The following is a 411,646-nucleotide window of genomic DNA, read 5'->3' on the forward strand; positions in this document are numbered from 1 at the left end:
GTCGCCGGACACACACACTTCAAGGCCGACCCCACCAGGGGCCGGCCTTGAAGTACGTCCACGCCCGAACGCGGTGCTGTCGGCCGATGTCAGGGAAGCGTCCGCGCCAAGACCAGCTCGAACAGGTACCGCTTTGCGACCCTCCCCTCGAAACGGGAGGCGATGAGGTGACGGACTCCTGACAGCAACCCGGCCCGTGCCGTAGGCGACAGCGCCAAGGTGGGTGAATAGGTGGAGAGCAGGGCCACGTACTCCTCGGCCGAGTAGGTCGGGTCGAGGCTGAACCGGTGGGACTCGACGTCGGTGACCAGCGGCGAGTCCAGGAGCTCCTCCGAGGCGGACGCGACGTCGTGTTCCGGCGGTAACCGTTCGTCGGCTCGGGCCGACGGATCCCACCGGAGGTAGTGCTGCTGCACGTCGGTGAAGAAGTCCTGGGTGCCGCCGGCGACGTGGTGTGTCCACACCACCGCGACGGTGCCCCGTGGACGCAGGGCCGCACTGATCCTCGCCAAGCGGGTGGCTGGGTCCAGCCAGTGGTAAGCAGTGGCGCAGACGAAGGCGTCGTAGACGCCGGCAGACGGCGTCCAGTCCTCGAAGGCGCTGACGACGACGTCGACCGCGGGGTAGTCAGCCAGCTGCCGACGCGCCACCGCGGCCAGCTCCGGCGAGAGCTCGACTGCGGTGATCCACCACCCCCGCTCGGCCATCGAGGCCGTGGCTTGACCGGTGCCCGGCGCAGCCTCGAGCACCCGGGCGCCACGGACGAGCCCACCGTAGACGCTCAGCTGGTCGAAGAGAGCGTCCGGGTAGGTAGGTCGGGAGAGGGCGTACTGCTCGGCGATCCGGGCGAACGTCCCCCGCCGCCGGAGCCGGACCTCATCAGCCGTCTCACCGCCCACGTTGACCACCTCTCTCGGCCTTGTTGGTCAGGGGCGCAGCACCGGCCAGCCGTCCGGCCAGTCGAGCAGGCTGGTGGCGAGCCGTCCAGTGGCCGGGTTCCGGTCGTCGTCGTAGTAGTGGTAGATCAGCACCCAGTCAGCGCCGTCCCGGAGCACCGCTGGGTGTCCCGGACCGGCGATCAGCCCGTGGGAGGCTACGACCTCGGTGCCGCCGCCGTCGGTCAGGCGCTCGCCGTCGCGGTCCAGATAAGGCCCGCTGAGCTTCGTTGCGCGCCCCACCATGGTCCGGTACGTGCTGGCGGTCCCCCGGCAGCAGAGGTCGAAGGCCGTGAACAGGTAGTAGTAGCCATCACGGGAGATCAGGTAGGGCGCCTCGATCGCGCCGTCGACCGAGCGTGGGCGGGTGGCCAGCGCGGTCAGCTTCGCGCCGGTCTCGGGCTTGCCGGTCGTCGAGTCGAGGGCCACGAGCTTGATGCCCGACCAGAACGAGCCGAAGACCAGCCACCAGCTGCCGTCCGCGTCGACGAACAGGTTGGGGTCGATGGCGTTGTGGTCGTCGGACTCCGTGGTCTGCACCACGATCCCCTGGTTGGTCCAGCTGCCGGCCAACCCGGTGGCGCTGGTGGCCAGGAAGATCGCCGAATGCCTCGAGCCGAAGGACGAGGCCGCGTAGTAGAGGTAGTAGGTCCCGCCGTGGACCGAGATGTCCGGCGCCCAGAGGGCACCGCGGTCGGTGGGCGAGGTGAACGGCTCCGTCCACGGCGCTCCGTCCGGCCAGACCGAGCCGGCCCGGGTCCACGTGGACCGGTCGGGAGAGGTACGGATCTCCAGATCGTCCCCGGTCGAGTACAGCCGGTAACTGCCGTCGGACGCCTTCACGAGGGACGGGTCGTGCACCCCCTCGACGTCACCGCTCTCGGGCAGCGGGTCGGGGGACTCACCCGGCGTCCGGCTCGGCGCTGCGGCCCCGGGAGAGAAAGCCGGCGGGGTCGAGAGAGTCGGGGCGGGCGTCCCACCGCAGGCGGTCAGCAGGAGCACGGACATGCCCGCAGCCAGCAGCAGGCGGAGCCGAGCAGCGATACCCATGGCGTTCCTCTCCTACATCGATGTAGGAAAGGTTACGCACCGGGTGGTCGTGCGTTCCTGGGAGCCGTTCGGCAACGTCAGGAACCCGGTCGTAGAAGATCGCCAGGTCTCACCAACCAGACCGAGCCGTCACGAGCCGGCCGACAACACGGAGTGTGACCGGATCGTGAAGACGCCGGGTCAGCCGACCGTCCAGGTGTCCCCACCGTTGACCAGCGCCTGAAGCGCGTCGTCGTCGCCCCCCTGCGCCTTGGCCAGCTCGACCTGCTCGCGGGCCAGGTCGTCGTACGCCGGCGCCTCGACCTCACGGAAGATGCCGATCGGCGCCCGGTGCAGGACCCCGGCGTCGGTCAGCCGCGACAGCCCGAACGCGTACGACGGGTCGGCGAGGTGGGCGTCGTGCACGGCCAGGGCGTCCGCGCCGACCTCGGCGACCTCAGCGACGCTGAACTCCCCGGTCCGTGGGTCGCGAACCACCCCGAGGTGACCGCCGGCCCCCGGCTCGGGCTCGGCCCCGAAGCGGATCGGCTCGCCGTGGGTCAGCGGGATGATGGCGTCGGCCGAGGTGCTCGGGTCCTTGATGGCGTCGAAGGCGTTGTCGTTGAAGATCGGGCAGTTCTGGTAGATCTCGACGAAGGAGGTCCCGCGGTGCGCCGCCGCCGCGCGGAGCACGCCGGTCAGGTGCTTGCGGTCGGAGTCGATGGTCCGGGCCACGAAGGTCGCCTCGGCGCCCAGGGCCAGCGAGACCGGGTTGAACGGGTTGTCCAGCGAGCCGAGCGGGGTGGACTTGGTGATCTTGCCGAGCTCTGACGTGGGGGAGTACTGGCCCTTGGTCAGGCCGTAGATGCGGTTGTTGAACAGCAGGATGGTGACGTTGACGTTGCGCCGCAGGATGTGGATCAGGTGGTTGCCGCCGATGGACAGGGCGTCGCCGTCCCCGGTGATCACGAAGACCGCCGCGTCCTCACGAGCGGTCGCCACCCCGGTGGCGATCGCGGTGGCGCGGCCGTGGATCGAGTGCATGCCGTAGGAGTCGACGTAGTACGGGAACCGCGACGAGCAGCCGATGCCCGAGACGATGACGGTGTTCTCCTTGCGGATGCCGAGCTCGGGCATGAAGCCCTGGAACGCGGCCAGCACGGCGTAGTCGCCGCAGCCAGGGCACCAGCGGACCTCCTGGTCGGAGGTGAAGTCCTTGCGGGTCAGCGGCTCGAGGGCGAGCGGCACGCCGGCGATGCCGGAGCGCTTGGTGGTACCGATGGCGGGGGTGTCGAGGGCGGTCACGCGAGGACTCCTTCGGGCGTGCGGGTGGCGAGCGCGTCGATCTCGGACTCGAGGTCGCGGGCGAGCTCGCTGAGGGAGATGGGCAGTCCGCGGACGCGGCTGTAGCTGTGCACGTCGACGAGGTACTTGGCCCGCAGCAGCATCGCCAGCTGGCCGAGGTTCATCTCGGGGACGATGACCCGGTCGTAGCCGCGCAGCACCTCACCGAGGTTGGCCGGGAACGGGTTGAGGTGTCGCAGGTGGGTCTGTGCGACCGACCGGCCAGCGGACCGGACGCGGCGGACGGCCGCGGTGATGGGGCCGTACGTCGAGCCCCACCCCAGCACCAGCACCCGGGCGCTCCCGGACGGGTCGTCCACGGCCAGGCTGGGGATGTCGCGGACGATGCCGTCGATCTTCGCCTGGCGGGTCCGCACCATCTCGTCGTGGTTGGCCGGGTCGTAGGAGACCGCACCGGTGTCGCGCGCCTTCTCGATCCCCCCGATCCGGTGCTGCAGGCCCGCGGTGCCGGGCTTGGCCCACGGCCGGGCCAGGGTCTCCGGGTTGCGCCGGTAGGGCAGGAAAACGGGCTGGCCCTTGGCGTCCACGCCGTTGGCCTCGGTGGCGAAGCCGGGCTCGATCGGCGGGATGGCTGCGATGTCGGGTACGTGCCAGGGCTCGGCACCGTTGGCGATGTAGCCGTCGGAGAGCAGGATCACCGGGGTCCGGTACTTGACGGCGATCCGGACGCCCTCGATCGCGGTGTCGAAGCAGTCCGACGGCGACTGGGCGGCCAGCACCGGTACCGGGGCCTCGCCGTTGCGACCGAACATCACCTGCAGCAGGTCCGACTGCTCGGTCTTGGTCGGCATCCCCGTGCTGGGGCCGGCGCGCTGCACGTCGACGATGACCAACGGCAGCTCGGTCATCACCGCGAGGCCGATGGTCTCGGCCTTGAGCGCGATGCCCGGCCCCGAGCTGGTGGTCACCCCGAGGTGGCCGGCGAAGCTCGCGCCCAGGGCAGCGCCGACACCGGCGATCTCGTCCTCGGCCTGGAAGGTGGTGACCCCGAAGCGCTTGTGCTTGCTCAGCTCGTGCAGCACGTCCGAGGCCGGCGTGATCGGGTAGGCGCCGAGGAACAGGGGCAGGTCGGCCTTGCGGGCAGCGGCGACCAGCCCGTACGCCATGGCCAGGTTGCCGTTGATCTGGCGGTAGCGGCCCGCGGGCATCGGGGCCGGCGCCACCTCGAAGCGGACGGCGAAGACCTCGGTGGTCTCACCGAAGGCGTAGCCGGTCTTGAAGGCGGCCACGTTGGCGTCGCGGATGGCCGGCTTGGAGGCGAACTTGCGGCTGAGGAAGGTGAGCGTGCCCTCGGTGGGGCGGTGGTAGAGCCAGGACAGCAGGCCGAGCGCGAACATGTTCTTGGCCCGGGACGCGTCCTTGCGGCTGAGGCCGAACTCCTTCACCGCCGCAACGGTCATGCCGGTGAGGTCCAGCGCGTGCAGCTGGTAGTCGGTCAGCGACCCGTCCTCGAGCGGGTCGGTCGCGTAGCCGACCTTGGCCAGGTTGCGCTTGGTGAAGTCCGCGGTGTCGGCGATGATCACGCCGCCGCGGGGCAGGTCGGCGATGTTGGCCTTGAGCGCGGCCGGGTTCATCGCCACCAGGACGTCCGGCCGGTCGCCGGGGGTCATGATGTCGTAGTTCGCGAAATGCAGCTGGAAGCTGGAGACGCCCGGCAGGGTGCCGGCGGGTGCGCGGATCTCGGCCGGAAAGTTCGGCAGGGTCGAGATGTCGTTGCCGAAGACGGCGGAGTCGGCGGTGAACCGGTCGCCGGTCAGCTGCATCCCGTCCCCGGAGTCCCCGGCGAACCGGATGACGACGCGATCGAGAGTGTGGACCTGCTTCACAGCTACGAGCCTTTCGCTTGAGTGCCGCCGCTACCGCTCACCGGTGCGACGGCCGGGGAGGGTTCGGTACGGGCACCCCGTCCGGATGCCGGCTCGCCCTTCTTCCCAGCGACCCATGATAAGGCGGACCTAACCCCGACCACGGATCATCCATCGGCTGAGAACCACGGGGGCGCACTAGGTTGTTCCCATGCGGTGGCTGGACTGGTACGGCGACGGCTCGCTGCACGTGCTGGAGATCGCCCTGGCCTGCTGCGCGATCGAGTTGGAGGCGGCGTCTTTCGCCGCTCAGGCCGACCTGGTGGACGAGCTGCCCGTCGACGCGCGGGTCGTCGTGGTGGTCTCGGGGACCGTCACCGACCGGCTCGCCCCGACCGTGCTCGCCCTGGTCGACGCCTGCGCCGTCCGCTCGGGCCGGGTACCGGTGGTCGTCTCCCTGGGCGCCTGCGCCTCGTCCGGCGGCCCGTACTGGGACTCCTACGCGGTGACCAAGGGCGTCGACGCCCTCCTGCCCGTCGAGGTCTACGTGCCCGGCTGCCCACCCCCGCCGGCGGCCCTGCAGGCTGTCCTCGACGGTCTGCGGGTGCCCGCGTGACCCCCGAGGTCGTCGCCCCAGCCGCCTGGCGTCACCGGGTCAGCGCCGCCCGGGAGGAGGGGTACGACTTCTTCGAGTGGCTGGCGGCGGTGGACGAGATCGGTCGGGACGACGTGTTCCGGGTGGTGCTGGTGCTCCGTCGGCTCGACGAGCCGGACCAGACCTGTGTGCTCAGCACGGACCTGCCCCGCGACGCCCCGCGGCTGGAGACGCTCCGCGACCTGTACGCCGGTGCCGCCTGGCACGAGCGCGAGGCGGCGGAGATGTTCGGCATCGAGTTCGTCGGAGGCGACCCACGCCGGTTGCTGCTGGCCGAGCTGGAGGGCACCCCGATGCGCAAGGACGAGGTGCTCGCCGCGCGCAGCAGCGGACCCTGGCCGGGGGCCAAGGAGCCAGGGGAGAGCGAGGCCTCGCCGAGTCGCCGGCGGATGGTGCCACCCGGGGTGCCGGATCCAGCGGTCTGGGGGGACCGCGAGGGCGGTTCGCCGGCCACGCCGGTCGAGGTGGCGGAGTCGGCGGTCGGGGGACGTGTTCGCCGGAGGCGGCCGTGACGAAGGAGTCGCCGGAGGCGGCCGTGACGAAGGAGTCGCCGGAGGCGGCCGCGATAGAGGGGTCGCAGGAGGAGGCGGCCGTGACGGGGCACGGCTCGATCGTGCTGGTCGAGCAGGCCTGCACCTCCTGCATGGTCTGCGCCCGGGAGTGCCCGAGCTGGTGCATCACCCTCGACTCCCACACCGAGCCGGTCGCCGGCCTGCCGGCCGGAGCCCGGGTCCGCACCCAGAACGTGCTGGACCGGTTCGAGATCGACTGGAGCCTGTGCATGTACTGCGGCATCTGCGTCGAGGAGTGCCCTTTCGACGCGCTGGCCTGGGAGCCCCAGCACACCGCCGCGGCGAGCAGCGCGTCGACGCTGCGGCACGGGATCAGCGAGCTCGGACGCTCCGGCTAGGCTCCGCAGCATGCGGCTCCTGGTGCTCGGCGGCGGTGGTTTCCTCGGTCACCACACGGTGACCCAAGGCTTGGCCGCGGGCCACGATGTGACTGTCCTGAGCCGCTCGGGGAAGCCCCCCGTCGAGGGCGTCGAGGTCCTGGTCGGCGACCGGACGGGCGACCTGTCCGCTTTGCGCTCATCGGTGCAGGGGGGCCGCGAGTGGGACGGGGTGGTCGACACCTACACCGACACCCGACCGGATGCGCCCGCCGTCGAAGCCACGGCACGGCTGCTGTCGGGCTCGGTGGGCGGCTACGCCTACGTGTCCGGGATGAGCGTCTACGCGCCGTCCGGGCCGCGGGTGCCCGACGAGTCGGGGCCGGTCCGCCGGGCGGGGGTGGAGCCGGACACCGACGTGCTGCAGGAGCGGTCGCTGGCCAAGCTGGCCGGCGAGGCCGCCGTCACCGAGCATTTTGCCGGTCCGGCGCTCTTCCCGCGGGTGGGGATCATGGTCGGCCCGCGCGACCCGTCGCAGCGCTTCACCTGGTGGCCCGTCCGGTTGGCCGGCGCGGCGGCCGGCACCCTGCCACGCACGGTGCTGCTGCCGGGCGACCCGGACCGGGCGGTGCAGTACTCCGACGCCCGCGACATCGCCGGCTGGGTGGTGCAGATGCTGGCCACCGGCCGCGGCGGGACCTTCAACACGGTCGGCCCGGGGCGGGGCGACACCCTGCGCCAGGTGGTGGACGCCTGCCTGGCCGCCGCCGGCGCCCGACCGGACGACGTCGAGCTCGTCCCGGTCGCCGACGAGAGATACCTGGAGACGGCGCTGGCCGACTGGGAGCAGGAGGAACGTCCGCTCTGGTACCCCGAGGACCAGATCCCGCAGGACGCCATCGACTCCTCGGCGGCCCTGGCTGCCGGTCTGCTCTTCCGCTCCGCCACCGACAGCGCCGCCGAGACCCTCGCGTGGGCCCGGGAGAACGAGGCGGCAGGGCTCACCGACAGCTTCGTCGAACGAGAGCAGCAGCTGTGGCGTGGGATGCCCTGAGAAACTCAGTCCAGTGCTCGCGCTCGAACCGTTCCCCCGCCTGGCGGGGCCAGCGGTGCGGCGACTGGAGTGAGTTTTTCAGGGCGACGCCCCGACCAGGGGCCTAGCGGTGGGCGTCGGGCCGGCGGAGAGGGCCCGTCCCGCCCTGCTGCCAGGGCTGCGGCCCGGCCAGCGGGCGGTAGTCGATGCCCAGCGCGTCCAGGCGTCCCAGGTGCTCGGCCAGCCGCGGCTCGAACTCTGCCCACGACCGCCCCGCCGGATCCGACCAGGCCACCTCGGCGTGGGCGCAGGCGCGCGGGAAGAGCAGGTACTCCGCGCGCCGGCTGTCCGGGACGTACTCGGTCCAGAGCTGGCACTGCGTCCCCAGCACCAGTGGGTGCCCGGCCGCCGGGATGCCCTCCAGCGGGTCGTAGGAGTAGATGTGCTCCACCGTGCTCAGCCCGCCGATGGCGTAGGGCTCGGCCTCGTCGGTGCTGGAGTACCAGTCGAAGTAGAGGTGGCTCATCGGGGCCATCACCACCGGCAAGCCCGCGGCGACCGCCTCCCGGCCGTATCGGGCGTCCCGCCAGGCCATCACCACCGAGCCGGGGACGGGACCCTCGTCGCTGATCTCGTCCCAGCCGACGAGAACCCGCCCGCGCTCGGTGAGCCAGCCACGCAGCTGCTCGGTGAACCAGCGCTGCAGCTCGACCGGCCCGGCGAGGCCACGCTGCCGGGCCAGCTGAGCCGCGGCCGGGCTGGCCAGCCACTCGTCGCGCGGGCACTCGTCCCCGCCGACGTGGACGTAGCGGCTGGGAAAGATGTCGAGCAGCTCCTCGTACAGGTCGAGGACCACCTGCATGGCGGCGTCGTTCAGGTTGAGCACCTCGGGAAACACCCCGAAGGTGGTCGCGGTGGCGTGCGCCCGGCCGGGCGCGTTGCCCAGCTCCGGGTAGGCCGCCAGCACGCCGCTGACGTGCCCGGGGAACTCCAGCTCGGGGACCACCGTCACCCCGCGGTCGGCGGCGTAGCGGACCAGGGAGCGCAGCTGCGCCTGGGTGTAGAAGCCGCCGTGCGGGGTGCCGTCGCCCTCGGTGTCGTAGGGCCGCCGGGTCTCGGTCCGCCAGCTCGCGACCTCCTGCAGCCGGGGGTACCGGAGCGACTCGAAGCGCCAGCCCTGGTCGTCGGTCAGGTGCAGGTGCAGCACGTTGTGCTTGTGCAGCGCGACCAGGTCGACCACCCGGAACACCTGGGCCAGCGGCATGAAGTGCCGGGCGACGTCGAGGTGCATCCCGCGCCAGGCGTACGCCGGGGCGTCGGTGATCTCGACCGCGTCGAGCACCAGCGGGTCGCCTGACGGTGCCGGCCGCAGCACGCTGGGTGGCAGCAGCTGCCGCAGGGTCTGGGTCGCCCAGTTGACGCCGGCGTGGTCGGCTGCGGTGATCACGATGCCGTCCTCGCTGACGGTCAGGGTGTACGCCTCGGGCGCCAGAGCCGCGTCGGCGACCAGCCGTAGCCGACCGTCCGCGGCGGCCGGCAGGTCGAGCCCTGTGCCCGGGCCGAGCAGCCGGCGGAGGATGGCGGCCCAGCCGGGCGGTGCGTCGACGGCCAGCTCCGGGGTGAGTCGGAACGACCCGGTGCCGGGGACGACGGAACGCGGTTGCGGCAGCACGCCGTCAGCGTAGAGGCGTGACCAGGTGCGCGTGGGGGTCGGGGGCCTCGGCGTCGCCGCGGAGCACGCAGAACACAGTGCCCTCGGGATCGGCCAGGGTGGCCCAGCCGCCGCCGTCGGGGCGCCGGTGGTCGCCGACCTGGGTGGCGCCGAGGGCCAGCAGCCGCGCCACCTCGTCGTCGCGGGTGCCCTCGACCGGACGGAGATCCAGGTGCAGCCGGTTCTTGGTCGACTTCGGCTCGGGCACCTCGATCGTGGTCTTTCCCGGGGGGTGCGGGGGGTCGCCCCCCTGCTGGATGAAGAGCAGTCGGCTCCGGCCCTCGGGTGCGAAGAGCAGGCACTCCTCGTGGCCGGGCTCGTTCGGGTCCTCGGGGTCCTCCGACCAGCCGAGGACCTGGCCCCACCAGACCGACTGGGCGTAGGCGTTCCGGGCGTCGACGCTGGTGTGGCTGATGCGGCTGGTCACGTCGTTACCGTAGGGGCGGCGACGGCTGTAACGGAACCGGTTTCCCGGCGCGTATGAGGGGTGGAGGCAACCACCACGCTGGACCGCAGCGACGCTAGCCCTCCCCGACCAAGGAGTACCGATGACTTCCACCTCCAGCCCCACCCCGACCTCCTCCTCCCGACGCGGTCGCCACGCCCTGGGCCGGGCGGGAGTGGCCGTCGCCGCGGCCGGGGTGACCACTCTCGCCTCGGCTCTCCTGGGTGCCGGACCCTCGCCGGCGCAGGCCGACCCCGGCGACACCTACGTGGCCACCGGTTCGAGCCAGCTGCTGCAGAGCGAGGACCTCCAGTCCCTCCAGGTGCCCTTGGACACGGCCAAGGTGGTCCTCGGTCGTGACGGCGACTTCTCCTCCTGCCTCGGCGAGGGCAACCGGTGGACCGACGTCCTCTCCGGCTCGCCGAAGCCGGTCACCAGCGTGTGGACCCGCCGGGGGCACCCAGGCGAGCAGCTGAGCGAGCACCTCGCCCAGGCGCCGACCGAAGCCGTGGCGAAGAAGTGGGAGGCCACCCTGGTCAGCCAGGGGATCAAGGCCTGCCGCAAGCCCACGACCGACTTCCACTACGGTCCGGTCCACGTCGACGGGGTCGGCGCGGGGAACGCCTCCTGGGCGGTCTTCTACCGCGGGAACGCGAAGTACGCCCACGGCGGGGTGGCGGTCATCCGGGAAGGGGTGAACGTCGGCTTCGTCGAGGTCTACGGGCACTGGGGCCCGTCGTGGCAGACGATGGAGGGCGTCAGCAAGCAGGCCGTGCACCGGCTCGACTGAGCACCGGGACCGGGAGCAGCCGACGTCGAGGAGGTGAGCAGCATGAGCGACGACGAGGAGTTCAGCGACTGGGCGCGCGAGCACAGCCCGGCGCTGCTCCGCCGAGCCACCCTGCTGTGCGGCGACCGGCACCGGGCGGAGGACCTGGTCCAGGAGACGCTGGTCCGGCTGTTCCTCCACTGGCGCCGGATCGACCTCGACGACAACCCCGTCGGCTACGCGCACACCACGCTGTTCCGCCTGTTCGTCTCGGGTCGGCGCCGCCGCAGCTCCGGTGAGCTGCCCACCGCGGAGCTGCCCGAGCGGGCCGGCGGCCCTGCCGACGTCGAGGGTCACCTCGATCTCGTCGCCGCGCTGCAGGCGCTCTCACCGAAGCAGCGCTGCGTCGTCGTGGCCCGTTACGTCGACGACCGCTCGGTCACCGAGGTGGCTCGGCTGATGCGCCGGACCGAGAGCTGGGTGCGGGTCAACGCCTCGCGCGCCTTGCACCAGCTGCGCGACTCACCTCTGGTGGCTGCCAGTGCGACCCACGACCTGGCTCGGAGGAGCTGACCATGGACGAGAGCAGCATCATCGACCAGCTCCGGGCGGGTGGCGACGGCCTCGGCACGCAGGACAGCGACGTCGACGCGCTGGTCCAGGGCGCTGTCGTCCGGGGCCGGCGGCGACGCACCCGACGGCGGGCCGGCGCCGCCCTCGGCGCGGTGGTGGCCGCGGCCGTCGTCGTGACGGTCGTGGCCACCGGCGTCGTCCCCACCCGGCTCGGCAGCCCGCAGCCAGGCCCCGTCGCCAGCCCGGTCGTCGCGACACCGTCACCAGTCTCGACCGGGTCCCCGAGCGTGACGGCGTCCCCGAGCCCGCCGGCCTCGCCGACGACCACCGGACGGCTGAGCGGTACGCCCGCGCAGGTGGAGGTGGCCATCGCGGATCTGCTGCCGTCCTCGTTCACCGTCACCCGCTCGGTCTCCGACGATCCCACCTCCGCGGACGGGCGGGAGCTCGACGCGTACCTCACCCTGCGGGACGCCAAGGGGACCAGCAACCTCATCGCCGGCGTCAGCCGCGGCCGCTACGGAGATGTCTGCGCCACGAACGACCCGTGCACCAAGCGCCCGGTCCCGGGCGGCGGCACGCTGTGGCTCGTCGGCGGCGGCCGCGACCCGGACAAAGCCGGGGACGACGGCTCGGCCTTCTACGACCGGCCGGACGGGGGCCAGGTGTGGCTCACCCAGAGCAACTACGGCGACGGTAGCGGACCGGTGACCCGCCCGGGCCTGCCGCTGACCGCCGCCGAGCTCCGCAGCATCGCGACCAGCCCGACCTGGGACCGCTTCTTCCGGGGCTGAGCCCGGCCGTTGAGAGTCAGGCCGCCGCGCGGAGCCACAGCTGGTCCAGGTCGTAGCCCTGGGACACCGGGTTCCAGCGGACGCGCGGCGGGCCGTCGCACACCACGCCCCGGTCGAACAGGGTGCTGAGGAAGATCTCCGTCTCCAGGATGGCGATCGGGCCGCCCGGGCAGCGGTGGTGGCCGTCGCCGAAGCCCATCACCGCGGCCGGCACCGTCCGCGGCAGCTCGCGTCCCGGGCACAGCCCGTACGGGTCCCCGCCCACGGTGGTCGCGTCGGCGTTGACGGCCCGGAGGTCGAGGTCGACCAGGGTCCCGCGGGTCAGCTCGTGCGTGGCCCCGTCCAGGTCGAGCAGCAGGGGCTGCCGCAGCCGGCGGTAGAGGTGGCCGACGACGGGTTCCACCCGTAGCGTCTCGTTCAGCAGTGCGGCTCGGTCCTCCGCGTCGCCCGTGCGGTAGCGGGCGAGCAGGTCCGGGTCGTCGAGCAGGTGCCAGGCGGCCATGCAGATCAGCTCACGGGTCGTGGCCATGCCGGCCGCGCCGTAGGTGAGGCACTCGGTGAGGACCTCCGGGTCGCTGAACCCGTCGGCCAGCAGCTGGCTGATCACGTCCTCCTGCGGCCGCCGCCGACGCGACCGGATCGCTGGCTTCACGTCCAGGTAGTAGAAGCGGGCCAGCGCCGTGCCGGAGCGGAGCTTGCGCAGCAGGGCGGCCGGACCGTGCGCCTTCTCCAGCAGGTCACCGGCGAAGAAGGTGTCCAGCCGGCGGCTCATCCCGGAAGTGGAGGAGTCGGTCAGGCCGACCACCCGGGCGACCACCTGCACCGCCAGCTCCATCGCGAGCTCGCGGACGTCGAGAGCCCGGTCGGGACGCAGCCGCCCGACGAGCTCCCGGCTGACCGACTCCATCATCGGCCGGTAGCCCTCGACGACCTTCGGGGCGAAGAACCGGGCCGCGGCGGAGCGCTGGCTGCGGTGCGCGGGGCCTTCGAGGTAGAGGATCGGGGGCCGCATCGACGGGGTGGCGCCCCGGCGGCGGCCACCGCTGTCGCCGGCTCCCCGCTCGGCCCCGAAACCGGCCTGAGCGGTGGCCTCGGGGTCGCGGAGCACCTGACGGGCGGCGGCGAAGGAGCGCACCACCCAGCGCTCGCCGTCCGCGTCGCTGACGTGCTCGAGGGCAGGTCCGGTGGCCCGTCCTCCCGGCTCGAGCTTGCGGACGGGGCAGCCGGTCACGACGCGGCCCGGGGGGTGGTCGCTACGAGGTCGGAGGTGAGGTCGGCGATCCGCGGGGCCCCGAGCTGCGTCATCACCTGCTGCAGCTCGGCGGCCAGGCCCGTCAGCACGTCCCGGACGCCGTTCTCACCCTCGGCGGCCAGCGCCCACAGGGCCGGTCGACCGATGAAGACAGCTCGCGCGCCCAGGGCCAGGGCCGCCGCGACGTGCTCGGCCGAGCGGATCCCGCTGTCGGCGTACACCTCGGCGCCGTCCCCGATCGCCGCCACCACCTCGGGCAGAGCCGCCGCGGCCGTCACCGACGGACCCAGCCGGCGGCCACCGTGGGTCGAGACCACCACCCCCGCGGCACCGGCGTCCACGGCGCGGAGGGCGTCGTCGCCGCGCAGGATGCCCTTGACCAGCACGGGGAGGCCGCTCAGCTGCCGCAGCCAGGCGACCGTGTCGAAGCCGATCGAGGGGTCCATCTCCACCGCGTGCGGGTCGGCGGCGGCCAGCTCGGCCGCGGTCAGGTTGCTCATCCGGGCCCGCGCGGGGCTCTCCGGCCAGGCCCGCGGGTTCACGTCGGGTGGCAGCAGAGCCAGCATGTCGACGGTCAGCATCAGGGCCCGCGCCCCGGCCTCGACGGCCCGCTGCACCATCAGCTCCGTGAGGTGGTGGTCGCGGGTCACGTAGACCTGGAACCACCACGGGGCGCCGGCGGCGGCGATGTCTGCGAACGGCACGGCGGTGTTCGTGGAGACGCCGAGCAGGGTGCCGGCCGTGGCCGTGGCGCGACCCATCGCCGCTTCGCCCTCGGGGTGCGCACCCAGCTGCTGAGCCATCGGTGCCACCAGCACCGGCATCGACACCGGCGTGCCCAAGACGGTGGTGGCGGTGTCGATGCTGCTCAGGTCCACCAGGGCGCGGGGCCGGAACCGGACCGCCGACCACGCGGCGATGCCCTCGGCCGATCCGCCGCCGGAGCCGGCGGTCGCGCCGTAGTAGGCGCTGATGTGCGGCGCCAGCAGCTCGCGGGCCCGCGCCTCGTGGTCGGCCACGGCTCAGCGGTAGTTCGTGAACTGCACGGCGAAGTCGTAGTCCTGAGCCTTGATCAGGGTCTGCACGGTCTGCAGGTCGTCCCGGCTCTTGCTGCTGACCCGCAGCTCGTCGCCCTGGATCTGGGCCTTGACGCCCTTGGGACCCTCGTCGCGGATCAGCTTGGAGACCTTCTTGGCGTTCTCCTGGGTGATTCCCTCGGGGGTGGTGGCGGTGATCTTGAACAGCTTACCGGAGGCCCGTGGCTCACCGGCGTCGAGGGCCTTGAGGCTCACGCCGCGCTTGACCAGCTTGGACTGGAACACGTCGAGGACGGCCTTGGCGCGCTCCTCGGAGTTGGCTTCGATCTCGATCGACTCCCCGGACCAGACGATCGAGGCGTCGGTGTTCTTGAAGTCGAACCGTTGGCGCACCTCCTTGGCCGCCTGGTTGAGCGCGTTGTCGACCTCCTGCCGGTCGATCTTGCTGACCACGTCCATCGAGCTCTCCGCTGCCACCTGCTGCTCCTTCTGTCTCGACACGTTGACGGGCGCTGCCGTTTGGGATCGCTGCCGTCCATGCGGCCGGGTCGACCGGTCGGTTGGCTGGGGCCATTCTCGCCCGGCGGACGCCGGTGCGGCCACTCCGGCTACCGGTTCGCCCACCGCAGCCGTCCTTGCTATCGTTGCTCCTCGCTGTCGGTCCCCGGACCGGCTGCACGGCAGGTTGCCCGAGTGGCCAAAGGGAGCAGACTGTAAATCTGCCGGCATCGCCTACGTTGGTTCGAACCCAACACCTGCCACGCACGGGGATTCGCTTCCGCCTCTGGCGGACGTGTATCTTTGTGCGTCGGTCCCGCCCCCACGGGTTGGGTACCGGTCGGCCCCTATAGCTCAGTAGGTAGAGCATCTCCATGGTAAGGAGAAGGTCTGCGGTTCGAATCCGCATGGGGGCTCGGATCCACCTCTGGTCGTCCGGGGCGTGGAGACGGAGCGGGATAGCTCAGGTGGTAGAGCAAGCGGCTCATAATCGCTGTGTCGCGGGTTCGAGTCCCGCTCCCGCTACTCGCCCGCGAGGGCGTACTTGGGTTCGAGCATCACCCAGTTGGTTCGAACACCCCAGAGAAACGAGTACGACGATGGCCAAGAGCTCCGACGTCCGGCCGAAGATCACGCTTGCCTGCACCGAGTGCAAGGAGCGGAACTACATCACCAAGAAGAACCGGCGCAACGACCCCGACCGGCTCGAGCTGAAGAAGTTCTGCCCGCGCTGCCACACCCACACCCCCCACCGCGAGACCCGCTGAGCATCAACGCCGTGCCGGGTCACCAGCCCGCCTCCGAGCCGTCCGCTGCTGCGGGCGGCTCGTCGGCTTCCGGGACCCGGGAGCGTCCTGCCCTGGTCGGTCTCGCGCACGGCAGCCGGCACGCCCAGGGCAGCCGCGCCATCGAGCAGCTGATGGTCGTGACCGGCGCCAGCGGTCACCTCGACGCCCGTCCGGCGTTCCTCGACCTCGCCGAGCCTGACCTGTCCGCCGCCGCGCACCTCCTGGTCACGGCGGGGCACCGCCGGGCGGTGGTGATCCCGCTGTTGTTCACCGTCGCGTTCCACGCGACCGTCGACGTGCCCGAGGCGGTCGCTCGAGCCGCAGCCGAGACCGGCCTCGAGCTGCTGGTCAGCGACATCCTCGGCACCGGTCCCGAGGTCGAGGACCTGGTCCGGTCGAGCATGTCCGGCGCCGGCATCGCCGACCAGACGTCGGTCCTGCTCTTCGCGGTCGGCTCGTCCAACCCTGACGCCAACGATGCCGTGCACGACCTGGCCGCCCGGCTGGCCGCGACCCGCCCGGGCCGGGTGCGCGCGGCTTTCGGTACCACCGCCCCCCGCGCCGCCGACGTGCTTTCCGGCAGCAGCGAACCGGTGGCCGTCGTCCCCCTGTTCCTGTCCCCGGGCCTGCTGCTCGACCCGATTGCCCGGCTGACCGCCGAGCGGGGCTGGACACTCGCCCCGCCGCTCGGCGACCTGGCGTCCCCGCTCGTCCTGCGGCGCTACGAGCAGGCGCTCGCTGTCACCGGACTCCGTTAGCGTTGCGCCATGCCGATCTCCCAGGGGGCCATGTCCGAGGCACACGCCGGCCGCCGCTATCCTCCGACGCCCGAGTACGAGGTCACCGCGGCCAAGATCGCGGAGTTCGCCGTCGCGCTGGGCGAACCCGCCGCTGACACCGACGCCGAGTCCGCTGGGCTCGTCGCGGTGGCGCCGCCGACTTTCGCCGCGGTCATCGCCGCCACGGCCTGGCAGGTCATGTTCGACGACCCCGAGCTCGGCCTGGCGCTGCGCCGGATCGTCCACGGCGACCAGCGCTTCAGCTTCACCCGGCCGCTGCGGGCGGGGGACCGGGTACGGGCGAGCCTGGTCATCGACAAGGTCCGCAGCCGTGGCCCGGCGGACATCGTCACCGCGACCGTGGAGGTGGACGCCGCCGACGGGGAGACCGTCTGCACCGCCACCGCCACCTTCTTCCACAGCCACGAGGCGGCCGCGTGAGCGCCCCCGAGGTAACCGCCCCTGGAGTTTCCGCCGGCGACGTCACCGTCGGCACCCGGCTGCCGCCCCTCACCGTCCGGCTGAGCCGGACCGACCTGGTCCGCTACGCCGGGGCCTCGGGGGACTTCAACCCGATCCACCACTCCGAGCACTTCGCCGCCCAGGTCGGCCTGCCGGGCGTGGTCGCGCACGGCCTGCTCACCATGGGCACCGCGCTCCGCGTGGTCACCGGCTGGGCCGGAGATCCGGGCCGGGTGCGTTCGTACTCCTGCCGGTTCACCAAGCCCGTCGTGGTCCCCGACGACGGCGTCGGCGCCGAGGTGCAGATCACCGGCACCGTCTCCGCGGTCCAGGGAGACCTGGTCACCGTGAGCCTGGAGGTGGTCTGCGCCGGGGAGAAGGTCCTCGGTGCGGCCCGCGTCGAGGTGGACCTCGGTGGCTGAGGTGCAGACGGCGCCCGCCGCGACGCTGGCCGCGATGACCACGCTTCGGGTCGGGGGACCGGCTCGCCGCGTCGTGGCGCCCAGCACCGAGGCCGAGCTGGTCCAGTGCGTCCGAGAGCTCGACGCCGCGGGCGAGCCGGTGCTGGTGCTGGGCGGGGGGTCGAACGTGCTGGTCGGTGACGGCGGCTTCGCCGGGACCGTGGTCCGGGTGGCGACGCGGGGCATCAGCGAGGACGTGGCCTCCTGCTCGGGAGCCGTCCTGGAGGTGGCCGCGGGCGAACCGTGGGAGCGGCTGGTCGACCACGCGCTCGAGCACGAGTACGTCGGCCTGGAGACCCTGGCCGGCATCCCCGGACTCGTCGGCGGCACCCCGATCCAGAACGTGGGCGCGTACGGCACCGAGGTCGGGCAGCTGATCAGCACCGTCCGGACCCTGGACCGCACGACCGGGGCCATCCGGACCTTCTTCGCGGTCGAGTGCCGGTTCGGCTACCGGTCCTCGCGTTTCAAGGACGAGCCCGGACGGTACCTGGTCCTCTCCGTGACCTTCCAGCTGCGCCTCGGCTCGCTCTCGGCCCCGATCCGCTACCCCGAGCTCGCGCGAGCCCTCGGGGTGGAGCTGGGTGCCCGGGCGCCGGCCCGCGAGGTCGCCGCGGCGGTGCTCGGGCTCCGTCGAGGCAAGGGGATGGTGGTGGACGACGCCGACCCCGACACCTGGAGCGCGGGCTCGTTCTTCACCAACCCGCTGCTCGACCCGGCCGACGCGGCGGCCCTGCCGGCCGACGCACCCCGGTTCGCCCAGCCGGACGGCCGGGTCAAGACCAGCGCGGCCTGGCTGATCGAGCACGCCGGCTTCGGCCGGGGCTTCGGCGACGGCGCCGCCCGGATCTCGACCAAGCACGTCCTCGCCCTCACCAACACCGGAGAGGCCCGCGCCGCGGACCTCCTCGACCTCGCCCGGCGTGTCCGCGCCGGCGTTCAGCAGACCTTCGGCATCACCTTGGTGTGCGAACCAGTTCTCGTGGGATGTGCCCTGTGACCAGAAGCAACACCGTGACCAGCTCGGATAAGACGGGCTTCGACTTCCGCGTCTGGGCGCCGATCCCGGCGTCGGTCGAGCTCACCGTCCGGCCGGCGGGGGGCACGACGGAGACCCGGGTGCCGATGGTCGGCGACGAGGAGGGTTGGTGGCGGCCGAGCGCCCCGGTGCCCGCCGACGGGGTGGGAGAGTTCGACTACGGCTTCCGCCTCGACGGCGCCGACCAGGTGCTGCCGGACCCGCGTTCCCAGCGCCAGCCCGATGGCGTGCACGGCTGGTCCCGGACCTACGACGCCAACGCCTTCGCGTGGACCGACGAGCGCTGGACCGGCCGTCAGCTCGCGGGCGGGGTGATCTATGAGCTCCACGTCGGGACCTTCACCCCCGAGGGCACCCTCGCGGCCGCCATCACCAAGCTGGACCACCTGGTCGAGCTGGGTATCGACTTCGTCGAGCTGATGCCGGTCAACGGCTTCAACGGCGTGCACAACTGGGGCTACGACGGTGTCGCCTGGTACACCGTCCACGAGGCCTACGGCGGGCCCGAGGGCTACCAGCGCTTCGTCGACGCGTGCCATCAGCGCGGGCTCGCGGTCATCCAGGACGTCGTCTACAACCACATGGGACCGAGCGGGAACTATCTCCCGCTCTTCGGGCCCTACCTGAACGCGGCCGGGGTGAACAGCTGGGGGGAGTCGCCGAACCTCGACGGTGAGGACTCCGACGAGGTCCGCCGCTACATCATCGACAACGTCTTGATGTGGCTGCGCGACTTCCACGTCGACGGGCTCCGGCTGGACGCCGTGCACGCCCTGGTCGACAGCCGCGCCATGCACATCCTGGAGGAGATGGCGGTCGAGGTGTCCGCGCTCAGCGCGTTCGTCGGCCGGCCGCTGCCACTGATCGCCGAGTCCGACCTGAACGACCCGCGCCTGATCACCGCCCGCGAGGGCGGTGGCTACGGGCTGACGGCGCAGTGGAGCGACGACTTCCACCACGCGCTCTACGTCAGCCTGACCGGTGACACCAGCGGCTACTACGCCGACTTCGAGTCCCTGAACGCGCTCGGCAAGGTGTTCGAGAACGGCTTTTTCCACGACGGCACGAAGTCGAGCTTCCGGCACCGCTCACACGGGCACCCGATCGACACCCTGCGGACGCCCACCTGGCGGTTGGTGGTCTGCTCCGACAACCACGACCAGATCGGCAACCGGGCCACCGGGGAGCGGCTCTCGAGCAAGATCGACCACGACCAGCAGGCGATCGCCGCCATGATCACCCTGCTCAGCCCGTTCACGCCGATGATCTTCATGGGGGAGGAATGGGGCGCGAGCACGCCCTGGCAGTTCTTCACCTCCCACCCCGAGCCCGAGCTCGGCGAGGCCGTGGCCAAGGGGCGGATCGAGGAGTTCGCGCAGATGGCGTGGGACACCAGCGACGTGCCCAACCCTCAGGACCCGGAGACGTTCACCCGCTCGAAGCTGGACTGGTCCGAGCCCGGTTCGGGTCGGCACGCTGAGCTGCTCGCCCTGAACGCGGAGCTGCTGAAGGTCCGCCGGAGCCTGCCGGACCTGACCGACCCCCGCTTCGACCACGGCCACGCCACCGCCAGTGACACCGAGGGCTGGCTGCTGATCGAGCGCGGCGAGGTGGTGATCGCGGCCAACTTCAGCGACACCCCGAGCGAGATCGACTTGGGCGGACCGGTCGAGCCCGTCGTCACCGTGGGTGAGGCCAGCATCGACGGCGGCCGGGTCAAGCTCGCCGCCCACTCCGCCGTCACCGGCCTCCGCACCGCCGACTGAGCCCAGCCCCCCGCCAGCCCAGCCCCCCGCCAGCCCAGCCCCCCGCCAGCCCAGCCCCCCGCCAGCCCGGGTTCGGCTCCCGCGGCGGAGCCTGCACGGTCACTTCACACCCGCTAGGCCCGCCGTGCGCCCGCTGTAGAGGGCGCAACGTGGACCCTAGGGGTGTGAAGTGACCGGACAGGGGGTGCCCAGGCGTGGAACCGAACCGACCGGGAGCACGGGGCTCAGGGAACGGGCGATGGGCGGGTCAGGGCTCGATCGTGATCTCGCGCTTGAGGATCTTGCCGGTCGGGCCCTTGGGCAGGGTGCCGAAGCGGACGACGCGGGGGTACTTGTACGCGGCGATCTGCTCGGCCACGTAGTTCCGGAGCTCCTCCTCGGAGGCGCTGGCGCCCTCCTTGAGGGTGACCAGGGCAGCGACCTCCTCCCCGTGCACCGCGTCCGGGATGCCCAGCACGGCGGCCTCGGCCACGGCCGGGTGGGTGTAGAGGACCTCCTCGACCTCCCGCGGGTACACGTTGAAGCCGTTCCGGATGATCATGTCCTTCACCCGGTCGACGATGAAGTAGTAGCCGTCGGCGTCGCGGGTGGCCAGGTCGCCGGTGTGGAACCAGCCGCCGCGCATCGCCTCCGCGGTTTCCTCCGGTCGTTTCCAGTAGCCCTTCATCACGTTCTCCCCGCGGATCACGATCTCCCCGATCTCGCCCTCGCCGACCTCCTGCCCATCGACGTCCAGCAGCGCGAACTCGACGCCGCGGATCGGGGTGCCCACCGATCCCGGCTTGGTCGGTCGGTCCGGGTGGTTGAACGAGGCGACCGGCGAGGTCTCCGACAGGCCGTAGCCCTCGAGCAGCCCGAAGCCGAACGTCCGCTCCACGCCGTGGAGCACCTCGACGGGCAGCGAGGCGCCGCCGGACGCCCCGACCTTGACCGTGCTGGTGTCGAACCGAGACACGTCCCTCACCGCGAGCAAGCCCATGTACATGGTGGGCACGCCGAGGAAGATGGTCACCCGGTCCTCGACGATGAGCTGCAGCGCCTGCTCGCTGTCGAACTTCGGCAGCAGGGTCAGGCACGCCCCGCCGGCCATCGCGGCGTTCAGCCCGCAGGTCTGGCCGAAGGAGTGGAAGAGCGGCAGCCCGCCGAAGAGGACGTCGCCCGGACCGTTGGGCATCAGCGTCTCCACCGTCGACAAGACGTTGGTCCGCAGGTTGGCGTGGCTGAGCTCGGCGCCCTTCGGCTGGCCGGTCGTCCCCGAGGTGTAGAGGATCACTGCGGTGTCCTCCGGCTCGACCAGCGCGACCTGCGGCGTGGGTGCGGCCGCGGCCAGCAGCGACTCGAACTCACCCGGCACGGTCACGATGACCTCGGTGCCGGTGGTGGCCGCAGCCTTGGTTGCCTCGTCGGCGAACAGCGGGAACACCACCGCCACCTTCGCGCCCGAGTCCTGCCAGGCGAAGGCGATCTCCCCGGCCTTGAGAAGCGGGTTCATCGGCACCACGATCGCCCCGACCCGCAGGATGGCGTAGTAGGCCACGGGGAAGTAGGCGACGTTCGGCATGATCAGCGCCACCCGGTGGCCCGCGCCGACGCCACGCTCGGCCAGCACCGTCGCGAACCGGGACGAGGCCCCGTCGAGGGCGGTGTAGCTCAGGATCGTCTCGCCCTGCTTGATGGCGGGCAGGTGCGGGTCCGCGGTCGCGCGGTCGGCCACCCAGACGGCGATGTTCGAGTTCGGCATGAGCCGACTGTAGGCCGACATCGCTAGAGTGTCCGGCGGTCCAGGAGCCCGTCAGGAAAGTGTGGAGTGCCATGTCGTTGTCCGAGCTGAGTCCGAGTGCGCTCGAGACCCTGCACGCCGAGCTGACCGCCGCCTACGAGGCGCTGAGCGCCAAGGGCCTCAAGCTGGACCTGACCCGCGGCAAGCCGTCGGCGGCCCAGCTCGACCTGTCGAACGCCCTGCTCTCCTTGCCCGGCGAGGGACACGTCCGCGACGCCGCCGGGACCGACGTGCGCAACTACGGCGGCCCCACCGGGCTGCTGGAGCTGCGGGAGATCTTCGCCCCGCTGCTCAACGTGCCCGTCGAGCAGCTGCTCGCCGGCGACAACGCCAGCCTCGCGGTGATGCACGACCTCGTCGTCTTCTCCCTGCTGCTCGGTACCGTCGGCTCACCCGAGCCGTGGTCGCGTGGCCCGGTGAAGTTCCTCTGCCCGGTCCCCGGCTACGACCGGCACTTCGCCATCTGCGAGCAGTACGGGATCGAGATGCTCCCGGTGCCGCTCAGCGCTGAGGGGCCCGACCTCGACGCCGTCCGCGAGCTGGTGGCCGACCCCGCGGTCAAGGGCATCTGGGTCGTCCCGACGTACGCCAACCCCACCGGCGCCGTCTACGGCGAGGAGGTGACGCGCGCCCTGGTGTCGATGGAGACCGCGGCGCCGGACTTCCGGATCTTCTGGGACAACGCCTACGCGGTGCACCACCTGACCGAGGTCGAGACGCCGGCCCTGGACGTGCTGGGTCTGGCCGCCGAGGCCGGCCATCCGGACCGGGTCTTCGTCATCGCCTCGACGTCCAAGATCACCTTCGCCGGTGCCGGGGTGTCCTTCTTCGCCTCGTCCCCGGCCAACGTCGCGTGGTACGCCCAGGCCACGAGCAAGCGCACCATCGGCCCCGACAAGGTCAACCACCTGCGGCACGCGATGCTGCTGCAGAACCCGGACGGCGTCCGCGAGCTGATGCGGGCCCACGCGGGGATCATCGCGCCGAAATTCGAGCTGGTGGCCAAGATCTTGACCGAGCGGCTCGGCGAGCACGAGGTCGCCGAGTGGACCGACCCCGACGGGGGCTACTTCATCAGCCTCGACGTCGCCGACGGGACCGCGAGCCGGGTGGTGGCGCTGGCCAAGCAGGCCGGCATCGCCATGACCGGCGCGGGGGCCGCCTTCCCGTACGGGCGCGACCCGCGCGACCGCAACATCCGGATCGCGCCGACGATGCCCAGCCCCGATGACGTCGCCGCTGCGATCGACGGCCTCGTCACCTGCGTCCTGCTGGCTGCGGTCGAGCAGCGGCGCTCGGCGTGAGCCGGGGGCGCTCCGGGCGGGCCGCGTAGGCTCGCTCCGGTTCGACTGAGGCGCGGCTAGTCAGTACACTCGAGGACTTGGTGGCCCAACACCAGCGCGTCTGCACGCCCTGACCGGCGTCGGACAGCGGGGTCGAAGCCACCGAAGGGCAATAGCTCAATTGGCAGAGCATCGGTCTCCAAAACCGAAGGTTGTGGGTTCAAGTCCCTCTTGCCCTGCGCGGACACGCCTGTTCCAAGAGCGAAGACACATCAGGGAAGGTCACACTGTGGCGGACAAGGACGAGGAGGGGACGGCCGAGGAGCCGACCCTCGCTGACGGTTCGACCTCCGCCGGCGCTCACGCGGTCGGCCACCCGGGCAGCCCGTTGAGCGACGAGGTCGCCGAGCCGAGTGGCGACGAGCTCGCCGCCTCGGGCTACGACACCGCCGGCCGTGACGACCTCGCTGATCTCGACGGCCCGGCGGCGTCGGAGGAGGTCCTCCACCCCGACGAGGACAGCGAGTCCGATGACAGCGAGAAGGCGTTGGAGCCGGTCGGCGCCGGTGCCGTCGGCCGCAGTGTCGAGCGTCGACGTGAGCGCCGCCCGGCCCCGAAGGCCAAGAACGCGCCCACGGTGGCCCGCGACCGGCCGACCAAGCCGACCCGCACCACGCCGGCCGCGTTCGTGCGCGAGTCGGTCGGCGAGCTGCGCAAGGTCGTCTACCCAACCGGTCAGCAGCTGCTGAACTACTTCGTGGTCGTCCTGGTCTTCGTCCTGTTCGTGATCGCCTACGTCAGCCTGCTGGACCTCGGTCTCGGCTGGGCGATCTTCAAGGTCTTCAGCTGATGACGACCCCCACCACAAACGACGGAGACATCGACGTGTCAGACACCTTTTCAGCCGACGAGCCGCGCCCGGGCGCGGAGCCGCTGGAGGGCTCGGCCGCGCGCGGCCCCGAGGATGACTTCGACATCGACCTCGGGACCTACACCCCGAGCACCAGCGACGACATCGACCTCGACTTCGCGGGCAGCACCACCGCCGAGGCTGCTCCTGAGGACGACATCGAGCTGAACTTCGGCGCCGAGCCGGAGCCGGAGCCCGAGGAGGAGGACGACGAGGACGACGCCGAGTCCGACCTCGGTCGGGACGCGCTCGAGTCCTTCCGCAGCGAGCTGCGGGGCAAGTTCGGTGACTGGTACGTCGTGCACACCTACTCCGGCATGGAGAACCGGGTGCTGCAGAACCTGGAGAACCGGGTGTCCTCGCTCAACATGGAGGACTTCATCTTCGAGATCGTCGTGCCGACCGAAGAGGTCACCGAGATCCGCAACGGCCAGCGCAAGCAGATCAAGCGCACCGTGCTGCCGGGCTACGTCCTGGTCCGGATGGACCTGACGGATGAGTCCTGGTCGACCGTGCGGCACACGCCGTCGGTCACCGGCTTCGTCGGCCACTCGAACTCGCCCGTCCCGCTGAGCCTGGACGAGGTCGAGAAGATGCTCGCGCCGGCGGTCGTCGCGGCGGCCACGGCGGGTACGGACTCCCCGAGCCGTCGCAAGAAGAAGATCGAGGTGGCTGACTTCGCGGTCGGCGACTCCGTCATGGTCGTGGACGGCCCGTTCGCCGGGGTGCACGCGACGATCACCGAGATCAACGTCAACAACCAGCGCCTCAAGGCCCTGGTCGAGATCCTGGGTCGCGAGACCCCGGTCGACCTGACCTTCCCCCAGATCCAGAAGGTCTAGGGACGAAGGTCTGAGTGCACAGGGCGAGAGCCCACCACCACGCCGGGACGGAGCGTCCCGGTACGACAACCGCCGCGGGACTCCCGCGGCACGCTGAGAAGGACCCACCAGAATGCCTCCCAAGAAGAAGGTCGCTGCCCTCGTCAAGGTCGCCTTGAACGCGGGCGCGGCCACGCCAGCCCCGCCGGTCGGTACCGCTCTCGGTCCGCACGGCGTGAACATCATGGAGTTCTGCAAGGCCTACAACGCGGCGACCGAGGCCCAGCGCGGCAACGTCATCCCCGTCGAGATCACGATCTATGAGGACCGCTCGTTCACGTTCGTCACGAAGACCCCGCCCGCTGCGGAGCTGATCAAGAAGGCTGCCGGCGTCACCAAGGGCTCCGGCGTCCCGCAGACCACCAAGGTCGGCAAGATCACCCGTGAGCAGGTCCGCGAGATCGCCACCACCAAGCTGCCGGACCTGAACGCCAACGACGTCGACGCCGCCATGAAGATCGTCGAGGGCACCGCCCGCTCCATGGGCGTCACTGTTTCCGGCTAGTAAACTCGACTACCGCGTCTGAACCACCACCGGGTTTCGCGCCGCCGATCTGCAGGAGCACAGGGTGAAACATGCTTTTCGTTTCACCCGGTGCGACGAAGACGGCGGGCTAGAGCGGAAACCGCGGCGGAGCGGAGCGGAGCCAATTAGACATGTGGGAGGGCCGATGCGCGGCTCGTCACCACAACTGGTGAAAGGAACCAGAACATGAAGCGCAGCAAGGGATACACCGCCGTCGCCGAGAAGATCGATGAGGCGAAGCTCTACGCCCCCGTCGAGGCGATGGAGTTCGCGAAGGCGAACACCAAGGCCAAGTTCGACGAGACGGTCGACGTCTCGATGCGGCTCGGCGTCGACCCCCGCAAGGCCGACCAGATGGTCCGGGGCACGGTCAACCTGCCCAACGGCACCGGCAAGACGGCGCGGGTCCTCGTCTTCGCCACCGGTGACCGCGCCGCCGCGGCCGAGGCGGCGGGCGCCGACGAGGTCGGCTCGGACGAGCTGATCGAGAAGGTGGCCGGCGGCTACCTCGACTTCGACGCCGTCGTGGCCACGCCGGACCTGATGGGCAAGGTGGGCCGGCTGGGGCGGGTGCTCGGCCCGCGCGGTCTGATGCCGAACCCCAAGACCGGAACCGTGACCGTCGACGTGGCCAAGGCCGTGACCGACATCAAGGGCGGCAAGATCGAGTTCCGGGTCGACCGGCACGCGAACCTGCACTTCATCATCGGCAAGGCGTCGTTCAGCTCCGACCAGCTCGAGCAGAACTACTACGCCGCCCTGGACGAGATCCTGCGGCTCAAGCCCAGCGCCTCCAAGGGTCGCTACCTGAAGAAGATCACGCTGTCGACGACGATGGGACCGGGCCTGGCGCTCGACCCCAGCCGCACCAAGCCGGACGCGGAGTGACCACTCCCACCATCACCCGGTGAGACGATCCACCGACGGGCCGCGCACGCTGTGCGCGGCCCGTCGGCGTCCCCAGAGGGAGCACCGCCGCTGATGGTGGCCCTCAGCTGGGTGGCTGCGGTCGTGGCCTGCCTGGGGTACGGGGTGGCCTCGGTCCTCCAGTCCGAAGGCGCCCGACGTACGGCGCAGCGGACCGGGGCGGCCGGGCTGGCCGCCATCGTGGTCCAGCTGCCCTACCTCGCCGGGCTTGCGGCCGACGCCGTCGCCTTCGTGGCCAACGTCGTGGCCCTCCGCGAGCTGCCGCTGTTCCTGGTGCAGTCGGTGGTGACGGCCAGCGTCGGGGTGACCGCGCTCGTGGCCCGGATCCGGGGCGAGCGGCTGGGTCGCCGGGACTGGACCGCCCTCGGTGTGCTCGGTCTCGGGCTGCTCCTGCTGTGCCTGACCGCGAGCCCCGAACGGGCCGTCCGGGTGCCGCCTGCGGTGCAGTGGGCCATCCTGCTCAGCGTCGTCGTCCCCCTTGCCGTCGCTCTGGTCGGGAGCCGGCTGCCCCGTGGGTCCTCAGGGCTGGTGCTGGCGGCCGCAGCCGGGCTGGCCTGGACCGGCGTCGCGTCGGCGTCCCGCGCCCTGAGCGCGGACCGGGTCAGCTGGCACCTGCTCGGCCAGCCGCTGGTCTGGGCCGTCGTGGTGCAGGGGGTCGTGGGCACCGTCTCCTTCGCCCTCGCCCTGCAGCGCGGCTCGGTCACCCGGGTGAGCGCCATGACCTTCATGCTGGAGATGGTGGTGCCCTCGCTGCTCGGCCCGTGGCTCTTCGGCGACGCCGTCGCCCCCGGTCGACTGCCGTGGGCCGTCCTCGGGTTCCTGCTGACGGCGACGGGCACCGTCGGCCTCGTCCGGTACGCGGAGTAAGCGCCGATGGCCGTGGCGTCCGACCCCGTCCGGATGGGGACCCCGCAGGGTCGGTGGCTGCTGGTGGCCACCATCGCCGGCTCCAGCCTGGCGTCTCTCGACGGCACCGTGGTCAACGTGGCCCTCGCCGCCATCGGCCGCGAGTTCGACGCCGGCTTCACCGCGCTGCAGTGGATCGTCAACGCCTACACCCTGACCCTCGCCGCCCTGATCCTGCTCGGCGGTGTCCTGGGTGACCTCTACGGCCGGCGTCGCGTCTTCCTGATCGGCGTGGTCTGGTTCGCGCTGGCGTCGGCGCTGTGCGCGTTCAGCCCCAACGAGGCCGTGCTGGTCGCGGCGCGGGCCCTGCAGGGGATCGGGGGTGCCCTGCTGACCCCCGGCAGCCTGGCCATCATCTCGGCCTCGTTCGCGACGGGTGACCGCGCCCGGGCGGTCGGCGCCTGGTCGGGTCTGGGTGGCATCGCCGGTGCGGCCGGCCCGTTCCTGGGCGGCTGGCTGGTCGAGGTGAACTGGCGGCTGGTGTTCCTGGTCAACCTGCCGGTGGCCGCAGTGATCGTGGTCATCGCGCTCCGGCACGTCCCCGAGACCCGCGACGACGACGCCAGCGCCGAGCAGCGCCGGATCGACCTGCCCGGGACGACCGCCGTCGTGCTGGCCCTGACCGGCATCACCTACGCCCTGACCGAGGCGGGCCGCGACGGCTGGCGGCCGCCTGTCGTCGTCGGGCTGCTCGGGCTGGTGGCCGGGGTGGTCTTCGTGCTGGTCGAGCGCCGGACCACCCACCCGCTGATCCGGATGGACCTCTTCGCCGACCGGACCTTCAGCGCCACCAACCTGGTGACGGTCTTCGTCTACGCGGCGCTCAGCGTCTACTTCTTCCTGCTCGTCCTCCAGCTCCAGGTGGTCGTGGGCTGGTCACCGCTGGCGGCCGGCACGTCCGTGCTCCCGGTCACCGCCTGCATGTTGCTGCTCTCGGCGCGGGCCGGTGCCCTGGCCCAGCGGATCGGGCCACGGCCGTTGATGACCCTCGGTTCCCTGCTCGCCGCCGGCGGCAACGCCCTGGCCCTGGGGGTGGGTCCCGGTGCCCACTACCTGACCGACGTGTTGCCCTCGGTGCTGTTGCTGGGGCTCGGGCTCTCCTGTGCCGTCGCCCCGCTGACGGCAGCGGTGCTCGCAGCCGCACCCCACCACCTGGCCGGCGCGGCGTCCGGGATCAACAACGCCACCGCCCGTACGGCCGGCCTGCTCGCCGTCGCGATCGTGCCGGCGCTCGCCGGCCTCGGTGGAACGGCCTCGGACGACCCGGGCGCCCTGGGAGCCGGCTTCGCGACGGCCATGCTGATCGGGGCCGGGCTGCTCCTGGTGGGCGCCGCGGTCTCCTGGTTCGGCCTCGGCAAGGCGGGCGGCCGGGGGCTGTCATGACCCGGTCGGCTTCAGCTGAGGCTGAAGCCGACGTCGTCGTAGCGGCCGACCGCGCCCCGACCCCCGGCGTCGCGCCAGGTTCGCCAGAGGGACCCCGACCACCAGCTCGTCGCGGCCGCGGCCGCGAGCCGGGGCCGTGGTCAGCGGCCGGTAGCGGCACTCCTCAGGGCGTCCCCGGTGAGCCGGTAGACGGTCCACTCGTCCATCGCGACGGCGCCGAGTCGGCGGTAGAACTCGAGCGACGGGGTGTTCCAGTCCAGCACCCACCACTCGAACCGGGCGTAACCGCGCTGGACGGCGATCTCGGCGAGAGCGGACAGCAGCGCCTTGCCCAGGCCGGACCCGCGGTGCTCCGGAGCGACGAAGAGGTCCTCGAGCCAGATGCCGTGCCCACCCTCCCAGGTGGAGAAGTTGAGGAACCACAGCGCGAAGCCGACGACCGAGCCGTCCGGGCCCTCGGCCACGAGAGCGAACACCGCCGGATCGCGCCCGAACAGTGCGGTGCGCAGCTGCTCGGGCGTGGCCCGGACCTCGTCGGCGGAGCGTTCGTAGACGGCGAGCTCAACGACGAGCTGGTGGATCCGCTCCACGTCGGAGACCAGAGCAGGACGGACGGCGGGGTGCACGGGACCAGCCAAGCACACCTCGCCGTCCGTCCGACGCCTCTGACCTCAGGGGCGACGGGCGCCCTTGTACGGCATGTACTTCATCTTGATGTAGGACACCTTGGCCCCGGCGTGCGGTGCGTGGATGACCTTGCCGTGGCCGGCATAGATGGCCACGTGGCTCGGACCCGAGTAGAAGAAGACCAGGTCGCCCGGCTTCAGGTTGGACTTCGAGACGTGCTTGCCGCGGTGGTACTGGGCGGCGGCGCTGTGCGGCAGGCTCACCCCGGCCTTCTTCCAGGCAGCCTTGGTCAGGCCGGAGCAGTCCCACGCGTTGGGTCCGGACCCGCCGAAGCGGTAGCTGTCACCCAGCTGCTTCTTGGCGAAGGCGAGCGCTGTCGCGCCCTTGCCCGAGCTGTGGGCGGCAGGTCCGGCGACCTTGCCGTGCTGCAGAGCCTTCCACAGCGCGGCGGTGGCCTTGCCCGAGCGGCTCAGGTGGCGCTGCTTCTGCGCGGCCTTGACCACCGTGACGGTCTTGGCGTCGTAGCGGCTGTCCAGGTCGACCTTCGTCCAGCCGAGCGACTGCAGGGTGCGCTGCAGCCGCAGCACGTCCGCGCCCTTGTCGCCGCGGTGCAGGGCCGGTGTGGTGCCGCGGGACAGCAGGGCCGACCAGGCCCGCCGGCCGCCGACCTTCTTCGCGTGCAGGCCGACGGAGGACCGGTAGGCGGCGAGCTGGTGGGCGTCGTGGAGGGAGAAGCTCCCGTTCACCGTGGTCGAGCGGCCGGCCTCGCGCAGCAGGCACTCCATGGCCCGGGCCTGCGCCCCCTTCGTGCCCTTGCGGATGGTCTTGTAGTGCTTGAAGGAGCTGTGGCAGGCCGAGGTGGTGCTGGCCGGCGTGGTGCTGGTCGGTGCGGCGCTGGCGGTCTCGGTGGCGGTCGCCGGCACGATCAACGCCAGCCCGGTCAGCACCGCGGCGGCGCCGGTACGGATTCTTCCCATGCTTCTTGCCATGCGGTGCTCTCCCTCGAGTTTCGGCGAACCGGTCGGTAGGCTCCGAGACGTCAGGGAGCGGACCGGCTGGCGCACGTTATCAAATCGTGACCGAGTGTCCAACCCCGCAGATCCAGCTCGCGGCGTGGCCGCTTGACACCGCGACCTTTGTCTTGCCCACCGCCCCTCTACGGCCGGGCCGAGAGCAGGCCTGGATTTGGCCGGGCGCGCGCTCCCCGGTACGCTGGCGGACGCCGAAGACCGCTGGTCGGTCGATTCTCGAGCTCAACCGCGCGGGATCGACCTGAAGACGTCGTCCGGGAAACCGGACGAATGGCCCGCGCAGGTGATTGGACCATCAGCTCCAGCTGCGTGTGGTGGGTTCCTCCCGGGGAGCCATCGCGGGTCGCAGCGGTCGATGCCCCATGACGCCTGTGCGTTCTGGGGCTTTTTTCATGCCCGGTCTCTGCCCGCCCCGGCGGTCAGCCCTTCGGCTCGCTACATCCGTAGCAAGGACGTTGGTTGCATGAGAAAAGATGGGGAGGAGACTATGGCGAGGCCGGACAAGGCAGCCGCGGTCGAGGAGCTCAGGAGCAAGTTCTCCAGCTCCACGGGCGTGGTGCTGACCGAGTACCGCGGGCTCACCGTGAAGGCGCTGAAAGACCTGCGTCGCTCACTGGGTGAGAACGCCACCTACGCCGTGTCGAAGAACACGCTGACCACGATCGCAGCCCGCGAGGCGGGCGTCGACGGCATCGACGACCACCTCGTCGGCCCGACCGCGATCACCTTCATCGACGGCGACCCGGTCGTCGTCGCGAAGGGTCTGCGCGACTTCGCACGCACGAACCCTCTTCTGGTCATCAAGGCGGGTGTCCTGGACGGCAAGGTCCTGGACGCCGACGAGGTCAGGAAGCTGGCCGACCTGGAGTCCCGCGAGGTGCTCCTCGCCAAGGTCGCCGGTGGCATGCAGGGAGTCCTGCAGCAGGCCATCTCGCTCGTCTCCGCCCCGCTCTCCCAGGCCGCCCGTCTCATGGCGGCCCTGCAGGAGGCGGCTGGGGAGAACCCCTCGATCATCGGCGGTGCCGGAACGGCCGCCGTGGTCGACCAGGAGCAGGACGAAGCACCGGTCGCTGAGGCGACCGCCACCGAGGCGGCTCCCGTCGTCGAGGGCACCACCGAGGCAGCACCTGCTGCGGAGGACACCGAGGCGGCTGCCGCCGTCGAGGACACCAACACCGTCGCGGCAGATGCTGCGGAAGAAAACTAAGGAAGGACGCCCATCATGGCGAAGCTCAGCACCGCAGAGCTCCTTGACGCCTTCAAGGAGCTGACCCTGATCGAGCTCTCCGAGTTCGTCAAGGAGTTCGAGACCACCTTCAACGTCACCGCCGCTGCCCCCGTGGCCGCGGCTGCCCCGGCCGGTGCCGGCGGCGGCGCCGTCGTCGAGGAAGAGGAGGCCTCCGACGAGGTCGACGTCATCCTCGAGGCGGCCGGCGACAAGAAGATCCAGGTCATCAAGGAGGTGCGTACCCTCACCAGCCTCGGTCTCAAGGAGGCCAAGGACCTGGTCGAGGCCGCCCCCAAGGCCGTCCTGGAGAAGGTCACCAAGGAGCAGGCCGAGAAGGCCAAGGAGGCCCTCGAGGGCGCCGGCGCCAAGGTCACCGTCAAGTAAGGTCGCGCTCCGCGATCGCGAACACCACGAAGCCCCGTCCTCTTCGCGGAGGGCGGGGCTTCGTCGTTCCCCGAGCCTGCTCGGTCGACGGCGTGTGCCGAGACGTCAGCGTCGCGGGCGCAGCCGGAGGTCCTGCATCCCACCGTCGACGGCGATCGACGTGCCGGTGGTGGAGCGGGAGCGGGGACTGGCCAGGTACGCCACCGCGTCAGCCACCTCGTCGGCGGAGACCAACCGGCCGTGCGGCTGCCGGGCCTCCAGGGCCGCGCGCTCGGCCTCAGGATCCTCGGCGACCGACAGCAGGCGCTGCACCCACGGGGTGTCCGCGGTCCCGGGATGCACGCAGTTCACCCGGATGCCCTCGGCGAGGTGGTCCGCAGCCATGGCGCGGGTCAGGGCCAGGACGGCCCCCTTCGACGCGCTGTAGAGGGCTCGCTGCGGCAGGCCGGCGGTGGCCGCGATCGAGGCCGTGTTGACCACCGCGGCCGCGCCGGAGGTACGCAGGTGCGGCAGTGCGGCCCGGGTGACCCGGACCATGCCGACGACGTTGACGTCGAAGACCCGGTGCCACTCCTCGTCGGAGTTGTCCGCCACCGTGCCGGCGGCGCCGATCCCGGCGTTGTTGACCACGATGTCCAGTCCGCCGAGCTCGTCCACCACCCGCTGGACCGCGGCGCGCACCGAGGCGTCGTCGGAGACGTCGCAGCTGAGCGCCAGCAGGCCGTCGGCCGCCCCGTCGGGGTCGAGGTCGAGGGCGGCCACCGAGGCTCCGCCCGCCAGCAGCCGAGCGGCGATCGCGGCGCCGAGCCCGGCCGCGCCGCCCGTGACCAGGGCGACCAGACCGTCGAAGTCGTTCGTCACCGTGCCTCCTCCGGCGCCCAGCGGGTGAACTCGTGTCGCTGCCGGCCCAGGCCGTCGATCTCGATCTCGACCACGTCGCCGGCGCTCAGGTAGGGGAAGCGGCCCGAGAGGGCGACTCCCTCGGGCGTCCCGGTGAGCACCAGGTCGCCCGGCTCCAGCACCAGGTACTGGCTGAGCTGGAAGATGATCTCCTCGACCCCGAAGATCAGGTCCCTGGTCGAGGAGTCCTGGCGCGGCTCGCCGTTCACCCAGCTGCGCAGCCGCAGATCAGTGTGGTCGACCTCGTCGGGGGTGACCAGGTACGGCCCGGTGGGGCAGAAGCCCGCGGGTGACTTCCCCTTGCTCCACTGGCCGCCGGACACCTCCAGCTGGAACGCCCGTTCGGACAGGTCGTCGCAGACCGTGAAGCCGGCGACGTGCGCGAGGCTGGCCGCGGGGGAGTCGAGGTAGGAGGTGCGGCGACCGATGACGACGGCCAGCTCGACCTCCCAGTCGGTCTTGGTGCTGCCGCGCGGGATGGGCACCGGGTCGTTCGGTCCGACGACGGTGTTGGGCGTCTTGAGGAACAGCACCGGCTGGTCCGGCGGTGCCGCGCCCGACTCGGCCGCATGGGCGGCGTAGTTCATGCCGATGCAGATGACGGCGCTGGGCCGGGCCACGGGCGCGCCGATCCGCAGTCCAGCGGTCTCCAGCCGGGGCAGCTCGCCCGCGGCCAGGCCGGCGCGCACGTGGTCCAGCCCGTCGCTGGCCAGGAAGTCCCCGGTCAGGTCGAAGACCAGACCGCTCAGGTCGTAGCTGCCGTCGTCGGTGACGACCACCGGCTGCTCCTGGCCCACCGGGCCGAGTCGAGCCAGCTTCATCGGGGCTCCTCACTCTCGTTCGTGTCGCGTTCGTCCGGGGGCGCTGCTGCTCCCCAGGCTAGGTTCGCCAGGCTAGGTGGCCGGCGCCGAGCGCCAGTAGGCACCGTCGGGGAAGGCGTAGGCCGCCACCGAGGCCGGGTGCATCTCCGCGCTGTAGCCCGGCCGGGTGGGAAGCACGTAGGCGGCGTCCTTGACGACGCACGGCTCCACGAAGTGCTCGTGCAGGTGGTCGACGTACTCCGCGACCCGGCCCTCGGTGCTGCCCGAGATGATCAGGTAGTCGATGACCGAGAGGTGCTGCACGAGCTCGCAGAGGCCGACGCCGCCGGCGTGGGGGCAGACGGGGATGCCGAACTTCGCCGCCATCAGCATCACCGGCAGGATCTCGTTCAGCGACCCGAGACGGCAGGAGTCGATCTGGCAGAAGTCGATGGCCTCGGCCTGCAGCAGCTGCTTGAACAGCACCCGGTTCATGCCGTGCTCGCCGGTGGCCACGCCCACGGGGGCGACGGCACGCCGGATCGCCGCGTGCCCCAGCACGTCGTCCGGGCTCGTCGGCTCCTCGATCCAGAGTGGGTTGAAGTGGGCCAGCTCGCCGACCCAACGGATCGCCGTCCCCACCTCCCAGACCTGGTTGGCGTCGATCATCAGGTGCACGTCCGGCCCGATCACCTCGCGGGCGAGGGCACAGCGCCGCAGGTCGTCGTCGAGGTTGGCTCCGACCTTGAGCTTGAGGTAGCGGTAGCCCTCGTCGACCGCCTCCTGGCAGAGCCGGCGGAGCTTGTCGTCGGAGTAGCCGAGCCAGCCGGCCGAGGTCGTGTAGCAGGGGTAGCCCGATCCCTCCAGGACGGCGAGCCGCTCGCGCCGGGTCTCGCCGAGGGCGCTGACCATGCCGATGGCGTCATCGCGGGTCAAGACGTCGGAGAGGTAGCTGAGGTCCATGGTGTCGACCAGCGCCGCGGGCTCCATCTCGCTGACGAACTGCCACAACGGGAGCCCCGCCCGGCGGGCCGCGAGGTCCCAGACGGCGTTCATCACCGCCGCGAGCGCGAGGTGGACGACGCCCTTCTCCGGGCCGAGCCAGCGCAGCTGGGAGTCTGACTGCAGCAGCCGGTAGGTGCCGCCGAGGTCGCCGGTGACCACGTCCAGGTCGAGCCCGAGCAGCGGGAGGGCGCGCTGTTGCGCAGCCGCCGTGCACAGGTCGTTGCCCCGCCCGATGGTGAACGTGAACCCGAACCCGGACAGCTCCGGGTCGTCGGTCCGCAGCACGACGTAGGCCGCGGAGTAGTCGCCGTCCTTGTTCATGGCGTCCGAGCCGTCGGCGCTCAGGGAGGTGGGGAAGCGGACGTCGGTGACCTCGACAGCGGTGATGGTGGGCACGCAACAGCCTCCAGGATCGTTCGGCGTGCGCGCAGCATATCGGGTGAACAAACGATTGCGCTATGACACCCGGCTGGTTACGCTCGCCGTCGTGATCCTCGACGCCCACCAGCACGTCTGGGATCTGACCCGGGCCCGCTACGACTGGCTGGGCCCGCAGCACGGCTTGATCTTCCGCACCATCACCGAGGACGAGGCGCTGCCCCGGCTGCGCCGCTGCGGCGTCGACGGGGTCGTGCTGGTGCAGGCCGCGGACAACGCCGAGGACACCGCCCACATGCTGGCCACGGCAGCCCGGTTCGCGGAGGTGGTCGCGGTCGTGGCCTACCTGCCCCTCGAGGACCCGGCGGCTGTCGCGGAGCAGCTGCCGGCGCTGGCCGCCGACCCGCTGGTGGTGGGCATCCGCACGCTCATCCACGACCTCCCCGACCCGGACTTCCTGCTGCGGCCCGAGGTGGGGGAGAGCCTGGCGATGCTCGCCGAGGTCGGCCTCAGCTACGACGTCGTCGCGGTGCTGCCGCGCCACCTCGAGCACGTCCCCGTCCTCGCCGAGCGCTACCCCGGGCTGCGGCTCGTCATCGACCACCTGGCCGCGCCCCCGATCGGGAATCCCGGGGTCGAGCCGTGGTGGAGTCTGTTGACGCGGGCCGCGGAGTACCCGGACGTGTACGCCAAGGTCTCCGGTCTCTACCCGGCCGATGACCTGACGCGCTGGTCGACCGAGGCCGTCCGGCCCTTCGTCGAGCACGCCCTGGACGTGTTCGGCCCCCGGCGCCTGATGTACGGCGGCGACTGGCCCGTCTCGATCCTCGCCGGCGACTACGACCGGGTCTGGGCCGGTCTGACCCCGATCTGGGCCGACCTGTCCGCCAACGACCGGGCCGAGGTGCTCAGCGGGACCGCCGTCCGCTGCTACGGCATCGACCCCGACCGACTCGCGGCGCTCCCCGTCCCCTGAGCTTGTCGACGGGGGCATCAGTCGACGTGGAAGACCTCGGGGGCCGAGGCCCACCACTCACCCTCGGCCCGCGTGTCCAGGGGGCGCTGCAGCGGGATGGTGAGCTTCCACCACTCCTGGGTGACCGGGTCGGCGGCCATCGTCGCCGAGTCGAGGGCGTAGTCCTCGCCGACGTACTCGTAGTAGGAGAACAACAGCAGCTCCGGCTCGCGCAGGAAGATCGAGTAGTTGGTGATGCCGCAGGCCCGGATCGTCTGCAGCACGCCCGGCCAGACCGAGGCGTGCATCTCCTTGTAGCGCGCGACCGACTCGGGTGCGAGCGCGATGACCTGGGCGATGCGTTGCACGAGTGCTCCCCTCGACGTTGGCCGCACCGGTGCGACCTCCGGCAGCCTACGACGACAGCCCGGGCACCCGGACCGACCACCGGACCGAATCCACCTCGAAGCGCTTGTCACAGCCCGATTCGGCGGTATGCTCTCCGGCAAGCGTTCGACGCGGTCCCCGTGCGGTGCGGGCTAGCGGCTCGGTTTGGAGCAGCAGGCACCCCCACGGATCAGGGCCTCGATTTGACCGTGCCGGTCACGTCTGCCCTCCGGCTTGTGGAAATCGGCGGGACTCCCTATGCTGGAACCTTGCCCTCCGCATCCGTCGACCCGTTTCGCTTGACGCGGGCTCATCGGCGTGCGCGAAGGCAGGGAACCTCCCACCACCACATCTACATAGCTCCACCCGCCCGAGAGTCTCGGAAGGACACAGCAGTTGGCCGCCTCGCGCACCGCCTCGAACACCAAAGTCGTTTCATCCACCGGCCGGATCTCGTTCGCGAAGATCGCCGAACCCATGGAAGTTCCGGATCTGCTGGATCTGCAGGTCGACTCATTTGACTGGCTCGTCGGCAACGACGCCTGGCGGACGCGCGTCGACGACGCGCTCGCCGAGGGCCGGACCGACGTGAACACCAAGTCCGGGCTGGAGGAGATCTTCGAGGAGATCTCCCCGATCGAGGACTTCTCGGGGACGATGTCGCTGTCGTTCCGCGACCACCGCTTCGAGCCCCCGAAGAACAGCGTGGAGGAGTGCAAGGACCGCGACGTCACCTACGCGGCACCGCTCTTCGTCACCGCCGAGTTCATGAACAACGAGACCGGCGAGATCAAGAGCCAGACGGTCTTCATGGGCGACTTCCCGCTGATGACCGACAAGGGCACCTTCGTCATCAACGGCACCGAGCGGGTCGTGGTCTCCCAGCTGGTCCGCAGCCCCGGTGTCTACTTCGAGCAGACCACCGACAAGACCTCCGACAAGGACATCTTCACCTGCAAGATGATCCCGAGCCGCGGTGCGTGGCTGGAGTTCGAGATCGACAAGCGCGACATGGTCGGCGTCCGGCTGGACCGCAAGCGCAAGCAGAACGTCACCGTGCTGCTGAAGGCGCTCGGCTGGACCGACGCGCAGATCCTCGAGGAGTTCGGCCAGTACGAGTCGATGCGGCTCACTCTCGAGAAGGACCACACCTCGACCCAGGACGAGGCGCTGCTGGACATCTACCGCAAGCTGCGCCCGGGCGAGCCGCCGACGCGTGAGGCTGCGCAGGCGCTGTTGGAGAACTACTACTTCAACCCGAAGCGATACGACCTGGCCAAGGTCGGCCGGTACAAGATCAACAAGAAGCTCGGCCTCGAGGAGCCCTTCGACAAGCAGGTCCTCACCACCGAGGACATCGTGGCGGCGATCCGCTACGTGGTGGCCCTGCACGACGGTCGCGAGCTGCTCGACAGCCCGCGCGGGGAGCTGATCGTCGAAGAGGACGACATCGACCACTTCGGTAACCGCCGTCTGCGCACCGTCGGTGAGCTGATCCAGAACCAGCTGCGCACCGGTCTCGGCCGGATGGAGCGCGTGGTGCGCGACCGGATGACGACCCAGGACGTCGAGGCCATCACGCCGCAGACCCTGATCAACATCCGGCCCGTGGTCGCGGCGCTGAAGGAGTTCTTCGGCACCTCCCAGCTCAGCCAGTTCATGGACCAGACCAACCCGATCGCCGGCCTGACCCACAAGCGGCGTCTCTCCGCACTCGGCCCGGGTGGTCTTTCCCGTGACCGCGCCGGTATGGAGGTCCGTGACGTCCACCCCAGCCACTACGGCCGGATGTGCCCGATCGAGACCCCCGAGGGTCCGAACATCGGTCTGATCGGCTCGCTCGCCTCCTTCGCCCGGGTCAACGCCTTCGGCTTCGTCGAGACGCCCTACCGCAAGGTCGAGAACGGCCAGGTGACCGACCAGATCGACTACCTGACCGCCGACGTCGAGGACCGGTACACGATCGCGCAGGCCAACGCCTCGCTGACCGAGGACCTGCACTTCGCCGAGGACCGGGTGCTCGCCCGTCGTCGCAAGGCCGACCCGGACACCGTCCCCGCCAACGACATCCAGTACATGGACGTCAGCCCGCGGCAGATGGTCTCGGTCGCCACCGCGATGATCCCCTTCCTGGAGCACGACGACGCCTCGCGCGCCCTGATGGGGGCCAACATGCAGCGCCAGGCCGTCCCGCTGATCCGTTCCGAGGCGCCCTTCGTGGGCACCGGCATGGAGTACCGCGGCGCGGTCGACGCCGGTGACGTCACCACGGCCTCGCAGCCCGGTGTGGTCACCTCCGTCAGCGCCGACCTGATCGAGATCGCCCACGACGACGGCAGCTACCGCACGTACCGGCTGTCGAAGTTCAAGCGCTCCAACCAGGGCACCTGCATCAACCAGCGGCCGCTGGTCGCCGCAGGTGCTCGGGTCGAGCCGGGGACGCCCCTGGCTGACGGTCCCTGCACCGACGGTGGCGAGATGGCGCTCGGTCGCAACCTGCTCGTGGCCTTCATGCCCTGGGAGGGGCACAACTATGAGGACGCGATCATCCTCAGCCAGCGCGTCGTCAAGGACGATCTCCTCACCTCGATCCACATCGAGGAGCACGAGGTGGACGCCCGCGACACCAAGCTGGGCGCGGAGGAGATCACCCGCGACATCCCCAACGTCTCCGAGGAGATGCTGGCCGACCTCGACGAGCGCGGCATCATCCGCATCGGCGCCGAGGTCTCGACCGGCGACATCCTGGTCGGCAAGGTCACGCCCAAGGGCGAGACCGAGCTGACCCCGGAGGAGCGGCTGCTCCGCGCGATCTTCGGTGAGAAGGCGCGCGAGGTGCGCGACACCTCGCTCAAGGTGCCTCACGGTGAGTCCGGCACGGTCATCGGCGTCCGCGTCTTCGACCGCGAGTCCGACGACGAGCTGTCGCCCGGGGTCAACCAGCTGGTGCGGGTCTACGTCGCCCAGAAGCGCAAGATCCAGGACGGCGACAAGCTCGCCGGCCGGCACGGCAACAAGGGCGTCATCTCCAAGATCCTGCCGATCGAGGACATGCCGTTCATGGAGGACGGGACGCCGGTCGACATCGTGCTCAACCCGCTCGGCGTGCCGAGCCGGATGAACGTCGGCCAGGTGCTGGAGACTCACCTCGGGTGGGTCGCCAGCCAGGGCTGGGACGTCGCCGGCATCGCGGACGAGTGGGCCGAGCGGCTGCGCTCGGTCGGCCTCGAGCACGTCGACGGCAACACCAACCTCGCGACGCCCGTCTTCGACGGTGCCACCGAGACCGAGATCACCGGCCTGCTCGGCAACACCCTGCCGACGCGGGACGGCGACCGGCTGGTCAGCTCCGACGGCAAGGCGCACCTGTTCGACGGGCGCTCCGGTGAGCCGTTCCCCGAGGCGGTGGGCGTGGGCTACATCTACATGCTCAAGCTCCACCACCTGGTCGACGACAAGATCCACGCCCGTTCGACCGGCCCCTACTCGATGATCACGCAGCAGCCCCTGGGCGGTAAGGCCCAGTTCGGCGGCCAGCGGTTCGGCGAGATGGAGGTCTGGGCCCTGGAGGCGTACGGCGCCGCCTGGGCGCTGCAGGAGCTGTTGACGATCAAGTCCGACGACGTCCCCGGCCGCGTGAAGGTCTACGAGGCCATCGTCAAGGGCGAGAACATCCCCGAACCGGGCATCCCCGAGTCGTTCAAGGTGCTCGTCAAGGAGATGAAGTCCCTCTGCCTGAACGTCGAGGTGCTGTCCAGCGACGGCACCGAGGTCGAGCTGCGGGACTCCGACGACGACTACCGCGGCGGCGAGGACTTCGGCATCGACCTGTCCCGCCGTCCGGGTGAGTCGCTCGGCGTCGAAGAAGTCTAGGACTGAGGCCCTTCGACAAGCTCGGGGAACGTTCCCTGAGCCTGTCGGAGGGCGGGTCAAGTACACAGCATTCTGAGAACGCGTACTAAAGAGAAGAGATACCAAACGTGCTGGACGTGAACTTCTTCGACGAGATCCGCATCGGCCTGGCTACGGCTGATGAGATCCGTCAGTGGTCCCACGGTGAGGTCAAGAAGCCGGAGACCATCAACTACCGCACGCTCAAGCCCGAGCGTGACGGCCTGTTCTGCGAGAAGATCTTCGGCCCCACCCGGGACTGGGAGTGCTACTGCGGCAAGTACAAGCGCGTGCGCTTCAAGGGCATCATCTGCGAGCGCTGTGGCGTCGAGGTCACCCGCTCGAAGGTCCGCCGCGAGCGGATGGGCCACATCGAGCTGGCCGCCCCCGTCACCCACATCTGGTACTTCAAGGGTGTCCCGTCCCGGCTGGGCTACCTCCTCGACATCGCGCCGAAGGACCTCGAGAAGGTCATCTACTTCGCCGCGTACATGATCACCGCCGTCGACGACGAGGCGCGGCACCGCGACCTCTCCTCCCTCGAGGCGAAGATCGGGGTCGAGCGCACCTCCCTGGAGACCCGCCGCGACTCCGACATCGAGACGCGGATGAAGAAGCTGGAAGAGGACACCGCCGGTCTTGAGGCCGAGGGCGCCAAGGCCGACGCCAAGCGCAAGGTGCGCGAGGGTGCCGAGCGTGAGGTCAAGCAGCTGCGCGACCGCTCCCAGCGTGAGCTGGACCGTCTCGACGCCGTCTGGAACCGCTTCAAGAACCTCAAGGTCCAAGACCTCGAGGGCGACGAGATCCTCTACCGGGAGATGAAGAACCGGTTCGGGAAGTACTTCGCCGGCTCCATGGGCGCCGACGCCATCCAGAAGCGGCTGCAGACCTTCGACCTGGAGGCCGAGGCCACCTCGCTGCGCGAGACCATCCTGACCGGCAAGGGTCAGCGCAAGACCCGGGCCCTGAAGCGGCTCAAGGTCGTCTCCGCCTTCCTGTCGACCAAGAACTCCCCGGCCGGCATGGTGCTGGACTGCGTCCCGGTGATCCCGCCGGACCTGCGCCCGATGGTGCAGCTCGACGGTGGCCGGTTCGCCACCAGCGACCTGAACGACCTGTACCGCCGCGTGATCAACCGGAACAACCGGCTCAAGCGGCTGCTCGACCTCGGCGCGCCCGAGATCATCGTCAACAACGAGAAGCGGATGCTGCAGGAGGCCGTGGACTCGCTGTTCGACAACGGCCGTCGTGGCCGTCCGGTCACCGGCCCGGGCAACCGGCCGTTGAAGTCGATCTCGGACATGCTGAAGGGCAAGCAGGGCCGGTTCCGTCAGAACCTGCTCGGCAAGCGCGTCGACTACTCCGGCCGCTCGGTCATCGTGGTCGGCCCGCAGCTCAAGCTGCACCAGTGCGGTCTGCCCAAGGCGATGGCGCTGGAGCTGTTCAAGCCGTTCGTCATGAAGCGGCTGGACGACCTCAACCACGCGCAGAACATCAAGTCCGCCAAGCGCATGGTCGAGCGTCAGCGCCCCGTGGTGTGGGACGTCCTCGAAGAGGTCATCTCCGAGCACCCGGTGCTGCTGAACCGCGCCCCGACCCTGCACCGCCTCGGCATCCAGGCCTTCGAGCCGCAGCTGATCGAGGGCAAGGCCATCCAGATCCACCCGCTCGTCTGCACCGCGTTCAACGCGGACTTCGACGGTGACCAGATGGCCGTGCACCTGCCGCTGTCCGCGGAGGCGCAGGCCGAGGCCCGGATCCTGATGCTGTCGACGAACAACATCCTCAAGCCGGCCGACGGCCGTCCCGTGACCATGCCCACCCAGGACATGATCATCGGCCACTACTTCTTGACCATGCAGGTCGACGGAGCAGCGGGCGAGGGGCGTGCGTTCGGCTCGGTCTCGGAGGCCCTGATGGCCTTCGACCGCCATGAGCTGAGCGTCCAGGCCAAGATCAAGCTGCGGCTGACCGACATCGTGCCGCCGCTCGGCTTCGAGCTGAACGACCGCGGCGCGATCGTGCTGGAGACGACCCTGGGTCGCGCCCTGTTCAACGAGGCGCTGCCGGCGGACTACGCCTATTGCGACTACGAGGTGGGCAAGAAGCAGCTGGGTCAGATCGTCAACGACCTGGCCGAGCGGTACCCCAAGGTCGAGGTGGCGTTCTGCCTGGACGCCCTGAAGGACCTGGGCTTCCACTGGGCCACGCGCTCCGGCGTCACCGTCTCCATCGGCGACGTGACCACCCCGGCCAACAAGGTCGAGCTGCTCGCGGGGTACGAGGACCGGGCCAGCAAGATCGACCGGCAGTACGAGCGCGGTCTGATCACCGAGGACGAGCGTCGTCAGGAGCTCATCGAGATCTGGACCGACGCGACGTCCAAGCTCGGCGCGGCCATGGAGGCCAACTTCTCCAAGACGAACCCGATCTACATGATGGTGCACTCCGGCGCCCGCGGGAACATGGTGCAGATGCGCCAGATCGCGGCCATGCGTGGCCTCGTGGTGAACCCGAAGGGCGAGATCATCGCCCGGCCCATCAAGTCGAACTTCCGTGAGGGCCTGTCGGTCCTGGAGTACTTCATCTCCACCCACGGTGGTCGTAAGGGCCAGGCCGACACCGCGCTGCGGACGGCCGACTCGGGCTACCTGACCCGTCGCCTCGTCGACGTCAGCCAGGACGTGATCATCCGCGAGGAGGACTGCGGCACCGAGCGCGGCCTGACCAAGACCATCGCCGTCTCCGACGGTGGTTCCGGTCTGAGCCTGGACGAGCACGTGGAGACCGCGGTCTACGCCCGCAGCCTCGCGACCGACGTGTCCGACAGCAACGGTGACGTGCTGCTGCCGGCTGGCACCGACCTGGGCGACGTCAACATCGGTCTGCTGATCAGGAACGGCGTCACGACGATCAAGGTCCGCAGCGTCCTCACCTGTGAGGCCGTGACCGGCACCTGCGCGATGTGCTACGGCCGTTCGCTGGCCAGCGGCAAGCTGGTCGACGTCGGCGAGGCCGTCGGCATCGTCGCGGCGCAGTCGATCGGTGAGCCCGGCACGCAGCTGACGATGCGTACCTTCCACACCGGTGGTGTGGCCGGTGACGACATCACCCAGGGTCTGCCGCGCGTGGTCGAGCTCTTCGAGGCCCGCCAGCCCAAGGGCAAGTCGCCGATCTCCGAGGCCGCCGGCCGGGTGCAGATCGAGGACAGTGACCGGCTCAAGAAGATCACCATCACCCCCGACGACGGGTCGGAGGCGGCCGAGTTCTCGGTGTCGCGCCGCGCCCGCCTGCTGGTGGAGGACGGCGACCACGTCGAGGTCGGACAGCAGCTCACCGCGGGTACCCCCGACCCGCACGACGTGCTCCGGGTGCTCGGGGTCCGTCGGGTGCAGGAGCACCTGGTGGACGAGGTCCAGTCGGTGTACCGCACCCAGGGTGCCCCGATCCACGACAAGCACATCGAGATCATCATCCGGCAGATGCTGCGCCGGGTGACCGTGATCGAGTCCGGTGACGCCGACCTGCTGACCGGTGACCTGGTCGACCGGCTGACGTATGAGGCGCAGAACCGCCTCGTCGTGGCCGAGGGTGGCAACCCGGCGTCGGGTCGTGCGGTGCTGATGGGCATCACCAAGGCGTCGCTGGCCACCGAGTCGTGGCTCTCGGCGGCGTCCTTCCAGGAGACGACCAAGGTCTTGACCGACGCCGCCATCAACGGCAAGTCGGACAGCCTGATCGGTCTCAAGGAGAACGTCATCCTCGGCAAGCTGATCCCTGCCGGCACCGGTCTCGACCGCTACCGCAACATCAAGGTGGAGGCGACCGAGGAGGCGAAGGCGCAGGCCTACTCGATGGTCGGCTACGACTCCTTCGACTACGACTTCGGTCAGTCTTCAGGTGCAGCCGTCCCGCTGGAGGAGTTCGACCTCGGCGACTACCGCTGAGCACCGCCCGTCAGGGCTAGCAGGACCGTCTAGAGGGCGGGTCGGGGATCGTCCCCCCGGCCCGTCCTCCGGCCGTTTCTGGACGGTCACTTCACAGCCTCTGGAGCCGCGACACACCCGTCCGGACGGCTGTGATGCGGACCCAGGTGTTGTGGAGTGCCGCTGATGGCCGTTGTCCACAGCAGCGGAGTGCTCGGCGGCCATCCACAGAAGGCGCCCGTGACGCCCGAAGGGGCGGCCTGTCGGGTGTGCTGTCGGCGTGGAGACGATCAGGACCACCCGTCAGCTGCTGGACAGCGGCTATGACAAGGGCGAGCTACGACGGCTGCGTCGAAGCGGACAGCTGACCCACGTCCGACGCGGCGCCTGGACCCGCTTCCCACTCGACGAGGCCGCCGGCCGGGAGCTCCGCCACCGCGAACTCATCGCGGCCGTCGTCACCAGAGTCAGCCCGGACGCCGTGGTCAGCCACGTCTCGGCAGCGGTGCTGCTGGGACTGCCGGTGTGGTCCAGCCGGCTCCGTCAGGTCCACCTCACTCGCAGCCGCAGCAACGGAGCCAGGCGTCGTCCGGACCTCGAGCTGCACAGCGCCACCCTGTCGCCGGCCCACCTCCTCTGCATCGAGGGCCTGGCCGTCACCTCGCTCGCTCGGACCGTAGCCGACCTCGGTCGGTCCCTGCCGTTCGAACAGGCGGTCGCCGCCGGGGATCGCGCCGCTGCCCTCGGACTCGACTTCGGGGACCTGGACGACGTGTTGCACAGCATGGAGCGGTGGCCCGGCGTCGCCCAGGCGCGTCGCGTCGCGGACTTCATCGACGGTCGCAGCGAGAGCGTCGGTGAATCGGTGTCCCGGGTACGGATCAGCGAGGAGGGGCTGCCGGGCCCCATCCCGCAACGGGAGATCCACGACCATGCGGGCCGGCTCATCGCCCGGGTCGACTTCTACTGGGAGCAGTTCCGGACCGTCGGTGAGTTCGACGGCAAGCTCAAGTACGGCGACCTTCTCCAGCCGGGACAGCGACCGGCGGACGTGCTGTTCAAGGAGAAGCTGAGGGAGGACGCCGTCCGCGACACCGATCGACGGTTCGTCCGGTGGGTCTGGGAGGACCTCTACACCAAGGGCGTGCTACGCGATCGCCTCCTGCGCGCGTTCTCCCGCACCCGCTGATCACGCCCCTTGCTTGCTGCGCGCCTGCCGCCCCCCCGGGCCGAACCTTGACGGTCACTTCACAGCCCTCGGAGTCGCGACACACCCGTCTGCGCACGCCTCGGCAGCGCGTAGGGCTGTGAAGTGACCGTCGGGGTTCGCCCGGGCAAAGGGTTCCCGGGGGGACGAGGTTGGGGTCAGGCAGGGCGGGGCGCGGGGCGCGGGGCGCAGCGGGGCGCGGGGTTGGGTCAGCGGCTGGCGGCGCGGCGGAACTGCCAGGTGGTCAGGGGGATGAAGACGAGCAGGATCACCACCGACCACAGGATCGTGTAGGCCACGGGGTGTTCGAGCGGCCAGACCGTGGCCGGGGTGCTCAGGGCGTTGTTGCCGAACAGCTCACGGGCGGCGGTGGTGATCGCGGAGACCGGGTTCCACTGGGCGAAGACCTTCAGCGGTCCGGGCAGGGAGTCCAACGGCACGAAGGTGTTCGCGATGAACGTGAGCGGAAAGATCACGATGAACGAGGCCTGGTTCACCACTTCGACGCTCGGCACCAGCAACCCCACGAAGGCCATCACCCACGAGATGGCGTAGGCGAACACCAGCAGGACCAGGTAGCCGGCGAGGGCGTCGAGGAAGGAGCTGCGGATGCGCCAGCCGACGACCAGGCCGGTCAGCGACATCACCACCAGCACGATGACGTTGTTGACCACGTCGGACAGGGTCCGTCCGGTCAGCACGGCGGTCCGCGACATGGGCAGCGAGCGAAAGCGGTCGATGATGCCCTTCTGGACGTCGTCGGCCAGTCCGGCGCCCGTGGTCGTGGCCCCGAAGATCACTGTCTGGGCGAAGATGCCGGCGATCAGGAACTCGCGGTACTGCTGCGGGTCCCCGCCCGAGATCGCGCCGCCGAAGACGTAGGCGAACAAGAGCACGAACATGATCGGCGACAACGTCGTGAATACCAGCAGCTCGGGCACCCGCCGGATCTTGATGAGGTTGCGCTGCGCGACGACCAGGCCGTCCCCCAGCGAGCTGAGCACACTCACTTCTCCTCCTCCGCAGCGTGGCCGGTCAGGGTCAGGAAGACGTCGTCCAGGGTTGGCCGGCGCAGGCCGACGTCGGCCAGGGCGATCCCGGCGGCGTCCAGCCGACGCAGCGCCTCGATCAGGACGCCGGCTCCGCCGGTCACGGGGGCCGTGATCGCCCTGGTGTGCGCGTCGGCCGACACCGCGCCGCTCACCAGTTCGCCCAGCACCGTCACGGCGGTGTCGAGGTCGTCGGGGGAGGAGACCGTCAGCTCCAGCCGCTCGCCACCCACCTGGGCCTTGAGCGCGTCGGAGGTGCCCTGGGCGATGACCAGGCCGTGGTCGATGACCACGATCTCGTCAGCCAGCCGGTCGGCCTCCTCCAGGTACTGAGTGGTCAACAGCAACGTCGTTCCGCCGGCCACCAGCGAGGCGATCAGCTCCCACACCTCGATCCGACCCTGGGGATCGAGACCCGTCGTCGGCTCGTCGAGGAAGAGCACCTCCGGCTCGGCCACCAGCGCCGCGGCGAGATCGAGCCGGCGGCGCATCCCGCCGGAGTAGGCCTTGGCCGGCTTGCCGGCCGCGTCGTCCAGGCCGAACTGCCGGAGCAGGGCCGTCGCCCGGGTCCGGCTGCGAGCCCCACCGAGGTGGTAGAGCCGGCCCACCATGACGAGGTTCTCCATCCCCGTCAGGTACTCATCGACCGCGGAGTACTGGCCCGACAGCCCGATCCGCTCCCGGACCCGTCCGGGCTCGGCGAGCACGTCGATGCCGGCCACCCGAGCGGACCCGGCGTCGGGCCGAAGCAGCGTGCTCAGGCAGCGCACCGTCGTCGTCTTCCCCGCCCCGTTCGGGCCGAGCAGTCCCAGGACCGTGCCCCGGGGCACCGCGAGGTCCACCCCTCCCAACGCCGTCGAGCTCTTGTAGCGCTTGACGAGCCCGCGTGCCTCGATCGCCAGTTCCATGTCGCGGAGAGTAGCCGAGCCCACTGACAGCCCGGTGCGGGTCAGACGGCGGCGCGGTCGAGGTTGGTCAGGATGTCCTCGACGGTCTCGTCCGGGGTCTGGGCGCTGGAGTCGAGCCAGTAGCCGATCTGGGCGGTCTCGCGGCGGAGGACCTCGTCGAGGACGCCGGGAGAGAAGTGGACATAACCCTCCTTCGTCCGCTGTTCCTCGCGCCACTCGAGCGCGGAGACGCTGGGAGAGAGCACCACCAGGTAGCGGGCCGGGTTGTGCACCTGGGCGATGAAGCTCGTCAGCTCGCTGCCGATGATGACGTCCTGCACGATGGCGTCGAAGCCCGCCTCGGCGTACCGGTCGGCGGTCCGGGCGGCCAGCTCGTAGCGCAGGTGCAGCTGCGCGGTCGCCTCCGCGCTCGCGTCGGGTGTCATCTCAGCCCGGCCGTTCACCACCATCTTGCGGAACACGTCCCCGCGGACGTGCACCGAGCGCGGCAGCCGTGCGGCCAGCAGCTCGGCGACCGTCGACTTGCCGGCCGCCATGGCGCCGGTGATGACGATGACCCGACCACGAACGGTGCTCACCCCACCATTGTCGGGCGTCCGGTCCCTCCGGCCTACGGTATTGCGGTGGACCTGCGGACGACGTTTCTGCCGCTGCTCGGCAGCTGGACGGGCCTGGAGCGGCAGGAGGCCTCGCCCTGGGCGCCGGCCGCCGGCACCCGGGCGTCGATAGTGTTCCGCCTCGACGTGGCGGGGACCGTCGTGGTGCAGGACTACCGCCAGGTGCGCGAGGACGGCGTGGAGCTCACCGCGCACGGGGTCCTCCAGGGCGTGCCGAACGCCCTCACCGTGCGGTGGTGGCTGTTCGACTCCTACGGCCAGCCCCCGGTCGCCGCCGACGGCGGCTGGGCCGACGGAGCGCTGGTGCTGGAGAAGACCACCGCCACGGGTAGCGCCCGGCACCGGTTCCGGCCCACCGCAGACCGGCTCGACTACGAGATCGAGGTCCGGCCGGGCGGCGCAGCCGACTGGTCGCCGTTTCTCAGCGGCCGCTACCGACGGGTCAGCGGGCACTGAGGTGCACCGTGACGAGGAGCGGCGGTCGGCCCAGTCCAGCTACGCTGAGCCGGTGTCGCACCTCCTCTCGGTCAACCTCGGCTCTGCCGAGCCCAACCCGTACAAGCAGGCCAGGTCGACCGGCATCGGCAAGCGCCCGGCGGCCGGCCCGGTGGAGGTGCGGGCCCCCGGACCCAAGCGCGGCGGGCTGGGCAGTGGCCTGGTCGGGGACTTCATCGGCGACGTCCGGCACCACGGCGGCGACCTGCAGGCGGTCTACGCCTTCCAGCGCGAGGACCTCGACGGCTGGCAGGACCGGCTCGGCCGGCCGCTGGCCAACGGCTTCTTCGGGGAGAACCTGACCACGCTGGGTATCGACGTCAACGACGCCCGCGTCGGGGAGGTCTGGCGGGTCGGCGACACCGTCGAGCTCAAGGTCACCTCACCGCGTATCCCCTGCTCCACCTTCCGCGGCTGGATGGGGGAGAAGGGGTGGGCGAAGGTGTTCAGCGCCGTGAGCCGCGTCGGCACCTACCTCAGCGTCCTCACGCCCGGCCGGATCCAGGCCGGCGACCCGGTCGAGGTCGTCCAACGGCCCTCCCACGACGTGACGGCGGCTCTGGTGTTCCGCGCGATCACCACCGAGAGGCACCTGCTGCCACAGCTGCTCGCCGCCGGCGACGACCTCGAGCCCGAGATCGCCGAGATGGCCCGCGAGCGACGCCTGGTGAGCCTGGACTGAGCGGAACAAGCTCCCCCCGGCCCGCGTTGTGCGGACGGGCTCGGGGCAGGAACGAGCTGACGGCGGCGGAGGACGTACGGCTTTGACCGCTCGGAGGTCACCAGGTAGGCTCGATCCTTGTGTTCGGGCTCGCCCGACTTCTTGTGCGTGCCCCGAAGGTCCGCTCCGGACGTGGCCGAGCGCGCACGGCCCGTCGGCCAACGCCGGCGGTCCACCCCTCGTAGTCATCCCGTGGTGAGCAGGCCTGCCACGGCTCGCGGTAGACCAAGAGAAAGAGACAGGACGTAGTGCCCACAATTCAGCAGCTGGTCCGTAAGGGCCGGGCGGACAAGGTGAGCAAGAACAAGACCCCGGCGCTCAAGGGTTCGCCCCAGCGTCGTGGTGTGTGCACGCGGGTGTACACCACCACCCCGAAGAAGCCCAACTCCGCTCTGCGCAAGGTGGCTCGCGTCCGCCTGTCTTCCGGGGTCGAGGTCACGGCCTACATCCCCGGTGTGGGTCACAACCTCCAGGAGCACTCGATGGTGCTCGTCCGCGGCGGCCGGGTGAAGGACCTGCCCGGCGTCCGGTACAAGATCATCCGCGGCTCGCTCGACACCCAGGGCGTCAAGAACCGCAAGCAGGCTCGCAGCCGCTACGGCGCGAAGAAGGAGAAGTAATGCCTCGCAAGGGCCCCGCCCCGAACCGTCCGCTGCCGGTCGACCCGGTCTACGGCTCCCCGCTGGTCACCCAGCTGGTGAGCAAGATCCTGGTGGACGGCAAGAAGACCATCGCCCAGGGCATCGTCTACACCGCGCTCGACGGCACCAAGACCAAGACCGGTACCGACCCCGTCCAGACCCTCAAGCGGGCGCTCGACAACGTGCGCCCCGCGCTCGAGGTCAAGAGCCGCCGCGTCGGTGGTGCGACGTACCAGGTGCCGATCGAGGTCAAGCCGAACCGTGCGACCACGCTCGCCATGCGCTGGCTGGTCAGCTTCGCCCGTGCCCGTCGCGAGAAGACGATGTCGGAGCGCCTGATGAACGAGATACTCGACGCGTCGAACGGCCTCGGTGCCGCGGTGAAGCGTCGCGAGGACACGCACAAGATGGCCGAGGCCAACAAGGCCTTCGCCCACTACCGCTGGTAACCCACCCAGCTGTTCTTCCCGGCAGCTCCGCCGGCGGGGCCACCACCCTGCCCGGTTGGGACCAGTCGGGTCACACCCAGATGAGAGGTTGAAGACGCCGCGATGGCTGTCGACATCGAAACCGACCTGTCCAAGGTCCGCAACATTGGCATCATGGCGCACATCGACGCCGGCAAGACCACCACGACCGAGCGCATCCTCTTCTACACCGGTATCAACTACAAGATCGGTGAGGTGCATGACGGCGCGGCCACGATGGACTGGATGGAGCAGGAGCAGGAGCGCGGCATCACCATCACGTCCGCCGCGACGACCTGCCACTGGCACGACACCCAGATCAACATCATCGACACTCCGGGCCACGTGGACTTCACCGTCGAGGTGGAGCGTTCGCTCCGCGTGCTCGACGGCGCGGTCGCGGTGTTCGACGGCGTCGCCGGGGTCGAGCCGCAGAGTCAGACCGTGTGGCGCCAGGCCGACCGGTACAAGGTGCCGCGGATCTGCTTCATCAACAAGCTGGACCGGACCGGAGCGAGCTTCGACTTCTGCGTCTCCACGATCAAAAGCCGCCTGAACGCCGTCCCCGCGATCCTGCAGCTGCCCATCGGTTCCGAGGGTGGCTTCCTCGGTGTCGTCGACGTCGTCCGGATGCGTGCCCTGACGTGGCGCGGTGAGACCACGATCGGTGAGGACTACACCGTCGAGGAGATCCCGGCCGACATGGTGGAGCAGGCCGAGGCCGCTCACGCCGAGCTGGTCGAGCTGGTCGCCGAGTACGACGACACGCTGATGGAGGCCTACCTGGCCGAGGACGAGGCGGCGATGACGCCCGAGCTCATCGAGGCGGCCATCCGTCGCGCGGTGCTCTCCTCCCAGATCACCGCGGTCCTCTGCGGCAGCGCCTTCAAGAACAAGGGTGTCCAGCCCCTGCTCGACGCGGTCATCGCCTACCTGCCGTCCCCGCTGGACGTGCCGGCCATCGACGGGTTCAAGCCCGGCGACGAGTCGGTCGTCATCGAGCGGCACCCGGACACCACCGACCCGTTCTCCGCGCTGGCCTTCAAGATCGCGGCGGACCCGCACCTCGGTCGACTGACCTACATCCGTCTCTACTCGGGCAAGCTCGAGGCCGGTTCGACGGTGCTGAACAGCACCAAGGGCCGCAAGGAGCGGATCGGCAAGATCTACCAGATGCACGCCAACAAGCGTGAGGAGATCGCGTCGGTCGGTGCCGGCCAGATCGTCGCCGTGATGGGTCTGAAGGACACCACCACCGGCGAGACGCTGTCCGACCCGGCGAGCCCGGTGCAGCTGGAGTCCATGGACTTCCCGGCGCCGGTCATCGAGCAGGCCATCGAGCCGAAGACGAAGTCCGACCAGGAGAAGCTCGGCGTCGCCATCCAGCGGCTCGCCGAGGAGGACCCGACCTTCCGCGTGCACACCGACGAGGAGACCGGCCAGACGATCATCGCCGGCATGGGCGAGCTGCACCTCGAGGTGCTGATCGACCGGATGAAGCGTGAGTTCCGCGTCGAGGCGAACATCGGCAAGCCGCAGGTGGCCTACCGCGAGACGCTGCGTCGCCCGGTCGAGAAGGTCGAGTACACCCACAAGAAGCAGTCGGGTGGCTCGGGTCAGTACGCCCGCGTGATCATCGACCTCGAGCCCCTGGAGCCCGGCTCCGGCTACGAGTTCGTGAACGGTGTCACCGGTGGCCGCATCCCCAAGGAGTACATCCCCGCGGTGGACGACGGCATCCAGGACGCCATGCAGTTCGGCGTGCTGGCCGGCTACTCGGTCGAGGACATCAAGGTGACGCTGCAGGACGGCGCCTACCACGACGTCGACTCCTCCGAGCTCGCGTTCAAGATCGCCGGCTCGATGGTCTTCAAGGAGGCTGCCCGCCGTGCCGACCCGGCTCTGCTCGAGCCGGTGATGGCCGTCGAGGTGACCACGCCCGAGGACTACATGGGTACCGTCATCGGCGACCTCAACTCTCGCCGCGGCCAGATCCAGTCCATGAACGACCTGCACGGCAACAAGGTCGTCGAGGCTCTGGTGCCGCTCTCGGAGATGTTCGGCTACGTGGGTGACCTGCGCTCGAAGACCTCGGGCCAGGCTTCGTACTCGATGGAGTTCCACTCCTACGCCGAGACCCCCAAGTCGGTCTCGGACGAGATCATCCAGAAGGCACGCGGGGAGTGACGTCCCCACCCGTGCGGCTCGGTTTGACCTGAGCCGCGCGGGCAAGGAAAACTTGGGCCGGGTTTCAGCCCGGCCACCAACCAGCTAGCAACCCAAGAACGCCAGGCGATCGCGTGGCGAGGAATCCAGAAGGAGCCACAGTGGCCAAGGCCAAGTTCGAGCGGACTAAGCCGCACGTCAACATCGGCACCATCGGGCACATCGACCACGGCAAGACCACGCTGACCGCGGCGATCACCAAGGTGCTGCACGACAAGTACCCGACCCTGAACCAGGCGTCGGCGTTCGACCAGATCGACAAGGCGCCCGAAGAGCGTCAGCGCGGCATCACGATCTCGATCGCGCACGTCGAGTACCAGACCGAGAAGCGCCACTACGCGCACGTCGACTGCCCGGGGCACGCCGACTACATCAAGAACATGATCACCGGTGCGGCCCAGATGGACGGCGCGATCCTCGTGGTCGCCGCCACCGACGGCCCGATGCCGCAGACCCGTGAGCACGTGCTGCTCGCCCGTCAGGTCGGCGTGCCGGCCATCGTCGTGGCGCTCAACAAGTGCGACATGGTCGACGACGAGGAGATCCTGGAGCTCGTCGAGCTCGAGGTCCGCGAGCTGCTGAGCGACCAGGACTTCGACGGCGACAACGTCCCGGTCGTCCGCGTCGCGGCCTTCCCGGCGCTGAACGGCGACGCGAAGTGGGGCGACGCGATCATGGAGCTCATGGCGGCGGTCGACTCCTACATCCCGCAGCCGGAGCGCGAGATCGACAAGCCGTTCCTGATGCCCGTCGAGGACGTCTTCACGATCACCGGTCGTGGCACCGTCATCACCGGTCGGATCGAGCGCGGTGTGGTCAAGGTCAACGAGACCGTCGACATCATCGGCATCCGTAACAGCAAGCAGACCACCACCGTCACCGGTGTGGAGATGTTCCGCAAGCTCCTCGACGAGGGTCGGGCGGGCGAGAACGTCGGTCTGCTGCTCCGCGGCACCAAGCGCGAGGACGTCGAGCGCGGCATGGTCGTGATCAAGCCGGGCACGACCACCCCGCACACCGACTTCGAGGCGCGCGTCTACATCCTCTCGAAGGAGGAGGGCGGCCGTCACACGCCGTTCTTCAACAACTACCGTCCGCAGTTCTACTTCCGCACCACCGACGTCACCGGTGTGGTCAACCTGCCGGAGGGCACCGACATGGTGATGCCGGGTGACAACACGGACATGACCGTGGCGCTCATCCAGCCCATCGCCATGGAGGAGGAGCTCAAGTTCGCCATCCGTGAGGGTGGTCGGACCGTGGGCGCCGGTCGCGTCACCAAGATCATCAAGTGATCTAGTCGATCTCCAGCGAGGAGCCCTGCACCTGACGGTGCGGGGCTTCTCGCGTTCTCGGCGCCTGTACCGCCTACGATCGCCGGGTGGAGGCGAACACCGCGGCGATCGTGCGCCTGGGCTGGTGCCGCCTCCTCGGCCTGCCCGACGACAGCCTCGACCCGGCCCGCAACCCGGTCCGGGTGGTACGGGCGGCCTCGTCGGAGCAGGCGATGGTGATCCGGCTCTGGCAGACCTTCGTGCTGGTCGGCCCGGACTGGTTCCACGAGCGCACCGCAGGCTCGGACCCTTCAGAGCTGCTGGACCAGTCGGCGCTGCTGCACTGCTGCGAGGGCCACGGCGCCCGGGTGCTCGGCCAGGCCGCGCTGGCCTACACCGACCGGTACGCGGCGGTCGAGGGGCTGCGTGACGTCCCGGTGGCCGACGACTCGGCGACGGCGGTCGCGCTGGAGAAGACCTGTCCGCCCGACGACGTCCGCGAGGTCGGTCTGGCCGAGATGGCCAAGGTCTTCATCACCCTCGACGACCGCGACCGTCCCACGGCGGGCGCCGGCTACGACGAGTGGCAGGGCATCCTCGGCCACCTGGGGGCGCTGACCGCGCCGGAGCACCGTCGGTCCGGCCGGGGCACGATGGCTGCCGCGCTGGCGCTGAACGACGCCCTCGACGTCGGGCTGGTGCCGCAGTGGCGGGCCCGGGTCGACAACGTCGCCTCGCGCCGGCTGGCCCGCCGCGTCGGCTTCACCGAGGTCGGCGCCCAGACCACGGTCACTCTGACTCCCGCCCCCTGAGCCAGTCGCAGCCCCTCAGGAGCGGAGCAGCAGCGCCACCGGGTAGCGGTCGAGCAGGTCGGCCACCTGCACCGTGCCGGAGACCTCGCGTCCGGTCAGGACGTCGGTGAGGGTGCCGGGCAGCTCGATCGCGGTGTCGAGCCAGCCGCCTGCGGCGGACAGGCCCACCGGTAGCCGGGTGGCGAGGGTGACGGCCCCGCCGCGGTCGAGGGCGACCAGGTGGTCGGCCGCGGGTCCGCTCGCTCGTAGCGCCTCGTAACCGTCGAACAGCTCCGGCCGCTCGCGACGGGCGTGCAGGGCCTGCCGGGTCACCCAGAGCTTGGCCGCACCGCTGTCGTCCACGCCCGGGTGGGTCTGCGACGCCTGGGCCAGCAGCTCCCGGCGGCGGGCGAAGTCGACCGGCCGTCGGTTGTCGGGGTCGACGAGGGAGTCGTCCCACAGCTCGGTGCCCTGGTAGACGTCGGGGATCCCGGGCATCGTGAGCTGCACGATCTTCTGACCGAGCGCGTTCGACCAACCGGGTCCCGTCACCGCGGCGGCGAGGTCGTCCCAGGCGGTGCGCAGCCTCGGCTCGTCGTACGCGGCGTCGACGAGGGCGTGCACGCCGGCCTCGAACGTGGCGTCCACGTCGGTATAGGTGGTGCCGTCGCTGGCCTCGCGCATCGCCTTCTCCGCGTACGCGTGCATCCGCTCCGGCTCGATCACGCCCGCCCCGACGAAGGTCTGGGCCAGGAAGTACGCGAAGGCCCGGTTCGGCACCGTCGAGGCCTCGAGCACGCGCCCGGCGAACGAGCTCCAGGCCTGGGGGATCTCGGCCAGGACGGCGAGCCGCGCCCGGACGTCCTCCCCGCGCTTGGTGTCGTGGGTCGACAACCCGGTCATCGACCGCGGCTGGGTGGCTTGCCGACGTCGTTGGGCCTCGTGGAACTCCGTCGGCGCGATGCCGAGCTCGGCGGGGTCTCCTCCGACCTCGTTCAGCGCCACGAACCGCGCATAGCGGTAGTAGGCGGTGTCCTCGATGCCCTTGGCCATGGTGGCACCGCTGAGCTGCTGCATCCGCCGAGCGAGCTCGTCGTCGCCGTCGTGCAGCCGCGGGCTCAGGGCGTCCAGGGCCGGGACCAGCTGGGGCTGACGGCGGGCGGCCAGCGCCAGGGCGTGGTCCAGATCGGCCGCGCCCTGAGGCAAGTAGGAGCGGTAGACCGCGAACGCCACGGCCACCTCGGCGATGGCGGCCCCTGCGTCCTCGACCTCGGGCGAGAGCGCCGCCATCCGACGCACCTCCGCCGGCAGCAGGTCGGTGACCACCATCCGCTTGCCGACCTCGATGTGGGCGGCGACGTCCCGCTGGTCCCCGGTGAGCCGCTGGTACAGTTCGGTCAGCTCGTGCTCGGCGCCCGGGTCGACGAACAGCCCGTTCACCTCGCGCATGGCGTCGTAGCCGGTCGTGCCCTCGACGGGCCAGTCCGCGGGCAGCTCCTCACCGGGCTCGAGGATCTTCTCCACGGTGATCCACTGCTCCGGCGCGAGCGCCCGCAGCCGCCGCAGGTACTCACCGGGGTCGACCAGGCCGTCGGGGTGGTCCACCCGCAACCCGGCCACGCCGCGTTCCACCCACGGCCGGACCAGGGCGTGGGTCGCCTCGAAGACCCGTTCGTCCTCCACCCGGACGCCGGCGAGGCTGGTCACAGCGAAGAAGCGGCGGTAGCTCAGCTCGCGGTTGCCGCGGGAGTGGTGCGCCAGCTCGTAGTGCTGGCGGGCGTGCACCTCCTCGGGGTCATCGCCCTCGGACCAGCTGCCGGGTGCGAGCGGGAAGCGGTGCTCGTAGTAACGCAGCTCCCTCTCCGACGTCGACGGCGACGGCTCGATGCTCAGCACCGCGTCGTCTCCCAGCACGGGCAGCAGGATCCGCGGGCGGCTCCAGTCGATGTCGAACCAGTGCGCGTACGCGGACCCGCGGCCGTGCTGCAGCACGTCCCACCAGGGCGGGTTCTCGGCCGGCACGTCGACGCCGAGGTGGTTCGGCACGATGTCGATGACCACGCCGAGACCCAGCCGGCCCGCCTCGGCGAAGAGTGCCTCCAGCGCGGCCTCCCCGCCCCGGTCCGGGTCGATCAAGGTGACGTCGACGGTGTCGTAGCCGTGGGTGGAGCCGGTGGTGGAACGCAGCAAGGGCGACAGGTAGACCGCGCCGGCGCCGAGGTCGAGGAGATAGTCGAGCAGGTCCGTGGCCTGAGCGAGGGTGAAGTCGCGGGAGATCTGCAGCCGGTAGGTGGAGGACGGGGCCGAGGGAGTCACGCTCACCGACCCTAGATGACCCGCTCAGAGCAGGACGACGCCCCCGCTGCGGCGCGGGTCGGCACCCCCGCCCAGCGTGCTCAGCGCCGAGACGCCGCCGAAGTACGGGTCACGCTGCCCGGTGACCGCCACCTCGTCGCCGGCCGCGGCGACCGCGGCCAGCACGTCGGGGGCAAACCCCGGCTCGAAGCGGACCAGGCCGGGCAGGGCGTTCAGCCGGGGTCCGTCGATGGCCTCCTGCGGCGGTACCCCGCGCAGCACCTGGACCAGTACCTGCACCAGCGCGGACCGGATCCGGCTGCCGCCCGCCGCGCCGGCCACCCCGACAAGGCGGCGGTCGGCGTCCAGCACCGCGAGCGGGGACATCATCGAGCCCATCCGGACGCCCGGCTGCAGGCGGCCGCGGATCAGCTCGCCCTCGCCCAGCATCGAGTTCAGGTGCACCCCGAAGCCGGGCACCCAGACCCCGGAGCCCAGGCCGAGGCTGGTGGTCAGCGCACACCCGTTGCCCTCGGCGTCCACCGCCACCACGTTCGTGGTGTCCGAGCGCCGGTCGGGAGCGCGCAGGGCCGCGACCAGCCCCAGGGCGGACGCGGGGTCGGTGTGCGGGTCCCCGGTCACCGCGTCGGCGGCGACCGCCAGGGTGGCGAGGACGTCGTCCAGGTCGGTGCCACGGGCGTGCACGGTCGAGCCGTGGAACTCGACGGTGCGGGCGGCGTGCTCGCGGACCCGGTACGCGGCGAGGTCCTCGTGGCTGATCGCGCCACCGTCGGCCACGGATTGGACGAGGGCGTCGGCGTAGGCGCCGGTGTAGAAGGCGGCCGGGTCCTCGGCCAGCAGCTCGTAGGCGCGGTGGTGGTCGGGGTGCCACAGCCGGTCGCCCGCCTGCAGCAGCGACCCGTCGGGACGGGAGTAGACCCCGACGCCGTCCCCGACCCGCATGGCCGGTTCGATCACCGGCAGCAGCACGGCGTGCGTCCGCGGAAAGGGCGTCCCGTAGGAGGCCGCCAGGCCGGGCGCCACCACGTCGGTCCAGGGCAGCCGCCCGTACCGGCGCCACAGGTGGTGGGCCCCCGCGGGCACCCCGGGCACGGCGACCGTGGCCGGACCGATCTCATAAGGCATCGGCTGGCCGACGAAGCTGACCTCGATGGCCCGTCCGGCCCCGGGAGAGGTGCCGTCCAGCCCCGGGACGGCGACGAAGAAGTCGAAGCAGCGGACCTCGCGGGTCGCGGCGTCGTAGCAGGTGGCGAACCCACCGCCGTTCAGGCCCGTGAAGATGGTCTCGGCCGCACAGCCGACCAGCATCATGGCCACCGCCGCGTCGACCGCGCTGCCCCCGGCGGAGAGGATCTCGGCGCCGGCCTGCGCCGTCGACGGGTGGCCGGCGGCCACTCCCACCCTCATCTGCACCGGGACAGACTAGGGGTGATCGACGCCGTAGCATCAGTGAGCGGTCGCAGAGTGCTCACGGTGGAGCCGTGGACGAGCACCTTCCCACCGATCGCAGCTCCTGGCGGTCGCCGACGTCCGGATTTGATCGGCACTGGTGAGTCTGACAAGATAGCCAGGTTGCTTTGACGGGGTCGCCGGGGCGCGCCATGCCTTCGCCGGTTCTTTGACGGGCGAGGCGAGAGCCGCCGCACCGCGAGACCCCCAGGCCGACCGGTCCTCGCGGATCGTCAGGCCTTGACCCAGATGCGGGACTGGTCGGGGATGTGTTGTGCCGCAAGGTGCCCGACACGCCCGACCGTGGGGGTCGGAGCATGAGCAGGACCGACGAGCACGACGACGACGCACATCAGAAGATTTCAGCACCGACGTAGCGAGAAGTAAGGACGAACTGTGGCGGGACAAAAGATCCGCATCAGGCTCAAGGCCTATGACCACGAGGTCATCGACTCCTCCGCGCGCAAGATCGTGGACACGGTGACGCGTACGGGAGCCAAGGTCGCCGGCCCGGTGCCGCTGCCCACGGAGAAGAACGTGTACTGCGTCATCCGTTCTCCCCACAAGTACAAGGACAGCCGGGAGCACTTCGAGATGCGGACGCACAAGCGTCTGATCGACATCATCGACCCGACTCCCAAGACCGTGGACTCCTTGATGCGTCTCGACCTCCCCGCGGGCGTCGACATCGAGATCAAGCTCTGAGGACGACGACATGAGCAACGCTTCAACTCTTTCCGACCGCAAGGTCAAGGGTCTGCTGGGCACCAAGCTCGGCATGACCCAGCTGTGGGACGCCAACAACCGGGTGGTCCCGGTGACGGTGGTCCAGGCCGGCCCCTGCGTGGTCACCCAGGTCCGCACGCCCGGCAACGAAGGCTACGGAGCCATCCAGCTCGGCTTCGGTGCCATCAAGGCCAAGCAGGTGACCAAGCCCAGCGCCGGTCACTTCGAGAAGGCCGGCGTCACCCCGCGCAAGCACCTGGTGGAGATCCGCACCACCGACGCGAGCGAGTTCACCCTCGGCCAGGAGCTGACCGCTGAGGTCTTCGCCGCCGACGAGGTCATCGACGTCACCGGTGTCAGCAAGGGCAAGGGCACCGCGGGCGTCATGAAGCGGCACGGCTTCGGCGGTCTGCGCGCCACCCACGGTGTGCACCGCAAGCACCGCTCGCCCGGTTCCATCGGTGGCTGCGCGACCCCCGGTCGCGTCTTCAAGGGTCTCAAGATGGCCGGCCGGATGGGCGTGGACCGCGTCACCGTCCAGAACCTCACCGTGCACGCCGTGGACGCCGAGCGCGGTCTGATCCTGATCAAGGGCGCGATCCCGGGCGTCAAGGGTGGCCTTGTCGTCCTGCGCAGCGCCGCCAAGAAGGGGGAGCCCGCATGAGCGAGACCCGTACCGTCGACGTCCTCGACGCCTCCGGCAGCAAGACCGGCACGACCGACCTGCCCGCCGAGCTCTTCGACGTCACCGCCAACATCCCGCTGATCCACCAGGTCGTGGTGGCCCAGCTCGCGGCGGCCCGACAGGGCACGCACTCCACCAAGACCCGCGGAGAGGTCCGTGGCGGTGGCAAGAAGCCGTACCGCCAGAAGGGCACCGGCCGCGCCCGTCAGGGCTCGACCCGCGCGCCGCAGTTCGTCGGCGGCGGCGTGGTCCACGGACCGCACCCGCACGGCTACGCCCAGCGGACGCCCAAGAAGATGATCGCCGCCGCTCTCCGCGGTGCGCTGTCGGACCGGGCCCGCGACGGCCGGGTGCACGTCGTGGACGACCTCGTCCTCGGCGACGTGCCCTCCACCAAGACCGCGCTGACCGCGCTCGCCACGGTCGCCAGCAGCCCCAAGGTGCTCGTGGTCCTGCACCGCGACGACGACCTGGCTTGGCTGAGCCTGCGCAACGCCGCGAGCGTGCACGCGCTCGCCGTCGACCAGCTGAACGCCTACGACGTGCTGGTCAACGACGAGGTCGTGTTCACCTCCTCGGCGCTGGCCGCCTACGTGTCCGGGCCGGCCAAGGGCCGCTCGGCCAAGGCGACCGCCACGGAGTCCGAGGCTGCAGTGTCGGGGGCCGATGAGGAGCTCGCCGCCGCTTCGGTCGAGGGCTCGGCCGAGCCGACCAACGACGAGCTCGCCGCCACCGCCGCGTCGGTCGACGAGCTGATCGAGCCTGCCGAAGGAGACGACAAGTGACCACCGTCAAGATCCGCGACCACCGCGACATCCTGCTCGCCCCCGTGGTGAGCGAGAAGTCCTACGGCCTGCTCGACGAGAACAAGTACACGTTCCTCGTCGCCAAGGACGCGAACAAGACCGAGATCAAGATCGCCGTCGAGGCCGTCTTCAAGGTGCACGTCACCGGGGTCAACACGCTCAACCGGATCGGCAAGACGCGCCGCACGCGCGCCGGCACCGGCAAGCGTCCCGACACCAAGCGGGCGATCGTGTCCGTCGCGGACGGCGAGCGCATCGACATCTTCTCCTCCCCCGCAGGCTGAGGACAGGTAAGGAACAGACATGGGTATCCGCAAGTACAAGCCGACAACGCCGGGGCGGCGCGGTTCTTCCGTGGCCGACTTCGTCGAGCTGACGCGCTCGACCCCGGAGAAGTCGCTGCTCGTCCCGAGCCCCAAGACCGGTGGCCGCAACAACACCGGCCGGATCACCACCCGGCACATCGGTGGCGGTCACAAGCAGGCCTACCGGCTCGTGGACTTCAAGCGCTACGACAAGGACGGCGTGCCGGCCAAGGTCGCGCACATCGAGTACGACCCGAACCGCACGGCGCGGATCGCGCTGCTGCACTTCGCGGACGGCGAGAAGCGCTACATTATCGCCCCGCAGGGGCTGAAGCAGGGCACCGAGATCGAGGCCGGCGAGGCCGCGGACATCAAGCCCGGCAACAACCTGCCGCTGCGCAACATCCCGGTCGGCACCACGATCCACGCCGTCGAGCTGCGTCCGGGCGGAGGCGCCAAGCTGGGGCGTTCCGCCGGAGCGAGCATCCAGCTGGTGGCCCGCGAGGGCAAGAACGCCACGCTGCGGATGCCCTCGGGTGAGATGCGGCTCGTCGACGTCCGCTGCCGCGCGACGGTGGGCGAGGTCGGCAACGCCGAGCAGTCCAACATCAACTGGGGCAAGGCCGGTCGTAATCGCTGGAAGGGCAAGCGCCCGACCGTCCGCGGTGTCGCGATGAACCCGATCGACCACCCGCACGGTGGTGGCGAGGGCAAGACCTCCGGCGGACGGCACCCGGTGTCTCCGTGGGGTCAGGCCGAGGGCCGTACCCGCGACAAGAACAAGGCGAGCAGCCGCATGATCGTTCGTCGCCGCAAGTCCGGCAAGAAGCGCTGAGTCGAGAGCTCGAAGAGGAAACCTAGAACATGCCACGCAGCCTGAAGAAGGGCCCGTTCGTCGACGACCACCTGGCCAAGAAGGTCGAGGTGCAGAACGGCCGCGGGACCAAGAACGTGATCAAGACCTGGTCGCGCCGCTCGATGATCGTGCCGGACATGATCGGCCACACCATCGCGGTGCACGACGGTCGCAAGCACGTGCCGGTCTTCGTGACCGACTCCATGGTGGGTCACAAGCTGGGGGAGTTCGCGCCCACGCGGACCTTCCGTGGCCACATCAAGGACGACCGGAAGGCTCGTCGCCGCTGACGCGGGGACGGACGTGTAGAGAAGGAATCTGATCATGAGCAAGGACATCCGTCCGAACCGCCGCACGGCGCTGCTCGGCGACCGTCCGGGTTCGTACGCCGTGGCGCGCCAGGTCCGGGTCTCCCCGACCAAGGCACGCCGGGTCGTCGACCTGGTCCGGGGCATGAGCGTCTCCGACGCCCTGGTGACGCTGAAATTCGCGCCGCAGGCGGCGAGCGACCCGGTGTACAAGGTGCTGGCGAGCGCGGTGGCCAACGCCGCGAACACCGATAACCTGCGTAGCGACGACCTCTACGTCTCGCAGGCCTTCGTGGACGAGGGCGTCACGATGCGCCGCATCCGGCCACGCGCCAAGGGCAGTGCGAGCCGCATCCTCAAGCGCTCGAGCCACATCACGGTCGTCGTCGAGCCGAACCCGAAGGAGGCCTGAGCATGGGCCAGAAGATCAACCCGTACGGCTTCCGCCTCGGTATCACCACCGACCACAAGAGCCGCTGGTACTCCGACAAGCTCTACTCCTCCTACGTGGGCGAGGACGTCAAGATCCGCCGCCTGCTGATCAAGAGCCTCGAGCGCGCCGGCATCTCCAGCGTCGAGATCGAGCGCACCCGCGACCGGGTCCGCGTCGACATCTACACCGCGCGTCCGGGCATCGTCATCGGCCGCAACGGGGCTGAGGCCGAGCGCGTCCGTAGCGAGCTGGAGAAGTTGACCGGCAAGCAGGTCCAGCTGAACATCCTCGAGGTCAAGAACCCCGAGACCGACGCCCAGCTGGTGGCCCAGGGCGTGGCCGAGCAGCTCGCCTCGCGCGTGCAGTTCCGTCGCGCGATGCGCAAGGCCCAGCAGAGCGCCATGCGCTCGGGCGCGGCCAAGGGCATCCGGATCCAGTGCTCCGGCCGCCTCGGTGGCGCGGAGATGAGCCGCTCGGAGTTCTACCGCGAGGGTCGGGTGCCGCTGCACACGCTGCGCGCCGACATCGACTACGGCTTCTTCGAGGCCAAGACCACCTTCGGCCGGATCGGCGTGAAGGTCTGGATCTACAAGGGGGACGTGTCCGGCTCCCGGGCCGAGCGCGCCGCTCAGAAGGCGGCCCGCAACGCCGCCGGCGGCCGGGCTCGTCCCGCCCGCACCGGCCGGCCCGAGCGCGGGGCCACCCGGCCCGAGCGCGGTGGCCGTCGGCGCGCCGACGAGGCGACCGAGGCTCCCACGACGTCCGAGGCCCCCGTGGCCGTGGCCGCCGGTGTGGACGCCCAGGCTGTCGCAGCCCAGACGACGACGCAGGAGGCCTAGTCATGCTGATTCCCCGCAGGGTGAAGTTCCGCAAGCAGCACCACCCCACGCGCCGTGGGATGTCCAAGGGCGGCACGAAGCTCGCCTTCGGCGAGTTCGGCATCCAGTCGATGGAGGCCACCTACCTGACCAACCGTCAGATCGAGTCCGCTCGGATCGCGATGACGCGTCACATCAAGCGTGGCGGCAAGGTGTGGATCAACGTCTACCCGGACCGTCCGCTGACCAAGAAGCCCGCCGAGACCCGGATGGGTTCCGGTAAGGGCTCGCCCGAGTGGTGGATCGCCAACATCAAGCCCGGACGCGTGCTGTTCGAGCTGTCCGGGGTGACCGAGGAGGTGGCTCGCGAGGCCATGCGTCTCGCGATCCACAAGCTGCCGATGAAGGCGCGCTTCATCAAGCGCGAAGCAGGTGAGATCTGATGGCGAAGCCCGCAACCGCGGCCGAGCTGCGCGGCCTGAGCCGTACCGAGCTCAACGTCAAGGTCACCGAGCTGAAGGAGGAGCTGTTCACGCTCCGCTTCCAGTCCGCGACCGGCCAGCTGGAGTCGCACGGCCGGCTGCGCGCCGTCCGTAAGGACATTGCGCGGATCTACACCGTGCTGACCGAGCGTGAGCTCGGCATCGTCGAGGACCCGGACGCGGCCGAGGCGAACGAGACCGAGGAAGCCGCGGCCACCGCGGTGCAGAGAGTGAAGGCCTGAGATGAGCGAAGAGAGCAACGAGACCACCGCGGTGGCCGAGGTTGGTGCCGAGCGCGGCGCCCGCAAGGTCCGCGAGGGCTATGTGGTCAGCGACAAGATGGACAAGACCGTCGTGGTCGCCGTCGAGGACCGGGTCAAGCACCGTCTCTACGGCAAGGTCCTCCGTCAGACCGCCCGGCTCAAGGCGCACGACGAGGCCAACGCCGCGGGTCTGGGCGACCGGGTCCGGATCATGGAGACCCGCCCGCTCAGTGCCACCAAGCGCTGGCGGCTCGTCGAGATCCTCGAGCGCGCCAAGTAGCAACCGCTGCCTGAGACCGTCGTCGGGCTTCAGGACAGCAACGCAACCAGTTCCACCAGGCCTGAGAGGGAACCAGTGAGACAACCAGGAGAGAGCAGATGATCCAGCAGGAGTCGCGGCTCAAGGTCGCCGACAACACCGGAGCCAAGGAGATCTTGTGCATCCGTGTGCTCGGCGGTTCCAGTCGTCGTTACGCCGGCATCGGTGACGTTATCGTCGCCACTGTCAAGGACGCCATCCCCGGAGGGAACGTCAAGAAGGGCGAGGTCGTCAAGGCCGTCGTCGTGCGGACCGTGAAGGAGCGTCGGCGTGCCGACGGTTCCTACATCAAGTTCGACGAGAACGCCGCGGTGATCCTGAAGAACGACGGCGAGCCGCGTGGCACCCGTATCTTCGGCCCCGTCGGCCGTGAGCTGCGCGAGAAGCGCTTCATGCGCATCATCTCGCTCGCACCAGAGGTGATCTGAGTCATGAGTTTCAAGAAGACTGACAAGGGCGGCGCGCAGACCAAGCTGCACGTCGTCAAGGGCGACCGCGTCAAGGTGATCGCCGGCAAGGACAAGGGTCTGGTCGGTGAGGTCATCGCCGTCTTCCCCGAGCGTCACAAGGTGACCGTCGCAGGCGTGAACATCGTCAAGCGGCACCTGAAGGACAGCTCGGCGCAGCCGCAGGGCCGCTCGACCACCAAGGGCGGGATCGTCTCCTCGGAGGCCCCGATCCACTCCTCGAACGTCCAGCTGGTCGTGAAGAACGCTGCCGGCGACGAGGTCGTGACGCGGGTCGGCTACGACCGTGTGGCTGTGACCAAGCGTCGTTCCGACGGGTCGGAGTACCCCTCCACCCGCAGCGTCCGCATCGCCCGCGTCACCGGAGAGGAGATCTGATGACCACCACCACTTCTGAGACGAGGACGCTGCCGCGCCTGCAGCAGCGCTACCGCGACGAGATCCGCACCGCGCTGCAGGAGGAGTTCCAGTTCGAGAACGTCATGCAGACCCCGGGCCTGGTGAAGATCGTCGTCAACATGGGCGTGGGTGAAGCCGCGCGCGACTCGAAGCTGATCGACGGCGCGGTCCGCGACCTCACGACCATCACCGGTCAGAAGCCGCAGGTCACCAAGTCGCGCAAGTCCATCGCCCAGTTCAAGCTGCGCGAGGGGATGCCGATCGGCTGCCACGTCACCCTGCGGGGGATGAGGATGTGGGAGTTCGCCGACCGGCTGCTCTCCCTGGCCCTGCCCCGCATCCGTGACTTCCGCGGTCTGTCGCCGAAGCAGTTCGACGGCCACGGCAACTACACCTTCGGTCTCAACGAGCAGGTCATGTTCCACGAGATCGACCAGGACCGGATCGACCGGACCCGTGGGATGGACATCACCTTCGTGACCACGGCGACGACCGACGACCAGGGCCGGGCGCTGCTGCGTCACCTCGGCTTCCCGTTCCGGCAGAACTGAGAGAGGCACAGAGATGGCTAAGACAGCGCTTCGGGTCAAGCAGGCCCGCACGCCTAAGTTCGCGGTCCAGGGCTACACCCGCTGCCAGCGGTGCGGTCGCCCCCGCGCGGTGTTCCGCAAGTTCGGCCTGTGCCGGATCTGCGTCCGCGAGATGGCCCACCGCGGCGAGCTCCCGGGCATCACCAAGTCCTCCTGGTGACGGGCGGGCGCCCGACGCCCGACCTCACCTCGACACCAAGACGCTGCAGGTCCCTGAAGAGGGAAACCACGGCGAGAGAGAAGTACAGCCAGCTATGACCATGACAGACCCGATCGCGGACATGCTGACCCGTCTCCGGAACGCGAACCAGGCGTTCCACGAGGTGGCGGTCATGCCGCACAGCAAGATCAAGGTCGGCATCGCCGAGATCCTCGCCAGCGAGGGTTACATCGCGAGCTACGCCGTGAACGAGCCCAAGGACGGCGAGGTCGGCAAGACCTTGTCCATCACCTTGAAGTACGGGCAGAACCGCGAGCGTTCGATCGCCGGCGTCCGTCGCATCTCCAAGCCCGGCCTGCGGGTGTACGCGAAGTCGACCGGCCTGCCCAAGGTCCTCGGTGGCCTCGGCATCGCGATCATCTCGACGTCCACCGGTCTGCTGACCGACCGCCAGGCGCACTCGAACGGCGTAGGTGGCGAAGTCGTCGCCTACGTCTGGTGATAGACGAGATCTAGAGAGGAATACTCATGTCACGCATTGGCAGGCTTCCTGTCCCGGTCCCGTCCGGCGTCGAGGTCACCCTCGAGGGCCAGCAGGTCTCGGTCAAAGGCCCGAAGGGCTCTCTCGCGCTGCAGGTCGCGGAGCCGATCCGTATCGGCCGCGCCGACAGCGGCGAGCTCGAGGTCACCCGGCCCGACGACGAGCGCGAGAGCCGCTCGCTGCACGGCCTGACCCGCACGCTGGTGGCCAACATGGTCACCGGGGTCACCACGGGTTATGAGAAGAAGCTCGAGATCGTGGGCGTCGGCTACCGCGTGGTGGCCAAGAGCCCGACCGAGCTCGAGTTCGCCCTCGGCTACAGCCACCCCGTGCGGGTGACCGCGCCCGCGGGCATCACGTTCAACGTCGAGGCTCCGACCCGGCTCTCGGTGAGCGGGATCGACAAGCAGCAGGTAGGCGAGGTAGCGGCGAACATCCGCAAGCTGCGCAAGCCTGAGCCCTACAAGGGCAAGGGCGTCCGGTACGCGGGCGAGAAGGTCCGTCGCAAGGTTGGAAAGGCTGGTAAGTGATGGCTGTCTCGCTGTCTTCGCACAAGGGAACCGCGGCTCGGACGCGGTCGCGGCTGCGCCGCCAGATCCGGGCGCGGAAGAAGATCTTCGGCGCTCCCGAGCGCCCGCGGCTGGTCGTCACCCGCTCGGCCAAGCACATGGTGGCCCAGGTCATCGACGACACCGCCGGTCGCACGCTCGCGTCGGCCTCCACCATGGAGGCGGACCTGCGCGTGGCCACGGGCGACAAGTCGGCCAAGGCCAAGCAGGTCGGGGCTCTCGTGGCCGAGCGCGCCAAGGCGGTCGGCGTCGAGCAGGTCGTCTTCGACCGGGCCGGCAACAAGTACCACGGTCGGATCGCCGCACTGGCTGACGGTGCGCGCGAGGGCGGCCTGGGCTTCTGACATGACTGATACGGAAGAGGTAGTGCGATGAGTGGAACCCAGCGCCGCGGTGGCGGTACCGGTGGGGGCGACCGTCGTGGTGGCGGTCGCGATGGCGGACGTGGCCAGGCGGCCGAGAAGAGCAACTACATCGAGCGCGTCGTGGCCATCAACCGCGTCGCCAAGGTCGTGAAGGGCGGACGTCGCTTCAGCTTCACCGCCCTCGTCGTGGTCGGTGACGGCGACGGAACCGTCGGCGTCGGCTACGGCAAGGCCAAGGAGGTCCCCGCGGCGATCGCCAAGGGTGTCGAGGAGGCGAAGAAGCACTTCTTCACCGTCCCGCGCATCCAGGGCACGATCTCCCACCCCGTCCAGGGTGAGAAGGCGGCCGGTGTGGTCATGCTGCGTCCGGCGTCCCCGGGTACCGGCGTCATCGCCGGTGGCTCGGCCCGCGCGGTGCTGGAGTGCGCCGGCGTGCACGACGTGCTCGCCAAGTCGCTCGGCTCGGCCAACGCGATCAACGTGGTGCACGCCACGGTGGCCGCGCTGCAGGGTCTGGAGATGCCCGAGGACGTGGCCAAGCGCCGCGGCAAGAGCGTCGAGGACGTCACCCCGGCCGCGCTGCTGCGGGCCCACCGTGCGGTGGCCCAGGCATGAGCCGGGTCAAGGTGAGCCAGATCCGGTCCGGGGTCGGTGGCAAGCAGAACCAGCGCGACACCCTGCGCACCCTCGGTCTGAAGCGTATCGGCGACGTCTCCGTCAAGGAGGACCGTCCCGAGGTCCGAGGAATGATCAACACGGTCGCGCACCTGGTGACCGTCGAGGAGGTCGACTGACATGGCACTCAAGGTCCATCACCTGAGGCCGGCGCCCGGCGCCAAGACCGCGAAGACCCGGGTGGGTCGCGGTGAGGGCTCCAAGGGCAAGACCGCTGGTCGCGGTACCAAGGGTTCCGGCGCCCGTCGGAACATTCCCGAGAACTTCGAGGGTGGGCAGATGCCCATGCACATGCGCATCCCGAAGCTCCGCGGGTTCAAGAACCCGTTCCGGGTCGAGTTCCAGATCGTGAACCTGGACCGGATCGGCACCCTCTTCCCCGAGGGTGGGCAGATCGGGGTAGCCGAGCTGGTCTCGGCCGGAGCCGTCCGTTCCGGACACCCGGTCAAGGTCCTCGGCACCGGCGAGATCAGCGTGCCGGTGCAGGTCACCGCGGACGCGTTCTCGGCTTCGGCCAAGGAGAAGATCGCCGCCGCCGGTGGGAGCACCACCGAGCTGTAGGCACCACGCTGCACGACCGTCGAGGCCGTTCCCGGGCTACCGGGGGCGGCCTCGTCCGTGTCCGGCGACGGCTTGCGGATGGTCCGGCGGGGCCGGCCAATCGTTATCCACGGCGGTGGCGGGCATTCTCGGGATCGATTAAGGTGAGGCCGCAACACGGGCGCGGGGGCGTCTTCTCATCCGCCTCGGGGGAGGCCGAAGGGTTCCCCTCTGATGTCCGACCAGTGCTGGCGGCGCCGCGTGGCTCGGCTGCTCTGGGACTGCGCGAGCTGGGTCATCGCCACCCTGACCGTGGTCCAGGCCCGCTACGACTTCCACCTCACCCCGCAGCAGTACCGCTCCATCGCGATGTACGTGCTGCTGGCCTGCGCGCTGCAGTGCCTGGTGGGCGCGACGCTGATGCTCTACCGCGGCCGGTACCGGCTGGGAAGCTTCGAGGAGGTCTTCGGCCTGGTCGTGACCGTCGGCCTGGTGGCCGGGATCGTCTTCCTGGTCGCGTTCCTCGGGATCGGCACGTCGGCCTTCCCCCGTGCCACCGCCGTGCTGGTGCCCCCGATCGCGCTGCTGCTGATGGCGGGGGCCCGCGGCGCGTACCGCGCGTGGCACGACCGTCAGGTCCGCAACGGCCAGCAGGCCGAGCGCGTGCTGATCTACGGGGCCGGTGACGCGGGCTACCAGCTGCTGCGCCTGATCTGCTCCGACGCCCGGTCCCCGTTCCGGGTGGTGGGGTTCCTCGACGACGCCCGCGACAAGCGGAACCTCCGGCTGATGGGCTACCCGGTGCTCGGGACCGGCGACCAGCTGCGCGAGGTCGCGACGTCGAGCGACGTCAGCAGCATCATCCTCGCCATCAGCGACGCCGACGCCGAGCTGGTGCGTCGGGTCACCGATGTGGCGGCCGCCTGCGGCCTGAGCGTGAAGGTGCTGCCACCGCTGGGAGAGCTGTTCGGTCGCCGCGTGTCGCTGGCCGACGTCCGCGAGGTGGACATCGCCGACCTCCTGGGCCGGCACCAGATCGAGACCGACCTGACGGGCATCGCGCACCACCTCACCGGCCGTCGGGTGCTGGTGACCGGCGCCGGCGGCTCCATCGGCTCCGAGCTCGCCCGCCAGGTGCACCGCTTCGGGCCGAGCGAGCTGATCCTGCTGGACCGCGACGAGTCGGCGTTGCACGGCGTCCAGCTCTCGATCTACGGCCAGGGCCTGCTCGACACCCCCGACATGGTGCTGGCCGACATCCGCGACGAGGAGACGGTGGCCCGGGTGTTCGCGCGGCACCGGCCCGAGGTCGTCTTCCACGCCGCTGCCCTCAAGCACCTGCCGATGCTCGAGCAGTACCCCGACGAGGGGTGGAAGACCAACGTGCTCGGCACCCGCAACGTGCTGCGCGCGGCCCGGGCCAACGGCTGCTCGAGCTTCGTGAACGTGTCCACCGACAAGGCCGCCGACGCCAGCAGCGTGCTCGGCCGCACCAAGCGGACCGCGGAACGGCTGACGGCCTGGTACGCCAAGGACGCGCAGGGCACCTACCTCTCCGTCCGCTTCGGCAACGTCCTCGGCAGCCGCGGGTCGATGCTCGAGACCTTCACCGCCCAGATCCGGCGCGGCGGGCCGGTCACCGTGACCCACCCCGAGATCACCCGGTACTTCATGACCATCCCCGAGGCCTGCCAGCTGGTGATCCAGGCCGCCGCCATCGGCGGGCCCGGCGAGGTCCTGGTGCTCGACATGGGCCAGCCCGTCAGCATCCTGGGGGTGGCCCAGCGGCTGATCGCCCAGTCCGGGCGCGACATCGAGGTGGTGTTCACCGGGCTCCGGCCGGGGGAGAAGCTGCACGAGGTGCTCCTCAGCCACAACGAGTGGGGCGAGCGGCGCAGCCACCCGCTGATCACCCACGTCGCCGTGCCGCCGCTGTCCCCGGCCCGGCTGGAGGACCGTTCGGTGCTCACGCCGATCATGCGGGAGGTCGACGGGCTCTCCTACGACCCGGTGCACACCCCGTGACAGACCGTATCCACCTCTCCCCACCAGACGTGGGTCCGGCCGAGGAGGCCGCCCTGCAACGCGCCATCCGCTCCGGCTGGGTGGCCCCGCTGGGCCCGGAGGTGGACGCGTTCGAGGCCGAGCTCGCGGCGGCGACCGGCCGGGCGCACGCGGTGGCCCTCTCGTCGGGGACCGCGGCCCTGCACCTCGGGCTGCTCGACCTCGGGGTCGGTCCCGGCGACGTCGTCGTGACCGCGACGATGACCTTCGCCGCCACCGCGAACGCCATCGCCTACACCGGGGCCCGGCCGGTCTTCGTCGACTGCGAGGCTTCCGGAGGGATGTCGCCCGAGCTGCTGGCCCTGGCCGTGGACGACCAGCGTGACCGGGGTGCCGCCGTGGCCGCCGTGCTGCCGGTGGACCTGCTGGGCAAGGTCGCCGACTACGCCGCCCTGGAGAAGGTGGCCGCCGACCGGGGCCTACCGGTTCTCTCCGACGCGGCGGAGTCCCTCGGGGCCCGGCGCGACGGCCGGCCCGCGGGTAGTTTCGGGGTCGCGGCGGCGCTGTCCTTCAACGGCAACAAGGTGATGACCACCTCGGGCGGCGGTGCGCTGCTGACCGACGACGCGGCCGTGGCCTCCCGCACCCGCTACCTCGCCACCCAGGCCCGGCAGCCCGTGCTGCACTACGAGCACACCGAGGTCGGGTACAACTACCGGCTGTCCAACCTGCTCGCCGCCCTCGGCCGGGCCCAGCTGGCCCGGCTGCCGGCCATGATCGAGTGCCGTCGCCGGCTGCGACTGGCCTACCGTGAGCTGTTCGCCGCCGTCCCCGAGGTGGAGGTGTTCGGCAGCCCCGACGGCTCCGCGTGGTCCGCCGACGAAGCCGGGGACGGCACCGACGACCGGGACAACTTCTGGCTTACCTCGGTCCTGGTCGAGCCCGACGTGGCCGGCTGGTCGGCCGACGACCTGATCGGTGCGCTCGGCGCCGCCGACATCGAGGCGCGCCCGCTCTGGAAGCCGATGCACGCCCAGCCCGTCTTCGCCGGCGCGCCCGCCTACCTCGACGGGACCGCCGACCGGCTCTACCGGCGGGGCCTCTCCCTACCCAGCGGGTCGAGCCTGACCACCGACCAACAGGACCGGGTGTTCGACACGGTCCGCGGCTTCCTCCGCGAGCGGGCCGCCGGGTGAGGCGCGCGACCTACGACCGCGGCAAGCGGGTCGTCGACGTCGGGGCGAGCGCGGTCGGGCTGGTGGTGACCCTGCCGTTGCAGTCCGTCGTGGCCGCGCTGGTGGCGTCCCGGCTCGGTCGGCCCGTGCTGTTCCGCCAGGTCCGTCCGGGACTGGACGGCCGGCCCTTCACGCTGGTCAAGTTCCGCACCATGCGGCCCGAGGTCCCCGGGATGCCGCTCGCCGACGCGGACCGGCTGACCACTCTCGGTCGGCTGCTGCGCGCCACCAGCCTGGACGAGCTGCCGACGCTGTGGAACGTGCTTCGCGGCGACCTGAGCCTGGTGGGCCCCCGCCCGCTGCTGGTGGAGTACCTCGAGATCTACACCGCCGAGCAGCACCGTCGCCACGACGTCCGACCGGGCATCACCGGGCTGGCCCAGGTCAGCGGGCGGAACGCCCTGCCCTGGCCGGAGCGGCTGGCCCTGGACTGCGCCTACGTCGACACCCGCTCGGCCCGGCTGGACCTCGCGATCCTGGTCCGGACGGTCGGCAAGGTGCTGCGTCGCGACGGGATCACCGCCGAGGGCCACGCCACGGTGGAGAAGCTGACCAGGGCGGGTGCAGCCTGAGCGGGGACGAGCTGGTGGTGATCGGGGCCTCGGGGTTCGGACGTGAGGTGCTCGACGTCGTCGACGCGCTGGTCGCGGCCGGGACCCGGCCGGGGCTGCGGCTCGTCGGCGTGGTCGACGACGCCCCGTCGGCGGAGAACCTGGCTCGGCTGGCGCGGCGGGGGGCCGCGTACCTGGGCACCCTCGAGGACTGGCTGGGTCGCGACGACGGGTCGGCGTACGTGGTCGGGATCGGCGACCCGGGCGTCCGGGGTCGGGTGGTCACCCGCTGCGACGAAGCCGGGCGACCCGCCCTGACCCTGGTGCACCCGACGGCGACGGCCGGCTTCGGGGTGCGCCACGGCGCGGGCACGGTGGTCTGCGCGGGCGTCCAGGTCTCCACCGAGGTGGTGCTCGGCCGCCACGTCCATCTCAACCCCAACGCGACGGTGGGCCACGACAGTGTCCTGGGTGACCTCGTGTCGGTGAACCCGGGGGCGATCGTCTCCGGCGCGTGCGTGATCGGGGACGGCAGCCTGATCGGGGCCGGGTCGGTGGTGCTGCAGCAGCGGCGGGTCGGAGCCGGCGCCGTGGTGGGCGCGGCCGCGTGCGTGACGCGCGACGTCGCGCCGGGGGCGACCGTGAGGGGGGTGCCGGCGCGGTGACGGCTACCCCCGCCCCCCGGCTGCGGATCTTCACCGAGACCCGGCTGCACCGCCGACCCGACGGCAGCGTCGTGGTGGTGGACCGGAGCAGCGGCGCCGAGGCCTGGGAGCCGTACCGCAGGCGCCTCGGTCAAGTCGACCTGGCGGCCCGTCTCAGCCGCTCCGAGGCCGTCGACGGCGTCCCCGTCGGGCCGGTCGCGATCCACGCTCTTCCCTCCTACCGCGGCGTGCCGCAGCTGGTCCGCCGTCTGCCGCGGGTGCTGCGGGCGGTGCTCGGCGCGACCGCGGCGCCCGACCTGTGCCTCTTCCGGCTGCCGGGGACGATCAGCCTGGTCGGCGCGTCCTGGTGCCGGCTGCGGCGGCGTCGCTACGCCGTCGAGGTGGTCGGGGACCCGGCCGACGTGCTCCGCTCCGGCGTGCTCGGGCCGGCGGGCACCTGGCTGGCTCCGGCCGTCGCTGCGGCGACGCGGTGGGCGGTGGCCGGGGCGGCAGCCGGCCGGTACGTGACCGCGCGCACCCTGCAGGGCCGCTACCCGCTGGCGCCGGGCGCCGCGGAGTACCACTACTCCAACGTCCGGCTCGCGGCCGAGGACCTCACGACTGGTCCGCGCCCGGCTCGGGCCGTGCGCCGGTTGGTTGCGGTCGGAACCCACGACCAGCTCTACAAGGGCCACGACGACCTGATCCGGGCCGCGGCGCTGCTGGCCGTTCGCGGCGTGCCGGTCGCGCTCAGCCTGGTCGGCGACGGGCGGCACCACGATGAGCTCCGACAGCTCGCCCGGGACTGTGGCGTCGAGCGGCTCGTCACCTTCCACGGCCGGGTCAACGACCGGGCGGCGCTGCGGGAGCTGCTGGACGCCGCCGACCTGTTCTGCATGCCGTCGCGGACCGAGGGGCTGCCGCGCGCCCTGATCGAGGCCATGGCGCGCGGCCTGCCCGCCGTCGGAACCACGGTGGGCGGCATCCCCGAGCTGTTGCCGCCCCCGTGGCTGGTGCCCCCCAGCGACCCGGGCGCGCTCGCGGGGCTGGTGGGGCGGTTCGTCGACGGCTCGGTCGACTACGCGGCCGCCTCAGCGCAGGCGTGGCAGCGGGGCCAGGAGTTCGCGCCGGGGCCGCAGGCCGAACGGGTGGAGCGCTGGCTGGCCGAGCTGGACGCCCTCGCCGGTCTCGCTATCGGGTCGACCTGAGCCGGGTAGTCGCGGCTCAGGTCTACCCGGTGAGCTCGCGGAACCAGTCCAGGGTGTGCCGCAGGCCCTCGGTCAGGGTGACCGGCGAGACGTCGGGGAAGAGCGTCCGCAGCCGGGTGGAGTCGGCCTGGGAGTGAGGGACGTCGCCGCTGCGCGGCGCCTGGAAGGAGACTTCCGGAGTGAGGCCGGTGGCCTCGGTCAGCGCGGCGATGAGATTCAGCAGCGTGGTGTTGGTGCCGAACGCGAGGTTCACCGGTTCCGGGCTGGTGACCCGGCCGCGTACCGCCGCGAGCAGCACCTCACAGACCGTGCCGACGTAGGTGAAGTCGCGAGAGCTGGTGCCGTCGCCGAACACGACCAGCGGCTCGTCGGCGAGCAGGGCGTCGACGAACTTGGGGATCACGGCGGCGTACACGTGCCCCGCGCGCTGGTAGGGGCCGAAGACGTTGAAGAACCGGAAGGCCAGCGTGGTCAGGCCGAACGACTGCTGGTAGGCCAGCGTGTACTGCTCAGCGGCCAGCTTGCTGACCGCGTAGGGACTCATCGGACGGACCCACTCCCGCTCGCTCTTGGGCAGTGCCGGGTTCATCCCGTAGACCGAGCTCGAGGACGAGACGATCACCTGACCCACGCCGGAGCGCCGTGCCTGCTCGAGCACCAGCAGGGTGCCGGTGGCGTTGGTCAGGTGGCTGCTCACGGGGTCGACGATGCTGCGGGGCACGCTGCCGAGGGCGGCGAGGTGGACGACCGCCTCGACCCCGGAGCAGGCGCGGGCGAGGAGGTCGGGGTCGAGCAGGGACCCCTCGAACAGCTCGACGTCGAGCCCGTCCAGGTTGGCCCGGTAGCCCGTCGAGAGGTTGTCCAGGACGCCGACCTCCCAGCCCTGCGCCAGGGCGCGGCGGACCAGGTTGCTGCCGATGAACCCGGCGCCTCCGGTGACGAGGATCTTCATGGGTCCTTCCGGGGGGACTGGTCCGGGCCGGTCGTCGACCAGGACCGGGGAGGGGTGAGCTCGCGGGAGGGGTGGGCGGACATGGCCGGCGGTCGCGGCCGGGCGACGGGGAAGCGGGTGAGCAGCGCGAGCGCCAGGCTGGAGAGTCCGAAGGCCAGCACGGTGGCCCAGGCCGCACCGAGGGCGCCGTACCCGGGGGTCAGCACGGCGAGGGCGACCGTCAGCAGCACCAGCAGCAGCACGCCGCTGGCGCTGGAGACCAGGCCGAGGCCGCGACCGGTGAAGGCGCGGCAGAGGACGAGGTACGGCGCGAGGACCACCTGGCCCAGCATCAGCACCCGGACCAGCGGGACCGAGGCGGCGAACTCCCGACCGAACACCGTCGGCACGAACCACGGGCTGAGGAGCCACAGGACGACGGCGGCGGCGGCCGCCAGGAGGGTCGCGGCGAGCGCCATCGCCGCCAGCCGACGGTCGGGGAGGTCGTCACGGGCGGCGTCGCGGGAGGCGACCTGACCGATGGAGTTGCTGGCCACCTGGCTCGGCGCGACGTGCGCCGCCGCGACCGCGTACATGCCGGTCGCGGCCGCTCCGGCCGACGCCCCCACGAAGTAGCGGTCGAGCCGGAAGGCCAGCGCCTGGCTGAGGTTGAGACCGAGCATCGGCAGGCCGCGCCGCACGAAGACGCTCCGTGAGGCCAGCTGCGGGTCCGGCACGGGCACGGCCGCCGCGTGCGTCCGGTGCAGCAGCACCCCCAGCACCACGACCACCACGAACCCGCCCGCGTAGGCGCCGACCGCGGCGTAGAGTCCCTGCCGCAGCCACCAGGCCACGAGCAGCAGCAGGCAGGTGACGAGGGTGCCGACGCTGTTCAGCATCGCCGACCCGCTGGGCCAGCCGATCGCGTTGAGGGAGTCGAGCACCTGCTGCGAGGCGAAGTAGGTCAGACCCAGCCCGACCGCCGCCGCCACCAGGCCCAGCCGGCGGTGCTGGTCCAGGTCGATCAGCGACCCGAGCAGCACGACCGCGGCGACGACGAGCACCGCCTGGACGCCGGAGAGCAGCAGGGACAGCTCGACGTAGGGGCGGAGCTGGATCCGGGGGTCGCGCAGCAGCCCCACCCGGAGCGCCACGTTGGAGCCGAGGCTGGCGAGGAAGCCGGTGATGCCGACGGTGGTCACCAGCAGCGCCAGGGTGCCCCGGTCGTGGGGCCCGAGCAGGTGGGCGCTGAGGACGCCGCCGCCGAAGCCGAAGACGACCCCGAGGAGGGAGTTGCGGACGGTGTGGCTCGCGTCCCGGGCCGAGGTGGAGAGCCGGACGTCCCGGATCAGGGTCCGCGCGCTCACGACGGGCGCCGGGGGTACAGCAGGCCGGCGGCCATCCCGGCGAGAGCGACCAGCAGGCCGGCCGCGGTCCAGGTGAACAGGGGGGCGAAAGAGTTGCGGACGTGCATCACCGCCATCAGGCCCAGCAGGCCCATCACCGCCGAGTTCCACGCCGAGCGCCGCAGACCGCTGCCCGAGACGACGGCGCCGAGCAGGCCGAGCACCACCACGACCCCGGCGCGACCGAAGTTGTGGTCGGCCTCGGCGATCATCGAGCCACCGATCGGGCCGATGCGGTCGGAGATCTCCACGTTCATCAGGCTGTAGTCCGTGGCCGCGTCCGGGCGCGGCAGGCCGAGCACACGGTCGGCGACGCGTACCAGCGGGGAGTAGTAGGTGTCGCCGTCGCGGTAGGGCTCCCGAAGGTCCTCGTGCCACTCCAGGGAGGTGATGACGACGCGGATCGAGTAGCCCATCTCGTCGACGGCGCCCAGCGGGGACGCGTCGATCGCCGCCGTCCGCGAGCCGAGGCCGCCGAGGCCGCCGGAGCGCACCTGCTGGACGAGGGAGATGCCGAACAGCACGGCGACCAGACCGAGGACCACGACCAGCCGTGCGGCGGGACGGCGGAGCCAGACCAGCAGGGACCGGTTGTCCTCGTCGCGGGCCAGCACGGCGATCGCGGCGGTGAGCGGGATGAGCACCTCGCCCCGCAGACCGATCGGCAGCCCGAGCAGGCCGAACACGGCGAAGGCGACCAGCCCGGTCCGGGAGGCCCGCCGTCGGATGCGCAGGGCGCTCAGGGTCAGGCCGACGCTGATCATGAGGTAGCAGATCGACGGGGCGGACGTGTTGGCGGTGGCCGTGAGGTAGCCCCGGTAGCTGCTCAGGAAGAAGAGCGGGCCGAGGGCCGCGACGGAGACCACGAGCCAGCCCACGACCCCGACCGTCAACGTCACGGCTCCGGCGTCGGCGATCCCCGCCAGGTAGCGCGGATCGGCCCGGGCGCCGTCCTGCACGCGTTCGACCGGCCTCAGCAGGGCCCGCAGCCCGACGCCGGCGCCGTAGGCGAGGAGTCCCAGCAGGACCACGGCCGCGGCGCGCACCATGGCGGGGTCGGTCCACCAGATCTCCGCGTAGACGAGCCGGGTCAGGCTGGGGGACTCCTCACCGAGAAGGGCCGGCCGGACGAACAGGCCCAGGTGGAAGAGCGAGAGGACCAGGTAGAGCAGGAACGACAGGGACCAGAACCCCTGCCGGGCCACCGCGAGCACCCCCGTCCCCACCGCGACGGCGACCGCGAGCACGAGGATCGCCATCGCCCGCAGCGGGAGCCGCTCCAGGTCGGTCTGGTAGGCCGCCGCGAGGACCAGGCCCAGCAGCGACAGCCCGGTCAGGGCCGTCGGGGCCACCTCGAGCCGTAGCCGACGCGTCGCCGCCGGTGAGTGGCGGGACAGCTCGGAGGTCGCGGCGCTCATCGGACCCGCCAGAGCCGGCGGTAGCGCTCGAGGCAGGTGTCCAGGTCGAAGATCGAGCCGCGCAGGGCGTCGGCGGCCAGCAGCTCGTCGCGGCCGGGGCCGGCCAGGGTGGCGAGCGTCGTGTCCGCCCAGGTCGAGACGTCGTCGGCGAGCCGGACGATGGAGATGCCGGGCACCTCGTCGGCGATGAACCGGGCGCCGGGAACGTCGGAGGAGACGACCGGGACGCCCGAGGCTGCGGCTTCGAGCAGCACGCCGGGAAGCCCCTCGCGCGAAGAGGTCGAGAGCAGGAGGTCGGCGGCGGCCAGCAGCCCCGGCACGTCGCTGCGCTCGCCCAGGAAATGGACAGCCGCGGCGGCACCCTCGGTCTCGGCCAGTCGGGCGAGGACGTCCCGGTTGGTGCGGGCGTCGGCCGTGTCCCGGCCGTCGCGGCCGACGAAGACGAGGTGCACGTCGGCCCCGCGGCGGCGCGCCTCGGCGACCACCCGGACCGCCAGCCCCCGGTTCTTGGTCGCGATGTCGGCGCGGCCGAGGTGCAGGACGAGCGCGGCGCCCGGCGGCAGGGCGAGCTCGCGGCGCAGCGGGCCGGCTGGGCCGCGGTACACGTCGAGCTCGACGCCGGACGGCAGCACCGAGAACCGGCGGTCCTCGTGCCACCCCGTTCCCCAGTTGGCGTCCAGGGTCCCCGGAGCCACCCCGAGCACCTGGGTCGCCGTGAGCAGGATGAGCCGACGCAGCAGGGCGTAGCGCAGCCGACGCAGCGGGGACGGCTGGGTGTGCGCCGAGCCGTCGCTACGGAAGTGGGCGATGCGCTCGCCCACCCCGGCCAGGGCGGCGACCGCCAGCACGACCCCGGAGCCGAACAGGACGTGGGAGTGGACGACGTCGACGCGCTCCCGCCGCAGGAGCCGGACGAACCGCAGCGCGAAGGCGGGGGAGCGGAGTGCCAGCGGCACCACCTGCACCTCGGCCTTGCGGTAGCGCTCGGCCAGCCCGCCCGCCCGACCGGTGAGGGTGCAGACCAGGAACCGGACCGGCTCGCCGGCCAGGCCCTGGACGACCTCGAGCGTGCGGAGCTCGGCGCCGCCCCGGTCGAGGACGCCGAAGACGTGCAGCACCGTCCGCGGCCCGCCCGCCGAAGCGCCGGCGGTGGGTCCCGGCCGGTTGCCGGGCTGGCTGGCTGGAGCCGGGTCGGGAGCGGCGGGTGGTCGCGACGTCGCGAAGCCGGCGGCCGGTCCGTCCACGGGCATGCTCCTCGGGTGGATGTTCATCCCCCCCGGGCAGGGCAATCCTAGGCGAACCCGAGCAGGGAGTGGTGCACCATGTCCTGCACAGGACAGCCCGGGGACGGCACAGGAGGAGACCGCTGGTGCCTCGACGTGCGTCGCTGTCCGCAGCCCGGCGGGGCGCGCTCGTTCTCGCGGTGTGTTGGCTGCTGACCTGCTGCTCCGCGCCGGTGACGCCTCCGACGCCGACGACGACGCCGTCACGGGTCCCGGCGTCCGCGTCGACGCCCGCCGCGGTGGACGTCACCGCTCTGGGAGCCGTGGGGGACGGCGTCGCCGACGACCGACCCGCCGTGCAGGCCGCGCTGGACCGCGCAGGTCCCGGTGGCAGGGTCTACTTCCCGGCCGGGTCGTACCGCCTCGCCAGCGCGACCCAGCCCGGCGACCGGATCCTGGTGACCCAGCCCGGGCAGCAGCTGCGGGGGGCGGGCGCCGCCGAGTCCACGTTGCTGGTCGGGAGGTCGTTCCCGGCCTACGTCACGGTCATCGGGGCGGCTCGCGATGCGGTCGGGATCGGCAGCTGGCTCCTCGGCGACCTGACCATCGACCAGAACGCGGCCGCGGGCAACGCTCTCGACACGCGGCGGGAGGACCGGTACCCGCGGATGGCCCTCCGGCTCGGCGACCACGAGGACGGGGATGTCACCGTCGAGCGGAGCGGCTTCCGGGGCTCGGACAGCCTGAATACCGTCTACCTCTACGGCTCGGACCTGCGGGTCACGGGCAACCGCTTCGACGGGATCGGGGGCCGGGTCGGCGGCCCGGCCCACGACCACTCGACCGTCTACCTGACCACCACGGTGCCGCACGGGGTGCAACGGGTCACCGACAACGTCTTCCGGGGCAACTCCTCCTCGGTGGGGGCGCGGACGGCGATCGAGACCCACGGCGGCAGCCAGGTGCTCAGCGGAAACGACATCGCCGACTACGTCCGCGGCTTCAACGTCACCGGAATCGCCGACGTCGCCTCGGGTCCGGTCTCGGTCACCGGCAACCGGGTGGCCGGGACCGCGATCGGGGTCCAGCTGTGGTCCTGGGCGGCGTCTCGAGCCTCGGGCACCCGGCTGGCCGGGTTGCGGGTGCGGGGCAACACCTTCGACCTCGACGGGACCGCCTGGCGCTTCCCCGACCTCGCGGTCCCGACGGCCGGCGTCCTGGTGACCGGCGACAACACCGTGCCCGTCGCCGGCCTGGCCGTGACGGGCAACACCATCCGGATCACGCCGGACCGGTCCGCGTCCGCGAAGCCGTCCACCGGGGTGTCCTGCCGGGTGTCCCGGGCCGCGGCACGGCCGACGGGGGTCAGCGTCGCCGGCAACACGATCACGGGGGCGGACACCGCGGTGGGGGAGGACTGCGCGAGCGGTGGTGGGGTGGTCCGGAGCAACGTCGTCCGCCCCTGAGCCTGCCGCTGGCCAGGCCCCGCAGCCGATCGTGGGGCCCGCTGGTCAAGGTGTGTCAGGATGGGCGTCGGTCGTCGACTCGGGGCACAGCTTTCGACGGCCGGGACAAAGGATGACGTACGTGGAGCTCACGGAACTCGTCAGGATCGTCCGTCGCCGTTGGCTGAGCCTTGCTCTGTGCATGCTGGCCTGCCTCGCGGCGAGCAGCGCCCTGACCCTGGTGGTCACCCCCCGCTACACCGCGACGACCCAGGTGGTCTTCGCGGTCGAGGGCGGCCAGTCGGTGACCGACCTGGCCCAGGGCTCGAACTTCGCCGAGAAGCAGATGACGACCTACGCCCAGGTCGCCACCTCACCGCTCGTGCTCGACGCGGTGATCCGCAAGCTCGACCTGCACACCACGGCGGCCGGGCTGGCCGGGACCATCGACGCCAGCGTCCTCACCAACACCGTCATCCTGCAGATCGCGGCCACGGACACGAACCCGCAGCAGGCCGCCGCCATCGCCAACGCGGTGGGCGCCGAGCTGTCGAGCGTCGCGGTCCAGCTGAGCCCCGAGCAGCAGAGCGGCCAGCAGTCCGTCCGTGCCACGACCCTCGCCAACGCCGTCCCGCCGACATCACCCTCCTCGCCGCACGTCTTCCGCAACGTGCTGCTCGGGCTCGCGCTGGGGCTGGTCCTCGGGCTGGCCATCGCGATCCTGCGGCACGTGCTGGACACCAAGGTCCGCAGCGAGGCCGACATCCGAGCCGTCACCGACACCTCGATCCTCGGCGTGATCGCCTTCGACGACGGCGTCCCGACGCACCCGGTGATCCTGCGCGAGGACCCGCGCAGCGCGGCCGCGGAGGCGGTCCGCCGGCTGCGGACCAACCTGCAGTTCATCGGCGTGGCGCAGCAGTCCCGCTCGATCGTGGTCACCTCCTCGGTGCCGGGTGAGGGCAAGTCGACCACCGCGATCAACCTCGCCGTGTCGCTGGCCGACGCCGGCGCCCGGGTGCTGCTCGTGGACGCGGACCTGCGCCGGCCCTCCGTGGCGGAGTACCTGGGCCTGGAGGGGCGCGTCGGTCTGACCACCGTGCTGATCGGCAAGGCGTCGGTGGAGGACGTGGTGCAGCCGTGGTCGGACTCCAGCCTGGACATCCTGCCCGCCGGCCAGATCCCGCCGAACCCGAGTGAGCTGCTCGGCTCGCCGGCCATGCGTGCGCTGCTGGACCAGCTGACCTCCAGCTACGACATGGTGCTGATCGACAGCCCGCCGGTGCTGCCCGTGACCGACGCCGCCGTGCTCGGGCGTCAGGTCGGGGGCGCGCTCCTGGTGGCCGGCATGGACCGCATCCACCGCCCGCAGCTGCGGGAGACGCTCGAGTCGCTGGACACCGCCGGCTGCCAGGTCCTCGGCCTGGTGATGAACAAGATCGCGAAGCGGGAGGTCGGCGCCTATGTGTACGAGCGGGGCTACTACTCCTCCGACGCCGGCACCGACGGCCCGCAGCCGGCGGTGACCGACGGCTCCCGTCCGGCCGCCCGAGTCTGACCGGCCCCGGGTTCGATGTGGCCGCGGGCAGGTCTGAGCCGGTCCGCGGAGGAGGGTCATGACCGGTCGTTTCACCGTCGTCTGCGTCTGCACCGGCAACATCGCGCGCTCCCCGGCCGCCGAACGGCTGCTGGCCCCGGCTCTCGGTGACCACTTCCGGGTGGGGTCCGCGGGCACCGCGGCGCTCGTGGGCCGGGGGATCGACCCGCCGATGGCGGCCCTGGTCGTCGGCGCCGGAGGGGACACCGGGGACTTCGCGGCCCGGCAGGTGACGCCGGCCCTGCTCCGCGCCGCCGACCTCGTGCTCACCCTGACCCGAGAGCACCGGGCGAGCACGGTCGACCTCGCGCCGGCGACGGTCCGGCGGACGTTCACCCTGCGCGAGTACGCCCGGCTGGTGGGTGAGCTCGGCCCGGAGCTGTTGCCCGCCGGCTCTCCGGTCGAGCGGGCGGAGGCCACGGTGTCGCTGGCCGCGGCCCGCCGGCGCCGCTCGCAGGCCGACGACGACGACGTAGCCGATCCGTACCGGCGCAGTCCCGAGGCCTATGCGGCGGCCTTCGGGGCGATCGAGCAAGCCGTCGCCGGGATCACCGCCGTGCTTCGGCGCTGACCCGGTCCTCCCGAGACCCGGCGCCGGCTCAGTAGTGGTGCACCCGGTCGGCCGCCCAGAGCCAGGTCGCCCCGTCCCGGATCGCGACGGCGGTGCTGCCGGAGGAGGCCGAGGCCTTCCGACAGCGTCCCGCGGACCGGCCGAGCCCGGTCCCGGCCTGGTCGAAGCGGGCGATGACGGTGCCCGAGCAGCCCGGCCGGACGACGGCCGCGACGAAGCCGAGGTCGTCGGCGTTGAGGCTGAGCGCCCCCGTCCGGGTGGCGACGGTGCGCCAGGACCGTCCCACGTCGTCGGTGCGGATCCGGCCGTCGCCGCAGAGGACGGCCGCCTGGTAGGTGCCGAGCCCGGCCAGGGAGACGAGGTCGCCCCCGCACGGCCGGCTCTGCTTGCCGCTGGGCGCGTGCACCGTGTCCAGGGCCCCGGGCCTGCGGAACCAGATGTCTCTCACCAGGGACCGGTCGTGCTGCCACGGCTCGCGGGGGCCTGTCGTCCAGGCGTACGTCGGCCGGCAGCGGGAGTCGGCGCCGATGGCGAAGACGGCGTCGTCGCCGTAGGTCTTGAGCCGCACCACCGAGCCGATGCCGGGGTCCCGTGCGGTCCAGTGCCGGCCGCCGTCGGTCGTCACCTCGACCGTCGCGGAGCTGCCGCACCGGCTCGGCTCGGCCCGCCAGGCGATCCGGCCCGAGCTGGCGGCCAGCACGCGGGGTCGGCCCGAGCCGGGCTGCGGCGAGCTGTCGGTTGGCGGGTCGGCGCTGGCCGACGATGACGCCGACGGCTTGGGAGATGCCGACGGGGAAGGGGACGCCGACGTCGACGGGGGCGCGGACGGTGATGCGGAACGGGTCGGCGAGCCCGAGGGGGAGGGCGATGAGGTGGCGCGAGGGGTGTCGCTGATGGTCGGTCCGGCTGCCGGCACCGCGGACGTCACCGGCTCGGGAGCCCGCAGCGCGAGGGCGCCGATGAGGACCACGTTGAGCACGACGAGTCCCCCGACCGCCAGCTTCGGCCCGGACCTCCTGAGGAGGTCGGGCATGGGGGTGAGCATAGCCGCCGGAGACCTCCCGAACCGGACGGACGCGGGCCGCGTCGGAGTGGCCAGGACCTCAGCCCTCCGGGTGCTCGGCCCGGTAGTCGGCGAGCCGGTCGTCGCGCAGCGCCTCGGCCAGGTCGGCCATCGCCGACGTGTCGACGACATCGATGCTCTGGTGGGTCGCAGAGGTGCCGAAGCCCTTGATGGGCGCCTGCATCGAGTCGATGTCGCTGGGGGTGAACCGGATCGACAGGGCGGTCCTGCGCAGTTCGCCCATGCTCAGCCCGGGGTCGACGGTGACCTGCTTGGCCAGCCCGCCGGCGAACTTGTTGAAGGCGACCGGGTTGGTCAGGGTCTTCTGGCTGAGGCCCTTGGTCAGGATCGCCCGGGCCACCAACCGCTGCCGCTCGGCCCGGTCGAGGTCGCCGTTCGGCAGCTGCTTGCGCTCCCGCACGTAGGCCAGCGCCTCGGCCCCGGAGACGGTGATCCGCCCGGTGGGGAAGGAGTAGCCGTGGGACGCCGAGGCGTGCGGGTTGTTCACGGTCACGCCACCGAGGGTGTCGGTCAGGGAGATGAAGCCGTCGAAGTCGATCAGGGCGGTGTGGTCCATCCGGGTGCCCAGCAGGCCCTCCAACGTCCGGACGGTGAGCTGCGGGCCGCCGAACGCGTAGGCGGCGTTGATCTTGTTCTTGCCGTGGCCCGGGATCGAGACGTAGAGGTCGCGGGGGAAGGAGATCAGCGCGGCACTGCGGCGGTCGCCGGACAGGTGCAGCACCATCAGCACGTCGCTACGGCCCTGGCCGGCGTCACCGGTCAGGCTGTCGGAGCCCATCAGCACGTAGTTGACCGCCTTGGCCGCCTCGGCGGGCTTGATGGGTCGAGGTGCCTCACCGGCGGCCGTGGGGACGTCCGGCGGCAGGTCCTCACCGCGCTGCAGGTTCTCCGAGACCGAGTGGCTGACGGTGGCGACGTAGCTGGTCGCCGCGACCACCGAGACCACCACCACCCCGACCAGGACCGCCAGCAGGGCCACGACCCAGCGCGCCCGGCGGCGACGGCGGGGGCCCGGCGCGGTCGCCTGGTCGTTCGTCCCCGGCTCGTCGGCGTTCCCGTCCTCGGGGTCGGCAGAGCCGTTCTCGGGGAAGAACACCGACATCGAGACCTCCAGGGACGCGCTCGTTGGGCCTCCCCCGAGGTGCGCGTGTGGACGCGAAGCCAGTGCCGCTCATGCTACGCGGCTCGACCCCGGCCGACCTGCTACCAGCCCGACCGGTGCTTGGTCACCGTTCGTACCCTTCGCTGCAGGCCCCGCACCGCGGACGCCGACGGCCGCCGGGCCCCGCCCCGGCGCACGAGGAGGAGCACCGATGACGATGCCAGACCACACCCGCGCGAGCCGACGCCGCTGGCGTGCCGCCCTGACCTGCGCCGCAGTAGGCCTGACGAGCGCCGCCCTGACCGCCACGGTGGTCGCACCGGCCGTCGCCACCCCGCACTCCCGCCCAGCTACGGCACGGCCGAACGAGATCGCCCTGCCAGCCGGCTTCCAGCCCGAGGGGATCACGGTCAGCCACGGCACCGCCTACCTGGGCTCCCGCGGCGACGGCGACATCTACGCGGTGAACCTGCGCACCGGCCGGGGACGGGTGATCAGCCAGGGTCCGGGGACGGCCTCGGTCGGGCTGAAGGTCGCCCGAGACCGGCTCTACGTGGCTGGTGGTGCCAGCGGTACCGGGCGAGTGGTCAGCACCAGGACGGGCCGGACCCTGGCCAGCTACCCCTTCACCACCGCCGGCAGCTTCGTCAACGACGTGGTGCTGGCCAGGCACGCGGCCTGGTTCACCGACTCGCTGCAGGCCCAGCTCTACCGGGTCTCCTACGCGAGGAAGGCCTCGAAGGCGAAGGTCACCACCACGGCCCTGACCGGGGACTGGGTGCAGACCGAGGGGGTGAACAACGCCAACGGCATCGCGCTGGCCCCGGACGGCCGGTCGCTGCTGGTGGTGCAGTCCAACACGGGCTTCCTCTTCCGCGTCGACCCCCGGACCGGCGTGGCGCGCCGGGTCGACCTCGGCAGCACGCTGCTGACCAACGGCGACGGGCTGCTGGTGCAGGGCCGCACGCTGTACGCGGTGCAGAACCGCGACAACCAGATCGCGGTCGTGCGGCTGAACGCGCACGGGACCCGCGGCCGGCTGACGGACACCCTCACCACCGCCGACCTGCCGGCCGGGGCCCGCTTCGACGTGCCGACGACGGTGGCCGCGTACCGGGGCAGCCTGTACCTGCCCAACGCGCGTTTCGGCATCCCCGACGCCACGACCGCCGACTACTGGATCACCCGCGTACCCCGCTGACGCCGGCTCAACCCGAGGAGAGGGAGCCGGGCGCCTGCCAGGTGGCTGACGATGAGGGAATCTCCGCATCCCTTGATAAAGTCGTCCGGTCCTGGGCGTCCGGTCTCCCGTCGGGAGGCTCCGGACCCGTGACAGAGTTGTCGGCGTCGCCTCGCGCCAGGGACGCAGAAGAAGAAAGGGAGGGCACGCGTGCTCGCCGCATTCGCCAACGCGTTCCGGACCCCGGACCTGAGGAAGAAGATCTTCTTCACGCTCGCGATCCTGGCCCTGTTCCGCCTGGGTTCGATCATCCCGACGCCCAACGTCAACGTCTCGCAGGTCAACTACTGCCTCAAGCAGGCCACCAGCGGTAGCCAGCAGGGCCTCTACTCCCTGATCAACCTGTTCTCCGGTGGCGCGCTGCTGCAGCTGGCGATCTTCGCGCTCGGGATCATGCCCTACATCACCTCGAGCATCATCCTGCAGCTGCTCACCGTGGTCATCCCACGGCTGGAGGCGCTGAAGAAGGAGGGCCAGGCCGGGCAGACCAAGATCACCCAGTACACCCGCTACCTCACCCTCGTGCTCGCCGTCTTGAACTCCACGGCGTTCGTCACCGTGGCCGTCAACGACCGGCTGTTCTCCGGCTGCACCGGTCTGGTGTACGACAAGGGCATCTTCCCGGTCATCACCATGATCCTGACGATGACCGCCGGCACCAGCGTCATCATGTGGCTGGGTGAGCTGATCACCGAGCGCGGCGTCGGCAACGGCATGTCGGTGATGATCTTCACCCAGGTCGCGGCCACCTTCCCGAGCGCCCTGTGGGGCCTCAAGGTCGCCCGCCCCGGCTCGCAGGGCTGGGTCATCTTCCTGCTGGTGATCGCCCTCGGCCTGGTGGTGATGGCCGGCGTCATCTTCGTCGAGCAGTCCCAGCGCCGGATTCCCGTGCAGTACGCGAAACGGATGGTGGGCAGCCGGATGCTCGGCGGCTCCACCACCTACATCCCGATCAAGGTCAACCAGGCCGGCGTGATCCCGGTGATCTTCGCGTCCTCGCTGCTCTACCTACCGGCCCTGTACGCCCAGTTCCGCCCCGACTCGAAGGTCTCGTCGTGGATCTCGGCGAACTTCGTCCGCGGTGACCACCCGCTCTACATGGTCACCTTCTTCCTGCTGATCGTCTTCTTCGCCTACTTCTACGTGGCCATCACGTTCGACCCGAACGAGGTCGCCGACAACATGAAGAAGTACGGCGGCTTCATCCCCGGCATCCGCGCGGGCAAGCCGACCGAGGACTACCTGGCCTTCGTGCTCTCCCGGCTGACCTTCCCGGGGGCGCTCTACCTGGGCCTGATCGCGCTGCTGCCCTCGGTGGCCTTCATCTTCCTCGACGCCAACCAGAACTTCCCCTTCGGCGGCACGTCGATCCTGATCATCGTCGGCGTCGGTCTCGATACGGTGAAGCAGATCGAGAGCCAGCTGCAGCAACGCAACTACGAAGGGTTTCTCCGCTGATGCGCCTTCTCATCATGGGTCCGCCGGGGGCGGGCAAGGGCACCCAGGCCGCCCTGATCTCGGCCCACTACGCCATCCCGGCCATCTCGACCGGAGACATCTTCCGGGCCATGAAGACCGCCGAGACCGCGTTGGCCCAGCAGGTACGGGAGATCATGGCCTCCGGGGGCTACATCAGCGACGAGATCACCAACGAGATCGTCGCCGACCGGCTCGCCCAGGCCGACTGCGAGGGCGGGTTCCTGCTGGACGGGTACCCGCGGACCGTGGCCCAGGTGGACACGCTGGATGAGTTCCTGGGCGGACGCGGGGAGCACCTGGACGCCGTCGTCGCCCTGGTCGCCGACCAGGACGAGGTGGTGGGCCGCCTGTTGAAGCGGGCCGCCAGCGAGGGTCGCGCCGACGACCGGGAAGAGACGATCCGGGTCCGGCAGCAGGTCTACGCCGACCAGACCGCCCCCCTGCTGAAGCAGTACGCCGACCGGGGCCTGCTGGTGGAGGTCGATGGTCTCGGTGCGGTCTCCGACGTGTCCGCCCGCTTGTTCCAGGCTCTCGACGGACGCGGCCACCGAGGCCCGACGACGGGCTGAGCCCGTGGTCTTCGGCGCGTTGCGGGGCATCGAGCTCAAGACCCCGGACCAGCTGCGGCAGATGCGCCGCGCCGGACTGGTCGTGGCGGCGGCCATCGCGGCCACCGTGGCGCAGGTACGACCTGGCGTCAGCACCCGTGAGCTCGACGCCGTCGCCGCCGAGACCATCCGGGCGGCCGGCGCCGCCCCGTCCTTCCTGGGCTACGGGTCGGTGAACGGCGTCGGCGGCTTCGACGGCGTCGCCTGCCTGTCGGTCAACGAGGAGGTGGTGCACGGGGTCCCCGGAGCCCGCGTGCTGGCCGAGGGCGACCTGCTCTCGATCGACTGCGGCGCCGTCGTCGAGGGCTGGCACGGCGACTCCGCCGTCACCGTCGCGGTCGGGCGGCCGACGGAGGACCTGCTCGCGCTGAGCGATGCGACCCGGGCGGCGATGTGGCGAGGGATCGGCGCTGCCCGGCTCGGCGGCCACGTCGCCGACATCTCCACCGCGGTCGAACGCTCCGTCCGTGAGCACCCGGGCGGCTACGGGATCGTCGAGGAGTACGTAGGTCACGGGATCGGCTCGGCCATGCACCAGCCGCCCGACGTGCCCAACCTGGTTTCGCGCGGGTTCCTGCGGACGCCGCTGCGCGGGGCGGCGATCGTCGAGGGACTGGCCCTGGCGGTCGAGCCGATGCTGACCCTCGGCTCGCCGGACAACCACGTGCTCGATGACGACTGGACCGTCGTGACCGACGACGGCCGGCCCGCGGCGCACTGGGAGCACACGATCACCGTCACCGCCCGCGGCCTGTGGGTGCTGACCGCCGAGGACGGCGGTGAGGCGGCGCTGGCCGAGCTCGGCGTCCCCTTCGGCCCGCTGGCTGACTGAGGACGAGGGCTGAGCCATGGACCTGCCGAGCACCAGACGTGACGACCTCGTCGAGGTCCTGCACGGCCGCCGGATAGCCGACCCCTACCGCTGGCTGGAGGACCCGGACGCCGCCGAGACCATCGACTGGGTGGCCCGCCAGAACACCGTCACCGAGGCCTACCTGGGCTCCCTGCCCGAGCGGGCCTGGTTCACCGCCACGATGCGGGCGGTGCTGGCCCGACCGCGGGCCGGGACCCCGCGGCGTCGGGCCGGCCGCTACCTGGTGACGCGCAACGACGGCCGGCAGAACCAGGACGTCTGGTACGTCGCCGAGACCCTCGACGAGCTGCTCGCGGGCGGCCGGGTGCTGGTCGACCCGAACACCCTCTCGGCGGACGGCACCACCTCGGTGGCCGAGCTGACGGTCAGCGACGACGGGCGCCGGCTCGCCTATGCGGTCAGTGCGGGTGGCAGCGACTGGACCACCTTCGCGCTCGTCGACGCGGGAACCGGCGAAGGGCTGCCGGACGCTCCGGTCCAGACCAAGTTCTCCGACGCCGGCTGGCTGCCGGACAACCGTTCCTACGTGTACAGCGCCTACGACCACGAGGGCCACGCCGAGGGCACCGAGACCGCGGCGCTCGGCGGGGGCCGGCTGCGGATCCACCGGATCGGCGAGCCCGCCGAGGCCGACGAGCTGGTGCTGGACCCCGGTGACGACCGGCTGGGTGCCTGGGCCCAGGTCACCGACGACGGACGCTGGGTCGTGGTCAGCATCGTCGCCGGCACCGAGTACCAGAACCGGCTCTGGGCCTACCCGGTGCGCGACGACGGCGGCACCAGCCGGCTGGGCGAGCCGGTGAAGGTGGTGGACGAGCCGCGCGCGGAGTTCACCCTGGTCCGCTCCGACGGGAGCGTGCTGTACCTGCTCACCGACGAGGGCGCCGAGCGGCGGCGGGTGGTCGCGGTCGACCTGGACCTGCCGTCGCAGCAGCGCTCGGCGTTCCGGGAGGTGCTGCCCGAGACCGAGCACGCCCTCGAGCAGGTGGTCGCGGCGGGCGACGGGTTCGTGGCGGTCCATCTGGTCGACGCCCAGCCGCGGCTGACCCGCTACGCCCGCGACGGTGCGGTGCTCGGCGTGGTCGAGGTGTCCGGCGGCGCGGTCGTCGCCCTGGACGGTCACGCCGGTGACGACGAGGTCTTCGTCGGCCTCTCCTCGGTGGTCACGCCCACCCAGTCCTACCGGTTCAGCTTCGCCACCGGCGACGTGCGGCCGCTGCCCGGTCTGGTGCCTGGCGGGTCGGCCGACTTCGTGGCGCCGCCGATGCGCGTCGAGCGCACGGCGGGTACCAGCGCCGACGGCACGCGCGTCCCGTACTTCCTCATCCGGCCGGCCGGCAGCGACCCGGGCGTGCCGCAGCCGACCCTGCTCTGGGGCTACGGCGGCTTCAAGATCCCGTTGTTCGCCGACTACCGGCCCGGCTGGGCCGGCTGGCTGGCCGCCGGCGGCGTGCTCGCCGTCGCCAATCTGCGCGGCGGCGGTGAGTACGGCAGCGACTGGTACGAGGCGGGCCGGCTCAGCCACAAGCAGAACGTGTTCGACGACTTCGTCGCCGTGGCCGAGCACCTCAAGGCCACCGGGGTGACCACGACCGGGCAGCTGGCCCTGCACGGTCGCAGCAACGGCGGTCTGCTGGTCGGTGCCGTCATGACGCAGCGCCCCGACCTCGCGGCCGTCGCCCTGCCGGGGGTCGGGGTGCTCGACCTGCTGCGCTTCCACCTGTTCACCGTCGGGGCCGCCTGGACCAGCGACTACGGCGACCCCCGCGACCCCGACCAGTTCGCCGAGGCGTTCGCCTACTCACCGCTGCACCGCGTCCGGCCGGGGACGGCGTACCCGGCGACGTTGGTGCTCACCGGCGACCACGACGACCGCGTGGTCCCCCTGCACAGCCACAAGTTCACCGCCGCGCTGCAGTACGCCCAGACCGGACCGGCCCCGGTGCTGACCCGGATCGAGACCGCCACCGGTCACGGCGCCGGCAAGCCGACCGCCCTGCAGGCCGCCGAGTGGGCCGACCTGCTCGCCTTCGCGGCCCACCACACCGGTCTGGTCCTTCCCGGGTGAGCAGCGCGGGAGGCCGGGGGAGCACGGACGAGGTCTTCGTCCTCGGCGGTTACGGACGGACGGGACGCTCCGTCGCCGACGACCTGGCCACCAGTGGCGTCACCCCGGTCCTGGTGGGTCGCGACGCCGGGCGCCTGGCCGAGGCGGCCCGGCCGGGCGGGCACCGGACGGTCGTCGCCGCCAGCGCGGAGGCGATGGCCACGGCGGTCGTCCGGGAGCGGCCGACGGTCGTGCTCAACACGATCGGCCCGTTCACCCGGACCGCACCCCCGCTGGTCGGTGCCTGCCTCGCGGCCGGGAGCGAGTACGTCGACCTCGCGAACGACATGGCGGCCGTGCCCGCGCTGCTCGCCCGGCAGGGTGACGCCGTGCGCTCCGGCCGCACGCTGGTCACCGGAGCGGGGTTCGGGGTGACCGCGACGGAGAGCGTGGTGGCCTGGCTCTGCGAGGGAGCCGACCCGGCGGAGCGGGTCCGCGTCGACATGGTGCCGTCCCTGGCGCTCGAGGCGGGACGGCTGGGGGAGGCTCTGGCCGGGACCCTCGTGGAGGGGCTGCCGGGCGTCCCCGGTGGCGGTCGTTTCCAGGGCCGCAGGGTGGCTGACGGCGTCCTGGCCGCGGCGTCGATCGGCGGCGGGGTGCTGGCGTTGCGGACGCCTGAGGGCGACGAGGTGAGCGTCGCGCTGATGCCGCTGGGCGAGCTGGTCGCCGCCCAGCGGGCGAGCGGTGCGCGCTTCGTGGACGCCGCCTCGAGCGAGGCGCCGTCCGGTCGACTGGTGCGGCTGGCCCTCCCCGTCGCGGCGAGCCTGCTCCATCTCGGCGTGCTCCGCCGGTTCGTGGCGGGGCGGCTCGCCGCCGTCAGGTTCGCCGACCGTCCGGCCCCGCGCGAGCACTCCTGGGGACACGCAGACGTCGCCTGGTCCGACGGGACCGCGGCCGAGGGCTGGGTGCGGCTGCCCGAGGCCCAGGCGGCCACCGTGGCGATCGCCGCCGAGGTGGCCCGGCGGCTCGCGCGGCACGAGGGCCGCCCGGGTGCGTTCACCCCGGCGGCCCTGTTCGGTCACCAGCTGCTGACCAGCCTCGGCGCGGAGTACCTTCGCGTCGAAGGCCGCTGAGCCCCCACCGAGGAGCTCAGCCGTCGGTGGAGTCCCGGGCGTCGGCCCACAGGTCGACGCCGGAGTCGACGGCGTGCTCGTCGATGGCAGCCAGCTCGTCGTCGCTGAAGTCCAGGTTCTGCACGGCGGCCACGTTGTCCTCCAGCTGGGCGACGCTGCTGGCGCCGATCAGGGTGGAGGTGATCCGCGGGTCGCGCAGCACCCAGGCCAGGGCCAGCTGCGCCAGCGTCTGGCCGCGACCGGTGGCGATCTCGTTCAGGGCCCGGACGCGGGCCAGGTTGTCCTCGCTGATCGCGTCGGTGGACAGCGACTTGCCCTGCGCGGCGCGGGAGTCGGCCGGCACGCCGTTCAGGTAGCGGTTGGTGAGCAGACCCTGGGCCAGCGCGGTGAAGGCGATGCAGCCGACCCCCTCGGTCTCGAGCACCTCGAGCAGCCCGCCCTCGATCCAGCGGTTGAACATGGAGTACGACGGCTGGTGGATGATCATCGGGGTGCCCAGGTCGCGGAGCAGGGCAGCGGCCGCCGCGGTGTGCTCGGGAGAATAGGACGACACGCCGACGTAGAGCGCCTTGCCCGCCCGGACGGCCGCGTCGAGCGCACCCATCGTCTCCTCCAGCGGCGTCTCGGGGTCGGGCCGGTGGTGGTAGAAGATGTCGACGTAGTCCAGGCCGAGCCGCTGCAGCGACTGGTCGAGGCTCGCCGTCAGGTACTTGCGCGAGCCGTGGTCGCCGTACGGGCCGGGCCACATGTCCCAGCCGGCTTTGGACGAGATCACCAGCTCGTCGCGGTACGGCCGGAAGTCCTCGCGGAGAATGTGTCCGGCGTTCACCTCGGCCGCGCCGTACGGCGGGCCGTAGTTGTTGGCGAGGTCGAAGTGGCTGACCCCGAGGTCGAAGGCCCGGCGCATCACCGCCCGTTGGGTCTCCAAGGGCTTGTCGTCGCCGAAGTTGTGCCAGAAGCCCAGCGAGACCGCGGGGAGCTTCAGACCGCTGCGTCCGCAGCGGCGGTAGGGCTGGACGTCGTAGCGGGAGTCGTCGGCGACATAGGCAGGCATGGCGGCCACGCTATCGCCGTCGGGCGACAGTCACCGAAGCGGTTCAGCGAGCGCCCCCTCGGCCCGGCTCAGGCTGCCAGGTCCATGTGCATGACCTCCCAGACGTGGCCGTCGGGGTCGGTGAAGCTGTGCCCGTACATCCCGCCGAGCTCCACCTTGTCCAGCCAGGGCTGTCCGCCGGACCGCAGCGCCCTCGCGACGAGGTCGTCGACCTCCGCGGGACTGCTCGCCGAGAGGCAGTTGATGACGGCCGTTCCCGCGGTCGGGTCGGCGACGGGTCCGGAGACGAAGTCGGCGAAGCGGCCCCGCTGCAGAGCCATCACCACGATGGTGTCGGAGATGACGACGCAGGCGGTGTTCTCGTCGCTGAACTGGGGGTTCAGGGTGAAACCCAGGCCGGTGTAGAAGGCCTTCGTCCGTTCGAGGTCGGAGATGGCGAGGTTGACGAAGATCATGCGGTTCATCGGAGGATGCCTTCCTGCCCAGCGTGCGCAGCCCGGTGCTGCTGTGGGTCAAGACCCTCGGTAGGGCTGCAAATCATCGCCTGGGCGCGGTAGTTTCTCCCCATGTCTGTGGCTACCGACAACGACGTCTTCACCAGCCTGGTCGAGCCGCTCCGGGGGGAGCTGACCGCGCACTGCTACCGGATGCTGGGGTCGGTGCACGACGCCGAGGACCTGGTGCAGGAGACCTACCTGAGGGCCTGGCGCTCGTTCCACGGCTTCGAGGCCCGCTCGTCCCTGCGCACCTGGATGTACCGGATCGCCACCAACGTCTGCCTCACCGCGCTGGAGAGCCGGCAGCGACGGCCGCTGCCCACCGGGCTGGGCCAGCCCGGGACCGACGGGGACGCCGCCCTGCACTCCCGGCCCGAGACGCCCTGGCTCGAGCCGCTGCCCGACACCGTGGTCTGGGGACCCTCGACCGGCTCCGGACGCGGTGCCGGCGGAGACCCGGCGGCCGAGGTCGTCGGCCGGGAGAGCGTCCGGCTGGCCTTCGTGGCCGCGCTGCAGCACCTGACGCCGCCGCAGCGCGCGGTGCTCATCCTGCGCGACGTGCTGGCCTGGCACGCCGACGAGGTCGCCGAGCTGCTGGGGATGAGCGTCGGCGCGGCCAACTCCAGCCTCCAGCGGGCGCGGGCCTCGATGGCCAGGCTCGACCCCGAGAGCACGACGCCTCCGGTGTCGGAGGAGCGGGCCAAGCAGCTGCTGGCCGACTACGTCGAGGCGTTCGAGGCCTACGACGTCGACCGCATCGTCGCGCTGCTCTGCGCCGACGCCGTCTGGGAGATGCCCCCCTATACCGGCTGGTACTCCGGCGCGGAGAACATCGGCCGGCTCATCCGCCGGCACTGCCCGGCCGAGCGGGCCGGGGACCAGGTCATGCTGCCGGTCTCGGCCAACGGCCAGGCCGCCCTGGCCCTCTACATGCGGGGTGAGGACGGCCGCCACCACGCGTTCCAGCTGCAGGTGCCGACGGTGACCGAGCTGGGGGTCAGCCACGTGGTGGCGTTCTTCGAGACCGGCCTGTTCGCGCGCTTCGGCCTGCCTGACATCCTCCCGGTACCCTGACCGGGTGAGCAGTGACCTGCCGATCTCCTCGCCCTACCGGAGCAGTCCCGGCGAGGTGGTCAGCGAGTCCGAACGCAACCAGCTGAACGTCCGACTGAACGCCGCCTACACCGCGGGCAGCCTGGACCCGGAGGACTACCAGAGCCGGCTCGACCAGCTGTTCGCGGCCCGGACCCTTGGCGAGCTCGTCCCGGTGGTGACCGGGCTGCCGCCGCTGCGGACCTACGACGACCCGGCCATGGTGGTCAGCTCGGGCGGCCAGCCTGGCCAGCTGGCCCCGTCGCGGGACGCTCAGCGCCTGACGCTGCTGGTGGTGGCAGGGGTCGCGGTGGCCGTGGTTCTCCTCGGTCTGCTCCTCCTTCTTCTCCTCTAGCTCGGTGGCCCCGGCGCGAGGAGGAGTTTGGATTGCCTTACCTAACTGTGGGTAACGACACAGGCGAAAACGCCTGACTCCGCGGTTACGGCTCCGTAGGATAGGAAGATGCCCGGACAGCCGATCACCCAGCGCAAGATCGCTGACCACGTGTCCCGGCTCGGTGACCTCTACCCGCCGATCCGGCTGGACTCGGTCGACCGCACCGTGCACGACCCGGCCGCCGTGGCCTCACGGTTCGGCCACACGATCGACTACCTGGCGCGTGTCGAGCTCGAGGTGGACCGCAACGTGCTCGAGCTGCTGGTCCTGCTACCCGACGTGGACGAGACCAACAAGACCTTCTACGCCGACGTGTGGGCACCGCAGGAGATCCAGCACGGACTGATCCTGGACCGGCTGCAGACCGACATCGGACGCCCGCCGACCGTCCCGAAGCTCGACATCGGGCTGGACATCAAGATCCTGGGCGCCCTGGCCCACATGAAGCCGATCCAGGACATCACCCGGATGCTGTACTTCCTGACCGGGGCGAGCACGGAGCGGCAGGCGGTCCTCGCGTACAACCGGCTGCACGCGGGCATGCTCGAGATGGGAGAGCAGGCGATCGCGAGGACGATCCTGCACCCCATCAAGCAGCAGGAGCCCGGGCACTTCGCCTTCTACCAGATGTCGGCGATGCTGATGATCCAGGACAAGGTGCTCAAGCCCTGGCAGCTGTTCCTGGCCCGGGTGCTGCGCGAGAAGGGCTACTACGTCGCGGGCGGCCAGGACAAGGGTCGTCGCGCCGAGGTGGGCCGGATGGCCACCGACCTGGGCGTGGACGCCGACGTCGAGGGCTACGCCCGCGAGATCGGCCGGGTCGAGAGCCGACTGCTGTGGGCCGGCCGCAAGGGCATGGAGTCCCCGCCCTACATCGTCAAGGCGCTCCGGGAGAGCATCGACGCCTACCGCGAGCAGGCCCAGCGCACGCTGCAGGACGCCTGACCCGCCCCTGGGCCAGCTCTCGGCCGGCGTTCGCATTTGGGGTGCCGGCGGAGCCCCGCGTAGACTGACGGGTCGGTCGGGGTCGCGGTCACGCACCGCCGGCTTGCTCAGCCCACAACAACGGTAAGAACGCGCGAACCGGCACTGCACGCACGGTTTCTGACACAGATTGAGAGTTCATGGCGAAGAAAGAGGGCGCACTCGAGCTCGAGGGGACCGTCGTCGAGGCCCTGCCGAACGCGATGTTCCGCGTCGAGCTGGCGAACGGCCACAAGGTGCTGGCCACCATCAGCGGCAAGATGCGGCAGCACTACATCCGGATCCTGCCGGCCGACCGCGTCGTCGTCGAGCTCTCGGCCTACGACCTGACCCGCGGCCGGATCGTCTACCGCCACAAGTAGTCCCGCGCCCTGAGCCTGTCGACGGCCTCGAAGAGGTTGTGGCTCGAGGCGATTTGAGTCGGCCAGCGCGTGAGCGTACAGTATCCCCTTGGTCGCCCGGTGGTGGCCTCTCTTCCGTGCCCGTGCGTCGGGCACTCCTCGATCCATCCTCATCCGTGCGGGCCACCGGTCTGCGCGGAGCCGATACAGGAGTGAGCTCCATGAAGGTCCAGCCGAGCGTCAAGCGGATCTGCGACAAGTGCAAGGTCATCCGCCGCCACGGTCGCGTGATGGTCATCTGCGAGAACCCGCGGCACAAGCAGCGCCAGGGCTGAGCCTCCCCGCTGCTCCACCGCACACCAGCAGCACGCACGACCAGCAGTACCGCACAACCAGCACTACCGCACGACCAGCAGTACCCCAACAGTGTGATCGCACCTCTCCCGTACCTACGGAGAGTCACCCCCGGTCGGAGGCCGGGGCCCTGGCGGTTCGGGCCCAGCTCGAACCGAAGGTTGCCAGGGACGCCTCACGCCAGACACCTCCGCGACGCACCCGACCTGACCGGTCGGAGCCGCCACTGCGGCGCGTCGACGAAATCGAAAGGTAGTACCCACCTGATGGCACGTCTCATCGGTGTCGACCTCCCGCGCGACAAGCGCCTCGAGGTCGCCCTGACCTACATCTTCGGCGTCGGTCGTACCCGCGCCCTGGAGACCCTCGAAGCCACCCAGATCAGTGGCGACCTCCGCGTCCACCAGCTGACCGACGATCACCTCGTCCAGCTGCGTGACTGGATCGAAGCGCACTACCAGACCGAGGGTGACCTCCGTCGCGAGGTGGCCGCCGACATCCGCCGCAAGGTCGAGATCGGCTCCTACCAGGGTCGCCGCCACCGCAGTGGTCTGCCGGTCCGGGGCCAGCGCACCCGGACCAACGCCCGTGGCCGCAAGGGTGCGCGCAAGCCCGTCGCCGGCAAGAAGAAGGCCAAGTAACCGCGCGAGCGGGAACTTGGTGAGACTCAGGAGAATCTGACATGGCTACTGCAGGTCGCAACACCCGCACCACCAAGGTGCGCAAGAAGGAAAAGAAGAACGTCGTCTCGGGCCACGCCCACATCAAGAGCACGTTCAACAACACCGTCATCTCGATCACCGACCCGACCGGGGCCGTCATCGCGTGGGCCTCGGCCGGCACGGTGGGCTTCAAGGGCTCGCGCAAGTCCACCCCGTACGCCGCCCAGATGGCCGCCGAGGCCGCGGGACGTCGGGCCATGGAGCACGGGATGAAGCGAGTCGACGTGTTCGTCAAGGGTCCGGGTTCGGGTCGCGAGACCGCGATCCGTTCGCTGGGGGCCGTGGGCCTGGAGGTCGGCGCGATCGCCGACGTCACGCCCATCCCGCACAACGGCTGCCGCCCGCCCAAGCGCCGTCGCGTCTGATCCGCACCCACCACTAAAGGACTCACACAAACATGGCTCGCTACACCGGTCCCATGACCAAGAAGTCGCGTCGGCTGGGGGTTGACCTGGTTGGCGGCGACAAGGCTTTCGAGCGCCGCCCCTACCCGCCCGGCGTCCACGGCAAGGGTCGCACCAAGGAGTCGGAGTACTCCCTGCAGCTGCGCGAGAAGCAGAAGGCCCGCTTCTCCTACGGCGTGCTCGAGAAGCAGTTCCGTCGGTACTACGAAGAGGCCAACCGGCACGCCGGCAAGACCGGCGACAACCTGCTCCAGATCCTGGAGTCGCGGCTGGACAACGTTGTGTACCGCGCCGGTCTGGCCCGCACCCGTCGTCAGGCTCGCCAGTTCGTGGTCCACGGACACTTCCTGGTCAACGGCCAGCGGGTGGACATCCCCTCCTACCGGGTGTCCGGCCACGACATCGTCGACCTCGCTCCGAAGCTCCGCGAGACCACGCCGCACATCGTCAACCGTGAGACCCACGGCGAGCGCGAGGTGCCGGCCTGGCTGCAGGTGCTGCCCGAGCGTGGACGCATCTTCGTCCACCAGCTGCCGACGCGCGCGCAGATCACGATCGACGTGCAAGAGCAGCTCATCGTGGAGCTCTACTCCAAGTAGCAGAACCCTTCGACAGGCTCGGGGAGCGGACCGTTCCTCAGGGCGCGGCTCCGGTTCCCTGAGCCTGTCGAAGGCGTCAGACCCTCGCCGTCCGACACGGCGGGGACCGCGCCTTCAAATAGCGGGAAGCGCGGAGAAGGAAGAAGAAGACCATGCTCATCGCTCAGCGCCCCACCCTGTCCGAAGAGGTCGTCAGCGACGACCGCTCCCGGTTCGTCATCGAGCCGCTGGAGCCCGGCTTCGGCTACACCCTCGGCAACTCGCTGCGTCGCACCCTGCTGTCCTCGATCCCGGGGGCGGCGATCACCAGCATCAAGGTCGACGGCAACCTGCACGAGTTCTCCACGATCGAGGGCGTCGTCGAGGACGTCACCGAGATCATCCTGAACCTGAAGGCGCTCGTCGTCTCCTCCGAGGAGGACGAGCCCGTCACGATGTACCTGCGCAAGGCCGGGCCGGGTGCGGTCACCGCGGCCGACATCGCGCCGCCCACCGGCGTCGAGGTGCACAACACCGACCTGCACATCGCCACCCTGAACGAGACGGGCAAGCTCGAGATGGAGCTCGTCGTCGAGCGCGGCCGCGGCTACGTCTCCGCCGTCCAGAACAAGATGGCCGACGCCGAGATCGGCCGGATCCCGGTCGACTCGATCTACTCCCCGGTGCTCAAGGTGACCTACAAGGTCGAGGCCACCCGGGTCGAGCAGCGCACCGACTTCGACAAGCTGATCCTCGACGTCGAGACCAAGCAGGCCATCCGGCCCCGCGACGCCGTCGCGTCCGCCGGCCGCACCCTGGTCGAGCTGTTCGGTCTGGCTCGCGAGCTGAACGTCGAGGCCGAGGGCATCGAGATCGGCCCGTCGCCCATCGACGAGCAGCTCGCCGCCGACCTGGCCCTCCCGGTCGAGGACCTGAACCTGACCGTCCGGTCCTACAACTGCCTCAAGCGCGAGGGGATCCACACGGTCTCCGAGCTGGTGTCGCGCAGCGAGCAGGACCTGTTGGACATCCGCAACTTCGGCTCCAAGTCGATCGATGAGGTCAAGCTGAAGCTGCACGAGATGGGCCTGTCGCTGAAGGACAGCGCGCCGGGCTTCGACCCGCTGGCCGCCATCGGCCGCTACGACGACCTCGAGGAAGAAGACGCCGACTTCACCGAGACCGAGCAGTACTGATCGATTGCCTCAGGGGGGCGACCCCCTGGAACCCCCGCCCTCGGCGGGGGACCGAGACGGTGTCGGGTATCCCGTCCCGCCTCGGAACCTGGGCCGGGTCTCGCCGGTCTCTGACCTGCATCACCATCGCTAACGGAGAGTAGACATGCCAGCACCTACCAAGGGCGCTCGTCTGGGCGGCAGCCCGTCCCACGAGAAGATCATCTTGGCCAACCTCGCGACCCAGCTGTTCGAGCACGGGAAGATCGTGACCACCGAGGCCAAGGCCAAGCGGTTGCGTCCCCTGGCGGAGAAGCTGATCACGAAGGCCAAGCGGGGCGACATCCACTCCCGTCGGCTGGTGCTGACCACGGTCAAGGACAAGGGTGTCGTGCACACCTTGTTCACCGAGATCGCGCCGCAGATGGCCGACCGTGAGGGCGGGTACCTGCGGATCACCAAGGTCGGGCCGCGCAAGGGCGACAACGCCCCGATGGCCATGATCGAGCTGGTGGCCGAGTCGGTCGAGGACTCCAAGAAGGCCAACCTCCGGACGCCGGTGGCGGCCAAGAAGCGCGCTTCGGCCCAGGCCGTCGCCACTCCGGCCGGCGCCCCCGCCGGCGAGGGTGCCCCCGACGACGAGGTCCAGTCCACGGGCACCACCGAGGAGACCCCGGCCGAGGGTCTGGTCACCGACACCGAGGAGCGCGACGCCGCGACGGACACCGAGCAGGCGCCGAGCACCGACGTGGAGACCGAGGAGGCTGCGGCCACCCCGGGCGTGGAGAGCGACACCGAGAAGGCCTGAGCTCACCCGCACGACCGCTGACGCGAGAACGGCGTCCATCCTCACGGGTGGGCGCCGTTGCGTCGTCCGCGGATCCCGGTATCGTCCGACCGATGGCGACCCCTTCTGCCCTGAGACGGCTGCGATCTCGAGCCGCGACGCTGGCGGCGCGACTCGACCCGCGGCTGGTCACGCCGCCGGCGGCCCTGTGGCTGTCGGTCCGCGGCAGACAGCGGTGCTCCGTGCGCTACGACGACGGCCTCTGGGTCCGCCGCTACGCCGACGGCACCCTGGTGGACATGCGGCTCGGCGGTCCGACGCCGCGTCAGCAGGACGCCTACGTCACCGACGTCTACCTCTACGGCTACCTCCCGCAGCCGGGCGACACCGTGGTCGACGTCGGAGCCGGCGTGGGCAGCGAGGCCCGGCTGTTCTCGCGCCTGGTGGGGCCGCAGGGACGGGTGTTCTGCGTCGAGGCCGACCCGACGGCCGCCCGATGCCTGCGGCGGACGGTGGCCGAGAACGACCTGCGCAACGTCGTCGTGGTCGAGGCCGCGCTCAGCAGCACACGGGGTTCGGTCCAGCTCGAGCTCGACCCGGACCGCTACATCAGCAACCGGCTGGCGCATGAGGGCCGGAGCGGGATCGCCGTCCGGGCCCTCACCTTCGCGGACCTGATGGAGGAGGTCGGGCCGGGGCCGGTCGCGCTGCTCAAGATGAACATCGAGGGTGCCGAGGGGGAGGTGCTGGTCCCGCCGCCGGCAGAGCTGGGGCGGGTGGAGCACGTCGCGGTGTCCTGCCACGACTTCAAGGCCGGGCAGCCGGGGAGCGCCTGGCAGGCCACCTCGACGGCCGTGACGGCCGCTCTGCGCAGCAGCGGCTACGAGCTCGAGTCCCGACCGGACGACCCGCGTCCCTGGATCCGCTGGTACCTCTACGGCGCCCGTCCCTGAGCCGGCCCCCGGAGCGCCCGAGAGCCTCGACGGTGGGCTCCCGGTGTCGGAGGGGGCTACCATTCCCTGGACTGAACGGTCGGAATCTGTGCTCGGGGAGACCACGGAGGACTCCTCGTGCCTGCATCTGCTGGCGTGACCCGCGACCCGGCCGGCTCCACGGCCCCCGACGCCACCACCACGGAGAGCCCGACCTCTGAGGCGCGGAGCCCCGAGAGCGGCGTCGCGCCCCGACCGACGTCGGGCCCGGCCGGCCCGGACGCCAAAGTGGTCATCGTCGGTCAGGGCTACGTGGGCCTGCCGGTGGCGATGCGGGCCGTCGAGGTCGGCTACACCGTGGTGGGGGTCGACGTCGACGACCGGCGGATCGGCCGCCTCGCCGAGGGCGCCTCCTACGTGGACGATGTCGACTCGGCGCGGCTGCAGCAGGCCCTGGACAGCGGCCGCTATCTGCCGACCACCGACTACCAGCACTGCGAGGGCTTCGACTACGCGGTGATCACGGTGCCGACGCCTCTGCGTGAGTCGGTGCCCGACCTCAGCTTCATCGAGTCCGCCGCAGCGTCCCTGGCCCCCCAGCTGCGAAGCGGTGCCACCGTCATCCTCGAGTCCACGACCTACCCGGGAACCACCGAGGAGCTGCTGGCCCCGCTGCTCGAGTCGATCAGCGGCCTGACCTGCGGCACCGACTTCTACGTCGGGTACTCCCCGGAGCGCATCGACCCCGGCAACCAGCGGTGGGGCTTCGTCGAGACCCCGAAGGTCGTCTCCGGGATCGGCGAGGAGGCCTACATCCGGATCCACGGCTTCTACTCGAGCATGATCAACGAGGTCGTCGGGGTGAGCGGCACCAAGGAGGCCGAGCTCACCAAGCTGCTGGAGAACACGTTCCGCCACGTCAACATCGCCCTCGTCAACGAGCTGCTGGTCTTCGGCCACCAGCTGGGCGTGGACGTGTGGGAGGCCATCGACGCGGCCGGGACCAAGCCGTTCGGCTTCATGAAGTTCACCCCCGGCCCCGGGGTGGGGGGCCACTGCCTCCCCGTCGACCCGAGCTACCTGTCGTGGGAGGTCCGCCGCAAGCTCGGCCGGAGCTTCCGCTTCGTGGAGCTGGCCAACGACATCAACGACCACATGCCCGACTACGTGGTCTCACGCATCGTCACCGCCCTGAACCGGCGGCGGGTCGCCCTCAACGGCTCGACCATCCTACTCGTCGGGCTGGCCTACAAGCGCAACACCGGCGACGTCCGGGAGTCCCCGGCCCTGCGGATCGTGGCCCTGCTGCGCGAGTACGGGGTCAACGTGCAGGGCGTCGACCACCACGTCGAGCCCTACCAGTGGCCGGCGGGGGTCGAGTCGGTGAGCCTCACCGAGGAGGTCGTCCAGAACAGTGACTACATCGTCCTGCTCACCGACCACGACGACGTCGACTACGCCGTCCTGGAGAAGGCCGCCGACCGCGTCTTCGACACCCGGCACCGGGTGAAGAACGCCGGCGAGCTCCTGTGACGGTGGGCGGGCGGCCGGGGAGCCGCCCGCGCGCTCCCCGGCGCCCGACGAGCGCGGACCGGGGCCGGATCGTCCTCGGCGTGTCGGCCGACGTGTCGCTCGGGCTGCTGCAGGGGTACCCCGCCCACCTCGTCGAGCGGGGCTGGGACGTGCACGTCGTCTCGTCCCCGGGTCGGCGGCTGGCCGAGCTCGGGGGTGAGCCGGGCGTCACCGTCCACGCGCTGGCGATGGAGCGCGACCCTTCGCCGCTGCGGGACCTGGTGTCGTTGCTGCGCTGGGTCGGCCTGCTGTGGAGGTTGCGGCCCGACACCGTCTACGTCGGCACCCCGAAGGCCGGGCTGCTCGGCACTCTCGCGGCCGTGCTCGTCGGCGTCGCGCATCGGGTCTACATCCTGCGTGGGCTGCGTTTCGAGACCACGCAAGGCCTCACGCGGCAGCTCCTGGTGATCCTCGAGCGGCTGACCGCCGCCGGCGCTCACGTCGTCGTCGCCGTCAGCCCGAGCCTGCGCGACCGTGCGCTGGAGTCCGGGATCGGCACGGACGAGAAGGTCCGGGTGCTCGGCCGCGGCAGCTCGAACGGCGTCGACACGACCCACTTCGACCGTGGACGGGTCTCGGAGGAGCAGCGGCGCCGGCTCGCGGCCGACCTGGGACTGGACCCGGACCGGCCCGTGGTCGGCTTCGTCGGCCGGCTCGGGGCCGACAAGGGACTCCACGACCTCGCGGCCGCCCACCACCAACTCGAGGATGACGGCGTCCCGCACCAGCTGCTCGTGGTCGGCCCGGTCGAGGACGGCGGGGCCGCGCTGCGGGCGTTCGGCGACCGGCCGGACGCCCTGGTGCGGACGGGCGCGGTGCCCGACACCGCTCCGTACTACGCGTTGATGGACGTCCTGGTCCTGCCGACCCGGCGGGAGGGGTTCCCGAACGTGGTGCTCGAGGCGTCGGCCAGCTCGGTGCCGGTCATCACCACCGACGCCACTGGAGCCGTCGACTCGGTGGTCGACGGACAGACGGGCCAGATCGTCCCGGTGGGCGACCCCGCCGCCCTGGCCGACGCGGTGGCGACCCTCCTGGCCGACCCGGCGGCAGGTCGCCGGATGGGACGGCAGGGACGCGAGCTCGTGCTGGCCAGCTTCGAGCGGACCCGCTTCTGGGACTACGTGGACGAGCTGCTGGAGGGCCCGCCTCCGCCGTCGGAGGCGACGCGGGTCAGCACCTCGTCCCAGGCGGCGACGAACCGCTCGATGCCGTAGCGCTCCAGGGCGGCCGCCCGGGCGACGCGGCCCCGGGCCGCAGCCTCGTCGGGATCGGCGAGCAATCGGGCGGCCTCGGTCACCAGCACGTCGACGTCGGTGGAGAGGGCGCCGGCCCGGGGCGGGACGGCGCGCGAGGCCTCGGTGGTGTCGAGGACGAGCACCGGCAACCCCAGCATCATCGCCTGGATCAGGGAGAGCCCCAGCGAGGTCCAGCGGTTCAGGTGCAGGTAGGCCCGGCGCCGGGCGAGAGCGGTGTAGAGCTCCTCGGGACTGAGGTTGCCGGCGTAGGCCAGCTGGGCGCACTGCGGCAGGGCGGGCGGCAGCCGGTCGGCGTCGATGCCGAACGCGTCGACGGGGTGGTCGGCGAACCGGCTCAGCAGGTCCGTACCGGTGGTCCGCCAGCGACGGACCGGCTCGTTGACCACGAACCCGAGGCGGGACAGCTCACCGGTGTAGCGCGGGCCCGGGTCGGCGACGCCGTGCTCGACGACCGCCGTCGGTGTGCTGCCGGTGTCCCAGACCAGGGCATTGAAGTGCGTCACGTGCACGACGGTCAGCTCGGGGCGGTCGGCCAGCGGGTGCCGGCTGCTGGGCACGCCGTCCTGCGGGGTGTTGTGCTCCACGAACAGGGCCGGCACGTCGACGCCGGGCCGCAGCCCCAGCTCGGCCGCCCAGCCCAGCTCCTCGAGCCGCTGCAGCACGACCAGGTCGGGCGGGGCGTCCCGCAGCTGCTCGGGGCTGAGGACCGTGACCGTCCCTGCGCTGGGCTGGTGCAGCTGCGGCGGCCCACCGCTGCCGGCGACCCCGGCGGGCAGGTAGAGGTAGTCGTGGGTCCCGCTGAGCAGCGAGTCGGTGTAGCCGCCGTGGAGGTTCCAGAGCAGGATGCGCACGCAGCAGCCGATCGGTCGCCGGGACAGGACCCGGTACTCCTACCCAGGGCCCGCCCCGGCGAACCCGTCAGGCCTGCGGCACTACCGCGGCGAGGTCCGGTGAGGACGCGACGGCCCGGGCCAGCGCTACCAGGGCGCGGCCCTGCGCGGCGGCGGCGGCGGCGGCCTTCGGGCTCAGGGCAGGACCGTCGACGAACGAGTCCGAGGCCAGGTACAGCCCCGGACTGAGGACGTGCGCGGCGAAGAACCCGGCCAGGACGCTCCGCAGCCCGTCCAGGGCCAGGTAGTGGTGGTGGGTGGAGCCGGTCATCACCAGGCCGACGGCCCGGGCAGTGATCGGGGCCTCCTGCTCACCCCAGAACCCCCGGGGCGTCGCGTCCAGCAGGGCCTTCAACGGCGCGGCCGGCGCGGCCCGGTAGGCGGGTGCCCCCAGGACGAAGGCCTCGTGGCGGCCCAGCTCGGCCACGGCCGCGGCGATCGCCTCCTCCCCGCCGGCCAGCGAGACCACCGAGACGTCCGCCCCGCACCCCTCCGCCCCGGCCAGCACCGCCCGCAGAGCCAGCTCCGTCCGGCCTCCGCCCTGGGGCGACCCGTCGACGGCCAGCACCGACGTCATGCCGGGACGTCCGCCGGCGTGCGCCGCGGCGACGGGTAGGAGCCCAGGTCCACGGCCGCAGGCGGCGCCTCGTCTTTACGCAGCCCGGCCGAGACCATCAGCGGGTGGATCTGCTCCACGTACTGGGCGATACCCGTCTCGAAGTTCACCCAGCCGAGGGTGCAGGCGTCGATCCCGCAGTCCGCGATTGCGGCCAGCTTCTCCACGACCTGCTCCGGGGTGCCGATCAACGGCACGGCGCCGTGTCCGGCGATCATGCCCTTCGTGAAGTTGGCCATCATCTGCGGCGGCATCTGGCGTACGTGGCCCTGGGGGTCGCGGACCTCGGGGAAGAGTGAGCGCAGCAGGTTCTCCGCGGCCACCGGGTCACCCTTCTCGTCGGTGTAGTAGCGGAAGTAGGCCTGCGCCTCCTTCTCGGTCTCGGCGCAGACGATGATCACCCCGGCCGCCACCTGGAGGTTCCGGCCGTACGCGTCCCGGGCCCGCTGCTTGGTCTCGCTCACCTGCGCCCGGCCGGCCTCGAAGTCGCGGATCGTCTGGAAGCTCAGGTCGGACCAGCGGGCGGCGAACTCGCGGCCGCGCGGGGACACGGCCGCGGACATGTAGACCGGACGGGGGGCCTGCACCGGCTTCGGCTCCGAGAACGCGCGAGGCATGGGGAAGTAGTCGGACTCGTGGTCGAAGTAGCCCTCGGTGCTGAAGAGAGCGTCCAGGGCCTCGAAGAAGGCGTCGGCGTACTCGTAGCGGGTGTCGTGCTCGCGCTGCGGAATACCGAACATGCCGATCTCCGACGCGGACCAGCCGGCCACGATGTTGAGCCCGAACCGCCCGCCGGAGATCTCGTCGATGGTGGCGATGGTCTTCGCCACCCGGACCGGGTGCGCGGTGGGGACGTGGAAGGTGGCGAAGACCTGCGCCCGCGAGGTCACCGCCGAGACCGCCGCCGCCCACGCGAACGTCTCCAACGAGCGCGCCTGGTAGTTGGTCTCACCGCCGAACCCCGCCCACCGGGCCCCGGGCAGGATCGCCTCGAAGTTGGCGGCGTCCGCGGCCCGGGCGATCCGCAGGTTCTGCGCCCAGGACCCGTCGGGGACGCCCTCGGCTGAGGTGATGGTCTGGCCACCGTTGCCGTTGAAACCGAAGCAGATGAGCTTCAGCCGGTTCGGGCTGGCCAGCAGACGGCTCTCCGACGTCGGGAGCTGGGGAGTGGGCGTGTGCTGGGTGCTGGGCATGGTCATGGCGTGCCTCTCGTCGGCGGGGTCGTGGTCAGGTAGGCCAGCACCATCGACGCGAGCTCCGCCCGGTGCTGGTCGGGCGTGTGCCGCAGCGGTAGCGGGACGCTGAGCGGGTCGTGGACGCTGAAGGCGAGGGTCTCGAAGACCACCCGGAAGGTGACGGCGACGGCGAGCTCGCTGTCGGGGTGGGTGATCTGGTCGGCCGCGGCCAGCACCACGCGCCGGTAGCGCTCGAACAGGATCGAACGGGCCAAGCCGCTGCTCCTGCGCTCTGCCGGGTTGTCACGCAGGTGCATCATGATCGGTCCGAAGCGCTCGACCACGACCGCGACCGCCGTCACCGCGTCGGTCACGACGACGGCGAGGTCGCGCGTGGCCTGCGGGTCGACCAGGGCGAACGCCGACTGCTCGGCCTCGTTGAGCGCCTCGTGGTAACGCTCGCGGACGAAGTCCAGCAGCGCCTCCCGGCTCGGGAAGCGGGAGTAGAAGGCGCCACGGGAGACCCCAACCAGTCGGCCGATGCCGTTGACGGTGACGGCGTCCCACCCGCCTGAGGCGAGCAGGGCGAAGGCGGCCTGCTCGATCCGGGCGAGGGTGGCGTGGCTGCGCTCCTGCTGCGGTTGCCTCAGCGCCTCGCTCACCCGAGGAGCCTTGCGCACTTGCCGCGAGCCCACCATCCGGAAACAGACGGAAGGTGTCTGTTTTTGGCTGCCGGCGCTGTCGTGACCTTGGGCCCGGGTCCGAGGCCTCTGCCCTGAGCGTTGGCCTGGTCCTAGGGTCGAGGGCGACGGGTCGTCGGGGCGACCACCGTCGCGCTGCCGGTCCTCCGAGCTCGAGGAATGTGACGAGGCGGCCGAGAGAGGAAGCGATGTCGCCCGGTCCCGCCGCGTCCGGCACGGTCGGGCTCGACGCCTCGGCCGGCCCCGAGCCCACCCGGCCAGACCTGACCCGGCCAGACCTGACCCGGCCAGACGGCGCGCCGGTGCCGAGCCGCCGCTCCCTGGTGGTGGGCCTTGCCGCCACCGCGGTGGGGGCCACGGCCCTCGCGAGCAGCCCCGACGAGGCTGACGCCGCCAGCACCGACCCGGTCCTGCACCTGCTGCGCCGCGCGACCTACGGGCCCACGCCTGCCCTGCTCGCCAAGGCCCGGGCCCAGGGCGCGAAGGCGTGGCTCGAGGCCCAGCTGCACCCGACCTCCATCCCCGACCGGGCCGTCGACACGCTGATGCCCAGCTGGACCGGGCAGACCTGGCGGCCGAGCCAGGTGCGGGCGGCCATCCCGCCCTCGGGTCGCTACGCCTTCATGAACGGCACCGTCGAGCGGCACCTGGCCCGAGCGCTGTGGTCCCAGCGGCAGCTGTTCGAGCTGACGGTCGACTTCTGGACCAACCATCTGGTGGTGCCCGTGCCCAGCTCGGAGGTCTGGGACAACGGGCACCTGTACCAGTCGGAGGTGATCCGCCGGTACGCCTTCGGCCGGTACAGCGCGATGCTGGCCGCGGCCGTCCGGCACCCTGCACTGCTGCGGGTCCTGGACCTGGCCAGCAGCACCGCCGCGGCACCGAACGAGAACCACGCCCGGGAGATGCTCGAGCTGCACACCGTCGGGTGGGGCCGCTACACCGAGGCCGACGTCGCGGACGCGGCACGAGCCCTGACCGGGTTGACCGTGGACGCCGACGGGGAGTACGCCTTCCGGCCCGAGCTGCACGGGGTGGGACCCGTCCGCGTCCTGGGCTGGTCGCACCCCAACGCCACCGCGGCCGGCGGCGAGCAGGTCGCCCTGTCCCTGCTCGGCTACCTCGCGCGGCACCCGGCCACCGCCCGACGGATCGCCACCAAGCTGGCGGTCCGTTTCGTCTCCGACCAGCCTCCGGCCGCGCTCGTGACCAGGCTGGCCAAGGTCTACCAGGCCCACGACACGGCAACGGTCCCGGTCCTGAGGGCACTGCTCACGTCCGCGGAGTTCCGGGCCTCGGTCGGGCAGAAGATCCGCACGCCGTACGAGGACGCAATCGCCACCCTGCGGTTGCTCGGCGCGCGGCCCACCGCCGCCGCCCTGCCCGGTCTGGCTGCGCTCCGGTCGTGCCTGCGCCTCATGGGCCAGGCTCCGATGGGGTGGCCGGCGCCCAACGGCTACCCCGACGTCGCGGAGGCCTGGGCCACCACCTCGACCACGTTGCGCCGGTGGAACTTCCACGACGGCGCGGCCAAGGGTGGGTCGGCCGCGGCCATCCCGCGCCTCACGCCCCAGCAGCTGATGCCGAAGAAGCTGCCGACGACCTACGGCGCCCTGGTCGACGTGCTCGCCCACCGCTTCCTCCTCACCCTGACCTCGGCGCAACGGACCGCGGTCTGCACCTTCCTGCAGCACCAGCCCGGTGACGTCCTGCGGCCCGCCGACCCTGCCCTGGGCTGGCGGCTGGGCCACGTCGCCGCCCTGGTCCTGAGCTCGCCCAACTTCGCCATCCGCTGAAGGACGCCCATGACCGCCGTGCTCACCCCGCCCGCCCCTGCCACTGGTGGTCCGAGCGCCACCCGCCCGTGCGGCTGCGCCGAGGGGGAGCGCGCCAGCCTGCTCAGCCGGCGTCGGTTCCTCGCCTCGATCGGCGCGGCCGGGGCGGCCGGACTGGTCACTAGCCTCGACATCGCCGGCACCTCCACCCAGGTCGCCTTCGCCGAGCCGGGCTACACCGGTGACACGCTGGTGGTCCTGAGCCTCCGTGGCGGCTTCGACGGGCTGTCCGCCGTCGCGCCCGTGGGTGACCCGGCGTACGCCGCTGCCCGGCCCTCGATCGCCGTCCCCAGCTCGCGGGCGTTGCCCCTGGACTCGATGTTCGGCCTGCACCCGGCGCTGGCTCCCCTGATGCCGTTCTACCGGGCCGGCTCGCTCGCCGTGGTGCACGCGGTCGGTCAGGTGAGCCGGACGCGCTCGCACTTCCAGGCGATGGAGGAGATGGAGAACGCGGCGCCGGGCTCGTCGCTGCGCACGGGTTGGATCGACCGGATGGTCGGCCTGACCAGCCCCCGGAACGACTTCGCGGCCGTCGCCTTGAGCTCGGGGGAGGCGCCGTCGTCGATGCGGGGACCGGTGCCGGAGGTCGTGATGTCCGACATCGACTCCTTCAGCCTGATCGCCGCAGACCTGCCGGGGGAGCAGGAACGGTTGGCGGCCGCCATGAGGGCCCTCTACGCCCGGGCCCCCGCCGTCCTCAAGGCCCCCGCCCTGGCCACCCTCGCGGCCACGCGCACCACGCGGACCCTCGAGCGGGCCGGCTACACCCCGGCGACCGGGGCGACCTATCCAGCCGGCAGCCTCGGCACCGGCCTCCGCGAGATCGCGCGGCTGGTCAAGGCCGGCGTCGGCGTCCGGGCGGCGACGGTGGACCTGGGCGACTGGGACATGCACGTCGGCCTGGGCAGGAGCGATCGCGGCTGGATGTTCGACCAGCTCACCGTCCTCGGCAGCGCCCTGGCGGCCTTCGCCACCGACCTCGGCGACCGGTTCGCCGACGTCACCCTGGTGACCATGAGCGAGTTCGGCCGGCGGGTGGGCGAGAACGGCTCCGGCGGCCTGGACCACGGCCACGGCAACGCCTGCCTGGTGCTCGGCGGCGGCGTGGTCGGCGGCCGCGTGCACGGCCGCTGGCCCGGCCTGGCCCCGGCCGACCTCGACCAGGGCGACCTGGCCGGCACCACCGACATCCGGACGGTCCTGGCCGAAGTGGTCGAGAAGCGCAGCGGGGTCGCGGCCGGCGGGGTCTTCCCCGACCTCGGCGGTGACCGGCTCGGGATCGTCCGCGCCCGAAGCTGACTCTCACCGCCCTCGTCCACCGCCGCGGTCGGCTGCCGCCCCGGGGCGTCTCTCGCGTGAGCGCCCGCCGGCTGGGTAGTGGGTGTGGCTGAGCGGTGGAGCGTGACGAGTCGAGCGAGGGGTGTGTCGTGCCAGCAGTGCAGGGTCGGGTGGCGTTCGTGACCGGCGGGGCGAGCGGGCTGGGTCGAGCGACCTGCGCGGCACTGGCGGCTGCCGGCGCTCACGTCGTGGTCGCCGACATCGACCCAGCAGGAGCCGAGGCCACGCTCACCCAGGTGCAGGCCTCCGGTGGGTCCGGGGAGGTCCGTCCCTTCGACGTGACCGACGCGGGTCACCGGGCCGCGGCGATGGCCGAGCTCTTCGCCGCGCACGGCGAGGACTTCGACATCCTGGTCAACGTGGCCGGCATCGACCGGCCCGGCTACCTGGTGGACGTGGACGAGGCGGCGTACGCGCAGGTCTTCGCGGTGAACTGTCACGGCCCGGTCTTCTTGATGAAGGAGTTTCTCAACGGTTACCTGGAGGTCCACGGCGGTGAGCGGGAGGCCGAGATCTTCAACGTCCTCTCCATCTCCGCGGTCACCGTCGGCAGCGGGGCGGTGGCCTACAACAGCTCCAAGGCCGCCTTCACCAAGGCCACCGAGATCTTCCAGACCGAGGTGCGGGAGTTCTCGCACCCGTGCCGGATCCAGGGCATCATGCCGGCCGCCATGGACACGCCGATGATGGAGCAGTGGCACATCCCGGCGGAACGGATGATGCAGCCGGACGATGTGGCCGCCGAGATCCTGCACGCGCTGCAGCGCCCCCGTACCGTCGTCGGCCAGAACCTGATCTTCACCCCGCGTCCGGAGAACTACCCGCGCTGACCCGCGCCGCCCGTGCGGTAACCCTGTCGGTCCGGCAAGACCCCCCGCTCGCCGACCCCCGTGGCGGCCAGGCCATGGACCGCGGCCAGTGGCTGGCCGGACGTTCGGCGTCGTTGCTCGGGCTGCTGGAAGTGGTGGAGGCGTCGCCGGCCGCCCAGCAGTTCCTCGACCTGCCGGGCCTCCGCCAGGGCGTGCTCGACCCCGGCAACCCGAGCGTGCACAGCCAGGAGATGAGTACCGGCCGGGCCCTCGCCTTCGGCCTGTACGCCGCCTGGTACAAGCCCGAGGTGCTGCGGGTCGATCGCCCCGTTCCTCCATGACCGCCACCGTCCCGCGGGGCGGGGGGTGTGCGGCCCGCCTCTCGCAAGCCTGGCCGTGTCGAAGGGGCTACCGTGCCGGGCGGAGGTGGCGAGAGTGACGGTCGAGATCGCCCTAGCGGCGTTGGTCCGCAACGGCACGCTGTTGCTGGGTCACCGACATCCCGCACGGCGCTGGTACCCCGACTGCTGGGACCTGATCGGCGGACACGTCGAGATCGGTGAGTCGCCCGAGCAGGCGGTCAGGCGTGAGTGCCGCGAAGAGGTCGCGGTCGACGTCGTGCGGATGCACCGTCTCGACCTGGACCTGAGCGATCCCGTCCTGGTGCCTCATGCCTTCCTAGTCACCGCCTGGGCGGGGCAGCCCACGAACGCCGCTCCGGACGAGCACGACGACCTCGGGTGGTTCCCGGCTGAGGCGCTCCCGGGACTGCGGCTCTCCCACCCGGCCTACCACCGCTGGCTGCCCACCCTGCTCGCCGCCGGGAAACCGCCGGCGTTCCGGTGAGGCTGGGGACCTGCGACCTGGTGCTGCGCCAATGTGGAGCCGGGCCGGTGCCCGTCGACGCCGAGCTTCGCGACGCCTTCTACGAGACCGGCTGGACCCGCTCCCCAGGGCTGCCGCTCGGCCCCGCGCCCCGGCCACGCCTTTCGTCCGCGCCTGCTGTCCTGGGCAGACCCAGACGGTCACCCCACACCCCGGAGGACGACCACACACACTCTGGCGCAGGATGAAACTGGGCGTAGGGCTGTGAGGTGACCTCAGCCACCTCAGCCATCTCATCCCACTCATTCATGGCAGATGGCCGGGGTCAGACTTGCGGGGACTCGAGGACGAAGCCGAGCTGGTGGGTGCAGAGGCGAAGGCGTACGAGTCCTCGACCCGGCCGGTCCGCCGACCCAGGTCCCGACTCGGCCTCGGCTGCCGGTCCGGCATACCCTTCTTCTGCGACTGGCGAGGGTGGTCGCCACCGGGAAGCGTCACGGCGAGCGTCGTCCGCCTGGGTGCTCCTCGAAGCCAGGAGCGCGCATGCCAGCAGAGCTGATGGACGGGGACGCTGTAGCCCAGCAGGTCCTCGAGACGGCCGCTACCCGGGCGGCCGAGTTCGAGCGTCGACGCGGTCGGGCCCCCGCGCTGGCGACCGTGTTGGTCGGGGACGACCCGGCCTCGCACACCTAACCAAGTTCCACTCACCGGCCAGCACGCCGTCGTGGTCGGACGCAGCGCGATCCTGGGCAAGCCGGTGGCCATGCTGCTCCTCGGTCGCGACGCCACCGTGACGATCTGCCACTTCCGCACCCGCGGTCTGGCGCAGCTCGTCGCCACCGCCAACGTCGAGCAGGCCGCGGCTGCCGGCCAGGCCCGGCTGCTGACCCCCGTTCCCGGAGGCGTCGGACCCATGACCATCGCGATGCTGCTCAGCCAGACGATCGACGCAGCCGAACGTCCCGGCTGAACCGCTGCCGCGGTGTCCGGCCCACGGCGCCTCACCCGAGGGCCAGGTCAACTGGTTCGTGCGCCCCGCCGGCCCTGGTACGCCCGGTGGGCGGGGCGCAGGACGGCCGAACGGCCGCACGGGCGACGAGACATCACCGCCGAGGACTGGCGGGGCTGCGGCGGTCCCGCAGGTGCACGACGAGGCTCACCGCGAGCGCCCCGACCGCGTAGCAGAAGACGTCCGCCCAGGCGAAGGAGCCGCCCAGCAGGAACCTCAGGGGCTGCGGCGCGCGCAGCGGTAGACCGGTGAGCTGGAACACCTCGAGGGCGAGGCAGATGGCGAACGCCCCGAGACCGACGGCGAGCGCGGACAGGGCCGGCCACAGCGCGAGGAGCACGAACCCGAACATGACGGTGTAGTCGGCGTCACCGAAGCTCTTGTCCCACAGGGAGAAGCCGGTCGGCCCGAGCGTTCGCGAGGCGAGGCCGAGGAGCACGGCGACGACGAACCCCAGGACCGCGAACCGACGCACGCTGGCTCACGCTACCCGGGACGAGGAGAGGTCGAGACCCACCTGGCGTCGGGTCGAGGAAGCCACGTGGGGACCAGACGACTGCCGGGGCGAGGACGGGGCCAGGTCGGAGTGTTCGTGCCCGGGTGCTTCGCGTCATGCCGGCCGGCTGGTGGCGGACTACCGGCTGGAGGCCGGCGCGCAGCACGCGGCCGCGCAGCCGGTATCGAGCCCACGCCCGCCGCCGTCTGACGGGGGCAGGGCGGTGGCCGGGGTGCAGCAGGCGTCGCCCTGCCAGGTCTGGACGCCTTCGCGGACGGCGACGGCCGCAATGACCAGGCCGGCGACCGGGTCGGCCCAGGACCAGCCGAACACGCTGTTCAGGGCCAGGCCGATGAGCAGCACCGCGGACAGGTAGGTGCAGAGCAGGGTCTGCGTGGAGTCGGCGACCGCGGACCGGGACCCGAGCTCACGGCCGGCGCGTCGCTGGCCGTAGGAGAGCAGCGGCATGACCCCGAGGCTGACCGCTGCCAGCACGAGGCCGGCGGTGGAGTGCTCGGCAGAGCCTGCTCCGACCAGTGACCTGACGGCATCGGCGGTGACGAAGACGGCCAGGGCGAAGAACGAGCAGGCAGTCACCCGTAGCGCCTTCTTCTCGCGCGCTTCGGGGTCCCGGCCCGAGAACTGCCAGGCCACGGCCGCGGCGGACGCGACCTCGATGACGGAGTCGAGGCCGAACCCGACCAGCGCGCTCGAGGACGCCTGGCGGCCGGCGGCGAGGGCGACCACGGCCTCGACGACGTTGTACCCGATGGTGGCGGCTACGAACCACCGGATCCGGTGAGCCAGGACGGCGCGGCGTGCCGGAGCCGGCCCCATCTCGAGCGACGTCATACTGGCACCCGCGTCCCGGGCGTGGTCGCCGCGGCGGTGTGCTCGTTCCCCACACCGCCGCAGCAGCCCGGGTCGACGACCAGCACGAGCTCCAGCAGGTCAGCCAGGGCGTGGCGAAGTCGCGGGTCGGTCAGCTCGTAGCGGGTTCGGCGGCCCTCCGGAACGGCGACGACGCGGCCGCAGCCCCGTAGGCAGCCCAGGTGGTTCGACATCGCCTGCCGGCTCACCCCCACCTGGTCGGCCAGGTCCGCCGGGTAGGCCGGTCCGTCCCGGAGGGTCATCAGCACCCGGGCCCGGGTGGGGTCGGAGAGGGCGTGGCCGAAGCGGGCGAGCGCATCGGTCGGGGTCGCGATCTGCACGCCCCGACCATACAGGTATCGGTGTATTCACGATCGGATGAACTGTGAACGGTCGCCCAGAGTCCGATGGTGCCGGACAGCGGGTGCACAGGAAGGCGACAGCCGGGTGCCCGAGGGTGGGGGGACACCGTCGATCTTCGGAGGAACTCTCGTGCCGTCAGCCCTGCCCGTCCGGGCCCGTTCCCTGTGGTCGTGGCCACGGCTGACCCTGGGGCTCGTCGTCCTGGCCGCCCTGGTGCTGCGTTGGCAGCTCTACGACGTCCAGTCCGGTGACTACCGCTCCTTCCTGCTGCCCTGGTACGAGCAGCTGTCGGGCGGGTTCTCCGCCCTGGCGGGGGACTTCTCGAACTACAACACGCCGTACCTGGTGCTGCTGTGGCTGATGACCCACGTGCCGGTGACGCCGCTGGTGGCGGTCAAGACGCTGTCGGTGCTGGGCGACCTGCTGCTCGCCGGCTTCGTCCACGCGACCGTCCGTCAGCTCCGGCCGGGCAGCCGCTGGGCGCCGGTCCTGGCCACCTCCGTGGTCCTGCTGCTCCCGACGGTGGTGTTGAACAGCAGCGCGTGGGCCCAGTGCGACTCCCTCTACGCGGCCTGCTGCGTCGGCAGCCTGTACTTTCTGCTGCGCCGGCGCCCCTGGCTGGCCTGCGTCCTGTTCGGGCTCGCGTTCGCGTTCAAGCTGCAGGCGGTCTTCTTCCTGCCCGTGCTGGTCGTGGTACTGCTGCTGAACCGGCAACGGTTGCTCGCCCTGGTGGCCGTGCCCGCCGCGTTCTTCGCCGCCCTCGTACCGGCGCTGGTCGCGGGGCGCAGCCTGGCCAGCCAGCTGGCGGTCTACCCGGCTCAGGTCAGCGACACCGGTGGCGCGGCCGGTGCCGGAGCGCGAGCCGTCGGTGGTGCGGGTCGGGGTGGCTTCGGTGGGGGAGGGACCACCGGTGGCCGGGGCGGCTTCGGCGGCGGTGGCACCGGCGGCTTCGGCACCGGCGGCGGGGGCGGCACGTCGACGGGCACCCTGACCCGGAACGCCCCCACCTGGTACGCCTGGCTGCCCTCGGACGCAGGCACCGTCTGGAAGTACGTCGGGCTGGCGCTGGCCGCCGCGGTGGTCCTGGGCTTCGGCGTCTGGCTGCTGCGTCGTCGGCTGCCGCTCACCAACGGCCAGACCGTGCTGCTGGGCGCGACCGCGACCCTGCTGGTCCCTCTGCTGCTGCCGCAGATGCACGAGCGCTACTTCTACCTGGCCGAGGTGCTGCTGGTCGTCGCGTGCTTCGTCGACCGCCGGTACGTGCTGCCCGCGGTCGCCATCCAGGCCGCGTCGGTCTCGACCTACATCACCTATCTCTGGAGCACCGACCTGATGTCGCTGGGGACGGCCGCCGCCGTCGCGCTGCTCGGGGCGCTGGCCGCCGTCATGCTGTTGGTGCTGGCCCTGCGCCGGCCGCGCGCGGACCAGCCCGCCGAGGCGCCGGCCGTCCCGACACCGGTGGCGGTGGGGTAGGCCGGCTGAGGTGCCTGAGCCACCCGTTCCTCGAGGCCAGAGGACGGGTGGCTCAGGCGGTCTAGGGAGTCAGGCGCTTTCGTGCAGCTTCGGCACGTCACTCAGCAACCGCTGGGTGTACTCGTGCTGTGGCCGGAAGATGACGTCCTCGGCCTGGCCCTGCTCCACCATCACACCGTGCTCCATCACCAGCACCCGGTCGGCCACGTAGCAGGCCTGGCCGATGTCGTGGGTGATGAACAGCACGGTCATACCCAGCTGGTCGCGCAGGTCGGTGAGCACGTTCAGCACGTTGACCCGCAGCGAGGCGTCCAGCATCGAGGTCGCCTCGTCGGCCACCAGCAGCTTGGGTCGCATCATCAGCGCCCGGGCGATCATCACCCGCTGCCGCTGACCGCCCGACAGCTCGTGGGGGAACCGGTCCAGCACGTCCCGCGCGTTGAGGCCGACGTATCCCAGGGACTCCTCGAGCCGTTCCTGCCCGACCTTCTCGTCCAGCAGCCGCATCGAGCGGCCGAGGAGCCGGCGCACGGTGAAGAACTGGTTGAAGGCCGAGAACGGGTCCTGGAAGACCGCCTGGACGTCCTTCCAGTAGGTCGTCCTGGCCCGCGAACCCATCTTGGAGACGTCGTCGCCGCGGAAGGTCAGCGAGCCCGAGGTGATCGGCATCAGGCCGAGCACCATCCGGGCGAGGGTCGACTTGCCCGACCCGCTCTCCCCGACGACGGTCACGACCTCGTTCTCGGCCAGCGTGAAGGACACGTCCTTGACCGCCTCGACCACGTTCTTGCCGTGGCCGAAGGTCTTGGACACGTTGGAGGCCACCAGGACGTCGCTCATGCCGGCACCTCCGCGTTCTCCGAGACCACCACGGGGTCCGCGCCCGCCAGCGTCTCGGACGTGACCGCGCTGATGGGCACCGACTCCCCGGGGTGCTTCTTCGCCCAGAAGCACTTCGAGTAGCGCAGCTCGTCGCCGACGTGCGGCGGCTCATCTTCGCTGCACTCCGGGTAGGCCACACCGCAACGGGGGTGGAACCGGCAGCCCGACGGCGGGTTCGCCAGGTTCGGCGGTGCGCCCGGGATGCCGTAGACCCTCATCGAGCGGTAGCGCGGCTCGGGCACCAGCACGGCGCTGAGCAGGGCGGCGGCGTAGGGGTGCCGCGGCCGCTCGGTGATCTCCTCGGCGTCGCCGACCTCGACGATCTTGCCGGCGTACATGACCGCGATCCGGTTGCTGACGGTCCGCAGGACCGGTAGGTCGTGGGTGACGAAGACGACGCCGGACATGATCTGCTGGTCCAGCATCTGCAGCAGCATGTCGATCAGCGCCTTCTGCGACGACACGTCCAGGGCCGAGGTCGGCTCGTCGGCGATCAGCAGCCGCGGGTTCAGCAGCGTGGAGATGATGGTCACCGTCCGCTGCTTCATCCCGCCCGAGAGCTGGTGGGGGTAGGAGTCCAGGACGCGGACCGGCAGGTCGAGCGACCGCAGCCGGTCGCGCGCCCGGTCCAAGGCCTCGTCGGGCTTGACGCTGCGGTCGTGCGCCCGGACCACGTCGACGACGAGGTCGCGGACCCGCTGCGTGGGGCTGATGGAGTTCATCGCACCCTGGGGCAGCAGCGAGACCACCGAGCCCCGCCAGGTACGCGGGATCTTGCTGCGCGCGCCCAGCTCCTGCCGCTTGCCGTCGATCTCCAGCGTGCCGCTCTCCACGTAGAGCGGGGGCCGCGTGGTCAGGGACAGGATCGCCCCGAGCGTCGACTTGCCGCAGCCGGACTCACCGGCCACCCCCAGCACCTCGCCCTCGTCGATGTAGACGCTGACGTCGTCGACGGCGAAGACCTGACGGCCATCGGGCGTGCGGTAGGCCGCCCGCAGGTTCTCGGCGTTGAGCAGCCGGGCCATCAGTTACCTCCAGCGGTCACAGGAACGGGAGTCTCGATGATGCCGGTCGCGCCGATCGGGGTCGGCGCCGCCGCCGGTACCTCGGCGACCCCGCCCTTGGCCTTCTTCGCGAGCTTGCCGCGACGCAGCCGCGGGTTGAAGACCTCGTCCAGGCTGGACTGCAGCAGCAGCAGCGAGAAGGCGATCAGGGTCAGCATCACCGTCGGCGGCAGGAAGGCCCACCATGCGCCGGTGCGGATCGAGCCCCACTGCAGGGCCCAGTAGAGCATCACGCCAAGGCTGGTGGTGCCGGACGGCCCGAGGCCCAGCAGGCTCAGCGCCGCCTCGGCCAGGATCGCGCCCGAGACCTGCAGCACGAACGCCATCACGACGTAGCTGAGCAGGTAGGGCAGCACGTCGCGGGTCAGGATCGAGATCCAGGACGCGCCGGAGAGCCGGGCGACGTCGATGTGCTCACGGGAGCGGATGGACGTCGACTGAGCCCGGACCGCACGGGCCATCCACGGCCACGATGTGACCCCGATGATCAGTGCGAGGGAGAGCGAGCTGCGGTCGTTCAAGGCGATGCCCAGCAGGATGACCAGCACGATCGAGGGGATGGCCAGCGCGACGTTGGTGAGACCCGAGATCACATCGTCGAGCCAGCCGCCCTGGTAGCCGGCGATCAGCCCGAGCGTCAGCCCGATCGCGCTGGCGATGAGGCCGGCCACCAGGCCCACCAGCAGCGAGGTGCGCGTCCCGTAGACCAGGTTGGCCAGCACGCTCTGGCCCTCGTTGTCGGTGCCGAGCAGCATCCGCAGGGTGCCGGCGGGCTTGTCGTAGAGGCCGCCGATCACCGAGTCGGGGTCGGTGCGGACCACGAACGGCCCGATCAGGCCGACCACCAGGGTGAGGATCACCAGACTGGCGGCCACCCAGAACCGGGGGGTCAGGTTGACCGTCTTCATCAGCGCTCTCCACTCTGTGCAGCCCGGATCCGGGGGTCGATCAGGCCGTTGACGATGTCGACGGCGAAGTTCGCCAGCAGCACCGCCAGCGTGATGATCAAGGTGACGGCGGAGATCACCGGGTAGTCCACCTGGCTGATCGCGTTGAAGAGGAGGGTTCCGACGCCGGGGTAGGAGAACACGAGCTCGGTGACCAGCGCACCACCGACCAGGCCACTGATCGACAGCGCCAGGCCGGTGATCTGCGGCAGCATCGCGTTACGGAACACGTACCGGGTGATCCGGTTGTCGCTCAGGCCCAGACCGCGGCCGTAGTTGACGTAGTCCGCGCCGAGCTCATAGATCGCCATCGACCTCATGCCCACAGCCTGCCCCCCGATGAACACCAGCACCAGTGACCAGAACGGTAACCAGAAGTAGGTGATGGCGTCACCGAAGAACGCGGCACTGAACTCCGGTGACAACCCGAACGAGTACGCCCCGCCGATCGGCAGGATGCCGAGCTTCACCCCAACGATGAACAGCAGCAGGATCGCCAGGCAGTAGTAGGGAATCGAGGTCGCGAACAACGACGTCACGAAGGCGCCGCGGTCGAACCAGCCGCCGCGGAAGGCCGCCATCGCCCCGAGGATGTTGCCGACGATCCAGCCGATCAGGATCGCCGGCACCTGGAGCACGATGCTCCAGGGCAGCGACTGGGCGATCAGCCCGTTGACCGACGCCGGGTACTGGGCGAACGAGGTCCCGAAGTTCCCGTGCGCCAGCTGGCCGAGGTAGATGAAGAACTGCTCCCAGAGCGGCTTGTCCAGGCCGAACTCTCGGTTGTAGTTCTCGTAGATGACCTTCAGGTCCTCCCCGCCGACCCCGCCACCCTTGGACAGGTTGGACACGATCGAGTCCACCGGGTTGCCCGGGATCAGCCGGGGCAGGAAGAAGTTCAGCAGCAACGCCACCACGAGGGTGCCGAGGAACCACAGCAGTCGTCGTCCGAGATAGCGGGACAGTCCCATGATCAGCTATTCCTCTCGCACCCTCGCGGTCTACCCGTCCGGCCCTAGGCCCCGACCTTCTTGATCTTGAACATCCAGTTGATACCCGCGCCCTGCCACATCGGCGGCGCGTACGGGTTTTCCGAGGTCGGGAAGCCCGTCCAGTTGGTCTCGTTGAACTCGTAGAACTCCAGCGGGCGGTACATCAGGGGCACGACGGGGATCTGCTCGCGGTAGATCTTGTCCAGGGCCGTGTAGGCCGACTTCGCGTCGGCGTCGGACTTCGCCGCCGCCGCAGCGTCGAGCAGGCCAGGCACGTCGGGGTGGGAGAACCGGTTGTAGTTGAAGAAGGCGGTCTTGCCGGCCTCGGGCACCCCACGGTTGTCCATGGCGTCGCGGAAGCGCACCCACGGGCTGGCGGCGGTGACGCCGGTGTAGGAGTACATGCAGAGGTCGAAGTCGGCGTTCTGCATGGACTTCTGCATCGTCGGGGCCTGCGGGAACTTGGTCTCGATCCCGATGCCGATCGCCTTGGCCGACTTGGCCACGATCTCGCAGGCGGTGTTCCAGTCCGTCCAGCCGGTCGGGGTGATCAGCTCCCAGCCGCCCAGCTTGGTGCCGTCGGGCAGCACATAGATGCCGTCGGAGCCCTTCTTGGCCTTGAGGTCGCCCTCGAGGATCTGCACGGCCTTGTCGGCGTCGAACGTCCAGCCGTCGGCCTTCACCCCGGCGGCGTCGTAGAACTTGCTCTCATAGCCCGTGGGCACGATGAGGCTGGCGTTGGCCGGGTCGGAGTAGCTCGACATGGCCGTCGCCGCGATGTTCGGGTAGTCGATCGAGTAGGCGATCGCCTGCCGGACCAGCACGTTGTCCAGGCCCTTGCGGTTGATGTTGAAGATCAACAGGGGCAGGTTGCCGGGCAGGTAGTACGGCTTGTCCTTGAGCCAGGTGGAGACCGGCTTCTTCTGGTCCTCCCACATCTTCCAGATCTGGGCGGTGAACTGCTGGCTGGCGTCGATCTCGCCGCTGGCCAGCTTGAGGTCACCGTCGTTGTTGCTCTTGAAGATCGGGTGCACGATCGCCAGCGGCGCCGGCGTGCCGAAGGCCGTCTTGCCCCAGTAGTCGTCGTTCCGCTTCAGCGCCACCTGGGTCTGGTCGGCCTTGTCCATCAGGTACGGGCCGCTGCCGATGGGCTTGAGGTTGGTCTCGGCCGTGATCTTGTCGTTGCCGATCGCGCTCCAGACCGCCTTCGGGATGATGTAGACGTTCGCGATGGCGTCCTTGACCGAGCCGGGGTTGTACGGCTTGGCCTTGAGCTTGAACTCCACCGTCCGCGCGTCCTTGGCGGTGACCGAGTCCAGGTAGGTCCAGACACTGGAGTAGTTGGTGCTGACGTTGCCCGGCTTGCCCAGCTCGAAGCTGTAGACCACGTCGTCGGCGGTGAGCTCGGTCCCGTCGGACCACTTCGTGCCGTCCTGCAGCGCGACGGTGAGGGTCTGGTCGTCGGTCTCCTGCAGCTCCTTGCCGAGGCCGGGGGAGAGCGAGCCGTCGATCAGGTTGAAGCGCAGCAGGGTCTCGTAGATGAACTGGCTCTGGCGCGAGGCGGTGGGCCACTGCGGGGTGGCACCGACCGGGTTGAAGTTGGTGGGCGGCCCCCACTGGAAGCCGGCGACGAAGAAGGTGTCGCCCGAGGCGCCGGGGCGGCCCTTGGCTCCTCCAGTGCCGGCGCTGCTGCCGGTCTGCGCGGTGCCACAGCCGGTGGCGCCGAGGCCGATGATGCTGCCGCCGACGGCCAGGCCGGCCAGGGAGAGGAACCGTCGCCGGCTGCTCGTCCACGTCGCGGTGGGCTGGATGTCGTCGAGAGGGCCTGCGGGGTCGAGCTCGGGGTTGGTCATCGAGATCCTTCCTGAGGATGGCTTCGTTGCAAGTCGGGAAGTGCGGTGGGACGTGCCGGTCGTGCGGGTGGATCGGTGGTCAGGGGGACGAGTGGCCGAGATCTGGCGGCTGGCGGTCTGGCGCAGCCGGGGCCGGGTCGGTCGCGGTGCCTCGAGCGGGACGTCTATCGGCTCACCTCGGTGCCGGAAGTCGACGGCGGGGCGACGCGGCTCGTGCGGCTGGGTGGACAGCCGAGGGCGTGGCGGCCTAGGCGCACCTCTACCCCGATCACCTGCATGGCCTCGTTCCTCGCTCTTCGTCGAACGTTCCAGGTCAACCCATCACTTAACCGGTTCGGTGTCAATGGGCAACGCCCACCCGGGACGTTTTCAGGAGTGAAGACGTCGTCGTGGGAGCGCTCTTACGGAGCGTAGCGCAGAAGGCCGTGGGCCGCCGAGAATGGACGGGTGCAGCTCAACCGGTTGACCTCGACGTGGACGGCCCTCAGCGCCACCCGGTCCCGGCTGGCCAAGCGGGACCTCATCGCGGCAGTCCTCCGCGACGCCGACGCGGCCGAGGTGGAGACCGTGGTCAGCTATCTCTCCGGCAGCCTGCGCCAGCGCCGGACCGGCGTCGGCTGGCGTCTCCTGCAGCAGCTGCCGCCGGCGGCACCGGAAGCCGCCCTCACCGTGGCCGAGGTGGACGAGGCCTTCGCCGCGCTCGCCGAGCTTTCCGGTCCGGGATCGAGCGGTCTCCGCGCCGCCGGTGTCCAGGCGCTGTTCGCGCGCGCCACCGCGGACGAGCAGGCGTTCCTGCGGGGGCTGGTGCTCGGGGACCTGCGCCAGGGCGCGCTCGAGTCGCAGGTCCAGGAGGGGCTGGCCGCGGCGTACGGGGTTCCGGTCGCCGCCGTCCGCCGGGCCGCGATGCTCAGCTCGTCGACGCCGGCGGCGGCGGTGGCTCTGCAGGCCGGCGGGCTGGCGGCGCTGCAGCAGATCGGGCTCCGGGTGGGTGTCGGGGTTCAGCCGATGCTGGCGGCCAGCGCGTCCGACCCGGCCGCCGCCGCCGAGCGGACCGGCCTGCCCGCCCTCGTCGACGCCAAGCTCGACGGGGTGCGGGTCCAGGTGCACCGCGACGGCGACCAGGTCCGGGTCTTCACCCGCAGCCTGGACGACATCACCGACCGGCTGCCCGAGGTGGTCGGCGTAGCCCGGAGCCTGGCCACGGACCGGGTGGTGCTCGACGGCGAGGTGCTGGCCCTGCGGCCCGACGGCGCGCCGGAGGCCTTCCAGGTGGTGGCGTCGCGGACGATGAGCGGCGCCGACGAGGCGGCGGCGACCCCACCGCTGCGGGTGTTCGTCTTCGACCTGCTGCACATCGACGGCCGTGACCTGCTGGACGAGCCGCTCACGGCCCGGCTGACCGCGATGGAGCAGCTGCTGCCGGTGGAGCTGCTGGTGCCGCGCCGTCGCTGCGACACGACCGAGGAGGTGGCGTCCGCGTTCGCCGATGCGGTCGGTCGGGGCTTCGAGGGGATCGTGGTCAAGAACCTCGACGCCCCGTACGCGGCCGGGCGCCGTGACGCGGCCTGGGTCAAGGTGAAGCCCCGACACACCTTCGACCTCGTGGTCACGGCCGCGGAGTGGGGGCACGGCCGCCGTCAGGGCTGGCTCTCCAACCTGCACCTGGCGGCTCGGGACCCGACGGGCGGCGGGCTGGTGATGCTCGGCAAGACGTTCAAGGGCCTCACCGACGAGCTGCTCGGCTGGCAGACCGAGCAGCTGCTGCGGCGGGAGGTCCGGCGGACCGCCGGCACCGTCTACGTGGAGCCGTCGTTGGTGGTCGAGATCGCCTGTGACGGGCTGCAGGCCTCGACCCGCTACCCCGGTGGGGTGGCGCTGCGCTTCGCCCGGGTGCTGCGCTACCGGGGCGACAAGGCCGCCGAGGAAGCCGACACCATCGAGACGGTTCGAGCGCTCGCCGGCCCCTTGTTCTAGCCCCTTGTCCTAGCCCCTTGTCGTGGCCCATGACGAAGGCCGGCCAGCGAAGTTCGCCCGCAGGGTCTACGGTTTGCCCACCGGCCCACGCGAGGGGTCGGAACGCGCTTCTCGACTCGGGAGTTCCTCAATGGCCGTTCGTAAGTGGAGATTGCCGATCGCCGTGGCGTCGTTGACGCTGGTGGCCGCGGCTCTGGTGCCGGCACCCGGGGCGGAGGCGAAACCTCCGGTGACGGCAACCGGCAAGACCAGCGTGCGTTCCGGACTCGGCAACGGCCTGGGACGGCTGGTCGCCCAGGCCGGCACCGCGTCGCGTCGGTCGGTCGCCCCGTCGATCGACCAGGAGAAGCTGACGATCCGGGACGCGAAGGGCCGCGTGCTGGTCGACCTCACCCCGCAGGCCGGGGTGGACCGGAAGGCCTACCGGCGCCAGGCCCAGGCACTGGGTCTCGTGGTGAAGGCCGTCGACGCCAAGCGGGGGACCCTCGAGGGCTTCGCCCCGCTGTCGGCGATGACCGCCCTGAACGCCCTGCGCAACACCGGGACGCTGGTCCAGGTGCTGAAGCCGAAGGTCGAGGTCGGCGCGGCGACCAGCCAGGGCGTCGCCTTCCAGCGGATCGACAAGCTGCTGGCCAAGGGGATCGACGGCCGCGGCGTCACCGTCGGCGTGCTGTCGGACTCCTACGACCGCGCGACCACCACGGTGGCTGGCGACCCGCTGACCATCCACGCCGCCCAGGACGTCGCCTCCGGCGACCTGCCGGGCCCGGGCAACGCGAAGTACCCGCAGCCGGTGGTCGTCGTCGATGACTCCTCAGCCACCGGTGGTGAGGACGAGGGCCGGGGGATGCTGCAGATCATCCACGACGTCGCTCCGGCCGCGAAGCTGTGCTTCGCCACCGCCGACAACGGTCTGGTGGGCTTCGCCAACAACGTCCGTCGGCTCGCCGACAAGTCCGGCCCGTGCCGCGCCGACGTCATCGTCGACGACGTCACCTACTTCGACGAGCCGATGTTCTCCGACTCGGTGCTCTCCGACGCCATCGACGACGTGGCCGCCCAGGGCGTGCACTACTTCTCCTCCGCCGGCAACAACCAGGACGCAGGTGCCTGGGCGTCCAACGCGCGGCTGCTCCCCGCGTCGACCGCCCTGCGCGGGACGAACCTCGACTTCTCCGACGTCGACCCCGCGCTGTACGACGGAGGACTGCAGGACATGAAGACCGGCCCGGGCACCGACGTGGCCCAGACCGTGGCCATCGGCCCCGGCGGCGGGGTGGTGGACTTCCAGTGGGACGACCCGGTCGACGTCAACGGGGCCACCTACGGCACGCCGTACTTCACGGGCGCCGGGGAGATCACCGGCGCCAACCCCGCCCCCTCGTTGACTTTCAACGCCACGCCGGCCCAGGTCGGCCAGACGGTGCAGTTCACGACCGACGCGATCCCGAGCGGGACGACTGACCTGATCCTGTCGGTCACGGCCCCCGACGGCACCAACCTCGGCGTCATCGACACCGGCAGCTCGCCTGAGGTCCTCGTGACCAAGCTCAACCAGGCCGGTCCCTACACGATCACCGTGACCGGCTACGACGGCGCCACCGGCGACTTCACCGTCTCCGTCCGCCCGGTCCTGGCCCCCTCGAAGGTCACCACCGACTACAACGTGCTGCTCTTCGGGCTGGACGGTGCCTACCTCGGGTCCGTCGCCGACCTCAACACGCTCTCGGGACGGCCGTCGGAGGTCTTCGGGCTGCCCGACCTGCCCGGCGTGCAGATGGTCATCTCGCGCTCGGGCACCGGGCCGGTGAAGGCCAAGCGGCTGCGGGCGACCATCGTGAACGCGGACGCCTACTTCACGGAGTACAGCAGCCCCACCGCCCCTTCGATCATCGGGCACCCGACCGCGAAGGGTGCGACGGCGGTCGCCGCGTACGACCCGTACCGCTCCTACCTGCCGGAGTCGTTCACCTCGGCGGGGGGCAGGCTGCCCGTGCTGTTCGACTCGGCCGGCAACCGGTACGCCACGGCGTCGATCCGTCAGGTCCCGCAGATCGCCAGCACCGACGGAGGCAACACGACCTTCTTCGGTACCGACACCACCCTGGACCCGGACAGCCAGCCGAACTTCTTCGGCACCAGCGCAGCGGCTCCGCACGCCGCCGGGATCGCCGCGCTGGCCGTGCAGCGGACCAACCACAAGATCAGCCCCGCCGACCTGCGGCGGCAGCTGAAGCGGAGCACTTTCACCCACGACCTCGACCCCTCGGCGTCGCGGGGCAAGGCGAAGGGGTTGACCGTGACGGCCCGCGGTCCTCAGAGTCCTGAGAACGACGCCTTCCCGGGCTCGATGACGGACCCGAACTTCTTCACTGTGAGCTACCGCGGCAAGGTGGCGCTCAAGTCCGTGGTCTTCTACGGGGAGACGGCCAGCCCGACCGCCCTCGGCACGGGGACGAAGTCGGCCGGCATCGTCTTCGACCCGCGTCCGTTCGTCGACGTCTCCCCCTACCGCACGGTGGGGTTCCCGTTCACCGTGGGCTCGGTGGCCGGGGTGAAGAAGTCGGGGATCACGGCGTCCTACGCCAAGCCGGGCGGGACCTTCCCCGGGCAGTACCAGCACCTCAAGGTGTCGTTCAGCCAGCGGCTGAAGAAGGGTCAGTCGTTCACGTTCGGCATCGACCGTGACTTCGCGGTCACCACCCGCCTGCAGTCCGACGAGGGCAACAGCGCCGACGAGCTCGGGGGTGCGGTCTTCATCCCCTCGGGCAAGGTCCAGCCCAAGGGCATGGTCTTCGTCGCGACCCGTGCCGACGGCACGACCTTCACCGGTGCGTTCCGGAACCGGCTCGGGACCGGGTTCTCAGCGGTCGACGGGTTCGGCCTGGTCAACGCCGAGGCCGCAATCCTCGGCCTCAAGGCCGGGCCCCGGACCTGACCGGGTCTGGTCGCCTCTGAGACGACGACTGCGTCGCTCCCCATCCCGGTTCGGGGTGGCGGAGCGACGCAGTCGTCGTTCTCGGGGAGATCCGCTCAGAAGGGGGCGATCAGGCCGGCCGTCTGAGCTTTGGCCGCAGCGAAGCGCTGCTGCGCGTCGGCCCAGTTGACGACGTTCCACCACGCCTTGGCGTAGTCGGCCTTGACGTTCTTGTACTGCAGGTAGAACGCGTGCTCCCACATGTCGAGCAGCAGGATCGGGATCTGGCCGAGCGGCAGGTTGCCCTGCTGGTCGAACAGCTGCACGACGTTGAGCCGGGACCCGAGGATGTCGTAGACCAGCATCGACCAGCCGGAGCCCTGGATGGCGTTCGCGTTGGCCTCGAACTGCGCCCGGAAGGCGTCGAAGCTGCCGAAGAACTCATCGATCGCCGCGCCGAGCTCGCCGTCCGGCTTGTCCCCGCCGTCGGGGGACAGGTTCGGCCAGAACACCGAGTGGTTGATGTGGCCGCCCAGGTGGAAGGCGAGGTCCTTCTCGAGCTTGTTGATGTTGCCGAACGAGCTGGCCGTCCGGGCCTCGGCCAGCTGCTCGAGCGCGGTGTTCACGCCCTTGACGTAGGTGGCGTGGTGCTTGTCGTGGTGCAGCTCCATGATCTGCCCCGAGATGTGGGGCTCCAGGGCGGCGTAGTCGTACGGGAGGTCGGGCAGGGTGTAGTCAGCCATGGGTGTCCCTTCGTCTTCTGACGCGGCGTCGGCCGCTCTCGTCCAGCCACGCTACGCCGACCGGCCCCGCCCCGGACCGGCGGCCTGCCTCGGCGGCGGCGTGATCGCGCCGTCACGAACCGTCCCGTCGGATGTTTCACTTGGCTGGTGACGTCGGCGTTGTCGTTGGTCGGGTTGACCAAGTCGTTCGGGCCCAAGCGCGCGGTCGACGGGCTGGACCTGGAGGTCCGGCGGGGCTGCCTCTTCGGCCTGGTCGGACCGAACGGCGCGGGCAAGACCACCACGCTCTCGATGGCCACCGGTCTGCTGCGCCCGGACGCTGGGACGGCCCGGGTGCTCGACCACGACGTCTGGTCCGACCCGGCCGGCGCGAAGGCCCTGATGGGGGTGCTGCCGGACGGGCTGCGGCTCTTCGACCGGCTGAGCGGCGGTGAGCTGCTGCACTACGTCGGTCGGCTGCGCCGGGTGCCGCCGGAGGCGATCGAGCACCGTTCGGCCGAGCTGCTGGAGGCGCTCGGCCTCCGCGAGGACCGGGACACGCTGGTGGTCGAGTACTCCGCGGGCATGACGAAGAAGATCGGGCTCGCCTGTGCGCTGATCCACGCGCCGAGGCTGCTGGTGCTGGACGAGCCGTTCGAGGCCGTCGACCCCGTCTCGGGCGAGGGCATCCGCTCGATCCTGCGTGGCTACACCCGCGACGGCGGCACGGTGGTGCTCTCCAGCCACGTGATGGAGCTGGTCGAGAGTCTCTGCGACGAGCTCGCGGTGGTCGCGGCCGGTCGCGTGCTCGCCGCCGGCACCACCGACGACGTCCGGGCCGGGTCCACGCTCCAGCAGCGCTTCCTCGACCTGGTCGGCTTCCACGCGGCGACCGAGGGAGGGCTGTCGTGGTTGCGCTCCTCGTCCGGCTCAAGCTGACCCTGCTGCGCAACAGCCTGCGACGCAGTGTCTGGCGGACGATCGGTCTGGTGCTGGCGGCCCTGTACGGGGTCGGCATCGTGGTGGCGGCGCTGGCCGGGATGGTCGGCCTGCGCTACACCTCGACGGCGCTGACCGCGGACGTCACGGTCGTCGCGTTCAGCGGGCTCTCCTTCGGCTGGCTCGTGCTGTCCCTGCTGGTGTTCGGGGTCGACGAGACGGTCGACCCGGCCAAGTTCGCGCTGCTGCCGGTCCGGGCGCGCGACCTGCTGCCGGGGCTGCTCGTGGCCGCGCTGGTCGGCGTGCCCGGCGTGGCCTCCGTGCTGGTGGGCCTCGGCCTGGTCCTCGCCTGGGGCCGCGGCGTGCTGCTGGTCGCGGCGGCGCTCGTCGCGGTCGTCCTCGGCGTGCCGACCTGCGTGCTGCTGGCCCGGACGGCGACCTCGGCGTTCGCTGCCAGTCTCTCCTCCCGCCGCTTCCGCGACCTGGCCTTCGTAGCGTTCGCCCTGGTCGGCGCGGTGTTCGCGCTCGGTGGGCAGGCCGTCGGGCGGCTGGCCGGCCTCGGCCCCGAACGGCTGCGTGGTGCCCTGGCCACGGCCGCGACGGTCGCAGCCTGGACGCCCTTCGGCTGGGCCTGGGCGATCCCGGCGGACGTCTCCCGGTCCCGCTGGTGGACGGCCGGGACCCACCTGGTGCTCGCCGTGGCCCTGGTGGCGGTCCTCGCGCTGGCCTGGGCGTACTTCCTCGGCCGCCGGCTGGTCGAGCCCACCCAGGGCGAAGGGTCGGCAAGCCGGGTTCGCCGGCACGGCTGGGCCGAACGGCTGTACCCCCAGACGCCGGCCGGCGGCGTCGCGCTGCGCACGTTGCGCTACTGGCGTCGCGACCCGCGCTACCTGGCGGCGCTCGCCGGCTTCCTGATGGCGCCGGTGGTCATCGTGGTGGTGACGCGGTCGCAGGAGTCCGGAGGCGCGGGCGTCGCCGTGCTGGCGCCGAGCCTGCTCGCACTGTTCATCGGCACCGGGGTCGCGGCCGACCTGTCCTACGACGGCAGCGCCGTCTGGACCCACGTGACCGCCGGGCTGGACGGGGCGTCCGACCGGCTCGGGCGAACGCTGTCCGCGCTCACCGTCTACGTCCCCGTACTGGTGGTGCTGGAGGGAGTGGCGCTGGCGGTGACCGGCGGCTGGTCCCTGCTGCCGGCGTCGGTGGCGCTGATGGCCGCCCTGGGTCTCGGCGGCCTGGGGGTCGGGTGCCTGGTCGGAACCCTCTGGCAGTGGCCGGCGCCGGAGCCGGGCGCCAGCCTGTTCGCCAAGGGGGGCGGGGGTGGGCTGCCGGCCCTGCTGTCGTTCTCGGTCACCACGAGCGCCGCCGTGCTCGTCGCGCTCCCGACGGTCGCGTTGGTGGTCGGGTCGTTCTGGGTGCCCTGGCTCGGCTGGATCGCGGTCCCCGTGGGCTTGGCGAACGGGCTGGTCGTCCTGTGGCAGGGGGTGGTCCGGGGCGGCCGGATGCTGGACCGGCGCTGGCCCGAGGTCATGCGGGCGGTGTCGGAGCGCGCGGGGTAGCCCCGGTGGGGGAAGCCGCCGGTCAGGAGGTGGGACCCTCCTCGACCGGGGGCCGAAGCAGGGTCGAGGCGGCGTCGACCAGCGACTGCTGCTGCTGACCGGCGAGGTCGGACAGGCTCGCCAGAGCCGCCCGTGGCGGCAGTCCGTCCCGCTCGGCCAACAGGGTGACGGCAGCCGACACCGCAGCCTTGGCCTCGAGGGTCTCGCGCATCTCGGTGGCCAGGTGGTCGAGGTTGCGGCTGGCCTGAGCGCTGCGGATGGCCGCGGCGACCGGCAGGGCGAATCGCTCGCCGTTGGTCGCGTCCAGCTCGAGGAAGCCGTCGCCGCGGAGGGCGTAGATGTTGATGGAGCCGATGACCTCGGTGCGCACCCGCAGCGGGAGCGACAGCATGCTGCCGATCCCCAGCTGCTGGACGGCCGGAGCGAAGTGGGGCCAGCGGTCCTCGTGCTCGCGGAAGGAGCCGGTCCGGATGGCCCGCGCCTCGGCCACCGCCGAGAGGCAGGGACCCTCGTCGAGCCCGTACTGGATGGCGTCAGCCTCGTCCACCAGTTTCGAGGACCCTACCCGGAGCACGACCTCGTCACCCCGCATCAACGCGACGCCCGCACCGTCGGCGCCGGGCAGGCTGTGCGTCACGAGCTCGGCCACCTCGACGAGGCCCTCGGTGAGGTCCTCCGATCCGGCCATCATCACGGCGACGGAGTCATAGACCGCGTCCAGCAGGGGATCGGGCGGTTCCGGCCCGTCGTAGTACGGCCGCGATGCGGACATGGAAGCACCGACGCCCTTTCTCGTACCACCAGCAGGAGCCGCCGCCCCCAGCCGGGCCGCAGGGCACCTCGGTGACCGCCCGCAGCTCCCCCGGGCCGCGACGACACCTGGTCCGTCCCGACGACACTTCACGGTACTCCCGCCAGCCCTCGGCGCGAAGAGGCGGAGAGCGCAATTCACCGACGCGCGAGCAGAACCCGGAATCCCTTGTCGGAGGCGACGCGGTCGCAGCCGTACCCCTGCTCGGTCAGCCAGCGCTGCAGGGTGTCCGCCCCGAGGTTCTTGCTCACCACCAGGCGGGCCTCGCCGTCCGGGGTCAGCCGGGGGAGCCAGCGCAGCAGCAGCTCGTGCAGCGCCTGCTTGCCCACCCGGATCGGCGGGTTCGACCAGATGGCGTCGTAGCGGACGTCCCGCGCCACCTCCTCAGGAGTCAGCACCCGGACCCGGTCGGCGACCCCGAGAGCGGCGGCGTTGTCCCGGCACAGGGTCAGGGCCCGCTCGTTCACGTCGACGGCGTCCACCCGGGCTCCCGGACAGTGCACGGCCAGCGCGAGCGCGATCGGGCCGTAGCCGCAGCCGAGGTCGAGGATGCGCGGCGAGCCGGTGGGCGGCTCGGACTCCCGGAGCAGGACGGCGGTGCCGCGGTCGAGGCCGTCGCCGGCGAACACCCCGTTGGCGGTGGTCAGCGCCAACGGCGCGCCCCAGACCTGGGCGGTGATGCTTCGGCGCTGCTCGGGCGAGGAGGGCGAGACGCTGAAGTAGTGCGACGGCTCGCTCACGAGGGGCTCGGCTCGCGAACGGTCCGGGCCTCGCGGCTGCGCGTCAGCAGCTGGTCGTCCGGCGGGTAGCCGACCTCCTCCAGGGTCAGCCCGTGAGCGGGCATCACCTGCACGTCGGAGGCGCGTGCGGCCGTGGCGGTGACCCGCTCGAGCCAGGCGAGGTCGCGCTGCCCGGAGCCCACGCTGATGAGCGCGCCCACCAGGGAGCGGACCATGGAGTGGCAGAACGCGTCCGCCCGGACCGTCAGCTCGAGCACCCCGGCCGACGGCCCGTGGACGACCCGTCGGGCGTGCAGCTCGAGCAGGGTACGGATCGAGGTGGCGCCTTCCCGCCGCTTGCAGAAGGCGCCGAAGTCGCGCAGCCCGAGCAGCACCGGGGCGGCGGCCGCCAGCCGGTCCAGGTCCAGCGCGACCGGGACGGCGACCACCTGGTGCCGCAGCAGCGGCTCGAGCGGGGTGCCGGCGTCGGCGAGGCGGTAGACGTAGCGGCGCCAGACGGCGGCGAACCGGGCGTCGAAGCCCGGCGGGGCGGGCCGGACCGCGCGGACCAGCAGGTCGCCGGGCAGCACCCGGGCCAGCCGTCGCTGCAGGACCGCGCCGTCGCCGAGGGCGTCCGCGGGCAGGTCGACGTGGGCGACCTGGCCGCGAGCGTGCACCCCGGTGTCCGTCCGGCCCGCGCAGACCAGGGTGGCCGGGGTGCCCAGCCGCAGGATCTGGGTCACCCACGTCTCGAGCTCGCCCTGCACCGTACGGAGATCGGGCTGCCGCGCCCAGCCGGAGAAGCCCGCACCGTCGTAGGAGATGTCCAGTCGCCAGCGGGAGGTGGAGACCGGATCAACTGACTGAACCTCACTCACGCCCAGCGCCCTCCCGGACGTAGCTGAGATCATGCACCGCGCGACCGGCCGCGACCCCGCGCGCCTCGAAGCGGGTGACCGGTCGCTCGTCCCAACGGCCGCCGGTGACCGGCTCCGGGCGCAGCATCGGCTCGGCGTCGAGCACCTCGCGCATCTGGCGGGCGTAGTCGTCCCAGTCGGTGGCCAGCCGCCAGCGGCCGCCGGGCCCGAGGCGGCCGGCGGCGAGGGCGGCGAAGCCCGGTCCGACCAGCCGGCGCTTGTGGTGGCGGGCCTTGGGCCACGGGTCGGGGAAGAAGGTCCACAGCTCGCTGACCGAGGCCTCGGGGACGAGGTGGCGCAGGCCCTCGGCCGCGTTGGCGGCGACGATACGCACGTTGCGCACCTGCTCGCGGGCGAGCGCGCCGACCAGCTGGGCCACCGCCGGGGCGTAGACCTCGAAGGCCAGGACGTCCATCCCCGGACGCGCGGCGGCCAGCGCCACCAGCGACTCACCCGTTCCCGGACCGATCTCGACCACCAGCGGGGCGGAGCGACCGAACGCGGCCGGCAGGTCGAGGCGGGCGTCCGGGGCGATCGAGGTGCTGGTCTCCCGCTGCGGCACGTCGAGCAGGTACTCGTGGCCGTGCTGCTCCCAGGCCCGGCGCTGGTTGGGCCGCATCCTGGCGCTGCGCCGGACGTAGGAGACGACCTCGCGGTGCACCCGCTCGCGGACCTGTGGCTCGCTCACCGGTGCCGACGCTCGTAGACCAGCAGCAGCGGACCCAGGACGGCCAGCGCGATGAGGAAGGCGAGCACGCCTGGCGCCAGCCGGTCGGTCACGCTGACGGTGACCGAGCCGGCGACTGCGCAGATCAGGGCCATGCCCCAGAGCCGCACCGTCTGGCCCAGCTCGCGCCGGGTCTTGGGGTCGAGGGCCACGACAACTGACCCTACCCGGAGCTCAGCTGGTGATGTCCTTGCTCGAGAACCGGGCCCAGGCGGCCAACCAGAAGACGCCGGCGTAGACGGCCGCGGTGATCAGCCCCCGGTAGATGTTGTCGGTGGCGATCGGGTCGCGCAGGAAGTCCCCGAACGCCGTCCACCAGTGGGTCAGCAACCAGGGGTGGAGCCAGGCCAGCTGTGAGATCGAGTCGAGAATGAACATCATCACGTTGATCAGCACGACGGCGACGGTCGCGCCGATGGGCTGCTCGGTCAGGCTGGAGACGAAGAGCCCGATCGCGCCGAGAGCGGAGAACTGCGCCGCGAGGTAGAGGCAGGTCAGCACGAGCCGGCCGAGACCGCCGGCCATCGAGGTCTGGGTGCCGGAGAAGAGCGTCATGTTGCCGCCACCGAAGAGGGCCAGCCCGACCACCACCCCGACCGCGGCCACCAGGAACGTGGCGAACAGGGCGGAGATCACGATGGCGGCGAACTTCACCGCCAGCAGCCGGGTCCGCCCGGCCGGGATCGTGAGCAGGTAGCGCAGGGTGCCGATGTTGGCCTCGCCGGCGAGGGAGTCCCCGGAAACCACGCTCACGGCCAGCGGCAGAAACAGGGGCAGCTCCAGCGTGAGCGCCGCGAAGGCCACGAAGAGGCCGTTGCCGGTGATCGAGCTGATGAACGTCGGACCGCCGCTGCTGTCGCCCGAGACCCGGACGGCCACGGCCAGCAGGATCGGCACCACCGCCAGCACCGCGAGCCCGGCGATGTTGCGCCGCCGGCCGCCGATGATCCGCAGCTCCGAGACCAGGAAGCGCGGGGACGGACGGCGCCGGACCGGCTGGGCGGCCGGAGCGTCGAGGACCTCAGCCGCTGACATCGAAACCTTCTCCGGTCAGGGACACGAACACGTCCTCCAGGCTGGGCCGCTGCACGGTGAAGCCGAGCACGGCGATGTTGTCGTCCACCAGGTTGGGCACGATCTTGGCCACCTCGACGTCCCCGAGGACCCCGGTCGCCCGGTCCTGAGCGGTGGTCACGTCGGTGAGCCCGAGCTGACGCAACACCCGGGCGGCGTCGTCCGGCCGGTCGGTGTCGACGAGGACCGTCTGGACCGTCCCGGACTCGAGCTCGGCGATGGAGCCCTGGGAGACCAGGTGCCCCTCGAACATGACGCCGATGTGGGTGCTCATCTGGGCCACCTCGGCCAGCAGGTGGCTGGAGACCAGCACGGTGGCCCCGCCGGCGGCCAGGTCGCCGATCAGGTGCCGGACCTCGCGGGTGCCCTGGGGGTCCAGGCCGTTGGTGGGCTCGTCCAGCACCAGCAGGTCCCGCGGCATCAGCAGCGCGTTGGCGATGGCCAGCCGCTGCCTCATGCCCAACGAGTACGCCCGGTAGCGCTTGGTGGCCGCGGCCAGCAGGCCGACCCGGTCCAGGGCCGCATCCACCCGGGCCGCCGAGGTGCGGGCGTCGCTGTGCCGGTCGGCGGCGTCGAGCCGGGCGAGATTCGCGCGGCCGGACAGGTACGGGTGGAAGGCCGGTCCCTCGACCAGCGCCCCGACGCGTCGCAGCACCTCACCGGACTGCTCGGGCATCGGCAGGCCGAGGACGCTGATCTCTCCGGCCGTCGGGCTGATCAGTCCGAGCAGCATCCGGATGGTGGTGGTCTTGCCGGAGCCGTTGGGCCCGAGGAAGCCGTAGACCGCGCCGGCCGGGACCACGAGGTCCACGGAGTCGACTGCGGTCTGGGCCCGGAAGCGCTTGGTCAGGCCCCGGGTGACGACGGGGTCGCTCACGCCGACCTTATTTCGCCAGCGCGTCGTAGAGCAGTGAGGCCTCGACGGCGCCGACGGCGATCCGGCCGTCGTCGGTGACCACCGCGGAGAAGGCCTTGCCGGTGAAGAGGTGGCCGGAGCCCCAGCTGCCCGAGACCTTCGGGAGGGCGTTCAGCACGCTCGTGACCTGGCTCGAGCTGGTGGCGTCCGCCGGCAGCTTTGTGACCACGACCGACGTCCAGCCCGTGCCCACCGTGGTGGTGGCGGCCTTGGCGTCGGCGGCCTTCTTCTCGGCGGCCTTCTTGTCGGACGCGCTGGGCGCCTTGGGTGCCGTGACCTTGCCCTCGGTGACCTTGGCCCCGGGCGGCGGGGTGAAGTCGAATTGGGTGGAGTCGGGGACGCCGAAGTCGACCGAGCTGTAGGCGACGTCGAAGACGGTGGTGCCGCCCTTGGCGATGGCCTCGACCTCCAGCGGCACCGAGGTCTTCTCATCGACGGCGATCCGCACCGACTCCAAGGTCGAGCGGGTGTCCTTCGGGGCCAGAACCAGCTCGTAGACCGTACGACCGGCGACCGGCTGACCGTCGACGACGCTGACGTCGGTGGTGTCCCCGACGGCGGCGAGGGCCTGCTGTGCTGCCTGCTGTGGGGTGGTCGGCACATCGGGGGAGACCGGGGCCTTGTCCGTGCTGTCCCCCGCGGGCAGCGTCCGGTGGGTGGCTGCGTTCGCCTCGCTCGACCAGGTCCAGACGTCCGAGCCGTTGCGGATCACGTCGGTCGCGGCCAGGTTGTCGAGCACCTCGAGCCGGGCCTTGTCCTCACCCGAGGTCCAGACCTTCAACGTGTGGGTGCCCGAGAGCAGCGAGGTGAGCTCCTGGGTGCTCGCGCTACCGCTCGAGGGCAGCGACGGCAGACCGAGGTCCGCGGTCTGCACGACGGTGCCGGAGAGCCCGTCGACCTTCGCGTTCGCGACGTCGACCAGCAGCTGCTCGGGCGACTTGGTCGGCAGGGTCGGGTCGGCGTTCGCGGTGGTGGCCAGCACGCCCGTCCCGCCGACCACGGCCAGCAGGGCCAGCGGGGCGGCCCAGCGCAGGGCGGGACGACGCTCGAAGATGCTCATGGGCCTCATTCTTCCCGCTGCCCGCTGTGGGAACGCTGAGGCTTGGAGGGCCCGCCCGGCGACGCCCGTGCCAGGCTGGGAGGGTGCGGGTGCTGCTGGTCGACGACGAGGAGCGGATGGTCGCCGCCCTGCGCCGGGGCCTGGTGGCTGAGGGCTTCGCCGTGGACACCGCCGCCACCGGCACTGACGGCCTCCGGCAGGCCCGGTCGGGCGACTTCGACGTGGTCGTGCTCGACGTGATGCTGCCCGGCCTGTCCGGTTACGAGGTGGTGCGGCGGCTGCGCGCGGACGGGAACTGGGTACCGGTGCTGATGCTCTCGGCCAAGGACGGGGAGCACGACCAGGCCGACGCCCTGGACGACGGCGCCGACGACTGGCTGACCAAGCCCTTCTCCTTCGTCGTGCTGCTCGCTCACCTCCGGGCTCTGCTGCGTCGCGGCCGGCCGCCCCGGCCGTCGGTGCTGGTGGCCGGTGACCTGCGGCTCGACCCGGCCAGCCGGGAGGTCTTCGTCGCCACCGAGCCGGTGGACCTGACCCCGCGGGAGTTCCTGCTGCTGGAGTACCTGATCCACCGCGCCGGCGAGGCGGTCAGCAAGGACGAGCTGCTCGAGCACGTCTGGGACCGGGCGGCCGAGGTGGCGCCCAACGTCGTGGAGGTCTACGCCGGCTACCTGCGCCGCAAGATCGGCAGCGATCGGCTGGTCACCGTCCGCGGGGTCGGCTACCGGCTCGTCGCGTGAGCAGGCCGAAGCGCGACGGGGGTAGGAGTCCGGGAGAGGGAGGGCGGCGCCCCCTGACGTTGCGGGCCCGGTTGATGCTGATCGGCCTGGGCGGGGTGACGGCGGCGTTGCTGGTGGGCGGGTCGGCCTTCTACGCCGCGCTCACCTTCGCCGTCGACCGCACCCTGGACAACGAGGCCCTGGCCAGCGCGCACGAGGTGGCTGCCCTCGTCGACGCGGGTCAGCTGCCCAATCCGGTGCCGGTCTCCGGAGCGCAGGTGGTGCAGGTGGTCGACGCCGAGCACCGCGTCGTCGGCGGCTCGGTCACCGCCGACCGGCTGACCCCGCTGCTGCGGCGCGACGAGCTGGCCACGGCGCTCGCTGGGGCGGCGGTGGTGGTGCCCGGCTCACGGGCGGCGCTGTCCACCCCGCTACGGGTCCGGGCCGTGACCGCCGGTCCCGCGGACGCGCGGGTCAGCGTCTTGGTGGCGCTGCCGGTCGGGGACGTGCTGGCCAGCCGGGCGGCGCTGCGCCGCGGGCTGCTGATCGTGTTCCCGCTGGTGCTGGCGGTGATGGCTGCGGTCGCCTGGCGGGTGATCGGCTCGACGCTGCGGCCCGTCGAGCAGCTGCGGGCCGACGCCGAGCGGATCAGTGGCGCCAGCCGAGCGGAACGGTTGGCCGTCCCTGCCGCCAGCGACGAGGTCCGCGCCCTGGCCGTCACCCTGAACTCCATGCTCGACCGGCTCGCCGCGGCCCGGGCCCGGCAGCGTTCCTTCGTCGCCGACGCGGCTCACGAGCTGCGCAGCCCGCTGACCAGCATCCGGACGCAGCTGGAGGTGGCCGAGCGGCTGGGCGAGGGTGGCTCGCTGCCGGCCGAGCTGCTGCTCGACGTCGAGCGGCTGACCCGGCTGGTGGAAGACCTGCTGCTGCTGGCCCGGGTCGACGCCGACACCCGAGGGCCGGCACGCCGGGACCTGGTCGAGGTCGCCGGGCTGCTCGCCGTGGTGGCGGCCGACCACACCGGGTCCCGCGTCCCGCTCCGCGTCCGCTGCGAGGGGTCGCCGCAGGTCGTGGGCGACCGGGACGAGCTCCGCCGGGCGGTCAAGAACCTGGTGGACAACGCCGTCCGGCATGCCGGCTCGGCCGTCGAGCTCGCGGGGTTCGTCGAGCATCACCAGGTGCGCATCGTGGTCCTCGACGACGGTCCGGGGCTGAGCACCGACGAGCGGGAACGTGTCTTCGAGCGCTTCACCCGGCTGGACGACGCCCGCGGGCGCAGCCAGGGCGGCACCGGCCTGGGGCTGCCGATCGCGCGTGAGCTGGTGGCCCGGGCCGGCGGCACGCTCACCTTGACCGACGCCCCGCCACCGTGGTCCCTGCAGGCGGTGGTGGCCCTCCCCGTGGCCGCCGCGGAGTGATCTCGGTCACGGCGGGGCGTCCCAGGCGTATCAGGAGCCTCGCTGGCACTCTCCCCCTCTTGTGTGCCAGCGTCTGGCTGCGGACGATGAGCGCACCGCCACCGTGTGCAGCTCGTCGAAGAGTTCGGCGGCCCTGCCCACTCCTGCTCCAGGAGGTACGCCATGGATGGTCGTCCGCGAGCGGTCGAGGTCGCCCCGCTGCAGTCCGACGGGTCGCTGTACGGCTTCCTGCTGATCGGGCGGTGGCCCCAGGACACCGTCGAGTGGGCCAAGTTCCTGGTGCTTGCGGTGCAGATGGCCGCCGTCCCTGGCCTGTTGCCCGTCAGCACCGTCTTCCGGGTCCGCGAGGAGCTTCCGGAGGACCCCCAGGCCGGCGCGGTGGGCCTCGTGGTCGCCGAGGGGTCGCTGCTGGGGGACAACCCGCTCAAGCCCGGCCTCTTCGCCGCCGCCCAGCCGCCGGGACTGCTGGTGCTGCACCCGCCGTCGAGCACGTTGGCCTCGGTGCCCGAGTACGAGACGGCGTCCGGTTGCGTCTTCCTGCCCGGCCTGCCGCACCTCGGGCTGGAGCACCGCGCCGCCTGGGTGGAGGCCGACGTCGACGGGACGGTGACCCAGCTGGTGAGCCGGACCGGCATCAACCCGCAGAGCTATGCCGACACCGCCGCCCTGGCGATGCTGCTCGCCGCCTGAAACCGAGTTGTCAGCAGGTGGGGGTGCTGTAGCACCCTGAGACCCTGACTCGGAAGAGGGAGGGCGGACGGCATGGGCCACGTCGACCTGTCGGCCATCGGCTACCACCTGCCGGACGGCCGTGTGCTGCTGGACGACGTCTCGTTCCGGGTGGGGGAGGGCGCCGTCGTCGCTCTCGTCGGCCCGAACGGGTCGGGGAAGACCACCCTGCTGCGGATCATCGCCGGCGACCTGGACCCGACCAGCGGCACGCTGTCCCGCAGCGGCGGGCTGGGCGTGATGCGGCAGTTCATCGGCAGCATCCGCGATGCGAGCCAGCTACGGCCTGGGGGGACGACCCCCCAGGCCACCCGGGGCTCCGCCAGTGTGAGGGACCTGCTGCTCTCGCTGACCTCGTCCCGGTTGCAGGAGGCCGCCGCCGCGGTCGACGCGCTCGAGCTGGCCCTGATGGAGGACGACTCCGAGGGCGTCCAGATGGCCTACGCCCAGGCGCTGGCCGACTACGGCGACGCCGGCGGCTACGACGCCGAGGTCACCTTCGACGCCTGCTGCACCGAGGCGCTCGGGGTCTCCTACGACCGGGTGCGCTGGCGTGAGGTCGCCACCCTGTCCGGCGGGGAGCAGAAGCGGCTGGCCCTGGAGGCGTTGCTCCGCGGTCCCGATGAGGTGCTGCTGCTCGACGAGCCCGACAACTACCTCGACGTCCCGGGGAAGCGCTGGCTGGAGGCGCAGCTGGCCGCCACCCAGAAGTCGGTGCTGCTGGTCAGCCACGACCGCGAGCTGCTGGCCCAGGCGGCGACCAGCGTCGCCGTACTCGAGCTCGGGGCGGCCGGCAACAGCGCCTGGGTGCACGGCAAGGGCTTCGCCAGCCTCGCCGAGGCCCGTCGGGCCCGGTTCGCCCGCTTCGAGGAGCTGCGCCGACGCTGGGACGAGGAGCACCAGAAGATCATCGACCTGGTCCAGATGTACAAGGTCAAGGCCAAGTACAACGACGGCCTCGCCTCCCGCTACAAGGCGGCGCAGACCCGGCTGGCCAAGTTCGAGGAGGCCGGGCCGCCCGAGGCCGTGCCGTTGGAGCAGCGGGTCTCGATGCGGCTCGGCGGCGGCCGGACCGGCAAGCGGGCCATCGTGGTCACCGACCTCGAGCTGACCGGGCTGATGAAGCCCTTCGACGCCGAGATCTGGTTCGGCGACCGGGTTGCGGTGCTGGGGTCGAACGGGTCGGGCAAGTCGCACTTCCTGCGGCTGCTGGCTCGTGGCGGTTCCGATCCCGACCTCGAGCACCGTCCGGTCGACAGTCTGGAGATCGCCCCGGTGGCCCACACCGGCAGCGCCCGGCTCGGCGCCCGGGTCCGTCCCGGCTGGTTCGCCCAGACCCACCAGCACCCCGAGCTGCTGGGCCGGACGTTGCTCGAGATCCTGCACCGCGGGGACACCTCGGCGAACAGGCTGGGTCGCGAGGGGATGGGCCGTGAGCTCGCCTCCCGCAAGCTCGACCGCTACGAGCTCGCCCAGGCAGCCGAACAGCGGTTCGAGTCGCTGTCGGGCGGTCAGCAGGCGCGGTTCCAGATCCTGCTGCTCGAGCTGTCCGGGGCGACCCTGCTGCTGCTGGACGAGCCCACCGACAACCTCGACCTCGAGTCGGCCGAGGCGCTCGAGCAGGGGATGGCCGCGTTCGAGGGCACCATCGTGACCGTCACCCACGACCGGTGGTTCGCCCGCGGCTTCGACCGGTTCCTGGTCTTCGGCTCCGACGGCAGCGTCTATGAGTCCGACGAGCCGGTCTGGGACGAGCGCCGGGTCGAACGCGCCCGCTGACCGGCCTAACGGGTCCGGGTACCGCCGGTCCCGCCCCCCGCCGCGCCCGGGAAGCCGGTTCCCCCGGCGGTCCCGCCGAACACCGTGCCGGTCCGGTTGCTGGTGGTGCTGCTCGTGGGCAGGGCCGCGGTGGTGTCGGCGATCACGACCCGCTCACCAGCGGTCACCCCGGAGCTGACCTGGACCGTCTCGCTGCCGGTGGCACCGATGGTGACCGCCGTCCGAGACGCCTGGCCGCTGCTGCTGAGGGTGGTCACCGTCCCGGCCGAGCCAGTGGTCCTGGTCACCGCCGAGACGGGCAGCACGACGGCGTTCGTGGCGCTGGCGACCGTGACCGACACCGAGCCGGTGACCCCGGGAGCCAGGGCCTTCGCCGGCTTGGGCACGGTCACCGTGACCGGGTAGCTCGCGGTGGAGCTGGTCGAGGAGGCCGACGGCAGGATCGCGATCGAGGTCACCGTGCCGGCCGAGCTGGCCCCGGAGGAGGTGGTGACCTTCGCCTTCTGACCCACCTTGACCAGCGAGATCGAGGTCTCGGGCACGTCGATGTTGACCTGGCTGGAGCCCGTCCCGACGATGCTGACCGTGTCGCTGGTCGACATCGTGCTCCCGGCCGTGAAGGGCACGGCGGCCACGGTGCCGGCGATGGGAGCCACGAGCGTGGTGGCGCGGTACCTGTTCTCCGCCTCGGTCACCGCCAGCTCAGCCTTGGACACGTCGGCGGCGGCGGTGGCGACGCTGGTGGACTGGCCGCCGCCGCCCGCCGACCCGCCTGCGCTGGTGGACGACGTGGAGCCGGAGCTCGTGCCGGAGCCCGAACCGCCTGTCGACGCGCTGGAGCGGCTGGCTCCCGTGCTGCTGCCCGTGGTGCTCGAGCCGCTACCCGACGAGCCCTGCTGGCCGGTCGAGGTGCCCGTACCGCCACCGCCCGAGGCGGGGGTGGAGGTGGACGAGCCGGACGCGGCCGACTGCTCGAGCCGGGCCAGGTCGGTCAGTGCGCTCGAGACGAGCCCCTGCTGCGTGGTCACCGAGGTCGAGGCGTTCTGCGACGCCGTCAGGGCCGCGAGGCAGTCGGCGATGGTCGCGTGCGGGTCAACGGTCGGCGTGGGCGCCGGCGCCGGGGCCGGGGCCGTCCGGGTGGGGGTGGCGGTCGGCCTCGCGGTGGGGGTGGTGCTGGCGGTCGGGGTCTCAGTGGCCGTGGAGGTCGCGCTAGCCGTGGCGGTGGGGGTCTCGCTGGCGGTCGGGGTGGCCGTGCCGCTGGGGGTAGCGCTCGGCGTGGCGGTGGCGGTGGCGGTGGCGGTGGCGGTGGCGGTGGCGGTGGGATCAGCCGTGGCGCTGGGCGTTCCGGTCGCGGACGGGGTCGCGGTGGCCGAGGCGGTCGCGGTGGCGGTGGCCGAGGCGGTCGGCGTCGCGGTCGGGACGGGAGTGCCGCCGGAGTTCTGGACGGCGATGGCGCACGTCGTGGTCGCCTGGGCCTGGGCGACTGCGGCGCCGGTCGTCAGGGCGGTCAGCCGCTGCTGCGCCCGCGTCACCGCCTGCGTCAACGAGGCCACGGTCGGCGCGTGGTCGCCACCACCGGAGCCGGGCGAGCCGGACGGGGTCGGCTGGGGCGATGAGCTGGACCGCGACGGGGTCGACGCCGTCGGCTGGGCGGCGGGCGCCTTCGCCGCGGAGCCGGACGACGAGCTCCCTGAGGCCGCGGCCGACGAGGACGCACTGGAGGGGGAGCCGCTCGCGGTCGCGGTCTCGGCGGCGTCGGCCGCGTCCTTGGCCTGCTGCAGGGCCAGCTTCGCGCTGGCCAGGTCGGACTTGGCCTGGATCAGCGCGATCTTGACCCCCGTGCCGTCCATCACGGCCAGCACGTCGCCGGCCGCCACGTGGTCGCCGACCGCCACCCTGACCTTGGTCACGGTGCCGGCAGCCGGGAAGGAGGCGGTGTCGGACTTCACCCTCGCGATGGCGCCGCTGCCACTGAGGGTCTGCGTCACCGTCCCCGTCGTGGCCGGCGTGGTGATGTAGCGGTCGGTCGCGGCCGAGGCGGCCTGGACGTGCTGGACCCCCAGCACGCTGCCGAGGACGGCGACGAGCAGGACGGGGACGCCGATCACCACCGACCGGCGGGGACGCTTGCGCACGCGCACAGCCGGGTCAGCCATTGCCGCGCCCGCCCATCCCGAACGAACAGGTCCCGTTGGTCGCCGGCCGGAGGCCGATCGCGGTGGCCGTGACCGCCCCCGTGGTGTCGGCCTTGCCCGTCACGGTGGCGCAGCTGCCCACCGTGAGCGCCTTGGACGTGGTCGACTTCTCGGCCGTGACCTTGGTCGTCCCGGTCGTGGCGACGGTGTAGGACTGCGGCGTGTCCGAGCCGTTCGTGACCTTGACGGTGTAGCTCGAGCCGCTCACCGCGGTCACCAGGCCGCTCACCGGACGGCTGCGCTGGGCCGCCCCGGACGGTGCTCCTGAGGGCATCCCCTGCGGCGCTCCGGAGGGCATGCCGCTCGGACGGGTCCCGACCTGACCCGCCCCGCCCTGACCCGCCCCGCCGAAGCCGCCGACGCAGGTGCCGTTGGTGGCGGCGCTGACCGCGATGGCGCTGGCGGTGATGGAGGTCGAGCCGGAGGCCGCCGTCTCGGCCGACTGCGCCACCACGCAGGATCCGACCTTCACCGCGCTGAGGGACTGCGAGACCTGGGTCGTGAAGGTCGTCTTGGTGGTCCAGGTGACGGCGGTCTGGGCGTCGGTTGCCTGCACCTGGAGCGTCTTGCCGCTGATGTCGGCGATCAGCCCGACGGTCCGGTCACCGCCGAACCCGCCGCCGCCCTGCTGGCCGCCCTGGGAGGACTGGGTGCCCGGGTTGGCCGCGGCGGACGAGCTGTCCGAGCCGCAGCCGGTGAGCACGAGCAGGCCGCTGACGGTCAGCACGGCGGCACCGGCGGAGAGTCGACGCAGCCGGGCGCGCGGGGAAGAGGGGGCGAGGTGGGACATGGTCGGTGCTCCTAGCGGGGTGGTGAGGTCGGTCGGGGGAAGTGCGGTACGGCTGGTGGTCAGCCCTTCGACAGGCTCAGGGAACGGTCCGACCGGCTCGGGGAGCCTGCGGTCACTCACGGCGGAGGGCGTCGATCGGGGCCAGCCGGGCGGCCCGTCCGGCGGGGTAGACGCCGGCGACCAGGCCGATGCCCACCGCGACCACCAGGGCGGCGGCCGAGGCCCAGGCCGACAGGGTCACCGGTTGGTCGATCACCCTGGGCAGCAGCAGGGCGCCGAGGACGCCGATCCCCAACCCGAGGACGCCGCCCGCCAGCCCCAGCGTCGTGGCCTCCATCAGGAACTGCCGACGGATCACCTTCGGGGTGGCGCCGAGCGCCTTGCGCAGGCCGATCTCGCGGACCCGTTCGGAGACCGAGACGAGCATGATGTTCATGACGCCGATGCCGCCGACCAGCAGCGAGATGCCGGCGACGCCGCCGAGCAGGATGGTCAGCGTGCGGTCGGTGGCGGTGGCCGCCGCCACGATGGACTGCTGGCTCGTGATGGTGAAGTCGGCGCTCCCCCCGGCCTTGATGCCGTGCAGCGCCGTCAGCGCCGCGTCGGCCTCCTGGTAGGCGGCCGAGAGCCGCGCGTCGGACGTCGCCTGGAGGTAGACACTCGACACGCTGGTCGCCGACGTCCCGACCGTGTCCGCGGCCGTTGTCCAGGGCAGCACGGCCACGTCGTCCTCGGTGGAGGTTCCCGACGACGAGCCGCTGGCCGCCAGCAGGCCCACGACGGTGAAGTCGGTCCCGTTGACCGACACCGTCTCACCCACCCCGCCGCGGCCGGAGAACAGCTCGGCGGCGGTGTCGGAGCCGAGGACGACCACCTTGCCGCGGCTGGTGACGTCGTCGGCGGTGAGGAACCGGCCGGAGGAGAGGGTGCGGGCGCGGACGCTCTCCCACGACGGCGTGGCCGCGACCACGCTGGAGGTCCAGGTGGTCGAACCGGCGGTCAGCACCTGCGAGGTCGTGGCCACCGGAGCGACGGCGGCGATGTCGGGGGCGACCACGCTCGAGGCCAGCGCCTCGGCGTTGGCCCGGGTCAAGGTGGTGGCCGAGCCGAAGCCGCCGCGGACGCCGGAGCTCGAGGTCGAGCTGCCCGGGGAGACGATCAGCAGGTTGCTGCCCAGGGCGTTGATCTGGTCCCGGACCTGGTCCTGCGCGCCCTGGCCCAGGCCGACGGTCAGGCTCACCGAGGCGATGCCGATCATGATGCCGAGAACCGTCAGCAGCGACCGCATCCGGTTGAGCCGGACCGCCTCGAAGGCGACCCGGAAGGTCTCGCCGAACCTCATGCGGCACCCACACCCCGGTCGAGGACCTGGGACACCAGGCCGTCGCGGACGTGGATCGTCCGTTCGGCCGCCTCGGCCACCTCGGCCTCGTGGGTGATCAGCACGATCGTGCGGCCCGCCTCGTGCAGCTCGTCGAGCAGCGCGAGGACGTCGGTGGTCGAGCGGGAGTCGAGGTTGCCGGTGGGCTCGTCGGCGAGGATCAGCGCCGGGTCGGTGACCAGCGCCCGCGCCACTGCGACGCGCTGCTGCTGACCGCCGGAGAGCTCGCCGGGACGGTGCATCACCCGGTCGCTGAGCCCCACCCGCTCGAGGGCTCGCAGCGCCCGCTGCTTGCGCTCGGCCGGCGGCGTCCCCGCGTAGCAGAGCGGCAGCTCGACGTTGCGCCAGGCCGGCAGCGAGGGCAGCAGGTTGAACTGCTGGAAGACGAAGCCGATCCGCCGGTTGCGCACGGCGGCCAGGCGCTCCTCGTCGAGGTCGGCCACGTCGATGCCGTCCAGCAGGTAGCGACCGGTGCTCAGGGTGTCGAGGCAGCCGAGGATGTTCATCAGGGTCGACTTGCCGGACCCGGAGGGACCCATCACCGCCACGTACTCGCCCTGCAGCACCCGCAGCGAGACCCCGGCGAGCGCCTGCACCTCGACGGCTCCGGTCTGGTAGGTCTTGCGCACGTCCTCCAGCTCGACGACCACGGCCCGGTCGGGCCCGGGGGTGACCTCGCTCCCGACCTCGGGGTAGGTGCCGGCCCGGGCGGCCAGCTCGGTTGACGCAGTCACCGGGTACCGCCCGTGCCGGCGCCAGTACCGGTGCCGCCGGTCCCACCGCCCGGGAAGCCGCCGGTCCCACCGCCCGGGAAGCCGCCGGTCCCGCCACCGGGAAAGCCGCCGGTCCCGCCCTGCTGGCCGGTGCCGCCGCCGGTCCCCGTGCCCGTGGTGGCTGCCCGGAAGCTCGCCGCGACGACCTGGTCCCCGCTGCTCAGGCCGCTCGTGACCACGGTCGAGCCGCTGATCGTGTCGCCGAGCACGACCACGGTCGGTACCTGCTTGCCGTCCACCAGCTTCTGCACGACGGTCTTGCCGTCGACCGTGGTCACCGCCTGGGCGGGGACGCTGAGGGCGTTGGCCAGCTGCTTCACGGTGATGCTCACCGTCGCGCTGGAGCCGGGCAGCAGGTCCTTGTGCGTACCGGTCACATGGATGACGACCGGGAAGGTCGACGATCCGGTGCTGGTGCTGCCGGAGGTGGAGGACGAGGAGGACGCGACGACGCCGACCGAGGTCACGGTCCCGAACACGGTCGTAGCGCTGCTCGTGGGGGTGATCGTGGCCTGCAGCCCCTTCTTCACCGACGTGAGGTCGGCGTTGGACACCGAGGTCGTCACGTCGAAGGTGCCGGTGGAGATGACGGTGATGGCCGAGGAGGAGCTGGTCGAGGTCGAACCGGTCGCGGCGCCGGCGGACGTCGACGAGCTGCCGCTACCGCCCGTGCTGCTGGTGGTGCTCGACCCGCCGGAGACGGTGTCGCCCTTGCTGATGTCCACCGCGGCGACCGTGCCCGTGAGGGGCGACGTGAGCGTGGCGGCCTCGAGAGCCGCCTTCGCCTGGGTCACGGCGTTCTGCTTGACCTTGACGGTCGCCTCGGCCGCCGCGATGGCGGTCGCCGTGGAGTCGGAGTCGTCGTCCAGGGTGGCCAGTGCGTCGTCCGCCTCGGTCAGGGAGGCCTTGGCGGAGTCGAGGTCGATGGCGAGCTCGCTGTCGTCGATGCGGGCCAGGGTCTCGCCCTTGGTGACCTTGTCACCGACCCCCACCGAGACCTTCGACACGGTGCCGGAGGAGGAGAAGCTGAGGTCCGCCTCCGACGCGGGGTTCAGCGTCCCGGTGCCGCTGACGGTCTGCTTGAGCGTCGCGGCACTCACCGTCACGGTCCGGTAGGTCGTCGTCGCCGCGTCGGTCGTGCGGAAGAACCGGGCCCAGACGGCCAGGCCGGCCCCGGCGAGCAGCAGCACCAGCAGCCCGATCAGCAGCCAGCGGAGGCGACGCCTCGGGCGTCGCGGTGCCTGGGGGGTGGGGGTGGCGACCTCGGCCTCCGCCGCGGCCTGGTCCGGGAGACCCAGTGCGTCCTGCTCCTCGGCCCCGAGCTCGCTGTCGGCTTGCTGCAAGCTCACCAGGCCAGTCCCTTCGCACGGCGGAACCCGACCGGTCCCGCGACGCGCTCAGGCTGCCGTCGCGGCCTGTGGCGGCTCTTGCCCAGGCCTGTCAGCAGGCTGTGGGTGGCTCAACCCGGCAGCCGCTGGGCACTGGTCGGCGACAGCGCCGCCACGACCCGGTCGCTGGCGTGGCCGTCCTCGAGCCGGGTGTAGCGGGCCGCGAAGGCGCGGTAGCGCTCGGCGAAGGCGGTCTGCAGGCTCCGCAGGTCAGCGACGAGGTCGGCCAGCTCGGCCGGGTCGTCGACGACCGGGCCCGGCAGCTCCGTGGCGAGGTCGAGGGTGAACCCGCGCAGCCGGTCCCGGTAGTGGGCGAGGTCGTAGGCGAACATCACGATCGGCTTGCCGGTGACCGCGAAGTCGAAGACCGAGGAGGAGTAGTCGGTGACGAGCGCGTCGGCGGCCAGGTAGAGCTCGGCGATGTCGGTCTCGGCCGAGACGTCACGGAGCCGCTCGGTCGCCGCCAGCGGTCGACGGTGCCCGAGGTAGTAGTGCCGGCGCAGCAGCACGACGTGGCCCGGCCCGAGCCGGCGGGTGAGCTCGGCCAGGTCCAGCCCCGGCGCACCCTCGGCCTGGCTCACGTCGTCGTCGCGGTAGGTCGGCGCGTACAGCACCGCTGTGGTCCCGTCCGATATCCCCAGCCGGCGACGGACCCGGGCCCGACGGGCTGGCGCGTCGGCCGCGCTCAGCACGTCGTTGCGGGGGTACCCGGTCTCCAGCACGGAGCCGGCGTAACCGAAGGCCCGACGCAGCAGCCGGGTGGCCGCGGGGCTGGGGGAGAGCAGGTGGTCCCAGGTGGCGATCTCGGCGTCCAGCGCGTCCATCAGGGCGGGCGCCGGCTGGCTGACCGCGGCCCGGTGGATCCGCTTGAGCGGGGTGCCGTGCCACGTCTGCAGATACCGGGCGCCTGGCTTCTTCTGCCACGGGTCGAGGTCGGTGTGGCAGTTGGCGACCACCAGGTCGGCATCCTCCAGCGCGGCACTGGCCGCCGCGGAGCGGATCGGCACGGTGGTCACGCCGGTCGGGAAGCCGGCCGCCTGCCGCGAATCGGCGAGCCAGGTGTGCGTGGCGTCGGGATCGGAGCGCCGCCACGTCTCGAAGACGGCACGGGGGTTGTCGGCGTAGCGGCCGTTGAAAGCGTTGTAGACGACCTTCATGGACGCCTCCTCAAGGGTTGGGGAGGATCCGCGGGATGCAGACACGGGAGGACCCCAGAGGAGTAGTTGTCTTTACCCTGGGCTTGTGGATGCAGCGGGACACCGCTGAGTCGCAGGAGCGCGGCCCTGAGATGGGTGAGCCCCGGGGGGCGACACGCTTTTCGACGCCCCCCGGGGCCCACCCATCTCGGGGTCTCGAGCGCTCCAGCGGGCTCAGCGCGGATAGCACCGCTGAGTCGCAGGAGCGCGGCCCTGAGATGGGCCCACCCATCTCGGGGTCTCAAGCGCTCCAGCGGGCTCAGCGGCAATCAAATACCGCTCAGCGGTCAGAGATAGGCACGAAGTCGCGGGTGCGGATGCCGGTGTAGATCTGCTTGGGCCGGGCGATCTTCTGCTCCTTGTCCTGCACCAGCTCGTTCCACTGGGCCAGCCAGCCCGGCGTGCGGCCGATGGCGAAGACCACGGTGAACATCTCCGGCGGGAACTGCAGGGCCTCATAGATCAGGCCGGAGTAGAAGTCGACGTTGGGGTAGAGCTTGCGCTTGACGAAGTACTCGTCCTCCAGCGCGATCCGCTCCAGCTCCTGGGCGATCTTGAGCAGCGGGTTGACCCCGGTGACCTCGAAGACGTCGTCGCACGCCTTCTTGATGATGGTGGCCCGCGGGTCGAAGTTCTTGTAGACCCGGTGGCCGAAGCCCATCAGCTTCTCCTTGCCCTCCTTCACCCCCGCGATGAAGCCGGGGATGTTCTCGGTGCTGCCGATCCGGCGCAGCATCGCCAGCACGGCCTCGTTGGCCCCGCCGTGCAGGGGACCGAAGAGCGCACCGACGCCGGCGCCGACCGCGGAGTAGGGGTCGACCTCGGACGAGCCGACGGAGCGGACGGCGTTGGTCGAGCAGTTCTGCTCGTGGTCGGCGTGCAGGATCAGCAGGATGTCGAGCGCCTTCACCAGCCGCGGGTCGGCCTGATAGCTCGGCTCGCTCATCTTGAACAGCATGGCGAGGAAGTTCTCGGTGTAGGAGAGCCGGTTGTCGGGGTAGACGTACGGCTTGCCCAGCTGGTGGCGGTAGGCGAAGGCACCGAGCGTCGGCATCTTCGCGATCAGCCGGGTGATCTGCAGCCGGCGGTTGTCGGCGTCCTTGATGTCCTTGGCGTCGGGGTAGAAGGTCGACAGCGCGCTGACCGAGGCCATCAGCATGCCCATCGGGTGAGCGTCGTAGCGGAAGCCCTCGATCAGCTGCTTGACGTTCTCGTGCAGGAAGGTGTGCCAGGTGATGTCGTGGGTCCACTGGGCCAGCTCGTCGCTGGTGGGCAGCTCGCCGTTCAGCAGCAGGTAGGCGACCTCGAGGAAGGTGGAGTGCTCGGCCAGCTGCTCGATCGGGTAGCCCCGGTACTCCAGGATGCCTGCGTCGCCGTCGATGTAGGTCACCGAGCTGCGGCACGAGGCCGTGTTCACGAACCCGGGGTCGTAGGTGGCCAGTCCGGGCTCGCCTTCCACGGCGATCTGCTTGAGATCGGCCGCCCGGATGGTGCCGTCGGTGATCGCCAGCTCGTACTCGCGGCCCGTGCGGTTGTCGCGAACAGTGAGCGATTCAGTCATGCGCTCAACCTAGCGGCGGGTCCATAGGGGGGCCAGCGGGGGCACCTATGATCCCCGACACCACCTGAGGTGGGTCTGGCCGGACCTTTTTGACCCTCGCCGGTGGCGACGGTAGTCTGGTCCGCTGTTGCCTTCACGTACGTGTGCTGACCGTGCGCGGCAACCACCGAACGCCTGACAGACCGATACCGACCGATTCACCTCGAGCAAACGGAAGCTGGTTCCGACCGTGTCCACGTACAGCCCCAAGCCTGGCGAGATCACCAGGAACTGGCATGTCATCGACGCCAACGACGTCGTCCTGGGGCGTCTCGCCGTGACCGCCGCGACCCTGCTCCGAGGCAAGCACAAGGCGACCTTCGCGCCGCACGTCGACGGCGGCGACTTCGTCGTCATCGTGAACGCGTCCAAGATCGCGCTCGGTGGGGCCAAGCGGACCGACAAGTTCTACCACCGGCACTCCGGCCGTCCGGGCAGCCTGACCTCGATCGCCGCGGGCGACCTGCTGGCCAAGGACCCGCGCCAGGTCGTCGAGCTCGCCGTGTGGGGCATGCTCCCCAAGAACCGGCTGAGCCGGCAGCTGATCAAGAAGCTCAAGGTCTACGGCGGCCCCGAGCACCCGCACACGGCCCAGCAGCCGCAGCAGTACACGATCACCCAGATCGCCCAGTAGTAGCAGCGAAGAACTTCAAGCCAAGGGATTCACGTGTCTGACACCGCCACCGAGACCACGCCTGACGAGGTCACCCCGTTCGTCGACGAGGACCGCGAGATCGCCTACCGGTCCGAGGCTGCCCCGCAGACCTCGTTCGGCCCGTCCGGCCGTCCCGCCGTCGTCGCCCCCGCGGGAGCGACCGGCCGCCGCAAGGAGGCCATCGCCCGCGTCCGGATCGTCCCGGGCAACGGCCAGTGGGTCATCAACGGGCGGACGCTGGAGGACTACTTCCCCAACAAGGTGCACCAGCAGATCGTCTCCGAGCCCTTCTCCACGGCCGCGGTGCCCGGTTCCTACGACGTGATCGCGCGTATCCACGGCGGCGGGGTGACCGGCCAGGCCGGAGCGCTGCGCCTCGGGATCGCCCGCTGCCTCAACTCCGTGGACGAGGAGGCGAGCCGCCCGTCGCTCAAGAAGGCCGGGATGCTCACCCGTGACGCCCGGATCAAGGAGCGCAAGAAGGCTGGTCTGAAGAAGGCCCGTAAGGCTCCTCAGTACAGCAAGCGCTGACGTCGCGAGGCGCTGAATGGGCCGGCTCTTCGGTACCGACGGTGTCCGTGGCAAGGCCAACGAGGCGCTGACCGCCGAGCTCGCGATGCAGCTCGCGGTGGCGGCCGCCCATGTCCTGGCCGACCCGAGTGACCTCGGCGGGCGCAAGCCCCGCGCGGTCGTCGGCCGTGACCCGCGGGCGTCTGGTGAGTTCCTCGAAGCCGCGGTCGTCGCGGGCCTGGCCAGTGCCGGCGTGGACGTCGTCCGTCTCGGCGTGCTGCCGACCCCGGGCGTGGCCTACCTGACGGGGGCCACCGGCGCCGACTTCGGGGTGATGCTGTCGGCGAGCCACAACCCGATGCCCGACAACGGGATCAAGTTCTTCGCCCGAGGCGGCAGCAAGCTCGACGACGCCCTCGAGGACGCCATCGAGGACCGGCTCGAGGGCCCTTGGACGCGGCCCACGGGTGCGGCGGTCGGCCGGGTCACCGACGACACCTCCCTGGTCGAGACCTACGTCGCGCACCTGGTCAACAGCGTCGGCGGACCGATCAGCCTGGACGGCATCACCGTGGTCGTCGACTGTGCGAACGGCGCCGGCTCGATGGCCGGCCCGGCGGCGTTCGAGGCCCAGGGGGCGCGGGTCTTCCGGATCCACGCCGACCCCGACGGCACCAACATCAACGAGAACTGCGGATCCACCCACATGGACTCGCTCCGCACCGAGGTGCTGGCCCGCGGGGCCGACATTGGGGTGGCCCTGGACGGGGACGCGGACCGCTGCCTGGCGGTGGACGCCGCCGGCCGGATCGTCGACGGCGACCAGATCCTCGCCGTCCTCGCCCTCGCCCTGCACGAGTCGGGCCGGCTCGTGAGGGACACGGTGGTGGCGACCGTGATGAGCAACCTCGGCTTCGTCAACGCCATGCGGGCGCACGGGCTGACGGTCGAGCAGACCCGGGTGGGGGACCGCTACGTCCTGGAGGCCATGCGTGAGGGCGGCTTCTTCCTGGGCGGCGAGCAGTCCGGGCACGTGGTGATGATGGAGCACGCCACCACCGGCGACGGGGTGCTCACCGGGCTGCACCTGATGAGCCGGATGGTGACCAGCGGCCAGACGCTCGCCCAGCTCGCCTCGGTGATGACCCGGCTGCCGCAGGTGATGGTGAACGTCCCGGGCGTGGACAAGTCACGGGCCGACACCGACCCCGAGCTGATCGCGGCCGTCGAGCAGGCCTCGACCGAGCTCGGCCACTCCGGCCGGGTGCTGCTGCGCCCCTCGGGCACGGAGTCCCTGGTCCGCGTCATGGTCGAGGCCGAGACCTTCGACCAGGCCAACGACCTCGCCCACCGGCTCGCCGACGTGGTCCGCACCTCGCTGGCGCTCTGACCGGGCTGGCGGCGAGGCGCCCCTCATCAGGTCAGGCACCTCCTGCACGGGGTGCCTGGGCCGCGAAGGGGTGCTCGATCGTCCCGGCGCCTCAGACCTTGCGGATCCGGACCCAGCTCACGTGGTGGTCGGCGTCCTTGCGCAGGATCGCGGTGGCCCGGCCACGCGTGGGGCGGATGTTCTGGACCAGGTTGGGGCCGTTGATGCTGTCCCACACCTGCTGGGCCTGACGCACGGCAGCCGCGGGGGAGAGCTCGCCGTAGCGGGTGAAGTAGGAGCGCGGGTCGCGGAAGGCGGTCTCGCGCAGGGACAGGAACCGGGCCACGTACCAGTCCCGGACGTCGGCGGTGTCGGCGTCGACGTAGACGGAGAAGTCGAAGAAGTCGCTCACCGCCAGGCCGGTGGTGCCGTCCGGGCGAACCCGGGCCGGCTGCAGCACGTTCAGGCCCTCGATGATCACGATGTCCGGGCGGTGCAGCACGACCTGCGCCTCGGGCACGATGTCGTAGACCAAGTGGCTGTAGACGGGTGCCGCGACCTCCTCGCGTCCGGACTTCACGTCCATCACGAAGCGCAGCAGGGCCCGCCGGTCGTAGGACTCCGGGAAGCCCTTGCGCTGCATCAGCCCGCGGCGCTCCAGCTCGGCGTTGGGGTAGAGGAAGCCGTCCGTGGTCACCAGGTCCACCCGCGGGTGCTCGGGCCACGCGGCGAGCAGCTCGCGCAGCAGCCGGGCGGTGGTGGACTTGCCCACCGCGACCGACCCGGCGATGCCGATGACGAACGGGGTCCGGTCCACCGACAGCTGCAGGAACTCACTCGTCGAGCGGTAGAGCTCGCCGGTGTGCAGCACGTAGCGGGTCAGCAGCCGGCTCAACGGCAGGTAGACCTCGCGGACGTCGGTGAGGCTGGTCGGGTCGCCGAGCCCGCGGACGCGTTCGAGCGCCGCAGAGTCGAGGCTGACCGCCGACTGCTCGGCCAGGGCTGCCCAGTCGGCCCGGCTGCGCTCCACGTACGGCCCGAAGACCTGGGCGTCGGAGGGCATGGGCAGAAATCTAACGGCTCGGCCCCGGCTCGACCCGCAGGCTCGAGGAGCCCTCCGGCGCCGGAGCCGCGGGGTAAGGTTCCGCGCATGTGCGGCATCGTCGGTTACGTCGGACCCCAGGCCGCCGTGGACACCGTCGTCAACGGCCTGCGCCGGCTGGAGTACCGCGGCTACGACTCGGCCGGCGTCGCCGTCGTGGCCGGGGGCCGGCTGCACCTGGCCAAGAAGGCCGGCAAGCTCGGCAACCTGGAGAAGGAGCTGGCCGAGCACCCGCTGCCCACCTCCGGGCTCGGTATCGGGCACACCCGCTGGGCCACCCACGGTGGCCCGAACGACGTCAACGCCCACCCGCACCTCTCGGCGCACGAGCGGGTGGCCCTGGTCCACAACGGCATCGTCGAGAACTACGTCCGGCTCCGCGGCGAGCTCGAGGCCGCCGGCCTCACCATGACGTCGGAGACCGACAGCGAGGTGGTCGCCCACCTGGTGGCCCAGCAGGTCGAGGCGGGTGCGCGTCTGGACGAGGCGCTGCGGACGGTCTGCGGTCGGCTGGAGGGCACGTTCACCCTGGTCGCGGTGGACAGCCAGGACCCGACCGCGGTGGTCGCCGCCCGACGGAACTCCCCGCTGGTGGTGGGGGTGGGGCAGGGTGAGAACTTCCTGGCTTCCGACGTGGCGGCCTTCATCGAGCACACCCGCGAGGCCATCGAGCTCGGCCAGGACCAGGTCGTCCGCATCACCGCCGACGCGATCGAGGTGACCACCTTCGACGGCAGCCCGGCCGAGGTCCGGCCCTATCACGTCGACTGGGACCTCTCCGCCGCCGAGAAGGGCGGCTACGACTGGTTCATGCGCAAGGAGATCCACGAGCAGCCGCGGGCCGTCGCCGACACCCTGCTCGGACGCTACGACGCGAACGCACGCCTGACCCTGGACGAGATCCGGATCAGCGAGGACGAGCTCCGCAGCATCGACAAGATCGTGGTGATCGCCTGCGGCACCGCCTTCTACGCCGGGATGGTGGCCAAGTACGCGATCGAGCACTGGACGCGGATCCCCTGCGAGGTGGAGCTGGCCAGCGAGTTCCGCTACCGCGACCCGATCGTCGGCCCGACGACGCTGGTGGTGGCGATCAGCCAGTCCGGCGAGACCGCGGACACGCTGATGGCCATCCGGCACGCCCAGCAGCAGCGGGCGCGCGTGCTGGCGGTGTGCAACACCAACGGCTCGACGATCCCGCGCGAGGCCGACGCGGTGATCTACACCCACGCCGGCCCCGAGATCGGCGTCGCCTCGACCAAGGGCTTCCTGACCCAGCTGGTCGCCTGCTACCTGCTGGGCCTCTACCTCGCGCAGGTCCGGGGAACGAAGTTCGGCGACGAGATCGCTGCGGTGATGCGCGAGCTGGCGGCCATGCCGGACGCCATCGCCGCGGTGCTCGACGGGATCCAGCCGGTGCTGGACCTGGCCGCGGAGTTCGTCGATGCCCCTTCCGTGCTCTTCCTGGGCCGGCACGTCGGCTACCCCGTGGCGCTCGAGGGCGCGCTCAAGCTCAAGGAGCTCGCCTACATCCACGCCGAGGGCTTCGCGGCCGGTGAGCTCAAGCACGGCCCGATCGCCCTGCTCGAGAACGACCTGCCGGTGTTCGCGGTGGTTCCGCCCAAGGGCCGGGACATGCTGCACGCCAAGGTGCTGTCGAACCTGCAGGAGGTACGCGCCCGCGGCGCCCGGACGGTGGTGCTCGCCGAGGAGGACGACCACGACGTGACGCCGTACGCGGACGTCCTGATCCGGCTGCCGCGGGTGTCCACGCTGCTGCAGCCACTGGTCGCGACGGTGCCGCTGCAGGTCTTCGCCTGCGAGCTCGCCAGCCGCAAGGGCCACGACGTCGACCAGCCGCGGAATCTCGCCAAGTCCGTCACCGTCGAGTGACCACTCGCTAGGTCCTGGGCAGCGTGATCGTGGGAGTGGGCATCGACGTGTGCGATGTCAGCCGTTTCGCTGCGGCCGTCCAGCGCCGTCCCGGCATGATCACCAGGCTGTTCACCCCGGCCGAGGCCGAGCGCCCCGTGGCGTCCCAGGCTGCGCGGTTCGCGGCCAAGGAGGCCCTGGCCAAGGCCCTCGGTGCCCCGTCCGGCCTGTCCTGGTTGGATTGTGAGGTCCACACCGATGATCTTGGTCGGCCGACGTTCAAGATCATCGGCACCGTCGCGGCCCGCGCCGCCGAGCTGGGCATCGGCCGGATCCACCTGTCGCTCTCCCACGACGCCGGGATCGCCTCCGCCATGGTGGTGTGCGAGCAGTGAACCTGCACGCCTACCGGGCGGACCAGGTGCGGGCCCTGGAGCAGTCGGTGATGGCCGTCGAGGGCCCGGACGTGCTGATGCAGCGGGCGGCCGCCGGGCTGGCCCGGAGCGCGCTGGACCTGCTGCGACGTACCCGCGGCTCGGTCTACGGAGCCCGGGTGGTCGTGCTGGCCGGTACCGGGAACAACGCCGGCGACGCGCTCCACGCCGGGGCGCGGCTGGCGCGGCGCGGCGTCCGGGTGACGGCGGTGCTCGCCCTCGGCCGGACCCATGAGGCGGGGCTGGCCGCCTTGCTGGCGGCCGGCGGGATGCTGCGCTCGGCCGATCAGGCGGGGCTCGTCGACCTCGGTACGGTGTCGCGGCCGCCCGTCGACCTCTTCGTCGACGGCATCCTCGGCATCGGCGGCCGGGCCGGGCTGACGGGGCCGCTGGAGGGCCTCGTGGCCGTGACCGGCCGCTGGTCGATCCCGGTGCTGGCCGTCGACCTGCCCTCGGGAGTGGACACCGACACGGGCGCTGTGCCGGGGCCGGCGATCCGGGCCACCCGGACGGTGACCTTCGGCGTGCTCAAGCCCTGCCACCTGGTGGAACCCGCCCGTAGCCGGTGCGGTGAGCTCGAGCTGGTCGACATCGGCCTGGAGGACGCCGACCCGGACGAGCTGCCTGCCCTGCGCGGCTGCTCCTACGACGACCTGGCCCAGGCGTGGCCCTACCCGGCCGCCGACGGTGACAAGTACGCCCGCGGCGTCGTCGGCGTCGACACCGGGTCGGACACCTACCCCGGCGCGGCCGTGATGTCGACCTACGGTGCCGTCTACGCCGGTGCGGGGATGGTCCGCTTCCTCGGCTCGGACCGGCCGGCGCAGATCATCGGCGCGCAGCTGCCCAGCGTGGTGTTCTCGCCCGGACGGGTCCAGGCCCACCTCTTCGGCTCGGGCTGGGGCGACAACGCCGCGGGTGGCGACACCCTGCTCCGCGCCGCCGACGAGGGTCTGCCTGCCGTGGTCGACGCCGACGGGCTCCGGTACCTCCCCGACCACTGCCCGGACAGCTGGCTGCTGACCCCGCATGCGGGTGAGCTGGCCCGGCTGCTGGACGTACCGCGGGGTGAGGTCGAGGCGGACCCCCTCCGCGCCGTCCGGGCCGGCGCCGAGCAGATCGGGGCCACCGTGCTGCTCAAGGGCGCGACCCAGCTGGTGGCCACCCCCGGTCGCGACCTCGTCCTGGTAGCCCGGCCCGGTCCGTCCTGGACGGCTCAGGCCGGGTCCGGCGACGTCCTCGGCGGCGTCTGCGCCGCCCTGCTCGCGGCGGGGGTCCGCCCCCAGCTCGCGGGTCAGCTCGGTGCGTCGGTCCAGGCGACCGCCGCCGAGGCGCACCCGGGCGCGATCCCGCCGCAGGAGCTGGCCCGAGCCATCGGTGCGCTGCTTGGGGACCTCCAGCGGCGCCGCGACCAGCTGGTTCTGCACCGGTGACGGCCGGCATCGACCCGGCCACGGCCCGCGCGGACATCGACCTGTCCGCCTTGGGGGCCAACCTGCGCACGCTGGCCGCGCACGCTGCGCCGGCCCAGCTGATGCTGGTGGTCAAGGCCGACGCCTATGGTCACGGCATGCTGCGCTGCGCGGCGGCCGCGCGGGCGGCCGGGGTGGCCTGGCTGGGAGTGGCCACCCCCGCCGAGGCGCTCGCCCTGCGCGAGGACGGTGACACCGGGCTGCTGCTGGCCTGGCTCTACGGCGTGGACGAGGATCTCGCGCCGCTGGTGGCCGCCGACGTGGACGTCTCGGTGCAGTCGGCCGACCAGGTGTCCCGGCTGGTGGCCGCCGCGGCCGTGACCGAGCGCCGGGCGCGGGTGCACCTCAAGGTGGACACCGGGCTGTCCCGCAACGGGGCCGCCTCTTCGGACTGGCCGGAGCTGTTCGCGGCGGCCGCCGAGGCGGAGGAGACCGGTGCGGTCGAGGTGGTCGCCGTCTGGTCCCACCTCGCGGCGGCCGACGAGCCCGGCCACCCCGCGACGGCCGTTCAGGTCGAGGCGTTCGATCGGGCGTGGGCAGCGGCGCGCGCGGCCGGGCTGCGTCCACGGTTGCAGCACCTGGCCAACTCCGCCGGCGCCCTGGTGGCGCCCCGGACCCGGTACGACCTCGTCCGGGTGGGCGTCGCCGCGTACGGGGTGGAGCCTGCTCCTGGGCTGGCGGGGATGGCCGGGATCGAGCTGCGGCCGGTGATGACCCTGCGCGCCACCCTGGCGAACGTCAAGGAGATCCCGGCCGGCGCGGGGGTGTCCTACGGCTGGGCCTGGACCGCCCCCGCACGCACGACCGTGGGGCTGGTGCCGCTGGGCTACGCCGACGGCATCCCGCGGCACGCGGGCAACCGGGCGGAGGTCGGCCTCGACGGCACCCGGGTCCCGGTGCGCGGGCGGATCTGCATGGACCAGTTCGTCGTCGAGCTGGGCGCGGACTCGACGTACGAGCCCGGGGCCGAGGTGCTGGTCTTCGGTCCTGGTGACGACGGGGAGCCGACGGCGGCCGACTGGGCTGACTGGTGCGACACGATCGGCTACGAGATCGTGACCCGGATCGGCCCACGGGTCCCGCGTCGCTATCTCGGTCAGCGGGAATGAACCGGCGCCAGACGGAGTTCCGTCGGTGCTCGGCCAGCTGGCGGAGCGGGCCCGAGCAGGGCGGTACGGGTTGGTCCGGCCGCTCCGATTCTTCGGGTACGCAACTCCGATGGTAGGGTGATGGTCCCGGTCGCTGCTCCGTAGCCCGGTCACCGCGCGCTCCGAGAAGAGAATGCGCTCGTAGGCTCGTCTTCCCACCTCACCACAGATGGTTCGGGCGTTGACGTGCCTGAACCAAGGTCCGCATCGCCGGACAGAAGTGTGAGTTTCATGCCTGCCAAGAGCAAGCCTGCCGCGAAGTCCCACAAGGCGGACGGCACCGAGAAGAAGCGCTGGAGCGCCAGCGAGCGCAAGGAGCGTGGCCACGACCCGCGCCGCAGCGGGGGCCAGCGAGTCGGCCGCGGCGAGTCGACCACCTGGGGCACGACCCGTCCCGAGCGCCGCGAGGATGTCCGTCCTGAGCGCCGCGACGATGCCCGCCGCTCCGGCCCGGCCCGCGACGACCGCCGCCCCGTGACCGGTCGTGTCGACCGCCCGCGCTGGGAGAACCGCCGCGACGACCGTCCGGCCTACAACCGTGACGACCGATCCGCTCAGCGCCCTTCGACGGGCTCGGGGAGCGGTGGCGACAACCGCGACGACCGTCGCCCCTCGTTCAACCGCGATGACCGTCCGGCTTACAACCGTGACGACCGTCGCCCCTCGTTCAACCGCGACGACCGTCGCCCCTCGTTCAACCGCGACGACCGTCCGGCCTTCAACCGCGACGACCGTCGCCCCTCGTTCAACCGGGACGACCGCCCGGCCTTCAACCGCGACGACCGTCGCCCCTCGTACAGCCGGGACGACCGTCCCGCCTTCAACCGCGACGACCGTCGCCCCACGTATAGCAGGGACGACCGTCCCCGTTCGGAGAACCGCAGAGATGACCGTGCCCGTACCGACTCCCGCCCCGTCGACCGCGACGAGGTCGATGTGACCGCCACCGTCCCCACCGTGTCCGCCGCCCCGGCCGCGGCGACGAGCGGCGACTTCGCCAGCCTCGGCCTGCCGCCGTCGCTGGTCAGCGCCCTGACCGCCGGCGGCATCACCAGCCCGTTCGCGATCCAGAGCGCGACCATCCCGGACGCGCTGACGGGCCGCGACGTCCTCGGCCGCGGCCAGACCGGCTCGGGCAAGACGCTCGCCTTCGGCCTACCGATGCTGACCCGGCTCGCCGGCGGCACCAGCAAGGACCCGCGCGGCATCGTCCTGGTCCCGACCCGCGAGCTCGCCATGCAGGTCACCGACGTGCTCACCCCGCTGGCCCGCACCCTCGGCCTGTCCACGGTGCTCGTCGCGGGCGGCATGTCCTACACCCCGCAGCTGCGGGCCTTTCAGCGCGGCGTCGACATCGTCGTGGCCACCCCCGGCCGGCTGATCGACCTGATGGACCAGAACGCGGTCGACCTCACCCGGATCGAGGTCGTCGTCCTCGACGAGGCCGACCACATGGCTGACCTCGGCTTCATGCCGGCCGTCACCCAGATCCTCGACACCGTCCCCGCCGGCGGCCAGCGGATGCTGTTCTCCGCCACCCTCGACGGTGCGGTCGACCGTCTCGTCCGCCGCTACCTGAGCAACCCGGTCACCCACGAGGTCGACTCCAGCCAGGCCAGCGTCACCACCATGGCCCACCACCTGGTCTACGTGGCCCCGCACGACAAGGCCACCCTGACCGCCGAGATCGCCGGCCGCGGCGGCCGCACCGTGGTCTTCGTCCGCACCCAGCGAGGCGCCGACCGGGTCGCCGAGCAGCTGCGTGACGCCGGTGTGATGGCCGGGGCGCTGCACGGCGGCCTGACCCAGGGCGCCCGGACCCGGATCCTCTCGGTCTTCAAGGAGGGCGACCTGCCCGTCCTGGTCGCCACCGACGTCGCCGCCCGCGGCATCCACGTCGACGAGGTGGGCCTGGTCCTCCAGGTCGACCCGCCGGCCGGCCCCAAGGAGTACCTGCACCGCGCCGGCCGGACGGCCCGCGCCGGTGGCACCGGTGTCGTCGTCACCCTCGCGCTGCCGCACCAGCGTCGCGAGATGACGCGCCTCACGTCCCAGGCCGGGGTCAAGCCCGAGTCGCTCACCGGCCAGCCCGGCGACGCGGCCGTGGCCACCATCACCGGTGCCCGGCAGCCGAGCGGTGTCGCGGTCTCCTCCGCCGACTACGAGCGGCTGATCGCGCCGCCGCGGAGTAGCCGCAAGCCCGGCGGCGACCGTGGCTCGCGCGGCCCCCGCGGCCCGCGCTCCGGCGGCTACGAGGGTCGGCGCAGCCCGCGTCGCAGCTTCGACCGCTGACCCGGCTCAGCCCGAGGGGCTGACTCCTCGGCACTGATCCTCAGCACAGGCTCCCGGCTCCCGCCGGGGGCCTGCGCTGCGTCCGGGGCCGCGCGCGCCCCGTAGGATCGGGCAACGGTGAGCGTCTCGGTGGTGGATCTGGTCGTCTCGGTGGCATCGCAGGACGACGCCGCCGGGATGGTCGACGTCATCCACGCCGCCTTCGGCGCCCGGCCCGCCCTGGACCCGCCGTCGACGGCGAGTGAGGAGACGGCCGCCACCGTCGCCGCGAGCCTGGCTCTCGGGGACGGGATCTACGCCGAGGTGGACGGCCGCCCGGCGGGCGCGATCCTGGTCCTGGCCGACGGCGTCGACCCCCAGGCCGCGACGTTCCGGCGGGTCTCGGTGCACCCGGACTTCCAACGGCACGGCATCGCCTCGGCGATGGTCGCGGCCGCCGAGGAGGTGGCCGCCCGGTCCGGCTTCCGCCGGGTGGAGCTGTTCGCCCGCGGCGAGTTCGCCGACCTGATCGCCTACTGGCAGCACCGGGGCTACGCCATCGAGCGTCCAGCCCCGAACGGCGTCGTTCTGGTCAAGCGACTGCCGGCCGTGCTGTCCGTGGCCAGCGCGGAGCAGATGCGGGCCCTCGGCGAGCGGCTGGCCGGCCTGCTCCGCGCGGGCGACCTGGTGATCGCCACCGGCGACCTCGGGGCGGGCAAGACCACGCTCACCCAAGGGATCGGCCGCGGCCTCGGCACCGAGGGCCCCGTGATCTCCCCGACCTTCGTCATCTCGAGGATCCACGCCTCGGCCACCGCAGGACCCGCCCTCGTCCACGTCGACGCGTACCGGCTGACGAGTGCGGAGGAGCTGGACGACCTCGACCTGGACGCCACCCTGCCCGAGGCCGTCACGCTCGTCGAGTGGGGAGCGGGGCTGGCCGAGGGGCTGGCCACCGACCGGCTCGAGATCGAGATCGTCGCCCGGCCGGAGGCCGGCACCGGGCCCGACACCCGGCTGGTGGCCTTGCGCGGCACAGGCGTGCGCTGGCGGGACGTGAACCTCTCGGCTCTGGCGGAGGCCCCCCGTGACTGAGCCGGACTCCGCTGCCGGAGCGCTGGTCCTCGCCGTCGACACCTCGACCACGGTCACGGTCGGCCTGGCCCGCGGCGACACCGTGCTGGCCGTGGCAGGAGTCCCCGACCGGATGGCGCACGTCGAGCAGCTGATCCCGCTGGTCCGGCGCTGCCTGCGCGAGGCAGGGGTGGCCCCGGCGGACCTCGACCTGATCGTCGCCGGTCTGGGCCCCGGTCCCTACACCGGCCTGCGGGTCGGGATCGTCACCGCGCAGGTTCTCGCGTCGGCCCTCGGCATCGCGTGGCGCGGCGTCTGCAGCCTGGACGTGCTGGCCGCCCAGGTCGTCGCCGAGCACGCGGCCGCGCCCGAGCAGTTCGTGGTGGCCACCGACGCCCGCCGGCGCGAGGTCTACTGGGCCCGCTACGACGCCCGCGGCGTCCGGCTGGGCGCTCCGCTGGTCGGCCCGGCCGGCGAGGTGCCTGCGCTGCCCACCGTCGGACCGGGCGCCGACCTCTACCCCGACCACCTGCAGGCGGTGCTCGGCCCGCGGACGCTCGACCCCGGCGTGCTGGCGGTCCGCGGCCCCGGCCTACCCGACGCCGGCCGCGAACCGCTCTACCTGCGCCGACCCGACGCCGCCGAGCCCACCCGGCGCAAGTCGGTGCTGCTCCCCGCCTCCGCCGCCGCCCGCCCGGCCTCGAACCGAGGGCGGCGCCCGAGATGACCAGCCCTGACGGCGCCGCCGCGTCGGTCGCCCACCTCACCGCCGCCCGGCACGACGACCTGCCCGCCATCCTGGCTCTGGAGCGCGAGGGCTTTCCCGCCGAGGAGCAGTGGAGCGAGCGCAGCTGGGCCGGAGAGCTGGTCGGCTCCGGCCGTACGGTCCTGCTGGCCCGCAGCGGGGGCGTGGTCGGGGTGATCTCGCTGTTCACCACCGGCGAGCTGGCCGACCTGCACCGGCTGGTCGTCGCCCCCGCCGAGCGGGGACGCGGCGTCGGGCTCGCCCTCGTCCGGGCCGGGCTGGAGGCCGTCGGTCATCTCGGCGCCCTGGCGGTGATGCTGGAGGTCGGCTACCGCAACGAACCGGCGATCGCGCTCTACCAACGGGTGGGCTTCGAGCAGCTGCGTGCCCGCCCGGACTACTACGGGCCAGGGGAGCACGCGCTCATCCTCAAGCTCTACGACCTGCCCGGCTGGCCGGAGCGGTACGCCGCCGCCGAGCGTGAGCTGGCCCGGTGGGAAACGGAGGGCCCATGACCGGACCGCTCATCCTCGGCATCGAGTCCTCCTGCGACGAGACCGGCGTCGGGATCGTCCGCGGCCACGAGCTGCTGGCCAACGAGGTCGCCTCCAGCGTCGAGGAGCACGTCCGGTTCGGCGGCGTGGTGCCCGAGGTGGCCAGCCGCGCGCACCTCGAGGCGATGGTGCCCACGCTGGAACGCGCCTGCGCCGCCGCAGATGTCGACCTGGTCGAGCTGGACGGCATCGCCGTCACCGCGGGACCCGGCCTGATGGGGGCCCTGGTGGTCGGCCTGGCCAGCGCGAAGGCCCTGGCCCTGGCTCTGGACAAGCCGCTCTACGGGGTCAACCACCTGGCCGGGCACGTGGCCGTCGACCTGCTGGAGCACGGCCCGCTGCCCTCGCCCTGCGTGGCCCTGCTGGTCTCCGGCGGCCACACCTCGCTGCTCCGGGTCACCGACATCGCCACCTCGATCACCGAGCTCGGGTCGACGATCGACGACGCCGCCGGCGAGGCGTACGACAAGGTAGCCCGGGTGCTGGGCCTGCCGTACCCCGGCGGTCCGGTGATCGACCGGGCCGCGACCGGCGACCCGCGGGCCATCGCCTTTCCGCGCGGCCTCACCGGCGCCGGTGACCTCGAGCAGCACCGCTTCGACTTCTCCTTCTCAGGCCTCAAGACCGCGGTCGCCCGCTGGGTGGAGACCCGCGAACGCGACGGCGAGGAGGTACCGCTCGCCGACGTCGCGGCCAGCTTCCAGGAGGCGGTCTGCGACGTCCTCACCGCCAAGGCGGTCGAGGCATGCCTGCACACCGAGACCCCGTCGCTGCTGATCGGCGGGGGAGTGGCGGCGAACTCGCGACTGCGCACCCTGCTGGCCGAGCGGACCGCGGCGCACGGCATCGAGCTGCGCACGCCGCGGCCCGGGCTGTGCACCGACAACGGCGCCATGATCGCCGTCCTCGGCAGTGAGGTGGTCATGGCCGGCGGGCGGCCCTCAGCGCTCGACATCGGCGCCGACTCCTCCCTGCCGGTCTCCCGCATCCTGGTCTGAGCCCGCCCCGGTCGGCTTGAGGCCCTGGTCGATCCCGAGTGCCGGTAGCAGACTGGTCGGTGAGGTGAGGGAGGCCGAGATGGACGTCCGACCAGCGCTGGCGATGCTGGAGGAGCTGCTGGTCGAGCCCCTTGCCGCCGCCTACCTGGGCTGGGTGCGGCACGACCCGCTCGCCCAGCTGCTGCTGCCGGCGGGGCAGGCCGACCCCTACCCGATGTACGAGGCCATCCGCAGCCGGGGGCCGGTGGTCCCGGTGGCCCGGTTCGGCCAGATCACCGTCAGTCACCCGTTGTGCCGGGCGGTGCTGCGGGACCGGGACTGGAGCGTCCGCGGCGACGCGCCGAACCGGGGCGAAGGGCGGCTGTCCTTCCTCGAGCTGGACCCGCCCGCCCATACCCGGCTGCGGCGGCTGGCCACGCCCGCCTTCACCCCGCGGGCGATCGCCGGGTACGGCGGTCAGGTGGCGGCGGTGGTCGACCGGCTGCTGGACGGCTGCTCGCCCGGCGAGCCGTTCGAGCTGGTCAGCAGACTGGCGGAGCCGATGCCGATCGCCGTCATCACCGAGCTGCTCGGCGTGCCCGTCGGCGACTCCGCGGAGTTCGCCCGGCACGGCGCGACGATCGGCGGGGCCCTGAGCGGCATCCAGTCCGTCGCGCACCTCGCCCGGCTGGTGCAGGCCGACCGTCGGTTGGCCGCGATCTTCGGCGAGGTGCTGGCCCTCAAGCGGGAGCAGCCGGCTGAGGACCTGGTGAGCCGGCTGGTCGCCGCCGAGCCGGAGTCGATCAGCGCCGAGGAGCTGGTGCCCTTCTGCACGCTGGTGCTGGTCGCGGGCTTCGAGACCACGGTCAACCTGATCGGCAACACCGTGCTGGCCCTGCTGAACCACCCCGACCAGTGGCGCGCGGTCGTCGAGGACCCCGGCCTGGCCAGCGCCGCCGTGGAGGAGACCTTGCGCTGGGACGCCCCCGTCCAGCGCACCTTCCGTGTCGCGACCAGCGACGTCGAGCTCGCCGGCCGGCCGGTCCGCCGCGGCCAGATGGTGGTGCTGCTGGTCGGCGGGGCCAACCGCGACCCGGACGTGTTCGCCGATGCGGACACCTTCGACCTGAGCCGGTACGCCCCCGGCGCCGCGCCCGCCCCCGAGCACCTGGCCTTCTCCGCCGGCATCCACTACTGCGTCGGGGCGCCGCTGGCCCGGCTCGAGGCCGCGGTGACGGTGCGACGGCTGGCGGAGCGCTACCCGGGGCTGCACCGGGCCGGCCCCCTCCGGCGCCGGCCGGGCAGCGTGCTCCGCGGCCTCACGGAGCTCGTGCTCGCGGCGTGACACGGCGTGAGACGCCCCGCCGGCCCTGAGACGCCCCGCCGGCCGGGCGCACCAGGGCCCCCGGGTCGCACGAGGCACCTCGGTCCTTCGGAGCCGGGACTGTCGGTTCGGCCTACACCTTGGCAGCCGATCCTTCCCCGGCCACCGGACGTCACCAGCGTCCCCGGCCCGGGGCGGGGGAGTCGAGTCCGGCGGGCAGCGCAGAATGACCCGGTGCCCGCACCCGCCCTGCCGTTCGGTCTGACTGCGGAAGCCCTGGCCGCGGCGATGGCCGAGCCCGACCCGGACGGGCTTGCGGCGGCGTCGAGGCTCCGGGCCGCGTACGGGCCGGAGCAGGCGGCGGGGGCACTGCACCAGGCGTCGCTACGGCGCCGGGCCCGGACCAAGTTCGGCGACGCCGCGGCGGGCCTGTTCTTCACCCGAGAGGGGCTCGAGCAGGCGACGCGGCCCGTCGTCGCCGACCACCACGCGGCCCGCTTCCGGGCGGCCGGGGTCCGGCGGGTGGTCGACCTCGGCTGCGGCATCGGTGCCGACGCCCTCGCCTTCGTCCGGGCCGGTCTGGAGGTGGTGGCGGTCGAGAGCGACCCGGCGACGGCGGCCGTCGCCCGGGCCAACCTCGGCGTCCGTCCCGACGGCGCTCGTCCCCGCATGGCCAGTGCCGAGGTCATCTGCGCCGACGCCGAGGAGGTGGCGCCCGCCCTGCTCGGGCCCGGGGTGGCGGCGTTCTGCGACCCCGCCCGGCGGAACGCCCGCGGCCGGCTGTGGCAGGTCTCGGACTTCACGCCCGGCTGGGACTTCGTCACCGGGCTGCTGGCGGGGGACCGGGTGGCCGGGGTCAAGCTGGGCCCGGCGTTGCCGCACGCGCTGGTCCCGCCCGGGGTCGAGGCGGAGTGGGTCAGCGCGGGGACCGACACCGTCGAGGTGGCGCTCTGGGCCGGCTCGGGCGCCCAGGCCGGGGTCGACGCCGCACTGCTGCTGCCCGCCGAGCGGCTGGCGGTGGCCCGACCGACCGCCGCCCGGCCCCACCCGACGCTGCCCGTCCGACCCGTCGGCCGCTACCTGTACGAGCCCGACGGTGCTGTCATCCGGGCCCGCGGTGTCGCGGTGCTCGGCGAGCGGCTGGGGGCCTGGTCGATCGACCCCCAGATCGCCTACCTCAGCGGTGACGAGCTGGTGCCCACGCCGTTCGCGGTCGCCTTCGAGGTGCTGGAGGTGCTGCCGTACGACCGCAAGGCGCTCCGTCGGTGGCTGCGGGACCACAGCGTCGGGACACTGGAGATCAAGCTCCGCGGGCTGGACGTCGACCCGGCCGAGCTGCGGCGGCGACTCGGCAGCCACGGCACGGCTTCGGCCACCGTCGTGCTGTCCCGGACCCCGTCCGGTGCCGTCGCCCTGGTCGTAAAGCGTCGGTAACGGAGAGAAGAAGGCCCGGTGAAACCCGGCGTGTCAGGTGTGAGAACTCTCACGCCCACGCCGGGGACCACTTCTCGGCGAGGCGCCGCCCGCTCGACTCGAACTACGCTGCGACGAATCCCCCCAGCACGGCCCGAGCGGAGAACCACGTGCAGCGTGAAAGCTGGCAGCCCGTCCTGTCGACCCCGGAGAGTCCCCTCGCCCCGCCGCGCACCGCCGCGGCCACCGTACGGCGCGACCGTCGCCGACCGCTCGTCACCCTGCTGGCGGCCTCGCTGGCCGTCCCCGGACTGGTGCTGCTGGCTCCGTCCGGCACCGCGGTCGCTGCGGCCGCCGCCAGCTGCGGCTCGTTCGACCGTACGGTGCGGGAACGCGTCAACCCGAGTACCCAGACCAGCTCCCTGACCACCTCGGCCACGCAGTCGGCGGCCACCGCCGGCCTGGGCTTCACCTCGGTGCGCGACACGTCGGTGCTGGCCGCGCAGGCCGCGGGCCGCGGGCTGGTTGCGGTGCACCGCCTCTACCGGCCTGCGCGGGGGGACTTCTTCTACACCTCGTCCCCGGCCGACATCGCCCGCGTGGTGAGCGCCATGGGCTACGTCGACCAGGGCACGGCGTTCTACGCCGGCCGCGCCGGCCGCAGCTGCCTGGTGGCGGTGACCAGCTACCGCAAGGGCCAGCTGCACCGCTTCGTCACCAGCCGGGCCGACAAGGCGGCGCTGGTCGCGACCGGCTGGAAGAAGCAGAAGGTGCGCTTCTACCTGCGCAAGGCACCGGTCGACACGAAGTTCACGGTCGCGGTGATGCCGGACACCCAGCAGGAGGTGCTGAGCAACGGGGACGGCCGGATGCTCAACCGGGCGAACTACCTGGTGAAGAACCGCAGCGCGCTGGACCTCCGCTACGTCAGCCACACCGGTGACGTCGTCAACTGGGACACCGCCGACCACGCTCAGTACCAGCGGGCGGCCGCCGGACTGAAGCCGATCACCGCGGCCGGCATCCCGCTCTCGCTCACCATCGGCAACCACGACACCGAGGCCACCTGCCCTGGGGGCAGCGCGTGCGACGCTGCCCGGACCCGCGTGCTCTTCCGCACCACCGGCACCTTCAACAGCTACCTCAAGCCCGGTCCGCTCGACCAGGAGGGGGCGTTCCAGCGGGGCAAGATCGACAACACCTTCCACGTGTTCAGCGCCGGCGGAGGGGACTGGCTGGTCCTCAACCTCGAGCTGTGGCCGCGGAAGTCGGTCGTGGCCTGGGCCCAGCAGGTGGTCGCAACGCACCCGCGGCACAACGTGATGGTGCTCACCCACTCCTACCTGACGTCCTCGGGGAAGATCTACCAGGGCCGCGGCGGCTACGGCGACACGTCCGGTCAGTACCTGTACGACCACCTGATCTCGCGCTACGCCAACATCCGGGTGGTCTTCTCCGGCCACACGGGTACCTCCAAGCACCGGGTCGACCATGGGGTCCACGGCAACCGGATCGACTCCTACCTGCTGGCGATGCACTCCACCACGACCAACCCGATGCGGTTCGTCGAGATCGACACGAGGGCCGACACCCTGCGCACCTGGGTCTACGCGCCGTGGACCAAGCACACCTACACGGGCGCGAGCTACCGGAGCACCTCCACCAAGATGGGGTGGATTCTCGGCTGAAACGTGATCGTTCCGTTATCGGCCTTTTATGAATCCGTGACCTTCATCTATGCTCGGCGCGGGCGTCCGGGGGGACGCCGATCGTGAGGAGCCAGATGTCGTCAACGTCAGACCGTCCCGTCCCGTCCCGACCGGCCGGGACGAACCGGGGTCGCGGGCTCCGTTCAGGCGTGGTGCTCGGCACCGCCGGCGTGCTGGTCGCGTCGGGCCTGGTGCTCTCACCGACCAGCGTGGCCACGGCGGAGACCGCCAAGCCCAGCTGCTCGTCCTTCGACGACCCGGTGTACCGCGTGGTCAAGCCCGGCAACGGGGTCAGCCTGCTGACGCCGTGGGCGGGCGAGGTCACGAAGGCGGTCGCGAAGGGCTTCACCGACAACCAGGGGACCGCGTTCCTGGCCTCGACGACCGCCGGGACGGGCCTGGTGCCCGTGCACCGGATGTACCAGGCCTCGACGGGGGACTACCTCGTCACCAAGTCCACCACCGAGCTGGTCTCCGCCGTGACCAAGCACGGCTACGTCGACCAGGGAATCAGCTTCTACGCCGCTGCGGGCCAGCAGAGCTGTCTGGAGCCGGTCCAGCGCTACCGCAAGAACGGTCGGCACCGCCTCGTCCAGGGTGCCGCCGCCAAGGCGGCCCTGGTCGCCGCCGGCTGGACCTCGGAGTCGGTCGCCTTCTACGCGGCCCCGGCCGGGTCGGACCCGACCCCGACTCCGACCCCGACCCCGACCCCGACTCCCACCGAGACGCCGACCCCCACGACCCCGCCCGCCACGACGGATCCCTCGACGGGCAGCACGTTCAGCTTCGCCGTCATGCCGGACACCCAGATGGAGGTGCTCTCCAGCTCCGACCCGCGGATGACGAACCGGACCAGCTGGCTGGCCAAGCAGAAGGTCTCCTTCGTCGCCCACACCGGCGACATGGTCAACTGGGACACCGCTGACCACTCCCAGATGGCCATCGCCAAGAAGTCGATGGACGTCCTGCACGACGCCGGCATCCCCTACACCGTCGCCATCGGCAACCACGACACCGAGGCCACCGGTCCCGGCGGCAGCGCCCGCGACCCGAAGAACACCTACGCCCTGCAGCGCGACACCTCGACGCTGAACTCCTACTTCAAGGCCAGCGACTTCGGGGCTGTGGCCGGGGCGTACGAGAAGGACAAGGTCGACAACGTCTACTCCACCTACTCCGCCGGCGGCTACAAGTGGCTGGTGCTGAGCCTGGAGTTCTGCGCCCGTCCCGGTGCGGTCACCTGGGCCAAGCAGGTCGTCGCCTCGCACCCGGACTACAACGTGCTGATCGCTACCCACAGCTATCTCGACGGCAACGGCAACATCGACTCGAGCAATCAGGGCTACGGCGACACCAGCGGCCAGCAGCTGTTCAACCAGCTGGTCAGCCAGTACCCCAACGTCAAGATGGTCTTCTCCGGCCACGTGGGGATCGCGGAGAAGGCGCGGGTCGACACGGGCAAGAACGGCAACACGATCTACTCGTTCCTGACCACCATGCACGACCAGGTCACCAACCCGGTCCGGATGTTCGACGTGGACACTGCCGCCGGCACGGTCAAGACGCGCATCTACGCCCCCTACACCGACAAGACGTGGAGCGAGTACACCGAGACCCTCACCGGGGTCACCCTCGTCAAGTAGGCAGCCCGGCCCCCAAGCCGGTCGGAGGGCCGGCTCCCGCGCCCTGAGCCGGTCCGAGGGCCGGTCCCGCGCCCTGAGCCTGTCGAAGGTCCCGAAGAGGTTGCGCCTCCGACCCTGACCCCCCAGGTGCCGCCGCTGGCACTCAGATTGGCCGAGTGCTAATGTCGAGTTGGCACTCTCCCCCGGAGTGTGCCAATGGCCGAGATGGCACCGCGACGACATCCCGACCGCCTGCCAACCGCACATCCCACACACTCGTGAAAGGGGTTTGGACGTGGCCACCACGATCAAGCCGCTCGAGGACCGCATCCTCGTTCAGCCGCTCGAAGCAGAGCAGACCACCGCCTCCGGCCTGGTCATCCCCGACACCGCCAAGGAGAAGCCCCAGGAGGGCAAGGTCATCGCGACCGGTCCGGGCCGGGTCGACGACAACGGCAACCGGGTCCCGCTCGACGTCGCCGAGGGTGACGTCGTCATCTTCAGCAAGTACGGCGGCACCGAGGTCAAGTACGACGGCAAGGAGCTGCTGCTCCTGAACGCGCGCGACATCCTCGCCGTCGTCTCGAAGTAACCCTCACAGCCACAGCGAAGGACACACCCATGGCAAAGATCCTTCAGTTCAACGAGGAGGCCCGTCGCTCGCTCGAGCGCGGCGTCGACATCCTCGCGAACACCGTGAAGGTCACGCTCGGCCCGAAGGGCCGCTACGTGGTGCTCGACAAGAAGTGGGGCGCTCCCACCATCACCAACGACGGCGTGACCGTCGCCCGTGACGTCGAGCTGGACGATCCGTACGAGAACCTCGGCGCCCAGCTCGCCAAGGAGGTCGCCACCAAGACCAACGACGTCGCCGGTGACGGCACGACCACGGCGACCGTGCTCGCCCAGGCACTGGTGCACGAGGGCCTCAAGGCCGTCGCGTCCGGGGCCAGCCCGATCAGCCTCAAGCGGGGCATCGACAAGGCCGTGGAGGCCGTCGTCGAGCGCTTGCGGCAGAACGCCCGTGAGGTCCAGACGACCTCCGACATGGCGAGCGTCGCGACCATCTCCGCCCGCGACGAGGTCATCGGCGAGCTCATCGCCGACGCGTTCGACAAGGTGGGCAAGGACGGCGTCATCACCGTCGACGAGTCCAACACGATGGGCACCGAGCTCGAGTTCACCGAGGGCATGCAGTTCGACAAGGGTTACCTCTCGCCGTACTTCGTGACCGACGCCGAGCGGATGGAAGCCGTCCTGGACGACCCCTACATCCTCATCAACTCGGGCAAGATCTCCTCGATGACCGAGCTGCTCCCGCTGCTCGAGAAGGTCATCGGCGCCTCCGGCACGCTCTTCATCGTGGCCGAGGACGTCGACGGCGAGGCTCTGTCCACCCTCGTGGTGAACAAGATCCGCGGTACCTTCACTTCCGTGGCCGTCAAGGCCCCGGCGTTCGGTGACCGCCGCAAGGCCATGCTCGAGGACATCGCGACCCTGACCGGTGGTCAGGTCGTGGCCCCCGAGGTCGGCCTCAAGCTCGATGCTGTCGGCCTGGAGGTCCTGGGCCGGGCGCGTCGGATCGTGGTGACCAAGGACAACACGACCATCGTCGACGGCTCCGGCAGCGCTGACGAGGTCAAGGCCCGCGTCGCCCAGCTGCAGGCCGAGATCGAGCGCACCGACTCCGACTGGGACCGCGAGAAGCTGCAGGAGCGGGTCGCCAAGCTCGCCGGCGGCGTCTGCGTGATCAAGGTCGGGGCGGCCACCGAGGTGGAGCTCAAGGAGAAGAAGCACCGGATCGAGGACGCGGTCTCCGCGACCCGCGCCGCGATCGAGGAGGGCATCGTCGCCGGTGGCGGCTCAGCTCTCATCCACGCGGTCGCGGCGCTCAAGGGCGACCTCGGCCTGACCGGTGATGAGAAGACCGGGGTCTCGATCGTCCGCAAGGCGGCCGTCGAGCCGCTGCGCTGGATTGCCGAGAACGGTGGCGAGCCCGGTTACGTCGTCACCTCCAAGGTGGCCGAGCTCGAGCCGGGTAGTGGCTACAACGCCGCGACCGGCGAGTACGGCGACCTGATCGGCGCCGGCGTGATCGACCCGGTGAAGGTCACGCGCTCCGCGCTGGCCAACGCGGCGTCGATCGCCTCCCTGCTCCTCACCACCGAGACCCTCGTGGTGGAGAAGCCGGAAGAGGAAGAGCCGGCCGCGGCCGGGCACTCGCACAGCCACTGACCGGTTGAGCGTTCGTCCCGCAGCACCCGACAGGGGTCCTTCCGTCACGGAAGGGCCCCTGTCGTGCGTTCGGCACGTCCTCCCGGGACCGGCCTCCGCCCGCCCTCGTACCTCAACCGTGGCGGTTCCCACCTAAACCGTGGCAGTGCGGATGGGGTGATCTGCGTCACCGAGTTTTGGCCAAATTGTTCCCCAAAATCGGTGATCAGGGTTTCCACGAGACGATACTGTTCACGAACTGCAGCACCACCACCTCCCGTACGGGGAACGGCCCCAGGGGCGCCGGGCGCACGGGGCGGATCACGGTGAAGCAGGAAGCAGGGGACTTCACTCGGGGACAACAGGGGGTGAAGAAGATGGTTTTCGCTGATGCGAACCAGTTCGACCACGAGGTCGTGGCGGGCGCGCAGGCCGGTGACCCGGCTGCGGTGCACGCGTTGATCGCGGCGGCTCGGCCGATGGTTTTGCGCTACTGTCGAGCCCGGCTCGGCACCTACGCCGGTGGCCTCGAGACCGCCGACGACGTCGCCCAGGAGACCTGCGTCGCCGTGCTCAAGGGCCTCCCGCGCTATGAGTCCCACGGCGCCCCGTTCTCGGCCTACGTCTACGCCATCGCCGCCAACAAGGTCGCCGACGCGCAGCGGGGTTTCCGCCGCTCCGCCGTGCTGGTCGAGGAGTTCCCCGACCAGACCGAGCCCTCGCCGACCCCGGAGGAGCTCATCGTCAGCTCGGCCAGCGTCCGCGCCACCAACGAGCTGCTGGCGCAGCTGCCCGACAAGACCCGGAGGGTGCTGCTGCTCCGGGCGAGCGGTCTGGCCGCCGACGTGGTGGGCGCCCAGCTGGGGATGACGGCGAACGCTGTCCGGGTCGCTCAGCACCGCGGCGTCGTGAAGCTGCGTCAGCTGATCGAGGATTCCGAGGAGCACCGCGAGCTCTTCGACGGCCTCGTCAAGCCGGCTGCCGCCCCTTCGCAGTCGTTGGGGCTGGCCGTCGGCTACTGAGGCTGCCTACTGAGCCGGGGGCGGACTCGCGGGGCCGGGGCCTCCTGGTCGACCGGGGCCACCTGGCCGACCCGGGCCCGGAGCACCCGGCGTCATCGGTCGTTCGTCGGCCCACGTCTCGTTCAGCCGGACCCGCGCGAAGCGCCAGCCCTCAGGGGTGCGGACGACCTCGTGCTCGTACCAGCCGCCGGCGTGTGCCTTGTCCGACTTCTTCTCCGGGTCGAAGCGGTGCGTCGCCATCATGTACGAGCGGGTGGTGGCGGTGTCGCCGGCGAGCTCGATGACGACCTCGCCGATGAGGTGGTGGGTGATGGTGTGCCCCGGGGGACCGGTCATCGCCGCGATCCTCGCACGGCCCTCGAAGCTGCCGAAGGGCAGCTCCAACACCCCGTCCTCGGCGAAGTTGGCGGCGTAGGCGGCCTGGTCCTTGTCGTCGATCCGGACGGCGAAGTCGTGCACCAGGTTGCGGATGGCCTCCCGGTCGACCAGCCACTGCAGCTGCTCGGCCGGTTCGGTGGGCGGGTTGGTGGCGGGCATGGCTTCCTCTGCGGGTTCGGTCGGGCTGTGGTGCTGGGCGGCTGCGGGCGAAGTGGTGGCGACGTCAGCGGACGCTGCGGATCTTCAGCACGCTGCTCACGCTGATCACCGCGAAGATGGCGCTGCCCAGGAACAGCATCGTGTAGTTGCGCCCGTTGTTGGTGACCGCCATCGAGAAGAAGCCGATGGTCAGCAGCGCGGGGGCGAAGGCCGGTGCCAAGGTGTTCGGCAGGGAGTTGGCGATGTTCAGCACGCCGAGGTTCTTCCCGGCGTCCTTGAGCTCGTTCGGCAGGATCGCGGTCATCAGGGCGATGTCGACGGAGGCGTAGATGCCCCCGGCAAAGCCGATCATCAAGATGCCGACGAGGAAGAGCGGGACGGTGGTGGCCAGGGCCAGGCAGACCAGGCCGACACCGGCCAGGCCCGCGGCGAGCGCGACGAAGGGCTTTCGGCGGCCGAACTTGTCCGAGAGCGGGCCGCCCACGATGGCCCCGATGACCGTGGTCAGCACCTGGGTCGCGGTGCTGAGGGGAACGTAGAACGACTCGGCACGGCCGGCGGGGATGCCGAGCTGGTCGCCCAGGTAGAAGAGCTGGTAGGTCGTGATGGTGGCCATCGAGAGGTAGACCATGAACCGGCTCAACCAGCCCCAGGCGAAGTCGGGGTGCTTGCGCGGGTTGATGTAGAACGACTTCGCCAGGTCGAGGGGCGTGAGCCGTACCGGCGATCGGCGGTAGACCGGGTCGGGGACGCCGGTCACCAAGAAGACGACTCCGGCCGTGCCGATGACCGCCACCGCGACGAAGGCGAGCTCGACGTGCCCGGCGCCGGTGAGGCCACCGGTGATGACGACGCCGATGATCGTGGACACTGCGACGCTCACACCCAAGAGCCCGCCGACCGAACCCCGGCGCGCGGCCGGCACATGCTCGGGCAGCAGCGACAGCTGGGTGGCCGTGACCGCGCCGAAGCCGACCTGGGACAGCACGGCGCCGACGATGAACACCGTGACGGACGGCGCGAAGCCCATCGTCAGGATTCCCAGGACCCCGACGGCCATGGAACCCAGCAGCCAGGGCCGACGCCGACCGAAGCGCGAGCCCGAGCGGTCCGACAGGTGCCCCGCGACCGGCCCGGAGACCAGGCCGAACAACGTCGCGATCGTCAGGGCCAGGGAGTAGAAGGAGGTGTAGTGCTCCGGGGAGAGGATCTTGATCTTTGCCGGCATGGCCGCGAGCACCGGGGTGAAGAACGTCATCCAGATGAAGCCGTTGGCCACCAGCAGGCCCCACAGCAAGCGGGGCCGCACCCCGTAGCGGCCGACGCCCTTCTCCGGCGACCCCGCGCCGGAGTCGGGCGGCAGCGGGAAGGGCGGCAGTGCGGCGAGCTCGTTCACGGTCGGGGTGACGGTCTCCTCGGGGCTGGAGGCGACGGTGGTGGGCGTGCCGGCGTCGGGTGCGGCCGGGATTCCGGGGCGGGACTCGGTGGACATGTACAGCTCCAATGGCAGGTGTGACGGCGGTGTCGAAGTACTGCGGCGGTGCGAGGGCTGCTCGGTCCAACGAAGGTGCGAGAGGCCCGACGATCGGGTCGTACGGTGAAGGGCGCGGCGGAGGCTCGGCGCGCTCAGCGGACGTTCAGCGTGCGGGGAGGGCCACCCGCTCAGGCAGGCGGAGGAAGCTCTGTGCGCTCCGGTCGAGGATGGCGGTCTTCTCCTCCTCGGTCAGGTAGGGCGACTCGGCGACGTAGTGGACGGCCTCGACGAGGTCGGCGTGGGTCTCGTCGCTGCCCAGGAGCAGCCGGTCAGCGCCGTAGCTCTCCTTGGCGGCCAGCAGCGACAGGGGGATGTCCTGGGTGCTCGTGTCGTACCAGAAGTGCTTCAGCCCGCTCAGCGGGTTCTCCGGGTCGAGCCGCAGCTTGCCGTACGGGCTCATGGCCGGCAGGCCTTCGGCCGCCATCTTCGCGGCCATGGCCATCCCGCGCTTCATCGCTCGCTCCTGGCGGTGGTACATGAAGGGCAGGTTCCCGCCGCAGAGGGCGAAGACGAACTGCAGGTCGGGGTAGCGGGTGCTCAGACCCGAGAAGAAGATCCGCGTCGGGGCCACGCTGATCTGCACCGGACTGCCGTAGGCCAGCGCCAGGTTCCAGTCGCCGAGCCCGGGGTGGACGGCGGAGTTGGAGCCGACCGGGTGGACGTAGACCGTCGTCCGCCCGTGCCGGGCGAGGTTGGCCCAGAACGGCTCGAAGTCCGGGTGGTCGATCGGTCGGCCGGCCACGGTGCAGGGCAGGGCGACGCCCACGATACCGTCGAGGGCCAGGGCCCGCTCGGTCTCGGCGATGGCCTCGTCCACGAAGGGCAGGGTCACCGTGGCGAAGCCGCGGAAGCGGCCGTCGAAGCGCTCGTAGGCGTCGACGTAGAGGCCGTTGATGTGTTGTGCGGCCAGCGTGGCCGCCTCCGCGTCCGGCAGCTCGGTGTTGAGCCCGATCGCGGAGAAGATCTGGTAGTCCACGTCGACGGAGTCCATCTTGGCCAACCGGTCCGCGAGGTCGTCCGGCTGCCGGGGGACTCGCCTCAGGTCCTCGCGGCCGAGCTCCACGAGCAGCTCCAGATAGCTTGCGGCCCAGTAGTGGGCGTGTACGTCGATCCTCATTGATCCCCTTCGGGTTGGTCGGGACGGGCGGGTTCCGGCGGCGGTGACGCTGCTGGCGGTTGCGTGGCGTGGAGGGGGGCTCAGGCTCCCGTGCCGCCGTGCATGGTGCGGATCTCGGTCGGCTCCAGGGTCGGGAAAGGCTGCGCTCCGACCGCGGGCAGCACCTCGGTGACGAGCAGGTCGTGCATCCGCGTCATGAGCTCGGCGTTGTAGGCCCCGACGGTGGTGCGGACGTTCAGGTGTCCGATCCCGAGCGCCTCGTACTCCTTGAGCTGGCGGACGATGCTGTCGGGCGACCCGGCCAGCAGCCAGGACTGCGCGAAGATCGAGTTGGCCAGGTGGGGGTCCTTCTTCGGCCCCGGCACCGGCAGGCCGAGCTGCGCGGCGTCGATGCCGGAGAGGTCCTCCTCGGCCATCTGCCGGATGGTCCGGTCGTCGTTCTTGCGGTCCATCCAGAACGTGCGACCCATCATCGACTCGGCCAGGTCCCAGGCGGCGTCGTCGGTCTCGGCGACGATCACGTTGCGGGTGACCAGGGACAGCGAGGCTGCGCGCTCCACCTGTTTCGCCGTCGCCCCGGCGGCGGACATGGCGTCCCGGTGCAGACCGAAGGAGCGGACGGCCGCCTGCGGCATGCACGGGCCGAGGAACACCGGCCAGCCACGCTGGGCTGCCATCGCGATGGTGGCGTCGGTGTTGGAGCCGATCGCCAGCTGGGGACCGCCGCTGCGGTAGGAGAGCGGCGCCATCCGGGGATCGAGCCGCCCCTTGTCCCAGGGCGTGTCCACCACCAGCGGCGGGTCGCCGGGGCGGTGCCCCAGCGCGTCGGTCAGGACCTGGAGCCGGCTGGCGAAGATCTCCTTGCGCTGAGCCGGGTCGAGGCCGTTGTTGGCGTAGTCCGGGACCGGGCCGCTCCGACCCATGGACATGCCCATCACGAAGCGGCCGCGCAGCAGCAGGTCGACGACGCTCGCGTCCTCGGCCGTGCGCAGCGGGTTGTGGAAGGTCAGCGGGACGATGGTGGTGCCGAACCAGGCGTCGCCCAGGTCCTGACTGACCCGGCCGGCCATGATGAACGGGTTGCAGTAGGGCTCGTAGCCGGAGTAGTGCTGCTCGCCGAACGTGACCATCGCCGCGCCCGCCTGGGCGACCTCCACGGCCTGGGCGAGACACATGTCGATGACCGCGGAGTCATCCTCCGGCGAGCGGGAGAGGGGTCCGACGAACACGGAGACGTGCACGGTTTCTCCTTGGCTGGGCTCGAACCGGCGTCCTCGCCGACTCGTCAGGTGCCTTGCAGCACGGAGAAACTGTATGACTGACTAGTCGGTAAGTCAATCGATCTTCGGAGAGGCGTCGCTCACGGTGAGCATCGCGAGCAGGGTGTCGAAGGGAGCCCCCGTCTCGCGTCGAGCGTCGATCAGCCACGCTTGCTGCAGCCCGTTGACTGCGGCGGCCACCAGGGTGGTGAGGCTGTCCAGATCATGGTCGGAGGCGATCTCGCCGAGCGTCCGCGCCTCGACGAGCCGTTCGTGGATGAACTCCCGCACGTAGTGGGTGCGTTGCTGGACGTACTCGATGGCCGCCGCGTTGCCGGCGATGCCCTCGCCCTCGAGGACGTGGATCAGCCTCAGCTGGGTCCGTGACTCCTCGGCCGTGCCGACAAGGCGGCGAAGCTCCGCGATCCCGCTCAGGCCACGCGGGGGATGCTGCTCACTGATCCGGGCGTCGGCCCAGTCGTGCTGCGCCGAGAGGACGGCGGCGAACAGCACCTCCTTGGACGAGAAGTGGTGCAGCACGCCTGGGCGGGTCAGCCCGACCTGGCGCGCCACCGCGTCCAGGGTCGTCTGGGTGTACCCGCGCTCGGAGAAGATCTCGGTCGCCGCCGCGACGATCGAGGCCTTGAGCCCGGCGCTGTCGTCGATCTGGCGCTGGGACCGGTTGCGCGGGCGGCGGACACTGGTCACGCCCGGCTCGCTGCTCACGTCTGTCACTCCGCGAGGGTATCGGACAGGGCTGGTTCGGTTCGTGTCAGTAGGTCATTGACCTACTGACAGGTCAGTCAGATATGGTGGTTGCACTCGCGCTCTCTCGTTCCAGAAGATGCGCGTCGCCACTGCTCCTGCCGAGTGAGGAACCGATGATCGTTTCTGCTGAGCCCACCGAGGCTGTCCTGGATCTCGGGGTCGACCCGGCCGAGTTGCGGCGGGTCCTCTCGCACTTCTGCTCCGGCATCGTCGTGGTGACGGGCATGGGTGCCGACGGGCCGGCGGGGTTCACCTGTCAGGCGTTCTCGGCGCTCTCCCTGGACCCCCCGCTGGTGCTATTCACCCCGCAGCGCACTTCGACCTCCTGGCCCCTGATCCAGCGGTCGGGCCGGTTTTCGGTCAACGTGCTGGAGGCCGGTCAGGAACCCATCAGCAACGCGTTCGCGCGCAGCGGCACGGACAAGTTCGCCGACGTCGGCTGGCGTCTGGGCCCGTACGGCAACCCGGTGCTCGACGGCGTCCTGGCCGCGATCGAGTGCGAGCTCTACGAGACCCACGACGGCGGCGATCACCTGATCGTCGTCGGCCGGGTCCTCGGGATGGTCGAGCACCCGGACGCGACCGCGCCGCTGCTCTACTTCCGCAGCCGCTACCGCTCGCTGGTCTAGTGGTCCCGCCGGATGGTCGGGTTGCGCGCATCGACCACGCCGGGAGCTGGGCCCTCGGTCGGCTGTCGCAGCCGGGCGGACGCCCTTTTCCAGCGTTGGTCGCGCGCGACCGGGCCCTCGACCTGTCCGAGGTCGCCGAGCTCGGCGCTCCCTCGCGCACCGTCGACCTGCTGGACCGCTGGCAGGAGTCGCTACCGGTGCTCGAGACCCTGGCGGCCAGCACCCAGGGGTGGGTGCCGCTGGGCGGCCTGCAGGTGCACAGCCCCGTCGAGCCGCGGCAGATCTTCCAGGCCGGCGCCAACTACCGCACCCACGTCATCGAGATCGCGGCCGCCCAGCACGACGGGTCCGACGGCCGCACGGTCGAGCAGGTGCGCGCCGACGCGGCCGCCCGGCTGGACGGGCGGGGCCGGCAGCCGCCGTTCGTCTTCCAGGGCCTGCCCAGCGCCATCTGCGGCGCGTTCGACGACGTGGTGCTGCCCTACGACGGCACCCAACCGGACTGGGAGCTCGAGCTGGCCGCGGTGATCGGCCGCCTCGCCCGCCGGGTGACCCCGGACGAGGCGCTGGGCGTCGTGGCCGGGTGGACCATCGTCAACGACCTGACGCTGCGGGAACGCGTCTTCGGGGCCAACGGGGGACGGATGGGCGCCGACTGGGTCTCGGCCAAGAACTCACCCACCTTCCTGCCGACCGGGCCGGTGCTCGTGCCGCGGGCCGCGGTCCCCGATCCCGGTGACCTCCAGATCACCCTGCGGCTCAACGCCCAGGTGATGCAGGACCAGTCCACGAAGGACATGCTCGTCGACGTCGCGCGGATCCTTGCGCACTGCTCCAGCGTGGCCACCCTGTTGCCGGGAGACCTGGTGCTGACCGGCAGCCCGGCCGGCAACGGGCTGGCGCACGGCCGGCTGCTGCGCGAGGGCGACGTCATGGACGCACAGATCACCGGCCTCGGCGCTCAGCGCAACCGCTGCGTCCGCGAGGAGCGGCCGGCGCCGAGGTGAGCCGGTGAGGTGAGCCCGGGAGCCCTCCGCAGCCCGGTTACCATTGACCCTTCTGGCGTACGCATGAAAGGCCCTTGCTGTGACCTCCGTCCCGAGCCTCAGTGCTGCTGGCGTCCCTGAGCCCTTCGCCACCCTCGGGCTCACGTTCGACGACGTGCTGCTGCAGCCGGCGGAGAGCGATATCATCCCCTCCCAGGTGCAGACCGAGTCACAGGTCTCCAAGCGGATCAGCGTCAAGGTGCCGCTGGTGTCCTCGCCGATGGACACCGTCACCGAGGCCCGGATGGCCGTGGCCATCGCCCGGCAGGGTGGGCTGGGCATCATCCACCGCAACCTCTCGATCGAGGACCAGGCCCACCAGGTCGACGTGGTCAAGCGCTCCGAGGCCGGCATGATCGACGAGCCGATCACCATCTCGCCCGAGGCCACCATCGGTGAGGCCGACGCGATGTGCGGCCGGTTCCGGATCTCCGGCGTCCCGGTCGTGGACCGCGACATGACCCTGCTCGGGATCGTCACCAACCGGGACATGCGCTTCGAGAGCGACCCGGCCCGGCTCGTCGGTGACGTGATGACGCCGATGCCCTTGGTCACGGGGCCGGTCGGAATCAGCGGCGATGACGCCATGCGGCTGCTGGCCCAGCACAAGATCGAGAAGCTGCCGCTGGTGGACGATCGCAACCGGCTGCGCGGCCTGATCACCCTCAAGGACTTCGTGAAGTCCGACCAGTACCCCGACGCCTCCAAGGACGACCAGGGCCGGCTTCGGGTGGGCGCGGCCGTCGGCTTCTTCGGCGACTCGTGGAAGCGGGCGATGGCGCTGGTCGAGGAGGGCGTCGACCTGCTGGTGGTCGACACCGCGCACGGTCACTCCCAGGGCGTGATCGAGATGGTCCGCCGGCTCAAGGCCGACCCGGCCGTGGCGCACGTCGACGTCGTCGGCGGCAACGTCGCGACCTACGCCGGGGCCAAGGCGCTCGTCGAGGCGGGGGTCGACGGCGTCAAGGTCGGTGTCGGGCCCGGCTCCATCTGCACCACCCGCGTCGTCGCCGGCGTCGGCGTGCCCCAGGTGACGGCGATCCACAACGCCTCCCGCGCCTGCCGCCCCGCCGGCGTGCCCCTGATCGGCGACGGCGGCCTGCAGTACTCCGGCGACATCGCGAAGGCCCTGGTGGCCGGGGCCGACACGGTGATGCTCGGGTCGCTGCTCGCCGGCTGCGAGGAGAGCCCGGGCGACCTGATCTTCCTGAACGGCAAGCAGTTCAAGACCTACCGCGGGATGGGCTCGCTGGGCGCCATGGCCTCCCGCGGTCGCAGCGCGTCGTACTCCAAGGACCGCTACTTCCAGGGTGACGTCACCGCCGACTCCCAGCTGATCGCCGAGGGCATCGAGGGCCAGGTGCCCTTCCGCGGCCCCCTCGCCGCGGTGGCCTACCAGCTGGTCGGTGGCCTGCGGCAGTCGATGTTCTACACCGGCGCCGCCAGCATCCCCGAGCTGCAGGAGCGCGGCTCCTTCGTCCGGATCACCTCCGCCGGCCTGCGCGAGTCCCACCCCCACGACATCCAGATGACCGTCGAAGCGCCGAACTACGCCGGCTGAACCCGACTTGTCAGAATTGAGTTGCCCTAGAGGACAACTGGGTTCTGACAACTCGGCTTCGGGCCCGGCCCACTAGGGTTTGGGCCATGTACGACATCGGGCTCTCGAAGCGGGCGCAGCAGGCTTTTGCGTTCGACGACATCACGATCGTGCCGTCGCGGCGGACGCGCGGGGACGAGGAGGTGTCGATGTCGTGGCGGATCGACGCGCAGACCTTCGCGTTCCCGATCCTGGCCGCGCCGATGGACTCGGTGATGTCGCCGGCCACGGCCATCGCGGTGGGTCGGCTGGGCGGGCTCGGGGTGCTGAACCTCGAGGGGCTGTGGACCCGGTACGAGGACCCGGCCTCCCGTTATGAGGAGATCGCGGCCATCGCCGACCCCCTCGAAGCGACGCGTCGGATGCAGCAGATCTACGCCGAGCCGATCAAGGACGAGCTGATCGGACGGCGGGTGGCCGAGATCCGCGCGGCCGGGGTACCGGCGGCCGGTGCGCTGTCGCCGCAGAACACCCAGGCCTACGCCAAGGCGGTGGTGGACTCCGGCGTCGACTTCTTCGTCATCCGCGGCACGACGGTGTCGGCCGAGCACGTGTCCCGGGAGTCCGAGCCGCTCAACCTCAAGCAGTTCATCTACGACCTCGACGTGCCCGTCATCGTCGGCGGCTGCGCCACCTACCAGGCCGCACTGCACCTGATGCGGACGGGGGCGGCCGGCGTCCTGGTCGGCTTCGGCGGGGGAGCGGCCTACACCACGCGCTCGGTGCTCGGCGTCGCGGTCCCGATGGCCTCCGCGGTCGCCGACGTCGCCGCCGCCCGCCGCGACTACCTGGACGAGTCCGGTGGCCGCTACGTGCACGTCATTGCCGACGGCTCGGTCAACCTGTCCGGCGACCTCGCCAAGGCCATCGCCTGCGGTGCGGACGCCGTCATGGTGGGCTCACCACTGGCGAAGGCCGAGGAGGCCCCGGGCCGCGGCTTCCACTGGGGCCCCGAGGCCTGGCACGCGACCCTGCCACGCGGTGAGCGGGCGTACTACGAGCCGGTCGGGACGCTCGAGCAGATCCTGCTCGGCCCCGCCACCGTCGGCGACGGCACCATGAACCTGGCCGGCGCGCTCCGCAAGGCCATGGCCACCACCGGCTACACCGACATCAAGGAGTTCCAGCGGGTGGACGTGGTGGTCGGCGCGATGGCAGGCGTCTAGCCACCGGCCCTTCGACAAGCCCAAGGGAACGGGCTCGACGGCGGGAACCGTCGTCAGTGCCGGGGTTTGACCGCGACGACGGGGCAGTCGGCGCCCAGCAGGACGGCCTGGGCGGTGCTGCCGGTGATCAGCTTGCCCACCGGGGACCGACGCCGGATGCCGATCACGATGAGGTCGGCGCCCACCTGGGCCGCCGTGGCCAGGATGCTCGCCGCAGCGGGGTTGCCGTCGGTGGGCTGGACGATCTCGTGCTCGATGCCCGCAGCCGCGAGCTGGGCGGTCAGGGCGTCGAGGTCCTGACCGGAGGCGAACACCGGGTCGGAGTAGTTGCCGTCCTTGCCGGTGTTGACGACCGTCAGCACGGCGCCGGCCGCCTTGGCCTGCTCGATGGCGTAGTCGACCGCAGCCACGCCCTCGGGCGTGGGGATGTACCCCGTCACGATGTTCATCCGGCCACAGTAGTGGTCGGGCACCCCGCAGGAACGGCCTTCAGCTCCGCGCCGCCCGGCGTGCGTCAGCCAGCACGGCGGCCGGTGAGAGCGGTCGGGTGCTGCCGAGCCGGACCGACATCGAGGTCCCCTGCTGGCGGGTGACGCGCAGCCGCACCCCCAGGCCCGGGGTCTGCACGCCGACGCCGGGCAGCTCACTGCGGAAGTAGCTGCGGGTGTCGTCGAAGAGCGGTTCCGCCGCGGCCCCCCACAGGTGGGTCGGCAGCCCGTCGACGTGCAGGGTGAGCGAGTCGGCCCGGCGCAACGAGAAGGGCGCGTCGTAGACCTGGATCCGGCCCCGCCAGACCCGGCCGTCCGGCGTGTGCCGGACGGCAGGGTGCGCGTCGATGGGCAGCACCAGCCCGTGGCCGGGATGCGCGCTGGTGTTGTTGTCGACGTAGCGGGTGTCCCAGTAGCTGACGAGCAGCCCCGGCTGGTAGGGGAAGAAGTCGGCCTTCGCGGGGCGCTGCCGGCCGTAGCCGAAGCTGTACGGGCCGGTCCGCAGGTACGCGTCGTAGGAGACGTAGGAGCGGTAGGACGCCAGGTAGTACCGGTTGTAGCTGGTGGTGAGGGAGGCGCCGACGACGGTGAAGCCGTCGACGGTCCAGCCGTTCGCGCCGTCCTCCGCACCGTCGGCGAACACGGTGCTGCCGCCGCTGGTCAGCCGGAGGTCGTCGAGGTAGATGCCGGTGCCGGTGCTCGCGACCCCGCTCGCGTACTGCAGCCGCAGCTGCACCGACCGGCCGTGGTAGGCCGACAGGTCGAAGCTGGCCGGGACCCAGCCGCCGCTGTCGCCCTCGATGGTGTTGCCCTCGTCCGGGTTGGTGATGGTGCCGGCCAGGGTGGACCAGCCGGTGCCGTCGTTGACCTGGACGTAGGCGTAGTCGCACGGGTCGGGACCGCAGTCGGTGATGTCGTAGCTGGTCTGGAAGCTCAGGATGGCCGGCCCCTCGCCGAGGGTGACCGAGCGGGTCAGGCTCCGGCTGAGGTTGTCCCCGGCGCCGCTCCACCACTGCCGCACCCCCTCCGGCGGTGTGGGCAGCGGGGTGACGACCTTCGACGGCGGCAGCACCACCGCGAGCGCCTGTGGTTTCGCGCTCTGGTACTCGTGCGGGCCGAGATTGACGGATGTCGACGTCCCGGCCACGACGCGGGCGTAGTCGAGCCAGCCCAGCTGCAGCTTGTCCCAGGCGCCCAGGTCGGCGGGCCGGGCCCCGATCCCGTCGTCGCCACTGGCGCGGGACCGGCTCTGCGCCATCAGGGTCCACCAGTCGACGGAGTTGTCGGGTCCGCCGCTGGTGTCGTAGTGGTCGGGCAGACCGAGGTCGTGGCCGAACTCGTGGGCGAACACCGACAACCCGCCGTTCTCGGGCTGGATCGTGTAGTCGGCCACCCAGACGCCGGTGTCGCCGATCTCCGTGCCGCCGCCGAGGTTGCTCGCCGGGCCGGCTTGGCCCTCCCGGTTCTGGAACGCGCGCCAGCGGTGGGACCAGATGGCGTCCTCGCCGTGCTGGCGGTCGCCGTCGGCCTGGTCCTCCCCGGCGTGCACGATCTGGAAGTGGTCGATGTAGCCGTCCGGCTCGTCGAAGTTGCCGTCCCCGTCGTAGTCGTAGCGGTCCTGCTGGTCGAAGGAGGCGACGTCGGCCTTGATGTCGGCGTCACTGCGACCCGCCTGGTGCTGGTCGGCCACCCACTGGTCGAGGGCGTCGCGGAGCAGGTTCCAGGTGTTCGGGCAGACGTTTCCGGAGCAGACGGCGGCGTCGTTGCCGTTCGCGTCGGTCGGGTCGTCGTCGGAGCGTCCGTACGCGGCCTCGTTGTCGCGGACCCTCACCCAGTCGGTGACCTCGCCGTCGACGGAGTAGCGACCGGAGGACTGACGCTCGTAGTAGGTCTTGAGCGACTGCACGCCCTGGCCCTCGCCGAAGTACAGCTGGCGGTAGTGCGCGGGGCTGTAGTCGGGCTGCCAGAGCGTGCTGTTGTCCAGGTGGCGGTCGGGCTCGGGGATCTGGTTGTGCCGCGGGCCGTCGAACGTGGTCGGTCCCGGGATCGCCGGATTCGTGTCCTGGTCGGGATAGCTGGGGTCGCGCCCGTCCCCGAACTCGGCCAGCACGACGAAGATCTTGTCGGTCCGCGGTCGGCTCAGCTGGACGAACGAGGGGATGGTCCTCGGCCGCACCGCCTGGCCGGCCCACAGCCGGGTCAGCTCGCGACGGGTGTAGGGCGCCGGCTTGGTGCCCACCTGGACCACATCGACGCCGTGCCGGTGCTGCACCGTGCGTTCGCCGGTGAGCACGAGGTTCAGGGCTCGCTGCCGCAGCCGCTGCTGGGCCGCCTCCTGCGGATCGCCCAGGTCGTCCGGCATCGGCGTGGTCTTGGCGGTCTGGGCCACGGGTCCCTCGCGACCGATCCCGCCGGAGGGCGAGGCCGGCGGCCGGGCGAACGCGGGGCCGCCGGGGCCGATCGTGAGGGTGGCGGCGATGGTCAGGGCCAGTAGCCCGGTCGTTGCTCGGCGCACGACATCCTCCCTGGGCGACCCCCGCTGGCCCTCCAGTGCACGGACGAGTGCTCACCGTAACCGGCGGTGCTGACGAAAGACAGCTGTCGGTCGAGGTCAATTGGGCACTTTCGGCCCGGACCTCGCCCGGCGCGGTCAGGATCGCCTCACCGGGCCGTGCGGACGCAGGGTTGGGGGAGTCGGAACGAGGAGGAGGCGGCGTGAGGACCAGCGCTACCCCAGAAGTCGAGGACGCGACGACCGCGCTGGGCTGGGCGCAGCAGGAGCTGCCCGGTGCCGTCTCGACCTGGCTCCGGGCTCGGCCCTGGGCCGAGGTCTGGTCCGTGACGGCTCCCTCCGGGCGGTGGTGGCTGAAGGCCAACTCCGTCGCCACGGGCTACGAGCCGCGGCTGCTGCAGCTGCTCGCCGATCTCGGCTCCCCGCTGATCCCGGCGGTCCGCGTCCACCCGGATCAGCCCTGGTCACTGGTGGCTGACGCCGGGCGGCCGGCGCACGAAGCCGTACGACGAGCCGCCGACCCGGTTGCGGCGCTCGACTTCTGGTGCGTGCTGCTGGCCCGCTACGCCGAGCTGCAGCGGGCCGTTCCCGCGGAGCAGCTGCGCGGGACCGGCCTGCCGGACGCCTCCGCGACGGCCCTGCCCACGTTGCTCGCGGAGCTGCTGAGCGAGCCGGACTGGCTGGCGCCGGCTCTTGCGCCCGACCTCGACGACGCGGACCGGGCCCGGATCCGCGGCTGTGGCCCCAAGCTCCGCGAAGCCGCGGCCGCGCTGGCCGACGGCATGCCCGCCACGCTGCAGCACGACGACTTGCACGACGCCAACGTCTTCGTGTCCACCCCGGACCTCGAACCCGCGCGGGCTGTCGTCATCGACTGGGGCGACGCGAGCCTCAGCCACCCCTTCGGCACCCTGCTGGTCACGCTGCGGGCCCTGGCCTCGGCGTGGGGTCTCGCGCCGGAGGACCCGCAGCTGGCTCAGGTCCGGGCCGCCTACCTCGAGGTGTGGCGGACGGGCGGTGAGTCGCCGGCTGAGCTCGACCGGGAGGTCGCGCTGGCCCTGCGGACCGGACCGTTGGTGCGGGCGGCCAGCTGGCGGCGCGCCCTGGGGACGCCGCAGGCCGGCCTCGCCTGGGGGATGGGCGCCGGCACCGCCCACTGGCTTCGACGGCTGGCCGACGGCTTGGCCGTAGGCTGACGCGCGTGGACGAGGCGGGAACTGAGGCGGGGACGCAGGTGGCCGTCCGGTCGGAGCTGCTGCGGCTGCGGATGAGCATCGACAACATGGACGCTGCCCTGGTGCACCTGCTGGCCGAGCGCTTCAAGATCACGCAGCAGGTCGGGGTGCTCAAGGCCAAGCACGGGATGCCGCCGGCCGACCCGGCGCGGGAGGCCCAGCAGATCGCCCGGCTGCGCTCACTCGCCGTGGAGGCCAAGCTCGACCCCGAGTTCGCCGAGAAGTTCCTCGGCTTCGTGGTCGCCGAGGTGGTCCGCCACCACCAGGCGCTGGCCGGTCCGGCCGACGGTCCGACCGCAGCTGAGCCTGACCGGACCCGGTGATTTGCACCAGGCCTGGTTCGTGCCTACGGTTCTCGCGCAGCCGCCCAGCTCGGGCGGCCTCGGCAGTTCGTGGGGCGGGATCGTATGGGCGCACGCACGCGCCGGGCGCTGGTCGGCATGCTCGGCCTCTTCCTGGCTCTGCCGCTGACCGTAGCCACGGGCACCGGGCTCGCCGCGGCCCAGCCCGACGCCGCCGACGCCCCTGTCACGGACCTGCCGGCGAACACCCCGGCGGCCGAGCTGGCGGTTCCGTCGCGGTACCTGCGACAGTCGCTGGACTGGCAGGAGTGCGACTTCAGCTCCTACGTCCGCAGCATCAGCCCGCAGGCGCCCGTGACCAGCTGTGCCACGATCCTCGTGCCGATGGACTGGCGTCACCCTGACGCGCACCCCGACATTTCGTTGGCGATCGCGCTCAGCCACGCAACCGGCCACTCCCAGGGCCTGTTGACCCTCAACCCGGGCGGTCCCGGTCTGAGCGCGCTCGACAACCCAGCCCTGTTCGCCACCGCGCAGCCTCGCCTGTTCGCCGACTACGACCTGCTCGGCTTCGACCCCCGCGGCTACGGCCACAGCGAGCTCGCCCGGTGTCCAGCCCCGGCCGGAGCCTGGGAGGCGCTGCCGAGCGTCCCCGACCTGCGGGTCCGGAACGCGGCGACCCATCGGGTGGAGACGGCCACGGCCCGGCTGCAGGCGAGGGCGTGCGCCTCGCGCGAGCTCAACCGGTTCGTCGGCACCCAGCAGACCGTCGACGACCTCGAGTTCCTGCGCACCTACCTGAGCCGGCACCGCTCCCTCTCGGCGACAGCGGCGGGTCGGTCAGGAGCGGCGAAGACCGCGGCCAGTTACGACCGGCTCAACTACCTCGGCTACTCCTACGGCACCTGGCTCGGCGCCTGGTACGCCGACTCCTACCCCACCCACACCGGCCGCTTCATCCTGGACTCCAACATGAACTGGACCTCCTCGATGTATGCGAACCAGCGCAGCGACTCGTTCTCCTTCCAGCGCCGCCGCGACCGGATGCTCTTCCCGTGGATCGCCCGACACAACCGCACCTACCATCTCGGCACCACGCGGACCCAGGTCAAGCGCCGCTACGAGGTAATCCGGGCGGGCGTGCTGCGCGCCTACCGGGCCGGCCGGGCGCCGGCCAGCGCGATGGACCTCGACGCCGAGCTTCTCGGCCACCTCTACAGCGACGCCGACTTCCCCGTGGCGGCGGAGACGATGGTCGACTACGCGGAGCTGGCCGCCCGCCGCGTCGCCGCGGGATCCAGGCGCGACGCGACCGGCACCACCGACACGACCGCCGCGACCGAGGACGTCGACTCATCCCAGCTGGTGCGCTGCAACGACAGCGGCTACGCCCACGACGTCGCGCCGGTGCTGAAGCGCGCCGACGCCGACACCCGCTCGTACCCCTTCATCGGCTACTGGGACACCGTCGGCCAGTGCAACTACTGGCCCTACCCTGCGACGACGCGGACGATCGACCTCGCCGGCGCCCCCCGGCTACTGATGTTCCAGTCCGAGGGTGACCCGGCCACCGCCTACGAGGGGGCGGTTGCCGCGCACCAGGCCACGGCCAAGCACACCCGGCTGGTCTCGGTCGACGACGAGGGCCAGCACGGGCTCTACCTGACCGGGGTCTCACCGTGCGTGGAACGGATCGGCAACGCGTTCCTGTTCGACGGCCGGATGCCAGCCGCGGACATCGTCTGCCACGCCAGCCGGCTGACCGGCGACGCCAAGGCCTACCCGTTCCGCGGGCCGCTGGACGGCTACGGCCACCGCCTGAACGCGGTGACCACGCCGGGCTCGCCCGCGGCAGGACGGGCTGCTCCGCCGGCGTCCCCGACCAACCCGGTCGTGCAGCGGCTGCAGCGCCGTGTGGCCGTCCAGGAGACCCAGGCCCATCGCGCGCCCTGAGCCGGTCGGAGGCCTCGACGAGGCTGCGATGAAGGCCGGGGGCCTACCGGCCGACGGGGTTGGTCCGCAGCGAACGCTCGTCGAGTCGCCGGGCCTGCAGCCGACCGTCGGCGACCCGGACCTCGAACGTGGTCTGCGGGCGGCTGGCGGGGCCCTCGGCCACCGACCCGTCGCGCAGGTCGAAGGCGCTGTCGTGCCAGGGGCAGATCATGCAGCCGTCGCGAATGGTCCCCTCGTGCATCGGGGCACCGCGGTGGCTGCAGCGGTCGGCGTAGGCCACGATCCCCTCCGGCAGCCGGGTCAGCACCAGCGGCACCCCGTCGAGGTCGGCGCCGGTGAGCTCTCCCGCCACGACCTCGGCGGGGTCGGCCAGGTCGGTCCACTCCGACTCGCTGTGCTGGAACGCGGTGGTGTCGACCCCCACGCCCAGCGCGTACGCGAGGTGGCCACCGAGCCAGCCGCCACCGCTCACCCCAGCCATCCCAGCCAGCGAGAGCAGCACCCCGAGCCCACGACGCCCGCGACGGCGGGCCACCCAGCTGGCGACGTAGGCCGACAGGGCCAGGGTGTTGAAGGTGGCGTGCAGGAAGCCGACCCGCTTCTCCGCACCCTCGGTGTAGGACCAGTCGCTCAGGCCCGTGTACATGGTGGGCAGGGCGGTGACCACCCCGAGCGCGACCAACGTGCTGGCCGCGTCATCGTCGCCGAGGGCGTCGAAAGCCAGCGCCGACGACCAGGCCCCGATCGGGAACGCCACCAGCAGCGGGTGCAGCGGGTGCCCGATCGGGGTCCCGCTGGCCACGTGCCGCAGGGCCGGTCGCTGCACGACCGGGGCGACCAGCGCCGCGAGCTTTGCGGCCGGGGCATCGAGGAAGGAGGCCTTCTCGACGCTCGACGTGGCCAGGTCCATCAGCTTGTTCAGCACGAGAGGCTCCCTAGGGCTCCGGGACGAACTACGGCTTGAGGACGATCTTGATCGCGCCGTCCTGCTTCTTCTGGAAGATCTCATACATGTGCGGCGCCTCCTCCAGCGGGACCCGGTGGGTGGCGAAGGTGTCGACGCCCAGCGGGTCGTCGTCGCTCAGCAGCGGAAGGATGTCGTCGGCCCAGCGCTTGACGTTGGCCTGGCCCATCCGGAACTGGATCTGCTTGTCGAACATCACCAGCATCGGCATCGGGTCGGCCATCCCGCCGTAGACGCCGCTGAGGGAGACCGTGCCGCCGCGACGGACGATGTCGATCGCGGAGTAGACCGCGGCCAGTCGGTCGACCCCGGCCGTCTTGAGCAGCGGCTGGGTGACGGCGTCGGGCAGGTGGGCGGCGAAGCGCTGCACCAGCGAGGCCCCGGGCGAGCCGTGCGCCTCCATCCCGACCGCGTCGACCACCGAGTCGGCCCCGCGGCCGCCGGTCATCTCGCGGATCACGTCGCCGAGGTCGTCGCCGGCCTCGCTCAGGTCGACGACCTCGATACCGCGCGCCCGGGCCCGGGCGATTCGCTCTGGCACCAGGTCGACGGCGATCACCCGGCGGTCGGGGCAGTTGTGCTGCGCGATCCGGGCCGACATGTCCCCGATCGGGCCGAGACCGAGCACGACGAGCGTGCCGTCGGCCGGGGCGTCGGCGTAGGTCACGGCCTGCCAGGCCGTCGGCAGCACGTCGGAGAGGTAGACGAAGCGGTCGTCCGGCGGCCCCTCCGCCACCAAGATATGAGTGAAGTCGGCGTGCGGCACCCGCAGGTACTCCGCCTGCCCGCCGGGCACCTGGCCGTACAGCTTGGAGTAGCCGAAGAGCGCGGCGCCCGAGCCCTGTTCGCGGACCTGGGTGGTCTCGCACTGGGTGTAGAGGCTGAGGTCGCACATGTAGCAGTGCCCGCAGGCGATCTGGAACGGGATGACCACCCGGTCACCGGGGGAGAGGTTGGTGACGCCGCTGCCGACCTCCTCGACGATGCCCATCGGCTCGTGTCCCAGGATGTCGCCCGGATCCATGAACGCGCCCAACACCTCGTACAGGTGCAGGTCGGAGCCGCAGATGTTGGTGCTCGTGACCTTGATGATGGCGTCGGTGGGTTCGGTGATGACCGGGTCGGGGACGGTCTCGACGGTGACCTTGCGACGGTCCTGCCAGGTGACTGCTCTCATGTCCTGGACGTTATCCACTGCCGCCGACACAAAACGAGGAGCGGCGGGCGGCCCCTTAGACTTCGGGGGTGCTGAGCCAGCCGCAGGACCACGACCTGGTGATCGTGCTCGACTTCGGGGCGCAGTACGCGCAGCTGATCGCCCGCCGCGTACGGGAAGCCTGCGTCTACTCCGAGGTGATGCCGCACACCGCGTCGGTGGCCGAGATCGCCGCCCGCAAGCCGAAGGCCATCATCCTCTCGGGCGGCCCGCAGTCGGTCTACGCGCCCGGCGCCCCCCAGGTCGACCCGGCCCTCTTCGACGCCGGCGTGGCGACCTTCGGCATCTGCTACGGCTTCCAGGCCATGGCCTCCGCGCTGGGCGGCGACGTCGCCCGGACGGGGCTGAGCGAGTTCGGCCGGACCGAGGCCACGATCGAGACGCCGGGCACGCTGCTGGCGGACCTGCCGGAGTCGCTGCGGGTCTGGATGAGCCACGGTGACTCGGTGGCGGCCGTCCCGGCCGGGTTCACCGCGCTGGCCAGCAGTGCGGGCGCGCCCGTCGCCGCCTTCGAGGACGCCGGCCGCGGTTTCGCGGGCGTGCAGTGGCACCCCGAGGTGCTGCACAGCCAGGCCGGCCAGAAGGTGCTGGAACGGTTCCTCTTCGAGATCGCCGGCTGCACGCCCGACTGGACCGCGGCCAACATCGTCGAGGACTCGGTCGCCGCCGTCCGGGAGCAGGTGGGTGACGCCCAGGTGATCTGTGGTCTCTCCGGTGGCGTCGACTCCGCCGTGGCTGCGGCGCTGGTGCAGCGCGCGGTCGGGGACCAGCTGACGTGCGTCTTCGTCGACCACGGCCTGTTGCGCTCGGGCGAGTCCGAGCAGGTCAAGCGGGACTTCGTCGCCGCCACGGGCGTCGACCTGGTGGTCGTGGACGCCGCCGACCAGTTCCTGGACGCCCTGGCCGGGGTGAGCGACCCCGAGACCAAGCGCAAGATCATCGGTCGTGAGTTCATCCGCAGCTTCGAGGCCGCGGCCCGCCAGATCACGCGCGACGAGCGGGACGTCGAGTTCCTCGTGCAGGGGACGCTCTACCCCGACGTGGTCGAGTCCGGCGGCGGCGAGGGTGCGGCCAACATCAAGAGCCACCACAACGTCGGTGGGTTGCCGGACGACCTGCAGTTCTCCCTGGTCGAGCCGTTGCGGGCCCTGTTCAAGGACGAGGTGCGGGCGGTCGGCAGCCAGCTCGGGCTGCCCGCCGAGATCGTCTGGCGGCACCCGTTCCCGGGTCCGGGCCTGGGCATCCGGATCATCGGCGACGTCACCCGGGGCCGCCTGGAGATCCTCCGCCAGGCGGACGCGGTCGCCCGGGACGAGCTGAGCGCCGCCGGCCTGGACCGCGACGTCTGGCAGTTCCCGGTGGTGCTGCTGGCCGACGTCCGCTCGGTCGGCGTGCAGGGTGACGGCCGGACCTACGGCCACCCGGTGGTACTGCGACCGGTGTCCAGCGAGGACGCGATGACCGCGGACTGGAGCCGGCTGCCGTACGAGGTGCTGGAACGGATCAGCACCCGGATCACCAACGAGGTGCGCGAGGTCAACCGGGTGGTGCTCGACATCACGAGCAAGCCGCCGGGGACCATCGAATGGGAGTAGCAGGCGAGTGGGAGTAGTCGGGACCGCCGGACCGGGTAGACCTGAGCCGGGTAGTCGCGGCTCAGGTCTACCCGGTCCGCTTCCTCACCCATGCTGATCCTGCTGCCGCCGTCGGAGGGCAAGGCGGCCCCTCGACGTCGCGGCCGCCCGGTGGACCTCGATGCGCTGCCCTTCCCGGAGCTGACGCCGACGCGGCTCGCGGTCCGTGCGGCCCTGAGGGAGGTCAGCGGCCGACCGGACGCGCTCCAGCTGCTCGGGGTGGGCGCCGGCCTGCTGCCCGAGGTGCGGCAGAACCTGGCCCTGCCCACCTCGGCTGGGTTGGCCGCCGCCAGCGTCTACACCGGCGTCCTCTACGACGCTCTCGACTACGGCTCCCTCTCCGCGGGCGCCAAGCGGCGGGCCAACCGGTCGTTGCGGGTGCAGTCCGCTCTCTGGGGTCCGGTCGGGCCAGGCGACCGGGTCGCCCCGTACCGGCTCTCGATGGCGACGAGCCTGCCCGGGCTCGGACCGCTGGCCGCCGTCTGGCGTCCGGTGCTGGCGGGACCGATGGCCTCCCTGGCCGGCGACGGGGTGGTGGTCGACTGCCGCTCCGCCGCCTACGCCGCCGCCTGGCTGCCCGCCGGGGACGCGGCCCGGCGACTGGTCGGTGTTCGGGTGCTGACGCAGGGTCCGGGCGGGTTGACCGTGGTGTCGCACCTGGCCAAGCACACCCGCGGACTGGTCGCGCGGTTGTTGCTGGAGTGGCCCGAGCGCCTGGCGACGCCGCGCCAGGTGGCCGCGGCGGTCGGCGGCACCTACCGCTGCGAGCTCGTCGACCTCGGCCGCCGCGGCTTCCGCCTCGACGTCATCGGTTGAGCCGGCCATCGGCGCCGACCCGGAGCGGCTCGGTCACGGTGGCCAGCAGCTCCCGGAACCAGATGTGGCCGGTGTCCCGGTCGACGTCTCGGTGCCACCAGAACGCCTCGATCAGCGGCCCCGGGTCGGGCGAGCACTCGAGCACCCGCACGTCCGGGTGGGGGACGAGCCGGGGCACCCGGCCGGGCACCAGCGCGACCCGGTCGCTGCCGGCGATGTGCAGCGGGATCTGCAGGAAGGTGTTGACCGCGATCCTGGCCCGGATCTGCACCCCCGCCTGGGCGAGCACGCTGACCGGAGGCACGCGGGTCGACATGGAGCTGAACGCGAACACCCACTCCAGCCGGCTGAGGTCGGCCGGGCCGAGCTCGTCGCCCACGTCGACGTTGGTGCGCGACACGAGGCAGACCCAGCGGTCGCGGTAGACGTCGAGGTGGTGCGGGGACTGGACGAAGCCGTGGGGCATGACGATCCCGTCCACCGAACGCAGCAGGCTCTCGTCGTCGATCACCCGGCCAGGATGCTCGTGGCGCAGGTTGAGCGTGACCCCCGGAGCCCGCTCCGTCAAGGCGGCGACCAGCAGGGGCCCGACGAGGGCGGCCGCGTAGTCGGAGCAGAGCAGCACGAACTCCCGCGTCGAGGTCGCCGGGTCGAAGGCCGGTTCCAGGGCGAAGAGCCGCTGCACGCTGTCCAGGGTCGGCGCCGACCGGTCGGCGAGCTGGAGCGCCAGGGGCGTGAGCCGGTAACCGTGGCCCACCCGTTCCAGCAGCGGGTCACCGAAGTGCCGGCGCAGCCGCCCCAGGGCGACCGAGAGTGTCGGCTGGGACAGGCCGAGACGCTCCGCGGCGCGGGTCACGCTGCGTTCGGTCAGCAGCGCGTCGAGGGCTACGAGCAGGTTCAGGTCCAGGTTGCGCACGGCAGCCTCCCATCGGTCCCGGTCATGGCGATTCCTGATGAAGGGTATGCGTGACTCGGCATTGCTGATGGCCTTCGGCTCCCGCATCGTGGAGTGGTCTCACCGAGGAGGACCACCATGACCACGTCGCTCGACGTCCCTGCCGTCCTGCCGCCCGGCACGTCGGCCGCCACCCTCGCGGAGGCGCTGACCCGGTTCGCCGCGGTGGTGGGCGAGGCCCACGTCCGCCGGGCCGAGGCGGCGGGTGACTACACGGACCCGTACGCGTTCGGGGACGGCGTGGGCTCGGTGCCCGGTGGGGTGGTGCGTCCGGGCTCGGTCGAGGAGGTGCAGGCCGTCGTGCGGGTCGCCGCCGAGCGGTCGGTACCGCTGTGGACCGTCTCCCGTGGCCGCAACCTCGCCTACGGCGGTGCTTCGCCGCGGGTTCCCGGCTCGGTCGTGCTCGACCTGAGCCGGATGAACCGCGTGCTCGAGGTCGATGAGGAGGCCGGGTACGCCCGGGTCGAGCCGGGCGTCAGCTTCGCCGACCTGCACGCCCACCTGCGCACGCTCGGCTCGTCGCTGTGGATGTCGGTCCCCGAGCTGAGCTGGGGCAGCGTGCTCGGCAACGCCCTGGAGCGGGGGTTCGGCTACACCGTCGGCGGCGACCACTCCGCGCACATGTGCGGGCTGGAGGTCGTGCTCGCCGACGGGTCGCTGCTGCGCACCGGGATGGGGGCCATGGCGGGCAACCGGGCCTGGAGCCTCTACAAGGGCGGCTTCGGGCCCTCCCTCGACGGACTCTTCCTGCAGTCCAACTACGGCGTCGTCACCTCGATGGGCATCTGGCTGCACCCGGCACCGGAGACGGCGCTGATGATGAGCGTGGCCGTGCCGGGCTTCGACGACCTGGGCCCGCTGGTCGACACCCTGCGTCCGTTCCTGCTGGACGGCACGATCCGCAGCACCGCGTCCATCGGCAGCGTCCTCGCCCTGGCGTCGGCGATCACCGAGCGGCAGCAGTGGTACGACGGCCCGGGAGCCATGCCCGAACCGGTGGTGGCGAAGCTGCAGGCCGTCTTCGGGGTCGGCCGGTGGAACGGACGGGTCGGCCTCTACGGTAACGAGGAGGTGGTCGCCGCCCAGGCGAAGCTCGTCCGCCGCGCCTGCGAGCGCATCCCCGGCGCGGAGGTGGGCGTGCGCAGCTACCCCGGGTCGCCGACCGATGACCTGCACCCGGCCGACCGGACCCTGCTCGGGGTGCCGAGCACGGACATGGTGCGGATGGCCGGCTGGGCCGGTGGCGACCCCGCGCACATCGACTTCTCCCTGGTCTGCCCGCCGAACGGCGCCGACGCCCTGGCCCAGATGCGCCTGATCCGCCGACGCGTGAACGAGTACGGGTTCGACCACGTCGGTGGGTTGACCCTCTTCGGGCGGCATGCCGTCACCCTCGCCCTGCTCAGCTTCGACCGGGCCGACCCGGAGCGGCGGGCCTCGGTCCAGGAGGTGTTCCCACGCCTGGTCGCGGACGCAGCGGCGCAGGGCTATGCGCCCTACCGCGCCCACGTCGCCTTCATGGACCTGATTGCCGAGCAGTACGGCTGGGGCGACCACGCGGCCCGGCGGCTCCAGCAGCGGATCAAGGACGCGGTCGACCCCATCGGCATCCTCTCGCCCGGCAAGCAGGGGATCTGGCCGTCCCGGCACCCGGACCGGACGGCCGAGGTCGGTGAGCAGCCGCTTCATCGGCCGTGACGATACCGGGCATCGGAAACGCTGGATTCCCCGATGGGCGGGCGACTGCGATCGTGGTCAGGACGGCTATCCCACCACTCTCAGGAGATCCTGTGACGACACCCTCACCGACGAGCGCAGAGCACGACTTCGGGCCTAGCCCCAACGGCGTGCCGCCCATGCCGATGACGCCCGAGCCCGACCAGGTCAGTGGGCCCGACACCGACATCATGCATGGCGTGGTGCTGGACTACACCTACTCGGGCGGGCGGCACTACCAGCTGAGCTTCGACCACACCCACCACGTCACGTTCGCGATGCCGGACGTCCCCCGGCCCGAGGGCCTGCCGCCGGGCTCCCAGGCACCCAGCCTCGCCTACCGGGTGCGTGAGCTCAAGCCCGGTCTCGTGCTGGTGCACTGGATCGTCAAGCAGGCCGCCATCCACGTGGCGCTGACCATCGACCTCGAGGACAAGTTGCTGCACGTCGGCGCCATGATGCCGCCCAACCGCTGGGAGTTCTTCGACACCGCGGTGATCGACACCATCACCTACGTCGACAAGCCGGCGGAGGCCTGACCTCGCTCGGTCTGGACCCAGACGACGACGGCACCCCCGCTGCGGGGGTGCCGTCGTCGTCTGCGGGCCGTGCGCGGAGACCCGCGAGGTCAGCGCACGCTCCGCACCTTGAGCAGGGTCAGGGCGCTGATCAAGGCGAAGACAGCGCTACCCAGGAAGAGCGTGGTGTAGTTGCGCCCTGACGCGTTCTCCACCACCGTGAACAAGGACACCGACAGCAGCAGCGGCGCCACCGCCGGAGCCACGGTGTTGGGCAGGTTGTTCGCGATGTTGATCACGGCCAGGTGCTTGCCGGCGTCCGAGGCGCCGTTCGGCAGCAGGGCGGTCACCAGGGCGTCGTCGACCGACGCGTAGCAGCCGATGGCGAGGCCCGTGAGTGCGGTGCCGACCAGGTACAGCGGTAGGGCGGTGGCGAAGGTGTAGCAGAGCAGGGCGACCGCGCCGATCGAGGCGGCACAGATCACGAAGGGCTTGCGCCGCCCGACGCGATCGGAGAGCCAACCTCCGCCGCCGGCCCCGAGCACGGTGAAGATCGTCTGGACGGCCGTCCCCACACCGGCGGCCCGGACGGCGTCTTCCGGGGATCCGACACCGATCTGGTCGGTCAGGTAGAACACCTGGTAGGTGATCACGCTGGCGAAGGCCAGGTACAGACCGAACCGGCTGACCCACGCCCAGCCGAAGTCGGGGTAGCGGCGTGGGCTGAGCCAGTACGTCTGGGCCAGGGAGACCAAGGAGAACGGTGGCCGCCCCGTCCCGGTGGAGGGCGAGTCCGGGAGCTTGGCGGCTAGCAGCAGCACACCGACCGTGCCGATCGCCGACAGCACGGCCCAGGCGGTGGCGGGGCTCGAGGCCAGCGCGGCGCTGACCGAGATCCCGACGACGGTGGCGACCGCCATCCCGATGCCCAGCAGACCACCGACCCGGCCCCGGCCGCTGGGGTGGACGTGCTCGGGAATGAGGGCGAAGAGGATCGCCGACGTCGCCCCGAAACCGATCTGCCCGATCGAGGCGCCGACGATCAAGACGGCCCTGTTCCCGGCGCCGCCCATGATGAGGTTCCCGACACTGCCGACCAGCACGAAGACGACCAGCCAGGTCCGCCGCCGTCCGAAGCGCGCCCGCGAGCGGTCCGAGAGTGCTCCAGCAAGGGGCGCGGCGAGCAGTCCGATGACCGCACTGACCGTCAGGATGATCGACAGGGCCGTGGTGTAGTCATCCGGTCGCAGGGCGCGCACCCGCAGGGGGAGCAAGGTGATGATGGGCGGGAAGAACTCCGCCCACACGGCGCCGTTGGCGATCAGGATCAGTACCAGCAGCGACACCTTGACGCCGAAGCGCCCGGCGGGGGCCTCGGCCTCGGCATCGGGTACGACGGGAAGGGACTCGGTGGACATCGATGGCTCCGGTTCCGGGGTGGTTGGGTCAGACGGGGACAGGCGTGCGGACGGGCAGGTGCAGGAAGCTCTGCGCGTTGCGGTCCAAGGCCGCCTCCCTCTCGTCATCGGTGAGGTACTCCGAGTCCTGCAGGTAGGCGACGGCCTCGACGAGCGAGGCGTGGGTCTCGTCGCTGCCCAGCACGAGGCGGTCGGCGCCGTACGTGTCGCGGACGGCGGCGAGCGTCAACGGCAGGTCCTGGGTGCTGCAGTCGAACCAGAACCGCCTCAACCCGTCCAGCGGATGCTCCTGATCGCTCACCAGGCCGTCCAGGTAGTGCGGCCGGCCGTCGGCGCGCGCCATGGCCATGCTGCGGCCGATGGCTCGTTCCTGGCGCGGCCACAGGAACGGGAGGATCCCCCCGCCCAGCGCGAAGACGAACTGCAGGTCGGGATAGCGGGTGGACAGACCGGAGAAGAGGATCCGGGTCGGGGCCAGGGCGATCTGCAGCGGGCTGCCGTAGGCCATGCTGAGGTTCCAGTCGCCGAGCCCGGGATGGATCTCGGAGTCGGTTCCCACCGGATGGATGTAGACGGTGGTGGCACCGTGGCGGGCGAGGTTGGCCCAGAAGGGCTCGAACGAGGGGTCGTCGATGGGGACGCCGGAGATCGAGCACGGCAGACCGACCCCGACGATGGCCGGGTCGGCGAGGGCCCGCTCGGTTTCGGCGATCGCCTCGTCGAGGTGGGGCAGGGGAACGGTGGCGAAGCCACGGAACCGGCCGTCGAAGCGTGCGCAGGCGTCGCTGTAGAGGCCGTTGATGAACTGGGCGGCCGTGACGGCGTCAGCAGGGTCGTCCAGCACCGTGTTGAGCCCGACCGCGGAGAAGACCTGGTAGTCGACGTCCACGGAGTCCATCACCGCGAGCCGGTCGGCGAGGTCGTCGGGCTGGCCTGGGAAGCGTTTCAGGTCGGTCCGGCCGAGGTCGATCAGCAGGTCCAGGTAGCTCTGGGCCCAGTAGTGGGCGTGGACGTCGATACGCACGGTGCTGCCTTCCGGTTCCGGGGTGTTCTGGTCGGTCATCAGGCGCTCCGGTAGGCCGGGCGCACCTCGTCGGTGGTGAGCGCAGGAAAGGGACGGACGCCCACCTGCGGGAACACCTCGTCAACGAGGAGCCGGTGCATGCGGGTCATCAGCTCGGGGTCATACATCCCGACCGTCGTGCGGACGTTGACGTGTTCGATGCCCGCCGCCTCGTACTCCTTGAGCTGGCGGGCGACGGTGTCCGGCGCGCCGACGAAGAGCCAGGACTGCGCGAAGATCGAATTCGCGATGAAGGGGTCCTTCTTGGGCCCCGGGACCGGCAGGCCCAGCCGCTCGGGGTCGACCGCCGAGAGGTCCTCCTCAGCCATCTGCCGCATCGTGCGGGAGTCAAGGCTGCGGTCCATCCAGAAGGCCCGGCCCATCGTCCGCTCCGCCAGCTCCCACGCTTCGTCGTCGGTGTCGGCGACGACGACGTTGCGCGTCACCAGGGACAACCGGGCCGCGCTCTCGACGTGGGCGGCACCGAATCCGGAGTCGGCCATCCGCTGCCGGTGCGTGGCGAGGTCCCGGGCGGCGTGGGCCAGCAGGCACGGCCCCAGAAACAGCGGCCAGCCCCGCTCGGCGGCTTGGTGAATGGTGGCCGGGGTGTTCGTGCCGATCGCCAGCTGGGGCCCGCCCGCCCGCCAGGAGGCCGGCGCCAGCCGTCCGGTCAGCACCCCCTTGTCGAAGGGGGTGTCCACCACGAGCTCAGGGTCTCCGGGCTCGTGGGCGAGCGCCGAGGTGAGCACCTCCAGCCGGCTCGCGAAGGCCTCCGTGCGCTGCGAAGGCTGAAGACCGTGGTTGCGGTAGTCCGGTACCGGGCCCCCGCGGCCCATCGACATGCCCATCACGAACCGGCCGCGGAGCAGCAGGTCGGTGACCGAGCTGTCCTCGGCCAGCCGCAGCGGGTTGTGGAAGGTCAGCGGCACGATCGTCGTGCCCACCCAGGTCTCGCCGAGGTCGCCCGCCACGCGGGCGGCGGCGAGGAACGGGTTGCAGTAGGGCTCGTAGCCCGAGTAGTGCTGCTCGCCGAAGGTCACCATCGCCGCGCCGGCCCGCGCGACCTCGACGGCTTGGGTCAGGCACAGGTCCACGACCGCTGGGTCGTCTGCAGCTCGGGTGGAGATCGGGCCCAGGAACACCGACAGGTGCATCAGCTCTCCTCGTGCTTGGTGGCTCGGTTCAGCCGTCGCGGTCTGCGATGACAAGAGGTCGGGATGCCGGTGGTCATGCGGCACCGGCGACCAGGTCGAGGAAGGTGCCTCCGTGGAACACGAGCGGGGTGCCACCCTGCGACGCGCTCCAGGCCGTGACGGCAGCGATCACCAGCTCGTGGTCGCCGACGGGGTGGAGGTCGGCGATGGTGCAGTCGAACCACCCCAGCCCGTCCGGCAGCACCGGGTGACCGGCTGGGCTGAGGGTCCACTCGCGGCCGCTGAAGCGGTCGGTGCCCGGCTGGGCGAAGCGTCGGCACAGCGGCCCGTGCGCGGCCGCGAGCACGCTCACCGCGAAGCCGCCCACCCCTCGCAGCCGGGGCCACGTCGTGCTGGTGCGCGCCGCTCCGAAACCGAGCAGGGGCGGATCGAGCGAGATCGAGGAGAACGAGTTGACCGCCATCCCGGCTGGTCCGTCCGGGGTCGTCGCGGCGACGATCACGACGCCGGTGGCGAACCGGCCGCACGCGGCGCGCAGGGACCGGTGCCGATCGGGATCAACTGGCCGGGTCGCTGCTGTCGCCACTGCTCGCCTCCGCTGACCGGTGGGCGGGAGCCGCCCGGGTGACCCACCGGGACAGGTCGTCCGGTGACATCACCACGGTCACACCCACCGCCGCCATCGGGGAAGACGCCATTGCCGATGGTCGTCATCGGTCCCGCCTATGGCTCGAGGGAAGCTCCCACGGCCGCGATCCGCTCACGCAACCAGATGTGCTCCGCGTCGCGCTCGAGCTGCGGGTGCCACCACAACGCGACCACCAGGGGTCCCGTGGACACCGGGCACTCCAGCACCCGCAGACCGGAGGCCGGCATCGCCCGGGCGACCCGCTCCGGCACCATGGCGATCCGATCTGTGCCCGGGACCAGCAGCGGCAGCGCGAGGAAGGAGTTCACGACGGTCTGGACCCTGGGGTTGACCCCGGCCTCGACCAGACTGCGCATCCCCATCGGATCAGTGCCGAGATCGACGGAGAGAGACGCCCACGGCAACCGATCGAGGTCCTCGACGGTCAGTTCCTCGCCCACCGTGCGGTTCCTGCCGTCGACCAGACAGACCCAGCGGTCGCGGAACACGTCGAGGTGAGGTGCGTCGTGGAACCAGCCATGGGGCATCAGGACGCCGTCAACCGCGCGGAGCCGGTCAAGGTCGGTGGCGAAGGGTCCCGGGCTGATCTGACGCAGGTGCAGGCTGGCATGCGGCGCTCGCCACAGCAGGTCAGCGGAGAGAGCCGGGCCGACCACCGCGGCACCGTAGTCGGAGGTGACCACGACGAACTCACGGGTTGAGCTGGCCGGCTCGGCCAGCGGCTGCGCCACGAGCACCCGGTGCACCTCGTCCAGAGCCAGGCCCGTCCGTTCCGCGAGGTGCATTCCCAGAGTCGTCAGCTGGTAGGCGTTGCCCGACCGGTAGAGCAGCTCGTCGTTGAAGTGCCGTCGCAGCCGGGCGAGGGTGCCCGAAACCGTCGGCTGGGTGAGTCCGAGCCGGTGCGCCGCCCGGGTGACGCTGCGCTCTTGCAGGACCGCGTGAAGCGTCGTCAAGAGGTTGAGATCGAGGTTGGCCACGCCATCATCCTGCCCGCCGCCGGTGGGCCGTCAGGCGCACCGGCGGCGAAGGTTCGCCGCGTCCGCAGTCAGCGTCGGTCGGCCGGGTCGGCGGGATCCACCGGGTCGGCGGGGTCTACCGGATCTATCGGGTCTGTGGGGTCTACCGGGTCTGTGGGGTCCACCGGGTCTGTGGGGTCCGCGAGCAGGTCCGTCAGGTCAGCGGGCCCCGGGGGCGTGGGCGGGGTGGGAGGAGCGGGCGGGCTGGGCGGCCCGCTGGCCTGAGGCTGCTCCCAGGGTGCGCCCTCGCGGCCCCAGATCGGGTCGTGGCCGGCGGACGGGCGGGGAGCCGGGCCGGGGGTGGGCGGCGGAGGTGCAGGGCTCGGGAAGCCCTCTGCCCCGGACCGGCGGTCCTCGGGCATCAGGAAGTACGCGATCAGGTAGAGCAGCACCGGCGTGCCGCCGGTGAGGACCGTCAGGACCGCGACCAGCACCCGCACCACCGTGGCGTCGATCTTCAGGTAGCGGGCCACGCCGCCGCAGACGCCGGCGATCACGCGGTCGCTGGTGCTGCGCTCGAGCCTGCGGGGAGGTGGGGAGTAGGTGCTCATGGGTCGGTGTCCTCTCAGGGCGGTGGGGTCAGGCAGGTTCACGGTGTGGTCCTCGAGTACGGGGGGGCGGTCACGGCGAGCGGCGGGACAGGGCCAGGCCGATCACGCCGACGGCCACCAGCGCGAGTGGCGCCAGCGTCTTCAGCAGTGACCAGTCCAGGGACCCGACCACGGACAGCCAGAGCGCGGCTGCGGCGGTGCCGGTCAGGACGAGGCCGAAGACCAGGGCGACCACGTCCAGCTTGGCCCGTGGGGTGGGCGGTGGGGGGCTCATCGACGGACCTCGAGCTGGCCGCGGTCGACCGAGAGGTGGAGGGTCAGGGTCCGGGCTCCCGGCACGGCGGTGCCGGCGGGTCGGCTCCCGGTGAGGTGCGACCCGCCTTCGACCTGCTCGCCGCCGAGCTGCACCGCACCCACGCCCACCTGGTAGTCGACGACGACGTTGCCGCCCACGGGGGCGACGACGACCAGCTGACCGGTGCCGACGTGGGCCGCGTAGCTCGCGTCGGCCGCGCTCGTCAGCGTGCTGAGGTCCACGACCAGCTGCCCGGACTGCAGATCGTCGCCGGCCGCGGGCAGCTCGGCGACGCTGACGTAAGACCGCTTCGTCTGGGTCCAGTGGTCCAGGTGGGTGACGGGGCCGAGCACCGTGGTGGCCACGACGACCGGTACCAGCAGCAGCCCGAGGGGCAGCAGCCCGCGGGCCCGTCCCAGCCAGGTCGCCGCGACCAGGGTGAGACCGACGACCAGCAGGGCAGAGGCGGCGTAGACGGCCGGGGTGATGCTCACGCCGGACTGGTCGGCGAAGCCGAGACCCGCCAGCACGAGACCGAGGACGGCCAGCGCGCTCAGCCGCAGTCGGCGAGCCGCGAGCCGGTCGCCGCCCCGAGGGGGTCGGGCGGCGACCGCGCCCGCGGATGCTGGGTCCTCGGCGTCGCGGGGAGCGTAGAGGCCGACCGGGTCGGGTGCGGCCAGGAAGGCGGCTCGAGCTGCGAGCTCGGGGTCTGGTTCGGGAACCGGGGCGGGGGCTTGGACCGGCGTCGGCGCCGGGGTGGGCAGCACCGGCCAGGTGGTGGAGGCGCTGGTCGCCGGGGCAGCCGGGACGGGGGCTCCGTGCTGCCGGGTGTGCTCCTCGATCCGGAGACGCCAGGACTCGGCGGCCTCGCTGAAAGGGGTGGGGAACGCAGTGGCCGAGACGGACCGCGGCAGGGGGTCGGGGGCGGAGGGCGCCGTCCCGGGCTGCGGTCGACGCGTCCGGTAGAACCCGAAGTACCAGATGCCGGCCAGGATCACCGCCGGCCCGACGCCGAAGGGACTCAGCGCCCCGAAGGTGGAGAAGACGGCGACGCAGGCCGCGACCACCAGGACCACCCAGACCCGCCTCGGCCACCGGCGGGCACCGGACCCGAACAGGTCGTCCAGCGGAGCCCGGCTCTGGCCCGTGACCGGGATCAGCAGCCAGCCGAAGAGGTAGAGCACGACGCCGACGCCACCGCTCAGTGCGAGCAGCACCCAACCGACGCGCACGAGCACGGGGTCGACGTCCCAGTGCTCGGCCACGCCGCCGCAGAGTCCCGCCACCTTGGTGTCGGTCGCGCTGCGGCGGACGTTCCAGATCGAGCTCATGGGCCCATCCTCGGCGGCCGTGGAGCTAGGCACCATCGGGGACGACCCCCAACCGGCCCTGCCTGTGAGGGGAGGGTCCGGGTCGTCCCTGGTGGCCAGGACCGCCAGGCCGTGGAACTCTTGGTTCACGATGTCCACCACCGACGGCAGCCGCGTGGCACCCGCGCCCGGTCCCACCCTGCCGCCTGTCCTCTCCACGACACTGCCTCCTGCGACACCTCCCTCCGCACTCCTTCCCCCCACGGCCCCGGCTTCCGTTGAGGGCCCCGAGCCCGCTCCCAGCCGCCCCCGCGCCACCAGGGTGTCCGAAGGGGCGGTGCTGGGGGGCGTCTGCACCGGTCTGGCGCGGCACCTCGGCTGGCCGGTGATGGCGATCCGAATCGGCTTCGTGGCCCTGATGATCTTCCAGTTCATCGGCGTCCTCGCCTACGGCGCCCTGTGGCTGTTGATGCCGGCGCAGGCCTCGGTCGCCGCACCCGGGCTGGAGTCGGCGAGCCGGGCTGGGCTCCGGGACCGCTCCCCGGTACGACGCCGGGTCGACTGGGGCATGATCGCGGCGCTGACGGCGCTGGGGGCCGGACTGATCTGGCTGGTGCAGACCACGGGCCACGGCGTCAGCGCCCGGCTGTTCTGGCCCATCGCCTTCGCCTGCGCCGGGGCCGCCCTGGTCTGGCGGCAGGCCGACACGGTCCAGCAGAAGCGCTGGCAGGCCGACGCCGGTGGCCGGGTCTGGCTGGCTCCGTTCGTGGCCCGCGGCGGGTGGCCGGCCCTGGTCCGGGTGGTGATCGGGCTGGGTCTGGTCGGGGCCGCGTTCGGCCTGGTGGTCGCCCAGCAGGGGAACCTCGACCAGCTGCCGCAGGTGCTGGCCATGACCACCCTCGCTCTTGCCGGCGTGGGCATCGTGGTGGCGCCGTGGCTGCACCGCTCCCGCACGGCCCTGCAGACGGCCCGGTCGGAGAAGGTCCGCGCCGACGCCCGCGCGGACATGGCCGCCCACCTGCACGACTCGGTGCTGCAGACCCTGGCTCTGATCCAACGGCAGTCCGAGGACCCCAGGGCCGTCTCGCAGCTGGCTCGCCGGCAGGAGCGCGAGCTGCGCACCTGGCTCTACGGCGAGGAGCTCGCAGGCACCACCCTCAAGGCTGCGCTCACCGCGGCCGCTGCGGAGGTCGAGGACGAGCGGGCGGTACCGGTCGAGCTGGTCGTGGTCGGCGACGCCGATCCGTCGGAGGCCGTCCAGGCGCTGGCGCAGGCGGCCCGTGAGGCGATGGTGAACGCGGCCAAGCACTCCGGAGCGGACAAGATCGACGTCTACGCCGAGGTGGGTGAGGACGGGGTCGAGGTCTTCGTCCGCGACCGGGGGCGCGGCTTCGACCCGGACGCCATCGGTGAGGACCGGATGGGCGTCAAGGGCAGCATCATCGACCGCATGACGCGCCACCACGGCACGGCGACGATCCGTTCCCGACCCGGGGACGGCACCGAAGTACGACTGGAGATCCGATCATGACCGACCCGACAACCCCCTCCGGCCAGCCCCCGGCGGCCCTGACCCCGCCGCCCGAGCGGACCGGCCCCTACCGGGTGGTCGTGGTCGACGACCACGCGATGTTCCGTACCGGCGTCAAGGCCGAGATCGGGCAGGCGGTCCGGGTGGTGGGTGAGGGCTCCGACGTCGACTCCGCCGTGGCCGCCGTCACGGCCACCCGCCCCGACGTGGTGCTGCTGGACGTGCACCTGCCCGGAGGCGGCGGCATCGAGGTGCTGCGCCGGGTCCACCAGACCGTCCCCGACCAGAAGTTCCTCGCCCTCAGCGTCTCCGACGCGGCCGAGGACGTGATCGGGGTGATCCGCGCCGGCGCCCGCGGCTACGTGACCAAGTCGATCGACGGCCGTGAGCTGATCGACGCGATCCGCCGGGTGGCCGAGGGGGACGCGGTCTTCTCCCCGCGGCTGGCCGGCTTTGTGCTGGACGCCTTCTCGGGTGCGATCGACCTGGCCACGGTGGACGAGGACCTCGACCGGCTCTCCACCCGCGAGCGCGAGGTGCTGCGGCTGATCGCCCGCGGCTACGCGTACAAGGAGGTGGCGCGCGAGCTGTTCATCTCGATCAAGACCGTCGAGACCCACGTCAGCAGCGTGCTGCGCAAGCTTCAGCTCTCCAACCGGCACCAGCTCACCCGCTGGGCCACCGACCGCCGCCTGGTCTGACCAGCCCGGGAACGAACGAAGCCCGGCCGACCACGAGGGTCGACCGGGCTTCGTGCGGTGCTGGAGTCAGGCGCGGGCACCGGACCGACGCTGGACGAAGCCGTAGATCAACAAGACGATGATCGCCCCGACAATCGCGGTGATCAGACCCGACGGGCTGAAGATCTTGTTGTAATGGATGTTGAAGATGAGCCCGCCGAGGAATCCTCCCAGGAGCGCGCCCACGATGCCGAGGACGATGGTGGCAAGCCAGCCGCCACCCTGACGACCGGGGAGGATCGCCTTGGCGATCGCACCTCCGATGAGGCCGATGACGATGTAACCGATGATTGTTCCCATGGCGAGTAGGTTACGCCGTACCTCACCCCTGATCAGGCAGGGCGCGGGGTGGCTCAGGGGTACAGTTCCGGCATTTCAGGGTTTGTCCTGACGACCGGAGCGGCATCCGGTGAGGTCTGGGGGGCTCGTCTACGCTCGCCTCGTGCACCTGGCGTACGAGCTCGTCGTACTGGTGCACCTCGTCGGTTTCGCAGCTCTGCTCGGCGGGGTCCTCTCCCAGCTGCGCGCGGCTGAGCCCGAGGTCAGCGGCGTGATGCTCTGGGGCGGCCTGATCGAGCTCGTCACCGGGGTGGTGCTCGTCGTCCTCGAGGTGACCGGCTCCGGAACGGTGTCGTGGTGGCCGCTCGTCCTCAAAGGAGTCATCACCCTCTTCGTGGTGCTGCTGCTGGTCCGCAACCGGCGCTTCCTCTCCGTGCCGCGGGGCCTGTGCGCCCTGATCACCCTGCTCACGCTCGTGGCGGCCGCACTCGCCGTCCTCTGGCCGTCCCCGCCGGGGCAGTAGGGTTCGAGAGTCCGGCAGGGTGATCGGAGAATGTGAGCGGAGAAGAGGACGAGATGGCCAGGGGTCGCGGGTGAGACTGAGCGCTCGAGTCGACTACGCCCTGCGCGCGATGTCGGAGCTCGCCGCCGCTGACGCACCCCGGACCGTCGAGCAGCTCTCAGGAGCCCAGCGGATACCGAACAAGTACCTGGAGAGCATCCTGGGCGAGCTGCGGCGGGGCGGCCTGCTGCGTAGCCAGCGTGGCCCCGACGGCGGCTACCGCCTTGCCCGTCGGGCCGCCGAGATCAGCATCGCCGACGTGATCCGTGCCCTGGACGGTGAGCTGGCCAACGTCCGAGGCAGCCGTCCCGAGCACCTGGAGTACGTCGGCGCCGCCGCCTCCCTGCAGGAGGTCTGGATCGCTCTCCGCGCCTCGGAGCGACTGATCCTGGAAGGCGTCAGCCTCGCCGACGTCGCCGCCGGGAAGCTGCCGGCACCAGTGGTCGACCTGGTGGCCAACCCCGCCGCCTGGAAGTAGTGCTGACGGGACCCCACCACAGCGCGTGTGCCCGATCCGCACCGAAACCTGCGCCGCCGTACTGAGGAGGAGCGGATGAACACGCTCTTCGTTCATCCGAGACGACGAAGTAGGCGGGCTAGAGCAGGATTCGCGAGGCGAGCGGAGCGAGCCTCAAAGTAACGGCCGAAACGGCGTCAGCACCGTCTCGGAGAACTTCACCATGGCGTGCCGGCGGGACCAGGCGGGGAGGGTCAGCTCGACGGTGTTGGAGGAGTCGAGGCGGAAGATCTCCTCCATCTGTCGGGCGACGTCGGCGTTGTAGACCTCCATGTTGATCTCGTAGTTGCCCGACAGGCTCAGTCGGTCGAGGTTGGCCGTGCCGATCGTCGACCACTGCCCGTCGATCGTCGCGGTCTTCGCGTGCACCATGGCGCCCTGGTAGAGGAACAGCCGGATCCCGGCCCGCAGCAGCTGGCCGTAGAACCCTCGGGACAGCCAGTCGGCCACGATGTGGTTGGACTCGGCCGGCACGATGATGCGCACGTCGACGCCGCGCCGCGCGGCCCGGATCAGGCTGTCGAGGATGTCGGAGTCGGGGATCAGGTAGGCGTGGGTCAGGTAGATGTGGTGGGAGGCCCGCTCGAACGCGTCGAGGTAGACGCTGCGGATCGGGTAGACGAGGTTGCGCGGGATGTTGCGGTGGATTCGCATGTCGGGCTGCCAGGTCAGGCCGCCGACGTCGGGCAGGGCGGGTCGACGGCGACCCCGGTTGAGGTTCCAGAAGTCGATGAACGCGTTCTCGGCGTCCCAGACGATGTCGCCGGTGAGCCGGGCGTGGGTGTCGCGCCAGTCGGTCGCGTACAGGCTGCCGATGTTGTAGCCGCCGAGAAAGGCGACGGACTCATCGACCACCATCAGCTTGCGGTGGTCGCGGCCGGAGTTGCGCAGACCCGGCCACAGCCGCGCAATGGGGTGCCGCCGGACCGAGATGCTCGGCGGGAAGCGGTAGAAGCGGCGCGGCACGACGAGGTTGGCGAACTCGTCGAAGATCACGTACACCTTGACCCCGCGTTCGGCCGCGGCGATCAGGGCGTCCTTGAACTCCTGGCCGACCGGGTCGGACTTCCAGATGAACGTCTCGAAGAAGATCTTGGTTCGCGCCTGCCGGATGGCGCCGAGCATGTCGCGGTAGAGGTCCTCGCCGTAGGTGTAGACCGTCACCTCGGAGCTGCCGGCGGTGACCGAGCGCGGGGCCACGCGGGGAAAGACGACAGGCTTGCGGACCTTCTTGCGGCGGTGGTCCACCACGGCGAGCGCCAGCAGGGTCGCGCCCTGCACCGACGCCACCACCAGCAGGACCTGTCGCAGCACCCGGCGCACCCGGGACCTCCTCCACCACATGGCTCTAACCTAACCCTGCCGTCCGAGGGCCGCCGGCGATCCGGGGCCGCTCCAGAAGGCGAGGCACAGGGTCGTTGTCAGTCCTGACGTCTAGGGTTGTCCCGACATGACGAGCCTGCCCCAGCCCTCGTTCGACGTCCCCGGTCCGACCGGCGACCTGTTCGGCGAGGTACCCGACCTGTTCGGAGAACGAGCGATGCCGCGATCCCGCAAGGCGGCCTCCCGGCTCAGCGCGGAGGCCCTGCTGGAGGGTCTCAACCCTCAGCAGCGCGAGGCCGTGACCCATGAGGGCGCTCCCGTCCTGGTGGTCGCCGGAGCGGGTTCGGGCAAGACGAGGGTGCTGACGCGGCGGATCGCGTACCTGGTCGGTGAGCGGAAGGTCCACCCGGGCTCGGTCCTGGCCATCACCTTCACCAACAAGGCGGCGGCCGAGATGCGGGGCCGGGTCATCGAGCTGGTCGGCAACCGGGCCAAGCTGATGTGGGTCTCGACCTTCCACTCGGCCTGCGTGCGGATCCTGCGGTCCGAGATCGGCCGCTTCGGGCTGGCCCGCAACTTCTCGATCTACGACGACGCCGACTCCAAGCGGCTGATGCAGCTGGTCGCCAACGACCTCGAGCTCGACCCCAAGCGATTCCCGGTCCGGATGATCATGAACTGGGTGTCGAACTGCAAGAACGAGCTGGTCGATCACGAGACGGCGCGGGCCCGGGTCAGCGAGGGCAGTGTCGAGCAGTCCTACGCCGAGGCGTACGGGGAGTACCAGCGGCGCCTGGTGGCGGCGGACGCGCTCGATTTCGACGACCTGATCATGACCGCCGTGCACCTGCTGCAGGCGTTCCCCGACCTGCGCGAGCAGTACCGTCGCCGCTTCCGGCATGTGCTGGTCGATGAGTACCAGGACACCAACCACGCGCAGTACGTGCTGATCCGCGAGCTGTGTTCCGCCGACATCGAGCCCGGGCCGGAGACCGTCGCCGCCGAGCCGCCGGAGCTGATGGTGGTGGGGGACTCCGACCAGTCGATCTACGCCTTCCGCGGAGCGACGATCCGCAACATCAACGACTTCGAGTCCGACTTCCCGGGCGCCCGGACGATCATGCTCGAACAGAACTACCGCTCCACCCAGACGATCCTCAGCGCGGCCAACGCGGTGATCACCCAGAATGCGGGCCGCAAGCCCAAGAACCTGTGGTCCGACGCCGGCGACGGCGCCCCGGTGGTCGGCTACGTGGCCGACACCGAGCACGACGAGGCCCAGTTCGTGGCCGGCGAGATCGACCGGCTCAGCGACGCGGGCGAGAGCCGCTACGGCGACGCCGCGGTGTTCTACCGCACCAACGCCCAGTCGCGGACGTTCGAGGAGGTCTTCATCCGCGTCGGCCTGCCGTACAAGGTGGTGGGCGGCGTGCGCTTCTACGAGCGCCGCGAGGTGCGCGACGCGATCGCCTACCTGCGAGCCATCAGCAACCGCGCCGACGACGTGTCCGTGCGGCGGATCCTCAACGTGCCCAAGCGGGGGATCGGAGACCGGGCCGAGGGGGCGGTGGCTGACCACGCGGCCCGGATGCGGATCAGCTTCGGCGAGGCGCTGCGCCGCGTCGACGACATCCAGGGTCTCGCCACCCGCTCCGCGAACCAGCTCCGGGGCTTCGCGGACCTGATGGACTCCCACGAGGCGATGGTCGCCGAGGGGGCGCCCGCCGACGCCGTCCTGACCAGCGTCCTGGAGCAGTCGGGATACCTCGCCGAGCTGCAGGGCTCGGCCGACCCGCAGGACCAGACCCGGCTCGAGAACCTGATCGAGCTCGTCACCGTGGCGCGGGAGTTCGTCAGCGGGGTGGCCGTGCTGGCCGCGGCGGACTACGGCGACGTCGACGCTCCCGAGGACGGGCAGGCGCCGGACGGGGTGGACGAGTTCGGGGTGCTGCGAGGCGTCGACCCGCTGGCGGTTGCGCTGGATCCGGAGCAGGACCTGGCCGCCGGCGCGGCCGAGGTGGACGCCTCGCTCGGCGCGTTCCTGGAGCGGGTGGCCCTGGTGGCCGACTCCGACCAGATCCCGTCCTCACCCGACGCCGAGAACGCGGGGGTGGTGACCCTGATGACGTTGCACACGGCCAAGGGGCTCGAGTTCGACACCGTCTTCCTGACCGGCTGCGAGGACGGGGTCTTTCCGCACCAGCGGGCGCTGTCCGACCCGGCCGAGCTGGCCGAGGAGCGCCGGCTCGCGTACGTCGGGATCACCCGGGCGCGGAAGCGGCTCTACGTCTCCCGTGCTGTCGTCCGTGCGGCGTGGGGGACCCCGCAGCACAACCCGCCCAGCCGCTTCCTGACCGAGATCCCGGACCGGCTGCTGGACTGGCGTCGGACCGAGCGGGCCGTCACCTCGTGGCGGAACACCTCGGCCACGTCGCGCTCGAACACGAGCTGGCGAAACACCGTCGGCTACGGGGCCGGGAAGCCCATCGGTCGGAAGGTGCCGGTGCTGACGGCGGGGGACCGGGTGCTGCACTCGACCTTCGGCCTCGGATCGGTGGTGGCCACCTCGGGTGCCGGCGACGACGCGAAGGCCGACGTCGACTTCGGCTCCGCCGGGCTCAAGCGGCTCTCGCTGCGCCACGCCCCGCTGGAGAAGCTCTAGCCCGTCCGGGCCCGCCCCGACTCCGGCCCCAGTCGTTCCCCCGCCTCAAACCAGGCGGTCACTTCACACCCCCCAGGCTCACGGCACACCCCAAGGGACGGCGTGTCGGAGCGCGTAGGGCTGTGAAGTGACCGTCCGGGCTCTGCCCGGGGAGGCGAGCGGCGGGAGGGGTGGGGGCCGGTGTGAGACGTCGGGCGGGTGGGGCGAGCTACGGCTTGAGTCCGTGGGCGTTCAGCCAGGGGACGGGGTTGACGGCCTTGTAGACGTCGCCGGGGGTGATGCCGGCCGGGTAGATCTCGAAGTGCACGTGCGGTCCGAAGGTGCGGCCGGTCATACCGATGGCTCCGACGAGCTGGCAGGCGGAGACGCTTTGGCCGACGCTGACCGAGACCGTGGACATGTGAGCCATCAGCGACGAGGTGCCGTCCGGGTAGCGGATGGCGACGTAGTTGCCGGCCCAGCCGCTGGCCGGGCCCGAGCCGGCGTTGGTCACGACCCCGGCCGACGGGGCGTGCAGCGGGGTACCCACGGGGGCCGCGAAGTCGAAACCGGTGTGGTACCTGGCCCAGGAGCCCACCTGGCCGAAGCGGGCGGCCACGCTGTAGCCGCCGGTCACCGGCAGGCAGCTCTTGCCGCTGCTCGTGGCGGTAGGCGTGGTGGTCTTCGCGGAGGTGCCGCTGGAGGTGGTCGAAGAGCTCGCGCCCTTGACCAGTGAGCTGCCCTTCTTCTCGGTCGCCTTCGAGGTCGACTCGAGCGACTTCTCGCGGGCGTCCGCCGCCTTGACCTTGGCGGCCTCCGCGATCTGGGCGTCGGTCTTGCTCAGCTCCTCGGCCCGCTGGTCGGCCAGGCTCTTCAGCCGGGCGGCGTCCAGGGCGGGGCGACCGCTGCTGCGGCTCGTGGTCTGGGTGGTGTCGCGGTCGAAGGCGGACGGCACGGCGATCGCCGGGTTCTTCACGACCTGGGCGCGGGGCACCGCCAGCTGGGTGCTCTCCGCGTGCCCGGTCAGGACGACCGACCCGGCGATGCCGAGACCGAGGAGCGACACCGCCAGGGCGGCGGCTCCGTGCTGGAGCCAGCCACGCTTGTCCTGGCGGATGTCCTCGATCAGCGCTCGTCGCGCGGTCGCATCCTGCTTCGGAAGCGTGGGCACTCAAGATCTCCTCGGACGGTGGACTCGGGTCGCTGGGCCTTTCTCGTGCAGCGGCCCCCATCGCGCGGTGCGTGCATCGCTTCCCCCGAGGACCTGCTAGCTGCAGCAGACTCGTAGAACCATAACGGACGGGTAACGCTGGCCCAAAACCGCAGTCGGTCCCGCGCGCTCCCTGAGCGTGCTGGTGTGAGCGAACTCTCCTGGTCAGACCCTCATCGGGCTCCCCAGGACTCGGTCAGTGGGTGATGACGCCGGCTGCGCGCAGCCACGGCACGGGATCGACGGCGTGGTAGATGTCGCCGTACTTGACCCCCGCCGGGTAGAGCTCGAAGTGCAGGTGCGGTCCGAAGGCGCGGCCGGTCTGGCCGACGTAGCCGATCACCTGTCCGGCGGTGACCGTCGCACCCGCGCTCACCGCCATCGACGACATGTGCGAGTACATGGTGGTCATGCCGTCGGCGTGCTGGACGGCGACATGGTTGCCCGCCCAGTTGCCCGAGTTGTCTGCGTAGAGGACGACCCCGGCTTTGACGGCCCGGATCGGGGTGCCGTACGCGGCCCGGAAGTCCAGCCCGGTGTGGTAGCGGGCCCACAGTCCGACATCGCCGAAGCCGGCGCCGACGACCGCGCCGGGAACGGGGGAGACCGCAGCACCGCCGGTGTCGACGGGCGCGGGTACGGGATCAGTGGTCGGGCTGGCCACCGCGGACTGCTGGGCGGCTTCGGCCGCGGCACGGGTGGCTGCGGCGGCGATGCGGGCGGCGACCGCCCGGTCGAGGGCTGCCTTGGTGAGCTCCGCGCCCTTGGACTGGGTGGCGAGCTGGTCGGCGTCGAGCTGCTGCTGGCGGGCCTTGCTGCCCTCGGTCCGGGCCGTCCGGCTGACCGCGTCGGCGCTCTTGGCCAGCTCCTCGGCCCGCTGCGCCGCCCGTTCGGCCACGATCGCCTCGCGAAGCGCGGCCGGCTCCACCTCGTCGGCTCCGGGGAAGGCGCTCAGCACCTCGGGGTCGATCGTCGGGGAGGGGCTGGCAACGGGCACCGTCCGGGTCACCGGCAGCGCGGTCGTGGGGGGCGGGGTCCGGGGAGCTGCGCTGGTGCTCAGCGCCCCGGTGCCGGCCAGGGCGACCCCCACGACCGAGACGCCCAGAGCGAGACCGAGGTTGGAGAGCCAGCCCCGACGCTCAGCGGCCGCGGCGGACCGTGGCTTCGGCTGGGCTGGCATGTCGGTGCTCCCTCGGGATCGGTCCAGGAGGGGAAAGGCTGCCCGGAACTGCTGATCTATGGTATGCGACGAGTCTGGACGGCGCTCCGCTTCGGGAGCAGGGGCTTAGGTCCTGATCACGCGGCGCGAAGGGCCCGCGTGATCCATCCTCGTGATCTATTCGGAGCGGAGCCGGCGGCGGATCGTCGCCGGCCGTCGCCGGTCCGGGCGCCGCAGTAGCCTGACGCTCGTGCCTCCCGTGCCCGACGAGCCCCGTACCGCCGCGGCCCGCCCCTCCGTCGGCCGGCTCCGGGTGGTGGTGGCCAAGCCTGGTCTGGACGGACACGACCGGGGCGCCAAGGTGGTGGCCCGGGCGCTGCGCGACGCCGGGATGGAGGTCATCTACACCGGCCTGCACCAGACGCCGGAGCAGATCGTGGCCACCGCGCTGGCCGAGGACGCCGACGCGATCGGCCTGTCGGTCCTCTCCGGCGCCCACCTGACGCTGTTCGCACGGGTGCTGGACCTGCTCCGCCAGCAGGACGCCGCCGACATCGTGGTCTTCGGCGGCGGCATCATCCCGCCCGCCGACGTCGACGCGCTGACCGCGCTCGGGGTCGGTCAGGTGTTCACCCCGGGGGCGTCGATGGCCGACATCGTCGGCTGGGTCCGCGAGCACGTCGGCCTCTCCCGCGAGCTCTAGCAGCCTCCTCCGCGATGCTCGAGCCCGCCGTCGGAGCGCTGGCCCCGGCTCGCCGCAGCCCGAACCGCACGCACTAGAGTCGACCCCGGCTCCGGACCCGGACGCCTACACGCAGGAGGCACGGTGGATCTGTACGAGTACCAAGCCCGAGACATCTTCGAGGCGCACGGGGTACCCGTGCTGCGCGGCATCACCGCGACGACCCCCGAAGACGCCGAGGCGGCCGCAGCCGAGCTCGGTACGTCCGTGGTGGTGGTCAAGGCGCAGGTCAAGGCCGGCGGCCGCGGCAAAGCGGGCGGGGTCAAGATCGCCCGCACCCCGGCCGAGGCCAAGGACCGGGCGACCGACATCCTGGGGCTGGACATCAAGGGACACACCGTGCGCACGGTGATGGTCACCGAGGGTGCCGACATCGCCGACGAGTACTACTTCTCCCTGCTGCTCGACCGCGCGAACCGCCGCTACCTCGCCATGTGCTCGAAGGAGGGCGGGATGGAGATCGAGCAGCTCGCCGTCGAACGACCGGACGCGCTCGCCCGCATCGCCGTCGACCCCAGCACGGGCATCGACCAGGCCAAGGCCGACGAGATCGTCGCCGCCGCCGGCTTCGACGCGGCGGACGCGGCCGAGCTGGCGCGGGTCTTCCAGCTCCTGGGCAAGGTCTACGAGGGCGAGGACGCGACCCTGGTCGAGGTGAACCCCCTGGTCAAGACGGCCCAGGGTGCCATCGTGGCCCTGGACGGCAAGGTGTCGCTGGACGAGAACGCGGCCTTCCGGCACGCCGGGCACGCCGCCCTGGTCGACGACTCCGCGACGGACCCGCTGGAGAACGCCGCGAAGGCGAAGGGCCTCAACTACGTCAAGCTGGACGGCTCCGTCGGCATCATCGGCAACGGCGCCGGTCTGGTGATGAGCACCCTCGACGTCGTCGCGTACGCCGGCGAGCGGTTCCCCGGCTCGCCGAAGCCGGCGAACTTCCTCGACATCGGCGGTGGCGCCAGCGCCGAGGTGATGGCGAACGGGCTGGAGATCATCCTGGGCGACAGCCAGGTGAAGAGCGTCTTCGTCAACGTCTTCGGTGGCATCACCGCCTGCGACGCGGTGGCCAACGGGATCGTGCAGGCGTTCGAGCTGCTCGAGGGTCGGGGTGAGGCCGTGACCAAGCCCCTGGTCGTCCGGCTCGACGGCAACAACGCCGAGGAGGGGCGCCGCATCCTCACCGAGGCGGCACTGCCCGGCCTCGAGCAGGTGGACACGATGGACGGTGCGGCCGAACGGGCCGCCGAGCTGGCTGCGAACTGAGGACCTGACATGGCAATTTTCCTGAACTCTGCGTCCAAGGTCATCGTGCAGGGCATGACCGGCTCCGAGGGGCGCAAGCACACCTCCCGCATGCTGGCCTCCGGCACCCAGATCGTCGGCGGGGTGACCCCCGGCAAGGGCGGCCAGTCGGTCGACTTTGACTCGACGTCGGTGCCGGTGTTCAACTCCGTCGGCGAGGCGGTCGAGGCGACCGGAGCCAACGTGACCGTGATCTTCGTGCCCGCCAAGTTCACCAAGGCGGCGGTGGTCGAGGCCATCGAGGCCGAGATCCCGTTGGCCGTGGTGATCACCGAGGGTGTCCCGGTCAAGGACAGCGCGGAGTTCTTCGCCCTGTCGCAGGGCTCGAAGACCCGGCTGATCGGGCCGAACTGTCCCGGTCTGATCTCGCCCGGGCAGTCGAACGCCGGCATCATCCCCGCCGACATCACCAAGGCCGGCCGGGTGGGACTGGTCTCCAAGTCCGGCACGCTGACCTACCAGATGATGTACGAGCTCCGCGACTTCGGCTTCTCCTCCGCCGTGGGCATCGGCGGTGACCCGGTGATCGGGACCACCCACATCGACGCGCTGCAGGCGTTCCAGGACGACCCCGAGACCGACGCGATCGTGATGATCGGCGAGATCGGCGGCGACGCCGAGGAGCGTGCGGCGGAGTACATCCGCGCGAACGTGACCAAGCCGGTCGTCGGCTACGTGGCGGGCTTCACCGCTCCCGAGGGCAAGACCATGGGCCACGCCGGCGCCATCGTCTCCGGCTCCTCGGGGACCGCCGCGGCCAAGAAGGAGGCGCTCGAGGCCGCCGGGGTCAAGGTCGGGAAGACCCCCAGCGAGACCGCCGAGCTGATGCGCCAGATCATGCGGGGCCTGAGCTGAGCCTGGCGGGTGAGCCAGGCCGACCGAGCTGCGACCGCCATGACCAGGTCGCGGTGCGCTCGGGGCCCCGGACGTCAGCTCAGGCGGTCTGGGTCATCCGCTGGCCGGCGCGGACGGCGACGGTGTCCCACTCCGAGCCGGTCAGGTCGTAGCCGCCGGGGAGGGAGTTGAGGAAGGTGTACGCCACCTTCGAGCCGGAGGAGACGATGCCCACGCGGTACTGCTGGGTGCCGTCGGTGGACTTCTGCGAGACGGTGGCGGTCCAACCGCTCACCTTCGCACCCGAGGCGCCGATTCCGCTGACCTCGGCCGGGTCGGTGACCGTCGCGGTCAGCTGCCGCTTGCTGCAGCTCTTGAGGTCGGCGCGGATCTTCTCCGCGAAGGCGGTCGCGGCCTGCTCGTCCTTCATGGTCAGGACGATGTCGTTCAACCCGAACTTGGCGCTGCTCGCGACCAGGTAGACCCGCGTGCTGGCGGTGGTCGCCCCGGTGCGCGACCAGGTGACCGTCTCGCACTGGGAGCCCAGGAAGGTGTCGGTCGGCTCCTCGGCCGGGGTGGCCACCCAGCTCTCGTCGGCGTTGCCGGCAGGCGGCAGGTCGCCGGTCGCGAGGAAGCCGGGGACATCACCACCCAGCGGCGGCGGCCCGGCGGTGACCTGCGGGGAGGCGGTGCAGGTGCCGCCCGCGGCCTGGCACTGGGCAGTGGTGATGGTGGCGAGCGCGGCCGCGACGTCCTTCACGGGCAGGGAGTCACCCGGCTGCGCGGCGTCGAGGATGTTGAGCACCCGACCGGTCCGGCTGAGGACGATGCTGTGCCACTGCGTCTTGCCGCCGGTCGAGACGTTGACCACGAGCCCGGCTGACTGGTCACCGAGGTCGCTGACCGTGGCTCCGCCGGAGATGTAGGAACCGGTCGCCGCGCAGCCACCGAACGCCTTGGCCGCCAGCGCGTACGCCTGGGCAGCGTCCTCCGGAGAGGCGTACGCCGCCGCCTGGTGCAGGACGCTCGGCGCCGATTTGCCGCTGCTGCTGAGCAGCTGCAGCACCTGCTGCTGGGCTGTCGGCTGCCCGTCGACCGGGTCGGTGGTCAGGCAGGCCGCCGTCGGGGCGTCGGTACCGGCGCCCCGTTGGGTCAGCGCCACCTTCCAGGTGCGCTCGTCATCGATGTCGGACGCCTCGGCCGGAGTGAGCAGCTGGGTGTCGGCGAGCAGGGCGCTCGGGTCGGCGGTCGGCGAGCCGGTGCCGGACGCGCTGGCGCTGGCGGAAATGCTCGGCGTCACCTGGGTCGTGGGATTGCCCACGGAGGTCACGGCGTAGATGATCGCCGCCCCGACCACGATGACGGCGACCAGTGCGCTGGCCAGCAGGGCGGTCCGGCCGCGCCGGCCCAGCAGCCCGCGGCGGGGCTGGTCGTCGTCCTCGTCCTCGTCCGGCCGGGGACGGCGGCTGCCGGAGTCGGTCCGCGGCAGCAGCGTGGTGGCGCCCTCGTCGACCGGAGCGGGAGCCAGCCGCCGCTGGCGGAAGTTCAGCGGCCGGACGATCCGGGTCTCCTCCGGGTCCGCGGCCTTCGAGGCCGGAGACGATGACGGGGGGGCGGGAGGCGTCGTCGGGGGTGCCTTGGTGGCCCCGTCCGGAGTCTCGCCGCCGACCTCGTCGCGGAAGAGCGGGGGCGGGGCATCGCGGTCGTCGGGCCTCGAGGCGGTCGGGCCCGAGGGCGGGTCGGGCTTCGCGGGAGGCTCGGACGCGGGCTGCTCGGGTTCCACCCAGGCGCGCCGGGGTCGGTACCCGGGATCGGGATCGACCATGCGTACGGGCTCCTCGCGGTTCGGGACGGTCCGCGGCGGGGGGCCGCTGGACGCGGGACCACAAGACTTTACCCCGGACGGGCGTGTCCGGCCGTCTCGTCCTGCTCGGCTGGGTGAGCATGGTCGGGCCATGGCTTCCCTCCTGTCCTCGCGCCGTACCGACGTCGACCTCGACCTGCACGCCAGCGCGCCCGCTGACCCCGATCAGGGCCGGACCAGCCTGGACGCGGCCGCCCCCCGGATCGGCTGGCCGCTGGGGGCCTTGCTGGGCGGCCTGCTGTGCCTCGCCGCGACCTGGCTGCTGGTGGTCGGGCTGACGGTCCTGGGCTGGGTGGCCGGCGACCCGGGCAGCCTGGAGGGCGCCCTCCGGGTCGGCACCCGGCTGTGGCTCGCGACGTCGGGGGTCGGCGTGCAGCTCGGCGGTCTGGAGGTCACGCTCGTGCCGTGGGGGGTCACCGTCCTGGCGGCGGTGCTGCTCTCCCGGGCGGCCGCGTTCGCCGTCCGCTCCGCCCGCCCGGGACGCGACCCGCACCCCGTTCCGGTCGCCCTCAGCGTCGTCGGCGCCTACGTGTTGCCGGTGCTGGTGGTCGCCGCGTTCGAGGGCCGGCTCTCGCTGGCGCCCGGGCACGTGGCTGCCGTGCTGGCCGTGCTGCTGGGCACCGTCCTGCACGGAGCCGCCCGGGCGGTCGGCCGACCGCTCACCCGGTCCTGGCCCGCCTGGACCCGACCGGTCCCGCGGGCGGCTCTCGGCGCCCAGCTGGTGCTGCTGCTGGCCGGTGCCGCGGTCACCGTCACCGGGGTGGTGCAGCACCTCGACCGGGTCATGACCCTGCAGCAGAGCCTGCACGCCGGGGTGACGGGCACCGTCGCGCTGGTGGCCGCCCAGCTGGCGCTGGCCCCCAACGCCTTCGTCTGGGCGGCGTCGTACGCGCTCGGCGGCGGCTTCACCCTCGGCAACGGCTCCCTCGTCGCCCCCGCGGGCACCGACCTCGGCGTGCTGCCCGGGCTGCCGATCCTGGGAGCCCTGCCGGCGGAGGGGCCGGGTCCGGCCGCCGCACTCTGGTGGCTCGCCGCGGGCGTGCTGGCCGGTGCGGTCGCGGCCTGGCTCGTGGTGCGCGCCCGGCCGCAGGCCCGTTTCGACGAGACGTCCCTGGTCGGTGGGCTCGCCGGCCTGACGGGCGGGCTGCTCTTCGTCGCCGTCGCCTGGGCCACCAGCGGCGACCTCGGCACGGTGCGGCTGGCGGGCCTGGGTCCGCTGCTGCTGCCCCTGCTGGTGATGGCGGTGACCACGCTGGGCCTGTCGGGGATGGTCACCGGCCTGGCCCTCGGCCTGTGGCGGCGACGCCGGACCCGGCCGGCGGCCACCGCCGTGGCCGAGGAGACCGAGGTGCTGCACCGTCGCACCCCCCAGCCCGACCCCGACGAGTCCGATCACGACGAGCCCGACCGCGACGAGCCGACCGAGATCCTGAGCCACCCTGCGCGTGCGGAGCGTCCGGAGGGGTCCCGCTAGGCTGCCGGTTGTGGCTGTTCCTGCTCCTTCCCCGGTCTCGGGAGTGAGGCAGACCCCCCGCCCGGCTCGGGTGGTGGTGCTGCTGTCGGGCACCGGGACGCTGCTGCAGGCTCTGCTGGACGCGTCGCAGGAACCGGGCTACGGGGTCGACATCGTGGCCGTCGGCTCCGACCGTCCCGGGGTGGCCGGGCTGGACCGAGCCGTCCGGGCGGGCGTGCCGACCTTCGTGCACCCGCTGACGCCCGGGCTGGACCGGGCTGCGTGGGACGCGGAGCTGACCGAGCTCGTCGCCGCGCACGACCCGGACCTCGTGGTCAGCGCCGGCTTCCTGAAGCTGGTCGGGCCGCACTTCCTGGACCGGTTCGGCGGCCGGATGATCAACACCCATCCCGCCCTGCTGCCCGCCTTCCCCGGGATGTACGGCCCGCGCGACGCCCTGGCCCACGGGGTCAAGATCACCGGTGCGACCGTCTTCCTGGTCGACGCCGGTGTGGACACCGGCACGATCCTCGACCAGGTGGCCGTACGGGTCGCCGACGACGACACCGTCGAGACGCTGCACGAACGCATCAAGACCGCCGAACGCGACCTGCTGGTCGCCATCACGCACGCGCTCGCCACCCGCCGGTGGCAGGTCGCCGACCGAAAGGTGCACTGGGACGCATGAGCGAGCAACAGACTCCCGAGACCGACCAGGCCGCTGGTGCAGACGATCGACGACCGGTGCGTCGCGCCCTGGTGTCGGTCTACGACAAGACCGACCTGCTGGTCGTCGCCCAGGCACTGGTGGACGCCGGAGCCGAGATCGTCTCGACCGGCTCGACCGCACGCACGATCGCCGACGCCGGCTTCCCGGTCACCCCGGTCGAAGCCGTGACGGGCTTCCCGGAGTGCCTCGACGGCCGGGTCAAGACCCTGCACCCGAAGGTGCACGCCGGCCTGCTCGCCGACCTGCGGCTGGAGACCCACCGCGAGCAGCTCCGCGAGCTCGACATCGCGCCGTTCGACCTGCTGGTCAGCAACCTCTACCCCTTCGCCGACACGGTCGCCTCCGGCGCCTCGGTCGAGGAGTCGATCGAACAGATCGACATCGGCGGACCCGCCATGGTGCGCAGCTCGGCCAAGAACCACGCGTCGGTCGCGGTGGTGACCTCACCGGACCAGTACGCCGAGCTGGTCGAGACGCTGGCGGCCGGCGGCACCACGCTCGCCCAGCGGCAGGGGTACGCGGCCGCCGCCTTCGTGCACACGGCCAGCTACGACGTCGCGGTGGCCAGCTGGATGGGCAACGTGGTGGCCCCGTCGACAGGCTCAGGGGGCGGCGGCGGCTCGGGGGGCGGGAGCGGCTCGGGGAGCGCGTTCCCGGACTGGGTCGGCGCGACCTGGCGCAAGAGCGCGTGGCTGCGCTACGGGGAGAACCCGCACCAGGCGGCCGCGCTGTACCGCAGCCCCGGCGCCGCGGGCCTGGCCGGGGCGCAGCAGCTGCACGGCAAGGAGATGTCGTACAACAACTACGTCGACACCGACGCCGCCCGCCGTTCGGCCTACGACTTCGCCGAGCCCGCCGTCGCGATCATCAAGCACGCCAACCCCTGCGGCATCGCCGTCGGCGGCGACATCGCCGAGGCGCACCGGCGGGCGCACGCCTGCGACCCGGTCTCGGCGTTCGGTGGCGTGATCGCGGCGAACCGCCCGGTCAGCGTGGCCCTGGCCGAGCAGGTCGCCGAGGTCTTCACCGAGGTGATCGTTGCTCCCGGCTACGAGGACGGGGCGCTGGAGGTCCTCACGGCGAAGAAGAACATCCGCATCCTGGTCGTCGAGGCGCCGACGCCGGGCGGCGTCGAGCTGCGGGCCGTCGACGGCGGGCTGCTGCTGCAGCAGCGGGACACGGTCGGTCTCGAGCACGACCAGGCCGCCCACTGGGAGCTCGTGGCCGGGGAGCCGGCGGACGCGGCGACCCTGGCCGATCTCGAGTTCGCCTGGCGGGCGATCCGGGGGGTCAAGTCCAACGCCATCCTGCTGGCCGCCGGCGGAGCCTCGGTCGGGGTGGGGATGGGCCAGGTCAACCGGGTCGACTCCTGCCAGCTGGCCGTCACGCGCGCCGGTGACCGGGCGTCGGGCTCGGTGGCGGCCTCGGACGCCTTCTTCCCCTTCGACGACGGGCCGAAGATCCTGCTCGAGGCCGGAGTGCGGGCCATCGTCCAGCCCGGCGGCTCCAAGCGGGACCCGGACGTCATCGCCGCCGTCCAGGCGGCGGGAGCCACGATGTACCTCACCGGTGCCCGGCACTTCTACCACTGACCCCCTCTCCAGATCAGGAGCAGCCATGACGGCGCAGATCCTCGACGGCAAGGCACTCGCAGCCACCATCAAGAACGAGCTGAAGGAGCGCGTCACCGCGCTGGCGGCCCAGGGGGTCACGCCTGGTCTGGGCACGGTCCTGGTGGGCGACGACCCGGGCAGCCACTCCTACGTGGCGGGCAAGCACCGTGACTGCCAGCAGGTCGGGATCGCCTCGATCCAGGTGCAGCTGCCGGCCTCGACCAGCGCCGCCGAGCTGCAGGCCGAGATCGAGCGGCTGAACGCCGACCCGGCCTGCACGGGCTTCATCGTCCAGCTGCCGCTGCCCGGCAGCCTCGACGACAACTGGGCACTCGAGCTCGTCGACCCGCAGAAGGACGCGGACGGTCTGCACCCGATCAACCTCGGCCGGCTGGTCCTGTCCGAGCCGGCCCCGCTGCCCTGCACCCCGCGGGGGATCGTCGAGCTGCTCCGGCGGCACGGCGTGCCGTTGGCGGGGGCCGAGGTGTGCGTGATCGGCCGGGGCACCACGGTCGGTCGCCCGCTCGGGCTGCTGCTGACCCGCAAGAGCGAGAACGCGACGGTCACCCTCTGCCACACCGGCACCGTGGACGTGGCGGCCCACACCCGCACCGCGGACATCGTCATCGCGGCGGCGGGGCGGCCGGGCCTGGTCACCGCCGACATGATCAAGCCCGGTGCCGTGTGCGTCGACGTCGGCATCACCCGCACCGACGCCGGCCTGGTCGGCGACCTCGACCCGAGCGTGCACGAGGTGGCGTCCTGGGTGGCGCCGACGCCCGGCGGCGTCGGGCCGATGACGAGGGCGATGCTGCTCAGCAACGTCGTGGACCGGGCCGAGCGGATGGCGGCCGGCGCGTGAGGCCCCGGACGGTGGTCAGGCGGTGAGCAGGCCCGAACCCCACGCGGCGCTCTCACTGCGGCAGTGGCCGCTGTGGGTGGTCGTGGTCGGGGTGGTCGCCGGGCTCGTCGTCGTGGTGCTGGGCGACACGACGTGGCGGCTGGGCAGCCTGGTGATCGGGGCGTCGCTGCTGGTCGGGGCGGTCGAACGGATCGTGCTGCCCAGCCGCGGGGCGGGGCTGCTGCAGGTGCGCAGCAAGCCCTTCGACGTCAGTGTCCTCGCCCTGGTGGGGATCGGCGTGCTGGTCCTCGCCGTGGCGGTGCCGGGCGGGCCGTGAGCCGACGCGGACCCACGGCGGACGGCAGGGTCAGTTGCTGCGGCTGCCCAGCACGCCGAAGACGACGAACAGCAGCACGTAGAACACCACGATCAGCACCCAGAGAGCCACGCCGACGATGCTGAGGATGCGACCGATGGAGACGCTCTGCCGGTTGCTGTAGGCCTGGGGGTTCGCGTCGATCTCGTGGATCGCCCGGTTCCCCAGCACCCACCCGACCACCGAGACGATGGGGCACACCACGAGGCCGACGATGCCGAGGACGAGGACGGTCGTGCCTTGGGGGTGCGGCTGGGGGTAGCCGCCGCCGTAGGGTCCGGGCTGGTAAGGGTTGCTCACAGGAGACATTCTGGCCTACGGCAGGGCCGGCGCGCAGCCCGCGACACGTGATCGCCCAGGTCGACGCCCGCGCGCCCTCAGGAGCCGTTCGCGTAGGCGAGGACCAGGATCAGCACCCACACCACCGTCACCACGAGCCCGACGATGCCGAGGATGAAGCCGGCCGTGCCCATCCCGCGTCCGGTGTAGCGCTGCGGGTCGGAGTCGATCTCGCTGCGGACCTTGCGGCCCGTGATGATGCTCGCGATCCCGACGGGCCCGCAGAGCACGACGCTGATGATGCCCGTGACCAGCGCGGTCACGGCCTGCGGGTGCTGGATGGCCCCGGCGCCGTAGGCCGGGTAGCCATAACCGCCCTGGTAGGGGCTCACCCCACCCGTCTGCCCGTAACCGGTCTGGTCGTAGCCGGACTGCCCGTACCCACCGGTCTGCCCGTACCCACCGGTCTGGTCGTAACCGGGTTGTCCGTACCCGCCAGCCTGCCCGTAGGCACCGGCCTGCTGGTCGTAGCCCGGCGGCTGCTCGTAGGGCGGGTTGGCGCTGGGCTGGCCGTACGGGGGGTTGGCGCTCGGCTGGCCGTAGGGGTACGCGCTCGGCTGGTGGTAGGGATCGGTCCCGGGCTGGCCGTAGGACGCGCCGCCTGGCTGCTCGTAGGGCGGGTTGGCGCTGGGCTGGCCGTACGGAGCGTTCGCGCTCGGCTGGCCGTACGGCTGCGGGTCGCCGGCGCCGCCCCAGGACCCGGGCGCCGGCGGGCTCGGCTGGCTCGGGGGATGGTAGGCGTACGGGTCGGCAGCGCTGGGCTGCTCGGGGACCGCGGACGGCAGCGCGGTCGCACCCGAGGCCTCGCCCGGACCCTCCGGGCTCGCGTCCGACCCCGTCGCGGCGTCTGTCCCGGGGTGCTCGCCGGGCTCCCCGCCTTCGCGGCTGAACGGGTTGGGAGCGTCCTGCCCGGACGGACCTGAGGTGTGATCAGTCATGCCGACCAGTGTCCCCTATCCCGGGGGCGCTCAGGTGTCGGTCCGACCCGTCGTGCCGAGCCGGCTGACTCGCCCGCTCAGCCGATCAGCCCGAGCGAACGGACGGCCTCGCGCTCCTCGGTCAGCTCGGCGACGCTGGCGTCGATCTTGCCGCGGGCGAAGTCACTGATCTCGAGGTCGGGCACGATCGTGTAGGTCCCGTCGCTCACGGTGCACGGGAACGAGGAGATGAGGCCCTCGGCCACGCCGTAGGAGCCGTCGGAGGGCACCGACATGGAGACCCAGTCGCCCTCGGCGGTGCCGTTCACCCAGTCGCGCATGTGGTCGACCGTCGCGTTGGCCGCACTCGCGGCCGAGCTCGCGCCCCTCGCCTCGATGATGGCCGCGCCGCGCTGCTGCACCTTCGGCAGGAAGTCAGACTCGATCCAGGCCTGGTCGACCAGCTCCGACGCGGGCCGGCCGGCGACCTCGGCGTGGCTGAGATCGGGGAACTGGGTGGCGGAGTGGTTGCCCCAGATCGTCAGGTGCCTGACGTCGGTGACGGCGCTGCCGGTCTTCGCCGCGAGCTGGGCGATGGCGCGGTTGTGGTCGAGCCGGGTGAGGGCGTTGAAGCGCTCCTGGGGGACGTCGGGGGCGTTGCTCATGGCGATCAGCGCGTTGGTGTTCGCCGGGTTGCCGGTGATCAGGACGCGGACGTCGTCGGCCGCGTGGTCGTTCAGGGCCCGACCCTGGGGCTTGAAGATGGCCCCGTTGGCCTCGAGCAGGTCGCCCCGCTCCATCCCCTTGCTGCGGGGGCGGGCGCCGACGAGGCAGGCCAGGTTGACCCCGTCGAAGACCACGTTCGGGTCGTCGCCGATCTCGACGCGGCTCAGCAGCGGGAAGGCGCAGTCGTCGAGCTCCATCACCACGCCCTCGAGGGCCTTGAGCGCCGGGGTGATCTCCAGCAGCCGCAGCTCGACCGGGGTGTCGGGGCCGAGCATGGCCCCGCTCGCGATCCGGAACAGCAGGCTGTAGCAGATCTGGCCGGCGGCTCCGGTGACGGCGACCTTGACGGGTGTGCTCACGTACGCTCCTCGGGTTCCCTGCTCGGCCGACCACGCGCGGTCGTCCCAGGGGTGACGCTAGCAATCCCGGAGCGGCCGGGGCGCAGGGAGGTGTGGCCGTGGTCCGTCGGATCAGCTCGGGAGAGGCGCCGTCCTGGGTCCGCGGACGGCTGGCCGGGCCGACCGGGACGATCCCGCCGAGGACCTGCTGGATCGGCATCGACGGGCTGGGCGCCTCCGGCAAGAGCACGTTGGCCGCCCGGGTGGCGGCCGGGCTGGCCGGAGCGGTGGTGGTGCCGGTCGACGACTTCGCCCACCCGGACGTACCGACCTGGCAGCGGGACCGCTTCGTCGCGGAGGTGCTGGCGCCCCTGCTGGCCGGCTGGCCCGGCCGCTACCGGCCGGCGGACCTCCTGACCGGGGCTCTGGGTGAGCCGGTCGAGGTGCCGACCAGCGTCCCCGTCGTGGTGGAGGGGGTCTCGGCGACCGACGTGCGGCTCGGGGTGCCCTGGGACCTCACCCTGTGGCTGGAGGTGCCGGAGGCCGAGCGCCGCCGGCGGATCGCCGAGCGGGACCGGGCCGAGCTGCTGGCCCGCTGGCACACGGACTGGTGGCCGCAGGAGGAGGCCTACGTCGCCGCCCAGCGCCCGGCCGCGCGGGTGTCTGCCGTCGTCCTCCCCGACCTGTCAGACCGTCAGAGGGCTATGAACCCCCCGAGAGTCTGACCAGTCGGTGAGGTTCAGGAGGCGAGGTCGGCCAGGGTCGCGTTGAGGGTCGCGGACGGGGTCATCACCGCGGTGGCCAGGGCGTCGTCGGGGTGGTAGTAGCCCCCGATGTCGGCGGGGGAGCCCTGGACGGCGAGCAGCTCGGCGGCGATCGTCTGCTGCTCGCTGGTCAGCCGCTCGGCCACGGCCTTGAACGAGGTCGCCAGCTCGGCGTCCCCGGTCTGCGCGGCGATCTCCTGCGCCCAGTAGAGGGCCAGGTAGAAGTGGCTGCCGCGGTTGTCGATGCCGCCGAGGCGACGGCTGGGAGACTTGTTCTCGTTCAGCAGCGTGCCGGTGGCCCGGTCGAGGGTGTCGGCCAGCACCTGGGCGCGGGCGTTGCCGGTGGTCGTGGCCAGGTGCTCGAGGCTGACGGCCAGCGCCAGGAACTCACCCAGGCTGTCCCAGCGCAGGTAGTTCTCCCGCAACAGCTGCTGGACGTGCTTGGGGGCTGAGCCGCCGGCGCCGGTCTCGAACAGGCCACCGCCGTTGATCAACGGCACGATCGACAGCATCTTGGCCGAGGTGCCGAGCTCGAGGATCGGGAACAGGTCGGTCAGGTAGTCGCGCAGCACGTTGCCGGTGACCGAGATGGTGTCCTCGCCGCGACGGATCCGCTCCAGGGAGAAGGCGATCGCCTCGACCGGCGGCAGGATGCGGAGGTCCAGGCCCTCGGTGTCGTGCTCGGCCAGGTACTGCTCGACCTTGGCGATCAGCCGGGCGTCGTGCGCCCGGTCGGCGTCCAGCCAGAAGACGGTGGGCGACCCGGTCGCGCGGGCGCGGCCCACGGCGAGCTTGACCCAGTCCTGGATCGGGGTGTCCTTCGTCTGGCACATCCGCCAGATGTCCCCGGCCGCGACCTCGGTCTCCAGCACGACCTCCTCACCCGTCCCGACCACCCGGACGACCCCGGCGGCGGGCACCTCGAAGGTCTTGTCGTGGGAGCCGTACTCCTCGGCGGCCTGGGCCATCAGCCCGACGTTGGGGACCGAGCCCATGGTCGTCGGGTCGTAGGCGCCGTGGGCCCGGCAGTCGTCCAGGACCACCTGGTAGATGCCGGCGTAGGAGTGGTCCGGGATCACCGCGAGGGTGTCGTGCTCGGCCCCGTCCGGACCCCACATGTGCCCCGAGGTGCGGATCATCGCCGGCATCGAGGCGTCCACGATGACGTCGCTGGGGACGTGCAGGTTGGTGATGCCGCGGTCGCTGTCCACCATCGCGAGCGCCGGGCCCTCCGCCAGGCCCTGCTCGATGGCTGCCCGGATCGCGGGCCCGTCGTCCAGGGCGTCGAGCCCGGCCAGGATGTTGCCCAGACCGTTGGTGGGGCTGAGACCGGCTGCGGCGAGGGTGTCGCCGTAGCGGGCGAAGACCTCAGGCAGGAAGGCCCGGACGACGTGGCCGAAGATGATGGGGTCCGACACCTTCATCATGGTGGCCTTGAGGTGGACCGAGAACAGCACACCCTCGGCCTTGGCGCGAGCGATCTGGTCGGCGAGGAACGCCTGCAGCTCGGCGACGTGCAGGACGGTGGCGTCGACCACCTCGCCGTCGAGGACCGCGATGCCGTCCTTGAGGACCGTCACCGTGCCGTCCTCGGCGACCAGCTCGATCCGCACGGTGGCCGGCGCGTGCGCGACCGCCGAGGTCTCGCTGGCGCGGAAGTCACCGGCACTCATCGTCGCCACGTTGGTCTTCGAGTCCGGCGACCAGGCACCCATGGAGTGCGGGTGGCTGCGCGCGTACGCCTTCACCGAGGCGGGCGCCCGACGGTCGGAGTTGCCCTCCCGCAGCACCGGGTTCACCGCGCTGCCCTTGACCTTGTCGTAGCGGGCGCGGACGTCGCGCTCCTCATCGGTGCGCGGGCTCTCGGGGTAGTCCGGGATCGCGTAGCCCTGGGCCTGCAGCTCGGCCACGGCCGCCTTGAGCTGGGGGACCGAGGCCGAGATGTTGGGCAGCTTGATGATGTTCGCGCCCGGTGTCTTGGCCAGCGCGCCCAGCTCGGCCAGCGCGTCGCCGACCTGCTGGTCGGGCATCAGCCGCTCGGGGAACAGAGCCAGGATCCGTCCGGCGAGGGAGATGTCGCGGGTCTCGACGGAGACGCCTGCGGTGGAGGCAAACGCGGCGATGATCGGCAGCAGCGAGTAGGTCGCCAGCGCCGGGGCCTCGTCGGTCCGGGTGTAGATGATGGAGTCGGTCACGCCCTGAACGCTATCGCGCCGGGTTTTCTGCCCACGTGTCAGACGGTGGCGGGGCCAGAGCCCCCTGACGTTCTGACAAGTCGGAGAGGGCTCGGGAGCGGTCTGTGGACAACTCTCGGGAGGGCCCCCGGAGCCCGCAGGGTTGATCAGGTGACCGTCGAAGCTCTGGGCCGGTCACCTGGAGGTGAAGCACTGGCAGGCCGACATGCTCCGGGAGGGCGCGGTCGTCCTCACCGGCCGTCGGTCACGGGGTCACGGGCGCGCGTAGAGGACCAGGGAGTCGACGGTGGAGTCGCCGAGCGGCTCGGCGTGGGGGAGGACGCCGACCTCGCGGTAGCCGGCCGCGCGGGCGACGTGGGCGGACGCGTCGTTGCTGCCGGCGACCCGGATCAGCAGCGAGTCGACCAGGCCGGCCTCGGCGTAGGCGGTGACGAGTCGGACGGCGGCGGTGGTCAGCCCGCGGCCGCGGGCGTCCGGGTGGCTCCAGTAGCCGATCTCGGCGCGTCGGTGGTAGCCGCCGAAGCCCTCGAGGCTCACCGAGCCGAGGCAGCGGTCGTCGTCGGCGTCCGCGACGCACCAGGCGACGCCGGTGGCGCGGGCCGCGGCCTCCCGGGTCGCCTCGACGTAGCCGAGGGCGTCGGCGACGGAGTACCGGCGGGGCAGCGAGACCAGCCAGTGCTGGGTACGGGGGTCGGAGCAGGCCCCGACGATCCGGGGCACGTCGGACTCGGTGAACGGACGGAGCACCAGCCCGCTACCCGAGAGCCTGGGCGCGTCCAGCCAGGCGACGGGCGACCGCGGGTCGTCGGCGGTGAGGGTGGCGACCCAGCCGTCGTGCAGCCCGCCACGCTGCTCGAGCAGCAGACGGACCGCACCCTCCACCACGAAGCCGGTCGCCGCGGCGACCCGGCGCGAGCCCCAGTTCCCCACCGAGGCCCGCCACCGCAGCGCCCGTAGCCCGAGGGTGTCGAACGCGTGGTCGCGGAGCAGGCGGACCGCGGTGGTCATCAGGTGACGCCCGCGAGCGTCCGGGTGCAGCCCGAACCCGACCTCCGCGACCCCCGTCTCCCGTCGGATCAGGACCACCGAGCCGCAGAACGTCCCCGGCCGGGAGCCCTCCTCGACCACCCAGCCCAGCCGCTCCCCGGTCTCCCAGCCCTCCGCGGTGGCCGTCAGGAACTCCTCGGCGTGGCGGAGCTGGTACCCGCCGTCGGGCTCGGGCACGGTCGTCCAGCGGATCATCTCCGCGTCCTGGCACTGCTCGACCACCCGGGGCAGGTCGGCCGCGGCGAGCGGTCGGAGCGTGACCCCGGCCGCGGCGTCGACCAGCACCGGCACCCCGTCGGGAAAGGAGTGCCCGACCGGGGAGGCGTCGGTCGCTGCGGTGTCGGTCGGTGGGGCCACGAGCCTCATCCAAGCCGAGCCGGTCGCGACTGTCACCAGCGCTCATTACGCTGAGCGGGTGCTGATCCCCCTGCCCGACGCCGAGGCGTCCCTCGCCGGTCCCGAGGACGGCGACGCCCATAGACCGGTGGCCCCCGCTGCGGCGATCGGAACCGGCCGATGAGCACCGTCGTGCTCAACATCGCCCTGATCCTGGTGTTCATCCTCGTCGGAGGGGTGTTCGCCGCCGCCGAGATGTCGCTGGTCTCGCTGCGTGACAGCCAGATCCGCCAGATCGCGCACCGCGGCAAGCGCGGCGAGACGGTCGCCCGGCTGACCGAGAACCCCAACCGCTTCCTCAGCGCCGTCCAGGTCGGCGTGACCCTGTCCGGCTTCCTCTCCGCGGCCTTCGGCGCGGCGACGCTGGCCGACGACTTCGCCCCGGTACTGGTCGGGCTCGGTCTCGGTGAGTCCGCGGCCGGCACGGTCGCCCTGATCCTCATCACCGTCGCCATCTCCTACCTCTCGATCGTGCTCGGCGAGCTCGCCGCCAAGCGGCTGGCCCTGCAGAGCGCCGAGCGGCTGGCGCTGCTGCTGGCGCCGCTGGTGGACCGGATCGCCTGGTTCGCCCGTCCCGTCATCTGGTTCCTCGGCGCCTCCACCAACGTGGTGGTCCGCGTTCTGGGCGGGGACCCGAAGGCCGGCCGCGAGGAGGTCAGTGACGAGGAGATCCGGGCCATGGTGTCGGGCTCGAGCACCCTGGGTGATGAGGAGCGGCGGATCGTCGACGACGTCTTCGCCGCCGGCGAGCGCGGGCTGCGCGAGGTGATGGTGCCGCGGACCGAGGTGGACTTCCTGCCCGGCGCGATGCCGGTGCACCGGGCCGTCCGCGAGCTCACGAAGTCCCCGCACTCCCGGTACCCGGTCACCGGTGAGTCCGCGGACGACATCCTCGGTTTCGTGCACGTCCGCGACCTGCTCGACCCCGACGTCAGCAACCGCACCACGCCGATCGCCGAGATCGCCCGGACCGTGCTGTCGATGCCGGACACCGTCCGCGTGCTGCGGGCGCTCAGCGAGATGCGTCGCACCAGTGCGCACCTGGCCATCGTGCTGGACGAGTACGGCGGCACGGCCGGCATCGTCACGATGGAGGACCTGGTGGAGGAGCTCGTCGGGGACATCACCGACGAGTACGACGTGGTGGCCGCCGAGCCGCCGCCGGGTATCCGGGGCGACCTGGTCGTGGACGGGCTGCTCACCCTCGACGAGTTCGGCGATCGGACCGGCTTCGAGCTGGCCGAGGGCCCCTACGACACCCTCGCCGGCTACTTCATGGCCCAGCTGGGCCAGCTGCCCCAGGTCGGTGCCACCATCCAGGCCGACGTGCAGCGGGTCGACGGCGGCCCGGAGGAGCTGACCACCCTCGAGCTCAAGGTCGCCGAGCTCGACGGCCGGCGGGCCGCGACGTTCGTGGTGCACCGCGTCGACGGCGGCGAGCTGCAGCCGATGCCGGCGTAGCCCTCGGTACGGGCCCCCCGAGCCGGAAACCCGCGCGGTCCCGGCCGCTCGTCGTGGAAGGATGGACGCCATGTCCACGCCCGTCCGCGCCGGCACGCCGCGCGTCCTCTCGCTGGCCCAGCCCACCGCCGACTCGCTGCACCTGGGCAACTTCCTGGGCGCGCTGCGGCAGTGGGTGCCGCTGCAGGACGACCACGACGCCTTCTACGGGGTGGCCGACCTCCACGCACTGACCGTCGACGCGGAGCCCGCGGTGCGTCTCGACCGCAGCCTGCGCAGCGCCGCCCAGATGATCGCCGCGGGCATCGACCCCGAGCGGTCCACGGTGTTCCTGCAGTCCCAGGTGCCCGAGCACACCCAGCTGATGTGGGTCCTCGCGACGCTCACCGGCTTCGGCCAGGCCTCGCGGATGACCCAGTTCAAGGACAAGTCGGCCCGTTTCGGATCTGACGCGACCAACGTCGGACTCTTCACCTACCCGGTGCTGATGGCGGCCGACATCCTGCTCTACCAGGCTGACCGGGTGCCGGTCGGGGAGGACCAGCGTCAGCACCTCGAGCTCACCCGCGACCTGGCGCAGCGCTTCAACGGCCGCTACGGGCCGACGTTCGTGGTGCCCGAACCGCACATCCTGCCCTCGGTCGGCCGGATCGCCGACCTCGCCGACCCGACCGCGAAGATGAGCAAGACCTCCTCCTCGCCCAACGGCATCGTCGAGCTGCTGGACGAGCCGCGGGTCAACGTGAAGAAGATCAAGTCCGCCGTCACCGACTCCGACCGCGAGATCGTCTTCGACGAGGAGCGCAAGCCCGGCGTGGCGAACCTGCTGACCATCCTGTCGGCCCTGTCCGGGACCAGCATCGAGGTGCTGGTCAAGGAGCTCGAGGGGCGCGGCTACGGCGACCTGAAGGGGGCCGTCGCCGACGCGGTCGCGGCCTTCGCCACCCCGTACCGGGAGCGGACGCTGGAGCTGATGGGGGAGCGGTCGGAGCTGCAGGCCATCCTCGCCGCCGGCGCCGAGCGGGCCCGGGAGGTCGCCAGCGCCACGGTGGCCGACGTCTACCGCAAGATCGGTCTCGTCGGACACTGACCCTGGTCCGGCCTGGCTGCCCCGGTCCGCGGTTGGTGCGCGGCCGGCTCAGCCCCGGCGGTCCCCCGGCCGGCTGCCGACGCTGACGAGCCGGTCGGTGGCGACCGGCTGGCCCTGCCAGGACGAGCCGAAGCAGACGAAGGGCACCGGTGAGCCGTGCTCGGTCGCGGCAGCCAGGGCGGTCGCCGCGTCGGTCCCGCCGGCGAGCCGACGGTGGTAGTCCACCATGACCTCGTGCGCCCGCTCGTCGGCCACCTGGCTGACCCCGGCCACCACGCACCGGCTCCCCAGCTGCAGCAGCACCCGCGTCCAGCCCAGGGCCTCGTCGCCCGGCCGCGTGGTGGCCTGGCCCAGCTCGCAGGCCGACAGCACCACGTGCGGGGCGACGCGGGCATCGCTCAGCTCGTAGGCGAACAGCGCGCCGTCGGCCAGGGCCAGGGAGGAGAAGAGCGGGCTCTGCCGCTGGTGGGCCCCGTGAGCGGCGACGTGCACGAGGTCGGCCGACGCCAGCGCCGTACCGAGCCGGCCGCGGCTGGCCTCGGCGCCCACCCAGCCCTCCACGTCGGCCGCCCCGGCCCCGCCGTCGGTCGCCGTCCAGCAGCTCACGACGTCGACCACCTCGGCCGGCCCGTCCTCCAGCCCCGGACCGGCCAGGGCCTGGACCGACACCTGTCCCTGCGGTGCCGCGGCCGTGGCACCGGCCCACCACGAGGTGGCCGTCGGCGACACCTCGACCGAGCGACCACGCAGGCTCGGCAGGCAGCCCCAGGCCAGGGTGGCCGTCGGCCCCGTCGGCACGACCACCAGCGGCCGGTCGTCCAGCCGCAGCGGGCGGAGCAGGCGCTCGTCGAGGGTCGCCAGCGAGCGGCCGAGCGAGCGTTCGGCAGCCCGTCTCATCTCGGTCGGGACGCCGCTGAGGGCCAGCACGTCCAGGTCGGCCTGGGTGCGCCTGGACAGCTCGACCGTCCCGGGGCCGCCCGGTAGCCGGACCAGCCGGGGTCGGCCCCGCCCCAGCACGACCGCCGCCCACTCACCGCCCACCTGCACGTAGCTGACCAGCACCTTGCCGGCCGCGGTCACCGTCTCGGCCACTGCCGACATGGGCGTCGGGTGCACCACCGCCCCGGCGCCGACCGCGCGCCAGGAGATGGCGCGCAGCTCGGTGAAGAGGGCCTCGCTACGGCGGCGCATCGCCAGCACCGGCTCGCGCATCGACGGGTCGTCGCCGACGGCCCGCAGCGCCTCGGTGAGCTGGCGCAGCTCGGCCAGGCCTTCGGCCGAGTCGTCCGAGGGCGGCGTCACCGCCGTCAGCCGCCGGGAGACCGCCCGGCCCCGTTCGATCGCGTTGAACATGGCGCCGGGCGCCGCAGACGACATCGCGAGCCGCAGGTCCAGCCGGACCAGCCGGCGCCCGTGCACGGCCCCGGCGGTCTGCAGGTCCAGGCTGCCGAACTGCGCCTGGTGCCGGCTGAGCTCGTTGAGCCCGGTCCGCACCTGGCTGCGCGCCTGCGTCGGCTGGCCCTGGTGCAGGGACAGCTCGGCCGCGACGGCCCGCTGCTGCAGCTTCAGCCCGATCGGGTCGGCCCGGCTGATCGGCGGCAGCGAGCCGAACCACTGGCGGGCGCGTTCGGCCTCACCGGCCGCGGCCAGGCAGGCGCAGCCGATCAGCGCCGCCGTCCGCGACGGAAGCTCCAGGCCCTCGGCGGCGAACTCGGCGGCCAGCCGCTCGGCCGGGGGCACCAGCCGCGCCCCGGGCCGCCCGTCGGCGTGGTCCGCGGTCAGCAGCACCAGCTCGGCGACCCGTCGCCAGCGGTCGTTGCCGCGCCGCTGCAGCCGGGTCCGGGCCGAGCCGGCGAGCCGGCGCGCCTCACCGAGCCGGTCCCCGAGCACCGCGCACTCGGCTCGGGCCAGCTCGGTCTCGGCCAGCTCGGTGACCAGTCGGCCGCGGCGGAACTCGCGCTCGGCGATGCGCAGCTCGTCGTCGGCCGCGTCGGTCAAGCCGGCCTCGATGAGCACGCGGGCCTTGTCCAGCACGGCGATGGCCAGATCCGTGCCGGACGTCGAGAGTGCCCCGGTCGCGTCCATCAGGTCCAGGGCCCGGGGCAGGTTGCCGCGCAGGTACTCCAGGTAGCCGAGGTTGTGCCGGGCCATCACCAGGGCCAGGTCGTCGGTGCCGGCTGCGGACCCCCGGTCGCCCGAGTGCCCCGCCCCCGTCCCGTCGGTCCCCGGTCCGTCCGCCCCGGCCAGGGCGATGCACCGCTCGAAGTCCTGTCGGGCGGCGCCGAGCTCGTGCCGCTGGAGCCGGAGGTTGCCCCGGTTCAGGTAGAGGGTGCAGGCGTCCCGTCGGGAGGCGTGCCCCACCAGGCTCTCCGCCTGGGCGAAGTGGGTGAGGGCCTCCTCGTGCTCACCCCGGCGCAGCCGCTGCAGGGCGGCGGCGCTGTGCACGGCGAAGCTCAGCTCCGGCTCGGTGAGGACGGCCACCAGCCTGCTGGCCTCGTCCCAGCGGGCCGTGCCGTCGCCCAGCACCTCCTCCTCCACTCCTGCCAGCGTGATCAGGACGCGGACCTGGGTACGCCGGGCCTCGAGCCCGACCTCCGGCGTCGCTGCCTGCTCGAGCACGGGGGCCAGCAGCTCCAACGCGCGCAGCAGGGCTCGCCGCGCGAGGTCGAACCGGCCGCGGTCGCAGAGTCCCTGGGCACGCCGATGCAGGGCTGCCGCCTGGGAGACCACGACCCTCATCCTGACCCGTCGGGACGGCGCCGTACAGCCCTTGGCCGAGGTCCCGTGCGCTCAGAGCTCGACGGTCGGGCTGACCACGGTGGCGGTGGTGCCGTCGGCGGTGGCGACGTAGAGCGCGAACTTGGCCAGCCCGGACGGCACCCGGGCGAAGACGAACCGCCCGTCCTCGTCCGCGGTCGTCTCCTGGCGGGCGGCATCGACCGGGAGCAGCTCGACCCGGACGCCGGCACCGGGCGCCGCCCAGCCGTCCACCCGGACCGTGCCACCGTCCTGCGGGGTGATGGTCACCATCGTGGTCAGCGACTCGCTGGTGAAGGTGACCGTCCGGACGGCCTCGGTCGCGGTGCGGGCGCCGGCCGCGGCGAGGTCGATCTGGGTGAGGGTCGCCACCTCGGCCTCGAGGGCGTCCAGGGTCAGTCGGAACTCGATCCGGGCCGCCAGGCCGTCGGGTACCGGGTCGCGCTCGTCGTAGAGGGCCCGCAGCGAGTTGAGGAGGGCCAGGTCGGAACCGTCGAGCGGTTCGCGGGCGAAGCGCTCCACGCGCTCCTCGACCGGCTCGGGGACGCTCATGAGCGGAGCCTCTCGGGAGGAATCGCGACGAACGAGCGAGATCGGGCGGAGCTCAGGACCGCGGAGCGCGGAGCGCGAGCGTGAGAGCTGGTCATGCGGACTCCCAGGTGGGATCGGCGGCGAGGGAGAGCCGGAGCTTGGCCAGGCAGCGGCCCCGGGTGGGTCCGATGCTGCCCTGGGGCATCCCGAGAGCCTTCGCGAGCTGGGCGTAGTCGGGCCGGTCGGCGAAGGCGATCACGCGCAGCAGGGCGCGGCACCGGTCGGACAGCGCCTCGATGTGGCGCCACAGCCGGGAGTCGGAGTCGGTGCCGAGCACGACGTCCTCCACGGAGGCCGCGGGTGGGCCCTCGACCAGCACGGTGCCGGCAGACTCGCCCAGCTCGAGGTCCTCCGGCCGCGTCCGCGTCGCGGCCTTGGCCACCCGCCACGACTCGCGCTTGGTGCTGACCACCAGCCACTGCAGGACCGCGAGCGGCTCGGTGATCGTGTCGGCGTGCCGGACCAGCGCCAGCCACACCGTCTGCAGCACGTCCTCCGCCGTGGCGCCGTCGAGCCGGGCCGACCGCGCCGTGTGCCACAGGATCGGCGTCAGCAGTCGGACGAGGCCGCCCATGGAGGCGTCGTCGCCGTCGCGGTAGGCGGTGAACAGCCGCGCCGAGCGGACCGCGAGGCTCTCCTGCCCGGGACCCGCGTCCGCCTCGGTTCCGCGGTCCGACTGCGTCATCGGTGCTCCTCGGCGGCGGCGGCGGCCGGCGGCCGGACCAGCACCGGCACCCGGTCGGTGACCGCCTGCCAGCCGCGGTCCAGCGCGGAGCCGCGGTCGAAGTCCTCGCGCCCCAGCAGCCGGTGGCTGTGCAGGTACTGGGCGATCTCACCGGCCAGGATCGGGCTGGCGAACGAGGTCCCGCTCCAGACCGCGAACCCGGCCGTGAAGTCGTCGGGGTCCAGGGTCGAACGGGGCGTCTCCCCGCGTGGCCGCTCCTCCAGGTGCGGACTGGCCGAGCCGTCGAACGGGGGCATGGTGCTGACCAGAGCGGCGCCCGGTCGGTGGGCGGTGACCCAGGGTCCCTCGTTGGAGAACATCGCCACCGAACGGTCCGGGTTGCTGGCGCCGACGGCCACCACCGGCAGCTCGTCGTGCTGGACCGCGGGCACGGCGCCGCCGGGGTGGGGCCCGAAGGCCGCCGGGTAGAGCGGCCGGGTGGTCGCGTCGTTGCCGGCGGAGACCACGATGGCGACACCGAGCCCGGCCAGCGCCCGGATCGGGGCCAGCAGCAGGGGGTCGAAGGCTGCGTCGGACGCGCTCTCGTGGTAGTAGCCCAGCGACATCGAGACGACGTCCACGAGCTCGTCGGCGCGCCGGTACCGCAGCGCCAGCTCCTGCCGCAGCCAGAGCATGTTGAGGGCCTTGAGCAGGTCGGCCTCGGCGACCACCCCGTCGCCCTGGACGACCCGGACGGCCACCAGGTCGGCGTCGGCGCACTTCTGCCGGATCAGCCCCGCGATGAAGGTGCCGTGACCGGCGCTGGGGTCCAGCTCCCCGATCAGCGGCTGCAGCCGGACGTCCTCGTCCTCGGCCGCCGTGGCCGGGTCGACCAGACCGATCCTCAGCCCGCCGACTCCGGGGGTGCGGTCGACGATCTCGGCCGGCAGCCAGCGGTGGGTGCCGATCCCGGTGTCGAGCACCACGACCACCGGACGTCGCCGGCCCCCGAGCTCGTCGTCGGGCGTCCGGGTCGGCTCGGGACCCACCCAGGCCACCGGGGTGCGGCCGCCGAAGCCCGGTAGGCCGTACTCCGCGATCCCGCTCGGGACGTCGGTGTAGGGGTTGCCGGTGCCCGAGGGCACCCGCCAGAAGGGGTTGGCGTTCGATCCGGGGACCCGCCAGAAGGGCTTGGTCTCGGTTCCCGGCACCCGCCAGAACGGATTCGTCGTGCTGCCGCTCCCGCCATGCGCGGTCAGCACGTGGTCCAGGGCGACTGCGGCCCGCTGGGCCGCGTCCGGGGGGTAGCCGGCCCGGAACGCCTGCAGCACCGGCCAGGCGTCCGGCGGCTCGGACGGTCCGTCGTGCCAGCGGGGGAGGAGCTCGACGCGCAGCAGCAGGGGCTGCGGCTGTTCGGGACCGATGCCGGCGGCGCGGGCGAGCTCGCGCAGCCGTTCGTCCGCGGAGTCGACCGCCAGGTCCAGCCCGAACCCGTCGGCCACGGTGCGCAGCCGCTCCAGCACCTCGTCCTCACCCGCCGTGGGGCGGACGATCAGCCGGGGGCCGGCGTAGACCGTGCTCTGCAGCACCTGGTCACCGAAGCGCACCGCCGTCCCCGGGTCGAGGGTGCGTCCGGTGTGCCGCTGCAGCAGCTCGGCGGGTGGGCTGCCGCGCTGCGGATCGGGCTGCATCCCGGTCCGGTCGACGACGGTCTCGACGGCCGGCGGCCGCGGCGCACCGCTCGGCCGGTCTCCCGGTGCTGCACTCATCGCTTGCTCCCGCTCGGCTGGAGGTGCGCGCCTGGGTGGCCGCCCACCTCTTCATACCGGAGCAGGGCCGGGCGCGGTAGGTCCATGCTCTCCAGGAGCGGCTCGAGCCGGTCCTGATACCTCACCTGGCCACCGGTTTCGCCGGGCCTCCGCGGGTGCCGTCCGCCGCGGGCTCAGCCCAGCCGCTCGTCCACGTAGCACCAGCGCCACGACTCGCCCGGTTCGTGGCTGCGCATCACCGGGTGGTGGCTCTGCCGGTGGTGCCGTTCGGCGTGCCGCCCGACGGAGGAGTCGCAGCAGCCGATGTTGCCGCAGCTGAGGCAGCGCCGCAGGTGCACGGGGTGGGTGCCTTCGCGGACGCAGTCCTCGCAGGTCTCGCTCGTCGGCCGGACGTCGGCCGGGGCCAGCTCGAGGTGCGCGCAGCTGCCGCTGGGGTCGATCGGCGTGGCCACGGTCTCGACGGCGCTGAGCTGGTCCGCGCGTTCCGTCGCGATGGTCAGCATCGACTCCTCGATGTCGTAGGCCGCCAGCACCTGCTCGATCACGTCGTGGTCCACCGTGCCGCTGGAGCGGATCTTGAGCACCTCGTCCCGCTCGACCTGCATCGTGGCCAGCCGGAGCCGCCGGTACTGCTCGGCCGGCGCCTCGTTCCCGCGACCGGTGCCCAGCTGCTCCCACAGCGAGTTCGGCCGCGAGGCCACCCGGTCCCGGACGAGCGAGACGGTGTCGGGCAGGTCGTCGGGGCCGGTCATCTGGTCCAGCGCCGCCAGTCCGGCGTTGCTCGCGGTCTGCAGCACGGTGGCGGCCTGCAGGGCGTCCGAGCGGGCGTCGGGACCGCGGAGCCGCAGCGCCCGGACCAGCGGCGGCAGGGTCAGCCCCTGACCCAGCAGGGTGCCGGCGGTGACGACGAGGGCGGCGAAGACCAGCACCTCGCGGTGGGGGACCTCCTGCTCGGGGATCAGGAACGCGGCGGCCAGCGTGACCACCCCACGCAGCCCGGCCCAGCCGACCACCAGCGACTCGCCCCAGGCCAGGGGGGCGCGGTCCTCGTTCCCGCGCCGGAGCACCGCGCGTCCGAGAGCGACGAAGAGGAGCCGGAGCACGACCACCCCGACCAGGACGGCCGCGCAGAACAGGCCGATCCTCAGCCCGGACAGGGTCGGGTCGTCCCGCAGGCCGAGGACCAGGCTGTGCGCCTGCAGGCCGATCAGCAGGAACACCGTGTTCTCGAGGATGAACTGGATCGTGGCCCAGTTGACCCGCTCGGCCAGCCGCGACTGGCCGCTCTGGATCACCGGCGACTTGTGGCCCAGCAGCAGCCCGGCCACCACCACCGCGATCACGCCCGAGCCGTGGGCGTCGCCGAAGCCGAGCTCCTCGGCCGGGATGTAGGCCACGAACGGCAGCAGCAGGGAGATGGCGGTGTCGAACACCACGTTGCGCACCCGACGGCGGATCCGGACCGCGACGAAGGCCACCGCCACCCCGACGGCGGCACCCCCCAGCGCCGCCACGGCGAAGCCGAGGACGACGTCACCGACGCTGAACGCCCCGGCGATGGCCGCGATCGCCACCCGCAGGCAGGTGATGGCCGTGGCGTCGTTGAGCAGCGACTCGCCCTCGAGCAGGGTCACCACGCGTCGGGGCAGCCCGATCCGGCGGGCGATGGAGGTCGCGGCGACGGCGTCCGGGGGAGCGACGACGGCGCCGAGGGCGAAGGCCACCGGAAAGCTGACCGGAAGCATCACCCACGTGAGCAGCCCGATCCCGAGCGCGGTGAGGACCACCAGCAGCACCGAGAGGAAGCCGATCGAGACGAGGTTGGCCCGGAAGTCGATCACCGAGGAGCGGATCGATGCCGCGTAGAGCAGCGGGGGCAGGAAGCCCACCAGCACCAGCTCCGACGTCAGCTGCGGCTCGTGGATGAACGGGACGAAGGAGGCTCCGATGCCGACGAGCATCAGCAGCAGCGGCGCCGAGAACCGGATCCGCTCCGCGGCCGCCGTGACCACGAGGACCGCCGCGACGATGAGGACCAGGGTCAGGGCGGTGTGCACGGCGTCAGCCTTCCACCTCCTGGGGTGTGGGGACGAACGCGTTCGCGCAGGGCCGACGCGTCCGGGCCGCTCGTGACAGGATCGCGGCCATGGCGATCGCCCCCGGCGCCCCCGACGACGGCTCGACGCTGCTCACCTCGGCCGCGGTCGACGACCTGCTGCGGGCCGCGGTCGGCCACGCCGGCGGGGAGCTGCTCAGCTGGCGGATGGACCACGTCGACGCGCGTCCGGGCCACAGCACCACCGTCACCTACGCGGCCGCCGTCCAGTGGCCCACCGGCCGGCGGTCTGAGCTCCTCGGGGCCAGTGCCCGTACGTCCGGGCCCCGGGGCAACGACGACCGGGCGGTGCTCTTCGGCGACGGCGAACGGGCGGTTGCCGTCTGGCTCTACCCGAACGACCCGGACCTGCCCGGTCTGGCCCGGGCGGCGGTCGCGGACCGGCTGGCGGAGCTCTTCACCGAGCACGACGTGGCCGGGCGGCCGTTGCGCGGCCGCGACCTGCGGCTGGAGGTGGTCAGCTACCGGCCGCGCCGGCGGGCCGTGCTGCGGGTGCTGCTGCACGGGGGGTCGGGCGCCGGTCCCAGGGGGGCACCGACCACCTACTACGTCAAGGTCCTGCGCGAGTCGTCGTTCGGGCCGGCGCTGGAGCGGCACCAGCTGCTGAGCCGGGCCGGGATCTGTGCCCCGGAGGTGCTGGCCGCGACCCGGGACTGCGTCCTCGTGCTGCGTGCGGTCGAGGGCCGACCGCTCGCCGCCGCGCTCTTCGACGAGGCGGTGCCGTGCACGGCCGAGGACCTGGTGGCGCTGCTGGACTCGCTCCCCGTGACGGCCGCAGCCCTGGCGCCGCGACCGCCCTGGGCGGAGGCGGTCGCGGCCTACGCCCAGACGGTCGAGGCGGTGCTGCCCGAGCTCGCGCCCCGGCTGCGCCGGCTCTGCGGCGAGATCACCGCCGGGCTGGCGGGCACCTCGCGGGACGGCCGGGAGGCCACCCACGGCGACTTCCACGAGGGCCAGCTGTTCGTCGCCGGCGGCCGGGTGACCGGACTGATCGACGTGGACACCGTCGGCCCCGGGCGTCGCGTCGACGACCTCGGCTGCCTGCTCGCCCACCTGTCCACGGTCCAGCGGATGAGCGTCGAGCAGACGGCCAGCCTGGCTCGGCTGGTCCGGCTCTGGCTGCCGGTCTTCGACCGTCGGGTCGACCCCGCCGAGCTGCGGCTGCGGGCCGCCGCGGTCGTGGTCTCGCTGGCCACCGGCCCCTACCGCGGCCAGGAGCCGGCCTGGCGGGCCGAGACGGTCGCGATGGTGGGCACCGCAGAGTCCCTCGTCGCCAGCGCCTCCGGCCGACTTGTCAGAACGTCAGAGGGCTACAGCCCCCTCAGTTTCTGACAAGTCGGGGCAAGATGGGCCGCATGACGGGATCGACCGAGTCGGGGACGCCGTTCGAGCCGGTCTACGGACCGGACGCCCTCGCCGGCTTCGACCCGGAGGGGGCGCTCGGTGAGCCGGGCGGGTTCCCGTACACCCGTGGCATCTACCCCACGATGTACACCCGGCGGCCCTGGACGATGCGCCAGTACGCCGGTTTCGGCACCGCCCGGGAGTCCAACGCCCGGTACCTCGAGCTGATCGCCCACGGCACCACCGGGCTGAGCGTGGCGTTCGACCTGCCGACCCAGATGGGGATGGATTCCGACGCGCCCCTGGCGGCCGGCGAGGTCGGCAAGGTCGGCGTGGCCATCGACTCGATCGAGGACATGCGGCTCCTCTTCGACGCGATCCCGCTGGCCGAGGTGTCGACGTCGATGACCATCAACGCCCCCGCCGCGGTGCTGCTGCTGCTCTACCAGCTGGTCGCCGAGGAGCAGGGGGCCGACCCGTTGGCGCTGACCGGCACGATCCAGAACGACGTGCTCAAGGAGTACATCGCCCGCGGCACCTACATCTTCCCGCCGGCACCCTCGTTGCGCCTGGTCAGCGACACGTTCGCCTACTGCGCCACCGAGCTGCCGCGCTGGAACACCATCTCGATCTCCGGCTACCACATGGCCGAGGCCGGGGCGACGCCCGCGCAGGAGGTCGCCTTCACCCTCAGCGACGGGATCGCCTACCTCGACGCAGCCCTGGCCGCCGGACTGGGCGTCGACCAGATCGCCCCGCGGCTGTCCTTCTTCTTCGTGGCCCGGACGACGCTGCTCGAGGAGGTCGCCAAGTTCCGGGCCGCCCGCCGGATCTGGGCCCGGCTGCTGCGCGACACCTACGGCGCCCAGGACCCGCGGTCGATGATGCTGCGCTTCCACACCCAGACCGCCGGGGTGCAGCTGACGGCCCAGCAGCCCGAGGTCAACCTGGTCCGGGTCACCGTCCAGGCGCTGGCCGCGGTGCTCGGCGGCACCCAGTCGCTGCACACCAACTCCTACGACGAGGCCCTGGCCCTGCCCAGCGCCAAGGCCGCGCGGCTGGCGCTGCGCACCCAGCAGGTGCTCGCCCACGAGACCGACGTGACGGCCACCGTCGACCCGTTCGCCGGCTCGTACGTGGTCGAGTCGCTGACCGACGACCTCGAGGCAGAGATCGGGCGGTTGATGGACGCCGTGGCCGACCTCGGTGGCGCGGTGGTGGCGATCGAGGAGGGCTTCCAGAAGTCCGAGATCGAGAGCTCCGCCTACGACGTCGCCCGCTCCATCGACTCCGGCGAGCGGGTGGTGGTAGGGCTCAACCGGTTCGCCACGACCGAGCCGGAGCCCTACGAGCCGCTGCGGGTCGACCCGGCCATCGAGGCCGAGCAGGCCGCCCGGCTCGCCGCCCTGCGCGCCGAGCGGGACGCCGACGCGGTGACCGACGCCCTGGCCCGGCTGCAGGCCGCCGCCCGGGGCAGCGACAACGTGCTCTGGCCGATGAAGGACGCCCTCGCCGCTCGCGCCACGGTCGGCGAGGTCTGCGACGCGCTTCGCGAGGTCTGGGGCGTCTACCGTCCGACAGAGTCCTTCTGATCCGCGAGGTCGGGCGCAGTCAGGGTGTCGCCCGGTAGAGCTCAGAGCCCGAGGTCGGCCAGGGCGTCGTCGTAGGCCTCGAGCGCCTCGTCGCTGGTGAGCCCGTGGGCCACGGCGTCGGTGTAGACGTGCTCGAGCCCGGGGGCGACCTCGGTGAAGCGACGCTCCCACTCGGTCTGAGCCGCCCGCCAGTACCCCAGGACGCGGTAGCGGGCGACCGGCCAGCCCAGGTCGCGCAGGTGCCGGCGGACGGCGCGGGCGTCGGCCGCCTCGCCGGCGAACCACACGTATCCCGGACCGGGCGGCCAGCCGACGTCGGCGACCGCGGCGGGCAGCCCCTCGGGTACCCAGCGCACACCGACCGACCCGGGCAACGGCGGCCGGTCGGCTGGGTCCGGTACCTCCACCAGCGCCGAGGTGGGCAGCGCGGCGGCCGTCTCCTCCGAGATCCGTGCCAGCGCCGGGAGCCCGCTCAGGTCCGCGACGAGCAGCTGCCAGGACGTGTCCGGCGGCGGGGCGTACCAGCCGCGCGGGTCGCTGACCCGCACCTGGTCGCCGGGCTGCGCGCGTTCCGCCCAGGCCGCGGCCACCCCGGCCGGGTGCAGCACGACGTCGAGGTCCACCACGCCCTGGGCCCCGTTCCGCGCTCGGACCGTCAAGCTGCGGGTGGCCCCACCCGGCAGCTCCAGCACCACCCTCTCGTCGGGCACCCCGGTGGCGGCCAGGCCGGCCGGGACCTGCAGCCTCACGCGGACCAGATGGGGGGACAGCCGGGTCCGCTGCTGGACTTCGGCGACGCACCAGAGCTCTTTGGCCACAGCGCCATCTTGGCCGTGAAGGTTGCGTTACCGATTCTCGGACCGACCGGGTCGCCGCGAAACGCCGTGCGAGACTGGTCAGAATGTCTTCCACCACCAGCGACGCTCTTCGGCGCGCCCTCATCGACCGCACCGCCGAGGCGTTGACCGGCCAGCTGGTGGCCTTCCGTCGCGACATCCACGCCCACCCCGAGATCGGCCACCGGGAGCACCGCACGACCGACCGGATCGTGAGCGCGCTGGAGCAGGCGGGCCTGGTGGCCAAGGTGCTGCCCGTGGGGACCGGCGCCTACTGCGACGTGCTGCCGCAGGGCTTCGACTACGCCGACGGACTGGTCGGGCTGCGGGCTGACATCGACGCGCTGCCGATCGCCGAGCGCACCGACCTCGACTTCGCCTCGGTCAACCCGGGCGTCGCCCACGCCTGCGGCCACGACGTGCACACCGCGATCCTGCTCGGCGTCGGCCTCACGCTCAGCCAGCTGCGCGACTCCGGGCTGCTCGACCGGGGCGTCCGGCTGATCTTCCAGCCGGCCGAGGAGACCAACCCGGGCGGCGCCGTCGACGCCATCGAGGGTGGTGTCCTCACCGACCTCAGCGAGGTCTATGCGTTGCACTGCGACCCGCGGACCGAGGTGGGCCGGATCGCGCTCAAGTCAGGTCCGATCACCTCCGCGGTCGACCAGGTCAAGGTGACGCTCACCGGTACCGGCGGCCACACGTCGCGGCCGCACCTCACCCAGGACGTGGTGGGCGCCCTCGGCGCGCTCGCGACCGAGATGCAGCTGCTGCTGTCGCGCCGGGTCGATCCGCGCAGCGGGGTGTCGCTGATGTGGGGCCGGATCGGCGCCGGCTCGGTGGCGAACGCCATCCCGAGCTCGGGTGAGATCGAGGGCACCCTGCGCGCGCTCGACGTGCCAGGCTGGACGCTGGCCAAGGCCCTGGTGCCCGAGCTCGTGGCCCAGGTGGTGGCCCCCTTCGGCGTCCAGGTCGAGGTCACGGTCCAGGACGGCGTCCCGCCTGCGGTGAACCACGTCCGCGGCGTCCGTCGGCTGACCCGGGCGGCGGAGGAGATGCTCGGCCCGCACGGGGTCACCGCCACCGAGCAGTCGCTGGGCGGTGAGGACTTCTCGTGGATGCTGCAGCAGGTGCCGGGGGCGCTGGCCCGGCTGGGCGTCCGCCCGGTCGGCGCCGTCTCCTGCCCCGACATCCATCAGCCGGCGTTCGTGGCCGACGAGGCCTGCATCCCGGTCGGGCTCAAGGTCCTCGCCGACGTCGCCTCGTCGGCGGAACGCCCGGGCATCTGAGCCGCGGCGGAGGCCGCTGAACGGGGTCGCGCGCGGCCGGGTCGGCGATGCCGGGGATGTCGGCGGGAGCCGTTACTGTGAGCGGCAGCGCGAGTCGGTCGGGGGCGAGGATGCACCGTGGCGGGCCTGCGCGGCAGCAATTCGTCCCTGCCCAGGAGGCCGTCCGTGAAGAAGTCCCTGTTCGTCGGTTCGGCGCTGAGCGCTGCGCTCGCCCTGACCCTCGCCAGCTGCGCGTCCGCGCCCGGCACCGAGACCTCCTCGGCGGCCCCCAGCGGCAGCACGAGCGCGAGCGCCTCCGGCGGCACGTCGGACTTCAAGGCCTGCATGGTGTCGGACTCGGGCGGCTTCGACGACAAGTCGTTCAACCAGACCTCGTACAAGGGCATGACCGACGCCGCGTCCGAGCTCGGGATCCAGACCGGTGAGGTCGAGTCCAACAGCACCGCCGACTACGCCAAGAACGTGCAGTCGATGGTCGACTCCGACTGCAACATCATCGTGACGGTGGGCTTCGCGCTCTCCGACGACACCCTGGCCGCGGCCAAGAAGCACCCTGACATCAAGTTCGCGATCGTCGACAACAACGACGCGTCCTACGCGGCGGTCAAGAACCTCAAGCCGCTGGTCTTCAACACCGCGGAGTCCTCCTTCCTGGCCGGGTACGTCGCCGCCGGGATGACCAAGACCGGCAAGGTCGCCACCTTCGGTGGCATGAAGTACCCGACCGTCACGATCTTCATGGACGGGTTCGCTCAGGGCGTGGCCTACTACAACACCCAGAAGAGCACGTCGGTCTCGGTGCTCGGCTGGGACGCCGCCAAGCAGGACGGCCAGTTCGTCGGCAGCTTCGAGGACCAGAAGGGCGGCCAGCGCACGGCCGACAACCTGATCAGCCAGGGCGCCGACATCGTCTTCCCGGTCGCGGGTCCCGCCGGCATCGGTGCGCTGCAGTCGGCCAAGGCCAGCAGCGGCAAGGTCAACGCCATCTGGGTGGACACCGATGGCTGCGTCAGCGCCCAGACCTACTGCTCGAACATCATCACCAGCGTCTACAAGGGCATGGACGTCGCCGTCTCCGACGTGATCAAGGCGGCGAAGGACGGCAGCTACTCCAACAAGGCCTACGTGGGCACGCTCGACAACGACGGCACCGGCGTCGCGCCCTACCACGACTTCGACGCGAAGGTGCCGGCCGACCTCAAGGCCGAGGTCGACGCGCTCAAGGCCGACATCATCTCGGGCAAGATCAAGATCAGCTCCAAGTCCCAGCCCACCAGCTGAGCGCTCGGACGTGACCGACTCGGCTCCCGGACTGCGCCTGCGCGGCATCACCAAGCGCTTCGGCTCACTGGTCGCCAACGACCACATCGACCTGGACATCGTCCCGGGTGAGATCCACTGCCTGCTGGGGGAGAACGGCGCCGGCAAGTCGACGCTGATGAACGTGCTCTACGGGCTGCTGCAGCCCGACGAGGGCGAGATCACCGTCGACGGCCGGCCCCAGACCTACCGCAGCCCCAAGGAGGCGATCGCCGCCGGGATCGGCATGGTGCACCAGCACTTCATGCTGGTCGACGTCTTCACGGTGGCCGAGAACCTGGCCCTGGGCGGCCGCGGCGGCGGACTGCTGAACATGCGCACCGCCCGGCGGACCGTCCGTGACCTGTCGGCCCGCTACCGGCTCGACGTGGATCCCGACGCCCTCATCGAGGACCTGCCGGTGGGCGTCCAGCAGCGGGTGGAGATCCTCAAAGCGCTGGCCAACGACGCCCGGTACCTGATCTTCGACGAGCCGACCGCCGTGCTGACGCCGCAGGAGATCGACGAGCTGATCGCAGTGATGCGCTCGCTGCGCGACGAGGGCAAGGCGATCGTCTTCATCACCCACAAGCTGCGGGAGGTACGGGCGATCGCGGACCGGATCACCGTCGTGCGGCGGGGCCAGGTGGTGGGGACGGCCAGCCCGACCGACACCGAGACCACGCTGGCCGAGCTGATGGTGGGACGGGCGGTCAACCTGGTGGTCGACAAGCAGCCGGCCCGGCCGAGTCAGCAGCCGAGGCTGGTGCTGGAGGGCGTGTCGGTGGCCAGCCCGAACGGCAGCCTGGCCGTCACCGACCTCGACCTGGCCGTGGCCGGGGGCGAGATCGTCTGCGTCGCCGGTGTGCAGGGCAACGGCCAGACCGAGCTCGCGGAGGCGTTGCTCGGCACCACGCCGGTCACCGCCGGCCGGGTGCTGCTGGACGGCCGCCCGCTGCCCACCGGCTCACCGCGCGACACGATCCGGGCCGGGATGGGCTTCGTGCCCGAGGACCGTCGGACCGACGGCTTCGTCGGAACCTTCAGCGTGGCCGAGAACCTCGTGCTCAACCACGTCGACGAGGCGCCCTTCGCCAAGGGGATCGCGCTCGACCTGCGACGGATCCGTGGCAACGCGGAGGAGCGGGTGGCGGAGTTCGATATCCGTACCGAGTCCGTCGACTCCACGGTCAGCTCGCTGTCCGGTGGCAACCAGCAGAAGGTGGTGCTGGCCCGCGAGCTGTCCCGGCCGCTCTCGGCCCTGGTGGCCAGCCAGCCGACGCGCGGGGTTGACGTCGGCGCCATCGAGTTCCTGCACCGCCGGCTGGTCACCGAGCGCGACCGCGGCACCGCCGTGCTGATCGTCTCGACCGAGCTGGACGAGGTGGCGGCGCTCGCCGACCGGGTGGCGGTGATGTACCGCGGCCGGATCGTGGGGATCGTCGCGCCGGACACCTCCCGCGAGGTGCTCGGGCTGATGATGGCCGGCGTCCCCCAGGAGGAGGCGCTCGCCGCTGCCCCGGCCGCGTCACCTGTCCCGGCCGGACCGAACCGAAACCCGGGGGAGCTGCGGTGAGCCGGCCGAGCCGACGGGTGCCGAGCCCCCGCGCCCCGGGCCGCACCGGCTGGGTGCCCTGGACCGAGGTGTTCACCACCGTGGCCGCGTTCGTGCTGGCCTTCGCCGTCGGCGCGGTGCTGATGATCGTCTCCGACACCACGGTGCGCAGCACCTTCGCCTACTTCTTCGCCCGGCCCTCCGACGCGCTGAGGGCCTCGGCGGACAAGGTCGGCACCGCCTACGCGGCCCTGGTCGCGGGTGCCGTCGGTGGTTACGGCCCGCTGACCGCGACCACCGCGCAGGCCGCGCCGCTGATCTGCGCCGGGCTGGGGGTGGGGCTGGCCTTCCGGGCCGGCTTGTTCAACATCGGGGCTCAGGGCCAGGCGATCCTCGGGGCCATCGTGGCCGCGTACATCGGCTTCAGCTGGCACCTGCCGGCAGGCCTGCACCTGCTCGTCGCGCTGCTCGGCGGCCTGGTCGGCGGCGGCGTCTGGGGCGGCATCGTCGGCTGGCTCAAGGCTCGCGCCGGTGCGCACGAGGTGATCGTGACGATCATGATGAACTACATCGCCGCTGGCCTGCTCGGCTACCTGCTGACCACCGTGGCGTTCCGACGGCCGGGTCGGCCCGACCCGATCTCGCCGGTGGTGGACTGGAGCGCGACCTTCCCGCGGCTCGAGGGCGGCGAGCTGCATCTCGGCTTCGTGGTCGCGCTGGCCGCGGCGGTCGGGGTCTGGTGGCTGCTCGACCGTTCGACCACCGGCTTCGCCATCCGCGCCGTCGGGGCCAACCCGCACGCGGCGGCGACGGCGGGGATGAGCGTGGCCCGGACCACGATCATCACGATGTCGGTGGCCGGGGCTCTGGCGGGGCTGGCCGGGGTGCAGGCGGCTCTCGGACCGAGCGCGTCCGGCGTCCCCGTCCCCCTCTCCGCCGGCATCGTCGGCTCCGTCGGCTTCGACGCCATCACGGTGGCGCTGCTCGGCCGCTCCAAGCCGCTGGGCATCGTGCTGGCCGGCCTGCTCTTCGGCGCCTTGCACGCCGGCGGGCTGGCGATGCAGAGCGTCGCCCAGACCCCGCTGACCCTGACCACCGCCCTGCAGGCGCTGATCGTCCTCTTCGTCGCCGCGCCGGCCCTGGTCGCCAAGGTGCTGCCGTTCCTGCGCGGACGACGGCTCCGGCCCGTCGGCCCGGCGGCCGAGGGGGGACTGGCGTGAGCACCGCTGCCGAACGCTCCACCGGGCTTGCGGCTGGCCTCGACGACGGTGCCCTCGCCGGCGTGCGGGTCGAGTCGCGCGAGAAGCGGCGCCAGCGACTGTCGACCGGGGCGCTGATCGGGGTGATCGGGGTGCTGCTGCTGGTCAGCCTGGCCTCGACCTCGGGCGCGGCTCGGTTCGCGCTGTCCAACGCGTTCGACGAGGTCCAGCTGCCGACCGTCTCGGTCCCGGGCACCGGCACGGTGGCGGTCTGTGCCGTCGTCTGCCTGCTGGCCGCGGCCGGCTTCCTGTCCGGACGGCTGCGGGGCCGGCTGCCGGCACTGGCCGGGACGGTGGCGGGCGTCGCGGTGATCCTCGGCTTCCTCACCTGGGCCGCCGCCGGCCGGGACCTGCCGTTCCCGGTCAGCAACCAGTTCGCGGGCACCCTCTCGCTGGCCACGCCGCTGGTCTTCGGTGCCCTGTGCGGAGTGCTCTGCGAGCGGGCCGGCGTGGTCAACGTCGCGATCGAGGGCCAGTTCCTCAGCGCGGCCTTCGCCGCCGCCGTGGTCGGCAGCCTGACCCACTCCGTGCTGGCCGCGATGGTGGCCGCCGTCGTCGCGGGTGTGGCCATGGCCGCGCTGCTGGCGCTGTTCTCGATCAACTACCTGGTCAACCAGGTGGTGCTCGGCGTGGTGCTCAACCTGCTCGCGGTCGGGATCACCGGGTTCCTCTTCGACCAGCTCGTGCAGCCCGCCTCCGACACCTACAACGCCGGGCCCGTGCTGGAGTCCCTACCGATCCCCGGGCTCTCGGGCATCCCCTTCTTCGGGGCGGTGCTCTTCTCCCAGTCGGTGCTGGCCTACCTGGCCGCGGTCTCGGTGGTCGTGGTCTGGCTGCTGATCTACCGGACCACGTGGGGGCTTCGGGTCCGGGCGACCGGCGAGCACCCCGAGGCCGTGGACACCGTCGGCCTCGACGTGCGGGCGATCCGCTGGTCGGCGGTCCTGGCCGGGGGCGTCTTCGCCGGGCTCGGCGGCTCCTTCTTCACCCTCGCCTCCACCGGCTCGTTCTCGAAGGAGTTCACGGTCGGCAACGGTTTCATCGCCCTGGCCGCGGTGATCATGGGCCGCTGGCGCCCGGTCCTGGCCACCCTGATGTGCCTGTTCTTCGGCTTCGTCACCCAGATGGCCTCGCAGCTGCAGACCCTCAGCACGCCGATGCCCAGCCAGTTCCTGCTGATCCTGCCGTACGTGGCCACGATCGTCGCCGTCGCCGGCCTGGTCGGCCGGGTCCGCCCGCCGGCGGCTGACGGCATCCCGTACGAGAAATGACCATGTCCACCATCGACTGGGAGGGCCTGCGCGAGCGCGCCCGGGCGATGACCGCCCTCGCGTACGCGCCGTACTCCGACTACCAGGTGGGCGCGGCCGCGCTCGTCGACGACGGCCGCGTGGTCGCGGGCTGCAACGTCGAGAACGCCGCCTACGGGGTCGCCCTCTGCGCCGAGTGCGGCCTGGTCTCAGACCTCCACGCCAGCGGCGGCGGCCGGCTCGTCGCGTTCGCCTGTGTCGACAAGACCGGGGCCGCCCTGATGCCGTGCGGGCGCTGCCGCCAGCTCCTCTGGGAGCACGGCGGACCCGGGCTGCTGGTCGACACCCCGCTCGGCGTCCAGCCCATGACGCAGGTGCTGCCCCAGGCCTTCGGCGAGGCGGAGCTGGATTCCGTCGAGCGCCACCCCCACGCCCCCGATCCCGAACCGAACGGACCCCGATGACGACGCCCGACCTCGACCTGCTGCGCGCGATGCCCAAGGTCTCCCTGCACGACCACCTCGACGGCGGTGTCCGGGCGGCCACCGTCTTCGAGATCGCGGGCGAGATCGGGCACCCGCTGCCTGCCGACTCGCCCGAGGCGCTGGGCCGCTGGTTCGCCGAGTCGGCCGACTCCGGCTCCCTGGTGCGCTACCTGGAGACGTTCGACCACACCGTCGCCGTGATGCAGCGGCCGCAGGACATCCGCCGGGTGGCCCGGGAGTTCGTCGAGGACCTGGCCGCGGACGGCGTGGTCTACGGCGAGACCCGCTACGCCCCGGAGCGGCTGACCGAGGGCGGCCTGACCGAGGCGCAGGCCGTCGAGGCCGTCAGGGACGGGATCGCCGAGGGGATGGCCGCCTGCCTGGACCGCGGCGAGCCGATCCTCGTGCACCAGCTGCTGGACTCGATGCGGCACGAGCAGCCCACCACCCGGATCGCCGAGCTGGCCCTGGCCTACCGCGACGCCGGCGTCGCGGGCTTCGACATCGCGGGGCCAGAGGACGGCTTCCCGGCGGAGGACTGGGCGGCAGCCTTCGGCCTGCTGCGCCGGCAGCTGATGCCCTTCACCATCCACGCGGGCGAGGCCGCCGGGGTCGAGTCCATCCGCGGCGCCCTGGCCTGCGGCGCCCGGCGGATCGGCCACGGCGTCCGGATCATCGGCGACATCACCATGGGCGAGGACGGTGCGGCGGTCCTCGGGCCGGTCGCGACCTACGTCCGCGACGCCCGGATCACCCTCGAGCTCTGCCCCTCCTCGAACGTCCAGACCGGCGCGGTCGGCTCGCTGACCGAGTACCCTTTCCGGCTGCTGGACGAGCTCGGCTTCCGGGTGACCGTCAACTGCGACAACCAGCTGATGAGCAGCACGAGCCTCTCGGGGGAGTACGGCGTCCTGGTCGAGCACTTCGGCTACGACCTGGCCGGCCTCCGCCGGATCACCGTCAACGCGGCCAAGAGCGCGTTCCTGCCCTTCGACCAGCGCCAGTCCCTCATCGCCGAGGTGATCCTCCCCGCCTGGGACGCGGTGGTCGCGGCCGGGGCCGGCTCGTCCTAGTCTGACGTCGTGTCTGAGCTCCCTCTTCCGGATCGGGTCGTCGAGCTGCTGCGCCGAGCGAACCCCGCCGTGATGGCCACCCTCGCCGCCGACGGCCGACCCGTCACGGTCGCGACCTGGTACCTGCTGGAGGACGACGGCCGGGTGGTGCTCGGGCTGGACGCCACCCGCGTCCGGCTGAAGCACATGCGCGCCGACCCCCGGGTCTCGTTGACCGTCCTCTCCGACGCCAGCTGGTACACCCACGTCAGCCTGCAGGGACGGATCGTCTCCATCGTCGACGACGAGGGTCTCCACGACATCGACCGGATCGCCCGGCACTACACCGGCGGCCCGTACGCCGACCGTGAGCACCCGCGGGTGACCGCCCACCTCGAGATCGACCGCTGGCACGCCTGGGGCGAGCTGCGCGACGCCTGAAGACCGACTTGTCAGAACTGAGTTGCCCTGGGGGACACCTGCGTTCTGACAACTCGGGAAACACCGATGCTCAGCAGGTCCTGGACGACGGTCGCCGGTTCGAGGCGGAGCTCGAGTGAGGTGGCCCGCAGCACGCGTGAGCCGGCGAGCACCAAGCCGCGCTCGCGCCGCATGTCGGCCTGCCAGTGCTCAACCTCCAGGTGGTGCGCGCCGTCCACCTCGAGCAGCACCCGCTCCCCGCTCGACAGGACCCACTCTGCGTCGAGGTAGCGCAGCCGGCCGTGGGCGTCGGTCCGCCGTACCTGCCGGTCCGGTGGCGCCAAGCCGAAGCGACGACAGACAGCCACCAGGTCGAGCTCGCTCAGTGCCTCCGAACCGCCGGCAATGTCCCGCACCGCTTCACGTAGGTATGCCTTGTGGCGGATTCGACCGGCCAGAGTGAGGGCGGCGTCGAGCTCAGGGGTCGTGCACAAGCGCTGCTGGACGACCGCAGCCACCAGCGCACAGGCGAAGCGCGGCCACGGCTGCCAAGCGGCCGCGTCGAGGACGGAGGGCGCAGCATCGGTGCAGGGCAGCCCATGGCGCGTGACCTGGCGTTCCGGCTGCACCCGACGTGACTCGTGGACGACGACCGAGGGGTGGTGGACCACCTTGGCTCCACGAGGGACGCGCAGGTGGATCCCCACTGCGGCTCGAGCGAAGTCACGGAACCCGACCAGCTCGAGTGCGGTGTGGCCCACCAGGGCGGCCGGTGGTCCTGCGTCGAGCGTGCTTGCCCACATCAGCTGACGACGGGACGGGTCCGCGTTGTGCAGCAGAACGACGTGTGAGCCCCAGCCGGTCCATCGGCGGGCCGCGATCTGGGCGCGGATCTCGACCTGGGTGAGCCCGAGGCTCCGCAGCTGGGCCCGGGTGGCGACGCGCTGCTGTCGCCGGGCCAGGAGGACGAGGTCCGGGGGAGGTTGAGCAGTCCGACGCATGGCCCCACTCTGAGCAGCCGACCGGTCCCGAGCGAGCCCTCGCCGCAATCTGTGGATGACGACGGGACGCGCCGGCGCTGTGGACACCCACGTGTCAGAACTGAGTTGTCCCCTGGGACAACCGCGTTCTGACAAGTCGGCAGAGAGGGCGTCAGGTGCAGGAACGCAGGACAGCCAGGGCGAGGACGCGGGCGCAGGTGAAGACCTCCGCCAGGGGCACCCGCTCGTCCGGGCCGTGGGCGGTGCGGACGTCGCCGGGGCCGTAGTGCAGGGTCGGCACGCCGGCGGCGGCGTAGAGCCGGAGGTCGCTGCCCCAGGGGGCGCCGTGCTCGGCGACCGGGGGTCCGCCGGCGACGTCGGCGTGCGCGATCCGGACGGTGTCGCGCAGCACATGTCCCGAGGGCAGGTGGCCGCCGGCGAACTGGCCGCCCGTCCAGCTCACCCGCGGCGGGTGGTCGCGCAGGTAGGGGTCACGGGCCGCGGCCTCGCTCACCACCTGCTCCAGCTCGGTCCGGGCGGTCGGCGGGTCCTCCTCGATCTTGACGCCGTAGCGGCCCTCGGCCACCAGCAGGTCGGGCACGCTGCTCGGCCAGTCGCCCGCGCGCAGCCGACCGACGGAGAGCGGGTACGCCACCGGCAGGTGCTGCATCAACGGCTCGGTGGTGGCGTTGCGCCGGTCCTGCAACCGGGCCAGTGCCTGGTGGATCCCCAGGTAGGAGTCGATGGCCGAGCTGCCGGCGTAGGCGGTGCTGCCGTGGGTGGCCAGCCCGGGGACCTCGATCCGGAAGGTCAGCGAGCCGGCGTTGGCGGTGACCAGGTCCAGGGCCGTCGGCTCCGGGATCACGCACGCCGCTCCCGTGTGTCCTCTCCGCAGGGCGGCGAAGGCGCCGAGCCCGCCGTCCTCCTCGCCGATGGAGAAGTGCACCGCGTACGGGCGGACCAGCTGGACGCCGGAGGCACGCAGAGCCGCCACCGCCGCGAGGATGGCCGCAGCCCCGCCCTTCATGTCGTTGCTGCCGCGTCCCACCAGGTCACCACCGCGGACCACCGGCGCGAACGGCGACGAGCTCCACTGCGCCCGGTCGCCGCCGGGGACGACATCCACGTGGGCCTGCAGCACCAGCCCCGGCTCCGGGTCGTCCCGGGCCGGCCCCGAGGAGGTGCCCACCAGCCCCCAGGCCTCACCGCGCTCCACCTCCTCGCCGGGGTACGCGGGGTCGGCGCGCAGCTCGGCGAGGTCCAACGGCCACAGGTCGACGTCGAGCCCGAGCCGGGTCAGCCGGCCGGCGAGGTCGGCCTGGATCTCGCACTCCGCGTCGCTGCCGCCCGTACTGGGCAGCGCGACCAGCTCGCGCAGCGTCTGGACCGCTGCCGCCTCGTCGAGCAGGGCGAGCACATCCGCTTCGGTGGTGGTCAGCACACCCGAACGCTAGTGGTCATCGATGTCGGCCGCGTTGCGTACGGAGCGCGACACCTTCCGGGGGCTCGTGGCCGGCTCCGGACGCCTGGGACCGGCCCGAAAGTCGTGCAGCGGCACCCTGCGCGCGGCATAGGGTTCACCCCATGAGCTCACGCGTGCTGACCGCGCCCACCTGGCCGTACGCCAACGGCCCGCGCCACATCGGTCACGTCTCCGGTTTCGGGGTGCCGTCCGACGTCTTCTCCCGCTACATGCGGATGAGCGGCCACGACGTGCTGATGGTCTCGGGCACCGACGAGCACGGAACGCCGATCTCGGTCCAGGCCGAGCGCGAGGGCATGAGCACCCGGGCTCTCGCGGACAAGTACAACCGGGTCATCGTGGAGGACCTGCAGGGCCTCGGCATGTCCTACGACCTCTTCACCCGCACCACCACCCGTAACCACTACGAGGTGGTGCAGCAGCTGTTCCTGGGCTTGCACAAGAACGGCTACATCGTTCCGCAGACCGCGTTGGGCGCGGTCAGCCCGTCGACCGGACGTACGCTGCCGGACCGCTACATCGAGGGCACCTGTCCGATCTGCGGCTACGACAGCGCCCGCGGCGACCAGTGCGACAACTGCGGCAACCAGCTGGACCCGGTCGACCTGATCAACCCGCGGTCACGGATCAACGGCGAGACGCCGCGCTTCGTCGAGACCGAGCACCTGTTCCTCGACCTGCCCGCACTGTCGGGCTCGCTGTCGCACTGGATCTCCAGCCGGACGGACTGGCGGCCGAACGTCCTCAAGTTCAGCCAGAACCTGTTGGCCGACCTACGACCGCGCGCCATCACCCGCGATCTCGACTGGGGCGTGCCGGTACCGCTCGACAGCTGGCGCGACCAGCCGATGAAGCGGCTGTACGTCTGGTTCGACGCCGTGATCGGCTACCTGTCCGCCTCGGTCGAATGGGCCCGGCGGACCGGCGACCCCGACGCCTGGCAGCTGTGGTGGCAGGACCCTGAGGCGCTCAGCTACTACTTCATGGGCAAGGACAACATCGTCTTCCATTCGGTCATCTGGCCCGGCATGCTGCTGGGCCACAACGGTCAGGGCGACCACGGCGGCACGCTCGGCCCGATGGGCAAGCTGGAGCTGCCCGATGAGGTGGTGTCGAGTGAGTACTTGACCATGAGCGGGGCCAAGTTCTCGACCAGCCGCAACAAGGTGATCTACGTCGGCGACTTCATCCGGGACTTCGGCCCGGACCCGCTGCGCTACTACATCGCGGTCGCCGGCCCCGAGACCACCGACAGCGACTTCACCTGGGACGAGTTCGTCCGCCGGACAAACTTCGAGCTGGCCAACGAGTGGGGCAACCTGGTCAACCGTTCGGTCTCGATGGCCCACAAGAACGTGGGAGCGATCCCGACCCCGGGCGCCCTGGTCGACCTCGACACCGCGCTGCTGGAGACCTCCCGGGCGTCGTTCGACGTCGTCGGCGACCTGCTGCGGCGCAACCGCTTCAAGGCCGCGATCGGCGAGGCGATGCGGGTGGCCGGCGCCGCGAACAAGTACCTCTCCGACGCCGAGCCCTGGAAGCTGAAGGACGACCCGGAACGGCGCGACACGGTGCTGCACACCGCGTTGCAGGTGGTCAGCGACGTGAACACCCTGATGACGCCGTTCTTACCGCACGCCGCGCAGAAGGTGCACGCCGCGCTGGGCGGCGAGGGCGTCTGGGCCGCCGAGCCGGAGATCCGCGAGGTCAGCGAGGAGGGCGGGCCGGACTACCCGGTGATCATGGGCCACTACGCGGGCGAGCAGGCTCGGTGGGCCAGCCGGCCGCTCGAGCCCGGCCGTCCGCTGGTCAAGCCCACCCCGCTCTTCCCCAAGCTGGACGAGAAGCTCGGCCAGACCGGCCCGGACTGGGCCCCGATCGACCCGACCTGACCCGACTTGTCAGACCTGAGTTGTCCTATAGGGCAACTCAGTTCTGACAACTCGGGCGGGCGGGCGGGCGGGCGGGCGGGCGGACGGGCGGGCCTGTCAGGGCAGGGAGAGCTCCCAGGAGCGCCAGGGGCGGCGGGGCTGCTCGCCGTGGCCGGGGTCGACGCCGATGATCCGACCGCCACGGAGGCTGACGACCGCGTGCTTGGCCTCCTCGTCCAGCTCGGTCAGCGACGGCGTGGTCGCCGGGCCGCCGGCGAAGCGGTGGTTCGCCCAGTCGTAGACCGAGGTGTGGCCGTGCACCTGGCTGAAGGGCATCAGGCTGTCCTGCCAGCTGGGCACCAGCTCGGTCGAGGCGACCGCCCACAGCGGTCCGGCACTCTGGTCGCGGCGGCGGCCCAGCAGCTCGCCGGCGCGGAAGACGACGTCGCGCCGGCCCCGCGGCAGCGCGTTCAGGGCCAGCGCCGCCTGCCGAGCGTCCGGCGGGGCGTCGAGTACGGCGCGCCAGAAGCCGGCGGTCAGGCCGGCGTGGGTCACCAGGTAGCTCTCGGCACGGGTGGTCAGGGCGGCGGCCACCCGCAGCTGGCCTGCCTCCCACCACCGACGCAGCGTGTCGGTCACCTCGTCCGGCAGCTGTTCGGGCCAGTCGAACGCCGGCTCCCGCAGGTACTGCGCCTCGTGGTTGCCCACCAGCTGCAGCCACTGCTCGGGCTGCTCGGTGAGGTAGCGGTCGACCAGGGCGACCACCCCGGCGGAGTCGGGGCCGCGGTGCACCAGGTCGCCGACCTGGATGACCACCAGGTTCGGCGGCAGTAGGCCGGTCGACGGGTCGGCGCCGAGCCGGTCGAGCTCGCCGACCAGCTCGTCCAGGTGGCCGGCCACGTCGCCGATCACCGCCACCCGGCGTCCGGGTGCGAGGGGCAGGGTCATGATCCTCGCGGTGAGGCCCAGGACTCGGCGGGCACGTAGAGCGACACGTTGTCCATCCTGCGCTGGACGGCGGCGACCTCGCGGACCGCCTGCGCGATCACGCTGCGGTCCAACGGTGAGACCTCGTCCATCTGCAGCCGGTCCGTCGCGGCCTCGCCGCGCTGGTACTGCAGCACCTGGTAGCGCAGCCGCAGCCGCTGCAGCACCTCGAAGACCTCGACCAGCGTCTCGGCCTGGTCCTGCGGCAGCATCTCCGACCCGGCGGCCGCCCGTAGCCGCTCGGTCGTGGGCAGGGCGGCCGAGCCGACGCTGAGCGCGGCCCAGCGGGCCAGGTTCACGATGGGCAGCACCGCGTCCTCCTTGACGTCGAAGACGCCGCTGCGCCGGCTGAGGATGCCCCGCGCCGGCATCTTCGCCCGCCGCGACAGCGACTCCTGCAGCAGCAGCCGCATGGTGCCGGGGTGCCGCCGCAGGTCGCTGAACACCTTGGCCGCCGCCGGCAGCCCCGGGTCGCCGTGGATGGGACGTCCGTCGACGAGCAGGGACGTCATGATCGCGCCCTTGTCCTGCTCCGGGGCGGCCAGCCACTTCCCCGCCGCGGCTCGCCACTCCGCGTTGGTCCGGGCGAAGAGCCGCTGCTGCGCCGTCGCCCCGTGGGCGTCACCGCTGATCCCGCAGGTCGCCAGCAATTCCCCGACCTCGGCGAAGGCCGCGCGGTAGGCATCAGCCTCGGCCGACGGGGTGCCGTCGGCGAAGGCGACGGCGGAGTCGACGTCAGAGCTCAGCACGGCCTCGCGACGGCCGACGCTGCCCAGGGAGAGCCAGGTGAAGGCGTCGACCGAGAGCTCGGGGTGCCGCTCGAACACCAGCGCGACCGCGCGGCGGACCACCGTGTCGAGGATGGCGGAGTAGACCGCGATCACCTTGCTCGAGGCGAGGCCCCGGCGCAGCAGGTCGGCGAGCACGCCCGGTACCCTGCGGGCCCGTTCGGCCAGCTGCTCGACGGTCTCGGCCCGCCGCAGCTGCTCGTGCATCGCCACGCCGGCCGTGGTGGGGGAGACGGCGAAGTCACCCGGCTCCACGACGCCGCGCAGCTCACCGGCACGGTCGGTGACCAGCAGGTACCTGGTGCCGGTGTCCAGCAGCTGGATCAACGCCTCGGCGGCCGAGTCCCCCAGGGTGGCGGCGGGTGCCGGTTCCTCCACCAGCTCGCCCGCCGGTGTGCTCGGGGAGCGGCCGGCGACCACCAGCTCGCGTCGCAGCACCTCGTCGGTGACCAGCCCGTAGCGGCCGTCCGGCCGCCGTAGCGCCGCGTAGCCCGAGCCCCGCTCGCCCATCAGCCGCGCCACCTGCACCGCGGTGGTGCTCTCCTCGACGAGCACCGGCTCACTGAGGATCAGCTCGTCGACCAGGCTGTAGGTCGGGGTTGGCTCAGCCCGTCGGTTGGCCGCCGAGACCCGCTCGGCCAGGAACCGCGCCCCCCGCCGGGAGGCGAAGGCCGGGGTCACGGCCGAGCCGGGCATCCGCGCCACGGTCGAGGATTCGGCCGCCGTCGCTCGCGGTCCCACCGACCCTTCCGTCAGCATGGCCGAGAAGCCGAAAACCCCGCCCGGACCGAGGATCTCGTCCGGCGGTCCGGTCAGCAGGTCGACGTTGTTCCAGAGGTCCACCCGGCCCGCGACGACCAGGAACACGTCGTCGGTGCCACCGGCGAAGGCATCGAGCACCAGCTCGCCGCGCTCGAAACGCACGACGCTCGCCGACTCCGCCACCTTCGCCAACGCCTCGGGGTCGAGGGAGTCGAAGGGGGCGTAGCCGGCGAGCAGCGCTGCGAGGTCGTCCGCCATCCGCGTCAACCTACGCGGGGGGTGCGGGTCAGGAGCCCGGGGTGGGTGGGCTCGGGATCTTGTAGCCCGACGGGCCGACGTTCTCCTTCAGCGAGGCCTTCCACGATCCGTCCGCGATGTACTGCTTCAGGGCGGTGTCGACCTTGCCGACCAGGTCGGTGTTGCCCTTCTTGATCCCGACGCCGTACTGCTCGTCGGTGAACCCCTTGCCGATCAGCCGCAGCTTGCCCTTGTACTGGCTCGTGGCGGCGAAGCCGGCGAGGATGACGTCGTCGGTGCTGACCGCGTCGACGGTGCTGGCCGCCAACGCCGAGACGCAGTCGGAGAACTTGGGGTACTCCTGCAACGTGATCTTGCCCTTGTAGTGGTCCTTGATGTAGGCCGAGGACGTCGTCCCGGTCACCGAGCACAGCGTCCGTCCGTCGAGGGTCTGCGGGCTGGTGATGCTGTCCTCGTTGCGACGGACCAGCAGGTCCTGGTGGGCGACGAAGTACGGGCCGGCGAAGTCGACCACCTTCTTGCGGTCGTCGGTGATCGAGTAGGTCGAGAAGACCAGGTCGACCTGGCCGCCGGAGATCAGGTTCTCGCGGTCGGCGGGGTTGGCCTCGACCCAGGTGATCTTGTCCTTCGTCACCCCGAGGGCAGCGGCTACGTAGGTCGCGGTGTCCACGTCGAAGCCCGTGTAGGTCTCTCCCGTCTTCAGCCCCAGTCCGGGCTGGTCGAAGGAGATGCCGATCTTCAGGGTGCCGCCGGAGGCGCCGGGAAGCGGGGTCGGCGTCTTGACGTCGCCCGAGGACCCGCAGCCGGCGACCGAGAGAGCGGTCAGGGCAGCCAGGGCTACTGCGGCGATCCGCCGTTGCATGGTGAGCATCTACGTTCTCCTTTTCCGTCGGTCTCAGACGATCGAGGCGTCGTCCGCCGGGTCGAGGTCATCCGGCGTGACGTCGCTGTAGCGGGGCCCGTCGAGGGTCCAGAGGGCCTCGATCTTGCCGCCCGTGTTCTCGAGGACCTTGGGCTTGACCGTGCGCCAGGCGATCGCGAGGATCGCCGCGAGAACGGGGATGCCGAACACGACCACGAGGAAGCTCGTCTTGTGCAGGAGGTAGGGAGAGGACTGCCAGCCCGAGATGGCCAGCCCGATCAGGACCAGGACGAGGAACACCAGGCCGATGTAGCTCGTGTACGGGGAGCCCGGGGCCTGGAAGGGGCTGGCCGGGACCACCCCGCGGTCGCTGAGCTGCCGGAGCCGGAGCTGGCAGGCGAAGATCGTCCCCCAGGTCCACAGGATCATCACCGAGGTGGCCTCGACGGCGATCTCGAACGCGTCCGGGGTGAGGGCGTTGAGCAGCGAGCCCAGGACGAAGACCACCGAGGTCATCACGATGCCGGCCCACGGGACGCCCGACTTGCTCATCTTGAGGGTGAACTGCGGCGCCTGCTTGGACATGCCCAGGCTGCGTAGCACCCGACCCGTGGAGTAGAGACCCGAGTTGAGGCTCGACATGGCGGCCACGATCAGGATCGCCTGGATCACGGCGCTCATCCAGGTGAGGCCGAGCTTCTCGAAGACCGTGACGAACGGGCTGGTGCCCCCCTTGTACTCACTCGTCGGCAGCATGCAGACCAGCAGCAGGATGGAGCCGATGTAGAAGACGGCGATCCGGAAGATCACCGCGTTGACCGCCTTCGGCACCTCCTTCTCCGCGTTGGCCATCTCACCGGCGGCCACGCCGACCATCTCGATGGCCGCGTAGGCGAACACGACCCCCGACATCACCAGGATCGGGCCGTACCAGTTGAAGTCGCCGGTGTGCGGCCAGAAGCCGCCCGGGTTGTTCCAGAGGTTCTGCAGACCGGCCTTGTGGCCGCCGATGTCGAAGCCGCCGATGACCACGACCAGACCGACGATCAGGAAGACGACGATCGCGCCCACCTTGAGGATCGCGGCCCAGAACTCGAACTCACCGAATGCCCGGGCCGAGAGCAGGTTGATGGACAGCACGACGACCAGGGCGATCAGCACCGTGGCCCAGGTCGGCATGTTCGGCAACCAGTACTGGATGTACAACCCGACGGCGGACAGCTCCGCGATGCCGGTCAGGGCCCAGTTGGCCCAGTAGACCCAACCGGTGACGAACGCCCACTTCTCACCGAAGAACTCACGCATGTAGGAGACGAAGGCGCCCGAGGTCGCGCGGTGCAGCACGAGCTCGCCCAGGGCGCGCATCAGGAAGTAGGCGATGACGCCCACCACGGCGTAGCTGACGACCAGTGCTGGTCCGGTGCTGTGCAGCCGGGAGGCCGAGCCGAGGAACAGGCCGGTGCCGATGGCGCCACCGATGGCGATCATCTGCACGTGGCGAGAGTTCAGGGTCTGCTTGTAGCCGACCTGTTCGGCGTTGAGTGAGTCGTTCGGGACTTCTGTTTGGGTCATGAGCCGTCTTTCCTCGAGTCGTCGTGGCGAGTTCGTCCAAGGGGTCGCCGCAGCGCGAACGTGTGTGTGACCCTAGCCACACGCAGAAGTCAGGGGTGTTCCGGGGGCTTACCGTCTCGTTACACGGGCTTTACCCGGTGTTAGGGTTTAGTTAGTCGGGCTAGACAACTTCCGCTGCTGGCTCACCGCGAGAACAGGGAAGTCGTGACGATGGCCGAACGTGCCGGATCGAACATCCTCAGCCAGCCCCGCGCCGTCTGGGCCGTGGCCTTCGCCTGCGTCATCGCGTTCATGGGCATCGGTCTGGTCGACCCGATCCTGCCCGCGATCAGCGCCGAGCTCGGGGCCAGCCAGGCCCAGACGATGCTGCTGTTCACCAGCTACCTCGCCATCACCGGCCTCGCCATGTTCTTCACCAGCTACGTCTCCAGCCGGTTCGGGGCCAAGCGCACGCTGGTGGTGGGCCTGGCCCTGATCGTGGTCTTCGCGACGCTGGCCGGGTCCTCGGGCAGCGTCGGTGAGATCGTCGGCTTCCGCGCGGGCTGGGGGCTGGGCAACGCCTTGTTCATCTCCACCGCGCTCGCGACCATCGTCGGCGCGGCCTCGGGCGGGGTGAACAGCGCGATCATCCTCTACGAGGCGGCGCTCGGGCTGGGCATCGCCACCGGACCTCTGCTCGGCGGGGCCCTGGGGGCGGTCTCGTGGCGCGGGCCGTTCTTCGGCACCGCGGTGCTGATGACCATCGGCCTGGTCGCCATCGCCGTGCTGTTGCCGAAGGCGCCGCCGGCAGCGGAGCGGGTCACGCTGTCGGCGACCTTCGCCGCCCTGCGGCACCCGGCCCTACTGACCCTCGGTGTCGCTGCGCTCTTCTACAACTACGGCTTCTTCAGCCTGCTCGCCTACACCCCGTTCCCGCTCGAGGCGGCGGCCCAGCGGGCCGGGATGGCCGCGTTCGGTGCCCACCAGCTGGGCCTCATCTTCTGCGGCTGGGGCCTCTGCCTGGCGCTCACCTCCGTCTTCGCGGCGCCGTTCCTGACCCGTCGCATCGGCCGGCAGCGGGTGCTCTACGCGATGCTGACGCTGCTGGCCGCCGACCTCGCGGTGATGGCCTGGCGCGTCGACGACCTGACCACGCTGGTGGTCGCCACCATCGTCGCGGGCCTGTTCCTGGGGGTCATGAACACCGTGCTGACCGAGTCGGTAATGGAGGCGACGGAGCTGCCCCGCAGCGTCGCCTCGTCCACCTACTCCGGCATCCGCTTCGTCGGTGGGGCGGTGGCGCCGGCCGTGGCCGGGGTCATCGCGGCCCGCGCGGGGGCCGCGTCGCCGTACGTGGTGGGGTCGGCGGCGCTGCTGGTCTCGATCCTGGTCCTGGCGGTCGGCCGCCGTCACCTGCGGAGCCTGGGGGGCAGCGACCACGGTGCGGCCCTTCGACAGGCTCAGGGAGCGGATGTGCCGGCGCTGGGAAGCGTGGACGAGGCGTCGGCCCTCACCGGGGCCGACGCCTGAGGCTGCGGCCGCCGGCGGCCGAGTGAGCGACCGGTAGGTTTGCCGCATGGGATGGGCACGCACCGAGAAGAACGCACTGGTCGACACCCTGCGCCGGACCGACCCCGGTGCGGACACCCTGTGCACCGGCTGGTCGACGCGGCGGCTGCTGGCGCACCTGGTGGTCCGCGAGCAGGACGTGCTCGCGAGCCTGGGTGACGCCGTCGGCCGCGCCGAGCCCGGGGAGGAGAAGTACCTCGGTCGACTCGTCGACGGGGCGCAGACCCCCGAGGGCTACGCCGCCCTGGTCGACCGGTTCGTGGCCGGCCCGCCGCGCTGGTCCCCGATGAGCTGGGCGACGGAGCAGATCAACCTGCTCGAGTACGTCGTCCACCACGAGGACGTCCGCCGGGGTGGGACGTCCCCGGCCGAGCCGCGGACGCTACCACCGGCGCAGGACAAGGCGGTCTGGAAGCAGCTGCCGCTGGTCTCCCGGCTGGGGTTCCGCCGCTCGCCCGTCCCCGTGGTGCTGACCCGCCCGGACGGCGCCACGGCCCGCGTGGGCGCTCGCAGGCAGGACGCCGGCGGCGAGGTCGTGCTCACCGGAGAGCCCGTCGAGCTCGCGCTCTACGTCATGGGCCGCCGCGCGGCCGCGCACGTCCAGGTCTCGGGGCCGCCGGCCGCCGTGGACGCGTTCCAGTCCTGGGTCGCCTCGACCTGAGGCTGACGGTCGTACGGCTGCCCCGGACGGTGGGAGGCTGCTCAGGCCAGGGGGACGGTCCAGAACAGCTCGAGCCCGCCGCCCTCCCGGTCGTCGAACGACACCGCACCCCCCCGGTCCTCGGCGCGGCGCTGCAGGTCGGCGAGGCCCTCCTGCGGGCGGTCGGCCAGCGGGACCGAGCCGTCGTCGGAGAGGATCAGCGTCACCGCGAAGCCGTCGCAGGTGACCTCGACCTTGGTGCGCGTGGCCCGTGCGTGCTGGGCGATCTCGCCCAGCGCCGCGCGCAGCGCCTCCTCGGTGGCCCTGGTCAGTCCGTCGTCGGTGAGGCTCTCGACCGAGCCGGTGAGCTCGAGCACCGGGGTGAAGCCGAGGCTGGCTGTCTGCTCGACCACCACCGCGAGGATCCGGCTGGGGAACGCCGCCGCCGGCGTGTGGTCCTGCTGGATGTCGAAGATCGCCGTCCGCAGGCTGCGGATGGTCTCGTCGAGGTTCTGGATGGCGGTGCCCAGCTGGTCGCGGACGGCGGGATCCTCAGACAGGCTCGCGGCGCCCTGGATGGTCAGCCCCGCGGCGAAGAGTCGCTGCACCACGTTGTCGTGCAGGTTGTGCGCGACCCGGGCCCGCTCCTCCAGGATGGCGATCCGGTTCTGGTCCGCGCGCGCATCGACCATCTCCAGGGCCACCGTGGCCTGGGCGGCGAAAGCCTCGGCCACCTCCACGTCCGCCTCGGAGAAGGCGGTGTCCGCGGTCCGGCCGACGGTGATGGCGCCGCGTACCGTGTCCCGGCCCATCAGCGGGAAGACCATGGCGTGGTTGATCGCCATCGGCAGCGGCAGGTGGGTGCTGTGGGTCAACCGCTCGTGGATGTCCTGCACGACCAGCGGTCGGCCCAGCTGCATCGCCTCCCAGGCGATGCTGCCCTGGGCGTCGAAGCGCGCGCCGCGCAGCTTGTCGACCCCCTCCCCGCTGGTGGCGACGATCTCGAGGGTGCGCGGGGTCCGAGGGACCGGCAGACAGACGATGACGCCGTCGGCCCGGGCGACCCGCTGGGCCGAGTGGGCGAGATCGGAGAGCATCGAGGTGCTGTCCTCGTCCTCCTCCATCAGTCGCTGGCTGACCTCGGAGGACACCTGCAGCCACTCGTGTCGCTGCAGGGCTTCGGTGTGCAACCGCGCGTTGGCGATGGCGATGCCGGCCGTGGTCGCGAGCGAACGCAGCAGGTTCTCGTCCTCGACCGTGAACGCGTCGCGATGGATCGGGTTGGCGAGGTAGAGGTTGCCGAAGACGGTGCCGCTGCTGCGCACGGGAAGGCCCAGGAAGGCGGTGAGCGGCGGGTGCCCCTCGGGCAGTCCGGCGCTGCGCGGGTCGTCCGCCGCCGACGGCACCCGGATCGGCGCCGCGACCTCGGTCACCGCCTGCAGCAGCCCGCTGCCCTTGGGCAGGTCACCGATGGCCGCCACGGTGTAGGCGTCCATGCCTTCGTGGACGAACTGCTCGATGCCTCCGTCAGCTCCCAGCACGCCGATGGCGGCGTAACGGGCATCTCCGAGGGATCGTGCGGCCTCGACCACCCGGCGCAGCACCATGGAGAGCGAGAGCTCCGAGACGATCGATCGGTTGTATTCGACGAGACGCTCCAGGCGAACGGCCTCCCGACCGTCGGCCGTGCTCTCGTCGTGCGTCATGTGGCGCTTTCCCCTCGGCGTGCGGACCAGATATCGGCGGCACCGAGGCCGACGGGCAGCGACCGCAGCACCACCTCAGTTAAGCCAAACCTTACGGTAACTCGATATTTCGCGGCAAAACCTCGCCGGCCAATGGTGGGGTGTTTGAGAGCGGACGTGCCAACAAATGCGTTTCGCGATGAGCTGCCTGTCTCGTCAAATGGTCTACGGCCGCTCGGGCGGCTCGGACGCGTGCGCCCGGAGCTCGGCGAGGGCGCCGCGCAACGGCACCGGCCGGCAGCCCGCGGCCAGCGCGCGTGACCTGATCATCGGCTCTGCCCGCCAGAGGGCCCAGCCCCGGCGGAGCAGCAGCAGCAGGGGTTTGCGGTGCTCGACGACGTCGCGCAGGAAGCGCCGGACCAGGTTGGCGGCCCGTGGCCGGTCCAGGTAGAGCGCCGTCACCGGGACCCCGGCCGCCGTGGCCGGGCCGACGAGCTCGGGGGCGAACACGCCCTCGGCGACGAAGACCCGGTGCTCGCCCAGCGCGACCCGGTGCTGGCCGGTGCGACGGCTCTGGGAGATGTCGTAGACCGGGACCTCCGCACTGCCCGTCCGGCAGAGGGCGACGGCCGCGGCCAGAGCCGCTTCGAGGTCCCAGGAACCCGGATGGTCCCAGTCGACCGTGCCCTGGGCTTCCTCGCGCGACGGCAGCCGCGGCAGATCGGCGTGGTCGTGGTCGCGGTAGAAGTCGTCGAGATTCAGCCGGGGGCAGCCCGCCACCGCCGCCAGCCGGGACTTGCCGCTGCCCGAGGCCCCCGCGAGCAGCACCATCCGGCGCGCCTGGCTCACCTCAGTACGAGCCCCCGCCGGCGAGCGACAGCGCTCCGGTGGGGTGCCAGACCGTCTTGATCTCGGTGAACGCCCGCAGCCGGGCCAGCCCCGGGTCGGCCGCGAGGTCGAGAGGTCCGACGGGGGCGTAGACCCGCTTCAGGGTCTCGGACGCGGCCTGCTCGAGCTCGGTCCGCAGCTCGGGTGCGGCTCCGCTGAGGTCCAGCGCGGCCACGTCGCCGTGCGCGGCCAGGTGCGGCGCCATCTCGGCCGGCCGCCCGGTGAGCAGGTTCACCACGCCGGACGCGACGTCGGAGGTCGCCAGCACCTCGGCGAAGGTGATGGCGGTGCAGGCGTCGACCTCGGGAACGAGCACCACGCAGGCGTTCCCGGTCGCCATCAGCGGCGCGACGACCGAGACCAGCCCGAGCAGCGGCGCCCCGGCCGGGGCCAGCGCGGCCACCACGCCCATCGGCTCCGGAGCGGAGTAGGAGAAGTAGGGGCCGGAGACCGCGTTCGCGCTGCCCAGCACCGAGCTGAGCTTGTCGGTCCAGCCGGCATAGTGGACCAGCCGGTCGACCGCGGCGTCGACCTCGGCGCCGGCGGTGCTCGCGTCCGCTCCGGTACCCAGCCCGAGCAGCTCGACGAACTGGGCCCGGCGGCCCTCCAGCATCTCCGCCACCCGGTAGATGACCTGGCCCCGCAGGTACGGCGTGGCGCCGGACCAGGCGCGGCTCCCGGACCGGGCGGCCGTGACCGCGTCGCGGACGTCCTTGCGCGAGCCCTGGGCGGCGTTGGCCCAGAACGCGCCGTCGGCGGTGTGCACCGGATAGGTCCGGCCCGACTCCGATCGCGGGAACGCCCCGCCGATGTAGAGCTTGTACGTCTTGGTCACCGTGGGACGGCTCATCGGGTCTCCTCGTGCCGCGTGTCCGCCCGAAGGTACGCCGCCATCCCCGACGGCCCGCCCTCGCGGCCGTAGCCGGACTCGCCGTAGCCGCCGAAGCTCGCCGTCGGGTCGAAGCGGTTGAAGCTGTTGTCCCAGACGGTCCCGGCCCGGAGCGCGGCGGCCATGGCCATCGCCCGCGAGCCCTTCTCCGTCCAGACCCCGGCCGACAGACCGTACGGGGTGTTGTTGGCCTTCGCGACCGCCTCGTCCGGCGTCCGGAAGGTCATGGTGGTCAGCACCGGTCCGAAGATCTCCTCCCGGGCCACCCGCATCGAGGCGGTCGCCGCGGTGAAGAGGGTGGGCGCGACGAAGTAGCCGCGTTCCGGCAACGAGCCGGGCGCGGTCCAGCTCTGGGCGCCCTCCGCCTCGCCGGCCGCGAGCAGCCGGTGGATTCGTTCTAGCTGGGCGAGTGAGTTGACCGCGCCGACGTCGGTGTTCTTGTCCATCGGGTCCCCGACCCGCAGCGTCGCCACCCGACGCTTCAGCCGCTCCAGGAACTCCTCGGCGATCGGCTCCTGGAGCAGCAGCCGGGACCCGGCGCAGCAGACCTGGCCCTGGTTGAAGAAGATGCCGTCCACCACGCCCTCGACCGCCTGGTCGAGGGCCGCGTCGTCGAACACGATGTTGGCGCCCTTGCCGCCCAGCTCGAGCGTCACGCGGCGGCCGGTCCCGGCCAGCGAGCGCGCGATGCCCCGGCCCACCGACGTCGAGCCGGTGAAGGCCACCTTGTCCAGGCCGGGGTGGGCGAGCAGGGCGGCGCCGACGTCGCCGGCCCCGGGGACGATGTTGACCACCCCGGGCGGCAGGCCCGCGTCGGCGATGATCTCGGCCAGCACCAGGATCGACAGCGAGGTGGTCTCGGCCGGCTTGATCACCACGGTGTTGCCGGCGGCGAGGGCGGGCGCGATCTTCCAGGCGGCCATCAGCAGCGGGAAGTTCCACGGGATGACCTGTCCGGCGACGCCCAGCGGCTGGGGCGCCGGCCCGAGGCCCAGGTGCTGCAGCTTGTCGGCCCAGCCGGCGTGGGAGAAGAAGTGCTGGGCGGCGGCGGGGACGTCGAAGTCCCGGCTCTCCCGGATCGGCTTGCCGTTGTCGAGGGTCTCCACCACGGCCAGCTCGCGGGCCCGCTCGGCGATCCCGCGGGCGATCCGGAACAGGTACGTGCCGCGTTCGGCCCCGCGCATCCGTCCCCAGACCTCGGTCTGGGCCCGGCGAGCCGCCGCCACGGCGCGGTCGATCCCGGCTGCGTCCACCGTGGAGACCATCGCGAGCAGCTCTCCCGTGCCGGGCTCGACGCTCTCCAGGTCGGGGCCGCCGCCCTCGACGAAGGTGCCGTCCACGTAGGGGAGGTAGCGGTCCTTGAGGCTGCCGATGGCCCGCGACTCGGGCGCCGGCGCGTAGTCCCACGCGGCGGGGTCGGCAAGGTTCGTGCTCATGGTGCGTCCGCTCCCGGTCAGTCGAGGGTCACGTGGTCGGTGCCGGTGTAGTGCCCCTCGGCCTGGGCCCGGCGCTGCCGCACCAGGTCGTTGAGGACCGAGGAGGCACCGAAGCGGAACCAGTGCGGGTCCAGCCACTCGGGACCGGCGACCTCGCGGACCGCGACCAGGTGGCGCAGCGCGTCCTTGGCGGTGCGGATGCCGCCCGCCGGCTTCACGCCGCGCTGCTCGCCCGTCTGGTCGAGCCAGTCACGGACGGCCTGCAGCAGCACCTGGGTCACCGGCAGCGTGGCCGCGGGGGACACCTTCCCGGTGGAGGTCTTGACGAAGTCGCCGCCGGCCAACAGGGCCAGCCAGGCGGCGCGGCGCACGTGGTCATAGGTGCCGAGCTCGCCGGTCTCGAGGATGACCTTCAGCCGCGCACCAGGTCCGCAGGCCTGCTTGACCGCCTGGATCTGCTCGAAGACCACGCCGTAGCGGCCGGACAGGAAGGCACCGCGGTCGATCACCATGTCGACCTCGTCGGCACCGGAGTCGACGGCCAGCGCGGTGTCGGCCAGCTTCACCGCGAGCGTGGAGCGGCCCGAGGGGAAGGCGGTGGCGACGGCGGCCACCCGGACGCCGCTGCCCGACAGCTCCTCGACGGCCACCCGGGCGAGGTCGGGGTAGACGCAGACCGCGGCGGGGCGGGGGGTGTCCGGGTGGTCGGGGTCGGGCAGCAACGCCTTGCGCGCCAGGTTGCGCACCTTGCCCGGCGTGTCCGCGCCCTCGAGCGTGGTCAGGTCGACCATCGAGAGGGCCAGGTCGATCAGCCCGCGCTTGGTCTCCCGCTTCAGCGAGCGGGTGGCCAGCTGGGCGGACCGGCGCTCCAGCCCCACCGGGTCGACGCCGGGCAGCCCGGCCAGGAAGCGGCGGAGGGCCGACTCGTCCACGGTCGCGTCCAGCAGGTGGGCCGGCAGCCGGACCGCTGCCGGGATCGCGACGGGGGTCTTCGTCGTCGCTGCGGTCATGGCGATGATCCTATCCGTGCCCCGTGGGTGACGGTCTGGTGACGACGGCCCGCCGGCTTGGCCGGCTGGCTACCCTGTGCTCCTCGGGCCCGGACCTCCAGGAGCCCGACCATGCCCACCCCCTTGTCACCGCGGGTTTCGCGAGCGCTCCGGCTGCTCCTCGTGCTGGCCTTCCCCGGGGCCACGGTGTCGGCTCTCGCCATCCCGTCGGCACCGGCGGCGGCTGCAGCCACCGTCGCCTGCGGGGACCTGTCCCAGCCGGTCCTGCAGCGGGTCGACCCGGCCACCGGTGGCGGCCTGCTGACGGTGTGGCCGGCCGAAGCCGCCGGGGCCGTCCGGTACGGCTTCACCACCGACGCGGGCACGAGCTTCTTCGCCTCCGGTTCCGACGGCGACGGCCTGGTGCCGGTCCACCGGCTGCGCTCGGGGTCGACGGGGGACTACGTCTACTCAGCGGACCTGGCCGAGATCGACCGGCTGGCCGCAGCCGGCTACCGCGACCAGACCACCAGCTTCTACGTCTCGCTCGCGCCGGCGTCGTGCCTGGTCGGGGTCCAGCGTTACGTCAGGGCCGGGCAGCACCGGCTGGCCGTCGGAGCCGCCGGGGACACCCTCGCGGCCGCGGGCTGGCGGGCCGAGGGCACCCAGTTCTACGCGGCGTCCGCCCCGTACCGACTGCCGTCGACGGTGCTCAGCACCCAGCCGATCGCCACCACCCAGGGCAGCACGTTCTCGTTCGCGGTGGTACCGGACACCCAGCTCGAGGTGCTGCGCGCCTCGGACACCCGGCTGGCCGACCGCTCGCGCTGGATCCTCCGGCAGCCGAAGATGAGCTTCGCGCTGCAGACCGGGGACCTCGTCAACTGGGACACCCCCGACCACGTGCAGTGGCGGCGGGCGGACCGCGGGCTGGCCCCGCTGCAGCAGGCCCGGCTGCCGTACACGGTCTTGGTGGGCAACCACGACACCTTGGCCACCGGTCCGGGCGGCAGCGCCCGCGACCCCCGCCGCACGCACACGCTGATCCGTGCGACGTCGACCCTGAACTCCACCTTCGACGCCCAGGACTTCCGTGGGGTCGGCGGGGAGTTCGAGGTGGGCAAGGTCGACAACCTCTACACGCTGTACACCGCCGGCGGCCGCCGCTGGATGGTGCTCAGCCTGGAGTTCTGCCCGCGGCCCGCGGTCGTCAGCTGGGCCGCGCGGGTCGCCGCCGCTCATCCCCGGTACAACGTCATCGTCTCGACCCACTCCTACCTGACCGCCCACGGCAACATCAGCACCAGCAACGGCGGCTACGGCGACACGAGCGGGGCGTACCTGTGGAAGCACCTGGTCAGCCGCTACCCCAACGTCTCGATGGTGTTCTCCGGCCACACGGGCAAGGCGCGGAAGGCGCGCGTCGACCACGGGATGCACGGCAACACCGTCTACTCCTTCCTCACCACCTTCCACGACGAGCGCAGCAACCCCACCCGGCTGATGACCGTCGACACGAAGAAGAAGACGATCAGTACCCGGATCTACGCGCCGAACACCAAGACGACCTGGAAGGCGTACACGCAGACCCTGAAGGGCGCGACCTTCGTCGGCTGACGCCCAGACCCTTCAGCCTCGCGGCCTCAGGTGATAGAACAGGCCTGCCGCCGGGTCGTCGATGAGGCCGACCCGGGGGTTGCCGGGTGCGCGCCGGACGTCGCGGGTCAGCGGGTGAGGCGATCCAGGGTGCGGCCCAGGGCGGCGACCGCCTCGTCCAGCTCGTCCTCGGTGATCGAGAGCGCCGGGCGGAAGCGGACCGAGCGGACCCCGCACGGCAGCACGATCACGTGCTCCACGTCGTGCAGGTCGGCGACCACCGCACCACGCAGCTCCGGAGTGGCCAGGTCGCAGGCCGCGAAGAGGCCCCGCCCCCGCACGTTGTCGAGCTCGGGGTGGGTGTCGGCGACTGTCCGGAGGCCGGCCAGCAGGTGTTCGCCCTTGGGGCCGGCGGCCTCGATCAGGCCCTCGGCCTCGATGATCTCCAGCAGCCGGCGGGAGCGCACCATGTCCGTCAGTCCGCCGCCCCAGGTGGAGTTGATCCGACCGGAGACCCGGAAGACGTGGTCGGGTACCTCGTCCAGCCGACCGCCGCCCATCACCCCGCCGACCTGAGCCTTCTTGGAGAACGCGACCAGGTCGGGCTGCACCCCGAGCTGCTGGTAGGCCCACGGGGTTCCGGTGGTGCCGACGCCGGTCTGCACCTCGTCCATGATCACCAGCGCGTCGTGCTCGTGCACCAGCTGCTGCATCCGCTGCAGGAACTCCGGCCGCAGGTGGTTGTCACCGCCCTCGCCCTGGATCGGCTCGGCGATGAAGGCCGCGATGTCGTGCGGGTGATCGGCGAAGGCCTGCCGGGCCTGCTTCAGCGCGTGCTCCTCGGCCGCCTCGACCTCGGCCAGATGGTCGGCCAGCGGGAAGCGGAGGGCCGGAACGTCGATCCGCGGCCAGTCGAACTTCGGGAAGCGGGCCGTCTTGCCCGGTTCGGTGTTGGTCAGCGAGAGGGTGTAGCCGGAGCGGCCGTGGAACGCCCTGGTCAGGTGCAGGATCCTGGTGCCGAGCTCGGGGCTGCGTCCGGCGGCCTCGTTGTGCCGGCTCTTCCAGTCGAAGGCCGCCTTGAGGGCGTTCTCGACCGCCAGCGCGCCGCCCTCGACGAAGAACAGGTACGGAAGCGCGGGGTCGCCGAGCACTCGGTCGAAGGTCGCCACGAACTCCGCGTACGCGGCCGAGTACATGTCCGGGTTGGCCGGCTTGTTGGCGGCGATCTCGCCCAGCTCGGCGACGAACGTCGGGTCGTCGGCCAACCCGGGCGGGTTGATGCCCAGGGGTGCGGAGGCGAAGAACGTGTACAGGTCGAGGTAGGTCGTGCCGTCCCGGGCGTCGACCAGCCGCGAGCCGCGGCTGCGGCGCAGGTCGAGCACCAGCTTCATGCCGTCGGTGAGGACGTGGCGCCCTAGCACCTCGTGGACCTCGGCGGGGGAGACGTGCGTACGCTCGGCCATGCGGACCTCCAGACGACATGTTCTCTGGGCCTTCGGGACCAGATGTACAGATATTAGCGTCTCATCCGACTGTCACCGCAAATGCTCTCACGTCGTGTCCGTTGCCCCGCCTTCCTCATCGACAGGGGTGAGGGCGAAGTCGAGGTCCAGCTCCTCGAGCGCCTGGTCGTCACCGGTGAGTCGGCGCCGGACGGCCTGGTGGAAATCCCACTCCCGATGGGGGGCGAGGTCGAGGAGCTCGATCATCAGGAGCCACCAGGTCAGGAGATCCCCGCCCGGCTGGTGGTGAGCCCGCGCCCGGATGAACTCCGCGACGCCCCGGAACAGGTCGGACCCGGGTCCGGCCGGGTCGGTGAGGCGGCGGCCCGCCTCGATGGACGGCTTGTCCTCGTCGTCCCAACCGTCGAGGTGCCGCAGTACGAGAGGGTGCAGGTCCGGGTCGCCGAGCGCCCCGGCGGCCAGCATCTCCATCCGCCAGACGTCACCCGTCGGACGGGTCAGGGCGGCGCGGACGCGTGGCAGCGCGCGCTGGTCGCCCCGAAAAGCCAGGCCCAGCAACGCCTCGCACCGGGTGTCGCGGTCCAGGTCGTCGAGCCTCAGCGCGAGGACCTCCCGCAGCTCGGGGGTGTCGACCTCCCGGCACTGCGTGCCCAGCACGAAGCAGGCGTGGTCGCGCACCCGCGCATCGGCGTCGGTGGTGAGTCGGATCGCTGTCTCGAGGACCACGCCCGCAGGCGGCTCACCCGGGGTGAAGAAGGGCAGGTTCGAGACCAGCGCGAGCCGTACCGCCGGTGACGGGTGGTCCGCCAGCGCCAGCAAGGCCGGCCACTGGTGCTCCTCGACTTGCTCGAGGGCCGCGTAGAAGAGCTCGGTCTCGTCCTCGCCGGTGAGGATCGACCGCAGCACGGTCGCCAGTGCGGTCTCGGACGAGGTCACGAGTCGGGCACCGGTCCCTCCGTCTTTCCGCCGCGAACGTCAGGGAACTTCACAGGTCATTGGTGGTGCTGAGCCCGCTCGTGCTCTCCGAGAGCCAGCAGTTCTGCGCGTACAGCCGCCCTGGCCCGGGCGCACGCTGGCCCGCCAGCCCGCGCTCCACGTCCGCCTGGTCCTCGCCCGGACGGAAGCTACTCGAGACGGGTGACCCCGAACGCGAGTGTGCACTAATCGCGTCGAACGACCACCTGCCGGACCCTTTTCCGCACACTCGGCCCGGGTGGCGGGTCACTCGACCACCATCTCGCCCATCTCGTCCCAGCTGTCACCCTCGACCTGGCGGCTGACGATCTTCGGCGTGTGCAGCAGGGTGGGCGGCAGGTCCCGGACGGCGGCGGCGAAATGCTCGCTGGACACGTGCGGGCCGGCCCCGTCGTCGGAGAAGGCCTCGACCAGGACGAACTCGTTGGGGTTGTCCAGGCTGCGCGACCACTCGAACCAGAGGTTGCCCGGCTCGCGGCGGGTGGCGGTGGTGAAGCTGGTTACCAGCTCGGGCCAGCGCTGGACCCATTCGGGCTTCACCTCGAACTTGACGACGATCAGGTACATCTCGAACCTCCGGGTCCGCGGGCAGTCAGGTGCGGTCAGCCCCATCCCACCACGCGAGGACGCGGGTCCCGAGGAAGGTCAGCCAGGGCGACGGCTCGCCCACCGGCACATCGACCTCCAACCAGACCTCGCCGAGGTAGCGGCGCTGCTGCCGCCAGGTCCCCAGGGGCTGACGGGCGGCCCGGACGATCTCGATCGCGTCGGCCAGCCGCGGGTCCGGCGAGGTGCCGTCGAGCAGGGCGGCGGCGCGGAAGTAGTCGGCGGCGTTGAGGGCCGTGTAGACCCAGCGCAGCGGGTAGGCGTGGTACTCGACCCACGGACCGACGAGCTCACCCGTGCCGAGCCGGCGGGTCAGCCGGCGCTGCAGCAGGTACTCCTCACCGCTCCGGCGGACGGCCCGCAGCTCGGCGGAGCCGCCGGTGAGGCTCTCGTAGCCGAGCAGGCCCTTGAGGCTGTTGAGCGTGGAGTGGAACGAGGACCGGGTCGAGCCTTCGACCCATTCGCAGTTCCAGCCGCCATCGGGCAGCTGGTGCTCGCCGAACCAGGCGGCCAACGGGGTCACGTCCGCGCCGAGCCAGGCACCGTTGGCCAGGGTGAAGCCGTTGATGCAGCAGTCGACCTCACCGTCCCAGTAGGGCAGGTCGTCGTACTCCCAGCGGCTGCTCTCGGCCAGCCGTTCGGCCGTGTCGGTGAGGACGACCGGGTCGAGGCCCCAGTCGCGCAGCGTGTTCAGCGTCCAGGTGGTGGCGGTGTAGGGCTGGCCCTGCTCGTCCTCGGCGGGGGCGTACCCTCGCGGGAAGTAGGCACCGCCGGCCCACTGGCCGTCCGGGTCCTGATGGGAGAGCAGCTCGGCTCCGTAGCCCTCGGTGGCCACCCGCGCCCGCGTCGCCTGCCAGACCGCGGGCGGCGCCCCGGCCAGGTCGCGTTCCACCTGCCAGCGCAGGGCCGGGTCGGTGTCGAGCATCCACGCCAGCAGAGCCGGTTCGACCGTCATGGCGACACGCTAGCGGTCACGACAGAGGCAGCAGACCGGCCATCTCCTCGCGCAGCTGGGCCACCGACGCCCGGGCCTTGGCTCGGGCGCCGGCCACGTCGGGAGCAGGATCGAGGTGGACCTCGAGGTAGCACTTGAGCTTGGGCTCGGTGCCCGAGGGTCGCACCACGACCTTGGTCATCTCGCCGGTGATCATGACGGCGTCGGTGGGAGGAAGATGATCATGACCCGGACCAAGATCGACAACGTCGACCGCTGAACCCAGCAACCGTTCCGGCGGGGCGGCCCGGAGCCGAGCCATCGCGTCGATGATCAGGGACAGCTCGGCCACCCGGAAGGACAGCTGGCTCGTTTCGTGCACACCGTGGGTCCGGGCGATGTCGTCGAGCCGGTCGGCCAGCGTCCGGCCCTCGGCCGCGAGCCCGGCCGCCAGCTGTAGCACCCGCAGCAGGGCGGACATCCCGTCCTTGTCGGGGACGGCCTCGGGGTCGACGCAGTAGCCGATGGCCTCCTCGTAGCCGAAGGCCAGGCCCGGGACGCGGCCGATCCACTTGAAGCCGGTGAGAGTCGTCGTGAACGGCTGCCCGTACGCGGCGGCGATCCGCGACAGCAGCGAGCTGGAGACGACCGAGGCGGCGTAGGTGCCCTGGACGCCGCGACGCAGCGCGTCCTCGCCCAGCAGCGTGCCCAGCTCGTCGCCGGTGAGCATCCGCCAGCCGCCGTCGACGACGACCGCGGCGGCACAGCGGTCGGCGTCGGGGTCGTTGGCCACGACCAGGTCCGCTCCGCTCCCGCGGGCCTGAGCGAGCGCCAGGTCGATCGCTCCTGGCTCCTCGGGGTTCGGGAACGGCACCGTGGGGAAGTCCGGGTCGGGTTCGGCCTGGGCGGCGACGACCGCCGCGGCGGGGAAGCCGGCAGCCGCCACGGCCCGGGACACCAGCGAGCCGCCCACCCCGTGCATCGGGGTGTAGACCCAGCGGAGCGCCCGGGGCGCGTCCGTCGGCACCAGGGTGGCCAGCCGCTCGAGGTAGGCGTCCTCCAGCTCCTCGCCCAGCACCCGGTAGTCGTCGCTACGGGGGACGTCGGCGAGCGCGTGCCGGGTGACCTGCTCGATCCGCGCCGCGATGTCGGCGTCGGCCGGCGGGACGATCTGCGAGCCGTCGCCGAGGTAGACCTTGTAGCCGTTGTCCTGTGGCGGGTTGTGCGAGGCGGTGACCATGACGGCCGCGGCGCAGCGGAAGTGCCGGATGCCGAAGGCGACGACCGGGGTGGGGGTGGGCCGCGGCGTCAGCAGCGTCTCGAAGCCGGCGGCGGCCATGATCTCGGCGGTGTCCCGCGCGAACTGCGCCGACCCGTGCCGGGCGTCGTAGCCCACCAGCACCGGCTGTCCCGCCCCGCCGGTGTCCAGCAGGTAGGTGGCCAGGCCGGCGGCGGCCTGGCCGACGACCACCCGGTTCATCCGGTTCGGCCCCGGCCCCAGCGCGCCGCGCAGGCCGGCGGTACCGAAGGCCAGCCGCCCGGTGAACGCGTCGACGAGTTCGTCCCGGGCGTCCTGCTCGCCGCCGGCCGTCCGGCTCAGCAGCTCCCCGGTCCGCGCGCGCGTCGTGGGGTCGGGGTCCTGGGCCGTCCAGGCCGAGATCGCCCGCTGCAGGTCGGGCGGCAGGGGTCTGCTCACCTCAGAGCACGCCGGCCAGGCCGGCCAGCAGGGTGCGCAGTCGGGGTGCCGCCTCCCGGCCCGCCTCCAGCACCTCCTCGTGGTGCAGCGGCGTGGGGGAGATGCCCGCCGCCAGGTTGGTCACCAGCGAGATGCCGAGGACGTCGAGCCCGGCCTCGCGGGCGGCGATGGTGTCCAGGGCCGTCGACATGCCGACCAGGTCACCGCCGAGGACGCCGGCCATCCGCACCTCGGCCGGGGTCTCGAAGTTGGGGCCGTGGAACTGGACGTAGACCCCGTCGGGCAGGTCCGGGTCGACGGAGCGAGCGAGCTCGCGCAGTCGGGGGGCGTAGGCGTCGGTCATGTCCACGAAACGCGCTCCAACCAGCGGCGACGCGGCGGTGAGGTTGATGTGGTCGCGGATCAGGACGGCGGTGCCGGGCGCCCAGTCGGGGTTCAGCCCGCCGCAGCCGTTGGTGAGGACGAGCGTGCGGACCCCCGCGGCGGCGGCGGTCCGGACGCCGTGCACCACCTGGGCGACCCCACGGCCCTCGTAGTAGTGGGTACGGCCGGTGAACAGGGCGGCCAGCTTGCCGGCCGCCGTCCGCACGATCTGCAGCTCGCCCCCGTGCCCCACCACGGTCGGTGCCGCGAAGCCGGGCAGCTCGGCCAGGGAGCATCGGCCCAGCACCTCGCCGAGGTCGTCAGCGGCGGCCGACCAGCCCGAGCCGAGGACGAACGCCAGGTCCAGGGTGTCCACAGCGAAGCGACGGCGGAGCTCGGCGGCGGCCTCGGCGGCCAGGGCGTACGGGTCATCGGACATGGCTGGCAGCATAGGGCGACGCGCGCGGTCGAGGAGCCGGCCGGGCCCGGGCTCAGGACGTCGCCGCTACCAGCCGCTGGTGCAGGGCCGGGAGCGCAGCTCGGCCAGGTAGTCGCTCGGCGCGTCCGCGGCCTCGGCCGCGTCGGCCAGGATGCCGAGGGTGCGGGCGCTGGGGGTGCCACCCTCGAAGTCGTGCAGCACGTAGACCCACGCCGTCTGCTCACCCTCCAGCGTGGCGACCCGGACCCGCACCTTCTCGTACAGCCCGGAGTCGGCGCTCTCCCACTGGTCCAGCGCGGCTTCGTCGGAGGTGGTGACGTCGTACAGACCGACGAACACGTGCCCGTCCGCGTCCTCGACGACCGTCGGCAGCGCCCCGTCCCAGCCCTCGCCGCCGAAGGTCAGCCGCCAGCCCTGCAGCCAGCCGGTGCCCCGGAGCGGCGAGTGCGGGCAGCGGTCAGCCATCTGTGCGGGGTCGAGGTTGCTCCCGTAGGCGGCGTACTGCACGCAGGGAGGCTATCGGTCACGCGTGGAAGAATGCAGCGGTGACTCGCGTAGTGATCGTCGGCGGTGGGCCCGGGGGGTACGAGGCGGCGCTCGTCGGCAGCCAGCTGGGCGGCCAGGTGACCCTGATCGACACCGACGGACTCGGCGGCTCGGCCGTGCTGACCGACTGCGTCCCCTCCAAGACCCTGATCGCGACCGCCGAGGTGATGACCGAGGTCCGGGAGTCGCTCGAGCTCGGCGTCCGGTTCGGCACCCGGGGCCTCGAGGGTCGGGAGGCTGCCAACGTCGACGCCACCGTCAGTGTGGACCTCGCTGCGGTCAACGCCCGGGTCCTCGGCCTGGCCCGCCGGCAGTCCGAGGACATCTGCGAGCGGATCCAGCGCGAGAACGTCGAGCTGGTCATCGGCCGTGGACGGTTGGAGAGCCCCGACCGGGTGGTCGCGGAGACCGCCGACGGCCCGCGGGCGCTCGAGGCCGACATGGTGCTGATCGCGACCGGCGCCGCGCCGCGCCAGCTGGCGACCGCCAGGCCGGACGGTGAGCGGATCCTCACCTGGACCCAGCTCTACGACCTCAAGGAGCTGCCGGAGCGGCTGATCGTCGTCGGCTCGGGCGTCACCGGGGCCGAGTTCGCCAGCGCCTACGACGCCCTCGGCTGCGACGTGGTGCTCATCTCCTCCCGCGACCGGGTGCTGCCGGGCGAGGACGCCGACGCCGCGCAGGTGCTCGAGGACGTCTTCACCCGACGCGGGATGACGGTGATGTCGCGGTCGCGTGCGGCCTCGGTGACCCGGCACGGCGACTCGGTCGAGGTGACTTTGGCCGACGGGCGGCTGGTCACCGGCTCGCACTGCCTGATGGCGGTCGGCTCGGTGCCCAACACCGCCGACATGGGGCTGGCCGAGGCGGGCGTCGCCGTCGACGAGGGTGGCTTCATCACCGTCGACCGCGTCTCCCGCACCTCGGCCCGCGGCGTCTACGCGGCCGGCGACTGCACCGGCGTGCTTCCGCTGGCCTCCGTGGCGGCCATGCAGGGCCGGATCGCGATGTGGCACATGCTGGGCGACGCGGTGGGACCGCTGGACCTGATGACGGTGTCCTCGAACGTCTTCACCTCCCCCGAGATCGCCACTGTCGGCGTCACGCAGAACCAGGTGGACTCCGGAGAGGTGATCGCCCGCTCGGTCACCCTCCCGCTGCGGGGCAACCCCCGGGCCAAGATGCAGGGCAGCCGGGACGGTTTCGTGAAGCTGTTCTGCCGGAGCGTGACCGGGATCGTGATCGGCGGCGTCGTGGTCGCCCCGCGGGCCAGTGAGCTGATCTACCCGGTGGCCATGGCGGTGTCGGAACGGCTCACGGTCGACCAGGTCTCGCAGTCCTTCACCGTCTACCCCTCGATGACCGGCTCGATCGCCGAGGCGGCCCGGCGGCTGCACGGCTCCCGCTCAATCATCAGCTGACCTGCCCCCCGGACCATGACGTTGCTGCGCTGTGCCGTGAGTACACGGCACAGCGCAGCACTGTCTCCTGGCCCGGGTACTTTCGGTGCTGTGAACGCGCTGGACGAGGTGGTGGGTCTGTTGCGCGGACGTCCCTGGGTGGCGCTGACCGGGGCGGGTCTCAGCACCGACTCGGGCATTCCCGACTACCGCGGGCCGACCTCGGTCCGGGCCACGCCGATGCAGTACGGCGAGTTCGTCGGCTCGGTCACCTCGCGCCAGCGCTACTGGGCGCGGTCCTACCTCGGCTGGCGCCGGATCGGCCAGGCGTACCCCAACCCCGGTCACCACGCCCTCGTGGACCTCGAGCAGCTCGGTCTCGAGGGGGTGCTGACCCAGAACGTGGACGGCCTGCACGCCGCGGCCGGCAGCCGTGAGGTGATCGACCTGCACGGCCGGATCTCCGACGTGGTCTGCCTGGGCTGCCGCGAGGTGAGCCCGCGGCTGAGCCTGCAGCGGCGGCTCGCGGTTCTGAACCCGGGGCTGACTCAGGCTGCGCCGCCGGAGCATGCTCTGCCTTCGCGGGGGGGACGACCCCCCCGGACCCCCCCGCTGCATGCAGAGATGCGCCCCGACGGCGACGCAGTCGTCGAGGACTGGCACGACTTCGTCCTCGCCGACTGCGGGTCCTGTGGCGGGGTCCTGAAGCCGGACGTCGTCTTCTTCGGCGAGTCCGTGCCCCGACCGCGGGTCGCGGAGGCGTACGCCCTGGTGGACCGGTCCCAGGTGCTGGTGGTGCTGGGCTCGTCGCTGACCGTGATGTCCGGCCTGCGCTTCGTCCGGCACCAGACCAAGCGCGGGCTGCCCACGGTCATCGTCAACCGGGGTCCGACCAGGGGTGACGAGCTGGCGGCGCTCAAGCTCGAGCAGGGGACCTCCGAGACCCTCGCCGCCCTCTGCGGGCGGCTCGAGAAGTTGGAGCCGGACGCCTCTTGACGTGCGTTGGCTAATACTCTTAGTCTAAAGCTAAGTAACTTAGCCAACTGGAGGATTCGATGACCGAGTACCTGACGCTCGACGAGGGCACCATCGCCTACGACGTGGTGGGCGACGGCCCGCTCGTCGTCCTGGCCCACGGCATGGGGGACAGCCGCCACTCCTACCGGTTCGTCGCGCCCGCTCTGGCCGCGGCGGGCTACCGGGTGGCCAGCGTCGACCTGCGTGGCTGCGGTGAGTCCAGCGTGGGCTGGACGGGATACAGCCGGACCGACATCGCCGGCGACCTGGTGGCCCTGGTCCGCCACCTCGGCGGTCCGGCCGTGCTCGTCGGCCACTCGATCAGCGGCGGGGCCGTGACCATCGCGGCCGCGACCGCGCCCGACCTGGTCACCGGCGTGGTCGAGCTGGGATCGTTCACCCGCAAGCAGTCGGTCGACCTCGGGGGGCTGCTGCGGCTGCGGCGGTACCGCGTCGGGATGACCCGACTGGCGTTGGTCGGCGTCCTGGGCCGGGTCTCGAGCTGGTCGGCGTACCTCGACCTGGCCATCCCGGCCAAGCCGGCGGACTGGGACGCCGAGCTGGCCCGGATCGTGGCCTCGCTCGGTGAGCCGGGCCGGATGAGCGCCCTCCAGCGGATGGGTCGGTCGGCCCCCGGCGACGCCGGGGCCCAGCTGCCGCACGTCGGCTGCCCGGTCCTGGTCGTCGTCGGCAGTGCCGACCCCGACTGGGCCGATCCGGTCGCCGAGGGCCGCAGCATCGTCGCCGACCTGGCCACGGGCCTCGGCGAGCTGGCCGTCATCGACGGAGCCGGCCACTACCTGCACACCGAGACGCCCGACCAGGTGGTCGCGCTGGCGCTGCCGTTCCTCGCCCGGACGGCGACGCGTGCCTAGGGCGGGCCTCAGCCCGCAGGTGGTGACCGAGGTGGGCGCCGGCCTCGCCGACGAGCTGGGCTACCCCCAGCTCAGCATGGGGGTGGTGGCGGACCGGCTGGGGGTCAAGACGCCTTCGCTCTACAAGCACGTCGACGGGCTGGCCGACCTAGCCCACCGGATCGCCGTGCTGGCCACGACCGAGCTCGGCGACGCCGTCCGCGACGCCACCCAGGGCCGGGCCGGCACCGACGCCCTGCAGGCCGCCGCCGAGGCCATGCGTCGGTGGGTCCTGGACCACCCCGGCCGCTACGCCGCGACGCTCGGGGCTCGACCGACCGGCCCGGACGACCCTCTGGTCGCCGCGACCGACCGGTCGCTCGGCACGTTCGCCGCCGTGCTGCGCGGCTACCAGCTGCCTCCAGGTGACCAGGTCCACGCCCTGCGGATGCTGCGGAGTGCGCTGCACGGGTTCGTCACCCTGGAGGCGGCCGGCGGGTTCCAGTACGACACCGACGTCACGGCCAGCTTCGCCTGGCTGGTCAGCACCATCGACCAGGGTCTGCGCACCACGGCGACGCGTCCGGGTTCCTGACCGACTTGTCAGTACGTGGTTGTCCTCTGGGACAACTGGCGTCTGACAAGTCGGGTCGTGACGGCGCCCCGCGGGGCTTAGTTGTCGAAGAAGTCCCCGATGCCGCCGAACATGTCGCCGATGCCGCCCCCGATGTCGCCGAGGCCGTCGCCGATCCCGCCCATCATGTCGCCGACGCCTTCACCCAGACCGCCGAGACCTTCGCCGATGCCGCCGAAGATGGGGCCCATGCCCCCGAAGAGGAAGCTGCCGATCAGCATGCCGGAGAGCATGTCGCTGCCGCTCCAGCGGCTGTAGTAGCCCTGGGCCCATGGGGCGTAGGCCGGGCCGCCCTCCCAGTAGGGGACGCGCTGGGCGCCGACCTGAACGGTGCGGATGTAGGGGTCGGCACCGGCGAGGACGCGTTCGGCGTCGGCTGGGCAGGCGGGGACGGAACGGAGGGCACCCCCCGGCGGAGCCCACTCGACGTCGGAGGAGCTCGGCCCGTGGGCCGGGTTGAAGAAGCAGGGCGGACGCTTGGCCGGGAGCGGCCGGTTGCCGACCCGGGCCTTGACGCAGGCGATCGCGTAGCGACCGTCCTCGAGAATCGAGGTAACGTGCTTGATCTCCGCGGGCTGGCGGACGGCGTCCAACGAGGTCTTGGCGTCCTCGTACGCGTCCAGGGCGCGTTGGTAGTCCTGCTGCATCGGCTCGTCCAACGGGTGGCCGGCGACGTCGACGTCCAGCCGTTGCAGCTCCTCGCCGAACTTGGTGACGTCCTCGTCGGCCGCCCGACGTGAGGTGCTCAGCTGCGACTCGAGCTCGGCACGCTCCTGGGCCTGCTGCTCGGCGATCGCCCGTCGCCGGTAGAGAGCAGCCCCACCCCCGACCAGAAGCACGATCACCAGCAAGACGACGAATTCAGCCATGACTTGCAGTGTCCCCCCGTGGCGAGCCCGATCGTGGCGTGCGCGACTCTTCTTACCGACTTTTCACGCCTCGCCCAGGCCGGCCGAAGGCCCCCCGGTCAGCCCTCGACGATGTCGCACAGGGTCGAGCCGCTGGTCACGGTCGCGCCGACCTCGGCGGTCAGGTGGGTCACGGTGCCGGCCCGGTGAGCGGTCAACGGCTGCTCCATCTTCATCGCCTCAAGGACGACCACGAGATCGCCGGCCGCAACGACGTCGCCCTCGGCGACCGCAACCTTGACGATGGTGCCCTGCATCGGCGAGGTCAGCGCGTCCCCGGAGGGAGCCGCGGCGGCCGCCGCGCCGCCGCCTCGACGGGCCGGCTTCCTGGCGGCCCGGGCCGGCCCCGCTGCGGCGCTGGACGCGCCCAGTCCGGCGGGCAGCGAGACCTGCAGCCGGTGGCCGTTCACCTCGACGACGACGCTGGCGCGCTCCTCCGGCTCGGCCACCTCGGCCGGGCCCTCGTAGGGGGCGATGGTGCCGGCGAACTCGGTCTCGATCCACCGGGTGTGCACGGCGAAGGCGCCGTCGGCGGCGGTGAAGGCCGGGTCGTCGAGCACGGCCAGGTGGAACGGCACCACGGTCGGCATCCCGTCGACCACCAGCTCGGCCAGGGCGCGCCGCGACCGGGCCAGCGCCTGCTCGCGGTCGGCTCCGGTGACGATGATCTTGGCCACCAGGGAGTCGAACGCGCCGGGCACGGTCATCCCCGCGAGGTATCCCTCGTCGACCCGGACGCCCGGCCCGGTCGGGGGCCGCCAGGCGGTCAGGGTGCCCGGTGCCGGCATGAAGTTCCGGCCGGCGTCCTCGGCGTTGATGCGGAACTCGATCGAGTGCCGGCCGGCCACCGGGTCGCCGTAGCCGAGCTCCTCGCCGTCGGCGATCCGGAACATCTCGCGGACCAGGTCGAGCCCGGTCACCTCCTCCGACACCGGGTGCTCGACCTGCAGCCGGGTGTTGACCTCGAGGAAGGAGATGGTGCCGTCCTGGCCCACCAGGAACTCACATGTCCCGGCGCCGACGTAGCCGGCCTCGGACAGGATCGCCTTGGAGGCGGTGTAGAGCCGCTCGACCTGGTCGTCGGTGAGGAACGGGGCCGGAGCCTCCTCGACCAGCTTCTGGTGCCGTCGCTGCAGCGAGCAGTCGCGGGTGGAGACGACCACCACGTTGCCGTGGCGGTCAGCCAGGCACTGGGTCTCGACGTGCCGGGGCTTGTCCAGGTAGCGCTCGACGAAGCACTCGCCGCGGCCGAAGGCCGTGACGGCCTCGCGGACCGCGGACTCGTACAGCTCGGGGATCTCGGCCAGCTCGCGAGCCACCTTGAGGCCACGTCCGCCGCCGCCGAACGCGGCCTTGATGGCGATGGGCAGGCCGAACTCCTCGGCGAAGGCCACCACCTCCGACGCGTCGGCGACCGGGTCAGAGGTGCCCGGGACCAGCGGAGCCCCTACCCGCTCGGCGATGTGACGGGCCTGGACCTTGTCGCCCAGCGCCTCGATGGCGGTCGGCGGCGGGCCGATCCAGACCAGACCGGCGTCGGTCACCGCCGTCGCGAAGGCGGCGTTCTCGGCCAGGAACCCATAGCCGGGGTGGACGGCGTCGGCCCCGGTCCGGGCGGCGACGTCCAGGATCTTGGCCACGTCGAGGTAGGTCTCGGCCGGGGTCGCCCCACCGAGGGCGTACGCCTCGTCGGCCAGCGTGGCGAAGAGGCTGTCCCGGTCGGCGTCGGCGTAGACCGCCACGCTGCCCAGGCCCGCGTCCTGGGCGGCCCGGATCACCCGGACAGCGATCTCCCCCCGGTTCGCGACCAGCACCTTGCGAATCCCCACGTGTCCTCCTCGACCTCTGCGTACGCGCACACCCGGCGCAGCACCCGCTGACTCTAGTGGTCACCTCGGAAGCGCACCCGGTCACCCGGCCGCAGCTGCGCGGCGCGGTCGCAGGACCGCTCGTCCACCACGGCGACGACGGGATAGCCGCCGGTCACGGGGTGGTCGGCCAGGAAGACCAGCGGCTGGCCGGACGCCGGCACCTGCACCGCGCCCCGGACCAGGCCTTCCGAGGGCAGCTCGTCGGTGACCCGTCGGGTGAGCGCTGGCCCCTCGAGCCGGACGGCGACCCGGTCGAGCTCGGGCCGTACGGTCCAGGTGCGGGCCAGCAGCAGTCCCCAGGCCGCGTCGTCGAACCAGTCGAGGCGCGGACCGGGCCGCAGCCGGAGGGCCTGGTCGCTGGGCCGGGGCGGTGCGAGGTCGGTGTCGGGCAACGGCCGGCTGGACGCGCCCGTCCGCAGCTCGTCGCCCGCCTGCAGCGGGTCCGGTCCCAGCCCGGAGAGCACGTCGCGGGCGCTGCTGCCCAGGGTGGCGGGCGCGGCGATCCCGCCCCGGACGGCGAGGTAGCTCCGCAGTCCCGAGGAGGGGGTGTCGATGCTCAGCCGGCTGCCCGGGCGCAGCGTCAGCGTGCAGTGGGAGCAGGTGGGCCGGCCGTCGACCCGGACCGTCGTGAGCGCGCCGGTGACCGCGACCACGACGAGGGTGCTCGCCCGGACGGCGAGCCCACCGAGGACGACCTCGACCGTCACCGCCTCCTCGGGGTTGCCGACGAGCCGGTTCGCGAGCCGGTGGGAGCCGACGTCCGCGGCGCCGGAGGGCGGGACGCCGAGGTGGGCGTGGCCGGGCCGGCCGAGGTCCTGCAGCAGGGCCAGCGGTCCGGTCGCCTCGACGGTGAGCGTCACCTCAGAGTGCTTCGAACCGGAGGCGGAGGCCGGGCTGCAGCAGCGCCGGCGGGTCCCGGTCGAGGTCCCAGAGGGCGAGCTCGGTCCGACCGATGAGCTGCCAACCGCCCGGCCCGGACCGGGGGTAGATCGCAGACCAGTCGTCGGCGAGGGCGACCGCCCCGGCCGGAACCCGCGTCCGGGGCGTCTGCCGGCGGGGGACCCGGAGCCGGTCGTCCTCGCCCCGCAGGTAGCCGAAGCCGGGGGCGAACCCGCAGAAGCCGACCGTCCACAGCTGGCCCGTGTGCGCCTGCACCACCTCGTCGGGGCTGAGGCCGGTGAGCTCGGCGACCTCGGCCAGGTCGTCGCCGTCGTACCGGACGGGGACGGCGACCGGCGGCCGGTCGTCGGCCTCCGGCGGGGACCCGGGCAGGGTCAGCAGCTGCTCGCGCTGCCCCCCGGTCAGCGGCGCGGCCAGCCGCAGCAGCAGCGTCCGCGCCCCGGGGACGACCTCGACGACCGGTTCGAGCTGCTCGCGGACCGGGCCGACCAGGCTGAGGGCCTCGGCGAGGTCGTCGCACTCCAGCAGCACGGCGGACTCGCCGTAGTCGAGCAGTCGCCGGGTCATCGGTCCTCGCCGGTGGGGGAGCCGGCCACGAAGGGCGCGACGGCGATCCCGGCTGTCGTGAGGGCGTCGCGGACCGCCATGGCCATGGCCACGGCTCCGGGGGAGTCGCCGTGGGTGCACATCGACTCGGCCCGGCCGGCCTGCGCCGCGGCCACGGCGCGCTCCGCGGCCTCGTCGTGGTCGGTCACCATCGCGTCCGGCCGGCGGCGGTCCACCAGCCGACCTTCCGCGGTGTAGTTGCGGTCGATGAAGTACTCGGTCACCGCGCGCAGCCCGGAGTCGGCGGCGATCCGCAGCAGCGCCGAGCCGGGGAGCCCGAGGACCGGCAGGCCGGGGTCGTAGGCCAGGACGGCGGCCACGACCGCGGCCGCCTGGCCCTCGTGCTCGACCGCGGTGGTGTAGAGCGCGCCGTGTGGCTTGACGTAGCGGACCCGGCTGCCCGCGGCCCGGGCCAGGCCGTCGAGGGCGCCGATCTGGTAGAGCACGCCGGCGGCCAGGTCGTCCGGGTCGATGTCGAGGAAGCGGCGGCCGAAGCCGACCAGGTCGGGGTAGCTCACCTGGGCGCCGATCACCACCCCGTGGGTGGCGGCGTCGACGCAGGTCCGGCGCAGCGTCAGCGGGTCCCCGGCGTGGAAGCCGCACGCGACGTTGGCGCTGGTGATCAGGGGGAGCAGGGCCGCGTCGTCGCCCAGCGTCCAGCGGCCGAACGACTCGCCGAGGTCGGCGTTCAGGTCGATCTGTCGGCTGGCCGCAGCGACCGGGACGGGAGCCATGGGCCCATTCTTCACGCCGCTAGGTTGGGGTCGTGGCTGAGGTGGATCCGGTGACCCCGGACGAGAAGGACTGGACCTGGACGCTCACCCGCCGGTGCGAGGAGTGCGGGCTCGCGGCGGGCGAGACCGACCCGTTGACCGTGGGCCGGCGGGCCTGGGTGGCGGCGGAGGAATGGGTGCAGATCCTGCGCGAGCACCCGGCGGTCGAGGCCCGGCCCGCACCGGGCGTCTGGTCGCCGCTGGAGTATGCGAGCCACGTCCGTGACGTGTACCGGGTGATGGACGGGCGGCTGCAGCTGATGCTCACCGAGGACGACCCGGTCTTCGCGAACTGGGACCAGGACGAGACCGCCGTGCTGCAGCGCTACGCCGAGGCGGACCCCGACGTCGTCGGCGCCGAGCTGGAGGCGGCCGCGGCCACGATGCTCGGCCGCATCCAGTTGCTCACGGCCACCGACTTCCCGCGCACCGGACGCCGGTCGAACGGCTCGGACTTCACCGTGGCCACCCTGCTGCAGTACTTCCTGCACGACGTCGTCCACCACCTCTGGGACGTCACCGAGCAGCAGGACGGCGCGGCCTCGCTCGACTGGGCCTGACGGCCCCCACCGCAGCATCACCTGACCGAGGGAGAGACATGGGACTGCTCGACGACGGCGCCTGGCAGGGCAAGATCTGGACCGGCCGCTGGATCGACGGCGGCGGCGGGACCTACCCCGCCGTCGAGCCGGCGACGGGGGAGACCCTCGGCCAGGTGGGCCGGGCGACCCCGGTGGACGTGAGCGAGGCGGCCGCCCGGGCCGTCGAGGCGCAGCGGGCCTGGGCGGCGGCCCCGTACGAGGACCGGGCGCGGGTGCTGCGTCGTGCCGGGGAGCTGATCGAGGCGAACGCCGACGAGCTGACGGACTGGCTGGCGCGGGAGTCGGGGGCGATCCCACCCTTCGGCGGCTTCCAGGTGCACACCTCGGCCGCCGAGTGCTACGAGGCCTCGGCGCTGCCCAGCCACCCGTACGGCGAGCTGTTGCGCACCGGGGCGCCGCGGCTGTCCTTCGCCCGCCGGCTGCCGGTGGGGGTGGTCGGGGTCATCGCGCCCTTCAACGTGCCGACGATCCTGGCCATCCGTGCCGTCGCGCCGGCTCTCGCCCTGGGCAACGCCGTCCTGCTCAAGCCTGACCCCCGGACCGCGGTCTGCGGCGGCGCGTTCTTCGCCCGGGTGTTCGAGGAGGCCGGCCTGCCGGCCGGGCTGCTGCAGGTGCTGCCCGGCGGCGCCGACGTCGGCGAGGCGCTGGTCACCGAGCCGGCCGTCCGCGTGATCGCCTTCACCGGGTCGACCAGGGCGGGTCGGGCGGTGGGCGCCCTGGCCGGTCAGCACCTGAAGCGCGCGCACCTCGAGCTGGGTGGCAACTCGGCCCTGGTCGTGCTGCCTGACGTCGACGTGACGGCCGCTGCGTCGGTGGGCGCCTGGGGCACCTTCTCCCACTCGGGGCAGATCTGCATGGCCACGTCCCGGCACCTGGTGCACGCCTCGATCGCCGAGGAGTACACCGCGGTCCTCGCCGAGAAGGTCGCCGGGCTGCCGGTCGGCGACCCGTACCGGGAGCAGGTGGCGCTCGGACCCCTCATCGACCCCGGCCAGCGGGACCGGGTGCACGGTCTGGTCACCGCCAGCGTCGCGGCCGGGGCGACCGTGCGCACCGGGGCCACCTTCGAGGGGTTGTTCTACCGGCCGACGGTCCTCGGCGACGTGCCGGTCGACGCGCCGGCGTACGCGGAGGAGATCTTCGGGCCGGTAGCCCCGGTGACCGCGTTCTCCTCGCTGGAGGAGGTGGTGGGTCTGGCCTCGGGTACTGAGTACGGCCTCTCGCTGGGCATCCTGACCCGGGACGTCTACGCCGGTCTCGAGCTGGCCGGGCGGATCCCCGCCGGGCTGGTGCACATCAACGACCAGACCGTGAACGACGAGGCCGTGGCCCCGTTCGGCGGCGTCGGCTCCTCAGGCACCGGGTCGCGGCACGGCGGGGCGCAGGCGAACATCGAGGCCTTCACCGAGACCCAGTGGGTGACCCTGCGCGGTCAGCTCCCGACGTACCCGTTCTGATCGTGTCGTGGTGCTGAGCAGCGCGCGGGTGGTGGTCAGCGGACGCCGACGCAGTCGCCGCGGCTGACCACCCTGGCGGTGGTGGAGCTGCCCCGGAAGGCGAACCGGTAGCAGCCGTCCTGCGTGGCTCGGACCGAGGCCCTGACGGCGCCGCGGCTGCCGCTGGCGACGTCCTTGACGGTCCGGTACGAGCCGTCGGCGGTCCGGAACTGGAGCTCGACCGGCCGCCTCGCGTAGCCGGCGTAGCCCAGCGTCGACCAGTCCGCGCGGGTCAGACGGCCTCGCACGGTGAGGGTCCGCCCGGCCCGGACCGGTTCGGGGCTGGCAGAGCTGCTCAGCCGGGCCGCGCGGACGACCCGGAGCCGTGGTCCGCCGTCGGTGGTGGTGCTGTCCGAGGTCACCGAGACCGTCGACGTCCAGGCGCCGGCCTCGGCGTTGACGACCGCCCCCGGGTCGACCCGGATGCCCACGTCGTAGGTCGTGACGCCGTCGATGGTCTCCTGCTCGTCCAGCCGGAAGCCGCTCGCGGCGCCGGTCGCCGTCACGACCTCGGTGTCCACCTGCTCGACCGTGCAGCCGTTCTTCCGGACGCTGGCGGTGAAGACGAAGCCCGTCGGGCTCGCGGTGCCGACGACGAGCGTCGGCGGCGCGACCGTCGAGCTGACCAGCACCGGGGCCGTGCAGCCGTCAGCCCCGGCCGCGGCGGGCACGGGCGGCCGCAGCGGCACGGCCAGCAGGCCGAGGCAAGCCAGGGCGGCCAGTGAGCGACGCATCGGGGGGTGCGTCGTTCAGCGGACGTCGACGCAGTCCGCCTTGCTGGTCACCTTGCGGGTGGTGCTGCTGCCGGTGAAGACGAACCGGTAGCAGCCGTCGACGTCGGCGGTGACCGTCTTCTGCACCGCGCCCTTGCCGTGGCTGGTCACGGTGCTGACGAGGCCGTACGTCCCGCCGGTCGGCCGGAACTCCAGCTGCACCTTGCGCTTGGTGTAGCCGGCGTACTTGCGGGTCTCCCAGTTGGCCCGGGTGAGCTTGCCGGTGACCACGAGCCGGTGTCCGGCGGTCACGGGCTCCGGCTTGGCGTTCGTCGTGAGCTTGGCCGCTCGGACCACCCGGAACGCGTCCTTCGACGTGATCGCCCCGCCGCTCCAGCGGGTCACGGAGGTGGCGGTCCAGAGGCCGGCTTCGCTGTTCTTCAGCGCCGACGCCTTGAGCTCGATGGTGTAGGCGTAGGTGGTGACGCCGTCGCTGACACTGACGACCTGCATCGTGAGGTTCTTGGCGGTGTTCTTCGGCGAGCGCACGGTCACCTTGACGCTGCTGAGGCTGCAGCCGTTCTTGGCCACGTCGGTGTAGATGTCGAAGCTCTTGACCTTGGAGGTGCCGACGATCACGTTGGTCGGCGACACCTCGGTGCCCAGCACCTCCGGTGCCGTACAAGTGGCGGCGGAGGCAGGGCCGGCGACGGCCACGAGCGGGGCGGCGACAAGGGCCGTTGCCGCGACCAGGGCGGCGAGATGGGTGCGCATGAGCGGACACGCTAGCCACGAATCAGTGTGGCCGCCAAGAAAACCGCTGGTCAGAGAGGGAAGCGAGCGCTGCGATGACGTCATGGCGGATGGATCCCGGTGCACCGCCCCTCGGACGCCGAGCTGGTCGGGTACCTGACCCTCGACGAGCGCGGCGCAACCCCGGTCACCCTGGTCGGCTACCCGCTGGCCGGCCCGTTGGAGCACGCCGACGCCGAAGAGCTGCTGCGTGCCCGAGGTCTGGCCGTGCTGGCCGAGCCCTGGTGGCTCGACACCGAGAGCGGAGGTTTCCGGGTGCAGATCATGTCGGCGTGGGCGGACTCGGTGACGGTGGCGCGGGCCGACCACGGCCTGGTGTCGCCCGACGCCGAGCACCGCGAGCTGCCCGTGCCGGCGGCGGGTCTGCGGCCCTACGTCCGCTGAGCCGGGCTCGGCCGGCGCCCGGCCTCGCCAGCGTGAACGATCGTGACGGGTAGTCGCGTCAAGATCGTTCACGCTGAGGTGAGAGGGCCGCTTCTCAGCCGACGACGTCGAGAGCTGGATCGGTCAGCAGGGCCATCACGTCACCGAGGCTGACGCCCATCTCCTTGAGCGGCCTGATCCCGTCGAGGGGCAGCAGGGGGTCGACTCGCACGCTCGCGACCTCGCCATCGGGCTGCTGGTAGTCGAGGACGAAAGACCCGTCATCGTGGCGGCCGAGGTTCACCTGGTGACCGGACAGGTCGGTCGCGTGGCAGAAGCGCTTCCAGTCCGGGCCGCTGCAGAAGCCGGCAGGGTCGCGGGCTTCCGCCGGTGTGCCCGGAACCATGCGCGTCACGGCCACTTCCACCATTCCCTCGCCGGGGTCGCCGGAAACGGTCCAGGGCAGCTGCTGCCCCACCTGCAGGGTCGCCCGGCTCTCGCCGGTGACGAGGTCGTGGTCGTACGGGACGAGGTGGTCCCCCTTCGGGTCGAGGTGCAGCCGGACCAGGTTGTAGGTGTGCCTGGTGGTGGCCGAGAACGGAGTGTCCGAGCTCTGGTCCAGGGAGTGCCCATGGCGGTCGAGGTAGCCCTTCGCCTTCGTATACCGCAGGGTCGGGACGGTGTCGGACTGACCCAGCGGCAGCCGCCCGTGCGCCGGCTGCAGCGTGACCGACTGGTTCGGCGCGGGAGGAGGGCTGGGCCAGGCGCACGCCGCAGCCGGGTCGCAGGCCGGGTTGGCTCCCGGGGGCCCCGCTGCGTCGGCGGTCGGACTCTCGGCAGGAACAGCGACCTGCGGTGGACCTCCCGGCAGGGCAAGGGTGAACATGACGGCGATGGCGGCAGCCAGTGCGGTGAGGGCGCTGGAGGCGGCCACGACGCCTCGGCGACGCCGTTGACGGCCTCGACTCAGATCACCTCCGGAATCCGGAGGCGTCGGCTCGCCGCGGAAGCACTCGTCGAAGTCGGCCGAGCCAAGTCGCTCGGGTTCGGTCGCGGTCATGGCGTCACACTCTCTCGGTGGTGGTCAGGAGGTCGGCCAGGCGCTCGACCGCCCGCGAGCAGTGGCTCTTCACGCTGCCGGTCGAGATGCCCAGGTCGGCGGCCACCTCGGCGACCGACAGGCCCCAGTAGTGGCGCAGCACGACGACCTGCCGCTGCCGGGCCGGCAGCCGCCCCAGCGCTTCGAGCAGGGTGCGGCGTTCGATGCCGTCCTCGGCCGGGGTGCTCGTCGACAGGTCGACGAGGCCGGCACCGACCACGACCTCGCGTCGCCACGGTCGACGCCACTCATCGACCGTGGTCCGCGCGAGGATCCGCCGGACGTAAGCGTCCGGGCCGCGCTGCCGCTGCACCCGAGGCCAGGCGACGTAGAGCTTGGCCAGCGCGATCTGGGTGACGTCCTCGGCCTGGTCCCACGACCCGCACAGCAGGTACGCCGTTCGGACCAGGCGACGGCGGGAAGCCACCACGTACGCGGTGAAGGCCTCGTCCCGCTCGCTCATGCCCTTGCTACGGGCGCCGCGGCCGATCGGTTGTCACACGTCCGGGAGTGGCTCAGATGGGCAGTCGGCGGAAGAGCGGACGGGGCACGTGCCGCAGGCCCGACATCACCGCCCGCATCGCGTTCGGCACCCAGATCAACTCCTTGCCGCCGGCGACCGCGCCGACGACCGCGTCGGCCACGTCGTCCGGTGAGACCGCGAGGGGGGCCGCGTCCAGGCCTTCGGTCATCTTCGAGTGGACGAAGCCGGGCCGGACCACCAGCACCCTGATCCCGTGCTCGCGCAGCGCCTCGCCGAGGCCGAGGAAGAAGCCGTCGAAGCCGGCCTTGGTCGAGCCGTAGACGAAGTTCGAGCGGCGGACGCGCTCGCCGGCGACGCTGGAGAGGGCGACGATCCGCCCGTGCGCCTGGGCGCGCATCCGGTTGGCGAGCAGCACGCCGAGGTGGACCGGGGCGGCGAAGTTGACCTCGGCCAGCTCGAGTGCGAGCTCGGGATCGACCCAGTCGGTCTCCGGGTCACCCAGCAGGCCGAACGCCAGGACGGCCAGGTCGACGTCTCCGTCGGTGAAGGCGGCCTCGACGGTGCCGGCGTGGGAGCCGGCGTCGCGGGCGTCCAGGTCGATCTCGGTCACCGCGCAGCCCAGGCCGGTCAGCTCGGCAGCGGCGGCGCTGCGGCGCTCGCTCGGCCGGGCGGCCAGCAGCACCCGCAGCCCGCTCCGGGCGTAGCGGCGGGCGATGGCCAGGGCGATGTCGGACGTCCCGCCCAGCAGGAGCAGGGACTGGGGGGCGCCTACGGCGTTGATCACAGGGTGGTCCTTACCAGAGGGGCAGCAGGGCTAGAGGTGCAGGCGGCGGGCGAGGTCGGAGTTGAACAGCCCGGCCGGGTCGACCTCGTGCCGGACGCTGAGGAAGTCGTCCAGGCGCGGGTACATCGCCCGGAACGCGTCAGCGCTGAGCCGGGAGTCCTTGGCCAGGTAGACCCGGCCGCCGGCGCCGATGACCTCCTGGTCCAGGGCGTCGCACAGGGTGTCCAGACCGCGCTCGATGGGCAGGTCGACGGTCAGGGTCCAGCCGGGCATCGGGAAGGAGAGCGGCGAGGGGTTGCCGGGCCCGAAGCGCTTGAGCACGTTCAGGCAGGAGAGGTGGCCCGAGGTCACGATCATCTCGAAGCCGCGACGGAACGTCTCGCCCTCGCTGAACGGCACCACGAACTGGTACTGCAGGAAGCCGTGCGGGCCGTAGACCCGGTTCCACTCGGCGACGATGTCGAGGGGGTGGAAGAACGAGGTGATGTTCTGCAGCTCCCCCACCCGGTGGGCCGGCGCCTTGCGGTACCAGAACTCGCTGAACGCCTTCGCGGTGACGACGTTGACCATCCGGTTCGGGAAGACCTCGGGGATCGTCCCGAACGAGGGGGCCACGAACTTGAGCGGGTCGCGGCGCAGCTTGGGCGTCAGGTCGGCCAGCGTCGCCTTGTCGCCGCGCGTCAGCACCGCGCGGCCCATGTGCCTGCCCCGGGTGACGGCGTCGAACCAGGCGACGGAGTAGGTGTAGTCGTCGTCGCCCTGGCTCATCGTCGCCATCAGGTCGTCGATGTCGGAGCACCGGTCGGTGTCCACGGCGAAGTAGGCGGTCTCGGTCCGCTGCACGGCCACGGTGGCCCCGAGGATGGCACCGGTCAGCCCCATGCCGCCGATCGTGGCCCAGAACAGCCGGCCGCCCTCGTTGGCCCCGGGCTCGCCTCCTGGGGTGAGTGTGCGCACCTCACCGTCGGCGGTGAGCAGGTCGACGGAGACGACGTGGTTGCCGAAGCTGCCCTGGGTGTGGTGGTTCTTGCCGTGCACGTCGGCGGCGATGGCCCCGCCGACGGTGACCTGACGGGTGCCGGGCAGGACGGGGACCCACAACCCGAACGGCAGCAGGGTCCGCATCAGCGCGTCCAGGCTGACCCCGGCCTGGACGGTGACCGTGGCGGGCTCGGCCGCTGCGTCCACGGAGAGGATCCGGTTGAGCTTGGTCAGGTCCAGGGTCATGCCGCCGGCGTTCTGCGCGGCGTCGCCATAGCTGCGGCCGAGCCCGCGCGGCGTGACCCCGCGAGCGCCGTCGGAGCTGCGGAGCGCCGACACGGCGTCGGCGATCGAGTCGACCGAGGCCAGGTGGGACATCGAGGACGCCGTCCGGCCCCAGCCGTGCAGCTCGACCAGCCGCTGGGGGATCATCGGCTGCGCCTCGGGCATCGACGGGAGGATGGCCGGCACGCCGTCGTCGACGCCCTCCGCCGGGAAGTCGCTCACTTGGACACGCCCAGAACGATGGTCACGAGCCACACCAGTCCGATCACTTGGAGCACGTGGTCGTGCAGCACGACCTCTTCGGGTTCACCGGCGTTGCCGGTGTCGACCTCCAACGCGTACTGCAGCAGCCCGAGGGTGAACGGCGCGATGGAGATGGCCGTCCAGGGTAGCCCGCCGACGCCCGCGCCCCGGTTCTCGAACGCCCACAGGCTGTAGGAGATGAGCACCATCACCGCGGCCAGCATCCAGGCGAAGCGCAGGTAGGACTCGGAGTAGCGCAGGAGGCTGCGGCGGGTGCCGGCGTCGGCGCCGACCGACTTCAGCTCGGAGTACCGCTTGCCCGCCACCATGAAGAAGGAGCCGAACGCGGCCACCAGCAGGAACCACTGGCTCAGCGGGATCTGGGTCGCGACGCCGCCGGCGATGGCGCGGAGCAGGAAGCCGCTGGCCACCATGGCGAGGTCGACCACCGGCAGGTGCTTGAGGAACGCCGAGTAGAGCACCTGCAGCACCAGATAGACCGTCAGCGTCAGCCCGAGCGAGCCCGAGACCCAGAAGCCGAGGCCGAAGCCGAGGACGCCGGTCAGCGCGGCCAGCAGCAGGGCCGCCGCCGGGCTGATCTCGCCGGCCGCGATGGGCCGGAACCGCTTCCGCGGGTGCAGCCGGTCCTCCTCGACGTCACGGACGTCGTTGATGAGGTAGACCGTGGCGCTGACCAGGCAGAACGCGACGAACGCGAGCACCCCGTGCCAGATCACGCCGCGCTCGGTGAGCCGGCCCGCGGCCAGCGGGGCGGTGAAGACCAGCACGTTCTTCACCCACTGGCGGGGCCGCACGGCGCGGACGGCCGCCGGGACCCGGCTGGGTCGGAGCGCGACTTCGCGCGTGTCGGTGGTCACGAGGCTCAAGGCTATCCGGGTCCGCGCCGTTCCCCGTTCTGACGGTCCGCCTGACTACGGTGGAGCCCGTGCGGCGTCCAGGGCTCGGCAGGTTGGCCGCGGCCCTGCTGGTCCTCGTCCTGGCCGGCTGCTCGGCCCCGGCGGCGGCGCCGACCGTGACGCCACCGGCCGTCGGCTCCGCGGCCGTCCGGCTGCCCGGCGACGGCGTGCTGCTCCGCGACTTCGGGTACCAGTTCGGGCCGCTGGACTCGTTCTCGCTGCCGCGGACGTCGGTGGTTTCGGCCGCCGTCGACCAGGCGGACAACGTCACCCTGGTGCTCTCGGCACCCGCGCCCGCGGACGTGGTGGGCTACCTCCGCCGGGCCCTGCCGGACGCCGGCTTCACCATCACCGCCGGGGGCTCGGCAGCGTCTGGCACCACGCTGACCTTCACCGGGAACGGCTGGGCCGGCAGTGTCACCGGTTCGACGACCGAGACGGGTGTCCTGCTGCGTCCGCGTTGAGGGGCGGAACGCGCGACTCGACCTCGGTCACGACCGCCGCCAGCCCGCGCAGGTCGCGCTCACTCATCCCCGCGTAGGCCGGCAGGTAGACCACGCTGGCCATCGCCGTCCAGGTGCGCCGGCAGTGCTCGTCCAGCGCGACCAGGGTGGACGAGCCGCGGGTGAGGTCGAAGCCGGCCGCGCGGCCGGCGGTCACCAGGGTGTCGGGGTCACGGGAGACCACGGGGAACAGCCAGTAGGTGTGGCCGGCCGCCTGGCCGCCGAGCTGGACCACGTCCGGGCCGAGCGCGCCCGCCAGCACGTGACCGGCCCGCCGGCGTGCCGCGACCCGGGCGGGGTCGTAGCCCCGGATCCGGCGGACCATCATCGCCAGCAGCGCGCAGCTCGGCCGGCGGCGGATCGACTCGAGCAGGTCCTCGTCGGGGTAGCCGCGGCTGAGAGTCCGGACCACGCCGTCGTAGTCCCCGGTCAGCCGGTCGGCGAGGCGGGCGAAGGTGCCGAAGGCGAACGGGTGGCCGATGACGAGCATCAGGGCCCCCTTGGCCAGCTTCGCGGCGTAGGCCGTCGAGGTCTGGACGGGCCAGTCGTGCCGCTGCCGGCTCCGCATCCGCTCGCGGAGCCGTCGGTCCCGGACCAGCAGCACGCCGCCGCCGAGGCAGCTGGCGGTCTTGATCGTGCCGAAGCTGAACAGGGCGACGTCGGCGAGGGGCCCGAGGTCGCGGTCGAGCCCGTCGAAGCACTCGGCGCGGTCCTCGACCAGCAGCAGGCCGGCGCCACGGGCCACCGCCGCGACCTCGGTGAGGTCGGGCCGGGCGCCGAACAGCTGGGCGACGACCAGGGCCCGCGTCCGCGGCGTGCAGGCCGCCCGCACCTCGGCCGGGTCCAGCGTCACGGTGGCCGGGTCGACGTCCACGGCCACCGGCACGTAGCCGTGGGCCCGGACGAGCGTCGCCAGGTGCGGGATGGTCAGGGCCGACAGCAGCACCTCCGAGCCGGCCGGCCAGTCGACCGTGGCCAGCAGCAGGTCGAAACCGCTGCGCGCGGACAGACAGGCGACGACGCTGTCGGCCGGCGTCCAGAGCTGGTCGAGGGCCGCCAGGCTGTCCTCGCGGGACGGCGGCAGCGCGCAGCGGAACAGCCCGTACGCGAGGTCGCCGAGCCCGAGGTCCAGCCTCTTGCGGGCGAAGCGCAGCACTGCGCTCATGGTTCTCCGAGCCGTGGTGGGGGACGGGTTCCTCAGTGTGGGCGATCACGGCGCAGCGCGCAGCAGTTCCGCGCAGCGCGCCCGCAAGCCCCGCGCCGACCGAAGTGTTCGGATGCGGCTGAGAGGATGGGGCCCATGGCCGTCATCCAGCACCTGGACCGTTACCGGGTGATCGGTGAGACCTTGGCGCGCCACGGGCTCGGTGTCCTGCTCGGCGCGTCCGGGATCGAGCGCTACATCCCGTTCCACCGCCAGCTGGCCCGCTACACCCACCGCTCGGAGAGCTACTCGACCGCCCAGCACGTCCGCTTGGCGCTGGAGGAGCTGGGGCCGACCTTCGTCAAGCTGGGTCAGCTGCTCTCCACCCGGCCCGAGCTGCTGCCGCCGGCCTACATCAGCGAGCTGGCCCTGCTGCAGGACTCGCTGTCGCCGGTGCCCGAACGCGTCATCCGCGAGGTGCTGGAGAGCGAGCTCGGCGGCACGCTGGAGGCGTTGTTCGAGGCCTTCGACCTGACCCCGCTGGCCAGCGCCTCGATCGGCCAGGCGCACGCCGCGACCCTGCTGGACGGCACCGATGTGGTGGTGAAGGTCCGCCGACCCGGCGCGCTCGAGCAGATCGAGGTGGACCTCGAGATCCTCAAGAACCTGGCCCAGCAGGCCGACCGGCGGTGGCTCGAGGCCGCCGACTACGACCTGCCGGGGCTGGCCGAGGAGTTCGCCCGCACGCTGCGCAACGAGCTGGACTACCTGGCCGAGGGTCGCAACGCCGAGCGGTTCGCCGAGAACTTCGCCGACGACTCGGGCGTCCGGATCCCGCGGGTCTTCTGGGAGACGACGACCTCGCGGGTGCTGACCATCGAGCGGCTGAGCGGCTACAAGGTCAACGACCTCGAGGCCCTGGACGCGGCGGGCATCGACCGACCAGCACTGGCGGCGCACGCCACCCAGGTGGTCGCGCAGATGATCTTCGACGACGGGTTCTTCCACGCCGACCCGCACCCGGGCAACATGTTCATCGAGCCGGACGGCCGGATCGGCCTGATCGACTTCGGCATGGTCGGGGTGGTCGACGCCGAGCTGCGGGAACGGCTCGGCCTGCTGCTGGTGGCGCTGGCCCGCAAGGACCCGCACCGGATCGCCGCCGCCCTGGCCAAGCTGTCGACCAGCAACAAGCCGGTGAACCTGAAAGAGCTGAGCTCCGACCTGGTGCCGGTGGTCGCGCTCTACGACGGGCTGCCGCTGGCCGAGATCTCGGTCGGGAAGATGATCCGCGAGCTGCTGTCGGTGCTGCGCCGCCGCCACCTGCAGCTGCCGCGCGAGTTCTCCCTGGTGCTCAAGATGGTGATCATGACCGAGGGGATGGGGGTCTCCCTTGACCCCGACTTCCAGCTGGAGGAGGTGCTCGGTCCGTACGCGCAGCGGCTGGTGGTCAACCGCTACTCCCTCGCCTCACTCCGCCGGCACCTGACCGACGCCGGCGTCGACGCCTTCGAGATCGCCACCCAGCTGCCGATCCAGCTGCGCCGGCTGCAGGTGATGCTGGACGAGGGCGGTCCTGAGGTGCACCTGCGCACCGCGGAGCTGGACCCGCTGGTGGACCGGCTGGACGTCATCTCCAAGCGCGTGGTCTTCGGTGTGGTGGGCGCCGCCGTCGTCCGCGGGGTGGTCGACCTGGCCGCCGCCGACCCCGACCGCCGGCGAGCCTGGCAGCTGCCCCTGGCCGGGGCCGGGGTAGGCACGGCGGGGACCATCGCGGTGTTCCTGGGCTGGTCGACGCTGCGCCGCAAGCAGCCGCTGCAGGCTCCGCGGATCCGTAGTCGCCGCGGCTGACCGAATGCCGGAGGATCGGGTAGTGAAGTGCCGCGTACTCGCGGCAGATCACTACTCGATGTGGCGGGCTGGCGGGCTCAGACCAGGGCGCCGGCGAGCAGCTGGAGCGTCCTCTCGCGGGCGGGGGAGTGATCGGCGGGGTCGGACGCCGACGAGCCGGCGACGGGGTTCACCATCACCTCGTCGACGCCGAAGTGGTCGGCGAGCTCGGTGATCTCGGCCAGGGCGGACTTTGGGGTGCCGACCACCCAGCGGCTGCGCATCTGGGCGGCCAGGCCCGCGTGCGCCTCGGCGAGGACGGTGCGCTCGGCCTCCTCGACGCTCAGCTGGGCCTGCAGGTCGCCGCCGGTGCGCAGCGCGACCATGGCCAGCAGCTGGGGCCGGACGAGGCGTTCGGCTTCCTGCTGGGTCTCGGCCACGACGGCGTTGACGGTCAGGAAGGTCTTCGGCTCACTCAGCTGGTCCGACGGGCGGAAGCCCGAGCGGTAGAGGTCGAGCACGTCGCGGGTGCCCTCGCCGGCGAAGTGGTGGGCGAAGACGTACGGCAGGCCCTTGGCGGCGGCGAGCCGGGCGGAGTAGTCCGACGAGCCGAGCAGCCAGACCTCGGGGACGCCGGCGGCCTTCGGGGTGGCGCGCAGGGGATAGGTGCGGCCCTGGACCTGGAGGCCGACGCCCTCGGGCTCGAGCATGGCCAAGACGTTGTCCACCACCTCGTCGAAGCGGTTGGCGTCGGCGGTCTCCGGCCCGTTGTGCCGGAGCGCGTAGCTGGTGACCGGGTCGCTGCCGGGCGCGCGGCCGATGCCGAGGTCGATCCGGTCGGGGTAGGCGGCCTCGAGCAGCGCGAACTGCTCGGCGATGACCAGGGGTGCGTGGTTGGGAAGCATGACTCCCCCGGATCCGACGCGGATCCGCGACGTCGCGCCGGCCAGCAGGGCGATCAGCACGGGCGGGTTGGTGGAGGCGACCGCCGCCATGTTGTGGTGCTCGGCCACCCAGTAGCGGTGCATGCCGCTCGCCTCGGCCGCCTGGGCCAGGCGGACCGTTGCCCGGAGCGCCTCGCCGGTGGTCTGGCCCGACCGGACCGGGATCAGGTCCAGGACGGAGAGCCGCAGCGGGCGCTCGGGGGTCGTGCGGCTGTCCGGTCGGTTCTGCAGCGTGGTCACGTCCAGGACAACCGGTCGGTCGGGAGGGCTATTCCTCCCGACCGACCGGCTGCTGGTCGTCGTCGGTGACCGGCGAGCGGTGGCCCGTGGGTCAGCGGGGCAGGCCGTCGCCGCGGTAGCGGTCGTCGGCGTCGCGGACATCGTCGGTCACCGAGCCGACCTCGGCCGGGATGACCGGTTCCGTCGCCAGCGGGTCGACCACCGCGCCCGGCGTCTCGGTCGCGTCGAATGCCGTGTCGACCGGCTGGGCCTCCAGCGGCATGCTGACGGGGTTGCTGGCGAGTCCGGTCGCTTCCTCGTCGACGGAGGGCTCGATCGAGGGGATGTCGAGTGCCACAGTCTCGTCGTCCTTCCTGGCCGCGGCCGCGGCGGCGACGGCGGCGATCCCGGCGGCGGCAGCTGCGGCGGCACCGACGCCGGCGGCGACGGCCTTCCCGCTGACCCCGGCGTGCCCATCGTCGCCGCGGGAGGCGTCCGCGTGCTCGACACCCGGGGTACCGACGTGCTGGTCGGCCGCGACGGTGCCGCGCCAGGCTCCCGTGGGGTACCCCTCGGCCTCGATGAAGGCCTTGAACCGCTCGAGGTCGCCCTCGGCCTGGTTCTCGACGACGTTGAGCTTGTCGCCGACCTTCTCCACCAGGCCCTCGGGCTCGTACTCCAGGAACAGGTTGACCCGGGTGCGGCCACCGAGGTCCTCGAAGGTGACCGACCCGGCGTTCGTGGCGCCCTCGGTGGCCGCCCAGGCGACCTTGCGGTCGGGGACCTGCTCCAGGACCTTGGCCTCCCACTGGCGCTTGATGCCGGCGATCTCGGCCACCCAGAGCATCCGGTCGTCGCCGAGCTGGGTGATGCTGGTGACGCCGTTCATGAACTGGGGGAAGTCCGCGAACTGGGTCCACTGGTTGTAGACCGTGCTCACCGGCAGGTTGACCTCGATGGACGTGTCGACGGTGGTCGTCATGAGTGTCCTTCCTTCGTTGGTGGATATCTCGCCTGTGCCTTACCCGCGGACGTCGACCTGACGCGGCTCGCTCTCCCGGGCCGGGGCAGGATGGAGGTGACCGCCGAGGAGAGGAGAGTCGTGCCCAAGACCACGAAGTCCGGCAAGGTGATCGCCGACGAGCTGCCGAGCACGCTGCAGCGCTCCGACGAGAAGGCCCAGGCCACCTACGCCAAGACCCACGACTCCGCCCTGGGGAGCTACGACGGCGACGAGCGCGCCGCGAACCAGGTTGCCTTCGCCGCCCTGAAGCACACCCACGAGAAGGTCGGCGACCACTGGGAGCCGAAGGACAGCTACGGACCTTCTGACGCCCAGGCGGCAGGGAACCGTGACACCAACCGTGAGACGGCGGGCGGGGTGGACGCCAACGCCTCCAAGAAGCACCTCTACGAGCTGGCCACCCGGCTGGAGATCAGCGGCCGGTCGCGGATGACCAAGGACGAGCTCGTGAACGCCCTGCAGAAGGCCAATGACCGGGCCTCGGCCCGGGCGCGCCAGAAGTCGCAGGGCTGATGGCGCCGTCCCACGGCCGCCGGTTCGACCTCGTCCTGGTCGGGGCGACCGGCTTCGTCGGCCGGCTGACCGCCCAGCACCTGGCCCGCTACGCGCCTCGCGATCTGCGCGTGGCCCTGGCCGGTCGTTCTCGGGAGCGACTGACCGCCCTGCAGTCCGAGCTCGGCGGCACGGCCGGGTCCTGGCCGTTGCTGGTCGTGGACGTGACCGACGAGGCTGCGGCCGCCGACCTCGCCGCCAGCACCCGGGTGGTGGTCACCACCGTCGGGCCGTACCTGCGCTACGGGATGGCGCTGGTGAGCGCGTGTGCGGACGCCGGCACCGCGTACGCCGACCTGACCGGGGAGACGCTCTTCGTCCGCCGGACGGTCGATGCCCTGCACGAGCGGGCGGTGGCGAGCGGGGCCCGGATCGTGCACGCGTGCGGGTTCGACTCCGTCCCGTCCGACCTCGGCGTGGGGCTGACCGCGATCCGGGCTGAGGCGGACAGCGCGGGCACGCTGACCGACACGGTGCTGCACGTCCGTTCGGCACGGGGCGGGATCAGCGGCGGCACGATCGACTCGCTGCGACAGCAGCTGGTGGAGACCAGCGGAGATTCGCAGGCGCGGGCGCTGGTGGGACGGGCGGACGCCCTGGTCGACCGCCCGTCCGGCACCCGGACCCGGGCTCCGGGACGGGTCCGCCCGGTGGAGCGGGACTCCTCGGGCGGATGGCAGGCGCCGTTCGTGATGGGGGTGTTCAACCGTCAGATCGTGCTGCGCAGCGACGCACTCGCCGGCCGGCGCTACGGCATCGGCTTCCGCTATCGCGAGGTCGTCGACACCGGGTCCGGGCCGCGCGGCGTCCTGGGCGCAACGGCGCTGTCGCTCGGGACCGTGGCGTTCGTCGCCGCCATGGGCTTCGGGCCGGCGCGGGCGCTGCTGGACCGCGTGCTGCCCGACCCCGGATCCGGGCCGAGTGAGACCGCGCTGGCGCGTGGCCGGTTCCGCGTCGAGGTGGTGGCGGGGACCTCCAGCGGAGCTCGCTACCAGACGGTGGTCGGCGCGGACCTCGACCCGGGCTACTACGGCACGGCGGTGATGCTGGGCGAGTCCGGGCTCAGCCTCGCCTTGGACGACCTGCCCACCCGCGGCGGCGTGCTCACCCCGATGACGGCCATGGGGGACGCCCTCGCCGCGCGGCTGCGGGCGCATGAGTTCACCGTCTCGACGGACCGTATCTGAGCTTCGAGCGCTATCGGGTAGACATCCGCCGGGTACTCGCGGCGCAGGGCTACCCCAAGAGGTGCCGAGTCGCCCGGTAGGCGATAGTCATTGGCCTCGCGGCCACGTCGGCGAGGATGATCGACCCGTGTCCACGCCCGACGCCAGCACGCCCGACTCCTATCCGAGTACGCCGCGCACCACCGCGACGCGCAGCCGCGAGCGGATGACCTACGACCGCGAGCTGGTGCACGCCGTGCTCGACGAGGGGCTGCTCTGCCACGTCGGCTTCGTCGTGGACGACGCCCCGGTGGTGCTGCCGCAGCTGCACGTCCGGGTCGGCGAGGTGCTGTACCTGCACGGGTCCACCGGTGCGCGGGCGCTGCGGACGGCGGCCAGGGACGGCCTGCCCGTCTGCGTGACCGTGACGCTCGTCGACGGCGTGGTGCTGGCGCGCTCGGCCTTCCACCACTCGATCAACTACCGCTCGGTCGTCGTGCAGGGCCGCGCCGAGCTGGTCAGCGACCCTGCCGAGAAGTCTGCGGCCCTGACCGCCCTGGTCGACGGCGTGGTCGCGGGCCGCTCGGCCGGCGTCCGCGGACCCTCGGTCAAGGAGCTCGCCGCCACCGCGGTGCTGCGGCTGCCACTGGTCGAGGTCTCGGCGAAGGTGCGTCGCGGCGACCCGAAGGACGACGAGGAGGACCTCGACGCGCCGTACTGGGCCGGGGTCGTCCCGCTCACGGTTCAGCCCGGTCCGCCTCAGCCCTCGGCGGACCTGACGCCTGGGCTGGCCGTCCCCGACCACGTCGCCACCTGGCGACCCGGCGCCTGACCTGTCGTGGCCCGACCGAGCCGGTCAGCCCGCGGGGCTCACTCGGTCAGGGGCGCTCCGGCGGGCAGCCGGCGCTTCGCGCGGTGGTGGACCAGAGCGACCGAGGCGACGGCCACCAGGTAGTAGAGGGGGAAGAACGCCCGGTCGGCGGAGTGCTGAGGGTTGACCATCTGGCTGGCGACGGTGCAGAACACCACGACCGGGAGGGTGGCGACGGCGATCGCCGCCGGCCACCCCGGATGACGACGACTGGTCAGAGCGGCCACCAGGATCGCCGCCCCGCCCACGAACGGCAGCGTCACGGCCAGGGCGGCGAAGGCGACGTTGCCCGACGTGGCCATGGTGCCGACGCTCCAGCCCAGGAACGGCTTGGTGGCCCACAGGCCGGCGGCCACCGCGGTGACGAAGCCCGCCCCGAAGCCGACCATCCGACGGGACCTGCGGCGGTCAGGCCGGAGCGTCGCCAGCGCGGCCAGCAGCCCGAGACCGGCGAAGAGCGCCAGGACCAGCAGCCGGGGGACGGGGTAGCCATCGGCGCTGGGCGACCAGTGCATCCAGGCGGTGGAGGCGACCGCCAGCAGCACCAGGACCCGCGCCGGACCCCCGTGTCCCAGCACGACGAGCAGGGCGGCGGACATGAACGCGAGGTAGAGCCCGACGCCGATGGTCAGGAACGGACCGGAGTTGAAGTAGTGGCCGTGGACGTCGATCTCCGCGGTCGGCACCCGGTGACGCGCCCCGAGCACCTCACCGACCAGCAGGGTCAGCGCGAGTCCGGCCGCCACGGTGAGGGTGACGACCGCAATCTGGGTGCGCAGCCGGTCGGGCAGCCAGCGGAGCATCGACTCGAGCCGCTCCTCCGCGCCGTGACCGACCAGGTCGAGCGCGACGGAGGCGGTGAGGGACGACCGGCCCGCGGCGTCGGCCTGGTCCAGCAGCACCGCGACCATCTCGTCCTCGTGCCGGCGACGCCAGGCGGCGGGGTAGCAGCGGAGCAGCCGACGGCAGCGGCGCTCGAGCCCGGTGGAGGTCGTCATGCCCGCTCCGTTCCGGTGCTGAAGCCGGTTGCGCCGAACTGGCCGCGACCGCCGTCCGCAGCCCGTCGACGCAGCCCCGCCGCCGCATCCCTGGTCAGGTGCTCGAGCCGCTCGACCTCGTCCGACAGGGTGTGCGCGCCGACGTCGGTCAGCTCGTAGTAGCGGCGGTGCCGTCCGGCCACCACCTCGGTGGCCGACTCGCGGACCAGCCCCTCCCGCGCCAACCGGTCCAGCGCGCCGTACAGGCTGCCGGGTTTCAGCCGTACCCGCCCGCCGGACAGCTCGGCGACCGCCTCGATCAACGCGTAGCCGTGCCGTGGCCCCGACGTCAACGCCGTCAGCACCAGCAGCGTCGGCTGCCGCAGCTCCTCCGTAGTCATGTCGTCATTATACTCAGTTCACATGAGTATGGCTAGGGACGCGGCGTCAGGACTTCGAGATTCGCCCCGACCCAGGCGGCGTCGGCGCGGTAGCCCTGGGCGTGGTCGGCGACCTGGTCCGGGCCCCCTCCGCGGCGCGGCGATCGGTGAAGGCGGCCAGGTCCACCAGCCGGTCGACGACGGCCGTCAGCACGTCGCGGGGAACGAGCTCGACCCGGTCGCCCGCCGCACCGTAGGCCAGGCAGAGCTGCCGCAGCCGTTCCCGACGCGCGGCCAGGGTGGGCGCGCCGGCTCCCGTGTCCTCGGCCGGGGTGAGCGGGACCAGACGGTAGGCCAGGTAGGCCAGGTCCCAGACCCGCGGGCCGGGGGAGGCGGTGTCGACGTCGATGAAGCCGCTCAGCCGGTGGTCGTCGTCGAAGACCATGTTGTAGGGGGCGACGTCGTTCAGGCAGACCACCTCGACCGGAGACCGTGCCGGGAGCTGCCAGACCGCCTCGGACAGGTCGAAGCGCGCGGTCGCGTGGTGGAGCAGGGCCAGCCGGCCGGCCGCCTCGGTCAGGACCTCCGCCGACCACACCCACGGCGGCATCGGGTAGGCCGGCACCGTGCCCGGCAGGTAGGTCAGCACCTCGCGACCCCGGTCGTCGAGGCCGAGGGGGCGGGGGAGCCAGCCGATGCCGGCGGTGGCCAGATGGTCCAGCAGCCGGTGGATGGTGGAGGTCCAGGGACCCGCGGTGCGGTGGACGGTCTGGCCGCGGCGGACGACCTCGCTCATGTTCCCGCCGCTCAGGGGGACCTCCTGCTCGTCCCGGCCGTCGTCTCCCAGCTCCTGCACGCCGACCATCCTCGCGCAGCCCGAACCTCAGCCGCGCGCCCAGAGGGTCGGCCAGGCGATGCCGAGCTGCGCCACCAGCCCGCGGAGCAGCGGCAGGCTCACCCCGACGACGTTGTGGTGGTCGCCCTCGATCCCGGTGACGAAGGCGCCCCCGAGGCCGTCCACCGTGAAGGCTCCCGCCACCTGCAGGGGTTCGTCGGTGGCCACGTAGGCCTCGATCTCGTCGTCGGTCAGGTCGGCGAAGTGCACGGTGGTCGAGGCCACGGCTGCCGCCACCTGCTGCGGCCCGGCCCCGCTCAGCCGCAGCAGGTGGTGCCCCGTGTGCAGCACCCCGGACCGGCCCCGCATCGCCCGCCACCGTTCGACCGCCCGGTCCGGCGTCCCCGGCTTGCCCAGCGGCGCGCCGTCCAGCTCCAGCAGGGAGTCGCAGCCGAGGACCAGCGTCGTGGTGGCCGGGCGCTCCAGCGTCGCCGCCACGGCCTCGGCCTTGAGCCGGGCCAGCTCCCCGGTCAGCGCGGCCACGGTGGGCGCCTCGATGCCGCTCTCGTCGACGCCCGAGACGACGACATCAGGAATGAGCCCCGCAGCGCGGAGCGTGGCCAGCCGGGCCGGTGAGGCCGAGGCCAGCACCAGGCGGACGTCGGACGCGACAGGCGGGGACACGGGGGCCACGCTAGCCGTGGCCGGACGCGACCTAACGTGGCGCCATGGACTACGTGAACCTCGGCTCGACCGGTCTCCAGGTCTCCCGCGTCTGCCTCGGTTGCATGAGCTTCGGCGAACCGGACCGCGGCAACCACAGCTGGACGCTGCCGGAGGACCAGAGCCGGCCGCTGATCAGGCAGGCCGTCGAGGCCGGCATCAACTTCTTCGACACCGCCAACGTCTACTCCGCCGGCAGCAGCGAGGAGATCGTCGGCCGCGCGCTGGCCGAGTACGCCGACCGCGACGACCTGGTGATCGCCACCAAGGTGCACGGCCGGATGGCGGAGGGCCCGAACGGCGGTGGGCTCTCGCGCAAGGCGATCATGACGGCGATCGACGCCAGCCTGCGCCGGCTGGACACCGACTACGTCGACCTCTACCAGATCCACCGCTGGGACCCGGCCACGCCGATCCTGGAGACGATGGAGGCGCTGCACGACGTCGTCAAGGCCGGCAAGGCGCGCTACCTCGGCGCCTCCTCGATGTGGGCCTGGCAGTTCTCGAAGGCTCAGTACCTGGCCCGGCAGGCGGGGCTGACCCCCTTCGTGTCGATGCAGAACCACTACAACCTGCTCAACCGGGAGGAGGAGCGCGAGATGCTGCCGCTCTGCGCCGACCAGAGCGTCGGGGTCATCCCGTGGAGCCCGCTGGCCCGAGGCAAGCTGACCCGGGACTGGGACGCGACGACCACCCGGAGCGAGACCGACGAGTTCGGTAAGCGGCTCTACCACGACGACGACAAGCTGATCGCCGACGCGGTGGCCGCCCTGGCCGCCGAGCGGGACGTCCCGCGGGCCCAGGTGGCCCTGGCCTGGGTCGCCGCCAACCCGGTCGTCGCCGCCCCGATCGTCGGCGCGACCAAACCGCAGCACATCAGCGACGCGGTCGCGGCGGTCGACCGGATCCTCACCCCGGACGAGATCGCCCGGCTCGAGGCCGACTACGCCCCGCACGCCTCCGCCGGCTTCTGAGCTCGAGCCCCGAGAAGCTGGGTCAGTGGGGGCGGCCCGAGGCAACCCAGGCGCCGGGGCCCGGACGGAGAGGCGCGCCGATCCCGCGGGCCCGGTCGGCCCAGCGAGACGTCGGCGGTGCGGCGAGTGGTTCGGCCGGAGCCGCGAGAGTGGACAGCGCGACCAGCAGCGCGACGAGCTCCTCGTCGCTGGCCGTCCCTCCGTTGATGGTGAGGGTCGGCTCGCTCACAGCGGGATGTTCCCGTGCTTCTTGGGCGGCAGGGTGGCGCGCTTGGTGCGCAGCAGCCGCAGGACGCGGGTGATCTCCACCCGGGTCTCGTGGGGTGAGATCACCGCGTCGACGTAGCCCCGTTCGGCGGCGATGTAGGGGTTGGCGAGCTCGTCGTCGTACTCGCTGATCAGCTCGGCCCGCCGGGCGTCGGCGTCGGGATGGTCGGCCAGCTCGCGGCGGTACAGGATGTTCACCGCACCTTGGGCTCCCATTACCGCGATCTGGGCCGTCGGCCAGGCCAGGTTGAAGTCCGCGCCCAGGTGCTTGGACCCCATCACGTCGTACGCCCCGCCGTAGGCCTTGCGGGTGATCACCGTGACCAGGGGCACGGTGGCCTCGGCGTAGGCGTAGATCAGCTTCGCCCCCCGACGGATGATCCCGTTCCACTCCTGGTCGGTGCCGGGCAGGAAGCCGGGCACGTCCACGAAGGTGATCACCGGGACGTTGAAGGCGTCGCAGGTGCGGACGAAGCGCGCGGCCTTCTCGGAGGCGTCGATGTCCAGGCAGCCGGCGAAGTGCAGCGGCTGGTTGGCCACCACCCCGACCGAGCGGCCGTCGATCCGGCCGAAGCCGATCACGATGTTGGGCGCGAACAACGCCTGCACCTCGAGGAAGTCCCCGTCGTCCAGGACGCGGCCGATCACCTCGTGCATGTCGTAGGGCTGGTTGGGCGAGTCCGGGATCAGCGTGTCCAGAGCATGATCATCGTCGGTGACCTCCAGCGTCGCCCCGGCCTCGAAGACCGGCGGCTCCTCGAGGTTGTTCTGCGGCAGGAAGCTGATCAGGGACTTCACGTACTCGATCGCGTCGGCCTCGTCGGCGGCCAGGTAGTGGGCGTTGCCCGACTTGGTGTTGTGGGTGCGGCCGCCGCCCAGCTCCTCCATCGTGACGTCCTCGCCAGTGACGGTCTTGATCACGTCCGGGCCGGTGATGAACATCTGCGAGGTCTGGTCGACCATCACCACGAAGTCCGTCAGGGCAGGAGAGTAGACGTGTCCACCCGCTGCGGCGCCCATGATCAACGAGATCTGCGGGATCACCCCGCTGGCGTGGGTGTTGCGGCGGAAGATCTCGCCGTACAGGCCCAGCGAGACGACGCCCTCCTGGATCCGGGCGCCGCCGCCCTCGTTCAGCCCGATCAGCGGGCAGCCCGTCTTCAGGGCGAAGTCCATGATCTTGACGATCTTCTCCCCGTACACCTGGCCGAGGCTGCCGCCGAAGATCGTGACGTCCTGGCTGAACACGCACACCGGACGGTCGTCGATGGTGCCGAAGCCGGTCACCACGCCGTCGCCGTAGGGCCGCCGCCGCTCCATCCCGAAGGCCGTCGAACGGTGCCGGGCGAACTCGTCCAGCTCGGTGAAGGAATCCTTGTCCAGCAGGAGCTCGACGCGCTCGCGGGCGGTCAGCTTGCCCTTGGCGTGCTGCTTCTCCACCGCCGCCGCGGTGCCGGCGTGGACCGCCTGCTCGATCCGCTCATCGAGGTCCGCGAGCTTCCCGGCGGTCGTGTGGATGTCGGGAGGGTTCATGACCGAGACCTTAGCCAGTAGGGTCGCCGGGTGCTGAGCGGTGACCACCTGGACGTGGACGTGCTGCGCCGCGAGCTCGTCCGCCCCGGGGGGCTGTGGCAGGCGGTCGAGGTGGTCGACCGGACCGGTTCCACCAACGCCGACCTCGCCGAGAGAGCGCGGCGGGGCGCGCCGGCGGGCTCGGTGCTCCTCACCGACTTCCAGGACGCGGGACGGGGACGGCAGGGTCGCACCTGGGTGGCTCCGCGCGGCTCCGGCGTCGCGATGTCAGTCCTGCTGCGACCCTCGGGCGTCGACCACTCCCGCTGGACCTGGCTGCCGCTGCTGGCCGGACTGGCCGTGGTCGAGGGGGTCCGCCGGGCCGCCGACGTCCCCGCCGTGCTCAAGTGGCCGAACGACGTCCTGGTGGGGGAACGGAAGCTCTGCGGGATCCTCGCCGAGCGGGTCGAGACGCCGTCCGGTCCGGCCTGCGTGGTCGGGATGGGCCTGAACGTCTGGCTGAGCGCCGAGGAGCTGCCGGTACCCACGGCCACCTCGCTCGCCTTGCTCGCCGCCGAACGCGGACCCGGTCACCGCCCGCCCTCCCGCAACGCCCTGATCGCCACCATGCTGGCGGCGCTGGAGCTGCTGGTCGACCGTTGGGAGGACCTGGAGGACGACTCGCTGTTCGCCGCGTCCTACCTGCGTCGCTGTGCCACCGTCGGCCGGCGGGTCCGGGTGCTGCTGGCGGGGGGCGTCGAGGTGGAGGGCCACGCCGACGCGATCGACGACAGCGGTCGGCTGCTGGTGCGGACGCCGGCCGGTCTGCAGGCCTTCAGCGCCGGTGACGTCGTCCACCTCCGTAACGGTTAGCACCACGATCCTTTGAGGAGAGTGAGCGTTTCCCAGATACCGGGGTAACCTCCCAGCACCGGGGGGTGCTTGCTCAGGCTGTTCACCCCCGGTGACCTCGCTGACCGTGAACCGAAGGACGAACCGCCGTGCGCCGACTCCCCCGCCTGATGCCCCTCCTGCTCAGTGCGGTGGTGGCGCTGGCCGTCCCGCTCCCGCTGGCTCCGACGGCGGTGGCGGCCAAGGTGGTGCCGCAGGCCACGACCCCGACCTTCTCGATCAAGCCCGGGTTGACCTTCAACAACCCGACGGGGAACAAGGCGGCCCGGCTGCGGATCGTCACCCAGGTCGAGAAGGCGATCGACCACGCTCCCAAGGGCTCCACGATCCGGATCGCCAACTACCTCTTCGACCTGCGCGACCCGGCCACGAAGCTCATCAAGGCCTACCGGCGCGGCGTGCACGTCCAGCTCCTCATCGACGACAACCCGATGTCCAAGCAGACCATCCGGGTACGCAAGGAGCTCGGCACCAACAAGAAGAAGCTGAGCTACGTCACCCGGTGCTCGCACGGCTGCATGTCGAGCCAGCCCGGCGTCATGCACGCGAAGTTCTACCTGTTCTCCCAGAGCGGCGTCACCAAGAACGTCGCGATGATCAGCTCGGCGAACCTGTACCACGGCAACTCCGGCATCAGCTGGAACAACCAGCACACCATCGTCGGCGACATGGTCATCTACAACGCCCTCAACACCTACTTCCAGCAGATGATCAGGGACAAGGACCAGCCGAACTACTTCCGCTCGGTCAAGAGCGGGAACACCACCCTCTGGTTCTACCCGCAGGTCGCCACCGCCGGCTCGAGCAAGGTCGTCCCGCTCGCCGCACTCCGGGCCGTCTCGTGCAAGGGTGCCGCCAAGGGCTACGGCGACAAGGACGGTCGCACCGTGGTCCGGGTGGAGCAGTGGGGGTGGAGTGTGAAGCGGCTCGACATCGCCAAGCAGCTGGTGAAGCTGCAGGGCCAGGGCTGCAACGTGCAGGTGATCCTCAACAACTTCAAGACCGGCACCTCGATCCGACGGGCGCTGCTGCAGTCCACCAAGCACGGCAAGGTCAAGGTCTACAACGCCGGCATCGACACCAACGGCAACGGCAAGCACGACAAGTACATGCACCACAAGGCGATCCTGATCAACGGCGTGTGGGCGGGGAACAAGAAGTCCAAGGTGGTCTACACCGGTTCGGCCAACTTCACCGGGCTCGCCACGGCGACCAACAACGAGCTGATCATGCGGGTCAAGAGCGTCTCGGTCTACAACGCCTACGCCGTCAACTTCACCTACATCCGCGACAAGTGGACCCACCGTGACCGCACCATGCCCTACCTCAACCGGGCGGCGGACGCCAAGCTCGAGGCCGAGCTGAACTCCGAGACCGACAGCGACTAGGGCCGACCAGCGGGCCCGGCCGGTTCGATGAGGCTGCGGCCGCTCGGCTCGGCCCCGGCCGTGCTGTGGCCGCGTGTGCCACGCTGAAGGGATGGGTCTGCCAGCCAAGCTCCTCGGAGCCGACGAGCAGGTGGTGCTGCACACCCGGACGCACGCGAAGGCGCTCGTGCTGCCGGGGGCGGCCTTCGTGCTCGTCGGAGCCGGCGTGGGGGCCGGAGCGGCACTGATCCCCAGCAGCGCCCGCCCCGTGGGGCAGCTGGCCATCGTGGCGGTCGGGGTCCTGCTGGCCATCTGGTGGTGCCTCGTCCCGTTCCTGCGCTGGCGGACGACGACCTACACCCTCACCACGCGGCGCCTGGTGACCCGCTCCGGCATTCTCAACAAGCGCAGCCACGGCCTGCCGCTCAGCCGTGTCAACGACGTCTCCTCCGAGCGCGGCCTGACCGACCGGATGCTCGGCTGCGGCACGTTGGTCGTCCAGACCGCGGCCGAGGGCGGCAGCATCGTGCTGGTCGACGTCCCGGAGGTCGAGCTGGTGCACCACACGATGACCGAGCTGCTGCTGGGGGTTCCCGAGGCGTCCTGGCCCGAGCGCTCCTGGCCCGAGGATCCACGGCCCTACGAGGGCTGGCGGCAGGACGGCCGTGGCTGACGACGCCCTGCTCCCGACCCCGGTGGAGCTGCCGCTGCCAACCGGCCCCGCGGCGCTGGACCTGCGCACCCAGCTGGTCCGGTTCGTGCTGACCGGGGGTCTGTCGGCCCTGGTCGACTTCGGCCTGCTGGTGCTGCTGATGGCCGCCGGCTTGACCCACACTCCGGCCAAGGCGGTCTCCTTCGTGGCCGGCACCACGACCGCGTACCTGATCAACCGTCGCTGGACCTTCCGGGCCGAGCCGTCGCGGCGCCGCTTCGTCGCGGTGGTGGTGCTCTACGCACTCACGTTCGGCCTGCAGGTCGGACTGTTCAGCGTGCTGTTCGACCGGCTGACCGGCGCCGGGCTGAGCCGGCTCGCCGTCCAGGTCGTCGCCTTCGTGATCGCCCAGGGGGCCGCCACCACGGTCAACTTCGTCGTCCAGCGTGGCGTCATCTTTCGGCTCCGCTGAACGCGGGGCGCCCACGTCGGAGGCGTTGGTTAGGCTTCCCCACCGTGACGTCCTCCGCAGCCTCGCCCCCGCGGCCCTTCGTCGTCGGCATCATCGGTGGCGGCCAGCTGGCGCGGATGCTGTACGAGGTCTCCATCGGTCTCGGCGTCGAGGTGCACCTGTTGGCTGAGGGCCCCGACGTCTCGGCCGCCGGGGTCGTGCACGAGGTGACGGTGGGGGACTACACCGATCCGGCCACCGTGCGCGCCTTCGCCGCCGACTGCGACGTGGTCACCTTCGACCACGAGCACGTCCCCGGTGATCTGCTCAGGGAGCTGGAAGCCGCCGGCGTCGTCGTCCGGCCCGGCTCCGCCGCGCTGCGGCACGCCCAGGACAAGGCCGTGATGCGCGAGCGGCTGAACGCCAAGGGCGTCGCCTGCCCGGCCTACCGGGTCGTGGCCGACGTGGCCGCGCTGGTGGCCTTCGGCGACGAGCAGGGCTGGCCGGTGATCGCCAAGACCTCCCGCGGCGGCTACGACGGGCACGGCGTCTGGAAGGTGGCCTCGGCCGCCGACGCAGCCGAGCCGTTCACCGACCTGGCTCCGGGAGTGCAGATCGTGGCGGAGGAGTTCGTGGACTTCCAGCGCGAGCTGAGCGCCATCGTGGCCCGCTCGCCCTCGGGGCAGGCCGTGGCCTACCCGGTCTCGGAGTCGGTGCAGCGCGACGGCGTCTGCGTCGAGACCGTCACCCCCGCGCCGGGTCTGGACCCCGAGCAGGCGGTCGCCGCCGAGCTGTTGGCCCTGACCATCGCCCACGAGCTGGAGGTGGTCGGCCTGCTGGCGGTCGAGCTGATGCAGCGCCGCGACGGGTCGGTCGTGGTCAACGAGCTGGCCATGCGTCCGCACAACACCGGGCACTGGACCCTGGGCGGCGCCCACACCTCCCAGTTCGACAACCACCTGCGGGCGGTCCTCGACCTGCCGCTCGGGGACCCGGCCGCCCGCGCGCCGTGGACGGTGATGGCCAACGTCCTCGGCGGCACGGTCGAGGACCTGCCCTCGGCCCTGCTGCACTGCTACGCCCGCGACCGCCGGCTACGGGTGCAGCTCTACGGCAAGTCCGTCCGGCCCGGCCGCAAGGTCGGCCACGTCACCGCGTACGGGGACGACCTGGCCACGACCCTGAAGCGTGCCCGGCACGCCGCCGCCTACCTGATGGGAGATGCCGATGCCTGACCCTTCGACAGGCTCAGGGAGCGGGACAGGCGCAGGGAGCGCGCTGGTCGGGATCGTGATGGGGTCGGACTCCGACTGGCCCGTGATGCGGGCGGCCGCCGAGGCGTGCGTCGAGTTCGGGGTGCCGTACGAGGCCGACGTCGTCTCGGCCCACCGGATGCCCGACGCGATGCTGGCGTACGGGCGGTCGGCCCACCAGCGGGGGCTGCGGGTGATCGTCGCGGGAGCCGGCGGGGCGGCGCACCTGCCCGGGATGCTGGCCGCGGTCACCCCGCTGCCCGTGGTGGGTGTGCCGGTGCCGCTCAAGCACCTGGACGGGCTGGACTCGCTGCTGTCCATCGTGCAGATGCCGGCCGGCGTCCCGGTGGGATGCGTCTCCGTCGGCGGGGCCCGGAACGCCGGGCTGCTCGCCGTCCGCATCCTCGCCGCGGCCGACCCCGCCCTGGCCCAGGCCATGGTCGAGTTCCAGGACCGGCTTCGCGCCGCCGCCGAGGCGAAGGGCCAGGTCGTGCGCGACGCCGCGACCGCGGGCTGAGGTGCCGGTGGCGAGAGCGCCCGCCGAGCTCGCGGCCGGGGTCGGCCTGCTCGGACGTGGCCTCGGCCTGATCGCCCGGCGGCCGCGGCTGTTCGCGCTCGGGGCGTTGCCGCCGTTGGTCACCTCGATCCTGTTCACGCTCGTGCTGGTCGTGCTGGCGACCCACGTGGACACCTGGGTGCCCGGTCTGACCGGGTTCGCCGCGGGCTGGTCACCCTCGCTCCGCGCGCTGGTCGACGTCCTGGTGGCCGTGGCCCTGGTCGCGGCGGCCGTGCTGCTGATGGTGATCGGCTTCACCACCGTGACGCTGACCGTCGGCGCTCCGCTCTACGACCTGATCTCGGAGTTCGTGGACGCCGAGCTGCCCGACCCGCCGCCCGAGGCGCCGGAACGGCTGCTGCGCTCGGTCGGCCGGGCGGTCCGGCAGTCGCTGGCCCTGATCGCGGTCTCGGCGCTGGCCGCGGTGCTGCTCTTCGCCGCCGGCTTCCTGCCGGTCGTCGGGCAGACGGTGGTGCCGGTGGTCTCGGCCCTGGTCGGCGGCTGGCTGCTGGGCATCGAGCTGGTCGGCTCGGCCCTGGAACGCCGCGGCGTGCGCACCCTGCGCGGCCGCCGCGAGCTGATGCGCCAACGCCGGCTCCGCGTGCTGGGGCTCTGCGTGCCGACGTTCCTGCTGCTCTCGGTGCCCTTCCTCGGGGTGGTCGTCTTCCCGGTCGCCACCGCCGCCGGCACCCTGCTGGCCCGTCAGCTCCGCGACGAGTCGACGGCCGTCCCGGCTGGACGTCCCTGACGACGCCAGCTCAGCGGGCAGGCGGTGGCGCCGTGCTCGCCCGGACCCGCAGGGACGGGGTGGAGTCCAGGTGCGCGCTCGGCGGGGCTCCGTCGAGCAGGGCGAAGAGGCGGCGGCCGACGTGGGCGCCGAAGCCCATCACGTTGTGGCTCATCGCCGACAGCCGCGGGTGGGTGATCTCGCACAGCGGCGAGTCGTCCCAGGCCAGCACGCTGACCTCGTCGGGGACCCGGACCCCCAGCTCGGCCAGCGAGGACAGGGCCGAGACCGCCATCAGGTCGTTGTCGAAGAGGATCGCGGTCGGCCGGTCCGGCCCCTCGACCAGGGCCCGGGTCGCGAGACGCCCGCCCTCGGCGGAGAAGTCCGCGTCCACGATCCGTCCCGACACCCCGTGCTTGGCGGTGGCGGCCTCGAAGGCGGCGTTGCGGAGCTGCACGTGGCGCAGGTCGCCGAGGCCGGTGACCCGGGCCAACCGGGTGTGCCCGAGCCCGGCCAGGTAGCCGACGGCCTCGTCCATCGCGGCGGAGTCGTCGGTCCAGACGGTGGTGAAGCCGGCCGTGACCTCGGGGTCGCCGACGAAGACGGCGGGCAGCTCCAGTGTGCGCAGCAGCGGCGCCCGGGGGTCGTCCACCCGCAGGTCCACCACCACGGCAGCGTCCACCCGCCCCTCCGAGCTCCACTTCCGGTACGTCGCGAGCTCGCTGTCCATGTCCGGGCAGATCTGCAGCAGCAGGGCGTACGCCCGGGTGCTCAGCTCGGCCTCCATCCCCGCCACGAACTCCATGTAGAAGGGCTCGCTGGCCAGCGTCCGGGGGTCGCGACCGAGGATCAGCCCGAAGGTGTCGGTCCGCGAGCCGGACAGCAGCCGGGCCGTGCGGTTGGGCGCCCAGCCCAGCTGGTCGGCCACGTCGAGGATGCGGGCCCGGGTCGCGTCGGACACCCCGGGCCGCCCGTTGAGGGCGTAGGACACCGCTCCCTTGGACACCCCGGAGAACCGGGCGATGTCGTTGATGGTCACGCGGGCCACCGACCACCACCCCTCTCCCTGCTCGGCTCTCCTGCGTAATGTACCGACTGAACCGGTTTTGGTACCGTCGAACCGCTCTTCCGCACCGGCGGATGAGACCCCAGAACGAGGAGGACCATGTCCCAGCACGACCTGTCCGTGCAGCTCTACACCGTGCGAAACGCCCTGGCCGAGGACTTCGACGGCACCCTGGCGAAGATCGCCGGCTTCGGCTACACCCAGGTCGAGCCGTTCGGCTTCGTGAAGTCCGTGGACGGCCTGCGCCGCCTCGGCGAGCACGGTCTGACGGCTCCGACGACGCACATGGGTCTGGTGGTCGACGCGGACCTCGACGCCATCTTTGAGGCGGCGGTCGAGCTGGGGATCGGCACCGTCATCGAGCCGGCCGTCCGGGCCCCGCAGTGGCAGGACGAGGACGGGATCCGCGGCACGGCTGACGCCCTCAACGCCGCCGCCGTCAAGGCCGCCGAGCACGGGCTCAAGGTCGGGTACCACAACCACTGGTGGGAGATCGAGCGCGACTTCGACGGCCGCCACGGCCTGGAGGTCCTCGCGGACCACCTGGCGCCCGAGGTCGTCCTCGAGGTCGACACCTACTGGGCCCACGTCGGCGGCGCCGACGTCCCCGCCCTGCTGCAGCGGCTCGGCGAGCGGGTCGTGGCCCTGCACGTCAAGGACGGCGACGGCAGCACGGACAACAAGAAGCAGGTGGCCGTCGGGGACGGTTCGCTGCCCGTCTGGAGCTTCATCGACGCGGCGCCGGACGCGCTGCGGGTGGTGGAGCTCGACGACAGCGAGGGTGACATGCTCGACGCCGTCCGTGACAGCCGCACGTACCTCACCGCCGGAAAGGCCGCCTGACATGACCACCACACCCACCACCCGTAGCGGACCCGTCGGCATCGGCATCATCGGTGCCGGCGTCATCTCCGGGACCTACATCGAGAACCTGACCAGCTTCGCCGACACCACCGTGGTGGCGATCGCCGATCTCATCACCGAGAAGGCCCACGCGCGCGCCGAGGAGTTCGGCATCCCCGTTGCCGGCGACAACTCGGTGGTGCTGGACAACCCCGACGTCGAGCTCGTCGTCAACCTCACCACCCCGGACGCTCACGCCGAGGTCGCCGCCCAGGTCGCCGCGGCCGGCAAGCACCTGTGGAACGAGAAGCCGCTGGCGCTGGACCGTGAGGCGGGGCGCGCGACAATCCAAGCGGCCGAGGCCGCCGGCCTGCGGGTCGGCTGCGCGCCCGACACCTTCCTCGGCGCCGGCCTGCAGAAGAGCCGCGAGCTGCTCGAGTCCGGCATCATCGGCACCCCGCTGACGGCGCTCGTGCTGCTGCAGAGCCCCGGGCCGGAGTCCTGGCACCCGAACCCGGCCTTCCTGTTCCAGTACGGCGCGGGCCCCCTCTTCGACATCGGCCCGTACTACATCACCGCGCTGACGCAGTTCTTCGGCCCGGCCCGCCAGGTCGCGGCCACCGCCTCGAAGGCGCGGGAGACCCGCACCATCGGCTCGGGCCCGAAGGCCGGCGAGGTCTTCGACGTGACCGTCCCCAGCCAGTACTCCGCACTGGTGCAGTACGAGTCGGGACAGTCGGCCACGATGATCTACTCCTTCGACTCCGCCCAGACGCGGACGCTGCTGGAGATCACCGGCACCGAGGGCACCATGCTGGTGCCGGATCCGAACATGTTCCACGGCGAGATCGCGGTCCGGAAGCTCGGCGAGGACGACTTCACCGTGGTCGCCGAGACCACCGCGCTGTCCTCCCGCGGGACCGGGGCGTTGGACATCGCCCGGGCCATCCGCGAGGGTCGGCCGCACCGCGCCCAGGGCGTCCAGGCGTTCCACGTCCTCGACACCATGGTCGCCATCGCCGAGTCGGGCGAGCGCGGGGAGTTCGTAAGCGTCGACAGCACCTTCGAGAAGCCGGCCCTGCTGCCCGAGGGCTGGGACCCGATGGCCGCCACGGTCTGAGGCTCGCGGACGCTGCGTGGCGCGATCCTGACGGTCTGACCCCTCACGATCGCGCCACCTGTCGTCTCAGCGCCCGACCAGGTCGTTCACGGAGCGCAGTACGGGCTTGGTGGTCAGCGCCGCCTCGTCCAGGTCGGTGCCGGTGACGGCGAAGGTGTGGCTCTGCCCGGCCAGCAGCGTCACCAGGCCGGAGTCGACCCGGGCCGCGGCGTCGAGCCGGTCCGGGAACACCATCAGGTCCTTGGCCAGCGCGGCTGCCGTGACGGTCACCGCGTAGCCGCCCGGGGCGAGGGCCACCTCCACCTCGTACGTGTCATCGGCCCCGGCGAGCACCAGCTCGGTGTCCTCGACGAAGTAGCCGAACGCCTGCGTCATGCCGGCGGCGGTCGCCACCAGCACCTCGCGCGGTGGGTCGGCCGGGCTGAGCAGGTCAGCGTCGAGCACCACGGTGACCGCGGACCGTCCGTCGAGGTGGAAGGGCAGGGTCTGCTCGGCCAGCACCTCCGAGCCGATTCTGGTGCTCTGCCGGGTGAGGACCAGCTCACCGGCCCACGGCTCGTCGCTGTCGTTGTGGGCCACGAGCGCCAGCGAGCTGGTACCGGACTCGTCCTGGCGAGGCTGGAAGGTGGCCAGCCGTGGGGCGTGGACCCGGCGCAGCGCGTGCCAGAGCGGCTTACGGATGCCGGCGCTGTCCACCGCCGCCCACGACACCACCGGCCAGTTGTCGTTGAGCTGCCAGACCACGGCGCCCCGGTTGCGGGGGTACCAGCTGCGGAGGTGCTCGATCCCGTACGCGATCGCCCGGGCCTGGTTGAGCGAGGTGAGCCAGTGCCAGTCGTCCATGGCCGCGACCGGCTCGGTCGACCACGCCGGGAGGTGGTCGCCCAGCCCGCGCTCGAGCTTGAGGTTGCCCTCGTGGGCCTTCTGGTGCACCAGCATCTGCGCCCCGTACGGGTCGAGGGGCTCGTCGTGCACCACAGCCGTCAGCGTGGACCAGGCCGCCGGACCCTGGAAGCCGAACTCAGAGACGAAACGGGCCGGGTAATCGCGGTAGTGGCTGTAGTCGAGGGAGTTCCAGACGTCCCAGATGTGGGTGGTGCCGCTGCGGTGGTCGTTCGGGTGGGAGTACCTGGCGAACGAGTACGGGCTGCCCGGCGTGTACGGCGTGCGCGGGTCGAGCTCGGCCACGATGGCCGGCAGCGCTTGCGTGTAGTAGCCGTCGCCCCAGCTGCGGCCGGCCAACGGAACCTGCCAACCCCACTCGACGAAGCCCCAGATGTTCTCGTTGTTGCCGTTCCAGAGGGCCAGGCTGGCGTGTGCCGACAGCCGGGTCACGGCCTCCCGGGCCTCGGCCTCGACCTCGCTGCGCAGCGGCTCGTCCTCGCTGTAGGCCGCGCAGGCGAACAGGAAGTCCTGCCACACCAGCAGGCCCAGCTCGTCGCAGACGCGGTAGAAGTCCTCGCTCTCATACATCCCGCCGCCCCAGACGCGGAGCAGGTTCATCCCGGCCTCGAGCGCGTCGGTGACCGAGGTCCGGTAGGTCTCGGGGGTCAGCCGGGTGACCAGGGCGTCGTCGGGGATCCAGTTGGCGCCGCGGACGTACACCGCCCGGTCGTTGACGCTCAGCCTGAACTCGTGGCCGTGCTCGTCCGGAGCGGTGCTGAGGCTGACGTTGCGGAAGCCGACCCGACCGGTCCAGGTGGCCACGGGGTCGGGGGGCGCGCCGAGCGTGACGAGGACGTCGTAGAGCGACGGGTCGCCGTAGCCGACCGGCCACCACGGGCTCACGTGCGGCACCCGGCTGGTGAGTACGACCGAGGTCTGGCCGGGGTTCGCTGCCGCGGAGACGGCCTCGGACCCCACCGCGACCTCGACCTCGAGGTCGGTCCGGACACCGGTTGGGCCGGGGGCCTCCAGCCACGCGAGCTCGACGTGGGTCTCGAGCACGCCGTCGGTCCCGTCCAGCCGGGCCAGCGGTCGCACGGAGACCAGCCGGACCTCACTCCAGCTCTCGATGCCGATGCTCTTCCAGATGCCGGCCCCGGCGAGGTCGGGACCCCAGTCCCAGCCGTACTGGCTGGCCATCTTGCGCAGGGCGTTGAAGGGGTGCCCGTACGCGCGGGGCCGGTCCCCGAGCTCGGCCGCGAGTCGCTCCGCGCCGGCCACCGGTGACTCGAAACGCACCTCCAGGCGGTTCTCGCCCTCGACCAGCTGCGTGGTGACGTCGAAGCGGTGCTGGCGGTGCTCGTTGGCCGTCCGGCCGATCTCGGTGCCGTTGAGGACCAGGGTGGCGAGGGTGTCCAGGCCGTCGGCCACCAGCTCGTGCCGGACCTCCGGCCCGCCGGGCCAGGTGAAGCTCGCCCGGTAGGCCCAGTCGGTGCGGCCGATCCAGGCCAGGGCCGACTCGTGGTCGCCGTCGAAGGGGTCGGGGATGAGACCGGCGGCCAGCAGGTCGACGTGCACCTCACCCGGCACGGTCGCCGGGTGCCCGCCGGCGACGGCCGCCCACGTTTCGGGCACCGGCGTCAGCGCAGTCAGCGTCCAGGCCGTTCCGGCGGCCGAGTCCAGGGAGGTGCGGCGCAGCGCGCGGGTGGTCGCAGTCGCGTTCGAGGTCACGGCCCGACCGTACTTTACCGGTTCAGTAATCCTCAAGCAGCGATCTCGAGCAGCTTGTTACTCGTCAGTAGGTTCCGGGTCTACGCTGGCCGTCATGAGTGACTTCGACGTCTACCGGCTCACCGAGGAGCACGAGGCCTTCCGGGCCGCGGTGCGCGAGGTCTGCACCGAGAAGGTCGCTCCCCACGCGGCCGAGGCCGACGAGCTGGCCGAGTTCCCGAAGGCCTCCTTCGAGGCGCTGCGGGCAGCGGAGTTCCACGCGCCGCACGTCCCGGAGACCTACGGCGGCGTGGGGGCGGACGCGCTGGCCACGGTGATCGTGATCGAAGAGGTGGCCCGCGCCTGCGCGTCCAGCTCGCTCATCCCGGCGGTCACCAAGCTCGCCACCCTGCCCTGGATCCTCGCCGCCGACGAGGCGCTCAAGCGGCGCTACCTGCCGGCGATCGCCCGCGGCGACGCGATGGCCTCCTACTGCCTCTCCGAGCCCGACGCCGGTTCCGACGCCGTCAGCATGTCCACCCGGGCGGTCCGCGACGGCGACGGCTGGGTGCTGAACGGCACCAAGCGCTGGATCACCAACGCCGGCGTCTCCGACCTCTACACCGTCTTCGCCGTCACCGACCCGGCCGCCCGGTCCAGGGGCATCAGCGCCTTCGTGGTCGAGCGCGCCGACGAGGGCGTCTCCTTCGGCTCGCCGGAGAAGAAGCTGGGAATCAAGGGCTCGCCCACCTGCGAGGTCTACCTCGACGACGTCCGGATTCCCGGCGACCGCATCATCGGGGCCGAGGGAACGGGCTTCGCCACCGCCATGCGGACGCTCGACCACACCCGGGTGACCATCGCGGCCCAGGCCGTGGGCATCGCCCAGGGGGCGCTCGACTACGCCCTCGGGTACGTCAAGGAGCGTCAGCAGTTCGGCCGGGCCCTCGCGGAGTTCCAGGGCCTCCAGTTCATGCTCGCGGACATGGGCATGAAGCTGGAGGCCGCCCGCCAGCTCACCTACACCGCGGCCGCCAAGTCCGAGCGCGGCGACGCCGACCTGACCTACTTCGGGGCGGCGGCCAAGTGCTTCGCCTCCGACACCGCGATGGCGATCACCACCGACGCCGTCCAGCTGCTGGGCGGCTACGGCTACACCCGCGACTACCCGGTGGAGCGGATGATGCGGGACGCGAAGATCACCCAGATCTACGAGGGCACCAACCAGGTGCAGCGGATCGTGATGGCGCGCCAGCTGCTCGCCGGGCTGCCCGGGTAGCACAGCGGGTCGACGCGGAGACATCAGGCCAGAGGTGGGCGGGGCGACCGACGAGGTCGGTGCGAGCTCACCGCCCACCGCTGGCAGCACGTGGTGGCGCGGTTAAATTCTTACCCGGATCGCTTAGAAGATGGTGTGTCGTTACGTAGTTGGGACCTCAGCCGGCGTACTTCTTCAGGTCGGAGGTGTCGCCGCGGGCGAGGTCGCCGAACAGGTCCGCCGCCTTGGTCTGGTCCCAGAGGACGGCGGAACCGACCGGGGTCGAGGCGCCCGGGTCGGACACCGGCACCGTCAGCGTGAGGCCGTCCCCGCCGGCGATCTTGCGCATCGCCAGCGCGAGGGAGGCGACCTGGGTGAACGAGGTGTCCTCGCCCAGCACCACCGACTCGGCGGCCGCGTGGTTGAGCCGCCAGTACCGGACCGGGTTCGCCACGGTGGCCGGCGACGCCGCTTTGGCGGCCACCGCCGCCAGCATGGCCCGCTGCCGCTGCACCCGTCCGAGGTCACCGAGCGGGTCGGCCTTGCGCATCCGGACGTAACCGAGCGCGTTGGTGCCGTCCAGGACCTGACAGCCCTTCGGCAGGTCGAGGTGGCTGTCCTGGTCGCGGATCGCTTTCGGCAGGCACATCCTGATGCCGCCCAAGGCGTCGATGACGTCGGCGAACCCGCCGAGCCCGATCTCGAGGTAGCCGTCGATCCGCAGGCCGGTGTTCTGCTCGATCGTCTGCTCCAGCAGCTTCGGGCCGTCGTAGGCGAACGCCGCGTTGATCTTGTCCTTGCCATGCCCGGGCACGTCCACGTAGGAGTCGCGGGGGAGTGAGACCAGGGCCGGCTTGCCGCCGGGCGGGACCGAGACCAGCATGATCGTGTCGGTCCGCTGACCGGCGACCGAGCCGGTGCCGAGCTTCTTGCGCTGGGCCTTGGTCAGCCCTTCCCGGGAGTCGGAGCCGACGAGCAGGAACGTGGTGCCGGGCTGGTCCGCCGGCCGCTGGCCCGACGGCGCGTCGTCGACGTGGCTGACCTGCTGCCATGCGTAGGCCGGCACCCCGAACAACCAGGCCAGCGCGAGCACCAGCAGCAGCGCCAGGGCCCGCAGGGTGTTCCGGACGGGCCGGCGCCGTCGAGCCGGCCTCGTTGCCGGTGTCTCCGGGGGACCGTCCGGCGGGGGCGGCGGTCCGGGTGGCCGGCCCGGCTGAGGCCCTCGACCGGCCTGGCCGTAGCCGGGCACCGACGGGTAGCTGGGTGTGGCCGGGTATCCGGGGGGCAGCGGCGGTCGCTCGGGCACGACGGCCGGGGGAGCGGACAGCACCCGGGTCGGCTCCGGCTCGGCGTGCTTCGACCCCCGGTCGTAGAGCCAGTCGAGGTCGTCCTCGCGGCTGTGCGGCATGGCCCGAGGGTACTCGTCGGAGAGTGTCCCGCCCACGAGGAAATGGCGCGGCCACGGCGTGGCAGGGCCGGTCGCGAACCGGATCACGACGATACTGGCTGCGAATTCTGGGGGCGGGCGCCGCCGGAACCGACCTGCCCGCAAGACCGAAAGGCCCCACGTGTCGACTAGCACGGCGGACGACCCGCGCCGCCTCTCGGCTTCGCTGAGCACCGCCCAGGAGCGCAGCGAGCGGGTGAAGCTGCGTCGCGGTCTGACCTTCCTCGGGATGACTCTCGTGCTGCCCGGCTCCGCCCAGATCGCGGCAGGCAGCCGCCGGGTCGGCCGCGTGGCCGTACGGATCTGGGTGGCGCTCTGGGTGGTGCTGGCCCTCGTCGGCGTGCTCGCCCTGGTCTGGCGCAGCGGCGTCGTCGGCCTGCTGACCTTCGGTCCCACCCTGCGCGTGGTCCAGGTCCTGCTGATCGCGATGGGTATCGGCTGGGGCCTGCTGTTCCTGGACGCGTGGCGGATCTCCCGGCCGCCCGAGCTGGCCCGACGGCACCGGCTCGGGTTCGCCGCCCTCAACGTCGGTCTGGTCTTCGCGGTGGTCGGCGGGCTGTTCGCCTCGGCGGCGGTGGTCTCCTCCCAACGCGACTTCATGGCCACCGTCTTCGCCGGCGGCGGCGACCACGAGGCCAAGGCCGGTCGCTACAACGTGCTGCTGCTGGGCGGGGACGCCGGGGCCGACCGGGTCGGGCTGCGACCGGACAGCATGACGGTGGCCAGCGTCGACGCCCAGACGGGTCGGACGGTGCTGATCAGCCTGCCGCGCAACCTCGAGGACGTGCCGTTCCCGGAGTCCTCGCCGATGCACGCGAAGTTCCCGCACGGCTACTCCTGCCCCGACCACTCCTGCATGCTCAACGCGATCTACACCTACGCGAGCGAGCACAAGGACCTCTATCCGGGCGTCCGCAACCCGGGCGCGCAGGCCACCATGGAGGCGATCGAGGGCGCGACCGGACTGCACCTCAACTACTGGGCGCTGATCGACCTCAAGGGCTTCGAGGACCTGGTCGACGCCGTCGGTGGCATCACGATGGACGTCTACCGGCGGGTCCCCATCGGCGGCGGCCACGTCAAGATCTACGGCTACGTCGAGGCGGGCAAGAACCGGCACCTGAACGGCCGCGAGGCGTTGTGGTTCGCGCGCTCGCGCTCGGACTCCAGCGACTACGACCGGATGGTTCGGCAGAAGTGCGTGATGAACGCGATGCTCGACCAGCTCGACCCGACCACCGTGCTGACCAAGTTCAACAAGATCGCCGCCGCCGGCAAGGAAGTCGTCGCCACCAACGTGCCCACCTCCCAGGTCAACGCGATGATGGAGCTGGCGCTCAAGGCCAAGAAGCTGCCCACCTCGAGCCTGGCCGTCGTGCCCCCGCTGATCCAGCCCGGGGCGCCGAAGTTCTCGGTGATCCGCTCGGCCGTGGCCGCCAAGATCGCCGCGTCGGAAGCCAAGGACAACCCGAGCCCGGCGGCGACCCCGACCGCGTCGAGCTCAGCCAAGAAGAAGAAGCAGAGCGGCAGCACGAACTCCAAGGCCGACACCGACGACCTGACGGCGGTCTGTGCGGCCTGACGCCTCAGGCGCTGACAGGATGACCCGGTGAGCAGCGCGGACTGGCCCGGCGTGAGCGTGGTCATGCCCGTGCTCAACGAGGAGCGGCACCTGGCCGCCGCGGTGGGCCGGGTGCTGGACCAGGAGTACCCCGGCGAGCTCGAGGTGGTGCTGGCGATCGGGCCGAGTCGGGACGAGACGGCCGAGATCGCCGCCGGGATCGCCGCCGGTGACGCCCGGATCCGGGTGGTGCCCAACCCGGCGGGGCGGACGCCGCACGCCCTCAACGCCGGCGTGGCGGCCGCGCGGCACGACATCATCGTCCGGGTCGACGGTCATGGCGAGCTCACCGACGGCTACATCCGCCGCGCGGTCGAGCTGCTCGAGGAGACGGGCGCGGCGAACGTGGGCGGCGTGATGGACGCCCAGGGGACGACCCCGTTCGAGCAGGCTGTCGCCTCGGCGTACACCAGCCGGGTGGGTCTGGGTGGGTCGAGGTTCCACCTGACCTCCTCCCCGGCCGGTGAGGCGGAGACTGTGTTCCTCGGCGTGTTCCGGCGCGAGGCGCTGCAGGCCGTCGGCGGCTTCGACGAGACCATGCACCGGGCGCAGGACTGGGAGCTCAACCACCGGCTACGGGGCAGCGGGCGCCGGATCTGGTTCTCCCCGGAGCTGCGCGTCACCTACCGGCCGCGCTCGTCGCTGCGCGCCCTGGCCCAGCAGATGTACGACACCGGCAAGTGGCGTCGCGAGGTCATCCGCCGCCACCCCGACACCGCCAACCCCCGCTACCTCGCCCCGCCCGTCGCGGTGCTGGGGCTGGCGGTCGGGACGGCGGCGGGAGCCGTCGGAGCGCTCACCGGACGCCGGCTGCTCCGGCTGGGCTTCGCTGCACCGCTGGGCTACCTGAGCCTGGTCACGGTCGGCTCGCTGACGACCGGACCGATGCCGGCCCGGGCCCGGGCCTGGCTCCCGGTGGTGCTCGCGGTCACGCATGTCTGCTGGGGCGCCGGTTTCCTGGTGGGTCTGGAGCAGGACCGTCGGCGGGCCGGCTGAGACCAGCCGGTGACCGCCGACGAGCGGACCGACCGGTCGATCGGGCTCGGCCGGTCCCCGGTCGTCGAGGGCGACCTCTGACCCGGGGCGGGGCCCCGCTAGATTCGACCCAGACAACTTGACCTTTTGTCTGTACAAATGATTGACACCGATCGGGCGGAGCCCCTACGGTTTCAGAGAGCAGTAGCGGGAGGTGTCCCGCTGCTGAGGAGGAGTGACATGAGCAGCGACACGGGCGTCGTCGGCGGCCAGGGGACTGCTGCGCCGCTGGAGGTGCTGACCTTCGGTCGCGCCGGCGTGGACATCTACCCCCTGCAGGTCGGCGTCGGGCTCGAGGACGTCGAGACCTTCGGCAAGTACCTCGGCGGCACCACGGCCAACGTCGCCGTCGCCGCCGCCCGGCTGGGCCGGCGGACCGCGATCATCACCGGCGTCGGCGACGACCCGTTCGGGCGCTACGTGCGCCGGGAGCTGCGGGATCTCGGGGTGGACGACCGGCACGTGGTCACCAACAGCGAGTACGCGACGCCGGTCACCTTCTGCGAGATCTTCCCTCCGGACGACTTCCCGCTGTACTTCTACCGGAAGCCGACCGCCCCGGACCTCCAGGTACGGCCGGAAGACATCGACCTCGATGCCGTCCGTGCCACGGCGCTGATGTGGCTCTCGGTCACCGGGCTGAGCGAAGAGCCCAGCCGTGAGTCGCACCACGCCGTGCTCGAGGCCCGGGCTCGTCGGACCCACACCGTCCTCGATCTCGACTACCGGCCGATGTTCTGGGCGACCCCGGCCCACGCGACGGAGCAGATCCAGCGCGTCCTGCCGCAGGTGAGCGTGGCCGTGGGCAACCGCGAGGAGTGCGAGGTGGCCGTTGGTGAGACCGAGCCCGAGCGGGCCGCGGACGCCCTGCTGGCCGCCGGGGTCGAGCTCGCCGTGGTCAAGCAGGGTCCGAGAGGTGTGCTGGCCAAGACCCGCTCGGGAGAGCGCGTGGAGAGCCCGCCGATCCCGATCCGCCCGTTGAACGGCCTGGGCGCCGGCGACTCGTTCGGCGGCTCGCTCTGCCACGGGCTGCTCGCGGGCTGGCCGCTGGAGACCATCCTGCAGAACGCCAACGCTGCTGGGGCCATCGTGGCCTCGCGGCTGGAGTGCTCGACCGCGATGCCCACCCAGGCCGAGATCGAGACGCTGATCGCCGGCGGGGACCCGAACGAGGCACTGGCCGACCGGCTGGCTGTCCACTTCTCTCCGGCGCCGTCCCGGTGACCGCGACCATCGGCCTGGGCGTCCGGGCCACCGCGGCCGGCTTCGTCGGCTCCGTGGCCGACATCAACGAGGTGCGCGCCCGCGAGCCGCAGCGGGTCAGGCAGCTGTTGCTGGCCCGCCGCCGCCGCGAGCTGCTCGGGCCCGACGGCCGGCTGATGATCATCGCGTGCGACCACCCCGCGCGGGGAGCCCTGTCGGCCGGCGGTCGTCCCGGAGCCATGAACAGCCGGGTCGAGCTGCTCGAGCGGCTGGCCACGGCACTGGCGCGCCCGGGCGTGGACGGCCTGCTGGCCACCGCCGACATCGCCGAGGACCTGCTGCTGATGGGCGCCCTGGAGGGGCACCTGGTCTTCTCCTCGATGAACCGCGGCGGGTTACAGGGCGCAGCCTTCGAGATGGACGACCGGCGGACCGGCTACGACGTCCAGGGCACGGTCGAGGCCCGCTTCGACGGCGCCAAGATGCTCACCCGGATCGACCTGGACGACCCGGGCACCGTCGCCACGCTGGAGCAGTGCGGCCAGGCCGTGACCGAGCTCAACCGGGCCGAGCTGATCGCCCTGGTCGAGCCGTTCATGTCGCGGCGGGTCGACGGGCGGGTGGTCAACGACCTCAGCCCGGACGCGGTGATCAAGTCCGTGCACATCGCCCAGGGACTGGGAGCCTCGAGCGCGTACACCTGGATGAAGCTGCCGGTCGTCGACGAGATGGAGCGGGTGATGGAGTCGACCACCCTGCCCACCCTGCTGCTGGGCGGGGACCCCGACGGCTCGCCTGAGGAGACCTACGCCTCCTGGCAGGCGGCGCTGGCCCTGCCCTCGGTCCGGGGGCTGGTGGTGGGGCGGACGTTGCTCTACCCGGCCGACGACGACGTGGCGAAGGCGGTCGACACCGCCGTCTCGCTCGTGCGATGAGTGGCGCGGTGAGCGGCTACTACGTCCCCGCGGGCACGGGTTCGGCGGGGGAGTACGACCTCGAGGTCACGCCCGAGTCGGCGTCCTGGGGCTACTCCAGCCTGCGCGTGCTGTCGTTGGAGCCGGCCGGGACCCACACGTTCGACACCGCCGGGGACGAGGTGCTGGTCCTCCCGCTCAGCGGGTCGCTCGCGGTCGAGGCTGACGGGACGCACCTCGAGCTCGACGGGCGCACGTCGGTCTTCTCCGGCCCCACCGACTTCGCGTACCTGCCTCCCGCCACCGTCGCCACGCTGCACTCGGCGGCCGGCGGCCGGTTCGCGCTCTGCGGCGCTCGGACCGACCGGAGGCTGCCGGTGCGCTACGGACCGGTGGCCGGGGTGCCGGTCGAGCTGCGCGGAGCGGGCCAGTCGAGCCGTCAGGTGCGCAACTTCGCCACGCCTGCGGCTCTGGAGGCCGGTGCGATCATCACGTGTGAGGTGATCACCCCGGGTGGCAACTGGTCGTCCTACCCGGCCCACAAGCACGACGAGGCAGGAGAGACCGAGTCCGAGCTGGAGGAGATCTACTACTTCGAGATCGCCGCCGGCCCGCACGGCGAGCCGGGGCTCGGCTTCATGCGCACCTCGTCCTCGCCGGGCCACGAGATCGACCTCTGCGAGGAGGTGCACGACCGCGACACCGTCCTCGTCCCCTACGGGTGGCACGGCCCCTGCGTCGCCGCCCCGGGCCACGACATGTACTACCTGAACGTGATGGCCGGCCCGCCGCATCCCGGGTCCGACCAGGCCGGGCGGGCCTGGCTGATCTCCGACCACCCCGACCAGACCTGGGTCCGCGACTCCTGGACCGAACAGGCCGTCGACCCTCGTCTCAGCAATCCCGCCTCCCGCAGGCCGACGACGGCACCGGACGTGTCCTGATCTCGTCGATGATCAACCGAGACCTCAACCCAGCAAGGAAGCAGGAGCAGTAGTGGCAGCCAAGATCATCATCGGCACGGCGCCGGACTCGTGGGGCGTCTGGTTCCCCAGCGACCCCGAGCAGGTGCCGGCCAGCACCTTCCTCCGGGAGGTCGTCGAAGCCGGGTACGAGGCGATCGAGCTCGGCCCGTACGGCTACCTGCCCAGCTCGCCGACCGAGCTGCAGGAAGCGCTCGACGAGCACGGCCTGATCGTGCTCGCCGGGACGGTCTTCTCCCACCTCCACCAGCCCGGCGCCTGGGACTACACCTGGAAGCAGGTCGCCGACGTGGCCGCGCTCACGCAGGCCGTCGGTGGCGAGCACATCGTGGTGATCCCCGAGCCGTGGCGGGACCACAAGACGGGCGCTCCGAAGGAGAGCCGCGACCTCACCGACGAGCAGTGGTCCCTGCTGACCAGCCAGACCGACGAGCTCGGCCGGCGGATCCTGGAGGAGTACGGACTGCACGTCCAGTTCCACTCCCACGCCGACACCCACGTGGGCTACCAGCCGGAGATCGAGCGCTTCCTCGAGTCGACGAACCCCGAGTACGTGAACCTCTGCCTGGACACCGGCCACGTCGCCTACTACGGCGGGGACTGCCTGGAGCTGATCGGCAGGTACCCCGACCGGATCGGCTACGTGCACCTCAAGCAGGTCAACCCCGAGATCGTCGCCCGGGTGCTGGACTCCGACCTCTCCTTCCCGGAGGCGGTCCGGATGGGCTCGATGATCGAGCCGCCCCTCGGCGTCCCGGCCATGCCTCCGCTGCTCGAGGCGCTGAGCGCTCTCGGCCGTGACATCAGCGGCATCATCGAGCACGACCTGTATCCGACCACCCCCGAGGTGCCGCTGCCGATCGCCAGGCGCACCCGGACCTACCTCGCCTCCTGCAGTGGGGCCGACATCGACCTGGGGGACCGCTCATGAGCACCGTCGGACAGGCTCAGGGAACGGGGGAGCTCCGGATCGCCGTGCTCGGGGTCGGCATGATGGGCGCGTTCCACGCGGAGGCGCTCAGCAGCCGGATCCGCGGCGCCCGCGTCACGGTGGTCAGCGACTTCTTCGACGCCTTGGCCGAGGAGATCGCGACCCGGATCGGCGCCCGGGTCGAGAGCGACCCGATCGCCGCGATCCGCGCCGAGGACGTGGACGCGGTGTTGATCGCGACGCCCGGCAAGGCGCACGACGAGCAGGTCAATGCCTGCCTCGACGCACGGATCCCGGTGCTCTGCGAGAAGCCGCTGACCACCGACATCGCCTCCTCCCGCGCGATCGTGGAGAAGGAGTCCAGGCTCGACCGGCCGCTTGTCCAGGTCGGCTTCATGCGTCGCTTCGACCCCGAGTACGTCGCGCTCAAGAAATTGATCACCGACGGTGGTCTGGGCAACCCACTGGTGGTCCACTGCACGCACCGGAACCTCGCCGTGCCTGAGAGCTTCAACTCCGAGTTCATGATCAGGGACTCCGTGGTGCACGAGGTCGACGTCTCGCGGTTCCTGCTGGACGAGGAGATCATCAGCGTCCAGGTGATCAAGGGCGTAGCCACCGGTGCGGCGCCGGCGGGCGTCTCCGACCCGATGATCGTGGTCTTCGAGACCGCGTCCGGCCGGATCGTCACCGACGAGATCTACGTGCGGACCGGGGTGGGGTACGAGGTGCGCACCGAGGTCGTGGGCGAGCGCGGCAGCGCCACCATCGGCCTCGACCAGAACCTGGTGGTCAAGAGCGGCGACGGCCGGTGGGGCGGCGCGGTCACCCCCGGCTTCGTCGAGCGGTTCGGCGTCGCCTACGACATCGAGCTGCAGCGGTGGGTGGACGCCGCCCGCCGGGGCACGATCGACGGCCCCGGCGCCTGGGACGGCTACGCCGCCGTGGCCGTCTGCGAGGCCGGCGTCGAAGCTGTCCGCACCGGACAGAAGGTGGCCGTCGACCTGGGTCCGTCGGTGACCGCCGGTGTGGCTACCGCGGGGATCACGGCACCGGACCTGGAGGCCGCCACGTGAGGCTGGCCCTCGACCCGCAGATGTTCTTCGCCACCCACAGCGTGTGGGAGCTGCCGGACGTGGTGGCCGGCCTCGGCTACGCGTGGATGGAGCTCTCGCCGAAGGCCGACTTCGTGCCGTTCTTCAAGCACCCCCGGGTCGACGACGCCGGCGTGCGCAAGCTGCGGAAGGTGGCGGCCGACGCCGGCGTGGGCATCGCCTCGCTGCTGCCGGTGCTGCGCTGGTCCGGTCCCAGCGAGGACGAGCGGGTCGCCGCGGTGCGAGCGTGGAAGCGGACCATCCAGATCGCGGTCGACCTCGGCGTGGACACGATCAACACCGAGTTCAACGGCCGGCCGGAGGCGGCCGAGCACGCCGAGGCCCAGTTCCTGAAGTCTCTCGACGAGCTGCTGCCCGTCTTCGAGCGGGAGGGGATCTCGCTGGTCCTGGAGCCGCACCCCGACGACTTCGTCGAGGACGGCCTGGAGGCGCTCCAGCTGGTCCGGGGGCTGAACCGGGACTGGATCGGCTTTCTCTACTGCACGCCGCACGCCTTCCACCAGGGCCATCCCGCAGCAGCAGTCATCGGGGCAGCGGCGGAGAAGCTGCGCTACGTGCACCTGGCCGACGCGTTCGACCACACGGCCTCGAACGGCCTGCGCTACATCACCAACCCGCCCGGCAACTCGGTCCGGGTGCACCAGCACATGGAGATGGGCCGCGGCGAGGTCGACTACGAGGCCGTGTTCGCCGCCCTGGCCGCGGTCGGCTTCGACGGCACCGTCTCCAGCTGCGTCTTCGGCTTCGAGGAGGACGCGCGCGGCGTCTCCGAGCGGCAGCGGGACAAGGCACTCGACCTGCTCGACCGCCACTTCGGCGCCGGCACCGGTGCCGCGGCCTCCACCTCTCTCACCACCTGACACCACCCACCTTCGACGAGGAGACACTCATGGCATCGACGCTCCACCACTGGCGCAACGGCTCGACGTTCGAGGGCAGCGGCGGCCGCTTCTCCGACGTGACCAATCCCGCGACCGGCGAGGTCAGCGCGCAGCTGGCGCTGGCGTCGGAGGCCGACGTCGAGGCGGTGGTCGCGGCTGCCCGCGCCGCCTTCCCGGCCTGGCGGGACACGTCCCTGGCCAGGCGGACCCAGATCCTGTTCGCCTTCCGCGAGCTGCTGAACGCCCGCAAGGAGGAGCTGGCGGCCATCATCACCAGCGAGCACGGCAAGGTGCTCTCCGACGCCCTCGGCGAGGTGAGCCGCGGCCAGGAGGTGGTCGAGTTCGCCTGCGGGATGCCGCACCTGGTCAAGGGGGCGTTCACCGAGAACGCCTCGACCAAGGTCGACGTGCACTCGGTCCGCCAGCCGCTGGGCGTCGTGGGGATCATCTCCCCGTTCAACTTCCCGGCGATGGTGCCGATGTGGTTCTTCCCCATCGCCATCGCGACCGGCAACACCGTGGTGGTGAAGCCGAGTGAGAAGGTGCCGAGCGCAGCACTGTGGATGGCGGAGCTGTGGAAGGAGGCCGGGCTGCCCGACGGCGTCTTCAACGTCCTGAACGGCGACAAGGTGGCCGTGGACGGCCTGCTCACCCACCCCGACGTGGCCTCGATCTCCTTCGTCGGGTCCACCCCCATCGCGCGGTACGTCTACGAGACCGGTACCAGCCACGGCAAGCGGGTGCAGGCCCTGGGCGGGGCGAAGAACCACATGCTGGTGCTCCCGGACGCCGATCTCGACCTGGCCGCGGACCAGGCCGTCAACGCCGGCTACGGCTCGGCGGGGGAGCGGTGCATGGCGATCTCCGCCGTGCTCGCCGTCGGCCCGATCGCCGACGAGCTGGTGGGCAAGATCAAGGAGCGCACGGTCGGGCTGCGGACCGGTGACGGTCGCCGCGGCTGTGACATGGGACCGCTGGTCACCGCCGTCGCCCGGGACCGGGTGACCGGCTACGTCGACGCGGGCGAGCAGGCCGGCGCGACCCTCGTGGTCGACGGCCGGTCGGTCCAGCCCGACAGCGACGGCGACGGCTTCTACGTCGGCCCGACGCTGTTCGACCACGTGACCACCGACATGAGCATCTACACCGACGAGATCTTCGGCCCGGTGCTCTCGGTCGTCCGGGTCGACAGCTACGCCGAGGGGGTCAAGTTGATCAACGACAACCCGTACGGCAACGGCACCGCCATCTTCACCAACGACGGTGGCGCCGCGCGGCAGTTCCAGAACGAGGTGCAGGTCGGCATGATCGGGATCAACGTCCCCGTCCCGGTGCCGATGGCCTACTACTCCTTCGGCGGGTGGAAGAACTCGCTCTTCGGCGACAGCCACGCCCACGGCATCGAGGGCGTCCACTTCTTCACCCGCGGCAAGGTCATCACCTCGCGCTGGCTCGACCCGAGCCACGGCGGCCTCAACCTGGGCTTCCCGCAGAACGACTGAGCGGCGCCCCGCCCCGCCCTCGTCGCGACCGACCTCCAGGAGACATCATGGCTGACCTCACGCTCGGGCTGGTCGGGGTCGGTCGCATCGGCGTCATGCACGCCCGGACCATCGCTGCCCTGCGGCAGGACCTCCGGCAGCGCGGCGGGGACCTGCAGCTCGTCCTGACCGACGTGGCGGCCGAGCACGGACAGGCCGTGGCCACCGAGCTGGGGGCGGAGTTCGTCGGGTCGGTGCCCGAGCTGGTCGGGCGGGGCATCGACGGCCTGGTCGTCGCCACCGGGACCGGCACGCACCCGGAGCTCATCCGGGCCGGGGTCGAGGCCGGGATCCCGGTCTTCTGCGAGAAGCCGGTGGCGGCGGACGTGGCCACCTCGCTACCGGTGCTGGAGCACATCCGTAGGCACGGCGGCGAGGTGATGATCGGGCACCAGCGGCGATTCGACCGCGGCTACCTGGAGGCGAAACGGGCCTACGCGGCCGGCGAGCTCGGCTGGATCCACGCGATGCGGGCCGTGACCTGCGACATGTCGCCACCCTCGATCGACTTCCTGCGCACCTCAGGGGGCCTCTTCCGAGACTGCTCGGTGCACGACTTCGACATCCTCCGCTGGCTCACCGACTCCGACATCGTCGAGGTCTACGCCCGCGGCTCCAACCGGGGCGACCCGGCCATCGGCGCGGTCGGTGACGTGGACAGCGCGCTCGCCCTGGTCACGCTGGCCGACGGCACCCTCGCCTCGGTCTCGGCGAGCCGCTACAACGGCGCCGGCCACGACGTCCGGCTCGAGATCCAGGGTTCGCAGGGTTCGCTCCTGGTGGGCCTCGACCACGCGACGGCGCTGCGGTCGGCTGAGCCGGGAGTGGTCTTCCCGGCCGGCCCACCGCACCGGACGTTCGCCGAGCGCTTCGCGGCGGCCTACCGGGCCGAGCTCGTCGCCTTCACCGAGCTCGTCCGGGGCGAGCGGGCGAACCCGTGCACCCCGGAGGACGCCGTGGCCGCGGCTGCGGCGGCCGACGCGGCCCAGGAGTCGTTGGCCACGGGGCGTCCCGTCCGGCCCGGCGGCCGGTAGACCCCGCAACGAGGTCCACCCGGCCGGCCTGACGCTCAGCGACGGCGGACCGGCGCTGGGCTGAGGTCGTCGGGCCAGGGTCAGGCCGGCGGCCACCAGCCAGAGCGTCAGCACGACCGGGAGCGAGACGACGCCGAGCTGGTCAGCGGCGACGGCAACGGGGTTGGCGGCGCCGATGCGCGCGGCCAGCCAGCCGGCGGCCGCGACCCCCGTGGCCAGGGATGCGACCACCCGCAGGGTCCGGTAGCGCCCGCAACGAGCGAGCAGGATCAGCGGCGGCAGGACGAGAGCGACCACGATCAGCTGCATCGCCTCGATACCGAGATTGAACCCCAGCAGGGACAGCACCAGCCGGGACCCGCGGAGGTCGAGGTCACGCAGCGTTGTGGAGAAGGCGAGGCCGTGTACCAGCCCGAACGCGGCCGCGACCAGCGCCTCGCGGCCGGGGAAGAGCGGACGCAGGGCGTGTCCGGCGGCCACGAGGATGCTGGCGGCGATGGCCGCTTCGACGAGGTGCTGGGGGACCGGTACTCCCAGTGCGCCGAGAGCAAGCGTCGTCGAGTGGCCGAGGGTGAAGGCGAGCGTGATGGTGCCGACCCGTCGGAACGCCCGGCCGCGCGAGACCACGCCGGTCCACCGGCGGCGGCGCGCGAGCAACGGAGCCGGCAGCAGCAGGGTCAGCAGGAAGAGCTGGTGGTCGGTGCCCTCCCTGATGTGCTGCATGCCGAGGGCGACCATGCTGAGGAAGCCGCGATAGCTGCTGCCCGTGCCGAGATCGACGTGCAGCGGTTGGACGGTGTCGGTGACGGTGTCGCGCTGGACCACGCCGACCTCGTAGGGGTCGTCGACGTGGCCACTGGCCCAGTCCGAGCGCACGGTGACGATCACCACGTGGGTGGCGACGCGATCGACGACGGCGTCGTAGCCGAGGTTGAACGAGCGGTCCCCGGCGCCGGCCGGCGGGGTCAGCACCACGATGGCCTGCAGCTGGGCGTACACCCCCGTCGTGGCCGGGTTGCCCGTCTCGCTCACCGTGAGTGCGCCGACCGTGGTGGACCAGGCCCGGCCGTCGTCGCTCGTCGGCTCGACGTGGGCGAGCAGGTAGGAGCGGACTGCCGCAGCCTGCTCGTCCACCTCCGGCTGGGAGCCGCTGCCGAGGTCGAGGCCGCTCGCCGCCTCGACGTCGGTCACGGGGATCGACACCAGCGCGGTGACCGCATCCGCGCCGACGTCGAGCTGGACGCTCGACGTGGGCACCATGTGGGCGGAGGCGGCCGGCGCGGCCAGCAGCGCCGCGCAGGCGCACGCGAGGACGACGGCGACGGCCCTCAGCAGCCGGACGAGTGCCACCTGAGGGGACCCCGGACGCATCAGCTCTTGGTTCCGCCGTAGTCGGTCGACCGGTCGCGCCAGACGGAGTGCGGGTGGTTCCCCGAGAGCACGATGCCGTGCTGCATGGAGAACTCGATCCATACCGAGGGGCCGTCGATGCGGACGTAGTCGTTCTGCTCGGTCAGGGCGGTCGTGCCCGACCAGGCGACGGAGGTGCTGTCCAGCTCGCCCTCGTACCTGGCCAGGATGGTCTTCGCGTCGTCGTCGGCGATGTCGTCGACATAGGTCGCGATGGCGGCGAGCGTCAGCTTCTTCTGTCCCGCCGACAGGGTCGAGACCTTGACGCCGGAGCGGGAGGCGGGGAACTGCCAGTCCTTGCCGGGGGTCAGCACGAGATCGGTGAAGGTGTCCGTCAGCTTGGCGGTGGCGAGCTGGTCGGCGGACAGCCCGGCCAGCAGAGCCGTGAACGCGGCCTGTTTGACCCTGAGCGGCTGGTTCGTCCTCCCGTTCAGCTCGAAGGCGGTGTTCGGCTCGACGCCTCGGAACGAGGGGGTGGCCCCGGCCAGCTGGCCGTCGACGTAGGTGTTCGCGACGGCCATGTGGTGTCCACCGAACTGGAACTCCCAGGTGCCGGAGTCCGACGGGCTGCCGAGCAGGGCGACGTAGAAGTTCTTCCGTCCGTAGGTGTCGCCTCCCCCGTGGGTGCCGAGGTAGTCGTCCGCGTTCAGCTGCTGCTCGAGCTCGTCGTAGCCGAGGCCGCTCGCGCTACCGGTCGCGGCCTTGAGCAGCGTCGTGAACGCGGCCAGCTGCTGGTCGTCGAGGGCGCCCAGGTTGATCCCGACCCGCGACTGGCTGGCGCCGCCACCTCCACCAGGACCGCCACCGGGCGCGTCCGAACCGGCACCCGGGCCACCGCTGGGCATGCTTGCGGACGGCATGCTCCCTGAGGGCATGCCGCCGCCGTCACCGGTCAGCAGTCCCTGGGGCAGGTTGGACCACCGCTTGGCGTTGGCCAGGCTGTAGTCCAGGAGCACGGTGGACTGCTGGTCGGCGTCGAGGGTTCGGTAGAAGGCCTGGGCCAGGGCAGCCACGCCACCCGAAGCGGCGGGGCCGGCTGCGGAGGCGGTCGAGGCCGCGGACGGGGACGCCGGGCTGGCCGCCCCCGACGCGGCACCGCAGCCGGCTGCGGCGAGGAGGACGGCCGGCACGCCTGCGAGGAACAGTCGCCGAGACACCGGGGCCGTCGAGGTGGTTGGGCTGGGGTTCACGTTCACGGGCTGAAAGGTACGTGGCCTTCCTGCGCTCCGGTGTGTCTTCCCTGTGGTTCTGCTGTGACCCTCGAGGGGCGACCGTCGCGGTTCGCGCCCACAGGTTTCGCAGAGGCGGCGACGTCACCTCCTGGCGATGCCCAGAGCGGGGCCCTCCTCGTCGCCGTGACGAGCTCGTCGGGGCGGTGGTCGCCAGGGCGGTGGTGGGGGACCCGGGGGCTGAGCCGGCGGCCCGGTCCCGTCGAGCCAGGTCACCGGCCGGGGCCGGCCCCGTTGCCCCGTGGCGCGCGGATCCTGTTCCACCACAGGGAGAGACCGATGGCGAGGGTCACGAGCAGGCCTCCCGCGGCCGCGAACCACGACGCGACGTCCACGTGCTTCTTCACCAGCGAGACGTGGCGGGGCAGGTCCGCCAGGGCGGTCTGCAGCTGGTCGGCGTTCTCGGCCTTGTAGTACGTGCCCCCGGTGGTGTCGGCGACCTGCTTCAGCGCGCCCTCGTCGGCCACGAGCGGACTGCGGCCCCCGCCCCCGCCTCCTCCGCCCCCGAAGCCTCCGCCGCCGCCGAAGCCGCCCCCGGCCCCGCTGACCTGTTGGCCGGTGCAGGCCGCCTGGGCGGGAGTGGTGGTGCCGAACCCGATGGTGAACACGCGGACGCCGCGGACGGCTGCCGCTTCGCTGGCTGTCGACGGTTCGACGCCCTGGGTGTTCGCGCCGTCGGTCAGCACGACGATCACGTCGGCGGCGTAGCCCGACCGCTGTGCGGACTCCGCGTCCACGCCGGTCGGGGCCACGGTGGGATCGATGGCGGCGATGCCGTCGAGCGAGGTGAGGATGGCCGAGCCGATCGCCGTCCCGCGCGCCGTGGTCTCGTTGTTGACCGCCTCGATCAGCTTGTCGGTGTCCGCGGTCGGCGGCACCTGCATGCCGGCCACGCCGGCGAAGGTGACCAGGCCGATCTTCGTGCCCGCACGCTGAGCCTGGATGAACGAGATCGCCGCGCGCTGCGCGACGGTGAGCCGGTTGGGGTCCACATCCGTGGAGCACATGGAGCGGGACACGTCCATGGCCAGCATAATGGTGGTCGAGCTGGACGCGATCGGCACGCTGGCCTGCGGCCGGGCCGCGCCGAGACCGAGGACGGCGAACCCGAGCAGGAGCAACGCGCTCGGAAGCAGCCGGACCCAACGGGTGCGTGGGGGCAGCGCGGCGCGCACCAGGGCGACCGAGGTGACCCGGACCGCCGCCCGCCGGCGTCGGCGGCGCAGGAGCCAGCCGGCGCCGACGACCAGCGGGACGAGGAGCAGCGACAGCAGAGCCCAGGGCCACGTGAACGGCATCAGACGATCCTTCCCGTCCGGGCGAGGGTCAGCAGCGCGCCGGCGGCCAGCAGCGCGAGCGCGACGGCGGTGATCCCGCCGGCGAGCGGCACGTCCTGCGTGGCCACGGTCAGCCGGAGGTCGATGGTGGAGGCGACGCTGTCGAGCTGGGCCGCGTCGGAGGCGGGGTGGTAGCTGCCGCCCGTGCTCTGCGCGAGGGTGGTCAAGGTGTCGGTGTCCAGCGCCGTGTGCAGCTGGTAGCCGTTGACCTCGACCGTGGCACCCGTGGCGGTACCGACACCGACCGTCTCGATGTGGACGCCGGCGTTCTGGGCGATCGTCGCCGCCGCCGCCGTGGCCGGCGCGCCGGCTCCGTCCTCGCCCCGGCCGCCGCCGTTCTCCCCGTCGGAGAACAGCACGATCGTGGCCGAGCTCCAGGAGCCGAGGTCGGGCAGGGTGCCGTCCTCGCCGACGGTGACCGCTTTCCCGGTGATGGCGCTGAGCGACCCGAGGATGGCCGAGGCCAGTGAGGTCCCTCCGGCGAGCCGTAGGTCCTGCACGGCGGCTCTGGTCGCGACCCGGTCGACGCCGGGCGGAGAGGTCGTCAGTGCTCCCTGGTCGAACCCGACGACACCGATGTCCACGCTCTCGGGCTGCGCGTCGACGAAGCTGAGCGCCGCCTGCTGCGCGGCGGCGAGCCGGCTCGGGCTGACGTCGGCGGCACCCATGCTGGTGGAGACATCCATCGCCAGGATGACCGTGCCGGCGCTCCGGGCGACGGGCAGGGCAGCGGCCGGTCCCGCCGACGCCACGGCCAGGAGCACGACCCCGGCGAGGGAGAGCCATACGCCGGGGTGGATCCGCCGCCCGGCCGGTAACGCGACCCCTGCGGCGGCGAGGACCGCGTAGCGGCGCCGGGCCGCGAGCACCGCGCCGGTCGTCAGCCCCGCGGCGACCAGCAGGGCGAACGCGAGCAGCAGGGGATGGGAGAAGCTCATAGGCGCCTCCGTCCGGTCTCGGCGACCAGGCCCAGCAGGGTCTCGACGAGGTCGCTCCCGGTCTCGACACGGTGCAGCGGCACCCCGGCCCGGCGCATCCCGGACCGGAGCGCCTCCTCCCGCTCCTGCACGCCCGCCCGGAAGCGGGAACGGAACACCGGATCAGCGGAGTCCACCAGCAGCTGCTCGCCCGTCTCGGCGTCCTGGACCACGATCAGGCCGACCTCGGGAAGCGCGTCGTCGGTGTCATCGACCACCCGCAGCGCCACCACGTCGTTGCGGTGCGCGAGCCGGATGAGCGGGCGTTCCCACGCACCGGTGCCGATCAGGTCCGAGACCACCACGACCAGGCTGCGCTGGGCCAACGCCGTCACGGCGTCGAGCATCGCGCCCAGGTCCGTCGTCACCCTCGCCCGGGACTCCGCCGGCCGCTCGAGCTCGTGGGCGATCCGCAACGCCTGGTTGCGGCCCGTCCGGGGCCGCACGACGCGGACCGCGTCGGCGTCGTACAGGACGGCGCCGACCAGGTTGGCGTGGCGCCCGAGCAGCCTGGCCAGCACGAGCGCCAGCTCGGCGAGCACGTCCTGCTTGCCGCGGCCAGGACCACCGGCCACCATCGACGCCGACCGGTCCAGGACCAGCCACGACGTCAGCTCGCGGTCCTCGTGGAACTCCCGCACCTGCGGCTCGTCGAGCCGGGCGGTGACGTTCCAGTCGATGTGGCGGGCGTCATCGCCGTCCACGTAGGGCCGCAGGCCCGCGAGGTCGAGACCGCTGCCCCGGCGCGAGGTGCGGTACCCGCCCTGGAACCGGCCGTCCAGCCGGCGGACGACGCGCCACTCCAGCCGTTGCAGCAACCGGTCGGGCGTCGAGCCTGTACGGGGGGTCAGGGGGTCGTCCCCCCTGGTGATGCTGAGCCCGTACGGGGGGTCAGGGGGGTCGTCCCCCTAGTGGATGGGCTCGCCTTCACGGCTGCAGCACCACGTCCGGCACCGGTACCGCCCGCAGCACCCTGGTCAGGATGGTGTCGGCGTCGAGGTCGTCCGCCAGGGCCTCGTACGACAGCACCAACCGGTGCCGCAGCACGTCGAGGGCCACCTCGTCGATGTCGTAGGGCAGCACGTAGTCGCGGCCCCTCAGGAACGCCAGCGCCCGGCCGGCGAGGACCAGGGCGATCGTGGCGCGGGGGCTCGCGCCGAAGGTCACGTAGCGCTCCAGGTCGCCGGCGCCGACCGTGCCCGGCGAGCGGGTGGCCGCGACGAGCCGGACGGCGTAGTCGACGACGGCGGGGTCGACGTAGACCTGGCCGACGCTCGCCCGCATCGCCATCAGGTCCTCAGGTGTGAGCATCACCTGGGGTGGACCGGCCGGCCGGATGGCCCGCGCGACAATCGCGTGCTCCTCGGGCGCGGTGGGGTAGCCCACGACGACCTTCATCATGAAGCGGTCGACCTGCGCCTCGGGGAGCGGATAGGTGCCGTCGGACTCGATCGGGTTCTGGGTCGCCATTACCAGGAACGGCTCCGGCAGGCGATGAGTCTCCCGGCCGATCGTCACCTGGCGCTCCTGCATCACCTCCAGCAGCGCGCTCTGCACCTTCGCCGGGGCACGGTTGATCTCATCCGCCAGGAGCAGGTTGGTGAACACCGGCCCGCGCGACACCTCGAACTCGCCGGAGCGCTGGTGGTAGACCCGGGTCCCGACCAGGTCGGCCGGCACCAGGTCCGGGGTGAACTGGATCCGTTGGAACTCACCTCCGATCGCGGCGGCCAGCGACTTCACCGCCAGGGTCTTGGCCAGCCCCGGCACGCCCTCGACGAGGAGGTGGCCCCCGGCCAGCATGGCGATCGCCATCCGTTCGAGCAGCACGTCCTGGCCGACGATCGTGCGCTTCACCTCGAACAGCACGGGCTCGAGCGGGTTGGTCATCAGCGAAGCCTCTCGGGAGTGAGGAGCGGTTCCGGGCGAGACGCGGTTCGGGCCCGACGCCGAGCTCCGTCGCCCGCAACCGCGACGAACGAGCGAGATCGGGCGCAGCTCTTGACCCCGAAACGTGGAGCGCGCCCAGATATCTCCGTCATGACGTTCCTCTCCTGGTTACCGACACGGACCCGAGCCGGGTCCGGCTCACAGCTGGCCACCTTCGCCCGGCCCGGCCCCGGTGCCGGCGCCGAGTGCCGAGCCGATCGGGACGGCGAACCCGATCCCCGCGAAGGCGTCGTCCTTGCCCGGATCGGCGATCGAGACCACCACGCCGACGACCAGCCCCTGGGCGTCGAACAGCGGTCCGCCGGAGCTGCCGGGGTTGACGGCGGCGTCGAACTGGATCAGGCCGGACACCGAGCCCGCCTCCGTCTTCGTCGTGCGCCCCAGACCTGAGACGACACCCGCGCTGGTGCTGTCCCGCAGGCCCAGCGGGTTGCCGATGGCCACCACGTCGTCGCCGACGGCGACCCCACCGCCGACGGTCGCGGCGACCACGACCTCGGGCAGCCTGGCCGGGGTCAGCGTGGCGGTGTCGGTCTTCTGGTTCCGGGTGCTGATCGTCGCGGCGGACCTGGTGCCGTCGGCGAAGACGATCGAGATGCCGCCCCCACCCGAGACGACGTGGTTGGCGGTGAGCACGGTCCCGGTGTCGGTCACGACCGTGCCCGATCCGAGCGAGCCCTTCGAGGTGGTGACCAGCACGACCGACGGCACGACCTGGCGGTAAAGGTCGGGCACCGGAAGCGGGGTGGCCGTTGCCGCCGGGGTGGGCGTCGGCGCGGTCGAGGCCGCGTCGGTCGCCGCGCCGGAGGTGGCTCCGAGCCTGAAGGCCAGGACGGCGATGACCAGGACGAGCGCGCCGAGCAGCGCGGCGGCCGCCAGCACCCACCGCCACGCCGGGCGCGGCCCCAGCGCTGACCCCAGGCCCGCGGACCCGACCCGCACCGGGGTGGTCGCCGGACCCTGGACGTCCGTCGCCGGCCGAGCGAGCTCGGCCTCGCTTTGCTCGCGGAACCCGCGCGGCCGTCCAGCTCCGGAGCGGTCCATGCCGGCAGCGTAGGAAAGGTTCTTGGCAACAGGCTGTGGTTCAGGTGTGGAGGCTGCCGGGACGGGAGTGTCCGTCAGGACCACACGGGGGGTCGACTTCGACTCGCGCAGGTTCGAGAACCAGCCGGGTCGGCGGGGTCGGCTCACCGGGCCGGACCGCCTGGTCCTTCGACCATGGCACGCTCGGGCTGAGGTGCCGCGTGTGTCGCGGTGCCGGAGCGCGCCCGTACCCGGTGCTGGACCGGCTCGCGGACCGAGTCGGACCCCGGCAGCGGCTGGGCGAGCTCGACACCACGGAGGGACATGTCCTTCAGGGTGCCAGCCAACCCGAAACCGCGCACCGGCCCGGAGGGGAGGATGGCCACGCTGAACCGCGGACGCGGCCTCGACCCACGCCTGCCGCGGAGCGACCAGTCCTGCGGGGAAACCCTTCCGTCATCGCCTGACGTCGACCAGCACCTTCAGCGTCTCGCCCTGGCGTGCTGCCTCGAAGGCCCGGCCGACGGCGTCGAGCGGGAAGGTCTGCACGGCGAGCCGGCCCAGCACGAGGGTGCCGCCCTCGACGAGCGAGATGGCGTGCCCGAAGTCGGCGTGGGTGTAGACCCTGGAGCCGATGAGGGCCTGCTCGGCGAACGTGATGGCGTGCAGGTCGATCGCTGCGGGAGCGCCGTAGAGCCCGGCGAGGACGATGGTGCCCCGGACGCGCGTCACGGCCGAGAGCAGCGCGGCCACCGGCGGACGACCGGCGCAGTCGAAGGTGACGTCGGCCAGCTGGCCGCCGGTCGCGGCCGACAAGGCCTCCAGCGGGCCGACGTCGGCCGGGAGTGTCCCGAGTCCGAGGTCGGTCGCGAGGCGGCGACGCGTGGGGTGGGGCTCGCTGACCATGACCCGACATCCCGCTGCCTCGGCGACCAGACCGATCAGCACCCCGATGGGCCCGGCGCCGATGACGAGCACTGTCTGCTCCGCGGACAGCGCCGCCCGCCGCACGGCGTGCACGGCCACGGCCAGCGGCTCGGTGAGCGCTGCTTCGGCTACCGGTGTCGCCGGATCGACGGCCAGCAGCTTGCCGGCGGGAACGGTGAGCAGCTCGGCCAGCGCGCCGTCGAGGTCGATCCCGATCAGCCGGAGGTTGCGGCAGACGTGGGGGAGCTCGTTGCGGCAGGACCAGCACTGGCCGCAGGGCAACAGGGGGTTGACGACGACCCGCGTCCCCGGTGGCGGGCTACCGGGCTCGGAGCCCGCGACGGTGCCGACCATCTCGTGCCCGAGGACCAGGGGCGGAGCGGCACGGCCGTGGTGTCCTCCTACGATCGAGAAGTCGCTTCCGCACAGCCCGACCAGCTCCGGCTGCACCAGGACCCAGCCGGGCGGGCAGTCCGGCTGGGGACGCTCCTCGACGGACACCCGTCCCGCCTCCCGCCAGACGGCCGCCCGCATCAACGGCCGCCGGCTCGCGCGACGAGCCCGTCCTGGGACACCCGTCGCACCTCGTCCATGACGGCGAGGGTGTCGATGCTCAGCCCGAGGCTCCGCAGCGGTGACTCGAGCTCGCCGTTGCTGATGCGCCGGGCGACCTCGGCGGCCTGGTAGTGCAGGCCGCCGTCGTGGGCGGTGCGCTCCTCCTCGTACCGCAGGCTGCGCCCGCCCGCGGTCGCGGTGAGCGTGAACCCTCCCGGCTGGGGGAAGGGGCCGTCGATCGTCAGGGACGCGTCGGTCCCGGCGATCGTGGCGGTGCTCGGGGTGTTGGTGAGGATCGTGGCGTGCAGGACGGCCTGCTGCTCGCCGTACCTCATGATCATCGCGGTCTGGGCCGGGACTCCCAGGCCGAGCGTCGAGCTGACCGCCTGCACCTTCTCCGGCTTCGGGCCGAGGACGTTGACCACGAGGCTGACGAGGTAGGTCCCGAGATCGAGCATCGGACCGCCGGCGAGCTCGGGCCGGAAGACGTTGTGCTGCGGGGGGAAGGCCTCGCCGAAGTCGGCGACGACCGCGAGGACCTGGCCCAGCACGCGTGCGTCGAGCAGCTGGCGGAGCACGTCGTACTTGGGCAGGAAGGTCGTCCAGTGCGCCTCCATACAGAACCGTGCCGCGGCCGCAGCTGCCGCGGCGATGACCCGGGCCTCGCCGGCGGTCGCCGCGAGCGGCTTCTCGACGAGTGCGTGCTTGCCGGCCTCGAGCGCGAGCACCGCGCACGTCGCGTGGACGACGTGCGGGGTGGCGATGTGGACCACGTCGACCCCGCTGTCGTTCACGAGGGCGTCGTAGGTCCCGTACGCCCGCTCGAGGCCGAAGCGCTGGGCGAAGGAGTCAGCCGAGGCCTGGCTCCGCGAGCCCACGGCGACCACCCGCTGGCTGGAGTGGCGCTGCAGCGAGGTGACGAACCGCTCGCTGATCCAGCCGGTGCCCAGGACGCCCCACCTCAGCGACGGTGCGCTGCGGGGGTCGGGCGTCCGCGCCACCGGCAGGACGTCGGGGAACGCGCTCACGAGGGGAGACAGCTCGCCAGGTAGGTGTACGTGCGACGCGCGATGGGCAGCGGCCGGTCGGGGGAGCACGGGTACATGTCCTGCTCGACGATCGCGAACAGGTCCCGGGGCAGCTGCTCGGCGGCCCGCAGCACCTCGGCGAGGTCCGGGACGCCGGAGGGCGGCTCGACCATGATGTCCATCCGGACGGTCTGGGAGAACGAGATGTCCTCCGCGAGCGCGCGGGCCGCCAGCTCCGCGTCGACCTGCTTGAGGTGCAGGTACCCGATCCGTTCCGGGTACTTCGTGATGAGCTCGACCGAGTCACCGCCGTAGTAGGCGATGTGGCCGGTGTCGAGGCACAGGTTGACGTAGGCAGGGTCGGTGGACTCGAGGAACCGCTCGACGTCGGGCTGGTAACCGACGTGGCTGTCGGCGTGGGAGTGGAACTGGGAGTGGACCCCGAACTCCTCGAGCATCCGTCGCCCGAGCTCGTTGTGGCCCTCGGTGAGAGCGGTCCACTGGGCGCTGCTGAGGGTGCGTGACTCCTTCTCCAGGCCCGTCAGGTCATCGCGCCACAGGTCGGGGATGACGACCAGGTGCTCAGCCCCCATCGCCGCGGTCAACGCGGCGATGGGCGCCACGTGGGCCCAGGCCTCGTCGATGCTGCCGGGGTGCTGCAGCCGAGCGAAGGTCGTCCCCCCCGAGACCTTCAGCCGGCGGACGTCGAGCTCGTCCTTCAGCTGGCCGGGATCGGTGGGCAGGTAACCGAAGGCCCCGATCTCGATCCACTCGTACCCGGCCTGGACGACCTCGTCGAGGAACTGGCCGGCCGGGGTCTGGTGCGGGTCATCGGCGAACCAGATCCCCCAGGAGTCGGGGGCGGTTCCGATGACGACGTTCTTGGCCACGAGCTCTCCTGTGAGGATCCGGGTGGGCGGTCGGGCAGCAACGGCGGCCACCCCGACATTATCGCTGAGCGAACACCCTGTCTAACTGGCGAGGGGGCGACTTCGGCCCGTGTGCCGGTCGCGGATGTCGTCGAGCCTGATCGGACGGTGCTGGTGCAGGGACAGCGTCGCGGCCTCGGCGATCCAGCCGACCTCGACCGCATCGGCGACGGTGCACGGGCTCGCGATCCGGCCGGCCACGAGGTCGGTGAAGGCACTCAGCTCACGAGTGAAGGCGTCGGCGAACCGGTCGAGGAAGAAGTAGTGCGGGGGCCCGTCCGGAAACGTCGTCGACGGTTCGGTCGAGCGGATCGGCCAGCTCGGCTCGATCCCGGCGGCCACACTGTCCTTCGAGCCGTGCAGCTCCAGCCGCACGTCGTGGCCGCGTCTGTTGTAGCGGGAGTTCGACACCACGGCCAGGGTGCCCGACTCCAGCGTGAGAACGGTCGCGGCGCTGTCCACGTCGCCGTGCTCGCCGAAGACCGGCGCGCCCTGGTTGGAGCCTGTCGAGTAGACCTCGACCACCTCCTGGCCCGTGACGAACCGCACCGCGTCGAAGTCGTGCACGCTGCAGTCCCGGAAGATGCCGCCGGACGTGGCGACGTAGGCGTCGGGGGGAGGGGCCGGGTCCATGCCGGTCGCCCGCACCGTGTGCAGGCTCCCGAGCTCGCCGGCCGCCACGGCACGACGGGCCTCGACGAAGGCGCTGTCGAATCGGCGCGGGTAGCCGATCTGGACCGGCACGCTGCTCGCCGAGGACTGTCGCAGGACCTCCGCACCCGCCTCCGGGTCGGCGGAGATCGGCTTCTCGCAGAAGGTCGGGAGGCCGGCGGCGATCGAGCGGAGGATCAGTTCCGGGTGCGTGGCGGTGGAGGCGGCGATCACCACACCGTCGACGCCGGAGGCGAGGAGCCCGGCCACCGACGACGCCGGTTCAGCGGTCGGCAGCCGCTCGGTGACGGCGCGAACCAGCGCCGGAGCCTGGTCGTGGACGACGAGAGAGTCGACGGCCTCCAGCCCCACCAGCGTCTCGGCGTGGAAGGCGCCGATCCGCCCGAGCCCGATCAGGCCGAGCCGCACGGCGAGCAGCCCCCGTCTCGTCGCTCACTCATAGGGTCCGATCACGACCTGGTCCCAGTCGATGACCGAGCCGGTCACCACGCCGCTGCGTCCGGACAGCAGGAAGACGACGAAGTCGGCGATCTCGTCGACCTGGCCGAGCTTGCCCATCGGCAGCTTCTGCGACGCCTCGACCAGCCAGTCGTCGTCCGCGCCGTGGAAGCGGCGCTGGATGTCGTCCTCGCCCTCGGTCTGCGTCCAACCGATGTTGAGGCCGTTGATCCGGATCTTGTCCCACCGGTGGGCGAAGGCCGCGTTGCGGGTCAACCCGACCAGCCCCGCCTTGGCGGCGGCGTAGGGCGCCAGGTACGGCTGGCCGCCGTGGGCGGCCATCGAGATGATGTTGACGATGGTGCCCGGCGCGCCGCGGCTCACCATGTCGGCCACGGCGGCCTGCATGGTGAAGAAGGGTGCCCGCAGGTTGACCGCGACCTGGGCGTCGAACAACGCCGGGGTCGTGTCGAGGAGCGTTCCGCGCGTAGTGAGGCCGGCGGAGTTGACCAGGCAGTCGACCCGGCCGAGCCGGGCGACCACCTCACGCACCGAGCTCAGCGCCTGCTCGGGGTCGGCGAGGTCGGCCTGGACGAACGTCGCGACGTCGACACCGAGCTCGGCGACGAGCTGGTCCCCGGCCTCGGGTCGACGGCCCGTGAAGGCGACCTTCGCGCCTTCACGAGCCGCGGCCCGGACGATGCCTGCTCCTACCCCCTGGGTGCCACCACTGACGAGGACGACCTTCGCGGTCAGGAGTGACATCGGATGATCTTTTCTCGTTCGGGTGGGCCGGGTCAGCGCTGGAGCTCGTGCGACAGCTCGGCGAGCTCGTCACCACCGGCCATCTGGCGGGTGAGCTCGTCGAGGGTCACCTCGGACCGCTTCTTGTCCAGCACGGCCTGGCCGAGCTTCAGGATGATGAAGTGGTTGCCGACCAGGAACGCGTGGTGCGGGTTGTGGGTGATGAAGACCACGCCCAGTCCTGCGTCACGGGCTGCGGCGGTGTACTTGAGCACCACTCCCGACTGCTTGACGCCGAGTGCGGCCGTCGGCTCGTCGAGGATGAGCACCCGGGCTCCGAAGTAGACCGCCCGGGCGATGGCCACGCATTGGCGCTGACCACCGGACAGCTCGCCGATGGGCTGGTCGATGTTCTTGACGACGATGCCCATCTTGCGCAGCTCCTCGTCGGCGATGCGCTTCATCTCCTTCGTCTTCAGCCCCGACAGCGGGAACTTGCTGCCCGTCATCTCCGAACCGAGGAAGAAGTTGCGCCAGACCTCCATCAGGCCCACGACGGCGAGGTCCTGGTAGACGGTGGCGATGCCGTGGGCCAGCGCCTCGCGGGGAGAGGAGAACGAGACGGGTTGCCCGTCGACGAGCACCTGGCCCTCGTTGTGCGGGTGCAGGCCGGCGATGATCTTGATCAGCGTCGACTTGCCGGCGCCGTTGTCGCCGAGGACACAGGAGACCTCGCCGGCGTTGACGGTCAGGTTGATGCCCTTGAGGGCCCGGATGGCGCCGTAGGTCTTGCCCACGTCGACCATCTGGACGAGCGACTCGCCCTTGCTCAGGTTCGGGTCGGCGTGCTCCTGCAGGGTGTCGGTCATCGTTAACCCACCTTTCGCGTCGTCGAGAGCTTCTTGACGTAGAGGTTGACGAGCACGGCGAGCAGCAGCATCACGCCGAGGAAGGCGCGGAACCAGTTCGGGTCCCAGCCGGCGTAGACGATGCCGAGGCTCGTCATGCCGAAGATGAAGGAGCCGATGGCGACGCCGATCGTGTTGCCGTAGCCGCCGGTCATCAGCGTCCCGCCGACCACCGCGGCGATGATGTAGAGGAACTCGTTGCCCACGCCGTTGCCGGCCTGCAGCACGTTGAAGTTGTAGAGGTAGTGCATGCCGGTGAACCAGCCGAGGAAGGACACCGTCATGAAGAGGCCGATCTTGACCCGGGTGACCGGGACACCGACGGCCCGGGCTGATGCCGCGTTGCCGCCGACGGCGTAGACCCAGTTGCCGATCCGGGTGCGCTGCAGGATGTAGGCCGCCAGCACCGCGAAGATCAGCCACCAGATCACCGTGATGTTGAGCTGGACCGGCCCGATCTGGAAGACGTGGGCGAAGATGAACTGCAGCGACTTCGACCCCGCCATCTGGGTGGTGTTCGGGCCGGAGACCGAACCGGTCACGAGCTTGGTGACCCCGAGGTTGGCACCTTGGAGGACGAAGAAGCTGCCGAGGGTGATCAGGAAGCTGGGGATGCCGGTCCGCATCACCATGTAGCCGTTGAAGAAGCCGATGCCCAGGCAGAAGATCAGGCTCAGGATCGCTCCGACCCAGAGGTTGATACCGAGCTGGTAGCAGAACATCGCGTTGAACAGGCCGGCGGTGGTGGTGATGACCCCGGCCGAGAGGTCGAACTCACCACCGATCATCAGCAGGCCGACCGCCACGGCGACGATGCCGATGGTGGAGGACTGGTACAGCACGGTGAACAGCGAGGGCGCGGACCGGAACGAAGGCGCCACGATGAGGAAGAAGATGAAGATGACGATGGCTGCGACGAGCGCCCCGATCTCGGGGCGAGCGAGCAGGCGGTTGGACAGACCGAGGGTGACCCGGTTGGACGCTTCGGCCGGTGCACCCGCCGGCGCGGTCTTGACGGTTTGACTCATGCTCAGCTCCGAGGTGTGAGTGGTCGGTGGCCAGGCTCGGCGAGCCTGGCCACCGACCGGGGGACTAGCGGGTGTTCTGGTCGATGAACGGCAGGATCTTGTCGACGTTCGTGGAGTCGACGAAGGACGGGCCGGTCAGGGACGGCTTGCCGGCGCCCATCACGTTGCCGTTCTTCTTGTAGAGGTACAGCTGGGTGATGGCCAGGTAGCCCTGCAGGTAGGGCTGCTGGTCGATGCAGAACTGGAGCTTGCCGTCCTTGACGGCCTGCGCCGCGTCCTTGTTCAGGTCGAAGGTGCCGATCTTGGCGGTGCTGCCGGCGCCGTCCTCGGCCTTGATGGCGTCCAGGGACTGGGCCGCTCCGAGGGTGATCACCCAGTTGATGTCCTTGTCCTGGGCGAACTTGGCCTGCAGGGCCGAGGTGACGGCGGAGTCGTCAGCGCCGTTGACCTGGATGTTCTCGGTGTTCGGGAAGCTGTCCTTGACCCCGGCGCACCGGTCCTCCAGCGCCACGGACCCGGTCTGCTGGATCGTGCAGAGGATCTTGGTCGCGCCGTCCGCCTTGGCCTTGGCGCCGGCCTGCTGGCCGGCCAGCCGCTCGTCGGAGGCGAAGTGGGCGATGGACCCGGCCTTGACGAAGAAGTCCGTGCCCGAGTTGAACGAGTCCACCGGGATGCCGGCGGCCACGGCCTTCTGCACCGTCGGGATCAGGGCGTCCGGGGTGACCAGGGTGGTGGCGATGCCGTCGACCTTGGCGTCGATGGCGCTCTGGATCAGGGTGGCCTGCTTGGTGGCGTCGGGGTCGGAGGTGTACTTCAGGGTCGACCCGGTGTCCTTGGCCGCCTGGTTGGCCCCGGCCTTGATGCGGTCCCAGAACGTGTCGCCCGGGGTCTCGTGGGTGATCATGGCGAAGGTGTAGCCGCTGTTGCCGCCACCGCCACCGCCGGTGTCGGCCGGTGCCTTCGCGGCGCCCCCGCCACTGCAGGCGCTGACCGCGAGCACGGCGCCCAGCGCAGCGGTCGCAACCGCCATGCGCTTGACCTGAACAATCTTCATTGATTAGACCTTTCGTCGGTGGCTCGAAGCCAGCTTTGTCATAACATAATGTCAGGCGTAGTACGTGGTGTCACCAGTCGACGGCGATGTATTTGGTCTCGGTGAAGGCGTGCAGACCCTCGACCCCTCCTTCTCGGCCGAGGCCGCTCTCCTTGACCCCGCCGAACGGGGCTGCCGGATCCGAGACGAGCCCGCGGTTCAGGCCGACCATCCCGGCCTCGATCTGCTCGCTGACGCGGAGCCCGCGCGCGAGGTCGGCGGTGTAGACGTAGGACACCAGTCCGTACTCGGTGTTGTTGGCGAGCTCGACGGCCTCCTCCTCGGTCTCGAAGGTCGTGACGGGAGCGACCGGTCCGAAGATCTCGGTGCGGAGGATCTCGGCGTCGGCCGGGACGTCGGTCAAGACGGTGGGCGGGTAGTAGTAGCCCGGACCGTCGGTGGTCGAGCCGCCCACCCGGACCGTCGCGCCGCCGGACACCGCACCCTCGACGAGCTCGGCCACCTTGCTGCGGGTCGCCGCGTTGACCAGCGGGCCGACCTGGACGCCGGCGGCCGAGCCGGGCCCGACCGTCAGGGCGCCCATGGCCTGGGTGAGGCGGGAGCTGAAGTCCTCGGCGATCCCCGCCTGGACGTAGAACCGGTTGGCGGCGGTGCAGGCCTCGCCACCGTTGCGCATCTTCGCGATCAGCGCGCCCTCGAGGGCGGCGTCGAGGTCGGCGTCGTCGAACACCACGAACGGCGCGTTGCCGCCGAGCTCCATCGAGCAGTTCACGATGTGCTCGTTCGCCACGTTGAGCAGCGTCCGCCCGACCTCGGTGGAGCCGGTGAAGGACAGCTTGCGGACCCGCGGGTCGGCCAGCATCGCCGACACCACGCGGCCGGACTGCTTCGACGGCAACACGTTGACGACCCCGGCCGGAACGCCGGCCTCCTCCATCAGCGCGGCCAGCGCCAACGCCGTCAGCGGGGTCTCGCTCGCGGGCTTGAGGATCGTGGTGCACCCGGCGGCCAGCGCCGGGGCGATCTTGCGGGCGGCCATGGCGGCGGGAAAGTTCCAGGGGGTGACCAGGACCGCCACGCCGACGGGCTGCCGCAGCACGATGATCTTGTTCGCCCCGCCGGGGGCCACCTGGATGTCGCCGCGGATGCGGACGGCCTCCTCGGCGTACCAGCGGAAGAACTCCGCCGAGTAGAGCACCTCCCCGCGGGCGTCGGACAGCGCCTTGCCGTTCTCCGCCGTGATCAGCAGTGCGAGCTCGTCGGCCCGGTCCACCATCAGCTGGTAGGTCCGCTGCAGGATCTCCGAGCGGCGCCGCGGTGCCGTGGCCGCCCAGGACCTGGCGGCGGCCGACGCGGCGTCGACGCACGCGATCGCGTCCTCCACGCTGCCGCTGGCCACCGCGACCAGCACCTCCCCGGTGGCGGGGTCGCGGACGTCGAAGGTGGCGCCGTCGGAGGCCGGCCGGGCGACCCCACCGACGATGAGCTCGGTGGGCACCTTGGCGACGACGTCGGCGACCCTGGTCGCGTGCGCCTCGAACGCGATGGGGCCGAGCTGGGTGGAGGTGGTCACAGGTAGAGCCTCTGCTCGCTGACCTGCTCCTCGTACTCCTTGCGCGCCTGCTGGGTGCTCTCGAGGTCCGACACCTCCGAGACCGGGACGTCCCACCAGGCTCCCGAGCCGCCGAAGCGACCCTTGGCGTCGACCTTGATGTAGACGACCACGGTGTTCTCGATGCTGCCGGCCTCCTGCAGGGCCGCCTTCAGCTCGTCGGCGGTCTCGGCCTTGAGCACGGTCGCGCCGTAGCTCGCGGCGTTGGCCGCGAGGTCGACCCCGATCCGGTCGTCGGTGAACTGGCCGTCCTCGCCGCGGTAGTTGAAGCGGCAGGCGAAGCCCTGGGAGCCGCGGGTCTCCGACAGCGCGGCGATCGAGCCGTAGCCGTAGTTGTCGACGAGCAGGATGGTGAGCTTGAGCCCTTCCTGCACCGCCGTCATGATCTCCTGGCTCGACATCAGGAAGGTGCCGTCACCGATGAAGCAGAAGACGTCGCGGTCCGGGTCGGCCATCTTCGCGCCGAGCGCGCCGCCGACCTCGTAGCCCATGCAGGAGTTGCCATACTCCAGGTCGTAGGCCTTGGGGTCGGACGGGCGCCAGAGCCGGTGCAGGTCCCCGGGCATGGAGCCGGCCGCGTTGACCACCAGGTGCTTGTCGCCGGCGACCGCGTTGACCAGCCCGATCGCCTCGGCCTGGGACAGGGTCGGGGCGTCCTGGACCTCGATGATGCGGTCGACCTCGGCCCGCCAGTCGTCGGCGGCCTTCTCGACCTCGGCCCGGTAGGCCGCGTCGACGGTGTGGCCCGACAGCAGCTCACCCAGCTCGACGATGGTCTCTCGCGCGTCGCCGACCAGGGCGGTCCCCGACTCCTTCAGCGCGTCGAGCTCGGTGACGTTGAGGTTGACGAACTGCACGTCCGGGTGGGTGAACAGCGTGTTCGACGCGGTGGTGAAGTCGGTGTACCGGGTGCCGATGCCGATGATGACGTCGGCCTGTTTCGCCAGCGCGTTCGCGAACACCGAGCCGCTGGCCCCCAGCGCGTTGACCATCTGGGGGTGCTCGTGGGGCAGGCTCGCCTTGCCGGCCTGCGTCACCCCGACCGGGATGCCGGTCGAGGCGGCGAAGGTGGCGAGCTCCTCGGTCGCGGCGGCGTAGATGACGCCGCCGCCGGCGATGATCACCGGGCGCTTCGCCGCGCTGATGATCTGGGCGGCGCGACGCAGGGCGGCGCGGTCGGCGCGGGCCCGGGCGACGTGCCAGACGCGCTCGCGGAAGAGGGCCACGGGGTAGTCCCACGCCTCGGCTTGGACGTCTTGGGGCAGCGAGATGGTCACCGCACCGGTGTCGGCCGGGCTGGTGAGGGTGCGCATCGCCTCGAGCAGGGCGGTCGGCAGCTGGTCGGGCCGGTTGATCCGGTCCCAGTACTTCGAGACGGCCCGGAACGCGTCACTGGCCGAGTGGTCCCACGAGGAGGTGGACTCGAGCTGCTGGAGCACGGCGCCGGTGCGACGGCTGGCGAAGATGTCGCTGGGCAGGCAGAGCACCGGCAGCCGGTTGACCGTGGCCGTGGCGGCGCCGGTGATCATGTTGGTCGCGCCGGGGCCGATCGAGGTGCTGCAGGCCAGCGCTCCGAGCCGGTTCTTGGCCTTCGCGTAGCCGGTCGCCATGTGGACCATGCCCTGCTCGTTGCGGGCCTGGTAGAGCCGGAAGTCCTTCCGGTACTGCAGCAGGGCCTGGCCGATGCCGGCCACGTTGCCGTGGCCGAAGATGCCGATGGCGCCGCCGAAGAACGGCGACGTCGTGCCGTCGCGCTCGACCTGCTGGGCGGCGAGGAACTTCACGACGGCCTGGCCGGTGGTCAGCCGCTGGGTGGGGTTGGTGTGGGGCACTGCGGGGTCCTTCCGCGGATCAGGAGGGCGGGCGTGGGGTCAGGCGGCGGGGTGACGGGGGATGAAGGGGAGCCGGCGGTCGATCCCGTCCTCGGGCCAGGTGTCCTGGCTCGAGCGCAGGCAGGGGTCCTGGAACGCCTGCAGCGTGCGCTTCGGAGCCGGTCCGGCCAGGACGTTGAGATAGTAGAGGTCCTGTCCGTGCGCGGCGACCGTGGTGTGGTAGCCCCACGGGATCAGCAGCAGGTCCCCGTCGCGCACGGTCTGGGTCAGGTCGAAGTCGCGCTCCGGGCTGTACACCCGCTGGACCGCCCAGCCGTTCTCCGGGTCGCGCAGCCGGTAGTAGTAGGTCTCCTCGAGCTCGGACTCACCCTCGACGTCGTGCTCGTGCTTGTGCGGGGGGTAGCTCGACCAGTTGCCCCCGGGGGTCCAGACCTCGATGACGTGCAGCCGGTCGGCCGGGAAGGCGGGGAGCATCAGGCTGCCGACCTGGCGGGAGGCGTTGCCGCCCCCGCGCAGCTCGATGTCGACGTCGTCCGGGGTGACCAGGACCGGTTCGTGCCGCTCGGTCGCCGGTGCCTGCGCCACAGCGAGCTCGAGCGGCGTCGTGGCGGTCACGGTCACGGCCGTGTCGCGGGGGAGGTACAGGCAGTGACCCAGCCCGTCGAAGACCGACGCCCGGCCGCCGAAGGTCCAGCTCGTATCGTCGGAGCGGGCATCGGCCACCCCGGAGAGCGGCACCAGCGCCCGTTCCTGGTCGTTCGCCGGCAGCTCGAGTGTCTCGCCCGCCGCGAGGGTCCGTACCGCGAGCGAGATGTAGGTCCAACCCGCGTCGGCGGGCTGGATCTGCTCCCAGCCGTTGGCCAGGATCTGCGGGGTGCTCATGCGGTCGGTGACCTTCCGTTCTCCGGTGAACCTTCCAGGACGTGCCTGTCGGGCAGGCGGTGGGCCGCTTGTTTCCCCGACGCGGGTCAATGTATCGTTGGACGGACGCGTTGTCCACCCAACGGTAAATACCGAACCTGCGCCTCACCGGGCGCCAGAGCTCACCCATCGACACACCGGAGTTTCCGATGACCTTGCAGGAAGTCACCTCGTCCGTACCCGAGCTGGGCATCGCGATGATCGGCAGCGGCCTGATGGCGAAGTCCCACACCATGGGCTACCGCAACGTCGAGAGCGTCTACGGGACCACGCCCTTCCGGCCGCGGTTCACCGTCCTGGCCGACGCGAGCGAGGACCTGGCCCGACGCGGTGCGGAGTCGCTCGGCTACGAGCGCTGGACGGTCGACTGGCGCGAGGCCGTCACGGCGCCGGAGGTCGAGGTGGTCGACATCGTGACGCCGAACTTCCTGCACAAGGAGATCGCCATGGCCGCGATCGCGGCCGGCAAGCACGTCTACTGCGAGAAGCCGCTCGCCCTGAGCGCCGCCGACGCCAAGGAGATGTACGAGGCGGCGGAGGCGGCGGGGGTCAAGACCCTGGTCGGCTTCAACTACCTGCGCAACCCCGCCATCGCCGAGGCCCGCCGCCTGGTGCGCGAGGGCGCCCTCGGCGACATCTGGACCTTCTCCGGCAGCTTCGTGCTCGACGCGTGCAGCGACCCCAACGTCCCCTTCACCTGGCGTTTCGAGCGTGCGCGCGCCGGGACCGGCGCGCTCGGCGACCTCGGCGCCCACATCATCTCCCTCGCCCACGTCCTGGTCGGCCCGATCAGCGCGGTCTCCGGGCTCAGCCGTACCTTCATCAAAGCCCGCCCCGAACCGACGGGCGTCTTCGGCTACGGGAGCGGCGCGGACCTCGGGGCACCGCGCCACGAGGTCGAGAACGACGACGCGACCACCTTCCTGGTGGAGTTCGCCAACGGGGCCAGCGGGCACATCGAGGCGTCGCGGGTGGCCACCGGGCGGACCTGGCACCAGAGCATCGAGCTGATCGGCAGCCGAGGTGCCCTGCAGTTCGTCCAGCAGGACATCCACACCCTGCGGCTCTACCTCAGCGGGGACCCGGTCGACCGGAAGGGTTACCGGGAGGTCGAGCTCGGTCCGAGCCACGGCGACTACGGAGCGTTCTGGCCGTTCGCCGGCGTCCCGCTGGGCGTCCACGAGCTGAAGACCATCGAGGTTCACGAGTGGCTGAGCGCGCTCGCCGAGGACCGCACGCCCGACGGGGACTTCAAGGAGGGTTGGCGCGTCAGCGAGGTGCTGGACGCCGTCGAGCGGTCCGCGGCCGAGCGTCGGTGGGTCGTCGTCCCCCAGTGACTCTCTTATCGCTTGATGGACGCAGCGTCCGCAGTGCGATAGTGTTTGGGAACGATCCTCCGACCAAGGGACCAAGGTGACAGGCTTGACAACCGACGATGTCGTCCCGCAGGACCACGACCGTGGCGCCGACCTGGCCACGGTCGCGCAGCAGGCCCGTTGGCAGGTCATCAAGGCCGTGACGAACGCGAAGGCCGGCCACATCGGCGGACCGCTGTCGATGATGGACCTCCTGGTCAGCCTCTACTTCAGCGAGCTGAAGGTCGACCCCGAGAAGCCGCGCGACCCCGATCGCGACCGGTTCATCCTGTCCAAGGGCCACGCCGCGATCGGTCTGTACTCCGTGCTGGCCCTGCGCGGCTACCTGCCGCTCGAGGAGCTGGCGACTTTCGACAAGGGTGACTCGCGGCTGCAGGGCCACCCCGACGTCACCCGGCTGCCCGGCATCGACTCCTCCACCGGCTCCCTGGGCCAGGGTCTCTCGGTCGGGGTCGGCATGGCCCTCGGCGCGAGGCTCGGCGGCCAGAGCTTCCACACCTGGGTCCTGCTCGGCGACGGGGAGATCCAGGAGGGCATGGTCTGGGAGGCGGTGCAGGCCGCTGCGCGGTACAAGCTCACCAACCTCACCGCGATCGTCGACCGCAACGGCCTGCAGCAGTTCGGGCTGCCGTCGTCGGACGAGACGACGCGGACCGACCGTGGGGACCGTCGCGACCCCTGGTTCGGCGTGGACCTCGCCGCGGTGTTCCACGCCTTCGGCTGGCGCGTGGTCGAGATCGACGGCCACGACTACGACCAGATCAAGAGTGCCTACACCCTGTCCGGGGCCGGAGACGCCCAGGGCCGCCCGACCGTCATCCTGGCGCACACGGTGAAGGGCAAGGGTCTCTCGTTGGCCGAGGGGGCCTACACCTGGCACAGCATCGTGCCGACCGAGGAGGACTTCGAGCGGGCTCGGCGCGAGCTCGAGGCCGACGAGCTCGACGTCCTCGACCACAAGCTGAGCAAGACCGGAGCAGGGGCGTGAAGGCGATGCGGGACGTGTGGGGCGAGAAGCTGGTCGAGCTCGGGCAGCAGGACCCCCGGACCGTCGTGCTCGACGGTGACCTGGCCAACTCGACCAAGGTCGACAAGTTCGCCAAGGCGCACCCGGACCGGTTCTTCCAGATGGGCATCGCCGAGCAGAACCTCATCGGTGCTGCCGCCGGCCTGGCCAGCGTCGGCTACGTCCCCTGGACGTCGTCGTTCACGGTGTTCTTCACCCACCGGGCGATCGACCCGGTCCGGATGCTCGTTGCGCAGAGCCACGCCAACGTCAAGATCGTCGGGTCGTACTCGGGGCTGCTGATCGGTGCCGTCGGCAAGACCCACCTCGACGTCCAGGACCTGGCGATCATGCGGGCGATGCCGGACATGACCGTGCTGTCCCCGGCCGACGGCGTCGAGCTGCTGGCGATGATGGACTGGGCCCAGTCCTACGAGGGCCCGGTCTACCTGCGCATCGTGCGTGACGCGGTACCGGACCTGTTCGGCGCCGACCACACCTTCACACCCGGTGCGGTGCACCGGCTGCGGGACGGGCCCGACGTCGCCCTGGTCTCCACCGGCCCGCAGACGGGCCGGGTCCTGGCTGCCGCCGAGCAGCTGGCGGCGGGCGGCACCGAGGCGCGGGTCCTCCACGTCGGGTGCCTGAAGCCGCTCGACGAGGACGCCCTGCGGGCCGAGCTGGCCGGCTACGACCTGGTCGTGACCGCCGAGGAGCACTCGGTCCTCGGCGGGCTGGGCGGACTCGTCGCCGAGGTGCTGACCGCGGCCGGCCCCGCCCCGCAGATCGAACGGCTCGGCGTCAAGGACACCTGGGGTGAGTCGGCGGGCAACGACTTCATGCTCGCCAAGCACGGCCTGTCGGCCGAGCTCGTGGCGTCCCGGGTCGCCGATATCCTCGGCTCCCGGGTGCCGGCCTGACCCGGTCAGCCGCCACAGCCCGTTCAACTCGTCGTCCCAGAGCTCTCCACGAAGAGGTTTTCCCATGCGTCTAGGTCTGATCGGTCTCGGCCGGATCGGAGCGTTCCACGCCACCACGCTGACCGCCCTGCCCCAGGTCGACTCACTCGTCGTCTACGACGCGGCCCCCGCCCTGGTCGCTCAGACCGTCGAGCGGCTGGGGGCCGAGGCTGCCGACAGCCCGGAGTCGCTGCTGCGCGCGGGGGTCGACGGGGTGGTGATCGCCGCGGCCACCAGCGCGCATCCGGAGCTGATCCTGGCCGCCCTGGGGGCCGGGCTGCCGACCTTCTGTGAGAAGCCGGTCGCCAGCGACCCGAACGCGAGCGAGGAGATCCTGCGGCGCGCGGCCGGGTCCGGGGTCGAGGTGCAGATCGGCTACCCGCGGCGGTTCGACGTGGCGTTCGCGGCCGCGCGCGAGGCGGTCGCCGACGGCAGCCTGGGCTGGCTGCACACGGTCCGCTCGACCACGCTCGACCCCGCCCCGCCTCCGGATGGCTACGTCCGCGCCTCGGGCGGGATCTTCCGCGACTGCAGCGTCCACGACTTCGACGCGGTCCGTTACGTCACCGGGCAGGAGGTCGTCGAGGTCTACGCCACCGGCTCGAACTCCGGCGCCGCCATCTTCGCCGAGAGCGACGACGTGGACACTGCGGCCACCGTGCTGACGCTGGGCTCGGGCGCGCTGGCCGTGGTGTCGAACTCGCGCTACAACGCCCGGGGCTACGACGTCCGGCTCGAGGTGCACGGCTCGAAGGACAGCCTGGCCGCCGGTGTGGAGGAGCACTGGCCGATCCGGTCGACGGAGCCGGGGGTGACCTTCCCGGGTGGCACGCCGCACAGCTTCTTCATGGACCGGTTCGCCGACGCGTTCCGGGCCGAGCTGGATGCCTTCACCGAGGTCGTCGCCGGTAACCGGCCCTCCCCGTGCACGGTCGCTGACGCGGTCGAGGTCGGCTGGATCGCCGAGGCGGCCGACCTGTCACGGCGCCAGCACCGACCGGTCCGGATGGACGAGCTGCGGCCGACACCCAGCCCGGCATGACCGGCCCCGCGCCGGACCTGATCGCCGCGTGCTGGACCTCCGCCGGGGACGTGGTGCCCTTCCGGAACGGCCCGACCAGCCCCCTGGACGTCCGGGAGCGCATCCGGGCGGTGGCCGAGGCGGGGTACACCGGCTTCGGCCTCACCCGCGAGGACCTGGTCCTCGCCCGCGACACCATCGGCCTGCCCGCGGTGGCCGCGGCGCTCCGGGAGTCGGGCATCACCGTCGTGCAGCTGGAGCGGCTCACCGACTGGTGGGCCTCCGGGGAGCGGCGCCGGGAGGCCGACCGGGCCCGGGCGGACCTGTTCGAGGCCTGCGCCGTGCTCGGCGTCGACAACATCAAGGTCGGAGCCGATGACGAGGGCGCTCCCGTCGAGTACGCCCCCTTCTGCGCCGCGTTCGACGCCCTGGCTGAGGACGCCGCGCGCTTCGGGGTGCGGATCGGCTTCGAGAACACGCCCTTCTCCTACCGGATCCGTACGACGGAGGAGGCGATCGCGCTGGTGACCGAGGTCGCCAACCCCAACGCGGGGGTGGTGCTCGACATCTGGCACGCCTACCGCGGGGGCACCGACTACGGCGTCATCGCCGAGACGCTCCCGCTGGCCTACGTGGTCGGGGTGGAGCTCGACGACGGCGACGAGGCCGTCGTCGGCACCCTGCTCGAGGACACCTTCGACCGCCGCCGACCCTGTGGGGAGGGCGACTTCGACGTCCCAGGCTTCATCGCCGCCGTCCGGGCCATCGGCTGGTCGGGGCCGTGGGGGGTGGAGGACATGTCGGCCACCTCGCGTTCGCTGCCCCTGGCCGAGTCCCTGACCCGGGCCCGGGAGGCGGCGCTGGCCTGCCTCGCCGAGGCGGCCAGCCCCATCGACCAGGTCGGGGCATGAGCGAGCCGCTGCGCGTCGGGGTGCTGGGCGCGGCCCGGATCAGCGACGTGTCGCTGCTCGGACCCGCCGAGGAGCTGGGGGTCCGACTGGTCGCGGTCGCCACCCGGGACCGGTCGCGGAGCGAGGCCTACGCCCGTCGGCACGGGATCGCCGCCGTGCACGACAGCTACCAGCAGGTCATCGCCGACCCGGCGGTCGAGGCGATCTACAACCCGCTGCCCAACAGCGCCCACGCTCCCTGGAACCTGGCCGCCATCGCCGCGGGGAAGCACGTGCTGACCGAGAAGCCGGGCGCGAGCAACGCCGCCGAGGCCGAGCAGGTCCACCGGGCGGCCCAGGGGAGCGGGCTGACCGTCTTCGAAGGCTTCCACTACGCCTACCACCCGCAGTTCGCCCGGCTGGCCGAGATCGTGGCCGGTGGGGTCATCGGCGACCTGCGTCGCCTCGACGTGACGATGGCGATGCCGGCTCCTGCGGACGGGGACCTGCGCTGGTCCTGGGAGCTCTCGGGCGGGGCCCTGATGGACCTCGGCTGCTACTGCCTGCACGTGGTCCGCTCGGTCTCGGCGCTGCGCGGCGGTGAGCCGATCCTGGTCGGCGCGACGGCCACCGAACGGGCGGGCCGGCTCCAGGTCGACGAGGCGTTCGAGGTCGAGCTCCGGCTCGCCGACGGCGTCCCGGCCTACGGGCACATCGACATGGCGGCGCCCGCCTTCGACATGACGATCGAGGTGACGGGCGCCCGGGGATCCGCCCGGTTCGCCGACTTCATCCACCCGCAGGACGACGACCGGCTCACGATCACCGTCGACGGCGTCGAGCACACCGAGCACCTCGACCGCCGGTCCACCTACAGCCACCAGCTCGAGGCGTTCGTCGCCGCGGTGCGGGAGGGTCGGCCGTACCGCACGACGACCGCGGACACGGTTGCGACGATGCGGCTCGTCGACGCCTGCTACGAGGCGGCCGGGATGCAGCCGCGCGGGACGGGAGCGGCACCGTGGTGAACGGGCCCGCGCTGCTGGCCGCGTGCTGGACCTCGGCCGGCAACGTCGTGCCCTTCCGGGGGCTCCTCACCAGCCCGCTCGACGTCCGGGAGCGCATCGCGGCCGTCGCCGCAGCGGGCTACACCGGCTTCGGCCTCACCCGCGAGGACCTCGTCGTCGCGCGCGACACGATCGGCCTGCCGGCGGTCGCCGCCAGTCTGCGTGAGCACGGCATCACCACGGTCCAGCTGGAGTGGATCACCAACTGGTGGACCGACGGCGACCTCCGACGGCAGTCCGACCAGGCGCGGGCCGACCTGTTCGAGGCCTGCCCCGCCCTCGGCGTCGACAACATCAAGGTCGGGGCCGACGACGACGGCAGGCCGGTGAGCTACGAGCAGCTGTGCACCGGGTTCGACGCCCTGGCCCGGGCCGGGGCCGAGGTGGGGGTGAGGATCGCGTTCGAGAACACCCCGTTCTCGCACTGGGTCAAGACCACGGACCAGGCGATCCGCTTCGTCTCCGACGTCGGCCACCCCAACGGCGGCCTGATCGTCGACATCTGGCACGCCTACCGCGGCGGCAGCGACTACGCGGTGATCCCGCAGACCCTGCCGCTGGACCGGGTGTTCGGGGTCGAGCTCGACGACGGCCGCGACGTGGTGGTCGGCACCGACCTCGAGGACACCTTCGACAACCGCCTGGTCTGCGGGGAGGGGGTCTTCGACGTACCCGAGTTCATCCGGCAGGTCCGTGCGCTCGGGTACGCGGGGCCGTGGGGGGTCGAGCACATGTCGTCGCAGTTCCGGCGGCTGCCCGTCCCCGAGGCGCTCGCCCGGGCCCGGGACGGCGTCCTCCGCTGCTTTGCCGAGGCCGACCGCCGGGCCGCGCCGGACCGAGGATGAGGTGCGGCCGCTGGTCAGGCGTGCGACACTGACGTCCACCATGGACCGGGACCGGGACGCAGGCGGTCTCGAGCTGATCAGTAAGGCGGGCGCCGTCCTGGAGATCCTGGAGGCGTCGGGGCCGACCGGCGCGGCTGAGCTGGCCGCCGCGCTCGGCGAGCCCCTCAGCTCGGTCTACCGGCTGATGCAGAGCCTGACGGCCATCGGCTGGGTCGACCGGCCGGCCAAGCGGGGACCCTACCGCCTCGGCCTCACCTGGATGACCATCGGCGGCTTCCTCGAGGACCACCTCGACATCCGCGAGGCCTGCCTCCCGGCTCTGCGCTCCCTGGTCGCGACCACCGGGGCCACCAGCTTCCTCTGCGTCCGCCGCGGGTCACGGGCCGTCTGCCTCGAGCGGGTGGAGGGGATCTCCGTCCAGTCCCTGGCCATGCAGCTGGGCGGCTCGCTGCCGCTGTACGCCGGCGCGGCTCCACGCGCGTTGCTGGCGTTCCTGTCCCACGCCGAGCAGGAGGATGCGCTCGCCGAGACCGGCCTCTTCCGCGAGGACCCGCCCAGGCCCGGCGCGGCCGCCATCGACTCCGACATCACCCGAACCCGCGCCCAGGGTTTCGCCGTCTCCGACGGGGACGTCACCCCCGGCGTCGCGGCGCTCGGGGCCCCGGTCTTCAACCACCGCGGTGAGGTCGAAGGTGCGCTCTCGATCAGTGGGCTCACCGCCCAGGTGCTCGGAGCCGAGGTCGACCGCAATGTCGCCCTGCTGCGGCAGGCCGCCGCGGAGTCGAGCGCGGCCCTGGGCGGGGAGCAGCTCTGATGGCCGACGACGGCCGGCCGATGGGGATCCTGCGGCGCTCCTCCGAGGTCGTCCAGCTGGTCGCCGCCAAGGGCCCGCTCAGCATCGCCGAGGTCGCCGAGCAGGTGGACATGCCACGGGCGAGCGTCTACCGGCTCACCGAGGCTCTCACCCAAGCCCGGCTCGTGGAGGTCGGCGGGGACGGCCGGGTGCGCGCGAGCCTGCGCTGCCTCCGCCTGAGCGACGCGACCCGGGGCGGCCTGGAGGAGTGGGCGGAGGCGCGGTCGGTGCTGGACTCGCTGTCGGACCGGACGGGGCAGACGACCTACCTCAGCGTGCCCGTCGGAGACCACGCGCTCTGCATCGACTGGTCCCGCGGCCGGGGGATCAGTGTGCTCGCGCTCAAGCCCGGCAGGACGCTGCCGCTCTACGCCGGCGCCGCGGGACGGGCGACGCTGGCCTTCCGGGCCCAGCCGCTGGAGGAGTACCTGCACCAGGCCCCGTTCCCGCTCCTCACTCCGCACACCCTGACCACCGCCGAGCAGCTCGCGCACGACGTCACGAGCACCCGCAGGCTGGGCCACAGCGTGTCCGACGAGGACGTCACCGTGGGCATTGGGGCCCTGGGCGTCCCCCTCCTGGCGCCCGACGGGACGCTACGCGGGTCGCTCTCCCTCGCCGGGCTCGCGACCGACATCCGTGGCGGGCAGACCGACCTCGTGGCCGCGCTGCACGCCAGCGCGGCCCACCTGAGCGTCGACGCCTGACCGACCAGTACCGCCGGCCCACCCGCGTCGCTCGCTATCACCTGTTGCACGGCATGTCCGGTGAGCGATAACCTGGCAAGCGTAAGGCTGCCGAGGCCTCCCGAGCGTCCTCGACCCGGGCGTCGCCGCTGCCGTCGCCCAGGCCGTACGCACCACGCCGGTCCAGCACCACTCACCGAAGGAGCCCAGCCATGACCGTGGCAGTTGCCCACCAGGTCACGTCCGCGTCGAACCAGATCGCCCTGGAGGTCGCGGCGCGGGAGGCCGCTCAGCGCGGGGTCGACCTCGCTGTCCTCCACGTCGTCGAGGCGCTCGACCTGGACGTGGAGGAGGCCTACCGGCAGGGGTTGGCCGAGGAGGTCGAGAAGGCCCTGGCGGTCGCGGAGGCTCCCGGCCTCTCCTGGCAGCTGCACCTCGGGGTGGGCGAGGACCAGGTGGCGTCCAAGGTCCTCGAGCTGGCCGCCGCGGCCGGTGCCTCGATCCTGGTCATCGGGGCCCGCCGTCGCTCCCCGGTCGGGAAGTTCCTGCTCGGGAGCATCACCCAGACCCTGATCCTGGAGGCCGAGGTCCCGGTGCTCGTGGTGAAGCCCGCACCCTGAGAGGCTGCCTCGCCGGTCGGAGCGGTGACCTCGATGCGTTGACTGACCGACTCAGCCCGACCGGGCCATCAGCGTCGGCCGTCAGGCCGGCCCTCCGCCGAGCGGACCGCGCGTGAGGGCGACCTGTCCGGGCCGCAGGGGTACCACCGGCGTGCCTGCGACGACCAGGTCGGCCCGCCGCCACGGCTGCTGCGCGGCGAGGAAGGGGAGCTCGTGGCTCATCCACTCTCGCCAGAAGGCGATGCTCTGCTCCTCGTCGCCGTTGCCGCCGTGCTCGACGTCACGGGCGATCCCGCGCCGCTCGGACTCGGCGAGGTCCGACTGGACCCACACCGTGGAGTCCAGCAGCTCCGCGTGCTCCCGCTGGCTGGAGCCGACGCCCTCGACGACCACCAGGTCGAGGCCCGCCGGGACCTCGACCGCGCCCTCGCGCCGGTGGGCCACCCAGGCGGGCGGCCGCAGCCGCACACCCTCTCCGCGGTGCAGGGTCACGAGCACCTGCCGCAGCAGATGGCCCCACCCGAACCACGGCTCGTTCCAGGCCAGGTCGTCGGTGGCCAGCACGGCGGAGGAGGGGACGGCCGCCTGCAGCCGCGCAGCCACGGTCGACTTGCCGGAGCCGCTCCTGCCGTCGACGGCCACGATGCCGGGACGACCTTGTGGTCGTCCGACGGCGCGGACGACGAGCTCGACCAGCTCGTGATGCTCGACCGCCCGCCAGCCCTCGGCGGCGGGCTCGCCTCGCGGCAGCAGCAGCGGCACGGTAGGTCCGACGCGCTTAGTCCGCCACGGTCACTCGGGCCCGGTCAGTCCGGCACGGGGGGCCTGGTGGATACCGGCTCGCCGTGCGGCGTCCAGGAGCACGCCGGCGGCCACCTCGAGGCCCTCGATCCGGCCCAGGCTGGTGTCCTCGTGCTCGATGTTGACCGCCATCGCGGGGTCGACGGCGTGCAGGGCCGCGAGCCACGTCGACCAGAACACGGCGTCGTGGCCGCGCCCGAGGGCGACGAAGTCCCACGCCGCCTCCCGAGGCCACTCGTTCGCCCACTCGTCACCGCCGAGGTTGGTGCGTGGCTCGTCGGGCCTGAGTCGGCGGAACCGGTTGTCCAGCACCCCGTGGACGGCCGCGGCCGGGTTGATCCGCACGTCCTTCGCGGCGGCGTGGAACACCAGCGGTCCGAGATCCTGGACCACGGCCACCGGGTCCATCCACTGCCAGAACAGGTGTGAGGCGTCCAGCTCCACCCCGAGGTGGGTCGCCCGGGTGCGCTCCACCAGCTCGCGGATGCCCGCCGGGTTGAAGACGAGGTTCTGGGGGTGCAGCTCGAGGGCCACGCGGACGTCGAGGTCGGCCGCCTCGCGGTCGATCTCGCGCCAGAACTGCTCCGCGACGCCCCACTGGTGCTCGAGGACGTCGAGGGCGCCGGAGTTCCAGGCGTTGACGATCCAGTTGGGTCGCGCGCCCCCGGGCTCACCGGCCGGTAGCCCGGACATGGTGACCACCCGGTGCTCACCGAGCCGGTTCGCCAGCCGGAGGCTGCGTCGGACGTCCTCGGCGTGCGCCGGCCCGATGGCGGGGTCGGGGTGCAGCGGGTTGCCGTTGCAGTTCAGCCCCGCGAGCTGCACCCCGGTGTCCTCGAACAGGCCGAGGAAGTCATCCCGGGCGGTGTCGGAGGCCAGGATGTCGTCGAAGGTGGGGAGATGCACGGGGGGCAGGAAGCCGCCCGAGTTCAGCTCGATCCCGGTGAGCCCGAGCCCGGCGACCGTTGCGATGGCCTCGGGCAGGGACCGGTCGTGCAGGATCGCGTCGTAGACGCCGAACCTCATCGCGGGGCTCCTGCCCGGACAGCGTAGGCAGGCTGATCCGCGACGTCAGCTCCGGCGCGAGGCGAGCAGATCATGAACTTCCTCTCGTCGTCGGCACGGGCTGGGGTGATCCTCGGGTCCCTGACCAACCCGGCCATCCCCGTACCTTGTGCATATGTTCTGACATGAATCGAGGGTCGGCAAGGAATGTCGTCAAGAGGTGTCGGGCGCTGCCCGGCGACGCTCGCACCCGGCTGCCGTTCAGAGCTCGGCACGCTCGTCCCGGCGGATCCGGGCCAGCTGGTCCGCGGTCGCCCCGCCCGCGACCAGCACCGTCGACCCGCCGTCGCGCAGCGGAGCGACCACGGCGGCCCGCGCCGTCTCCCACGGCGTGCCCGACAGCACGAGACGACGGGCTGGGGCGCCTGCGGCGCCGGCCAGCAGGTCGGCCTGGGTGAGCCGGCGGTCGGCGTCCAGCCAGGCGAGCGCGGTGGCGGCGGGGGGACGGGCTGGGTAGGTGTCGGCCTGCCCGCGCACCTCCAGCGCGTAGTCGGTGACGTGCGGCGGCGGCGGCTCGGGCAGCGGCAGCCCCAGCGGGTGCAGCGAGCAGGCGACGAGCTCGGCCCCGTCGTCGAGGTCGGCGGCGGCCCAGTCCGGACCGGTGACCCGCAGCCGCGGCTCGGCGAGCCCGGGACCCACCACGACCGGGGCGCCGACCTGCCAGCAGGCGAGCTGCCAGACCGCGGTGACCCAGTGCCCGGGAGCGGTCGTGGCCAGGGCCAGCTCGACGGCGTCCCCGGCCCCCACGCCCAGCTCGTCGAGCAGGTGGGAGGTCTTGTCGACCCAGTTGAGCAGCGTCACGGCCGACAGCTCGATCCGGGTCGCCGTGGCCGGCTCGTAGTAGGTGAGCAGCGGATCGGCCCCGGCGCGACGCGCCCGGCGCCTCAGCAGGGCGGGGATGAGGTCCGTCACGTCGGCATCGTAGTGGCGTCGAGAGCACGCCCAGCCTCGCTACCCTGTCGCCCATGCGCTACGTCTTGATCATGGCCGGGGGCTCGGGAAAGCGGTTGTGGCCGCTGTCCCGACAGGACATGCCGAAGCAGCTGCTCAAGGTCCTGGGCGGCAAGAGCCTGCTCCGGATCGCCTTCGAGCGGCTGGACGGGCTGGTGCCCGCGGAGAACGTCCTGGTCTGCACGGGGGCCGACTACGCGCACGTGGTGGCGGCCGAGCTGCCCGAGGTGGCGGCGGGGAACATCCTCGGTGAGCCGGAGGGCCGGGACTCCCTCAACGCGGTCGCCTGGCCCGCTGCGGTGCTGGCCGCCCGCGACCCCGAGGCCGTGGTCGCGGTGGTGACCGCCGACCAGATCATGCACCCGGTGGAGAGCTTCCGCGAGGCGGTGACCGAGGGCTTCACGGTGGCGGAGGAACACCCGGACGCGCTGGTGACCTTCGGCGTCGTCCCGACCACCCCGCACACCGGTTACGGCTACCTGCGCCAGGGCGCGGTGCTGGCCGGGCACCCCGAGGTGTCGGTGGTCGAGGAGTTCCGGGAGAAGCCCGACCGGGAGACCGCCGAGAGCTACCTCGCCTCCGGGGACTACTGGTGGAACGCCGGCATGTTCGTCTGGCGGGCCTCGACGCTGCTCGAGCAGCTGCGGCTGCTGCACCCCGGGACGCACCAGCTGGTCAGCGACCTCGCCGCGCACCCCGACCAGCTCAAGATCATCTACCCGCAGCTGGTCAAGATCAGCGTGGACTACGCCGTGATGGAGCCGGTCTCCCAGGGCCGCGGATCGGCGCGGGTGCTGGGAGTCCGGCTGCCGATCACCTGGCACGACGTGGGCGGTTTCGCCTCGTTGGGCGAGCAGCTGCCGCGAGATGATCATGGGAACGCGACCCAGGGCATCAGTGTGCTGGTGGATGCGCGGGACAACCTGGTGATCAACCAGTCCGAGGACGGCCGGGTCGTCGCTGTCGTCGGGCTGAGCGACACCGTGATCGTGCAGACCCCGCAGATCACCCTGGTCTGTCCGGTCACCGACGCCGAGCGGATCAAGGAGCTCGTCGCCGAGGTCACCAGCCGGCTGGGTCGCGGCTACGCCTGAGCCGCGGCTCGCCTGAGGTGGGTCCGCCGGGGTACCGACCCCGAGCGGCTCAGGCGCCGTTCGGCTCCGGGGCGCTGGTCGAGGGGTACGTCGTCATGAAGTCGGCGATCGCGGCGCCGCTCACGCTCGAGCAGGGCTGCCGGACCCCCTTCTGGGTCGCCGTGTCGCCCGGGTTGGCCGGGTCGGCGGTCCAGCGCGTCAGCACGACATCCTTGCCCGCCGGGAAGCCGGGCCCGTCGCTGTCGCTCCAGGGCGCGGCGATGAACTTCTGGGTCGGGTCGTAGTCGTCGCTGGAGAAGGTCTTGGAGATGCTGCGCAGCGCGTCGACCTGCTTGCTGGGGGCGTCGGCGCGGTACCAGACCACGGTGTAGCCGTGCTCCAGGTTGTGCACCAGCGTCTCCACCGCCGGCCGGTCGTCGGTGGTGTAGAAGTGCTTGGAGAACGCGGCCGGGCTGGGGTAGTGCTTGCCGGAGTCGGGCGGGGTCTGGTCGTAGGTGACCTGGGTGCCTTCGGCGACGTGCTCCTGGTTGCCGGTGGCCACGTGCGAGGCCACCGAGTCACAGCCGGCGGCGGCCGCGGCGACGCCGAAGTCGCCGATCTTGGCGTTGCGCTGGCCGTAGTCGTCGACGAAGAGGTAGACGGGGTAGGCCAGCAGCGCGAGGGCCAGCACGCCGCAGATCACCAGCAGCCCGACCGTGCGCCGCCGCTGCTCCGAGCGGCGCGCAGCCTCGAACGAGGCCAGCCGGTCGCGTCGGCTGGTACCCGCAGCGGGCTTGGGGGACTTGGCCACCGGTAGATCTCCTCGTACGTGCTGGGCTTCCCGCGGACAGGAAGCGCAGAGTCTAGCCGTTGGGACTGGCAGCCCCGGCCCGTCACGGCGAGCCTCCGACGGTGGGACGTCCGCTGCCCCTCCGGGGCTGCGGTCCAGCTGCTGCGGCCTCAGGTCCGCACGAACAGGGCACTCACCAGGGCCTCGGCGTCGGCGCTGAGATCGGTGCCGGTCAGGACCGCGGCGGCCAGGGCAGGACCGTCGAGGGCGACGAGCTCCTCGTAGCGGTCGGACTGGCCGGTGGCGGTCAGGACGGCGACGAGCACCGCCTCCCGGGTCCCGTGGCTGAACATGTCCTGCTCGAGCGGACGGATGAGGTCGGCAGCCCGGCCGTCGGGGAGGCCGACCGGCTGGACGAGGTGGGCCACCCCCCGGACCACCGCCACCGGCCGGCCGGCCAGCTTGCCCTTCGCCAGGTCGGCCGCGCCGGCGATCTCGTCCGCGACGGCCATGGCGGTCACCTGCAGGTCGTTGCCGTACGGGTCCTGGCGGCCGGCGTAGCGCTCGAGCACCCTCAGCCCGGCCGCCCCGATGGCGTGGTCGGTCTGGCCCAGCCGCCAGGCCCGCCCGGCGGTGTCGGAGACGACGACGCCCAGCGGCAGCCCCGTCCGGCGGGTCAGCTCGGCGTGCAGGGTCGCGGCCCGGGCGTCGGCGTCCTCCGGCAGCACCAGGACGGTCCCGGATGCGACGTTGGAGTTGTCCACGCCGGCCGCGGCGACGGTGAGGCCGGCCCGGGTGCGGACGATCCGGGTGGCCCCGCGCCGGGCGACGGTGGCCGCGGTCTGCTCGGTGATCGCCGCCTCACGGTCGTGTCCGGCGCGGACGAGGCCGTCGGCCTTGCTGATGATCTTCGAGGTGACCACCACAACGTCCCCGGCCTGCAGCGGGCCCGACGGGTCGGCGGCGGCGGCGGTCAGGACGGCCTCGGCGAGGTCGGCCCCCCGGGTCACCTCACCGATGCCGGTCGGGGCGAAGACGGTGATCACCGGGTCACGGGGCGGCACGCGGGTCAGGCCGCCGGCGCGGAGCCGGTGGGCAGCGCCTCGACGGCCCGCCGGACGAAGGTGGCGGTGGCGTCGGCGTCGGCCATCACCAGGTCGCCCAGCGCGACGGCGAGACCGTCCCCGGCGAGCGGTCCGGTCGAGGCCGCGTCCTGGTCGTCCATCACCCACAGGTCCAGCACGCCGCCCCGTCGGCGCGCGCCGTAGTGCCGACCGACCGCCCCGGCGTCGACGGCCACGCCGATGGCCGGCAGCAGCCGGTGCGCCATCCCCAGCACCGGGGCGCCGCCCAGGATCCCGGCGAAGCCGACGACCGGAGCCGAGGTCGTGCGAAGCGCCTCCCGTAGGCCCGGCACGGCCAGGATCGGGCCGATCGAGACCACCGGGTTGCTCGGCGCCAGCAGGACCAGGTCCGTCGAGGCCAGCGCGGCCAGCACCCCCGGGGCGGGACGGGAGTCCTCGATCCCCACCCGGACCACCTCCAGCGCCTCCGGCTCGGCGTGCAGCCGCACCCAGTACTCCTGGAAGTGCACGGCGCGCCGGCCCGAGGGCTCCTCGGGCGCGGCGATGACGATGTGGGTCTCGACCCGGTCATCGCTCATCGGCACCAGGTGCAGCCGGGGGTCATCGGCCAGCCAGCGGGCGCACAGGGCCTCGGTGACCGCGGAGAGCGGGTAGCCCGCCGCCAGCATCTGGGTCCGGGTGAGGTGGGTCGCGAGGTCGAGGTCGCCCAGGGAGAACCAGCTGGGTTCCACCCCGTAGGCCTTGAGCTCCTCCAGCACCCGCCAGCTCTCGCCGAGCCGGCCCCAGCCGCGCTCGCGGTCACCCGCCCCGCCCAGGGTGTACATCACAGTGTCGAGGTCGGGGCAGATCCGCAGTCCGTGCAGCGTGATGTCGTCGGCGGTGTTGCCGACGACGGTGATGTCGGCCGCCGGGTAGGCCCGACGGACCCCCTGGATGAACTTCGAACCACCGACGCCACCGGCCAGGACCACGATCTGCACGCCGTCCAGTCTCCCAGAGCCGGCACGGCCGGTCGTGCGCCCTATCGTGACCGGCATGGGAGCCCTGCTGCGCTGGCGCGAGCCCGCGGTCCTCGTCCTGCTCGCCGCCGCCGCCGTGCGCGAGCTGCTGGTGGTCGGCCTCGGCCTGGCGGCGCTGGCCGGCGCCGTCGGACCGTACGGCCTCGCGACCTACGCGGCGGCCGGCGGGGCGGGGGAGCCGGTGAGCGTCGTCCTGCTGGCGGCGCTGGTGCTGAGCTGCCGCGTCGCGCCCGTGACGACGCACGTCCGGCTGCTCACCGTCTGGAGCGTGGTCGTGGTCGCAGTGGCCGTGTTGGTGAGGCTGCTGGCCATCGTCGGCGGGCCGTGGTTGGTCGGGTCGGGCGACTCGGTGCCGCTCCTCGGGCCGCTGGACGTCGTGGAGTCGCTGCTCGGTCTGGCCCCGCTCCTGCTCGCGCTGGGGACCCTGACGGTGCTCCTCCGGCCGACGCCGGCGCCCGATGTCGACCAACCGGCGCTCGCCGGCCGGCAGCCCGGGCAGCCCGCCGCCGGGGCGACCGCTGCGATCGAGTCGTCCGAGCCCGCACCCGACCCGGCCTGGCAACCGACTTGGCAGCCGGACCAGGCGACCGGTGCGGCCTGGCTGAACGCCGGCGATGCGGCCTCGGGGCGACCGCCCTCCGCGGCGGCGCCCACGGGGGACCAGGACGAGCCGCACCCCTGGGCCTCAGGCCCTCGCTGACCCTTCTTTTACACCACCGACGGCGAATCCGGACTTGACGAAACAGGCGTGGCGGGCATGTAATTTCACCAGTGTTATTCGCCGTACTGGCCCGGTACCGGTGGCAGTCCGCCTCCGAGACGGTGGGGGGCCTGCCAGCGTCAGGGGAATGGCCACGCCGATGCCTCCACGACCCGCGAAGCCGTGGTGGCGGCAGCTCACACATCCGCGGGGTCGAGGAGGCACACATGCAGGAACTGGCGACAGGCACGGATCCGGGGTACGCCGCGCTGGCGGCGATGCCCGAGCTGACGGCGATGCCGGATCTGGACGAGGGCGACGACGGGCTGCTGGGGTGGCAGGAGCGCGCGCTGTGCGCCCAGACCGACCCGGAGGCGTTCTTCCCCGAGAAGGGCGGCTCGACCCGCGAGGCCAAGAAGGTGTGCCTGTCCTGCGACGTCCGGGGTGAGTGCCTGGAGTACGCGCTCTCCAACGACGAGCGTTTCGGCATCTGGGGTGGGCTGAGCGAACGGGAGCGTCGCAAGCTCAAGAAGCGCGCGGTCTGAGCCGGGCGGGCTACCCTGACCCGCGTGGAGCCCTGACGCACATGGAGCCCCGACGCAGATGGAGCCCTGACGCAGATGGAGCCCTGACGCACATGGAGCCCTGACGCACATGGAGATTGTCAGGCTCCTCGCCTAGGGTGAAGCCGCCCGATCCAGGGCGACCCTGGCGCTGACCAGGGCAGATCCCGCAGGTGGCCAGGAGCAGCGCGCAGCAGATGACCAGCACGACCAGGGGCGGCGGCCGACGCGACGGCGACGCCTACGAGTGGTCCTCGCTGCGTCCGGCCTCGCCCGAGCCGGGCTCGGAGGGGGTCAACCCCTGGGCGTGGGCCGCCGTCGAACCGCCCGAGCCGGTCGAGCCCGACGTCTCCGGGCCCCACGTCACCGCCGTGCTGGTGGCCTTCGACGCCGCCCGTTGGATCGAGGCCACGCTCGACGGGCTGGCGGCCCTCGAACGTCGGCCCGACCGGCTGATCGCCATCGACAACGGCAGCTCCGACGCCACCCTGACCCTGCTCGAGCGCGCCCGCGACCACGGCATCCTCGACGCCGTGCACCACGGTCGGCGCGGACAGGGCTTCGGCGACGCGGTCCGCTCCGCCCTCCGACAGGACCGCGAGGCGGTGCTGGGGGAGAGCAGCACGCGGCTGCTCCGCCCTATCAGCAACTCCGCCCTGCGACCCCTGGACAGCCGCTGGCTCTGGCTGCTGCACGACGACGCCGTGCCCGCGCCCGACGCGCTCACCCGGCTGCTCGAGCACGTGCTCGCCGACCGGTCCGTCGACATCACCGGCCCCAAGCTGCTGCTGCCGCGGCGTCGGCAGGTGGGCCAGCAGCTCAGCGAGGTGGGGGTGTCGATCTCCGGCACCGGCCGTCGCGAGCTGGGGCTGGAGCCCGGCGAGATCGACCAGGGCCAGCGGGACGCCCCCGAGCCCCGGCTGGGCGTCTCCACCTGCGGCCTGCTCGTCCGGACCCGGGTCTGGAACGACCTCGACGGCCTGGACCCGGCACTGCCCGTCTTCCGGGACGGGGTCGAGTTCGGCTGGCGGGCACACCTCAACGGCTACCGGGTGGTCACCACCCCGCGGGCTGAGGTCATCCACCGGCAGGTGGGCCGGGCGGGCCTGCGTCCGCGCGGGGTGAGCGGCCGTCGTCCGGGCCGGGTCGACCGGCTGCTGGGCATGCTGGTGGTCGCCGGCCACGCCCCGGCGAAGGCGCTGCCGGTGGTCTGGCTGCGACTGGTCTGGAGCTGCCTGGTGGCCGCCCTCGGCTACCTGCTCGGCAAGGTGCCCGGCCGCGCACTGGACGAGGTCCTGGCGCTGGGCTCCTTCATCGCCTCACCCCGCCGGATCCGCGCGCTCCGGGCCCGCACCGCCGCGATCGAGCCGGCCCCCGGCACCGGTGAGGTCGTCGCCGCGCTCCGGCCGCCGTGGTGGAGCAGCCTGGCCCTCGCGGCCGAGGTGGTGAACAGCTTCTTCGCCGACCGGTACCACGCCGTGGCGGGTGAGGGCGAGGCCGCCACCACCCTGGACGAGCTGACCGGGGACGACTTCAGCTCCGTCGCCGAGGAGCGCCCGCGCAACCCCTGGCTCAGCCCGGTCGCGCTCACCCTGCTGACTACGGTGCTGGCCAGCCTGGTCGCCGCGCGCGGCCTCTTCGGCTCCGGCTCACTGGCTGGCCCCGCCCTGCTGCCGGCTCAGGCGCGGCTCGCCGACCTGTGGCACGCGGTCTGGTCCCCGATCGCGGGGGCGCCCGGTCAGTCCAGCCCGCCGTGGCTGGCCCTGACGGCGCTCGGGTCCACGATCCTGGCGGGCCGTCCGGAGTGGTTCGTGACGCTCGCCGTCTGCGCCGTCGTCCCGCTGTCGCTGCTGACGGCCTACCCGCTCGTCCGCCGGGTCGTGGTCGACCCGCGGCTCCGGCTCTGGGTCGCGCTCAGCTACGCGCTGCTGCCCGTCCTGCTGGGCAGCGAGAACCAGGGCCGGCTCTCCCTGAGCATCCTGGCCGTGCTGCTGCCGCTGCTCGTCTCGGCCGTCCGGAGCCTGGCCCTGCGTCGGGTCCGGACGCCCGAGGCCTGGCGCGGTGCCTGGGGGGCCGGGGTGCTGCTCGTCGTGCTCGTCGCCTTCGAGCCGTCGCTGATGATCTTCGCCCTGCTGGCGGGCGGCCTGGGAGCCGTGGCGCTGCGCCGGACCCCCCGCAAGCTGGGTCGGATCGGGATCGCCCTCGGCCTGCCGCTGGTGGTGCTGCTGCCCTGGTGGCCGAGCCTGATCCTGGCGCCCGGACGGCTGCTGGTGGGCCCGGACTCCGCGCTGCAGGGTGCGCCGGGCGCACCGGCGGTCTGGCGGCTGCTGCTCGGCCGCGACGTCGGTGCCGGCCTGCCGCCGCTCTGGCTCGGTGCCGTCGTGTTCGGGGTGATCTGGCTGGTCGCCGCGGGCGGCCTGGTGCGGCGCTGGCAGCGCAAGGTCGTCGTGGTCGCCTGGACGACGGCCCTGCTCGCCCTGGCCATGGCGGTGCTGCTGTCCCGGCTCGTGGTCAGCGTTCCCCCGCTGGCCACCGAGGTGCGCCCCTGGGTCGCGCCGTACCTGCTGATCGGTTTCGCCGCCCTGACCCTCGGCGGGGCCGTCGGTGTCGACGGCTGGTCCCGCGACATCCGTCGCCGCAGCTTCTCCTGGCTGCAGCCCGCGGCCGTGCTGGCCGGCGTGGCGGTCGGTCTGGTGGCCGTCGGCGGGATGGCCTGGTGGATCTGGGCCGGGGCCGCCGGGCCGGTCAACCGGGTGGGCCTGGACGCCGTACCGCCCTACGTCCGCCTGGCCATGGTCTCCGACGCGGACAGCCGTGTCCTGGCGATCGACCTGACCCGGTCCTCAGCCCGGTTCTCGGTGCTGGCCGACCAGCAGGTCCGCCTCGGCGACGCCGACCGCGGCGGCACGTTCGGGGGCTCGGAGGTCGCGCAGCAGGAGGCCCAGGACCTGGTGGTCCGCCTCGTCGCCGGCACCGCCGACTCCGACATCGCTCCCCAGCTCACCAGCCTCGGCATCGGCTACCTCTGGGTGCGCGGGGCTGATGAGGAAGAGCGGGCGCGGATCGACAACACGCCCGGGCTCGGCACGGCGAGCGGCAACGACGACGGCACGGTCTGGCAGCTCGAGCCCTCGGTCAGCCGTCGGGTCCTCGTCGACGGAGCCACCCGGACCCCGGTCCCCAGCACCCCCTTCCTGCTCCCCCCGGGCGCCGAGGGCCGCCAGCTGCTGCTGGGCGAGGCGGCCGACCCGCGCTGGCACGCCACCTTGGACGGGAAGTCGCTGGCGCCGGTCGCGGCCGGCTGGCAGCAGGGTTTCGCCCTGCCCGCGGCCGGTGGTCGGGTGGAGTACGCGCTGCCGTCGCTGGCGCACTGGTTCCTCTTCGGCCAGGGCCTGCTGCTGCTCGTCGCGATCGTGATCGCCGCCCCGGCCGTCCGTCGCCCCGAGGTCCGTGACCCGGCCCGGTCCGCCCGGCGGGCCGCCACCCTGGCGGAGGTCCTGTGATGAGGAGGTGCCCGGGATGACGGACTACCTCGGCTCCACCCTGCGGGACCGCCCGGCGCTGCGCCGGGCCGCGGTGCTGCTGGTCGTGCTGCTCGCCCTCGCCCTGGTGGCCCTCGGCGGCTCGCTGCTGCACGCGCAGTCCGCGTCGCCGGCTCCGCGCCGCTCGGCCGTGGTCGGCCGGACCAGCACGGTCTGCACCGTGCAGGACGTCGACGCCGCGGCCACCGCCGCACCGACCCCTTCCTCGAGCGCGAGCCCTGACCCCTCGCCGTCGAGCTCGCCGTCCGACTCCGGGCCGGCGCCGACCCCGGCGAGCCCGACCCCGGAGGATCCGGCCAGCCCGACCCCGGCCAGCCCGACCCCGGCCAGCCCGACCCCGGCGAGCCCCACCCCGGCCAGCCCGACCCCGGCCAGCCCGACCCCGGCGAGCCCTACCCCGGTGGATTCGGCCGGCCCAACTCCGACCGCGACCCCGGTCGCGACGCCATCCCCCGAGCCCACCCCCACCGCCGCCAACACGGCCACGACGGGGGCGGACACGACGCCCAGCACCGTCTCCGCCGTGGCGGTCCGGCAGGGTTCGGACGACCAGGGCACCCTGACCGGGTCGCCCTTGGCCGGTGGCGATGCGGAGCTCACCCTCACCCAGCAGGGCAGCGGAAAGCAGCTGCCACAGGTCAGTGCACCGGTCGTGCTGACCGGCGAGGGCTCGATGGCCACCGCCGGCAGCGGCGTCGTCTCCAGCACCTCGAGCAAGGGCGAGACCACCGGCCTGATGGCGGCCCCCTGCCTGGTACCGGGCACCGAGCAGTGGCTGGTCGGCATCGGCTCCACCGACGCCGACCGGACCGAGCTGATCCTGTCCAACCCCGACGACGCCCAGGCCGAGGTCGACCTCCGGTTCTACGGGCCGAAGGGGCGGCTGGTCGTCCCCGGCAGCCCGGGCGTGGTGATCGGCGCGCGGGAGACCAAGACCCTGTCGGTCTCCAGCCTCATCGACAGCGACGGACCGACGTCGGTGTCGGTCCGAACCAGCGAGGGCCGGGTCAGCGTCGCCGCTCGCCGGCTGCGGAGCGACAAGGACCTGAAGCCGGCCGGCGCCGACTGGCAGGTGCCCTCGGTGACCCCGGCCACCACCTCCGTGGTGCCGGGCGTCCCCGGCGGGGACGGCTCCCGCGTGCTGGCGGTGGTGAACCCGGGCACCGCACGTGCGACCGTTCAGGTCGAGGTGCTCGGCCTCAGCGGTGCCTTCGCCCCGGCGGACGCGGCCACCCTCGTCGTCGCGCCCGAGAGCACAGCCACGGTGGAGCTGACCGCGGGTCTGGCCGGTGACTCCGGCAGCATCCGGCTGCGCAGCGACCAGCCGGTGAGTGGCTCGGTGGTCTCCACCAGCTCGCGCTCGGACGCGGTACCCGACTTCGCGGTCCAGTCGACGCAGCCGGCCCTGGTGCGCCAGGGGGTCAGCGCCCTGGCGACGACCACCGGCCCGACGGACAGCGAGCTCGTGCTCAGCAACGGCGGCGACACCGACGCGGCGCTCACCTTCGAGGTGCTCAGCTACACCGGCGTCTCGCTGCGCAAGGACGACCTGCTGCTGGGCGCCGGCTCCACCGCGACCCGGCGGCTCACCTCGCCCGGCCCTTCCTACGTGGTGGTCACGGTGCCCGGCGACTCCGCCGTCGTCGGCTCGGTCACTCTCAGCCAGCCCGACGGCGACGTGGCCGGTCTGACCACGGTGCCGCTGACCTCACCCGACGTCGCCAGCCGAGCGCCCCGGGTCCGCCAGGACCCCGCCGTCGCCCGTTGACCCCCGGCTCCGTCCCTGAGCCGGTCGAGGGGTCAGTCGTCCTCGTCGTCGTCCGGACCGTCCGGGTCGAGCTCGTCGACGGAGCGGCCGGCGAGCGCTGCGAGCTGCTCGACCACGGTGCGGTGCACCAGCACCTGCAGGCCCCGCCGGCTGCTCGCCCGGTGCTCGAGCGGCCGGCGGTAGACCACCAGCTGTCCCGGGTGCTCGACGGTCGCCTCGATGGCGAGGGCCAGTGGCACCTGCGCACCCGTCCAGGCCAGGGGCAGGACGGGCACGTCCTCGATCCCGATGGCCACGTCCACCAGGGCCTCAGGGCAATGCCGACCGACGCGTTCGATCGCCGCGTGCACCGCCTCGTGGAAGGCCTCGCCCGGGGTCGCGGGCCGGGGCGGGTTCGCCGGCCGCCGGACCAGCGGGTTCGGCAACGCCAGCGGTCCGCGGAGACCCCGACCGTGGCGGTCCCGGCGACGGCTCGACATGGCCGTCACTCTAGTCGCGCAGCGGCGGGCCACCAGGACACGCGACGACCTCCCGACCCCTCGCCTCCGGGGCGGGTAGCGTCCAGCGGGTGAGGTCACGCAGGTGTTCGCGCTCGGGGTGCTCGGAACCGGCCACCGCCACCTTGACGTACGTGTACAGCGACTCGACCGCGGTCCTCGGGCCGCTGGCCACCCAGGTCGAGCCGCACGGCTACGACCTGTGCCGCAACCACGCGACGGCGCTGTCGGCCCCCCGCGGCTGGGAGGTCATCCGGCTCGCCGGCGAGGCCGAGCCCCGGCCGAGCACCGACGACCTGCTCGCCCTCGCCGACGCCGTCCGCGAGGTCGGGCTGTCGTACGACCCCGCACCCCCGGACGAGCCGCCCAGCCGGACCCGCACCGGTCTCAGCCAGGCCGGCCTCCACCAGAACGGGATCGTCGAGCTCCGGCGGCGCGGTCACCTGACCGTCCTGGCCGACCCCGACGCCTGACCCGGGCGCCCCACCCGCAAGCCCCTGAGCCGGCCGTCGCCGTCACCTGGTCGTCACGGGGTGGCCCGTAGGATGCGCTGCGATGATCACCTCGACGATATTCAAGGCCAACGACATCCGCGGCATCACCGAGGGTGCCGAGCCGGAGTGGGACGAGGACGGGGCGTACGCGATCGGCTCCGCCCTGGTCGACGTCCTCGACCTGACCCGCTCGGCGAGCGCCCTCGTCGTCGGTCGGGACATGCGGATCAGCGGACCGCGGATGTCGGCCGCCTTCGCCGAGGGCGTGCTCAGCCGGGGCGTCGACATCATCGACATCGGCCTCGCCAGCACCGACGAGCTGTGGTTCGCCTCGGGCCGGCTGGACCTGCCCGGAGCGATGTTCACCGCCAGCCACAACCCGGCCGCCTACAACGGCCTCAAGTTCTGCCTGGCCGGGGCCAGGCCCATCGCCCCCGAGCAGCTGGTGGAGCTCGCCGAGCGCGCGGGCGGCCCCCGGCCCGAGCCGGCGACGACGCCCGGCGTCCGCCGTGAGCAGGACCTGTTGCCGGCCTACGCCGAGCACCTGCTGAGCCTCGTCGACCTGACCGGGATCCGCCGGCTCACGGTCGTCGCCGACGCGGGCAACGGGATGGCCGGGCACACCCTGCCGGCGGTGCTGGGCACCCTCGACCTCGAGCTGGTCGGCCTCTACACCGACCCCGACGGCACCTTCCCGAACCACCAGCCCAACCCGCTGGAGCCGGAGAACCTGGTCGACGCCCAGGCGGCGGTGGTCGAGCACGGGGCCGACCTGGCCCTGGTCTTCGACGGCGACGCCGACCGCTGCTTCGTCATCGACGAGCGGGGCGAGGTGGTCGCCCCGTCGACCGTGACGGCGATGATCGCGGCGGCCGAGCTGGCGCGTGAGCCGGGCGCCACCGTCGTCTGCAACAAGATCACCTCCTGGTCGGTGCCCGAGATCGTGCGCGAGCGCGGCGGTGAGGTGGTGGTGACCCGGGTGGGCCACACCTTCGTCAAGGCCGCCATGGCCGAGCACGGGGCGATCTTCGGCGGCGAGCACTCCGCGCACTACTACTTCCGTGACTTCTGGGGCGCCGACACCGGGATGCTGGCCGCGCTGCACGTGCTGGCCCTGCTGGGCCGCTCAGGCCGGCCGCTGTCGGAGCTGACGACGGAGTTCACCCGATACGCACCCTCGGGCGAGCTCAACTCGACGGTCCCGGACGCCCCGGCGACGATGGCCCGGGTCGAGGCGGCGTTCGCGGGTCGGGGGAGCGTCGACCATGTCGACGGGCTGACCGTGTCCGGTCCGGACTGGTGGGTCAACGTCCGGGCCAGCAACACCGAGCCGCTGCTGCGGCTGAACGTGGAGGCGAAGGACCCGGCCCAGATGGCACGGCTGCGCGAGGAGGTCCTCGCCCTCATCCGTGCTTGACCTGCGGTAGAACTGGTCGGTACCCGACGAACGAGGAGGAGCCCATGGCTGTCGAGCTGGCCCCCGAGCTGCTGGAGATCCTGGCCTGCCCGCACTGCCACGGTGCCCTGGCGGTCGACCACGAGGCCGAGGAGCTGGTCTGCCTCGCTGCGGACTGCGGCCTGGCCTACCCTGTCCGCTCCGGCATCCCGGTGCTGCTCGTCGACGAGGCCCGCCGGCCCGACCAGAAGCCGACGCCGACCACCAGCGCGGACTGACCGCCGGTGGCTCACCTGGGTTTCGACGACGCGTTGCTTGAGGACCAGAGCGCGCTGGCGGCGGCGGACCCCGTGCTGCGGCGGCTGGCCGAGGCCGGCTCCCGCGTCCGGCGGGAGAGTGCCGACGCCGAACGACCGCTCGCCTCGCTGACCGGGGAGATCCGGCCGCGGGCCGTCATCGCCGCCGGCTCGGAGGCCCGCTTCCTGCGGGCGATGCTGGAACCGGTCTGCCCGGTGCCCTTCGTGGCCTGGCCCGCGCACGGCCTCCCCGGCTGGGTCGGAGCACTCGACCTGGTGGTGGTGATGGCCAGTGACGGCGCCGAGCCCGGGCTGGTCGCCACCGTGCACGAGGCCGTCCGCCGTGGCGCCCAGCTGCTGATCGCCTGCCCGCAGGCCTCGCTGATCGCCGAGCACGCCGGCTCGCGCTCGACGGTGCTGCTGCCCACCACCACGGCGGACCCGTTGTCGGCGGCCGTCGTCACCCTCGCCGGGCTGGCCCGGCTGCAGCTGGGACCGGTCGTCGACCCGGAGGCCGTCGCGGACGCCCTGGACCGGGTGGCCGAGGACTGCTCGGCGTACGAGAGCATCGCGGAGAACCCCGCCAAGGACCTGGCGATGGGGCTGGCCGAGGCGCAGCCGCTGGTCTGGGGCGGCTCGGTGCTCGCCGCCCGGGCCAGCCGGCGGGTCGTCGAGGCCCTGCGGGCCGCGAGCGGTCGGGCCGCTCTGGCCGCCGACGCGGACGCGCTGCTGCCGATCCTGGAGTCCCAGACCCCGCGCGACCCCTTCGCCGACCCGTTCGAGGACGACACCGACGCCGACCGCCGACCCACGCTGGTGTTGCTGGACGACGGCAGCCAGGACGCCCTGGTCCGGCGCGACCACCGGCGGCTGATGGCCGCGGCGGAGCACCAGGACATCCGGGTCGCCACCATCGCCCACCACGCCGGCTCCGAGGTCGAGCGGTACGCCGCCCTGCTGCAGACGGGGATGTTCGCCGCGGTCTACCTGGCCGTCGGGCTGGGCCGCTACGTCGATCTCTGAGCCCCCCCACTGCCGAGTTGTCAGAACGTCGTTGTCCCCTGGGGCAACTCGGTTCTGACACGTCGGTGTCGGTGGGTCTGCGAGAATTCTCCGGTGAGTGCTGAAGGTGGGACCAAGGCCGTCGTCGCCGCGCTGACCGCGAACCTGGCCATCGCGGTCACCAAGCTGGGCGCGTGGCTGCTGACCGGGGCCTCCTCGATGCTGGCCGAGTCGATCCACTCCTTCGCCGACTCCGGCAACCAGGTGCTGCTCCTGGTAGGCGGCAGGCGGGCCAAGCGGGCAGCGACCCCCGAGCACCCGTTCGGCTTCGGTCGCGAGCGCTACGTCTTCGCCTTCCTCGTCTCGATCGTCCTCTTCAGCATCGGCGGCGTCTTCGCTCTCTACGAGGCCTACCACAAGTACGAGGAGATCGAGGCGGGCCACGGCAACGAGCTGCTGGAGAGCAGCTGGTGGTGGGTCCCGCTGGCCGTGCTGGGGGCGGCCATCATCGCCGAGGGCTTCTCGTTCCGGACCGCGATCGCGGAGGCGAACAAGTCCCGCGGCCAGCAGAGCCTCGGCCGCTTCATCCGCTCCGCCAAGGCGCCCGAGCTGCCGGTGATCCTGCTCGAGGACGCCGCGGCGCTGCTGGGGCTGGTCTTCGCCCTGTTCGGCGTCGGGCTGACCCTGCTGACCGAGAACGGGATCTTCGACGTGATCGGCACGGCCATGATCGGCCTGCTGCTCGTCTCCGTCGCCGTCACGCTGGCCTGGGAGACCAAGAGCCTGCTGCTGGGGGAGGCCGCCAGCGCCGACGCCGTCCGCCGGATCGAGGCGGCGCTCGCCGGCACCGAGGGGGTCTCGGGCGTCATCCACATGAAGACGCTGCACCTGGGCCCCGAAGAGATCCTCGTCGCGGCCAAGATCGGGGTGCGGGCGCAGGAGCGCGCCGTCGACGTCGCGGCGACCATCGACCACGCCGAGCGCAACATCCGCGCCGCCGAGCCGATGGTGACGGCCCTCTACCTCGAGCCCGACATCTACCGCGCCGACTACGTACCCGACCCCCGCCCCGAGGCCCCGGCCCCGGCCGGCCACTGAAGATCGGCAGGACCGAGCCGGACCGCCACGCCCGGAGCAGGGGTGCGCCTGCGGTGCCCCCTGGCTCCCGAAAGTTCGGCTGAGGGCCAGGCCCGACCCACTAGTCCGGGTCTGAGGAGCCGCGGGTCGCTCATGCGGCCCGGGGGCCTCGGTGCGCCAGGCCGGCGGGGCGGCTCACGGCCGCCCGGCCGCATCACCGCCGCAAGGGCGCACGGGTACGGCTTCGGCCGGGTGCGGTACCGCGTGGGCCGGCGATGCGTCGTCGGTCAGAACTGTCAGTCGACCCCCGTAGGCTGTGGCCCATGGATTATCGCGTCGCTGACCTGAACCTCGCCGAGTTCGGCCGCCGGGAGATCGGGCTCGCCGAGCACGAGATGCCCGGCCTGATGGCCATGCGCGAGCAGTACGGGGAGTCCAAGCCGCTGGCCGGGGCCCGGATCGCCGGCTCGATCCACATGACCACCCAGACCGCCGTGCTGATCGAGACCCTGGTCGCACTGGGCGCCGACGTCCGCTGGGCCAGCTGCAACATCTTCTCCACCCAGGACCAGGCGGCGGCCGCGGTCGTCGTCGGCGACGGCACCCCCGACGCCCCGAACGGCTCCCCGGTGTTCGCCTGGAAGGGCGAGAGCCTGGAGGAGTACTGGGAGTGCACCAACGAGATCCTGAGCTGGCCGGACGGCGCGCTCGCCAACATGATCCTCGACGACGGCGGTGACGCCACCCTGCTGGTGCACAAGGCCGTCGAGGCCATCAAGACCGGCGAGATCCCCGAGGCCGGCGACGAGGACCCCGAAGAGCTGCACGTCATCATCGAGCTGATCCGCAAGACCATCGCCGAGGGCAAGGACTGGGTGGCCATCGGGAACGCGATCCAGGGCGTCACCGAGGAGACCACCACCGGCGTCCACCGGCTGTACGAGATGTTCCGCTCCGACGCGCTGCTCTTCCCGGCCATCAACGTCAACGACTCGGTGACCAAGTCGAAGTTCGACAACAAGTACGGCACCCGGCACTCCCTGGTCGACGGGCTGAACCGGGCCACCGACGTGCTGATCGGCGGCAAGACCGTCGTGGTCTGCGGCTACGGCGACGTGGGCAAGGGCTGCGCGGAGGCGCTGCGCGGCCAGGGTGCGCGCGTGATCGTCACCGAGGTCGACCCGATCTGCGCGCTGCAGGCCGCGATGGACGGCTTCCAGGTGCTCACCCTCGAGGACGCCCTCTCCTACGCCGACATCATCGTCACCGCGACCGGCTGTCTCGGCGTGGTCACCGCCGAGCAGATGAGCCGGATGAAGAACCAGGCCGTCGTGGCCAACATCGGGCACTTCGACAACGAGATCGACATGGCCGGTCTGGCCAGGCGCTCCGACGCCACCCGGGTCAACATCAAGCCGCAGGTCGACCAGTGGGTCTTCGACGCGGGCACCGAGGACGAGCGCTCCGTGATCGTCCTGAGCGAGGGCCGGCTGATGAACCTCGGCAACGCCACCGGCCACCCGAGCTTCGTGATGAGCAACTCCTTCACCAACCAGGTGCTGGCCCAGATCGAGCTGTACACCAAGCCGGAGGAGTACCCGGTCGGGGTCTACACGCTGCCCAAGCACCTGGACGAGGCGGTCGCCCGCCTCCACCTGGACGCGTTGGGGGTGCACCTGACCGAGCTGAACGACGCGCAGGCCGGGTACCTCGGCGTCCCGGTCACGGGGCCGTACAAGTCCGACCACTACCGCTACTGACCCGCGGTAAGCGCCCGCGATGAGTACGAAGGTCGCGCTCGAGCACCGCACGACCTACCGGTTCGACCGGGCGATCGGCATCGGGCCGCACGTCATCCGGCTGCGCCCGGCGCCGCACTCCCGGACCCCGATCGACGCCTACTCGCTGACGATCTCGCCGGCCGACCACTTCCTCAACTGGCAGCAGGACCCGTTCGGCAACTACCTGGGCCGCGCGGTGTTCCCGAGCCGGGCCGACGTCCTCGAGATCACGGTCTCGCTGGTCGCCGACCTCGGGGTGATCAACCCGTTCGACTTCTTCATCGAGCCCTACGCCGAGCGGTACCCCTTCCACTACGCGGCCGACCTGGCCGAGGACCTGCGCCCCTACCTCGGGTCGCCCGAGACGACGGACGCGCCCTCGTTCGCCGCCTGGCTCGACCGGCTGCCGGCCGCCACCGCCCAGGACCAGCCGATGATCGACTTCCTGGTCGGGCTGAACATGTGCGTCAACCGCGACGTGGCCTACTCGGTCCGGATGGAGCAGGGGGTGCAGACGCCCGAGCAGACCCTCACCCGGGCCGTCGGCAGCTGCCGGGACTCCTCCTGGCTGCTGGTGAACGCGCTGCGGCACTTCGGGCTGGCGGCCCGGTTCGTGTCCGGCTACCTGGTCCAGCTGGCGGCGGACACCCCCGGTACGGGCGGTCCGGCCGAGGACTTCACCGACCTCCACGCCTGGGCCGAGGTGTACGTCCCCGGGGCCGGCTGGATCGGTCTGGACCCGACGTCGGCCCTGTTCGCCAGCGAGGGCCACATCCCGCTGGCCGCGACGCCCAGCCCGTCCTCGGCCGCGGCGATCAGTGGGGTGACCGACCGGTCCGAGACGACGATGGAGTTCTCCAACACCGTCCGCCGGGTGCACGAGGACCCGCGGGTGAGCCTGCCGTACACACCGGCGCAGACCGGCGCGCTGCAGCGGCTGGGCCACCAGGTCGACGAGCGGCTGACCGCCGCCGGGCTCGAGCTGACGATGGGCGGCGAGCCCACCTTCGTCTCGGTCGACGACATGACCTCGGCCCAGTGGACGGTGGCCGCCGACGGGCCGGAGAAGCGCCGGCTGGCCGGTGAGCTGGCTCGTACCCTCCGCGCGCACTTCGCCCCGGGCGGGCTGGTGCAGCGGAGCCAGGGCAAGTGGTACCCGGGCGAGAGCCTGCCCCGGTGGCAGATCGCCCTGCTCTGGCGCACCGACGGCGAGCCGCTGTGGGACGCCCCGGACCTGCTGGCCGACCCGCAGGACGAGAGCCAGGCCCAGCCGGACGCCGAGGAGCGCGCCGCTGCCCTCATGGCCGAGGTCGTCCGCCGTCTCGGGCTGCCGGAGGGGCACGCCCAGGGCTGTTTCGAGGACCCGCTGGCCACGCTGGTGGCCGAGGTACGCCAGCCCGCCGGACCGCGGCCGGGCACCGACCCCCTGATCCCCGACCCGGCCCTGGTCGCCGGGCTGGACGAGGCCGAGACCGCGCCCTCGGCCTGGGTGCTGCCCCTGGTGCCGTCCTGGTTCGGCGACGTCTGGGCCAGCGCGCGCTGGCGGACCCGCCGCGGCCGGATCGTGCTCGTCCCGGGCGACTCACCGGCCGGCATGCGGCTGCCGCTCAGCTCGGTCTCCTGGCAGGACCCGGACTACGCGGGCGAGGAGTCCTACGACACCGCCGACGTCGAGCTGCCGGACGGCGATGAGGGGTTGCGCGCCCGGGTGGCCGACCCCGAGGAGGTGACCGCCCGCAGCGCCCTGGTGGTCCAGGCGCGCGAGGGTTTCGTCTACGTCTTCCTGCCGCCGCTGGAGCAGCTGGACCGCTTCGTCGAGCTGGTCCGGCTGGTGGAGCAGAGCGCGGCCGCCACCGGCTCCCCGGTCATCCTCGAGGGCTACGCGCCGCCGCCGGACCCGCGGATCAAGAACCTCAACGTCACCCCGGACCCGGGCGTGATCGAGGTCAACGTGCACCCCACGTCCAGCTGGGCGGAGTTCTCCGAGCTGACCCACACCCTGTACGGCCTGGCCCGCGACCAGCGGCTCGGGACCGAGACGTTCGCCCTCGACGGCCGCCACTCCGGCACCGGCGGCGGCAACCACCTGACCCTCGGCGGCCCCGAGCCGTCGCGCTCGCCGATGCTGCGCCGGCCCGACCTGCTGGTCAGCATGCTCACCTTCTGGCAGCACCACCCGTCGCTGTCCTACCTGTTCTCGGGCCGGTTCGTGGGGCCGACCAGCCAGGCGCCCCGGGTGGACGAGGGCCGTCCGGAGACCCTGTACGAGCTCGAGATCTCGTTCAGCGAGCTCGACGGGCTGGCCGATGACGAGCGTCGACCCTGGACGGTGGACCGGGCGCTGCGCCACCTGTTGACCGACATCACCGGCAACACCCACCGGGCCGAGTTCTGCGTCGACAAGCTCTACAGCCCCGACTCGACCCGCGGCCGGCTCGGGCTGCTGGAGCTGCGCGGCTTCGAGATGCCGCCGCACCCGGACATGGCGCTGGTCCAGGCGCTGCTGGTCCGGTCCCTGGTGGCCCGCTTCGCCGAGGAGCCGTTCCGGGCGCCGCTCATCCGCTGGGGGACCAGCCTGCACGAGCGCTTCCTGCTGCCGCACTTCGCCATGGCCGACATCGGCGAGGTCGTCGCCGACCTCCGCGCCCACGGCTTCGCGTTCGACCTCTCGTGGCTGGCGCCCTACCTGGAGTTCCGCTTCCCGCGGATCGGGTTGGCGCTGGTGCCGACGGTCGGCGGGGGTGGCGTGGTGGAGCTGGAGCTGCGGCAGGCCATCGAGCCGTGGCACGTCCTCGGTGAGGAGTCGACGTCCGGGGGTACCGCACGCTACGTGGACTCCTCGACCGAACGACTCCAGGTACGGGTGGCGGGCTTCGTGCCCGAGCGTCAGCTGCTGACCTGCAATGGCCGGCCGGTGCCGCTGGCCCCGACGGGCACGCCCGGTGAGTACGTGGCCGGCGTCCGGTACAAGGCGTGGAAGCCGTGGTCGGCCCTGCACCCCACCCTGGACATCGACTCGCCGTTGACGTTCGACGTGGTCGACCGACCCAGCCGGATCTCCCTCGGCGGCGCCACCTACCACGTGGTGCACCCGGGCGGCCGCTCGTATGAGACCCCGCCCGTGAACGCGTCCGAGGCCGAGGCGCGGCGGGCACGACGCTTCGAGCTCTCGGGCCACACCCCGGGCGAGATCGACGTGGACGCGTTGGAGGCCGCGGAGGCGTGGCGCGCCGGCAGCCGCTCCGACTACCCGTTGACCCTCGACCTGCGGCGGCGCGTCGGTCGGGAGCAGGGAACGGGCCGGGAACGCGGATGAGCGTGCTGCACCGCTACCTGGCCACGGCCGGGCAGGCGGACGTGCTCGCCGGTGAACCCGGGTTCGACGAGCTGGTGGGGCCGGACGGGTCCCCGCGGCGCGGCTGGAACGACCTGCTCGACGGGCTGGACCGGTTCGTCGACGCCGACCTGGCCCACGCCTCCTCGGAGGTGGCGCGGCTGCTGGAGGACGACAACGTCACCTACACCCCGAGCCCCAGCGCCGGGGTGTCCGTGGCCGACGACGCCCCGGCGTCCGGGTCCGCCGGCCTCGCCGAGCCGCGGCCCTGGCGGCTGGACCCGCTGCCGCTGGTCCTCGACGACCGGGAGTGGGCGACGCTGGAGGCCGGGCTGGTTCAGCGCGCCGAGCTGCTCGACGCGGTGCTGGCGGACCTGTACGGGCCCCGTCGGCTGCTGGCCTCCGGTGACCTGCCCCCCGCGACAGTGCTCGACCACGAGGAGTACCTGCGTCCGGTGGTCGGGGCACCGACCAGTGCCCAGCAGCGGCTGTTCCTGATCGCCGCCGACCTCGGCCGCGACGGCAGCGGGCACTGGAAGGTGATGTCGGACCGCACCCAGGCCCCCTCCGGGGCCGGCTACGCCATGCAGAACCGGCGGGTGGTCTCCCGGGTGCTGCCGGAGGTCTACCACGCCGCCCACCTGCACCGGCTGACCCCGTTCTTCCAGGCCATGCGGACCGCGCTCGTCGAGGCGGCGGCGCCGGGCGTCGAGGACCCGCGGGTCGTCGTGCTGAGCCCGGGCCCGCACTCGGAGACCGCGTTCGACCAGGCGTTCGTCGCCTCGCTGCTGGGCTTCCCGCTGATCGAGGGCAGCGACCTGACCGTCCGCGAGGGCCGGGTCTGGCTGCGCGGGCTCGGCCGGTTGGAGCAGGTCGACGTCATCCTCCGACGCGTCGACTCGGCTTGGACCGACCCGCTGGAGCTGCGTCCAGGCTCCCGGCTGGGCACCACCGGACTGCTGCAGTGCGTCCGGCAGGGGACCGTCAGCGTGGTCAACGCCCTCGGCTCGGGGATCCTCGAGAACCCGGCGCTGCTGCCCTTCCTGCCACAGCTGTCGGAACGGCTGCTCGGCCAGCCGCTACGGCTGCCCTCGGTCGACACCTGGTGGTGCGGCGACCCGGCGGGTCGGGCCCATGTGCTGGCCCACCTCGACGAGCTGGTGGTCCGCCCCACCAGCCGGGGACACGGCCGGAGCGTGCTGGGTGGTGCCCTGAGCGCGGCCCAGCGCGAGCGGCTGGTGGCCCGGATCGAGGCCGCCCCGCACCGCTTCGTCGGCCAGGAGGTGCTGCCGCTGTCGTCCGCGCCCACGGTCACCGGTGACGGCCTGGCCCCGCGCGAGGTGGTCCTGCGCTCCTTCGCCGTCCGGAGCGGCCGCTCCTACACCGCGATGCTGGGCGGCCTGGCCCGGGTCTCCCAGCTCGGCGTCCGGACCGGCGCCCTGGTCACGGCGGGGGACGGCGGCCTGGCCAAGGACGTCTGGGTGGTGAGCAGCGAGCCGGTGCTGCTCAGCCGCGTCGTCGCGCCTCGTCAGGCCGGGGCGCGGATCGGACCCGCCGCGGACCTCGTCGCCACGGCGGCGATGGTGCCGCGGGTGCTCAGCGACCTCTTCTGGTTCGGCCGCTACGCCGAGCGGGCCGAGGACCTGCTGCGGCTGGTGCTCGCTACCCGCAACCTGGCCATCGAGACCGACCTCGACACCACCCACGGCCGGGCTCTGGAGGTGCTGTGCCTGGCGGTCACCCACGTCAGCACGTCCTACCCCGGCTTCGTCGACCCAGCCACCCAGCTGATGCCCGAGCTGCGCGCGATGCTGCTGGAACGCCAGCGGGCCGGCACCGCGGGCCAGTCGCTGGCGGCGCTGTCGATGGCGGCCCAGGGGGTGCGCGACCAGCTGTCGGAGGACGTCTGGATGGTGCTCGCCGAGATCGAGCGCGCGCTCGCGGCGCTGTCGGCCAACCCGTACGACCGCGGCCTGCAGCTCACCGACGCCAGCGAGCGGGTGCTCTCGGGCCTGCTGGCCCTGGCCGGGATCGTCAGCGAGAACATGGTCCGCGACGCCGGCTGGTACATGCTCGACTCCGGTCGTGGGCTCGAGCGGGCGCTGCAGGTGGTGGCGCTGCTGCAGGTGACCGTCTGCCGTTCCCGTTCGGTCGAGACCGACCGGATGGTGTCGGAGGCGGTGCTGACGGCGGCGGAGTCGATCGTCACCTACCGGCGCCGCTACCGCGGTCGGTCGGGAGTGGACGCGGTGGTCGAGCTGCTCGTCGTCGACCAGCACAACCCGCGCTCGGTCGCCTACCAGCTGCGCCGCATCCTCGACGACCTGCAGGCAATCCCGACCACCTCCCCGACCGCGCGTCCGCTGCGGCTGCTGGAGACGCTGCTCGAGGACGTCCGGACGGCGGACCCCTCCGGCATGGCGGACGTGGTCGACGGCCGTCGGGCGGGGCTGGAGGCGTTCCTCGCCGGGCTCGGCGAGCAGCTGCGCGACCTGTCCGAGGCCATCCGGACGCAGTACCAGCAGCCGCCGCCTCCCCAGCAGCCGCTCTACCGACCGGTCGGGGGTGGCGCATGAAGGCCTACCGCATCCAGCACACGACCACCTACACCTACGACTCCGACGTCACCGGCAGCTACGGTCAGTTCCACCTCACGCCCCGGGACCTGGAGTGGCAGCGCTGCCTCGACCACGAGATCACGATCGACCCGGCGCCGGCCGACCTCTTCGTCCACGAGGACCTGTACGGCAACGCCCGGTCCTGGTTCCACGTCACCGAGCCGCACCAGCAGCTGGTGATCACCGCGGTCAGCCACGTCGAGGTCGGGCGGCGCGAGCCCGACCCCGAACGGCTGGCCCTGCCGTGGGAGCAGGCGCGGCCGGCCGACCGGCTGGAGGACCCCGAGGCGTGGCTGGCGGCCGACTTCACCTACCCCTCGCCCTACGTCGAGGTGCCGCCCGGCGTCGAGGAGTACATCCGCGTCTCCTTCACCCCGGGGCGGGCGATCGGCGAGGCCGTGGTCGAGCTGATGCACCGGGTGCACGCCGACTTCACGTACAAGTTCGGCTCCACCTCGGTGAGCACGCCGGTGAGCACGCTGCTCAAGCTCCGGATGGGCGTCTGCCAGGACTTCTCGCACGTGATGGTGTCCGGTCTGCGCTCGTTGGGGCTAGCCGGCCGCTACGTCAGCGGCTACCTCGCTACCCGCCCGCCGCCCGGCAAGCCGCGCCTGGTCGGGGCCGACGCGAGCCATGCGTGGGTCGGCTGCTGGGTGCCCGGGGCCGGCTGGCTCTACCTCGACCCGACCAACGACAAGGTGATCGACGAGTCCCACGCCACCGTCGCCTACGGCCGGGACTACGGCGACGTGCCGCCGGTGAAGGGTGTGATCTTCACGGAGTCGAAGTCCTCGACGATGAAGGTCTCCGTCGACATGGCTCCCGCCGACCTTCCCTGAGACGTCGACCCCAGTTGGCCCACAACGGGGTATCCGGCCCGACTCGGGCACCGGGGGTCGGCGTTTCAAGGCTGTGGACGATGAATCTCTGTCCACAGATCTTCGCGAGCTGCGCAGAAGAGCCCTCGACGTCCTGAGCCTTCCCGCATGGACGACTCAGTGGCCTGGCTGCTGCGCGAGAACAGTGGCGTCGTGGTGCGCCGCGACCACCCAGAGCTGGCGGCGATCTTCGACTGGCTGCTCCGCACCGACCGGCTCGTGCGGGTGCTCCCCGGATCTACACGACGGCCACGCTGGCCGCCCTGCCGGCGATCCGCGGGCCTCGTACTGGCCCGGCGCTCCCGCCGGTCCGGTCGAGGTCGCTCTCCCGCGCCGCCGTGAGCCGCAGGCGTCTTTCGCCTTCGTCAAGCGGCGGATACCACCGGAACTGGTCGAGGAGGGAGCGGGACTGCGGTGGACGAGCCCGGCGCTGACCGCCCTCGACCTCGCCACCATGGGTGACGCGAAGGCGATCGACATCGCACTGCGGACGCGGAGGACCACCCTGGCTGCGACGGACGAAGCGCTGCGGGCCACTCCCGCCCGGCCCGGCAACGTCGACCGGCGCGCCGGCTGCTGCTCGACTCGCGGGACGAGCCGTGGTCGGGCGATTGAGATCGACGGTCGACGGCACGAGCTGGACGAGGATCTCATCGAGTCCGACCGGTGGCGGCAGAACGCCTTGGTCCGGGCGGGTTGGCGGGTGCTCCGGTTCACCTCTGGGCGATGGTCGTCGACCATCCCGAGCTCGTGGTCGCGGAGATCAGGGCAGCCCTCAGGATGGCCCGCTAGTGCGAGGAGCCCTACTCGTCGTCCTGGTCCTCGGCGGAGAGGCCGGCCCAGATCTCCTGGCACTCCGGGCAGATCGGGAACCGCTCGGGGTCGCGGCTCGGTACCCAGACCTTGCCGCAGAGGGCTACCACCGGAGTGCCCATCACCATGGCCTCGGTCAGCTTCTCCTTGGGCACGTAGTGAGAGAAGCGCTCGTGGTCACCCTCCTCGACCCGCAGGTCGGGGCGCTCGGCCACACGCTCGTCGACGATGGTCTCGGCACCCGGGCTCAGTTGCTGGCTCACGCCGCCAGTGTAGACATGGGCCGCCCGCGGGAACAGATTCGCGAAGCCCGCCTCAGAGGTGCTGAACTGAGGGGATGTCTGCCGCCGATCCTTCCTCCTCCGCACCCGGTGGGACGACGGTCGACCTCGCTCCGGGGCCGGGTCCGGCGGTCTCCCGGCGGCGGCTGACCGTCGGGGTCTGCACCACCGTGGTGTCCATCGCCTTCGAGACCATCGCCGTGGCCACCGCCATGCCCGTCGCCGCGCGGGAGCTGGACGGGCTCCGCTACTACGCCTGGGCGTTCTCCGCCATCCTGATCGGCAGCCTGGCCGCCACGGTCATCGGCGGACGCCTGGCCGACCGGGTAGGGCCGGCCAAGCCGTTCCTGGTCGGGCTCGCCGTCTTCGCCGTCGGGCTCGTGGTCGCGGGTACCTCGACGACGATGCTGCAGCTGGTCGTGGGCCGTTTCGTCCAGGGCCTGGGCAGCGGCGCCCTCAACGTCTCGATCTTCGTCTGCGTCGCCCAGGTGTTCAGCGCGATCGAGCGGCCCCGGATGTTCAGCTACATCTCGACGGCCTGGATCTTCCCGGCGTTCGTCGGCCCGCCCGTCTCGGCCTGGCTGACCCGCAGCCTCAGCTGGCACTGGGTCTTCTTCGCCGTCGTGCCCCTGGTGCTGATCGGCGGTGCGATGGTGCTGCCCACGATGTTGACGCTGATGCGTTCGTTCGTCCCGTCCAGCCCCGAACCCGGCGCGCGCCCGCCGGCGCCGCTGTGGTCGGCGCTGGTGGTCGCCGTCGGGGCGGCGGCCCTGCAGCTGGCCGGTCAACGGCTGGACCTGGTCGCGCTGGGCCTGCTGGTGGTCGGGTTGGCCGCGCTGCTGGTGTCCCTGCCCCGGCTGATGCCGCCCGGCTTCCTCCGGCTGCCGCGCGGCATCTCCCAGGTCATCGTGGTCCGCGGGCTGCTGCCGGGCGCGTTCTTCGGCGGCGAGGCGTTCCTGCCGCTGATGCTGGTCGAGCAGCGCGGGGTCGCGCTGATCCTCGCCGGCGCCACCCTGACCACGGGCGCCGTCGGCTGGACCTTCGGCTCGTTCGTCCAGGCCCGGCCGTGGCTGCCGTTCCGCCGGGACCGGCTGATCACCGTGGGCTGCCTCGCGGTCGCCTTCGGGCTGGCCGCGGCCGCCGGCCTGGCCTTCGTGCCGGCGGCACCGTTCTGGCTGGTGGGCGTGGGCTGGGTCTTCGCCGGCCTGGGTATGGGACTGTCGGTCTCGAGCACCTCGTTGGCGGTGATGACGCTGTCGGAGGAGGCCGAGCAGGGCCGCAACGCCTCGTCCCTCAACCTCTTCGACGCGCTCGGCTCCAGCGTGTTCGTCGGCATCGCCGGCTCCGTCTTCGCCGCGCTGCACGCGAGCGGCAACCTGCCCCGCACCTTCGGCACGCTGCTGGCCACGATGGCCGTCGTGGCCCTGCTGGCGGGCCTCGCGTCGCTGCGCATCGGCGCGGTGCGCAACGAGTTCGCCCCGCGATGACCGCGTAAGGTCCTCCGGGTGTCCGTATCCCCCCAGGTCCCCCCGGGCCGAGCGGCCGAGGCGTTCACCGCCACCACCGGGCTGCCGCCGGCCTTCCCCGCCCGCGCGGCCTGGGGCACCGTCAAGAACCTCCGCGCCTGGCAGACCGCCGCGCTCGAGCAGTACCTGGAGACCAATCCGCGCGACTTCCTGGCGGTCGCCACGCCCGGTGCGGGCAAGACGTCGTTCGCCCTGACCCTGGCGGCCCACCTGCTCAGCCGACGCCAGATCGACCGGATCATCGTGGTGGCCCCGACCGAGCACCTGAAGACCCAGTGGGCCGAGGCCGCGGCCCGCATCCACCTGGCCATCGACCCGGCCTTCGGGGTCAAGCAGGGTCGGACGAGCCGCGACTTCGTCGGCGTCGCCCTCACCTACGCCGGCGTCGCCGCCAACCCGCTGGCCCTGCGGATCCGGACCGAGGGGTTCAAGACGCTCGTCATCCTCGACGAGGTCCACCACGCCGGGGACGCGCTCAGCTGGGGTGAGGCGGTGCGCGAGGCGTTCGAGCCGGCGGCCCGTCGGCTGATGCTCACCGGGACGCCGTTCCGCTCCGACACCAACCCGATCCCCTTCGTCCGCTACGAGCCGGACGGCTCGGGTGCCCTGCGGTCACGGCCCGACTACAGCTACGGCTACGCCGAGGCGTTGGCCGACGGCATCGTCCGGCCGGTGCTGTTCCTGGCCTACTCCGGTGAGATGCAGTGGCGGACCAGCGCGGGGGACGAGGTCGCCGCCCGGCTCGGCGGACCCTTGACCAAGGACCTCGCCAGCCAGGCCCTGCGGACGGCGTTGGATCCGCAGGGCTCCTGGATGCCCGCCGTGCTCCGGGCGGCCGACACCCGGCTGACCGAGATCCGCAGCCACGTCCCCGACGCCGGCGGCCTGGTGATCGCGACCGACCAGACCGCCGCCCGCGCGTACGCCGACCTGCTGCGGACGATCACCGGTACCCGACCCGTGCTCGTGCTCAGCGACGAGCCGCAGTCGAGCAAGAAGATCAGCGCGTTCGCCGACGGTGACGCGCGCTGGATGGTGGCGGTCCGGATGGTGTCGGAGGGGGTGGACGTGCCCCGGCTCGCGGTCGGGGTGTACGCGACCTCGACCTCGACACCGCTGTTCTTCGCCCAGGCCGTCGGCCGCTTCGTCCGGGCCCGCAGCAAGGGGGAGAGCGCCTCGGTCTTCGTCCCCAGCGTGCCGAGCCTGCTGCTCTACGCCTCCGAGATGGAGCGCGAGCGCGACCACGTGCTGCGCGCCACCGCCGAGGTCGATGAGGCGGAGCTGCTGGTCGCCGCGGAGCGGACCCTGAGCGAGGCGGACGTGCCGGAGGGGGAGTTCACGGCCCTGGGCAGCGAGGCCGACTTCGACCGGGTGGTCTTCGACGGCGGTGAGTTCGGCCTCACCGCGCAGGCGGGCAGCGAGGAGGAGCAGGACTACCTGGGCCTGCCCGGTCTGCTCGAGCCCGACCAGGTCAAGGACCTGCTGCGTCGCCACCAGGCCAACCACCTCTCCCGGACGCCGCAGGAGGGCGGGACCGAGGCGTCGACGCGCAGCACGCACGAGGAGCTGCGCGGCCTGCGCAGAGACCTGAACGGGCTGGTCGCTGCGTGGCACCACCGGACCGACCAGCCCCACGGGGTGATCCACGCCTCGCTGCGCGCCGCCTGCGGCGGCCCGCCGACCGCCATCGCGAGCGCCGAGGAGCTACAGGAACGCATCGACCGGATCCGCGAGTGGGCGGTGACCGGGCGGCGGGACTGACTCCACTACTGTGGGGCCCCGGCGCCGGCGGGGGGATCGGTGCCGACTCGTCAAGGAGCGCCCGTGAGAATCTCTGTCATCGGCTGCGGCTACCTCGGAGCGGTCACCGCTGCCTGCCTCGCTCAGCTCGGCCACGAGGTCGTCGGTGTCGACGTCGACGCCGCCAAGATCGAGCTGCTGGCCGGGGCGCGCGCGCCCTTCTTCGAACCCGGGCTGGACGAGATCCTCGGGTCCGCGACCCAGACCGGGCGGTTGCGCTTCAGCACCGACATCGCTGACGTCGAAGGCGCCGCGGTGCACGTCATCGCCGTGGGCACCCCGCAGCGCAAGGGCGAGAACGCCGCCGACCTCAGCTACGTCGACGCCGCTCTCGAGGCGCTGCTGCCCCACCTCGGGCCCGACGACCTGGTCGTCGGCAAGTCGACGGTGCCGGTGGGCACGGCGGCACGGCTGGCCGCCCGGCTCGACGAGGCGGGCTGCGGTGCCACCCTCGCCTGGAACCCGGAGTTCCTCCGCGAGGGCTACGCGGTCCGGGACACCATCAGCCCCGACCGGCTCGTCTACGGCGTGGCCGCCGGTGAGGAGGGGGTCCGAGCCGCGAAGCTCCTGGACGAGGTGTTCGCCGAGGCCCTGGCCCACGACACGCCGCTCATCGTCACCGACTACGCCACGGCCGAGCTGGTCAAGGTGTCCGCCAACGCGTTCCTGGCCACCAAGATCTCCTTCATCAACGCGATGGCCGAGATCGCGGAGGCGGCCGGGGCCGACGTCACCGCGCTCGCGGACGCGATCGGTCACGACACGCGGATCGGACGCCGCTTCCTCAACGCGGGCATCGGTTTCGGCGGCGGCTGCCTCCCGAAGGACATCCGGGCGTTCACGGCCCGGGCCGAGGAGCTCGGGCGCGGTGAGTCGATCGCCTTCCTCAAGGAGGTCGACAAGATCAACCTGCGACGCCGCGAGCGGATGGTCGAGATGGTGGTCGAGTCGCTCGGCGGCACCGTCTACCAGAAGAAGGTGACGGTCCTGGGGCTCGCCTTCAAGCCCGAGTCCGACGACGTCCGCGACTCACCGGCGCTGGACGTGGCCGTCCGGCTGAACGGGCTCGGTGCGCACGTCGTGGCCACCGACCCGGCAGCGATCCCGAACTCGATCCGGCTGCACCCCCAGCTGGGCTTCGCGACCGACACCAGGGACGCGTTGCGGGGCGCGGACGCGGTCGTGCTGGTCACCGAGTGGGCCCAGTACCGCTCGCTGGACCCGGTCGAGGTGGGCCAGCTCGTCCGCGACCGGCTGATCCTGGACGGACGCAACGTCCTCGACCCGCAGACCTGGCGCCAGGCCGGCTGGACCTACCGGGGGATGGGCCGGCCCTGACCGCCGCGACCGGTACGGAGCGGACCGGCAGGCATGTGTGAGGGCAGGGGCGGTGGGTAGTGGAACCGGAGATTCCGCAATCCTCGTAAGGAGCACCATGAAGACGAATGTCGTCTCCCGTTCGCTGCACGACGTCGGCCTGGCCGCCTGGTTCGGCGGCACGCTGGCCAACGCGGTCGCGCTCAACAAGGCCGCCAGCGCGGCCTCGGACAGCCGGTCCGCCGGCGCGGTCACCAACACCGGTTGGGACGCCTGGACCCCGGTCAACGCCGCCGCCATCGGCGCGCACCTGGTGGGCTCGGTCGGCCAGCTCTCCGGCAACAAGTCCCGCATCTTCAGCCAGCAGGGCGTCGGCGCCATGTCCGTCGTCAAGACGGTCGTCACGGTCGCCGCGCTCGGTGCGACCGGCTACAGCCGGGTGCTGGGCAGCAAGATCTCCAAGCACGGCGACGTCCCGGTCGCGGCCGGCACCGAGCCGCACCCCGCCACCCCGCCCGAGGTGGCCAAGGCGCAGGCGCAGCTGAAGCAGCTGCAGTGGGCGATCCCGGCCCTCACCGGCGTCCTGCTCGTGATCAGCAGCTTCGCCGGCGAGCAGCAGCGGCCGACGTCGGTGCTGAGCGGCGTGACGGATCGGCTCGGCATCACCGGCTAGCAGGGGCCTGGCACCACCCCGGGGGGTGGTGCCCAAGCCCCGACAGGTGGGGCTACAGTCGGAAACGACGACGTTTACATCGTAAACCGACGGCCACTCCGGGTCGTCTTCTAGGAGGAACTCTCGTGAGCTTGACCACTGACCAGGCACGAACCCTCGCTGGCTCGGGCGGCAACGTCCTCGGCACCGGCGGCGACAAGATCGGCAGCATCGGCCAGATCTACCTCGACGACTCCACCGGCGAGCCCAGCTGGATCACCGTGAAGACCGGCCTCTTCGGCACCAAGGAGTCCTTCGTACCCCTCGAGGGCGCGGACGTCAGCGGTGACGACGTCACCGTCGGCTACGACAAGGACAAGATCGGCGCCGCCCCCAAGGTCGACCCCGACGGCTCGCTGTCGCCGGCCGAGGAGGACCAGCTCTACGACTACTACGGTCTCGGCAGCGGCTCGGCGACCACCGGTACCGGCTTCGCCGACACCACGACCACGACGACCGGGACGGGCACTGACAGCTCGGTCGGCGCGGGTTACGTCGAGAACGGCGCGGACGCCGACTACAGCGACAGCGTGACCTCGACCACCGGCGGCTACGACGCCGACGGCGGGGCTGACGGCGGCGCCGACGCTGGTGCGGACGGCGGCGCCGACGGTGGGGCGGACTACGAGAGCAGCCGCGGCACCGTCGGCCACGACACCTCCGGTCCCACCACCGACGACGCCATGACCCGCTCCGAGGAGCAGGTCACCGTGGGTACCACGGCGAAGGAGACCGGTCGGGCGCGGCTGCGCAAGTACGTCGTGACCGAGAACGTCACCCAGACCGTGCCGGTCAGTCACGAGGAGGTCCGGATCGAGCGTGAGCCGATCACCGACGACAACGTCGGCGAGGCCACCGCGGGCCCGAGCATCAGCGAGGAGGAGCACGAGGTCGTCCTCCACGCCGAGCAGCCCGTCGTCTCGAAGGAGACGGTCGCGGTCGAGCGGGTGCGCCTCGACAAGGAGACGGTGACCGACGAGCAGACGGTCAGCGAAGAGGTCCGCAAGGAGAAGATCGAGCTCGAGGGCGACGGCACCACGACCGACAGGCACTGACCTCGCCTCACATGTACCGCAGATGCTGCCGCTGCTCCCTTACGCTGGGAGCGGCGGCAGTTTCGCGTCCAGACCCCGTACCAGCCGCATGCAGCATCGAAGGAGAACCGTTCCATGAGCAGTGCCGTGAACCCCAACCCCAGCAGGACCGACGACCGCACCCGTCGCAACGCCAACGTCGGCGCCACCGGCACCGGAGCCGCTGCGGCCGGCGGCCACCATGAGCTCGTCGCCCGCCAGAAGGAGCAGTTCGGCGGGATGAAGTTCGGCTGCTCCTTCTTCGGCTGGCTGACCGCCACCGGCACCGCCGTCCTGCTGACGGGCCTGCTGGCCGCGGTAGCCACCGCGTTCGGGATGAAGGGCATCTTCAACACCGCCACGGACGCGCAGAACCTCCGCACCGTCGGCCTGGTCAGCGGGATCGTCCTGCTCATCGTGGTGCTCATCGCCTACGTCGCGGGCGGCTACGTCGCGGCTCGGATGGCTCGGTTCAGCGGCCTGAAGCAGGGCCTGGGCGTCTGGCTGTGGGCCGTGATCTTCGCCGTCGTCCTCGGCGTCATCGGCTTCTTCGCCGGCAACACCTCGGCGCTGATGAGCCGGGTCTCCGGTCTCCGGCTGCCCGTCAGCACCGGCACCCTCACCGGCGGCACCATCGTCACGGTGGTGGCCATCGCCCTGATCGCCCTCGTGGGGGCGATGCTCGGCGGACTGGCGGGCATGCGCTACCACCGCCGGGTCGACCGCGCCGGCTTCGACGAGGTCTGATCCCTCCGCGGGGCGAGCTCGTAGGACGATCCTCGTAGGACGAACCTCGTAGGACGAACAACGCCGGTGACCGTGAGGTCACCGGCGTTGCCGCGTCTTCTGGTCGATGACCGACGAGGAAGGGAGGAAGGTCAGGCCACGGCCGGCGCCTCGTCCTCACCGACGGTGACCTCCTCCTTGGTCCGGCCGCGCCGGTGGTCCCAGACGTCGCGCAGGACGACCTGGATGATCCCGGCCACGGGGATCGCCAGCAGGGCGCCGAGGATGCCCGCGAGGTCCACCCCGACCAGGATGGCGACCAGCACGGCGAGCGGGTTGAGCTTCACGGTCCGGGCGAAGATGACCGGCTGCAGCACGTGGTTCTCCAGCTGCTGGTAGAGGACGACGAACACCGCGACGGCGATCAGCGCAGGCACCGAGTGCACGGCGGCGGCGATCAGCGCCACGATGGCCCCGAGCGTTGCGCCCACCAGGGGGATCAGGTCGGCCAGGGCCACGAAGAGGGCGATCAGCCCGGCGAACGGGACTCCGGAGATCTTGAGGACGGCGTAGGCCAGCACGCCGCAGATGATGCTGATCAGCAGATTGCCCGAGATGTAGCCGGTGATCGACTTGGCGCAGTCCGCGCCGACCCGGCGCACCCGCTCCCGGCTGTCGGTGTCCTCGATCAGGTTGAGGGCCCCGTCGACGACCTTCGGTCCCTCCAGCACCATTAACAGCGTGAGCACGAAGACCGTGATCACCCCGGCCACGCCGGTGGCGACCCCGCGCAGCACGCCCGCGGCCGGGGTGGTGAGCCCGCTGACGAAGGCGGTGATCTTGTCCTGGTGCGCCTGGACGTAGCTGAGGATGTGGGTTCTGTCCATCAGCCTGCCGACCACCCCCCGGCCGTTGCGGGCGTCGTCGATCACCCCGGGCAGCTGGGTGGCGAAGCTCGCCCCTTCCTGGGCCAGCGGGACGGCGAAGACGGCCAGCAGAGCGGCGATCACCACCACGACCACCAGGAAGACCAGCAGCGTGGCGAGCGTGCGCCGGCCGCCGGTGACGCGCCGCTCGACCCAGCCGGTGACCGGGTAGAGCGCGGTGGTGAAGAAGATCGCGATCACGATCCAGACCAGGACCTCGCGGACCTGGTAGAGCAGCAGCAGGGCGATGGCGGTCACGAGGACGAGGCCGATGGTGGCGATGATGGTCCGGACTGGCACGCGGGTGCGCGCCGGACCGAGAGCAGAGGCAGGCATGTCCTGTTCCTACCCCAGGCGGCTGCGCCCGACACTGAACCGGGCCGGGACCCGCGGGGTCTTGACGCCTCGACGGGCCCAGTCGGCACAGAGCAGCACCATCATGGCCACCTCGACCGCGTCACCGGCGTAGTACATGACCATCGCACCCGACTCGGCCGCAGCCGTGGCCACCCCCAGGGGCGGGTGGCCGTAGAGGTACTTGGCCAGGATGTCGTGACCGGCCACCGCGGCGACCAGCACGACCGCGCGATGAGCGGGAGAGCGGCGGTGTGGCGCGGGGTCGGGCCCGACCAGGGCGGCGGCCAGCAGGTAGCCGGCGGTGAGCAGGTGCAGGTGGACCAGCAGGTGCACGACCTGGTGCTCACGGCTCAGTGCGTAGAGCGGGGTCAGGTAGAGCACCCAGAGCCCGCCGACGGCCAGCGCGACCGCGACCGAGGGCTCGGTCAGCAGCCGGACGGGACGGCGGGCCAGCAGCCAGCTCAGCCGTCGCGCCGCCGGTACCGGCAGCGTCCGCAGCGCCAGCGTGACCGGCGCTGTGAGGACCAGCAGCAGCGGGCCCAGCATGCCCAGCAGCACGTGCGCCACGGCGTGGGCCACGAACGAGGTGTCGGCCGCGGACTCGAGCGGCCCCACGGTCGCGACCAGGAGCGCCGTGACCCCGGTGAGCCCGCTGACGGCCCGGTACCAGGGCCAGCCGCGCCGCCCGACGCGCCGGCCGGGCCGCTGGCCCTCAGGCACGCGCCGCTCCTCGCCGTCGGCTGGGGGTCCGGACCAGCAGCAGCACCCCGACGGCCACCAGCAGCACCGCGACGAGGTCCCAGGTCAGGTCGTAGGGCAGCAGGTCGACGTCGTAGCGGATCTGGTGCAGTCGCAGCAGCTTGTGCTGGACCGTCCCGTCGTAGAGCTGGAAGCCGCCCGCCCCGGTCAGCAGCCCACCGACCCAGCGGCGGGGTCTGAGCGCCTCCGTCCGGCGGAGCGCGGCGAACCAGAAGAGGCCCGCCACCAGGGCGAACCAGCCGACGGCGTGGAAGATGCCGTCCGAGACCAGCCCGACCGTCGGCGTAGACCGGTCGTAGAAGTGGTGCCAGTGCAGCAGCTGGTGGAACACCGTCTCGTCCACGAACGCCACCGTGCCGATGCCGACCAGGACGCCCGACCGGGCTCCCGCCGCCCGCATGAGGCGGCCGGCGTCACGACGGGTCAGCGGTGGTCCCCGGTCACAGGATCGGGTTCCCGCCCGTGACGGCGATCCGGGCCCCGGAGACGTAGCTGCCCGCGTCGGAGGCGAGCAGCACGTAGACCGGCGCCAGCTCGGCGGGCTGCCCGGCCCGGGCCAGCGGCACCTGTTCGCCGAAGGACTCGACCTCCTCCGCAGGCATGGTCGCCGGGATCAGCGGCGTCCAGACCGGACCGGGGGCCACGCTGTTCACCCGGATGCCCCGCTCGCCGTACATCTGGGCCAGGCTCGCGCAGAAGTTGGCGATGGCGGCCTTGGTCGCCGCGTACGGGGCCAGCGTCGGCTTGGGCATGTCGGAGTTCACCGACGAGCTGCCGATGATCGAGGCCCCTGGCGACATGTGCGGCACGGCGGCCTTGGCCAGGTGGAAGAACGCGCTGATGTTGGTCGCGACGGTGTAGTCCCACTCCTCGTCGGGGATCTCCTCCAGCGTCTGGTGGCTCATCTGGAAGGCCGCGTTGTTGACCAGGATGTCCACGCCGCCGAGCTGCTCGACCGCGGTGGCGATGATGTCGCGGCAGTGCTGGGGCTCGGAGAGGTCGCCGGGGACGAGGACGGCTCGGCGACCGGCGTCCTCCACGAGCTGAGCCACCTCACGAGCGTCGGAGTCCTCGTTCAGGTAGGAGATGAGGACATCGGCACCCTCGCGGGCGTAGGCGATGGCGACGGCCCGGCCGATGCCGGAGTCGGCGCCGGTGATCACGGCGACCTTCCCGCTCAGCTGGCCGGTGCCCCGGTAGCTCTCCTCGCCGCAGTCGGGCCGGGGCGTCATCCTCGACTGGACGCCGGGGACGTCCTGCTGCTGAGCGGGCTGCTGAGCCACGGGGCACTCCTGGAGGTGTGGGGCGGGCGGACCTCCGACCTGCTACCCCGCGCCGCGCCGCCCGAACCGGTTCAGCCGCCGGCTGCCGGGGCCGCCACCAACCGCTCGACCGTCGCTCGGGCACCGTGCTGGTGCAGCGAGTCCAGCGCCTCGAGGTAGGCGGCGGTGAACACCGGCTCCTGGTCGAGGTCGCCGAACAGGTCTCGCAGGCCGAGGAAGGCCAGTGGCTCCTCGTGCTGACGGCCGGCCAGAGCCTGCAGCTGGTCGGCGAACCGGTCGACGATAGTGATCGGGCCCCCCTGCTCGTCCACGCCCTCGGCGTAGCGGGCCCAGGCCGCGACCACGGCGGCGGAGAGCCGGACGGGCCGGCCCGCGGCGAGGTTGCTGCGGATGACCGGCAGCAGCCATTTCGGGATCCGGTCGGAGCTCTCGGCACACAGCCGGGCGACCGTGTCGCGCACCGCCTCGTTGGAGAACCGCTCGACCAGCTGGGTCTTGTAGTCGTCGAGGTCGATGCCCGGCACCGGTGAGAGCGTCGGGGTGGCCTCGGCGTCCATGTAGGCCCGGAGGAAGGTGGCGAACAGCGGGTCCTGCGCCACCTCGTGCACCAGTCGGTAGCCCGACAGGTAGCCGAGGTAGCACAGGGCCTGGTGGCTGGCGTTGAGCAGCCGCAGCTTCATCAGCTCGTACGGCTCGACGTCGGCCACCACCTGCACACCGGCGTTCTCCAGCGGCGGCCGGCCCTGGCCGAAGGTGTCCTCGAGCACCCACTGGGTGAAGGGCTCGCAGACCACCGGCCAGGCGTCGGTGATGCCGAACCGCTCGGCGATCTCGACCCGGTCGGTGTCGGTCGTGCCCGGGGTGATCCGGTCGACCATGGAGTTGGGGAACCGGACGTTCTCGGCCACCCAGGCGCCCAGGCCGGCGTCCGCGGTGGGCTCGCTCCGCCCGGCCTCCTCGCGCAGCCGGGCGAACGCGCCGAAGACCTCGGCCGCCATGTGGCCGTTGCCCTGGATGTTGTCGCACGACATCACGGTGAAGGGCGGGACGCCCCGCTCGCGCCGACGCACCAGCGCCTCGGTGACCAGGCCGAACACCGTCGCCGGTACCGCCCCGGGCTGCAGGTCGGCCTGGACGGCCGGGTTCGTGGCGTCGAACTCACCCGTCACGGGGGAGAAGTTGTACCCGCCCTCGGTGACGGTCAGCGAGACGATCCGGGTGGCCGGGTCGGCCATCTTCTCGATCACCGCCTCCGGGTCGTCGGGGGCGTACAGGTACTCCACGATCGAACCGACCACGCGCGGCTCCCAGCCGCCGGCCGGGTCCTTGAGCACCAGGGTGTACAGGCAGTCCTGCGCTGCCATGGCGTCCCGCATGGCCAGGTCGAAGGGCATCACCCCGACCCCGCAGATGCCCCAGTCCAGGGCCTGACCCTGCTCCATCAGCCGGTCGAGGTACATCGCCTGGTGCGCCCGGTGGAAGCCGCCGACGCCGAAGTGCACGATCCCGGTGGTCACCGCCGAGCGGTCGTAGGAGGGGACGAGGACCGAGAGCGAGCCCAGCGTCGCCGCCGAGAGCGCGGTCACGTCGCCGCTCCGGCCGGTGGGCGGGGGGTGGGCCGGTCGGCTGGTGTTCGCATGGTCCCTGGTGCTCCCGATCTCACGCTGATCAGTGAGGCGTCTGCCTCGTGCGGCTCAGCCGCCACAAGATGGCTATATGTATAGCGCAGGCGGGCCGGAGCTGCCCAGACCGCTGTCGATGCGGCCCGAATGTGTGTGGTCGGGCCCGTCCGGGCGGCTCGACGCCGCTGCGTGCAGCGCGGTCGGAAGCCGCTGCCCACCTACGATGGGACGGTGTCAGACATCCCTATCGGCAGCCCGCCCGTCCCTCCCGGTCGCCACGCGGCGCCGTCGGGCTGGTACGCCGACCCGACCGACGGGCGGCAGGAGCGCTACTGGGACGGCTGGCAGTGGTCGCGCAACACCCGGGCCCGTGAGGGAGCCGAGACCGCTTCCTCCTACCCCCCGGCTCCGGCCGCGCCGCCGGCACAGCCCGGCTACCCGCACCAGGAGTACGGGCAGCAGAGCACTGGGCAGCCGGGGTACGGGCAGCCGGGGCACGGGCAGCCGGGGTACGGGCAGCAGAGTGCCCACCGGCCAGGACCGCAACCGGGGGCGAGGCAGGCCTGGGCCACCGCCGACGGCGTCCCGCTGGCCGGCTGGTGGTGGCGGGTGCTGGCCGCGACGATCGACAACATCATCCTGACCCTCGTCTCCACCCTCGCCAGCCTGCCGCTGCTGATCCCGATCATCCGGACCTTCTCGACCTATCTCGCCGACACGGTCCGGGCCGCCGAGCAGGGCCAGATGGCACCGACGGTCGACCCGAACTCGCTGATCCCGGCCGGGGACCAGATCCGGCTGGCGCTGATCCAGGTGGCGATCGCGTTCGCCTACCACGTGATCTTCCTGCGCTGGCGTGCGGCGACCCCCGGCAAGCTGGCCTGCGGCCTCCGGGTGGTGGTCCAGGACCTCGGGCGGGAGCGGACGCCTCTGTCCTGGCGGACCGTCCTCGTCCGGGCCGGCGTCTGGGCGGCACCGGGTCTCTACGGCGCTCTCATCCTGTTCAAGCTGCTCGACGTGTTGTTCCCGCTCTGGCAGCCGCGACGGCAGGCGCTGCACGACGTCGCGGCCCAGACCCAGGTCGTCCGGCCCGGCGCCAGAGGATAACGTTTGAGCCAGGGCTTTTCCGCGGATGTGCAGATCGCGGCGGCGTCTGTCTATATTGAGCGCAGATCGGGGCGTTCGGGGCGCTCCTGACCCAGCTGAAGTGGAGATCCCCCGGATGGTGACCCTGCGACCTGAAGGTGCCCGTGCTACGACCTCCACGCTTGTTGACTTCGGCCTGCGCGGCCGGTCTGCTGGCGTTGGCTGCGCCGGCCTGGGTCTGCCTCCCGGCGTCGGCTGAGGAGACCGACGGCACGATCACCGTCCAGGTCCTGCGCGACGTCAACGGCAACGGCGAGGTCGACAGCGGTGACGAGGCGCAGAGCGGGATCCACATCACCGTCACCGACGTCAGCGGCGCCACCGCCACCGGCACCACGAACGACGAGGGCGAGTACGTCCTCAAGCCGGACCAGGACCTGAAGGGTGGCCGCTACTTCGTGGTGGCCGACATCCCGTCCTCGCTGGGTCTGGAGCCCGTGCCCGCCAGCGACACCTTCCAGGCGCTGAGCACCACCGTCGACGTCACCTCCTCCGACGAGACCGTCCACTTCGGCGTCGTCGCACCGCCCGAGCCGAGCGCGACCCCGAGCACGGAGGCGCCCTCGGCCCCGGAGTCCACCGAGGCGGCACCCGTGCCCGCGCCCGCACCGGCACCCACCCCGCCGCCCTCGGAGGCCGCGGCCCCCACCTTCGCGGTCGGCGACCGGGTCTGGCTCGACGCCGACCGACAGGGCACCCAGGACGACGGCGAGCTCCCGGCGCGGCAGGTGAGCGTGCAGCTGCTGGGCGCCGACGGCACCGTGCTGGACTCCACCGTCAGCCGGGACGGCCGCTACCTCTTCGACGGCTTGCGGCCGGGCGTCTACTCGGTCCAGTTCAGCGGCATCGCCTCCGGTTTCCGGTTGAGCCCGACCGGCGTCGGCAGCGCGGCCGCGGACTCCGATCCCGACTACACCGGGGCGACGCCGCCCTTCACCCTCGGTCTGGGCGCCGCCAACGTGCGGCCCGCCACTGCGGCGGACCATGTGTCCGCGGACTACATCAACCCCACGATCGACGCCGGCATCGCACCGGTGCGCTACGCCATCGCATCCTCGGTCTGGCAGGACTCCAGCGGGGACGGCCTGCAGCAGGCCGGGGAGCCGGCCGGTCAAGCGCGGGTGACCCTGCTCCGTGCGGGCAGCGAAGCCCCGCAGGCCACGGTGACCACCGACGCCTCGGGGGCCTTCCGGTTCGAGAACCTCGACCGGGGCACGTACCGCCTCCGCTTCGACGACCTCGGTGCCCACCGCCAGCTGACCGCAGCGCACGTCGGCAGCAACCGCGCGATCGACTCCGACCCGGACCCCAGGACCAGGACCACGGCACCGTTCGTCCTCGACCAGGCCTCGACCGACCTCGTACCGGCCCGCGACTTCGGACCGGTCGACGCCGACTTCGTGGACGCCACGGTCGGTGCCGGTGTCGTCGGCAGCTACTCGATCCGGAACCGGGTCTGGAACGACCTCAACGGTGACGGCCTGTTCTCCCCCGGGGAGCACGGGATCCCAGGGGTCGAGGTCCAGGTGCTCGACGCGGCCGGCGCCGTCGTGGCCACCACGACCACCGACGCCGAGGGGATCTACGACTTCAGCTCGCTGCCCGCCGGTCGTTACCAGCTGCGGATCCGGCGCTACTCACCGGAACTGCACCCGACCGCCACCGCGGTCGGTACCGACCGCGGCGCGGACTCCGACCTGTACGCCGACTCCCTGACCGCACCCATCACCGTGGGTGAGGAGCACCCGGTGGAGGACGCCGTCAGCGTCGGGCTCACCTCCACCACCACCGTGGCGGCGACCGACGCACCCTCGACCACGCCGGTCGCCAGCAGCGCCAACGCCTCGGCGCCCGCCGCGCTCGGGGCGACGGGCGGCGTGTCCACGATCGTCCCGGCGGCCGGCGCCGTCCTGCTGCTGGCGGGTGGTGGGCTGCTCTGGCTCGCCCGCCGACGTCGCCGGCCCTGACCTCGCGGCCCTGACCTCGCGGCCCTGACCTCGCGGCCCTGACCTCGCGGCCCTGACCTC

The 411,646-nt window shown here is 71.9% G+C and carries 386 protein-coding genes, 4 tRNA genes and 3 pseudogenes; 227 read left to right on the top strand and 166 right to left on the bottom strand.

Going from position 1 to position 411,646, the window contains the following annotated elements:
* Positions 1-89: 89 nt before the first annotated feature.
* From ACFE7W_RS04220 to ACFE7W_RS04235, 4 genes are all read right to left on the bottom strand, one after another.
* Complete coding sequence (locus ACFE7W_RS04220; protein WP_375423547.1) at positions 90-899, bottom strand: class I SAM-dependent methyltransferase; 810 nt, start codon at positions 897-899, stop codon at positions 90-92.
* 27 nt (positions 900-926) lie between these two features.
* Entirely contained in the window at positions 927-1,985 is a 1,059-nt protein-coding gene (locus ACFE7W_RS04225) for an arabinan endo-1,5-alpha-L-arabinosidase (protein ID WP_375423548.1), read from the bottom strand.
* A gap of 180 nt (positions 1,986-2,165) precedes the next feature.
* A complete protein-coding gene (locus ACFE7W_RS04230) occupies positions 2,166-3,269 on the bottom strand; it encodes a 2-oxoacid:ferredoxin oxidoreductase subunit beta (protein ID WP_375423549.1) in 1,104 nt (367 codons plus the stop codon).
* On the bottom strand, positions 3,266-5,155 hold the full coding sequence (locus ACFE7W_RS04235) for a 2-oxoacid:acceptor oxidoreductase subunit alpha (RefSeq protein WP_375423550.1): 1,890 nt from the start codon (positions 5,153-5,155) through the stop codon (positions 3,266-3,268). The genes ACFE7W_RS04230 and ACFE7W_RS04235 overlap by 4 nt, the downstream gene beginning before the upstream one ends.
* A 190-nt stretch (positions 5,156-5,345) precedes the next feature.
* Here ACFE7W_RS04235 and ACFE7W_RS04240 point away from each other — a divergent pair, with 190 nt between their 5' ends.
* The 4 genes from ACFE7W_RS04240 to ACFE7W_RS04255 all read left to right on the top strand — a co-directional run bounded on the left by ACFE7W_RS04240 (position 5,346) and on the right by ACFE7W_RS04255 (position 7,732).
* Positions 5,346-5,750: an NADH-quinone oxidoreductase subunit B gene (locus tag ACFE7W_RS04240; RefSeq protein WP_375423551.1), complete on the top strand. Its 405-nt coding sequence runs from the start codon at positions 5,346-5,348 to the stop codon at positions 5,748-5,750.
* A complete protein-coding gene (locus ACFE7W_RS04245; protein ID WP_375423552.1) occupies positions 5,747-6,301 on the top strand; it encodes an NADH-quinone oxidoreductase subunit C in 555 nt (184 codons plus the stop codon). The genes ACFE7W_RS04240 and ACFE7W_RS04245 overlap by 4 nt, the downstream gene beginning before the upstream one ends.
* Before the next feature lie 80 nt (positions 6,302-6,381).
* On the top strand, positions 6,382-6,699 hold the full coding sequence (locus ACFE7W_RS04250) for a 4Fe-4S binding protein (RefSeq protein ID WP_375424202.1): 318 nt from the start codon (positions 6,382-6,384) through the stop codon (positions 6,697-6,699).
* A gap of 10 nt (positions 6,700-6,709) precedes the next feature.
* Positions 6,710-7,732, top strand: coding sequence for a hypothetical protein (locus ACFE7W_RS04255; protein WP_375423553.1), 1,023 nt, complete (start codon positions 6,710-6,712; stop codon positions 7,730-7,732).
* A gap of 103 nt (positions 7,733-7,835) precedes the next feature.
* Here ACFE7W_RS04255 and ACFE7W_RS04260 read toward each other — a convergent pair whose 3' ends face one another.
* Together ACFE7W_RS04260 and ACFE7W_RS04265 are read right to left on the bottom strand one after the other, a co-directional pair.
* Positions 7,836-9,383 (bottom strand): beta-N-acetylhexosaminidase, encoded by a 1,548-nt coding sequence (locus ACFE7W_RS04260; RefSeq protein WP_375423554.1) that lies wholly within the window; start codon positions 9,381-9,383, stop codon positions 7,836-7,838.
* A 4-nt stretch (positions 9,384-9,387) separates the two neighbouring features.
* On the bottom strand, positions 9,388-9,849 hold the full coding sequence (locus tag ACFE7W_RS04265) for a VOC family protein (protein WP_375423555.1): 462 nt from the start codon (positions 9,847-9,849) through the stop codon (positions 9,388-9,390).
* Between the two features lie 121 nt (positions 9,850-9,970).
* On the opposite strand from ACFE7W_RS04265, the gene ACFE7W_RS04270 reads away from it, so the two are divergent.
* Genes ACFE7W_RS04270 through ACFE7W_RS04280 form a run of 3 tightly spaced genes read left to right on the top strand, consistent with a single transcriptional unit; the run spans position 9,971 to position 12,003 of the window.
* Positions 9,971-10,657, top strand: a complete 687-nt coding sequence (locus tag ACFE7W_RS04270) for a hypothetical protein (RefSeq protein WP_375423556.1) — start codon at positions 9,971-9,973, stop codon at positions 10,655-10,657.
* 42 nt (positions 10,658-10,699) lie between these two features.
* Positions 10,700-11,209, top strand: coding sequence for a sigma-70 family RNA polymerase sigma factor (locus ACFE7W_RS04275; protein ID WP_375423557.1), 510 nt, complete (start codon positions 10,700-10,702; stop codon positions 11,207-11,209).
* A 2-nt stretch (positions 11,210-11,211) separates the two neighbouring features.
* On the top strand, positions 11,212-12,003 hold the full coding sequence (locus ACFE7W_RS04280) for a hypothetical protein (RefSeq protein ID WP_375423558.1): 792 nt from the start codon (positions 11,212-11,214) through the stop codon (positions 12,001-12,003).
* 16 nt (positions 12,004-12,019) lie between these two features.
* Here the strand turns inward: ACFE7W_RS04280 and ACFE7W_RS04285 are convergent, their stop codons facing one another.
* Genes ACFE7W_RS04285 through ACFE7W_RS04295 form a run of 3 tightly spaced genes read right to left on the bottom strand, consistent with a single transcriptional unit; the run spans position 12,020 to position 14,769 of the window.
* Positions 12,020-13,234: a cytochrome P450 gene (locus tag ACFE7W_RS04285; RefSeq protein WP_375423559.1), complete on the bottom strand. Its 1,215-nt coding sequence runs from the start codon at positions 13,232-13,234 to the stop codon at positions 12,020-12,022.
* On the bottom strand, positions 13,231-14,274 hold the full coding sequence (locus ACFE7W_RS04290) for an alpha-hydroxy acid oxidase (RefSeq protein ID WP_375423560.1): 1,044 nt from the start codon (positions 14,272-14,274) through the stop codon (positions 13,231-13,233). Before ACFE7W_RS04290 ends, ACFE7W_RS04285 begins: the two co-directional genes overlap by 4 nt.
* Before the next feature lie 3 nt (positions 14,275-14,277).
* Entirely contained in the window at positions 14,278-14,769 is a 492-nt protein-coding gene (locus ACFE7W_RS04295; protein WP_375423561.1) for a YajQ family cyclic di-GMP-binding protein, read from the bottom strand.
* A gap of 202 nt (positions 14,770-14,971) precedes the next feature.
* Here ACFE7W_RS04295 and ACFE7W_RS04300 point away from each other — a divergent pair.
* The 9 genes from ACFE7W_RS04300 (at position 14,972) to treZ (ending at position 20,085) form a co-directional block, all read left to right on the top strand.
* Positions 14,972-15,053, top strand: a tRNA-Tyr gene (locus ACFE7W_RS04300).
* 80 nt (positions 15,054-15,133) lie between these two features.
* Positions 15,134-15,206, top strand: a tRNA-Thr gene (locus ACFE7W_RS04305).
* 36 nt (positions 15,207-15,242) lie between these two features.
* A tRNA-Met gene (locus ACFE7W_RS04310) sits at positions 15,243-15,315 on the top strand.
* Between the two features lie 74 nt (positions 15,316-15,389).
* A complete protein-coding gene (rpmG, locus tag ACFE7W_RS04315) occupies positions 15,390-15,557 on the top strand; it encodes a 50S ribosomal protein L33 (protein ID WP_375423562.1) in 168 nt (55 codons plus the stop codon).
* An 11-nt stretch (positions 15,558-15,568) separates the two neighbouring features.
* The gene (locus ACFE7W_RS04320) at positions 15,569-16,336 is read left to right on the top strand and encodes a sirohydrochlorin chelatase (protein WP_375423563.1); all 768 of its coding nucleotides are present in this window, start codon (positions 15,569-15,571) and stop codon (positions 16,334-16,336) included.
* Positions 16,337-16,345: 9 nt separating this feature from the next.
* The gene (locus ACFE7W_RS04325; RefSeq protein ID WP_375423564.1) at positions 16,346-16,798 is read left to right on the top strand and encodes a MaoC family dehydratase N-terminal domain-containing protein; all 453 of its coding nucleotides are present in this window, start codon (positions 16,346-16,348) and stop codon (positions 16,796-16,798) included.
* The gene (locus tag ACFE7W_RS04330; RefSeq protein ID WP_375423565.1) at positions 16,795-17,241 is read left to right on the top strand and encodes a MaoC/PaaZ C-terminal domain-containing protein; all 447 of its coding nucleotides are present in this window, start codon (positions 16,795-16,797) and stop codon (positions 17,239-17,241) included. The genes ACFE7W_RS04325 and ACFE7W_RS04330 overlap by 4 nt, the downstream gene beginning before the upstream one ends.
* 34 nt (positions 17,242-17,275) lie before the next feature.
* Positions 17,276-18,280, top strand: a complete 1,005-nt coding sequence (locus ACFE7W_RS04335) for a UDP-N-acetylmuramate dehydrogenase (RefSeq protein WP_375424203.1) — start codon at positions 17,276-17,278, stop codon at positions 18,278-18,280.
* A gap of 14 nt (positions 18,281-18,294) precedes the next feature.
* On the top strand, positions 18,295-20,085 hold the full coding sequence (treZ, locus tag ACFE7W_RS04340; RefSeq protein WP_375423566.1) for a malto-oligosyltrehalose trehalohydrolase: 1,791 nt from the start codon (positions 18,295-18,297) through the stop codon (positions 20,083-20,085).
* Positions 20,086-20,332: 247 nt separating this feature from the next.
* Here treZ and ACFE7W_RS04345 read toward each other — a convergent pair whose 3' ends face one another.
* The gene (locus ACFE7W_RS04345) at positions 20,333-21,826 is read right to left on the bottom strand and encodes a long-chain fatty acid--CoA ligase (protein WP_375423567.1); all 1,494 of its coding nucleotides are present in this window, start codon (positions 21,824-21,826) and stop codon (positions 20,333-20,335) included.
* Positions 21,827-21,897: 71 nt separating this feature from the next.
* On the opposite strand from ACFE7W_RS04345, the gene ACFE7W_RS04350 reads away from it, so the two are divergent.
* The 8 genes from ACFE7W_RS04350 (at position 21,898) to ACFE7W_RS04385 (ending at position 28,681) form a co-directional block, all read left to right on the top strand.
* The gene (locus tag ACFE7W_RS04350) at positions 21,898-23,169 is read left to right on the top strand and encodes an aminotransferase class I/II-fold pyridoxal phosphate-dependent enzyme (RefSeq protein ID WP_375423568.1); all 1,272 of its coding nucleotides are present in this window, start codon (positions 21,898-21,900) and stop codon (positions 23,167-23,169) included.
* Positions 23,170-23,314: 145 nt separating this feature from the next.
* A tRNA-Trp gene (locus tag ACFE7W_RS04355) sits at positions 23,315-23,387 on the top strand.
* 50 nt (positions 23,388-23,437) lie between these two features.
* Positions 23,438-23,998: a preprotein translocase subunit SecE gene (secE, locus tag ACFE7W_RS04360; protein WP_375423569.1), complete on the top strand. Its 561-nt coding sequence runs from the start codon at positions 23,438-23,440 to the stop codon at positions 23,996-23,998.
* Complete coding sequence (gene nusG, locus ACFE7W_RS04365; protein ID WP_375423570.1) at positions 23,998-24,900, top strand: transcription termination/antitermination protein NusG; 903 nt, start codon at positions 23,998-24,000, stop codon at positions 24,898-24,900. Before secE ends, nusG begins: the two co-directional genes overlap by 1 nt.
* A gap of 112 nt (positions 24,901-25,012) precedes the next feature.
* Positions 25,013-25,444, top strand: coding sequence for a 50S ribosomal protein L11 (rplK, locus tag ACFE7W_RS04370; protein WP_375423571.1), 432 nt, complete (start codon positions 25,013-25,015; stop codon positions 25,442-25,444).
* Positions 25,445-25,651: 207 nt separating this feature from the next.
* Entirely contained in the window at positions 25,652-26,353 is a 702-nt protein-coding gene (rplA, locus tag ACFE7W_RS04375; RefSeq protein ID WP_375423572.1) for a 50S ribosomal protein L1, read from the top strand.
* Between the two features lie 93 nt (positions 26,354-26,446).
* Positions 26,447-27,259, top strand: coding sequence for a hypothetical protein (locus ACFE7W_RS04380; RefSeq protein ID WP_375423573.1), 813 nt, complete (start codon positions 26,447-26,449; stop codon positions 27,257-27,259).
* A 6-nt stretch (positions 27,260-27,265) separates the two neighbouring features.
* Complete coding sequence (locus ACFE7W_RS04385; RefSeq protein ID WP_375423574.1) at positions 27,266-28,681, top strand: MFS transporter; 1,416 nt, start codon at positions 27,266-27,268, stop codon at positions 28,679-28,681.
* A 140-nt stretch (positions 28,682-28,821) separates the two neighbouring features.
* Here ACFE7W_RS04385 and ACFE7W_RS04390 read toward each other — a convergent pair whose 3' ends face one another.
* Entirely contained in the window at positions 28,822-29,307 is a 486-nt protein-coding gene (locus tag ACFE7W_RS04390; RefSeq protein ID WP_375423575.1) for a GNAT family N-acetyltransferase, read from the bottom strand.
* A gap of 45 nt (positions 29,308-29,352) precedes the next feature.
* Complete coding sequence (locus ACFE7W_RS04395) at positions 29,353-30,285, bottom strand: C40 family peptidase (protein ID WP_375423576.1); 933 nt, start codon at positions 30,283-30,285, stop codon at positions 29,353-29,355.
* 541 nt (positions 30,286-30,826) lie between these two features.
* On the opposite strand from ACFE7W_RS04395, the gene rplJ reads away from it, so the two are divergent.
* Positions 30,827-31,546: a 50S ribosomal protein L10 gene (gene rplJ, locus ACFE7W_RS04400; protein WP_375423577.1), complete on the top strand. Its 720-nt coding sequence runs from the start codon at positions 30,827-30,829 to the stop codon at positions 31,544-31,546.
* A 15-nt stretch (positions 31,547-31,561) separates the two neighbouring features.
* Complete coding sequence (rplL, locus tag ACFE7W_RS04405; RefSeq protein ID WP_375423578.1) at positions 31,562-31,951, top strand: 50S ribosomal protein L7/L12; 390 nt, start codon at positions 31,562-31,564, stop codon at positions 31,949-31,951.
* A 105-nt stretch (positions 31,952-32,056) separates the two neighbouring features.
* Here the strand turns inward: rplL and ACFE7W_RS04410 are convergent, their stop codons facing one another.
* The 3 genes from ACFE7W_RS04410 to ACFE7W_RS04420 all read right to left on the bottom strand — a co-directional run bounded on the left by ACFE7W_RS04410 (position 32,057) and on the right by ACFE7W_RS04420 (position 35,052).
* Entirely contained in the window at positions 32,057-32,812 is a 756-nt protein-coding gene (locus ACFE7W_RS04410) for an SDR family NAD(P)-dependent oxidoreductase (RefSeq protein ID WP_375423579.1), read from the bottom strand.
* On the bottom strand, positions 32,809-33,672 hold the full coding sequence (locus ACFE7W_RS04415) for a fumarylacetoacetate hydrolase family protein (protein ID WP_375423580.1): 864 nt from the start codon (positions 33,670-33,672) through the stop codon (positions 32,809-32,811). The genes ACFE7W_RS04410 and ACFE7W_RS04415 overlap by 4 nt, the downstream gene beginning before the upstream one ends.
* A 72-nt stretch (positions 33,673-33,744) precedes the next feature.
* A complete protein-coding gene (locus ACFE7W_RS04420; protein ID WP_375423581.1) occupies positions 33,745-35,052 on the bottom strand; it encodes an L-fuconate dehydratase in 1,308 nt (435 codons plus the stop codon).
* A gap of 91 nt (positions 35,053-35,143) precedes the next feature.
* Between ACFE7W_RS04420 and ACFE7W_RS04425 the strand changes: the two genes are divergently transcribed.
* Positions 35,144-36,010 carry an amidohydrolase family protein gene (locus tag ACFE7W_RS04425; protein ID WP_375423582.1) on the top strand — a complete coding sequence of 289 codons (867 nt, stop codon included), beginning with the start codon at positions 35,144-35,146 and terminating at the stop codon, positions 36,008-36,010.
* Positions 36,011-36,027: 17 nt separating this feature from the next.
* Here the strand turns inward: ACFE7W_RS04425 and ACFE7W_RS04430 are convergent, their stop codons facing one another.
* The gene (locus tag ACFE7W_RS04430) at positions 36,028-36,357 is read right to left on the bottom strand and encodes an L-rhamnose mutarotase (RefSeq protein ID WP_375423583.1); all 330 of its coding nucleotides are present in this window, start codon (positions 36,355-36,357) and stop codon (positions 36,028-36,030) included.
* Between the two features lie 415 nt (positions 36,358-36,772).
* On the opposite strand from ACFE7W_RS04430, the gene rpoB reads away from it, so the two are divergent.
* The 3 genes from rpoB (at position 36,773) to ACFE7W_RS04445 (ending at position 45,382) form a co-directional block, all read left to right on the top strand.
* On the top strand, positions 36,773-40,249 hold the full coding sequence (gene rpoB / locus ACFE7W_RS04435) for a DNA-directed RNA polymerase subunit beta (RefSeq protein ID WP_375423584.1): 3,477 nt from the start codon (positions 36,773-36,775) through the stop codon (positions 40,247-40,249).
* 107 nt (positions 40,250-40,356) lie between these two features.
* Positions 40,357-44,214, top strand: a complete 3,858-nt coding sequence (locus ACFE7W_RS04440) for a DNA-directed RNA polymerase subunit beta' (protein WP_375423585.1) — start codon at positions 40,357-40,359, stop codon at positions 44,212-44,214.
* Between the two features lie 259 nt (positions 44,215-44,473).
* Positions 44,474-45,382 carry a hypothetical protein gene (locus ACFE7W_RS04445; protein WP_375423586.1) on the top strand — a complete coding sequence of 303 codons (909 nt, stop codon included), beginning with the start codon at positions 44,474-44,476 and terminating at the stop codon, positions 45,380-45,382.
* Between the two features lie 227 nt (positions 45,383-45,609).
* Here ACFE7W_RS04445 and ACFE7W_RS04450 read toward each other — a convergent pair whose 3' ends face one another.
* Genes ACFE7W_RS04450 through ACFE7W_RS04460 form a run of 3 tightly spaced genes read right to left on the bottom strand, consistent with a single transcriptional unit; the run spans position 45,610 to position 47,935 of the window.
* Positions 45,610-46,410: an ABC transporter permease gene (locus tag ACFE7W_RS04450; RefSeq protein WP_375423587.1), complete on the bottom strand. Its 801-nt coding sequence runs from the start codon at positions 46,408-46,410 to the stop codon at positions 45,610-45,612.
* Positions 46,407-47,357, bottom strand: a complete 951-nt coding sequence (locus ACFE7W_RS04455) for an ATP-binding cassette domain-containing protein (protein WP_375423588.1) — start codon at positions 47,355-47,357, stop codon at positions 46,407-46,409. Before ACFE7W_RS04455 ends, ACFE7W_RS04450 begins: the two co-directional genes overlap by 4 nt.
* Before the next feature lie 41 nt (positions 47,358-47,398).
* Positions 47,399-47,935, bottom strand: coding sequence for an AAA family ATPase (locus tag ACFE7W_RS04460; RefSeq protein WP_375423589.1), 537 nt, complete (start codon positions 47,933-47,935; stop codon positions 47,399-47,401).
* Positions 47,936-47,980: 45 nt separating this feature from the next.
* Between ACFE7W_RS04460 and ACFE7W_RS04465 the strand changes: the two genes are divergently transcribed.
* From ACFE7W_RS04465 to ACFE7W_RS04495, 7 genes are all read left to right on the top strand, one after another.
* Positions 47,981-48,430 carry a DUF1579 domain-containing protein gene (locus ACFE7W_RS04465; RefSeq protein ID WP_375423590.1) on the top strand — a complete coding sequence of 150 codons (450 nt, stop codon included), beginning with the start codon at positions 47,981-47,983 and terminating at the stop codon, positions 48,428-48,430.
* A gap of 52 nt (positions 48,431-48,482) precedes the next feature.
* Positions 48,483-49,151 carry an MOSC domain-containing protein gene (locus ACFE7W_RS04470; protein WP_375423591.1) on the top strand — a complete coding sequence of 223 codons (669 nt, stop codon included), beginning with the start codon at positions 48,483-48,485 and terminating at the stop codon, positions 49,149-49,151.
* A gap of 287 nt (positions 49,152-49,438) precedes the next feature.
* Positions 49,439-49,810, top strand: a complete 372-nt coding sequence (gene rpsL, locus ACFE7W_RS04475; RefSeq protein ID WP_091414459.1) for a 30S ribosomal protein S12 — start codon at positions 49,439-49,441, stop codon at positions 49,808-49,810.
* Positions 49,810-50,280: a 30S ribosomal protein S7 gene (gene rpsG, locus ACFE7W_RS04480; protein ID WP_375423592.1), complete on the top strand. Its 471-nt coding sequence runs from the start codon at positions 49,810-49,812 to the stop codon at positions 50,278-50,280. Before rpsL ends, rpsG begins: the two co-directional genes overlap by 1 nt.
* Positions 50,281-50,382: 102 nt before the next feature.
* Positions 50,383-52,485, top strand: a complete 2,103-nt coding sequence (gene fusA / locus ACFE7W_RS04485; protein WP_375423593.1) for an elongation factor G — start codon at positions 50,383-50,385, stop codon at positions 52,483-52,485.
* A 140-nt stretch (positions 52,486-52,625) separates the two neighbouring features.
* Positions 52,626-53,819, top strand: a complete 1,194-nt coding sequence (tuf, locus tag ACFE7W_RS04490; RefSeq protein WP_375423594.1) for an elongation factor Tu — start codon at positions 52,626-52,628, stop codon at positions 53,817-53,819.
* 86 nt (positions 53,820-53,905) lie between these two features.
* Positions 53,906-54,610, top strand: coding sequence for a GNAT family N-acetyltransferase (locus ACFE7W_RS04495; protein ID WP_375423595.1), 705 nt, complete (start codon positions 53,906-53,908; stop codon positions 54,608-54,610).
* Between the two features lie 15 nt (positions 54,611-54,625).
* Here ACFE7W_RS04495 and treY read toward each other — a convergent pair whose 3' ends face one another.
* Entirely contained in the window at positions 54,626-56,911 is a 2,286-nt protein-coding gene (gene treY / locus ACFE7W_RS04500) for a malto-oligosyltrehalose synthase (RefSeq protein ID WP_375423596.1), read from the bottom strand.
* Positions 56,912-56,929: 18 nt separating this feature from the next.
* A complete protein-coding gene (locus ACFE7W_RS04505) occupies positions 56,930-58,312 on the bottom strand; it encodes a gamma-glutamyltransferase (RefSeq protein WP_375424204.1) in 1,383 nt (460 codons plus the stop codon).
* Between the two features lie 438 nt (positions 58,313-58,750).
* Here ACFE7W_RS04505 and rpsJ point away from each other — a divergent pair, with 438 nt between their 5' ends.
* The 26 genes and pseudogenes from rpsJ to ACFE7W_RS04635 all read left to right on the top strand — a co-directional run bounded on the left by rpsJ (position 58,751) and on the right by ACFE7W_RS04635 (position 74,303).
* Complete coding sequence (rpsJ, locus tag ACFE7W_RS04510; protein ID WP_300611684.1) at positions 58,751-59,059, top strand: 30S ribosomal protein S10; 309 nt, start codon at positions 58,751-58,753, stop codon at positions 59,057-59,059.
* Positions 59,060-59,069: 10 nt separating this feature from the next.
* Positions 59,070-59,744 carry a 50S ribosomal protein L3 gene (rplC, locus tag ACFE7W_RS04515; protein ID WP_375423597.1) on the top strand — a complete coding sequence of 225 codons (675 nt, stop codon included), beginning with the start codon at positions 59,070-59,072 and terminating at the stop codon, positions 59,742-59,744.
* A pseudogene (rplD, locus tag ACFE7W_RS04520) lies at positions 59,741-60,412 on the top strand (50S ribosomal protein L4); the annotation flags it as partial. The gene rplC and the pseudogene rplD, both read left to right, overlap by 4 nt.
* Before the next feature lie 134 nt (positions 60,413-60,546).
* The gene (gene rplW, locus ACFE7W_RS04525) at positions 60,547-60,855 is read left to right on the top strand and encodes a 50S ribosomal protein L23 (RefSeq protein ID WP_375423598.1); all 309 of its coding nucleotides are present in this window, start codon (positions 60,547-60,549) and stop codon (positions 60,853-60,855) included.
* Between the two features lie 19 nt (positions 60,856-60,874).
* The gene (gene rplB, locus ACFE7W_RS04530; RefSeq protein WP_375423599.1) at positions 60,875-61,711 is read left to right on the top strand and encodes a 50S ribosomal protein L2; all 837 of its coding nucleotides are present in this window, start codon (positions 60,875-60,877) and stop codon (positions 61,709-61,711) included.
* Positions 61,712-61,740: 29 nt separating this feature from the next.
* Positions 61,741-62,022: a 30S ribosomal protein S19 gene (gene rpsS / locus ACFE7W_RS04535; protein ID WP_375423600.1), complete on the top strand. Its 282-nt coding sequence runs from the start codon at positions 61,741-61,743 to the stop codon at positions 62,020-62,022.
* Positions 62,023-62,056: 34 nt separating this feature from the next.
* Positions 62,057-62,452 carry a 50S ribosomal protein L22 gene (rplV, locus tag ACFE7W_RS04540; protein WP_375423601.1) on the top strand — a complete coding sequence of 132 codons (396 nt, stop codon included), beginning with the start codon at positions 62,057-62,059 and terminating at the stop codon, positions 62,450-62,452.
* A gap of 2 nt (positions 62,453-62,454) precedes the next feature.
* Positions 62,455-63,312: a 30S ribosomal protein S3 gene (gene rpsC, locus ACFE7W_RS04545; RefSeq protein ID WP_375423602.1), complete on the top strand. Its 858-nt coding sequence runs from the start codon at positions 62,455-62,457 to the stop codon at positions 63,310-63,312.
* Between the two features lie 2 nt (positions 63,313-63,314).
* The gene (gene rplP, locus ACFE7W_RS04550; RefSeq protein WP_375423603.1) at positions 63,315-63,734 is read left to right on the top strand and encodes a 50S ribosomal protein L16; all 420 of its coding nucleotides are present in this window, start codon (positions 63,315-63,317) and stop codon (positions 63,732-63,734) included.
* Complete coding sequence (gene rpmC / locus ACFE7W_RS04555) at positions 63,734-64,015, top strand: 50S ribosomal protein L29 (RefSeq protein WP_375423604.1); 282 nt, start codon at positions 63,734-63,736, stop codon at positions 64,013-64,015. Before rplP ends, rpmC begins: the two co-directional genes overlap by 1 nt.
* A gap of 1 nt (position 64,016) precedes the next feature.
* Entirely contained in the window at positions 64,017-64,316 is a 300-nt protein-coding gene (gene rpsQ, locus ACFE7W_RS04560; protein ID WP_375423605.1) for a 30S ribosomal protein S17, read from the top strand.
* A 98-nt stretch (positions 64,317-64,414) separates the two neighbouring features.
* Positions 64,415-64,783, top strand: a complete 369-nt coding sequence (gene rplN, locus ACFE7W_RS04565; protein WP_375423606.1) for a 50S ribosomal protein L14 — start codon at positions 64,415-64,417, stop codon at positions 64,781-64,783.
* Between the two features lie 3 nt (positions 64,784-64,786).
* The gene (gene rplX / locus ACFE7W_RS04570) at positions 64,787-65,200 is read left to right on the top strand and encodes a 50S ribosomal protein L24 (protein WP_375423607.1); all 414 of its coding nucleotides are present in this window, start codon (positions 64,787-64,789) and stop codon (positions 65,198-65,200) included.
* Positions 65,200-65,772 carry a 50S ribosomal protein L5 gene (gene rplE, locus ACFE7W_RS04575; protein ID WP_375423608.1) on the top strand — a complete coding sequence of 191 codons (573 nt, stop codon included), beginning with the start codon at positions 65,200-65,202 and terminating at the stop codon, positions 65,770-65,772. Before rplX ends, rplE begins: the two co-directional genes overlap by 1 nt.
* 13 nt (positions 65,773-65,785) lie before the next feature.
* Complete coding sequence (locus tag ACFE7W_RS04580; protein ID WP_375423609.1) at positions 65,786-65,971, top strand: type Z 30S ribosomal protein S14; 186 nt, start codon at positions 65,786-65,788, stop codon at positions 65,969-65,971.
* A gap of 94 nt (positions 65,972-66,065) precedes the next feature.
* Positions 66,066-66,473, top strand: a complete 408-nt coding sequence (gene rpsH / locus ACFE7W_RS04585; protein WP_375423610.1) for a 30S ribosomal protein S8 — start codon at positions 66,066-66,068, stop codon at positions 66,471-66,473.
* A 26-nt stretch (positions 66,474-66,499) separates the two neighbouring features.
* Positions 66,500-67,042 carry a 50S ribosomal protein L6 gene (gene rplF / locus ACFE7W_RS04590; RefSeq protein ID WP_375423611.1) on the top strand — a complete coding sequence of 181 codons (543 nt, stop codon included), beginning with the start codon at positions 66,500-66,502 and terminating at the stop codon, positions 67,040-67,042.
* The gene (rplR, locus tag ACFE7W_RS04595) at positions 67,042-67,425 is read left to right on the top strand and encodes a 50S ribosomal protein L18 (RefSeq protein ID WP_375423612.1); all 384 of its coding nucleotides are present in this window, start codon (positions 67,042-67,044) and stop codon (positions 67,423-67,425) included. Before rplF ends, rplR begins: the two co-directional genes overlap by 1 nt.
* Positions 67,426-67,452: 27 nt before the next feature.
* Positions 67,453-68,061 carry a 30S ribosomal protein S5 gene (rpsE, locus tag ACFE7W_RS04600; RefSeq protein ID WP_375423613.1) on the top strand — a complete coding sequence of 203 codons (609 nt, stop codon included), beginning with the start codon at positions 67,453-67,455 and terminating at the stop codon, positions 68,059-68,061.
* Entirely contained in the window at positions 68,058-68,240 is a 183-nt protein-coding gene (rpmD, locus tag ACFE7W_RS04605) for a 50S ribosomal protein L30 (RefSeq protein ID WP_375423614.1), read from the top strand. Before rpsE ends, rpmD begins: the two co-directional genes overlap by 4 nt.
* Before the next feature lies 1 nt (position 68,241).
* Positions 68,242-68,682, top strand: a complete 441-nt coding sequence (rplO, locus tag ACFE7W_RS04610) for a 50S ribosomal protein L15 (protein WP_375423615.1) — start codon at positions 68,242-68,244, stop codon at positions 68,680-68,682.
* Positions 68,683-68,895: 213 nt separating this feature from the next.
* Positions 68,896-70,686: a polysaccharide biosynthesis protein gene (locus tag ACFE7W_RS04615; protein ID WP_375423616.1), complete on the top strand. Its 1,791-nt coding sequence runs from the start codon at positions 68,896-68,898 to the stop codon at positions 70,684-70,686.
* Positions 70,683-71,861 (top strand): DegT/DnrJ/EryC1/StrS family aminotransferase, encoded by a 1,179-nt coding sequence (locus ACFE7W_RS04620; RefSeq protein WP_375423617.1) that lies wholly within the window; start codon positions 70,683-70,685, stop codon positions 71,859-71,861. The genes ACFE7W_RS04615 and ACFE7W_RS04620 overlap by 4 nt, the downstream gene beginning before the upstream one ends.
* Positions 71,858-72,472, top strand: coding sequence for a sugar transferase (locus tag ACFE7W_RS04625; protein ID WP_375423618.1), 615 nt, complete (start codon positions 71,858-71,860; stop codon positions 72,470-72,472). Before ACFE7W_RS04620 ends, ACFE7W_RS04625 begins: the two co-directional genes overlap by 4 nt.
* 17 nt (positions 72,473-72,489) lie before the next feature.
* Positions 72,490-73,116, top strand: coding sequence for a NeuD/PglB/VioB family sugar acetyltransferase (locus tag ACFE7W_RS04630; protein ID WP_375423619.1), 627 nt, complete (start codon positions 72,490-72,492; stop codon positions 73,114-73,116).
* Positions 73,113-74,303 (top strand): glycosyltransferase, encoded by a 1,191-nt coding sequence (locus tag ACFE7W_RS04635; RefSeq protein ID WP_375423620.1) that lies wholly within the window; start codon positions 73,113-73,115, stop codon positions 74,301-74,303. The genes ACFE7W_RS04630 and ACFE7W_RS04635 overlap by 4 nt, the downstream gene beginning before the upstream one ends.
* Positions 74,304-74,325: 22 nt before the next feature.
* On the opposite strand, the gene ACFE7W_RS04640 is transcribed toward ACFE7W_RS04635, so the two are convergent.
* From ACFE7W_RS04640 to ACFE7W_RS04655, 4 genes are read right to left on the bottom strand one after another with little or no spacing between them, the layout of a single operon-like run.
* Entirely contained in the window at positions 74,326-75,255 is a 930-nt protein-coding gene (locus tag ACFE7W_RS04640; protein WP_375423621.1) for an NAD-dependent epimerase/dehydratase family protein, read from the bottom strand.
* The gene (locus ACFE7W_RS04645) at positions 75,252-76,601 is read right to left on the bottom strand and encodes a lipopolysaccharide biosynthesis protein (RefSeq protein WP_375423622.1); all 1,350 of its coding nucleotides are present in this window, start codon (positions 76,599-76,601) and stop codon (positions 75,252-75,254) included. Before ACFE7W_RS04645 ends, ACFE7W_RS04640 begins: the two co-directional genes overlap by 4 nt.
* Positions 76,598-78,058 carry an O-antigen polysaccharide polymerase Wzy gene (gene wzy / locus ACFE7W_RS04650; RefSeq protein ID WP_375423623.1) on the bottom strand — a complete coding sequence of 487 codons (1,461 nt, stop codon included), beginning with the start codon at positions 78,056-78,058 and terminating at the stop codon, positions 76,598-76,600. Before wzy ends, ACFE7W_RS04645 begins: the two co-directional genes overlap by 4 nt.
* On the bottom strand, positions 78,055-79,302 hold the full coding sequence (locus ACFE7W_RS04655) for a glycosyltransferase (RefSeq protein WP_375423624.1): 1,248 nt from the start codon (positions 79,300-79,302) through the stop codon (positions 78,055-78,057). Before ACFE7W_RS04655 ends, wzy begins: the two co-directional genes overlap by 4 nt.
* Positions 79,303-79,427: 125 nt before the next feature.
* On the opposite strand from ACFE7W_RS04655, the gene ACFE7W_RS04660 reads away from it, so the two are divergent.
* The 3 genes from ACFE7W_RS04660 to ACFE7W_RS04670 all read left to right on the top strand — a co-directional run bounded on the left by ACFE7W_RS04660 (position 79,428) and on the right by ACFE7W_RS04670 (position 82,894).
* The gene (locus tag ACFE7W_RS04660; RefSeq protein ID WP_375423625.1) at positions 79,428-80,747 is read left to right on the top strand and encodes a glycosyl hydrolase family 28-related protein; all 1,320 of its coding nucleotides are present in this window, start codon (positions 79,428-79,430) and stop codon (positions 80,745-80,747) included.
* 121 nt (positions 80,748-80,868) lie between these two features.
* Entirely contained in the window at positions 80,869-82,284 is a 1,416-nt protein-coding gene (locus tag ACFE7W_RS04665) for a polysaccharide biosynthesis tyrosine autokinase (protein WP_375423626.1), read from the top strand.
* A 58-nt stretch (positions 82,285-82,342) separates the two neighbouring features.
* The gene (locus ACFE7W_RS04670; protein WP_375423627.1) at positions 82,343-82,894 is read left to right on the top strand and encodes a hypothetical protein; all 552 of its coding nucleotides are present in this window, start codon (positions 82,343-82,345) and stop codon (positions 82,892-82,894) included.
* 28 nt (positions 82,895-82,922) lie between these two features.
* Here ACFE7W_RS04670 and ACFE7W_RS04675 read toward each other — a convergent pair whose 3' ends face one another.
* Positions 82,923-83,927, bottom strand: coding sequence for a hypothetical protein (locus tag ACFE7W_RS04675; protein ID WP_375423628.1), 1,005 nt, complete (start codon positions 83,925-83,927; stop codon positions 82,923-82,925).
* Positions 83,928-83,997: 70 nt separating this feature from the next.
* Positions 83,998-85,080: an LCP family protein gene (locus tag ACFE7W_RS04680; RefSeq protein ID WP_375423629.1), complete on the bottom strand. Its 1,083-nt coding sequence runs from the start codon at positions 85,078-85,080 to the stop codon at positions 83,998-84,000.
* 211 nt (positions 85,081-85,291) lie between these two features.
* Between ACFE7W_RS04680 and ACFE7W_RS04685 the strand changes: the two genes are divergently transcribed.
* The 6 genes from ACFE7W_RS04685 (at position 85,292) to ACFE7W_RS04710 (ending at position 92,461) form a co-directional block, all read left to right on the top strand.
* Positions 85,292-86,281, top strand: a complete 990-nt coding sequence (locus ACFE7W_RS04685; RefSeq protein ID WP_375423630.1) for a superoxide dismutase — start codon at positions 85,292-85,294, stop codon at positions 86,279-86,281.
* Positions 86,282-86,470: 189 nt separating this feature from the next.
* Positions 86,471-87,778, top strand: coding sequence for a preprotein translocase subunit SecY (secY, locus tag ACFE7W_RS04690; RefSeq protein ID WP_375423631.1), 1,308 nt, complete (start codon positions 86,471-86,473; stop codon positions 87,776-87,778).
* Positions 87,778-88,368, top strand: coding sequence for an adenylate kinase (locus ACFE7W_RS04695; protein ID WP_375423632.1), 591 nt, complete (start codon positions 87,778-87,780; stop codon positions 88,366-88,368). Before secY ends, ACFE7W_RS04695 begins: the two co-directional genes overlap by 1 nt.
* 4 nt (positions 88,369-88,372) lie before the next feature.
* Complete coding sequence (gene map / locus ACFE7W_RS04700; RefSeq protein ID WP_375423633.1) at positions 88,373-89,239, top strand: type I methionyl aminopeptidase; 867 nt, start codon at positions 88,373-88,375, stop codon at positions 89,237-89,239.
* A gap of 16 nt (positions 89,240-89,255) precedes the next feature.
* Entirely contained in the window at positions 89,256-91,349 is a 2,094-nt protein-coding gene (locus ACFE7W_RS04705) for a prolyl oligopeptidase family protein (RefSeq protein ID WP_375423634.1), read from the top strand.
* Positions 91,346-92,461, top strand: a complete 1,116-nt coding sequence (locus ACFE7W_RS04710) for a saccharopine dehydrogenase NADP-binding domain-containing protein (RefSeq protein ID WP_375423635.1) — start codon at positions 91,346-91,348, stop codon at positions 92,459-92,461. Before ACFE7W_RS04705 ends, ACFE7W_RS04710 begins: the two co-directional genes overlap by 4 nt.
* 16 nt (positions 92,462-92,477) lie before the next feature.
* On the opposite strand, the gene mgrA is transcribed toward ACFE7W_RS04710, so the two are convergent.
* Both mgrA and ACFE7W_RS04720 read right to left on the bottom strand, forming a co-directional pair.
* Positions 92,478-93,515, bottom strand: a complete 1,038-nt coding sequence (mgrA, locus tag ACFE7W_RS04715; protein WP_375423636.1) for an L-glyceraldehyde 3-phosphate reductase — start codon at positions 93,513-93,515, stop codon at positions 92,478-92,480.
* A gap of 68 nt (positions 93,516-93,583) precedes the next feature.
* Positions 93,584-93,979, bottom strand: coding sequence for a VOC family protein (locus ACFE7W_RS04720; RefSeq protein ID WP_375423637.1), 396 nt, complete (start codon positions 93,977-93,979; stop codon positions 93,584-93,586).
* Positions 93,980-94,081: 102 nt separating this feature from the next.
* Here ACFE7W_RS04720 and ACFE7W_RS04725 point away from each other — a divergent pair, with 102 nt between their 5' ends.
* The 13 genes from ACFE7W_RS04725 to ACFE7W_RS04785 all read left to right on the top strand — a co-directional run bounded on the left by ACFE7W_RS04725 (position 94,082) and on the right by ACFE7W_RS04785 (position 104,567).
* Positions 94,082-95,086 (top strand): sigma-70 family RNA polymerase sigma factor, encoded by a 1,005-nt coding sequence (locus tag ACFE7W_RS04725; protein ID WP_375423638.1) that lies wholly within the window; start codon positions 94,082-94,084, stop codon positions 95,084-95,086.
* A 4-nt stretch (positions 95,087-95,090) separates the two neighbouring features.
* Entirely contained in the window at positions 95,091-95,459 is a 369-nt protein-coding gene (locus ACFE7W_RS04730) for a DUF1707 domain-containing protein (RefSeq protein WP_375423639.1), read from the top strand.
* A 108-nt stretch (positions 95,460-95,567) separates the two neighbouring features.
* Positions 95,568-96,446 carry a GTP-binding protein LepA gene (locus tag ACFE7W_RS04735; protein ID WP_375423640.1) on the top strand — a complete coding sequence of 293 codons (879 nt, stop codon included), beginning with the start codon at positions 95,568-95,570 and terminating at the stop codon, positions 96,444-96,446.
* 179 nt (positions 96,447-96,625) lie between these two features.
* Positions 96,626-96,847 carry a translation initiation factor IF-1 gene (gene infA / locus ACFE7W_RS04740; protein WP_091075514.1) on the top strand — a complete coding sequence of 74 codons (222 nt, stop codon included), beginning with the start codon at positions 96,626-96,628 and terminating at the stop codon, positions 96,845-96,847.
* Positions 96,848-97,047: 200 nt separating this feature from the next.
* Entirely contained in the window at positions 97,048-97,161 is a 114-nt protein-coding gene (gene rpmJ, locus ACFE7W_RS04745) for a 50S ribosomal protein L36 (RefSeq protein ID WP_013862061.1), read from the top strand.
* Positions 97,162-97,446: 285 nt separating this feature from the next.
* Positions 97,447-97,821 carry a 30S ribosomal protein S13 gene (gene rpsM, locus ACFE7W_RS04750; RefSeq protein WP_375423641.1) on the top strand — a complete coding sequence of 125 codons (375 nt, stop codon included), beginning with the start codon at positions 97,447-97,449 and terminating at the stop codon, positions 97,819-97,821.
* Positions 97,822-97,862: 41 nt separating this feature from the next.
* Positions 97,863-98,267 (top strand): 30S ribosomal protein S11, encoded by a 405-nt coding sequence (gene rpsK, locus ACFE7W_RS04755; protein ID WP_375423642.1) that lies wholly within the window; start codon positions 97,863-97,865, stop codon positions 98,265-98,267.
* A gap of 32 nt (positions 98,268-98,299) precedes the next feature.
* The gene (gene rpsD / locus ACFE7W_RS04760) at positions 98,300-98,905 is read left to right on the top strand and encodes a 30S ribosomal protein S4 (RefSeq protein ID WP_375423643.1); all 606 of its coding nucleotides are present in this window, start codon (positions 98,300-98,302) and stop codon (positions 98,903-98,905) included.
* A 152-nt stretch (positions 98,906-99,057) separates the two neighbouring features.
* Positions 99,058-100,080, top strand: a complete 1,023-nt coding sequence (locus ACFE7W_RS04765) for a DNA-directed RNA polymerase subunit alpha (RefSeq protein WP_375423644.1) — start codon at positions 99,058-99,060, stop codon at positions 100,078-100,080.
* Between the two features lie 145 nt (positions 100,081-100,225).
* Positions 100,226-100,867, top strand: a complete 642-nt coding sequence (gene rplQ, locus ACFE7W_RS04770) for a 50S ribosomal protein L17 (RefSeq protein ID WP_375423645.1) — start codon at positions 100,226-100,228, stop codon at positions 100,865-100,867.
* Between the two features lie 92 nt (positions 100,868-100,959).
* Entirely contained in the window at positions 100,960-101,799 is an 840-nt protein-coding gene (locus ACFE7W_RS04775; RefSeq protein WP_375423646.1) for an FkbM family methyltransferase, read from the top strand.
* Positions 101,800-101,916: 117 nt separating this feature from the next.
* Positions 101,917-103,311 carry a nucleotide sugar dehydrogenase gene (locus ACFE7W_RS04780; RefSeq protein ID WP_375423647.1) on the top strand — a complete coding sequence of 465 codons (1,395 nt, stop codon included), beginning with the start codon at positions 101,917-101,919 and terminating at the stop codon, positions 103,309-103,311.
* 80 nt (positions 103,312-103,391) lie between these two features.
* On the top strand, positions 103,392-104,567 hold the full coding sequence (locus tag ACFE7W_RS04785; protein ID WP_375423648.1) for a glycosyltransferase family 4 protein: 1,176 nt from the start codon (positions 103,392-103,394) through the stop codon (positions 104,565-104,567).
* Here the strand turns inward: ACFE7W_RS04785 and ACFE7W_RS04790 are convergent.
* The 4 genes from ACFE7W_RS04790 to ACFE7W_RS04805 all read right to left on the bottom strand — a co-directional run bounded on the left by ACFE7W_RS04790 (position 104,471) and on the right by ACFE7W_RS04805 (position 107,952).
* Complete coding sequence (locus ACFE7W_RS04790; RefSeq protein WP_375423649.1) at positions 104,471-105,460, bottom strand: glycosyltransferase; 990 nt, start codon at positions 105,458-105,460, stop codon at positions 104,471-104,473. The two genes, ACFE7W_RS04785 and ACFE7W_RS04790, sit on opposite strands and share 97 nt — an antisense overlap.
* Before the next feature lie 67 nt (positions 105,461-105,527).
* On the bottom strand, positions 105,528-106,076 hold the full coding sequence (locus tag ACFE7W_RS04795; protein WP_375423650.1) for an NAD(P)H-dependent oxidoreductase: 549 nt from the start codon (positions 106,074-106,076) through the stop codon (positions 105,528-105,530).
* On the bottom strand, positions 106,073-107,314 hold the full coding sequence (locus tag ACFE7W_RS04800) for an LLM class flavin-dependent oxidoreductase (protein WP_375423651.1): 1,242 nt from the start codon (positions 107,312-107,314) through the stop codon (positions 106,073-106,075). Before ACFE7W_RS04800 ends, ACFE7W_RS04795 begins: the two co-directional genes overlap by 4 nt.
* Positions 107,311-107,952 (bottom strand): TetR/AcrR family transcriptional regulator, encoded by a 642-nt coding sequence (locus tag ACFE7W_RS04805; RefSeq protein ID WP_375423652.1) that lies wholly within the window; start codon positions 107,950-107,952, stop codon positions 107,311-107,313. The genes ACFE7W_RS04800 and ACFE7W_RS04805 overlap by 4 nt, the downstream gene beginning before the upstream one ends.
* A gap of 227 nt (positions 107,953-108,179) precedes the next feature.
* Between ACFE7W_RS04805 and ACFE7W_RS04810 the strand changes: the two genes are divergently transcribed.
* The 7 genes and pseudogenes from ACFE7W_RS04810 to ACFE7W_RS04840 form a co-directional block, all read left to right on the top strand.
* A complete protein-coding gene (locus ACFE7W_RS04810; RefSeq protein ID WP_375423653.1) occupies positions 108,180-109,787 on the top strand; it encodes a DUF1800 domain-containing protein in 1,608 nt (535 codons plus the stop codon).
* A 9-nt stretch (positions 109,788-109,796) separates the two neighbouring features.
* The gene (locus ACFE7W_RS04815; RefSeq protein WP_375423654.1) at positions 109,797-111,125 is read left to right on the top strand and encodes a DUF1501 domain-containing protein; all 1,329 of its coding nucleotides are present in this window, start codon (positions 109,797-109,799) and stop codon (positions 111,123-111,125) included.
* 128 nt (positions 111,126-111,253) lie between these two features.
* A complete protein-coding gene (locus ACFE7W_RS04820; RefSeq protein WP_375423655.1) occupies positions 111,254-111,994 on the top strand; it encodes an SDR family NAD(P)-dependent oxidoreductase in 741 nt (246 codons plus the stop codon).
* 74 nt (positions 111,995-112,068) lie between these two features.
* Positions 112,069-112,314, top strand: coding sequence for a hypothetical protein (locus tag ACFE7W_RS04825; protein ID WP_375423656.1), 246 nt, complete (start codon positions 112,069-112,071; stop codon positions 112,312-112,314).
* Positions 112,315-112,408: 94 nt separating this feature from the next.
* Positions 112,409-112,819: an NUDIX hydrolase gene (locus ACFE7W_RS04830; RefSeq protein WP_375423657.1), complete on the top strand. Its 411-nt coding sequence runs from the start codon at positions 112,409-112,411 to the stop codon at positions 112,817-112,819.
* A 522-nt stretch (positions 112,820-113,341) separates the two neighbouring features.
* Entirely contained in the window at positions 113,342-113,491 is a 150-nt protein-coding gene (locus ACFE7W_RS04835; protein ID WP_375423658.1) for a hypothetical protein, read from the top strand.
* A 10-nt stretch (positions 113,492-113,501) separates the two neighbouring features.
* Positions 113,502-113,768 (top strand): annotated as a pseudogene (locus tag ACFE7W_RS04840) (bifunctional 5,10-methylene-tetrahydrofolate dehydrogenase/5,10-methylene-tetrahydrofolate cyclohydrolase); the annotation flags it as partial.
* 133 nt (positions 113,769-113,901) lie between these two features.
* On the opposite strand, the gene ACFE7W_RS04845 reads toward ACFE7W_RS04840, so the two are convergent.
* The 3 genes from ACFE7W_RS04845 to ACFE7W_RS04855 form a co-directional block, all read right to left on the bottom strand.
* Entirely contained in the window at positions 113,902-114,282 is a 381-nt protein-coding gene (locus ACFE7W_RS04845; RefSeq protein WP_375423659.1) for a DUF2809 domain-containing protein, read from the bottom strand.
* A gap of 159 nt (positions 114,283-114,441) precedes the next feature.
* Positions 114,442-115,155: a cation transporter gene (locus ACFE7W_RS04850; protein ID WP_375423660.1), complete on the bottom strand. Its 714-nt coding sequence runs from the start codon at positions 115,153-115,155 to the stop codon at positions 114,442-114,444.
* A complete protein-coding gene (locus ACFE7W_RS04855) occupies positions 115,152-115,514 on the bottom strand; it encodes an ArsR/SmtB family transcription factor (protein ID WP_375423661.1) in 363 nt (120 codons plus the stop codon). The genes ACFE7W_RS04850 and ACFE7W_RS04855 overlap by 4 nt, the downstream gene beginning before the upstream one ends.
* A gap of 151 nt (positions 115,515-115,665) precedes the next feature.
* Here ACFE7W_RS04855 and ACFE7W_RS04860 point away from each other — a divergent pair, with 151 nt between their 5' ends.
* Positions 115,666-117,009: a glycosyltransferase 87 family protein gene (locus ACFE7W_RS04860; RefSeq protein WP_375423662.1), complete on the top strand. Its 1,344-nt coding sequence runs from the start codon at positions 115,666-115,668 to the stop codon at positions 117,007-117,009.
* A 69-nt stretch (positions 117,010-117,078) separates the two neighbouring features.
* Here ACFE7W_RS04860 and ACFE7W_RS04865 read toward each other — a convergent pair whose 3' ends face one another.
* The 5 genes from ACFE7W_RS04865 to ACFE7W_RS04885 are packed head-to-tail and all read right to left on the bottom strand — an operon-like array spanning position 117,079 to position 122,747.
* On the bottom strand, positions 117,079-117,849 hold the full coding sequence (locus ACFE7W_RS04865) for an ABC transporter ATP-binding protein (RefSeq protein WP_375423663.1): 771 nt from the start codon (positions 117,847-117,849) through the stop codon (positions 117,079-117,081).
* Positions 117,846-118,916, bottom strand: a complete 1,071-nt coding sequence (locus ACFE7W_RS04870) for an ABC transporter ATP-binding protein (protein ID WP_375423664.1) — start codon at positions 118,914-118,916, stop codon at positions 117,846-117,848. Before ACFE7W_RS04870 ends, ACFE7W_RS04865 begins: the two co-directional genes overlap by 4 nt.
* Entirely contained in the window at positions 118,916-119,863 is a 948-nt protein-coding gene (locus ACFE7W_RS04875) for an ABC transporter permease (RefSeq protein WP_375423665.1), read from the bottom strand. The genes ACFE7W_RS04870 and ACFE7W_RS04875 overlap by 1 nt, the downstream gene beginning before the upstream one ends.
* The gene (locus tag ACFE7W_RS04880; protein ID WP_375423666.1) at positions 119,863-120,873 is read right to left on the bottom strand and encodes an ABC transporter permease; all 1,011 of its coding nucleotides are present in this window, start codon (positions 120,871-120,873) and stop codon (positions 119,863-119,865) included. The genes ACFE7W_RS04875 and ACFE7W_RS04880 overlap by 1 nt, the downstream gene beginning before the upstream one ends.
* Positions 120,874-120,917: 44 nt before the next feature.
* Positions 120,918-122,747 (bottom strand): ABC transporter substrate-binding protein, encoded by a 1,830-nt coding sequence (locus ACFE7W_RS04885; protein ID WP_375423667.1) that lies wholly within the window; start codon positions 122,745-122,747, stop codon positions 120,918-120,920.
* Between the two features lie 447 nt (positions 122,748-123,194).
* On the opposite strand from ACFE7W_RS04885, the gene ACFE7W_RS04890 reads away from it, so the two are divergent.
* Positions 123,195-124,721, top strand: a complete 1,527-nt coding sequence (locus ACFE7W_RS04890) for an ATP-dependent DNA ligase (RefSeq protein WP_375423668.1) — start codon at positions 123,195-123,197, stop codon at positions 124,719-124,721.
* A gap of 163 nt (positions 124,722-124,884) precedes the next feature.
* Positions 124,885-127,659, top strand: coding sequence for a S8 family serine peptidase (locus tag ACFE7W_RS04895; protein WP_375423669.1), 2,775 nt, complete (start codon positions 124,885-124,887; stop codon positions 127,657-127,659).
* 95 nt (positions 127,660-127,754) lie between these two features.
* On the opposite strand, the gene ACFE7W_RS04900 is transcribed toward ACFE7W_RS04895, so the two are convergent.
* The gene (locus ACFE7W_RS04900; RefSeq protein WP_375423670.1) at positions 127,755-128,381 is read right to left on the bottom strand and encodes a superoxide dismutase; all 627 of its coding nucleotides are present in this window, start codon (positions 128,379-128,381) and stop codon (positions 127,755-127,757) included.
* A gap of 147 nt (positions 128,382-128,528) precedes the next feature.
* On the opposite strand from ACFE7W_RS04900, the gene ACFE7W_RS04905 reads away from it, so the two are divergent.
* Positions 128,529-129,299: an ABC transporter ATP-binding protein gene (locus tag ACFE7W_RS04905; protein WP_375423671.1), complete on the top strand. Its 771-nt coding sequence runs from the start codon at positions 128,529-128,531 to the stop codon at positions 129,297-129,299.
* A complete protein-coding gene (locus ACFE7W_RS04910) occupies positions 129,269-130,858 on the top strand; it encodes a hypothetical protein (protein ID WP_375423672.1) in 1,590 nt (529 codons plus the stop codon). Before ACFE7W_RS04905 ends, ACFE7W_RS04910 begins: the two co-directional genes overlap by 31 nt.
* A 22-nt stretch (positions 130,859-130,880) precedes the next feature.
* Here the strand turns inward: ACFE7W_RS04910 and ACFE7W_RS04915 are convergent, their stop codons facing one another.
* The 8 genes from ACFE7W_RS04915 to ACFE7W_RS04950 all read right to left on the bottom strand — a co-directional run bounded on the left by ACFE7W_RS04915 (position 130,881) and on the right by ACFE7W_RS04950 (position 137,082).
* Complete coding sequence (locus ACFE7W_RS04915) at positions 130,881-131,630, bottom strand: GAF domain-containing protein (RefSeq protein ID WP_375423673.1); 750 nt, start codon at positions 131,628-131,630, stop codon at positions 130,881-130,883.
* Positions 131,631-131,806: 176 nt separating this feature from the next.
* Positions 131,807-132,409 carry a class I SAM-dependent methyltransferase gene (locus ACFE7W_RS04920; RefSeq protein WP_375423674.1) on the bottom strand — a complete coding sequence of 201 codons (603 nt, stop codon included), beginning with the start codon at positions 132,407-132,409 and terminating at the stop codon, positions 131,807-131,809.
* On the bottom strand, positions 132,406-133,266 hold the full coding sequence (gene truA / locus ACFE7W_RS04925; RefSeq protein ID WP_375423675.1) for a tRNA pseudouridine(38-40) synthase TruA: 861 nt from the start codon (positions 133,264-133,266) through the stop codon (positions 132,406-132,408). Before truA ends, ACFE7W_RS04920 begins: the two co-directional genes overlap by 4 nt.
* A complete protein-coding gene (gene trmB / locus ACFE7W_RS04930) occupies positions 133,259-133,993 on the bottom strand; it encodes a tRNA (guanosine(46)-N7)-methyltransferase TrmB (RefSeq protein WP_375423676.1) in 735 nt (244 codons plus the stop codon). Before trmB ends, truA begins: the two co-directional genes overlap by 8 nt.
* Positions 133,990-134,184 carry a hypothetical protein gene (locus tag ACFE7W_RS04935; protein WP_375423677.1) on the bottom strand — a complete coding sequence of 65 codons (195 nt, stop codon included), beginning with the start codon at positions 134,182-134,184 and terminating at the stop codon, positions 133,990-133,992. Before ACFE7W_RS04935 ends, trmB begins: the two co-directional genes overlap by 4 nt.
* 22 nt (positions 134,185-134,206) lie before the next feature.
* Positions 134,207-135,067 carry an ABC transporter permease gene (locus tag ACFE7W_RS04940; protein WP_375423678.1) on the bottom strand — a complete coding sequence of 287 codons (861 nt, stop codon included), beginning with the start codon at positions 135,065-135,067 and terminating at the stop codon, positions 134,207-134,209.
* Positions 135,054-135,983 (bottom strand): ATP-binding cassette domain-containing protein, encoded by a 930-nt coding sequence (locus tag ACFE7W_RS04945; protein WP_375423679.1) that lies wholly within the window; start codon positions 135,981-135,983, stop codon positions 135,054-135,056. The genes ACFE7W_RS04940 and ACFE7W_RS04945 overlap by 14 nt, the downstream gene beginning before the upstream one ends.
* Before the next feature lie 7 nt (positions 135,984-135,990).
* Positions 135,991-137,082 (bottom strand): outer membrane lipoprotein carrier protein LolA, encoded by a 1,092-nt coding sequence (locus ACFE7W_RS04950; protein ID WP_375423680.1) that lies wholly within the window; start codon positions 137,080-137,082, stop codon positions 135,991-135,993.
* An 83-nt stretch (positions 137,083-137,165) separates the two neighbouring features.
* On the opposite strand from ACFE7W_RS04950, the gene ACFE7W_RS04955 reads away from it, so the two are divergent.
* The 4 genes from ACFE7W_RS04955 (at position 137,166) to ACFE7W_RS04970 (ending at position 141,727) form a co-directional block, all read left to right on the top strand.
* Positions 137,166-137,822, top strand: a complete 657-nt coding sequence (locus tag ACFE7W_RS04955; RefSeq protein WP_375423681.1) for a response regulator transcription factor — start codon at positions 137,166-137,168, stop codon at positions 137,820-137,822.
* Positions 137,823-137,896: 74 nt separating this feature from the next.
* Complete coding sequence (locus ACFE7W_RS04960) at positions 137,897-139,219, top strand: sensor histidine kinase (protein WP_375423682.1); 1,323 nt, start codon at positions 137,897-137,899, stop codon at positions 139,217-139,219.
* 162 nt (positions 139,220-139,381) lie between these two features.
* Positions 139,382-139,909 carry a peptidase gene (locus ACFE7W_RS04965; RefSeq protein WP_375423683.1) on the top strand — a complete coding sequence of 176 codons (528 nt, stop codon included), beginning with the start codon at positions 139,382-139,384 and terminating at the stop codon, positions 139,907-139,909.
* Positions 139,910-139,981: 72 nt separating this feature from the next.
* Positions 139,982-141,727, top strand: a complete 1,746-nt coding sequence (locus tag ACFE7W_RS04970; RefSeq protein ID WP_375423684.1) for an ATP-binding cassette domain-containing protein — start codon at positions 139,982-139,984, stop codon at positions 141,725-141,727.
* Between the two features lie 5 nt (positions 141,728-141,732).
* On the opposite strand, the gene ACFE7W_RS04975 is transcribed toward ACFE7W_RS04970, so the two are convergent.
* The 7 genes from ACFE7W_RS04975 to ACFE7W_RS05005 form a co-directional block, all read right to left on the bottom strand.
* Entirely contained in the window at positions 141,733-143,862 is a 2,130-nt protein-coding gene (locus ACFE7W_RS04975; RefSeq protein ID WP_375423685.1) for an HlyD family efflux transporter periplasmic adaptor subunit, read from the bottom strand.
* A 13-nt stretch (positions 143,863-143,875) separates the two neighbouring features.
* On the bottom strand, positions 143,876-144,712 hold the full coding sequence (locus ACFE7W_RS04980; protein ID WP_375423686.1) for a hypothetical protein: 837 nt from the start codon (positions 144,710-144,712) through the stop codon (positions 143,876-143,878).
* Positions 144,713-144,824: 112 nt separating this feature from the next.
* Entirely contained in the window at positions 144,825-146,054 is a 1,230-nt protein-coding gene (locus ACFE7W_RS04985) for an ABC transporter permease (protein WP_375423687.1), read from the bottom strand.
* Positions 146,051-146,743, bottom strand: a complete 693-nt coding sequence (locus tag ACFE7W_RS04990; protein ID WP_375424205.1) for an ABC transporter ATP-binding protein — start codon at positions 146,741-146,743, stop codon at positions 146,051-146,053. The genes ACFE7W_RS04985 and ACFE7W_RS04990 overlap by 4 nt, the downstream gene beginning before the upstream one ends.
* A gap of 80 nt (positions 146,744-146,823) precedes the next feature.
* Entirely contained in the window at positions 146,824-148,215 is a 1,392-nt protein-coding gene (locus tag ACFE7W_RS04995; protein ID WP_375423688.1) for an efflux RND transporter periplasmic adaptor subunit, read from the bottom strand.
* Positions 148,216-148,325: 110 nt separating this feature from the next.
* Entirely contained in the window at positions 148,326-149,411 is a 1,086-nt protein-coding gene (locus tag ACFE7W_RS05000; protein WP_375423689.1) for a CDP-glycerol glycerophosphotransferase family protein, read from the bottom strand.
* A 319-nt stretch (positions 149,412-149,730) separates the two neighbouring features.
* Positions 149,731-151,011 (bottom strand): citrate synthase, encoded by a 1,281-nt coding sequence (locus ACFE7W_RS05005; protein ID WP_375423690.1) that lies wholly within the window; start codon positions 151,009-151,011, stop codon positions 149,731-149,733.
* Between the two features lie 229 nt (positions 151,012-151,240).
* On the opposite strand from ACFE7W_RS05005, the gene rplM reads away from it, so the two are divergent.
* Genes rplM through glmM form a run of 3 tightly spaced genes read left to right on the top strand, consistent with a single transcriptional unit; the run spans position 151,241 to position 153,605 of the window.
* Positions 151,241-151,684, top strand: a complete 444-nt coding sequence (gene rplM, locus ACFE7W_RS05010) for a 50S ribosomal protein L13 (protein WP_375423691.1) — start codon at positions 151,241-151,243, stop codon at positions 151,682-151,684.
* A gap of 33 nt (positions 151,685-151,717) precedes the next feature.
* A complete protein-coding gene (gene rpsI, locus ACFE7W_RS05015; protein WP_375423692.1) occupies positions 151,718-152,236 on the top strand; it encodes a 30S ribosomal protein S9 in 519 nt (172 codons plus the stop codon).
* A 16-nt stretch (positions 152,237-152,252) separates the two neighbouring features.
* A complete protein-coding gene (gene glmM / locus ACFE7W_RS05020) occupies positions 152,253-153,605 on the top strand; it encodes a phosphoglucosamine mutase (protein WP_375423693.1) in 1,353 nt (450 codons plus the stop codon).
* Between the two features lie 91 nt (positions 153,606-153,696).
* On the opposite strand, the gene coaA is transcribed toward glmM, so the two are convergent.
* Positions 153,697-154,647 carry a type I pantothenate kinase gene (coaA, locus tag ACFE7W_RS05025; protein ID WP_375423694.1) on the bottom strand — a complete coding sequence of 317 codons (951 nt, stop codon included), beginning with the start codon at positions 154,645-154,647 and terminating at the stop codon, positions 153,697-153,699.
* Positions 154,648-154,734: 87 nt separating this feature from the next.
* Here coaA and glmS point away from each other — a divergent pair, with 87 nt between their 5' ends.
* The 16 genes from glmS (at position 154,735) to ACFE7W_RS05105 (ending at position 174,537) form a co-directional block, all read left to right on the top strand.
* Positions 154,735-156,579: a glutamine--fructose-6-phosphate transaminase (isomerizing) gene (gene glmS, locus ACFE7W_RS05030; RefSeq protein WP_375423695.1), complete on the top strand. Its 1,845-nt coding sequence runs from the start codon at positions 154,735-154,737 to the stop codon at positions 156,577-156,579.
* A 23-nt stretch (positions 156,580-156,602) separates the two neighbouring features.
* On the top strand, positions 156,603-156,953 hold the full coding sequence (locus ACFE7W_RS05035; RefSeq protein ID WP_375423696.1) for a holo-ACP synthase: 351 nt from the start codon (positions 156,603-156,605) through the stop codon (positions 156,951-156,953).
* Positions 156,941-158,425, top strand: a complete 1,485-nt coding sequence (locus tag ACFE7W_RS05040; protein WP_375423697.1) for an NAD(P)H-hydrate epimerase — start codon at positions 156,941-156,943, stop codon at positions 158,423-158,425. Before ACFE7W_RS05035 ends, ACFE7W_RS05040 begins: the two co-directional genes overlap by 13 nt.
* Positions 158,422-159,573, top strand: a complete 1,152-nt coding sequence (alr, locus tag ACFE7W_RS05045; protein WP_375423698.1) for an alanine racemase — start codon at positions 158,422-158,424, stop codon at positions 159,571-159,573. Before ACFE7W_RS05040 ends, alr begins: the two co-directional genes overlap by 4 nt.
* A gap of 270 nt (positions 159,574-159,843) precedes the next feature.
* Complete coding sequence (locus tag ACFE7W_RS05050; protein ID WP_375423699.1) at positions 159,844-161,904, top strand: DEAD/DEAH box helicase; 2,061 nt, start codon at positions 159,844-159,846, stop codon at positions 161,902-161,904.
* A gap of 117 nt (positions 161,905-162,021) precedes the next feature.
* Complete coding sequence (gene tsaE, locus ACFE7W_RS05055; protein WP_375423700.1) at positions 162,022-162,978, top strand: tRNA (adenosine(37)-N6)-threonylcarbamoyltransferase complex ATPase subunit type 1 TsaE; 957 nt, start codon at positions 162,022-162,024, stop codon at positions 162,976-162,978.
* Positions 162,971-163,684: a tRNA (adenosine(37)-N6)-threonylcarbamoyltransferase complex dimerization subunit type 1 TsaB gene (tsaB, locus tag ACFE7W_RS05060; RefSeq protein ID WP_375423701.1), complete on the top strand. Its 714-nt coding sequence runs from the start codon at positions 162,971-162,973 to the stop codon at positions 163,682-163,684. The genes tsaE and tsaB overlap by 8 nt, the downstream gene beginning before the upstream one ends.
* Positions 163,681-164,217 carry a GNAT family N-acetyltransferase gene (locus tag ACFE7W_RS05065; RefSeq protein WP_375423702.1) on the top strand — a complete coding sequence of 179 codons (537 nt, stop codon included), beginning with the start codon at positions 163,681-163,683 and terminating at the stop codon, positions 164,215-164,217. Before tsaB ends, ACFE7W_RS05065 begins: the two co-directional genes overlap by 4 nt.
* Positions 164,214-165,254 carry a tRNA (adenosine(37)-N6)-threonylcarbamoyltransferase complex transferase subunit TsaD gene (gene tsaD, locus ACFE7W_RS05070; protein ID WP_375423703.1) on the top strand — a complete coding sequence of 347 codons (1,041 nt, stop codon included), beginning with the start codon at positions 164,214-164,216 and terminating at the stop codon, positions 165,252-165,254. The genes ACFE7W_RS05065 and tsaD overlap by 4 nt, the downstream gene beginning before the upstream one ends.
* A 64-nt stretch (positions 165,255-165,318) precedes the next feature.
* Positions 165,319-166,578: a cytochrome P450 gene (locus ACFE7W_RS05075; protein ID WP_375423704.1), complete on the top strand. Its 1,260-nt coding sequence runs from the start codon at positions 165,319-165,321 to the stop codon at positions 166,576-166,578.
* A 213-nt stretch (positions 166,579-166,791) separates the two neighbouring features.
* A complete protein-coding gene (locus ACFE7W_RS05080) occupies positions 166,792-167,991 on the top strand; it encodes a class I SAM-dependent methyltransferase (protein ID WP_375423705.1) in 1,200 nt (399 codons plus the stop codon).
* A gap of 149 nt (positions 167,992-168,140) precedes the next feature.
* On the top strand, positions 168,141-169,658 hold the full coding sequence (locus tag ACFE7W_RS05085) for a metallophosphoesterase (protein ID WP_375423706.1): 1,518 nt from the start codon (positions 168,141-168,143) through the stop codon (positions 169,656-169,658).
* Between the two features lie 95 nt (positions 169,659-169,753).
* A complete protein-coding gene (locus ACFE7W_RS05090; protein WP_375423707.1) occupies positions 169,754-171,322 on the top strand; it encodes a metallophosphoesterase in 1,569 nt (522 codons plus the stop codon).
* A 274-nt stretch (positions 171,323-171,596) separates the two neighbouring features.
* Positions 171,597-171,893 (top strand): co-chaperone GroES, encoded by a 297-nt coding sequence (gene groES, locus ACFE7W_RS05095; protein WP_091414381.1) that lies wholly within the window; start codon positions 171,597-171,599, stop codon positions 171,891-171,893.
* Between the two features lie 29 nt (positions 171,894-171,922).
* Positions 171,923-173,536: a chaperonin GroEL gene (gene groL, locus ACFE7W_RS05100; protein WP_375423708.1), complete on the top strand. Its 1,614-nt coding sequence runs from the start codon at positions 171,923-171,925 to the stop codon at positions 173,534-173,536.
* Positions 173,537-173,892: 356 nt separating this feature from the next.
* A complete protein-coding gene (locus ACFE7W_RS05105) occupies positions 173,893-174,537 on the top strand; it encodes a sigma-70 family RNA polymerase sigma factor (protein ID WP_375424206.1) in 645 nt (214 codons plus the stop codon).
* A 6-nt stretch (positions 174,538-174,543) separates the two neighbouring features.
* Here the strand turns inward: ACFE7W_RS05105 and ACFE7W_RS05110 are convergent, their stop codons facing one another.
* From ACFE7W_RS05110 to ACFE7W_RS05130, 5 genes are all read right to left on the bottom strand, one after another.
* Positions 174,544-175,074, bottom strand: a complete 531-nt coding sequence (locus ACFE7W_RS05110; protein WP_375423709.1) for a nuclear transport factor 2 family protein — start codon at positions 175,072-175,074, stop codon at positions 174,544-174,546.
* A 64-nt stretch (positions 175,075-175,138) separates the two neighbouring features.
* Positions 175,139-176,566, bottom strand: a complete 1,428-nt coding sequence (locus tag ACFE7W_RS05115; RefSeq protein WP_375423710.1) for an MFS transporter — start codon at positions 176,564-176,566, stop codon at positions 175,139-175,141.
* A 145-nt stretch (positions 176,567-176,711) separates the two neighbouring features.
* The gene (locus ACFE7W_RS05120; RefSeq protein ID WP_375423711.1) at positions 176,712-177,725 is read right to left on the bottom strand and encodes an amidohydrolase family protein; all 1,014 of its coding nucleotides are present in this window, start codon (positions 177,723-177,725) and stop codon (positions 176,712-176,714) included.
* A gap of 80 nt (positions 177,726-177,805) precedes the next feature.
* A complete protein-coding gene (locus tag ACFE7W_RS05125) occupies positions 177,806-178,966 on the bottom strand; it encodes an LLM class flavin-dependent oxidoreductase (protein WP_375423712.1) in 1,161 nt (386 codons plus the stop codon).
* A 93-nt stretch (positions 178,967-179,059) separates the two neighbouring features.
* Positions 179,060-179,719: a TetR/AcrR family transcriptional regulator gene (locus ACFE7W_RS05130; protein ID WP_375423713.1), complete on the bottom strand. Its 660-nt coding sequence runs from the start codon at positions 179,717-179,719 to the stop codon at positions 179,060-179,062.
* A gap of 146 nt (positions 179,720-179,865) precedes the next feature.
* On the opposite strand from ACFE7W_RS05130, the gene ACFE7W_RS05135 reads away from it, so the two are divergent.
* The 4 genes from ACFE7W_RS05135 to ACFE7W_RS05150 all read left to right on the top strand — a co-directional run bounded on the left by ACFE7W_RS05135 (position 179,866) and on the right by ACFE7W_RS05150 (position 184,193).
* Positions 179,866-180,381 carry a flavin reductase family protein gene (locus ACFE7W_RS05135; protein ID WP_375423714.1) on the top strand — a complete coding sequence of 172 codons (516 nt, stop codon included), beginning with the start codon at positions 179,866-179,868 and terminating at the stop codon, positions 180,379-180,381.
* Between the two features lie 95 nt (positions 180,382-180,476).
* The gene (locus ACFE7W_RS05140; protein WP_375423715.1) at positions 180,477-181,388 is read left to right on the top strand and encodes a fumarylacetoacetate hydrolase family protein; all 912 of its coding nucleotides are present in this window, start codon (positions 180,477-180,479) and stop codon (positions 181,386-181,388) included.
* 79 nt (positions 181,389-181,467) lie between these two features.
* On the top strand, positions 181,468-182,988 hold the full coding sequence (gene guaB, locus ACFE7W_RS05145) for an IMP dehydrogenase (protein ID WP_375423716.1): 1,521 nt from the start codon (positions 181,468-181,470) through the stop codon (positions 182,986-182,988).
* A gap of 86 nt (positions 182,989-183,074) precedes the next feature.
* A complete protein-coding gene (locus ACFE7W_RS05150) occupies positions 183,075-184,193 on the top strand; it encodes a GuaB3 family IMP dehydrogenase-related protein (protein ID WP_375423717.1) in 1,119 nt (372 codons plus the stop codon).
* A 53-nt stretch (positions 184,194-184,246) separates the two neighbouring features.
* Here ACFE7W_RS05150 and ACFE7W_RS05155 read toward each other — a convergent pair whose 3' ends face one another.
* A complete protein-coding gene (locus ACFE7W_RS05155) occupies positions 184,247-184,642 on the bottom strand; it encodes a universal stress protein (protein WP_375423718.1) in 396 nt (131 codons plus the stop codon).
* Positions 184,643-184,682: 40 nt separating this feature from the next.
* Positions 184,683-187,196 (bottom strand): immune inhibitor A domain-containing protein, encoded by a 2,514-nt coding sequence (locus ACFE7W_RS05160; RefSeq protein WP_375423719.1) that lies wholly within the window; start codon positions 187,194-187,196, stop codon positions 184,683-184,685.
* Positions 187,197-187,396: 200 nt separating this feature from the next.
* On the opposite strand from ACFE7W_RS05160, the gene ACFE7W_RS05165 reads away from it, so the two are divergent.
* The 3 genes from ACFE7W_RS05165 (at position 187,397) to ACFE7W_RS05175 (ending at position 190,683) form a co-directional block, all read left to right on the top strand.
* Positions 187,397-188,389, top strand: a complete 993-nt coding sequence (locus tag ACFE7W_RS05165; protein WP_375423720.1) for a phosphotransferase — start codon at positions 187,397-187,399, stop codon at positions 188,387-188,389.
* A 38-nt stretch (positions 188,390-188,427) separates the two neighbouring features.
* On the top strand, positions 188,428-188,751 hold the full coding sequence (locus tag ACFE7W_RS05170; protein WP_375424207.1) for a chorismate mutase: 324 nt from the start codon (positions 188,428-188,430) through the stop codon (positions 188,749-188,751).
* An 84-nt stretch (positions 188,752-188,835) separates the two neighbouring features.
* Entirely contained in the window at positions 188,836-190,683 is a 1,848-nt protein-coding gene (locus ACFE7W_RS05175) for an alpha/beta fold hydrolase (RefSeq protein WP_375423721.1), read from the top strand.
* 43 nt (positions 190,684-190,726) lie between these two features.
* Here ACFE7W_RS05175 and ACFE7W_RS05180 read toward each other — a convergent pair whose 3' ends face one another.
* A complete protein-coding gene (locus ACFE7W_RS05180; RefSeq protein ID WP_375423722.1) occupies positions 190,727-191,608 on the bottom strand; it encodes a Rieske 2Fe-2S domain-containing protein in 882 nt (293 codons plus the stop codon).
* Between the two features lie 28 nt (positions 191,609-191,636).
* Positions 191,637-192,824 carry a zinc-dependent alcohol dehydrogenase gene (locus ACFE7W_RS05185; protein ID WP_375423723.1) on the bottom strand — a complete coding sequence of 396 codons (1,188 nt, stop codon included), beginning with the start codon at positions 192,822-192,824 and terminating at the stop codon, positions 191,637-191,639.
* Between the two features lie 71 nt (positions 192,825-192,895).
* Here ACFE7W_RS05185 and guaA point away from each other — a divergent pair, with 71 nt between their 5' ends.
* Together guaA and ACFE7W_RS05195 are read left to right on the top strand one after the other, a co-directional pair.
* Complete coding sequence (gene guaA / locus ACFE7W_RS05190) at positions 192,896-194,458, top strand: glutamine-hydrolyzing GMP synthase (RefSeq protein WP_375424208.1); 1,563 nt, start codon at positions 192,896-192,898, stop codon at positions 194,456-194,458.
* A gap of 90 nt (positions 194,459-194,548) precedes the next feature.
* A complete protein-coding gene (locus ACFE7W_RS05195) occupies positions 194,549-195,313 on the top strand; it encodes a YaaA family protein (protein WP_375423724.1) in 765 nt (254 codons plus the stop codon).
* Here ACFE7W_RS05195 and ACFE7W_RS05200 read toward each other — a convergent pair.
* On the bottom strand, positions 195,303-196,229 hold the full coding sequence (locus tag ACFE7W_RS05200) for a LysR family transcriptional regulator (RefSeq protein WP_375423725.1): 927 nt from the start codon (positions 196,227-196,229) through the stop codon (positions 195,303-195,305). The two genes, ACFE7W_RS05195 and ACFE7W_RS05200, sit on opposite strands and share 11 nt — an antisense overlap.
* Before the next feature lie 117 nt (positions 196,230-196,346).
* On the opposite strand from ACFE7W_RS05200, the gene ACFE7W_RS05205 reads away from it, so the two are divergent.
* Positions 196,347-197,966: an FAD-binding oxidoreductase gene (locus tag ACFE7W_RS05205; protein ID WP_375423726.1), complete on the top strand. Its 1,620-nt coding sequence runs from the start codon at positions 196,347-196,349 to the stop codon at positions 197,964-197,966.
* A gap of 149 nt (positions 197,967-198,115) precedes the next feature.
* Positions 198,116-198,523 carry a hypothetical protein gene (locus ACFE7W_RS05210; RefSeq protein WP_375423727.1) on the top strand — a complete coding sequence of 136 codons (408 nt, stop codon included), beginning with the start codon at positions 198,116-198,118 and terminating at the stop codon, positions 198,521-198,523.
* Between the two features lie 89 nt (positions 198,524-198,612).
* Here ACFE7W_RS05210 and ACFE7W_RS05215 read toward each other — a convergent pair whose 3' ends face one another.
* The 8 genes from ACFE7W_RS05215 to ACFE7W_RS05250 all read right to left on the bottom strand — a co-directional run bounded on the left by ACFE7W_RS05215 (position 198,613) and on the right by ACFE7W_RS05250 (position 205,979).
* Positions 198,613-199,920, bottom strand: coding sequence for an MFS transporter (locus tag ACFE7W_RS05215; RefSeq protein ID WP_375423728.1), 1,308 nt, complete (start codon positions 199,918-199,920; stop codon positions 198,613-198,615).
* Between the two features lie 28 nt (positions 199,921-199,948).
* Positions 199,949-200,983, bottom strand: coding sequence for an amidohydrolase family protein (locus tag ACFE7W_RS05220; protein WP_375423729.1), 1,035 nt, complete (start codon positions 200,981-200,983; stop codon positions 199,949-199,951).
* The gene (locus ACFE7W_RS05225; RefSeq protein WP_375423730.1) at positions 200,983-202,137 is read right to left on the bottom strand and encodes an LLM class flavin-dependent oxidoreductase; all 1,155 of its coding nucleotides are present in this window, start codon (positions 202,135-202,137) and stop codon (positions 200,983-200,985) included. Before ACFE7W_RS05225 ends, ACFE7W_RS05220 begins: the two co-directional genes overlap by 1 nt.
* Positions 202,138-202,210: 73 nt before the next feature.
* A complete protein-coding gene (locus ACFE7W_RS05230; protein WP_375423731.1) occupies positions 202,211-202,723 on the bottom strand; it encodes a flavin reductase family protein in 513 nt (170 codons plus the stop codon).
* Between the two features lie 137 nt (positions 202,724-202,860).
* Entirely contained in the window at positions 202,861-203,763 is a 903-nt protein-coding gene (locus ACFE7W_RS05235) for a LysR family transcriptional regulator (RefSeq protein ID WP_375423732.1), read from the bottom strand.
* Positions 203,764-203,831: 68 nt separating this feature from the next.
* Positions 203,832-204,353, bottom strand: a complete 522-nt coding sequence (locus tag ACFE7W_RS05240) for a PspC domain-containing protein (RefSeq protein WP_375423733.1) — start codon at positions 204,351-204,353, stop codon at positions 203,832-203,834.
* A gap of 70 nt (positions 204,354-204,423) precedes the next feature.
* Entirely contained in the window at positions 204,424-204,627 is a 204-nt protein-coding gene (locus tag ACFE7W_RS05245) for a hypothetical protein (protein ID WP_375423734.1), read from the bottom strand.
* Positions 204,624-205,979: a PspC domain-containing protein gene (locus tag ACFE7W_RS05250; RefSeq protein ID WP_375423735.1), complete on the bottom strand. Its 1,356-nt coding sequence runs from the start codon at positions 205,977-205,979 to the stop codon at positions 204,624-204,626. Before ACFE7W_RS05250 ends, ACFE7W_RS05245 begins: the two co-directional genes overlap by 4 nt.
* A gap of 130 nt (positions 205,980-206,109) precedes the next feature.
* Between ACFE7W_RS05250 and ACFE7W_RS05255 the strand changes: the two genes are divergently transcribed.
* Both ACFE7W_RS05255 and ACFE7W_RS05260 read left to right on the top strand, forming a co-directional pair.
* Entirely contained in the window at positions 206,110-207,489 is a 1,380-nt protein-coding gene (locus ACFE7W_RS05255) for a PspC domain-containing protein (protein ID WP_375423736.1), read from the top strand.
* Positions 207,486-208,190 carry a response regulator gene (locus ACFE7W_RS05260; protein WP_375423737.1) on the top strand — a complete coding sequence of 235 codons (705 nt, stop codon included), beginning with the start codon at positions 207,486-207,488 and terminating at the stop codon, positions 208,188-208,190. The genes ACFE7W_RS05255 and ACFE7W_RS05260 overlap by 4 nt, the downstream gene beginning before the upstream one ends.
* Before the next feature lie 66 nt (positions 208,191-208,256).
* On the opposite strand, the gene ACFE7W_RS05265 is transcribed toward ACFE7W_RS05260, so the two are convergent.
* Positions 208,257-208,529 carry a GlsB/YeaQ/YmgE family stress response membrane protein gene (locus tag ACFE7W_RS05265; protein WP_375423738.1) on the bottom strand — a complete coding sequence of 91 codons (273 nt, stop codon included), beginning with the start codon at positions 208,527-208,529 and terminating at the stop codon, positions 208,257-208,259.
* A 142-nt stretch (positions 208,530-208,671) separates the two neighbouring features.
* Between ACFE7W_RS05265 and ACFE7W_RS05270 the strand changes: the two genes are divergently transcribed.
* Both ACFE7W_RS05270 and ACFE7W_RS05275 read left to right on the top strand, forming a co-directional pair.
* Positions 208,672-209,031: a hypothetical protein gene (locus ACFE7W_RS05270; protein WP_375423739.1), complete on the top strand. Its 360-nt coding sequence runs from the start codon at positions 208,672-208,674 to the stop codon at positions 209,029-209,031.
* A gap of 70 nt (positions 209,032-209,101) precedes the next feature.
* Positions 209,102-209,548 carry an RrF2 family transcriptional regulator gene (locus ACFE7W_RS05275; RefSeq protein ID WP_375423740.1) on the top strand — a complete coding sequence of 149 codons (447 nt, stop codon included), beginning with the start codon at positions 209,102-209,104 and terminating at the stop codon, positions 209,546-209,548.
* 153 nt (positions 209,549-209,701) lie between these two features.
* On the opposite strand, the gene ACFE7W_RS05280 is transcribed toward ACFE7W_RS05275, so the two are convergent.
* Positions 209,702-210,931 (bottom strand): phosphatidylserine/phosphatidylglycerophosphate/cardiolipin synthase family protein, encoded by a 1,230-nt coding sequence (locus tag ACFE7W_RS05280; RefSeq protein ID WP_375423741.1) that lies wholly within the window; start codon positions 210,929-210,931, stop codon positions 209,702-209,704.
* Between the two features lie 196 nt (positions 210,932-211,127).
* Here ACFE7W_RS05280 and ACFE7W_RS05285 point away from each other — a divergent pair, with 196 nt between their 5' ends.
* Positions 211,128-213,572, top strand: coding sequence for a UvrD-helicase domain-containing protein (locus ACFE7W_RS05285; RefSeq protein WP_375424209.1), 2,445 nt, complete (start codon positions 211,128-211,130; stop codon positions 213,570-213,572).
* Between the two features lie 208 nt (positions 213,573-213,780).
* Here the strand turns inward: ACFE7W_RS05285 and ACFE7W_RS05290 are convergent, their stop codons facing one another.
* Positions 213,781-214,722 (bottom strand): M23 family metallopeptidase, encoded by a 942-nt coding sequence (locus tag ACFE7W_RS05290; protein ID WP_375423742.1) that lies wholly within the window; start codon positions 214,720-214,722, stop codon positions 213,781-213,783.
* 235 nt (positions 214,723-214,957) lie between these two features.
* A complete protein-coding gene (locus ACFE7W_RS05295; protein WP_375423743.1) occupies positions 214,958-215,941 on the bottom strand; it encodes a M23 family metallopeptidase in 984 nt (327 codons plus the stop codon).
* A 229-nt stretch (positions 215,942-216,170) separates the two neighbouring features.
* Here ACFE7W_RS05295 and ACFE7W_RS05300 point away from each other — a divergent pair, with 229 nt between their 5' ends.
* The 3 genes from ACFE7W_RS05300 (at position 216,171) to sucD (ending at position 218,819) form a co-directional block, all read left to right on the top strand.
* Positions 216,171-216,623, top strand: coding sequence for a cobalamin B12-binding domain-containing protein (locus ACFE7W_RS05300; RefSeq protein ID WP_375423744.1), 453 nt, complete (start codon positions 216,171-216,173; stop codon positions 216,621-216,623).
* Between the two features lie 123 nt (positions 216,624-216,746).
* A complete protein-coding gene (gene sucC, locus ACFE7W_RS05305) occupies positions 216,747-217,925 on the top strand; it encodes an ADP-forming succinate--CoA ligase subunit beta (protein WP_375423745.1) in 1,179 nt (392 codons plus the stop codon).
* A gap of 9 nt (positions 217,926-217,934) precedes the next feature.
* Complete coding sequence (gene sucD / locus ACFE7W_RS05310) at positions 217,935-218,819, top strand: succinate--CoA ligase subunit alpha (RefSeq protein WP_375423746.1); 885 nt, start codon at positions 217,935-217,937, stop codon at positions 218,817-218,819.
* A gap of 79 nt (positions 218,820-218,898) precedes the next feature.
* Here the strand turns inward: sucD and ACFE7W_RS05315 are convergent, their stop codons facing one another.
* Complete coding sequence (locus tag ACFE7W_RS05315) at positions 218,899-220,623, bottom strand: hypothetical protein (protein ID WP_375423747.1); 1,725 nt, start codon at positions 220,621-220,623, stop codon at positions 218,899-218,901.
* A 130-nt stretch (positions 220,624-220,753) separates the two neighbouring features.
* On the opposite strand from ACFE7W_RS05315, the gene ACFE7W_RS05320 reads away from it, so the two are divergent.
* The 5 genes from ACFE7W_RS05320 to ACFE7W_RS05340 are packed head-to-tail and all read left to right on the top strand — an operon-like array spanning position 220,754 to position 225,636.
* A complete protein-coding gene (locus tag ACFE7W_RS05320) occupies positions 220,754-222,136 on the top strand; it encodes a DUF6350 family protein (RefSeq protein WP_375423748.1) in 1,383 nt (460 codons plus the stop codon).
* A gap of 43 nt (positions 222,137-222,179) precedes the next feature.
* Entirely contained in the window at positions 222,180-222,803 is a 624-nt protein-coding gene (gene purN / locus ACFE7W_RS05325) for a phosphoribosylglycinamide formyltransferase (RefSeq protein WP_375423749.1), read from the top strand.
* Positions 222,800-224,437 carry a bifunctional phosphoribosylaminoimidazolecarboxamide formyltransferase/IMP cyclohydrolase gene (purH, locus tag ACFE7W_RS05330; RefSeq protein WP_375423750.1) on the top strand — a complete coding sequence of 546 codons (1,638 nt, stop codon included), beginning with the start codon at positions 222,800-222,802 and terminating at the stop codon, positions 224,435-224,437. Before purN ends, purH begins: the two co-directional genes overlap by 4 nt.
* Before the next feature lie 25 nt (positions 224,438-224,462).
* Positions 224,463-225,320, top strand: coding sequence for a bifunctional methylenetetrahydrofolate dehydrogenase/methenyltetrahydrofolate cyclohydrolase (locus ACFE7W_RS05335; protein WP_375423751.1), 858 nt, complete (start codon positions 224,463-224,465; stop codon positions 225,318-225,320).
* Between the two features lie 22 nt (positions 225,321-225,342).
* Positions 225,343-225,636: a DUF3017 domain-containing protein gene (locus tag ACFE7W_RS05340; protein WP_375423752.1), complete on the top strand. Its 294-nt coding sequence runs from the start codon at positions 225,343-225,345 to the stop codon at positions 225,634-225,636.
* A 30-nt stretch (positions 225,637-225,666) separates the two neighbouring features.
* On the opposite strand, the gene ACFE7W_RS05345 is transcribed toward ACFE7W_RS05340, so the two are convergent.
* The 3 genes from ACFE7W_RS05345 to ACFE7W_RS05355 form a co-directional block, all read right to left on the bottom strand.
* Complete coding sequence (locus tag ACFE7W_RS05345; RefSeq protein WP_375423753.1) at positions 225,667-225,975, bottom strand: hypothetical protein; 309 nt, start codon at positions 225,973-225,975, stop codon at positions 225,667-225,669.
* A gap of 77 nt (positions 225,976-226,052) precedes the next feature.
* A complete protein-coding gene (locus tag ACFE7W_RS05350) occupies positions 226,053-226,952 on the bottom strand; it encodes a DUF4190 domain-containing protein (protein WP_375423754.1) in 900 nt (299 codons plus the stop codon).
* A gap of 77 nt (positions 226,953-227,029) precedes the next feature.
* Positions 227,030-228,016 carry a malate dehydrogenase gene (locus ACFE7W_RS05355; RefSeq protein WP_375423755.1) on the bottom strand — a complete coding sequence of 329 codons (987 nt, stop codon included), beginning with the start codon at positions 228,014-228,016 and terminating at the stop codon, positions 227,030-227,032.
* A 98-nt stretch (positions 228,017-228,114) separates the two neighbouring features.
* Between ACFE7W_RS05355 and ACFE7W_RS05360 the strand changes: the two genes are divergently transcribed.
* Positions 228,115-228,720: a hypothetical protein gene (locus ACFE7W_RS05360; protein ID WP_375423756.1), complete on the top strand. Its 606-nt coding sequence runs from the start codon at positions 228,115-228,117 to the stop codon at positions 228,718-228,720.
* A 14-nt stretch (positions 228,721-228,734) separates the two neighbouring features.
* Here the strand turns inward: ACFE7W_RS05360 and ACFE7W_RS05365 are convergent, their stop codons facing one another.
* Entirely contained in the window at positions 228,735-230,954 is a 2,220-nt protein-coding gene (locus ACFE7W_RS05365) for an NADP-dependent isocitrate dehydrogenase (protein ID WP_375423757.1), read from the bottom strand.
* Between the two features lie 252 nt (positions 230,955-231,206).
* The gene (locus ACFE7W_RS05370; protein ID WP_375423758.1) at positions 231,207-232,358 is read right to left on the bottom strand and encodes a GNAT family N-acetyltransferase; all 1,152 of its coding nucleotides are present in this window, start codon (positions 232,356-232,358) and stop codon (positions 231,207-231,209) included.
* Positions 232,359-232,517: 159 nt separating this feature from the next.
* Between ACFE7W_RS05370 and ACFE7W_RS05375 the strand changes: the two genes are divergently transcribed.
* The gene (locus ACFE7W_RS05375; RefSeq protein WP_375423759.1) at positions 232,518-233,858 is read left to right on the top strand and encodes a hemolysin family protein; all 1,341 of its coding nucleotides are present in this window, start codon (positions 232,518-232,520) and stop codon (positions 233,856-233,858) included.
* A 61-nt stretch (positions 233,859-233,919) separates the two neighbouring features.
* Positions 233,920-234,948, top strand: coding sequence for a tryptophan--tRNA ligase (trpS, locus tag ACFE7W_RS05380; RefSeq protein WP_375423760.1), 1,029 nt, complete (start codon positions 233,920-233,922; stop codon positions 234,946-234,948).
* Between the two features lie 48 nt (positions 234,949-234,996).
* Here the strand turns inward: trpS and ACFE7W_RS05385 are convergent, their stop codons facing one another.
* From ACFE7W_RS05385 to ACFE7W_RS05405, 5 genes are all read right to left on the bottom strand, one after another.
* Positions 234,997-237,687, bottom strand: a complete 2,691-nt coding sequence (locus ACFE7W_RS05385) for a CHAT domain-containing protein (protein WP_375423761.1) — start codon at positions 237,685-237,687, stop codon at positions 234,997-234,999.
* Positions 237,688-237,738: 51 nt separating this feature from the next.
* Entirely contained in the window at positions 237,739-238,257 is a 519-nt protein-coding gene (locus tag ACFE7W_RS05390) for a hypothetical protein (RefSeq protein ID WP_375423762.1), read from the bottom strand.
* A 91-nt stretch (positions 238,258-238,348) separates the two neighbouring features.
* Positions 238,349-238,981 carry an RNA polymerase sigma factor gene (locus tag ACFE7W_RS05395; RefSeq protein ID WP_375423763.1) on the bottom strand — a complete coding sequence of 211 codons (633 nt, stop codon included), beginning with the start codon at positions 238,979-238,981 and terminating at the stop codon, positions 238,349-238,351.
* Positions 238,978-240,729, bottom strand: coding sequence for a S8 family serine peptidase (locus ACFE7W_RS05400; RefSeq protein ID WP_375423764.1), 1,752 nt, complete (start codon positions 240,727-240,729; stop codon positions 238,978-238,980). The genes ACFE7W_RS05395 and ACFE7W_RS05400 overlap by 4 nt, the downstream gene beginning before the upstream one ends.
* Before the next feature lie 173 nt (positions 240,730-240,902).
* Positions 240,903-242,786, bottom strand: coding sequence for a cation:proton antiporter (locus ACFE7W_RS05405; RefSeq protein WP_375423765.1), 1,884 nt, complete (start codon positions 242,784-242,786; stop codon positions 240,903-240,905).
* Positions 242,787-242,875: 89 nt separating this feature from the next.
* On the opposite strand from ACFE7W_RS05405, the gene ACFE7W_RS05410 reads away from it, so the two are divergent.
* On the top strand, positions 242,876-244,177 hold the full coding sequence (locus tag ACFE7W_RS05410; protein ID WP_375423766.1) for a phosphotransferase: 1,302 nt from the start codon (positions 242,876-242,878) through the stop codon (positions 244,175-244,177).
* A gap of 23 nt (positions 244,178-244,200) precedes the next feature.
* Entirely contained in the window at positions 244,201-245,781 is a 1,581-nt protein-coding gene (locus tag ACFE7W_RS05415; protein ID WP_375423767.1) for a methylmalonyl-CoA mutase, read from the top strand.
* A gap of 41 nt (positions 245,782-245,822) precedes the next feature.
* On the opposite strand, the gene ACFE7W_RS05420 is transcribed toward ACFE7W_RS05415, so the two are convergent.
* On the bottom strand, positions 245,823-246,599 hold the full coding sequence (locus ACFE7W_RS05420) for a siderophore-interacting protein (protein WP_375423768.1): 777 nt from the start codon (positions 246,597-246,599) through the stop codon (positions 245,823-245,825).
* A gap of 83 nt (positions 246,600-246,682) precedes the next feature.
* Here ACFE7W_RS05420 and ACFE7W_RS05425 point away from each other — a divergent pair, with 83 nt between their 5' ends.
* The 8 genes from ACFE7W_RS05425 (at position 246,683) to ACFE7W_RS05460 (ending at position 255,247) form a co-directional block, all read left to right on the top strand.
* Positions 246,683-247,906 (top strand): amidohydrolase, encoded by a 1,224-nt coding sequence (locus tag ACFE7W_RS05425; protein ID WP_375423769.1) that lies wholly within the window; start codon positions 246,683-246,685, stop codon positions 247,904-247,906.
* A 165-nt stretch (positions 247,907-248,071) separates the two neighbouring features.
* Positions 248,072-249,187, top strand: a complete 1,116-nt coding sequence (locus ACFE7W_RS05430) for a BMP family protein (RefSeq protein WP_375423770.1) — start codon at positions 248,072-248,074, stop codon at positions 249,185-249,187.
* A gap of 10 nt (positions 249,188-249,197) precedes the next feature.
* Positions 249,198-250,781, top strand: a complete 1,584-nt coding sequence (locus ACFE7W_RS05435) for an ABC transporter ATP-binding protein (RefSeq protein ID WP_375423771.1) — start codon at positions 249,198-249,200, stop codon at positions 250,779-250,781.
* Positions 250,778-251,980 (top strand): ABC transporter permease, encoded by a 1,203-nt coding sequence (locus ACFE7W_RS05440; RefSeq protein ID WP_375423772.1) that lies wholly within the window; start codon positions 250,778-250,780, stop codon positions 251,978-251,980. The genes ACFE7W_RS05435 and ACFE7W_RS05440 overlap by 4 nt, the downstream gene beginning before the upstream one ends.
* Entirely contained in the window at positions 251,977-253,290 is a 1,314-nt protein-coding gene (locus ACFE7W_RS05445) for an ABC transporter permease (RefSeq protein ID WP_375423773.1), read from the top strand. Before ACFE7W_RS05440 ends, ACFE7W_RS05445 begins: the two co-directional genes overlap by 4 nt.
* Before the next feature lie 2 nt (positions 253,291-253,292).
* Positions 253,293-253,733: a cytidine deaminase gene (locus tag ACFE7W_RS05450; protein ID WP_375423774.1), complete on the top strand. Its 441-nt coding sequence runs from the start codon at positions 253,293-253,295 to the stop codon at positions 253,731-253,733.
* Positions 253,730-254,827: an adenosine deaminase gene (locus ACFE7W_RS05455; protein WP_375423775.1), complete on the top strand. Its 1,098-nt coding sequence runs from the start codon at positions 253,730-253,732 to the stop codon at positions 254,825-254,827. Before ACFE7W_RS05450 ends, ACFE7W_RS05455 begins: the two co-directional genes overlap by 4 nt.
* A 9-nt stretch (positions 254,828-254,836) precedes the next feature.
* Positions 254,837-255,247 (top strand): TIGR03618 family F420-dependent PPOX class oxidoreductase, encoded by a 411-nt coding sequence (locus tag ACFE7W_RS05460; protein ID WP_375423776.1) that lies wholly within the window; start codon positions 254,837-254,839, stop codon positions 255,245-255,247.
* An 11-nt stretch (positions 255,248-255,258) separates the two neighbouring features.
* Here the strand turns inward: ACFE7W_RS05460 and ACFE7W_RS05465 are convergent, their stop codons facing one another.
* The gene (locus ACFE7W_RS05465; protein WP_375423777.1) at positions 255,259-256,227 is read right to left on the bottom strand and encodes a hypothetical protein; all 969 of its coding nucleotides are present in this window, start codon (positions 256,225-256,227) and stop codon (positions 255,259-255,261) included.
* A gap of 151 nt (positions 256,228-256,378) precedes the next feature.
* A complete protein-coding gene (locus tag ACFE7W_RS05470) occupies positions 256,379-257,647 on the bottom strand; it encodes a M20/M25/M40 family metallo-hydrolase (protein ID WP_375423778.1) in 1,269 nt (422 codons plus the stop codon).
* Between the two features lie 143 nt (positions 257,648-257,790).
* Here ACFE7W_RS05470 and metG point away from each other — a divergent pair, with 143 nt between their 5' ends.
* Positions 257,791-259,581, top strand: a complete 1,791-nt coding sequence (metG, locus tag ACFE7W_RS05475; RefSeq protein ID WP_375423779.1) for a methionine--tRNA ligase — start codon at positions 257,791-257,793, stop codon at positions 259,579-259,581.
* 96 nt (positions 259,582-259,677) lie between these two features.
* Here metG and ACFE7W_RS05480 read toward each other — a convergent pair whose 3' ends face one another.
* Genes ACFE7W_RS05480 through ACFE7W_RS05495 form a run of 4 tightly spaced genes read right to left on the bottom strand, consistent with a single transcriptional unit; the run spans position 259,678 to position 264,789 of the window.
* Positions 259,678-260,508: a metallophosphoesterase gene (locus ACFE7W_RS05480; RefSeq protein ID WP_375423780.1), complete on the bottom strand. Its 831-nt coding sequence runs from the start codon at positions 260,506-260,508 to the stop codon at positions 259,678-259,680.
* On the bottom strand, positions 260,505-262,355 hold the full coding sequence (locus tag ACFE7W_RS05485; RefSeq protein WP_375423781.1) for a putative nucleotidyltransferase substrate binding domain-containing protein: 1,851 nt from the start codon (positions 262,353-262,355) through the stop codon (positions 260,505-260,507). The genes ACFE7W_RS05480 and ACFE7W_RS05485 overlap by 4 nt, the downstream gene beginning before the upstream one ends.
* A 28-nt stretch (positions 262,356-262,383) precedes the next feature.
* On the bottom strand, positions 262,384-263,226 hold the full coding sequence (locus ACFE7W_RS05490; protein WP_375423782.1) for a glutamate ABC transporter substrate-binding protein: 843 nt from the start codon (positions 263,224-263,226) through the stop codon (positions 262,384-262,386).
* A 24-nt stretch (positions 263,227-263,250) separates the two neighbouring features.
* Entirely contained in the window at positions 263,251-264,789 is a 1,539-nt protein-coding gene (locus ACFE7W_RS05495) for an amino acid permease (protein WP_375423783.1), read from the bottom strand.
* A 210-nt stretch (positions 264,790-264,999) separates the two neighbouring features.
* On the opposite strand from ACFE7W_RS05495, the gene ACFE7W_RS05500 reads away from it, so the two are divergent.
* On the top strand, positions 265,000-266,298 hold the full coding sequence (locus ACFE7W_RS05500; RefSeq protein WP_375423784.1) for an MFS transporter: 1,299 nt from the start codon (positions 265,000-265,002) through the stop codon (positions 266,296-266,298).
* A gap of 46 nt (positions 266,299-266,344) precedes the next feature.
* Positions 266,345-266,998 carry a TIGR03085 family metal-binding protein gene (locus tag ACFE7W_RS05505; protein WP_375423785.1) on the top strand — a complete coding sequence of 218 codons (654 nt, stop codon included), beginning with the start codon at positions 266,345-266,347 and terminating at the stop codon, positions 266,996-266,998.
* A gap of 41 nt (positions 266,999-267,039) precedes the next feature.
* Here the strand turns inward: ACFE7W_RS05505 and ACFE7W_RS05510 are convergent, their stop codons facing one another.
* From ACFE7W_RS05510 to deoC, 5 genes are all read right to left on the bottom strand, one after another.
* The gene (locus ACFE7W_RS05510) at positions 267,040-268,683 is read right to left on the bottom strand and encodes a GAF domain-containing sensor histidine kinase (RefSeq protein WP_375423786.1); all 1,644 of its coding nucleotides are present in this window, start codon (positions 268,681-268,683) and stop codon (positions 267,040-267,042) included.
* Between the two features lie 204 nt (positions 268,684-268,887).
* Positions 268,888-269,511 (bottom strand): uridine kinase, encoded by a 624-nt coding sequence (locus ACFE7W_RS05515; protein WP_375423787.1) that lies wholly within the window; start codon positions 269,509-269,511, stop codon positions 268,888-268,890.
* Between the two features lies 1 nt (position 269,512).
* Positions 269,513-270,400, bottom strand: a complete 888-nt coding sequence (locus tag ACFE7W_RS05520) for an aldehyde dehydrogenase family protein (protein ID WP_375423788.1) — start codon at positions 270,398-270,400, stop codon at positions 269,513-269,515.
* Positions 270,397-271,875, bottom strand: a complete 1,479-nt coding sequence (locus ACFE7W_RS05525) for an aldehyde dehydrogenase family protein (protein ID WP_375423789.1) — start codon at positions 271,873-271,875, stop codon at positions 270,397-270,399. Before ACFE7W_RS05525 ends, ACFE7W_RS05520 begins: the two co-directional genes overlap by 4 nt.
* A gap of 17 nt (positions 271,876-271,892) precedes the next feature.
* On the bottom strand, positions 271,893-272,885 hold the full coding sequence (gene deoC / locus ACFE7W_RS05530; protein WP_375423790.1) for a deoxyribose-phosphate aldolase: 993 nt from the start codon (positions 272,883-272,885) through the stop codon (positions 271,893-271,895).
* 111 nt (positions 272,886-272,996) lie between these two features.
* Between deoC and ACFE7W_RS05535 the strand changes: the two genes are divergently transcribed.
* On the top strand, positions 272,997-274,481 hold the full coding sequence (locus ACFE7W_RS05535) for a metallophosphoesterase (protein ID WP_375423791.1): 1,485 nt from the start codon (positions 272,997-272,999) through the stop codon (positions 274,479-274,481).
* Positions 274,482-274,588: 107 nt separating this feature from the next.
* On the opposite strand, the gene lat is transcribed toward ACFE7W_RS05535, so the two are convergent.
* From lat to ACFE7W_RS05570, 7 genes are all read right to left on the bottom strand, one after another.
* Entirely contained in the window at positions 274,589-275,923 is a 1,335-nt protein-coding gene (lat, locus tag ACFE7W_RS05540; RefSeq protein WP_375423792.1) for an L-lysine 6-transaminase, read from the bottom strand.
* Positions 275,924-276,010: 87 nt separating this feature from the next.
* On the bottom strand, positions 276,011-276,859 hold the full coding sequence (locus tag ACFE7W_RS05545) for a HEAT repeat domain-containing protein (protein WP_375423793.1): 849 nt from the start codon (positions 276,857-276,859) through the stop codon (positions 276,011-276,013).
* Between the two features lie 285 nt (positions 276,860-277,144).
* Entirely contained in the window at positions 277,145-277,465 is a 321-nt protein-coding gene (locus ACFE7W_RS05550; protein WP_375423794.1) for a putative quinol monooxygenase, read from the bottom strand.
* A 25-nt stretch (positions 277,466-277,490) separates the two neighbouring features.
* Entirely contained in the window at positions 277,491-278,459 is a 969-nt protein-coding gene (locus ACFE7W_RS05555) for a squalene cyclase (RefSeq protein ID WP_375423795.1), read from the bottom strand.
* A gap of 16 nt (positions 278,460-278,475) precedes the next feature.
* Positions 278,476-280,134 carry a phospho-sugar mutase gene (locus tag ACFE7W_RS05560; protein WP_375423796.1) on the bottom strand — a complete coding sequence of 553 codons (1,659 nt, stop codon included), beginning with the start codon at positions 280,132-280,134 and terminating at the stop codon, positions 278,476-278,478.
* A gap of 1 nt (position 280,135) precedes the next feature.
* On the bottom strand, positions 280,136-280,936 hold the full coding sequence (locus ACFE7W_RS05565) for a purine-nucleoside phosphorylase (protein WP_375423797.1): 801 nt from the start codon (positions 280,934-280,936) through the stop codon (positions 280,136-280,138).
* A 66-nt stretch (positions 280,937-281,002) separates the two neighbouring features.
* On the bottom strand, positions 281,003-281,443 hold the full coding sequence (locus ACFE7W_RS05570; protein ID WP_375423798.1) for a gamma-glutamylcyclotransferase family protein: 441 nt from the start codon (positions 281,441-281,443) through the stop codon (positions 281,003-281,005).
* A 38-nt stretch (positions 281,444-281,481) separates the two neighbouring features.
* On the opposite strand from ACFE7W_RS05570, the gene ACFE7W_RS05575 reads away from it, so the two are divergent.
* The 4 genes from ACFE7W_RS05575 (at position 281,482) to ACFE7W_RS05590 (ending at position 285,348) form a co-directional block, all read left to right on the top strand.
* Positions 281,482-282,903, top strand: coding sequence for an NAD(P)H-quinone dehydrogenase (locus ACFE7W_RS05575; protein ID WP_375423799.1), 1,422 nt, complete (start codon positions 281,482-281,484; stop codon positions 282,901-282,903).
* A gap of 90 nt (positions 282,904-282,993) precedes the next feature.
* Positions 282,994-283,878, top strand: coding sequence for a Sir2 family NAD-dependent protein deacetylase (locus ACFE7W_RS05580; protein ID WP_375423800.1), 885 nt, complete (start codon positions 282,994-282,996; stop codon positions 283,876-283,878).
* 59 nt (positions 283,879-283,937) lie between these two features.
* Positions 283,938-284,774, top strand: a complete 837-nt coding sequence (locus ACFE7W_RS05585) for an alpha/beta fold hydrolase (RefSeq protein WP_375423801.1) — start codon at positions 283,938-283,940, stop codon at positions 284,772-284,774.
* A 22-nt stretch (positions 284,775-284,796) separates the two neighbouring features.
* Complete coding sequence (locus tag ACFE7W_RS05590; protein ID WP_375423802.1) at positions 284,797-285,348, top strand: TetR-like C-terminal domain-containing protein; 552 nt, start codon at positions 284,797-284,799, stop codon at positions 285,346-285,348.
* A gap of 77 nt (positions 285,349-285,425) precedes the next feature.
* Here the strand turns inward: ACFE7W_RS05590 and ACFE7W_RS05595 are convergent, their stop codons facing one another.
* From ACFE7W_RS05595 to ACFE7W_RS05615, 5 genes are all read right to left on the bottom strand, one after another.
* Positions 285,426-286,256, bottom strand: a complete 831-nt coding sequence (locus tag ACFE7W_RS05595; protein ID WP_375423803.1) for a hypothetical protein — start codon at positions 286,254-286,256, stop codon at positions 285,426-285,428.
* 98 nt (positions 286,257-286,354) lie between these two features.
* Positions 286,355-288,124: an acetyl/propionyl/methylcrotonyl-CoA carboxylase subunit alpha gene (locus tag ACFE7W_RS05600; RefSeq protein WP_375423804.1), complete on the bottom strand. Its 1,770-nt coding sequence runs from the start codon at positions 288,122-288,124 to the stop codon at positions 286,355-286,357.
* Positions 288,125-288,177: 53 nt separating this feature from the next.
* Positions 288,178-289,026 carry a biotin-dependent carboxyltransferase family protein gene (locus ACFE7W_RS05605; RefSeq protein WP_375423805.1) on the bottom strand — a complete coding sequence of 283 codons (849 nt, stop codon included), beginning with the start codon at positions 289,024-289,026 and terminating at the stop codon, positions 288,178-288,180.
* Between the two features lies 1 nt (position 289,027).
* Complete coding sequence (locus tag ACFE7W_RS05610) at positions 289,028-289,633, bottom strand: allophanate hydrolase subunit 1 (protein WP_375423806.1); 606 nt, start codon at positions 289,631-289,633, stop codon at positions 289,028-289,030.
* Positions 289,630-290,406 carry a LamB/YcsF family protein gene (locus tag ACFE7W_RS05615; protein WP_375423807.1) on the bottom strand — a complete coding sequence of 259 codons (777 nt, stop codon included), beginning with the start codon at positions 290,404-290,406 and terminating at the stop codon, positions 289,630-289,632. Before ACFE7W_RS05615 ends, ACFE7W_RS05610 begins: the two co-directional genes overlap by 4 nt.
* A 32-nt stretch (positions 290,407-290,438) precedes the next feature.
* Between ACFE7W_RS05615 and ACFE7W_RS05620 the strand changes: the two genes are divergently transcribed.
* Positions 290,439-291,005, top strand: a complete 567-nt coding sequence (locus ACFE7W_RS05620) for a DinB family protein (protein ID WP_375423808.1) — start codon at positions 290,439-290,441, stop codon at positions 291,003-291,005.
* 38 nt (positions 291,006-291,043) lie between these two features.
* A complete protein-coding gene (locus tag ACFE7W_RS05625; RefSeq protein WP_375423809.1) occupies positions 291,044-292,504 on the top strand; it encodes a benzaldehyde dehydrogenase in 1,461 nt (486 codons plus the stop codon).
* 35 nt (positions 292,505-292,539) lie between these two features.
* Here the strand turns inward: ACFE7W_RS05625 and ACFE7W_RS05630 are convergent, their stop codons facing one another.
* Positions 292,540-293,277 (bottom strand): hypothetical protein, encoded by a 738-nt coding sequence (locus ACFE7W_RS05630; RefSeq protein WP_375423810.1) that lies wholly within the window; start codon positions 293,275-293,277, stop codon positions 292,540-292,542.
* A gap of 15 nt (positions 293,278-293,292) precedes the next feature.
* The gene (locus tag ACFE7W_RS05635) at positions 293,293-294,030 is read right to left on the bottom strand and encodes a hypothetical protein (protein WP_375423811.1); all 738 of its coding nucleotides are present in this window, start codon (positions 294,028-294,030) and stop codon (positions 293,293-293,295) included.
* Between the two features lie 99 nt (positions 294,031-294,129).
* On the opposite strand from ACFE7W_RS05635, the gene ACFE7W_RS05640 reads away from it, so the two are divergent.
* Positions 294,130-294,453 carry a hypothetical protein gene (locus ACFE7W_RS05640; RefSeq protein ID WP_375423812.1) on the top strand — a complete coding sequence of 108 codons (324 nt, stop codon included), beginning with the start codon at positions 294,130-294,132 and terminating at the stop codon, positions 294,451-294,453.
* A 94-nt stretch (positions 294,454-294,547) separates the two neighbouring features.
* Here ACFE7W_RS05640 and ACFE7W_RS05645 read toward each other — a convergent pair whose 3' ends face one another.
* From ACFE7W_RS05645 to ACFE7W_RS05665, 5 genes are all read right to left on the bottom strand, one after another.
* Positions 294,548-295,366 (bottom strand): hypothetical protein, encoded by an 819-nt coding sequence (locus ACFE7W_RS05645; protein WP_375423813.1) that lies wholly within the window; start codon positions 295,364-295,366, stop codon positions 294,548-294,550.
* Positions 295,367-295,496: 130 nt separating this feature from the next.
* On the bottom strand, positions 295,497-295,994 hold the full coding sequence (locus tag ACFE7W_RS05650; RefSeq protein ID WP_375423814.1) for a SigE family RNA polymerase sigma factor: 498 nt from the start codon (positions 295,992-295,994) through the stop codon (positions 295,497-295,499).
* Between the two features lie 52 nt (positions 295,995-296,046).
* Entirely contained in the window at positions 296,047-296,799 is a 753-nt protein-coding gene (locus tag ACFE7W_RS05655; RefSeq protein WP_375423815.1) for a decaprenylphospho-beta-D-erythro-pentofuranosid-2-ulose 2-reductase, read from the bottom strand.
* A 30-nt stretch (positions 296,800-296,829) separates the two neighbouring features.
* Positions 296,830-298,287 carry an FAD-binding protein gene (locus ACFE7W_RS05660; protein WP_375423816.1) on the bottom strand — a complete coding sequence of 486 codons (1,458 nt, stop codon included), beginning with the start codon at positions 298,285-298,287 and terminating at the stop codon, positions 296,830-296,832.
* Positions 298,284-299,186, bottom strand: coding sequence for a decaprenyl-phosphate phosphoribosyltransferase (locus ACFE7W_RS05665; RefSeq protein WP_375423817.1), 903 nt, complete (start codon positions 299,184-299,186; stop codon positions 298,284-298,286). Before ACFE7W_RS05665 ends, ACFE7W_RS05660 begins: the two co-directional genes overlap by 4 nt.
* Before the next feature lie 68 nt (positions 299,187-299,254).
* Between ACFE7W_RS05665 and ACFE7W_RS05670 the strand changes: the two genes are divergently transcribed.
* Entirely contained in the window at positions 299,255-299,689 is a 435-nt protein-coding gene (locus ACFE7W_RS05670; protein WP_375423818.1) for a hypothetical protein, read from the top strand.
* Here ACFE7W_RS05670 and ACFE7W_RS05675 read toward each other — a convergent pair.
* Positions 299,643-300,893 carry a DegT/DnrJ/EryC1/StrS family aminotransferase gene (locus ACFE7W_RS05675; RefSeq protein WP_375423819.1) on the bottom strand — a complete coding sequence of 417 codons (1,251 nt, stop codon included), beginning with the start codon at positions 300,891-300,893 and terminating at the stop codon, positions 299,643-299,645. The genes ACFE7W_RS05670 and ACFE7W_RS05675 overlap by 47 nt on opposite strands.
* Before the next feature lie 135 nt (positions 300,894-301,028).
* On the opposite strand from ACFE7W_RS05675, the gene ACFE7W_RS05680 reads away from it, so the two are divergent.
* Entirely contained in the window at positions 301,029-302,723 is a 1,695-nt protein-coding gene (locus ACFE7W_RS05680; RefSeq protein WP_375423820.1) for an ABC1 kinase family protein, read from the top strand.
* A gap of 77 nt (positions 302,724-302,800) precedes the next feature.
* Here the strand turns inward: ACFE7W_RS05680 and ACFE7W_RS05685 are convergent, their stop codons facing one another.
* Positions 302,801-303,886 (bottom strand): LLM class flavin-dependent oxidoreductase, encoded by a 1,086-nt coding sequence (locus ACFE7W_RS05685; RefSeq protein WP_375423821.1) that lies wholly within the window; start codon positions 303,884-303,886, stop codon positions 302,801-302,803.
* Positions 303,887-303,977: 91 nt separating this feature from the next.
* Complete coding sequence (locus ACFE7W_RS05690) at positions 303,978-304,847, bottom strand: SRPBCC family protein (RefSeq protein WP_375423822.1); 870 nt, start codon at positions 304,845-304,847, stop codon at positions 303,978-303,980.
* A gap of 120 nt (positions 304,848-304,967) precedes the next feature.
* Here ACFE7W_RS05690 and ACFE7W_RS05695 point away from each other — a divergent pair, with 120 nt between their 5' ends.
* The 3 genes from ACFE7W_RS05695 to ACFE7W_RS05705 all read left to right on the top strand — a co-directional run bounded on the left by ACFE7W_RS05695 (position 304,968) and on the right by ACFE7W_RS05705 (position 307,439).
* Positions 304,968-305,402 (top strand): ChaB family protein, encoded by a 435-nt coding sequence (locus tag ACFE7W_RS05695; RefSeq protein WP_375423823.1) that lies wholly within the window; start codon positions 304,968-304,970, stop codon positions 305,400-305,402.
* Positions 305,402-306,628 carry a saccharopine dehydrogenase family protein gene (locus tag ACFE7W_RS05700; protein WP_375423824.1) on the top strand — a complete coding sequence of 409 codons (1,227 nt, stop codon included), beginning with the start codon at positions 305,402-305,404 and terminating at the stop codon, positions 306,626-306,628. Before ACFE7W_RS05695 ends, ACFE7W_RS05700 begins: the two co-directional genes overlap by 1 nt.
* Positions 306,629-306,755: 127 nt before the next feature.
* Entirely contained in the window at positions 306,756-307,439 is a 684-nt protein-coding gene (locus ACFE7W_RS05705; RefSeq protein WP_375423825.1) for a pyridoxamine 5'-phosphate oxidase family protein, read from the top strand.
* Between the two features lie 38 nt (positions 307,440-307,477).
* On the opposite strand, the gene ACFE7W_RS05710 is transcribed toward ACFE7W_RS05705, so the two are convergent.
* The 4 genes from ACFE7W_RS05710 to ACFE7W_RS05725 are packed head-to-tail and all read right to left on the bottom strand — an operon-like array spanning position 307,478 to position 310,354.
* Complete coding sequence (locus ACFE7W_RS05710; protein ID WP_375423826.1) at positions 307,478-308,476, bottom strand: hypothetical protein; 999 nt, start codon at positions 308,474-308,476, stop codon at positions 307,478-307,480.
* Positions 308,473-308,856, bottom strand: coding sequence for a PadR family transcriptional regulator (locus ACFE7W_RS05715; RefSeq protein ID WP_375423827.1), 384 nt, complete (start codon positions 308,854-308,856; stop codon positions 308,473-308,475). Before ACFE7W_RS05715 ends, ACFE7W_RS05710 begins: the two co-directional genes overlap by 4 nt.
* 46 nt (positions 308,857-308,902) lie before the next feature.
* A complete protein-coding gene (locus tag ACFE7W_RS05720) occupies positions 308,903-309,691 on the bottom strand; it encodes an aminoglycoside phosphotransferase family protein (RefSeq protein WP_375423828.1) in 789 nt (262 codons plus the stop codon).
* 27 nt (positions 309,692-309,718) lie between these two features.
* Positions 309,719-310,354: a Maf family protein gene (locus ACFE7W_RS05725; protein ID WP_375423829.1), complete on the bottom strand. Its 636-nt coding sequence runs from the start codon at positions 310,352-310,354 to the stop codon at positions 309,719-309,721.
* A 44-nt stretch (positions 310,355-310,398) separates the two neighbouring features.
* Here ACFE7W_RS05725 and ACFE7W_RS05730 point away from each other — a divergent pair, with 44 nt between their 5' ends.
* Positions 310,399-311,367 (top strand): aldo/keto reductase, encoded by a 969-nt coding sequence (locus ACFE7W_RS05730; RefSeq protein ID WP_375423830.1) that lies wholly within the window; start codon positions 310,399-310,401, stop codon positions 311,365-311,367.
* Positions 311,368-311,389: 22 nt separating this feature from the next.
* Here the strand turns inward: ACFE7W_RS05730 and ACFE7W_RS05735 are convergent, their stop codons facing one another.
* Both ACFE7W_RS05735 and ACFE7W_RS05740 read right to left on the bottom strand, forming a co-directional pair.
* Positions 311,390-311,596: an acyl-CoA carboxylase subunit epsilon gene (locus ACFE7W_RS05735; RefSeq protein WP_375423831.1), complete on the bottom strand. Its 207-nt coding sequence runs from the start codon at positions 311,594-311,596 to the stop codon at positions 311,390-311,392.
* Entirely contained in the window at positions 311,593-313,167 is a 1,575-nt protein-coding gene (locus ACFE7W_RS05740) for an acyl-CoA carboxylase subunit beta (protein ID WP_375423832.1), read from the bottom strand. Before ACFE7W_RS05740 ends, ACFE7W_RS05735 begins: the two co-directional genes overlap by 4 nt.
* 30 nt (positions 313,168-313,197) lie before the next feature.
* On the opposite strand from ACFE7W_RS05740, the gene ACFE7W_RS05745 reads away from it, so the two are divergent.
* From ACFE7W_RS05745 to ACFE7W_RS05775, 7 genes are all read left to right on the top strand, one after another.
* Entirely contained in the window at positions 313,198-314,019 is an 822-nt protein-coding gene (locus ACFE7W_RS05745; protein ID WP_375423833.1) for a biotin--[acetyl-CoA-carboxylase] ligase, read from the top strand.
* Between the two features lie 149 nt (positions 314,020-314,168).
* Entirely contained in the window at positions 314,169-315,446 is a 1,278-nt protein-coding gene (locus ACFE7W_RS05750) for a phosphatidylserine/phosphatidylglycerophosphate/cardiolipin synthase family protein (RefSeq protein ID WP_375423834.1), read from the top strand.
* A gap of 91 nt (positions 315,447-315,537) precedes the next feature.
* Positions 315,538-316,098: a PH domain-containing protein gene (locus ACFE7W_RS05755; RefSeq protein WP_375423835.1), complete on the top strand. Its 561-nt coding sequence runs from the start codon at positions 315,538-315,540 to the stop codon at positions 316,096-316,098.
* Entirely contained in the window at positions 316,091-316,549 is a 459-nt protein-coding gene (locus ACFE7W_RS05760; RefSeq protein ID WP_375423836.1) for a GtrA family protein, read from the top strand. The genes ACFE7W_RS05755 and ACFE7W_RS05760 overlap by 8 nt, the downstream gene beginning before the upstream one ends.
* A gap of 44 nt (positions 316,550-316,593) precedes the next feature.
* A complete protein-coding gene (locus ACFE7W_RS05765; RefSeq protein ID WP_375423837.1) occupies positions 316,594-317,763 on the top strand; it encodes a 5-(carboxyamino)imidazole ribonucleotide synthase in 1,170 nt (389 codons plus the stop codon).
* A complete protein-coding gene (purE, locus tag ACFE7W_RS05770) occupies positions 317,756-318,298 on the top strand; it encodes a 5-(carboxyamino)imidazole ribonucleotide mutase (RefSeq protein WP_375423838.1) in 543 nt (180 codons plus the stop codon). The genes ACFE7W_RS05765 and purE overlap by 8 nt, the downstream gene beginning before the upstream one ends.
* 7 nt (positions 318,299-318,305) lie before the next feature.
* Positions 318,306-319,085: an EI24 domain-containing protein gene (locus ACFE7W_RS05775; protein WP_375423839.1), complete on the top strand. Its 780-nt coding sequence runs from the start codon at positions 318,306-318,308 to the stop codon at positions 319,083-319,085.
* 10 nt (positions 319,086-319,095) lie between these two features.
* On the opposite strand, the gene ACFE7W_RS05780 is transcribed toward ACFE7W_RS05775, so the two are convergent.
* Positions 319,096-320,103, bottom strand: a complete 1,008-nt coding sequence (locus ACFE7W_RS05780; protein WP_375423840.1) for a LacI family DNA-binding transcriptional regulator — start codon at positions 320,101-320,103, stop codon at positions 319,096-319,098.
* Between the two features lie 126 nt (positions 320,104-320,229).
* Between ACFE7W_RS05780 and ACFE7W_RS05785 the strand changes: the two genes are divergently transcribed.
* Together ACFE7W_RS05785 and ACFE7W_RS05790 are read left to right on the top strand one after the other, a co-directional pair.
* Positions 320,230-320,973 (top strand): sugar phosphate isomerase/epimerase family protein, encoded by a 744-nt coding sequence (locus tag ACFE7W_RS05785; protein WP_375423841.1) that lies wholly within the window; start codon positions 320,230-320,232, stop codon positions 320,971-320,973.
* A 1-nt stretch (position 320,974) separates the two neighbouring features.
* Positions 320,975-322,093 (top strand): Gfo/Idh/MocA family protein, encoded by a 1,119-nt coding sequence (locus tag ACFE7W_RS05790; protein ID WP_375423842.1) that lies wholly within the window; start codon positions 320,975-320,977, stop codon positions 322,091-322,093.
* 66 nt (positions 322,094-322,159) lie between these two features.
* Here ACFE7W_RS05790 and ACFE7W_RS05795 read toward each other — a convergent pair whose 3' ends face one another.
* Positions 322,160-324,709, bottom strand: coding sequence for a glycoside hydrolase family 2 protein (locus ACFE7W_RS05795; RefSeq protein WP_375423843.1), 2,550 nt, complete (start codon positions 324,707-324,709; stop codon positions 322,160-322,162).
* Between the two features lie 94 nt (positions 324,710-324,803).
* On the opposite strand from ACFE7W_RS05795, the gene ACFE7W_RS05800 reads away from it, so the two are divergent.
* On the top strand, positions 324,804-325,967 hold the full coding sequence (locus tag ACFE7W_RS05800; RefSeq protein ID WP_375423844.1) for an acyl-CoA dehydrogenase family protein: 1,164 nt from the start codon (positions 324,804-324,806) through the stop codon (positions 325,965-325,967).
* A gap of 157 nt (positions 325,968-326,124) precedes the next feature.
* Here the strand turns inward: ACFE7W_RS05800 and ACFE7W_RS05805 are convergent, their stop codons facing one another.
* Positions 326,125-327,354, bottom strand: coding sequence for an LCP family protein (locus tag ACFE7W_RS05805; protein ID WP_375423845.1), 1,230 nt, complete (start codon positions 327,352-327,354; stop codon positions 326,125-326,127).
* Positions 327,355-327,514: 160 nt separating this feature from the next.
* On the opposite strand from ACFE7W_RS05805, the gene ACFE7W_RS05810 reads away from it, so the two are divergent.
* The 10 genes from ACFE7W_RS05810 to ACFE7W_RS05855 all read left to right on the top strand — a co-directional run bounded on the left by ACFE7W_RS05810 (position 327,515) and on the right by ACFE7W_RS05855 (position 338,651).
* Positions 327,515-328,975, top strand: a complete 1,461-nt coding sequence (locus tag ACFE7W_RS05810; RefSeq protein WP_375423846.1) for an LCP family protein — start codon at positions 327,515-327,517, stop codon at positions 328,973-328,975.
* A 27-nt stretch (positions 328,976-329,002) separates the two neighbouring features.
* Complete coding sequence (locus ACFE7W_RS05815) at positions 329,003-330,010, top strand: glycosyltransferase family 2 protein (RefSeq protein ID WP_375423847.1); 1,008 nt, start codon at positions 329,003-329,005, stop codon at positions 330,008-330,010.
* Between the two features lie 219 nt (positions 330,011-330,229).
* Positions 330,230-331,273 (top strand): 5-dehydro-2-deoxygluconokinase, encoded by a 1,044-nt coding sequence (gene iolC, locus ACFE7W_RS05820; RefSeq protein WP_375423848.1) that lies wholly within the window; start codon positions 330,230-330,232, stop codon positions 331,271-331,273.
* 53 nt (positions 331,274-331,326) lie between these two features.
* Entirely contained in the window at positions 331,327-332,187 is an 861-nt protein-coding gene (locus ACFE7W_RS05825) for a deoxyribose-phosphate aldolase (RefSeq protein WP_375424210.1), read from the top strand.
* Complete coding sequence (gene iolB, locus ACFE7W_RS05830; RefSeq protein WP_375423849.1) at positions 332,184-333,110, top strand: 5-deoxy-glucuronate isomerase; 927 nt, start codon at positions 332,184-332,186, stop codon at positions 333,108-333,110. The genes ACFE7W_RS05825 and iolB (ACFE7W_RS05830) overlap by 4 nt, the downstream gene beginning before the upstream one ends.
* 52 nt (positions 333,111-333,162) lie before the next feature.
* Entirely contained in the window at positions 333,163-334,080 is a 918-nt protein-coding gene (locus tag ACFE7W_RS05835; RefSeq protein ID WP_375423850.1) for a TIM barrel protein, read from the top strand.
* Positions 334,077-335,156 carry a Gfo/Idh/MocA family protein gene (locus ACFE7W_RS05840; protein WP_375423851.1) on the top strand — a complete coding sequence of 360 codons (1,080 nt, stop codon included), beginning with the start codon at positions 334,077-334,079 and terminating at the stop codon, positions 335,154-335,156. The genes ACFE7W_RS05835 and ACFE7W_RS05840 overlap by 4 nt, the downstream gene beginning before the upstream one ends.
* On the top strand, positions 335,153-336,055 hold the full coding sequence (locus tag ACFE7W_RS05845) for a sugar phosphate isomerase/epimerase family protein (protein WP_375423852.1): 903 nt from the start codon (positions 335,153-335,155) through the stop codon (positions 336,053-336,055). The genes ACFE7W_RS05840 and ACFE7W_RS05845 overlap by 4 nt, the downstream gene beginning before the upstream one ends.
* Before the next feature lie 29 nt (positions 336,056-336,084).
* Positions 336,085-337,578, top strand: a complete 1,494-nt coding sequence (locus ACFE7W_RS05850; protein ID WP_375423853.1) for a CoA-acylating methylmalonate-semialdehyde dehydrogenase — start codon at positions 336,085-336,087, stop codon at positions 337,576-337,578.
* A gap of 47 nt (positions 337,579-337,625) precedes the next feature.
* The gene (locus ACFE7W_RS05855; protein ID WP_375423854.1) at positions 337,626-338,651 is read left to right on the top strand and encodes a Gfo/Idh/MocA family oxidoreductase; all 1,026 of its coding nucleotides are present in this window, start codon (positions 337,626-337,628) and stop codon (positions 338,649-338,651) included.
* Positions 338,652-338,921: 270 nt separating this feature from the next.
* Here the strand turns inward: ACFE7W_RS05855 and ACFE7W_RS05860 are convergent.
* From ACFE7W_RS05860 to iolB (ACFE7W_RS05950), 19 genes and pseudogenes are all read right to left on the bottom strand, one after another.
* A pseudogene (locus ACFE7W_RS05860) lies at positions 338,922-340,124 on the bottom strand (HupE/UreJ family protein); the annotation flags it as partial.
* The gene (locus ACFE7W_RS05865) at positions 340,022-341,251 is read right to left on the bottom strand and encodes a DUF3500 domain-containing protein (protein ID WP_375423855.1); all 1,230 of its coding nucleotides are present in this window, start codon (positions 341,249-341,251) and stop codon (positions 340,022-340,024) included. The gene ACFE7W_RS05865 and the pseudogene ACFE7W_RS05860, both read right to left, overlap by 103 nt.
* Positions 341,252-341,502: 251 nt before the next feature.
* The gene (locus tag ACFE7W_RS05870) at positions 341,503-342,588 is read right to left on the bottom strand and encodes a VWA domain-containing protein (RefSeq protein WP_375423856.1); all 1,086 of its coding nucleotides are present in this window, start codon (positions 342,586-342,588) and stop codon (positions 341,503-341,505) included.
* A complete protein-coding gene (locus ACFE7W_RS05875) occupies positions 342,588-343,565 on the bottom strand; it encodes a VWA domain-containing protein (RefSeq protein ID WP_375423857.1) in 978 nt (325 codons plus the stop codon). Before ACFE7W_RS05875 ends, ACFE7W_RS05870 begins: the two co-directional genes overlap by 1 nt.
* Complete coding sequence (locus tag ACFE7W_RS05880) at positions 343,562-344,422, bottom strand: DUF58 domain-containing protein (RefSeq protein ID WP_375423858.1); 861 nt, start codon at positions 344,420-344,422, stop codon at positions 343,562-343,564. The genes ACFE7W_RS05875 and ACFE7W_RS05880 overlap by 4 nt, the downstream gene beginning before the upstream one ends.
* Before the next feature lie 109 nt (positions 344,423-344,531).
* The gene (locus ACFE7W_RS05885; protein WP_375423859.1) at positions 344,532-345,494 is read right to left on the bottom strand and encodes an AAA family ATPase; all 963 of its coding nucleotides are present in this window, start codon (positions 345,492-345,494) and stop codon (positions 344,532-344,534) included.
* A 198-nt stretch (positions 345,495-345,692) separates the two neighbouring features.
* Positions 345,693-346,598: a S1C family serine protease gene (locus ACFE7W_RS05890; protein WP_375423860.1), complete on the bottom strand. Its 906-nt coding sequence runs from the start codon at positions 346,596-346,598 to the stop codon at positions 345,693-345,695.
* Between the two features lie 143 nt (positions 346,599-346,741).
* Entirely contained in the window at positions 346,742-346,903 is a 162-nt protein-coding gene (locus ACFE7W_RS05895; protein ID WP_375423861.1) for a hypothetical protein, read from the bottom strand.
* Positions 346,904-347,033: 130 nt separating this feature from the next.
* Complete coding sequence (locus tag ACFE7W_RS05900; protein ID WP_375423862.1) at positions 347,034-348,005, bottom strand: zinc-binding dehydrogenase; 972 nt, start codon at positions 348,003-348,005, stop codon at positions 347,034-347,036.
* 32 nt (positions 348,006-348,037) lie between these two features.
* A complete protein-coding gene (locus tag ACFE7W_RS05905) occupies positions 348,038-349,087 on the bottom strand; it encodes a Gfo/Idh/MocA family protein (protein ID WP_375423863.1) in 1,050 nt (349 codons plus the stop codon).
* On the bottom strand, positions 349,084-350,028 hold the full coding sequence (locus tag ACFE7W_RS05910) for a sugar phosphate isomerase/epimerase family protein (RefSeq protein WP_375423864.1): 945 nt from the start codon (positions 350,026-350,028) through the stop codon (positions 349,084-349,086). The genes ACFE7W_RS05905 and ACFE7W_RS05910 overlap by 4 nt, the downstream gene beginning before the upstream one ends.
* A 30-nt stretch (positions 350,029-350,058) precedes the next feature.
* Positions 350,059-351,096, bottom strand: coding sequence for a Gfo/Idh/MocA family oxidoreductase (locus tag ACFE7W_RS05915; RefSeq protein WP_375423865.1), 1,038 nt, complete (start codon positions 351,094-351,096; stop codon positions 350,059-350,061).
* A 24-nt stretch (positions 351,097-351,120) separates the two neighbouring features.
* Positions 351,121-351,891, bottom strand: coding sequence for an SDR family oxidoreductase (locus ACFE7W_RS05920; RefSeq protein ID WP_375423866.1), 771 nt, complete (start codon positions 351,889-351,891; stop codon positions 351,121-351,123).
* 32 nt (positions 351,892-351,923) lie between these two features.
* Positions 351,924-352,739, bottom strand: coding sequence for an ATP-binding cassette domain-containing protein (locus tag ACFE7W_RS05925; RefSeq protein WP_375423867.1), 816 nt, complete (start codon positions 352,737-352,739; stop codon positions 351,924-351,926).
* 2 nt (positions 352,740-352,741) lie between these two features.
* Complete coding sequence (locus ACFE7W_RS05930; RefSeq protein ID WP_375423868.1) at positions 352,742-353,806, bottom strand: ABC transporter permease; 1,065 nt, start codon at positions 353,804-353,806, stop codon at positions 352,742-352,744.
* Positions 353,807-353,870: 64 nt separating this feature from the next.
* Positions 353,871-354,836: a substrate-binding domain-containing protein gene (locus ACFE7W_RS05935; protein ID WP_375423869.1), complete on the bottom strand. Its 966-nt coding sequence runs from the start codon at positions 354,834-354,836 to the stop codon at positions 353,871-353,873.
* A 94-nt stretch (positions 354,837-354,930) separates the two neighbouring features.
* On the bottom strand, positions 354,931-356,433 hold the full coding sequence (locus ACFE7W_RS05940) for an NAD-dependent succinate-semialdehyde dehydrogenase (protein WP_375423870.1): 1,503 nt from the start codon (positions 356,431-356,433) through the stop codon (positions 354,931-354,933).
* Entirely contained in the window at positions 356,430-358,304 is a 1,875-nt protein-coding gene (iolD, locus tag ACFE7W_RS05945) for a 3D-(3,5/4)-trihydroxycyclohexane-1,2-dione acylhydrolase (decyclizing) (protein WP_375423871.1), read from the bottom strand. Before iolD ends, ACFE7W_RS05940 begins: the two co-directional genes overlap by 4 nt.
* A 39-nt stretch (positions 358,305-358,343) precedes the next feature.
* Entirely contained in the window at positions 358,344-359,186 is an 843-nt protein-coding gene (gene iolB / locus ACFE7W_RS05950) for a 5-deoxy-glucuronate isomerase (protein ID WP_375423872.1), read from the bottom strand.
* Between the two features lie 188 nt (positions 359,187-359,374).
* Between iolB (ACFE7W_RS05950) and ACFE7W_RS05955 the strand changes: the two genes are divergently transcribed.
* From ACFE7W_RS05955 to ACFE7W_RS06000, 10 genes are all read left to right on the top strand, one after another.
* Positions 359,375-360,562, top strand: coding sequence for a Gfo/Idh/MocA family protein (locus tag ACFE7W_RS05955; RefSeq protein WP_375423873.1), 1,188 nt, complete (start codon positions 359,375-359,377; stop codon positions 360,560-360,562).
* Positions 360,563-360,647: 85 nt separating this feature from the next.
* The gene (locus ACFE7W_RS05960; protein ID WP_375423874.1) at positions 360,648-361,589 is read left to right on the top strand and encodes a transketolase; all 942 of its coding nucleotides are present in this window, start codon (positions 360,648-360,650) and stop codon (positions 361,587-361,589) included.
* Between the two features lie 5 nt (positions 361,590-361,594).
* Positions 361,595-362,527 (top strand): transketolase family protein, encoded by a 933-nt coding sequence (locus ACFE7W_RS05965; RefSeq protein ID WP_375424211.1) that lies wholly within the window; start codon positions 361,595-361,597, stop codon positions 362,525-362,527.
* A gap of 64 nt (positions 362,528-362,591) precedes the next feature.
* On the top strand, positions 362,592-363,608 hold the full coding sequence (locus ACFE7W_RS05970; RefSeq protein ID WP_375423875.1) for a Gfo/Idh/MocA family oxidoreductase: 1,017 nt from the start codon (positions 362,592-362,594) through the stop codon (positions 363,606-363,608).
* The gene (locus ACFE7W_RS05975) at positions 363,605-364,498 is read left to right on the top strand and encodes a sugar phosphate isomerase/epimerase family protein (protein WP_375423876.1); all 894 of its coding nucleotides are present in this window, start codon (positions 363,605-363,607) and stop codon (positions 364,496-364,498) included. The genes ACFE7W_RS05970 and ACFE7W_RS05975 overlap by 4 nt, the downstream gene beginning before the upstream one ends.
* The gene (locus tag ACFE7W_RS05980; RefSeq protein ID WP_375423877.1) at positions 364,495-365,505 is read left to right on the top strand and encodes a Gfo/Idh/MocA family protein; all 1,011 of its coding nucleotides are present in this window, start codon (positions 364,495-364,497) and stop codon (positions 365,503-365,505) included. Before ACFE7W_RS05975 ends, ACFE7W_RS05980 begins: the two co-directional genes overlap by 4 nt.
* Positions 365,499-366,389 (top strand): sugar phosphate isomerase/epimerase family protein, encoded by an 891-nt coding sequence (locus ACFE7W_RS05985; protein ID WP_375423878.1) that lies wholly within the window; start codon positions 365,499-365,501, stop codon positions 366,387-366,389. Before ACFE7W_RS05980 ends, ACFE7W_RS05985 begins: the two co-directional genes overlap by 7 nt.
* Positions 366,390-366,429: 40 nt before the next feature.
* Positions 366,430-367,203, top strand: a complete 774-nt coding sequence (locus tag ACFE7W_RS05990; protein WP_375423879.1) for an IclR family transcriptional regulator — start codon at positions 366,430-366,432, stop codon at positions 367,201-367,203.
* On the top strand, positions 367,203-367,949 hold the full coding sequence (locus tag ACFE7W_RS05995; protein ID WP_375423880.1) for an IclR family transcriptional regulator: 747 nt from the start codon (positions 367,203-367,205) through the stop codon (positions 367,947-367,949). The genes ACFE7W_RS05990 and ACFE7W_RS05995 overlap by 1 nt, the downstream gene beginning before the upstream one ends.
* A 191-nt stretch (positions 367,950-368,140) precedes the next feature.
* Complete coding sequence (locus tag ACFE7W_RS06000) at positions 368,141-368,548, top strand: universal stress protein (protein WP_375423881.1); 408 nt, start codon at positions 368,141-368,143, stop codon at positions 368,546-368,548.
* An 81-nt stretch (positions 368,549-368,629) separates the two neighbouring features.
* On the opposite strand, the gene ACFE7W_RS06005 is transcribed toward ACFE7W_RS06000, so the two are convergent.
* The 3 genes from ACFE7W_RS06005 to ACFE7W_RS06015 all read right to left on the bottom strand — a co-directional run bounded on the left by ACFE7W_RS06005 (position 368,630) and on the right by ACFE7W_RS06015 (position 371,326).
* A complete protein-coding gene (locus ACFE7W_RS06005) occupies positions 368,630-369,310 on the bottom strand; it encodes a uridine kinase (protein WP_375423882.1) in 681 nt (226 codons plus the stop codon).
* A 30-nt stretch (positions 369,311-369,340) separates the two neighbouring features.
* Complete coding sequence (locus ACFE7W_RS06010) at positions 369,341-370,375, bottom strand: sugar phosphate isomerase/epimerase family protein (RefSeq protein WP_375423883.1); 1,035 nt, start codon at positions 370,373-370,375, stop codon at positions 369,341-369,343.
* 240 nt (positions 370,376-370,615) lie between these two features.
* Entirely contained in the window at positions 370,616-371,326 is a 711-nt protein-coding gene (locus ACFE7W_RS06015) for a TIGR03089 family protein (protein ID WP_375423884.1), read from the bottom strand.
* A 53-nt stretch (positions 371,327-371,379) separates the two neighbouring features.
* On the opposite strand from ACFE7W_RS06015, the gene ACFE7W_RS06020 reads away from it, so the two are divergent.
* Positions 371,380-372,459: a mannose-1-phosphate guanylyltransferase gene (locus ACFE7W_RS06020; protein ID WP_375423885.1), complete on the top strand. Its 1,080-nt coding sequence runs from the start codon at positions 371,380-371,382 to the stop codon at positions 372,457-372,459.
* Positions 372,460-372,508: 49 nt separating this feature from the next.
* Here ACFE7W_RS06020 and ACFE7W_RS06025 read toward each other — a convergent pair whose 3' ends face one another.
* The 3 genes from ACFE7W_RS06025 to cofD all read right to left on the bottom strand — a co-directional run bounded on the left by ACFE7W_RS06025 (position 372,509) and on the right by cofD (position 375,293).
* Positions 372,509-373,249 carry a DUF3105 domain-containing protein gene (locus ACFE7W_RS06025; protein ID WP_375423886.1) on the bottom strand — a complete coding sequence of 247 codons (741 nt, stop codon included), beginning with the start codon at positions 373,247-373,249 and terminating at the stop codon, positions 372,509-372,511.
* A gap of 149 nt (positions 373,250-373,398) precedes the next feature.
* Positions 373,399-374,292 carry a coenzyme F420-0:L-glutamate ligase gene (gene cofE, locus ACFE7W_RS06030; protein WP_375423887.1) on the bottom strand — a complete coding sequence of 298 codons (894 nt, stop codon included), beginning with the start codon at positions 374,290-374,292 and terminating at the stop codon, positions 373,399-373,401.
* A gap of 5 nt (positions 374,293-374,297) precedes the next feature.
* The gene (gene cofD / locus ACFE7W_RS06035) at positions 374,298-375,293 is read right to left on the bottom strand and encodes a 2-phospho-L-lactate transferase (RefSeq protein WP_375423888.1); all 996 of its coding nucleotides are present in this window, start codon (positions 375,291-375,293) and stop codon (positions 374,298-374,300) included.
* Between the two features lie 55 nt (positions 375,294-375,348).
* Between cofD and ACFE7W_RS06040 the strand changes: the two genes are divergently transcribed.
* The 4 genes from ACFE7W_RS06040 to ACFE7W_RS06055 all read left to right on the top strand — a co-directional run bounded on the left by ACFE7W_RS06040 (position 375,349) and on the right by ACFE7W_RS06055 (position 381,905).
* On the top strand, positions 375,349-376,032 hold the full coding sequence (locus ACFE7W_RS06040) for a hypothetical protein (RefSeq protein ID WP_375423889.1): 684 nt from the start codon (positions 375,349-375,351) through the stop codon (positions 376,030-376,032).
* A 296-nt stretch (positions 376,033-376,328) separates the two neighbouring features.
* Positions 376,329-376,577 carry a WhiB family transcriptional regulator gene (locus tag ACFE7W_RS06045; protein WP_375424212.1) on the top strand — a complete coding sequence of 83 codons (249 nt, stop codon included), beginning with the start codon at positions 376,329-376,331 and terminating at the stop codon, positions 376,575-376,577.
* Between the two features lie 215 nt (positions 376,578-376,792).
* Positions 376,793-380,098 (top strand): glycosyltransferase, encoded by a 3,306-nt coding sequence (locus tag ACFE7W_RS06050; protein WP_375423890.1) that lies wholly within the window; start codon positions 376,793-376,795, stop codon positions 380,096-380,098.
* Between the two features lie 16 nt (positions 380,099-380,114).
* On the top strand, positions 380,115-381,905 hold the full coding sequence (locus ACFE7W_RS06055) for a DUF5719 family protein (protein ID WP_375423891.1): 1,791 nt from the start codon (positions 380,115-380,117) through the stop codon (positions 381,903-381,905).
* A gap of 32 nt (positions 381,906-381,937) precedes the next feature.
* Here the strand turns inward: ACFE7W_RS06055 and ACFE7W_RS06060 are convergent, their stop codons facing one another.
* Positions 381,938-382,384, bottom strand: a complete 447-nt coding sequence (locus ACFE7W_RS06060) for a metallopeptidase family protein (protein WP_375423892.1) — start codon at positions 382,382-382,384, stop codon at positions 381,938-381,940.
* Between the two features lie 89 nt (positions 382,385-382,473).
* On the opposite strand from ACFE7W_RS06060, the gene ACFE7W_RS06065 reads away from it, so the two are divergent.
* The 10 genes from ACFE7W_RS06065 (at position 382,474) to ACFE7W_RS06110 (ending at position 395,620) form a co-directional block, all read left to right on the top strand.
* Positions 382,474-382,875 (top strand): DUF3499 domain-containing protein, encoded by a 402-nt coding sequence (locus ACFE7W_RS06065; RefSeq protein ID WP_375423893.1) that lies wholly within the window; start codon positions 382,474-382,476, stop codon positions 382,873-382,875.
* Between the two features lie 82 nt (positions 382,876-382,957).
* Positions 382,958-384,313, top strand: coding sequence for a phosphomannomutase/phosphoglucomutase (locus tag ACFE7W_RS06070; protein WP_375423894.1), 1,356 nt, complete (start codon positions 382,958-382,960; stop codon positions 384,311-384,313).
* A gap of 44 nt (positions 384,314-384,357) precedes the next feature.
* Positions 384,358-384,570: a Trm112 family protein gene (locus ACFE7W_RS06075; protein WP_375423895.1), complete on the top strand. Its 213-nt coding sequence runs from the start codon at positions 384,358-384,360 to the stop codon at positions 384,568-384,570.
* A 6-nt stretch (positions 384,571-384,576) separates the two neighbouring features.
* Positions 384,577-385,611, top strand: coding sequence for an SIS domain-containing protein (locus tag ACFE7W_RS06080; RefSeq protein ID WP_375423896.1), 1,035 nt, complete (start codon positions 384,577-384,579; stop codon positions 385,609-385,611).
* A 93-nt stretch (positions 385,612-385,704) separates the two neighbouring features.
* A complete protein-coding gene (locus tag ACFE7W_RS06085; protein WP_375423897.1) occupies positions 385,705-386,688 on the top strand; it encodes a cation diffusion facilitator family transporter in 984 nt (327 codons plus the stop codon).
* 302 nt (positions 386,689-386,990) lie between these two features.
* Positions 386,991-388,427, top strand: coding sequence for an adenosylhomocysteinase (gene ahcY / locus ACFE7W_RS06090; protein WP_375423898.1), 1,437 nt, complete (start codon positions 386,991-386,993; stop codon positions 388,425-388,427).
* A gap of 19 nt (positions 388,428-388,446) precedes the next feature.
* Positions 388,447-391,764, top strand: coding sequence for a DUF2126 domain-containing protein (locus ACFE7W_RS06095; RefSeq protein ID WP_375423899.1), 3,318 nt, complete (start codon positions 388,447-388,449; stop codon positions 391,762-391,764).
* The gene (locus tag ACFE7W_RS06100) at positions 391,761-394,358 is read left to right on the top strand and encodes a circularly permuted type 2 ATP-grasp protein (protein ID WP_375423900.1); all 2,598 of its coding nucleotides are present in this window, start codon (positions 391,761-391,763) and stop codon (positions 394,356-394,358) included. Before ACFE7W_RS06095 ends, ACFE7W_RS06100 begins: the two co-directional genes overlap by 4 nt.
* Entirely contained in the window at positions 394,355-395,239 is an 885-nt protein-coding gene (locus tag ACFE7W_RS06105) for a transglutaminase N-terminal domain-containing protein (protein ID WP_375423901.1), read from the top strand. Before ACFE7W_RS06100 ends, ACFE7W_RS06105 begins: the two co-directional genes overlap by 4 nt.
* Before the next feature lie 147 nt (positions 395,240-395,386).
* Positions 395,387-395,620, top strand: a complete 234-nt coding sequence (locus ACFE7W_RS06110) for a hypothetical protein (protein WP_375423902.1) — start codon at positions 395,387-395,389, stop codon at positions 395,618-395,620.
* 461 nt (positions 395,621-396,081) lie between these two features.
* On the opposite strand, the gene ACFE7W_RS06115 is transcribed toward ACFE7W_RS06110, so the two are convergent.
* On the bottom strand, positions 396,082-396,354 hold the full coding sequence (locus ACFE7W_RS06115) for a DUF3039 domain-containing protein (RefSeq protein ID WP_375423903.1): 273 nt from the start codon (positions 396,352-396,354) through the stop codon (positions 396,082-396,084).
* 74 nt (positions 396,355-396,428) lie between these two features.
* Between ACFE7W_RS06115 and ACFE7W_RS06120 the strand changes: the two genes are divergently transcribed.
* The 6 genes from ACFE7W_RS06120 (at position 396,429) to ACFE7W_RS06145 (ending at position 403,547) form a co-directional block, all read left to right on the top strand.
* Positions 396,429-397,859: an MFS transporter gene (locus ACFE7W_RS06120; protein WP_375423904.1), complete on the top strand. Its 1,431-nt coding sequence runs from the start codon at positions 396,429-396,431 to the stop codon at positions 397,857-397,859.
* Positions 397,860-397,940: 81 nt separating this feature from the next.
* A complete protein-coding gene (locus ACFE7W_RS06125; RefSeq protein ID WP_375424213.1) occupies positions 397,941-399,659 on the top strand; it encodes a DEAD/DEAH box helicase in 1,719 nt (572 codons plus the stop codon).
* A gap of 63 nt (positions 399,660-399,722) precedes the next feature.
* On the top strand, positions 399,723-401,036 hold the full coding sequence (locus ACFE7W_RS06130) for a UDP-glucose dehydrogenase family protein (protein ID WP_375423905.1): 1,314 nt from the start codon (positions 399,723-399,725) through the stop codon (positions 401,034-401,036).
* A gap of 97 nt (positions 401,037-401,133) precedes the next feature.
* Positions 401,134-401,688 carry a hypothetical protein gene (locus tag ACFE7W_RS06135; RefSeq protein WP_375423906.1) on the top strand — a complete coding sequence of 185 codons (555 nt, stop codon included), beginning with the start codon at positions 401,134-401,136 and terminating at the stop codon, positions 401,686-401,688.
* Between the two features lie 125 nt (positions 401,689-401,813).
* Positions 401,814-402,782: a DUF2382 domain-containing protein gene (locus ACFE7W_RS06140; protein WP_375423907.1), complete on the top strand. Its 969-nt coding sequence runs from the start codon at positions 401,814-401,816 to the stop codon at positions 402,780-402,782.
* Between the two features lie 114 nt (positions 402,783-402,896).
* Complete coding sequence (locus ACFE7W_RS06145; protein WP_375423908.1) at positions 402,897-403,547, top strand: hypothetical protein; 651 nt, start codon at positions 402,897-402,899, stop codon at positions 403,545-403,547.
* Positions 403,548-403,678: 131 nt separating this feature from the next.
* Here ACFE7W_RS06145 and ACFE7W_RS06150 read toward each other — a convergent pair whose 3' ends face one another.
* From ACFE7W_RS06150 to ACFE7W_RS06170, 5 genes are all read right to left on the bottom strand, one after another.
* A complete protein-coding gene (locus tag ACFE7W_RS06150; RefSeq protein ID WP_375423909.1) occupies positions 403,679-404,788 on the bottom strand; it encodes an AI-2E family transporter in 1,110 nt (369 codons plus the stop codon).
* 9 nt (positions 404,789-404,797) lie between these two features.
* The gene (locus ACFE7W_RS06155) at positions 404,798-405,529 is read right to left on the bottom strand and encodes a cytochrome c oxidase assembly protein (RefSeq protein WP_375423910.1); all 732 of its coding nucleotides are present in this window, start codon (positions 405,527-405,529) and stop codon (positions 404,798-404,800) included.
* Entirely contained in the window at positions 405,522-405,968 is a 447-nt protein-coding gene (locus ACFE7W_RS06160; protein ID WP_375423911.1) for a DUF2243 domain-containing protein, read from the bottom strand. The genes ACFE7W_RS06155 and ACFE7W_RS06160 overlap by 8 nt, the downstream gene beginning before the upstream one ends.
* A gap of 40 nt (positions 405,969-406,008) precedes the next feature.
* A complete protein-coding gene (locus ACFE7W_RS06165; protein ID WP_375423912.1) occupies positions 406,009-406,851 on the bottom strand; it encodes an SDR family oxidoreductase in 843 nt (280 codons plus the stop codon).
* A gap of 71 nt (positions 406,852-406,922) precedes the next feature.
* Positions 406,923-408,437, bottom strand: a complete 1,515-nt coding sequence (locus ACFE7W_RS06170; RefSeq protein ID WP_375423913.1) for a mannitol dehydrogenase family protein — start codon at positions 408,435-408,437, stop codon at positions 406,923-406,925.
* A 267-nt stretch (positions 408,438-408,704) separates the two neighbouring features.
* Between ACFE7W_RS06170 and ACFE7W_RS06175 the strand changes: the two genes are divergently transcribed.
* On the top strand, positions 408,705-409,580 hold the full coding sequence (locus ACFE7W_RS06175) for an RDD family protein (protein WP_375423914.1): 876 nt from the start codon (positions 408,705-408,707) through the stop codon (positions 409,578-409,580).
* 161 nt (positions 409,581-409,741) lie between these two features.
* Entirely contained in the window at positions 409,742-411,586 is a 1,845-nt protein-coding gene (locus ACFE7W_RS06180) for an SdrD B-like domain-containing protein (protein ID WP_375423915.1), read from the top strand.
* Positions 411,587-411,646 lie beyond the last annotated feature (60 nt).

This window comes from uncultured Friedmanniella sp. (assembly GCF_964244285.1).
Taxonomy (GTDB): Bacteria; Actinomycetota; Actinomycetes; order Propionibacteriales; family Propionibacteriaceae; genus Microlunatus.

Coding starts and splice junctions, on each gene's coding strand:
- ACFE7W_RS04850 (WP_375423660.1), bottom strand. CDS start 115,155: ATGACGTCGCTCGAGATGGGGCCGGCTCCGGCACGCCGCGCCGTCCTG.
- ACFE7W_RS04810 (WP_375423653.1), top strand. CDS start 108,180: ATGTCGCCCGGTCCCGCCGCGTCCGGCACGGTCGGGCTCGACGCCTCG.
- ACFE7W_RS05480 (WP_375423780.1), bottom strand. CDS start 260,508: ATGACCCTGCCCCTCGCACCCGGACGCCGGGTGGCGGTGATCGGCGAC.
- ACFE7W_RS06050 (WP_375423890.1), top strand. CDS start 376,793: ATGACCAGCACGACCAGGGGCGGCGGCCGACGCGACGGCGACGCCTAC.
- ACFE7W_RS05220 (WP_375423729.1), bottom strand. CDS start 200,983: ATGACCGACCAGAACACCCCGGAACCGGAAGGCAGCACCGTGCGTATC.
- ACFE7W_RS05350 (WP_375423754.1), bottom strand. CDS start 226,952: ATGACTGATCACACCTCAGGTCCGTCCGGGCAGGACGCTCCCAACCCG.
- ACFE7W_RS05975 (WP_375423876.1), top strand. CDS start 363,605: ATGACCGGCCCCGCGCCGGACCTGATCGCCGCGTGCTGGACCTCCGCC.
- ACFE7W_RS06145 (WP_375423908.1), top strand. CDS start 402,897: ATGAGCAGTGCCGTGAACCCCAACCCCAGCAGGACCGACGACCGCACC.
- ACFE7W_RS04270 (WP_375423556.1), top strand. CDS start 9,971: ATGACTTCCACCTCCAGCCCCACCCCGACCTCCTCCTCCCGACGCGGT.
- ACFE7W_RS04675 (WP_375423628.1), bottom strand. CDS start 83,927: ATGCCCGACCTCCTCAGGAGGTCCGGGCCGAAGCTGGCGGTCGGGGGA.
- ACFE7W_RS06040 (WP_375423889.1), top strand. CDS start 375,349: ATGGGAGCCCTGCTGCGCTGGCGCGAGCCCGCGGTCCTCGTCCTGCTC.
- ACFE7W_RS04350 (WP_375423568.1), top strand. CDS start 21,898: ATGTCGTTGTCCGAGCTGAGTCCGAGTGCGCTCGAGACCCTGCACGCC.
- rplV (WP_375423601.1), top strand. CDS start 62,057: ATGAGCAAGGACATCCGTCCGAACCGCCGCACGGCGCTGCTCGGCGAC.
- ACFE7W_RS06075 (WP_375423895.1), top strand. CDS start 384,358: ATGGCTGTCGAGCTGGCCCCCGAGCTGCTGGAGATCCTGGCCTGCCCG.
- ACFE7W_RS06160 (WP_375423911.1), bottom strand. CDS start 405,968: ATGCGGGCGGCGGGAGCCCGGTCGGGCGTCCTGGTCGGCATCGGCACG.
- ACFE7W_RS06055 (WP_375423891.1), top strand. CDS start 380,115: ATGACGGACTACCTCGGCTCCACCCTGCGGGACCGCCCGGCGCTGCGC.
- ACFE7W_RS04680 (WP_375423629.1), bottom strand. CDS start 85,080: ATGTCGGTGTTCTTCCCCGAGAACGGCTCTGCCGACCCCGAGGACGGG.
- rpsG (WP_375423592.1), top strand. CDS start 49,810: ATGCCTCGCAAGGGCCCCGCCCCGAACCGTCCGCTGCCGGTCGACCCG.
- ACFE7W_RS05240 (WP_375423733.1), bottom strand. CDS start 204,353: ATGAGCACCTACTCCCCACCTCCCCGCAGGCTCGAGCGCAGCACCAGC.
- ACFE7W_RS04695 (WP_375423632.1), top strand. CDS start 87,778: ATGCGCCTTCTCATCATGGGTCCGCCGGGGGCGGGCAAGGGCACCCAG.
- ACFE7W_RS04815 (WP_375423654.1), top strand. CDS start 109,797: ATGACCGCCGTGCTCACCCCGCCCGCCCCTGCCACTGGTGGTCCGAGC.
- ACFE7W_RS05535 (WP_375423791.1), top strand. CDS start 272,997: ATGCCCACCCCCTTGTCACCGCGGGTTTCGCGAGCGCTCCGGCTGCTC.
- ACFE7W_RS06100 (WP_375423900.1), top strand. CDS start 391,761: ATGAGCGTGCTGCACCGCTACCTGGCCACGGCCGGGCAGGCGGACGTG.
- ACFE7W_RS04950 (WP_375423680.1), bottom strand. CDS start 137,082: ATGAGCATCTTCGAGCGTCGTCCCGCCCTGCGCTGGGCCGCCCCGCTG.
- ACFE7W_RS05630 (WP_375423810.1), bottom strand. CDS start 293,277: ATGCGTCGCTCACTGGCCGCCCTGGCTTGCCTCGGCCTGCTGGCCGTG.
- iolB (WP_375423849.1), top strand. CDS start 332,184: ATGAGTGGCGCGGTGAGCGGCTACTACGTCCCCGCGGGCACGGGTTCG.
- ACFE7W_RS05680 (WP_375423820.1), top strand. CDS start 301,029: ATGGCCGTCATCCAGCACCTGGACCGTTACCGGGTGATCGGTGAGACC.
- ACFE7W_RS05245 (WP_375423734.1), bottom strand. CDS start 204,627: ATGAGCCCCCCACCGCCCACCCCACGGGCCAAGCTGGACGTGGTCGCC.
- fusA (WP_375423593.1), top strand. CDS start 50,383: ATGGCTGTCGACATCGAAACCGACCTGTCCAAGGTCCGCAACATTGGC.
- ACFE7W_RS04335 (WP_375424203.1), top strand. CDS start 17,276: ATGACCACGCTTCGGGTCGGGGGACCGGCTCGCCGCGTCGTGGCGCCC.
- ACFE7W_RS05050 (WP_375423699.1), top strand. CDS start 159,844: ATGCCTGCCAAGAGCAAGCCTGCCGCGAAGTCCCACAAGGCGGACGGC.
- ACFE7W_RS05400 (WP_375423764.1), bottom strand. CDS start 240,729: ATGAGTGCAGCACCGGGAGACCGGCCGAGCGGTGCGCCGCGGCCGCCG.
- rplK (WP_375423571.1), top strand. CDS start 25,013: ATGCCTCCCAAGAAGAAGGTCGCTGCCCTCGTCAAGGTCGCCTTGAAC.
- ACFE7W_RS05710 (WP_375423826.1), bottom strand. CDS start 308,476: ATGACGACCTCCACCGGGCTCGAGCGCCGCTGCCGTCGGCTGCTCCGC.
- ACFE7W_RS05585 (WP_375423801.1), top strand. CDS start 283,938: ATGACCGAGTACCTGACGCTCGACGAGGGCACCATCGCCTACGACGTG.
- rplB (WP_375423599.1), top strand. CDS start 60,875: ATGGGTATCCGCAAGTACAAGCCGACAACGCCGGGGCGGCGCGGTTCT.
- ACFE7W_RS05280 (WP_375423741.1), bottom strand. CDS start 210,931: ATGTGGTGGAGGAGGTCCCGGGTGCGCCGGGTGCTGCGACAGGTCCTG.
- ACFE7W_RS05615 (WP_375423807.1), bottom strand. CDS start 290,406: ATGGCTCCCGTCCCGGTCGCTGCGGCCAGCCGACAGATCGACCTGAAC.
- ACFE7W_RS06000 (WP_375423881.1), top strand. CDS start 368,141: ATGACCGTGGCAGTTGCCCACCAGGTCACGTCCGCGTCGAACCAGATC.
- ACFE7W_RS04735 (WP_375423640.1), top strand. CDS start 95,568: ATGCCCGGACAGCCGATCACCCAGCGCAAGATCGCTGACCACGTGTCC.
- ACFE7W_RS04965 (WP_375423683.1), top strand. CDS start 139,382: ATGGATGGTCGTCCGCGAGCGGTCGAGGTCGCCCCGCTGCAGTCCGAC.
- rpsC (WP_375423602.1), top strand. CDS start 62,455: ATGGGCCAGAAGATCAACCCGTACGGCTTCCGCCTCGGTATCACCACC.
- ACFE7W_RS05090 (WP_375423707.1), top strand. CDS start 169,754: ATGTCGTCAACGTCAGACCGTCCCGTCCCGTCCCGACCGGCCGGGACG.
- ACFE7W_RS06110 (WP_375423902.1), top strand. CDS start 395,387: ATGGACGACTCAGTGGCCTGGCTGCTGCGCGAGAACAGTGGCGTCGTG.
- rplX (WP_375423607.1), top strand. CDS start 64,787: ATGAGTTTCAAGAAGACTGACAAGGGCGGCGCGCAGACCAAGCTGCAC.
- ACFE7W_RS05510 (WP_375423786.1), bottom strand. CDS start 268,683: ATGACGCACGACGAGAGCACGGCCGACGGTCGGGAGGCCGTTCGCCTG.
- ACFE7W_RS05930 (WP_375423868.1), bottom strand. CDS start 353,806: ATGAGTCAAACCGTCAAGACCGCGCCGGCGGGTGCACCGGCCGAAGCG.
- ACFE7W_RS05800 (WP_375423844.1), top strand. CDS start 324,804: ATGAGTGACTTCGACGTCTACCGGCTCACCGAGGAGCACGAGGCCTTC.
- ACFE7W_RS05215 (WP_375423728.1), bottom strand. CDS start 199,920: ATGTCCACCGAGTCCCTTCCCGTCGTACCCGATGCCGAGGCCGAGGCC.
- ACFE7W_RS05840 (WP_375423851.1), top strand. CDS start 334,077: ATGAGCACCGTCGGACAGGCTCAGGGAACGGGGGAGCTCCGGATCGCC.
- ACFE7W_RS05390 (WP_375423762.1), bottom strand. CDS start 238,257: ATGAGCGTCCCCGAGCCGGTCGAGGAGCGCGTGGAGCGCTTCGCCCGC.
- ACFE7W_RS05675 (WP_375423819.1), bottom strand. CDS start 300,893: ATGAGCGCAGTGCTGCGCTTCGCCCGCAAGAGGCTGGACCTCGGGCTC.
- rpsD (WP_375423643.1), top strand. CDS start 98,300: ATGGCTCGCTACACCGGTCCCATGACCAAGAAGTCGCGTCGGCTGGGG.
- ACFE7W_RS05955 (WP_375423873.1), top strand. CDS start 359,375: ATGACCTTGCAGGAAGTCACCTCGTCCGTACCCGAGCTGGGCATCGCG.
- ACFE7W_RS05525 (WP_375423789.1), bottom strand. CDS start 271,875: ATGAGCACGAACCTTGCCGACCCCGCCGCGTGGGACTACGCGCCGGCG.
- ACFE7W_RS05855 (WP_375423854.1), top strand. CDS start 337,626: ATGGCTGACCTCACGCTCGGGCTGGTCGGGGTCGGTCGCATCGGCGTC.
- nusG (WP_375423570.1), top strand. CDS start 23,998: ATGACGACCCCCACCACAAACGACGGAGACATCGACGTGTCAGACACC.
- ACFE7W_RS05195 (WP_375423724.1), top strand. CDS start 194,549: ATGCTGATCCTGCTGCCGCCGTCGGAGGGCAAGGCGGCCCCTCGACGT.
- ACFE7W_RS04940 (WP_375423678.1), bottom strand. CDS start 135,067: ATGTCAGCGGCTGAGGTCCTCGACGCTCCGGCCGCCCAGCCGGTCCGG.
- ACFE7W_RS05980 (WP_375423877.1), top strand. CDS start 364,495: ATGAGCGAGCCGCTGCGCGTCGGGGTGCTGGGCGCGGCCCGGATCAGC.
- ACFE7W_RS05520 (WP_375423788.1), bottom strand. CDS start 270,400: ATGAGCCGTCCCACGGTGACCAAGACGTACAAGCTCTACATCGGCGGG.
- metG (WP_375423779.1), top strand. CDS start 257,791: ATGAGCTCACGCGTGCTGACCGCGCCCACCTGGCCGTACGCCAACGGC.
- ACFE7W_RS05650 (WP_375423814.1), bottom strand. CDS start 295,994: ATGAGCGAGCGGGACGAGGCCTTCACCGCGTACGTGGTGGCTTCCCGC.
- ACFE7W_RS05755 (WP_375423835.1), top strand. CDS start 315,538: ATGGGTCTGCCAGCCAAGCTCCTCGGAGCCGACGAGCAGGTGGTGCTG.
- ACFE7W_RS05850 (WP_375423853.1), top strand. CDS start 336,085: ATGGCATCGACGCTCCACCACTGGCGCAACGGCTCGACGTTCGAGGGC.
- ACFE7W_RS05595 (WP_375423803.1), bottom strand. CDS start 286,256: ATGGCTGAATTCGTCGTCTTGCTGGTGATCGTGCTTCTGGTCGGGGGT.
- ACFE7W_RS05965 (WP_375424211.1), top strand. CDS start 361,595: ATGCGGGACGTGTGGGGCGAGAAGCTGGTCGAGCTCGGGCAGCAGGAC.
- ACFE7W_RS05455 (WP_375423775.1), top strand. CDS start 253,730: ATGACGACGCCCGACCTCGACCTGCTGCGCGCGATGCCCAAGGTCTCC.
- ACFE7W_RS05005 (WP_375423690.1), bottom strand. CDS start 151,011: ATGACTGAATCGCTCACTGTTCGCGACAACCGCACGGGCCGCGAGTAC.
- ACFE7W_RS04875 (WP_375423665.1), bottom strand. CDS start 119,863: ATGAAGACGGTCAACCTGACCCCCCGGTTCTGGGTGGCCGCCAGTCTG.
- ACFE7W_RS05895 (WP_375423861.1), bottom strand. CDS start 346,903: ATGTCCCTCCGTGGTGTCGAGCTCGCCCAGCCGCTGCCGGGGTCCGAC.
- wzy (WP_375423623.1), bottom strand. CDS start 78,058: ATGAGCGCCGCGACCTCCGAGCTGTCCCGCCACTCACCGGCGGCGACG.
- ACFE7W_RS04640 (WP_375423621.1), bottom strand. CDS start 75,255: ATGAAGATCCTCGTCACCGGAGGCGCCGGGTTCATCGGCAGCAACCTG.
- rplE (WP_375423608.1), top strand. CDS start 65,200: ATGACCACCACCACTTCTGAGACGAGGACGCTGCCGCGCCTGCAGCAG.
- ACFE7W_RS05990 (WP_375423879.1), top strand. CDS start 366,430: ATGGACCGGGACCGGGACGCAGGCGGTCTCGAGCTGATCAGTAAGGCG.
- ACFE7W_RS05110 (WP_375423709.1), bottom strand. CDS start 175,074: ATGCCCGCCACCAACCCGCCCACCGAACCGGCCGAGCAGCTGCAGTGG.
- ACFE7W_RS05385 (WP_375423761.1), bottom strand. CDS start 237,687: ATGAGGGTCGTGGTCTCCCAGGCGGCAGCCCTGCATCGGCGTGCCCAG.
- ACFE7W_RS05790 (WP_375423842.1), top strand. CDS start 320,975: ATGACCACCACACCCACCACCCGTAGCGGACCCGTCGGCATCGGCATC.
- ACFE7W_RS06150 (WP_375423909.1), bottom strand. CDS start 404,788: ATGCCTGCCTCTGCTCTCGGTCCGGCGCGCACCCGCGTGCCAGTCCGG.
- ACFE7W_RS05500 (WP_375423784.1), top strand. CDS start 265,000: ATGGCCGAACGTGCCGGATCGAACATCCTCAGCCAGCCCCGCGCCGTC.
- ACFE7W_RS05255 (WP_375423736.1), top strand. CDS start 206,110: ATGTCCACCACCGACGGCAGCCGCGTGGCACCCGCGCCCGGTCCCACC.
- ACFE7W_RS05750 (WP_375423834.1), top strand. CDS start 314,169: ATGCCCCTCCTGCTCAGTGCGGTGGTGGCGCTGGCCGTCCCGCTCCCG.
- ACFE7W_RS05785 (WP_375423841.1), top strand. CDS start 320,230: ATGTCCCAGCACGACCTGTCCGTGCAGCTCTACACCGTGCGAAACGCC.
- ACFE7W_RS04870 (WP_375423664.1), bottom strand. CDS start 118,916: ATGGCCCGGCTGCTCAACGCCGAGAACCTGCGGGCGGCCTACCGCACG.
- sucD (WP_375423746.1), top strand. CDS start 217,935: ATGGCAATTTTCCTGAACTCTGCGTCCAAGGTCATCGTGCAGGGCATG.
- rpmD (WP_375423614.1), top strand. CDS start 68,058: ATGAGCCGGGTCAAGGTGAGCCAGATCCGGTCCGGGGTCGGTGGCAAG.
- ACFE7W_RS05150 (WP_375423717.1), top strand. CDS start 183,075: ATGTACGACATCGGGCTCTCGAAGCGGGCGCAGCAGGCTTTTGCGTTC.
- ACFE7W_RS05465 (WP_375423777.1), bottom strand. CDS start 256,227: ATGCGTCGGACTGCTCAACCTCCCCCGGACCTCGTCCTCCTGGCCCGG.
- ACFE7W_RS04775 (WP_375423646.1), top strand. CDS start 100,960: ATGGCGACCCCTTCTGCCCTGAGACGGCTGCGATCTCGAGCCGCGACG.
- ACFE7W_RS05395 (WP_375423763.1), bottom strand. CDS start 238,981: ATGACGCAGTCGGACCGCGGAACCGAGGCGGACGCGGGTCCCGGGCAG.
- mgrA (WP_375423636.1), bottom strand. CDS start 93,515: ATGCCTGCCTATGTCGCCGACGACTCCCGCTACGACGTCCAGCCCTAC.
- ACFE7W_RS05335 (WP_375423751.1), top strand. CDS start 224,463: ATGACGGCGCAGATCCTCGACGGCAAGGCACTCGCAGCCACCATCAAG.
- ACFE7W_RS05890 (WP_375423860.1), bottom strand. CDS start 346,598: ATGGACCGCTCCGGAGCTGGACGGCCGCGCGGGTTCCGCGAGCAAAGC.
- ACFE7W_RS05105 (WP_375424206.1), top strand. CDS start 173,893: ATGGTTTTCGCTGATGCGAACCAGTTCGACCACGAGGTCGTGGCGGGC.
- deoC (WP_375423790.1), bottom strand. CDS start 272,885: ATGACCGCAGCGACGACGAAGACCCCCGTCGCGATCCCGGCAGCGGTC.
- ACFE7W_RS04615 (WP_375423616.1), top strand. CDS start 68,896: ATGTCCGACCAGTGCTGGCGGCGCCGCGTGGCTCGGCTGCTCTGGGAC.
- ACFE7W_RS04395 (WP_375423576.1), bottom strand. CDS start 30,285: ATGGGAAGAATCCGTACCGGCGCCGCCGCGGTGCTGACCGGGCTGGCG.
- ACFE7W_RS04225 (WP_375423548.1), bottom strand. CDS start 1,985: ATGGGTATCGCTGCTCGGCTCCGCCTGCTGCTGGCTGCGGGCATGTCC.
- ACFE7W_RS04800 (WP_375423651.1), bottom strand. CDS start 107,314: ATGACCATGCCCAGCACCCAGCACACGCCCACTCCCCAGCTCCCGACG.
- ACFE7W_RS05635 (WP_375423811.1), bottom strand. CDS start 294,030: ATGCGCACCCATCTCGCCGCCCTGGTCGCGGCAACGGCCCTTGTCGCC.
- ACFE7W_RS05490 (WP_375423782.1), bottom strand. CDS start 263,226: ATGCTCACCATGCAACGGCGGATCGCCGCAGTAGCCCTGGCTGCCCTG.
- ACFE7W_RS05875 (WP_375423857.1), bottom strand. CDS start 343,565: ATGAGCTTCTCCCATCCCCTGCTGCTCGCGTTCGCCCTGCTGGTCGCC.
- ACFE7W_RS05415 (WP_375423767.1), top strand. CDS start 244,201: ATGACGGGATCGACCGAGTCGGGGACGCCGTTCGAGCCGGTCTACGGA.
- ACFE7W_RS04345 (WP_375423567.1), bottom strand. CDS start 21,826: ATGCCGAACTCGAACATCGCCGTCTGGGTGGCCGACCGCGCGACCGCG.
- trpS (WP_375423760.1), top strand. CDS start 233,920: ATGGACGCCATGTCCACGCCCGTCCGCGCCGGCACGCCGCGCGTCCTC.
- ACFE7W_RS05410 (WP_375423766.1), top strand. CDS start 242,876: ATGGCGATCGCCCCCGGCGCCCCCGACGACGGCTCGACGCTGCTCACC.
- ACFE7W_RS05740 (WP_375423832.1), bottom strand. CDS start 313,167: ATGAACCCTCCCGACATCCACACGACCGCCGGGAAGCTCGCGGACCTC.
- ACFE7W_RS04970 (WP_375423684.1), top strand. CDS start 139,982: ATGGGCCACGTCGACCTGTCGGCCATCGGCTACCACCTGCCGGACGGC.
- ACFE7W_RS05885 (WP_375423859.1), bottom strand. CDS start 345,494: ATGACCAACCCGCTCGAGCCCGTGCTGTTCGAGGTGAAGCGCACGATC.
- rplO (WP_375423615.1), top strand. CDS start 68,242: ATGGCACTCAAGGTCCATCACCTGAGGCCGGCGCCCGGCGCCAAGACC.
- ACFE7W_RS05715 (WP_375423827.1), bottom strand. CDS start 308,856: ATGACTACGGAGGAGCTGCGGCAGCCGACGCTGCTGGTGCTGACGGCG.
- ACFE7W_RS04795 (WP_375423650.1), bottom strand. CDS start 106,076: ATGACGTCGGTGCTGGCCGTCGACGGGTCGCCCCAGGGCGGAGGCCGG.
- ACFE7W_RS04415 (WP_375423580.1), bottom strand. CDS start 33,672: ATGAAGCTGGCTCGACTCGGCCCGGTGGGCCAGGAGCAGCCGGTGGTC.
- rplJ (WP_375423577.1), top strand. CDS start 30,827: ATGGCGAGGCCGGACAAGGCAGCCGCGGTCGAGGAGCTCAGGAGCAAG.
- ACFE7W_RS06095 (WP_375423899.1), top strand. CDS start 388,447: ATGAGTACGAAGGTCGCGCTCGAGCACCGCACGACCTACCGGTTCGAC.
- groL (WP_375423708.1), top strand. CDS start 171,923: ATGGCAAAGATCCTTCAGTTCAACGAGGAGGCCCGTCGCTCGCTCGAG.
- rpmC (WP_375423604.1), top strand. CDS start 63,734: ATGGCGAAGCCCGCAACCGCGGCCGAGCTGCGCGGCCTGAGCCGTACC.
- rplC (WP_375423597.1), top strand. CDS start 59,070: ATGAGCAACGCTTCAACTCTTTCCGACCGCAAGGTCAAGGGTCTGCTG.
- ACFE7W_RS05995 (WP_375423880.1), top strand. CDS start 367,203: ATGGCCGACGACGGCCGGCCGATGGGGATCCTGCGGCGCTCCTCCGAG.
- ACFE7W_RS04255 (WP_375423553.1), top strand. CDS start 6,710: ATGCGGCTCCTGGTGCTCGGCGGCGGTGGTTTCCTCGGTCACCACACG.
- ACFE7W_RS04880 (WP_375423666.1), bottom strand. CDS start 120,873: ATGGGACTGTCCCGCTATCTCGGACGACGACTGCTGTGGTTCCTCGGC.
- ACFE7W_RS05155 (WP_375423718.1), bottom strand. CDS start 184,642: ATGAACATCGTGACGGGGTACATCCCCACGCCCGAGGGCGTGGCTGCG.
- rpsH (WP_375423610.1), top strand. CDS start 66,066: ATGACCATGACAGACCCGATCGCGGACATGCTGACCCGTCTCCGGAAC.
- ACFE7W_RS04240 (WP_375423551.1), top strand. CDS start 5,346: ATGCGGTGGCTGGACTGGTACGGCGACGGCTCGCTGCACGTGCTGGAG.
- ACFE7W_RS05225 (WP_375423730.1), bottom strand. CDS start 202,137: ATGCACCTGTCGGTGTTCCTGGGCCCGATCTCCACCCGAGCTGCAGAC.
- ACFE7W_RS05315 (WP_375423747.1), bottom strand. CDS start 220,623: ATGGTCGATCCCGATCCCGGGTACCGACCCCGGCGCGCCTGGGTGGAA.
- glmM (WP_375423693.1), top strand. CDS start 152,253: ATGGGCCGGCTCTTCGGTACCGACGGTGTCCGTGGCAAGGCCAACGAG.
- ACFE7W_RS05555 (WP_375423795.1), bottom strand. CDS start 278,459: ATGACGGTCGAACCGGCTCTGCTGGCGTGGATGCTCGACACCGACCCG.
- ACFE7W_RS05505 (WP_375423785.1), top strand. CDS start 266,345: ATGGGATGGGCACGCACCGAGAAGAACGCACTGGTCGACACCCTGCGC.
- purE (WP_375423838.1), top strand. CDS start 317,756: ATGCCTGACCCTTCGACAGGCTCAGGGAGCGGGACAGGCGCAGGGAGC.
- ACFE7W_RS05730 (WP_375423830.1), top strand. CDS start 310,399: ATGGACTACGTGAACCTCGGCTCGACCGGTCTCCAGGTCTCCCGCGTC.
- ACFE7W_RS04915 (WP_375423673.1), bottom strand. CDS start 131,630: ATGTCCGCATCGCGGCCGTACTACGACGGGCCGGAACCGCCCGATCCC.
- ACFE7W_RS06070 (WP_375423894.1), top strand. CDS start 382,958: ATGATCACCTCGACGATATTCAAGGCCAACGACATCCGCGGCATCACC.
- ACFE7W_RS04275 (WP_375423557.1), top strand. CDS start 10,700: ATGAGCGACGACGAGGAGTTCAGCGACTGGGCGCGCGAGCACAGCCCG.
- ACFE7W_RS05205 (WP_375423726.1), top strand. CDS start 196,347: ATGACCACGTCGCTCGACGTCCCTGCCGTCCTGCCGCCCGGCACGTCG.
- rplQ (WP_375423645.1), top strand. CDS start 100,226: ATGCCAGCACCTACCAAGGGCGCTCGTCTGGGCGGCAGCCCGTCCCAC.
- ACFE7W_RS04900 (WP_375423670.1), bottom strand. CDS start 128,381: ATGGCTGACTACACCCTGCCCGACCTCCCGTACGACTACGCCGCCCTG.
- ACFE7W_RS05700 (WP_375423824.1), top strand. CDS start 305,402: ATGGCGCCGTCCCACGGCCGCCGGTTCGACCTCGTCCTGGTCGGGGCG.
- ACFE7W_RS05970 (WP_375423875.1), top strand. CDS start 362,592: ATGCGTCTAGGTCTGATCGGTCTCGGCCGGATCGGAGCGTTCCACGCC.
- ACFE7W_RS05320 (WP_375423748.1), top strand. CDS start 220,754: ATGGCTTCCCTCCTGTCCTCGCGCCGTACCGACGTCGACCTCGACCTG.
- rplN (WP_375423606.1), top strand. CDS start 64,415: ATGATCCAGCAGGAGTCGCGGCTCAAGGTCGCCGACAACACCGGAGCC.
- ACFE7W_RS04725 (WP_375423638.1), top strand. CDS start 94,082: ATGTCTGTGGCTACCGACAACGACGTCTTCACCAGCCTGGTCGAGCCG.
- ACFE7W_RS05495 (WP_375423783.1), bottom strand. CDS start 264,789: ATGACCCAAACAGAAGTCCCGAACGACTCACTCAACGCCGAACAGGTC.
- ACFE7W_RS05265 (WP_375423738.1), bottom strand. CDS start 208,529: ATGGGAACAATCATCGGTTACATCGTCATCGGCCTCATCGGAGGTGCG.
- ACFE7W_RS05000 (WP_375423689.1), bottom strand. CDS start 149,411: ATGAAGGTCGTCTACAACGCTTTCAACGGCCGCTACGCCGACAACCCC.
- ACFE7W_RS04985 (WP_375423687.1), bottom strand. CDS start 146,054: ATGAGGTTCGGCGAGACCTTCCGGGTCGCCTTCGAGGCGGTCCGGCTC.
- lat (WP_375423792.1), bottom strand. CDS start 275,923: ATGGCCGAGCGTACGCACGTCTCCCCCGCCGAGGTCCACGAGGTGCTA.
- ACFE7W_RS04380 (WP_375423573.1), top strand. CDS start 26,447: ATGGTGGCCCTCAGCTGGGTGGCTGCGGTCGTGGCCTGCCTGGGGTAC.
- rpsE (WP_375423613.1), top strand. CDS start 67,453: ATGAGTGGAACCCAGCGCCGCGGTGGCGGTACCGGTGGGGGCGACCGT.
- rpsM (WP_375423641.1), top strand. CDS start 97,447: ATGGCACGTCTCATCGGTGTCGACCTCCCGCGCGACAAGCGCCTCGAG.
- ACFE7W_RS04580 (WP_375423609.1), top strand. CDS start 65,786: ATGGCTAAGACAGCGCTTCGGGTCAAGCAGGCCCGCACGCCTAAGTTC.
- ACFE7W_RS04825 (WP_375423656.1), top strand. CDS start 112,069: ATGGACCGCGGCCAGTGGCTGGCCGGACGTTCGGCGTCGTTGCTCGGG.
- ACFE7W_RS05185 (WP_375423723.1), bottom strand. CDS start 192,824: ATGAGAGCAGTCACCTGGCAGGACCGTCGCAAGGTCACCGTCGAGACC.
- rpmJ (WP_013862061.1), top strand. CDS start 97,048: ATGAAGGTCCAGCCGAGCGTCAAGCGGATCTGCGACAAGTGCAAGGTC.
- ACFE7W_RS05375 (WP_375423759.1), top strand. CDS start 232,518: ATGAGCACCGTCGTGCTCAACATCGCCCTGATCCTGGTGTTCATCCTC.
- ACFE7W_RS05550 (WP_375423794.1), bottom strand. CDS start 277,465: ATGTACCTGATCGTCGTCAAGTTCGAGGTGAAGCCCGAATGGGTCCAG.
- ACFE7W_RS04705 (WP_375423634.1), top strand. CDS start 89,256: ATGGACCTGCCGAGCACCAGACGTGACGACCTCGTCGAGGTCCTGCAC.
- rpsK (WP_375423642.1), top strand. CDS start 97,863: ATGGCTACTGCAGGTCGCAACACCCGCACCACCAAGGTGCGCAAGAAG.
- ACFE7W_RS05260 (WP_375423737.1), top strand. CDS start 207,486: ATGACCGACCCGACAACCCCCTCCGGCCAGCCCCCGGCGGCCCTGACC.
- ACFE7W_RS05065 (WP_375423702.1), top strand. CDS start 163,681: ATGACCAGCCCTGACGGCGCCGCCGCGTCGGTCGCCCACCTCACCGCC.
- ACFE7W_RS04670 (WP_375423627.1), top strand. CDS start 82,343: ATGACCGGTCGTTTCACCGTCGTCTGCGTCTGCACCGGCAACATCGCG.
- ACFE7W_RS05920 (WP_375423866.1), bottom strand. CDS start 351,891: ATGTCACTCCTGACCGCGAAGGTCGTCCTCGTCAGTGGTGGCACCCAG.
- ACFE7W_RS04835 (WP_375423658.1), top strand. CDS start 113,342: ATGCCAGCAGAGCTGATGGACGGGGACGCTGTAGCCCAGCAGGTCCTC.
- ACFE7W_RS05625 (WP_375423809.1), top strand. CDS start 291,044: ATGGGACTGCTCGACGACGGCGCCTGGCAGGGCAAGATCTGGACCGGC.
- ACFE7W_RS06060 (WP_375423892.1), bottom strand. CDS start 382,384: ATGTCGAGCCGTCGCCGGGACCGCCACGGTCGGGGTCTCCGCGGACCG.
- rpmG (WP_375423562.1), top strand. CDS start 15,390: ATGGCCAAGAGCTCCGACGTCCGGCCGAAGATCACGCTTGCCTGCACC.
- ACFE7W_RS05935 (WP_375423869.1), bottom strand. CDS start 354,836: ATGGCGGTTGCGACCGCTGCGCTGGGCGCCGTGCTCGCGGTCAGCGCC.
- purH (WP_375423750.1), top strand. CDS start 222,800: ATGAGCGAGCAACAGACTCCCGAGACCGACCAGGCCGCTGGTGCAGAC.
- ACFE7W_RS05285 (WP_375424209.1), top strand. CDS start 211,128: ATGCCGCGATCCCGCAAGGCGGCCTCCCGGCTCAGCGCGGAGGCCCTG.
- ACFE7W_RS05870 (WP_375423856.1), bottom strand. CDS start 342,588: ATGCCGTTCACGTGGCCCTGGGCTCTGCTGTCGCTGCTCCTCGTCCCG.
- ACFE7W_RS04720 (WP_375423637.1), bottom strand. CDS start 93,979: ATGAACCGCATGATCTTCGTCAACCTCGCCATCTCCGACCTCGAACGG.
- iolB (WP_375423872.1), bottom strand. CDS start 359,186: ATGAGCACCCCGCAGATCCTGGCCAACGGCTGGGAGCAGATCCAGCCC.
- ACFE7W_RS04980 (WP_375423686.1), bottom strand. CDS start 144,712: ATGTCCCACCTCGCCCCCTCTTCCCCGCGCGCCCGGCTGCGTCGACTC.
- ACFE7W_RS05250 (WP_375423735.1), bottom strand. CDS start 205,979: ATGAGCTCGATCTGGAACGTCCGCCGCAGCGCGACCGACACCAAGGTG.
- ACFE7W_RS05690 (WP_375423822.1), bottom strand. CDS start 304,847: ATGACGACCACCGTCGACACGTCCATCGAGGTCAACCTGCCGGTGAGC.
- ACFE7W_RS05295 (WP_375423743.1), bottom strand. CDS start 215,941: ATGCCAGCCCAGCCGAAGCCACGGTCCGCCGCGGCCGCTGAGCGTCGG.
- ACFE7W_RS06045 (WP_375424212.1), top strand. CDS start 376,329: ATGCCGGATCTGGACGAGGGCGACGACGGGCTGCTGGGGTGGCAGGAG.
- ACFE7W_RS05425 (WP_375423769.1), top strand. CDS start 246,683: ATGTCTTCCACCACCAGCGACGCTCTTCGGCGCGCCCTCATCGACCGC.
- ACFE7W_RS04325 (WP_375423564.1), top strand. CDS start 16,346: ATGCCGATCTCCCAGGGGGCCATGTCCGAGGCACACGCCGGCCGCCGC.
- rplP (WP_375423603.1), top strand. CDS start 63,315: ATGCTGATTCCCCGCAGGGTGAAGTTCCGCAAGCAGCACCACCCCACG.
- ACFE7W_RS04685 (WP_375423630.1), top strand. CDS start 85,292: ATGACGATGCCAGACCACACCCGCGCGAGCCGACGCCGCTGGCGTGCC.
- rplF (WP_375423611.1), top strand. CDS start 66,500: ATGTCACGCATTGGCAGGCTTCCTGTCCCGGTCCCGTCCGGCGTCGAG.
- rpsQ (WP_375423605.1), top strand. CDS start 64,017: ATGAGCGAAGAGAGCAACGAGACCACCGCGGTGGCCGAGGTTGGTGCC.
- ACFE7W_RS05115 (WP_375423710.1), bottom strand. CDS start 176,566: ATGTCCACCGAGTCCCGCCCCGGAATCCCGGCCGCACCCGACGCCGGC.
- ACFE7W_RS06105 (WP_375423901.1), top strand. CDS start 394,355: ATGAAGGCCTACCGCATCCAGCACACGACCACCTACACCTACGACTCC.
- rplL (WP_375423578.1), top strand. CDS start 31,562: ATGGCGAAGCTCAGCACCGCAGAGCTCCTTGACGCCTTCAAGGAGCTG.
- glmS (WP_375423695.1), top strand. CDS start 154,735: ATGTGCGGCATCGTCGGTTACGTCGGACCCCAGGCCGCCGTGGACACC.
- ACFE7W_RS05175 (WP_375423721.1), top strand. CDS start 188,836: ATGGGCGCACGCACGCGCCGGGCGCTGGTCGGCATGCTCGGCCTCTTC.
- ACFE7W_RS06120 (WP_375423904.1), top strand. CDS start 396,429: ATGTCTGCCGCCGATCCTTCCTCCTCCGCACCCGGTGGGACGACGGTC.
- coaA (WP_375423694.1), bottom strand. CDS start 154,647: ATGCCCTCCGACGCCCAGGTCTTCGGGCCGTACGTGGAGCGCAGCCGG.
- tsaD (WP_375423703.1), top strand. CDS start 164,214: ATGACCGGACCGCTCATCCTCGGCATCGAGTCCTCCTGCGACGAGACC.
- ACFE7W_RS05565 (WP_375423797.1), bottom strand. CDS start 280,936: ATGTCCGATGACCCGTACGCCCTGGCCGCCGAGGCCGCCGCCGAGCTC.
- ACFE7W_RS06010 (WP_375423883.1), bottom strand. CDS start 370,375: ATGAGGTTCGGCGTCTACGACGCGATCCTGCACGACCGGTCCCTGCCC.
- ACFE7W_RS05135 (WP_375423714.1), top strand. CDS start 179,866: ATGATCGTTTCTGCTGAGCCCACCGAGGCTGTCCTGGATCTCGGGGTC.
- ACFE7W_RS04865 (WP_375423663.1), bottom strand. CDS start 117,849: ATGAGCGACGTCCTGGTGGCCTCCAACGTGTCCAAGACCTTCGGCCAC.
- ACFE7W_RS04280 (WP_375423558.1), top strand. CDS start 11,212: ATGGACGAGAGCAGCATCATCGACCAGCTCCGGGCGGGTGGCGACGGC.
- iolC (WP_375423848.1), top strand. CDS start 330,230: ATGAGCAGCGACACGGGCGTCGTCGGCGGCCAGGGGACTGCTGCGCCG.
- ACFE7W_RS04765 (WP_375423644.1), top strand. CDS start 99,058: ATGCTCATCGCTCAGCGCCCCACCCTGTCCGAAGAGGTCGTCAGCGAC.
- infA (WP_091075514.1), top strand. CDS start 96,626: ATGGCGAAGAAAGAGGGCGCACTCGAGCTCGAGGGGACCGTCGTCGAG.
- rplA (WP_375423572.1), top strand. CDS start 25,652: ATGAAGCGCAGCAAGGGATACACCGCCGTCGCCGAGAAGATCGATGAG.
- rplR (WP_375423612.1), top strand. CDS start 67,042: ATGGCTGTCTCGCTGTCTTCGCACAAGGGAACCGCGGCTCGGACGCGG.
- ACFE7W_RS04455 (WP_375423588.1), bottom strand. CDS start 47,357: ATGGAACTGGCGATCGAGGCACGCGGGCTCGTCAAGCGCTACAAGAGC.
- ACFE7W_RS05120 (WP_375423711.1), bottom strand. CDS start 177,725: ATGAGGATCGACGTACACGCCCACTACTGGGCCGCAAGCTATCTGGAG.
- ACFE7W_RS05450 (WP_375423774.1), top strand. CDS start 253,293: ATGTCCACCATCGACTGGGAGGGCCTGCGCGAGCGCGCCCGGGCGATG.
- ACFE7W_RS04385 (WP_375423574.1), top strand. CDS start 27,266: ATGGCCGTGGCGTCCGACCCCGTCCGGATGGGGACCCCGCAGGGTCGG.
- ACFE7W_RS06135 (WP_375423906.1), top strand. CDS start 401,134: ATGAAGACGAATGTCGTCTCCCGTTCGCTGCACGACGTCGGCCTGGCC.
- ACFE7W_RS06020 (WP_375423885.1), top strand. CDS start 371,380: ATGCGCTACGTCTTGATCATGGCCGGGGGCTCGGGAAAGCGGTTGTGG.
- ACFE7W_RS04960 (WP_375423682.1), top strand. CDS start 137,897: ATGCTGATCGGCCTGGGCGGGGTGACGGCGGCGTTGCTGGTGGGCGGG.
- ACFE7W_RS05485 (WP_375423781.1), bottom strand. CDS start 262,355: ATGGCGGACGACCTCGCAGCGCTGCTCGCCGGCTACGCCCCCTTCGAC.
- ACFE7W_RS04885 (WP_375423667.1), bottom strand. CDS start 122,747: ATGACCAACCCCGAGCTCGACCCCGCAGGCCCTCTCGACGACATCCAG.
- ACFE7W_RS05925 (WP_375423867.1), bottom strand. CDS start 352,739: ATGACCGACACCCTGCAGGAGCACGCCGACCCGAACCTGAGCAAGGGC.
- rpsS (WP_375423600.1), top strand. CDS start 61,741: ATGCCACGCAGCCTGAAGAAGGGCCCGTTCGTCGACGACCACCTGGCC.
- ahcY (WP_375423898.1), top strand. CDS start 386,991: ATGGATTATCGCGTCGCTGACCTGAACCTCGCCGAGTTCGGCCGCCGG.
- ACFE7W_RS05610 (WP_375423806.1), bottom strand. CDS start 289,633: ATGACCCGGCGACTGCTCGACTACGGCGAGTCCGCCGTGCTGCTGGAG.
- ACFE7W_RS04505 (WP_375424204.1), bottom strand. CDS start 58,312: ATGAGGGTGGGAGTGGCCGCCGGCCACCCGTCGACGGCGCAGGCCGGC.
- ACFE7W_RS05805 (WP_375423845.1), bottom strand. CDS start 327,354: ATGCCGCACAGCCGCGAGGACGACCTCGACTGGCTCTACGACCGGGGG.